The following is a 452130-nucleotide window of genomic DNA, read 5'->3' as shown; positions in this document are numbered from 1 at the left end:
ATCCTGCCCGGTTCTTGGGCATGATTCGTAAACGGCCCGAGATGCTCGACGATCTGGCTTCGGGCTATCGAGCGGCGCGGGAGGGGTTCAGCGAGTTCTTGATCGCCACTGACCGGGGTGCAGCCCGCGTGAAAGACACCGCTGACAAGATCATTGACTCCATCCAGAGCGACCTCGACAGAGAGGGTCTCACCCCTGACGAGCGGTACAGGCTGATCGAAGCTGAGGAGCGGTTGCTCGACAAGGTCAAGGGCAACGAGAAAGAGGTACGACAGGCCAACGAACGATCCTTCGCGAAGATGGCTGCTCTGGGCGTCACAGTTGCAGTCGGGGTGGCGGCCCTGGGGTACTTGGCGAAGGAAGGCAAGCTCCCGTCCATTGACTCACCGTCTGCTTAGCGCCTGTCTGACAGGGCGCGGAGGTTGTCCTGGAAGTGCAGCGCAAGCCCAAGGGCGACGGTCCCAAGACGGATCATGGCCCTCGTGATGTCGCACACCGGTAGCTCAGTCGGCAGCCGCGAGTCGGCCTCCTCGTAGAACCTCGCCGGGTGCCTAGGGTTAAGTCAGCGGAAGAGAGCGGAGCAAAACCGGCATGGCGTTGACGCACCATCTCAAGGACAGGCACTCGCCCGTCAGGCAGTTCCTGGAGAAAAGCGCTCCCCGCCTCGCTCTCGCTGGCAGTCCTGGACCGCTCGGCAGGGAGGTAGCTGACGAATTCAGCTTCTACAGACTGACCTCGCGCGCACTGACGGTCCCGATCCCCGCCGGCGTAGAGGACAAGCGCACCCACGCAAGCCCAGTGGGCATGGCCCTCGACTACCGAGTCAGAATGATGCTCGGTGGCTCATGGGTGGATGGAACCACAGCCCAGATCGGCCTCCAGCGTTTCCAGAACAACACCAAGGGCATCCGTTACGGCAGGCGCATGGCGCAGGTGCTCGCCGATGCCCTCGAATTGGCCGTGCAGCAGGCAGAGGCAGGAACAGACGAGGATCAGGACAGGCTGGCGGTGGTGCTCGCCTGGTGTGAGAGCTTCTACCGGGCTGGTATCCATGCGCTCATCCGCGGCTCAATAGGGAAGCAGCTTCGCAATGCTGACAGCCCGGCAGTTCTCCTTGAGTCCATCGACCCATTAATCATCCTGGACCTGGCAGCTCTTCGGCGAAGCTCCACGAGTCAAATCGGGCAGTGGTCTTCTGCGGTCCAGGGAGGCTCTCGGCTCGAGCTCAATCCAGACTTCGACGGCAGCGGAGCCGTCGGAGGAGCGGACGCTGACTGGCTCATCGAAGATACACTCATCGACTGCAAGGCCACGGAGCAGCTCGGCAACGCCTGGATCAGAAAGACGCTGTTTCAGCTTGTGGGCTACACGCTCCTCGACTTCGACGACTCCCTGAAAATTAGGCAGATCGCGATCTGGCTACCCCGCCGTCAGGCCCTTCAGGTTTGGAGTCTCGCTGAGCTGCTCAGGGCCCCCGTCGAGCAGGCACTTCCGGAACTGAGGGCGAGCTTCGAAGCAATGCTCAGAGCCTGGCATGAACAGATGCACGAGGAGTCAGTAGCGCGGCGAGAAGCCATTGCGCAGTGGCGAGAAGAAATGGAAGCTCGATGGGCCGCCGAAGAGGCGGCTGAGGCACTTATGGTCGAGGAGCGTAGGGCCAGGCGGCGAGAGGCTGATCGGAAACGACGGAAAGCCAAGAAAGCAGCCGCGCTACTCGCCGCTGTCAACGCCCCCAGCGTGCCCCAGCTATAAGAAGAGGGCCACGATCCATTCCGGATCGTGGCCCGTGGTGTCGCACACCGATGACTCAGTCAGTAGTAGAGAGACGGTACCGCCGCATGGTGGTGCCTCCTTTCATCTCGATGAGCTCAGCCTTGGCGAGCGCCAGAAGCCCCGGCCTCAGAGCAGGAGAGCCAGAGGAGTCAGGGTCATCGAATACGAGCCCAGCAATCTCTCGGAAGGTCATCCACTCGCCCGTGAGCACGGAGAGAGCGCATTGTGTCAAATGGCCGTCACAAAGCCCGGTTCTATGCGGGTTTAGTTATTAAAACGGAACTCCACCACGTCGCCGTCCTGCATGACGTACTCCTTGCCCTCGATGCGGGCCTTGCCGGCCGAGCGCGCCTCCGCGATGGAGCCGGTCTCGACGAGGTCGGCGTACGAGATGACCTCGGCCTTGATGAAGCCCTTCTCGAAGTCGGTGTGGATGACGCCCGCGGCCTGGGGGGCCTTCCAGCCCTTGCCGATGGTCCAGGCGCGGGTCTCCTTCGGGCCTGCCGTGAGGTAGGTCTGGAGGCCCAGGGTCTCGAAGCCGATGCGGGCGAGCTGGTCGAGGCCGGACTCGTCCTGGCCGGTCGACGACAGCAGCTCGGCGGCGTCCTCCGGGTCGAGGTCGATCAGCTCGGACTCGATCTTCGCGTCGAGGAACACGGCCTCGGCCGGGGCGACGAGGGCGGCCAGCTCGGCCTTCTTCGCGTCGTCGGTGAGGATCGACTCGTCGACGTTGAAGACGTAGATGAAGGGCTTGGCGGTGAGCAGCCCGAGCTCGCGGATGGGCTCGAGGTCGATGCCCGAGGCCGAGAGGGCCTCGCCGCGCTGCAGCGCCTCCTTGGCGGCCACGGCCGTCTCGTGGGTGAGCGGCTCGACGCGCTTGAGGCGGAGTTCTTTCTCGTAGCGGACGAGCGCCTTCTCGACGGTCTCGAGGTCGGCGAGGATCAGCTCGGTGTTGATCGTGCCCATGTCGCCCTCGGGGTCGACCTTGCCGTCGACGTGCACCACGTCGGGGTCGACGAAGCCGCGGACGACCTCGGCGATGGCGTCGGCCTCGCGGATGTTGGCGAGGAACTTGTTGCCGAGGCCCTCGCCCTCGCTCGCGCCCTTGACGATGCCGGCGATGTCGACGAACGACACCGGCGCGGGCAGGGTCTTCTCCGAGCCGAACAGCCCGGCGAGCACGTCGAGCCGGGGGTCAGGCAGGTTGACGATGCCGACGTTCGGCTCGATGGTCGCGAACGGGTAGTTCGCCGCCAGCACCTGGTTCTTGGTCAGGGCGTTGAACAGGGTGGACTTGCCGACGTTGGGCAGTCCGACGATCGCGATAGTGAGAGCCACGGTCAGCCATCGTACCGGCGCGCGACGGGGGCGACCTCCGGTCGGCCCTCGAGCGCAGGAGGCGCGGCTCGACCCTGCAGTGTCCGAGGCGCGTGACACCATGGTGCGATGCCCATCGACTTCACCGCGATCGACTTCGAGACCGCGAACTCGAGCAGCGCCTCCGCCTGCTCCGTCGGCCTCGTCAAGGTCCGCGACGGCGTCGTCGTCGACAAGGTCGGCTGGCTGATCAAGCCGCCGGCGGGGCACGACACGTTCCTCGAGTGGAACACCCGCATCCACGGCATCCGGGCCGACGACGTCGTCGACGCCTTCGAGTGGCACGAGCAGTTCGACCTCATCGCCGACTTCGCGGGCATCGACGTCTTCGTCGCCCACAACGCCGGCTTCGACATGGGCGTCATCAAGGGCGCGTGCGCGGCGACCGGGGTCACTCCCCCGTCGTGGGCCTACCTCTGCAGCCTCCAGGTCGCCCGCAAGACCTACGCCCTCGACTCGTACCGGCTGCCGCTCGCTGCCGCCGCCGCGGGGTTCACGGGTTTCTCGCACCACGATGCCCTCGCCGACGCCGAGGCCTGCGCGGCGATCGTCGTGCACGCGGCGCAGTTCCACGGGGCCGACGACCTGCGGCAGCTCGCCGAGACCACCCGGGTCGGCATGAAGCGGCTCACGCCCGCCACGCCGCCCGCCGACGCGGGAGCCCCGGCCCCGCGTCGTCGCGTCGTCTTCCGCTAGCGGCCGCCGCCGGGCACGGCGCGCGCGGCGCGCGCTCTCGGCCGGTGTCGGCGGCTGCTGCGACACTCCCTGCATGACCTCACCGCTCCTCCTCGTGGCCCTCGTCGTCGTCGCGCTCGGGTTCGGCACGGCCCTCGGCGTGCTGCTGTCCCGGTCCCGGGCCGCCGAGGCCACCGCACGGCTCTCCGCCGACGCCGCCGCGGCCCGCGCGACCGTCGAGGGCTATCGCGAGCGGCTGATCGACCTCGACGAGCAGCACCGGCGCGAGGCCGCCGGCCAGGAGGAGCGGCTGCGCGAGTTCCAGGACCGGCTGCGCGACTCCCGCATCGCCGAGGCCGAACGAGTCCGCTCCGAGGGCCAGGTCATGACGGCCCTCAGCCCGGTGGCCCAGAGCCTCGCGGCGGTCCAGGCCAAGGTCGCCGAGCTGGAGGAACAGCGCGCGCACCAGTACGGCACGCTCAGCGAGCAGCTGCGCAGCGCCGTGGCCTCAGAAGAACGGCTCCGCAGCACGGCCGAGTCGCTGGCCTCCGCCCTCCGGTCGAACAGCACCCGCGGGGTCTGGGGCGAGACGCAGCTGCGCAACGTCGTCCAGGCCGCCGGGCTCGTCGAGCGGGTCGACTTCGACCTGCAGAGCAGCATCTCGAGCGACGCGGGCGCCGGCCGGCCCGACATGGTGGTGCACCTGCCCGGCGGCAAGAACATCGCCGTCGACGCCAAGGTGCCGTTCGCGGCGTTCCTCGAGGCGAGCGCCATACCCGCGACGGCCGTGGGAGAAGAGGCGGCTCGTCGCGACGTGCTCGTCCGGCAGCACGTCAAGGCCCTGCGGGCCCACGTCGATGCCCTCTCGGCCAAGACCTACTGGGCGGGGCTCGAGTCGTCGCCCGAGCTCGTCATCGCGTTCATCCCCAGCGAGTCGCTCGTGTCGAGCGCTCTCGAGGCCGACCCCTCGCTGATGGACTACGCGTTCCAGAAGCGCGTCGCCCTCGCCTCCCCGGTCACGCTCTGGTCGGTGCTCAAGACCGTCGCCTTCAGCTGGCAGCAGGACGTGGTCACGAACGAGGCCAAGGTCCTCTTCGACCTCAGCCGCGAGCTCTACGGCAGGCTCGCGACGATGGCCGGACACGTCGACAAGCTGGGCCGGTCGCTGCGCGGCTCGGTGAACGACTACAACCGCTTCGTGGGCTCACTCGAGCGCACGGTGCTGCCGTCGGCACGGCGCCTGAGCATGCTCGACGAGACGAAGACGCTCACCTCGCCGACGGTCGTGGAAGAGCTGCCGCGAGACCTCACGGCGGCAGAACTGACGACCGCCCTCGACGCCGACCGCGAGGTCGAGGCGTCGAGGGCGGCGGCCGACGAGCGTACGGCGAGCCAGACGGGCTGGGCCGACCGGGCGAGCTAGGGCGAACTGGACGAGCTAGGCGGTCTCGCCGTACCACTTCGAGACGAGGTGGTCGGCCTCGACGCGGCGGATGGTGCCCGAGTGCGAGCGCAGCACGATGCTCGACGTGCGGATCATGCCCTGCTTGCGCTTGACGCCCGCGACGAGCGCGCCGTCGGTGACGCCGGTGGCGACGAAGTAGGCGTTGTCGCCCTTGACGAGGTCGTCCTGGTCGAGCACGCGGTCGAGGTCGTGACCGGCGTCGATCGCCTTCTGGCGCTCCGCGTCGTCCTTCGGGGCGAGGCGCGTGAGGATGAGGCCGCCGAGTGCCTTGACGGCGCAGGCCGTGATGATGCCCTCGGGGGTGCCGCCGATGCCGACGCACATGTCGATGCGCGAGTCGGGGCGGGCCGCGTTGATGCCGCCGGCGACGTCGCCGTCGAGCAGCAGGCGGGTGCCCGCGCCGGCGGCGTGGATCTGCTGGATCAGGTCGGCGTGGCGAGGACGATCGAGCACGGCGACCTGGATGTCCTCGACGGCCAGGCCCTTGGCGTCGGCCAGGGCGCGGATGTTGTCGCCGACCGGGCGGTCGAGGTCGATCACGCCGATGCCCTCGGGGCCGGTGACGATCTTGTCCATGTAGAAGACGGCGCTGGGGTCGAACATGCTGCCGCGGTCGCTGACCGCGATGACCGAGAGGGCGTTCATGCGGCCCGCGGCGGTGAGGCTCGTGCCGTCGATCGGGTCGACGGCGATGTCGCAGGCCGGGCCGAAGCCGTTGCCCACGTGCTCGCCGTTGAAGAGCATCGGCGCCTCGTCCTTCTCGCCCTCGCCGATCACGACGACGCCGTCGAAGGCGACCGTGCCGAGGAACTTGCGCATCGCGTCGACCGCGGCGCCGTCGGCGGCGTTCTTGTCGCCCTTGCCGATGAACGGCGCGCTGCGGATCGCGGCGGCCTCGGTCGCCCTCACGAGCTCCATGCCCAGGTTGCGGTCGGGGTGCGAGTAGAGGGTTCCGGAGTCAGCCATGCTCCGGAGCCTACCCGGGAGGCGCCTCCCCGACGGCCGTTGCACAGACGTGCACGCCCGTCCCCCGCCCCCTCCTCGCCCGTCGCTGCCCGGTCCGCTGCTGGGGCCCCTGACTAGGGTGGAGGAGCACCCCACACGCCATCATCGAAGGAGATCCGATGCCCGTCGCAACCCCCGAGCAGTACGCCGAGATGCTGGACAAGGCGAAGAACAAGGGGTTCGCCTACCCCGCGGTCAACGTGTCGTCGTCGCAGACGATCAACGCCGTGCTCCAGGGCCTCACCGAGGCCGGCAGCGACGGCATCATCCAGGTCACGACGGGCGGCGCGGACTACTTCGCCGGCCAGACGGTCAAGAACCGTGCCGCGGGCGCCATCGCGTTCGCGAAGTTCGCGACCGAGGTCGCCAAGAACTACCCCGTCACGGTCGCGCTGCACACCGACCACTGCCCCAAGGACGCCCTCGACGGCTTCGTCCTGCCCCTCATCGCCGCCAGCGAGGACGAGGTCAAGGCCGGTCGCAACCCGCTCTTCCAGTCGCACATGTGGGACGGCTCGGCCATCCCCCTCGACGAGAACCTCGAGATCGCCCAGCAGATGCTCAAGCGCACCGCCGCGATCAACGCCATCCTCGAGGTCGAGATCGGCGTCGTCGGCGGCGAGGAGGACGGCGTCCAGCACGCGGGCTCCAACGAGGCGCTCTACACGACCGTCGGCGACGTCACCCGCGCCGTCGAGACGCTCGGCCTCGGCGAGAACGGCCGCTACATCGCCGCCCTCACCTTCGGCAACGTCCACGGCGTCTACAAGCCCGGCAACGTCAAGCTCCGTCCCGAGCTGCTCGGCGAGATCCAGCAGGGCATCCAGGAGCGCTTCGGCACGGCCGAGAAGCCCCTCGAGCTCGTGTTCCACGGCGGGTCCGGCTCGTCCGACGCCGAGATCCGCGAGGCGGTCTCGAACGGCGTCGTGAAGATGAACCTCGACACCGACACGCAGTACGCCTTCAGCCGCTCGATCGCCGACACGGTGCTGAAGAACTACGACGGCTTCATCAAGGCCGACGGCGAGGTCGGCAACAAGAAGCAGTACGACCCCCGTGCCTGGGGCAAGGTCGCCGAGTCGGCGATGGCGGCCCGCGTGGTCGAGGCGACCCGCCAGCTCGGCTCGTTCGGCCAGTCGGGCAGCTAGTCCGCAGCTCCTGGTCCGACGCGAGAGGCCCCGCAGCACCGAGCTGCGGGGCCTCTCGTCACGACCGGGCCGGCCACGACGACGACGACGTGCCTAGGAGGCGGGGCGCGCGCTGTCGAGGAGCGACTGCACGAACGCCGCATCGCCCAGGAACACCGACAGCACGAGCACCATCTGCACGATCGTGACGACGGCGCCCGCGACGAGCGGGACCCAGAAGGTCAGCTTGCCGGCGCGCAGGCGGCGGAGGGTGAGCACGAGCATGGGCACGAGGACGACGAGCGACACGATGGCGATCGCCGCACCGGCCTGCTGCAGCTGCGCCTGCCCGGAGAAGTCGTCGACCGGGTAGCCCTGCGCCGAGAACGCGGACAGCAGGGTGCGCGAGAAGCCCGAGACGAGCAGCAGGTTCGAGATGACGTTGTAGCCCGCGAGGCCGAGCAGGACGAACGTGGCGACACGGTCGACACGGCGGCCGGTGCTCAGCGCGGCTGGCGTGGCAGGTGGCTCCGGGTACGGCTGCGCGCCTCCTGCGCCCTGGCCCTGCTGCGGGTGCTGCGACCACGACGCGGACTGCTGCCCGACCGGCGGCACCTCGTCCTGGCCCGCAGGAGGCGCGGCCTCGGCGGGCGGGACGGGACTGACCCAGCCCTCGGGCGCGTACTCGCCGTACCGGGGTCGAGGGCGCGGATCGCGTCCTGCCGACCCGTCGCCGTCGCGGCCGTCGTGCGGGTCGCGGTCGTCGCTCATCGGGCGGTGCGTCCGCCGAGCGCGCGGGTGTCGGTCTGGCCCTGGGCGTCCTTGCGGAGCTCCTTGGGGAGGGAGAACATCAGGTCCTCCTCGGCCGTGACGACCTCGGACACGTCGCCGTAGCCGGCGTCGGCCAGGTCGTCGAGGACCTCCTTCACGAGGACCTCGGGCACCGAGGCGCCGGACGTGACGCCCACGGTCTCGACGCCGTCGAGCCACTCCTGCTTGATCTCGCTCGAGTAGTCGACGCGGTAGGCCGCCTTCGCGCCGTGCTCGAGGGCGACCTCGACGAGGCGCACGCTGTTCGAGCTGTTGGCCGAGCCCACGACGATGACGAGGTCGGAGTCGACGGCGACCTTCTTGATGGCGACCTGACGGTTCTGCGTGGCGTAGCAGATGTCGTCGCTCGGGGGGTTCTGGATGGTCGGGAAGCGCTCACGGAGGCGGCGGACCGTCTCCATGGTCTCGTCGACGCTCAACGTCGTCTGCGACAGCCAGACGAGGTTGTCGGGGTCGTCGATGACGAGGTCGTCGACCTCGGCCGGGTTCTGCACGAGGGTGGTGCGGTCGGCGGCGTGGCCCATCGTGCCCTCGACCTCCTCGTGGCCGGCGTGGCCGATGAGGATGATGTGCCGGCCCTGCGACCCGAAGCGGACGGCCTCGCGGTGCACCTTCGTGACGAGGGGGCAGGTCGCGTCGATCGCCTGGAGCCCGCGGTCGGCGGCGCCCTGCACGACGGCAGGCGAGACGCCGTGGGCGCTGAAGACGACGTGCGAGCCCTCGGGGACCTCCTCGACCTCGTCGACGAAGATCGCGCCCTGTCGCTCGAGCGTCGACACGACGTGGACGTTGTGGACGATCTGCTTGCGGACGTAGACGGGCGAGCCGTAGTGCTCGAGGGCCTTCTCGACGGCGATGACCGCCCGGTCGACGCCGGCGCAGTAGCCGCGGGGAGCAGCGAGCAGCACCCGCTTCGTCCCGTTGACGGGGGTGTCCCGTAGCCTGTTGCGCAGCGCAGGGACGCGCGGGGTCGGGAGGTCGACGGCGATGGCGCCGTTCGTGATGTGTGCCACCCGTCGATGATAGGCGTGACGACTGGTCGCGTTCTGGGAGGGCCCGTCCTCCGCGCCCCGCCCTCGCCCCTGCCACGCCTCCTGCCCTGACCGCTCCCCCGTCCGCTCCGACCAGAGGACACGCCTGCATGACGATCGTCACCCCGCCGCCCACCGCCGATGCGCCCTGGCCGGTCGGCCTGCTCGCGGGCAAGGTGCGCGACTGGATCGACCGGCTCGGCACGGCCTGGGTCGAGGGGCAGATCACCCAGTGGAACGTCTCGGGCGGCAACGTCTACGGCAAGCTGCGCGACCTCGAGCAGGACGTCACGGTCTCGTTCTCGATCTGGTCGAGCGTCCGGTCGAGGGTCCCCGCCGACCTGAAGCAGGGCGACCGCGTGATCGCGGCCGTCAAGCCGAACTACTGGGTCAAGGGCGGCTCGCTCACCATGCAGGTCTTCGAGATGCGGCACGTCGGACTGGGCGACCTGCTCGAGCGCCTCGAGCGCCTGCGGGCCCAGCTCGCCGCCGAGGGCCTCTTCTCCCCCGACCGCAAGAAGCGCCTCCCGTTCCTGCCGCAGTGCATCGGTCTCGTGACGGGTCGCGACAGCGACGCCGAGAAAGACGTGCTGCGCAACGCGCAGCTCCGGTGGCCGTCGGTCACGTTCCGCGTCGTGCACGCGGCCGTGCAGGGCGACCGCTCGGTGGGCGAGGTCACCGCCGCCGTGCAGCAGCTCGACGCCGACCCCGAGGTCGACGTCATCATCGTGGCCCGGGGCGGCGGCGACTTCCAGAACCTGCTCGGCTTCAGCGACGAGTCGCTCGTGCGTGCGGTGGCCGCCTGCACCACGCCGGTGGTCAGCGCGATCGGCCACGAGGCAGACCGCCCCCTGCTCGACGACGTCGCCGACCTGCGGGCGTCCACACCGACCGACGCTGCGAAGCGCGTGGTGCCCGACGTCAACGAAGAGCTGTCGCGCGTGCAGCAGGCCCGGTCGCGCATCGGGGTGCGGCTGAACCAGATCGTCTCGACCGAGATCGACCGGCTCGAGCAGGTGCGCAGCCGCCCCGTGCTGGCCGCGCCGCAGACGCTCGTCGACGTGCGCGCCGACGAGGTCGTGCGCGCCGTCGCCCGCGGCGAAGAGCTCGTGGCCCGAGCCGTCGAGCGGGCGCACACCCGGGTCTCCGAGCTGACCGCCCAGCTGCGCGCGCTCTCGCCCCAGGGCACCCTGCGGCGCGGCTACTCGATCGTGCAGCTGCCGGGCGGCGGGGTGCTCCGCGACCCGGCCGACGCCCCCGAGTCCACGCCGCTCGTCCTCACCGTCGAGGGCGGCGCGCTGCAGGCCGTCAGCACCGGCGCCTCCTCCCCAGGTCCCGCCTCCACCCTGTCCTCCTCGTCGTCGAGCGACGCCGCTTCCCCTGCCAGCACCTCTCGTTAGGATCGACCCGTGGCACAGTCCTCCTCCCCCGCACCCTCCGCGTCCGCCCCGGCCGACGTGGCGTCGCTCAGCTACGAAGAGGCGCGCGACGAGCTCGTGACGGTCGTGTCCGAGCTCGAGCAGGGGGCGTCGAGCCTCGAGCGGTCGCTCGCCCTGTGGGAGCGAGGCGAGGCCCTCGCCCGCCGCTGCGAAGAGTGGTTGCTCGGCGCGCGTGAGCGCCTCGAGGCCGCCCGCCGACAGGTGCCCGCCGAATGACCGGCCCCGGCCCCCGCGAGAACGGCCGCGGTCCGCGTGCGAAGCAGCCGCGCATCGTCGCCGAGCTCGGCCGACCCGAGACGCCGGACGAGACCGCGCGCCGCAAGGCGGAGAACACCCGCAAGCACTACGCCAACCAGACGGCCGTCAACCTGACGCTGTCGATCGTGGCGTCGCTCGCCGTCGTGCTGTTCCTGGTGCTGGTCGTCGTGCGCCCGGGCGGCACGGTCAACCGCCAGGAGATCGACTACCGGGCGGTGGCGCAGAGCGCCGAGAGCAACGTCGACGTGCCGCTCGCGGCCCCCGTCCTGTCCGACGGCTGGACGTCGAACCGTGCCGACATCTCGACGGGCACCGCCGACGGCGTCGCCACCTGGTACGTCGGGCTCATCACGCCCACCGAGCAGTTCATCGCCCTCGAGCAGGGCGTCGACGCCAACGCGACCTGGGTCGCCAACGCGGTGCAGGCGCGACCGGCCACGGGCGCGACGACGATCGCCGGCCTCGACTGGCAGGTCTACGACCGCCGCGACGGCGAGAGCCCCGGCAACTACGCCTACTCGATGACGACCACGGTCGACCGCAGCTCGTACGTGCTGCACGGCACGGCCGACGACGTGCAGTTCGAGCAGCTCGCGACCGCGCTGGCCGAGCAGCTGGCCGACCAGACAGGAGACCCGTCGTGACCGACCCTCGCATCGACAGCGGCACCGGCACCTCGACCGGGGGCGGCGTCCCCGGCACGACCGCCGTGCCCGTCGCCGACCTGGCGGTGCCGTCGCCTCCGGCCGACCCGCTGACCCCGGGGCGCGCGTGGGAGCGCATGAAGGCCGGCAACGAGCGCTTCGTGACCGGGGCGCCTCAGCACCCCCACCAGGACAGCGACCGGCGCGCCCTGCTGGCCGGCGGGCAGGAGCCCGTGGCGGCCCTGTTCGGCTGCGCCGACTCCCGTCTCGCCGCCGAGATCATCTTCGACGTCGGCCTCGGCGACCTCTTCGTCGTCCGGAACGCCGGCCAGGTCGTGGGCGACACCGTCATCGCCTCGCTCGAGTACGCGGTCTCCGTGCTCGGCGTGCCGCTCATCGTCGTGCTCGGCCACGACAGCTGCGGCGCCGTCGCGACCGCCATCGACTCGCTCACGAGCGACGCGCCTCCCGGGTCCCGGTTCCTCGGCGACCTCGTCGACATGATCGTGCCCAGCGTCCGACGGGCGACGATCGCCCTCGAGCCGGGCGCCGTGCTCGACCCGCGCGCGGTCGGGGCGCTGCACATCCAGGCCTCCGTCGAGGCCCTGGTGGGCCGGAGCGCGCTCATCTCGGCCGCCGTGGCCGAGGGTAGGTTGACCGTGGTCGGGGCGAACTACGCGCTCGCCGACGGCCGCGTCGACCCGTCGATCATCATCGGTCGACTCTGACGCCGCGGGGGCGACCGGCCCCCGTGACACCGCCCCACGAGGGCCGAAGGAAGGACGATGACGTCGTGACCACTACCGAGTACCGCATCGAGCACGACACGATGGGCGAGGTGCGGGTCCCCGCGTCGGCCCTGTGGCGGGCACAGACCCAGCGGGCCGTCGAGAACTTCCCCATCTCGGGAGCCGGGCTCGAGGCCGCCCAGATCGTGGCCCTGGCGCGCATCAAGCGGGCGGCCGCCGTCGTGAACGGCCGACGGGGCATCGTCCCCGCGGGCGTGGCCGACGCGATCGTCGCCGCGGCCGACACGATCATCGGCGGCCAGCACCACGACCAGTTCCCCGTCGACGTCTACCAGACCGGCAGCGGGACCTCGTCGAACATGAACATGAACGAGGTGTTGGCGACCCTCGCCGGCACCGTCGACGGCGTCGACGTGCACCCCAATGACCACGTCAACGCCTCGCAGTCGTCGAACGACGTGTTCCCGACCTCCGTGCACGTCGCCGTGACCGGAGCCCTGCTCCACGACCTCGTGCCGGCCCTCGAGCACCTCGCCGAGTCGCTCGAGCGCAAGGCCGCCGAGTGGGCCGGCGTCGTCAAGGCGGGCCGCACCCATCTCATGGACGCGACCCCGGTGACCCTCGGCCAGGAGTTCGGCGGCTACGCCCGCCAGATCCGTCTCGGCGTCGAGCGGGTCCAGGCGACCCTCCCCCGCGTGGCCGAGGTGCCGCTCGGAGGCACCGCGACGGGAACGGGCATCAACACGCCCGTCGGTTTCCCGCAGGAGGTCATCTCCGTGCTCGCCGACGACAGCGGCCTGCCCGTGACCGAGGCGCTCGACCACTTCGAGGCGCAGGGCGCCCGCGACGGTCTCGTCGAGGCGTCGGGCGCGCTCCGCGTGCTCGCGGTCAGCCTGACGAAGATCAACAACGACATCCGCTGGATGGGCTCGGGCCCGAACGCGGGCCTCGGGGAGCTGCACGTCCCCGACCTGCAGCCCGGGTCGTCGATCATGCCCGGCAAGGTCAACCCCGTCGTGCCCGAGGCCGTGCTGATGGTCTCGGCACGGGTGATCGGCAACGACGCCACGATCGCCTGGGCCGGAGCCTCCGGCTCGTTCGAGCTCAACGTCGCCATCCCGGTGATGGGCACCGCGCTGCTCGAGTCGATCCGCCTCCTCTCGAACGCGACCCGGGTGCTCGCCGACAAGACCGTCGACGGCCTCGAGGCCGACGTCGAGCGCGCCCGCGCCATGGCCGAGTCGTCGCCGTCCATCGTCACGCCGCTGAACCGCGTGATCGGCTACGAGGCGGCGGCCGAGGTCGCGAAGCACGCCGTGGCGCAGAAGATCACCGTGCGCGAGGCCGTCGTCGATCTCGGCTTCGTCGAGCGCGGCGAGGTCACCGAGGAGCAGCTCGACTCGGCGCTCGACGTGCTGAGCATGACCCGCCCCGGCTGAGCCGCCCCTCCCGCACCGTCGGCCGCCGCCGATCCCGACGACGCCCCGTCTGCATCCACCGCGGACGGGGCGTCGCGGCGTCGTGGGGTCTACGACGCGTCGAGGACCGTCGACGCTGCGACGACGGCGAGCCACCAGCCGGCGAGCAGCACCGGTCCGAGCGGGATGGTGACCCCGGCCGGTGACGTGCCCCGTCGTCGGACGACGACAGCCGTGACCCCGTGCACTCCCCCGAGCAGCGCCACCGCGAGGAGCCAGACGAGCGGCGCCGACGGCGACGCCAGAGCCGCCGCCACGACTCCGACGCTCGCGAGCTTGGCGTCGCCGGCACCGAGCCCCCCGCCGTGCACGAGCGGGACGCACGCGACGAGCACGACCAGGCCGAGGAGGCACGCCCACGCCGCCGGGACCCCGTCGCCGGTGCCCACGGCGAGCACCACACCCGCAGCCGCGCCGAGCAGCACCACCAGGACCAGCACGTTCGGGAGCCGCCGCTCCGCGATGTCGACCCGCACGAGGGCACCGGTCACGACGGCGAGCGCCGACGCCGCGACCGTTCCGGGCGAGGACAGGTCCAGCCCTGCCACGAGGACTGTCAGCGCGAGCCCCACGACGACGTCGATCCGTGCCGGCCTGCGGCTTCGGGACGAGCACGACGCGGGCTGTCCTCCCCCGTGGTCGTCGCCGTCCCGGGCGCGGTCGTCCCAGTCCCGGCCGCGATGGTCGCCGTACCATGCGCGGTCGTCGCCGTACCAGGCGCGGTCGTCGCCGTCCCGGGCGCGGTCGTCGCCGTCCCGGGCGCGGTCGTCGCCGTCTCGGCCACGTTCGTCCCAGCGATGCTCATCCGCGCCGAGTCCGTCCGCGCCGAGTCCGTCCCCGCCGCGCTCGTCCGGGTCTGGCTCGTCCCTGCTGCGCTCGGCTCGGCTGCGCTCGTGTTCCGTCGTCGTCATGCTTCGACCATGACGCCCGAGTCCGCACCGCCTCCTCGGGACGGCCCGCCTCTGTGGGCGATCTCGCTCGAGCTGCGCCCGTGCAGGAGGGACCTCACGTCGATCGCGATCGCGATCGCGATCGCGATCGCTGTGACGCTCACGAGGGGTGCCACGTCGTTGCACGCCCCGCTAGCGTCACATCGTCCGAGCAGGCGCCGGACCGGTGGCGAGTTGCCCCGGGATGTCGCGTCAGTGACGCCGAGGCAACCGTCTGGGGCAACTCGTCCGTCGGGCACGCAACGGGTGCCGCGCCCGGACACGCCCGAAGGCGGCCAGCCCGGACGCGGCCGGGCGCGCCGAGCCCTAGGCGAGCTCGTTCGACTCGAGCAGCTCGGTCACGAGCGCCGCGATGGCCGAGCGCTCCGACCGTGTCAGGGTCACGTGCCCGAAGAGCGGGTGCCCCTTGAGCGTCTCGATCACCGACGCGACGCCGTCGTGGCGCCCGACCCGCAGGTTGTCGCGCTGGGCCACGTCGTGGGTGAGGACGACGCGGCTGTTCTGCCCGATGCGGCTGAGCACCGTGAGCAGCACGTTGCGCTCGAGGGACTGCGCCTCGTCGACGATCACGAACGCGTCGTGCAGCGACCGGCCGCGGATGTGCGTCAGCGGCAGGACCTCGAGCAGACCGCGCTCGACCACCTCGTCGAGCACGTTCTGCGACACGATCGCGCCCAGCGTGTCGAAGACCGCCTGCCCCCAGGGGTTCATCTTCTCGGCGGCGTCGCCGGGCAGGAAGCCCAGATCTTGCCCGCCGACCGCGTACAGCGGCCGGAACACCATGATCTTCTTGTGCTGCTGCTTCTCGAGCACCGCCTCGAGCCCCGCGCAGAGGGCGAGCGCCGACTTGCCCGTGCCCGCGCTGCCGCCGAGCGAGACGATGCCGACCTCGGGGTCGAGCAGCAGGTCGATGGCGAGCCGCTGCTCCGCCGAGCGGCCGTGCAGCCCGAACACGTCGCGGTCGCCCCGCACCAGCCGCGCCTCGCCCCGAGCGGTGACCCGGCCGAGGGCCGAGCCGCGGTCGGAGTGCACGACGAGCCCGGTGTTCACGGGGACGTCGGCGAGGGCACGGGAGCTGATCGTCTCCTTCTCCCAGAACGACGCCATCTGGTCGCTCGAGACGTCGAGCTCGCTCAGGCCGGTGTAGCCGCTGTCGACGACCTGCTCGGCGCGGTACTCCTCCGCCGCGAGCCCGATGGAGGCCGCCTTGACGCGCAGCGGCAGGTCCTTCGAGACGACCGTCACGGCCAGCCCGTCGTTCGCCAGGTTCGACGCCACCGCGAGGATGCGCGAGTCGTTGTCGCCGAGCTGGAGGCCCGACGGCAGCACCGACATGTTCGAGTGGTTGAGCTCGACCCGGAACGAGCCGCCCGACCCGACCTCGACCGGGAAGTCGAGGCGGTCGTGCGCCACGCGCAGCCCGTCGAGGAGGCGCAGTGCCTGTCGTGCGAAGTAGCCCAGCTCAGGATCGTGGCGCTTGCCCTCGAGCTCGCTGACGACGACGACGGGCAGCACCACGTCGTGCTCGGCGAACCGGAAGATCGCCTGCGGATCGCTCAGCAGGACGGACGTGTCGAGGACGTAGGTGCGCTGGTCGACCGCGGTGCGGGGCGTGCCCGCACGACGGTCTGCTGAGGTGCTCTGCTGGTCGGCCCGGGTGTTGACGGTCACGACGACTCCATCTCCGAGCGACGAGGCACTCGGTACCTTCGGCAGGACGGCCGCGGAGCAGTCGCGAGGCGAACTTTCGTGGCCGTCTCGACCGGGCTACTTGCCCGATGAGCCGAACCTACGTCGTGCCTCCGACACGGGTCCAGCACGGCACGCCGTGTCGTGTGACGATCAGGTGAACGACCCTCAGGTGCTGGTCGAGGGTCGTGGGCCAGGCCAGGCCAGGCCGAGTCCGGCCCTCAGTACGAGATCGCGCTCCCGTACGACATCAGCGCCTCACGCAGCAGCCCGAAGGAGTCCTCGCCGTTCGACACGTGGGTGCTGAGGCGCACGCTGGTGCTCCGCACCGTCGCGCTGACCCCGTGGTTCAGCAGCGAGGCGGTCAGCGCCGTCAGGTGCTGCGGCTCCGGCTCGAGCACGACGATGCCGGCCCGCTCCGACTCGACGCGCGACGAGGCCACCGGCACGGCGAACTCGTCGGCGAGGTCGATGAGCCGGGTAGTCCGCTCGGCGACGGCCCCGGCGACGGGACGGATGCCGACGGCCGCGATCTCTTCCAGCGAGGTCGCGAGCCGCGCCTCCGCGATGGGGTCGGGGCGGGAGAGCTGGAACGCGGCGGCACCCGGGGCCGGCTCGGCGCCGCGCTCGTACGAGCCGCCGAGCGTGATCTCCGAGCCGTGCACGCCGCTGAACACGGGCGTGAGATCGGTCAGCGCGCGGTCGCTCAGCGCCATGAAGCCGGTGCCCCAGCCCGCGCGCAGCCACTTCTGCCCGCCGGTGACGAGCACGTCCGCGACGGCCCAGGGCGCGTCGACGACGCCGAAGCCCTGGATGCCGTCGACGATCAGCAGCCGGTCGCCGATCACCTGGCGGATGCCCTCGAGGTCGGCGAGGTAGCCCGTGCGGTAGTCGACGACGCTGACGGCGACCGCGGTCACCGACGGCGTCAGGTGCTCGCGGAGCACCGCGGGCGTCACCGCGTCGTCCGGCACGTCGAGCCAGACGGTGTCGAGCACGCGCAGGGCCGAGGAGGCGCGGGTCGCGGTGAGCGGAGTGGTCGGGTACTCCCGCGGCGACAGCGCGAGGGCGCCCGTCAGCCCGAACAGCGTGTGCAGCATGCCTTGGCTCGTGCTCGGCTGGAACACGACGTGGTCGGTCGGGAACCCGGTGAGCGCGGCCACGGCCCGCCGGGCGCGCCCTGCCTGCTCGTCGAGGGCGACGACCGAGCCGTGCCGGGAGCGCGACTGGAGCTCGGTCAGGGCCCGCGCCTCCTGCACGACGCCCGTGCCCATCGGGCCGAAGGAGGCGAAGTCGAACCAGCCCGCCTCGTCGGCGAAGCCGGCGGCGAAGTCGTCGATGGTGGTCACGGTGGTGCTCCTCGGATCAGGGTCCTCCACCGTACCCGGCCCCGAGCGTCGAGGGGCCGAGCGGCCGACGGGCGCCGGACGCCGGACGCCGGGCGACGAGGCGACAGGCGCCGGGGTCAGCTGCCGAAGCGGCGGTGCCGCAGGGCGAAGTCGCGGACGGCACGGAGGAAGTCGACCTCGCGGAGGTCGGGGTAGAGCGCCTCGACGAAGTAGAACTCGCTGTGGGCGCTCTGCCACAGCATGAAGTCGCTGAGCCGCTGCTCGCCCGACGTGCGGATGACGAGGTCGGGGTCGGGCTGGCCGCCGGTGTAGAGGTGCTCGGCGATCAGCTCGGGCGTGAGGACCTCTGCGAGCGCGTCGAGCGTGCCGCCCGCCGCGTCGTGGGCCCGGACGATGCTGCGCATGGCGTCCGCGATCTCGCGCCGGCCGCCGTACCCGACGGCGAGGTTGACGTGCAGGCCGGCGTGGTCGCGCGTGCGCTCCTCGGCGGTGGTGAGGGAGGCGCAGAGCCCGGCGGGCAGGTCGTCGGTCGCGCCGACGTGCTGCACCTTCCAGTCGCGCTGGCGCGAGAGCTCGTCGGCGACGTCGCCGATGATGCCGAACAGCTCGGTCAGCTCGTCGGAGGCGCGGTTGCCGAGGTTGTCGGCCGACAGCAGGTAGAGGGTGACGACGCGGATGCCGAGGTCGTCGCACCAGGTGAGGAACTCGCTGATCTTCGCGGCGCCGGCGCGGTGCCCGTGGGCGGCGGTCTCGAGCATGCGGGCCTTGGCCCAGCGGCGGTTGCCGTCGACGATCATGGCGACGTGGTGGGGCAGCTCGGCCCCGTCGAGCTCGCGGCGCAGACGGCGCTGGTACAGGCCGTACAGCAGGCCGCCGGCCACGGGAGGCCGTCCGGGACTCTTCACGTGCCCAGGTTAACCCACCCGCGCGGTCCCAGCGGTCGCCGGGCCGCCTCCCCTACGCTCGCCCCCATGAGCACCTCCTCGCCCTCTCCGGTCGCCGACGACGGCGGTGCGGAGCTGCCGAACATCCCCCTGCTCGACGACGCCCTCGACTACTCGTCGATCGAGCGCAAGCCGACCTGGCGCGGCTGGATCCACGCGGGGACGTTCCCGGTGGCGATCGCGACGGGCATCGTGCTGGTCGTGCTCGCCGACGGCGCCGCCGCGACCTGGGCCTGCGCGGTGTTCATGACGACGTCGCTGCTGCTCTTCGGCATCTCGGCGACGTACCACCGGTTCCCGTGGAGCCCGCGCGCGAAGATGTTCCTCAAGCGGCTGGACCACTCGAACATCTTCCTGCTGATCGCCGGCACGTACACGCCCATCGCAGCGATCGCCCTGCCGCCCGGCAAGTCGGCCCTGCTGCTGACGCTCGTCTGGACGGCGGCGGCCTTCGGCATCGCGTTCCGGGTGTTCTTCATCCACGCGCCGCGCTGGCTCTACGTGCCGCTCTACATCCTCATGGGGGTCGGCGCGCTGGGGTTCCTGCCCGACCTGTTCGCCGCCTCCGTGCCGATGACGGTCCTCGTGCTCGTCGGCGGGCTGCTCTACATCGTCGGCGCGGTCTTCTACGCGCTGAAGCGCCCGAACCCGGCACCGGGCCGGTTCGGGTTCCACGAGCTGTTCCACGCCTGCACCGTGCTCGCCTACCTCTGCCACTGGACGGGCATCCTGATCCTGGCGCTGAACGCCCCGACGTTCGGCTAGGCGCCGCCCGGTCTTCGCCGGGGCGTCGGCGCGTCGTTCTCGTGGGCGCCGCCGCGTCGCTCCCGCCGGCACGGCCGCGTCGTTCCCGCCGGCGCCGCCGCGTCGATACGATCGACGGCAGACCACCGCGCCGACGACGCCGCGATCGCCCGCCCCGCCCCGCCCGGCCACGCCCGGCGCGACGCCCCGGAGGACACCCGTGAAGCGATTCCGCCGCAACCAGGCCCGCATGCACCTCGTGATGATGCTGACCCTGACGTTCACGACGGGCATCATCGACGCCGTCGGCTACCTGGGCCTCGACCGCGTCTTCACGGCCAACATGACCGGCAACGTCGTGATCCTCGGCATGGCGATCGCGCAGGCCGACGGCCTGCCGATCGTCGGGCCGATCGTCGCCCTCGCCGCCTTCCTGCTCGGTGCCGCGATCGGCGGCCGGGTGCTGCGCGGCGGCCGGGCCGGCTGGTCGGGCCGCAGCACCGTCTCGTTCGGCGTGACGGGCGGCGTGCTGCTCGGGCTCGGCATCTCGACCTTCGCCGTCGTGCCCGAGGAGAACACCCCGTGGGCGTTCACGATCACCGGCCTGCTCGGCGCCGCCATGGGACTCCAGGCCGCGGCCGCCCGCAAGATCGCCGTGGCCGACGTCACGACCGTGGTCGTCACGTCGACGATCGTCGGGCTGGCGTCCGAGTCGAAGCTCGCGGGCGGCACGGGCAAGAACTTCCCGCGCCGCGTGCTCGCCGTCCTGCTGATCCTGGCCGGTGCCGGCGTCGGGGCCCTGCTGCTGCAGGTGCACATCGGCGTCGGCATGGGCGTCGCGGGCGGGCTGACGCTGCTCGTCGCGCTGGCCGGCCACCTGCTGCGCGAGCGCCGTCACGAGCTCGAGGCCCGCGAGGCCGCCGCGACAGCTGCCGACGGCGCCATCGCGGGCGCAGGCGCCTAGCGCCGCCCGGGGACGTCGCGGCCGTCGTCGTCGAGACCGCCACGCGGCTCGTCGCCGAGCTGCGGGCGCGGCTCGTCGTCGAGCCCCGCCGCCGCGGCGTCCGCCTCGGCCCGCTCGGCCTCGATCTGCTCGCGGACCTCGCCGCGGTACCGGGTGCGGCGCACGCGCCTGGTCATGTCGACGATGATCAGCACCGTCGCGATCGCGACGAACGCGATGGCGACGAAGCCCCACACGCCGGGCGTGACGTCGACGTCGGGCACCGTCGACGGCGGCAGCGTCGCGTCGGGGGTCGACGGCTGCGCGAGGAGGCGCACGGCCACCGTCAGCACGAGGTCACCTGCGGCGCTCATCGGGCCTGCACCCCCACGAGGCCGGTGTCCGGGTCGGCGACGCCGGCGAAGAGGTCGGTCTCGGGCACGGGCGAGTCGACGCGGGACTCGACCAGTTGGAAGTCCTCGGTGGGCCAGGCGGCGACCTGCAGGTCGTGCGGCCAGAAGAAGAAGGCGCTGTCGAGCGGCACCTGGCTGGCGTGCGCGCGGAGGGCGGCGTCGCGGACGGGGAAGAACTCCGACACCGGCACGTGCGTCGTGGCGAGGTCGGGCCGGTCGCTGAAGCGCTCGAGCATCTCGGTGAGGCGCTCGATCAACGGCGACTCGGGGTCTTCGGCCTTCAGGTGCGTGATCATCGCGCCGACGCGGCCGGCGCTGAACATGCGGTCGTAGTAGACCTTGTCGATCTGCCAGGGCTCGCCCGCGGCCGGGTAGCGCGAGGCGTCGGAGGCGGCACGGAACGCCTCCATCGAGATCTCGTGGGTGCGGATGTGGTCCGGGTGCGGGTAGCCGCCGATCTCGTCGTACGTGACGAGGACCTGCGGCCGGAAGCGCCGGATCACCGCGACGAGGGGCTCGGCGCTGATGTCGAGCGGGATGGTCGCGAACGAGTTGACCGCGACGGGCTCGCCCTCGGCGGGCAGCCCGGAGTCGGCGTAGCCGAGCCAGACGTGGTCGATGCCCATCGCCTCCTGGGCGGCTCGCATCTCGTGCACCCGAAGGCCCGCGATGTCGCGTTCGGCGTGCGCCCGCGCCTCGAGCTGCTCGTTGAGGATCGAGCCCTGCTCGCCCCCGGTGCAGCTCACGACGAGCACCTCGGCGCCGAGGCTGCGGTAGTAGGCGTAGGTCGCCGAGCCCTTGCTGGACTCGTCGTCGGGATGGGCGTGGACGGCCAAGAGGCGCAGGGTCACGGGTTCCTCGCAATTCGTGCAGGGCAGACGTTGCTACCCTCGGGACAAGGATAATCGGACGGAGTCCCCGTGGCGTCCATGCCCCCCGCACCATCGCCGGCCGCTGCGCCGGAGCAGCCCGTCGGCGGCGCCTCCGACGGCCTGCCCGACGGCGAGACGGCCAGGCTCGACGCCCGCTACGGGCGCAGCAGCGGCACGCGTCGTCGCGGGCGCTGGATCGCCGTAGCGGTCGCCGCCTCCTTCGTCGTGGTCTTCGCCGCGTGGGTCGTGTTCGCCGCCTTCGACGGCGACGGCGCGAAGCTCGAGAGCACCGACGTGGGCTACACCGTGCTCGACGACCGCGCGGTCGACGTTCAGTACACGATCAGCACGCCGCCGGGCGCCGAGGTCAGCTGCGCCGTCCAGGCGCAGAACCAGAAGTTCAGCATCGTGGGCTGGAAGGTCGTGCACCTGCCGGCCTCGAGCACGTACTCCACCACCTACACGACCTCCCTCGCGACCAGCGAACGCGCCGTGACAGGCTTGATCTACGAGTGCTGGCTTCCGTAGACTGCGCGGACACCCACGAGACCGGCCACTCGGCCGGTCTCCTTTTTTCGGTGGGCGTGCCCCGACCGGGCGCGCGGCTCCCGCTCCCGCGGACAGGGCCGCCGCACCAGCAGGCCGCCGCACGGACGGAGACACCATGAGCCAAGACAACGACGCCACCACCTGGCTGACGCCCGACGCCCGCGACCGCCTCCAGGCCGAGCTCGAGACGCTGAGCGGCGAGGGCCGAGCCGAGATCGTGGGCCGCATCGAGGCCGCCCGCGAGGAGGGCGACCTCAAGGAGAACGGCGGCTACCACGCCGCGAAGGACGAGCAGGGCAAGATCGAGGCGCGCATCCGCACCCTCATCAACCTGCTCAAGCACGCGACGGTCGGCGAGTCCACCGCCGCCGACGGCATCGTCGGCCCCGGCACCGTCGTGACCGCGACGATCGCCGGCGACCCCAGCACGTTCCTGCTCGGCAACCGCGAGATCATCGCGCCCGGCAGCGACCTCTCGGTCTACAGCGAGACGAGCCCGCTCGGCCAGGCCATCAACGGGGTCAAGGTCGGCACGACGACCAGCTACACCGCCCCGAACGGCAAGGAGATCACGGTCGCGGTCACCGCGGTCGAGACCTACGTGCCCTGATCGACGCGGTCCCTGAGCCANGGCGTGCGGCCGCCTAGAAGTCGACGTTCGGCGTGAAGCCGGCCTCGCGGAGGCGGCGCAGGACGTCCTCGACGTGGTCCGGTCCCCGGGTCTCGACGCTGAGCTCGAGCTCGACCTCGCTGATCTGCAGGCCCCGCTGGTGGCGCGTGTGCAGCACCTCGACGACGTTCGCGTTGGCGTCGGACAGGATCTGCGAGACCCGGGTCAGCTGCCCGGGCCGGTCGGGCAGCCCGACGCGCAGCTTGAGGTAGCGCTCGGCGGCGGCGAGCCCGCGGCTGATGACCCGCTCCATCATGAGCGGGTCGATGTTGCCCCCGCTGAGGACGATGACGGTCGTGCCGAGGTCGCGCACCTGCTCGGTCGTCACCGCGGCGACGCCCACGGCGCCGGCCGCCTCGACGACGAGCTTGGCCCGCTCGAGCAGCACCAGCATCGCCCGGGCCGTGTCGTCGTCGCCGACCGTGACGACCTGGTCGACGGTCTGGCGCACGATCTCGAAGTTGAGCACGCCGGGACGGGCGACCGCGATGCCGTCGGCGATGGTCGGCAGGGCCGTGATGTCGGTGCGGACGCCGCTCGCCATCGACACGGCGTAGGGGGCGGCGTTGGCCGCCTGCACGCCGATGACGCGGACCGAGCGCCCGGTCCGCGCGGTCTGCTGCGCCACCGCGCTCGCCACGCCGGCGATCAGGCCGCCGCCGCCGACGGGCACGATGATCGTGTCCACGTCCGGCACCTGCTCGAGGATCTCGAGGCCGAGGGTGCCCTGGCCCGCGACGACGTCGGGGTGGTCGAACGGCGGGATGAGGGCCGCGCCGGTGCTCGCGGCGAACTCGGCGGCCGCGCGCAGCGCCTGTTCGACGTCGTGGCCGCTGAGCACGACGTCGGCGCCGTACTCCCTCGTCGCCTGCAGCTTGGGCAGGGCGACCCCGACGGGCATGAAGATCGTCGCGGCGATGCCCAGCTCGCGGGCGGCGAAGGCGACGCCCTGGGCGTGGTTGCCGGCCGACGCCGCGACGACGCCCCGCGACTTCTCCTCGTCGGTCAGCTGCGTCAGGCGGTTGTAGGCGCCCCGGATCTTGTACGAGCCGGTGCGCTGCAGGTTCTCGCACTTGAGGTGCACCGGCGACCCGAGCAGCTCGGCGAGGAACCGCGAGCTCTCCATCGGCGTGACGCGGGCGACGCGCGAGACGCGCTCGCGCGCCTCCTCGATCTCGAGCAGCGTGGGACCGGCGATCGTGAGGTCAGACATCCGTGGCCTTTCCGGGCGAGGTGACGTCGGCGGACGTCGGTCGGGGGGTCGTGCGCCACGAGCCCCTCGCGACGTAGCCGATCATGACGTTGAGGACGGCGATGACGGGCACCGCGAAGAGCGCTCCGGGGATGCCGGCGAGGAGGGCGCCGGCCGCGACGGCGAAGACGACGGCGAGGGGGTGCACCTTGACGGCGCTGCCCATGACGAAGGGCTGCAGGAGGTGCCCCTCGATCTGCTGGACGAGGATCACGACGGCGAGCATCAGCAGCGCGACGACCCAGCCGTTGTAGACGAGCGCGATCACGACCGCGATCGCCCCGGTGGCGACGGCGCCGACGACGGGCACGAACGACCCGAGGAACACGGCGATCGCGATGGGCGCGACCAGGGGCAGCCCGAGCAGCAGCGCCCCGAGCCCGATGCCGACGGCGTCGACGAAGGCCACGAAGATCTGCACCTTGACGAAGTTCGTCAGCGTCAGCCAGCCGGCCCGGCCCGCGCCGTCGACGGCCTCGCGCGCGGCACGCGGGAACAGCCTGACCACCCAGCGCCAGATCTCGCCGCCGCCGACGAGCAGGAAGATCGTCGTGAAGAGCATGAGCACGAGCCCCGCGCCGACGTGGCCCGCCGTCGAGCCGATCGACAGCGCGCCCCGCAGCAGGGGCTGGCTGTCCTGCTGCAGCGCGGTGACCGCGTCGCTCACGTAGCCGTTCAGCTGCCCCTCGGTGAGGTGGAGGGGCGACGCGAGCAGGAAGTCCTTGAGCTCGCCGTAGGAGGCGACGGACCGGTCGCGCAGCATCGGCCAGCCGTCCACGATCTGCAGCACGACGAGGGTGAAGAGCCCCGCGACGACGACCAGGAAGCCGACGAGGCTCACGACGACCGCGACCCACTTCGGCCAGCGGTGCCGCTGCAGCCACCCCGAGAAGGGGACGAGCAGGGCCGAGACGAGCAGGGCGACCAGGAACGGGATGACGATGATGCGGAGCTGGATCACCAGCCAGACGAACACGGCCACGACCGCCACCACGAGCAGGATCCGCCAGGACCACGCGCCGGCGATGACCATGCCGCGCGGCACCGACGGGTCGGGCGCCCACCCCGAGGGCGCGCTCGGGTCGGTCACCTTCTCGGCCGCTCCCCGTGGGAGCCTGCTGCGGCGCATCATGCGCTCAGTGTAGGGCTGGCCCGGTGGTGATCCGCCTCGCCGTCCATGCCCCGCTCGGCATGCATCGAGGGGGCAGGGAGGAGGCGCCGGGCCGGTCTCGTGTCGGAGGTCACGGCTAGCCTCGCACCGTGCCTCGTGACCGCCTCTCCCCTGCCCTCGCCCGCCGTGTCGCCCTGGCGGCGCAGGGCCTCGGCCGGCCGACGGCGGCCCCGGGTTCGACGACCGTCGGCACCCGCCAGCTCACCGGTCTCGTCGACCGGCTCGGCCTGCTGCAGATCGACTCGGTGAACGTCTTCGAGCGCAGCCACCACCTCCCCGTCTTCGCCCGGCTGGGCCAGTACGACCGCGACGCGCTCGACCGGCTGGTGTTCGCGCCTCGCGGCCGGTTCGTCGAGTACTGGGCGCACGAGGCGGCCATCCTGCCGGTCGCGACCTGGCCGCTCATGCGCTGGCGGATGCGCGACCACGACGGCCGCTGGCGGGCCGACGAGGGTTCCTGGCTCTCGACGAAGCCCGAGATGGCCCGGTGGCTGCTCGACGAGATCCGCGAGAAGGGCCCGCTGCCCGCGAGCCTGGTCGAGCACGACGCCAACCTGTTCCCGTCGCCGACCCGCACCGGCCCGTGGTGGGGCTGGGGCGACGTCAAGCGCGGGCTCGAGGCGCTCTTCCGCGTGGGCTCGCTCGTGAGCGCCGGCCGTCGCCGCTTCGAGCGCGTCTACGCACTGCCCGACCAGGTCCTGCCCGACGCCGTCCTCGGCGTCGAGGTCGACCGTGCCGAGGCGCACCGTCAGCTGGTCGCCCACGCGGCCCGCGCCTCCGGCGTCGCGACCGCCTCCGACCTCGCCGACTACTGGCGGCTGAAGGCGGTCGACGTGGTGCCTGCCCTCCGCGAACTGCACGACGCCGGCGTCGTCCGGCCGGTGACGGTCGACGGGTGGGCGTCCCCCGCGTGGCTGCACACCGAGGCACGGCTGCCCCGGCGCCTCGACGCCGACGCCCTGTTGTCGCCGTTCGACCCCGTCGTGTGGCACCGCCCCCGGGCCGAGCGCCTCTTCGGGTTCCGCTACCGCATCGAGATCTACACGCCCCAGGCCAAGCGTGTGCACGGCTACTACGTGCTGCCCGTGCTGCAGGACGACCAGCTCGTCGCCCGCGTCGACCTCAAGAGCGACCGGCAGGCGGGCGTCCTGCGCGTGCAGGCGTCGTGGCACGAGCGTGACCTGCCCGTCGACGTCGAGCGCCTCGCAGCGCTGCTCGGCCGGGCCGCCGCCTGGCAGGGGCTCGACGAGGTCGAGGTCGTGCCCCGGGGCGACCTCGCCGACGAGCTCGGGCCCGCCGTCACGGCCTCGGGCTCAGGCTCGATCGCCGGCTCGGTCGCTGGCTCGCTCGCCGGCTCCGGCTCGGGCGCGGTCCCCGACTAGAAACGCGTCGCGTTCTCGCGGAGCCGCGCTACCCGGTCGGCGAGCGGGGGGTGCGTGCTGAAGAGGCGGTCCATGACGCCCGGCTTCATCGGGTCGCTGATCCACAGGTGCGACATCGAGGTGCTCTGCTGCTGCATGGGGCGACCGTAGGCGCCGAGCTTCTCGAGCGCGCTGGCCAGCCCCTCAGGGTGGCGGGTGGTGAGCGCCCCGGTGGCGTCGGCGAGGTACTCGCGCTGACGGGACACCGCCGCCTGGACGCCCGCGGCGGCGAGGGGCGCGATGATCATCGCGACGAGCCCGAGCACCAGGAACACGGGGTTCGAGCCGCCGCCACCACCGTTCCCGTTGTTGTTGTTCCGGCCTCCGGTGAGCGCGCTGAGGAACGACATGCGCATCAGGACGTCGGCCAGGAACCCCACCGCGACGACCAGCCCGAAGACCATGGTCGAGACCCGGATGTCGTAGTTCTTCACATGGCCCATCTCGTGGGCCATGACTCCCTGCAGCTCGGCGTCGTCCATGAGGCCGAGCAGGCCCGTGGTCGCCGCGACGACCGCGTGCTCGGGGTCACGCCCGGTCGCGAAGGCGTTGGGGGCAGGGTCGACGACGACGTACACCTTCGGCATCGGCATGCCCATGGTGATCGAGAGGTTCTCGACCGTGCGCCAGAGGCGCGGTGCCGTCGTCGCGTCGACCTCCTGCGCGCCGCTCATCGAGAGCGCCTGGCGAGCGGCCGCGAAGTACTGGATCAGCGCGTAGACCGCGGCGCCGACGAGGACGACGAACCCGATGGAGGGGCTGTTCCAGAGGGCGGACGCGGCGAAGCCCAGGGCGCCCACGATGAGCAGGAAGATCAGGACGATGAAGACCGTGTTGCGCTTGTTCCGCGCGATGGCCGAGTACATGGCAGGAGCCCTGGCGGAGGCGCGGCGCTAGAACTGGACGCGCGGCGGCTCGGCGATGGCCGAGGGCTCGGCCACCTCGAAGAAGTCGCGCTCGGTGAAGCCGAGGCGCTTCACGAAGAGGGTGTTGGGGAACGTGCGCGTCTTGGTGTTGAACTCGCGGACGCCGCCGTTGTAGAAGCGGCGGGCAGCCTGGATCTTGTCCTCGGTGTCGACGAGCTCCGACTGCAGCTGCAGGAAGTTCTGGCTCGCCTGGAGCTGCGGGTAGGCCTCCGACACCGCGAAGATGCTCTTCAGCGCCGTCTGCATGTGGCCCTCGGCGGCGGACGCCTCGGCAGGCGTCTGCGCCCCCAGGGTCTCGGCCCGCGCCTCCGTGACGTTCTGGAACACCTTGGCCTCGTGCGACGCGTACCCCTTGACCGACTCGATGATGTTCGGGATCAGGTCGGCCCGGCGCTTGAGCTGGATCGTGATGTCGCTCCACGCCTCGTCGACGCGGACCTTGAGCGTGACCAGGCTGTTGTAGGTCGACCAGAGGTAGATGCCGGCGATCACGACGAGCAGGACGATGATCCCGACGGCGACCAGGGTGGCGATGAGGGCCGGTTGCATGGGTGGTGACTCCTTGGGGATGCGGCTCGGGTGGACGCGTCGCGGTCGTCCTCGGGATGCCGGTCGAGGGTCACGTCGATGCGTGGGCCACTATAAATGCGCCGGATGGGGGCTCCCCGTGGACGGGGCGTCTTTCGGGGGGAACTCTCGACATCACCTGTCGGATGCCGGGCCGTCGTCGCGAACTGGTCCGCGCGACCGATTGACAGGTGCTCACGCACCGTGCTGAATGGGGAGCAGTGCTCGACACCACGACCTCTCCCTCGCCGCGTCCCGCCTCCGTCGCCGGACGCGCGGCCGGCGCGCGCCGACGCACCCGACGGGCTCGGCTCGCGTGGCTGCTCGTCCTGGGGACCGTGCTGGCCGGGCTCGCCGTGGCGGGCGGGCCGGTCGGCCCCGTGGAGGCGGCGGGGGCCCCCACGCAGACGCCGTCGCCCCAGCTCGGGTCGCCGACCCCGACTCCCGGCCCGACGCCCGTCGCCCCGACGGTCGGGCCGGTGGCCGACAGCCCGACGGGCTCCGTCACGGCCTCCGGCGACGCGACCCCCGGGGCCCGGGTCAAGGTCGCGCTCACGAGCAACGGCACCTACCGCGACCTCTGTGCGTCCGTGGCCACGACCTCGAGCGGCTCCTGGACCTGCACCGCGACCGTCCCGAGCGGCGCGGGCTGGACGGTCGTCGTCACCGACCTCGACCACACCGACGTCGATCCCGTGACCTCCTCCTCCTTCTCGGTCCTCGCCGCGCCGACCGTCGCCTCGGGTCTGCTCGTCGGCGCCAAGCTCGGCGGCACCGCCTTCCCGGGCGCCGTCGTCACCGTGACCTCGGGCTCGGGGGCCACCGCCACGGCGACCGTCTCGGCCGACGGCGGCTGGGTCGCCGTGCTGCCCGCTGCGGGCTTCCCCTCCGGCCGCCACGACGTGCGGGCCGTGCAGTCGTCGTCCGCCGTGCCCGCCGTCCCCGTCTCCGCCTCCTCGCGGCCGTCGAGCGTCACCGTCGACCGCGACGCCCCTGCCGCGCCCGTCGTGACGAGCCCCACGTCCGGCCAACGCGTCGCCGCCCTGCCCCTCACCGTCTCCGGCACGGGCGAGGCCGGGGCCCTCGCGACGGTCTACGTCGACAGCACGCCGGTCTGCCAGGCGACAGTCTCGGGCGGAGGGACCTGGTCGTGCAGCGCCGGGGGCAGCGAGCTCGCCGACGGTGACCGACTGGTCCAGGCCGCCCTCGTCGACCCGGCCGGGAACTTCGGGCCGCCGAGCGCCGCCGTGCGGGTCACGGTCGGCGCTGCGGCAGCCGCCCCGGCCGCGCCGGGTGCCACGGCGACGCCGCGACCCGGTGCGACGGCGACGCCCTCCCCCGCTCCGGTGCCGCCCTCGACCGCTCCCCCCGGACCGTCCGACGGAGGGTCGACGACCGCGCCTCCTCCGACCGGACCCGGCGGCGAGGGAGGCGCCGGCACGCCCCCCGGCGCCGGCCAGGGAACGCAGACCGGCACCTGGGCGACCGCGACGACGTTCGGCGCTGGCCTGCCCACGCTCGCCCAGACGCTCGGCGGCCCGGTCTGGCCGCTGGGCGCGGCCGTGGCGCTGCTGTTCCTCGTCCTCGTCGCGGGGCCCTCCCGGCTCGCGGCGGCCGCCGCCCGCGGTCGGCTCCGCCCCCGCGCAGCCCGTCTGACCGGTCGCAACCGGTCGTCCGAGCTGCCCACCTCGTTCAACCGGGGCACCGTCGACCCCCGCGTCGCCGCCGGCCTCGCCCTGGCAGGAGGCGCCGCCGCCATCGCCGTCGCCGCGGGCGTCGACGGACAGGTGCAGTACGCGCGCCTCCTCGCAGGGATCGTCCTGGGGCTCGTCGTGCTGAACGGCCTCGTGGTCGTCCTCCCCGCGGTGCTCGTCGCCCGGCGCCTCGGCCTCGCCGTCCGTGTCCGGATGTCGCCCGGCCTTCTGCTGGCCGCGGTGGTCGCCTGCGGCGCCACCCGGGTCTTCTCCCTCGATCCCGCGCTCGTGCTCGGCGTGCTGCTCGTCGGGACCCTGGGCGCTGTCCACCACCACGGCGGGCACGCCGTGGGAGCGGGGCGGAACCCCGGTCGACGCGACCGCGGCATCGCCGCGGCGGTCCAGCTCGCTGCGACCGTCGTCGTCCCCGCTGCGGCCTGGGTGCTGCACGGCCTCGTCGACGCACCGGGCGCCTGGCCGCAGCTCGGCCGGGAGGCCCTCGCCACGGTCTGCCTCGCCGGCCTCGGCTCCCTGGTCGTCCAGCTGCTGCCGCTCGGCTCGATGCCGGGACGGCACGTGTGGGCCTGGTCGAAGGGGATCTACGTCGCCCTGGCCGTGGTGGGGGTCTCCGTCGCGGCCGCCGTGTTCGTGGGCGCCCCCTCCTCGTCGTTCCCCCTGCCGGTGCTGCTGGTGACGAGCCTCGTGGCGGCACTGCTCGCCGTCGCGGCCTGGCTGTGGGTCACCTACGTGGAGCCGACCCGACGCGCGCTCTAGCCGCTCCTCCCTACCCGCCCGCGGCGCGGACACGAACCGTCAGGAGGCGCTCATCCGGAGGCGCGTGACAGCCGTTCGTGACGGCTCACGCCCCCGAGGGGAAGAGGAGGAGCTGGAGTGCCCCCGCACGGACGACGCGCCAGCGTCGTCGGGCCTTCCGTCGTCGGGCCGTGTCAGGGTTCGGATCCCGGCGGGGGCCGGAGCGGAGCGGAGTGCCCCCGCAGGGATTCGAACCCTGACTGAAGCGATTTTAAGTCGCCTGCCTCTGACCGTTGGGCTACGAGGGCGTGCCCCCAGCCTACGATCCCGGTGACGACACGACGACGCCCGCCGCGCTGGGGTCAGCGGGCGGGCGTCGTGAGTGCTGGTCGACTCGGTGGCGGGTCGAGTCAGTGGCGGGTCGAGTCAGTCGCTGGTCGACAGCGAGCCGCGCCCGGCGTCGGCAGGCACCGCTGCGTCGGCGTCGGCCTTCGCGGCCGGCTTCTTCGCCGCCGGCTTGCGGGCGGGAGCCTTGCGGGCAGGCTTCTCGGCCTCGCCCTCGGCGGGCGCGCCCTTCTCGTCGGCCGGGTTCGCGTAGGCCGGGCCGGGCTCGCCGGCGACCTTGCCGAGCTCGGGCGTCGCAGGAGCGGCCGGGGCGGCGGCCTCGGTCTTGGGGCGCGACGCGAACTCCTCGAAGGCGGCGCGGGGACGCTCGCGGTTGTCGAGCGAGACGATGTCGCGACCGAGCCAGAAGTTGTTCCACCAGCCGGTGGCGACGCGGAACTTGCGCTCGAACGAGGGCATCGCGAGGCCGTGGTAGCCACGGTGCGCGGCCCAGGCCGGCAGGCCCTTGAGCACGAACTTGCCGCTCTGGAACACGCCCACGCCGACGCCGAGGCCGGCGACTGCGCCGAGGTTGTCGTGACGGTAGTCGGCGACGCCCTCGCCGCGCAGCGACGCGGTGATGTTCTTGGCGAGGTGCTTGCCCATGCGGACGGCGTGCTGCGCGTTGGGCACGCAGAAGCCGCCGACGCCCTTGCCGGTCAGGTCGGGCGTGGCCGCGACGTCGCCGCAGGCCCAGGCGTCGGGGACGATCGTCTCGCCGTCGACGACCCGGAGGTCGGCCTTGACCGTGATGCGCCCCCTCTCCTCGAGGGGCAGGTCGGTGCTGCGCACCATCGGGTTGGCCATGACGCCGGCCGTCCAGACGATCAGGTCGGACTCGAACGACTCGCCCGTCGAGAGCTCGATGACGCCGCCCACGGCGGACTTCAGCTGCGTGTCGAGGTGCACCGTGGCGGCGCGCTCGGCGAGGTTCTTGAGCACCCAGTGGCTGGTCTCGAGCGACACCTCGGGCATGATGCGGCCCATGGCCTCGACGAGGTGGAAGTGCGTGTCGTCGATGGTGAGCTGCGGGTACTTCTTGAGCAGGTCGCTGGCGAAGCTGCGCAGCTCGGCGAACACCTCGATGCCGGCGAAGCCGCCGCCGACGACCGTGACGGTCAGCAGACGGTCGCGTGCGGCACCGGCGGGCAGGTTCGCGGCCGCCGCGAAGTTGGTGAGGAGCTTGTCGCGGATCGCCGCCGCCTCCTCGATGGTCTTGAGGCCGATCGCCTCGTCGGCGACGCCCGGGATCGGGAACGTGCGCGACACGGCGCCGGCGGTCATGACGACCTGGTCGTAGTCGACCGTCCACGGGTCGCCGACCTCGGGCGTGATCGTCGCCGTCTTCGTGGCGTGGTCGACCTTGGTGACCTTGGCCGTGACGACGTTCGTCTTCTTCAGGTGACGACGCAGCGAGACGACCGCGTGACGCGGCTCGATGGAGCCGGCTGCCACCTCCGGGAGGAACGGCTGGTACGTCATGTACGGCAGCGGGTCGACGATCGTGACCTCCGCCTCCCCGGCGCGCAGCCACTTCTCGAGCTTCCAGGCTGTGTAGAAACCGGCGTAGCCGCCGCCGACGATCAGGATCTTGGGCACAGGGGTGAACTCCTCGAGGTGGTGGGGTGGCACGACGACTTTACTCCTGCTCGTGTCGTCGCCTGAACTGGCGGGCCGCGCCCGCCCCGACGGCGACGAGCGCCGCGCCGAAGACCGCGAAGACGATCAGCGGCAGCCCGGTCGAGCGCATCGACTCGACCGTGGGGAGCAGCGCACGGAGGGGGTGGTCGCCGTCGCTCTGCGGCGTCGGCACCGGCGCGGGCTGGACCGGGGCCACCGCACCGGCGCTCGGCGCGGGGGCGTCGGCTCGTCGGTGCACCCGGATCCACTCGGCGAGGTCGCCCATCGGGTTCGCCGTGACGGGCGCGACGGTGCGCTGGACGGCGGCGGCCGCGTCGACGAGGCCGTACCCGTAGAGCGGGTCGGGCTGCGAGGCGCCCCTCGGGTCGGCCGTCGAGACGACCCTGTTGATCACGTCGGCCGCGCCGAGCTCGGGGTGCGCGCTCCGCACGAGGGCGACCATGCCGGCGACCAGGGGCGTCGCGCCGCTGGTGCCGCTCCAGCTGTAGTGCACGTCGCCCGGGCCGACGCCGACGAGCTTCTCGCTGGGGGCCGAGACGCCGATGGTGATGCCCTGGCTGGAGGCGTCGAAGCTCGCCGCGCCCGACCGGTCCACGCCGGCGACGGTGAGGACGCCCGGCATCGTGGCGGGTGCGCCGACCTCGGTCGTGCCGCTGCCGCGGTTGCCGGCCGCCGCGACCACGACGACGTCCTCCTCCTGCGCGTACAGGAACGCCTCGTCCCAGCTCGTGGGCCAGTCGAGGGTGTTGCGGGTCAGGGACATGTTGATCACGTCGGCGCCGTGGTCGACGGCCCAGGTGACGGCGTCGGCGATCTGCTGGTCGGAGTCGACCGCGCCGGCGCCGAAGCCCACCGAGATCGACAGGAGGTCGGCCTCGGGCGCGACGCCGACCACGCCGTCGCCGGTCGCCGTGCCTCGTCCCGCGAGCAGGGAGCCGACGAGGGTCCCGTGGGCAGGGTCGTCGGAGCCGACCGGGCTCTGACCGTCGGCGGAGCCCTGCCCGGACATGTCCGTGCCCCCGACGACGGCACCCTGCAGCTCGCGGACGGAGCCGTCGACGCCCGTGTCGATCACGGCGACCGTGACGCCCGCGCCGCGCGTCGTCTGCCACGCCTGCTGCACCCCGTAGTCGGACAGCCAGTACTGCGCGTCGCGGATGCTGTCGGCGGACGCCGCCGCGGCGGGCGCGAGCGTGAGCCCCGCGGCCGTCGTCACCACGAGCACGCTCGTCGCCAGCGCCCTGGTCGCCGCGCGCCCCCCGGTGCGGCGCACCTGCGTCAGCCTGCCTCGGGCGGAGCGGAGGAGGCGGCGGTCACGCCGCCCGCACCGGTCGCCGCGCTCGGAGCGGTCCCGTCGGCCGCCGCCGCCTCGTCGCCCGCCTCGCCGCCGGCCTCGCCCAGGTAGTCGCCGCAGCGGCACACGTCAGGGCTCCAGCTCGAGCGCTCGACGGCGAGGTCGCCGAGTGGGTTGACGCCCGGCCCCGCCGAGAGGGCGTGCCCCGCGAGGGCGTGCAGGCACTTGACGCGCTCGGGCATGCCCCCGGCGGTCACGTGCGCGATCTCGGCCACGTGCTCGATCCCCTCGCGGTCGGCGAGGTAGGCGTCGTGCGCGTCATGGTAGCGCCTCCTGAGGTCGTCGTCCGCGGCGAGCAGCTCGGTCAGCTCGGCCATGACGCCGTTCGCCTCGAGGGTCGAGATCGCGGCCGTGGCCCCCGGGTGGCACAGGTAGTAGAGCGTCGGGAACGGCGTGCCGTCGGCGAGGCGCGGCTTCGTCGCGACGACGGTCGGGTTGCCGCAGACGCAGCGTGCGGGGATGCCGATCACGTCGCGGGCGGGGCGACCGAGCATCGCGGTGACGAGCCGGACGTCGCGCTCGCTGACGGGCTCGAAGGGAGGGGTCGTCACGGGGTGCCGCCTGTCGTGGAGGACGGCAGGGGCGCGCCGCCGATGTCGGGCGCGACCAGCTCGGTCGCTGGTTCGTCGCTGAGGCCGGCGTCGATCACGGACGACATCATCGCGGCGACCCAGTCGACCTGCGGGGTCTGGAGCGTGTCGCTGATGGGCGCCTGCGACGGCGCCGCCGCGTCGGCGTCCGCACCCATCACGAGGTAGCTGTACTCGCCGGGGTAGACGTAGAGCAGCCGGTCCCGGGCCTGGGCCTCGATGTACGCGGGGTCGCTCCACCGCGCGACGTCGCCCTGGAGGTCGTCGACGTCGTCGCGTTGGTCGCGCACGTCCTGCTGGAGGGACGCGATCTGCTGCTGCTGCTGGACCAGGGTGCGGAGCGACGGCGCGAGCACGACCACGAACAGCACGAGGATGACGAGCATCAGCAGGCTGAAGCCGGAGAAGCGGATGCTGCGGAGCCAGCCGCCCGCGGCGGTCTCGCGCGACGCGAAGGCGACGGGCACGCGTCGGGTCGGGGACTCACGGGGCATGCTCCCGAGGGTAGACGACCCGCGAGGGGGCACGGTCACGGAACGCCGAGAGGCCCGCTCCCCCAGGGGGAACGGGCCTCGGTGCGGGGACCACGTCGAGGACGTGGGCCCCGTCGGGCACAGCTCTGCGGCGCTACGCCGAGAAGCGCGGGAACGCCGAGTAGCCGGCGTAGCGGGCTGCGTCGCCCAGCTCCTCCTCGATGCGGAGCAGCTGGTTGTACTTCGCGACGCGCTCGCTGCGGGCGGGGGCGCCCGTCTTGATCTGGCCCGCGTCGGTCGCGACGGCGAGGTCGGCGATCGTCGTGTCCTCGGTCTCGCCGGAGCGGTGCGACAGCACGGTCGTGTAGCCGCTGCGCTGCGCGAGCGAGACGGCGTCGAGCGACTCGGTCAGCGTGCCGATCTGGTTGACCTTGACGAGGATCGAGTTCGCGGCGCCGGCGGCGATGCCGCGGGCGAGGCGCTCGGGGTTCGTCACGAACAGGTCGTCGCCGACGATCTGCGTCTTCGAGCCGATCTCGCTCGTCAGGTGGGCCCAGCCCTCCCAGTCGTCCTCGTCGAGGGGGTCCTCGATGGTGACGAGCGGGTAGGCCGACACGAGGTCGGCGTAGTAGCCGGCGAGGAACGCGGAGTCGCGCTTCTCGCCCTCGAACGTGTACGAGCCGTCGGCGTAGAACTCGCTCGAGGCGACGTCGAGGCCGAGCGCGATGTCCTTGCCGGGGGTGAAGCCGGCCTTGGTGATCGCCTCGACCAGCAGGTCGAGCGCGGCACGGTTGCTCTCGAGGTCCGGCGCGAAGCCGCCCTCGTCGCCGAGGCCCGTCGACAGGCCCTTCGACTTCAGCTCGCTCTTGAGCGCGTGGTAGGTCTCGGCACCCCAGCGGAGGGCGTCCGCGAACGAGGTCGCGCCGATCGGCAGGATCATGAACTCCTGGATGTCGACGTTGCTGTCGGCGTGCGAGCCGCCGTTGATGACGTTGAGCATCGGCACGGGCAGGGTGTGCGCGTTCGGGCCGCCGAGGTAGCGGAAGAGCGGCAGGTCGGCCGAGTCGGCGGCGGCGCGGGCGACGGCGAGCGAGACGCCGAGGATGGCGTTCGCGCCGAGGCGCGATTTGTTCTCGGTGCCGTCGAGCTCGATCATGGCGGCGTCGACGAGGCGCTGGTCGGTCGCGTCCATGCCCTCGACCTCGGGGCCGATCTCGTCGATCACGGCGGCGACCGCCTTGAGGACGCCCTTGCCGAGGTAGCGGCTCTCGTCGCCGTCGCGCAGCTCGTAGGCCTCGAAGGCCCCGGTCGATGCGCCCGAGGGGACGGCCGCGCGCGACACGGTCCCGTCGTCGAGCAGGACCTCGACCTCGACCGTCGGGTTGCCCCGCGAGTCGAGGATCTCGCGTGCGCCTACTGCGTCGATTTCTGCCACGGATGAACTCCTTAGTCGTCGGTGTGCGTGCGGGGCACGCGGTCGTGTCGATCCTAGCCGCGCGGACCGGCGCCGAGCGGGGCGGGGGTCAGCCCAGGGGCCGCACCTCGAGGTCGTCCGGGGTTTCTCCCCCGCGTACCGCGACGAAGCGCCGGAACCCGGCCGCCGCGAGGGCGTCGAGCTGGCCCCCGACGTTCTTGGCGCGCTTCTGCAGCCGGACCCGCGCCTCCCCGCGGGACACCAGCGCCTTCTGCAGCGCCAGCAGCTCGACCGGGGCGACGGCCTTGTCGTAGAGCACGACGAGGCCGTCGTCGTCGGCGTCGTCGAGCTCGACGAGGTCGACGATCCGCTCGAAGCCGAGCGAGAAGCCGGCGGCCGGCACGTCGGTGCCGAGGAACCGCCCGATCATGCCGTCGTAGCGACCGCCCCCGCCGAGGGAGTACGAGAAGTCGGGGTGCGCCACCTCGAAGATCGTGCCCGTGTAGTAGCCCATGCCCCGCACCAGTGTCGGGTCGAAGACGAGCCTCGCCTCGGGCAGTGCCGCCCGGAGCGCCAGCAGGTCGCCGAACGCCCCCTGGTCGAGCCACGCAGGAGGCGGGGAGGCGGTCGCCGAGTCCCAGGTCGCGTCGCCGAGCTGGGCCAGCTGGTCGGCGATGCCGGGCGCCTCGACGCCGATCGACACGAGCTGGGCCGCGACGCCCTCGACGCCGATCTTGTCGAGCTTGTCGATCTCGAGGAGCGCGCGGTCGTGCAGCTCGGCGGGGACGCCCCAGTGCGACAGCACCCCGAGGAGCACGCGACGGTCGTTGACCCTGATGGTTGTGCCGTCGAGGCCGAGGGCGGCCAGGACGGCGGTGGTGGCCGAGATCAGCTCGATCTCGGCGAGCTGGCCGGCCTCGCCCAGGATGTCGATGTCGCACTGGACGAACTGGCGGTAGCGCCCCTTCTGCGGCTTCTCGGCCCGCCAGACCGGCGCGATCTGCACGCTGCGGAAGACGGTCGGCAGCTCGGCTCGGTGCGAGGCGTAGAAGCGGGCCAGGGGCACCGTGAGGTCGAAGCGGAGGCCGAGGTCGGCGAGCTCGAGGGCGGACGAGGCCGCCCGCAGCGCCTCGTCGTCGAGACCACGTCGGAGCACCGCGAAGACCTGCTTCTCGTTGTCGCCCCCGAGGCCCGAGAAGAGGTACTCGCTCGACTCGACGACGGGGGTCTCGATCTCGTCGAAGCCGTGCGCCCGGTAGACGTCGCGGACCACGGAGAGGACCCGCTCACGGCGGCGCTTGTCGGCGGGCAGGAAGTCTCTCATCCCGCGCGGCGGGGTCACGTGTGACGGCATCCGACCATCATCCCAGAGCCGACGGGAGGACGATCGCGGGCACCCCTTGCCCGCATGTGACATTGCATGTACTGTCGAGGCGTCGGCGGAGCGAATCGGGTTGCGCACCGCCGACCTGACGCCCGCCTTCCCTGCGGTGGGGCGTCGCGACGGACCGGGCGTGCCGCCCGGTCCGTCATCCCGTCGTCAGCCCCGAGAGGGCTGTCGTCAGCCCGCGAGGGCCGTCGTCAGCGCCGTGCGAGGGCGACGAACTCGGCGCGGGCCGTCGCCGCGACGCCGGACGCGCGCTCGACGTCGCCCGACAGGACGGAGTCGAGCTGCGCCGCCCAGAGCACGGCGGCCAGCTGACGCGCAGCCCGCTCGGCGTCCACGACGGGGACGCCCCGGGCGGTGAGCCACGGGGCGAGGTGCGCGGGCCAGCGCTCGGGGGCCCGGCGAGCCGCACCCTGCTGGTCGCCGGCGACGACCTCGAGGAGGGCCGCCTCCGTCTCGAGGCGTCGGAGGTCACGACCCCGGTCGTCGACGGCCGCCGACCACGCGCGCGCCAGGTGCGCCTCGAACGCGGCCTCGTCGAGCGGCTCCACGTCGACGGCCAGGACGTCGTCCTCCCGCGTGACGATCGCCCGGACGATCTCGGCGACGAGCTCTGCCCGGTTGCCGAAGTGGTAGACGAAGACGTACGTGCTGACCCCGAGGGCGTCGGCGAGGGTGCGGAACGACACCGTCGCCAGCGACCGCCCCCGGAGATGCTCGACGATCTGGCCGAGGAGCTCGGGCTTGCGCGTGGGATCCGGCTTGCGGGGCATCGACGGCGCTCCTCCAGGAGCCGGTCGACTCCGCCCTGCGCGGCCCGACCAGGCGTACCGGACAGTAACAGACCCGATCTGCCCACCTCAGGAGCCCGACCACCGGGACGCCTCGCCCCTCGATTGACATGTCACCCGACAGGGGCTACATTCGGAGGATCGTCACGGTGCTCGCCCTGGACTGATCCCCAGGAGAAACGAGCGTCATGACGATGGTGTGGTCTGTCGTCGATTCGTCGCGAGACGCCCGTGTCTTCCCAGGCGCGTGGGCCTCCCGTCCCGACCGGACCACGCGCGGGCGCCTCCCTGTTCGGGTCAGGGAGGCGCCCCCTCCCTGACGGGTCCGACGGGTCTGACGGCTCCGACGGGTCAGTCGTCGTCGCGGCGTCGCTCCGCGGCCCGCAACAGGGTCTCGCGCTCCCGCACCGCTCGGCGCAGTGCGCGCTCGGCGTCGATGCCGTCCCGGCCGGCCCTGTCCACGACATCGAGCAGGTCACGCCCCCAGTCGAGCTCGGCATCGGCGGCGTCCGCGTCAGCACCGGCTTCGTCGTCGGCCTCGGCACCCGCAGCTCGCCTGACCGCCGGAGGGGCCCCGGCGGCGACGCGCCTGCCCTCCAGCTTCTGGGCGCGGGACAGCGCTGGCAGCCCGCGTGGAACGCCGTCGTAGGCGCTCGACCGGCTCGCCTTCTCGACGGCCTTCGCGGCGCTCCAGAGGCGGACGATGTCGTCCACGTCGGCCGCGTCCTCTCCGCCGAACACGTGCGGGTGCCGACGCACGGTCTTGAGCCGGACGTCGCGCACGACGTCGGCCAGGTCGAAGGCCCCGGCAGAGGCGCGGGCCGCGATCGCCGCGTGCAGGACCACCTGGTAGAGCACGTCGCCGAGCTCCTCGCGACGATCGTCGACCGTGCCGTCCTCGATCGCCTCGACCAGCTCCGCGCACTCCTCGACCAGGTAGGTGACGAGCGACTCGTGCGTCTGCGCCCGGTTCCACTCGCAGCCGCCCTGGTCGGCGAGCAGCGCCTCGACCACGTCGGAGAGCTCTCGGACCTCGGCCTCGAGTCCTGTGTCGTCGTGCACCGCTCCTCCTCGTCTGACCGCCGGGGTCGTCGTGGACGGGCGGCCGGGAGGGCCGCCCGTCGGGTCAGGCCGTGGGGGCGACGCCGTCGACGGCGGGCCGCGGCACGTCCGCGCCGTAGATCGAGGTCATCAGCTGCTCGACCCAGAGGATGAGCTCGGCGTCGACCAGCCCCTCCCCGTGCCGCACCGGCAGGGGGACGCTGACCGAGTTCGTCTGGCCGAACCACCGAGCGCCCGGGTAGAGGCGCTGCAGGCGCACCTGCATGCTGTCCGCCAGGTCGGCCCCGGCGACGCGCAGGTTGCTGCCCATGACGACGACCTCGCTGAGCCCGGCCTTCTGCGCCGCTCGCCGGAGGCGGGAGACCTCGATCAGCGCGAGCACCGAGGCGGGCGGCGTCCCGTAGCGGTCGGTGAGCTCGTCGAGCACCGAGTCGATCTGGTCGTCGCTCGAGGTCGGGGCGCTGGCCGTCGAGAGCTTCTGGTACGCCTCGAGCCGGAGACGCTCGCTCTCGACGTACTCGTCGGGGATGTGGGCGTCGACGGGCAGCTCGAGCCGCAGCTCGGTCTGCCCCTCGGCCACGTCGCCACGGAACGCGCCGACCGCCTCCCCGATCATCCGGAGGTAGAGGTCGAAGCCGACGCCCGCGATGTGGCCCGACTGCTCGCCGCCGAGCAGGTTGCCGGCTCCGCGGATCTCCAGGTCCTTCAGGGCCACCTGCATGCCGGCGCCGAGCTCGTTGTTGGCGGCGATCGTCTCCAGCCTGTCCTGTGCGGTCTCGCTGAGGGGCTTGTCCGGGTCGTAGAGGAAGTAGGCGTAGCCGCGCTCGCGGCCGCGACCGACCCGGCCGCGGAGCTGGTGCAGCTGGCTGAGCCCGTACTTGTCGGCCCGGTCGATGATCAGGGTGTTCGCGTTGGCGATGTCGAGGCCGGTCTCGATGATGGTCGTCGAGACGAGCACGTCGAACTTTCGCTCCCAGAAGTCGACCATGACCTGCTCGAGGGTGGACTCGGCCATCTGGCCGTGCGCCACCGCGACCCGCGCCTCCGGCACGAGCTCGGCGATCTCGGCGGCGACCCGGTTGATGCTCGAGACGCGGTTGTGCACGTAGAAGACCTGGCCCTCGCGCAGCAGCTCTCGTCGGATCGCCGCGGCCTTCTGCCGTTCGCCCTCGGGCCCCACGAAGGTGAGGATCGGGTGCCGGTCCTCCGGAGGCGTCGCGAGGGTCGACATCTCGCGGATGCCGGTCACGGCCATCTCGAGCGACCGAGGGATGGGCGTCGCGGACATGGCGAGGATGTCGACGTTGGTCTTGAGCTTCTTCAGGGCGTCCTTGTGCTCCACGCCGAACCGCTGCTCTTCGTCGATGATCACCAGCCCCACGTCTTTGTAGGCGATGCCCTCGCTCAGGAGGCGGTGGGTGCCGATGACCATGTCGACCGTGCCGTCGCCGAGCCCCTTGATGGTCTCCTTGCTCTCCTTCGCGGACTGGAAGCGGCTGAGGCTCCGCAGGTGCACGGGGAACCCGGCGAAGCGCTCGCTGAACGTGTCGAAGTGCTGCTTGACGAGCAGCGTCGTCGGCACGAGCATCACGACCTGCTTGCCGTCCTGGATCGCCTTGAACGCGGCGCGCACGGCCACCTCGGTCTTGCCGTAGCCCACGTCGCCCGAGAGCAGGCGGTCCATCGGGATCGGCCGTTCCATGTCGGCCTTGATCTCGTCGATCGTCGTGAGCTGGTCGGGCGTCTCGGCGAACGGGAACGCCTCCTCGAGCTCGCGCTGCCACGGGGTGTCGGGCGGGAACGCGTGCCCCTTCGACGCCATCCGCGCCGAGTACAGCTTGACGAGCTCGACCGCGATGTCGCGAACGGCCCGGCGGGCCTTGCTCTTCGCCGAGGCCCAGTCGCTGCCGCCCATCTTGCTGAGCGAGGGCGCCTCGCCGCCGACGTAGCGGCTGAGCAGGTCGAGCTGGTCGGTGGGCACGTAGAGCTTGTCGCCGGGGTAGCCGCGCTTGGAGGGCGCGTACTCGAGCACGAGGTACTCGCGGCTGTTCTTGACGGCGTTGCGGCCGCCGGAGGAGACCTCGCGGCTGGTCAGCTCGAGGAACTTGCCGATGCCGTGGGTCTGGTGCACGACCACGTCGCCCGGCTTGAGCTGCAGCGGGTCGACGACGTTCTTGCGGCGGCTCGCGAGCTTCTTGACCTGACGGGAGTCGTAGTTCGCCGACCGGCCGTAGAAGTCGCTCTCGCCGAGAACGGCGATCTTGGCGGAGGGCAGCTCGAAGCCGGCCTCGACTCCCCCGGCGACGAGGTGCACGACGCCCTGCTCGAGCTCGTCGGGCAGAGCGTCGACGAGACGAGCGGCGACGCCCTGCTCGGACAGCACGTCGCGGGCACGCTCGACGAGCCCGGTGCCCCGTGCGGTGACGACGACGCTCCAGCCATCTTGCACGCGGCCGACGACGTGGTCGAGCGCGCCCTCGGCGTGCCCGCTGAAGCTCGGCACGGGGGCGGCCTCGACGCGCACGTAGTCGCCTGCCGCCTGGACCGCCTCGTCGTCGGTGAGCACCTCGCCCGAGTCGAAGCCGCTGAAGGTGAACCACGCGCGGTCGCCGGCCGCCGCCCGCAGGTCGCGGAGCGCGAGGAAGTCGCCGGCGTCGAGGTCGATCGGGGCGGCGGCCCCGGCGGTCGCGGCGTTCCACGCCGCGGACAGGAACTCGCGGTTCGTCTCGGCGAGGCTCTTGGCCCGCGACTGCACGCGCTCGGGCGAGAGCACGGCGACGGAGGCGCCCGCCGGCAGGTAGTGGGTGAGCGGGACGAGACGGTCGACCAGCGCCGGCGCCAGCGACTCCATCCCCTCGACCGGGATGCCCTCGGCGATCTTGGCGAGCATCTGGGCGAGGCCCGGGAACTCGTGCTGCATCTCGCGGGCACGCTGGCGCACGGGCGCGGTGAGCAGCATCTCGCGGCTCGGCGGCAGCTCGACCGTGCTCACGACGCCCTCGAGGCTGCGCTGGTCGGCCACCGAGAAGGTGCGGAGCTGATCGACCTCGTCGCCGAAGAAGTCGACGCGCACCGGGTGCTCGGCCGTCGGCGGGAACACGTCGAGGATGCCTCCGCGCACCGCGAACTCGCCACGCCGGGTGACCATGTCGACGCGCGCGTACGCGAGGTCGACGAGCCGCAGGGCGATCGCAGAGAGGTCGTGGCCCCGGTCGCCGATGGTCAGCACGACCGGGTCGATGTCGGCGAGGTTGTCGGAGACGGGCTGCAGGGCCGCACGGACGCCCGCGACGACGACGAGCGGACGCACGCCCGCGGAGGCCTCGGGGCTCGAACCCGCGGCCTCTGCCTCGGCGGACCAGGCGGCGAGGCGACGGAGCGCATGGATCCGCTTGCCGACGGTCTCGGCGCTCGGGCTGAGACGCTCGTGCGGCAGCGTCTCCCACGCGGGGAACTCGATGACCTCGGCGCCGGGCAGGTAGCTGGCGAGGGACAGGCGGACGGCCTCGGACTCGCGACCGGTGGCGGTGACCACGAGCATGGCCTGGGGCCCGGCGCGCCTGGCGAGCAGCCCCGCGAGGAGCGGCACGCGCAGGCCGTCGACCACCGAGAAGTCGGTGCTGCGATCAGCCCGGTCGAGGGCGGAGGAGTACGTGGAGGCGCGCGAGAGCGCCTTGATCAAGCCCGCGAGTATCACCCGACAAGGCTACTCGGGACAGCCGACAGTGCGCCGGTCCGCGGTGCCCCGCCCCGATGCGAGCGGAGCAGCAGGTCGCCAGCGAGCAGGGCCCCGGTCAGGCCTTCGCGGTGTGGAACTTGAGCTGCGCCGCGGTGAGGCCGTCGGCGACGATCATCTCGACCGCGTCGGCGGCGTCGGCGAGCAGCAGCGGGAGCTCCTTGCGCTCGGTCGACGAGAAGGCCTTGAGCACGTAGTCGGCGGCGGGCTGCCGGCCGGGCGGTCGGCCGATGCCGACGCGCACGCGGAGGAACTCGTTCGACCCGGTGGCGGCGATGATGTCGCGCAGCCCGTTGTGGCCGCCGTGGCCGCCGCCCTGCTTGAGCTTGATCGAGTCGAAGTCGATGTCGAGCTCGTCGTGCACCACGATCAGCCGCGACACGTCGAGGTCGTAGTACTTCAGCAGCGCGGCCACGGGCCCGCCCGACAGGTTCATGAAGCTGCGGGGGGCGGCGAGGACGAAGCGGGGGCCGCCCGGCTGGGGGCGGCCCTCCGCGACGCTCGCGTTGGTGCGGTGGCTCTTGAAGCTCGCCGACAGGCGGTGAGCCAGCTCGGCGAGCACCATCTGTCCGACGTTGTGCCGGGTGCCTGCGTAGTCGGGCCCGGGGTTGCCGAGCCCGACCACGAGCCACTGCGAGTCGTCCACGGGATGGTCCTCCTCGGGAGACACGCGGGGCTGTCAGGCGGTCGGAGTCGCGGACGACGCCGTGGTGCGGTGGTGCTGGTGGTGCTGCGACCGGTGTTACTCGGAGCGCTCTTCGTCCTCGATCGAGGGCACGTCGCCCTCGGCCTCGGCGGCCTCGCCCGACTCGTCGTCGACGGCGTCGGTGGTGAGGTCGAGCTGCGGGACGGAGACGCTCGTGATGAGCACCTCGGCGTCGGTGACGAGCGAGGCGCCCTCGGGGAGGACGACGTCGGAGGCGTGCACCTGCGCGCCGTCCTCGAGGCCCTCGATCGAGACGACGACCGACTGCGGGATCGCGGTGGCCGAGACCTCGAGCGTGATGGCGTTGAGCTCGACGACGTGGATCGTGCCGGGAGCGGACTCGCCCTCGATGTGCACGGGCACGTCGACCTCGACCTTCTCGCCCTGGCGGACGACGATGAGGTCGATGTGCTCGATGACCTGCTTCACCGGGTCGCGCTGGATGTCCTTGACGAGGGCGAGCTGCTTCGTGCCCTCGATGTCGAGCGTGATCAGCGCGTTCGAGCGACGCGTGATGAGCATCGTCTCGTGGCCGGGCAGGGTGACGTGCTGGGGGTCGGTGCCGTGGCCGTAGATGACCGCGGGGATCTGGTCCTTCGCCCGGATCTTGCGGGCCGCGCCCTTGCCGAAGCTGGTGCGGACGAGGGCGGACAGGGTGTTGTCGTCAGCCATGGTGGTCTCCTTCTCTTCGGGCCTCGCGGCCCGGGGGTTGTGTGGTCGATGTCAACTCGAACGCAGATCGCGTGAGGAGGGACCTCGCAGCCGTGGGGACGATGTCACGAGACCGAGTGCCTGCCTACCGCGTCGATAACGGGTGCCGGAGCACCCCTCGCCGAAGTCGACCCCCACGTTACAGGCCACCCGGGCGTGTCGCCAACCCGCGGACGTCGGCGACCGTCAGCGCCCGCCGAGACGGGCCAGCGCCTCCGCGACGATCTCGTCCGGCCCCGCGGACACGTCGACGCCGAAGCCGGGCTCGTCGTCGCCGAGCGGCTCGAGGGTCGCGAACTGCGACTCCATCAGCCCGGGCGGCATGAAGTGCCCCTTGCGTGCCTTCTGCCGCTCGGCCACGAGTTCGCGGACACCGGTGAGGTGCACGAACCGGAGGCGCGGGTCGCCGCCGCGGAGCACGTCCCGGTAGCGGCGCTTCAGTGCCGAGCAGGCGACGACCACGCCGTCCTCCCCGGCGTCGCGGATGCGCTGCGCGACGATCTCGAGCCACGGCGCACGATCGTCGTCGTCGAGCGCGTGGCCAGCGGCCATCTTGTCGCGGTTGGCCTGCGGGTGGAGGTCGTCGGCGTCGACGAACGGGACGCCCGCGGTGCGGGCCAGGAGCTCGCCGACCGTGGACTTGCCGGAGCCGGACACCCCCATCACGACGACGGGCCGGATCGGGGCGGGCAGCGGTGTCTCAGGCACGGGGACCTCTCGGTGTCGGGGACGGCGGCGTCCGGACCAGCGTAGACGCGCCTCCTCGTGTCGTCCGCGCCCCGGAGGGCGCTGACGGTGCCTGTCAGGGGCGCAGGACGGAGGAATAGTGTGCGGGGGTCATCGACCGCAAGGAGGCACCGTGACCGAGCACGGAGAACAGTCCACCCCCACCGCCCAGGCGAACATCGGAGTCGTCGGCCTGGCCGTCATGGGATCGAACCTGGCCCGCAACCTCGCCAGCCGCGAGGGCAACACCGTCGCCGTCTACAACCGCTCCCCCGGGCGCACGGACACCCTGATGGACGAGCACGGCGACGCCGGCTTCGTCGCCTCGAAGTCGATCGAGGACTTCGCCGCCTCGCTGCAGAAGCCGCGCACCGCGATCATCATGGTCCAGGCCGGCAAGGGCACCGACGCCGTCATCGACCAGCTCGCCGACCTCTTCGAGGAGGGCGACATCATCGTCGACGGCGGCAACGCGAACTTCCAGGACACGAGGAGGCGCGAGGCAGCCCTCAAGGAGCGAGGCCTGAACTTCGTCGGCGCCGGCATCTCCGGGGGCGAGGAGGGCGCCCTCAAGGGCCCGTCGATCATGCCCGGCGGCTCGAAGGAGGCGTACGAGACCCTCGGCCCGATCCTCGCGTCGATCGCCGCGGTCGCCGAGGGCGAGCCGTGCGTCACGCACATCGGCTCCGACGGCGCCGGCCACTTCGTCAAGATGATCCACAACGGCATCGAGTACGCCGACATGCAGCTCATCGCCGAGTCGTACGACCTGCTCCGTCGCGTCGGCGGCCACGAGCCGGCCGACATCGCCGCCGTGTTCGAGGAGTGGAACGAGGGCGAGCTGGAGTCGTACCTGATCGAGATCACCGCCGAGGTGCTGCGCCAGGTCGACGCCAAGACCGGCGGCCCCCTCGTCGACTCCATCGTCGACGCGGCCGGCTCGAAGGGCACCGGCGTCTGGACCGTGCAGAACAGCGTCGGCCTGGGCGTGCCCGTCGGCGGCATCGCCGAGGCCGTCTTCGCCCGGGCCGTCTCGTCGAAGCCCGACCAGCGCGCCGCGGTGCAGGCGACCCTGAAGGGCCGGCCCGAGGTGCAGGAGGCGGGCGACGGCTTCGAGGACGACGTGCAGAAGGCGCTCTACGCCTCGAAGATCGTGGCCTACGCCCAGGGCTTCGACGCGATCATCGCGGGCGCGCTCGAGTACGACTGGGACATCGACAAGGGCGCCGTGGCGAAGATCTGGCGCGGCGGCTGCATCATCCGCGCGCAGTTCCTCAACCGCATCGTCGAGGCGTACGAGAAGGACAGCACCATCGCGACGCTGCTCGAGGACGACTACTTCGCCGCCGCCGTCCGCGACGGGGAGCAGGCCTGGCGCCGCATCGTCGCCAAGGCGGCCCTGTCGGGCATCCCCGTGCCCGGGTTCGCGTCGGCGCTGTCCTACTACGACTCGCTCGCGTCGGAGCGCCTCCCGGCCGCCCTCATCCAGGGCCAGCGCGACTTCTTCGGCGCGCACACCTACGAGCGGGTCGGCGAGGACGGCGTGTTCCACACGCTGTGGTCGGGCGACCGCTCGGAGATCGAGACGGAGCCGTCGACGCACTGACGCCGGCGCGACTCGACGGCGGGTCGCGGTGTCGCAGGCGAGAAGGGACGAGGCAGGCGCGGGACCGCGCCTGCCTCGTCCCTTCTCGCCGTCGGCGCTGCTGGCGCTGTCGGCGCGGCCGTGCGACCGCGCGCGGACCGGGCGGTCAGTCGGCGGGCGTCGCGCCGGGCAGGGTCGCCGTGGCGGCGGCCAGCACGAACGGGTCCTCGCAGCCGCGGGCGTACCCCTGGATGCGCCGGTCGATGTCGCGCTGGAGGACGACGGCCCCGATGCGCTCGGCGATCGGTGCCAGCCACGACGGGCGGCAGGTGAAGTTGTAGCGCCAGGTGGCGGCGGTGCTGCCGGGGTCGCCCTCGACCGCCTTGAAGCGCCACCCGCCGCCCATGCGGGCGAAGAACCAGGGGCCCGTCGTCATCGCGAAGCCGACGTTCGTGGGCGGGGCGAACGAGACGTACTCGCTCTCCATCCGGAAGCCGAAGCGCTGCACCGTCAGGGTGCGGACGCCCTTGGCCGGGCGCGTGGCGCCGTCGAGGAAGTGCTGGTGCCGGATGAACGGGTCCCAGCGGAGGCGCGCCTCCCCCGTCGTCTGCGAGACGGCGAAGGCGAGCTCGGGGGTGACGGGGACGACGCAGCGGGACTCGACGACGGGCACGAGGTGCTTCCTACGCCGCTCCGTCGAACATCGACGTGACCGAGCCGTTGTCGAAGACCTCGTGGATCGCGCGGGCGATCAGCGGGGCGATCGGCAGGATCTCGAGCTTGTCGAACTTCTGGTGGTCGGTCAGCGGCAGGGTGTCCGTGACGACGACCGAGTCGATGAAGTCGCTGCTGAGGATCTCGGGCGCCGGGTCGCTGAAGACCGCGTGGGTGGCCGCGACGACGACGCCGATCGCACCGGCCGCCTTGAGCGCCTCGGCGGCCTTGACGATGGTGCGGCCCGTGTCGATCAGGTCGTCGACCAGCAGGCAGACGCGGCCCTCGACCTCGCCGACGATCTCGTGCACGGTGACCTGGTTCGGCACGAGCGGGTCGCGGCGCTTGTGGATGATGGCGAGGGGCGCGTCGAGCTTCTCGCTCCAGATGTCGGCGACGCGGACGCGGCCCATGTCGGGCGAGACCACGGTCAGGGTGCTGTTGTCGAGCTTGGTGCGGAAGTGCTCGAGCAGCACCGGCATGGCGAAGAGGTGGTCGACCGGGCCGTCGAAGAAGCCCTGGATCTGCGGGGCGTGCAGATCGACGCTCATGATGCGGTGGGCGCCCGCGGCCTTGAACAGGTCGGCGACGAGACGGGCCGAGATCGGCTCGCGGCCCCGGCCCTTCTTGTCCTGACGGGCGTACGGGTAGAACGGCGCGACGACCGTGATGCGCTTCGCCGAGGCGCGCTTGAGGGCGTCGACCATGATCAGCTGCTCCATGAGCCACTCGTTGATCGGGGCCGAGTGCGACTGGATGACGAACGCGTCGGCGCCGCGGACGCTCTCGTCGTAGCGCGCGTAGAGCTCGCCGTTGGCGAAGGTGCGGGCGTCGGTCGGGATCAGCTCGGAGCCGAGCTCCGACGCGATCTGGTTCGCCAGCTCGGGGTGCGCACGCCCCGAGACCAGAACGAGTCGGTTCTCGCCGGTGATCTTGATTCCGGACACGTCACTCGCTCTCCGGCCCCGGGGGGCCAACCCGACAGGGGTCAGTCGGTCGTTCGTTCGGCGCGGGCTGCGGCCTCGGCCGCCGCGGAGCCGGGGCGGTTCGCCTCGACCCATCCGCTCGCATTGCGCTGTGGGGCGATGCTCAACGCCAGCGCGCCGGCCGGCACGTCCTTGCGGACGACCGTCCCTGCGCCTGAGTACGCTCCGTCGCCAATCCTAACGGGGGCGACGAACACGTTGTGCGACCCGGTGCGCACGTTCGACCCGACCTCGGTGCGGTGCTTGTGCACGCCGTCGTAGTTGGCCGTGATGGTGCCGGCGCCGATGTTGCTGTCGGTGCCGACCTCGGTGTCGCCGATGTAGCTGAGGTGCGGCACCTTCGAGCCCGCGCCGATCTCGGCGTTCTTGGTCTCGACGAACGTGCCGATCTTGCCGCCCTCGCCGAGCACGGTGCCGGGACGCAGGTACGAGAACGGGCCCACGGAGGCGCGGGCCCCGATCACGGCGAGGGTCGCGTCGGTGCGCTTCACGACCGCCCCTTCGCCGACCTCGGTGTCGACGAGCGTCGTGTCGGGACCGACCACGGCACCCGCCGCGACGTAGGTGGCGCCCTTGAGCTGCGTGCCGGGCAGCAGCTCGACGTCGGGGCTGAGGGAGACGTCGCGGTCGATCCAGGTGGTCTGCGGGTCGACGATGCTGACGCCCTCGCGCTGCCAGTGCTCGACGATGCGGTCGTTGAGGCGGCGGGCCGCCGCGGCGAGCTGTACCCGGTCGTTGATGCCCTCGAGGCGCCAGGTCTCGTCGACCGCACGGGCGGAGACGCGCTCGCCTGCAGCGGTCAGCAGGCCGACCACGTCGGTCACGTACTTCTCGTTCTGCGCGTTGGCCGAGCCGACGCGCGGCAGGTGCGTGCGCAGGGCCGCCACGGTGAAGGCGTAGGTGCCGGAGTTGATCTCGCGCAGCTGCCGCTCCTCCTCGCTGGCGTCCTTGTGCTCGACGATGCGGTCGACGTCGCCCGACGAGCGCCGCACGACGCGGCCGTAGCCGTGGGCGTCGGGGAGGACCGCCGACAGCAGCGTCGCGGCCGCCGCCTCCGCGCGGTGCTGCTCGAGGAGCGCGCCCAAGGTGGCGTGGTCGAGGAAGGGCACGTCGGCGCTGACGACGACGACGTCGCCCTCGAAGTCGGCGGGCAGCGCCTCGACGGCCTGCTCGACGGCACGGCCGGTGCCGGGCACGTCGTCCTGGTCGACGATGACGGCGCCGGGCGTCGTCTCGACGATGCTCGTCACCACCAGGTCGCGCTCGTGCCGCACGACGGCCACGAGGTGCTCGGGCTGCAGCGCCCCGGCGGTCTCGAGCACGTGCTGGATCAGCGGCAGGCCGGCCAGCCGGTGCAGCACCTTCGGCGTCGAGGACTTCATGCGCGTGCCCTGTCCTGCGGCGAGGACGACGACGGCGAGGCTGCGTTCGGGCATGGTGCTCCTAGTGGTGGGGGCGTGCGGCGATCATCGGCGATCCTCCCACGGGCGTCGCAGGAGGCGCGGGTCGGCGACGCGTGTCCGGTGCGGCGGGCGGGTCGGCCGGGCCTTGTGGAGGGCGGACGTCAGCTCCTGGCGACGCGCACGACGGCGGCGGTGCCGCCGACCGCGACGGCGTCCTCGAGCAGGGCGACGACGAGGTCGGGCAGCCCGGTCTTCTCGACGAGGGCCTTGCGGCCGAGGTAGCCCGCGAAGCTGCCGACGACGGCCCCCGCGGCGCCGATCAGCGCGCCCTGCACGCCGCGGTCGGCGCGGAGGTCGGTGGTGCCCATCGCGAAGCCGACGACGGCACCGGCGGCGACGCGTCCGAAGATCGCGCCGCCCGAGATGCGGCTGGGCGTCGACGGCAGCTTGTCGCCGACGAGCTCGCCCGCCCCGGCGGCGACGAACACGGCACGGCCGATCGACGAGCGGAACACCGCCCACTCCTGCCAGCTGCCGGTGAGGGTGCGGCTGTCACGGCTGAGGGCGAGCGCCGCGAGGGGCGTCGCCGAGCGGGAGCCGGTGAGGACGCCGAGCAGGGCGGCACGGGCGAGCGGGGAGAGCGTGGTGGTCGACATGGCCGCAGGCTATCGAGAGCCGAGGCCGCCGGTCCGGATCGGGCCCTGGACGGACGCCTGCGTCGGCTCTCAGCTCGTAGGCTCCGCCACCAGGATTCGAACCTGGACCTAACAGCTCCAAAGGCTGTCGTGCTGCCGTTACACCATGGCGGACCGCGCTCGCCGCGCAGGTCGATTCTGTCAGACCCTGTCCGGGGCCGAGGGCGGGTGTTCCGGGTCGAGGGCGGGTCGGCGCCGACCCGCCCTCGACCCGGAAGACCCGCCGTCGACGGGCTTGGGACCGGCACGCTGCCATGATGTGAAGATGACCGAGGCCGACCTGCACGACGAGCGCGCGCCGCACGACGAGGTCGACCGGATCGTCGCGGCCTGGTCGCACGAACGGCCCGACCTCGACTTCGCCCCGCTGCACGTGCTCTCGCGCGTCGGCCGCCTCGCGAAGCACCTCGACCGCGCCCGACGCGACGCCTTCGTCGCCAGCGACCTCGAGCAGTGGGAGTTCGACGTCCTCTCCGCGCTCCGCCGCGCTGGCGGGCCCTACGAGCTGAGCCCGAAGGCCCTGTTGCAGCAGACGCTCGTCTCGAGCGGCGCCATGACGAACCGGATCGACCGGCTCGTCGCGCGCGGCCTCGTCGAACGGCGCACCGACCCGAACGACGGCCGTGGCGTCCGGGCACGGCTGACCCCGGAAGGGGGCGATGCGGTCGACGCGGCGATCGAGCGCCTCCTCGCTGCCGAGCGCCGCCTCCTCGCCGACCTCGGCCCGGTCGACGAGCAGCGGCTCGGCGACCTCCTGCGGCGGCTGAGCCTCACCCTCGGCGACTGACCCGAGTGACCCGCCTGACCCCATCGGTCCGGGTGACCCTGCCCATCTGAGTCGAGCAGGGTCAGCGAGTGGTCGGTTCCTGTCGTTCCGCGCCTCGCGAGAGACCGGGACCGACCACTCGGCGAGCCCGCCGCGCCAGCGGCGCGCTACGCGAGCAGCTCGCTGAGCTCGAGCCAGCGCACCTCGAGCTCGGCCGTCTTGTGGTCGAGCGCGGTGAGCTTCGCCTGCAGCGCCGCGAGGCCGTCGAAGTCGGACTGGTCGAAGCCCGCGAACTGCTCGAGCAGGCCGCTGCGCTCGGTCGCCGACTTCGCGAGCTTGCGGTCGATCGACCCCAGCTCCTTCTCGGCGTTGCGCTTCTCGGCGCCCGAGAGGCCCGACGCGGCCGCCGCGGCGGCGACCGACGACTGGGCGCCCTGCACCGCGGTCGGGCGGTCGGTGGCGCCGCCCTGGGTGTCCGTGGCCTGCTTGCGCAGGGCGAGGTACTGGTCGACGCCGCCGGGCAGGTGGCGGAACTGCCCGTCGAGCACCGCGTACTGCTGGTCGGTGACGCGCTCGAGCAGGTACCGGTCGTGCGAGACGACGAGCAGGGTGCCGGGCCAGCCGTCGAGCAGGTCCTCCATCGCGGCGAGCATGTCGGTGTCGAGGTCGTTCGTGGGCTCGTCGAGGATGAGCACGTTGGGCTCGTTGAGCAGGATCAGCAGGAACTGCAGGCGGCGCTTCTGCCCGCCCGACAGGTCCTTGATCGGCGTCTGCAGCTGCGCGCTGGTGAAGCCCAGGCGCTCCAGCAGCTGCCCGGGCGTCATCTCCTTGCCGGCCGTGACGTAGGAGGTGCGCTGCCGGCCGATGAGGTCGTTCACCTTCTCGTTCGCGACCTCGTGCAGGTCGGCGAGCTGCTGGTCCAGGATCGCGAACTTGACCGTCTTGCCCTGCTTGACCCGCCCCTCCGTCGGCTGCACCTCGCCCGTGACGACCTTGAGCAGCGTCGACTTGCCGGCCCCGTTGACGCCCAGCACGCCGGTGCGCTCGCCGGGGGCGATGCGCCACTCGACGCCGTGCAGCACCCGCTTGTCGCCGAACGAGACGCCGACCTCGACGAGGTCGACCACGTCCTTGCCCAGCCGGGCCGTCGCCATCTGCGACAGCTCGACGGCGTTGCGGGCGGGCGGCTCGTCGGCGATCAGCTCGTTCGCCGCGTCGATGCGGAACTTGGGCTTGGTCGAGCGGGCGGGCGCACCACGACGGAGCCACGCCAGCTCTTTCCGCATCAGGTTCTGGCGCTTCGACTCGGACGCCGCGGCCGAGCGGTCGCGCTCGACGCGCTGCAGCACGTACGCGGCGTAGCCGCCCTCGAAGGGCTCGACGATGCCGTCGTGCACCTCCCACGTGTCGGTCGAGACCTCGTCGAGGAACCACCGGTCGTGGGTCACGACGACGAGCGCGCCCGACGACGGCGACCACCGGCGACGGAGGTGCTCGGCCAGCCAGGCCACGCCCTCGACGTCGAGGTGGTTGGTGGGCTCGTCGAGGAACAGCACGTCCCAGTCGCCGACGAGGAGGCGCGCGAGGGCCACCCGACGACGCTGGCCGCCCGAGAGGTCGCCGAGCCGCGCCTCCCACGGGATGTCGGTCGCGAGGCCCGAGATGACGTCGCGGATGCGGGCGTCGCCCGCCCACTCGTGCTCGTCGCGGTCGCCGACGATCATGCGGCCGACCGTGTCGTCGTCGGGCAGCACGTCGCGCTGGTCGAGCATGCCGATCGTGAGGCCGCGGCGGGTCGTGACCCGGCCGTCGTCGGGCTCGAGGCGGCCGGCGAGCACGGACATGAGGGTCGACTTGCCGTCGCCGTTGCGGCCGACGACGCCGATGCGGGAGCCCTCGTCGATGCCGAGCGTCACCCCGTCGAGGACGACCTTGGTCGGGAATTCGAGCTTGAGGTTCTCTGCGCCTAGTAGGTGTGCCACCCGACGAGCGTAGGCGACGGCGGCTGACCGGGCGGACCGCGTCAGCAGCGCCGCCCGGCTGCACTCAGCCCAGCGACGCCGTCCACTCGTCGGGGCCGTCCGTGAACGCCTGGCGCTTCCAGATCGGCAGGCGCTCCTTGACCAGGTCGACGAGCGCCGAGCAGGCGGCGAAGGCCTCGGCCCGGTGGGGCGAGGCGACGGCGCAGGCGAGCGCGACGTCGCCGATCTCGAGGTCGCCGACGCGGTGCTGCACCGCGATGGTGACCGCGGGGTGCTCCGCCGCGATCTGCTCGGCGACGGAGCCCATGACCTCACCCGCCGACGGGTGCTGCTCGTAGTGCAGCGCGGCCACGTCGCGGCCGCCGTCGTGGTCGCGCACGACGCCCTCGAACGTCACGATCGCCCCGGAGGCGCGGCTCTCGACGATCACGGAGCACTCGGCCGCCGAGAGCACCGTCTCGACCACCTCGGCGAGCAGCACGCGCCCGCTGGGGCCGGTCGGGGTCGCCACCGCGTCGGGGTCGCCCCCCTCGGCCTCGAGGACGGCGTCGGCGGCCGCTTCTTCTCCCGCGGCGCTGAGGGCAGGGCCCTCGACGGGTCGTGCGTTGTCGAGGGAGTCAGTCATGAGCGCCTCCGGAGAGCTGGTCGAGCAGGTGATCGATCAGGGGGTCGAGGACGGCGAGCCCGTCGCGCACTCCCCCGCGGGAGCCGGGCAGGTTGACGACGACCGTGCGGCCGGCGACGCCGGCCAGCCCCCTCGAGAGCAGGGCCGTGGGGGTGGCGGCCGTGCCGCGCCTCCTCATCTCCTCGGCGATGCCGGGGATCTCGCGGTCGAGCAGCGGAGCGGTCTGCTCGGGGGTGCGGTCGGTGGGCGTGAGGCCGGTGCCGCCGGTGGTGAGCACGACGTCGACGCCCTGCGCCAGGACCGCGGCGAGCGCCTCGCCCACGGGGGCGCCGTCGGCGACGACCACCGGCTCGCCGGCGAGCCAGCCGCGTGCGGCGAACCAGTCGCGGATCACCGGGCCGGTGAGGTCGGGCGACGTCCCGGCGGCGGCTCGGGTGGAGGCGACGACCACGACGGCGCGACGCGGGACGTCGGCGGGCGCATCGGCGGGCGCGTCGGCGGCGGACGGCTCGGCGGCGGGCGACGACGTCATCGCGACCAGGCCCCGCTCTTGCCGCCCGACTTCTCGAGCACCTTGACGTCGCCGATCACGGCGAGGTGGTCGACGGCCTTGATCATGTCGAAGAGGGTGAGGGCCGCGACGGTCGCCGCGGTCAGCGCCTCCATCTCGACGCCCGTGACGCCTCGGGTCCGGACGCGGGCGACGACGGTGACCGACGCCTCCTCGGCCCCGGTGTCGGCCCCGTCGGTCTCGAAGTCGACCGTGATCGCGCCGAGCGGCAGGGGGTGGCAGAGCGGGATGAGGGCCGGGGTCTGCTTCGCGGCCATGATGCCGGCGATGCGCGCGGTGCCGAGCGCCTCGCCCTTGGGCAGCGTGCCGTCGACCAGGCGGGCGACGACGTCGGGTCGGGTCGTGAGCACGGCCTGCGCGGCGGCCTCGCGGCTGGTCTCGGCCTTGCCCGTGACGTCGACCATGTGGGCCGATCCGTCGGGCCGGACGTGGGTGAGGTCGCCGACCGGCTGCTGCCCGGTCGACGCGGGCGGGTCGCCGTGCGCGTCGTCACTCATCGAGTGTCCAGACTACGACCTCGTCGCCCTCGTCGAGCCGGTCGACGCCGACCGGGACGTGCACGAGGACGGTCGCCTCGGCGTGTGCGGCGAGGAGGTGCGAGCTCGGCCCGCCGACGAGCACGACCCTGCCGTCGACGTCGAGTCGTCCGCGCCTCAGCTGGTGCTTGCCGACGGGCGAGTCGGCGGCCTCCCCCATCGGCGCCCTGCGGTGCAGCCGTGCTGGGCCGACGCCGGTCGCGTCGTGCAGCACCGGTCGGAGGAACGCCTCGAACGAGACGAGCGCGCTGACCGGGTTCCCGGGGAAGCAGACGACGGGCAGGTCGTGGTCGCGGAGGGCGAGCGTGCCCCAGCCCTGCGGGCCGCCGGGCTGCATCGCCACGTGCCCGAAGACGACGCCGGCCGGCTCGAAGGCGTCGCGGACCACCTCGTAGGCGCCGGCGCTGACGCCCCCGGTCGTGAGCACGAGGTCGACGGACCCGCCGTGCCGGGCCACCACGGCGAGCAGGGCGTCCGCGTCGTCGGAGACGCGCTCGACGACGACGTCGGCGCCGACGTCGACGAGGGCCGCGGCGAGGCCCGCGCCGTTGGCGTCGTGGATCGTGCCGGGGGCGAGCTCGGCACCGGGCGCGCTCAGTTCTTCGCCGGTCGAGACCAGCAGGAGGCGCGGGCGGCGGACGACCTCGACGGTCACCAGCCCGGAGGCGGCCAGCACGCCCCAGCGCGCCGGGGTCAGCACCGTGCCGGCGCGCAGCAGGACGCTGCCGGCGGAGACGTCGCTGCCGGCGGCGCGGACGAAGGTCCCCTCGGCCACGGGGCCCCGGAGGCCGACGCGGGCGGTGCTCCCGGCGGCGGGGAACGCGGGCGGGTCGGCCCGCTCGATCGGGACGACCGCGACGGCGCCCTCGGGGACGGCGGCGCCGGTCATGATCGGCGCGGCGGTGCCGGGGCGGAGGGCCGGACCGGTGCGGCCGGCCGGGATCGGGTCGACGACCACCAGGTCGAGGTCGCCGGAGCGGGCGGCGTCGGGGGCGGCGAGGGCGTAGCCGTCCATCTGCGAGTTGGCGAAGGGGGGCAGGTCGAGCGGGGCGACGACGTCGGCCGCGAGCACCCGACGGCGGTGCCGGTCGGGCTCGGCCGCGATGCGGACCGGGTCGACGAGGAGGGCCTCCCCAGGACGCCGCGCCAACGCCCCCTCCACCAGCGCCCGGACGGCGATCTGGTGCTGCTCGACTGTGCGCACGGGTTCCTCTCACGGCGGTCGTCGATAGCGTAGCGAGCGTGACCGACACCTCCTCCTCCTCGTCCCCCGGCCTCCCCCGCGTCGACGTCGCCGTCATCGGCGGCTCCGGCCTGTACTCGCTCTTCGCGCCCGGCACGGCGAGGAGCCACGTCGTCGAGACGCCCTACGGGCCGACGTCGAGCGAGGTGACGATCGGCGAGATGGGCGGCAAGACCGTCGCGTTCCTCACCCGGCACGGCAAGGGCCACTCCGTGCCGCCGCACCGCATCGACTTCCGCGCGAACGTCTGGGCCCTCGCCTCGCTCGGCGCGAAGGCGGTCGTGTCGTCGTCCGCCGTGGGCGGGGTCAGCCCCGAGTACCCGCCGGGCACCATGGTCGTCACCGACCAGTTCATCGACCGCACGTGGGGCCGTCCCGACACCTTCTTCGACGTCGAGGGCGGGGTGCAGCACCTCGTCGCCGCCGACCCGTTCGACCCGGTGCTGCGGGCCGCCGCCGTCACGGCCCTCGAGGCCCAGGGCGAGCCGTTCGCCCCGACCGGCACCTGCGTCGTCATCCAGGGCCCGCGCTTCTCGACCCGGGCCGAGTCGCTCTGGTTCCGCGCCGCCGGGGCGCACACGATCAACATGACGATGTACCCGGAGGTGCCCCTCACCCTCGAGCTCGGCATGGGCGCCGTCAACATCTCGTTCGTCACCGACAGCGACGCCGGCCTCGCGCCCGAGGAGGGCCAGGAGGGCACCGACGACGACGCGGTCAGCCACCAGCTCGTGATGGAGCGCCTCGCCGCGGCCCAGCCGCGCATCGTCGCTGCCATCGAGGCGATCGTCGCCGGGCTGCCGGCCGACTACGCGCCGCGCGAGCTAGTTCCTGCGGCCGCGACCGCGGCGGTGCTCGCGCGCCCCGTGCGGTCGGCGACGTCGTGAGCGACGCGACGGGCGCCTCCGGGGCGACGGCTCCCGCCGACCCGACCAGCGCCTCCTCGTCGCCCGGGCTGCTGCTCGTGACGGGCGGCGCCGGCTTCATCGGCTCGGCCGTCGTCGAGCAGGCCCTTGACCGCGGTTGGTCCGTGCGGGTGCTCGACTCGCTGCGGCCCGACGTGCACGGCGGCCCGCCCACGCTCGACCCTCGGGTCGACTTCGTCCACGGGGACGTCCGCGACGCAGCGGTCGTCGACGCCGCGCTCGTCGGCGTCGACGCGGTCTGCCACCAGGCGGCCAAGGTCGGCCTCGGCGTCGACTTCCAGGACGCTCCGGACTACGTCGACAGCAACGAGCACGGCACGGCCGTGCTGCTCGCCGCGATGGACCGGGCGGGCGTCGACCGGCTCGTCGTCGCCTCGTCGATGGTCGTCTACGGCGAGGGCAGCTACCGCACGAGCGCAGGCGAGACCGAGCGACCGGCCCCCCGTCGCGTCGCCGACCTCGACGCCGGCGTCTTCGACCCGCGCGACGCCGACGGCGAGCTGCTCGAGCCGCAGCTGATCGCGGAGGACGCCCCGCTCGACCCGCGCAACGTCTACGCGATCACGAAGCTGACGCAGGAGCACCTGTCGACCTCGTGGGCCCGCAGCACCGGCGGCCGCGCCGCCGCCCTGCGCTACCACAACGTCTACGGGCCGGGCATGCCGCAGAACACCCCCTACGCCGGGGTGGCGTCGCTGTTCCGCTCCGCGCTCGAGCGCGGCGAGGCGCCCCGCGTCTACGAGGACGGCGCCCAGCGGCGCGACTTCGTGCACGTGCGCGACATCGCCTCGGCCAACCTCACGGCCCTCGACTGGACGGCCACGCAGCAGCCCGACTCGTTCCGGGCGTTCAACGTCGGCAGCGGCACCGTGCACACGATCGGCGAGATGGCGGAGGCGCTGGCCCGCGAGGCCGGCGGGCCTGCTCCCGTGGTCACCGGCCAGTACCGCGCGGGCGACGTGCGCCACGTCACCGCGTCGTCGGCCCGCCTCCGGGACGAGCTCGGCTGGAGCCCGGCCGTGTCGTTCGAGCAGGGCATGCGCGAGTTCGCGACGGCCCCGTTGCGCGCCGCCGTCGGAAGCTGACGCCGCGCCGGCACGTCCTGAGGGGCAGCACGGGCCAGTTCGTCGTCGACGGTCCGTCGACACGGACCGTGCGGGACGGACCCGCCCGTGTTCTGTGCCCGGGCAGGCCGGGCGGACCGAGCAGGGTCGGCCACCCCCCGTCCGGGGCAGGCTCGGCCCCTCCCAAGGCGGTGTCCGTATCGTCGACAGGATGAGCAGTCCCCAGGTCGACGTCGTGCTCCCCTGTCTCGACGAGGCAGGGGCGCTGCCCTGGGTGCTCGGGCGCCTGCCCGAGGGCTGGCGCGCGATCGTCGTCGACAACGGCTCGACGGACGGCTCGGCCGACGTCGCCCGCGAGCACGGCGCCCTGGTCGTCGAGGAGGCGCGTCGCGGCTTCGGCGCAGCCGCCCATGCCGGTCTCGAGGCCGCCACCGCCCCCTACGTGGCCTTCTGCGACGCCGACGCGTCGATGGACCCCGCCGACCTGCCGACGCTCGCCGCCCCTGTGCTGGCAGGCGAGGCAGAGCTCGTGCTCGGGCGGCGACGCCCCACGGCGCGCGGCGCCTGGCCGTTCCACGCCCGTGTCGCGAACCGCGTGCTCGCGCACCTGATGCGCCGCGCCTCCGGCGTCGCCCTGCACGACCTCGGCCCGATGCGCGTCGCCAGCCGCGAGGGGCTGCTCGGCCTCGGCCTCCTCGACCGCCGGAGCGGCTACCCCCTCGAGATGGTGCTGCGCGCCTCCGAGGCGGGCTGGCGCATCCACGAGCTCGACGTGCCGTACTCGCCGCGCGTCGGCCGCAGCAAGGTGACCGGCACGATCCGCGGCACCGCGCGGGCCGTCGAGGACATGTCGCGGCTGCTGAGGGAGGCAGGCCGATGACGACCGTCGTGGTGATCTGCAAGGAGACCCTGCCGGGCAAGGTCAAGACGCGCCTGCACCCTCCCCTGACCCTCGAGCAGGCCGCCGAGGTGGCGGCCGCCGCGATCCAGGACACCCTCGCCGTGGTGCGCCAGCTGCCCGCGAGCCGACGCGTCCTGCTCTTCGACGGCAACCGAACTCCCCCCGGCTCCGAAGACTTCGATGTGATCCACCAGATCGGCGGCGGCCTCGACGCACGGCTCGGAGCCCTCTTCGACGAGGTCGACGGCCGCACCGTGCTCGTCGGCATGGACACCCCGCAGCTCACGACGGCGGACCTCGCCCCTGCCTTCGACGACCCGGCCGACGACGTCGACGCCTGGTTCGGCCCGGCGAACGACGGCGGCTTCTGGGCGCTCGGCCTCGAGCGGCCCACCGGCGACCTGCTCCGCGGCGTCCCGATGTCGCAGGACGACACCGGAGCCCACCAGCTGCGCCGCCTCGCCGAGGCCGGGCTCCGCGTCCGCACCCTGCCCGAGCTCGTCGACGTCGACACGATCGACGACGCGCGGCTCGCCGCCGCCGCCGGCCCCGACACCCTCTTCGCGCAGGCCCTGCGCCGACTCGACCCCATCACCGCAGGCGGTCCCGACGCCTCCCGGCCCACCCCCGAGGAGACCCTCTCGTGACCATGACCGCCGACCCCCAGCCCACCTTCGGCTCCGGAGGCGCGGAGCCGTACGCCCGCGCCCTGCGCCGCGAGGGGCGGCTCCAGCTCGTCCGCTCGCCGGGCACCGCCCGCCAGGGCTCGCGCTCGGCTGCCGTCGCCCTCGACGCACCGGCCGACGCCGACGCCCTCGACCTCGACGCGTTCGACGTCGCCCGCTGGAGCCGCGGCGCGGACGTCGCCGACCTCAGCACCATCCTCGACGCCTCCTCCGTGCTCGACATCGGCTGCGGCCCCGCCCGGATGGTGCGCGCCGCCGTCGACCGCGGGCTCGGCGCCCTCGGCGTCGACGTCTCCGTCACCGCCGTCGCCATGGCCGTCGACGCCGGCCTCCCGGTCGTGGCGGGCTCGGTCTTCGACGCGCTGCCGGGCGAGGGGACGTGGGACGTCGCCCTGCTGCTCGACGGCAACATCGGGATCGGCGGCGACCCGACCGCCCTGGTGGCTCGCGCCTCCTCCGTGGTCGCCCCCACGGGGTCCGTGGTCGTCGAGACCGCGGCCGACCCGGCGGCCGACGTCGCCTACGACGCCCAGGTCGTCGACGAGCAGGGCCGCGCGAGCGCGACCTTCCCGTGGGCCGAGGTCGGCCGCGAGGCGCTCGGCCGGCACGCCTCCGCCGCGGGCCTGCGCGTGTCGCAGACCTGGTCGGTGGGCCGCCGCACGTTCTGCCGGCTCGTCCGCGCCTCCTAGGCCGGGAACCGACCCGGAAGCGACTCACCGACGCAGAACATCGCGTCGGTGCGTCGGTGCGGCGTCGCCTCAGCCGGGATCGAGACCGCGACGGCCTCAGGCGCACCAGGACCCGCGCGTCAGGCCGCGCGGCGCGCCTCGCGGCGGCGGGCCAGCACGGTCCACGCGACCACGGCGAGCGCCGTGAGCACGACGACGACCAGCCAGGCCACGCCGAGCCGCACGCCGTAGTCGAACGGCAGCACGGTGTCGTTCTTCGGCCCCCGCGCCTTCGCGATGATCTCGGGCACGACGACCAGCGTCAGCACGACCCCGAGGACGATCCCGACCTGCACGATCGCGAGCACCGCCGGGCTGATGCGCCGCCCCGTCCGCCCGACGAGCAGGGCGATCCCGGCGACGACCGGGGCGATGATGGCGTCGTGCGCGATCACGGCGCCGATCAGCCAGACGAGCAGCCCGCCGTAGCGGGTGGGCGACACGGTCTCGGTGAGCACCCAGCCGCCGAGGCCGATCAGGGCGACGCCGACGACGACCAGCACGGCCCGGGCGACGCGCACCCCGCGCCCGGAGGATCCAGAGCCGGAGGCGGAGGACGAGGGAACGGCGGGGACGGCCGACGAGCGCGTCATCAGATCACCTCGATCAGGCTGAGCCACTTGGTCTGCAGGACTCCCGGACGCCCGGGGGCGATCATCCGGGCGGGGTAGCCGTGCTCGATGTCGAGGCGGCCGCCGTTCACCTCGAGGGCGACGAGCGTGGTGGGGTCGTTCGCGTACTCGGGGCCCATGAGCATGACGCGGTAGCCGCCCTTCTCCTCGAGGCTCGTGACGCGCAGCGACCGGTCGGCCGGCGCTCCGACGAGCGCCATCAGCTCGACGAGGCGCGGGCCGCGCCACTGTGCGGTCTGGCTCCAGCCCTCGACGCACGAGATCGGGAGGCGCTCGTCGCCCTGGGCCATCGCCTCCAGGTCCGCGGCCGTGAAGGCCATCGTCCGCTCGCCGTGGGCGATCGTGAGGGTCCAGTCGGGGTCCATCGCGGTCTCGAGCACCTTGGCGGCCGAGGCGGTCCGGTTCACCGGCAGGTCGTTCGGGCCGATGCCGCGCTGGCGGGGACCGAAGGCGTTGAGCGGCTCCAGCGGCGTGAAGGACTGGCCGGCGGTGAGCGCGACGACGCCGACGGTCGAGGCACCGACCGCGCCGAAGAAGCCCCGGCGCGACACGCGGCTGCGAGCAGGGTCGCGCTCGGGCTCGCGGGCGTCGTCGATCCAGCGCGTGACGCGGCCGACCAGCCCGCGGGGCTGCGCGGCTGCGGGATCGGCCGCCGCGGGCTGCGAGGTCGAGGTCGAGATCGAGGTCGGAGCGTCGTCGCGGCGCATCCGCGCGAGCTCGCGCACGGCCTCGTGCTCGGCCCGCGCGGGGTCGAGCTCGCCCGCCGGCTCGACGAACCGGCCGTCGGCGTCGTAGCTGTCGCGGGCCCGCCAGTAGCGCGTGATCAGCGGGAGCTTCACGGCGATGTGGACGGCGAGCGAGCCGATGATCACGAACGACAGGGCGAAGTGCACCTGCTTGAACGGGAACGGCCACGGGTACCACTGGTACGTGTTGAGCAGGCCCGTGACGAGCTGCAGCACCGACGTCGAGATGAACAGGGCGATGGAGGCGCGCTCGAGCACCTGCACCGGGTGCCGCACCGGAGGGTGCTGGAACAGCTGCGGGAACACGGCGTGCAGCTTGCCGAGCAGCAGCGGGATCGACGCGATGCCGGCCGTGATGTGGATGCCCTGCGTCACCTGGTAGAGCCAGACGGGCGAGGTGGGGAACCGCATCCACGATGCGGGCTCCTGCAGGAAATGGCTGTAGAGGCCGGTCAGCAGGCAGACCAGGAACGCGACGGCCAGCAGCCGCCCGAGCACGGTCGCCGAGCGCGCGTTCCGCACCGGCGACGACGCCGCAGTGCGGAGGGTGAGGAGCAGGCGTCTCATGGGGTTCATCTCGGCTCGGCCGTGCGTGGTCGCGGACTCCCAGGCCGGTGTCGACCAGACTGGACAGGTGCGTACTCTATTCGCGGCCGTCGCCGTCACCGGATTGGCGGCGTCCGTGGCGTGGGGCGTTCTCGAGCTGGGATTCCTGCGGGAGGAGCTCCGCGCCTCCTACGTGGTGTGGACCGCGGTGTGCTGGGCGTTCTTCGTCGTGGCCCTCCTGCTGCTGCGCCGGGTGCCCGCGCGGGCGGTCACGGCGCTCGTGCTCGCGGGCACGGCCCTCGTCGGCGGCGCGGCCCTCGTCGGCGACCCGAACACGAGCACCGACCCGGCCCGCTACGCCTGGGACGGCATCGTCCAGGTGAACGGCGTCTCGCCGTACGCGCACACCCCCGACTCGGGTGAGCTGCGCGACCTGCGCCCCGACTGGATCTTCCCGGAGTCGGCGCCCTTCACCCGGGACGACGGCACGATCGGCGAGCGGTGCAGCCAGCCCGACCGGCAGATCCACCGCGCCTACGACACCGAGACGGGCGACGTCGTCTGCACGGCGATCAACCGGCCGGAGGTCCCGACGATCTACCCGCCCGCGGCCGAGCTGTACTTCGCCGGCGTGCGGGCCCTGGTGGGCCCCGAGGTCGGTTTCTTCCCGCTGCAGCTCACCGGCGCGCTGCTCGTGCTCGGCACGACCGTCGCGCTCGTCGTCACCCTCCGCCGCCGCGGCCTCGACCCGCGCTGGGCGGCTCTCTGGGGCTGGTGCCCGCTCGTCGTCGGCGAGGGGATCACCAACTCGCACGTCGACCTGCTGGGGGCCGTGCTCGTCGTCGCGGCCACGCTGCTCGTCGCGACCGGCCGGCGCTGGCGGGGCGGCATCGCTCTCGGCGCCGCCGTCGCGACCAAGCTCATCCCGGCGATCGCCGCTCCTGCCCTGCTGCGCCGTCAGCCGGCGAAGGTCGTCGTCGCCTCGATCGTCACGTTCGCCCTGCTCTACGTGCCCTACGTCGCCACGACCGGCTGGCAGGTGCTCGGCTACCTGCCCGGGTACCTCACGGAGGAGGGCTACCAGGACGGCTCCCGGTTCGTCTTCATGTCCGCGTTCCTGCCCGACGCGTGGACGACGCCCGTCGTCGCCCTGCTGCTGGCCGTGACGGCCGCCCTCGTCTGGGTCAAGACCCCGGTCGACAGCCCCTGGCTCGGCCAGCTCGTGATGATCGGCGTCGTGCTCGTGGCCGTCAGCCCGCGCTACCCCTGGTACGCCCTGCTGCTCGTGCCGTTCGTCGCGCTGACGGGGCGGTGGGAGTGGCTCGCGATCCCGCTCGCCCTGCTCGTGCGTCAGCTCGAGCCGTACATGGCCCTGCAGCGGGCGTCGCTGGCGACGGCGGTGCTCGTCATCCTGCTCGTGTCGCTCTGGCGGGCCGGGCCGGGCTGGTCCGAGCGGCTGGGGGACGTCGTCGTCTCCGACGCCCGTCGACTGCGACGACTCGTACGCCGTGGACCCGCACGTGCGGCGGTGATCTCCGACTGACGCCGCAGCAGCGGAACGAAACCGGTAGGATCGGCGCATGCCAGAGACCCTGTACCGCGTCAGCGAGGCCGCCGCACTGGTCGGCGTCTCGGACGACACCGTCCGCCGCTGGGCCGAGGCCGGGCGCCTCGTGCTCGTCCCGGGCCCCGGCGGACGCCTCGCGGTCGTCGGCTCGGAGCTGGCCCGCGTCGCGAGCGAGCAGGCGGCGCACGCCGCGCCTCCTCGCGGCGGTTCCGGGAGCGACGCCTCGGGCGCGGTCGTCAGCGAGCGCAACCGGTTCACGGGCATCGTCACGGCGATCGTCCGGGACACGGTCATGGCGCAGGTCGACGTCCAGGCCGGCCCGTTCCGGGTCGTGTCGCTGATCAGCAGGGAGGCGGCCGACGAGCTGGGGCTGGAGGTCGGCAGCCCCGTGGTCGCGAGCGCGAAGGCGACGAACGTGAGCGTCACGCTCGGGCGGCTGGGCGAGACGGCGCCCGCGCCCACCGAGACCGAGGGCGAGATCGCTCGATGACGACTGCACGCCGCACCCGCGCCTCCTCCGCCCGCGCGCCCTTCGCCCTCGCCCTCGCCGCCGGCGCTGCCGCGCTGCTCGTGCTGAGCGCCTGCTCCTCCGGGGGCGCGGGCGACGACCCGACCGCCTCGGGCACCCCCGTCGCGAGCCCCGCCGCCGCGCCGACCGGCGAGATCACGGTGCTGGCCGCCGCCTCCCTGACGGAGACCTTCGACGCCCTCGCGGCCGACTTCGAGGCGGCGAACCCCGGCACCACCGTCACCATCAGCTACGGCGGCAGCTCGGCACTCGCCCAGCAGATCGTCGCCGGGTCGCCTGTCGACGACTTCTTCAGCGCCAGCGCCGCCACCATGGAGACCGTGACCGACGCGGGCCTCGCCGAGGGCGAGCCCGCCACGTTCGCGCGCAACGCGCTCGAGATCGCCGTGCCCGCCGGCAACCCCGGCGGCGTGACCTCGCTGGCCGACCTCGCCTCGCCCGACGTGACCGTCGCGCTGTGCGCGGTCGAGGTGCCCTGCGGCGCGCTGGCCACGACGGTGCTCGAGGCCGAGGGCGTCAGCGTCACCCCGGCGACGCTCGAGCCCGACGTGAAGAGCGCCCTCACGAAGGTCGAGCTCGGCGAGGTCGACGCGGCGCTCGTCTACGAGACCGACGTCGAGGCGGCCGGCGACTCGGTCGAGGGGATCGCGGTGGGCGACGCGTCGATCCCGACCACCTCGTACCTCGCCGCCCGCCTCGCCGATGCCCCGAACCCCGACCTCGCGGAGGCGTTCCTCGTCTTCGTGCTGTCGTCGACCGGTCAGGACGCGCTCGCCGACGCCGGCTTCCGGGTCGGCTGACCCGGTCGCCGTGCAGCTGCTCCCCGACCGGCGCGACCGTTCCGGTCGACGCGACCGCCGCCTCCCCCGTGATCCGCGCCGGCGGCGTGACGGCGGAGCGCTGCGTGACCGGCGCCTCCCCGTCGCCGTGCTCGTGCCGGCGCTCGTCGGGCTGGCGCTGCTCGTGCTGCCGGCCGTGGCGTTGCTCGTGCGTGCCCCGTGGTCGACCCTCGGCCAGCGGCTCGCGAGCGAGACCGTGCTCGACGCCCTGCGGGTGTCGGTCACGAGCGCGCTGCTCGCGACCGCGATCAGCCTGCTGCTGGGCGTCCCGTTGGCGTGGCTGCTGACGGCCAGCGACGCGTGGCCGGCGGTCTGGCGGCGCCTCCTGCGGGCCGTCGTGACCGTGCCGCTCGTGCTGCCGCCGGTCGTCGGCGGCATCGCGCTGCTCTACCTGCTCGGGCGCAACGGCTTGCTCGGCCGCCCCCTCGACGCGGCCCTCGGCATCACGATCCCGTTCACGCTCGCGGCCGTCGTGATCGCGCAGACGTTCGTCGCGATGCCGTTCCTCGTGCTCAGTGTCGAGGGGGCGCTGCGCGGCGTCGACCGCGGGCTCGACGACGCGGCCGCCTCGCTCGGGGCGTCGCGCTGGTACGCGTTCCGTCGGGTGACGGTGCCCCTGGTCGTCCCCGGCGTCACCGCGGGAGCCGTGCTCTGCTTCGCCCGGGCCCTCGGCGAGTTCGGCGCGACCATCACCTTCGCGGGGACGTTCCCCGGACGCACCCAGACCCTCCCCACGAGCGTCTACCTGGCCCAGCAGAGCGATCCCGAGACGGCGGTCGCGATCTCGCTGCTGCTGCTGGCGGTCGGGGTCGGGGTCCTGTTGCTGCTGCGCGACCGGTGGCTGACGACGGGGGCACGGTGAGCGAGGGCGGGCTGAGCGCTCGGCTGCGGGTGGACCGCGGGTCGTTCGCGCTCGAGCTCGACCTCGACGTGGCCCCCGGCGAGGTCGTCGCCCTGCTCGGCCCGAACGGCGCGGGCAAGTCGTCCGCGCTCGGGGCGCTCGCGGGCCTGCTGCCCGCCGACGGGTCGCGGGTGGTCGTCGACGGACACGTCCTCGACGGGCGCGTCCTGGACGGGTACGGCCTGGACGGGCCCGGTGCGGACGACGTGCCGGTCGTCCGGGTCCCCGCCCGCGACCGCCGCGTCGGCACCGTCTTCCAGGACCACCGCCTGTTCCCGCACCTCACCGCCCTCGAGAACGTCGCCTTCGGTCCCCGCAGCCGCGGCGTCCCCGCCCGCACGGCCCGCGAGCTGGCCCAGGTCGAGCTCCGCAGGGTCGGCCTCGCGTCGCTCGCCGGTCGCCGACCCTCGGAGCTCTCCGGCGGCCAGTCGCAGCGCGTGGCGGTGGCGCGGGCGCTGGCTGCCGACCCGCGCCTCCTGCTGCTCGACGAGCCGCTCGCGGCCCTCGACGCCGAACAGCGCCCGGCCGTGCGCACGGCGCTCGCCGACGTGCTGCAGGAGGTGCGGGTCGCGACGCTGCTCGTCACGCACGACCCCGTGGACGCCGTCGCGCTCGCCGACCGCGTCGTCGTGCTCGAGGGAGGCGTCGTCGTCCAGCGCGGGACCCCGACCGAGGTGCTCACCGACCCGCACACCTCCTACGTGGCCTCGCTGACCGGGGCCACCGTGTGGACGCCGAGGGGGTCGTCGGCGACGGGCCACGGAGCTCGCGCCCTGCTGCCGGGCGGGCTCGCCGTCTCGTCGACGCGGCCCCTGGCGGACGGGCCCACGCGCGTGTCGGTGCCGGTCGAGGCGGTGACGCTGGTGGGGCCCGACGGGCTCGACGGGCGGGGCGGGCTCGACGGGCTGGGCGGGCTCGACGGGCTGGGCGGGCCCGACGGGCGGGCCGGGCAGTCCGGCCAGGCCTGGGACGACGGACCTGGTGAGCCTGCAGGAGGCGCCCTGCACGTCCCGATCCCGGCGCGCGTCGTGAGCGTCGAGCAACGCCTCTCGCGGCTGGCCGTGACCGTCGTCACCGACCAGGGGTCGCTCTCGGCCGTCGCCGAGCTGCCCCTCGCGACCGCCGACGGCGCCCGGCTCCGGCGCGGCGACCGGGTCGGGCTGCTGCTCGACCCGGAGCGCGTCACGATCGCGTGAGCGTGAGCGTGAGCGTGAGCGCCGGGGTCGGACTCCGTGATGAACCGCGAACCGCACCATGAACCGCGTTCTTTCTCAGTTCATGATTCGGTTCGCGGTTCATGCCGACCGACAGCGCGGCGCAGCGGCTTGCAGCGGCGCACGGCGGCGTCGCCTACTCTCAGGGGATGACGGTCTCGCTCGGTCTGCCCACGATCCCCCGCCGTCTCGCGGCGGGCGAGACGGCCGCCGCGAGCGCCGCCCTGCCGCCGCGTCCCGGGCCGGACTCGGCCCCCGGCCTGCTCGACCGCTTCGGCCGGACGGCGACCGACCTGCGCGTGTCGCTGACCGACCGCTGCAACCTGCGCTGCACCTACTGCATGCCGGCCGACGGCCTGCCCTGGCTGCCCAAGGACCAGGCCCTCAGCGCCGACGAGATCGTCCGGCTGGTGAGCATCGGCGTCCGCGACCTCGGCGTCCGCCAGGTGCGGTTCACCGGGGGCGAGCCGCTGCTGCGCGCCGATCTCGTCGACATCGTGCGGCGCGTCGCCGCCCTCGAGCCGCGACCCGACATCTCGCTGACGACCAACGCCATCGGCCTCGCCCAGCGTGCCCGCGCCCTTGCCGACGCCGGGCTGGACCGCATCAACGTGTCGCTCGACTCGCTGCACGCCGAGACGTTCGAGACGCTGACCCGCCGCCCGTTCCTCGACAAGGTGCTGGCCGGCGTCGACGCTGCGGCGGCCGCGGGGCTCACCCCGATCAAGATCAACGCGGTGCTGCTGCCCGGGGTCAACGACCACGAGGCGGCCGACCTGCTGGCCTGGTCGCTCGACCGGGGGCACGAGCTGCGCTTCATCGAGCAGATGCCCCTCGACGCGGACCGGACCTGGCACCGCGCCTCCTTCGTGACGGCCGACGACATCCGTGGCCGACTCGCCGAGCGCTTCGTGCTGAGCCCCCACGCCGCCCCGCGCGACGGTGCGCCCGCGGAGCGGTTCGACGCGGTCGGCCTCGGCGCGGAGTCCCACCTCGTCGGCACCGTCGGCATCATCGCGTCGGTCAGCGAGCCGTTCTGCGGCGACTGCCGTCGCACCCGCCTCACCGCCGAGGGAGGCGTGCGCAGCTGCCTGTTCGGCGACGCCGAGACCGGCCTGCGCGACCCGCTGCGGGCCGGGGCGAGCGACGCCGAGCTCGCCGACCTGTGGCGCGGCGCTATGTGGGCGAAGCCGGCCTCGCACGGCATCGACCGCGACGACTTCGTCCAGCCCGTCCGCACCATGAGCGCCATCGGAGGCTGACCGTGACCCGCACGACCCTGAGGTTCTTCGCCGCCGCGCGTGCCGCCGTCGGCCGGGACGAGCAGGTCGTCGACGTGCCGGACGGCGAGAGCGCGACGATCGGGCGGCTGCTCACCGAGGTGCGGCCCGTCGAGGGCACGTCGGCGGCCGACTGGCGCGACGTGCTGCTGCGCTGCTCGTTCCTCGTCGACGGGCTGACGACGCGCGACCGCGAGCAGGTCGTGGCCGACGGCGACGTGGTCGACGTCATGCCGCCCTTCGCCGGCGGCTGAGCCCGGACGCCGTTCCGCTCGTCAGGGGCGGGCGGCCGAGGAGGCGCGCAGCTGCCAGCCGAGCATGCCCCCGTCGAGCACGGCCACGTCGAACCCGTCGGCGACGAGCAGCTCCGCGGCCGCCCGGGCGCGCGGGCCACGGGCGCAGTACGCGATGACGGGGAGCTCCGGGTCGAGCTCGGGCCTCTGACGGGTGCGGACCCCGAGGCCCGCCGCGAGCACGTCGCCTGGCAGGTGCGCGAAGTCGTGCTCGTCGGGCTCGCGCACGTCGAGCAGGGTGAACGCCGCCTCGCCCGCGTCCCGCGCGGCGAGCAGCTCGGCGAGCTCGTCGGCGGACACGTCGGGGCTGCGGGTGCCGCGGGGCTGGTCGGCCAGGGGTGTCGGCGAGCCGGCCCGCGCCTCCTCGTGCCCGTCGCGCAGCGCCCCGGCGGCGCTGGCCGTCCGCACCTCGTTCGCCGCCGCCCGCTCCCGCGCGCGGTGCGGAGCGCGTCGGAGGCGGCTCTCGCGCCACGAGGCGGAGCCCGCGTCGATCGTCACGACCCGGCCGAGCAGGGGCTCGCCGACGCCCGTGACGAGCTTGACGACCTCGCTGGCCATGACCGAGCCGACGGTGCCGCAGAGCGGTCCGAGCACCCCGACGTCGGCGCAGGACTCGTCCCAGCCGCCCGACGGCGGCGACGGGTGCAGGTCGCGGTAGTCGACGTCGCGGCCGTCGGGCGCGGCGTCCCAGAAGACGCTGACCTGGCCGTCGAGCCGGGCGACGCTGCCCCAGACGACGGGCAGCCCCCGGGCCGCGGCCTCGTCGGCGACGACGTAGCAGGTGTCGAACGAGTCGCTGCCGTCGACGACGACGTCGTACCCGTCGAGCATCGCGGCGGTGTCGGCCGAGAGCCGGACGGGGTGCACGACGACGTGCGTGTCGGGGGCGGTCGCCCGCACGCGCTCGGCGGCGATCCGCGCCTTCGGCAGGCCCACGTCCCCAGGTCCGAAGAGCACCTGACGCTGTAGGTTCGACCGGTCGACGACGTCGTCGTCGACCACTCCCAGCGTCCCCACACCCGAGGCTGCGAGATATTGGACAGCCGGAGATCCCAGACCGCCGGCGCCGACGACCAGCACGCGAGCCGCGCGCAGTCGGGCCTGGGCCTCGAGGCCGAAGCCCGGCAGCCGCACGGTGCGCGACCAGCGCTCGTCGGTCTCGTCCCCGGCCACCGGCCCCGACGAGCCCGACGCGACCGAGACGAGAGGGGGCAGTGACGACATGGCAGACCTCCGGAGAACGGCCGCGGACGACACGACCCCGCCCACAGTAACCCGCGACGCGGAGCCCGAGCAGCCGCCGACGCGCTCGTCGCCCGCGCGCCTCCTGGGCCGTCGCCACGCCGACGCGGTGCTGATCGGCGTGCTCGCGACGCTGGTCTCCGGCGCCTTCCTGTGGGTGCCCTCGGTCTGGTACGACGAGGCGGCGACGGTCGTCTCGGCCACCCGAACCTGGGGCCAGCTCTGGGCCATGATCCACACCGTCGACCTCGTGCACGCCGCCTACTACGCGTTCATGCACGTCTGGTTCGACGTGTTCCCGTACTCGCCCACGTCGCTGCGGGTGCCGAGCGCCCTCGCCACCGGCGTCGCGGCCGGCCTGACGGTGTCGTTGACCCGCATCCTCGTGGACCGGCGCACCGCCGTCGTCGCGGGCCTGCTCTTCGTGCTGCTGCCGCGCGTGACCTGGATGGGCGGCGAGGGCCGCTCGTACGCCCTCTCGGCGCTCTTCGCCGTCGCGCTCACGCTCGTGCTCGTCGTGGCCGCCCGACGCACCGCCGAGGACGGCCACGCCCGCACCCGCCGGTCGATCACGCTCTGGTGGGTCGGCTACGCCGTGCTCGCCGTCGTCGCCTGCGCCTTCTTCCTCTACATCGCGCTGCTCGTCGTCGGGCACGCCCTGACCATGCTCGTCCGCGTGCTGCGCGACCGGCGCGACCACGCCGCCGAGCGCGCGGCCGTCGACGAGTGGGCACGCACGGGCGCCGTCGCCGTCGTGCCCGCCTCGGGCGCCACCTCCGTGCGGTCGTCGCGCCGGGCGCTGCTCGGCTGGTTCGCCGGGGCCGGGGTCGCCGGCCTGGCCAGCCTGCCGCTGGCCTGGTTCATCGCCTCGCAGAACAGCCAGGTCAGCTGGATCGAACGACCGAGCTTCAGCACGCTCCGCGGCGTGCTCGTGACGCAGTGGTTCCAGGGCAACGAGAACTTCGCGGTCTTCGCGCTCGTCTGCGCCGGCGCGACCCTCGTCGTGCTGTCGCTGCGCCTCGTGCCCGCCGCCCGCGGCTTCGCCGAGGTCGTGCTGCCGTGGATGGTCGTGCCGACCGTCGGCCTCGTGGGCGTCTCGCTCGTCGTCGACCCGCTCTACTCGCCGCGCTACCTGACCTTCGGCACGCCCGCCATCGCGATGACGATGGCCGTCGCGATCGCGGCGATCCCGTGGCGTCGCGTGATCGCGCTGGTGTTGCTCGTCGCCGTCGTGCTGACCTCGCCCACGTACGTCGAGCAGCGACAGCCCGAGGCGAAGGACTCGTCCGCGTGGGACCAGGTCGCCGACCTCGTCGCCGGCGAGCGGGCGACCGAGGCCCCCGGCACCCTCGAGGGGGTCGTCTTCGGACCCGTCCGACGCCACCCCAAGGCGACGTCGCGCATCATCCAGGACACCTACCCCGAGGCCTTCCGAGGCATGTCCGACTTCACGCTCGAGACGCCCGGCTACGAGACCGACGGCCTCTGGGAGACCCAGTACCCGCTCGGCGACGTGCTCGACCGCACCGACGACCTCGACGTCGTCTGGCTCATCACGAGCGACAAGCAGGACTGGCGGCCGCGCGTCACCGAGCAGCTCGGCTCGGTCGGCTTCACGCTCGACCAGGAGTGGGGCCTCACCCGCACCAACGTGCTCAAGTTCACGCGCTGAGCCGACGCGAGCAGAGGAGGCGCGTGTCGGCCGGTCCTGACCGGGCCGGCCCCCGACAGCGCGAGCCGCGAGGCGCGCCGCGACCGCGCCTCCTAGTCGGTGATGACGCGGGCGCCGTGCACGGGCCCCGTCGCCCGCACGACGGTGAGGCGGGCCGCGCTGAGCGCGATCTGCAGCTCGAGGGCCCCGTCGAGGTCGGGTGCGAGGAAGGCGACGGTGGGCCCGGAGCCCGAGACGATCCCGGCGAGGGCGCCGTTGCCCTCGCCGAGCTCGAGCACGCGGCCGAGCCCCGGCTCGAGGTGCAGGGCGGGCGCCTGGAGGTCGTTGTGCATCACGTCGGCGAGCAGGTCGGCGTCGCCGGCCCGCAGCGCCTGCAGCACGCCGGTGTCGACGACGGGCTGGCGCACCGGCGAGATGTCGCTCGAGTGGCGCAGCCGGTGCTCGTCCAGCTCGCGGTAGACGGTCGGCGTCGACAGCCCGAAGTCGGCCAGGGCCAGCACCCACTGGAACTGCCCCTTCGCGAGCGCGGGGCTGAGCTCGTCGCCGCGGCCGGTGCCGACGGCGGTGCCGCCCGCGAAGGCGAAGGGCACGTCGGCCCCCAGCTCGGCCGACAGCTTGAGCAGGTCGTCCCGGCCGAGGCCCGTGCCCCAGAGGGCGTCGCAGGCCAGCAGCGTCGCGGCCGCGTCGGCCGAGCCGCCGCCCATGCCGCCCGCGACGGGCACCGCCTTCTCGATGCTGAGGTCGACGCCGCCCCGGTAGCCGGTGGTCGTCGCGAGGAGGCGGGCGGCACGCACCGCGAGGTTGCTCTCGTCGGTCGGCACCCCCGAGACGTCGACGCCGGGGCCCGCGGTCACCCGGACGGTGAAGTCGTCCGCCTTGCGTGCCCGCACGTCCTCGTACAGCGACACCGCCTGGTAGGCCGTCGCGAGCTCGTGGTAGCCGTCGTCCTGCAGGTCGCCGACGGCGAGGAACACGTTGATCTTGCCCGGGGCACGGGTGTGGACCACGGTCGGGCCGGCCACGGAGCTCATGGTCCCAACCTAGTCAGTTCTGTCGGTCCCCCATGACCCGGAACGCCCGGGTCATGGCTTCGCGCGCAGGCTCGACGCGCTCGGGGAGCCGCAGACGGCTCTGCGTGAGGCTGACGCTGCACTTGTCGCCCGTGCCGGGCGAGACCATCAGCTGCAGGCGCACGTCGCCCTCGAGCCGCCACCGTGCCGTCGGGTGCCCGACGGAGCGACTCGTGGCCTCGGGTGCTCCCCCGGCGAACGACGCGAACCGCTCGACGCCGAGGTCGAGCAGCTCGAGGGGTCCGCCCCTCAGGCTGCGGCTCACCGCGACCGAGAACGTGCCGTCCGGCTGCTGCCCCGGGAGCCGCATTCCGCGGGCCTGCTCGTAGCGCACGGTGATCGACTGGGCCCACCAGCCGGGCACCTCGTGCTCGTCGACGAGGAGGCGTGCGATCTGCGCGTGGGACAGCCGCGTGGCGTCCGCGGCGTCGAGCAACGCGAACCACTGCTCGCTGCTGCGGCCCGTGCCCGAGGCCAGGCGGGCGTCGCTGATGACCGCGGGTCGCCTCCGCTGGTGGTCGTCGCTGCCCTGCGTGCTCACGCCGCCAGCCTGCCAGCGACGAGCGCGCCGCGCGCCCTGCGGCTCAGCGCGTCGCCCGTGCCAGTGCCAGGAAGTCGTCGACGGTCAGCTGCTCGCCGCGCTCGGTCGGCGACAGTCCGGCGGCCTCGAGCGCGTCGGAGGCGGCGGCCGACGAGCCGTAGACGCTCGACAACGACTGCCGCAGCATCTTGCGGCGCTGCTGGAACGCGGCGTCGACCAGCTCGAAGACGGCGACACGTTCTTCTTCGGTGCCCCGCGCCTCCTTGCGGTCGAAGGCGACGAGGATGCTGTCGACGTTCGGCACGGGCCAGAAGACCTGGCGGCTGACCTGGCCTGCCGTGGAGAACTCGCCGTACCAGGCCGCCTTGATGCTCGGCGAGCCGTAGATCTTGGAGCCGGGCTCGGCCGCGAGACGGAGCCCGACCTCGGCCTGGACCATCACGAGGCCGCGCGTCAGCGTCGGGAAGTGCTCGAGGAAGTGCAGCAGCACCGGCACGCTGATGTTGTAGGGCAGGTTCGCGACGAGGTGCGTCGGCGCCGAGGGGAGCTCGACGACGCGCATGGCGTCGTCGACGACCACCGAGAGGTCGGCCGCGGGCTGCAGCAGCGACACGGTCGTCGGCAGCTGCGCGGCGAGGCGCTTGTCGATCTCGACGGCGACGACGTCAGCGCCCGCCTCGAGCAGGCCGAGTGTGAGCGAGCCGAGGCCGGGCCCGATCTCGACGACGGAGGTGCCGGCCGACACCCCGGACGCGGCGACGATGCGCCGCACCGTGTTGGCGTCGTGGACGAAGTTCTGGCCGAGCTTCTTCGTCGGCTGGATGCCCAGCAGGTCGGCGAGGTCGCGGATCTCGGCGGGGCCGAGCAGGGTCGAGCGCGACATCAGCCCTCGACCGTCACGGGCTCGTCGGTCCACGAGCCGTAGACCAGCTCGGTGTTCGACGAGATCTGCGCCGCGAGCATCGAGACGTCGGTGCCGATGGTCTCGGCCATCGACCGGAGCGTGTGCGGGATGAGGTACGGCGCGTTCGGCCGGCCGCGGAACGGCGTCGGCGTCAGGTACGGCGCGTCCGTCTCGACCATGACCAGGTGGCGCGGCAGCTGCACGAGCGCCTCGCGCAGCGGCGCGGCGTTCTTGAAGGTGACGGTGCCGGCGAAGGAGGCGTACCAGCCGTTCTCGGCCAGGATGCTCGCCAGCTCGGGACCGCCGCTGAAGCAGTGGAAGACGGTCCGCGCCGGGGCGCCGACCTCGAGCAGCAGGTCGACGACGTCGTCGTGCGCGTCGCGGTCGTGGATCTGCAGGGCCAGGTCGTGCTTCTTCGCGATCTCGACGTGCCGGGCGAACGACTCGAGCTGCGCGTCGCGCCCCTCGGCCCCCGTGCGGAAGAAATCAAGACCCGTCTCTCCGACGGCGCGGACGCGGGGTCGGGCCGCCAGCTCGTCGATCTCGTCGAGGGCGTCGGCCAGCTCGCCGCGGGCCGCCAGCAGCGGTGCCTCGTTCGGGTGGATCGCGACGGCGGCGAGCACGCGCGGCTCGCGGGCGGCGATGTCGGCCGACCAGCGCGACGTCTCGAGGTCGGTGCCGACCTGGACGACGCCACGGACGCCGACGCTCGACGCTCGGTCGAGGTGCTCGCGGTAGTCGAGCGCGTTCTGTCCGTCGGCGATCTCGAGGTGCGTGTGGTTGTCGTACACGGGCACGACGAGCGCCTGCGGGCTCGGCGGGTAGGTCAGGTCGCGGGTCTGCCCGCCCGACTCGGTGGAAGAGCGGTGACGGACGTGCGAGGGCGTCGCGTCGGTGCCGCGGTCGTCGGTGCCGCGCCCGTCGATGCTCCCGCTGCTGCGCTCGTCGCTCATGCGGCCGGCTCGGGCTGCTCGATGCGCGGGAAGAGCCCGGCCGCGAGCGGCTGGACCGTCGGGGCGCTCGACCACTCGGCGGCGCGGTCGACGGGCTGGCTGGTGAGCTCGCCCTGGCCGATCGCCTCCCACAGGGTGCGGGTCGCGGTGGGCATGAACGGCGACAGCAGCACCGTGAGCGTGCCGAGGCCGCGGAGGGCGGTGGCGAGCACGGTCGCGAGGCGCTCGCGCTGGTCGTCCTTCTTGGCGAGGGCCCAGGGCTCCTGCTCGGTGATGTAGCCGTTGAGGACGTCGACGAGCTCCCAGATCGACGAGAGCGCCTCGTTGATGGCGAAGCGGTCCATCGCGCCGTCGGCGGCGGCCGTGACGCGCAGCTCGGTCTCGCGGACGGCGAGGTCGGCAGAGGTCAGCTCGCCCGCGACGGGGACGGCGCCGTCGAAGTAGCGGGTGATCATGGCGATGACGCGCGAGGCCAGGTTGCCGAAGCCGTTGGCGAGCTCGGCCTGGTAGCGGGCCGAGATGTCCTCCCACGAGAAGTTGCCGTCTTGCCCGAAGGTGATGGCGCGCATGAAGTAGTAGCGGAACGCGTCGGCGCCGAAGACGTCGGTGATCTGCTGCGGCGCGATGCCGGTCAGCTTCGACTTCGACATCTTCTCGCCGCCGACGAGCAGCCAGCCGTGGCCGAAGACCGCCTTCGGCACGGGCAGGCCCGCGGCCATCAGCATGGCGGGCCAGATGACGGCGTGGAACCGCGCGATGTCCTTGCCGACGAGCTGCACCGCCGGCCAGCGGCGGTCGAACTGCTCGTCGTCGACGCCGTAGCCGATGGCCGTGACGTAGTTGAGCAGCGCGTCGAACCAGACGTAGACGACGTGCTCCTCGTCCCACGGGACCTTGACGCCCCAGTCGAACGTCTGGCGCGAGATCGACAGGTCGCGGAGGCCCTGCTTGACGAACTGCACGATCTCGTTGCGGACGTTCTCGGGCTGGACGAAGTCGGGCTGCGACTCGTACAGGTCGAGCAGACGCTGCTCGAAGTCGCTCATGCGGAAGAAGTAGTTGCTCTCCTTCAGGAGCTCGACGGGCTTCGAGTGGATCGCGCAGACCTGCTCGCCCTCGAAGGCCCCCGTGCCGTCGACGAGGTCGCCCGGCTGCTTGTATTCTTCGCAGCCGACGCAGTAGAAGCCCTCGAACTCGCCCTGGTAGATGTAGCCGTCGTCGTGGAGCTTCTGCAGGAACCGCTGCACGCCCTTCTCGTGGCGCTCGTCGGTCGTGCGGATGAAGTCGTCGTTGCTGATGTCGACGGTCTCGAGCAGCGGCTTCCAGGACTCGGTGACGAGCTTGTCGGCCCACGCCTGCGGCGTCACGTCGTGGCTGGTCGCGGTGCGGAGGATCTTCTGGCCGTGCTCGTCCGTGCCGGTGAGCAGCCATGTGTCGTCTCCGCGCTGGCGGTGCCAGCGGGCGAGCACGTCGGCCGCGACCTCGGTGTAGGCGTGGCCGATGTGCGGCACGTCGTTGACGTAGAAGATGGGCGTTGCGATGAAGAAGGAGTCGCCGGCGGGCATGGGGACCATCTTAGGTGAGGCCGCCGACGCCGTGACGCGGCCCGCGCCTCCTCGGCTGCCGCCCTCTCCGCGGGCTCAGGAGGGGCGGGGCGCCTTCGCCGCGAGGGCCGCCTGGTAGAGGTCGCGACGGGAGAGGCCGGTGGCGGCGGCCACGTCGGTCGAGGCCTCCTTGAGCCGGGCCCCGTCGGCGACGAGGGCCTGGACCTGCGCGAGACCCGCCGCGAGGTCGAACTCGCGCTCGGGGGCGCCCTCGACCACGACGCAGATCTCGCCGCGCACGCCCTCGGCCGCCCAGGAGGCGAGCTCGGAGGCGGAGCCGCGCCGCACCTCCTCGTGCAGCTTGGTCAGCTCGCGGCACACGACGACGCGACGGTCGGCGCCGAGCGCCGTGACCACGTCGCCGAGCGAGTCGCCGAGACGGTGAGGCGACTCGAAGAAGACCATGGTGCGGCGCTCGTCGGCGAGGGCCCCGAGCACCCGGAGGCGGTCGCCCTGCTTGCGCGGCAGGAACCCCTCGAAGCTGAACCGGTCGGTGGGCAGGCCGGAGACGGCGAGCGCGGTCAGCACGGCGGACGGGCCGGGGATCGCCGTGACGGTGACGCCCGCGGCCGCGGCCGCCTCGACGAGGGGGAACCCCGGGTCGCTGATCGCGGGCATGCCCGCGTCCGTGAGGACGATCAGGTCGGCCGTCCGGGCCAGCTCGACGAGCTCCGCCGCCTTCTCGCGCTCGTTGTGCTCGTGCAGGGCGATCAGGCGGGGACGGTTCTCGACCCCCAGGGCGCGCATGAGGTGGATGGCGGTGCGGGTGTCCTCCGCCGCGACGACCTCGGCGTTCGTCAGGGCCTCGACCAGCCGCCGGGAGGCGTCGCCGAGGTTTCCGATGGGGGTGGCGGCGAGGACGATCACCCGCCCATTGTCCCCTGGCCGGGCCGTCGCCGCCGACGAGCCCGATGCGGGCCGAATACGATGGCCGGATGAGCAGCCAGGGCGATCGGGAGTTCGACGCCCTGCTCGACACCGGGACGGCCGCAGGGCGCGTCGCCCCGGCTGAGCCCGGCGAGCGGGTCGACCTCGAGGCTGCCACCGGAGGCGCGACGAGCGACGCGGCCGCAGCTCCGGTCGCCCCCCGTCCGCTGCTCCGGATCGACGCGTGGTGGGGCCGCCTCCTCTCGACGCCGGCCCGACGCCGCGCCTGGGCCTGGGGCGGACCGCTGGTCGTCACCCTGCTCGCCGCCGCGCTGCGCCTCTGGGACCTCGGCCGGCCCGGCACCCTCGTCTTCGACGAGACCTACTACGTCAAGGACGCCTGGAGCCTCTGGAACCTGGGCTACGAGGGCTCGTGGCCGAGCGACTACGACGCCGCCTTCGCGGCCGGCGGGGCGGACGGCTACCTGGCCGCCCCCTCCTTCGTGGCCCACCCTCCCCTCGGCAAGTGGCTGATCGGCCTCGGCATGTGGGCCTTCGGACCCGACGACCCGGCCGGCTGGCGAATCAGCACGGCGGTCGCGGGCATCGTCGCCGTGGCGCTCGTCGCCGTGATCGGCACGTACCTGTCGCGCTCGACGCTGGTCGGCACGCTGGCCGGCTCCTTCATGGCGATCGACGGGCACGCGATCGTCATGTCGCGGGTGGCCCTGCTCGACAACTTCGTGATGCTGTTCGGCCTGCTCGCCTTCGGGGCCGTGCTGCTCGACCGGAGGCAGAGCGCGAGGGCGCTCGACGCCTGGCTCGCGCGGAGGCGGGCCGCAGGCCGCGACACCGCCTGGGGCCCGTCGCTCTGGGGCCGCCCCTGGCTGGTGACGGCCGGGCTGCTGTGCGGCCTCGCGACGGGCGTGAAGTGGAACGGCCTGTACTTCCTGGCCGTGTTCGCGGTCTACACGGTCGTCGTCGACGTGCTCGCGCGTCGCCGGGCGGGCGTCGAGTTCTGGCTCTCGGGCACGCTGTTCCGCCAGGCGCCGGTCAGCTTCCTGCTCACGGTGCCGATCGCGGCCGTCGCCTACGTCGCGAGCTGGACGGGCTGGTTCGTCACCGACGGCGGCTACTACCGCAACTGGGTCTCCGAAGGAGGCGAGCGCTGGTCGGGCGCGCTGGCCTGGGTCCCCGACACGGTGCAGAACTGGTGGCACTACGAGGCCGGCGTCTACGCGTTCAACGTCGGGCTGCACACGCCGCACTCGTACGCGGCGAACCCGTTCGGCTGGCTGCTCATGCTGCGGCCCACGAGCATGTACTACCAGGGGCTCGACCAGGGCCAGGGTGCGTGCGAGGTCGCTCGCTGCGGCATGGCGATCACCTCGATCGCGAACCCGTTCATCTGGTACGCGGCCGTCGCGGCCTGCGCGTACCTCGTGTACCGCCTCGTCCGCCGCCGCGAGTGGCAGGTCGGGGCCGTGCTGGTCGGCATCGCCGCGGGCTACCTGCCCTGGCTGGCGTTCTCGGGCCGGACGGTCTTCCAGTTCTACACGATCGCCTTCGAGCCCTACCTGCTGCTCGGGCTGGCCGGGGTGCTCGGCATCGTCCTCGGCCGCCGGACGGACCACCCCGACCGACGGCTGAGCGGGATCGTCGTGACGGGCATCGTGGTCGTCGTCTCGATCGCCGTGACCGTGTTCTTCTACCCGCTCTGGACGGCGCAGCTCGAGGACTGGGAGTTCATCCGGCTGCACTACTGGATCCCCAGCTGGAAGTAGCGTCGCCTCCGGTCGTCCCTCCCCGCCGAGGAGGCGCGGCTCGTTGTGTGTAGCTGCGTTACGCACCGAGGCGTCCTGTGACGACCAGCGGCTAGCGTGGCCCGCATGGCAGATCGTGACTACGGCTTCCGCACGCGTGCGATCCACGCGGGCAACGTCCCCGACTCGGCGACCGGGGCGCGCGCGCTCCCGATCTACCAGTCGAGCGCCTTCGTGTTCGACGACACGGAGGACGCGGCGGCGCGGTTCGCGCTGCAGAAGTACGGCAACATCTACAGCCGGCTGGCCAACCCGACCACCGCCTCCTTCGAGGAGCGCGTGGCGAGCCTCGAGGGTGGCCTCGGCGCGGTCGCGACGTCGAGCGGGCTGAGCGCGCAGTTCATCACCTTCGCCTCGCTGGCCGGCGCGGGCGACCACATCGTCGCGAGCGCCGCCCTCTACGGCGGGTCGGTCACGCAGCTCGACGTGACCCTGCGGCGCTTCGGCGTCCAGACGACCTTCGTGCAGTCGAGCGAGCCCGCCGACTACGCCGCGGCGATCACCCCCGCGACCAAGCTGCTCTTCGTCGAGACGGTCGCGAACCCCTCCGGCGAGATCGCGGACCTCGAGGGCCTGGCCGAGGTCGCGCACGCCGCCGGGATCCCGCTGATCGTCGACTCGACCATCGCGACCCCGTACCTGAACCGGCCGATCGAGTGGGGCGCCGACGTCGTGATCCACTCGGCGACGAAGTTCCTCGGCGGTCACGGCACCACCCTCGGCGGCGTGGTCGTCGAGTCGGGTCGCTTCGGCTGGGACAGCGAGCGGTTCCCGCTCTTCGACCAGCCCGTGCCGAGCTACGGCGGGCTGAACTGGTCGGGCAACTTCGGCGAGTACGCGTTCCTCACCCGGCTGCGGGCCGAGCAGCTCCGCGACATCGGGCCGGCACTGGCGCCGCACTCCGCCTTCCTGCTGGCGCAGGGCGTCGAGACCCTGCCGTTCCGGATGCGCGCGCACGTCGAGAACGCGCGCGAGGTCGCCGAGTGGCTCGACGCCGACCCGCGGATCGAGCGCGTGCGCTGGGCCGGGCTGCCCGGGCACCCGCACCACGAGCGCGCGCAGAAGTACCTGCCCGAGGGCCCTGGCTCGGTCTTCACCTTCGAGCTGGCCGGCGGACGCGCCGCCGGCAAGACGTTCATCGAGTCGGTCGAGCTCGCGAGCCACCTGGCCAACATCGGCGACGCGAAGACGCTCGTCATCCACCCCGGGTCGACGACGCACGCCCAGCTCAGCGAGCAGCAGCTCGTCGACGCCGGAGTGCTGCCGGGCTCGGTCCGCATCAGCGTCGGCATCGAGGACGCCGCCGACATCATCGACGACCTCGACCAGGCGCTCCGCGCCGCGACGAAGGAGGCGTGACGTGAGCACGAGCACAGGCACGGGCACGGGCACGGGCAGCGACACGGTCACGACGCAGCTCGCCAACGGGCGCACCTGCGAGCTGCCGTCGAGCTCGCCTCTCGCCAAGCTGCTGAAGTCGCAGCGCACCTGGGTCGGGCCGGACGCGCGCGCGCGGCAGGCCATCCTCCGCTCCGCGAAGAGCGTCGCGATCGTGGGCGCCTCTCCGAACTCGACCCGCTCCTCCTACTTCGTCGGCACCTACCTGCAGCAGTCGAGCGACCTGCGCGTCTACTTCGTGAACCCACGGGCCGACGTGATCCTCGGCGAGAAGGCGTACCCCGACCTGGCCTCGCTGCCCGAGGTGCCCGACATCGTCGACGTGTTCCGCAAGGCGAGCGACATCCCGTCGGTCGTCGACGACGTGCTCGCGAGCGGGGCCCGCACCATCTGGGTGCAGCTCGGCATCTGGAACGAGGAGGCGGCGCGGTACGCCGAGGAGAAGGGCCTGACCGTCGTCATGGACCGCTGCATCAAGGTCGAGCACGCCCGGTTCAACGGAGGCCTCAACCTGATGGGCTTCGACACCGGCGTCATCTCGTCGCGGCGATCGGGGCGCTGACGCCGGGTCACCGGGGGTCGCCCACCACGAAGGTGGAGTCGACCTCCCGCCCCGGGCCGGTGCTGAACAGCTCGGACCGCTGGACGGTCCACGGGCCGTCCCACACGATCGGACGGCCCCGCGGCTGCACCACGACGTTGTCGTGCGAGGACAGCCCGGACGGCAGGGTGGCGGTGGACCCTGCCCCTGCGCCGACGTAGTAGACGGCGTCGCGGCTCGACCCGAACACGTTGCCCGTGACCTCGAGCGAGACGGGAGTCTCGAGCTCGTAGAAGACCACGTGGCTGCCGCGGCCCCGCTGCTGGGGACGCGCGCCCCACCCCAGGCCCACGTCGTGGCAGACGTTGTCGACGAACCGGAAGTCGAGCACGCCGGGCGACGCCGGCCCTCCCCGCGTCCAGAGCTCGAACGCCTGCGTGCACCGCAGCACGACGTTCTGCTCGAAGACGATCGCGGACCACGGGCCGTCCCAGCCCTGCACGGTCGTCGCGGTGTCCCAGCAGTCGGTGATCACGCACCGACGCACCGTGACCCGCTGACCGGCCTGCCAGATCTGCACGCCGTTGCCGTAGCGGCCGGCCCCCGGCAGCTCCGAGCCTCCGACGTGGCTCACGGTGCAGTGCTCGATCAGCACGTCGTGCACCCCGGGGCCGTCGTCGTAGCCGTGGGAGCCGGTGCCCACGAGGTGCAGGCCGCGCAGCACGAGCTGGGAGACGCCCACGACCAGGGGGTCGTCGACGGCGGCCTGGACGCTGCCCAGGGTGTCCGGTCGCGCGTCGCTGCAGACCGTGAGGACCGTCGACCCTACGGGGGACGCGAACTCCCACTGGCCGCGCAGGTCGGCCACGGACCCCCGTCGGTAGGCGCGGATCTCGTCGTTCACCTTGAGGAAGCCCACGTTCGCCGTGGACGACGACGCGTCCCCGAGCCAGTCGCTGCCTGCCCCCGTCGCGGCCAGGTCGACCTGCCACCGCCCCGAGCCGGGGGCCGTCTCGCGCCAGCCGGCGGCCGTCGGGGTCTTGAAGGCCGACACCCGGGGTGCGCTGCCCGTGCCGTAGGCGGCGATCGTGAGGAGGCGGTCGTCGCCCTGGGCAGGCTCCCGCGGGCGGAGCACGCCGGGGTGGACGCGGCCCCGCGCGAGCAGGACCGTGTCGCCGTGCCGCACCTGCTGCTCGGCGAAGGCGAGGTTGAGCCTGGCCAGCGACCGCCACGGTCGCGTCGGCGAGAGGCCGTCGGCGTCGTCGGAGCCGGACGGGTGCACGTGGAAGGTGCGGCCGGGCGCCGCGTCGGGGGCCGACGGGGAGGCGGAGGCGGGCCTGGCCGGGAGCACGGCGTCGGCGAGGCCTGCAGCGGCGGCCGCGGCGCCCGCCGCCGTGAGCGCGCCGAGGAGACCGCGGCGGGTCGGGCCCCGCGGCGCGTCGGCGGGGACGGCTGCGCGGGGAGCACCGGAGGAGGCTTCGAGGTTCATATCGTCGATCGTAGTGCATTCATGCCTCAGTGCTGTGGAACATTCCACACGCTGTTCAGGCATGTAGACACGACAGCCGGTCGTGGTCCATATTCGACACATGACATCCAGGCAGCCGACCTCCCCGCTGACCCTCCGGCTCGCCCGCGGCCAGGCCTTCGACTCGCTCCGGTGGGTCGCAGCGATCGCGGTGGTGGTCCTGCACGCGAGCTCGGCGATGGGCGTCGAGGTGCTGTGGGGCGGCGTCGAGTACGCCGAGCCGATCATGGTCTTCTTCACGCTGACGGGCATGTTCGTCTACGCCTCGGCTGTGTCGACCTGGTCGCGGACGGGCTCCTGGCGCACCTACGCCCGGAACAGGTGGCTCCGCGTCGCCCCCGCGATCGCGGCGTTCGCCCTGGCCGCGCCCCTCGTCCTCGTCGCCGTCGGCGCCGCCGCTCCGTCCACCCTCCTCTCGCCCGAGCTCGTCGTGTGGCTCGCCTCGGCCGCCCTGCTCGTGCCCAACTACGACCCCTCGATCTGGTCGCACATCGGCAGCGGCTCGATGAACGGCCCGCTCTACACCGTGCCCGTCGAGATGAGCTTCTACCTGCTCGTCCCGGTCCTCGTGCTGGCGGCCCGCCGCTTCGGCTTCTGGCGGATGGTCGCCGGCATGGCGGTCGTCAGCGTCGTCGGCGCCTTCGTGTCGAACCAGGGCGGGCCGCTCCTGCACGAGGTCTTCCACCACCTGTTCCTCGAGCGGGCGGCCTACTTCACCACCGGCATGGTCCTCGCCAGGGTGGGCTCGGCCGTTCCCCTGCGATGGTGGCTCGCCGCCGCCGCGCTCGCCGTCCACGTGGCCCTGCGGACCTACCAGGACCACGGCCCCGACACCGGCGTGCTCGCCTGGCTGCAGCACACCTTCAAGCCGGTGCTCTGCGCGTTGCCGAGCGGCTACCTCGTGCTCTTCGCCGGGGTCCGGCTGCCCTCGGTCCTCGGGCGCGTGACCGCGAGGCTCGGCGACTGGAGCTTCGGCACGTACCTCTGGCACTCCGTCGTCCTCAACCTCGCCCTGTGGTGGGGAGCAGGCGCCTCCGGCCTGGCGCTCGCGGCCGTGGTCGTCGTCAGCCTGGGCTGCGGCGCCACGTCGTGGCACCTCGTCGAGCGTCGGTTCCTGGCCCGCAAGCAGGTCAGCCTGCGGGCGCGGACGGACGACCTCGCCCGACCGGGTCCGGCTCCCGGCCCCGTCGACGCGCGACCCGTCGCGTGACGCCCCGTGAACGCGTCCCGGGTCGATGACGGGGGCGGACGCTACGGTGGCCCGCATGTCCCCCGTCATCACCTCCCCCCTCGTCTCCAGCCAGTGGGTGGCCGACCACCTCGGCGCCGACGACATGGTCGTGGTCGACGTCTCGGTGCTCCCCGTGCGCGATCGCGACGGCGCGGCGACCGGCCGGTTCACGACCGGCCGCGGCGAGTACCTCGAGCAGGGGCACGTCCCCGGGGCCGTGTTCGGCGACCTCATCCACGACCTCAGCGACGACCGGGCGGCGCTCCCGTTCACGCGGCCCGACGTCGATCGCTTCGCCGAGGCCGCGGGCGCGCTGGGCATCGCCGCCGGCACGACGGTAGTCGCCTACGACTCGTCGGGCGGCCCGTGGGCCGCCCGGCTCTGGTGGCTGCTGCGCGCGGCCGGCCACGACGACGCGGCCGTCCTCGACGGGGGCTTCTCCGCCTGGGCTGCCGAGGGGCGTCCCGTCGACGTCGGAGCAGTCGAGCCCGAGCCGTCCGTGTTCGTCGCGCACGAGCGTCCGGGACTGTGGGTCGACAAGCCCTTCGTCGAGGCCGTCGTGCGCGGCGACGAGCGGGCGGCGCTGGTGTGCGGCTCGCCCCGTGCCGAGTTCGACGGCGTCGCGGGCGCACGTCCCCGGCGGGGCCACATCCCCGGCAGCGTGAACGTGCCGTCGACCGAGCTCGTCGACGACACCCTGCACTTCGCCGAGGTCGAGCAGCTCGAGGCGGCGTTCGCGCCGGTGCTCGAGGCCGAGAAGGTCGTCGTCTACTGCGGCCAGGGCATCGCGGCCAGTGCGGACGCCCTCGCCCTGGTGCTCGTGGGGCACGACGACGTCGCCCTCTACGACGGCTCGCTCGACGAGTGGACGGGCGACGACGACGCACCGCTCGAGTCGCTCGCGGCCTGACCCGCGGCGAGGCACGACGCGGTCGTCAGCCCGCCGCCCGGGCCAGCGCTGCACTCCCTGCGCCTGCGCCTGCGACCGCGACCGCGACCGCGACTGCGCCTACGCCTGCGACCGCGCCTGCTCGGCGAGGTCACGGTCGAGCTCCACGACGCCGGTGACGGGCAGCCGGCAGACGAAGTCGTGGCAGAGGAACGCGGTCGCGTGGCCGCGCACGGCGGTGCGACCTGCGAAGAGCTCGAACCCGGCGTCCGCCAGCGCCACGGCGGAGTCCTCGTCGACGACCCCCACGAGGACGCCGGGGCCCAGGGTGCGACGAGCTCGAGCTCCCAGGTCGATCACGACCGGCTGCGCTTCCCCCGGCGCAGCCGAGAGCTCACCCTCGACCTGGGCCGCGACGGCCGGCGTGACGACGGACGGCTCGACGACGAGGAGCTGCGTGGACGGCGCGGCGAGCTCCGCGAGCAGCGAGAACGTCGTCCCGTACGCGACGGGCGAGTCGAGCGCCGTGTCGGCGGCAGGGCCGACGGCCCGCTCCGCAGCCCGGCGCCAGCGCGCGTCTCCCGTGAGCCGGTGGAGCGTGAGCGCCGCGACGGCCGTCGCGGCGACCCCGGACGGGTAGGCGCCCTCGGACGGGTCGGCCGCGAGCGCCGTCCCCTGTGACCTCAGGACGGGGTCCGGCCCCGCCGGCGCCGCGAAGGGCACGACCCCCTCCTCGTCCACCAGGCAGGCAGACATCAAGGACCTCGCCGCGACGGCGTACCGGGGCAGCCCGGTGGCGAGCGTCAGCTGCAGCAGGCCCTCGGAGAACATGCCGTGGTCCTCGAGCGTGGCCACCGCCTCCGACACCCCGGTCGACGAGGAGGCGCGCCGCAGCCGCCCGTCGGAGGTCACGTGCTCGTCGAGCAGCACGTCCGCGGCCCCGCGTGCGGCCGCCACCCAGTCCGGGCGGTCGTGTCGAGCGCCGGCCTCGGCGAGGGCCGCGATCGCCAGGCCGTTCCAGCCCGTCAGCACCTTGTCGTCGACGGGCGGCGCCTCGTGCCGAGCGCGCTCGACGGCGTCCAGTGCGTAGAACCCGCCCTCCACGCGGCGACCGTCGATCGTGCTCTCCGAGTCCTGAGCCGAGCCGAAGGCGCCGCTCGGCGTGCGGAGGCGAGCGAGCAGGAACCCCGCGATGCCCGCCGCGACCTCGAGCGGTCCGAGGGCAGGCGCAGGTCCGCGACCCGCACCTCCTGCGGTCTCGTCCGTGCCGTCGCTGACTGTGTCGGCAGGCTCGAGCAGGGCCAGCCGCGAGTACGCGGTCAGCAGCAGTGCGTTGTCGTACAGCATCCGCTCATAGTGGGGATCGCCCCAGTCGCGCCGGGTCGAGTAGCGGAAGAAGCCGCCCTCGACGGGGTCACGCAGCGGGGACGACGCCATGCGCCGCAGGGTCCGGGAGGCGAGGGCGAGTGCGTCACGGTCTCCCCCGGCGCCGAGCCCCAGCAGTGCCAGCTGGGCCGGCGCGACGGGGAACTTCGGGGCGCCGCCGAACCCGCCGTGCTCGACGTCCTCGGCGGCGGCGACGCGGGCGGCCGCGTGCGACAGAGCCGCGGCCGAGGGCAGCTCGACCGAGCCGGGCGCAGGAGGCGCGGGCTGGGCCGCGAGCGCCGCCGCCACCCCGCGGGCGGTCGCGTCCACCTCGCCGCGGCGGCTCGTCCACGCCTCGGTGACGGCGTCGAGCACCTGCCGGAACGCCGGGTGGTCCTGGACCGGCTGCGGCGGGAAGTACGTGCCGGCGAAGAACGCCTGGCCGGCAGGCGTCGTGAAGACGGTGAGCGGCCAGCCGAGCTGGGGGGTGAAGGCCGAGGCGGCGGCCAGGTAGCTGGAGTCGACGTCGGGGTGCTCCTCGCGGTCGACCTTGATCGCGACGAACCGCTCGTTCAGGTGCGCCGCGAGCTCGGGGTCGCTGAAGCTCTCACGGGCCATGACGTGGCACCAGTGACAGGTCGAGTAGCCGATCGAGACGAGCACCGGGACGTCGCGCCGGGCTGCCTCGGCGAAGGCCTCCGGGCCCCACGGCCACCAGTCGACGGGGTTGTCGGCGTGCGAGCGCAGGTAGGGGCTGACGGCGTCGGCGAGTCGGTTCGTCATGCCTCCACGCTAGGCGCGTGCGAGCACTGCGGCGCGACTGCGCGGCGGCGCGACTGCGCGACTGCGCGACTGAGCCCGCTGTCGGCGACGAACCTCGTTCCGTTCGAAGAACCTCGAAGCACGATGGTTCTTCGAACGGAAGGCGGTTCGGCGGCGGACGCTGGCGCGGGGGGAAGCAGGCAGCAGGGGCCGCAGCGGCGGGGTGCGGCTACGCGCGCGACGGCACGGGGTGCGGCTACGCGCGCGACGGCACGTCGCGCAGCGCCGGGCCGTCGTAGTGCGACAGCGGCCGGATCAGCGAGTTCGCCTCGCGCTGCTCGATGACGTGGGCGCTCCAGCCGAGCACCCGCGACGCGACGAAGAGCGGCGTGAAGACCGCCGTGTCGAAGCCCATCAGGTGGTACGCGAAGCCCGACGGCCAGTCGACGTTCGGCTTCAGCCCCTTGCGCTCGAGCACCCCCGCGGCCAGCGCGTCGTAGACGGCGGCGAGCTGGTCGACCCGGGAGTCGCCGGAGGCGCGGGCCCGGTCGACGAGGCCGGCCAGCGCCTCCTCCATGGTCGGGACCCGGCTGTCGCCGTTCTTGTACACGCGGTGCCCGAAGCCCATGATCTTCTCGCGACGCGCGAAGGCGCCGTCGAGCCAGGCGGCGGCGCCCTCGGCACCGCCGTCGTCGGCGACCCGGACGAGCAGCTCGAGCGCGGCCTCGTTGGCGCCGCCGTGCAGCGGGCCCTTGAGGGCGCCGACCGCGGCCACGATCGACGAGTGCAGGTCGCTCAGCGTCGACGCGACGACCCGTGCCGTGAAGGTCGACGCGTTGAACGAGTGCTCCGCGTACAGCACCATCGACGTGTCGAACGCCCGGACGTCGAGGTCGTCGGCCTCGCGCCCGAACACCTGCCGGAGGAAGTCGGCGCTGTAGCCGAGGTCGTCGCGAGGCCGCACGGGAGGCAGGTCGCGCCTCCTGCGCTGGTCGTAGGCGATGACGGCGGGCAGGGCGCCGAAGAGCCGCGTCGCGAGGCGCCGGGTGTCGGCGGGGTCGTGCTCGCCCGGGGCGCTGCTCGGCTCGGGCTCCGCGGCGCCGAGGGCGCTGATGGCCGTGCGGACGACGTCCATCGGGTGGGCAGAGGTCGGGATCAGGTCGATGACGTGCTGCAGCCCCGGCGCGAGGGGACGCGCCGCCCGCAGCTCGGCGTCGAAGGCGGATCGCTGCTCGGGCGTCGGCAGCTCGCCGTGCAGCAGGAGGTACGCGACGTCCTCGATCTCGCACGAGGCGGCGAGCTGCTGCACCGGGTAGCCGCGGTAGAGCAGGGAGTTGCTGGCCGCGTCGACCGACGAGACCGCGGTGCGGTCGACGACGACCCCGGCCAGGCCCTTGTGCAGCTCGGGCGCGGGAGGTGCGGTGAGGGTGTCGCTCATGGTCACTCCTTCGTGAGGTGAGGCGAGGTGCGCCGGCGGCGGTGCCGGCAGGTGGTGCGGGTCCTGCAGCGGCTCAGCGCTCGACCGTGAAGTCGAACACGCCGCCGTCGAAGGCAGAGTAGCCCTCGTAGTCGACGAGGTCGTAGAGGTCGGCCCGGTGCTGCATCCGGTCGAGGAGGCCCGCCTGGGTCCCGGTCGCGGCGAGCTCGTCGAGCCCGCGCCCGGCCTCGCCCATCGCGAGGCGCAGCAGCGTCACCGGCCAGATGACCATCCGCACCCCCGCGCTCCGCAGCTGCTCGGTCGTGTGCAGCTCGCCCTTGCCGAACTCGGTCATGTTCGCGAGGACCGGCACGTCGACCGCCTCGGCGACGGCCTCGAACTCGGCCAGGCCGGTCAACGCCTCCGGGAAGATCGCGTCGGCGCCCGCGTCGACGAGCGCCTTCGCTCGGTCGACGGCGACGTCGAAGCCCTCGACCGCGCGCACGTCGGTGCGGGCCATCACGAGGAAGTCGGGGTCACGGCGCCCCTCCACGGCGGCGCGGACCCGCTTGACGGCCGTGTCGAGGCCGACGACCTGCTTGCCGTCGAGGTGGCCGCAGCGCTTGGGGTTCACCTGGTCCTCGACGTGCAGGCCGGCGAGCCCGGCGTCCTCCATCGTCTGCACGGTGCGGGCGACGTTCATCGGCTCGCCGAAGCCCGTGTCGGCGTCGACGAGCGTCGGCAGGTCGGTCATCCGCGCGATCTGGCCGGCCCGGGTCGCGACCTCGGTCAGGGTCGTGAGGCCGATGTCGGGCAGCCCGAGGTCGGCCGCGACGACCGCGCCCGAGACGTAGACGCCCTCGAAGCCCTTCCGCTCGATCAGCCGCGCGCTGAGCGGGTTGAACGCACCGGGCAGGCGCACGAGCCGGTCACCGGCGAGCGTCTCGCGGAGCCGGCGCCGCTTCTCGGCCGGGGTCGTCGTCGAGTACAGCATCAGAACAGCCCGTCGGGCGAGGCCGCGTCGGCCTGGTCGAGCGTGCCCGCCGGGGGCGTGAGCGTCAGCCCCGCGAGCTCGTGCGGCTCGAGCGTGCGGAGGCGCGTCGCCATCCCCAGGAACCGCTCCACCTCCTCCTGCGCCAGCACCCCGTCGGCCAGCGTGCGGAACTTCCGCACGTAGTCCTCGCGCGCGAACGGGCGTGCGCCGAGCGGGTGCGCGTCGGCGACCGCGATCTCGTCGACGAGCCGTGAGCCGTCGGTGAACTCCACCTCGATGCGCCCGCCGAACGCCTTCTCGTCCGGGTCGACCGAGTGGTACCGCCGGGTCCACTCGGCGTCCTCGGCGGTCGTGATCCGCCTCCAGAGCTCGACCGTGTCGGGGCGCTGCGCGCGCTCGGGCGCGTAGCTGCGCTCGTGGTGCCACTCGCCGTCCTGCAGGGCGACGGCGACGATGTACGGGATCGAGTGGTCGAGCGTCTCGCGGCTGGCGGTCGGGTCGTACTTCTGCGGGTCGCCGGCGCCCGAGCCGATCACCACGTGCGTGTGGTGGCTGGTGTGCAGGACGATGCTCCGCACCGCGGCCGGGTCGCGCAGCTCGGGCCGCTCGCGTCCGAGACGGCGGGCGAGGTCGATCCAGGCCTGGGCCTGGTACTCCGCCGAGTGCTCTTTCGTGTAGCTGTCGAGGATCGCGCGCTTCGCCTCGCCGGGTCCGGGCAGCGGCACGGAGTAGCGCGCGTCGGGGCCGTCGAGCAGGCGGGCGACCACGCCGTCCTCCCCCTCCCAGATCGGGCTCGGGCTGGTCTGGCCGCGCAGCGCCCGGTCGATCGCCTCGATCGCCTGCTTGCCGGCGAAGGCGGGCGCGTAGGCCTTCCAGGTCGAGATGAGGCCCTTGCGCGACTGCCTCGTGGCCGTGGTCGTGTGCAGCGCCTGCGCGATCGCCTGCGCGGTGCGCTCGACGTCGAGGCCGAGCAGCGCCGCGATGCCGCCGGCGGCGCTCGGGCCTAGGTGCGCCACGTGGTCGATCTTGTGGGCGTGCAGGCTGATCGCGCGGGCGAGGTCGATCTGCAGCTCGTAGCCGGCCGCGATGCCGCGGACCAGCTGCTCGCCGTCGGCGCCGACGTGCTGCGCGACGGCGAGCACGGGCGGGATGTTGTCGCCGGGGTGCGAGTACTCGGCGGCGAGGAACGTGTCGTGGTAGTCGAGCTCGCGCACGGCGACGCCGTTCGCCCAGGCCGCCCACTCGGGCTGGACGCGCAGCTCGGGGTCGAGGCCGAAGACGGTCGAGCCGGCGCGCGGGCTGCGGGCGTCCGAGCTGGCGATGCCGGCCGGGCCCGCGGCACGCAGGGTGCTCTCCGGGCGGTCGGCCGTGTCGGCGGGGCTGTCGCCGTGTCCGTTGCCGCCGTGTGCGGCTCCGGCGTGCCGGGCGCGGTGCTGCAGCCGAGCGGCGGCCTGTGCCCGGGCCGCGACGACGGGTGCCCGACCGAGGCTCGCGACGGCGACGGCCGCGTTGTCGATGACGCGGTTGACCACCATCTCGGCCACGTCGTCGTCGACCGCCACGGGGTCGACCGCGACCGAGGCCAGCCGGTGGGCCAGCTCGTCGTGCCGCGCGAGCGGGTCGTCGGAACGGTGGACGTGCACGTCGATGAGCATCACCCGACCCACCCTAGGCGTCGGAGCCGACCGACCGTCGAGGGGCATCGGGCTCCGGCGGCGGCGGCGGCATCGACGGCGTCGGCCGCGACGTGACGACGGCCGCGACCCCGGCGAGGACGAGCGCGAGGCCGAGCCACCCCGGCGGGGCCAGCCGCTCCCCCACCACCAGCACCGCGAGCAGCGTCGCGACGACGGGCTCGAGCAGCGTGACCGTCGTGGCCCGCGAGCTGGACACGGTGCGGAGCCCCGCCCCGAACAGCAGGTACGCGACGAACATCGGCCCGAGCGCGAGATAGAGATGCACGCCGACCGAGCGGCCCGTCTCGACGATGGGCGCCCCCGTCAGCAGCAGCACCGGCAGCAGGACGACCGCCCCGACGCCGAACTGCGCGGCCATCGAGCCGCGCGCCGTGTGCCCGAGATCGAGGAGGCGGCCTGCCGTGTACGTGTAGGTCGCGTACGCGAGGCCGGCGAGCAGGCCGAGGGCGACCCCGGCCAGGAACGTCGACGTGGTCTGCAGGCCGGCGGCCGCGGCCTGACCGGGACCGGCGACGAAGCCGAAGTCGCGGGGCTGCTCGTCGTGCCCGAAGACCGCGAGCAGCGCCACCCCCGCGACGGCCGCGCCGGCCGAGGCCGCCCAGCGCCGATCGAGCCGTCGCCGGCGCGCGGCCGGGTCGAGCAGCCGCTCGAGCAGCGCCGCGAAGAGAGGTGCCGTGCCGAGCGAGACCACGTTGCCGACGGCGACCCCGGCCAGGGACATCGACGAGTAGAACGCGAGGGGGTACGCGACGACGGCGAGCGCTCCCGGGACGACCCACCGCCAGGAGGCACCGCCTCCTCGGAGCACCGCCGCGGCCTGCCTCGGCGCCGTCAGCGCGAGCAGCAGGCCGCCGACGCACATGGTCGCCGCGCCCGTCGCGAGCGGGCTGACCGACGCGGGGAGCAGGCTCGCCGCCGTGCCGGTGGTGCCCCAGAGCAGTGCCGCGAGCACGATGCCGATCACGCGCCGATCGTACCGACCCCGCCGAGGGCCTCGGACGGGACGTGCCGGGGGCGCGAGCGGTCAGGACGGCGTGACGGCCGCCTCCTGCGCCCCGAACCGCGCGACGAGGTCGCGCTTCAGCACCTTGCCGCTCGGGCCGAGGGGAAGCGCGTCGACGACGTGCACCACGCGGGGGAACTTGTACGCGGCGATCTCGTCCGAGACGAAGGCGACCAGCTCCTCGGGCGCGACGGTCGCGCCGGCGCGCAGCACGACGGCCGCCTCGATCTCCTGCCCGTGCGTCTCGTGCGGCACGCCGAAGACGGCGGCCATGGTCACGTCGGGGTGCTGGGCGAGCACCTCCTCGACCTGGCGCGGGTACACGTTGTAGCCGTTGCGGATGATCATGTCCTTGGTCCGGTCGACGACGGTGAGGTAGTCGTCGTCGTCCTTGGTCCCGAGGTCGCCGGTGCGGAACCAGCCGTCGACGATCGCCTTCGCCGTGTCCTCGGGCCGGTCGAGGTAGCCGTTCATCAGGTTGTGTCCGCGGACGACGATCTCGCCGATCTCGCCGTGCGGCAGCAGGACGATCCTGTCCTCGACCGACGAGTCGGCGACCTCGACGTCGACGCCCCAGATCGGGGTGCCGATGGTGCCGGGCCGCGGGGGCCGGCCGACGTGGTTGAACGTCGCCACCGGCGACGTCTCGGTCAGCCCGTAGCCCTCGTGCACAGGGGCGCCGTAGACCTGCTCGAACTTCGCCAGCACGGCGAGCGGCAGGGAGGCGCCGCCCGAGATCGCGTACCGCAGCGGCGGTCGCGCCTCCGACCGCGTCGCGGCGTCGAGCAGGGCCATGTACATCGTCGGCACGCCCATGAACACCTCGCAGCCGTGCTCGACCATGGCCGCGAGCGCCGCGTCGCCGTCGAACTTCGGCAGCATGACGATCGTCGCGCCGGCCCGGAACCCGGTGTTCATCGTGCAGGTCTGCCCGAAGGTGTGGAACAGGGGCAGGGCGCCGAGCAGCACGTCGCCCCGGCGCATGTCGAAGGTGCTCATCAGGTTCGTGTCGACCTGCTGCAGCAGCGCGAAGTGCGACCCCTCGGCGCCCTTCGGCTGGCCGGTGGTGCCGCTCGTGTAGAGGATCGTCGCCGTGTCGAACGGATGCCGCGGCACGTAGGTCGTCAGCGGCTCGGCCTCGGCGGCGAGCGACTCGAGGCGGTCGGGCGCCGGGGGCACGACGGCGGTGCCGGCGTCGGTCGCCGGAGGCGCGAGCACCGTCACGACGTCCACTCCCGCCAGCTGAGCCCCGGCCGCGCCCTCGGCGAGGAGCGGCGCCGCGCAGACGAGCAGCGACGACCCGCTGTCGCCCAGCACGTACTCGATCTCGTGGCGCTTGAGCAGCGCGTGCACGGGCACGACCACGGCACCGAGCGCGAGGGTCGCGTAGTAGACGCGGGCGAAGTCGGCGACGTTCGGGACGAGCATCGCGACGCGGTCGCCCTCGCTGACGCCGCGGGCCCGGAGGGCGCCGGCGTAGGCGAGCGACTGCTGCCAGAGCTCGCGGTAGGTGGTGCGCTGCGGTCCGACGACGACGGCGACGTCGTCGGGCCACCGGGCGGCCGCCTCGCTGAGGATCGCGGCGACCGAGGCCGTCGCGTGGCCGGTGGGGGTGGAAGGGCCGGTGGCTGGTGCGTTCGTGACTGTGGTCTTCGAGGTCATGCCGGGTGTGCTCCGTCTCCGTTGACGAGTGGTGATCCTGGTCGGATCATACGGCGGACCGCCGGGAGCCCGGCCGGCCCGAGCCCCTCGCCGCTACCGCACCCCGCTGCGCACGAAGCCCTGCACGAAGAATCGCTGGAACGCCAGGAAGAGCGCCACCATCGGCAGCACCGAGATGACGGCGAGCGCCATGATCCCGTTGTAGTCGGGGTTGGTCTGGCCCTTCAGGTAGAGCAGCCCGACGGGCAGCGTGTAGAGGTCCGGGTCCTTCAGGGCGATCAGCGGCCAGGCGAAGTCGTTCCAGCTGCCCAGCAGGGTGAGCAGCACGAGCACGGCGACCAACGGACCGCTCAGCGGCAGGACGATGAGGGCGAACACCCTGATCGGGCCGGCACCGTCGAGACGGGCGGCCTCGATCAGCTCCTGCGGGATGCCGAGCATGAACTGGCGCGCGAGGAACACGCCGAACGCCGTGGCTGCCGACGGGAGGATCACCGCCCAGTAGGTGCCGTAGATCTCGAGCCCGTTCACCAGCCGGAACTGGGCCACCATGATCGCCTGCACCGGGATCATCAGGGTCGCGAGGAACACGAGGAACACCGCCGTGCGCCCGACGAAGCGGAGCTGCGCGAAGGCGTACCCGGCGAGCAGGCTCACGACGACCGTCAGCACGGTGACGAAGACCCCGATGACGATCGAGTTGCCGAACCACGCACCCACGGGGTACCGCTCGAGCACGCGTTCGAAGTTCTCCAGGGTCAGGGCGCTGGGCAGGAGGCGGAGGCCGCGTCCGAAGACCTCGCCCCGCGGCGAGAACGCCACGACGAGCATCCACACCAGCGGGAACGCGACGACGACGGACGCCACGACGGCGACGACGGTGCGGAGGGCGACGAATCCGCCGCGCCGACGTGGTCGCCTGCGCGGGGTACGGACGCCGGCGACCCGATCGGCTCCGCGGACGGTGCTGCGGGGTGCGCCGGCCGCAGGGGCGTCGGCGACGGACTGGGGTGTGGTCACGTTCTGTTCCTCGTCATTCCGTGAGGTCGCGGGTGCGGTTGGTGCGCCACTGCACGACCGTGAAGGCCAGCGTCACGACGAGGATCACGACGCCGAGCGCGGCGCCGTAGCCCTGCTCGCGGATCTGGAAGCCGTTGCGGTAGGCGTAGGTGCCGAGCACCGACGTGGAGTAGCCGGGGCCGCCGCCCGTGAGCACGAAGACGAGGTCGAAGACCTGGAACGACGCGATCACGTTGAGCACGAGCAGGAAGAACGTCGACGGCCCGACGAGCGGCACGGTGATCGAGCGGAAGCGCTGCCAGGCACCGGCGCCGTCGAGCTCGGCGGCCTCGTAGAGCTCGGGCGAGACGGACTGGAGGCCCGCCAGGTAGATGATCATGTTGAGGCCGACGCGCAGCCAGATCATCGTGACGATGACCGAGACCATCGCGAGCGCGCCGTCCGACTGCCACGGCACCGACCCGAGCCCGAGGGCGCGCAGCACCTTGTTGACGAGGCCGTTCGCCTCGGTGAACAGGATGACGGCGATCATCGCGCTGGCGACGCCCGAGATGACCATCGGCAGCACGAGCATCGTCCGCCAGGTGCGTCGCCCGGGCAGGACGCCGTCGAGCAGGACCGCGAGCCCCAGCCCCAGCGCCATCTCGACCGGCACGGTGACCACGGTGAAGAGCACCGTGTTGCCGAGCGTCTGCCAGAAGACGGGGTCGGCGACCATGCGGGCGTAGTTCGCGCCGCCCACCCACTCGGGGTCGCCGAAACCGCGGGTCTCCTGGAACGACAGCTGCACGGCCCAGAGGATGGGCACGAGCAGGAACACCGACAGCAGCACCAGGTTCGGCCCGATGAAGGCCCAGCCGACCAGGTTCTCCCGGAGGCGGGCGGCGCGTCGTCCGGGACGGCGCGCACCCGGCAGCGCCGTCATCAGTCGGTGGCCTGGCCGACGGCCTCGTCCAGGGCGCTCAGGGTGTCGTCGACCGACTGCCCCTGGGTGAACGCCGCCTCGAGCTGGTCCTGCATCGCGACGGTGATCTCGGCGAGGTACGGCGAGGTCAGCTGCTTGACGTCGCTCGGCTCGATGGTCGTGGCCTGGTCGACGAAGACCGGCATGACGTCGGGCCGCACGGCGAAGTCGATGGACGAGGCGTCGATGTCGGTCCGGGTCGGCAGCTCGTTCGTGGCCGCGCAGAACTCGGTCATCGCGTCGGCGGAGGCCATGAAGTTCAGGAACTCGGTCGCGAGCTCGCCCTGGTCGGTGTCGGCCGTCGCGACGAGGGCGTTGCCGCCGAGGTCGGTCGCGCCGCGCTCGTCGACGGGCATCGGCACGGCCGTCCAGTCGAAGTCGGTGTCCGCGAGCTCGGGCACGAGGAACGACCCGACGAACGCCATGGCCGTCGTCTGCTCGCTGAACTCCGTGTCGGCGTACGTCGTCGACTTCACGCTGCTGCTCGGCGCCACCCACCCCTGCTCGAAGAACGACTGGGTGAAGCCGAGCGCTTCCGCTGCCTCGGGAGAGTCGATCTCGCTCGTCGTCCCGTCGTCGGCGAGCAGGGCGCCGCCGGCCTGGAACAGCCAGCTGAGCCAGCGCGGCGTGCCGCCCTGCTGCCAGTTCACCCCGAACGGGTACTGGTCGGCGGGGAGGCTCGCGCGGAGCTTCGTCGCCACCTCGCCGAACTCGTCCCACGTCCAGGCGTCCGCCTGGCTCGTCGGCAGGTCGGTGAGGCCGGCTGCGGCGAGCAGCTCGGTGTTGACGAGCAGCGCGGAGACGTCGGTCTGGTGCGGCACGCCGTAGGGCGCGCCGTCGTACGAGACGGCCTCGAGCATCGCGGGCTGGAACGAGTCCTCGTCGTCGATCTGGCCCGTGAGGTCGAGCAGCTGGCCCTGGCTCGAGTAGACGCCGAGGTTGCCGTAGTCGACGCGGAAGACGTCGGGGGCGTCGCCCGTCGAGAGCTGCGCGTCGATGTTGGAGAACATCTGGTCGTAGGGCACGACGTTGAGGTCGACGGTCGCACCGTCGTGCTCGCTCTCGAACTGGGCCACCAGCTTCTCGAAGCTGTCCTGCTCGGACTCGCTGGCCCAGGTCGTGAAGGTCAGGGCGCCGTCGGCGTCGTCGTCGCCGCCGCCGCCCGTGAAGCCGCTGCAGCCGGAGAGCCCGGCGGCGAGGGCGAGGGTGGCCGCGGCCGCGGCGGTCGTGCGTCGGGTGGTGCGTCGGGTCGTCATGTCGTTTCTCCTGGCGTCGGTGCTGTCGAGATCGGTGCTGTGGTGATCGGTGCTGTGGTGATCGGTGCTGTGGTGATCGGTGGCGGCGTGATCGGTGCTGCGGTGGTCGGTGCCGTGAGTCAGGTGTCGCGTCTCGGCCGGCCGGTCGGGGGCGACGAGCGGGACAGGCGTTCCTCGACCAGCGACACGAGCCCGCTCGGGCCGAGCAGGGCGTCCAGACCAGCGCGTACCCCGACCGGGTCGTCGGAGTGCTGCGGAGAGTGTGCTCCCTCCAGCGCCGCGAAGACCGCCGTGACGTCCTCCAGGGCGCGGACGCAGCCGAATCGCGTGATGCGGTCGTCGTCGAGCCGCACGTCGTCGCCGTACCCGCCGCGGAACGCCGCGCGGTGCTCGGGCTCGACGGGCAGCCCGGGCAGCACGCCGAGCTCGACGAGCACGAGGTCGACCTCGCGCGGAGCGACGGTGGCCTCGTCGAGGTCGATGAGCCAGGGGCGGCCGGCCGGGTCGACCACGACGTTTCCGAGGTGCGGGTCGCCGTGGCAGGACACGCGTGCGGTCGCGCCCCGCGCCTCCTTCAGCTGCAGCGCCGTGGTCTCGAGACGACGCAGCCGGTCGCGGTGGACGTGCCACAGCTCGGCCAGCTCGGGGTCGACGCCGGGGGCCTGCCCGGCGCCGACGAAGCGGGCGTCGAGGTCGCGGAGGCGCACGCGGGCCCGACGGCCGGTCCGCTTGACGCCGTGCCGCAGCGGGGCGACGGACGACGGAGGCGGCTGGTCGTGCACCCGACGGACGACGGCGCCCAGCTCGGCCCACTGGTCGAGGTCGAGGCCCCGGCCGTCCTCCGCGGCGTCGTCGCCGAGGACCCAGGGAGAGACCGAGACGAGCACCCCGTCGCGCTCGGACCAGTGGTCGCCCGTCCGGGTGGGCAGCGGGGCGACGACGCCGGAGTCGGGGCCGAGGGCGGCGGCGAGCGCGAGGCCGAACCGGCAGTCGCGCCGGGTCGCCTTCACGGCCCAGCCGTCGCCGGAGCGGTCGCGGACCTGCCAGACGGCGGCGTCCGGGTCGAGCCCGCCGACGATCAGCAGCTCGTCGACGACGTCGAGCCCCCATGCGCCGAGGGACGGCGGCGCCACGGGAGGCAGGGGGGACGGCTGCGGTGACGGGATCGTCGGGTGAACGGCTGACACCGGCTCATCATCGTCCGGACCGCAGACATCGGCCCGCGTCCGGCGCAGAACACTCGGCACCGGGCCACCCGCTCGGCACCGGGACCGGAAGTCGCTGCTCCGAGCCGGGCCGTCGGCCCGCGAGAGGAGGGGACTCTCTGCTGAGCCTGATCCGTCACGAGACGGAACAGCCCCTTCCCCCTGGTCTCGGCCGCTCACGGCCTGATCCGTCACAGAACGGAACACGGACGAGGCCCGCCCAACCTGATCCGTCACGAAACGGAACCCAGCCTGATCCGTGACGGAACGGAACCCGGACAGGGCCGCGTCAGTCGAGGTCGCTGCTGCCGTCGGCGTCGTCGCTCCAGTGGCTCCGGCCGACGCCGCGGGCACTGAGGTCGAGTCCGTTGCGTCCCCGCCTGGCGTCCCGCAGCGGCGGCACCGGATCGCCCGGCTCCCTGAGGACGACGTCGCCCGACCGGATCCGTCGAGCCATCACTGCAGGACCGGCGCCCAGCTCTCGGGACGACGCGCCCTCGTCCCAGGCATGTCGCAGCTCGTCGAGCCCCGCCGTGACGAGGTCGAGCCAGTCGTCGCGCAGGTGGTACCAGCGCCGGGGGCCGTCCTGCTCGACGACGACGAAGCCCGACTCGAGCAGCACCCCGAGGTGCTGGGACACGCTCGACCACCCCACGGCGCGTCGCTCGTGGAGGATGCTCGCGAGGTCGCCCGACGTCTGCCGGCCGATCGCGAGCACCTCCACCAGCTCCCGCCTCGTCACGTCGCCGAGCACTTCGAACGGGTGCATCGCCCGCGCTCCGGCAGAGCGACGACCCGGGCGTCCACGACGCGCCGTGGGCGACGCACCGCGTTCGTCCTGCTCCTTGCCGGGCGGCCCGTCGTCGCGGCGACGGGCCGCATCGGCGTCGAGACCAGGACGGTTCACGTCGTCCAAGGTCGCTCCGTCTCGTGACGGATCAGCACTCGCAGCACCTCGCCCCGCGGCATGGTCGCTCCGTCTCGTGACGGATCAGCACTCGCGGCACCTCGCCCCGCGGCGTGGTCGCTCCGTCTCGTGACGGATCAGCACTCGCAGCACCTCGCCCCGCGGCATGGTCGCTCCGTTCCGTGACGGAACAGCCAGAGCGCCTTCACACCCCCACACCCGAGAGCCCGCAGGCCGCAGCAGCAGCACACCGAAGAAGGACACGCCTTCCCTCACCCGGCGGCGAAGGGCGAGCCCGGCTGGCCGAGCGTCCCCTCGGCGACTCGACGCGCATGGCGGCGTCCGGCCTCGGACGCGCGGAACTCGTCCACGCCGCGGAGGCCCGAGCGTCGGCCGTCGCGGGCGGCCCACGCGGTCTCGAGGGCATCGACGAGGTCCTGTTCCTGCTGCACGTCCCCGGCGTCGCGGACCTCGGCCACCGCCTCCGCCAGGGCGTCGAGCAGCTCGCACGAGCGCCGCTCGGCGACGGACAGGACGGTCTCGGCCCCGACGGCCGAGCCGGGCGGCGGCTCGCTGGCCTCCACGAAGCCCGACGCGACCAACAGCGCGACGCGAGAGGCGACGAACGCGGGGCCGCCCGCCGAGGGCCCGAGCCGTCGCGACGCCTCGGCGACGAGCTGCGAGGCCGCCCGCGCACCGTGCTCGAGCACGTCGAGGACGCAGACGCAGAGCGGGTCGGTCATGACGGCGAGCGGCGAGGCCGCACCGAGGGAGGCGGCGGACGAGGAGGCGGCGAGCAGGCGGTTCGTGGGGGGCATGCAAGCGAGGGTGCCCTGCCGGCCGACCCGCGCCTCCTCGTCCCGCCCGGGGACGGGGACGGCGCTGGGCACCTGCGCCCCTGGGGAGGGACCACTTCGGGGAGCGCTCCCCAGCCCGCGCGGCTTACGATGGAGGGCTCATGTCGCCCACCATCACCTATCCCCCCGAGCTGCCGGTCACCCAGAGACGCGACGACATCGCCGCCGCGATCCGCGATCACCAGGTCGTCATCGTCGCGGGCTCCACGGGCTCGGGCAAGACGACGCAGCTGCCGAAGATCTGCCTCGAGCTCGGCCGCACGAGCATCGGGCACACCCAGCCGCGCCGCATCGCCGCACGGACGATCAGCGAGCGCATCGCGGAAGAGCTGGGCGAGGAGGTCGGCGGGCTCGTCGGCTACCAGGTGCGGTTCACCGACAAGGTCGGCGCCGACACGCAGATCAAGCTGATGACCGACGGCATCCTGCTGAACGAGATCCACTTCGACCGCGAGCTGAAGCGGTACGACACGATCATCATCGACGAGGCGCACGAGCGCAGCCTCACCATCGACTTCCTGCTCGGCTACCTCAAGCAGCTGCTGCCGCGCCGGCCCGACCTCAAGCTGATCATCACGAGCGCCACCATCGACCCCGAGTCGTTCTCGCAGCACTTCGACGGTGCGCCTATCGTCGAGGTCTCGGGCCGCACCTACCCGGTCGAGATCCGCTACCGGCCCCTCGTCGCCGACGACACCACGGCCGACGACGACCGCGACGTCGACGACCTGGACGAGCTGGACGACGCCCCGACCCCGGCTCGCCAGGCTGCACGACGCGACGACTCCCGACGCGACGACGGGCGCCGCCGCGGCGAGCCCGGCCGCCCCGGCGCCGCAGCCCGGCGAGCCAAGGAGGCGCGGGCCGGCGACCCGAGGCAGCGAGCCGACGACAAGGACTACCTGCAGGGCATCAACGAGGCCCTCGACGAGCTGGCCCGGGAGAGCTCGGGCGACGTGCTCGTGTTCCTCAGCGGCGAGAACGAGATCCGCGACGCCGAGGACGCGATCCGGGCCCGGAACCTGCCGCAGACGGAGGTGCTGCCGCTCTACGGCCGCCTGAGCGCGGCCGACCAGCACCGCGTCTTCCAGCCGAGCTCGACCGCCGGCACCAGGCGTCGCATCGTCCTCGCGACCAACGTCGCCGAGACGAGCCTGACCGTGCCGGGCATCAAGTACGTGATCGACGCCGGCACCGCGCGCATCAGCCGCTACTCGACCCGCGCGAAGGTGCAGCGCCTGCCCATCGAGGCGATCTCGCAGGCGAGCGCGAACCAGCGTTCCGGCCGCTCGGGCCGCACGAGCGACGGCATCGCGATCCGGCTCTACAGCGAGACCGACTTCGAGAAGCGCGACGAGTTCACCGAGCCCGAGATCCTCCGCACGAACCTCGCCGCCGTCATCCTCCAGATGATCTCGCTCGGCCTCGGCGACATCGCGGCGTTCCCGTTCCTCCAGCCGCCCGACAGCCGCGGCATCAAGGACGGCCTCGACCTGCTGCGCGAGCTCGGCGCCGTCACCCAGGGCGGCCAGATCACCCGCGTCGGCAAGCAGCTGACGCGCCTGCCGATCGACCCCCGCCTGGCCCGGATGGCCGTCGAGTCGAAGGTGCACGGCACCACCCGCGAGGTGCTCGCGATCGTCGCGGCGCTCAGCATCCAGGACCCTCGCGAGCGCCCGCTCGAGCGTCGCGCCCAGGCCGACGAGTCGCATGCCCGGTTCAAGGACCCGCAGGGCGACTTCATGACGCTCCTCAACCTCTGGAACCACCTGGAGGACAAGAAGGACGAGCTCACCGGCAACGCGTTCAAGCGCCTCTGCCGCGATGAGTTCCTCAACTACCTGCGCGTCCGTGAGTGGCAGGACGTCTACCGGCAGCTGCTGCGGGCGGCCAAGCCCCTCGGCCTGCACGTCGGCGAGCGCAGCACGAACCCCGACGGCGTGCACCGCAGCCTCCTGGCCGGCCTGCTCAGCCAGATCGGCCTGCTCGACCCGCAGAAGAAGGACTACGTCGGCGCCCGGCAGACGAGGTTCCTGGTGTTCCCGGGCAGCTCGCTCGCGAAGAAGCAGCCCGCCGCGATCATGAGCGCCGAGCTCGTCGAGACGAGCCGCTTGTTCGCCCGCGTCAACGGTGCGATCGACCCGGCCTGGGCCGAGCCGCTCGCCCCCGACCTCGTGAAGCGCAGCTACGGCGAGCCGCACTGGGAGAAGAAGCAGGGCTCGGTCGTCGCCTACGAGCGCGTGACGCTCTACGGCGTCCCGATCGTGCCGAGGAGGCGCATCCAGTTCTCCCGGATCGACCCCGGCTACGCCCGCGAGCTCTTCATCCGGCACGCCCTCGTCGAGGGCGACTGGGAGAGCCGGCAGTCGTTCGAGAAGGCCAACCAGCAGCTGATCCGCGAACTGACCGAGGTGGAGGAGCGGACCCGTCGCCGCGACATCCTCGTCGACGGCGACGCCGCCTTCGAGTTCTTCCAGCGCCGCGTGCCGGCCGAGGTCACGAGCACCCGCGACTTCGAGGGCTGGTGGCGGAAGGCGAAGCAGGAGACGCCCGACCTGCTGACGATGACCGCCGCCGACCTGCTCGGCGACGACGAGCCCGACGTCGACGAGGCCGGGTTCCCGAGCACGTGGCGGCAGGGCGACCAGACGCTGACGCTCCGCTACAAGTTCGAGCCGGGAGCCGACGACGACGGCGTGACGGTGGTCGTGCCCCTGCCGCTGCTGGCGCGCCTCCGGTCGGCCGGGTTCGACTGGCAGGTGCCGGGGCTCCGCGACGAGCTGGTCACCTCGCTGATCAAGTCGCTGCCGAAGCAGATCCGCAAGAACGTCGTGCCCGCCGCCGACTGGGCGTCGAAGATCACCGCCGAGCTGCCGGCCGAGCCGCCGCACGACGTCGCGGAGTCGTTCACCGCGACCCTCGCCTCCGTCATCAAGAAGCTGACCTACACGCCCGTCGACGCCGCCGACTTCGACCTCGAGCGCGTGCCCGCGCACCTGCGCGTCACGTGGGCGGTCGTCGACGAACGCGGCCGCACGGTGGGCGCGGGCAAGTCGCTCGACGAGCTGCAGCACCGGCTCAGCGACGACATGCGCGAGAGCGTCGCACGGGTCACGCAGGGCCAGGGGCCAGGCGCAGGAGGCGCGGGGCGCGGTCGACGAGGACGCGGCGGCCCCGAGGGCGGTCGCCCCGACGCCGCGACCGCCGCTCCGGCGAACGCCATCGAGCGCAGCGGCCTCACCTCGTGGGACTTCGACGAGCTGCCGACCGTCGTCGACACGCGACACGGCGACACCGTGATCCGGGCGTACCCGGCGCTGGTCGACGAGGGCGCCTCCGTGGCTATCCGCCTGATGGCGACGCCTGCCGACCAGGCGCGCGAGACGCCGAGGGGCGTGCGACGCCTGCTCATGCTCGCCGTGCCGAGCCCCGTCGCCTACGTGCAGCAGCACCTGACGGCGCCCGAGAAGCTGATCCTCGCGACCAGCCCGTACCAGAACACGTCTGCGCTGTTCGCGGACTGCCTCGTCGCGGTCGTCGACGACGTGCTGCACCGGGTGAAGCCCGACGGGCAGCTGTACACGAAGAAGGAGTTCCTCACCGTGCGCGACCGGGTGTCGGGCGCCGTGATGGACCAGATGTTCCAGACGGTCTCGCTCGTGGCTCGCACCCTGACCGCCGCCCGCGACGCCGACAAGGCGATGAAGGCGGCGACGAACATGTCGCTGCTCACGGCGCTCACCGACATGCGGCAGCAGCGCGACCGCCTCGTGTACCCGGGCTTCGTCTCGGCCACCGGCCTCCAGCAGCTGCAGCGCGTGCCCGTCTACCTCGTCGGCATCACCCGCCGCACGGCGAAGCTGCTCGAGGCGCCGTCGCGCGACCGGGCGTGGCTGACCGAGGTGCAGCAGGCGACGGAGCGGTACGAGGCGGCGGGCGGGGCGTTCCCGCCGGTCGAGGGGGCGCCTCCCCTGCTCGTGCGCGCCCGGTGGATGCTCGAGGAGTTCCGGATCAGCCTGTTCGCACAGGACCTGCGGCCGAGCGAGAGCGTGTCGCTGCAGCGCATCGCGAAGGTGCTCGCCTCGGCGTAGCCGCCACCCGCTGGTTCGCGTCCGACGTGCGGCGCGGCGCTAGCCTGGGCGGATGCGAGCGACGGTCAAGGACGTGGCCGCCCGGGCGGGCGTCTCTCCGAAGACGGTCTCGAACGTCGTGACGGGCGCGGTCCGGGTCAGCGCCGAGACCAGGGCGCGCGTCGAGGAGGCGGTGGCCGCGCTCGCCTACGTGCCCAACCTGAGCGCACGAGGGCTCCGCACCGGCCGCACGGGCTCCATCGCGCTCGCCTTCCCCGACCTCACGACGCCGTACAGCGCAGAGATGTCGCACTGGTTCGTCGAGGTCGCGCACGAGCGCGGCTGGTCGGTGCAGCTCGAGCAGACCGGCATGCGCCCGGAGCGCGAACGCGAGCTGCTGCTGAGGGGCAAGGAGCACCTGGTCGACGGTCTCGTGCTCAACCCGGTGAGCCTCGACGAGAGCGCCATCGTCGGCGCGGAGTCGCTGCCGCCGGTCGTCGTGATCGGGGAGGTCGAGCAGAGCCTCGTCGACCAGGTCAGGGTCGACAGCGTCGCGGCCGCCCGTGACATGACCACGCACCTGATCGAGCTCGGGCACCGGCGCATCGCCGTGCTCGGCAGCTCGGGCGACGGCTTCGACAGCGCGACGGCACGGGCGCGCACCCTCGGCTGGCAGCAGGCGCACGAGGCGGCCGGGCTGCCCGTCGACCCCGCGCTGCGGTGGTCGTGTCGATCGTGGTCGCCCGAGGCGGGTGCCGCTGCCGTGCGTGAGCGCCTCGCCGCCGACGGTCCGCCGGACGCGCTCTTCTGCTTCACCGACTCGCTCGCGATCGGCGCCGTGCACGCCCTCTGGGCGGCGGGCCTGCGGGTGCCCGACGACGTCTCGGTCGCGGGCTTCGACGACATCGCCGACGGCCGCTTCACGCTGCCGCCGCTCACGACCGTGCGCCTCGACAAGCGGCTCTTCGCCGAGCGAACGCTCGAGCTGCTGGCGGCGCGCATCGCCGACCGCGACCGGCCGCCCGAGCTCGCGATCATTCCCCACGAGATCGTGCGGCGCGAGAGCACGGCGGCCCGCGCCTGACCCGCGGTGCGCCGCGACCGCGCGGCACCGCGACGACGCGCCACACCCCCTCCGATGCGCCGCACCCCCGAATTCGGGGGTGCGGNCCGCGGACGCCAGGCGCGTCACCCGACGATCAGGGCCGCGGTGCCGCCGACCGTGATCCCGCCCGTCGTGGGCACGTCGACCACGAGCAGGCTCGGACGTCCGACGTGCCGGCCGTGCCGCACCGTGAACCGCGAAGGAGGCGCGAGCAGGCCGCCAGCCCGCAGGTACGCCCCGAGGGCGGCGGCCGCCGACCCGGTGGCCGGGTCCTCGGTGATGTCGCCGACGGGGAACAGGTTGCGGGCCTCGATCGCGGGCAGCTCGGCGTCGGCTCCGCGGGTCGCGACGGCTGCAGCGATGGCGAGGTCGAGATCGACGCCCTCCGTGCAGACGACCGTCACGGTGCCCGACCAGCCCTGCCGGTCCATCAGCTCGCGGACCGCACCGGGGTCGAACCCGAACGAGTCGAACACCGCAAGCGACCGCACAGCCACGACCGGGTGCCAGTTGCCGGCGAACGCCTCGGCGAGCGACCACGCCGGGTCGAGGTCGTCGCGGTCGAGCGCGAGCAGGTCGAGCAGCTCGTCGGCGACGGCGTCGGCCAGGGGACGAGTCCGCGGCTCGACGCTGGTGAAGGAGGCGCGCAGCTCGCTCCCTCCCCCGGCCACCGCCTCCTGCGTGGTCTCGATGACGACCGGACCGACGGCCGTCTCGAACCGGAACGCCCCCGTCCCCCGTTCGTCGGCGAGGGCCACGGCCGTCGCGATCGTCGCGTGTCCGCAGAACGGAACCTCGGCGATCGGCGAGAAGTAGCGGGCGCGCACCACGCGGTCGTCGCCTCCGACGGCTCGGTCGACGACGAAGGCGGTCTCGGCGTAGCCGACCTCAGCGGCGATCTGCTGCATCCGCACGTCGTCGAGCACCGACGCGTCGAGCACCACCCCCGCGGGGTTGCCGCCGCCCGGCCCGTCCGCGAACGCGGTCAGCCGCAGCACGTCGGTCGAGGAGGCGGTCGTCGGCACGCGGGGAACGGTCACCGCACCACTGTCGCGGTCCACACCTCCTGAGGGCAAGGTCCACCCGGCAGTCGCCGGCCGCTCCGGGCCGATGCGCGACGACCTGCCGGCTGCCTCTTGCGTCGGGATTACAACGATGGAATAGTGCGAGCAGTCACACGTCACGAAGGAGTGAACATGACCCTGCCCGACCACCCCGCCCGCAGCCGAGCCGAGGCCGCCCCGCCCGGCACCGCAGCCCGAGGCGCCGGCCTCAGCCGCCGCGGCGTCCTCGTCGGCGGTGCGGCCCTGCTCGGCACCGCGTTCGCGGCCACCGCCCTCTCGGGCTGTGCGACCGGCGCGACCACCGCCTCCGGCGCGACGGTCGAGCAGCTGAAGTTCTGGCACCTGCTGAGCGGGGGCGACGGCGTGAAGATGTCCGCCCTCGTCGACCAGGCCAACGAGCAGAACCCCGAGTTCCACGCGACGCAGACCGTGCTCGCCTGGGGCACGCCGTACTACACGAAGCTCGCCATGGCGTCGGCCGGCGGCCGCGCCCCGGACGTCGCGATCATGCACGCGTCGCGCGTGCCCGGCTACGCGCCCGGCGGCCTGCTCGACCCGTGGGACGTCGAGAAGCTCGCCTCGTACGGCCTCCGAGAAGAGGACTTCGCACCGGCGGTCTGGGAGGCCGGCTTCAGCGGCGACCAGCTGTACTCGGTCGCGCTCGACTCGCATCCGTTCATCCTGCTGTACAACACCGACATCGCCGCCCAGGCCGGCGTCCTCGGCCCCGACGGGCAGCTCGCCGAGATCACGAGCCCCGAGCAGTTCCTCGAGGTCGCGACCGCGATGCAGGCCGTCACCGGCAAGCACGGCGCCTCGTGGGGGTACCTCAACGACGGCGCCCAGCTCTGGCGCATGTTCTACACGTTCTACAAGCAGCAGGGCGCCGACATGGAGCTCCGCGAGGGCGGGACCGTCGAGTACGACGAGGAGGCGGCCGTCACCGCCCTCGAGTTCATGCAGCAGATGACCGACGGCACCGTGATGGCCGAGGCGAGCGACATCCAGTCGGGCATCGCCGAGTTCGTCTCGGGCGAGAGCGGCATGCTCTTCACCGGCGTGTGGGAGGTGCCGAGCGCCGCCGCGTCGGGCATCCCCTACGACGCGAGCATCATCCCCACGCTGTTCGGCACCCCCGCCGTCTACGCCGACTCGCACGCGTTCGTGCTGCCCCGGCAGAGCACCGTCGACGAGGCGAAGCGCGAGGACGTCTACAAGATGGTCTCGACCATCCTCAAGGACTCGATCTCGTGGGCCGAGGCCGGGCACATCCCCGCGTACGGGCCCGTGGTCGACAGCAGCGAGTACGCCGACCTGATCCCCCAGGCGCACTACGCCGAGGCGGCCGAGTACCTGAACTACGACCCGCCGGCCTGGTTCACCGGCTCGGGGTCGGACTTCCAGACGTACTTCCTCGACAGCATCCAGTCGGTCATCCTGGCGAAGGACGACGCGGCGACGGGCATGAAGCGGTTCGTCGACCGGGTGAACACGCAGCTCGGCCGCCCCGCCCCGGTGTGAGCCGAGCAGCTCCTCCTCCCCCTCCCTGACGACCCAGCCCTGCACGACGACGAAGGAGTCGATCTGTGACGACCACGACGGTCACGACCCCGGCGGCCCCCGCCGACCGGAGCCCTGCCACCACCGGCAGCCGCACGCGTGCCGGCGGCACCGGCGGCGGCAGCACCAGCACACGCATGCGCCCCGGCGCCCACAAGGAGAACCGCATCGGCTGGGGCTTCGCCGCCCCGTTCACGATCCTGTTCGCCCTCTTCCTCGTGTGGCCCCTCCTGCACGGCCTGTACCTGAGCTTCACGGGGCAGAGCCTCACGGGCCAGGGCGGCGAGCTGATCGGCGTCGCCAACTACGCCGAGGCCTTCGCCGACGGCGCCATGTGGCGCTCGATGCTCAACACCTTCTGGTTCACGATCCTCAGCACGATCCCGCTCGTCGCGGTGGCGCTCGTGCTCGCGCTGCTGGTCAACACGGGCCTGCCGGGCCAGTGGCTCTGGCGGCTCAGCTTCTTCCTGCCGTACCTGCTGGCGTCGACCGTCGTGTCGCTGTTCTGGATCCAGCTGTACAGCCCGACGCTCGGCCCGATCAACAACGTGCTGGCCACCCTCGGGCTGCCGCAGCCCGCCTGGCTGCAGGACCCGGACACGGCCATGATCGCCGTCGTCGCCACGACGGTCTGGTGGACGGTCGGCTTCAACTTCCTGCTCTACCTCGCGGCCCTGCAGAACATCCCCGACCAGCAGTACGAGGCGGCCTCGCTCGACGGCGCCGGCCGCTGGCGCTCGCTCTGGTCGATCACGATCCCGCAGCTCGGCCCGACCACCGGCCTGATCGTCATCCTGCAGGTGCTCGCGTCGCTCAAGGTCTTCGACCAGATCTACCAGATGACCAACGGCGGGCCGGCGGGCACCACGCGCTCCACCGTCCAGTACATCTTCGAGTCGGGCTTCACCGGCTACCGGTTCGGCTACTCCAGCGCCATCTCGTACATCTTCTTCGCCGTGATCGTGGTCATCTCGATCGCCCAGTTCTCGATCACGGCCCGCAACCGCAAGGGAGCCCAGCGATGACCGCACCTGCCGTCGCCCCCGCCGCAGCGCCCGGCGGCGACCTGCGAGCCCCCACAGCCGACCGAGGCCGAGGCCCGAGCCGAGGAGGCGGCAGCCACGGCCACGCACCCGGCAAGCAGCGCTTCGGCGTCATGGGCGTCCTCAGCATCGTCGTCCTCGTCGTGCTGGCCGTGCTCTGGCTGCTGCCGTTCCTCTGGTCGCTGGCCACGTCGTTCAAGAGCGAGGCCGACGCGGCGGCGACGCCGCAGACCTGGCTGCCGGCGGGCGGCTTCACGCTGCAGGCCTACCGGGCGATCCTCGAGCAGGGCAACATCCCCACCTGGCTCTTCAACAGCCTGCTCACGTCGATCGCCATCACGCTGATCGTCGTGGCGACGTCGGCCCTCGTGGCCTACGCGTTCTCGCGGCTCGACTTCCGCGGCAAGAAGTGGCTCTACGTGGCCACGATCGCGTCGATCATCGTCCCGCCGCAGGTGCTGATCGTGCCGTTGTTCTACCAGATGCTCGCCTTCGACATGGTCGACACGTACTGGGGCATCATCCTTCCGCAGGCCATCGCGCCCGCCATGGTCTTCGTGCTCAAGAAGTTCTTCGACCAGGTGCCGATCGAGCTCGAGGACGCGGCCCGCGTCGACGGCGCCGGACGCATCCGGGTCTTCTTCACGATCCTGCTGCCCCTGTCGCGCCCCATCCTCGGAGCGGTGTCGATCTTCGTGTTCATCGGAGCCTGGAACAACTTCCTCTGGCCCTTCATCGTCACCAACGACGCGTCGCTGCTCACGCTGCCCGTCGGGCTGCAGACCATCAAGAGCGCGTACGGCATCCAGTACGCGCAGAACATGGCCGCGGCGATCCTGGCGGCACTCCCTCTCATCCTGGTGTTCCTGTTCTTCCAGCGGCAGATCATCAAGGGCATCTCGACCACCGGCTTCGGGGGGCAGTAGCGACCAGCGCCTCCTCTGCCCGGCCGGCGCCTCCTCGGTGCGCGCGCCGCGCCTCCTCGATCCGCACCTCCTGACCGACCGACCACCCGCCAGCACGCCGCTCCCCCTCTACCAAGGAGAACCATGACCACCGCCCGCATCACCGTCGACCGCGAGTTCACGATCGGCACCGTGCCGCGCCGCCTGTTCGGCTCGTTCGTCGAGCACATGGGCCGGTGCGTGTACACCGGCATCTACGAGCCCGGCCACGAGACCGCCGACGAGAAGGGCTTCCGTCGCGACGTGCTCGCCCTCACCAAGGAGCTCGGCGCGACCGTCGTCCGCTACCCCGGCGGCAACTTCGTCTCCGGCTACAACTGGGAGGACGGCGTCGGGCCCGTCGACCAGCGCCCCCGCCGTCTCGACGGCGCGTGGCACACCGTCGAGTCGAACGCGTTCGGCCTGCACGAGTTCGTCGAGTGGTCGAAGCTGGCCGAGGTCGAGGTGATGGAGGCCGTCAACCTCGGCACCCGGGGCGTCGACGCGGCCCGCGAGCTCGTCGAGTACGCCAACCACCCCGGCGGCACCGCCCTCAGCGACCGCCGCATCGCCAACGGCGCGGCCGACCCGTTCGACATCAAGCTCTGGTGCCTCGGCAACGAGCTCGACGGCCCGTGGCAGATCGGCCACAAGACCGCGACGGAGTACGGCCGCCTCGCCCAGGAGGCCGCCAAGGCGATGAAGTTCGTCGACCCGAGCATCGAGCTCGTCGCGGTCGGCAGCTCGGGCCGCGGCATGCCGACCTTCGGCACGTGGGAGCACGAGGTGCTGACCCACGCCTACGACGAGGTCGACTACGTCTCGATGCACGCCTACTACCAGGAGCACGACGGCGACGCGACGAGCTTCCTGGCGACGGCGGTCGACATGGACGCCTTCATCGAGGAGGTCGTCTCGACCATCGACGGCGTGAAGGCCGCGGGCAAGCACGACAAGCAGGTGCACATCTCGTTCGACGAGTGGAACGTCTGGTACCAGACGGGCCTCGACACGGACGACCAGCCGCACAACGTCTCGAAGGGCTGGGTCGAGCACCCGCGCCTCATCGAGGACCAGTACAACGTGACCGACGCGGTCGTCGTCGGCACGTTCCTGAACTCGCTGCTGCGCCACGGCGACCGGGTCAAGATCGCCAACCAGGCCCAGCTCGTCAACGTGATCGCACCGATCCGCAGCGAGCAGGGCGGGCCCGCCTGGCGCCAGACGATCTTCTGGCCGTTCGCCCGCATGGCGGCGCTGGCCCAGGGCGAGATCCTCCGCACGCAGGTCACCAGCGACAAGATCGACACCCCGAAGTACGGCGACGCCGACCTCGTCGACGTCAGCTCGACGTGGGACGAGGAGACGGGGCGCATCGCGTTCTTCCTCGCCAACCGCGGACTGGAGGAGGCGGCGGACGTCGAGCTCGTCCTCCGCGGCTTCGCGGACGGCCGGGTCGTCCGTGCCGAGGTGCTGGCGGTCCCGGAGGGCGGCGACCGCTTCACCGCCAACACCGAGCAGGCGCAGGACGCGGTCGGCCTCGTGCCGCTCGACGGCGTCACGGTCGACGGCGGCAGCGCCCGCCTGACGCTGCCTGCCCTGTCGTGGGCGGTCGTCGAGCTCGAGGTCGCGAAGGCCTGAGCCGAACTGCGCGAGGGCCCGGGCGCGAGGTGCGCCCGGGCCTTCGTGGCACGCAGGCGCTGTCCGCGGGCGGGCGCTGGTCGCGCGCGGGCCCCGGTCGTCGTCGGCTCAGCCGCTCACGGGCCGGAGGTCGAGGGTGTCGCTGCACCACGCGACCACGCGGTCGTCGTGGGTGGCGACGACGAGGGCGGACCCTGCCACGCGGAGGTCGTCGAGCACCCCGAGCACTACGTCGACGTTGTCGGAGTCGAGCGCTGCGGAGGGCTCGTCGGCGATCACGACTCGGGGGGCGCGGACGATCAGGCGAGCCAGGGCGACCCGCTGTTGCTCTCCGCCGCTGAGCGAGTGGGCACGACGGCGGTCGTAGCCGCCCAGCCCGACCCGCTCCAGAGCAGCCTCACGACGCTCGACGCGGGCACCGCGGGTCGTCCGCTCTCCGATGAACGCGACGTCGACGTTGGCGGCCACCGTCCAGTCCTCGACGAGGGCGTAGTTCTGGAACAGATGGCCGACGGTGCCGCGGAACAGCGACCGTCGAGTCGCGCGCGAGATGCGCGTGACGTCGGCGCCCGCGAGCTCGAGAGTGCCGGCTTCGACCCTCTCGAGCAGGCCGAGGCAGGAGAGCAGGCTCGTCTTGCCGGACCCGCTCGGTCCCGTGACCGCGACGGAGGCGCCGGGGGCCACGTCGAAGGTCAGGTCGTCCCAGAGCGTCCGGGGACCACGTCGGCGGGTGAGGCCTCGCGCCCTCACCAGCGGGGTCGGTCCGGCGTGGACGGCCTTGTCAGCGGGACGGGTGCCCGAGGTGTCGAGATCAGGAGGCATGAGGTTCCTCTCGGGGCCGATGGCTCGGCGCGGTCAGGGTCGGTTGAGGGTGTCGGCGCGGATCCGTGAGCGATGGACAGCGAGGACGGCCGAGATGACGACGACGTCGATGACCACCACGGCCGCGCCCGCGCCCGCGACGACGGCGCCCGCGCCCTCGACGAGGCCGAGCGCCTGCACGGCAGCGACGACCGCCGCCACGACGGAGCCCGTCAGCACTGCGGGCAGGAGGACCGTTCGGAACGGTCCTGCGCCGGCGGTCAGCAGGACCACGTCCCGGCGACGCCCGCGCTCGGCGAGTGCGGCGCCCGTCATCACGGCGGAGAGCACGACGACGACGAGGGCCAGTGCGGCGACGGCCAGGACGTCACGGAGCTCGCGCGACTGCTCGGCGATGCGGACCGCTGCGACGTCGGCCGCGCGGTCGATGGACCCGATCTGCTCGTCGAGTCCAGCGGCGTCGAGCTGGCGCTGCACCGACGCGGGGTCGGAGAACAGGACGCCGCCTGACGTCATGTTGCTCGCGAGCCAACCGTCGGACACGACGTCGACGGCCGTCGGGAGCACCGCCACGACTGCGTCCCGCTGGTGGCTGGACTCCTCGCCCCAAGCCGTCCCGTAGGTGAAGACCGATTGACCGTCGGCGATGACCAGCACGTTCACGGGCGGGTCGACGTCAGGACGGGGCGAGCCACCGTGGTCCGACAGCTCCCACTCGAGCCAGTCTGCCCACTGGGCCCGCCACGGCCCCCCGTCCTCCGAGACGGAACGGGGCACGAGCAGCGTCAGAGCGCCGGGATCCAGCTGCGGGGGCCGGATGGGACGCCCTGCCTGGTCGAGCACGGTCTGGTCGTCGAGGAAGTCCGCAGAGACCGTGAGCGAGTTGCCCTCGTAGGGCCCGTGGCCCGCGTGGACGTAGCTCGGGCTGACGGCGACGAGCAGCTCGCCGGCTGCTGCCTCGTGCCTCGCGACGGCCGCGAAGGACTGCTCGGAGCGGCTCAGCTCGTCGTTGGTCGAGAAGAACGCGAGCCGGTGCCACTCCAGGGCGTGAGACCACGACTCCCGGTCGAGACTGCCGGCTGCCGCACCGACCGCCGCGACCGATCCGGCGCCGAGAACGACGACCACGAGTCCCGACGCCAGCGCGTGGCCCGAGACCGACGCCACAGCCGACCGTCGCGAGGGACGCCGACCGAGGAGCGCACCCTCCACGTCTCGCATCCGCGTCGCCGCGGCCACCAGAGCGCCGATCGAGGCGAGGCCGACGCACAGGCCAGCTTCGGCGATCACGACGGTGCCGGCGAAGCGCGGCCACTGTGCCATGCCGTTGTACGCCGCGAGCACGGGCACCGAGGCGAGCAGCACGATGGCCGTGCCGACGACGACGAGGCGCACGTCGTCCCTGAGCACCCGGACCGCGTCCGCCGCCCCGCTCATCCCCTGGGTGAGGACGAGGGCCGCGGCGCGTCGACGCGTCGAGGAACGGTGGACGACCGCTGCCCCGAGGCACGCGACCGCCCCAGCGGCCAGGGGTACGAAGGGCACGGCGTAGAGGGCCCAGATCACCAGGCTGGTCGCCCCGATCGACTTGGTCGAGACGTCCATGCCCCGTGCTGCCAGATCGTCGGCGACCGGGCGAAGGGCCACCTCGTCGGCACGGCTCACGTAGGTGCCCTGGACGTTCGTGCTCGAGAGCTCTGCGATGTCGACCCAGCGAGTCCGGATGCGCCGTCCGAAGTCGGGATGGGGGCTGAGGCGACTCCCCTCCCGCCCGACGACGGCGGCGTCGAGGGCGAAGAGCTCCCTGGTGGTCGTTCCCGAGGCGGACGCTGTGCTCTCCAGCATCTTGACGATCTCGACGCCGTGCTCGGACGTCGACTGCTCCAGGACACCCAGGACATCGTCACGATCGACGTCGCCGACGTCCCAGATGGTCAGGGTCGTCCTGGTGCCGACCGGCACGACCTCGTCGCTCGTGCGCACGAAGAGGAAAGACAGGACGGCGACGATGACGACTGCCGCTGAGACGCCGATCTTCACCACCATGCGGGAGCCCGATCGACCGGCGGCCCAGAGCCACGAGCCCCCTCGATCGACGACGACGTCATCGGATGCGCCAGTAGGCCGTGTTGCCGGCGATCGTCTTGTTGATCCTCGAGTGGGACCAGAGTCCGCCTCGGACGTCGCTGCTCGAGTTCTTCTGGCCGTTGCCGTTGATGACACTCGACCGGTGCGAGCGGTGCTTGTGCCAGTAGTTGGAGTACAGACCGTTGTCGACCCCGTACGTCCACTGGCCGCCTTCCTTGATCTCGGTCGTGAGCAGTCCCAGCCGATCAGCCGGGACGAGCGCGCTCCCGCTGACGGCATGCTCGACGCCAGCAGGAGTCGGCTCCGCTGCAGATGCGCTCGTCGGCACGAGCAGTGCTCCGGCGAGCGTCAGCGCGGCAGCCGCGGACGCGGCAGTCGTCATGGTCTTCTTCATCCATGTGCTCCTTTGCACGATCCGTCGAGCGATGTCGCTCGAACGATCATGACACTAAGAATTACAATGAGAAATGTCAATAGTGGCTTTCTCAGAGCGCACGAACGAGCATGGTCCGGAACGACGATCGGGGGAGGTCGTCCGGGCGACCGGCGAACCTACTTCCTGCGCCGCGGGAACAGCCGCGAGATCGAGTCGCGCACCGACTCCTCGATCGTGTCGCTGAACGAGTTCGAGAACGACAGCGAGTCGCCCGCCGCGGACGACGCGGTCATCGACGCGATCACGCTCTGGCCGTGGTGCGCGCGGGCCTCGCGCGCGGTCGGGAAGGCGAGGCCCTGGGCGGCGGCGAGGCGCTCCAGGAGGCCGACCCGCTCCTCCTCGGTGCGCCCGGTCGCGGCGGCGAGCTCGCGTGCCGCGTCGTCGTCGACCCCGTCGGCGACCCACTGGGCGGCCCGGCTCGGCAGCTCGCCGGCCGCGAGCATGCCGATGACGCGCTTGGCCTCGTCGTCGCGGATCTCGGCGCGGGCGACGGCGACGTCGCGGGGCGTGGTCTCGGGAGTCGGGGTCTGGTCAGGCACGCTCCACCTTAATCACACGACGGCGGGGGCCACCTCCCCCAGAGCGGGCCGTCAGCTGTAGAGCCGGACCGGCGCCGCGTCCTGCGCGGTCGGTGACGGGAGCGCGTCGAGCTCGTCGCCCACGCCGCTGACCGCACGCTCGATCCGCCGCTTCTCGTCGACGCTCGACCGGATCAGGGGCAGGCCCCGGGCGATGGCGGCCCGGATGCGCTCCTGCAGCAGCGGCGCCGTCACGCGGCGATCGGTGAAGTCGCTGGCGTGAGCGTAGACGCCGAGGGGCAGCGTCAGCGCCTGGAAGAAGCCGAAGAGCGGCCGCAGCGAGTGCTCGAGGATCAGCGCGTGCCGCTCGCTGCCGCCCGTCGCCGCGAGCAGCACCGGCACGTCGACCAGCGCGTACTGCTCGACGAAGTCGAAGAAGTGCTTGAAGAGCCCCGTGAAGGAGGCGCGGTAGACCGGCGAGGCCGCGATCAGCAGGTCGGCGCCCTCGACGGCACGGAGCTCGCGCTCGACCCGTTCGTCGAGCTGGTCCCGGGTCAGCGCGCCGGCGAAGAGCGGCCCGAGCTCGCTCACGCGGATCACGTGCCGCTCGATCGGCAGCACGAGGGCGAGCTCGTCGAGGACGGCGTCGACGAGCGCGTCCGTCTTCGAGGGCGAGCTCAGCGTGCCCGACACGGCGACGACACGGAGCGGCTGCGGAGGTGTCTGCGTCATGCAGCCATGGTGCTCCGGAGACGGCGCGTAACGGAGCCGTGTGACGCCGTGAGTCATGCGACAGTGGTCGCGTGAACCCGACCACGCACGCGCACGGCTTCGACCCGGCCAACCCCCTCACCCCCTTCGCCTCCTCGTTCGGCCAGGCGGCCGACGTCTACGAACGGGGCCGCCCCTCCTACCCCGCCGAGGCGGTCGAGTGGCTGCTGCCGCTCGGCGCGCGGCACGTCGTCGACCTGGGCGCGGGCACCGGCAAGCTGACCCGCGTGCTGTTGCCCCGCGTCGAGCAGGTCACCGCGGTCGAGCCGAGCGACGGCATGCGGGCGACGCTCGAGCTGGCCGTGCCCGAGGCCCGGTCGCTCGCCGGGTCGGCCGAGTCGATGCCGCTCGACGACGCGTCGGTCGACGCCGTCTTCGTGGCACAGGCCTGGCACTGGGTCGACCCGCGGGCCGCCGTGCCCGAGGTCGCGCGAGTGCTGCGCCCCGGCGGCACGCTCGCCCTGCTCTGGAACATCCGCGACGAGACCGTGCCCTGGCTCGCCGAGCTCTCGACGGTGATGCACTCCCCTGCCGAGCGCGACATGTCGTCCGACGCGCCCACGGTCGGCGAGCCCTTCGCCCCGATCGAGCGCCGCGACTTCCCGTGGGTGCACGAGCTCGGCCGCGACGAGCTGCTCGCCATGATCGCGTCGCGGAGCTACGTCATCACCCTCTCGGAGGACGACCGCGCCCAGGTGCTCCGCGACGTCGGCCAGCTGCTCGACACGCACCCCGACACCCGTCGCGCGGACGTGATCCGCCTGCCGTACGTGACCCGGGCGAGCCGGGCGGTGCTGCCGGGCTGACCCACCGGCCGTACGGTGGGGGCATGCAGCAGGAGGCGCGACTCGTCACCGTCGACCGGGTCTGGTCGGGCAGGTGGCACGGCCCGAGCGTCGTGCGCGTGTCGCCGACCGCGATCCACCTCGTCGGGGCGGTCGACCCCGGCCACGGCGACGACGCCGACCTGCCCCACCTGCCCGGCACGCTGTTCTCGCCCTTCACCGACTCGCACGTGCACCTCGGCCTGGTCGAGCCCGAGCAGCTCGTGCGGGGCGGCATCGGCCGCGTGCTCGACCTGGGCTGGAGCCCCGACGTCGCCGCCCTCTGGCCCGAGCGGGGCCGGGTCGACGTCGGCTGGCCCGAGGTGCAGGTCGCGGGCGGCCTGCTCTGCCCTCCCGGCGGCTACCCGTCGCGCGCGGGCTGGGCGCCCGACGACGCGTCCGTCGTCGTCGCCGACGCCGCCGACGCCGAGCGGGCCGTCGTGCGGATGCGCGACCTCGGCGCCTCCGTCGTCAAGCTGACCCTCAACAGCGACGTCGGGCCCGTCCTCGACGACGACGTGCTGCGGGCGATCGCGGTCGCGGCCGACCGGGTCGGGCTGCTGACCGTGGCGCACGTGCAGGGCCCCGGGCAGGTGCGCCGCGCCCTCGACGCCGGACTGCTCCGGTTCGCGCACGCCCCGTTCAGCGAGCTGCTGCCCGACGACCTGCTCGACCGCGCGGCCGACGGCACGTGGATCAGCACGCTCGACATCCACCGCGGCGACGAGGCGCAGGAGGTGGCGATCGCGAACCTGCGCGGGTTCCGCGAGCGGGGCGGCCACGTCCTCTACGGCACCGACCTCGGCAACGGCGACCTGCCCGCCGGGGTGAACGAGCGCGAGCTGCGGGCGCTGCAGCGCGTCGGCCTCGGCCGCGAGGCGCTGCTCGCCGCCCTCGGCAGCGACGACTCGCTCGACGCCGGGCAGGACGGCGCACACTGGACACCGCGCGCGTCGTGGGTGCCGCAGCCGCCGCCCGCCGACGAACGCGACGATCCCGCGTGGCTGGCCCGCGCCTCCGTCCTCACCGCCTCGACCCTGCAGGAGCTGCTCCCGTGACCACCGCCTCCGACTCGACCGCCGCCGCCGCCCCGGCGTCCCCTGCCTCGACGACCTCGACCACCTCGTTCGTGCCGGCCGCCCCGCCCGTCGACCCTGCCGAGCTCGACGACCCGCTGGCCAGTGCGCACCGCGACGCGGCCGACCCGCTCGCGCACCACACGGCCCTGTTCCTGCCCGCGGGCGACGTCGTCTCGTACCTCGACGGCAACTCCCTCGGCCGGCCGATGGCGGCGACGCCGGCCCGGCTCGACGCGTTCGTGCGCGGCGACTGGGGCACGCGCCTGATCCGCTCGTGGGACGAGCGCTGGATGCAGCTCCCCACCGAGCTCGGCGACCGGATCGGCGCCGCCGCCCTCGGAGCGGCCCCGGGGCAGACCGTCGTGGCCGACTCGACGACGGTGCTGCTCTACAAGGCGATCCGCGCCTCCTTGGCGGCTCGTCCCGGTCGGCACGAGATCGTCATCGACGACGACCAGTTCCCGACCGACCGCTTCGTCGTCGAGGGCATCGCTCGCGAGCGCGGCGCGACCGTCCGCTGGCTCGCGGTCGACGAGACCCGGGGGGTGACGCCCGAGCAGGTCCGCGAGGTGGTCGGGCCCGACACCGCCGTCGTCCTCGTCAACCACGTGTCGTACCGGTCGGGGTTCCTCGCCGACCTGCCCGCGATCACCGAGATCGTGCACGAGGCCGGGGCGCTGCTCGTCGCGGACCTCTGCCACTCCGTGGGCGTCGTGCCGACCGAGCTCGACGCGTGGGGAGTCGACATCGCCGTCGGCTGCACGTACAAGTACCTGAACGGCGGGCCGGGCGCGCCGGCGTTCCTCTACGCCCGCGCCGACCTGCTGCCCGAGCTCGAGCAGCCCGTGCAGGGCTGGATGGGCGCCGCCGACGTGTTCGCCATGGCCGAGGGCTACGTGCCCGACGCGGGCATCCGCAAGTTCGTCAGCGGCACCCCGCCCGTCGTCGGCATGCTCGCGATGCAGGACATGCTCGACGCGATCGAGGAGGCCGGCCTCCCTGCGATCCGCGAGAAGTCGCTCGCGCTCACCGACTACGCGTTCGACCTCGTCGACGCCTGGCTCGCGCCCCTCGGCGTCACGACGGCGACGCCGCGCGAGCACGAGCGCCGGGGCAGCCACGTGACGGTGCGGCACCCGCGGTTCCGCGAGGTCGTCGCGACGCTCTGGCAGGAGGGGGTGGTGCCGGACTTCCGCGGCCCCGACGCCCTGCGCATCGGCCTCTCCCCGCTCAGCACCGCCTTCGACGAGGTGCGCGTCGGGGTGGCCGCGATCCGCGAGGCCCTGCAGCAGGGCTGACCTGGGCCGACCTCAGCCGACGGCGGGCGCGGGCCCGGCGCTCTCGCGCACCACGAGCCGCGTCGGCACGATGCGGTCGCCCGACGGCTGCCGCCCCTCGAGCAGCTCGAGGAGGACGCGCATCGAGCGGGCGCCGATCTCGCCGAAGTCCTGGTGCACGGTCGTCAGCGGCGGCCAGAACGAGCCCGACTCGTCCGTGTCGTCGAAGCCCACCACGCTGATCTCGCCCGGGATCGACCGTCCCCGCTCGTGCAGGGCGTGCATGACGCCGAGGGCCATCTGGTCGTTCGCGGCGACGACCGCCGTCACGTCGTCGCGGCTCGCGATCGCGTGCCCCAGGCGGTGGCCGGAGGCGGTCGTCCAGTCCCCCTTGAGCGGCGCCTCCGGCTCGAGGCCCGCATCGCGCATCGTCGCGTGCCACGACGCCGAGCGCCGGGTCGCCGAGTACGACGTGTCGGGGCCGGCGACGTGGACGATGCGCGTGTGCCCGAGGTCGATCAGGTGCTGGGTCGCGAGGCGGGTGCCCTGCTCCTGGTCGGTGTCGACCACGACGAAGGGGTCGCCCGCGTCGGAGTCGATGATGACGACGGGCAGCCCGCTCGGGATGATCACGTCGGCCCGGTCGAGCATGTGCGCCTCGATGATGATGACGACGCCGTCGACCGCCTCCTCCTGCAGGCGGCTGAAGGCTCCGGCCACCTCGCCCTCGGTGGGCTGGGCGACGGGCATCAGCGTGATCGTGTACCCGGCGCCGGAGGCGGCGGTCACGATCGCGTCGAGGGTGCGCATGTTCCCCAGGGTCGACAGCGTGAACATGATCACGCCGACGCTGCGGAAACGACCCGTCTTCAGCGCCCTGGCCGCGCTGTTCGGCCGGTAGTCGAGCGCGGCCATCGCGTCGAGCACCTTCTGGCGGGTGCCGTCCTCGACGTTCTGCGCGCCGTTCGAGACGCGCGAGACGGTCTGCGACGAGACGCCGGCGCGTGCGGCCACGTCGGCCATCGACACCGTACGGGTGCGCGGGGCGCGTCGAGATGCCGACTTGATTTCGGACGGCGGAGGTGTCATGGTTGCGAGCATCCCAGATGTTTACGTAAACACCCTCCCTCCCGGGCAGCGTGTTCACGGCTCCTCACCCCGATGAAGTGGATGGACATGACGACGACGTCGACACCCGCGACCCGCTCGGAGGCGTCCTCACCGGCGCCCCGAAGCAGCTCGCAGATCCGTCGCGACAAGCGACGCTGGACCGGCTGGGGCTTCGTGCTCCCGTTCCTCGTCGTCTTCGCGCTCGTGCTCGTGGCCCCCGTGGTCTATGCGATCTACCTGAGCCTGTTCCAGGAGCAGATGATCGGCGGCAACTCGTTCGTCGGCGCCGACAACTACGTCCGCGCGCTCACCGACCCGAACTTCTGGGACGCGCTCGGCCGCGTCGCGCTGTTCCTCGTCGTGCAGGTGCCGATCATGCTGGTCGTCGCCCTGGCCGCCGCCCTCGCCCTCGACTCGGCCCGGCTGCACTTCACGGCGTTCTTCCGCATCTCGATCTTCCTGCCCTACGCCGTGCCCGCGGTCGTCGCGGCCCTGATGTGGGGCTTCATCTACGGCAACCGCTTCGGCCTCGTCGGCAACCTCGAGGACGCCACCGGCTGGGACCTCCCCGACCTGCTCTCGCAGAGCTGGGTGCTCGCGTCGATCGGCAACATCGTCACGTGGGAGTTCGTCGGCTACAACATGCTGTTGTTCTACGCCGCCCTGCGCGTGATCTCGCCCGACCTGTACGAGGCCGCCGAGCTCGACGGCGCCGGCCCGTTCCGCATCGTTCGCAACATCAAGCTGCCCGCCATCCGCGGCGCGATCGTCATCGGCATCATCTTCTCGATCATCGGCAGCTTCCAGCTCTTCAACGAGCCCAACATCCTGCAGACGCTGGCGCCCAACGCGATCAGCACCTTCTTCACCCCGAACATGTACGCCTACAACCTGTCGTTCGCGGGCCAGCAGTTCAACTACTCCGCCGCCATCGCGATCATCATGGGCGTCCTGACGATGGTCGTCGCCTACGTGGTCCAGCTCGTCGGCACCCGGAAGGACCACTGATGTCGACCCTCACCGGGACCCCGATCGCCGCGCCCGACGCCGGCACGCCCACCGTCACCCCGAGCCGTGGGGCGTCCGCGCGCAAGCGTCGCGCCGGCGCCCCTCGCGACAAGCGCAGCGTGCTGCTCACCGTCGTGATGGCCCTGCTGCTCGTCTACTCGGTGCTGCCGCTCTTCTGGCTGCTCGTCAACTCGACCAAGACGCAGGAGGCCCTGTTCAGCTCGTTCGGCCTCTGGTTCAGCGGCGACTTCGCCCTGGTCGACAACATCAAGGGCGTCTTCACCTACGGCGACGGCGAGTTCGTGCGCTGGCTCGGCAACACCCTGCTCTACGTGGTCGTGGGCGCGGGAGGCGCGACCCTGCTGGCCACGCTGGCCGGCTACGGCCTGGCCAAGTTCGACTTCCCGGGCAAGAAGGCCGTGTTCGCGGTCGTGCTGGGCGCGGTCGCCATCCCGGGCACCGCCCTCGCCGTCCCGACGTTCCTGATGTTCAGCCAGATGGGCCTGACCAACACCCCGTGGGCGATCATCCTGCCCTCGCTGATCAGCCCCTTCGGCCTCTACCTGATCTGGACCTACGCCGTCGACTCCGTGCCGACCGAGATCCTCGAGGCCGCGCGCATGGACGGCTCGAGCGAGGTCCGCACGTTCTTCACCATCAGCCTCCGCCTCCTCAGCCCCGGCCTCATCACCGTGCTGCTCTTCTCGATCGTCGCGACCTGGAACAACTACTTCCTGCCGCTGATCATGCTGAGCGACTCGCGCTGGTACCCCCTGACGGTCGGCCTGAACCAGTGGAACGCGCAGTCGACGACCGTCGGCGGCGACCCGATCTACAACCTCGTCATCACGGGCTCGTTCCTCGCGATCATCCCGATCGTCGTGGCGTTCCTCTTCCTCCAGCGCTACTGGCAGTCCGGCCTCTCGGCCGGCGGCGTCAAGGCCTGACGCGCGTCGGCACCGCCGACCCGCCCCTCCTCGTCCCTCCCGCACCACAGCCCCTCCCGTTCCACAGTCACTCCCCCGTCCCACCTCCACGATGAAGTGAAAGGCACCACCCATGTCCCGTAACCTCCCCCGCACCGCGAAGCGCGTCGTCGCTCTCGGTCTCGGCATCGCCCTGGCCGGCTCGCTGGCCGCCTGCTCCTCCGGCTCCGGAGGCGGCGCCAGCGCCGACACCGCGACCAGCGACGAGCTCGCCGCGGCCCTGAAGGAGAAGTCCTCGATCACGGTGTGGGCCTGGGCCCCCGCCGTCGAGCCCATCGCAGAGGCCTTCGAGAAGGCGCACCCCGACATCACCGTCGACGTGCAGAACGTCGGCACCGGCGCCGACCAGTACACGAAGCTGCAGAACGCGATCAAGGCCGGCAAGGGCGCCCCCGACGTCGCCCAGGTCGAGTACTTCGCCATCCCCCAGTTCTCGCTCGGCGACTCGCTCGCCGACCTGAGCGGCTACGGCTACGGCGACCTCGAGGAGGACTTCACCGCCTCGACGTGGAACTCCGTCACCGACGGCGACGCCGTCTGGGCCCTGCCTCAGGACTCCGGCCCCATGGCGATGTTCTACCGCCAGGACGTCTTCGACAAGTACGGCATCGCCGTGCCGACGACGTGGGACGAGTACCTCGCCGCGGCCGAGACGATGCACTCCGCCGACCCGAACCAGTTCATCGCCGGCGACACCGGCGACGCGGGCTTCACGACCAGCATGATCTGGCAGGCCGGCGGGCACCCCTACTCGGTCGGCGGCGACACCGTCTCGATCGACCTGCAGGACGAGGGCGCCAAGCGCTGGACCTCGACCTGGAACACCCTCGTCGAGAACGGCTCGCTCGCCCAGACCCCGGGCTGGACCGACGAGTGGTTCCGTGCCCTCGGCGACGGCTCGATCGCCACGATGCTCACCGGCGCCTGGATGCCCGGCAACCTCGAGGCCCAGGCCGCCGACGGCTCCGGCCAGTGGCGCGTCGCCCCGATGCCCCAGTACGAGGAGGGCGACACCGCGACCGCCGAGAACGGCGGCTCGTCGATCGCCGTGATGGAGCAGTCGCAGAACAAGCTCGTCGCCGCCGAGTTCGCCAAGTTCGCCACCGCCGAGGAGGAGGGGCGCCAGATCTCGTTCGACGCCGGCGGCTTCCCGTCCACCACGGCCGACCTCACCGACCCCGAGTTCCTCGCCGAGGCCCCCGAGTACTTCGGCGGCCAGAAGATCAACGAGGTGCTCGGCCAGGCCGCACAGGACGTGCTGCCCGACTGGCAGTACCTGCCCTTCCAGGTCTACGCGAACAGCATCTTCAGCGACAGCGCGTCGTCGGCCTACACCAACGGCACCTCGCTCGACCCGGTGCTCGAGGAGTGGGCGAAGGCCACCGCCACGTACGGTGAGCAGCAGGGCTTCACCGTCGAGACCGAGTAGGGCTTCGCAGCACACGCACGACCAGCACCACCAGCAGCACCGCAGCACCGCCTGACCACCGCAGCGGGGAGGCGCGACGCACGTCGCGCCTCCCCGTCGCCACGTCCCCTCGCCCCACCGGAGGAACACCATCAGCAGCAGCACCGCCCCCACGAGCACGCGCTTCGTGATCGGCCCCGACCACTTCGAGCTCGACGGCGCCCGGCACCGGGTCGTCGCCGGCGCCCTGCACTACTTCCGGGTGCACCCGGACCAGTGGGCCGACCGCATCCACAAGGCCAGGCTGATGGGCCTCAACACCATCGAGACGTACGTCGCCTGGAACGCGCACTCCCCGCGCCGCGGCGACTTCGACACGAGCGCGGGCCTCGACCTCGGCCGGTTCCTCGACCTCGTCGCCGCCGAGGGCATGCACGCGATCGTGCGCCCCGGCCCCTACATCTGCGCCGAGTGGGACGGCGGCGGCCTGCCGGGCTGGCTCTTCGACGACCCTGCCGTCGGCGTCCGCCGCGACGAGCCGCTCTACCTCGCCGCCGTCGACGAGTTCCTCGAGCGCGTCTACGAGATCGTCGTGCCCCGGCAGATCGACCACGGCGGGCCCGTCGTGCTCGTCCAGATCGAGAACGAGTACGGCGCGTACGGCGACGACTCCGGGTACCTGAGGCACCTCGTCGACCTGACCCGCGCCTCCGGCGTGGTCGTGCCCCTGACGACGGTCGACCAGCCCACCGACGAGATGCTCTCGGCGGGCAGCCTGCCCGAGCTGCACAAGACCGGGAGCTTCGGGTCACGCACGGAGGAGCGGCTCGCCACCCTGCGCCGGCACCAGCCGACGGGGCCCCTGATGTGCTCCGAGTTCTGGGACGGCTGGTTCGACCACTGGGGCGAGCACCACCACACGACGCCGGTCGAGGAGGCGGCACGCGAGCTGGACGCGCTGCTGGCGGCGGGTGCGTCGGTCAACGTCTACATGTTCCACGGCGGCACGAACTTCGGATTCACGAACGGCGCCAACCACAAGGGCACGTACCAGTCGCACGTGACGTCGTACGACTACGACGCTCCCCTCGACGAGGCCGGCTGGCCGACCGACAAGTTCTTCGCGTTCCGCGAGGTGATCGCCCGGCACCTGCCCGTGCCTGACGAGGTGCCGGCGCGGCGATCGCCGTCGCCCGTGCTGTCGACGACGTTCGACCGCAGCGTGCGCCTCGGCGACGTCGTCGGCGACCTCGGTGCGGACGGCGCCGGCGGAGACCTCGGTGTCGGCGTCGGCGCCTCGGGCTGGATCGGGACCGAGGACGTGCCCACGATGGACTCGCTCGGCAGCTACCGCGGCTTCGCCCTGCACCGCGTCGACCTGCCGGCCGGCGACGAGCCCCGGGTGCTCTCGTTCGCGGGCGTGCGCGACCGCGCCGTCGTCTGCGTCGACGGTCGCCGGGTGGGCGTCCTCCAGCGCGACCAGCACGAGCGCGCGATCACGGTGCCGCCGGGCCGCGTGCTGGAGGTGCTGGTCGAGGACCAGGGACGCGTCAACTACGGCGTCCGCATCGGCGAGGCGAAGGGCCTCGTCGGGTCGGCGCTGCTCGACGGCGCCGAGCTGACGGGCTGGCGCAGCACGCCGCTCGACCTGGGGGCGGTCGTCGCGGCCCTGTCCGGCGACGCGACCCTGTCGGGCGACGCGAAGCTGTCCGGCGACGCGACCGAGGCGGGCGGCGCGGCCGGCGCCTCCTCGGCGTCGGTGTCGGACTCCGTCGTGACGACGCTCGACGGCCCGGTGTTCGCCCACGCGACGGTGACGCTCGACGAGCCCGCCGACCTGTTCCTCGACACGAGGTCGTGGGGCAAGGGCGTCGCGTTCGTCAACGGCTTCGCGCTCGGGCGGTACTGGACGCGCGGACCGCAGCACACCCTCTACGTCCCGGGTGAACAGCTGCGGGCAGGCGACAACGACCTCGTCGTGTTCGAGACGGGCGCCGCGGCGGCCCCGGTCGTGTCGTTCGTGGCCGACCCCGACCTCGGGCACACCGAGCAGTAGCCCCGCGCGCGGTCGCCCCCCGGTCCCGATCCGAGTTGCCCCGAACTGCTGCTTCCCGCCCCGCCAGGCAGCAGTTCGGGGCAACTCGATGCCCGCTTCAGCGGCGGCGGGCGGTGCCCGGCCGGCGGAACTGGCCCGTGGCGGCGAGCACCGCGACGAGCAGCACGGGGACGATCCAGCCCGACCAGCCGAGGATCGTGCCCTGTACGAGGTCGATCCGCTCGCCCGCCGCGGCGAAGAGCAGGTACGACCCGGCGGCGGCGTTGAAGGCGCCGTGCGCCAGGGCAGCCGGCCAGACGCTGGCCGACCGCAGCCGCAGCCAGGCGAAGACGGCCCCGACCACCACGCACGTCCCGGTCATCATCAGCACGCCGAGCCAGCCCGGCGTCTCGCCGCCGTAGTTGTAGCCGAGCAGGATCAGCGGCGTGTGCCAGAGCCCCCAGACGGCCCCGCTGATCAGCACGGCAGGCGCGGTGCCGAGGGGCAGGAGGCGCGGCAGGAGGAAGCCCCGCCAGCCGAGCTCCTCGCCCAGCGCGGGAACGGTGTTGACGAACGCGCCGATGGGGATCGACACGAGCTGCAGGGCGACGAGCAGGCCGATCGGCGGCAGCGGTCCCGGATCGCCGAGGCCCGCGGTCGCCTGGGCCACCTGCTGCTCGGTCAGCTCTCGGAACGCCGAGAACCCGGTGACGTCGGCCGGGTAGGAGCCTAGCGCGGCGCCGATCGGCAGGGCCACGAGCACGAGCGCGACGGGCACGGCCAGGCCGAGGCCCAGGTACCCGAGCAGCCGTCCCACCGGACGCAGCGGCCAGAGCCCGAGAGCCCGCGGGATCGAGACCGGACGGTCGACGAACCGGCTGACGAGCAGGGCTCCGATCGCGGGCGTCGCCATCATCGCGATGGCGCAGACGCCGAGCAGCGGGCTGGCGAGGCCGTCGCCGAGCCAGAGCGGCAGGCAGACGAGCCAGGCGAGGCCGAACGAGATCAGCACGAACGCCGCGACCGGCCACCACGAGACCCGCAGCCCCACGACGATCGAGCCGGTGGAGGCGTCGGCCGAGTCGGCAGACAGGTACCGGTCACCAGCCACGTGCGCCGCGACCGGCTGCCACTCGGCGGTCGTCGACTCGTCGAGGTCGCAGGCGTCGGCATCCACGTCGTCGACCCGCTCGCCGCCGGGCGCCGTCCATCCGTGCGCGGGCGGCCGGGAGGAGGGGTTCGTCGTCATCGGTGCTCCGTCGATCAGCTCGAGCCTCGTGGCAGGGTCTGCTCCATGGTCGCGTGCGCGCCGGCGCCGCACCTCCCCCGACCAGCCGACCCGCGCCTCCTCCGCTCGGCCCGACCTGCTCGACCGTCGAGCGCGCACATCTCAGGAACAGCTCGTCTCGCGTTCCTGACCCGTGCACGACGAAGGAACCCGCGTCCTGATCCGTGGAGGATCAGGACGCGGGTTCCTGAGTGGTGCAGCGGAGCCGGACGGGCTAGAAGTCCCAGTCCTCGTCCTCGGTGTTGACGGCCTTGCCGATGACGTACGACGAGCCCGACCCCGAGAAGAAGTCGTGGTTCTCGTCGGCGTTCGGCGAGAGGGCCGACAGGATCGCCGGGTTCACGTCGGTCGTCTCCTTGGGGAACATCGGCTCGTAGCCGAGGTTCATCAGCGCCTTGTTGGCGTTGTAGTGCAGGAACTTCTTGACGTCCTCGGTCAGGCCGACGGTGTCGTAGAGGTCCTGCGTGTACTGGATCTCGTTCTCGTAGAGCTCGAAGAGCAGGTTGAACGTGTAGTCCTTGATCTCCTGCTTGCGCTCGTCCGAGGCGCCCTCGAGGCCCTTCTGGAACTTGTAGCCGATGTAGTACCCGTGCACGGCCTCGTCGCGGATGATGAGGCGGATCAGGTCGGCCGTGTTGGTGAGCTTGGCGCGCGACGACCAGTACATCGGCAGGTAGAAGCCGCTGTAGAACAGGAACGACTCGAGCAGGGTCGAGGCGACCTTGCGCTTCAGGGGGTCGTCGCCCGTGTAGTAGTCGAGGACGATCTGGGCCTTCTTCTGCAGGTTCGGATTCTCGACCGACCAGCGGAAGGCGTCGTCGATCTCGGGCGTCGACGCGAGGGTCGAGAAGATCGACGAGTAGCTCTTGGCGTGCACCGACTCCATGAAGGCGATGTTCGTGTAGACGGCCTCCTCGTGCGGCGTGATCGCGTCGGGGATCAGGCTGATCGCGCCGACGGTGCCCTGGATCGTGTCGAGCAGCGTCAGGCCCGTGAACACGCGCATGGTGAGCTGCTGTTCCTCGGGCGTGAGGGTGTTCCACGACTGCACGTCGTTCGACAGCGGGATCTTCTCGGGCAGCCAGAAGTTGTTGACGAGGCGGTTCCAGACCTCGACGTCCTTGTCGTCCTGGATGCGGTTCCAGTTGATCGCGCTGACCGACTTGATCAGCGGGATCGACTTGCCGGTGGCGTGCACCGGGTCGCCGGCGACGCTGTTGATCTTGTCGGTGATGGTCATGTCGTCTCTTCCGTCGGGATGATGCCGTGGATCTCAGTCAAGGAGGCGGGGGCCGGTCGTCGAGACCGGCCCCCGCCGGGTGGCCGCGAGGCCTAGAGCATGCAGCTGACGCAGCCGTCGACCTCGGTGCCCTCGAGGGCGAGCTGGCGCAGACGGATGTAGTAGATCGTCTTGATGCCCGCGCGCCATGCGTAGATCTGGGCCTTGTTGATGTCGCGGGTCGTCGCGGTGTCCTTGAAGAACAGGGTCAGCGAGAGGCCCTGGTCGACGTGCTGCGTCGCCGCGGCGTAGGTGTCGATGATCTTCTCGGGGCCGATCTCGTACGCGTCGGTGTAGTACTCCAGGTTGTCGTTCGTCATGAACGGCGCCGGGTAGTAGACGCGGCCGAGCTTGCCTTCCTTGCGGATCTCGATCTTCGACGCGATCGGGTGGATCGACGACGTCGAGTGGTTGATGTACGAGATCGAGCCGGTCGGGGGCACCGCCTGCAGGTTCTGGTTGTACAGGCCGTGCTGCATGACGCTGGCCTTGAGCTGACGCCAATCCTCTTGCGTGGGGATCGTGACACCCGACGCGGCGAAGAGGCCGGCCGCGCGCTCGGTGCTGGGCACCCACTCCTGCTCGGTGTACTTGTCGAAGAACTCGCCCGAGGCGTACTTCGAGTCCTCGAAGCCGCCGAAGGTGACGCCGCGCTCGATCGCGATCGTGTTCGAGGCGCGCAGGGCGTGGAACAGCACCGTGTAGAAGTAGATGTTCGTGAAGTCGATCGCTTCTTCGCTGCCGTAGTGCACGCGCTCACGGGCCAGGTAGCCGTGCAGGTTCATCTGGCCGAGGCCGATGGCGTGCGACTGGTCGTTGCCGACCTCGATCGAGCGCACCGACTGGATGTGGCTCATGTCGCTGACCGCGCTGAGGCCGCGGATCGCGGTCTCGACGGTCTTGCCGAGGTCGGGGGCGTCCATCGAGAGCGCGATGTTCATCGAGCCCAGGTTGCACGAGATGTCCTTGCCGATCTCGTTGTACGACAGGTCTTCGTTGAACGTGGTCGGGGTGTTGACCTGCAGGATCTCCGAGCACAGGTTCGACATGTTGATGCGGCCCTTGATCGGGTTCGCGGCGTTGACCGTGTCCTCGAAGACGATGTAGGGGTAGCCCGACTCGAACTGGATCTCGGCGATCGTCTGGAAGAAGTCGCGCGCCTTGATCTTGGTCTTCTTGATGCGGCCGTCGGCCACCATCTCGCGGTACTTCTCGCTGATCGCGACGTCGCCGAAGGGGACGCCGTAGACCTTCTCGACGTCGTACGGCGAGAAGAGGTACATGTCCTCGTTGTTCTTCGCGAGCTCGAACGTGATGTCGGGCACGACGACGCCGAGCGACAGCGTCTTGATGCGGATCTTCTCGTCGGCGTTCTCACGCTTGGTGTCGAGGAACCGCATGATGTCGGGGTGGTGCGCGCTGAGGTACACGGCACCGGCGCCCTGGCGGGCACCCAGCTGGTTCGCGTAGCTGAAGCTGTCCTCGAGGAGCTTCATGACGGGGATGATGCCCGACGACTGGTTCTCGATCTGCTTGATCGGGGCACCGGCCTCGCGGATGTTCGACAGCGACAGGGCCACGCCGCCGCCGCGCTTCGACAGCTGCAGCGACGAGTTGATGCCGCGCGAGATCGACTCCATGTTGTCCTCGATGCGCAGCAGGAAGCAGCTGACGAGCTCGCCTCGCTGGGCCTTCGCGGTGTTGAGGAACGTGGGGGTGGCCGGCTGGAAGCGGCCGCCGATGATCTCCTCGACGAGGTCGATCGCGAGCTGCTCGTCGCCCTGGGCCAGGCCGAGGGCGGTCATCACGACTCTGTCCTCGAAGCGCTCGAGGTAGCGCTTGCCGTCGAACGTCTTGAGCGTGTACGAGGTGTAGTACTTGAACGCGCCGAGGAAGGTCTGGAACCGGAACTTCTTCGAGTAGGCCAGGTCGTTCAGGCGCTCGATGAAGGCGAAGTCGTACTGCTCGATGGTGGCGAGCTCGTAGTACTCGTTCTCGACGAGGTAGTCGAGACGCTCACGCAGGTTGTGGAAGAAGACCGTGTTCTGGTTGACGTGCTGCAGGAAGTACTGCTTCGCCGCCTCCCTGTCTTTGTCGAACTGGATCTCGCCCGACGGGCCGTACAGGTTCAGCATCGCATTGAGCGAGTGGTAGTCCATGCTCATGCCCTGCCCGGGTGCTGCGATCACTTCGAGATCGTCGACTGCTGCGTCCAAAATTCTTCCAATCCGTTCTGTACTGCTGAGACGTCGTCCGGGGTGCCGAAGACCTCGAACCGGTAGAGCAGGGGCACGGCGCACTTGGCGGCGACGATGTCGCCGGCCAGGCAGTACCCCTCTCCGAAGTTGGTGTTGCCCGCCGCGACCACGCCTCGGATGAGGCTTCGGTTGCCCTCGTCGTTGAGGAACCGGATGACCTGTTTCGGGACGGCGCCTCGGCCCTCGCCGCCGCCGTAGGTCGGCAGGACGAGAACGTAGGGGTCACGGGCGTGGAGCGGGGGCTCGGAGGGGAAGAGCGGGATGCGCTCGGCCGGCACCCCGAGCTTCTCGACGAACCGGTGCGTGTTGCCCGAGACGCTGGAGAAGTAGATGAGATGGGTCACGGTGACGACCGCCTCCTCTGCTCGTGGTGCTGTGCCTCCGGCGACGGGAACGGGCGGCGGCCTACACCCGTCACGAGGAGGCGCGGGTCAGGAGACGCGAGCGGCCAGGCCGGCGATCTTGTCGGGGCGGAAGCCGCTCCAGTGGTCGTCGTCGGCGATGACGACGGGCGCCTGCAGGTAGCCGAGCGCCTTGACGGTCTCGAGCGCGGCGTCGTCGGCGGTGACGTCGAGGACTTCGTACTCGATGCCCTTGTTGTCGAGGGCGCGGTAGGTGGCCGTGCACTGGACGCAGGACGGCTTGGTGTAGACGGTGATGGCCATGGTTTCCCCTGTGTTCTCGGGCCGACGCGGGGGTCGGACGCGGTGGTTCTGATGCGGGTCTGGGGCAGCGGGCGTAGTACCTGCGGCAACTCCTCGATACTACATCTTGTGGCCCGGACTCGGGCCCACAACTAGATGCGGTGTTACAGGCGTGTAGTTCTGTCGGGCGAGTTCTCCACAGGAGTTCCCCCAAGTTCTGCACAGATCTGGCGGAGTTGCCCCCAGGATCTGGCGGTTGTGCACATGTTCCTCCCCACCTCCGACATCGCGACGGCGTCGTCCCCAGTTCGGGGCCACGGCGTGTCGCGGCGTGTCGGGACGGGGCTGCCGGACGCGCCCGCGCCTCCGTAGACTCGACCTCTCGTGAGCACCTATTCGTCCCTCCTGAAGACCCCCGGCGTGGGGCGCATCATCGCGGCCCAGCTGACCGCGCGGTTCCCCTTCGGGATGCTCTCGCTCGCGTTCCTGCTGCACGTCGAGCACGTGCACCACTCGTACGCGGCGGCCGGGCTCGTGCTCGCCGCGACGAGCATCGGCCAGGCGATCTCCGGCCCGCTCACCAGCCGCTGGATGGGCCGCTGGGGCATGCGCCCCGTGCTGCTGCTGACGCTCAGCGTCTGCCTCGTCACGATGCTCGCGTTCACCGCGTACGACTTCTCGGTGCCCGCCTTCATGGCCCTCGGCTTCGTCACCGGCCTCAGCGTGCCGCCCGTGCAGCCCGCCGTCCGCACGATCTACCCGAAGATGGTCAACTCGTCGCAGCTGACTCCCCTCTTCTCGCTCGACGCCTCGGCCCAGGAGATCATCTGGGTCGCCGGCCCGGTCATCACCACCTTCGTCGGGACGCAGGTGGGCACCCGCGAGGCGATCTGGCTGGCCGCGCTGTTCCTCGTCGGCGGCGGCATCTGGTTCATCGCCTCGCCCGAGGTCGGCCGCGTGCGCATCCCGCGCAGCAAGCGCTCGTTCGGCAAGGTGCTCGCCCGGCCCACCGTGCTGCTCGCCACCGTCGCGGGCTTCCTCCTGATCGGCGCGTGCGCTGCGGTCGAGGCCGGCGTCGTGGCGCTCTTCGGCGAGGGCAGCGCCGACTCCGGCATCGCCCTCGCGGTCTTCGCGGCAGGGTCGCTCGTCGGCGGCCTCGCGCTCGGGCACGTGCCCGTCGGCCCGTGGGCGCTCGGCCGCCGCCTCGCGATCGTGTTCGTCGGGATGGTGCTCGCGATCTTCGCCACGGGGCTCCTGCCGATCAGCGGCGCCCTGCTCGTCGCCGGGGTCGGCATCGCGCCCGCCCTCGCCGTGATGTTCGCGATCGTCTCGTCGAGCGTCAAGTTCAGCGACACCGCCGAGGCCTACGGCTGGGCGGGCACCGGCCAGCTGATCGGCTCGGCCCTCGGCTCGGCGATCGCCGGCTTCTGGATCGACCGCATCGGCGGGCAGGGCGGCCTCGTGGTGGCCGCGGCCTTCGCGTTCGTGGGCGTGGTCGTCGGCCTCGTGTTCCACCGTGCGCTGCCCGACCTCCGCGGCCGCGACGCGAGCCCGCTGCCCGACACGGAGCCGGTCCCCGTCCAGGCCAGCTGACCGGCGCCTCCTCCTCCTCGCTCGGCCCGCGCCTCCTCGCCCCTCCCGTCATCGCGGATGGGAGGATCGGGACATGTCCGACATCACCGTCCCGTCCGTCGTCCTGTCCGACGGAGCCCGCATCCCCCAGCTCGGCCTCGGCGTCTACAAGGTCGCCGACGACGAGGCGCGCACCGTCGTCGCCACCGCCCTCGAGCTCGGGTACCGCCACGTCGACACGGCGTCGTTCTACGGCAACGAGGTCGGCGTGGGCCAGGCGCTGCGCGCCTCCGACGTGCCGCGGGACGAGGTCTTCGTCACGACCAAGGTGTGGAACACCGAGCAGGGCTTCGACGAGACGCTGCGCGCCTTCGACGCGAGCCTCGACCGCCTCGGCACCGACCACGTCGAGCTCTACCTGATCCACTGGCCGGCCCCCACGCAGGACAAGTACGTCGACACCTGGCGTGCGCTCGAGCGGATCGCCGAGGAGGGGCGGGCCCGGTCGATCGGCGTCAGCAACTTCCAGGTGCACCACCTCGAGCGTCTGCTCGGCGAGACGAGCGTCGTGCCGGTCATCGACCAGGTCGAGGCCCACCCGTGGCTGCAGCAGCACGAGCTGCGCGAGTTCTGCGCCGCCCGGGGCATCGCCGTCGAGGCCTGGTCGCCGCTCGCCCGCGGCCGCGTGCTCGACGACGCCGCGATCGGCCGGATCGCGGCGAAGCACGGGGTCGAGCCCGCCCAGGCCGTGATCCGGTGGCACCTGCAGCAGGGGCTCGTCGTCATCCCGAAGACCGTGAACGCGCTGCGGCTGGCGTCGAACCTCGACGTGTTCGGCTTCGAGCTCGACGAGGACGACCTCGCCGAGATCGCCGCGCTCGACAGCGGCGAGCGCTCCGGCTCGCACCCCGACCAGGTCGGCTGACCCTCGACAGCTCGCTGCGCGGCACAGCCGCGGCGCACCGAGGAGGCGCGGGTCGAGGGGCGGCCGCCGCTCGCGTACCGTGGTGGGCGCACATCACGAGCAAGGAGCACCCATGACGATCGTCGCCGCCGCTGACGGATCCGCCCTCGGCAACCCCGGCCCTGCCGGCTGGGCCTGGTACGTCGACGACGACCGCTGGGCCGCGGGCGGCTGGCCCCGCGCGACGAACAACCAGGGCGAGCTCACCGCCGTGCTCGAGCTGCTGCGGGCCACGGCCGGTGCCGGCGAACCGGTGCACGTCCTGTGCGACAGCCAGTACACGATCAAGGCCTGCACCGAGTGGATGCCCGGCTGGAAGCGCAAGGGCTGGCGCAAGGCCGACGGCAAGCCGGTGCTGAACGTCGAGATCCTCAAGGAGCTCGACGACGCCCTCGCAGGGCGGAAGGTCACCTTCGAGTGGGTCCGCGGCCACGTCGGGCACGAGATGAACGAGGCGGCCGACGTCCGCGCACGGGGTGCCGCCACCGCGTTCCAGAACCGCACCGAGGTGCCCTCAGGCCCCGGCTGGCCCGGCGCCCCCGTCGCGACGACGTCGCCGGTCGCGGCCCCGCCCGAGCCGCCCGCCACCCTCTTCTAGGCGCCGTGCCGCGCGCCGCGGCGCGCTACATCGAGGGGTGCGTGCTCGACAGCCCGCCGTCGACGACGAACTGCGCGCCGGTCGAGAACGCGGAGTCGTCGGAGGCGAGGTGCAGGGCGAGCCCGGCCACCTCCTCCGGCATGGCCAGCCGCCCGCGGGGGCTCATCGTGCGGAACGCGTCGAGCAGGGCGGGCTGGGCCTCGACCTGACGTCGGAACAACGCCGTGTCGGTCGGCCCGGGGTGCAGCGAGTTGATGCGGATGTCCCAGCCCTCCTGGGCGGCGTGCGCCGCACTCGAGCGGGTGAGGCCGACCAGGGCGTGCTTGCTGGCGGTGTAGGCCGCGTCGTCGCCGAAGCCGAGGAACGACGTCGCCGGCGCCAGGTTGATGATGGAGCCGCCGGACCGCTCGGGATTGGCGCGCATCTGCTCGATCGCGAACCGCGTGCCGAGCATGACGCCCGTGACGTTGACGGCGAAGACGCGGTTCCAGCTCTCGAGCTGCGTCACGTCGATCGACTGCCCCGAGACGATGCCCGCGTTGTTGACGAGCACGTCGAGGTGCCCGTAGTGGTCGGCCACCCTGTCCATCACGCGCTTCCAGTCGCCGCCGTTGGCGACGTCGTGCTGGATGAACTCCGCGCCGGCCTCGGCCGCGACGGCCGACCCGTCGAGGATGTCGGTCGCGACGACCTGCGCGCCCTCGTCGGCGAAGCGGCGGACGATGGCCTCGCCGATGCCCGAGGCGGCTCCCGTGACGATCGCGACTTTGCCGGACAGGCGAGACATGGGTCCTCCTCGGGGAGCCCGGCGACGGGTCGCCGGGGGCGGTGCACCGGAGGGTCGCTCCGGGGGTGACGGGCAGCCGTGGTCGGCCGGGCCGCCGACAACGTTACTCCTCGACGAGCCTGCCCCCGGTGCCCCCGGCGCGCTCGGAGGCCGGGCCGACGGCCGTCACGGTGACCACCGCCTCTCCGCGCTCGTCGCTCGACGCGAGGTCGACGACGGCCGAGATGCCGAAGTCGTGGTCGCCGTCGGGGTCGGCGAGGACCTGACGGACGCGCCAGACCGTCGGCAGCTGCTCGATCTGGAGCATGTGCGGCCCGCGGGCGTCGGTGTCGGTGCCGATCGTGTCGTACTCGTCGAAGTAGCGGTCGAGGGCCTGGCCCCAGCGGTCGGTGTCCCACCCCGAGGAGGCGTCGAGCTGACCCAGCCCCTCGGCGTCGTCCCGGGCCATCAGCTGCACCCGGCGGAACATCTCGTTGCGGACGGCGATGCGGAACGCGCGGTCGTTCGCCGTGAAGCGGCGGAGCACCGGCGGAACGATCTCGTCGTGGGCCTCGACCTCGCGCGGGTTGAGCATCTCCTCCCACTCGTCGAGCAGCGACGAGTCGACCTGGCGCACCAGCTCGCCGAGCCACTCGATCAGGTCGGCGAGCTCGTCGGTCTTGGCCTCGTCGGGAACGGTCTGGCGCAGGGCCCGGAACGCGTCGGAGAGGTACCGGAGCACGAGGCCCTCCGAGCGGGCGAGACCGTAGAAGGCCACGTAGTCGCCGAACGTCATCGCGCGCTCGTACAGGTCGCGCACGACCGACTTGGGGCTCAGCGCGAAGTCGCCGATCCACGGCTGGGACGCCGCGTACGTCTCGAACAGGGCCGTGAGCAGCTCGTCCAGGGGCTTCGGCCAGGTGACGCCCTCGAGCAGCTCCATGCGCTGGTCGTACTCGACGCCCTCGCGCTTCATCTCGGCCACGGCCTCGCCGCGCGCCCTGAACTGCTGCTGGGAGAGGATCGGGCGCGGGTCGTCGAGGGTCGCCTCCACGACGGAGACGACGTCGAGGGCGTAGCTCGGCGACTCCTGGTCGAGCACGTCGAAGGTCGCCAGGGCGAAGGGCGAGAGCGGCTGGTTCAGGGCGAAGTTGGCCTGGAGGTCGACCGTCAGGCGGATGGTGGGCGCGCCTCCGTCGTGGCTCGCCTCCTGCACGACGACCTCCGCGGTGCGGAGCGTGCGGTAGATCGAGATCGCCTGACGCGCCATCGCGTACTGCGCCGACCGGGGCTCGTGGTTGTCGAAGACGAGCGAGCGCACGTTCGCGAAGACGTCGCCCCCGCGGCCGATGACGTTGAGCAGCATGGCGTGGGTGATCTGCATGTGCGAGACCAGCGCCTCCGGCTCGGCGGCGATCAGCTTGTGGAAGCTGGGCTCGCCCCACGAGACGAAGCCCTCCGGCGCCTTCTTGCGGACGATCTTGCGCTTCTTCTTCGGGTCGTCGCCCGCCTTCTCGATCGCTTTCAGGTTGTCGATCTCGTGCTCCGGCGCCTGCAGCACCACGGTGCCCGACGTGTCGTAGCCCGCACGGCCGGCACGACCCGCGACCTGGTGGAACTCCCGCGCCGTCAGCTGCCGCATGCGGGTGCCGTCGAACTTCGTGAGCGCGGTGAGCAGGACCGTGCGGATCGGCACGTTGATGCCCACGCCGAGGGTGTCGGTGCCGCAGATGACGCGGAGCAGCCCCCGCTGCGCGAGCTGCTCGACGAGGCGCCGGTACTTGGGCAGCATGCCCGCGTGGTGCACGCCGATGCCCGAGCGCACCAGTCGGCTGAGGGTCTTGCCGAAGCCGGTGCTGAAGCGGAACCCGCCGATCAGCTCGGCGATCTCGTCCCGCTGCTCACGGCTGGCCACCTTGATGCTCGACAGGGCCTGCGCGCGCTCGAGCGCGGCGGCCTGCGAGAAGTGCACGACGTAGACGGGGGCCTCGCCGGTGGAGAGCAGTTCTTCGACCGTCTCCTGCACGGGGGTCTGGGCGTACGAGTAGTGCAGCGGCACCGGGCGCTCGACGCCGGTCACCCGGGCGACGGGGCGCCCGGTGCGGCGCGACAGGTCGTCGACGAGGCGCGTGACGTCGCCGAGGGTCGCCGACATGAGGAGGAACTGCGCGCGGTCGAGCAGGAGCAGCGGCACCTGCCAGGCCCAGCCGCGCGACTGGTCGCCGTAGAAGTGGAACTCGTCCATGACGACCTGGTCGACGTCGGCGTCCGAGCCGTGGCGCAGCGCGAGGTTCGCGAGGATCTCGGCGGTGCAGCAGATGATCGGTGCGTCGGCGTTGACCGACGAGTCGCCCGTCACCATGCCGACCTTCTCCGGCCCGAACAGCTCGACCAGGGCGAAGAACTTCTCGCTGACCAGGGCCTTGATGGGCGCCGTGTAGTACGTCCGTCTGCCTTGCGAGAGGGCGACGAAGTGCGCGCCTGCGGCGACCAGCGACTTGCCCGTGCCGGTCGGCGTGCTGAGCACGACCGAGGCGCCGGAGACGAGCTCCATCATCGCCTCGTCCTGCGCCGGGTACAGCGGCAGGCCCCGGCTCTCGGCCCACTCCGCGAAGTCGGCGTAGGCCGTGTCCTGGTCGTACGACTCGGGCCCCGGGTTCTCGGGCAGCAGGGCGGACAGCGGTGCGGAGGGAGCGGGCGACATGATGTGTCGATCCTGCCCCATGCCGGCGACAGCGAGGCGAGGCGGGCCGGAGGCGGTCGGCACCGGTCCGGGCACGCGGGAGGGGCGAGACGGTCGGTCCCGAGACAGCACACGCCCCCGTGGCCGAGCAGGGCTCGGGCGGAGGCGTGCGGTCGCGCCCTCGGACGAGGCCGGGCGGGATCGGATCAGGAGACCACGCTCGGTCGCACGTCGACGATGACGGGCGCGATGTGCCCCGGTAACCAGCCGGTGAGCACACTGCACTGTAGCCCGCACCTCCGCCGAGCAGTGGGGTGAACGGCGGGTGATTCATGCGTCCGACTAGAACTGGGGGCACCGACTCAGAGCGCAACGTCCGGATCGACCCTGAGCTCGTGCACCGCGTCGAGCCCGGCAGGCCGGAGGTCGTCGAGCACGGACACGGCGTCGTCGTCGTCGAGCGACCCGGTCAGGGTGACCGCCCCGTCGTCGAGCAGGACGACCCACGAGCCCGACGACGCGTCCGCGAGGACGTCGCCCCCGAGCGCCCGACCGACGACGGGACAGACGGGCGCGGCCGTCCCGCAGGGTGCGTAGGTCGCGACGTCGTCCGGGGCGACGAAGCTCAGGTCGTAGTAGGCGTCGGGACGGTCCCCCGCGACCGACCCGTCGGCACGCACGACCTCGTCCCCCGGCGACACGTACGAGTACGCGAGGTCGGCGTACTCCCCCGGCGGCGTCACCCCGCGGAGCACGTAGCCGGCGAGCGGCGAGGCAGGGGACGTGCGGGGCACGAGGACCGGCCCCGTCCAGGCCGCGTCGAAGCGAGCCTGCTCGCGGGAGGCGCCGAGCTCGCCCACGGCCAGGGTCAGCAGCAGGGCGCCGAGGCCGAGCCCGAGCACGTACCCGACCCACCGCAGACGGACGACTCCGGCCGCCGCGGCCGGGATGCTCCACAACGGCGGCACGAGGAGCCAGAGGAGAGGACCGAGGCCCACCAGCTCGATCACCGGCGCCGCGACCGAGCCGACCACACCCACCCCGAAGAACACGAGGAGGAGGGCGAGACCCGTCGAGAACAGCCCGGAGAAACGAGCGCCTCGTCGACGACCGCGGACGACGAAGAGGACGACCAGAGCAGAGACGAGGCACCCGAGGAAGACGCCGCCGGCGGCGGCGAGGACGGCCGCGCCGATGCCCTCGCCGGTGGTGGTGGAGGCGCCGGACGTGGCCGCTCCGACGACCAGGTCGGTGAGGACGGCCGCGAGGCACCCGGAGGCGAGCCCGCCTGCGACCGCCGCCAGCGATCGGCGGACGGTCAGCGTCGGTCGGTCGTCGTCGATCATCTGCGGCCCCCGTCGCTGTCGTCCTGAGATGCTAGCGCTCGGGCGGTCACCGGCGCGGGCCGTCCCGGGCCGGGCCGACGGGCTCAGCGCAGCGGGATGTGCCCGCCGAGCGTGTCGTCCACCTGCTCGACGGCGCCCTCGCGAGCGGCGTCGTCGGCGGCCGAGCCGGCGTGCTCCTCGACGGGCGCCGGGTCGTCCCCGTGCACGGCGGCCGCGTCGTGGCGAGGGTCGACGTCGTGGTCTGCGGGGTCGTGGCTCTGGGTGTCGCTCATGGGGCGCCTCCTCGTGTCGTCCGTCGCCGTGGCGGCGGAGGGGGCCGGACGGCCCCGTCCCGCACGACCGTACCCGCGGCTCCGTCGCGCACGTCCAGCGCCGACACGGTAGACAGGAGGAGGCGCACCGAGCGCCGCCCCGACCCCAGGAAGAGTGCAGACGATGTCGTCATCCACCCCGTCCCCCGCGGCCCTCCGCGTCGCCGTCACCGGAGGCAGCGGCAAGCTCGGCCGAGCCGTCGTCCGCGACCTCGCCGCCCACGGCTGGGAGGTCGTGCTGCTCGACCGCGTGCCGAGCCCCGACCCGGTCGAGGGCGTCACGTACGTGCAGGTCGACCTGTCCGACTACGGCCAGGTGCTGCAGGCGCTCACGCACGTCGACGACCGCTACGACTCGATCGACGCCGTCGTGCACCTCGGGGCGATCCCCGCGCCCGGCCTCGTGCCGAACGCGACCCTCTTCCACAACAACGTCACCGGCAGCTACAACGTGTTCGCCGCAGCCCGTGCGGCCCACATCCGCAACGTCGTCTGGGCCTCCAGCGAGACCCTGCTCGGCATCCCGTTCGACCTCGACCCGCCCTACCTGCCCCTCGACGAGGAGTACGCCGTGCGGCCCGAGTCGTCGTACTCGCTCGGCAAGGCCCTCGACGAGGAGATGGCCCGGCACTTCACCCGCTGGGACCGCCAGCTGAAGATGATCGGCCTCCGCTTCTCGAACGTCATGGACGACGGCGACTACTCGGAGTACCCCTGGGACGAGACGCCCGAGAAGAAGACGTTCAACCTCTTCTCGTACATCGACGCCCGCGACGGCGCACAGGCCGTGCGCAAGGCGCTCGAGAGCGACCTGGTCGGCTTCGAGGCGTTCATCATCGCCGCGACCGACACGGTCATGAACACGCCCACCGCCCTGCTCGCCGACCAGTTCTGGCCGACCGTCGAGCGCCGCGCCGCCGTCGAGGGCACGGACTCGCTGCTCAGCAGCGACAAGGCCCGCGACCTGCTCGGCTTCGTCCCCGAGTACAGCTGGCGCACCTGGGGCGACCGGGTCGGCAAGCAGGAGGCGGCGGCCGACGAGCAGACGGACGACGAGGCGTAGGTGCGGACACCGCCCGACGAGCTCTCAGCGCCCCTCGCTCAGCAGTAGTCCTTGAGCGTGGACGGGCCCAGGATCGCCGTCACCAGACCGTCGATGCTGTGCACGGAGGCACCGTAAGGACTGATCTCGTCTCCCGACACCTCGTCGGCACGGACCAGGTCGTAGACGAGCGAGAGGACCTCGCGGGACGGGTCCGCCGAGAAGTCGTCGGTGTACGCGGGGTCGGTCGCCTCGGCGAGGGGGGCGATCGGGTCGCCGACGGCGATGCCTCCCGGGGTCTGCAGCCGCACGCTCCGGCCGTCGTCCGTCTCGATCGACGTGTCCTTCGTCGTGAAGGTGAGCGTGCCCTCGTCGGTGTAGAGGTCGGGCGTCCCGAGGTAGGTGCCCTCGCCCCAGCCCCAGCGGGTCTGGGCCGGCTGGCAGTGGTCCTCCTCGACGCCCGCCTCCCGCGGTTCGCCGAGGGCCCGCGTCAGCAGGGCGACGGCCTCGTCGAGCGGCAGGGCGACGACGTCGAGCGAGGCCAGCTCGACCTCCCCCTGCCGCAGCGACAACCCGGCTGCCGTCACCACGATCGTGTCGACCGACGCGAGCGCGTCAGGAGCGGGAGCGGGCGTGGCCGTCGCCTCGGCGGGGGCCGGGGTCGACGCCGCCGCCGTGGCCGTCGCGCGCGGGGTCGCGTCCCCGTCGCCCGCCTCGCCCGGCGCGGCGCCCGACGCGCACCCCGCCACCGTCATCGTCGCCACCAGCACGGCCGTAGCCGCCCACAGTCCCCCGCGTGTCCTCATGCCCGTCACCGTATCGACCGGCGCCCCCGAACGGCGTCGGCCTGGAGGATGACGGAAGCTCATCCTCCAGGGGCGATCAGGCGCGGAGCATCCCCGTCGTCACGAGCTCGCGCACCCGGGGCAGCAGCTCGGCCGCGAGCGCGACCTCGTCGGCCTCGAGCAGGTGGGCGAGCGCGCCCACGATCGCGCCGACGCTGAGCTCGCCGTCGCAGGCGCCCACCAGCGCCGAGAGGGCCGTGCCCGACTCGACCGACCGGGCGAAGCCGCCTCCCTGCCTCAGCGTGATGACCGTGGGGTCGTCGTTGCCGGGCCAGTAGTGCCGCTCCTCCGTGACGTCGCCAGCGACCGTGAGGCGGGCGCCCAGCAGGGCGTCGTCGTCGAGCGAGCGGAGCAGGTCGACGGCGTCGAGCGTCGCCCCGAGGTGCCGACCGAGGCCGACGTCGTTCGAGCCGAGGCCCCCGAGGAGGCGCTCCGTGCGGACCACGGGCTCCGTCGCCGCGCCGAGCGGTCGCCTCAGGGTCACGTAGCCGAAGCCGACCTCGACGACGCCCCGCTGCTCGAAGTCGCCGAGCCAGGCCTCGTAGAGCCGCTCGAAGTCGGCGGTGCCCGCACGGGTGCCGCCGTCGCGGATCCAGGTCTCGGCGTAGGCGGCCGGGTCCTGCAGCTCGCGCTCGACCACCCACACGTCGAGCGGGACGCCGCCGCGGGCGACCCAGTCGGCCACGGAGTACGCCCCGCGCTTCCCGGCAGCCGCGTCCGCCCCTCCTGTCTCCCAGTTGCCGAGCAGCTGCGCGACGCCTCCGGGCGTCAGGTGGGCGCCGACCTGCGACACGACGGACGCGACGAGGTCGTCGCCGACCATGCCGCCGTCGCGGTACTCGTACTCGGGGACGCCCTCGGCCCGGGGCGTGATGACGAAGGGCGGGTTCGAGACGACATGGTCGAAGAGCTCGCCCTCGACGGGCTCGAAGAGGCTGCCGAGCCGGAACTCGATGCCGTCGACGAGGTTGAGGGCGGCGTTGAAGGCCGCGAAGTCGAGGGCGCGCTGCGAGATGTCGGTGGCGACGACCCTGCGGGCGTGCCGGGCGACGTGCAGCGCCTGGATGCCGCAGCCCGTGCCGAGGTCGAGCGCGCTGTCGACGGTGCGCGGGATCATCAGCCCGGCCAGCGTCGCCGACGCCCCGCCGACCCCCAGCACGTGGTCCTCGCGGAGCGCGCCCCCGAGGGCCAGCTCGCCGAGGTCGGAGGCGATCCACCAGCTGGCCTCGCCGGACGCGTCGACGAACGCGTACGGCCGCAGGTCGACCAGCGCGCGCACCTCGTCGCCGGAGACCTCGAGCAGGCCTAGCGCTGCGGCGCCTGCCGTCCCCAGGGTCGGCAGCGCCGCCTCCACGCCGGTGAGCGGCTGCGGCCATCCCAGGATGAACAGCGACGCCAGCGTCGCGGCCGGACGGAGCGACGGCACACGGGAGGCGCTCCTCACGAGCGCACGACGGGCCGCGACGCGCTCTCCCCGGAACAGCGCCGCACCGGCGCTCGCGCCCCAGGCGTCGGGCCCCGTCAGACGGTCGACCGTGAAGTCGGAGGACGCGAGGTCGGCCCGGAGGCGCGCGAGCAGGTCGGGATCACGGGAGTCGAAGGGCACGCCTCCATCTTCGCCGACGCGCGGTCGAGCTGCCTGCACCCTCGGCGGCCCCGGGAGACAGGAGTGCCGCCCGCCCCGGAGGGCGAGCGGCACGGATGCTGCGTCGAGCTGTCGTCAGCTCTGGTAGACGATCGAGTCGTACTCGAACGGGCCGGGGCTGAGCTCCAGGATCAGCTGAGCGGGGTCGGCGACCGAGAAGGCGCTGCGCCACGTGACCGACTGGCCGGCGGGGACGGTGGTGCTGGGCTGGTCGAGCGACTGGTCGGAGTCGTAGACGCTCGACGCCTCGACGCCGCTGGAGGCGACGGACGGGTACGCCAGGGTCGGGTCGAAGTTCGCGTCCGTGCCGTTGGTGATCGTGATCGTGAACACGACGTTCGCGGCCTGGTCCGCACCGGCGGCGTACTCGCTGGGGGTGAAGGTCTCGGGCGCGGAGACGGTGACGGCGAGGCCGTCGTCGTAGGTGACCGTCTCGCCGAACGCCACGTTCTCGGTGGTCGTCTCGGCGGCGTCGTCCTCGGCCTCGGCGGCGGGCGACTGCGAGACGGACGTCGACTCGAGGGACTCGTTGATCTGGGTGATCGCCGAGGCGGCGGCGATGAACGTGACGATCGTGACGATGACGGAGATCACGAGGGCGAGGGCCGAGACGGCCGTGCCGATGATCGCGAGGAGGCGCGAACCGCGCTTCTTGACGAGGGCGACGACGCCGAGGACGAGTCCCACGAGCGCCAGGATCCCGCCGAGGAAGATCCAGGACAGGACCAGGCCGACGCCGCCGACCACGACGGAGGCGATCGCGAGGCCGTTGCCTCCGGTGTTCTGGGGCGCGGTGGGGGGCGGGCCGTAGGCAGGAGCCTGGTACGGGTAGCCCGCCGGAGGCGCGCCGGCACCCGGAGCGGAGTGGTCGGGCTGGTAGTTCGGCTGGTGAGGATCGGAGGGAGGCTGCGGAATGCTCATTTCTAAGAGTATGCCGTGAATTTGACACACCCATGGACCCCCGTTGGGGGCGACCCCGACACGACGAAGGCCCTCCCGTCGGGGAGGGCCTTCGTGGTGCGATCGTGGTGGAGCTAAGGGGATTCGAACCCCTGACCTTCTCATTGCGAACGAGACGCGCTACCAACTGCGCCATAGCCCCAGACCTGCTCCGCAACGATAGCACCCGAGGAGGCGCCGGTCCGAATCGACGCGACGCCCGCCTCCTCGAGGCGGCTCAGACCGCGCGGCGTCGCTCGAGCGCCTCGTCGAGGCGGAAGCTCGGCTCGCCGAGGTCGTCGACGATGCCCATGCGCGCGAAGCGGCTGGGGGCGGCGGGAGGCGCCGGCGGGGAGTCAGCCGCCGGCTGCGCGGCGGGCACCCTCGGCGTCGCGGGCGCCGGCACCGCCCGGGGTGCGGAGAGGGCCGCCTCGGCTCGAGCGGCCTCGCGCAGCGCCTGGTGCTGTGCCCGCTGGGACTCCCTCAGCGCCTGGACGGAGCGTTCCGACTGACGTCGCAGGTCCTCCGCGGGCGACTCCGCGGCGGGAGCCGACGCCGCCGCCACGACTCCGGACCGGGCGACAGGGCGCTGCCGTCCGCGGCGCAGGTACAGGGGCGTGGGCACGGGGACCGGGGTCCACTCCCTCGACTCGGCCTCGACCTCTGCCTCGGGGTCGCCGAGCGACGAGGAGAAGTCCTTCAGGGGCTGGCCGACGCGAGGAGCGGAGGCGACCTGACGCCGCGCCCGCGCCCGCGACACCGCGGCGAGCTGGGCGAGCATGGCGACCGCCCCGGCCCCGAAGGCGAGCCCCGCGATCGAGGCGACCCAGAACGAGGTCGCGATGCCCGCGACGATCGCGACGACGCCGAGCACGAGCACGACGGTCGAGACGAGACGCGAACGACGGAGGCGGCGGGCGGCCAGCGCGGGATCGTGGTCGGCGGCACGGAGCACGGGTGCCGCTGCGGCCAGTTCACGGGTGACGGCACGCTGACGAGCGGCCTCGTGGGCCCGGCGGAGGGCCTCCCGCTTCGTCTCCTCGCGAGCGAGGATGCGCTGGGCGTCGGCCACGGACCGGGCGTTGGCCTCGATCCGCACCTCCTCGGGCAGCTCGGCCGTCTGGGCGAGGATGCGGAGGGTCTGCTGCAGGCGGACGGCGTTGCGCTCGGTGGCCAGGTACTCGCGGCGGCGCTGCCAGGTGGGCACGAGGTAGACGAGCCAGAGCACGGCGACGAGCGCCAGCACGAGGCCCCCGCCCCACGACCCGATGTCCATGCTGACGAGGGTATGAGCGGGGGCACGGCGCGTCGGCCATGTCGCGGGGTGTGTCTCACCCAGTTCTGCGCGGATCCAGGCCAGATCTGGGCAGATCTCCCGCGGACCGGCCTAGAGCGGCAGCTGCCGCTCGGCCTCCGCGAGCGCGTCGGGCGGCACGCTGCCCTGGCCGGCCGGGACCGTGCCCGACCGCCACCGGTGCAGGACGCCCTCGGGCACCTCCTCGGCCACCAGCGCGAAGCAGAAGTGGTCGCGCCACATGCCGTTGATGTGGATGTAGCGGCGCCGGAGCCCCTCGTAGCGGAAGCCGAGCTTCTCGACCACGCGGAGGCTCGGACCGTTCTCGGGGCGGATGCAGATCTCCATCCGGTGCAGGCCGAGGGCACGGAAGCAGTGGTCGGTGGCCAGCGCGACCGCGATCGGGGTCGCGTCGTTGCCAGCTGCCGACTGCGTGACCCAGTAGCCGATCGTCGCCGAGCCGAGCGAGCCGTAGGTGATGCCGCTGACGTTGAGCTGCCCGACGAAACGGCCGTCGAGCTCGATCGCGAACGGCAGGCCGAGACCGGCGCGGGCGTTCACCTGGAGGGAACGGATGCTGCCGCGGACGTCGTGGCTCGTGAACCCGTTCGGGTTGGTGGCCTCCCACTGCCGGAGCCACGAGCGGTTCTCGGCCAGTGCCTGGTCGAGGTCGCGGGTGTCACGTAGGCGGAGAGGCCGGATGACGACCCGCCCCTCCGCCAGCGTGGGGATGCTGCTCACGTGGTGGTCGCCTACTCCAGCCCTGCCGTGAACTCCTTGAGCCACGGGCGGAGCTCGTCGCCGAGGTCCTCCCGGTCGCTCGCGAGCTGCACGATGGCCTTGATGTAGTCGAGCTTGTCGCCCGTGTCGTACCGACGGCCGCGGAACACGACGCCGTACACGCCGCCGGTCCACTCCTCAGCGCCGGCCATCTTCATCAACGCGTCGGTCAGCTGGATCTCGCCGCCCTTGCCCGGCTCCTGCTTCTCGAGCACGTCGAAGACCTCGGGACGGATGACGTAGCGACCGATGATGGCCAGGTTAGAGGGCGACTCGCCCTGTGCCGGCTTCTCGACCAGGCCGGTGACCTTGACGACGTCGTCCTCGTCGGTCTCCTCGACCGTGGCGATGCCGTAGAGGTGGGTCTGCGAGGGGTCGACCTCGAGCAGGGCGATCACGGTCGCGTTCTTCTGCCCCTGCACCTCGACCATGCGCGTCAGCAGCGGGTCGCGGGCGTCGATGATGTCGTCGCCGAGCAGGACGGCGAACGGCTCACGGCCCACGTGCATCTTGGCGCGGAGCACCGCGTGGCCGAGGCCCAGCGGGTCGCCCTGGCGCACGTAGTGCATGTCGGCCAGGTCGGTCGACTGGTTGACCTTGGCGAGCTTGTCGTGGTCGCCCTTCTTCTTCAGGGTCTCCTCGAGCTCGGACACGTGGTCGAAGTGGTTCTCGAGGGCGTTCTTGTTGCGCCCGGTGATCATGAGGACGTCGGTGAGGCCCGCGTTCACGGCCTCCTCGACGACGTACTGGATCGCCGGCTTGTCGACGACGGGGAGCATCTCCTTCGGCATTGCTTTGGTCGCGGGGAGGAATCGGGTACCCAGGCCGGCGGCGGGGATGACTGCTTTGCTGATCGTGAAGCCCATGCCGCTCAGCGTATCCACCCGCGGCGTTCCGCGGGGGGCACATTTCGTGCCCGTACCATCGGGGACATGACGGACGAGGTCGGCAACGCCAAGCGCGCACTCCGGGCGGAGCTGCGACAGCGGCGCCGCAACCAGGGCGACCACGCTCGTGACCAGGCGACCGCGGGCCTGACGAGGCACCTGGTCGACCTCGCGTCGGGGCTGTCCGTGCGGTCGGTGTCGGCCTACCTCTCCACCGCGGACGAGCCGAACACCCGCCCGTTCCTCAACTGGGCCTACGAGAACGACGTCCGCGTCCTGTTCCCCATCTCCCGTCCCGACGGGCTGCTCGACTGGGCCGTCGGCGACGGCGAGACGGAGACGCTCGGCCTATTCGACCTGCCCGAGCCGGTCGGCGAGGTGCTCAGCCCGATGGCGATCAACGACGTCGACCTCATCATCGTGCCGGCCGCCTCCATCGACCACACGGGCATGCGGATGGGCTGGGGCCGCGGCTACTTCGACAAGACCCTCGGATCCATGGAGAAGCGACCGCCGGTCTATGCTGTGGTGTTCGATTCCGAGTACGTGGAGCAGGTGCCGCGCGAGCGTCACGACCAGCCCGTCGACGGCGTCGTCACGCCCAGCGGCATCCACGAGTTCTGAGCTCGCAGGCCGCCTCCTCGACCCACAGCTAGGACGCCCGTGCCCACCTACTCGTACCGCTGCACCGAGTGCGGCAACGCCTTCGACGTCGTCCAGTCGTTCACCGACGACTCGCTGACGGTCTGCCCCGTCTGCCAGGGCGTGCTCCGCAAGGTGTTCAGCCCGGTGGGCGTCACCTTCAACGGGTCGGGCTTCTACCGCACCGACTCCCGGAGCGGGAGCGGCAGCTCCTCGACCGGCTCGTCGTCGTCGTCCTCGTCGGCCGACGCGAAGACGTCGGGCACGAAGGAGAAGAGCGCAGGAGGCGGCGCGTCCTCCACCGGGTCGGGCACGTCCTCGGGCGGGTCGTCGGGCTCGTCCTCGGGCGGCTCCTCGTCGGGGAGCTCCGGCTCCTCCTCCTGACCCCGGTCTGCGTGACCGGGCGAGGAGTGGTTGAGTTGTCGGCGACCACCCCTCGACCCGAAGGAGCGCACCTGTGAAGGGCTTCAAAGAATTCGTCCTGCGCGGCAACGTGATCGACCTGGCTGTCGCCGTGGTCATCGGAGCCGCCTTCACCGCGATCGTCACCTCGCTCGTGACCAACATCTTCAACCCGCTGATCGGCGCGGCGTTCAACGCGTCGATGCTCGACGAGGCGCTCGTCGTGAGCATCCCCACGGTGGGCGGCGGAGCCGACGCCGAACTCAAGTTCGGTGCCGTCGTCGGCGCGCTGATCAACTTCCTGATCATCGCGGCCGTGGTCTACTTCTGCCTCGTGCTGCCGGTGAACAGCCTGCTGAAGCGCACCTTCGCGAAGCAGTCGGACGAGACCGTGCCGCCGGCGGACGTGCCGCCGACCGACGTCGAGCTGCTGAGCGAGATCCGAGACCTGCTGCGGGCGCAGTCGGGCATCGACTCCGGCGTCGCCGGTCACGGCAGCCACGCCGCCGACCCGACGCCGAGCGGCAGCGTCAACCTCGGGAACGGACCGCTCGGCAGCCGCTGAGCCCGGAGCCCCACGACGAAGGCCCCCTGACCATCCGGTCGGGGGGCCTTTGTCATCGGCCACCCTGTCGATATATGAATATCAGTTGCAGCAGATGATATTCAGAATTAGCATGGCGACGCCGACCGACTGGTCGGACCCCGTCGATCACCGAGGTGACGCCCATGCCACGACCCCTCTCCCTGCGAGTCGTGCCCGAGCTCCGTGCCGTCCACGTCGAGCGCCACCGCCGCGGCACCCCCGCCGAGCTGCTCTACCTCGACGCCGCCTCCGACGCGGTCGGCACGGTGCTGGCCCCGGGCATCGAGCGGGCCACCCTCCCCGCCGTGCTCCGTCGCTTCGCGACCACGGACGCCGTCGTGCTCGAGGTGCCGGAGCCCCTCTGGATGCGCTTCTGGCCGCGGCACGTCGCCCTCGTCGCGGGCTTCCGGCTGGCCGGGGCGCTGCGGAGGCGGCGCCACGAGGTCTGCTCGTACGCGATGGAGAACAACTCGATCGACGTCCTCGTCCGGGGCAGGGGGCACGCCCCGGGGGTCGCCGTCCTCGCGGCAGCCGGGCTCGTGGGCGCCGTCGCGCGGCTGGGCCTCGACCGGATCTGCTACGCGAGCCCGGCGGCACGCGACGCCTACGCGCGACTCCCCTTCGTCGCCGCCGTGCCGTCCACGGTCTCGCTCGAGCTGCCGGAGGCGCACCCCGATCCGCGCCCCGTCACCCCCCTCCGAGCCGTCTTCCTCGGCGTCCTCGACGAGCGCAAGGGCCTCCGCGAGCTCGTCCGGGCCTGGCCGGCCGTCGAGGAGGCGGTGCCGGGAGCGGTGCTCGACCTCATCGGTTCCGGACCGCTCGCCGACGAGGTCCACGAGTGGGCGGCCGAGGCACCCGAGACGCGTCGCCTCCTGGGCCCGATGCCCCACGCGGCCGTGCAGGCGGCCGTCGCGACCGCCTCGGTGCTCGTCGCCCCGTCCGTGCCCGACGGCCGGTGGATCGAGCAGATCGGCCTCCCCATCAAGGAGGGCCTGGCCGCCGGCGCGACGATCGTGACGACCCGGCAGACCGGTCTCGCCGCCTGGCTCGAGGAGCACGGGCACCACGTCGTCGACGTCGACGAGCGCTCGTCGCTCCCCCGTCGACTGTCCGCCGCCCTCGGGTCGGCCCTGCGACACCCGCTGCCCCGTGACGAGGTCCGCGCCTCCCTGCCCTCCCGCGACGGACGGCTGACCGCCGACGCCTGGCTGCACGGCGACCGGGTCGGAGCACCGTCGTGAGCTCGCCGACGACGCTGTGCTACTCCGACCCCATCCCCACGGTGCTGACGCACTTCCGGCGCGAGCTGGCCGAGACCCTGGCCGGGGGCGGCGCCGATGCCTCCTGTGCGCGCTGGTCCCGACCCGTCGAGGGCCTGCCCGGCCTGGGCGGGACGCTGCGCATGGGGCTCAACTGCCTGTACAACACGACGCGTGCCCGGCTGACCAGAGGTCCGGTGCTTCAGCTCTGGCCGAGCCTCGGGCTCCTCGAGGCCCGGGGATGGGCGTCCCGGCGCCATCCGCGGTGGGTGCTCTTCCACGACCCGACGCCGCTCCGCCGCCAGCACGGGTTCTCCGACCGCTCCCGCCGGTGGGCCCGGCGCGCCCCCGCGGCCTCGCGTCCGACGCTCGTGGTGCTGAGCCGCTCCGCGCTCGACGTGGTGCGCCGCGAGCTGCCCTCCCACCCCGCCGTCCTGACGATGCACCCGATCCTCGACGACCAGCGGCTGACGCCGAAGACGTCCCGTCCGTCGGTCGTGGTGGCCGGCCAGTACAAGCCGGCCCGCGACCTGGAGCTGCTCGCCCAGCTCGGTCCGCGCCTCCGTGACGCCGGCTGGACCACGACCATCGTCGGCAGGGGCTGGCCGCCCGTGCCCGGCTGGGACGTCGACGACCGCTTCGTCCCCGAGGGCGAGCTCGACGACCTGCTCGGCTCGGCGTGGGCACTGCTGCTCCCGTACCGCGAGTACTTCCAGTCGGGCGTCGCCGTCCGGGCGCTCGAGAACGGGACGCTGACCGTCGGCGAGTCGACGTCGTTCCTCGACGATCTCCTGCCCGCCCAGGAACGCCTGAGGGTGCCGGTCGGGGCTGGCCCCGACGCCTGGGTCGAGGCGCTGACGTCCGTCACCGCCGACCCCGCCGTCGTGCACGCGGCGTTCGTCGACTACCGCGAGCGAGCGCGCCGGTCGTGGAGCACCGTGTTCGCCGACCCGAGCTGACGACGAGCTTCGTCAGCCCCAGTGCGGCGGCACGTCGTCGCGGAGCTGACGGTCGTTCTCCCCCGACGCGTGCCGAGGAGGCTCGGGTGCAGGAGCAGGATCGCTGCCGGGCACCGGGTCGGTCGAGACCCGCCGGCCGCCGCGACGCCGCACCACGAGCGGGGCGGACCCGGCCGTCTCGACGACCGCGGGGTCGTCGGCGGGCCGACCCGCGCCTCCTGCGGGACCTGCGTCGGGGTCGCGCGGGCTCGTCGGCTCCGTCATCGCGGTCAGAGCCGGTTGACGTGCTGGCGGGCCGACAGCGTGGGGACCTCCTGCGTGCGCGTCCCGTCGATCCCCAGCACCTCGGCGACCCGTGCGGCCACGGAGTCGGGATCGGTGAACAGCTGGAACGCGTGCACCCGGACGTAGTGCCAGCCGAGGCGGCGCAGCGTCTCCGGCCGGGCCCGCAGCGACTCGCGGAGGCTCGTGCGCGACAGCGTCGTGTCCGTCTCGATGGTCACGCAGACGCCGTCGTGGGCGGCGACCAGCCCGAGCTTGCCGCGGTGCCCGAGGGCGACGGGGATGCCCTTCGCCTCGAGGCGCCGTGCCAGGTCGACGAGCATCGGGTCGGAGTCGTCCGGCACGTGCTCGGCGCTGGTGCGCGCCTGGACCTCGGTGAGGATCTCGGACAGCGCGACGGTGCCGTGCCCCATCCGTCCGCCGTCGATGTCGTCGGGCTGGAAGCAGGTGACGATGATCATCGAGCGACGGGCCCGCGTCATGGCGACGGCGAGCAGGCGCTCCCCGCCGGGCTGGCCGAGCGGCCCGAAGTCGCTGAGGACGCGGCCGTGCGGGGTGCGTCCGTAGCCGATCGAGAAGATGACGTGGTCGCGGCTCTGCGCGACGCTCTGCTCGAGCGTCGCGACCATGAACGGCTCGCCCCGGTCGCCGACGACGAACTCCGTCAGGTCCTTGTGGCCGGACACCGCCGTGAGGACGGCCTGCTGCACGCGGACCGCGTGCTTCGCGCTCGCGGTGATGACCATGAGCGACTCGGCCGGCCGGGTGCGCGCGTGCTCGACGACGAGCGAGACGACGCGGTCGACCTCGGCGTCGACGCTCTCGACGGCGCCGGACTCGGGGTCGGGCACGGCCGTGCCGCCGGAGACGTAGTCGAGCGCGATGCTGCCGTGCCCGAGGAAGCTGCCCGCCCAGGGCAGCGACTCGATGCGCCCGCCGTAGAAGCGGCGGTTGACGAGCTCGGCCAGGTCTTCTCCGCCGGCGCGGTAGCTGCGGGTCAGCGACAGGGTCGGCAGCAGGGTGGACAGGCGGGCGAGGGCGCTGTCGGCGTGCAGGGCGTCGAGCTCCGCCTCGTCGTGACGAGGCGGCTGCTTGCCCGGCGTCACGGCGATGTCGAACTCGGACGGCGTCTGCGTCACCGGGTCGCCGAAGGCCACCGTCTGCTTGCCACGGCGGATCGCCCCGACGTTCTCGGCGATGGTCGTCGCGCCGGCGTCGACGAGCACGACCGTGTCGAACGGCACCGTGTCGGCGATGGTGTGCACCTCGTAGGGCGAGGCCAGCCAGACGGGGGCGATGGCACGCGACAGGTGCGGCGCGGCGTCGTGCAGCAGGCGGGCGGTGAGGTGCGGCTGGCGCAGCAGGGCCTTCAGGGCCGACGCCTCCTCCGGCCAGTCGACGAGACCGATCTTCCAGTTCTCGGCCAGCTGCCAGCCGAGCAGCTGGGCGCTGCCGGCCGCGTGCGCCTCGTCGACGAGCCGGAAGTCGGCCTCGAGCCGGTCGAGCATGGCGGTGTTGGCGCCGAGCAGCGCACGGTCGGCCTCGAGCAGCGACTCGAGGGCCGAGCGCCACCAGGCGAGCTCGAGCTCGGCGGCGACCTGCTGCTCGGGCACGTGGCGGTTCGCGAGGTCGGTGATGAGCGGCGCCAGCTCGAGGTCGCGCAGGGTCGTCATGAGCTCGGTGCGCTCCTGCAGGTTCTGCAGCACGTCGCTCTCGGCGGCGAGGTCGCGCAGCTTCGGGCCGAGCTCGGCCACGCCGATCTCGGTCAGGCTGTCGTCGCCGCGGAGGCCGAGGGGCGAGTCGAGGCGCTCCAGGTCCTGGCTGACCTGCTGGTGCAGCACGTGCGCGTCGGCGATCCCCGTGGGCACCTCGGGCGGCGTGCCCGCGACCACGTAGCGCTGCCACGCGATGCGCTGCTGCTGGATGCGCTGCAGGGCGCTGTGCAGGTCGGCGATGTGCACCCCGGGCCGCACGTATTCTTTCGCGAGCTTCTTGAGGCGGCGACGGTTGGCGCTCGACATGTCGGGCGCCTCGCGCTTCGGCGCGGTCGCCGCGACGAGCTCGGCGACGGAGCGGTCGAACACCACGGGCTGGAACTTGTCGAGCGTGTCGCGGATCTCGATGAGGAGGCGCAGGTAGACGCCCAGCTCGGCCACCGACTCGAAGGGGCGCATCCGGGTGCTGCCGATCACCTCCTGCGCTCGCTCGAGCAGGCGGGGCAGGTCGCGGTGGTGCAGGTTCTTGGCGAGCTGGTGGGCGTCGCCGGCGCCGAACGAGTCGGTGAAGCGGGCGCCGTACCAGGGCGAGTCGCCCGGGCCGTAGCGGAACTCGCCGAGGTTGGCGGCGTTGACCATCGTCTCGGCGACGCGGCGACGGCCGTCGACCATCGCCTCGACGCTGCGGCGGCTGAGGCGCGCGGTGGTCGCGGGAGGCGCGGGCAGCAGGGCGAGCCGCGACAGCTCGGTGAGGCAGTCGAGCACCGAGACGCGGAGCCCGTCGTCACGTCGGCTGAGGGCGCCGCGGTAGTCGACGAGCACCTTGCGGAGGCGCACGAGCGCGTCGTCGACCTCGCCCATCTGCGGGTGGGTGGCCTTCTCGTCGCGGCTGATGGCGCGGATGACGTCGCGGCGCAGCGTGGTCGGCGAGACGGCGACCCCGGGCAGGCCGATGTCGGCGAGGCGGGCGGTGATGCCCCGCAGGGAGGCGCGGCGAGCGCTGACGACGAGCACCCGCTTGTTCTGCGACACGAGTCGGCCGATCGCGTTGACGATGGTCTGCGTGCCGCCGGTGCCCGGCAGCGTCTTGACCACGACCGAGGCGCCGGCCGCGATCTGCGCGACGACGTTCTCCTGCTCGGGGTCGGCGTCGAGCAGCAGGGTGTCGGTCTCGGGGCTGCGCTCGTCCTGGGGCGTCGCGGTGGTCGGGCGGTACCCCTCCTGCACCTGGCGGATCGCCATGGCGTTGCCGCCGAGCGCGTCGAGCACGGGGTGGCCGAGCTCGCGGGCGTCGAGGGCCATCTCGGTCGAGACCTCGGCGAAGGTCGACACCACGAGGCGCGGCTGCACGGTGAACCAGTCGAGGTGCGCCGTCAGGCCGCGGAGGCGGTCGATCACGGGGTTGGGCGTGAACGCGCCCTCGCGGCCGGCGAGCGCGACGAACGCGTCGGCGTCGAGCGAGATGTCGAACTGGTCGTGCAGCGCGTCGGAGAGCGCGGGGTTGAGGAACGGCTCGCCCAGCAGCTTGACCTCGAAGTCGCGGCCGTGGCGCCGGATGGCGAGCGGGCGGAGCAGGACGGGCGCGCGGTGGTCGCGGCCGGCGAACGACCACGCGGCGACGCCGATGGCGAGGTGGACGGCGTCGATGCCGCGCACCGTGCTCAGCTCGAGGCCCTTCGCGGCGATCTCGCCGGCGGCGACGCGGGCCGTCCGGAGCGCGAGGTCGTCGCGGATGAGGCTCGACAGCAGGGTCGTCTTGCCGGTGATGAACTGGGCGAGGCCGCCGGGGTGGGTGGTGCTGAGCTCGATGCGGGCCCGCTGCTCGTCGCCGAAGTGCAGCAGGGTGGAGGTGCCGCCCACGACGCTCAGCTGGTCGCGCCACCCGGTGCGGGACGGCTCGGCCACGTTGCCGACCGCGAGGCCGGGGTCGCCGAGGCTCACCGTGCCGGGGGACGCTGCTCCCCCGGGCGCGCCCGTCGGGACGGCCACGGAACTGGTCCCGTCGTCGTCGTCGTCATGCTGTCTGTCGGCGCGCCACACACGGCCACCTTAAGCCGTCGTCACCGTGATCCGCCTCAGGACGGGCGGGTCGGCGGCGACTGGACGACCGCCTCCTGCGCGCCGGGTCGCCGTCGCGGTCGACACGGTCGACGCGCGACACGTGTGGTCATGTCATCGGACGTGGTGCGCCGCGTCGTGCGCGGCGTGCTGCGCATCATGATGACACGTCCTCATATGTGCCGCGCCGTCCGCGTCGGGTCATGTGTACGGCGCGGCAGGCCTCGCGTGGTCACAGAACGAGCGAGACCGTGCTCGTCATCACATATTTCTATCTATATCTGCTCATGTGAGGTGAGAGTGCAGTACCGTCGGCGTCAACGGTCCGGTGGTGACGACGGATGCGCCGTCACCACGTGGCCGCTCCCCCGCCCTCCTCACGACCGGAGACACGACATGCCCTTCGAGCAGAAGTACACCGACGAGACGCGCGAGCAGTCGCTCGCCCGCGTCCTGGAGCGCCGCGAGGCGGAGCCCGGCAACCGCGCCATCATCCGCGAGACCGCCGAGCAGTTCGAGGTCGGCGAGCAGTCGCTCCGTGGCTGGATCCGCGCCTGGGAGAAGGCGAACGCCCCCGCGGCGTCCGTCATCGCCGAGGAGGCGGCCGACACCGCCGAGGACGGCTCGGCCGTGCGCACCGACGGTGACGCGCAGGAGGAGCCGGCCGCCGCGCCCGCGCCCCGGCGCGGTCGTCCGCCCGGCAGCGGCGCCAGCGCCAAGGGCGGCGACGGCGGCGACCAGGCGTCCGCCGAACGCGTCACGGAGCTCGAGGCCGAGGTCGCCAAGCTCCGTCGCGACCGCGACACGCTCAAGGCCGCCATCGGCGTGCTCGTCGGCGACTGACCGACCCCGGCAGAGCCGGGTGACCAGGCCGCGGCGAGCGCGGCGGCAGCGGGGGGCTGCTGCTGCGCTCGCCGCGGCCTCGTGCATGTCGCGACGTGCGTCGTTCGTCGCGCGGCGTCATGTCGCGGCCCCGTGACACGGACGAAACACGCGCTGCCTATGCTGACGCGACGCGGAGCGCGCAGACGCCGCTCCCCGGACGCGAGGAGGACGCCATGGCCGGCAAGTTCATCGTCACGCAGGGCGAGTCGGGCGAGTACCGCTTCGTGCTCACCGCCGCGAACGGCGAGGTCATCGCGACCTCGGAGGGGTACCGGCAGAAGGGGTCCGCGCTCAACGGGATCGACTCCGTGCGCCGGACCGCGGTCGACGCGATCGTCGACGACCGCACCCTGGAGCCCTCGCCGACGCACGCCGACTGACCCGCGCCTCCTGCCCCGAGCCGGCGAGCCCCGGGATCAGCCGGGCTCCGCCCCGGTCGCCACGGGGCGGTCGGGGTCGGAGGACCACGCGCTCCACGACCCCGGGAACAGCACGGGGTCGTGGCCGGCGACCGTCAGCGCGACGGCGGCGTGCGCGGCGGTGACGCCCGAGCCGCAGTAGACCGCGACGGGCTCGCCCGGCCGGACGCCCACCTCCTCGTACCTCGCGCGCAGCGCGTCCGCGTCGAGGAACAGCCCCGAGGCGTCGAGGTTGCCCGCGGTCGGGACGCTCACGGCGCCCGGCACGTGACCGGCCCGCGGGTCGACGGGCTCGACCTCGCCGCGGTAGCGCTCCCCGGCGCGGCTGTCGACGAGCGTGCCGTGCGCCGGGAACGCGGCGGCCCCCTCCGCGTCGACGGTCGGCAGCCGGCCCGAGCCGAGCACGACGTCGCCGGGCTCCGGTCGCACGTCGCCGGTCTCGACCGGCAGGCCGGCCGCGATCCACGCTCCGAGCCCGCCGTCGAGCAGGCGCACGTCGGCGAGGCCGGCCGCCCGCAGCAGCCACCACGCCCGCGCCGCGGACTGGCCGCCCAGGTCGTCGTAGACCACGACCGGCTCGCCCTCGCGCAGCCCCCAGCCCTGGGCGGACTGCTGCAGCTCGTCCGCAGTCGGCAACGGGTGCCGCCCCTCCGTCGCCGCCAGGCCGTGCCCGGCGAGCTCGGAGCCGAGGTCGACGTAGACGGCTCCCGGCAGGTGGCCCTCGCGGTGCGCCGGCCGCCCGTCGGGACGGTCCAGCCGCCAGCGCACGTCGAGGAGGCGCGGCGGCCGATCGCCCCGGAGCGACCGCTCCAGCTCGGTGACGGAGACGAGGGGGTGCGGCGCGGAGGTGCGGTCGGCGGTGTCGGCGGTGTCCATGCCGCGAGGGTAGCCGCCGGGCCTAGGCTCGGGTCGTGCCCGACGCCCCCGCCCCGCAGTCTCCGTGGGAGGCCGCCGCGGGCGAGGCGCTCTCAGGGCTGCACCCGCGCCTCCTGCCGTACTTCCGGGCGATCCCGGCCGGCTCCGTCGGACGCGGCCAGGGCGTCTTCGCCCGGGCGGGCACGCCGCGGCGCTGGCTCTGGCCGGTGCTGTGGGTGCTCGGGCGCCAGGGAGTCCTCTTCGCCGCCTGGCAGCACGACGTGCCCTTCACCGTGACGAACCGCCCCGGCGTCGACGACGCGGGCGCTCCGGTGGTCAGCGCGGTCCGCACCTTCCGCTTCGCGTCCGGCGAGCGCCGCATGGTCGACGCCGTGACCGCGACGTCGACGGGGCTCGTCGACCACCTGGGGCACCGGAGGCGCTGGTCGGCCGACCTCGTCGCGCACGCCCGCGACGGGGCCCTGTCGATGACGTCGGGCACGATGCGCCTGCGCGTCGGCCGGCGTTCCGTCGCGGTGCCCGCCGCCGTGTCGCCCCGGGTGTCGCTGCGCGAGGAGTTCGACGAGGCCGTCGGTCGACAACGGGTCTCGGTGACCCTCGACGCGCCGCTCGTCGGCCGGATCTACGAGTACACGGGCCACTTCGACTACTCGGTCGAGCCCGACGACACAGGGGGAACAGCATCGTGACCGACCACATCGTCATCGCCGGCGCGTCCGGCTTCATCGGCCAGCACCTCGCCGCCGCCTGGCGCGCCCGCGGCGCTCGCGTCAGCGAGATCGGCCGATCCGGCCCCGACGCACGTTGGGGCGACACCGCCGCGATCACCCGCCTGCTCGACGGCGCCGACCTGCTCGTCAACCTCGCGGGCAAGAGCGTGAACTGCCGCTACGGCCCGGCGAACCGGGCCGAGATCATGCGGTCGCGGGTCGAGACGACCCGGGAGCTGAGGGAGGCGGTGCTCGCCTGCGCCGCGCCTCCTCGGCTCTGGCTGAACTCGTCGACCGCGACGATCTACCGGCACGCCGAGGACCGCCCGATGACGGAGTCGACGGGCGAGCTCGGGCGGGGCTTCTCGGTCGACGTCGCGACGAGCTGGGAGCGCGAGTTCTTCGAGGGCGAGCTGCCGGGGACCCGCCGTGTCGCCCTGCGGATGGCGATCGTCCTCGGGGACGGCAGCGCCCTGGTGCCCTTGATGAACCTCGCGCGGGCCGGGCTCGGCGGCCCGCAGCTCGACGGGCCGTGGCCGGCGACGAAGGCGCGGCTCGCGGCCGGCACCCACCACCGCCAGGGCGCCGGAGGCGGTCGGCAGAAGTTCAGCTGGATCCACGTCGACGACGTGCTCGGCTCGATCGACTGGCTGCGCGAGCACGACGACGTCGACGGGGTCGTGAACCTGTCGTCGCCGAACCCGAGCGACGACCGGACGATGATGGGGATCGTCCGCCGTGCGGTGGGCATGCCGATCGGGCTCCCCGCGACGCGCTGGATGCTCGAGCTCGGCACCGCCGTGCTGCGCACCGAGACCGAGCTCGTGCTCAAGAGCCGCTGGGTCGTGCCCGAGCGACTGGTCGAGGGCGGCTACGAGTTCGTGCACCCGCACCTCGACGAGACCGTGAAGCAGATCGTCGCGGAGCGCCGCCGCCGCTGAGCGCCGGCCGGGCCGGGCCGTGCCGTACCGGGCCGAACACGGTCTCGGAAGGGGAAAAGGGACGCCGTAGGCGCGGGCCCACGCCTGCGCCGTCCCTTTTCACCTGCATCGCGGCTCGCTGTCTGCCACGGCCCCGCCGTGCGCCCCGCCGCGCGCCCCTCCGCCGGCCCGCCGGCCGCTAAGCGGCTCGCGACGCGGCCGGTCGGCCGTAGGTGAGGCGACGCAGCGCCCACTCGGCGGGCCCCTGCCGGCCGGCCCGGTCGAGCAGCACCGCGACGACGACCGTGACGAGCCAGACGCCAACGGCGATCAGCCCGATCGCCAGCGTGCCCGCGCCGACCCCGAGGCCGAGCGCCCACGGCTTCAGCAGCAGCACGAAGAGCACCGACTGCAGCAGGTAGCAGGTGAGCGAGCGCCGGCCGACGGCGACGAGCGCCCGCACCGGCGCCGAGGTGGGGACGAGCACGGAGGCGGTGCGCGCCTCCCGCGTGCCGACCCACCAGCCGACGAGGCCGAGCAAGGCGAGCGCGCCGGCCACGCCGGTCGCGCCGTGCAGCACGCCGAGCAGGTACAGCACGACGCGACCCGGCTGCCAGGCCTCGATCGCCGCGAGCACCAGCGGGAGGGCGCCGAGCACGCTGACGGGGAACCCGACGAGCGCGAGACGACGGAGCAGGGGGAGGTGCTCGGCGGGGCGCTCGAGGACGCGCCGTCGTCCGAGCAGCGTGCCCAGCACGGCGATGGGCAGGAGCATGCCGATGGTGAGGGGGGCGGTGAAGATCACGCCCACCAGCGCGAGGAGACGCCAGAGCGCGTCGCCCAGGACGGTTCCGACCTCGAACGGCACGGCGTCGATCTCGTTGGCGCCGCCTCCGGCGAGGCCGTCCTGACCGGCCACGGCGAGGAACACCACGAGCGTCGACCAGCCCACGATGCGGAACGCCCGGTCGCTCGCCGCGAACAGGGCCGCGAGGACGAGCCCGAGCAGTCCGTAGCTGAGCAGGATGTCTCCCTCGAAGAGGAACACGACGTGCAGCGCCCCGAACACGACCAGCCAGAGGCTCCGGCGCAGGAGGAGTGCCCTCGCCCTGTCGCGCGGCACCCCACGCGCGGCCTGACGCTGCAGCAGCACGGTGAAGCCGTAGGCGAAGAGCAGGGTGAAGAGGGGGAACGAGCGGTTGTCGACGAGGGTGCCGACGAGCACGTCGGCCACGTGGTCGCCCGGGCTGCCGTCGACCGGACGGGCCAGGGGGCCCGTGACGCGGTCGGTCAGGTAGTGGACGCTGTTCGCGAGCGCGATGCCCAGCAGGGCGATGCCGCGGAGCAGGTCGGGCGCGACGAACCGGCCTGCCGCGGCGACGGGGCCGCTGTAGGCGACCGGCGTCCCGACTCCGGACGCGGCCCGGGGGTCGGCGACCGGGGCCGGCGGGGCCGCCGGCATCGCGGGCGCAGGAGGCGGCGGGGCGTCAGAGGGGACGTGTTCCGGTGTCGAGGTCACGCGTCCAGGGTGGCGTGCCGCCGCACGGGGCGCCTCGGCCGGTCGGCCGACCCGGCCGTCGTCCCGTCGGCCGACCCCGTGGTCGACCCGACGGGCGACCGCGCGCCGACGTCAGTCGAGCGGGAGCTTGGCGGAGAGCTCGGCGTCGGACGGCTCGACGAGGTGGCTGCCGTCGGGGAACACGACCACGGGGATCTGCGTGCGGCCGCTGACCGCGAACGCGCGGTCGGCTCCGTCGTCGACCGACTCGAGGTCGACGTAGTCGTAGGCCACGCCCTCGCGGTCGAGCAGCGCCTTCGAGCGGCGGCAGTCACGGCACCACTCGGCGCCGAACATGAGGATGCGGTCGGGGGCTGCGTCGGACATGCGCCCATCGTACGCTCGGCCCCCTCGGGGCCCGTCCGAGTCGATTCCCACCGTGGGCGCGGCCGCAACGCACGGGTCAGGCGGGCGGCTCAGGCGGGCGGGTCAGGCGAGCGGCTCAGGCGAGCGGCCGCACCGGCGACGCCGTCTCGGTGCCACGCCCCGTCTCGGCCGTGCGGGACGCGAAGACCTGGCGGAGGCGGACGACGGCGATCTCGACCAACTGGGCCCCCACCTCCTGCTTCTCGGCCTCGTCGTCGAGCTTGAGCCGACGGTCGAGCTCGGCGACGACCTCGTCGCGGCTGCGGCCGGCCGTGCGGATGACGAAGGCGCGGCCGAAGCGCTCCTCGTACACCGCGCCTCCCTCGGCCAGGGCCTTGACGAGCTGCGGGTCGTCGGTCTCGTGGGAGGCGCGCTCCTCGCGACGCCCGTACTCGTCGGCGCCCGCGTCGCCGGTGGCGGGCTCGGCGACGAGGTCGTGGTGCTCGAGCGCCTGGTCGACCTCGTCGGACGTGAGCGACCCGGCGCGGCGTGCGACGGCGAGCAGGGCGTCGAGGTCGGCGAAGGGAGCCTCGGCGGACACCTCGTCGACCCAGCGAGGCACGGACAGGGCGGTGGCCAGCCGCTCGCGCAGCTCGCCTTCGGGGAGGTCGATCATGCCGTGAACTGTATCCGGCGACGGCCCGCCCGGCCCCGGCCCGGCTGGTGCGCGGCCGGATCCGGCCCCCGGCTCGGCAGCGCGCGTGGCTAGGTTGGGCGCATGCGCATCGCCCTCGCCCAGATCTGGAGCACCCGCGACCCGGCCCGCAACCTCCGTGAGGTCGAGCGGGCAGCCGAGGAGGCGGCAGCCGAGGGAGCCGAGCTGGTCGTGTTCCCCGAGGCAGCCATGACCGCGTTCGGCTCCGACCTCGCCGCGGCGGCCGAGCCGCTCGACGGCCCCTGGGCCTCCGCCGTGCTCGGCCTCGCCGGGCGGCTCGGCGTCACGATCGTCGTCGGCACGTTCACTCCGGGGCAGGACGGCACGGTGCGGAACACGCTCCTCGTGGCCGGACCGAGCGGCGAGCTGGCCGCGAGCTACGACAAGGTGCACCTCTTCGACGCGTTCGGCCACGCGGAGTCCGACTCGGTCGAGGGCGGCGACGAAGCCGTCACCGTGGCCGTGGGGGGCGGCGACGGGCGCGACGACGACGCCGGCCGTGGTGCCGTCGTGGGCCTCGCCACCTGCTACGACGTGCGGTTCCCCGCGCTGTTCCTCGCGAACGCCGCGTCGGGCGCCGAGGTCAGCGTCGTCGCCGCGTCGTGGGGCGACGGCCCCGGCAAGGTCGACCAGTGGCAGCTGCTGACCCGCGCACGCGCCGCCGACAGCACGACCTTCGTCGTGGCCGTCGGGCAGGCCGACCCCGCGGCGGTCGCGGAGGCGGCCAGGGCCTCCGGCGACGCCGAGACCGAGCGCGCGGCGACGGCCGCGGCGGCGAGCGCGTCGCCGACCGGCGTCGGGCACAGCCTCGTCGCCTCGCCCTTCGGGGCCGTGGTCGCCGAGCTCGGCGCCGAGCCGGGGCTCCTCGTCGTCGACCTCGACCTGGACGAGGTCGCGGCGGCTCGGCGCACCCTGCCCGTGCTGGCGAACCAGCGCTTCGCGGTCGCGGACCGTCCGCGGGGCTGACGCCGCACCTCCTCGTGGGGTGTCGGTCGGCGGGCCTACGGTGGGGCCATGACTCGTTCGCAGCAGCCCCCGTCCGTCGTCGTCGCGATCACGGGCGGCCGCGTGGTGCCGATCGTGGGCGAGCCGATCGAGGGCGGCACGGTGCTGATCCGCGACGGCCTGGTCGAGGCGGTGGGCGCTGCCGCCGACGTCGAGGTGCCCGCGGGCGCCCGGGTCGTCGACGCCACGGGCCGCTGGGTGCTGCCCGGCTTCGTCGAGGCGCACGGCCACGTCGGCATCAGCGAGGAGGCGAACGGCCCCGTCGGCAACGACACCAACGAGATGACCGACCCGAACACCGCCGGGGTGCGGGCGATCGACGCGATCGACATCGACGACGAGGGGTTCCGCGACGCGCTCTCGGGCGGCGTCACGAGCGTCGTCGTCAAGCCCGGCAGCGGCAACGTGATCGGCGGCCGCACCGTGGCGATCAAGACGTGGGGCAGCCGCACGATCGACGAGCAGGTGATCAAGGAGGCGGTGAGCGTCAAGTCCGCGCTCGGCGAGAACCCGAAGCGGGTCTACGGCAGCCGCGACGCGCTGCCCTCCACGCGGCTCGGCGTCGCGTACGTGCTGCGGCAGGCCTTCGAGGACGCCCGGTTCTACGCGGCGTCACGCGCGGCGGCGGCCGTGGCGGGCGAACCGTTCCGGCGCGACCTGCGGCTCGAGACGCTCGCCGACGTGCTCGACGGCACCCTCGTCTGGGACCAGCACGTGCACCGGCACGACGACATCGCGACGGCGATCAGGCTGTCCGAGGAGTTCGGCTACCGCCTCGTCGTCAACCACGGCACCGAGGGCCACAAGCTGGCCGACGTGCTGGCCGAGAAGGGCGTCCCGGTGATCTTCGGGCCGATGCTCACGTCGCGCACCAAGGTCGAGCTGCGCGACCGGGCGATCTCGAACCTGGCCGCCCTGGCCCGCGCCGGGGTGACGGTCGCGATCACCACCGACCACCCGGTGGTGCCCATCAACTTCCTGGTGCACCAGGCGTCGTTCGCCGTGAAGGAGGGGCTCGACCCAGTCGTCGCGCTCGAGGCGCTGACGGTCAACCCGGCACGCATGCTCGGGCTCGACGACCGCGTGGGAGCACTGGCTCCCGGGCTCGACGGCGACGTCGTCGTCTGGTCGGGCGACCCGCTCGACGTGATGAGCCGCGCGGAGCACGTGCTGATCGGCGGCGTCACCGTGTACGAGTGGGACGCGGCGGCCGGGCGCGGTCGCACCGTCGAGCGGGCGGAGCGGTTCGTCGCTGCGGCTGCCGCCGCCGGACGTGGTGGTCGCACCCGCGGACGACGCGCCAGCCGGCCGTAGGCCACGGCGGGCGCGTCGCGGCTCAGCGCGGGTGCGGCGTTCGGTGTCCAGGTGTCCGGCCGCGCCTACGGGGCGTCGGGCGAGTCGACCGTGACCGTGCCCGCGACGATCTGGTCGCGCAGGGCGTCGACCTCGGCGGCGAGGTCGGCGGGCACGCTCGACTCGAGGTCGTGGAACGGCGCGAGGCCGACGCCCTCGTTCTCGAGGGTGCCGACGTACGGCTCGTTCGTGAAGCTGTCGTCGATCGTCGACACGGCGATCTCGCGGACGGCCTGCTCGGTGTCCTTGAGCACGGAGGTCAGCAGGATCGGGCGGTACGCCTCGGGCAGGGTGTCGTACCCGTCGTTGTCGACCCAGATGACGCTGACTCCCCCGGCGTCGAGCGCGGCCGAGGCGGCGCCCTCGCCGACCTGGCCGGCGACGGGCATGATCACGTCGGCACCCTGGTCGATCAGCGCCTGGGCGACCTGCTTGCCCTTGTTGACGTCCTCGAAGTCGCCGGTGAAGGAGCCGTCGCGGGCGACCGGGTCCCAGCCGATCAGCCGCACGGAGGCACCGTGCGCGGCGTTGTAGGCATCGACGCCCTGCGCGAAGCCGTCCATGAAGAGGGTCACGGGCGGCTGGTTGCCGCCGCCGAAGGTGCCCACCGCGCCGGTCTTCGAGACCCCGGCCGCGAGGTAGCCGGCGAGGTACGACGCCTGCGCCGTGTCGAACAGGATCGACTTGACGTTGTCGCCCTCGACGGTCTCGTCGACGATGGCGAAGTCGACGTCGGGGTTGGCCGCGGCCTGCTCCTGGGTGGCGGCGGCCAGCTCGTAGCCGACGGTCAGGACGAAGCCGCAGCCGGACTCGACGGCCTGGGTCACGTTCGGCGCCAGGTCGGTCTCGGAGGTCGAGACGAGCACCTGGGCGGCGACGCCGTCGGCCTCGGCAGCCTGCAGCCCGGCCCAGCTCGACTGGTTGAACGAGCGGTCCTCGAGGCCGCCGGAGTTGGTCACCATCCGGGCACAGTGCGTCGAGGCCGTCGCGGCGCCCCCGTCGTCCGACGGCGCCGACGCGCACGCCGACAGGAGGACCAGCCCGGCCAGGCCGGCGGCGGCGCCGAGGAGGCGCGGGCGGGCGGAGCGGGACGCGATGCGGACGGGCACGACAGCACGGACAGACACGACGGATGACCTCCTGGACGGCGAGCGGACGCTGCTCTGCCGATGATCATGGCACCTCCCCCGGGCCTGCACCGGGTCGTGACCGTGCGGGGGCACAGGCGGTGTCGAATCGTGACCTGGGGAGGAGCGGCGTCAGTCCTCGGGGAGCCCCGCCGCCCGCGCCAGCAGCGCGAGCTGCACCCGGCCGTCGACGCCGAGCTTGTCGTAGGCGTGGCCGAGGTGGGTCTTCACCGTCGCGACGCTGACGTACAGCTCTGCGCCGATCTGCGCGTTCGAGCGGCCGCGCACGACCCCGCGCACGACGTCGGCCTCGCGGGCGGTGAGCAGCGCGAGACGGGACCGGGCCTCGTCGGCCGCGGCCGCCGCCTCCTCGGCGCTGCCGTCGACGGCCTGCACGGGGACGGACGCCGTCGCGGCCCCGATCACGCGGTCGAGCACGCTCGGTGACAGGGTCGACCGGCCCTGCGCCGCCGCGAGGACCGCCGCCACCAGCTCGGCCGGCGGCGTGTCCTTGAGCAGGAACCCGCGGGCGCCGAGGCGCAAGGCCCCGAGCACCATGTCGTCCGCGTCGAAGGTCGTGAGCACGAGGACGGCGAGGTCGGGTCGACGTGCGAGCTCGCGCTCGGTCGCGGCGAGCCCGTCACGGCGGGGCATGCGGATGTCCATCAGGACGACGTCGGGGACGGTCTCGGCGATGACGTGCTCGGCCTCGACGCCGTCGCCGGCCTCGCCCACCACCTCGACGGACGGCTCGCCGCCGAGGATGAGGCGGAGTCCGGTCCGGACGAGCCTCTCGTCGTCGACGAGCACCACGCGGACCGGGGCGGAGGTGCGGGTCAGCGGGTCCACGGCAGCCTCGCCTCCACGACGTGGCGACCCGCGGACGAGTCGAGGGTCAGGGTGCCGCCGGCGAGACGGGCTCGCTCCGCCAGGCCGTCGAGGCCGTGGCCGCCGCGCCCGGCACGCGCGCCAGCGGCTGCGGCTGCACCTGCACCTGCACCTGCACCTGCACCTGCACCTGCACCTGCACGCAGGGATCCTGCCGCCGACAGGGCCGGCGACGGCGCCCCCGGACTCGACGGATACGCGGGGACGGCTCCCCTCGAGGCAGTCCCGAGTGCGTTCTCCACCCGGACGACGAGCTGGCCCCCGGGACGCCCGTCGAGCGTCACCGTCACCGGCTGCCCCGGAGCGTGCCGGCGGGCGTTCGTCAGGCACTCCTGCACGATGCGGAACGCGTGCCGGCTCGTCGTCGTGGGAGGCGCCTCCTCGGACGGGCCGTCCGCCGCGGCGGGGTCGCCGCGGCCGCCGGTCAGGGCCGAGGGGAGCGACGACTCGAGCTGGACGACCATGCCCGCGGACCGCGCCTCGTCGAGCAGCTCGTCCAGCCCGGCCAGGGTCGGCTGGGGCGGAGCCGCCACCGCGCCGCCGTCGGGACCGGGTTCGCGGAGCACCCCGAGCACGTCCCGCAGCTCGGTCAGCGCCGTCCGCGCGTTCTCCCGGATGACGCCGGCGGTGGCCCGCGTCTCGGCCGGGTCGAGGTCGTCGCGGTACTCGAGGGCCCCGGCGTGCAGGGCGACGAGCGAGAGCCGGTGGGCGAGCACGTCGTGCATCTCGCGAGCGATCCGGGTGCGCTCGTGGTCGCGGGCCTGGGACAGGCGGAGGTGCTCCTCCTCCTCGACGAGGCGGGCACGCTCGCGCAGGCTGCGCAGCAGCTCACGACGACCGCCGATGTAGAGCCCGACGACGACGATCAGGGCCGTGACGACGACGACCGCGACGAGGGTCTGCCAGAGCGGGAGGACCGGCTCGGACCGGAAGTACAGCACCTCGCCGAGCACGCTCGCGACGACGAAGGCCAGTGCCACGGGGACGATCTCGGCGGCCCGTCGGCGGGTCGCGAGCGACACGAGCATGAGCGACGCGGCGCACGACGCGAACGGCGAGATGCCCGCGAGCACGACCGCCACCAGGGTGAGGACGAACGGGGCGCGGTGCCGCAGGGGCAGCAGCACGAGCACGGTGAGCCCGACGAGCACGTCGAGGAACACGAAGAGGCCGAACAGCGGCTCGGCGTCGCGGACACCGGTCGGGTCGCCGAACCAGACCGCGAGCGACACGACCAGGCCGAACACGAGAGCGACGAGGAGCCGCCACGTCTCGCCCCAGGCGCGGGCCCAGCCACGGGGTCTGCCGTCGGTCGCGGTCTCGGTGCTCATGCTCCGAGGGTACGGAGGGGGCGCCTCCTCGGGGATCGACCGAAGGTCGGAGGCCGCCCCGGCGGCACGAGAACGGGCGCATTCAGCATGCAGGAAGTCCGTCTACGCCGTTCCTGCACCGTGCACGACTCAGGAACATCGGTCCCCCCGCCGCGAGACGCAGGACCGATGTTCCTGAATGAGAGAGGCGCGGTCAGCCCGTGTTCTGGAGGCCGGCCGCGATGCCGTTGACGGTGAGCAGCAGGAGGCGGTGGTCGGCGTCCGCCGGGTCCTTCTCGACCGAGCGGCGGATCCCCCGCAGTGCGCGCAGCTGCAGCAGCGACAGCGCGTCGACGTAGGGGCTCCGGAGGCGCACCGAGCGGCTGAGCACCGGTCGCCCCTCGAGCACGTCGCTCGACCCGCTCGTCGCGAGCACCCACTCGCGGGTCAGCGCCATCTCGGCCAGCACCCGGTCGGCGAGGTCGTCGCGCTCGGCCAGGCCGAGGTAGCGGCGGGCGATGTGGTCGTCGGTCTTCGCCAGGGACAGCTCGACGTTCTTGATCATCGTGCGGAACAACGGCCAGGCCTCGTAGGCCTCGCGCAGCACCTGCACGTCGCCGACCGCGGCGAGCGCCGAGCCGAGGCCGTACCAGCCGGCCAGGTTGATGCGGGCCTGCGTCCACGCGAAGACCCACGGGATGGCCCGGAGGTCCTCGAGCGACTCGACCGAGAGGCCGCGCCGCGCGGGACGCGAGCCGAGCGCGAGCAGGCCCACCTCCTCCATCGGGGTGACCGTGGCGAACCAGGTCGCGAACCCGTCGGCCTTGACCAGGCCGAAGAAGGCGTCGCGCGAGGCCGCGTCCATGGCCGCGGCCAGCGGGGCGAAGCGCTCGGCGGAGGCGGCGTTCGCGGCGGCCGTGGACGGCGTCGACGCGTGCAGGGTCGCGGCGGCCATCTGCTCGATGTGCCGGGCGGCGATCACCTTGTTGCCGTAGTTCGCGAGGATCACCTCGCCCTGCTCGGTGATCTTGAACCGGCCCTCGACCGACCCGGGCGGCTGGGCGCGGACGGCCTCGTGGGCCGGTCCCCCGCCGCGGCCCATCGAGCCGCCGCGGCCGTGGAACAGGGTCAGCTCGATGTCGTTGCTCCGTGCCCACTCGGCGATGCGCGCCTGCGCGTCGTAGAGGGCGAAGGTCGCACTGACGGGGCCGACGTCCTTCGACGAGTCGGAGTAGCCGAGCATCACCTCGAGCTTGCGGCCGGTCGCGGCGAGACGACGCTGCACCGCGTCGGTCTGCAGGGCCTCGTCGAGGATGCGCGTCGACGCCTCGAGGTCGGCGAACGTCTCGAACAGCGGGATGACGTCGAGCACGGGCGCCGCCTCGGCCGAGCCGAGGGCGATCTCGGCCAGCTCGACGACGTTCGCGAGGTCGGCGGACGACTGGGTGAACGACACGATGTACCGGGAGGCGGCACGACGCCCGAAGCGCTGCTGCAGCGAGGCGACGGTGCGGAACACGTCGAGCACCTCGACGGTCTGAGCGCTGAGCTCGCCGCCGGCCCGCGCCTCCTCGAGGGCGGTGCGGTGCACCTGCGAGTGCTGGCGCACCTCGAGCTCGGCGAGGTGGAAGCCGAAGGTCTCGACCTGCCAGACGAGGTTCTGCAGCTCGCCGTTGGCCGCGCGGTGCGCCCCGGCCGCGCGGAGCGACGCCTGGACGGTGCGGAGGTCCGCGAGCAGGTCGTCGGGCCCGGCGTAGGCGAGGCCCTCGACGGCGCGGCGCGTGGCGTCGATCCGCTCGGCGACGAACAGGAGCACTCGGCGGTGGGTCTCGTTGGGCGAGCGGATGCCGATGCGCGAGGCCGTGTCGGGGTCGAGCGCGCGCTGCTGCTCGGCGAGCTCGCGGACGCCGACGTCGGCCGGGGTGTCGGCCTCGTCGAGGGTCAGGGTGCCGCCGATGCGGCCGGCCGCGCGGTGCAGGCCGAGCAGCACGTGCTCGGACGCGATCTCGGCGGCGGCGCGGGTGACCTCGGCGGTGACGTGCGGGTTGCCGTCGCGGTCGCCGCCGATCCAGCTGCTGAAGCGCATGAAGGCCGGGGCCGCCACCGGCTGACGGCCGGCCGCGTCGCCGTTGAGGCGGTCGTCGAGCACGCGGTACACGTGCGGCACGACCTCGAACAGGGTCTGGTCGAAGACGTTCATCGCGGTGCGGACCTCGTCGAGCGGGGTCGGCCGCGTGGTGCGCAGCGGTGAGGTGCGCCACAGCACGTCGATCTCCTCGAGGAGGCGACGCTCGGTCTCGAGCAGGTCGGCCGTGCTCTGCGCGGCGTCGCGCTCGTCGAGCAGGTCGCTGATGCGGCGGATGGTGCTCGCGACCGCACGGCGACGGGCCTCGGTGGGGTGCGCAGTGAAGACGGGCTGGAACCGCAGCGCCTGCAGACGTGCCGACGCCTCCTCGGCCCCCAGCTCCTCGACGAGCCGCTCGACCGCGGCGGGCAGCGAGTCGGCCCGCTCGCGGCGCCTGCGCAGCACGCGCACCCGGTGGTGCTCCTCGGCGAGGTTGGAGAGGTGGAAGTAGACGGTGAAGGCCCGGGCGACCTGCTCGGCGCGCTCCTGGTCGAGCTCCGCGACGATCTCGCCGGCGCGGTCGACCGGCTCGGCGGAGTCCGTCTTGCCGGCGTGGCCCGCGGTCGCGTCCTCGTAGGCGGAGATGACGGCGGCGCGCAGGCGCTCGACGTCGGCCAGCAGGTCGGGGCCGCCGGCCTCGGTGAGCACGCGCCCGAGCAGGCTGCCCAGGAAGCTCACGTCGGCGCGCAGGTCGGTGTCGACCGCCCCCCGGACGTCGTCTCGGCTGGCTCCGTCGGGTCGCTTCGCGGTGTCGGTGTCGGTGTCGGTCACGGGACCATCATGGACGAAACCGGGGGCGGATGACGCCGTGTTCCGGCCCGGGCAGGCAGCCGCGTTCGCCCGACGGCCCGGGCCTGCGTCAGAACCAGCGGTGCAGCAGCTGCTCGAGCACGTTCTTGGCGACGCCGACGGGGCCGCTCGCGGGCTCGCCGTCGTCCTTGCCGACCGCCCTCAGGAGCGCGGCCTGCGCCTCCTCGTAGTCCTCGGCCTCGTCCTCGTCGAAGTCGGCGGGGGCGTCTCCCCTGGCCCCGGCGAGCGCCTCGAGCTGCGCGACGCTCCAGCGCATGCCGACGGGCTGCGGCGCGGACTCGATCAGCTGGTGGATCTCGAGGTCGGAGCGGCGGCCCCGCGGGTCGGCCGCGGCCCGGACCAGGTCGGTCAGGCCCTGCAGGCTGGCCTCGGAGCTGCGCGCGGCCTGCACGCGTCGTGCCCGGCTGCAGAGGTCGTACAACAGTCCGTCGTCCATGGTCGCTCCCCTCGAGTGGACCTCGATCCTGGCAGGCGAGGCGGGTGCGACGCACCTGCGACGGTCGGGCGACCGGCTGCGACAGGCCGCGACGGGCATCGCCCCCACCGCGACCGGCCGCGACCGGCTGGCAGGATGACCGGGTGACCCTCGATCCCCGCCCCCGCCGCCGCCCCGACGTGACCGAGCTCGACCTCGTCGGCGGTCCCGAGGCCGTCGCGGTGACGCTGCACGACCCCGACCCGCGGTGGCCCGAGCTGTTCCGCGAGCACGAACGACGCATCGTCGCTGCCCTCGCGACGACCGGCACGCAGGCCCAGGTCGAGCACATCGGCTCGACGTCCGTGCCCGGCCTGGCCGCGAAGCCGATCGTCGACGTCGTCGTCGCGGTCGACGACGTCACCGCCGAGGAGGACTGGCTCGAGCCCCTGCTCGCCGCCGGCTACGTGCTGCGCGTGCGCGAGCCGGGGCACCGGCTGGTGCGCACCCCGGCGCGCGACGTGCACGTGCACGTCTACGACCGCGGCGCTCCTGCGGTGGCCGACTACCTCCTCCTGCGCGACCACCTGCGCCGCGACGACGACGACCGCGCCCTCTACGAGCGGACGAAGCGCGCCCTGCTCGAGCGCAGCTGGGACGACATGAACGACTACGCCGACGCCAAGACCGACGTCATCTCGGCGATCAAGAGCCGGGCGCGGGAGGCGCGCTAGGGCTGACGGGGACCGCCCCCGCAGCCGAGCCGGACGAGGACGTGCTGCGCTAGCGGAGGCCGCCCGTCGTGAGTCGTCGCAGCGCCGCCCACTGCAGCAGCATGATCGTCTTGCCGTCGACGATGCCGCCGTCGTCGACCATGGCCAGCGCCTCGGCGAAAGGAAGCTCGAGCACCTCGATCTCCTCGCCCTCGTCGGCGACTCCCCCGCCGGCGCTCGTCCGGTCGACGGGGCTGTACTCGGCGGCGTAGAAGTGCACCCGCTCGGTGACGGAGCCCGGGCTCATGTAGGCGTCTAACACGTGCGTGAGCTCACCCACCTCGACGCCCAGCTCCTCGCTCGCCTCGCGACGGATCGCCGTCTCCGGGTCGTCCTCGTCGAGCAGGCCCGCGGCGGCCTCGACGAGCATCCCGTCCGGGTGGTCGTTCACGTACGCCGGGAACCGGAACTGGCGGGTCAGCAGGACGGTGTCGCGGGCAGGGTCGACGAGCAGGATCGTCGCGCCGTTGCCGCGGTCGTAGGTCTCGCGCTGCTGCGTCGACCAGGTCCCGTCCCGTCCGCGGACGTCGAAGGTCGTGCGCCGCAGCACGTGCCAGCCGTCTGAGGTCACCTCGACGTCGCGCACGACGACGTCGGGGTTGCCGACCAGGTCGCGACCCGTCGCGTCGAGCCCGGTGCGGCCGCGCCCGTCGGGCCGGTCCCGCTCGCCGGGCGCCGAGGGCCGTGGAGGCCGAGGCGGGGTCGTGTCCCGGGGCGGGGACGTGGTCGGTGACGGTGACGTGGCCATGGAGCTCCTCCGTGGGGCAGGTGGAGGACCTCACCCTAGGAGGCGGCGCGCGGGCGGGTGCGGCGGGTTCCCGTCGTCCCCGGCGGTCCAAGCTCCAGGTTCGGCGGGTTCCCGTCACTCACGGCGGGTGGGCGCCCGCCCGCCGCCGGCTCCGGCGACCCGCCGACATCACGAACGGGGAACACCGGTGCACGGGGACGCATCGGCGGACCATGACGACCGACCCGTCTCGCGCCTCGCGCCCGCCCCGAGCACCCCGGAGTGGACGATCCACCCCGTCGTTACGGGGTGCATCGTCCACTAGGGGGTGCTTCGCGGCGTCGGCGACGCGACGCGACGGCGCGACCCCGCGCGTCGCCGCCCGTCAGCGCCGCGAGACCCGCTCGTCGCCGCCGACGATCGTCCGCACGGTGTCGGTCGAGATGCGGTCGTCGCGCGTCGGTCCCGTGGCCTCGGCCGCCGCCTCCTCGGCACCGGCCCCCGTGGCGGCCGCGTGTGCCGCGTCGCCGTGGCCGTCGGCGCTCATCGTCGACTCGTCGAAGGGCGACCGGCCGCCGAGCACGCGCTCGACCTGGTCCGTGTCGACCTCGCGGGTCCACGTGCCGACGAGCAGCGTCGCGACCGCGTTGCCGGTGAAGTTCGTCAGGGCGCGGGCCTCCGACATGAAGCGGTCGATGCCGACGATCACGCCGACGCCGTCGACCAGGTCGGGCCGGTGCGCCTGGAGGCCTCCGGCGAGGGTGGCGATGCCGGCGCCGGTGACGCCTGCGGCGCCCTTCGAGGCGATCATCATGAAGAGCAGCAGCGACAGCTGCTCCCCCACGCTCAGCGGCGTGCCCATCGCGTTGGCGATGAACAGCGACGCCATCGTCAGGTAGATCGCGGTGCCGTCGAGGTTGAACGAGTAGCCGGTGGGCACCGTGATGCCGACCACGGGCTTCGAGACGCCGAGGTGCTCCATCTTCGCGATCAGGCGGGGCAGGGCCACCTCGCTCGACGAGGTCGACACGATCAGCAGGTACTCGCGGCCGAGGTAGCGCATCACCCGGAAGATGTTGATGCCCGTGACGAGCTTCAGCACCGTGCCGAGCACGCCCGCGACGAACACGATGCACGTGACGTAGAACGCGACCATCAGGGTCGCGAGGGCGACGATCGCCGCGACGCCGGTCTCGCCGACGACGGCCGCGATGGCGCCGAACGCGCCGATCGGGGCGACCCACATGATCATCGCGAGGATGCGGAACACCAGCACCTGCAGGTTGCGGACCCCCTCGAGGATCGTCGCGCCGCGCGCGCCCATCCGCTGCAGCGCGAAGCCGACGAGCAGGGCGACGAAGAGCGTCTGCAGGATCGAGCCGCTGGTCAGCGACGACACGAGGGTCTCGGGGATGATGCCGAGCAGGAATCCGGCGGTGCCGCCCGCCTCCTCGCTCGCGGGAGCCTCGTAGCCGGTGCTGCCGACCATCAGGCCCTCGCCGGGGTGGATCAGGTTGCCGACGACGAGGCCGATCGCCAGGGCGAAGGTCGACATCGCGATGAAGTAGCCGAGCGCGAGCCCGCCGACCTTGCCGACCGTCGCCGCCTTCGCGATCGAGCCGACGCCGAGCACGATCGTGCAGAAGATCACCGGCGCGATCATCATCGAGATCAGCGACACGAACGCGGTGCCGATCGGCTTGAGCTGCACCGCGACGTCGGGCGCCGTCAGGCCGACGAGGATGCCGGCCCCGACCGCGACGATCACGGCGATGTAGAGCCAGTGCGACTTCTCGATCCGCCGGAGGCGCGAGAGGGGCGAACGGTGGATCGTGTCGTCTCGGGGGGAGGGCGTCGTTGCCATCGGTGGTCCTCGTGCTCGTGACCGGGACGACGTCGTCGCCGGTCGGCGGGGTGGATCGGGCCAGCATGACCTCGGTGCGCCCGGGGCACGAGCTTGCGTTCATAGTGTTCGCGGCGGACTCGGGTGTGTCCGCGGCGGTCGCTAGGGTGGCGCCATGACCGACGACGACGTCACCACGAAGACCGTCCAGCTGCGCCGCTACGAGCTCGCCCCCGGGGTGCTCGACGACTTCGTCGCCTGGTTCACCTCCCGGCTCGTGCCGGCCCGCACCTCCTCGGGCTTCACGATCGAGTTCGCGTACGCCGACCGCGCCGTCGAGGAGTTCACCTGGGCCGTCAGCGCTCCCGGCGACGCCGAGGCGTTCCTCGCGCTCGAGGCCGACTACCTGGCGTCCGAGGCACGAGCCACGGCGTTCGCCGGGGAGCCGACGCGCGTCGCCGTCTCGCACGTGCGGCTGGTCGAGCCCGTCCTCTAGGCGACCGGACCGTCCGGCAGTCCGATGCGCCGCGCAAGCATCGCCACCCGCCTGTTCGCCCTGCAGGTCGTCGGCGTCGTCGTGCTCGCCCTCGTCGCCGGGGCGTGGCAGTGGACGAGCGCGCGCACCGACACCGAGCGCGCGGCCGCTGCCCGCTGCACCGCCCTGGCGACCTCGATCGCGGACAACCCGTTCGTGCTCGAGGCCCTCGACACGGACGACCCGTCCGCGGTGCTCGAGCCGTACGCGCTCGACCTGATGCGCGACACCGACACCGACTTCGTCACCGTGATGACGACCGACCGCACCCGCCTGACGCACCCCGACCCCGCCGAGATCGGGCGGCCGTTCATCGGCACGATCGCCCCCGCGCTCGCGGGGCGGTCGTTCACCGAGACGTACTCGGGCACCCTCGGGCCGTCGGTCCGCGCCGTCGTGCCCGTGCTCGACGACGCGGGGGACGTCGTCGCCCTCGTGGCCGCGGGCGTGACGGTCGACAGCGTGTCGGCGGCGCTCGGCCGACGCCTCCCCCTGCTCGTCGGCGGGGCCCTCGCGACCGTCGCCCTCGGGGCGCTGGCGGCGTGGCTGCTCAGCCGCCACCTCCGGCGGGTCACCCGCGGCCTCGGCGCCGAGGAGCTCGGCCGGGTCAGCGACCACCACGAGGCGGTGCTGCACTCGGTCGGCGAGGGGCTCGTGCTCGTCGACGACCAGGGGCGGCTCACGCTCGCGAACGACCACGCGGCGCTCCTGCTCGGGCTGCCGTCGCTCGTCGACGACGTCGGGCGGCGTCCCGTGCCGGTCTCCGAGCTCGCGCTGCCGACGTCGTTGGCCGCGCTGCTCGCCGGGGGCGACGAGGCGCAGGACGAGGTGCACGTCGCCGACGACCGCGTGCTCGTCGTGAACCAGCGGGTCGCGGCCGCGCCGGCGCCGGCGCCGGGGGCAGTGGGCGGGCGGGTCGCGGTCGGGCGTGGCGCGATGGGGCGTGGAGCAGTCGGGGGCCGAAGAGGCGCGGGTCGCGCCCTCGGGACGGTCACGACCCTGCGCGACCACACCGAGCTGCGGCAGCTCACCGACGAGCTCCGGACGATGAGCACCCTCTCGGCGGCCCTGCGCTCCCAGACCCACGAGTTCGCGAACCGGCTGCACACGATCGTCGCCCTGATCGAGCTGGGCCGGGCCGACGAGGCGCTCCGCTTCGCCTCGGACGAGCTGGACCTCGGCCAGGTGCTCGCCGACCAGGTCGTGGCCGCCGTCGACGAGCCGGTGCTCGCCGCGCTGCTGCTCGGCAAGAGCGCCCAGGCGCGGGAGCGAGCCGTCGAGCTCGAGCTGCACGTCTCGCCCGACTTCGGCTCGCCGCGGGTGCCCGTGCGCGACCTCGTGACGGTGCTCGGCAACCTCGTGGACAACGCGCTCGACGCGGCCGCGCCGCGCTGGGCGGATGCGGGCACGGACGTCGACGTGGAAGGCACGGACGCAGGGCCGGAGGACGAACGCACGGTGAACCCCGTCGTGGACGATGAACCCCGGAACGACGGGGTGGATCGTCCACGACGGGATGCATCGGACCGACGCGCCGCGGGCAGCGCGGGCGGGACCGGCCGCGCTGGGCCTGCGACCGTGCGGGTGTCGCTCGACCGGCCCGCGGCGGGCGTCCTGCGGATCGCCGTCTCCGACAGCGGACCCGGGCTGCCCGGGGGTCGTGACGTCTTCGAGCGGGGCGTCAGCACCAAGGCGGGAGGCGCCGAGGGGCGCGGCATCGGCCTCGCGCTCGTGGCCCAGGTCGCGCGGCGGGCGGGCGGCACCGTCGACGCCCGCTCGACGGTGCACGGGACCACGATCACCGTCGACCTGCCCGACGACGAGGAGGCGGTGGTGCGGTCGTGACCGGCGCCTCCTCGTCCCGCCCCCTGCCCCCGACGACGGCCCCGGTGCGCGTGCTCGTCGTCGACGACGAGCCGCTCACGGCGGAGGCGCACGGCGCGTACGTCACGCGGCTCGACGGGTTCGAGCTGGTCGGCGTGGTGCACGACGGCCGGTCCGCCCTCGACCGGCTGCGGCAGCCCGGCGTCGACCTCGTGCTGCTCGACCTGACCCTCCCCGACATCCACGGGATCCAGCTGTGCCGGGCGCTGCGAGCGGCAGGATCGACGGTCGACGTCGTCGCGATCACGGCGGTGCGCGACGTCGCGATCGTCAGGAGCGCGGTGTCGCTCGGGATCGTGCAGTACCTGATCAAGCCGTTCGGCTTCGCGACCTTCGCGGAGCGGCTCACCGGCTACCTCGCGTTCCGCCGCGGGCTCGACCAGGGCGAGGGGCAGGTCACCCAGACCGAGGTCGACGCGAGCCTCGCGACGCTGCGCACGACCGCCGCCCCCTCGCTCGCGAAGGGGATCGCGCCCGAGACGCTCGCCGCCGTGGTCGAGGCGCTGCGGGCCGCGTCGGGCCCGGCGGTCGCCGCGTCTCCTGCCCTCGACGACGAGCAGGGGCAGCCCCGAGGAGGCGCGCTGTCGGCCGGCGAGGTCGCGGCGGCCGTCGCGGTCTCCCGCGTCACGGCCCGCCGCTACCTCGAGCACCTCGCCGACGCGGGCCAGGTCGACCGGGTGCCCCGGTACGGCGCGCCGGGCCGTCCCGAGCACGAGTACCGCTGGCGCTGACCCGGCGGCTGGCTCCGACTCGGGGTGGCGCTAGGCGCGGTCCTCGCGGACGACCGCGACCCCGCCCGCGGGGACCACGACGCGGCCGGCGCACGCCGCGCCGGTCAGGAGGTCGGTGCCGGCGACCTCGGCCCAGCCCTCCGACGACGTGTGGTTCAGGACGAACGCCCACGAGGCCTCGTCCGAGGCTCTGCGGACGACCTCCACCCCGGGCGACGTCACGGCGGCGGGCACGACCCCGGCCTCGTCGAGCAGCCGCCCCAGCAGCTCGCCGAGGCCTGCGGGCTCGAGGTCGGAGGCGAGGTACCAGGCCGAGCCCGAGCCCACCGGCCGCCGGGTCACGGCCGCCCCGCCCGCGACCCCGCCGGTCGTGTACGACGCCACCACCTCCGCGGTCGTGGCCGTGACGTGCTCCGTCCACCGGCGGGCGCGCCAACCGGTGTCGAGCTCGACGACCTCGGTCTCGTCGAGGGGCCAGAAGTCGTCGCCGCGCACGCCGAGGAGGTCGCGGAACGCACCGGGATGACCACCGGTCCTGACCGAGTTGGTCTCGTCGACGACGCCCGAGAACCAGGTCACGAGCACCGTGGCGCCCCGCTCGGCGGCGGCGGCCACGGCGGCGGGGGTCGCGTCGTCGACGAGGAACAGCCCCGGCACGACGACGAGGTCGTAGTCGTCGAGGGGGTGCCACGGCGGCACCACGTCGACGGTGACCGACCGCGCGAACAGCGCGGCGTGGATCGCCCGCGCCGTCGCGGCGTACTCGAGCCGGGCGGCCGGCTTGTGGCCGCTGCGCAGCGCCCAGCCGGCCTCGTCGTCGTGCAGCAGCGCGACCCTGGCGCCGGCGACCCGGCTCCCGGCGACCTCGGCCAGCCGCGCGAGGTCCGCGCCGAGCGCCACGATCTGTCGGAACGTGCGCGACTCGGGGCCGGAGTGCGGCAGCATCGCCGAGTGGAACTGCTCGGTCCCCGACCGTGACGCACGCCACTGGAAGTACATGACGCTGTCGGAGCCGCGCGCCACGTGCCCGAGCGCGTGCCGGACCAGCTCGCCCGGCCCCTTGGGCTGGCTGACCGGGTGCCAGGTGGAGCCGCCCGTCGCGTGCTCCATCAGGAGCCACGGGCCGCCTCCGGAGATGCCCCTCATCCGGTCGCCGGCGAAGGCGAGCTCCTGGTGCTTCATCGGGTCGGGGCCGTAGGTGTAGTGGTCGTTGACGACGATGTCGACCTCGTCGGCCCACCGGGGGTAGTCGACGACGTCGGGCCCGAGCCCGACCATGAAATTGGTCGTCACGGGCACCTCGGGCGTGACGCGCCGCAGCACGGCCGCCTCGGCCCGGTAGCAGTCGAGCAGCGCGTCGGACGAGAACCGCTCGTAGTCGAGCAGCTGACCCGGGTTGTGCGCCGTGATGCCCCGGGGCGTCGTGACCTCGTCGAACGACGAGTACGAGTTGCCCCAGAACGCCGTGCCCCAGGCTGCGTTCAGGGCCTCGACCGTGCCGTGCCGGGCCTCGACCCACGACTGGAAGGCCGCCTCCGAGACGGGGCAGTGGCACCGGGCGTTGCCGCCGCCGAGCTCGTTGCTCACGTGCCACAGCCGCACCGCCGGGTGGCCTGCGACGTGCGCGGCGAGCGCCTCGACGACGCGCAGCGCGTAGCGCCGGAAGACCGTCGACGACGGGCAGAACCCGAGGCGGCCGCCGGGGGCGAGAGGGTGTCCGTGCACGTCCTGGGGCAGGATCTCCGGGTGCAGGCGGTGCAGCCACATCGGGACAGACGCCGTGGGGGTGGCGAGGTCGACGCGGATGCCGTTCTCGTGCAGCAGGTCGAGCACCCGGTCGAGCCAGTCGAAGTCGAACGCGCCGTCGCGCGGCTCGTGCTTGATCCACGAGAACACGCCGACGGTGACGAAGCCGACGCCGGCCTCGCGCATCAGCTCGACGTCCTCGAGCAGCACGTCCCAGTCCCACTGCTCCGGGTTGTAGTCGCCCCCGAAGGCGATGCCCTCCGTGGGCCAGGTCACGGTGCCGCTCATGCGACCGCCTCGCCTTCTCCTGCGTCGTGGCCGGTCGCCCGGATCTCGATGACCCGTGCCGTGGGGCCGGTGACGTCCACGGTCACCGTGAGCTCCCCCTCCTGCGGGTCCCAGCTCCACGACCAGCCGGCCGGGTCGGCCGGGAAGAACGGCCGGGCCCGCACCTCCTGGCCGCGCAGCCCCGGCAGCGGGAGGACGACCCGGTCGTCGTCGCCCGAGCAGCGCCAGACGCTGAGGTGCGTCACGGCGCCCGCGCCGGCACCGGCGTCGGCGGTCAGCGCCAGGGCCGTCCACGCGTCCTCCCACGCCGGCAGCCCGAGCGGCCACGACGGCACGGCCCGCTCGATCGAGCCGAGCACGTCGCGGTGCGCCGCGACGGCGGCGCGCACGACGTCGCGCTGGGCGGAGTCCATCCGGTTCAGGTGCCCCGACAGGTACATCCGGCCGAGCACCGCGTTCACGAGCGAGAACGTGAACAGCTCGGGCTCCATGCCGGCGTGCGGGTAGGCCCAGTGCCCCGCCTGCTCGGGCAGCAACGCCGCGGGTGCGGCGGCCGCGATGGTCGCGTACATCACCGGGTCCTGCTGGTCGGAGGTCGACTGCACGTGCAGCCGCGACATCATCGCCCAGTCCATCCGCATCGCGCCCGAGGCGCAGTTCTCGATCAGGAGGCGCGGGTGGCGCTCCTGGACGGCGTCCAGCCAGGCGAGCAGCGCCCGCGAGTGCTCGAGCAGGCCCGCACCGGGAGCGAGCCTGCCGGCGTCCGTGCCGGGGCCCGTCATCGTGTTGTAGTCCATCTTGAAGAAGCCGACGCCGTGGTCGCCGACGAGACGGTCGACGACCCCGTCGAGGTGCGCCCGTGCGGCGGGGCTCCGCAGGTCGAGCAGGTGCCGCCCGTGGTCGGCGACGCGCACGCCGCCGCGGCTGAAGAACGCGTCGTCCGGCAGGGAGGCGGCGAGCGGCGACCGCACGCCGATCACCTCGGGCTCGAGCCAGAGCCCCGGCACCATCCCGCGCTCGCGGATCCGGTCGAGCACCTCGTCGATGCCGCCGGGGAACCGGCTCGCGGCGGGCTGCCACTCGCCGACCGTGTCCCACCAGTGACCCTCGGCGTACCAGCCGGCATCGATGCAGAAGTAGTCCGCGCCGACCTCGGCCGCCGCGTCGATCAACGGCAGCAGCTTCTCGGTGGTGGGGTCGCCCATCAGCGTGTTCATGTAGTCGTTGAAGACGACGGGCAGGTCGTGGTCGACCTTGCGCACGAGGCGCGTGGCACGCCGCTGGGCCGTCATCGCGGCCAGGACCTCGTCGACGCCGCCCGCCGCGACGGCGACCGAGGCCGGCGCCGACGTGAAGACCTCGCCGGGGCGGAGCACGAGGCTCCAGTGGTTCTCGGGGTCGGTCGGTCCGGACAGCAGCAGGTAGGCGCCGTGCCGCGTCTCGCCGAGCTCGAACAGCCAGGGGCCGGCGTGCTCGACCTGCCAGGCGAGCGCGGCCGAGCCGTCGCGGGCGAGCAGCGCGGCGGTGGGCACGGCCTCGCCGCTCGACCACGAGCCGCGGTCGCCGACGACGAGCCGGGTGCGGGGCGGCTGGTGCTGCACGTCGCGGTCGATGCGCGCGAGCCCGGCGTCGCGCAGCGGGGTCGTCGACCAGCGGCTCTCGGCCACCCAGTCGTTCGCCGCCGTCGCGAGGGCGAAGGCGTCGACGTCGTCGTCCCGTCCGAGGAACGCGCCGGTCGCGATCGTCGACACGGCGTCGAGGGTGAGCGGGGCGGCGCCGGGGACGAGGCCGACCTCGGTGTGCGTGCGGAACGCGGCCACCGCCTCCTGCGCCTCGAACACGCTGGCGACGACGAGGCCCGAGGCGTCGTCGCGCTGCTCGATGCGCAGCCGGGCCGTGCCGTCGTCGTCGACGTCGGCCTCGTGCGACACGTGCCGCAGGGCCGCGCCGAGCACGGTGTCGACGTGCCGGAAGCTGCCGGGGAACCGCCCGTGCCCGAACGCCGAGACCTCCACCAGGGCCTGCAGGAGGCGGTCGGGCACGTCGCCGTCGTCGCCCGACCAGAGCGCGGGTGCGGCTGCGTCCGGGCCGGCGCCCTGATCCGGCGCCTCCCCCGGCGCCGGCGCGGCCTCGCCTGTCGGCACCGCCCCCGGCTGGATCGCGATCAGCGCGACCGGCGCGTCGTCGGGCAGGGCGAAGGTCAGGTGCACGGCGTCGGTGCCCCAGTGCAGCAGCCTCACGTCAGCGGACCGCCGTCTTCGCGGCGAGCGCGTCGCCGGCCGGGGCGGACCCGGCCTGCACCCACGCCCCCGCGTAGTGGTCGTAGCAGATCGAGTTGTCGATGGTCGACCGGTCGGGCGCCGACTCGTCGCTCACGACCTTGCCCACGCGCTCGGGGTCGGGCGCGGCGAGGGCCAGCAGCTTCGTGTAGTCGTGGTGCGGGTCGAGGATGACGTCGTCGGCCGGCCCCCGCTCGACCACGCGGCCGCGGTAGAGCACGAGGATCTCGTCCGAGAAGTGCCTCGCGGTGGCGAGGTCGTGCGTGATGTAGAGAACCGCGAGGTTGTCCTCGCGCTGCAGGCGCCCCATGAGGTTGAGCACGCCGAGCCGGATCGAGACGTCGAGCATCGAGACCGGCTCGTCGGCGATGAGCACCTGCGCGCCGGGGGCCAGGGCCCGGGCGATCGCGATCCGCTGGCGCTGGCCGCCCGACAGCTCGTGCGGACGACGGGCCGCCATGTCCTCGGCGGGTCGCAGGTTGACGCGCTCGAGCATGTCGAGCACGCGCTCGTGCGTCTCGGCGCGGCCCCTCGTGCGGCGGTGGATCCTGAGCGGCCGCGCGATGTGGTGCTCGATCGAGTGGAACGGGTTGAGCGACGCGAACGGGTCCTGGAACACCATCTGCACGTGTCGCCGGTAGACCGAGCCCATCACGGGCGTGCCGTCGTCGAGCGTGACGTCGATCTTCCCCGAGCTCGGCTTCTCGAGCTTCGCGAGCATGCGGGCGATGGTCGACTTGCCCGAGCCCGACTCGCCCACGAGGGCGACCGTGCGGCCGGGCAGCAGGTCGAACGACACCGAGTCGACGGCCCGGAACGCCTCGCGGCCGATGCCCTTGCGGACCGAGAAGTCCTTGGTCAGGTCGGTGACGTGGATGCTGGTCATCGCGGGTCCTCCAGGTCGTCGGGGTCGGGCAGCACGATGGTGCGGGTGTCCTGCTCGAGGGGCGAGCCCTCGTCGACGCCGGTGCGGATGAACGCGCCGCGCGAGCCGCTGAGGCTCGGGAACGAGCTGAGCAGGCGGCGCGTGTAGGGGTGCTGGGCGTCGGCGTAGATCTGCTCGGCGGTGCTCAGCTCGACGATCTCGCCCTGCAGCATCACCGCGATGCGGTCGCTGATCTCGAGCAGCAGCGGCAGGTCGTGCGTGATGAACACGACGGCGAAGTCGAGCTCGTCGCGCAGCCGGACGATCTCGCGCAGGATGTCGCGCTGCACGACGACGTCGAGGGCCGTGGTCGGCTCGTCCATGATCATGATCTGCGGCTCGAGCAGCATCGCCATCGCGATCATCACGCGCTGGCGCATCCCGCCCGACAGCTCGTGCGGGTACGAGCGCAGCCGCACGGGGTCGACCCCGACGCGCTCGAGCACCTCGGCCGCCCGGGCACGCCGCTGCGCCTTGTTCATCTGCTTCTCGTGCGTGACGAGCACGTCGTCGAGCTGGGTGAGGATCGTCGTCACCGGGTTGAGGGCGTTCATCGCCCCCTGGAACACCATCGACAGCTTCGACCAGCGGAACGCCCGCAGCTCCTGCTCGCCGAGGGCGAGCAGGTCGACGTCGGTGCCGTCGCGGTCGTGGAACGTGATCGAGCCCGTCGAGATGCGCGCCGGCGGCTTGTGCAGCCGGTTGATCGCGTAGGCGAGGGTCGTCTTGCCGCAGCCCGACTCCCCCGCCAGCCCGAGGATCTCGCCCGGCGCGAGCGTGAGGCTCGCCGACTTGACGGCCGTGACCGGGTTCTCGACCTCGTAGACGACGGTGAGGTCGTCGATCGTCAGCACCGCGTCGCGACGGGTGCGGGGCCGGGACGCGACGGGCGCCTCCTGCGTGGGGGTCATCGGGAGGCCTTCTTCGCGAGACGGGCGCGCTTGCGGTGCAGGCGCACGTTCTTGAGCTTGGGGTTGATGATCTCGTCGATCGAGAAGTTGATCAGCGAGAGGCCGGTGCCGAACAGGGCGATGATGAGGCCGGGAGGGCCGAACCACCACCAGGCGCCGAGCGGCAGGGCGAAGCCGTTCTGCGCGTAGAACAGCATCGTGCCGAGGGTCGACGAGTTGGAGGCGCCCAGTCCGAGGAACGACAGGCCCGCCTCCCCGAGGATGGCCGCGATCACCGCGAAGACGAACTGCGACGCGAGCACCGGCAGCAGGTTCGGCAGGATCTCGACCGAGATGACGCGCCACGGCTTCTCGCCGGCGACGCGGGCCGCGGCCACGTAGTCGCGGCTGCGGATCGACAGGGTCTGCGCGCGCAGCACCCGGCTGGACGCGGCCCAGCCGGTGATCGCCAGCACGATGCCGATCGTCCAGAGTCCGCGCTGCTCCTGCGGCACGAAGCCCGAGATCACGATGACGAGGGGCAGGCCGGGGATCACGAGGAACACGTTCGAGAACAACGAGAACGCCTCGTCGGTGAACCCGCCGATGTAGGCGCCGAGGATGCCGAAGAAGGCCGAGAGGGCCGTCGCGAGGATGCCGACGATCAGCCCGATCTGCAGCGAGCCGCGGGTGGCCCAGGCGAGCTGGGCGAAGACGTCCTGCCCGGTCTGGGTCGTGCCGAGGAGGTGCTGGGCCGACGGGCCGGTGAGGCCGATGTCACGGATGACGGTCGGGTCCTGCACGAAGAACGGGCCGACGATGCCGAAGAGCGCGATGGCGCCGACCAGGCCGAGCCCGGCGGCGAGCCACGGGGTCATCGTCGGCAGCATCAGCCGCCAGGCGGAGCGCCTCGGCTTGCCGAGGTCGGCGGCCTCGGCGGCGAGCTGCGAGGTCGAGTCGACGACCGTGGTGGTCGTGTCGGGGGCGACGTTCGTCATGGGTGCTGCCTCCTGCTGGTGCGGCGGGCCATCAGCTGCGCGCCCGGGTGCGGGGGTCGATGATCCCGTAGAAGAGGTCGACCACGAGGTTGGCGCCGAGCACGGCCAGCGTGATGAACAGGAAGATGCCCTGCATCAGCGCGTAGTCGTTGTTCGTCACGGCCGAGAGGAGCTTGCCGCCGATGCCCGGGTACGAGAACACCTGCTCGGTGACGATCGAGCCGGAGACCACGAAGCCGAGCGAGATGGCGAAGCCGGCGACGCTCGGCAGCACCGCGTTGCGGGCCGCGTAGCCGCGGAGGATGCGGCCCTGGCTGAGGCCCTTGGCCTGCGCCGTGAGCACGTAGTCCTCCGACAGCGTCGACACCATCATGTTGCGCATGCCGAGCAGCCAGCCGCCGATCGAGGCGATGACGATGGTGAGCGCCGGCAGGAACCCGTACTCGACCGCCGACGAGATGAACTGCCAGTTCAGCCCCGGGTCGAGCACGACGTCGTAGCCGCCCTGCGAGGGGAACAGCCGCAAGGAGGTGGCGAGCACGTACACGAGGATCAGCGCGAGCCAGAAGTAGGGCACCGCCGCCAGCAGCGTGGTGGCCGGCACGAGCGAGTCGAGCCAGGTGCCCGGCTTCCAGCCGACGAACGCGCCGAGCAGGACGCCGAGCCCCGCGCCGATCACGGTCGCCAGGCCGACGAGGACGATCGTCCAGGGCAGCGACGACCCGATGACCTCGGTGACGGGGGTCGGGAAGTAGCCGACCGAGATGCCGAGGTCGCCCTTGAAGATGTTGATCAGGTAGTTCCAGTACTGCACCGGGAGCGGGTCGGAGGAGTCGCCTCCGAGGAGGAGCTCGTACGCCTTGCGGGTGTCGGGGGTGACGATCCCTCCGCGTTGCTGCAGCTTCGCCAGCAGGATGTCCACCGGGTTGCCCGGCAGCAGCCGGGGGATCAGGAAGTTGATGGTCAGCGCGGCCCACAGGGCGACCGCGTAGAAGCCGAGCTTCCGGACGAAGTAGTTCACGTGTCCTCACCGGTCCTCACGACGACGAGCTCCTCCTCCGCCACGGCTACTCGCCGACCGGCTTCAGGGACTTGAAGATGATCGAGTTGTCCGGCGAGGCCCAGATGGCGGGGAACGCGTAGAGGTCGTCCATCGTGGGCCAGCCGGTGAACTTCGACGAGTGGTACTCGCTCGTCGTCCCGCCGGTGAGGACGGGCACGTAGGGCATGTCCTCGACGATCGCGGCCTGGATCACGTCGAACTGCGCCTGGCGCGCCTCCGTGTCCTCGGGGTTCGTGGCCTTGAGGGCCTCGAGCGCCGCGTCGACCGCGGGGTCGCTGAAGCGGGCCATGTTCGTCGGTGCCGCCTCGCCGACCGCCGCCGTGTAGGCGGTGTTGAAGTACTGGTCGTAGAGGTAGTACGGGTCGGACGCGGCGCCCTGGCCGAGCGAGTCGATGGCGAGCTGGTAGTTGCCCTTGCTCTTCTTGTCGGTCCACTCGTTCCACGACGACTGCGACGCGGTCAGCGAGATGCCAGCGGCCTTGAGCTGCTGGCCCATCGTGTCGATCGCCGTGATGTAGTCGGTCCAGCCGGTGACGACCTCGACCGTGAGCTTCAGCTCCTGGCCGTCCTTGGCGTAGATGCCGTCGGCGCCCTTCTCGTAGCCGGCGTCCTCGAGCAGCGACGAGGCCTTGTCGAGGTCGGGGGCGGACGGGGCGACGGGCTCGGCGACGGCGCTCGAGATGAGGTCCTCCTGAGTGCTCGTCAGGGCGAACGTGGGCGACACCTCGCTGGCGGTGTCCTGGAACGCGAGGGAGTTCACCTGGTCGCGGTTCAGGGCGTAGTAGATCGCCTGGCGGACGGCCGGGTCGGTCTGGGGGCCCTCGCAGCCGAGGTCGGCGTTCGAGCAGGTCATCAGGGCGACCTGGTTCTGCGGGATCGTCACGGCGTCGTAGCCGGGGTAGTTCTTCGAGACGTTCTGGATGTCGGGCACCGGGCCGGTCTGCCAGTCGACCGTGCCGGCCGCGAGCGCGTCGGCGCCGGCGGTGTTGCCGGAGAGCGACAGGTAGCGGACCTTCTTGACCGCGGGCTCGCCGCCCCAGTAGCTCGGGTTGGCGGCCAGCGTGAAGGCCTGCGCCTTGAAGTCGTCCATCGTGTACGCGCCGGTGCCGACGGGCTCGGCGATGACGTCGGTCGTGGGGTCGATGTCGCTCCACAGGTGCTCGGGCACGATCGGCGTGCGGCCGAGCAGGGCCGGGCCGGTCACGAACGCCGGGTGGTCCCAGGTGAAGGTGACGTGCGTGTCGTCGGCGGCGGCGACCGTGCCGTCGAAGCCGTTGGTGTTGATCGAGGGCGTGTCGAGCAGCATCTCGAAGGTGAAGACGACGTCGTCGGCCGTGAAGGCCTCGCCGTCGGACCAGGTGGCGTCGTCGCGCAGGGTGACGTCGAGCTGCGTGCCCTCGTCGTTCCAGGTGTACTCGCTGCCGAGCAGGGGCTCGTAGGCCTCGGTGTTGACGTTGGTGACGAAGAACAGCGACTCGTAGATCGCGCCGATGCCGCCGATGGACGACGGCGAGTACGGGTTGAAGTTGATCTGGTAGTCGCCGGCCTGGCCGGTGTAGACGACGAGCGTGTCGCTCGGGCTGCTCGAGCCCGAGCCGCCGGCGGAGCAGCCGGTGAGGCCGAGGGTCAGCGCGGTGGCGGCGGCTGCCGCCCCGATCGCCCAGGCCCTGCGGACGGGCCTGCGGCCCGTGGTTGCGCGGAGGAACATCGTTGATCCTTTCCCAGGGCGCGACCACTCGGGGCAGTCGACGCCGACTTCGTTGTCACAGGCGGGCTGGGCCGCGCTGTCGGGTCATTGTTACCCGACTAAATTAAGTCCGTCAAGTTTGTGGGAGCAAGCCTCAGGAACCGTGACCGGACCGTTGCCGGACGCGCCACGCGCGAGCGTCGAGGAGGCGCAATCCAGGAACGGGGGCGGCCGCGGTCCTGACTGGTGCACGATTCAGGACCGCGCCTCCCCCCGTGGCGGGGCTCAGGACCGATGTTCCTGAATGAGGAGGGGGCAGGTCAGCGGCGCGGGGGCGCCGTGGTGCCGCGCACCACGATCTCGCTGTCCGGGGCGCGGACGAGCATCGCGGGTCGCCCGTCGAGCATCGCGAGCACGGTGCGCGTCGCCGATTCCCCCAGCGACGGCACGTCGCGGCTCACCACGGACAACGGCGGCGTCGCGAGCTGGCAGAGGGGCGAGTCGTCCCACGCGAGCAGCGAGAGGTCGTCCGGCACGGAGACGCCGAGGTCGGCCGCCGCGGCCAGGCCGCCCACCGCCATGGCGTCGTTGTCGTAGACGATCGCCGTGGGCTGCTGCGCGCCGCGCAGCAGCCGGCGGGTCTGCGCCTCGCCGCTCGCCTCCGAGTAGTCGCCCGGCAGGACCAGGCCGCTCGCGCCTCCTCGTCCGACGGTGAGGTCGAAGGCCTCGGAGCGCGCCCGCGTGTGGCCGAGCTCGACGGGCCCGCTGACCCGCCCGATCACCGAGTGGCCGAGGCCCACGAGGTGCGCGACGGCCTGGCGCATCGCGCCCCGGTCGTCGACCTCGACGGTCGAGACGCCCCCGCCCTGCGGCTCCTGGCCGAGGACGACCGTGGGCAGCCCGAGGGCCGCGAGGACGGGCAGGCGTGGATCGTCGTCGACGAGGTCGGCGAGCACGACGCCGCGGACCCAGCCCTGGGCGGCCCAGCGGCGGAAGCAGGCGAGCTCGTCGTCGTGGTCGGCCACCAGCTGCAGCAGCACCGTCGCCCCGGCCCGCGTCGCCGCCGCCTCCATGCCCGCGAGGAACGCGGTGTGGAACGGGTCGATCCCGAGGCTGAAGGGCGCCCGGCGCTGCACGAAGCCGATGGCCGGGAGGGAGGGAGGCGCGCCGTCCGTGCCGGCGCCCACGGGCGGGGACACCAGTGAAGTATCGCCCACCGCGAGGACCACGGTCGACCTGCGGAGCCGAGGAGGCGCCTCCTGCGTCACGAGGCCGGTCAGGACCTCGGTCAGGGCGCCACCGCCAGCAGCAGGCCGTTCGCGTGCCGGAGCACGCCCCGACCCACGAGCGCCTGCGGCTCGACGTCCACCGCTCCCTCGACGCGGAACGTCGCCGACTGCCCCGCCAGCAGGGTGACGAGGCCGCGGTCGACCGTCGCCTGCGGGTCGAGGACGTCGACCAGCAGGGTGACGTCGCGGGCGTAGCTGCGCGCCGTCACGGTCACGAGCCAGGCGTCGCCGTCGCGGGCGACCTCGGTGGCGACGGGGTCAGGGTCGAGGCGCTGGTCGACGACCTCGGCCGCGTCCCAGACCGCCCGGCCCGAGCCGAAGCCGGGCAGCACGGCGACGAGCAGCTCGGCGACGGGGTCGAGCGCGTCGACGAGCGCGGACGGCACCGCCAGCTCGACGCTGCCCCGGGAGCCGACGGCCCCGGGCACGACGACCTCGTCGAGCACGTCGCCCGCGAAGGTCGTGCGGCGCAGCACGACGTCGCCTGCCCACGCGTCGTCGACGTCGTTGAGCAGCACCACGGCGAGCGAGTCGCCGCGCGGCTGGATCGTCGCGAGGCGCGGCGCGTAGCAGTCGCGCAGGGCGAACCAGAGCGGCTTGCGGTGCTCGTCGAAGTCGACGGCGGCCCACGAGGTGACGGGCCAGTCGTCGTTCAGCTGCCACACGATCGTGCCGGTGTTGAGCGGCGCGAGCGACCGGAAGTGCTCGATGCCGAAGCGGATCGCGGCGGCCTGGTTGAGCTGCGTGGCCCAGTGCCAGTCCTCGATCGTCGCGGGGGCAGGCAGGTGGCCCTGCATGCCGCGCTCGAGCTTGAGGTTGCCCTCCTCGGCCTTCTGGTGCACGAGCATCTGGTGGCCGTACGGGTCGAGCGGCTCGTCGTGCACCGAGCCGACGAGCGTCGACCAGGCGGGCGGGCCCTGGAACCCGAACTCCGAGACGAAGCGGGCCGGGTACTCGCGGTAGGCCGTGTAGTCGCGCCGGTTCCAGACGTCCCAGATGTGCATCGTGCCGTGGCGGTGGTCGTTCGGGTGCACCTCGTCGTCCGACGCCACGGGGTCGCCGAACGAGAACGGGCTCCCCGGCGAGTAGGCGCGGGTGCCGTCGAGCTCGGCGACGAGCCGCGGCAGGAGGTCGCGGTAGTAGCCGTCGCCCCAGGTGCGGCCCTGCAGCTCCGCCTTCCAGCCCCAGTCGACGAAGCCCCAGATGTTCTCGTTGTTCCCGTTCCAGATGACCAGCGACGGGTGCGGGCTGAGCCGCGTGATCGCCTCGCGGGCCTCGGCCTCGACCTCGACGGCCAGCCAGTCCTCCTCGGCGTAGGCCGCGCAGGCGAAGAGGAAGTCCTGCCAGACGAGCACGCCCGCCTCGTCGCAGGCGTCGTAGAAGTCGTCCGACTCGTAGATGCCGCCGCCCCAGACGCGCAGCAGGTTCATGTTCGCCTCGGTCGCGTCGGCGACGCGACGCCGGTAGCGGTCGCGGTCGATCTCGGTGACGAACGCGTGGTCGGGGATCCAGTTCGCCCCGCGCACCTGCACGACGCGCTCGTTCACGAGCACCACGAAGGGCGTGCCGTCGGCGTCCGGCGTCGTGTCGACGCGCACGGTGCGGAAACCGACCCGCGACGCCCAGGAGGCGGTCGTCGCGTCGGGCGCACCGCCTCCTGCGCCGTCGTCGGCCGGCGTCGCGGTCACGCGGACGCCGTACAGCGGCTGGTCGCCGTGGCCGACCGGCCACCAGAGCCGCGCGTCGGGGACGACGAGCTCGAGCGCGGCGTCGGCGGTGCCGGCCGCGACGACGACGCTCGCGTCGGCCACCCGGTCGCCCTCGGGCGAGGTGACCTCGACGGCGACACTGTGCTCGCCGGTCGTCACGCCGTCCCACTCGAGCGCGACGCGGGCGTCGAGGGTGCCGGTCGTGCCGGTCGTGCCGGTCGTGCCGGTCGTGCCGGTCGCCTGGGGCGCCCCGTCCACGCCGACGAGCGGACGCACCGAGGCGATCCGGACGCCGGACCACGAGTCGAGCCCGATCGGCCGCCAGATGCCGGCGCCGGCCACGTCGACGCCCCAGTCCCAGCCGAACGAGCTGGCCTGCTTGCGCAGCATGTTGAAGGGGTGGTGGTTGACGTGGGGCAGGGCACCGTGGAGCGCGACCCGGGCCTCGGCCTCGGCGACGGGGGCCGCGAAGGTGACGGTGAGCACGTTCCGCCCCTCGACCAGCGCCTCCCGCACGTCGACGCGGTAGCTGCGGTGCTGGTTCTCGGTCCGGGCGACGACGCGGCCGTTGAGCTCGACCACCGCGACGGTGTCGAGGCCCTCGGCGACGAGGTCGTGGCGGGCGGACCCGTCGTCGTGCCAGGTGAACGTGGTCGAGAAGCGCCACGAGGTGTCGCCGATCCACTGCTGGGCCGACTCGGCGTCGCCGTCGAACGGGTCGGTGATGAGGCCGGCGGCCAGCAGGTCGGTGTGCACCTGGCCCGGCACGGTCGCCGGGACTCGTCGGCCGGCCACGGCGTCGGACACCGGACCGGTGACGGCCTCGACGGTCCAGTCGTCGTGCAGGGGGGAGAAGACCATGGTGTCCCTTTGCGTCCAGGGATCTCCGACCCCTTCGTCAAGCAGCCTAAGTAAGCCGCTCAGACCATAGACTACGGGTTGGAGGTACCACATGGTCAACCCGCGCCTGCTCTCGAGCGCCCCGACGAGCCGCGGGCTCGCCTTCGACCTGATCCGCTCGCAGGGTCCCATCAGCCGGGTCGAGCTCGCGGAGCGCACCGGCCTGACGCAGGCCACGATGTCGAACGTCGTGCGGCAGCTGATGGTCGACGGGCTCGTCGTCGAGGCGGGCCGCCGCGAGTCGACCGGGGGCAAGCCGCGCACCCTGCTCAGCATCGACCCGCTCGCCCGCTTCGCGCTCGGCGTGCAGCTCGGCGCGGACGCGGTCACGGTCGTCCTCACCGACCTCGGCGGGGCCATGGTCGGCCGGCTGCGCACCCACGGCGTCTACGGCGAGGCGCCCGACGCCGCGGTCGCGCGCATCGCCGCCGTGGTCGCCGACTTCCTCGGCGGGCTGGGCGTCCCCGCCGAGCGCGTCGCCGGCCTCGGCCTCGTGACCCCGGGGCCGATCGACCTCCGCCACGGCAGCATCCACGGCGCTCCCCCGTTGGAGGCGTGGGCCGGGTTCCCCCTGGTGAGCGCCGTCACCGAGGCCACCGGCCTGCCCGTCGTCCTCGACAACGACGCCACCGCGGCGGCCATCGGCGAGTTCTGGGGCGGCTCCGTCGCCGACTCGGCGGCGCACTGCACCGTCTACTACGGGGCGGGCATCGGCGCGGGCATCGTGCTCGACGGCGTCGTGTTCCGCGGGGCCAGCTCGAACGCCGGTGAGCTCGGGCAGGTGATGAGCCGCGCGCCCGGGCCGTTCCTGGCGAACACGACGGTCGAGAAGCTCGCGGGGCCGGTCGGCGTCGCGCTCCGGGCCCGCGCCGCGGTGGCCGCCGGGCGCGAGGCCGGCTTCGCCCTCACCGGCCTGACCGATCCCTACGCCGACTTCAGCGTCGTCGCCACGGCGGCCGTCCACGGCGACCCGCTCGCCCTCGAGCTCATCCGCGACTCCGCCGAGCACCTGGCCGCGGCCGTCGTCTCGATCGCCAACGTGCTCGACCTCGACTCGATCGTCCTGGCCGGCCCCAACCTCGCCATCGCCGGCGCCCTCTACCTCGAGGCCGTCCGGCGACGCGTCGACGAGGACTTCTTCGCCCGGGCCGCCCACGGCGTCAGCGTCGAGCTCTCGGCGTACGTCGCCGACGCCGCGGCCGTCGGCGGGGCGGCACTCGTGCTGCAGCGCGAGATCACGACCCGCTCGGCCGGCGCCGCGCCCAGCAGTCCGTCCGCGCCCGCGAGCCCGTCCTCACCCGCCAGCCCGTCCGCTCCCCCCGTCCCGCCCACTCCCCCGGAGGCACCGTGACCAGCTCGACCGCACCCTCGTCCTCGTCGTCCCTCACGTTCCCCGAGTCGACCGCGACCCCGCTGCGCGGCGGGCCCGCCTTGCGCTGGGGAGTGATCGGCACCGGCGAGATCGCGGGCGACTTCACCGACGCCCTGCACGCGCACACCGACCAGCGGGTCGTCGCCGTCTCGTCGCGCACGCTCGACAAGGCCGAGCGCTTCGCCGCCTCCCACGGCGTCGCCACCGCGGTCGAGGGGCAGGAGGCGCTGGTCGCCCTGGCCGAGGTCGACGTCGTCTACGTCGCCACGCCCCACACGAGCCACGTGCCCGACGCCCTGCTCGCGATCGGCGCCGGCAAGCACGTGCTCATCGAGAAGCCGTTCGCGACGACCACGGAGGAGGCGGACCGGCTGATCGCCGCCGCCCGCGCGGCCGGGGTGCTCGCCATGGAGGCCATGTGGACGCGCTACGTGCCGCACAGCACAGTGCTCGCCCGGCTTCTCGCCGACGGCGCGATCGGCGACGTCCGGCTCGCGACGGCCGACGTGGCCTGGGCCAACGACCTGTCGTCGGGCGGGCGCATGGCCGACCCGTCCCTCGGCGGCGGCGCGCTGCTCGACATCGGCGTCTACGCCGTCTGGTTCGCCCAGTTCGCGATCGGCCGGCCGGTCGACGTCCGGGCCACGGGCACGACCCGCGCCGACGGCGTCGACCTCGAGGCGGCGATCGCGCTCCGCACCGCCGAGGGCCGCGTCGGCACGGCGGTCACGAGCCTGCTCACGACGTCGCCGGGCCTCGGCACGATCAGCGGCTCGACCGGCACGGTGCGGATGCTCGAGCACCTGGTCTTCCCTGCCTCCTTCGAGGTGTCCACCGCCGCCGGCACGGCGACGTGGCGGGACCCGTCGGTGCTGCGGGGCCGGGACGGGCTCGCCTACGAGGCGACGGCGCTGGCGGCGTTCGTCGCCGAGGGGCGCACGGACTCGCCGCTGCACTCGCTCGACGACGCGCGGTCGGTGACGGCCGTGCTCGAGGCGACCCGCGCCTCCTTGACGGTGGTCTGACGCCGCTCGCCGGCGCCTCCTGGTCCCTACGAGCGGGGCACCCGCACGGTCAGCCCACCCGGCTCGATCCAGGTGCGGAAGCCCGTGGCGACGCCGAAGCCGTCGCCGTCGACCTCGATGTCCTCGGGTGCCTTCAGCTCGACCTCGATCTGCTTCGCCTTGACGTAGCGCAGCGCCTCGTTCTCGGTGCCCGGCAGCTTGTCGGCGAAGGGCAGGCGACGCACGACGCCGTTCTCCCAGAAGACCTTGTAGAGGATGTGGGCCCAGCCGCGCACGCCCTTGGGACGCAGCAGCAGGATGTCGAACAGGCCGTCGTCGATCGCCGCGTCGGGCAGCAGCACGATGTTCGCGGGCAGGGCGCCGCAGTTGCCCACGATGATCGTGTGCGCGTGCATGTCACGCTGCTTGCCGCCGTCGATCCTGTAGCGGAACACGAGCTGGTTCTCGTCGCGCAGCGTGGCGACGAGCGCCTTCACGTAGGCGAGCCAGCCGACCTTCTTCTTCAGGTCGTCGTCGGTGTTGGCGAGCATCTTCGCGTCGATGCCGAGCCCGGTCATCACGACGTAGACGTGCTCGCTCGACGAGCCGTCCTCGCGGCGGATCTCGAGCATGCCGAGGTCGATGTCGCGGTCCTCGCCCGAGAAGGCGGTCTCGAGGGAGTTGTCGAGGTCCTCGAGGGTGAGCTTGAGGTTGCGGGCGAGCAGGTTGCCCGTGCCGCTCGGCAACAGGGCGAGCGAGGCGTCGGAGGCGTGGACCGTCTCGGCGACCGCCCTCACGGTGCCGTCGCCGCCGGCCGCGATGACCATCGTCGCCCCGGCCTCGAGGGCCTCGCGGGCGGGGCCCTGGCCGGCGTCGTCCTCGCTCGTCTCGAACCAGAGCGTCGTGCCCCAGCCGGCGGCGCCCTCGGCACGGGCGACCGCGGCCTTCACCGCGTCGAGGTCGATCTTGATCGGGTTGTAGACGACCGCGGCGACCCGTGTCGCCTGGGACGCCGCGGAGTCGGTCGACGCGTCGGTCGAGGAGGCGGTGGCGGCGTCGGCTCCGGACGTCACGGGGGGCGTCGGGTCGGTGTCAGTGGTCACCCGTCGATGATGCCACCGCGACGGCGCGGCGGGCCGGGGCGGGGTCCGCCGCGATCGCTGTGCTCCCGTCGATCGTGGTGCTCTCCGCAATTCAGGAAGTCACGACCGCGGAGTCCTGAATCGTGCACGGATCAGGACCGCCGGTCCTGCACAGTGCGAACTCAGGACTCAGCATCCTGAATGAGGAGAGGGAAGGGGAAAGCAGGAAGGGCGGGTCACGCGTCGACGGAGGGCACCGAGGCGGTCGCGATCTCGACGCCGTCCGCACCGCGCACCTCGACGGCGACGACGTGCTCGCGCAGCACCGCCGCGTTCATCCGGCAGTCGATGGTCACGTCCGTGCCGAGGAACGCCCCCGACTCGTGCTCGGCACCGGTGTCGTCGACGACGACGACCGAGAACGCCTGCCCGGTCGGCAGGCCGTCGACCGTGAGCACGGTCTCGGTGCCCCAGGTGTGCGCCACGAGGTCGCCGTCGACGGCGACTCCCGACGGCTCGCCGGCGAACGCCACGTGCTCGACGGCGCCGAGGGTGCCGGGCGGGCCGGCGACGTGGGCGTCGCGGGTCGTCGCGGCGAGCACGCCGCCGCCGACGCCGACCGCGACGCAGGCCGCTGCCCCGAGCACGGTGAGGGCCACACGGCGCGACCGGCGGGGGCGCAGGGGGACCACGGGGGCCGACGCGGGCTCGGGGAGCCGAGCCGGGGCGCCCGACGCGACCGCCGCCTCCTCGGCTCGGCCTGAGGGGTCGGTCTGCTCGGCTCGCTGCGCGGCGACGGCGGCGGCCGGCTCAGCTCGCTCAGCCGCGCCGGCCGCCCCGTCCCGGGCGACAGCCGACTCGACCCGGTCGCGCAGCGCGGCGTCGGCCGGGGCGTCCTGCCAGGTGCCGACGGGCCCGAGCCGCGCCACGACCCCGCCGAGCGAGGCGATCTCGTCGTCGACGGTGGGGTCGACGACCCGCAGGGCGTCGAGCTCGACGGCCTCCGCGGGCGACAGGTCGGACGCGAGGGCGGCCGCGATCAGCTCGGCACGACGGTCGGACTCGGAGCCCGCCGGGTTCACTGCGCGGTCGGACGTGGGGTCGGTCACGAGAGGTTCTCCCCGTCGTCGAGGTGGGTGCGGAGGGCACGCAGGGCGTAGAAGCAGCGCGTGCGGAGGGTGGCGACCGGGACGCCCGACACGTCGGAGAACTCCTGGTAGCTGAGCCCGGTCAGGTGGACGGCGACGACGACCTCGCGGTGCTCGTCGCTGAGGCGCGCCAGCCCCTCGACGATGCCGAGCCGGTCGAGCGGGTCGGCTGCGGGGGCCGCCTGCTCGGGCGCGTGCTCGTCGGGCACCAGCAGCGGGGTGCGCTGACGGGCGCGGTGCACGTCGAGCACCACGCGGCGCTCGATCGCGAACAGCCAGGTGCGCTCGCCGCCGCGGGCCGGGTCGAAGGAGGCGCGGGCACGCCAGGCACGGAGGAACGTCTCCTGCACGCAGTCCTCCGCGAGGGCGCGGTCGCGGAGGGCGTTGACGGCGAAGCCGAGCAGGGCCGAGCCGTGCTCCGCGAAGGCGGCGGACACGTCGAGGCCGGTCGGGGAGGTCTGCGGCGAGGGGGTCTGCGTCGAGGGGCCGGGCGTCGGCTGGCTCATCGGGCTCCCCTCCTGCGTGCCGGGACGCGTGACGACGAGCGACATCCGGCTCCTCTCAGCCTACGGGGCGGCTCCCGGCGGACGACGGCGAGCTCTCGAGAGGGAGTACGTCGCGGAGCCCGTGCGCGTTCACCGGCACCTGGTCCCGTCTGCGGCGCCGCGCCACCTCGGCGCAGACCTCAGAGCTGGTCGTCCTCAGAGCTCGCGGACGAGCCCCGGGATCTTCTCGCGGAAGGGGAAGAACCCCCGGGAGGCGTGCGGCCACGCGACGCCGTCCCACCGTCGGCGCACGGTGACCAGGGCGATCCCCTCGGACGCCAGCGCGGGGCGGAGCGCCTCGAGCCGCTCGTGGACGGGGCCGACGGGGGCGTAGGGGACGACCACCGTGTCGAGTCCCTCGGACCGCGCCCAGCTGACGACGGAGCCGGGCTCCGCGTCCGCCAGGACCTGTGCCGCTCGGCCGCTCGCGTCGCGGGTCCGCTCCGCGGCGTCCGCGAGGGCTCCCGACGTGAAGGCGACGACGGCGTCCGAGACGCCGCCAGGGGACCGCTCCCCCGGGTCGGCGGCCACCGCCGCGGCCACCACCTCGCCGACGAGGTCGGGCCGCTCGGCGAGCAGGCTGCTCGCCTCGAGGTCCTCCTCGTGCAGCAGCAGCCCCGCCCGGTCGCCGACGGTCCCGACGACGTCGTCGGGCTCGACGGCGGTCCGAGACGAGAACGGCTCTTCATCGAGAGCGCGGGCCGTCGTGGCCAGGCCGCTCGGCGAGAAACGTCCCTCGGTGAACCGGGAGATGTTCGAGGCCGTGGCGAGGTACGTCTTGCCCCTGGTCTGCAGACCGGCGACCCACCTCCACGACAGGGTGTTGGAGGCGGCGTCGCCGTCGAGCAGGTGCCGGTAGAAGAAGTCCGCGCCGAGCTGCCAGGGCAGGCCGAGCGTGAAGACCCAGATGCTCGCGAACCACATGCGCGTGTGGTTGTGCAGGTAGCCGGTGTCGACGAGCTCGCGCACCCAGGCGTCCATCGCGTCGATGCCGGTGCGCCCTGTCACCGCGGCCTCGTACCCGTCGGGCAGCTCGCCCGAGAGCAGCTCGCCGACCTCGAGCCGGTACCGCCGCCACACCTCCGGGTTCTGCTCCAGCCAGCCCTTCCAGTAGGTCCGCCAGAACACCTCCTGCACGAACTTCTCGGCTGCTCCGAGCGTGTGGTCCTCGAGGACCGCGGCGACCACCTCGTGCTCCGTCAGGAGGCGGTGGCGCAGGTACGGGGACAGCCCCGAGACGTTGTCCCTCGAGGGGCCCAGGTCGAGGTTGCGGTCGCGGGCGTAGGCCCGGCCGGCGCGGGGGACGAAGTCGTCGAGCGCGTCGAGGCCGGCGGCTCTGGTGGGGATGGACACCCGCCCATCATGCGACTCGGGGTGTGGCGGACGCTGACCACGACCGCCTCGTCGTGCGCAGCGGCAGCCGCAGCCGCAGCCGCAGCCGCAGGCTCGTCAGAACTTTCTCGCGCCGCCGGTGAACGCCGGACGGGTCGTCGTCGTAGGCCCTCGTGACAGGCGTCGTCCGACCGGGCGGCGTGACGCGCCGCCCCCGACGGGCCGGCGTCCACGAGAGGCAGAGGAAGCATGACGATGAAGCGTTCCGTCCGACACCTGACCATCGGAGGCGCGGCCGCGGCCGCCGCCACCCTGATCGTGGCCGCCCCGGCCGCGGCCGAGACCACCGTGCCCGAGCCCAGCTCGTTCACCAGCGCCTTCACCGTCATGGCGACGCCCGACCAGGTGATCAACAACGACGGCGTGGCCGTCGCCGGCGAGCCCGGGGCCACCGGCACCTTCGACTTCCGGATCAACTCGGACACCGAGGTGATCTGCTACGACATCACCCTGACCGGCGTCACGGGCGACTACCAGAGCCCGGCGAAGACGGCGACGCACATCCACCAGGCCGCGGCCGGCCAGCCCGGCCCGCCGCGCATCGCGTTCCCGAACCCGACCGACGCGGACGGCGACGGCGTGCGCGAGGCCAGCGGCTGCCTGCAGGGCCCCTTCACCACCGGCGTGATGAACGACGCGGGGGCCGACACCGGCACCGGCTTCACGCTCGCGCAGATCGAGGCTGACCCGGCCGGCTTCACCGGCGACTCGCACACGGCCTCCTTCGCCGCGGGCGTCGTCCGCGGCCAGCTGACCCAGGTGCCGGTCGGCGGCGTCGACACGGGCGCCGGCGGAGCGGCCTCGGCCGTCGCCGCGGGCGCGTCGGCCTCGTCCGGCACGGACAGCGGCGCACTCGTGGGCGCCGCCGCGGTCGGCGGCCTCGTGCTCGTCGGCGCGACCGGGTTCGTGCTGCGTCGTCGGGCTGCCGCACGGGCATGACCCCTCAGGCCGGTGCGCGTCGGGCGGGCGGCTCCCTGCGGGGGGCCGCCCGAGCGGCGCGCCTCGGCGGAGGCCGGACCGTCCGTGGGCTCTCCCTCGGTCTGGGACTGGCCACCGTCCTCGTGCTGACGGGGTGCGCGTCGAGCGAGGCCGAGCCCGCGGCGTCGAGCCCTCCCGGGTCGGCGGCGAGCGATCCGCCCTCCTCCCCCGCACCTCCTGCGACGCCGTCGTCGGCCGCGCCCGCACCCGCGCCCGCCGTGACGAACGGGGCGGAGCCTGCCCGCGTCGCCGTGCCGGCCATCGAGCTCGACGAGCCCCTGATCGGCCTCGGCATCGCCTCGACCGGCGCCATGGAGGTGCCCGTCGACGCCGACGAGGTCGGCTGGTTCACGGGAGGCGGGCGTCCGGGAGGCCGCGGACCGACCGTCATCGCCGCCCACGTCGACTCGACGTCGGGGCCGGCGGTGTTCTTCCGGCTCTCGGAGCTCGTGCCGGGCGACGAGGTGACCGTGACGACCGTCGAGGGCACCGCGGTGCGCTACGTGGTGGACGAGGTCGTCGACGTGCCCAAGGCGGAGTTCCCGACCGCGCGGGTCTTCGGTGCCCAGCCGACCGACCAGCTGCGGCTGATCACGTGCGGCGGCGTCTTCGACCCAGGCTCGGGCCACTACGACCAGAACCGCGTCGTCTTCGCGTCGCCGGCGGCCTGAGCGGGTCGCCGCGCGCCTCCTCTCGGCTCAGGCAGGCGTCGTCAGAGAGGGCCGGGCCGCAGATGCGGCCCGGCCCTCTCGGCGTGGTGTCCGGGGCGTCCCCGGCAGGGGTCAGCGGCGACGCGCCCGGCGGTGCGCCGTGACGACGAGCGCCGTCCCGACCGCGGCGAAGAGCAGCGCGATCAGCGCCGGCGCGAGGGGCTCGTCACCCGTGAACGCGAGCGACGAGTCGGACGAGCTCGGCGACGACGGCTGGCGCGTGGGCGAGGCGGCGGCCGGCGTCGCACGCGTCACCGGGGTGACGGCGGTCGCGGCCGGAGTCGTCGTCACCGGCGTGGTCGCGGCGGGCGTGGTCGTCACGGGCGTGGTCGTGACGGGCGGCACCTCGACCGACGGGTTCGTCCCGGCGGGCAGCGTCGGGATCGGCGGCGTCGTCACGGGCGGCGTCGTCACCGGCGGCGTCGTCACCGGCGGCGTGGTCACCGGCGGCGTCGTCACCGGCGGCGTCACGACCGGGGGCAGGTCGGTGCCGTCGGCCTCGCCTCCGGCGCTGGCCTGACGGGTGACCGACTGAGCCGGGAACGACTGGGGGGTCGCGCCCTCGGTGCGGGCGAGCACGGTCACGGCGCCGTTCGAGAAGCTCTGCGCCGCGCCCGTCCCCGTGGCGGCGGCGAAGTCGACCGGGGCGACGAGGCGGTAGAAGTGCCCGGCCGGCGCCGAGGGCCACGTCACCGTGACCTGGCCGGGGGTGCACGTCACGGAGGCGGCGGGGACGGCGAGCGGCTTCGACGAGCCCGCCACGTAGAGACCGCGGGCGTCGGCCTGGCGGTCCTGGAAGCTCAGCGAGCCGCAGGCGAAGGTCCAGGTCTGGCCTGCCGGACGGGTGTCCGTCGTCGTCGCCGTGGCGAACGGGCCGACGGGCGTGTCGATGCGGTACTCGAGGGCGCCCAGCGGGTTCGTGCGCCCCTGGTCGGCCCGGGTGAAGACGCCGTACTTCGAGGCGTTGAGGTGGCTGCCGACCGGCCCGACGGGCGTGACCTGGGTGGTGAAGGTCGCACCGCCGTCGACGACGGAGGTGAAGGGCGACGCGACGCCCGAGGGCGTCGTCGCCGAGTCGAAGGACGACTCGATGAAGGCCGAGCCGCTCACGTTCATGTGCGTCTGCACGAAGTCCGTGAAGGTCACCACGAGACGGATGCCGGCGGCCGTCTTCACGACGACGGCGTTCGCGACGACCGCGCCGCTCTCGAGGTCGAGCACGGGGAACGTCTGGGGCAGGTCCTTGAGGCGAGGGCTGAGCTGCACCGTGAACGAGTCGCCGGCGACGGCGTCGGCCGGCACGGTGAAGTCGAGCGTCGTCGTGACCTGGGCGCCCTGCTCGGGTGCGGTCGGCGTGACGGCGATGTCGGTCACGGCACCGGGCAGGTTCGTGCCCGGCGCCGGGGCGACGGCCGCAGCGGCGGCGACGGGCTCGGCGGCGGAGGCCGGAGCGACGACGCCGAGGGCGAGGCCGCCGGTGGCGAGCGCCAGGGCGACGGCCGCGGCGAGGCCCGCACGGCGACGAGGCCGGTGCGGGGACGAGGAGGCGACGGGCGCCTCCTGCAGGACGGTCGGGTTCGGGAGGAGACGCGGATCGGCGACGATCCCACGGGTTCTGGGCATTCGGGTGCTCTCTGTCGGGGGCCCGCTCGGGTGTGGCGGCGGCGCGACGAGCCCGTGGACACGCCGGTGGGTGGCCGACGAGACGTTCGGGTGGGGCTCGGCGCGGCTGCTGCCGCGGGACGATGAAATCTAACCCCCCGGACGGGGGTACCGGCCCGTCTGTCGTCCGATGCTCACCCGTATCGGGGGGTAATTAACCCGCGGCGGACGTGCGTGCTGCCCCCGGACCACACCGGTCACCCCGACCGCGTGCGGGCTCAGCGGTAGTGCTGCTCCCCACGGGCCGCCTTCTCGACGACGTCGCGGACACGGGCCGCCCGCACCGCCGGCGTCTTGATCGACGCGAGCCGGAAGAACACCCGGAACCGCTCGGTCTTCGTCAGGCCGGCGAAGAACGCGGCCGCGGCCGGGTCGGCGTCGAGCGCGGCCTGCAGGTCGTCGGGCGCGACCGCGTCGCGTTGCCGGCACGCGGCGTCCCACCGGCCGTCGGCCTTCGCGCGCTCGACCTCGGCGAGCCCCGCCGGCTGCATCCGCCCCTCCGCGACCAGGCGCGCGACGTGCTCGCGGTTGACCTGCGACCACGGGCTGTTCCGTCGTCGCGGCTGGAACGCGGTCAGCATGTAGTCGTCGTCGAGCCGCGCGCCCTGCCCGTCGATCCAGCCGTGGCAGAGGGCGACGTCGAGCGCCTCGGACCAGGTCATGCCGGGGGCGCTGCTCGTCTTCTTGCGGAGCTTCAGGCGCACGCCGACGACGTCGTCGGTGGCGGCCAGCCACTCGCGCCACTGCTCGACGGTGAGGTCGAGCACGGGCTTGTCGGCGACGCTGACCATGGAGCGAGGGTAGCGGCGACGGCCGACAGGGCGCGACGGGCTCAGCTGCTCGGCGGCTCGGCGGCTCAGCGGCGCTCGCTGTCGAACGAGTGCAGCCCGAGCTCGCGGCTGAGCCCCTCCATCAGCGCGGCCCCGCGGACGCTGGTGCCGAGCGCGTCGAGCGGCGGGCTGTACGACGCGGCCCCGAGACGTCCCGGAGCCGAGAGGACGAGCGCGCCCGAGACGCTCGACTTGGCGGGCACCCCGACCTGCCGCATCCACCGGCCGGAGCCGTCGTAGACCCCGCAGGTCGCCATCACCGACACGACGTCGCGGGCGATGGCGGCCGAGACGACCTGCTCGCCGGTCACCGGGTTGCGTCCGCCGAGCGCGAGCGTCGCGCCCATGACCGCGAGCGCCTCGGCGTCGACGAGCACGGCGCAGGCACGGGCGTAGGCCGAGACGGCGTCGTCGGCCCCGACGTGCAGAGTGCCCTCCGAGCGCATCAGGTGCGCCAGGGCGTGGTTGCGGTCGCCGAGCAGCATCTCCGAGCCGGCGACGTCGTCGTCGACCTCGAGCTCACGGCCCGCGAAGGCGACGAGGCCGCGGAGGGTCCGCTCGGCACGGCCGTCGGCGTCGCCGCCGTCGACGAGCGCGGCGGTCAGCAGGGCGCCCGCGTTGACCATGGGGTTCGGCGGACGGCCGGTGCCTCCCTCCAGCTTGATCGCGTCGAAGGCCTCGCCCGTCGGCTCGATGCCGACCGCGTCGATCGCCGCACCGTCGGTGTCGGCGAGAGCGAGGGCGAACAGGAACGGCTTGACCGCCGACTGGATCGAGAACAGCTGCCGCGCGTCGCCCGCCGTCGTCACGGAGCCGTCGGGCCGCGCCAACGCGATGCCCAGCCAGCCCGGCTCCGCCTCGGCGAGCTGCGGCACGCTGTCGTCGACCTCGCCGCCGTCCACGTCGCGGACGCCGTCGAGCAGCGCGGCCAGCCGCGCCTGCAGATCGTCGTCGTGCTCACCGCCGGCCCGTCGCGGGGAGGTGGCCGAGGAGGCGCGGGTCGAGGAGTCGGGATCGGTCACGCCCCCATCCTCCCGCGTCGCCCTCCTCCGGGCCCGGCCGAGCGCGATCGGCCAGACTGGGCCGGTGAGCACCCCGCACGACGCCGTCGAGATCCGCGCCCTGCCGTACGACCACCCCGACGTGCAGCAGCTCGTCGAGGGGCTGCAGCAGCTCTACGTCGAGCTGTACGGCGGACGCGACGACAGCCCGATCGACCGCTCCGAGTTCGAGCTGCCACGCGGCACGTTCGCTGTCGCCTACGACCCGGCGGGCGACACCGCCGGGCGCTCGGCCGACGACGCACAGACGCCGGTCGCGATGGGCGCCTGGCGCCTCCTGCCTGATGGTCGCGCCGAGCTCAAGCGCATGTTCGTGCGGCCTGACCAGCGCGGGCGCGGTCTCTCCCGGCTCGTGCTGGGCTGGCTCGAAGAGTCCGCCCGCCAGGCCGGGGTCGTCGACATGGTGATCGAGACGAACACGGTGCACGCCGAGGCGATCCGGCTCTACGAGTCGGTCGGCTACGCGCCGATCCCCGCCTACGGGCACTACGCGGACGAGCCGGAGACCGTGTCGCTGGGCCGGTCGCTCGCCGAGCGCGACTGAGCCGGAGCCGGCCGCCCCGGCCCGCGCCTCCTCAGCCCTGCTCGAACCAGCCGCGCGGGTGCATGTCCGCGGTCAGGTCGCGCCGCACCTGCGTCGGCCGCGCCCAGCGAACCCCGTTCGCCAGCACCCGCCGGATCTCGGGCTGGTGGTACACCGGGTACTCCTGGTCGCCGGGCGAGAAGTAGAACAGCTTGCCGAGCCCGCGCCGCCAGGTCGCTCCCGAGCGGAACACCTCGCCGCCCGTGAACGTCGACAGGAAGATCAGCTCGTCCGGCGTCGGGATGTCGAAGAACTCGCCGTAGGTCTCCTGCTCGGGGATGACGAGCGGGTCGGGCACGCCCTCGGCGATCGGGTGCGTCGGCGCCACCGTCCAGACGAGCTCGCGCTCGGCCTCGTTCCGCCAGCGCAGCGAGCAGGTGGTGCCGAGGAGGCGCGTGAACGGCTTCGAGTAGTGCCCGCTGTGCAGCACGATCAGCCCCATGCCCGCCTGGACGTGCCGCACGACGCGCTCGACCACCTCGTCGGCCACCTGGTCGTGGGCGATGTGCCCCCACCAGAGCAGGACGTCGGTGGCGGCGAGACGCTCCTCCGTGAGGCCGTGCTCGGGATCGGCGAGGGTGGCCGTCGAGACGTCGACCTCGTCGCCGAGCAGCTCGACGAGGCCGTCGGCGACGGCGCCGTGGATGCCGTGCGGGTAGTTCCGGGCGACCGTCTCGTCACCCCGGGTCTCGTGGACGTTCTCGTTCCAGACGACGACCCGCGTCCGGGCGGTCGTGCCGGTCGTGCCGGTCGTGCCGGTCTGGCCGGTCGTGACGTCGCTCATCGGACGCCTCCCTCGGAGTCGGTGCGCACGCCCGCGTCGACGTCGTCCTGCGGCACCTCGACCTCGCGGCCCTGCTCGGCCGAGGCGTAGATCGCGTCGACGACGCGGCTGCGGTGCAGCGCGTACTCGCCGTACCGGCCCTGGTAGCGGGCCTCGCCGCCCGCGGGCGCCGCGCCTCCTGCGGGCTGCCCGCCCGGCTGCGCCGACGCGCCCGACCGCACCGAGGCGATGAACCCCTCGATGACGGTGCGGTGGTGCCCGGCCGGCACGTGCACGGCGGGCCGGGTCTCGGCAGGCTGCCCGAGCACGTCGGAGTAGAGGGTGAGCGTGCCGTCGGTCGCGTAGTCGTCGACGTGCAGGCGCGCGCCGCCGGTGGCGCCGAGCAGCTCGACCTCGATGTCCTCGTGCACCTTCGAGTACGAGGCCCACGACGCCTGCAGCTGCAGGCTGCCGCCGTCGTCGAGGCGCAGCAGAGCGCTGGAGAAGTCCTCGACGTCGAAGGCGGACCCGGTGGGCGCCGACGAGACGCCGTAGACCCGGCCGCCGCGGCCGGCGGCGCCGAGCACCCCGTAGGCCACGGCGGACACACTCGTCACCCGCGGCTCGCCGAGGAGGTGCAGGGCGATGTCGAGCACGTGCGAGCCGAGGTCGATCATCGGGCCGCCGCCGGACGCCTCCTTGTTCGTGAACCACGAGCCCATGCCGGGCACGCCGGCCCGCCGCATCCAGCTCGCGCGGGCGTGGTAGACGTCGCCGATCGGGTCGTCGGCCAGCCAGTCGGCGAGGAACGCCACGTCGGCCCGGCGCCGGTGGTTGTAGGCGACCTCGAGCACGCGGTCGGCGTCGCGCGCGGCACGCACCATCTCGGCGGCTAGGTCGCCTGTCGTCGCGAGGGGCTTCTCGCAGAAGACGTGCTTGCCCGAGCGCAGGGCCGCCATCGCGATCGGGTGGTGCAGGGCGTTGGGGACGCCGATCGAGATGACGTCCAGGTCGTCCATCGCGACGACGTCCTCCCAGTCGGCGACGAGGCGCTCGACGCCGTAGGCGCTGCCGAGCTCGAGCAGGCGCGCCTCCTCCTGGCCCGCGAGCGCGACGACCCGGGCGCCCGGCAGGGACGAGAACGCCTCCAGGTGGGTCGATCCGGCGAAGCCGAGGCCGATCACCCCCACTCGCAGCTCTGCGGTGTCGGTCGGGCTGGTCTGGTCGGACGTCATCGTTCCCTCTCGTCGTGCGGCGCTGCTCGCGGTGCGTGCTGGTCCGGCGGCCGTCCGACGGACGCGACGCAGCGCCATCCCCTCCACCGTACACAGCCCCTGGGACCGCAGATGCCGACCGGCGAGGGTCGACACGCCGCTCACGTTCGTCGTCACGTGGCGTGTCGGACCCTCACGGTCGGCATGTGCGGAAGCAGCCGCGGCGGTGCGCTGCTACAGCGTCGCGAGCGCCGCGTTCAGCGTCGCCGAGGGCCGCATCACGGCCTCGGTCGCGGCGGCGTCCGGGTGGTAGTACCCGCCGATCTCGACGGCGGTGCCCTGCGGGGCGATCAGCTCGGAGACGATCGTCTCCTCCTGCCCGCCGAGGGTCGCCGCTAGCGACGCGAACGCCGACGCCAGCTCGGCGTCGTCGGTCTGCGTCGCGAGCTCGTCGGCCCAGTACTTCGCGAGGAAGAAGTGGCTGCCGCGGTTGTCGATCGAGCCGAGCTTGCGGCCGGGCGACTTGTTCTCGTCGAGGAACGTTCCGGTCGCGCGGTCGAGCGTGTCGGCCAGCACCTGGGCGCGGGCGTTGCCGGTCGAGGTGGCGAGGTGCTCGAAGCTGACCGCGAGGGCGAGGAACTCGCCGAGGCTGTCCCAGCGCAGGTAGTCCTGTTCGACGAGCTGCTGCACGTGCTTCGGCGCCGAGCCGCCGGCTCCGGTCTCGAACAGGCCGCCGCCGTTGATCAGGGGCACGATCGACAGCATCTTGGCCGAGGTGCCGAGCTCCATGATCGGGAACAGGTCGGTCAGGTAGTCGCGCAGCACGTTGCCGGTGACGGAGATCGTGTCCTCGCCCCGGCGGATGCGCTCGAGCGAGAAGGCCATCGCGTCGACGGGCGACAGGATCTCGATCTGCAGGCCCTCGGTGTCGTGCTCGGCGAGGTAGCCGCGCACGAGCCCGATCAGGGTCGCGTCGTGGGCGCGGGTCTCGTCGAGCCAGAAGACGGCGGGCGTGCCGCTGACACGGGCGCGGGTGACGGCGAGCTTGACCCAGTCGCGGATCGGGACGTCCTTCGTCTGGCAGGCGCGCCAGATGTCGCCGGTGGCGACCTCGTGCTCGATCAGCACGTCGCCGGCCTCGTTCAGCACGCGGACGGTGCCGTCGGCGGGGATCTCGAAGGTCTTGTCGTGCGAGCCGTACTCCTCGGCGGCCTGCGCCATGAGGCCGACGTTCGGCACGGAGCCCATCGTCGCGGGGTCGAAGGCGCCGTTCGCGCGGCAGTCGTCGAGCACGGCCTGGTAGATGCCCGCGTAGCTCGAGTCGGGTATGACCGCGAGCGTGTCGTGCTCCTCGCCGTCGGGGCCCCACATGTGGCCCGAGGTGCGGATCATCGCGGGCATCGAGGCGTCGACGATCACGTCGGACGGCACGTGAAGGTTGGTCGTGCCCTTGTCGGAGTCGACCATGGCGAGGTCGGGCCCGTCGGCGATGCCCTGGTCGAACGCCGCGCGGATCTCGTCGCCGTTCGGCAGCGAGGCGAGCCCCTGCAGGATGCCGTTGAGGCCGTTGGCGGGGTCGAGCCCGGCCGCGCGCAGGTCGTCGCCGTACTTCTCGAAGACCTGGGGGAAGAAGGCGCGGATGACGTGGCCGAAGAGGATCGGGTCGCTGATCTTCATCATCGTGGCCTTGAGGTGCACCGAGAACAGGACGCCCTCGGCCTCGGCCCGGGCGATCTGCGCGGCGAGGAACTCGTGCAGCGCGGCGACGTGCAGCACCGTGCCGTCGACGACCTCGCCGGCGAGCACGGGGATCGACTCGCGCAGCACGGTGGTCGACCCGTCGGCGCCGACGTGCTCGATGCGCAGCACGTCGTCGGCGGGCAGCACGACGGTCTTCTCGTTCGAGCGGAAGTCGTCGACGCCCATGGTCGCGACGTTCGTCCTGCTCTCCGCCGTCCAGGCGCCCATGCGGTGCGGGTGCTTGCGCGCGTAGTTCTTGACCGAGAGCGGCGCACGGCGGTCGCTGTTGCCCTCGCGGAGCACCGGGTTCACGGCGCTGCCCTTGACCTTGTCGTAGCGGGCCTTGACGTCGCGCTCCTCGTCGGTGGAGGGCGAGTCGGGGTACTCGGGCAGGTCGTAGCCCTGCCCCTGCAGCTCGCGGACGGCGGCCTTCAGCTGCGGCATCGACGCCGAGATGTTCGGCAGCTTGATGATGTTGGCCTCGGGCGTCTTCGCCAGGGCCCCCAGCTCGGCGAGCGCGTCGCCCTGTCGCTGCTCGTCGGTGAGCCGCTCCGGGAACTGGCTGATGATGCGTCCGGCCAGCGAGATGTCGCGGGTCTCGACGTCGACCCCCGCGGTGCGGGCGTACGCCTGGACGATGGGCAGGAACGAGTAGGTCGCCAGCATCGGCGCCTCGTCGGTGAGCGTGTAGATGATCGTGGCCATGCGGCAGGTGCTCCTCTGGTCTCGCGCGTGCGTGCGGTCGCCCCCACGGTACTCGGCAGGGGTCTCTCGACATCAAGATACATGCCGCCTCCGACGGTCCCCTGAGGAGCTGCGGTGACGGCCGAGGAGGTGCGGTGACGGCGCGACCGGCGCAGGGACGACCGCAGGAGGCGCGGGCCGACTCAGCGAGGCAGCGGCGGCTCGATCACGCGCGAGGTCACCGACACGACCACCTCGGCGCCCGAGCCGCGCCCGGCCCGGTCGCGCAGCACCGCGGCGACGCGGGCCAGGGTCTCCGGCGTGGCCTGCCCGACGTCGGTGGCAACCGAGGCGGCGACGGTCAGCACTCCCCCGGTCCGCACGACGTCCACGAGGCCGCGGGGCCCGCCGCCGTCGATCCCGTCCGCCACGGCGGTGATCGCGGCGACGACGACCGGCCGCGCGTCGAGCACCTCGACGACGCCCTCGACCCCGCGCACGGCGTCGGTCAGGTCGAGCGAGAGGTCGTGCAGCTCGGCCGCGGTCCCGTCGTCGTGGGCGCCGTCGTGCTGGTCGCCGGCTCGGTCCTCGGTGCTCATGACGCGCCTCCCTCGTCCAGCCACACGTCGTCGACGACGACGTGCACGGCAGCGATCCGCAGCTCGGTGTGCAGCGCGAGCGCGGAGACCGCCGCCGCGCGCAGGGTGCCGGCAGCCTCGCGCAGCGGCACGCCGTACCGCGCGGTCATCGTGAGGGTCACCTCGATCGGGGCGCCCGCTTCCGTGACGTCGCCGTCGAGCTCGCTCGACCGCACGACGACCCCGTCGACGGCGTCGCCGACCTGGCGCAGCAGCCCGCGCACCGCCGCCTCGGTCACGCCGAGGCGCACGCCGGGGTCGGGGTGCCGGAGGGGGATGTCGCGTCCGCCCACGACCTCGGCCTTGATCGAGTCGATCAGCCCGGCGATCCAGGTGTCGTCGCGCGACGGCAGGCGCGACGCCTCGTCCTCGAGCACCGACAGCGAGAGGCCGCGGACCCGCTCCAGCGCCCGCAGCGTCAGGCGGCACTCGGCGCTCGCCTCGATGCCGGGGTCGCGGGGCGTCCGGCCGCGGTCGAGGTAGTCCTCGAGCTCGTCCAGGGTCCGGCCGTCCACGAGCTCGTCCTGGTCCGCAGGCTGCGGGGGCACACCCGGCGCACCCGGCACGCCGGGCGCGCCCGGCACGCGCGCGTCGTCGTCGTGGTCGCTCATCGCCAGGCCTCCATCTCGTGGAGCAGGAACTTGCGGGCACGGGCGATCTGCCCGCGCACGGTCGAGAGGGGAAGCTGCAGGGCCTCGGCGATCTCCGCGTACGACCAGCCGCCGGTCTCCCGCAACAGCCAACACCGTCGCTGGTCGAGCGGCAGCTTGTCGAGGGCCGTCCACATCGCGTCCAGCTGCAGCCGCGACTCGACGACGCGGTCCGGGGCGGCTTCGCGGGAGGCGGGGGCGTCGTGTGCGTCGATGTCGTCGTGGTCGCGGCGCACGCGGAGCCGGTCGATGCTCTTGTTGCTCACGATGCGCATCAGCCAGGGACGCAGGCGGGACGGGTCCTCGAGGTCGGACAGGCGCCTCCAGGCGGTGAGGAACGCGTCCTGCACCACGTCGTCCGACTCGAGGTCGGTGCCGAGCAGGCGGCCGGCGTAGACGCGCATCAGCGGGCCGTGCCGGCGGGCGACGACCTCGAACGCGTGCACGTCGCCGTCGCACGCCCGGACCGCGAGGGTCGCGTCGGTCGCGGACGAGAGCGGGTCGACGACCGGCTCGGGACCGGGGGCCTCGTCGGGCGTCGCGGTGCCGGAGATGTCGTCCTCCTCCGGCTCGGCCCTGCGGCCGAGGTCACGGCCGTCGCGCCTCCGAGGATGCCACCACGCGAGGAGCCGGCGTCCAGCACTGGCCGCTGACCGAGTGGGCGGGCGGCCGCGAGGCGCTGTCGACGTGAGCGTCCTGCCCCCGTTCTGGGGCGCCTCCTCGACCAGTCGATCGCGCCACGAGTGTCGAAGATCCTTCATGTCCTGTGGATCTGTGACGTTCTCGCCTCGGCGGACGTCTTGAAGGTGCACGAGCCGCTCACCAGGAGGCGCGCGCAGCAGGGCAGAGCACCGAGAGGACCACGCATGACCACGACGAGCACAGGACCCGTCACCACGGCGCGACCCACCACCGACGCCGACGCCCCCACCACCGCCGACCGGGCGACCACCGCCGCCCACGACGACTCCCCCCGCCGCCACGTCCGCTCCGAGGACGGCGGCGACGACCTCGGCGAGGCCGCGGCCCGGCTCGAGGAGCTCTACGGCGGTCGCCGCTTCCGGGTCCGCACCAGCACCGAGTCGTTCCGCTGGCGCTACGCGTCGGCGGGCGACGACCGGCTGAGCCTCCGCACCTCGACGATCACCGGCCACCTCCAGGGCGAGGTGCCCTGGTCGACCGAGTACGTCATGTCGTGGTTCCGGCACGGCAGCGGCACCCTCGCCAGCCGTGGCGGCTCGTTCGCGAGCATCGGCGGCGAGCCGTTCCTGCTGCCGGCCGAGACGTCGTTCTCGTTCACGCTGACGCCGCACCGCAACTCGCTGGTGCACGCCTCGGCCGAGTTCCTCGAGCAGGTCGCGACCGAGCGGCACGGCGGCCCGCCGCAGCGCGTCCTCTTCCAGCCCGGGCCCACGCTGTCGGCCGAGGCCCTCACGGCCTGGCGGACCAGCGTCTCGGGGGCCACGGCGGCCGTCGTCGACGAGGACGTCCCTCCGCTGACCCGACTCGAGGGGCAGCTCACGTTCGCGCGGGCGATGCTCGACCTGTTCCCGTGGCGCGCCGTCGACGTGCCGCGCAGCATCCGCACGCCGCGCACCGCACGGCTGCGGGAGGCCGCCGAGTACGTCCACGCGTACGCCGACCAGGCCATCACGCCGGCCGACGTCGCGAACGCCGTCGGCATGCACACGCGGACGCTGCAGCAGGCCATGAGCACGCACCTCGGGATGTCGCCGACCAGCTACCTCCGGCAGGTGCGGCTCGACCGCGCCCACCGGGAGCTGCTCGACGCGTCCCCTCGGGAGGCGCTCGTCTCCGAGGTCGCCCGTCGCTGGGGCTTCGGGAACCTCGGCCGCTTCTCGGCGGCCTACCTCGCCCGCTTCGGCGAGTACCCCCGCGACACCCTGGCCCGCTAGGGCCTCCCACGAACCAGGGAAGCGGCGACAGCTCGTCCAGAAAACGAGCGCCGCCTCCCCGGATGCTGAGAGCAAGCTGAACGACCGTGACACCCCCAGCCCTCGATGCGTCTCAATGATGAGTCCCACACCGGGGCCCCGGACGACCACCCGGTCGTCCACCACTAACGACCCATGCACACCACGAACTGAGGAGCACCACATGACCAACGTCGCCCCCGCCACCAACTCCGTCGCGAAGCACACCTCCGACGCCGCGGGCAAGAACACGATCGCCGACGGCGTCGTCTCGAAGGTCGCCGGCATCGCCGCCCGCCAGGTCCCCGGCGTGCACGACCTGGGCAACGGCGCCGCCCGTGCCATCGGCGCGATCCGCAACGCCATCAACCAGCAGGACCGCGGCCAGGGCGTCTCGGTCGAGGTCGGCGAGAAGCAGGTCGCTGCCGACATCGTGATCGTCGCCGAGTACCCCGTCGACCTCCAGCAGGTCGCCGACGAGGTCCGCTCGTCCGTCACCGACGCCATCTCGCAGGTCGTCGGCATGGAGGTCACCGAGGTCAACGTCACCGTCTCCGACGTGTACATCCCCTCCGAGGACGACAACGACGACAACAACGACAGCCGCGTCCAGTGATGACCGCGACCAACAGAGGCATGCTCGTCGGCGCGGTCCTCGCGCTGGCGGCCCTGCAGTTCGGCTTCGGAGGCCTCCTCCTGGTCGCCCTCGCGATCGTGATCGGCTACTTCGTCGGTCGCTTCACCGAGGGCAAGCTGGACGTCCGCGGTGTCGCGGACGCCCTCCGCGGGCGGCGGTCCTCGTGACCGCGGCGGTGACGGCCGACCAGGCCTCCCACGGCCGCACCGTGATCACGTCGCGCGCCGTGCGCCGTGTGGTGTCGGCCGTCACCGCGGAGGCACTGGACGCCAAGTCGTCCGACGTGTCCGTGGAGCTGACCGACCGTGACGGCGGGCTCACCCTCGTCGCCAAGGCACCCGTGCGCATCACGCCGCTCGGCCTGCCGAACCGCGCGTCGGGCACCCTGCTGGACCGGCTCACGTCGGCCCAGACCACCATCCGGGAGCGGGTCCGCCAGCTCACCGGCACCGAGGTAGAACGCGTCGACCTGCAGATCACCGGCGCCGAGCTCAGCCAGAGGAGGCGGGTCTCATGAGCACCAGCACCACCTACCGCCGCATCCTCCGCCGGGAGACGCACTCGTCGAGGTCCGGCATCGCCGTGACCCTCGCCGTGCTGCTCATCCTGGTGTTCGCCTGGATCGGCACCGAGTCCGTCCTGGCCGCCGTCGGGACCGCGCCCCTCCTGGTCGCCCCCGCCGACGCCGCCTCGGCCGTCCTCGGAGCAGCTGGCGCCCCCGTCGGCGCCCTCACCGCGATCGGCGTCGTCGTCGCGATCATCGGCCTCGTGCTGATCGTCGTGTCGCTCGCCCCCGGTCGCCGTGGCCGCCGTGCCGCCGGTGCCGACCGCACCGCAGCCGTCGTCGACGACCGGGTCATCGCCCGCTCGCTCGCCCGCACCGCCAGCTTCGCCGGCGACGTCCACCCCGACCGGGTGAACGTCAGCGTCGGCAAGAAGGTCGCGCTGGTCGAGATCGACCCCGTCACGGGACGCACCGCCGACCTCCGCAGCATCGAGGAGGCGGTCCGCGACGAGATCTCCGGGTACGACTACACCCCGGCGCTCCGCCCCCGCGTGAAGCTGTCCAAGAAGAAGGGCAAGGTCGGCCGATGAACGACACCAACCGCGGTCTCAACCGCTTCGTCGTGTTCCTCGTGGGCCTCGTGCTCCTCCTCGCCGGCGCAGCCGTCGCGGTGGGCGCCCTGTGGCCCGACGTGCAGCAGACGGTCTCGGACGGTGCGTCCGACGCGACCGGCCAGGTCACGGACGCGCTCTCGGGCGGCCAGGTCTGGATCCTCTGGGTCACGGCCGCCGTGTGCGCCGTGCTGATCGTCCTGCTCGTCGCGTTCATCGTCCGTCAGGGCGGCGGCCGCACGAGCACGCTGATCGACCTCTCCGAGTCGGACGACAGCCACTCGCCGACCGGCGGCCACGTGGTCGTGGACGCCAAGGTCGCGGCGAACGTGCTCGAGGAGGCCCTGTCGAACACGCCGGGCGTGCTCGCCGCCGACGTCGTCGCGTTCCGCGTCAAGGGCGAGAACGTCCTCCGCGTGACCGTGGACGCCCGCCGCGGCGCCTCGCCGGTCGACCTGCGTCGCGCCGTCGACGAGGCGGTCGTCCGCTGGGACGAGCTGCTCGGCACGGTGACCCCGGTGGTCGTGCAGATCAACGGCGGCCTCCGCACGCAGATGTCGTCGGCCACGCGCCTCGACTGACGCCGCTCCACCCGCACCACCCCGGACGGCCCTCGCTCTCGCACGAGGGCGGGGGCCGTCCGCGTCCCGCCCGGGACGCCCGCGTCGACCTCGACCGCCAGGCCGACCTCGGCCACCACGTCGACCTCGACGCCCGGGAGCAGCCACCGGCGCTCCCCCCAGACTCCGGACCCCCCCGGTCCGCACCCTCCAGGAAGGACGGCCCTCGTGACCGACTCCGCGCACCACGTGACCCCCATCGACCTCGACGACGCAGGCCCCGCCGAGGCGGAGACGCCCGAGCAGGCCCTGCACCGCATGATCGCCGTGACCGCCCTCGGCACCACCGGCGTGCACAAGCTGGGCACCACGGCCGCCCGCGTCGCCGGTGCCCTCCGCACCGCCGTCGGCGCCACCTCCACCCCCGGCATCCGCACGAGCACCACCGACGCCGGCCTGCTGGTCGAGGTGTCGGTCGTCGCCGAGTACCCCGCGAAGGTGACCGACGTCGCCGACCACGTCCGCACCGCCGTGCAGCACGCCGTCGGACAGGTCGGCGACGAGGCCGTCACGGTCGACGTGGCCGTCACCGACGTGCACGGCCCCTTCGACGAGGCCGACGAGGCGCGTCGCCAGGCCGCCGCCGAGAAGCGCAAGGCCGCCCTCGCCGACGCCCGCGACTCGGCGAAGGCCAAGGCCGCTCAGGTCCGCGACACCGTCGCCGACCGTGCCGGCCAGGTGGGCGACGCCCTGAAGGAGGGTGCCGACAAGGCCTCCGACACGATCCAGGAGAAGGCCGCGCAGGTCGCCGACAAGGCCGACGAGGTCCGCGAGGCCGCGTCCGACAAGGCCGACGAGCTGGGGCAGCAGGCGAGCCGCAAGGCCGACGAGCTGGGCGACCAGGCCCGCGACCTCCGCGACGAGGCGAGCCGTCGCGGCGACGACGCCGCAGCGAGCGCAGGAGGCGCCGCCTCCGACGCGAAGGACGCCGCCGGCGACCTGCTGGACGCTGCCCGCACCCGCGCCGCCGACGCCCTCGACTCGCTCTCGGATGCCTCCGACCGGGCCGGCGACGACCAGGACCGCGACCGTGCCGAGACCGCGAGCGACGCCTCCTCGTCCACCCGCGCCTCCTCGGCGGACTCCGACGACGTCGTCACCGACGTGCCCGACGGCACGACCGTGACGGTCACCGTCGAGGACGGCGACACCACCGTCGTCGTCGACACGGCGGACGACGCTCGCCGCGACGGCGACGCGGACGACCAGGGCACCTCCGCCCGCTGACCCGCACCACCTCCACCACCACCTGACCGCGAGAGGCGACGACGATGTTCGGACGCACGACCATGTCCACCCGACGGGCCCGGCCCCGTGCCGTCTGGGCAGCGCTCGTCACCTCCGCGGTGCTCTGCTTCCTGATCGTGGTGGGCGTCTTCGTGCCCGTCCTCGGTCTCATCGGGGCCGCCGACGGCGGCACAGCAGGTGCACTCGACGTGCCGGTCGGCTCGATCGCCGCGGCCGCCGTGATCGGCTACCTGCTCGCGGTCGTGCTGCTGGCGCTGGTCCTCGTGGTCCGCAACGGGGCGCTCGCGTGGGTGCTCGGCGTCGCCGCCGTGATCTCGACGCTGCTCGTGTCGCTCTGGCCGCTGCTCGCGACCGCGCTGGCGGGCGTCGACCAGGCACGCGACGTCGGCCCGTTCATCCAGGAGCTCCTCCAGCGCTTCAGCTGACTCCCGCCCTCGACGTGGTCCGCGGCTGACTCAGCTCTGCAGCTCGGCGAGCAGCCGCTCTACGCGGCCGCGGATGTCGTCGCGGATGGGCCGGACGGCGTCGATGCCCTGGCCGGCCGGGTCGGCGAGCTCCCAGTCTTCGTAGCGCTTGCCGGGGAAGATCGGGCAGACGTCGCCACAGCCCATCGTCACGACGGCGTCGGAGGCGTGGACCTGCTCGGTCGTCATCAGCTGCGGCACCGCCGTCGAGATGTCGATGCCGACCTCGGCCATCGCCTGCACGGCGACCGGGTTGATGCTCTCGCCGGGCTCGCTGCCGCCCGACCGCACCTCGACGGTGCCGTCCGAGAGCGACCGCATGAAGCCGGCGGCCATCTGCGACCTCCCCGCGTTGTGGACGCAGACGAACAGGACGACGGGCTTCGGGCTCATGCGGTCATCCTGGCCGACGTCGCTCTCCCGTTCCTGAGGGCGGGGCGAGCGCGCGCGCCGCCTCAGGCCGAGCCGAGCAGGACGCCGAGAACGCCGGCCCCGACGGCCAGCACGAGCACGCCGAGCCCGTACGCGACACCCGGCCCCCACCGGCGCTCGGCGAGCAGCCGAACGGTCTCGACGCTGGCCGTGCTGAAGGTCGTGTAGCCGCCCATCAGGCCGCCGCCGAGCACGAGCAGCAACTCTGGTGCGAGAGCCGAGGAGGCGGCGAGCCCGGTGAGCAGGCCGAGCACGAACGAGCCCCCCACGTTGATCACCGCCGTGGCGAGCGGCAGGCGAGTCGACACAGCCGCACGGACGACCCCGTCGACGACGAGCCGCAGCGCGGCGCCGACTCCGCCGGCGAGTGCCACGGCCACGAACAGCCAGGGGGCGATCACGAGTCGTGCCGCCGGTCCGGGCGCTCACGGGAGCGGTCTCGACCGCGGGCGAGCGCGGCTCCGAGCGAGATGCCGCCGGCCGCGGCGAGCGCCCCGGCCACGACCGACCCGAGCGCGTACGCGAGGGCGACGCCGGCGTGCCCGTCGAGCAGCAGCCCCGTGTCGACGGCGAGCGCGCTGTACGTCGTGAAGCCGCCGAGCACGCCCGTGCCGACGAACAGGCGGAGGTCGCGGCGGCGTCCGCGGTCGGGCCCGCGACGCAGCAGCGACTCGAGCAGCAGGCCGAGGGCGAACGAGCCCACGACGTTGATCACGGCGATCGTGACGGGCAGCGTGCCGGGCGCCGCAGGGAAGGTCAGGGCCAGTGCCTCTCGGGCCCCGGTGCCGAGGGTCCCTCCGACGACGACCAGGCCGAGCGACCGCCAGCGCAGGTGCACCGGCCGGACCGACGCCTCCTCGGCTCGCAGGTCGCCGTCCCCGGGGTCGGCGAGCGGCGGTGCGGTCACGTGCGCCTCCCCGGTCCCGTGCCGACGGGCGCGGCACCTCGGCAGTCAACCACGCACGAGGGCCCCGGGTCGGCGACGACCCGGGGCCCTGCACGAGCGAGGGGTGCGCCTAGAGCTCGATCTTCTGGTTGTCGGCGTCCAGCGCGTCGCCGGTCACCTTCGACTTGACGAACGAGAGGGCCGAGGCGACCTTGCCGCCGGGGCTGTCCCAGTACTCGGCGCTGTCGGCGGAGAACTTGACGAGTCCGACGGTCGGGTCGGACGGGCCCTCGGGGAACCACGCCTCGACGCGGCTGTTCCACAGCTGCTCGAGCTTCGCGTGGTCGTCGACGACGGCTGCGGTGCCGGCGAGCGAGACCCACGAGTCGCGGGCGCTGAGGGTGACGCCGACGGTGTCCTTGCGCTGGAGGTGCGCGACGGCCGTCGAGCCGAGGCCGACGATGAACCAGAGGTCGCCGTCGAACTCCGTCTCCTGCAGGGTCATCGGGTGCCCGACGAGGGCCCCCTTCTCGTCGATGGTGGTGAGCATCGCGAAGTCGAAGTCGCCGAGCAGCTTCGCGAGCTTGGCGACGTCGTCGTGATGGGTGGTGCTGGTGCTGTCGGCCACGAGTGGCTCCTTCCGTCCGTCGGCCTGGGCCGACACGAGTCGAGCGGGGGTGGTGCTCCGCCCACACTGCTCCCCCGGGCGCCCCGGATGCACGGCTCCCGACGCGGGACCTCGGAGACCGTTCCCAGCCGGGTGCGTGTCCCAGCAGCCTGTCGGGCACCGCCCGCCGCCCCGGCTCCCGTGCGGAGCAGCCGCGACGTACGCTGTCCGTGCACGCTGCTCCCCGCACGTCCCCGGCGCGAAGGACTCCCATGCGACACGACGGTCACCCCGACGACCTGCCTGCCGACCTGCCCGAGGGCGGTCCGGCGACGGGACCGGCCGAGGAGGCGCACGAGGCGGGGCGGGAACGCCCGGTGACCGACGCGGTCGCCCAGGAGGCGCCTCCTGCGTCCGACCTGGACGCCTGGTCGGAGGAGCGGCACCGCGAGCTCGAGCTCTACCTCGAGCACGACCGCGAGGTCGAGGCGCTGCGGCAGCGAGAGCTCGAGGCCGCCGAGCGGCAGCGCCGGGAGCGTGCCGCCCGGCTGCGCGAGGCCGAGCTTCCGCCCGAGCTGCGCGACGCGGACGACGACGACTGGGTCCCCGGACGACGCCGTCGCCTCGTCATGGGCACCTCGCGGGTCGTCGCGGCGATCGCCCTGGTGGCGGTGCTGGCCCTGGCCGTCACCGCGGTCTTCTAGGCGACTAGGCGTCCGTCTCGGCGTCGTAGCGGGCGCGGGCGCGCTCGACCTCGGGCAGGTTCCGGCTCGTCCAGGTCAGCAGGGCGTCGACGAGCTCGTTGAGGGAGTCGCCGATCGGGGCGATGCGGTACTCGACGGCGATCGGCCGCGTCTGCAGCACGACGCGCTCGACCATCCCGTTGCGCTCGAGCCGGCGGAGCGTGGCCGTCAGCGACTTCTGGCCGACCGCGGGCACGACCCGGCGCAGCTCGTTGAAGCGGAGCGGCCGTTCGCAGAGCTGGTCGAGCACCTGCAGCGACCACTTGTCGAGCAGCTCGTCGAGCAGCTCGCGGTGCGGGGCGTCGACGTGCAGCAGCTCGGGGCCGGGCAGGGAGGTGGTGTCGTCCATGCCACCTAGTCTCGTTGAGGTGCCTCTCGTGCACCAGGTAGACAGAGGGAACCACGACGACCCGCGACGAACGGCGTCGCCCTGCCGCGTCGTGCCACGAGAGGAAGCCCTGAGATGACCGTCCAGACCCTGAGCCCGGAGGGCATGTTCCAGCCCGTCCCCTACGACCACGTCTCCATCGCGTCCGGCTCCCGGCACGTGCACGTCGCGGGCCAGATCGCGCGCGACGGCGAGGGCCGCCGCCTGTTCCCCGGCGACCTCGCGCAGCAGGTGGCCCAGGTGCTCCGCAACGCGCACCGCGGGCTCGCGGCCGCCGGTGCCGACTTCTCGGACGTTGTCCGGCTCCGCTTCTTCCTCACCGGCTCGACGCCCGAGATGTTCGCCGACTTCACGGCCGGCATCGCGCTGGTCGCCGACGAGCTCGACCTGCCGACTCCCCTGCCCCCGGTGTCGGCGATCGGCGTCGACTTCCTCTTCGAGCCCGACGTCCTGGTCGAGCTCGAGGCGTACGCGATCCTCGACTGAGGCGAGGGAGTCCCGCTCGACGACTCGAGGCCGGACTGGGGTGGGCCGAGTCGCCTACTCGGCGATCTCGGCGTCGTCCTGGGCGCTGAGGTAGAGGCGGTGGCTCGTGATGATGAGCGAGAGCCAGCCGGTGCCGGTCACCCAGCCGACGGCGACGTCGGTGAACCAGTGCGCGCCGAGCAGCACCCGCGAGAGGCCGACGGTGACCGCAGCGGCGGCGGCCCCGCCGATGACGGCCACCTGCGGGCCGTTCCTCTCCTGCCGCAGGGCGACGAGGTAGGCGAGCACGCCGAGGATCGTCGTCGTGTTGAGCGTGTGGCCCGACGGGAACGAGGGCGACTTCTCGAAGGGCGGGATCGCCTCGTGCCGGGGCGGCCGGTTGCGCGCGATCAGCTTCTTGCCGATCAGCGTCATGGCGAGCGACCCGGCGCCCGCGGCCACGATCAGCGTCACGGGGTTGGCCCGCCGGTCGCGCACGCCGAAGGCCACCGCCGCGCTGACGGTGAGCAGCGGCATGGCGATCGGGCCGAAGACGTGGGCGATGGTCGCGGCCGCGCCGTTGACGACGGGCGAGCGCAGGGCCTTCGCCTTCTCGAGCGCCGGCCGGTCGAGGCGGCCGATGCCGTCGCGGTCGGTGACGCCGTCGTAGATGTAGGCGGCCCCCACGGTCGCCGCGGCGAGGACGCTCCCGCCCACGGCGAGCGTGCCGACGAGCGCCCGGCGGGCGCCGACGCGCTTGGCGATCTCGCGGTGCTGCGACGCGAGCCGCCGCCCCGCCGGGGTGCGCCACTCGGTGAGGTCGCGCTGCCCGATCCGCCGGTCCGCACGGGAGCTCCCGGCTGCGGTCGGACGGGCGGGGGCCGAGTTCGTGGAACGGGTCATCGCCCCAGTCTGGCCCTCGGGGCCGCAGTGCCGCCGGGAGGTGCGGACCGGGTCCCGATGACCCGGCCCGCACCTCCTCGGTGCCCTGCTAGTCGCCCTTCACGTTGACGATCTGGCGCAGCGTGTGCCGGATCGTCACGAGCTCCGCCGCGTCGGCCATCACCTGGTCGATCGGCTTGTACGCCGCGGGGATCTCGTCGAGGAACGCGTCGGTGTCGCGGTACTCGATGCCCTCCATGGCGGTGCGGAGCTGGTCGTGCGTGAACGCCTTGCGGGCCGCGCTCCGCGAGTACGCCCGGCCGGCGCCGTGCGGCGACGACTCGAGGGCGACGGGGTTCCCCTTGCCCTCGACCACGTAGGAGGCGGTGCCCATGCTGCCGGGGATCAGCCCGGCCTGCCCCGCCCTCGCCGAGATGGCGCCCTTGCGGCTGAGCCACACGTCCTTGCCGAAGTGCCGCTCGCGCTGCGTGAAGTTGTGGTGGCAGTTGATCCGCTCCTGCTCCTCCACGGGCGAGCCGACCCAGTCGGCGAACTGGCGGACGACCCGGTCCATCATCTCCTCGCGGTTGAGCAGGGCGAAGCGCTGTGCCCAGCCGAGCTCGGCGATGTACCGGTCGAACTCGGCCGTGCCCTCGACGAGGTAGGCGAGGTCAGGGTCGGGCAGCGTGATCCACCAGCGCTTCATGGCCGCCTGGGCGACCTTGATGTGCGCCTGGGCGATCTTGTTGCCGACGCCCCGGCTGCCCGAGTGCAGGAACAGCCAGACCGCGTCCGTCTCGTCGAGGCTGACCTCGATGAAGTGGTTCCCGCTGCCCAGCGTGCCGAGCTGCAGCTGCCAGGTACGGGCGTACGAGGCCGGGTCGAAGCCGGCCTCGGCCGCCAGCGCCTCGAGCTCGGCGACGCGCGGCTCGGCGGTCGCGACGACCTTGCGGTTGTAGGCGCCGGCCGAGGTCGGCACGGCCCGCTCGATCTGCTCGCGCAGCGGCTTGCGGTCGGTCGGCAGGTCGGCCGCCGTGAACTGCGTGCGCACGGCGATCATGCCGCAGCCGATGTCGACGCCGACGGCGGCCGGCATCACGGCGCCGAGCGTCGGGATCACCGACCCGACGGTGGCGCCGAGGCCCAGGTGGGCGTCGGGCATCAGCGCGAGGTGCGGGTAGATGAACGGCATCGTCGACGTCGTCCTGGCCTGCTGCTCGGTCTTCTCCTCGAGCAGGCTGGCCCAGCTGAACAGCCGGGCAGTGATCTTCTCCATGGTCCTCTCGGTCCTCTGTGGGGTGGGGTGTCGTCGTCCGGGGCGGACGGACGCACGCCGACCCTGCAGTGTCGGTGGATGCGAGAGATGCGCCCCGGCCCTCGTGGGCGCGGGGCGTCGGGTGACGCGGGCGGCCTACGAGAGGGTGTCGAGTTCGAGCACGGTGCTCTGCTGCTGCTCGGGCAGTGTGTGCTGCGCGAGATACCAGGCAGGGTCACGACCGTCGAGGAGGCGCGGTGCACGGATGTCGGTCATGGTGCGGTTCGACACGGTGCGGTCCTCTCTCTCGGGGTGCTGGACGTCGACGAGGCGACGGGCGCGCCGACTGTCGGCACGAGAGGCGACAGTACAGCCCGGGCGTGTCGCTGTCCACATCCCGGGCGTGTCGCGGACCAGATGAGCGCCCCTGTCAGGCCCGGAGACGACCGGCGTGCGCTCGGGCCTTCATCCTGTTGCCGCAGGTCGCCATGGAGCACCACTTCGCGGTGCCGGGGCGGCTGTGATCGACGAGGAAGAGGTTGCACTCGTCGTTCGCGCAGGCGCGGACGCGACCCGGGAACTTCTCGGCGACGCGTGACCACGCCAGGACGGCCGTGGTCGCGAGGCGGTCGTCGTCCGCCGCGACGAGGTCCCAGGCCACGCCCTCGGACGTGACGCGAGGCGTGCGCACCGCCCCCTCGACCACGCGCGCGAGCTCGTCGACCGCCTCCGGCCCGGCCCCGCGGATCACGGCCTGGAGGGCTCCTCGAGCCCGGCGGAGCTGAGCGGCCTCGTCGACCGAGCCGACGCCGCCCCAGCTCCGGGCCAGCTCGCGACCGTGGTCGCCCTCGAGGTCGTCCGTCGGGTGCCCGTCCACCACCGGGGCGCTGTTGAGCACGGCCAGCAGCAGCTCTTCGTCCGTCAGCATCGGTCCTCGCCTCCTCGCACCTGTCCGGCACGACCTGACCCATGCTACCGTCACCTAACCAGTAAAACAATCCAAAGGGGTTACTCATGGTCGCCGTCCACCACCGCACCGTCTCCGTCGACGGGCACGACGTGTTCTACCGGGAGGCCGGGCCCGCCGACGCCCCCGTGCTGCTCCTGCTGCACGGGTACCCGTCGAGCTCCCACATGTTCCGGCACCTCATCCCGGCACTGGCCGAACGGTACCGCGTGGTGGCCCCCGATCACCTCGGCTTCGGTCGCTCGTCCGCCCCGTCGACCGACGAGTTCGACTACACCTTCGAGGCCCTCGCCGCCGTGACCGGACGGTTCCTCTCGTCGTTGGGGATCGAGCGGTACACGGTCTACGTCCAGGACTACGGCGCCCCGATCGGCTGGCGTCTCGCCCTCGCCGACCCGGCGGCGATCACCGGCGTCATCAGCCAGAACGGCAACGCCTACGAGGACGGCTTCGTGCCGAGCTTCTGGGACGGGATCTGGGCCGACGCCGCCGAGCGGACCGACGAGACCCGCGACGCGCTCCGCCCCGCGCTCGGGCGGGAGGCCGTCGAGTGGCAGTACACCCACGGCGTGCCCGACCCCACGACCGTCGACCCCGACGCCTGGGAGCACGACCTCGTGCTCCTCGCCCGCCCCGGACAGGACGACGTCCAGCTCGCCCTCTTCCGCGACTACGCGACCAACCGCGCCCTGTACCCGGCGGTGCACGACTGGCTCCGCACCTCCGGCGTCCCCGTCCTGGCCATCTGGGGACGCAACGACGAGATCTTCGCGGCCGCGGGCGCGAACGCGTTCCTCGAGGACTCCCCCCCGGCCCGGGTGGAGCTCGTCGACGGCGGGCACTTCCTCCTCGAGTCGCACCTGGACGAGGTCGCCGGCACGATCAGGGACTGGCTCGCAGACCAGGCCTGAGCACTCCGGACCGCCCCCCTTCCGCCGCGGGCGCATGCAGGGAGAATGGACCATGACCAGCGACCTGAGCCTCCCCGTCGTCGTCTCGGCCCGTGGCGCCGACGTGCTCGTCCGACGAGCCGTGCCGGACGACCTCCACGCCGTCATGCGGCTGCTGGCCGACGACCCGGTCAGCGCAGGCCGAGGCGACGTCGCCGGCGAGGAGGACGTGGACGCGTACGCCTCGGCGCTCGGTCGCATCGTCGACGACCCGAGCAACGAGCTCGTCGTCGTCGAGGACCGGGACGGGGTGGTCGTGGGCACGCTGCAGCTGACGGTCGTCCCCGGCATGGCCCGGCGGGGCAGCACCCGGCTGCTCGTCGAGGCGGTCCGCGTCGCGAGTACCGAGCGCTCGTCCGGCATCGGCAGCGCTCTGATGCGATGGGTGGTCGAGCAAGCCGCCGTCGAGCTCCGCACGCCGCTGGTGCAGCTCACCTCGGACGGCGCACGCACCGACGCGCACCGCTTCTACCTGAGGCTCGGCTTCGTCGACTCGCATGTCGGATTCAAGTACGCCGTGACGCTCCCGGACTCGCCGAGCCGATAGCCGGGAACGTCTGGTTCCAGCCGCCACGGCCGCACCGGCGCTGTCGGTGTCGATCAGCGCTCGAGCAAGGAGAGGCGGGAGACGCCGACTGCCGCCCGCCCCTCTGCCGCTTCGAGATGAGTCGCCCCGGTCCGGCCCGCTTCTCGAGCCGGGGGGTGCCTCCTGGTTCTCGATCGCTCGCGAGCTACTTCACCTGCAGGTCGTCGACAGCCCAGAACCAGTTGTTGTCACCGTTCGTCAGCGAGAACCGCACCCGCATCGAGGAGGCGCCGGTGGGAACGCTCACCACGTGACGATCGACGGCAGCGATGCGGTCGGCCGTGTACGTCGTGACGTTGCGCCAGGTGCCACCGTCGAACGAGACGAGCACGGACGCCGTCTCCGCGCCCTCCTTCCGGTAGTGCGAGCCGAACGAGACGGTCGCACTCGACTTGCCTGCGACCGAGTACGCCTGCGAGGTCATGAGGCTGTTGAAGGTGCCCGACTTGCTCTTGTCGGCCCACTCATCGCTGTCGGCGACGGCGAAGACGCCGCGCGCGCGGACGTTCGTCTCGCGCTGCTGACCTGTCTCCGTGGCGGTCCAGAAGGGGTCCGTGGTCAGTGACCAGCCCCGCCACTCGGTGACGCCTCCCGTGCCCATGCCGGAGTTGTCGACCGTCCAGCCCGAGGGGAACGTCTTCGTCCAGCCGAGGGTGCCGCCCGGGATGCCCGTCTCGTCGACACGGCCCTGGAGGCTGCCTGCCCGGGTGTCGAAGGGGTCGGTCGACGCTGTAGCGAGCGGTCGGCCGTCGAGGACGGACGGCACGGCCACGCCGAAGGCCGAGAGGACGTCCGCGGCGATGTCGACGTTCTTCGGGGCGATCGCGGGCGTGGTCTTCGTGATGCCGGGGCCGGTCTTGATGATGAACGACGCACGCTCGGCAGCGCTGTTCCCGCCGTGTCCGCCAGAGTCGGTGTGGCCGTGGTCGGAGGTGATGATGAACGACCACGACTCGGAGGCGTAGCCGGGGCGGGACGTGACCGCGGTCCGCAGTTTCCCGATCAGGCCGTCGACCTCGGAGACGGCGTCGAGGTAGTCCTGCGAGGCGGCACCGTGGTCGTGGCCGGCATGGTCGACGTCGTCGAAGTGGATGAAGGAGGCGTTGGGCCCGGTGCTGCGGAGGTACGAGGCGGCTTTCGCGGCGGTGTCGACGTCGCCTGTGGATGCGTAGCGCTGGTCGACGGCCGAGGTAAGCAGGGCGGGGCCAGCAGAACCGTCGACGATCGGAGCCCAGGTGACGGCGGCGTAGGTGCTCACGGCACGGTCTGCGGCCTCGAGGCGAGACAGGAAGTCGGGGTAGGAGGCGATGCTGCTGCCCGCCCAGCTGTTGCTGGTGACCCCGTGCTTGTCGGGCCAGACACCGCTGAGGTTCGTCGCCCAGCCGGGCCCGGAGAACGTACTCGACATGGGCGAGCCGTAGAGGCTGGTCTTGCTCGAGTACCCGGACGCGATCATCGCGTCGAGGTTCGGCGCCGCGGCAGGGGCGATCCTGTCGAACAGGAGTCCGTCGACGCCTATGACGACGACGTGGCGGGAGGTGTCGACGGCGGCGGAGGCCGCGATCGGCACCGCGGTCGCGGCGAGCGTGGCGGCGACGATCCCTGCGGCGAGCACGGTCGCCTTGCGGGGTGTTCTCATGGGGGCCCTTCTCAGTCGGTGATCAAGCGAGGTAGACAGCTAGACCACCGTGACCCACATAGGTACACAACTCAAGCGAAGGAGGCGCGACAAGCGGTGAAGAGTGCGTGAACATCGGAGCCGCCGACGTCGGCGCCCCGTCTCAGCGGACCGTCGGTCCCGGAGCGCTCAGCTCGCCGCTCCCCCCTCGGATGCGCTCCAGGTCGCGCCGGACGCGGTCGGCGCGCGTCCCGTCCGCATCGGGCACGGCATGTGCAAGGTCGCTGACGGCGCGGAGCAGGGCGCCCCGAGCACGCCTCTCCTGGCGGGTGGCACCGCGTCGAACGAACCTCCGCCTGGAGTGGCGCGTGCTGCACGCGGCGTCGGATTCCTCTCGGGTGATGATGCCCGTGGCCACTTCAGGGGCGAGGACGGTCCGCATGTCGTCCTTCTCCGGCCGCACCGCGAACCGGAAGACCAGGACGACGGCGACACCGACGGCAGCCATGATGCCCAGCTCCAGGACGATGCTCCAGTCAACGAAGGGGCCCAGGATTCCGCCAACGCTGTCCCACGCGCTGTGGAAGAGCATCGCGAGCAGCATCAGACCGACACCGGGCAGGACTCGTCGCCGCCGGGCGGGGCTGCCGATCAGGAGGAACAAGCCGGTGGCGAAGATCGCCGAGTAGGCGAGGTGCCCCGCGACGCCGGTCACGAGGCGGAGGACGAGGACGAAGAAGGCGGAGCGGAAGGGGTCGGTCCCGAACTGCGCGCCAGCACTCTGGGTGACGTAGAGCAGATCCTCGACGACCTCGAAGCCGAGCCCGATGAACGCCCCCAGGATGAACGCGTCGAAGGTCGTGCGGACGACGCGTGAGGCGAGCGTGATGAGGAGGACGAGCCCGATGCCCTTGGAGAACTCCTCGGTCACGGGGGCGGTGAGCCCGGCGCCCCAGTCGGAGGCGAAGGTCTGGCCGAAGTTCTTGCCCCACAACGTCAAGACTGCGTCGTTGGCCTGGATGGCGAAGAAGAACGTGGCCGCGAGGCCTCCCCACACCACAGCGTGCACGGCGAGGGCGGCAGGCAAGGTCGAGTAGCGGTCCATCGTGTGGGTGATCCACCAGCAGAGCGCGGCGTAGAGAGCCAGCATGAAGCCGTCAATCAGGACCGTGGAGGCGAAGGGACGCGCGGCACTGCCGAACACGGTGGCGGCGTGCCACGCTCCGCCCAGCGCGAGCACCCAGAAGACCCAGAAGGCCGCGTTGCGAGGCTGGTAGACCGTGAAGCGCTCGCCCCAGCCGGATCGTGCGACGACGTCTGCTCGTGCGTCATGGAGGAGCCCGAGCTCGGCAGCCGACACAGCGGCAGCGGCACGAGAACCGTCGTTCGCACGTCGGCGCGGCCAGGAGTTCAGGCGGATCATGCGGGTACCTCCACGGCCTGGATGCTCGACAGTGCCGCGCCGATCAGGTCTGCTCGAGTCGTCGGAGTGTCCGCCGGCGTGCGGACGACGACCTCGATGCCGACCCCGTCGACGATGAACGCCGCGATCGCGCCGTCCGCGCCGACGTCCTGGAACTCGCTGATCACGCCCGGGATGCCCGACGCGGTCGTCAGCGAGCTCGCTGCGCCCCTGATGGGCATGGCGCTGTTGCCCCGGTCGATGTCACGGATCTGTTCGAGCAGCTGCTCGGGCGTGCCCGAGAAGTCGTCGGCGGTGACCGAGATCGAGGTGGACCCGGTGAACACCGCCGCCGTGTCGGGGTAGCTGCCTCCCGCGGGCAGCGCGTCGGTCAAAATGCCCTGGCTGATGCCCCAGCCGGCCGGGGGCGTGAACTGCACGCCGGCGCCGAGGGTCATCGTCTGCCCTGCGGGGACGGTCTCCTCGTAGGGCACCAGGGAGTCGACCCAGGGGATGCCCCAGTGCATGACGGCCGCGGAGGCCAGGACGATGCCGGCGGGCAGCAGGGTCTTCCGGTCCATGCCGGCGAAGCGCCGGTCGGCCGGCACCCAGCGGTCGACGCTCCCGTCAGTGGTCGAGTTCGTCATCGACGTCCGATCTCTTCGTGGTGGGTCTCGCTCAGATCGGGTCAGGCGAGGTGACCACGATCGACCGGCGCAGGCTGCCGGTGATGTGCCGCACGGCGTTCGGTCAGGAGGAAGACGACGAGCAGGACGACGCCGACGAGGACGAGGACGATGTTGCCGAGCTGGGCCAGGGAACCCACGCTGCCCTGCAGCGGGTAGGTGCCCTGCATGAAGACGCTCGGGTCGGTGCTCGCGTGCAGCAGGATCGGAGCGATGATCGTTCCGGTCACCCGGAGGGCGAGGTACATGCAGAGGCCGAAGAAGAACGTGTAGAGCATCTGCAGCATCGTGGGGACCAGCGCCTGACCGGTGAAGAGGTTGGTCGCGTGCAGCAGCGAGAACAACGCCGCGGAGACGAGCCCGACGGCGATCTCGGAGCGGCCGGCCGAGCGCATGATGCGGACCACGTACCCACGAGTCAGCACTTCCTCCGAGAAGCCGATGACCAGACCTGCCAGGAGCCACGCGGCGACCCAGTCGAAGCCTGCTGCGCCGTAGTCAATGCTCGCGAAGCGCAGCACGTTGAAGAGCAGCACGACGGCGACGGCGATCCACATCCAGCCTCGGCCCGGGACGTCCTGCCGCGCGAACAGGCCTCTCAGCCAGCCCAGGCTGGCACCGAAGCCGACCAGGATCAGGCTGCCGATCAGGACCGGGACGACGATGAGGACGAGGACGTAGCTGGCCGAGCCGGCGTCGCCGATGAACGGCACGAACGGGGCCATGAGGAGCGACGCGGGCTCATAGATGGCGAGGTAGCCGACGGCAAGGATCAACGCCTTCCACCATCGACCCTGTTCCCAGAACCGCGCCCACCCTGATCGTGCAGCAGTGTCTTCCATGATCCTCCTCTTGGTTGAGGTTCAGTCAACCATCAGCTTCGGGGACGATTCAAGTTGATGTCGGGGGGGTGAGGACCCGTCTCCGCGGCGCTCCCCTGCGTTCCGATCAGGGCCGAACGTCGCAGGCGCAGGCGCCCTGCAACGATGCACGCTGCCGTGCCTCCCCACCAGATGGCGAGGGCGACGATCGCGACGACGAGATAGGCGTGCTCAGTCGTCGCCCCGGCGTACGGCTGGGCGTCGAGGGCATCCAGGGCTGTCCTGACGAAGACGGCTCCGAGGACGGCGCTGAGGACACAGCCCACCGCGACGCCGACGTAGATGCGTCGTCGTCGCGGTGGGCTGTCCCGGTGTTCAGGCTTCGTGGTCGTGGCCTGCTCGTCGGCGTCGGACTGCGATCAGGGTGAGCCCTGCCAGCAGGAGGAGCGCGGCCGCCGTGATGCCGGACACGACCATGTCACTGCCGGTGAAGGCGAGGTTCGAACCTCTCGTGCTCCCGTTGGCGGCACTCGTGTCAGTACCGGTGCCGGTGCCGTTTCCGGGGTCGGCACCCGTTCCCGTGCCGGGGGTGGTGCCGGGGTCCTCGCCGACGACGGGTGCTGCCGTCACGGTGAACTGCGCGGCCGTCGAGCCGGACGTCACTCCGGTGAGCGTGATGGTGTGCGTGCCCGGGGTCGCGTCGAGGGACACGGTCCACGTGATCGAGACGGCACCGTTCTGGTCGGCGGTCGCGGTGCCCACCTGCACCGGGTCCGACGTCATGACGGCGGTGACGGTCTCGCCTGCGGCGAAGCCCTCACCGAGGACGGTCTGGGTCTGGCCGGCCTGGACGGTGGCGTTCTCGACTCGTGACGTGAGGACGGTGGCGGCACGTGACACGGTGACCGTGGTGGCGGCGGAGGTGTTCCCGTCACCTGTCGACACGGTGACCTCGAGCACGGTGCCGGGCGCCTGGGCGGGGTCGAGCGGGACGGAGAACCGTCCGGTGGCATCCGTGGTTCCGGAGCCGACGAGGGTGCCTCCAGCGGTGACGGCGATGCCGGTCTCCGGCGCTGCGCTCCCGGTGACGACGGTGCCGTCGGTCGGATCGACGGTCGGCGCCGTAGGCGTGGGTGCCGTGACGGTCACGAAGGTGACCTCGGACGAGCCGCCGGCGTTCGTGGCGGTGACCGAGAGGACTGCTCCGGGCTGCTGGGCGGGAGACAGCGGGACGGTGAACGCGCCGGTGCCCTCGGTCGTGGCGGTGCCCAGGGTGGCGCCGGTGGCGGTCACGGTGATCGTGGAGTCGGGCTCAGCCGTTCCCGTCACGGTCGTTCCCGTGGTGGGGTCGACGGTCGGGGCCGCGGGGGCGGGGATCGGGACCGTGATCTCGGTGGCGGCCGAGGTGTTGCCGGCGGCGTCGGCAGCGGTGACGCGGAGCGGGGCGCCGCCTGCCTGGGCAGGCGTGAGCGTGATGGTGAAGTTCCCGGTGGCGTCTGCCGTGGCAGATCCGATGGCGATGCCGGTGCTGTCGAGGACTGTGACGGTCGACTCGGCCTCTGCGGTGCCGGCGACCGTGGTGCCGGTGACGGAGGTGACGGTCGGGGCGTCGGGGGCGGCGGTGTCCGCGACGGTCGTCCGCAGTCGGAGCGTGGCGGTCTCGGCGGTCCGGGAGACGACATCGAGGGTGGTCGCACCGGTCGCCGTGGTGAAGGTCGATCCGGGAGCCCAGGAGTTGGGGCGGGTGCCGTTGCCGGTGCCCTGCGGGGAGATCAGCAGGGTCTGGGTCGTTCCCTCCATGCGGAGGATGCGCACGCCGCGGACGGAGGCGTAGGTGTCGCCGCCGACGGACGAGGTCCTCGAACCGGCGATGTAGCCCGTGTCGTAGCGGGTGGGCGTCGCGAGCTCCGCCCAGTAGGTGATGCCCGAGGAGGGGTCGGTGAACTGCAGCGAACGAACGCCCGTGGTGGCCTCGCGTGCCTGGATCGTGACGGTCTGGTCCACACTCGTCGGGCTGTCGACGTCGATGTAGTCCGCGGCGGTCAAGATGCCGGTGCGGATCTGGTTCGGGGTCGAGAAGTTCTTGTAGATCGTCTCGTAGCTGCCGCCCATGACGTCGTACGTGTCCTCGTAACCTCTCGAGACGCAGTTTCCGCCCTCGGAGGCGAGGCGGCCGTCGACGACGTCGGCGGGGCAGTCGAGGAGGTTCGCGTGGCCGAAGTCCATGGTGTGGCCCATCTCGTGCGCCCAGACGCCGTCCCAGAGGCCTTCGAGGTAGGCGCGGCCGCCGCCGACCATCGAGGGGCCGCCGCTCGTGGCGCTGCCCCGGAAGGTGCAGCCCTCCGCGACGGAGATGATCAGCCCCTGCCCCTGTCCGGAGCCCGGCCACCCGGTCGCGGCGATCGCGTCGCCACGGAGGTTCGGGTTGCCGTCGCCGCAGACGCCCTCGCCGGGGCGGTAGATGAGCTGCTTGATCTCGAACTGCACCAGGCCGTTCGTCATCGACAGCCAGTAGTCGCTCATGCCCTGGAACTCGTCCCGGACCTTCTGCTCTGTCGTCGCCTGGTCGACGGAGGCGGTCTCGGCGGTGGTGGTGACGTAGATCGACACGGGCACGGCGGTGGCGGCTGCGTGCGCGGGCGGGGCCTCGGCGACCACGGCACCGGTGACGGCAAGGGCGGAGGCGAGTAAACCGGCACCGAGCATGCGCCCGAGACGTCCTCGTCTATGGGTGGTGAGTGCTGACATGGCGACCCTTTCGGGGATGGAGATGGAATCGATCTTCGGTGTTCTTGCTGTCGGGGACGGCGGCCGCCGTCGGGGGCCTGCCCGCGGCGGTCAGTCGGCCGTCTCAGCAGCGGAGCGTCGGCGGCGGAACCACAGCCCGAGGAGCAGCAGCGCGCCAGCGATGATCGGGATGCCGGACCCGAGCGACAGGGCGGTCAGATCGTCGCCCGTGAAGGCGAGCGTCCCGGGGGATGTCGGCGCGGTGTCGTCACCAGAACCGGACCCTGCCGGCACCGCGTTCCCTGCCCCAGGGGTCACAGGATCCTGCGGGGCCGCTCCGGCGGCTGCCGTCACGAGGAACTGAGTCTGGGCTCCACCTGACTCATCGCCTGTGAGCGTCACCGTGTAGGTGCCTGCCGCGACATCGGCCGGGGCTGCCCACGTGAAGCCGACTGATCCGCCTGCTCCTGCGATCCGAGTGCCGAGATCGGCGCCGTTCGGCGTGATGCTGGCGCGGACGGTCTCTCCTGGGACGAAGCCGCTGCCGGTGAACGTCTGGGTCGTTCCGGCCTGGATGCTGCCGCTGGCCACCTGCACGGTGGGCGCGACCGGTGCAGCCTGCACGGTGACCGTCGTCGGGGCGGAGACGTTGGCCTCACCGACCGCTGCCGTCACCTCCAGGACTGTTCCGGGCGCCTGAGCCGGGTCGAGCTGGACTGCGAACCGGCCCGTGCTGTCCGCGATGCCCGAGCCGACCAGGGTCTCGCCGGCCTTGACAGCGATGCCTGCACCAGCGACCGCGGTGCCCATGACGGTGGAGCCGTTGGTGGGCTCGACCACTGGAGCAGCAGGTGCGGGGGCGGTGACCGTGACGAAGGTCGTCGGTGATGTGCCTCCGGCCATGGTGGCCGTCACCTGGAGCACCGTTCCGACCGGCTGAGCGGTGGGAAGGGCAAGGGTGAAGGAACCGTCGGCGGTAGCGGTCGTCGTTCCGAGCGTCGCCCCGTCCTTGTTCACCGTGATGACGGCATCCGGCTCGGACGTTCCGCTCACCACAGCACCGGTGGTCGAGTCGACCGTGGGAGCGGAGGGCGTGGGGGCAGGCACAGTGACGTCGGTCGCCGGAGAGGCGTTGCCTGCGGCGTCGGTGGCGGTGACCACGAGCTGGGCACCGACGGCCTGGAGAGGAGCAACTGAGATGTCGTAGTTGCCGTCCGCGTCGGCGACGACCGATCCGACGGTCGCGCCGGCAGCGTCTGCGACCGTGATGGTCGCTCCGGGCTCGGCCGTCCCGATGAGCCGACCGGCCGTGATGGTGGTCACGACAGGAGCTTCCGGGGCAGCCGTGTCAGCGACGGTCGTCCGCAGGCGGAGTGTCGCCGTGGTGGCTGTCTGGGCGACGACCTCGAGGTTCACGGCACCGCCGTCGGTCTCGAAGGCTGAGCCGACGGGCCAGGACGTCTGGCGGGTGCCGGCAGTGGTGGCGGCCGGGGAGATCAGGAGCGTCTGCGTCGTGTCCAGCATGCGGAGGATGCGAACGCCGCGGGTGTACTGGTAGGTGCCTCCACCGACGACGGAGTTGATCGATCCTGCCCCGTAGCCGTTGTCGTAGCGGACCGGGGTCGCGAGCTCCGCCCAGTACGTGATCCCGGTGGACGGGTCGGTGAACTCCAGCGAGCGTGTTCCGGCAGTGGCCTCGCGCGCCTGGAGGACGACGGTCTGATCGACGGCGGTGGGGCTGTCGATGTCGACGTAGTCCTCGGCGGTAAGGATGCCGACGCGGATCTGGTTCGGAGTCGAGAAGTTCTTGTACACCGTCTGGTAGCTGACACCCATGACGTCGTACGCGTCGCCGTAGCCGCGGGACGTGCACTGGCCGCCCTCGGACGCGATCCGCCCGTCGACGACGCCAGCGGGGCAGTCGAGGAGGTTGGCGTGGCCGAAGGTCAGGGTGTGCCCCATCTCGTGAGCCCAGTTCCCGTCCCAGAGCCCCTCGAGGTATGCACGCCCTCCTCCGAGGAAGGTCCCGCTGTTCGTGGCGCTGCCTGCGTAGGTGCAGCCCTCGGCGACGGCGATGATCAGCGATTCGCCGCTGCCTCCGCCGCCCCAGCCGGTGGCGGCCTGGGCATCGTCACGGATGCGGGGGTTGCCGTTCTTGCAGACACCCTCACCGGGACGGTAGACGAGTTGCTTGATCTCGAATCGCACGAGCCCGTTGGACATGGAGAACCAGTAGTCGCTCATGCCCTGGAACTCGTCACGGACCTTCTGTTCCACGGTGGACTGATCGGCCGACGCGGTCTCGGCAGTCGTGGTCACGTACAGCGACACCGGCAGCACCGTCGTCGCTGCCACCGCGGGGGTAGCGGTGCCGGTGACCAGCGCGGTCACCGCGATAGTGGCGGTGAGGACTGATGCCCCCAGGGCACGGAGGCGCCGCCGTGGGATCGTCCTGCTCCGAGATGTGCGCTGGCTCGTCGTGCTCAAGTGTTTCCCCTTGGGTGCGTGATCTGGATTGAAGCAGTGGTCATGTCGGGGGGGGCGGTGGCCGCCGCGGGTAACCAGTCCGCGGCGGGCACCGTGGGTCACCTGCGAGGGCGATGCGGTGACCCCGCCGGCCCGTACTCACCCGATGTCAGTACGGACCGGCCGTTCGTGTCAGCGCTCTTCGCGCCGCTTCCGTCGCACGAGCACCAGGGTTGTCCCGGCCAGGAGGAGGAGCAGCCCTCCGAGGCCTGCCCATCCGGCCGTCTCGGTCCCGGTGAAGGCCAGCTGCTGACCGGTCGGCGTGGTGATGATCACGCCTCCGCCCGGTGCCGGTGTGACCCCCACGGGCAGGGCGGTCACGTCGACGCTGAGGGTCGCGGTGGTCCGGTTCCCGCTGCCGTCGGCGACGGAGTAGGTGATCGTCGAGGTGCCGGTGAAGGCCGGGTCGGGGGTGAAGGTGATCAGTCCCGTCGTGGTGTCGACGGTGTAGGTGCCCTCACCGGGGATGGTGACGGTGGTCACCAAGGCGCCGGTGGTCGGGTCGACCAGGCGCAGCGAGCTGCGATCGAGGTCACCGGTGCCGGCGGTGTCGTTCGCGAACGGGTCGATGGTGACCGATCCGCCTCGAGGGACCGTGACGGTGTCGTTGCCGGCGACCGGGGCGACGCCGGTGACCGTCGCGGTGATGGTCGATCCCGTCGTGACTCCGTCGGTGTCGCTGACCTGGTACCCGATCGGGGTCGCCGTCCCGGAGAACGTGGCGAGCGGGGTGAAAGTGACCTGACCGCCGGCGCCGACGGTCCAGGTTCCCTCGCCGGGGACGGTGACGGTGGTCACGGCGTTCCCGGTGGCCGGGTCGACCAGGCGCAGGGTGGCGGGGTCGAGGGTCGCTCCGGTGCCGCTGACACGGTCGTTGGCGAGCGGGGTGACCGTGACGGGCGTGTCCTGCCCGGTGGTCGCGACGTCCGGCACGGCCACTGGTGCCGCGGTGACGGTGACGCTGACGGTCGAGATGTCGGTCTGCCCGTCGCTGTCGGTCAGCTGGTACGGGACGGTGGCCGTCCCGACGAACCCGGTCTCGGGGGTGAAGGTCACCGTGCGGCCGTCGGGACCGATGGTCCAGGTGCCCTCGCCGGGGACGACGAGGGTCGTCACCGGGTTCCCGTCGCCGTCGAGGAACGTCACGGGCACGTCGGCGAAGTTCGCCGCGCTCCCGAGGCCGTCGTTGCCGAGGACGTCGATCGCGGCCGGCTTGCCCGAGGGGACGGTGGCGGAGTCGGGCGTCGCCGTCGGCGGGGTGCCGCTCGTGACGGTGATCGTTCCGGTGACGGTGCCGCCGACGTTCGTCGTCGCCGTGTACTCCAGCGCAGTCGCAGGTCCGGTGAACCCGTCGACGGGGGCGAAAGTGACGACCCCGGTCGTGGTGTCCACGGTCCAGGTGCCCTCACCGGGAACCGTGACCGTCGTGGCGGGAGTGCCGGTGGCGGGATCAATCAGTCGCAGCGTCGAGGTGACGAACGACGTGCCGGCGGGGCCGGAGGTGTCATTGCCCAGCGGGCTGACGACGATCGACTCCCCGAACGGCGCCGTCCCGACGTCGTCCGTGGCGGTCGGCGCCCCGGGGGCGCCCACCGTGACGGTGACGTCGGCCGTGACCGACTCGCCGAACGTGGTGGTCGCCGTGTAGCTGACCGGGGTCGCCTCGCCCGTGAAGTCCGGGTCGGGGGTGAACGTGATCTGACCTGTGGCGGTGTCGACCGTGTAGGTGCCCTCGCCATCGATCGTGACCGTGGTCACGGGGTCGCCGGTGGCAGGGTCGGTCAGGCGCACCGAGTTGAGGTCGAACGACGCGGCCGGGTCGCCGGTGTCGTCGTTCCCTGTCGGGGCGAACGTGACGGGGGTGTTGTACGCGGTGCCGACGGTGTCCTCGACTCCAGAGGGCGACGGTGCGGCCAAGACCGACACGGTCAGGGTCGCGGTGTCCCGGTCGCCGTTGACGTCAGCGACGCTGTAGGTGACGGGCGTCGCGGGGCCGGTGAAGGTCGGTAGCGGCTCGAACACGACCTCGCCGTCGGGGGTCACCGAGTAGGTTCCCTCCCCGTCGACGGTGAGAGTCTGGACGAGCGCGCCCGTGGTCGGGTCGACCAGCTGCACCGAGGCCGGGTCGAGGGCAATGCCGGAGGCGCCGGTGTCGTTCCCGAGGACGGGCACGGTCACGTCCGCGCCCTGGGGCGTCGTGATGGTGTCGTCGGCGGCGGTCGGCGGGCCCGTGATCGTCGCGGTGACCGTCGACGTCGACACGCGGCCGTCGCTGTCGGTCACCTGGTACGGAGCCGTGGCCGTCCCGACGAAGCCGGCGACCGGGGTGAAGACGATCTCACCGGTCGCCGTGTCGACGTCGAACTGACCCTGTGAGGTGGCGAGGGTGAGGACAGGGTTCCCGGCTCCGTTGACGAGGCGGACAGAGGCCTGGTCGAAGGTGGCACCGGTGGACGGAGTGTCGTTGGACAGCGGCAGGAACGTGGCCGGCTCGTTGAACGGGGCCGTGGCGGTGTCGGCCGTCGAGGACGCGGGGGTGACGGCGGTGGCCGTCACGGTCGCGGTCGAGGTGAGGTCGGCGGTGTCCGGGTCGGGCGTCACCGAGCTGGCGACGACCTGGTTGGCCAGGGAACCCGCAGCGTCGGCGGTCGCGGTGACGGCGAGGGTCGCGCTGGCGCCGTTCGCGAGGGTCCCGACGGTCCACACCTGGGTGGCGGCGTCGTAGGTCCCCACGGACGGGACGGCGTTCGTGATCGTCAGGCCCGCGGCAGGTCGCTCCTGCACGGTGACGGCCTGAGCGTCCGAGAGCCCGGCGTTGCTGGCGGTGACGGTGTACTGCACCGGCTGCCCCTGGCGGACCGTCGTCGACGCGGCGGCCTTGACGACGGAGACGTCGGCGCTGGCCGTCACGGGGACGGTCACGGTGGCCTGGTCATTCGCGGCGTTGCCGTCAGGGGTCGAGGACCTGGTGGAGGCGGTGTTCACGACGTCGACGCCGGCGCCGCTGGCCGGGACGGTCGCGGTGACCGTCCGGACGGAGGACACACCGGGAGCGAGGTCGCCGAGCTGGCAGATGACGACGCCGTCGACGATCGTGCAGTCGTCGCTGGCCGCGGCACCGGTGATCGTGGCGGGGAGCGGGTCGCTGGTGACGACGCCACGGGCGACGGAGGGTCCGTTGTTCGTGGTCGTGATGGTGAACGTGATCGGCCCGCCGGCGACTGCCGGGTTCGGATTCGCGCTCTTCGTCACGGCGAGGTCAGCGTCCTGCTCGACGGTGACGTCAGCCGAGGCGGAGTTGTTCGTCGTGTCGAGGTCGGACGTCGGCGACACGATCGAGGCCGTGTTCGTGAGCGACCCGGCAGGGGCGTCAGCGGCGATGGTCGCGGTGACCGTGACGACGCCCGTGGCGCCTTCGGCCAAAGTGGTCCACTGGCACTGCACAGCACCGTCGGTGACATCGCACGTGGCCCCGGCCGGGGAGACGACGTTCGTGGCCGTCACCCCCGTCGGCAGGGTGTCCTTCAGCACGGTGTTCGTGGCGTCTGAGGGGCCGTTGTTCGTGGCGGTCAGGGTGTAGGCGACCTCGTCGCCGGCGGTCGCCGTCGCGGGCGTGGCCGTCTTGGCGATGCTGAGGTCAGCGAAGGCCGTGGCCGCGAGCTGCGTCGAGCTGGTGTTGTCGGTCGGGTCCGTCTCGGGCGTGGAGGATGTGATCGCTGCGGTGTTCTGGACAACGGCAGCGTCCGGGGCGAGGGTGACGGTGATGGTCGCGGTCTGGGTCGCCCCGGCAGCCAGGGTACCTGCGTCGCAGGTGACGACGTCATCGGTCAGGGTGCAGGTGCCGCCGGGGACGGTGGCCGAGACGAAGGTGACCTCGGGGTCGAGGGGGTCGGTGATGGTGACGCCTCGGGCGTCGGACGGGCCGTCGTTCCGGGCGGTCAACGTGTAGGTGACCGCCTCGCCGGCCACGGGGGTGGTGGGAGCGTAGGTCTTGACGATCGACAGGTCCGCCGCGGTGGTGACCGTGGCTGCTGCTGTGGCGGAGTTGTTGGTGCGGTCGGGGTCCGTGAGCGAACCGGCGATGGTCGCTGTGTTCGTCAGGCCCGCGCCGGGGTCGGCCGTCGCGGGGACTGTCCCGGTGATCGTGATCGGGGTGCTGGCTCCGACGGCCAGGTCGGGGACGGCGCAGCTGATGGTGGTGCCGGTGACGGTGCAGTCCGCACCTGTCGCGGTCACGCCGGTCAGCCCGGCGGGCAGGGTGTCGGTGACGCGGACACCGGTGCCGGCCTGGGGTCCGTTGTTGGAGGCGGTGACCGTGTAGGAGATCGGCTGGCCGGCGACGACCGAGGTCGTGTCTAGGACCTTCGTCACGGCGAGGTCGGCGGCGGGAGCGATCGTGGTCGAGGTCGTCTGGGTGGTGGAGGCGCGGGTCTGACCGAGGATGGGGTCGGTGAAGCCGACGGTGGCGGTGTTGGCGACGGAGCCGTTCGCGGCCGAGACGTTCACGACCGTGTCGAAGGTGGCCGTGGTCGTGGCGCCCGGCTGGATCGTGCCGCCGCCGGTCGCGGAGGCCCCGTCGCCCAGACGGACGGCGACGTTCCGAGACGCCGCTGTGTACTCCCCGCGGTCGTCGCCGCCCTGGTCGGTGAGGCGCCCGGTCCCGGCGCCCGCGGTGATCCGCATCGATCCGGGGACGTAGGTGACACCGGTGGCCAGCGCGTCGTTCACGACGGCGAGCAACGCCGGGTTGCCGCCGTTGTTGGTGGCCGACACGGTGTAGCGCAGCGTGTCACCGACACGAGTGGGGTTGTTCCCCGAGACGTTCTGCACCGTCTTGTTGGCGACGATGCACGGTCCGGTGCCGAAGCTGATCGAGTCCAGGAAGTTACCCGTGGTGGGGCTGCCTCCTGCCGAGCTGATGGCCCGGAAGGCAAAACGGGTGGTGGTCTGCCCGGCGGGCACCGTGTAGGTGCCCGTGTGGGTGCCCCAGGCGGTGTTCCCATCGCTGTAGGTGCCGGCGGTCACGAGGCTGTTGTTGTTGGGCGGTCCGATGAGGACGGCCATCGTGTCTGTGCCGTTCCGGCCGCGGTGCTGCAACGAGTAACTCAGGGTCTGGCCAGGTGTCGTGGCGACGTCCTGGAAGAGGGTCCCCGCGGAGAACGCATTCAGTTCCGCGAACTGCCTGCCCGTGGCTGCTGGCACACCCAGGAAGCCCTGACCCCAGATCTCGAACGACCTCTGCGCATCGGTCGTCTGCCACCCCGGGATGGCGGTGAGGTAGTTGACCGAGTTGTCAGGGACGACCGGTTGCTCGAAGCCGCCGTTGACAAGACCGAGCGTGTTCTGGCAGGCGACAGGATCTTGGGCTGCCGAGGCCGGGGCGACGAGGCCGTTGGTCGGCAAGACGACCGCGGCCGAGGCGATCACCGCTCCGATGCCGATCAGGGCGACGAACTTCTTCCGGGCAGAGGCAAAGGGCATGTGTTGTCGTCCTTGAGAAACGCGCACACCGATCAACGCGTCCGCCCCATGGGTGATCCGGGAGACGCGCACGATCGATGCGCACTGCTGCAGGCCCGGGGTGGGCTGGTTCGGTTGGTAAGGCCTGAGCCACATCCCCTCGAACGTGTGACCCACCCCGCATGACGGGGATTTCTCAACAAGCTAAATGAGTCAGGAGAAGATGTCCAGAAGTCCTCGCGAATAGGCCACTTTGCGCACTCTGACGGGGTACGTTATGTCCTCGGTCTGGCCGACAAGAACCGCCAGACAGCGCATATGGGGTACAGATGCGAGCCCGGCGAGGTTCCACACCGAGGAAACCGCCTGGAGGGGGCTGGGCTGAAGCTCATGGTGTCCTTCGGCCGCGGCGACCCATGGGCACCTAGAGTGACGTCAGGCCCAGACCCTGCCGCACTGTCAAAGCCGCCACCGACTCGACGAGTCCATGGCCGGCACCACTGGCGGCAGAGGTCATGACTGCTCGTCCGCGTGTTCATCGTCATGATGCTGGAAGAAGCAGCTCGCCTTGTCCGATCTCACCCCCTCCATCAGCGCTCTGCTCGGGCAGTTCAGCGAAACGATCACGGGCCTGGTCACCGTGGCCTTCGACGGCACGTGGGCGGACAACGAAGAATTCATCGTCCTCAGCGAGCTGGCTCTCGGGGACCAGCCCACGACGAGGGAGCTCGCCTCGAGCGCGTCGATGGCCCGGCACGTCCTCCACCACCTGATCCACAGACTCCGCCGTGACGGGCTCGTGTCGACCGCCCCGAGCAAGTTCGACGGTCGCGCCGTGGCCGTGGAACTGACTCCCCTCGGCCACCTGCGGGCCGAAGCGCTCCGAGGATCCCTGCACGTGTCATTCCGGGAGTCGGAGCACCTGGCCGCAGCGGTCCTGAGGGGACTCGACGCGCCTCCCAGACCTCAGCGCAGAGGTGGACAGCCCACTGATCCCCTGGCCGTGCTCGGCCTGACCGGCCGTGTGGGCCAAGAATTGGGAGCGTCCGTCCGCGACCTCGACCTGCCGGACGTCACCGGTCGACGACGAACCACCCTGGTCCAGATCGCAGCCACCGAGGACATCCGGCCGCGCGACGTGAGCGAGGCGCAGGGGACGTACCGCCAGAGCACGGCGTACGTCATCGACCAGCTGGTCGCCGAGGGTCTCGTCAGCCGTCACCGCGGCCGAGTCCCCGAGGATGCCCGGGCGGTGACCCTCATGGTGACGGACCGTGGCCGCCAGGTGGTCGACGGCATCGACGACGTCGTCAGACACCACCGCGACACGCTCGTCGACCTCTTCTCGATCGTCGCCACCTGGCCCTCGCCCCGCCCCTCGAGGGCTTGATGACGGGCAACCGCACAGGACGAGCGAGTCACTGAGCTCGCCGAGGAACGCACTGCCGATCACACGCCCGTTCCATCGCGTCGTCTCGAGCAGCGGCAGTCCCAGCCCGCGTGGGCACCGCCACGGGCGACGCGGAGCCGGGCAGGAGAATCCGCATCATCCTTCGGTGCTCGGCTGTTTGTAATTGTTCGCTTGCGCCCGGATCCCTTGTCTCGACGGAACCGCCGTAGTTCAGTGACCCCACTCGCAAGCGTTCAACGGAGAATTCGCATGAGCACTAAACGTCGCACTGTTCGTCCAGGCTTCTTGATCGGCGGAGTCATGGCCGTGGCAGTCATAATGGCCGTGACCCCTGCGGTCGCGGCTCCCTCTCAGGCCGAGTCCCCTTCGCGCTCAGCCAGCGCACCGCGGATCGATGATCTAGGGCCGGCGGTGGTGCAGTTCTCGTTGATGAGTTCGGTGACGATCGGCGACACGGTGTACGTCGGGTCCCGGAATGTGGTGCCCGCGCGGATCGTCGCCCTCGATCTCGACACCCGTCTCGTGACGGCGACCACGAATCTCGATTCCGGCGTGTCGATCCAGGCGATCGCCGCCGATCCGACAGGGCGCTACATCTACGCAGGCGTGCTGTCGGATGCCGGCTCGACGAAGCCAAACCTGTTCCGCTGGGACGTCACGACCCCCGACGTGCCCGCCGCGCCGATCGGCCGCATCGGGGATCGGAACGTGCGAGCCATCACGGTCGCCCCCGACGGCCACGTCTTCGCCGTCGGCGATGGCGGCACCACACCCACACCGCTGTGGGAGTACGACCCCACGACCCAGCAGGTCGCGAATCTCGGAGCGCCCGACCCCGCGGCCACAGGAGCCCGCGCGGTCGCAGCCACCGAGACGACCGTGTTCTTCGGCGGGGGGACGCTCTTCGGCGGCGGCGCGGCCCGAGCCGGGTTATACGCCTACGACCGGTCGACGAGGACCTCGCGCAACATCACACCCGCAGAGATGCGCAACGACGCCAGCATCCGCGAGCTCGCAGTTCTCGACGGCAGGCTTCTCGTAGGCTCTGCCGCCTCCACCGAGCAGTCGAAGGTCGCGGCGATCGATCTCACCGACTACGCCAGCTACGCGAGCGCGACGTCGACCGGAAAGACGGCGAAGAAGTTCGCAGTGATCGGAGACACGGCGTACTTCGCCAACGAAGAGGGTGTGCTCTCTTGGTCGACGGCGACGGGTGTCATCGCACCGGTCACGTTCGAGGGCCCCTCACTGGGTGAGATCTGGGGCATTGACGCCAGGGGGACCTCGCTCGTCGTCACCTCAGCCTTCGGTTTCGTCGCCGAGATCGATCCTGCAGCTGGTACTTCAACGGTCACGGACCTCGTCGAGGCGGGTGCGCCGGCGTCGGCGCAGGCGGCGATGGGCGTCGCCGTCGGCGGGGGCTCGGCCTACGTCGGCGGGACGGGAGCAGTCGCACGCCACCGGTTGTCCGATGAGTCCGTCGAGTACTTGCGCGCTCCTGGCGAGGCGAAGGACGCCGTCGTCGTCGACGGCGCGCTGATCACGGGCCAGTACAGCTCGCAGGGCATCTGGCGCTTCGACCCGGACGACGGGTTGCCGTTCCGTCGTGTCGCCCAGTTCCCCGGCGAGCAGAACCGACCGCAGGACGTCCAATGGGATGACGTGAACGGGCTCGCCCTCGTCGGTGCGCAATCCGACACGACCGGCGGCGGTTCGCTCTGGACCTACGACCCCGCCACTAACGACTCCCACTTCTTCCTCGACCCCATCGACGGCGACCAGTACGTGCGCGCCGTAGCGAGCAAGGACGGTGTCGCGTACCTCGGCGGCGGGCTCCAGAATGCCGACGGGCCGGGGACTGTCGTGGCGCTCGATCCCGTCACCGGCATCGAGCTGTGGCGTACCGCACCGATGCCCGGTGCCGGCATCTCGGCACTCACGGTGAAGGGCGATCACCTCTACGGACTGACGCGGAAGGGCGGCTTCTTCGTGGTCGACCTCATGACCCGAGAGGTCGTCCACACCGCGGACGTCAGTTCGGTAAGCACGGGGTTCTCCGCCCTTGTCGTCAGCCGCGGTGTCGTCTACGGGGCGTCCGAGACAGACGTGTTCCGGTTCGATCCGATGACCTTCGCGATGTCAGAAGTCGTGCCGGACATCAACGGAGCGTGGTACAGCGGAGCGCACATCGCCGCCGATGAACACGGCCGCCTGTATACCCTTCGAGGACGCGACCTCGTACGCATCGATGACCGTTCCTTCGCCGACGATGCGACGGCCCGAGCCCGCTGCCTCACGACCCTGCCGCTCGCGTCCGATGGAGCGACCTGCGGCTGAGGCCTCGTTCCCGCACCCGGCGAACCGCGCATCTCTGGCCCCCTCACGCTGTCCCGCCACGAATGGTTGGAAGAACAGGAAGGAACACGTCATGACGCAGCACCTCACCCGACGCCAGCTCTTGATCGGTGCCACCGCCCTGAGCGCGCTCACCGTCGCCGCACCGTCTGGGGCCGCGGCGTGGGGCGCGCCGGCGACGACCGACGCGGACAGCGACGTGCGCATCGACGACCTCGGCCCCGCCGTGGTGCAGTTCCCGCTCATGTCGAGCCTCGTGGTGGGCGACACCCTCTACATCGGATCGCGAAACCTCCAGCCCGCTCGCGTGATCGGGTTCGACCTCGCGACCAAGGCGGTCACGACCCGGACCGAGCTCTCGTCCGGATACGCGGTCCAGGCGCTCGCGGCTTCGCCCGACGGGGCGAGTCTCTACATCGGTGTGCTGCGCACCGAGGCCACCGGCGCGAGCGTTCACCGGTGGGACCTGACCACCGCGGACACCGCCGCCGTACCCCTCGCCGAGACGGGCGACCGCGACGTACGCGCTCTGGCCGTCGCACCGGACGGCATGATCTACGTCGCCGGTGGTGGTGATCCGACCGATCCACCATCCCTCTGGGAGGTCGACCCCACCAGCGGCATGGTCGCGAACTGGGGCCTTCCGGACCCTGGGGCCACGATCGCCCAGGCGGTGGCGACGACGGCGACGACGGTGTATCTCGGCACCGGCTCGGTGCTCGCAGGAGGTGCCGGGAGCACCGCGAAGCTGTACTCGTTCGATCGCTCGACTCGGTCGTACCGCGACATCCTGCCGAACGAGTTCGCGTCCGCGGTCTCGGTCACGTCGCTCTCCGTGCTCGACGACCTGCTCGGAGTCACCCTCAAGGGCCCGGGGAAGTCGATTCTCATCGAGATCGCGTCGCCGCATGTCTACGAGACGATCCCGCAGACGGGGATGACGCTGCGTCGACGCGGAAGCGACATCTACTACATCAAGGTTCCGAGCGTCGTGGCGTACTCCCGGACCACGAAGAAGATCACGAACCTCCAGACCCGCAACCTCGACACACTGTGGGGTCTCGACGTCGTCGGGGACAGGCTGGTCGGGGCGTCCGCCTACGGATTCGTCGCCGAGATCGACCCGGCAACCAGGACGAGCATGCTGACCGAACTCATCGAGGCAGGAGCACCCGCCGCGCCGCAGACGGCGATGGGCATCGCCGTCGGTGGAGGTGCTGCCTACGTCGGCGGCACCGGCGCGCTCAACCGGTTCGATGTCACTACGGGTGCGCAGACCCTGTTGCGGATGCCGGGCGAGGCGAAGGACGGCGTCGTCGTGGACGGCATCCTCTACACGGGTCAGTACAACTCGCAGGGCATGTGGCGTTACGACCCGACGTCGGGTGACGCCCCCGCGCAGGTGGTCGCCCCGGCCCGAGGCCAGAACAGACCGCTCGACGTGTGCTGGGACGCCGTGAACGGACTCGCCTTGCTCGGAGCGCAGAACGACACCGACGGCGGCGGCTCGGTCACGACCTTCGCACCCACGAGCGGGGCGAGCACGACCACGGTGAACCCCGTCGACGCCCGGCAGCTCGTGCGAGCGGTCACGACGGCAGACGGCGTCGCCTACCTGGGCGGCGACAACATCTACCCGGACGGACCGCGTAGCACCGTCGTCGCCTGGGATCCTGTCGCCCGCAAGGAGCTCTGGCGCGTCGATCCCGGGTTGACGGCGGGCATCGCCGCGCTCGCGACGGACGGTCGCCACCTGTTCGGGCTCGGCCGCCGAGCAAGCGGACTGTTCGTCCTCGATCTGCGGACCCAAGTTGTCGTGACCACCCTCGACGTCCGCAGTGTCGCGACCGATTTCGGTGCCCTCGCTCGTGTCGACGACACGATCTACGGCGTGTCTGACACGACGCTGTTTCGTGTCGACGCCAGGACCCTTGAACTGTCGACCGTCGTCGCCGGCATCGACGGCGGGTGGTACAGCGGTCCGCACCTGGACGTCGACGAGAACGGCGTGATCTACACCATGCGCGGTCTCAACCTCGTCGCGGTGCAAGACGGCGCGCGTCCGCAGCCGGTCGACATCGGCTCAGGGACGACGGACATCCGCTAGAAGAGCTCAGAGGAGCGCGGCTCCGACGGCGGCGGCCGGCACGCCGGGCGGGAGCAGCTGGACACGGTCGACTATTCCCAGGGACGCCAGGAACGGCGAGCGCGCGCTCCAGTCGACGAACACGCCTCGCACCGGCTCCAGCAGGCGTTCGCCGAGATTGCTGAGTCCGCCCCCGATCACGACGTCCTCCACGTCGGTGGACAGAAGCAGGAGGCGCACGGCGGACGCGACCCCGTGGACGAGCACGCCCCGCACCTGGCGGGCTCTGGCATCACCACGGTCAGCGGCATCGAAGAGATCGACGGCGGGCAGCACGGAGGTACTGGGCCACAGCTTCGCGAGAGCGGTGCCCGAAGCGACGGTCTCGAGGCAACCGCGCTGACCGCACAAGCAGGCGTACCCGTTCGGATCCGCGGGGATGTGCCCGATCTCGCCCGCTCCCCCGCGGGAGCCTCGCCACACGTGCCCGTCGACGACGACGCCTGCTGCCAGTCCGGTGCCCAGGTTCAGGTACCCGAGCGGAGCGGCGCCGCCGATCAGGTGGGCGGCACCCGTGGCAGCCGCGTTCACGTCGTTGTCGACGGTGACGCGGGTGCCGAGCGCGGCAGCGAGGATCGAGGCGAGGTCGAGTTCGTGGATGTCGAGATTCACCGCATGCATCACCATGCCGCGCGCACCGTCGACGACGCCGGGGATGCCGACGCCCACGTGCGTGACCTGTTGCGCGGCCGGGTCGTGCCCGTCCAGGAGGTCGTCGACGACCGCCCGGATGCCGCAGAGGACCCCGTCCGGGCCGCTGACGGTCTCACGACGCACCCGCTTGCGGACTCCGGTGTCGTCGCCCAAAATGATCGCGTCGATCTTGGTGCCCCCGACGTCAATGCCGATCCGCATTCGCGGGACCTCCCTCATGGCTGCGCGCGGCGGTACGAGTGAGCAGTGCGTCAACGTGTGCGCGGGTGGGCATCGCGGCAAGATCTCCCCTGCTTGTGGTCACGAGCGCGCCGACTGCTGCCGCCTGGTCGACCTTCGCGCCCAGGTCCTCTCCTGCGAGCATCGCGGCGATGTATCCCGCGGCGAAGCCGTCGCCCGCCCCCACGGTGTCGACGGCATCGACCTGGAAGCGACGGGATCGGACGGAGCGTCCCGCCTCGAAGGCGATGGCCCCCTCGTCGCCTAGCTTGACGGCGACCTCGCGCGCTCCCGCAGACAGGTACAAGTCCGCGACGGCCGCGGGGTCGTCCGTGCCGGTAAGCAGCCGCGCCTCGCCGAGACCGGGAAGGACGACCTGCGCTCGCGCTGCGACGGAGGAGACAGTGCGCCGCATCTCGTCGAGATCGCTCCATAGGTTGAGACGCAGGTTCGGGTCGAAGGACACGGTGATGCCCACGTCCCGGGCGGCATCGAGCAGCCTGAACGCGGCGGCCCGGGCGACGGGTGAGACGGCGAAGACTATTCCGGTGAGGTGCAGGTGGTCGATGCCGTCGAGCAGATCACCGCATGACAGCACCAGACCAGCGTGGCGCGCGAAGGCCGTGTCACCACGCACTTGCAGCATCTCAGGGTCACCACTCGTTCCGCCGGCTTTGAACATGAGAGCGGTCGGCCCGTCTGCCCGCACCGTGACAGGTGTGATGCCGAGCGTGTCGACGACGTCCTGCAGGTAGTCGCCGTGCGCATCGCGGCCGAGGACGCTCGCCCACGTGGTGTCGACACCGAGCAGCCGGAGCCCGACGGCGACGTTGAGATCGGCGCCTCCGGCAAAGCGTGTGAACTGCGCTCCCGAGCGGAGATCGTCCTGGGCCGTCGCGTAGCCGACGAGCGCTTCGCCGAACGTCAGGACGCGGGGTGCGGCCTCTGGGCTCGACGCGTTCACGAGGTCGTGTCGTCCACGAGCCCACGGACGGCTCGGCAGCGGCGTCGGAGCTGATCGATGTCACCGCCAGCGAGGGCATCGCCGACGAGTGGGCCGCCGAGACTCACGGCGACGGCACCCGCCGCGAGCCACTCGCGGGTGGCCGCGAGATCGATGCCGCCTGACGGGATCGCCGAGAGCCCGGGGAACGGTCCGTGCAGGTGCCGGAGGTAAGCGGGGCCGACTGCCTGGGCGGGGAATATCTTGACCGCGCTCGCCCCCGCGTCCCATCCCGCGGCGAGCTCGGTGGGTGTGAGGCCGCCGGGAACGACGGCGACACGCGAGTTCACCGCGAGCTCGACGACCTGCAGGTTCATCGTCGGTGTCACGAGGTAGTCGGCTCCAGCGTCGATCGCCCGCTGAGCCTCGTCCACGGTCGTGACGGTGCCCACCCCGATGTCTGCCTTCGCGGCGTACCGTTCGACGAGTTCAGGGAGGGAGCGGAGCAGGTCGGGGGTCGTCAAAGTGAGTTCCACGCTCGGGATGCCCTCGTCGATCAGGACGTCGCAGACGGGTGCGAGCACGTCGACGTGCGGAGCTCGGAGCACTGCGATGACCTTGCTCTCGCCGAGCCGTCGTGAGAATGGGGTGCGTGCTCCGTCGGACACGCTGATCAGCTCATCTCGGTGATCGGTCGGGCGTCCATGTCGGTGAAGTCCTGGTTCTCCCCGGCCATGGCCCAGATGAAGCTGTAAGCACGGGTACCGACGCCGCTGTGCACCGACCAGGGCGGTGAGATGACGGCCTGCTCGTCTGCGACCACCAGGTGCCGGGTCTCCGAGGGCTCACCCATCAGATGCACGATGCGCGCGTCCTCGGGCACGTCGAAGTAGAGGTAAGCCTCCATGCGGCGGTCGTGCGTGTGCGCCGGCATGGTGTTCCACATGCTGCCGGGGTGGAGCTCCGTCACTCCCATCATCACTTGACTGGTGGCGACCTCACCGCCGAACAGCAGTTGGCGCAGGGTGCGACGGTTGGACGTGTCGTGGTCGCCGAGCTCGAGCACGTTGGCCTGCTCTTCCCCGACGAGCGTCGTCGGCAGTGACGCGTGCGCGGGAGCACTGAACAGGTAGAAGCGTCCGGGAGCGCCGAAGACGACGTCACGGCTGCCGCGACCGATGTACAGACATCCGCGTGAGGGCACCACGTAGCTCGTGCCGTCGACGGTCACCTCGGCAGCCTCGCCGATGTTGATCACACCCGCTTCGCGACGATCGAGGAGGTGCGCCGTGTGCAGCTCCTCGGGGACGGGGAGCGTCAGGGGCTGACCGCTGGGCGCGATGCCGGCGATGATCACGCGGTCGTGATGCGAGTAGGTGAAGGTCACCTCACCCTCGACGAAGACCTTCTCGACCAGGAAACTCCGGCGCAGTTCCTCGGTCGACATGGTCGAGACGTGTTCGGGGGCGCAGGCGTTGCGGGTGTCCATGCTTCTGTCCTTCTCGTGGGTCTCGCAGTGTCGTGGTCCGGCTGAGGTCGTCATCGGGCGAGCCAGCCGCCGTCGACGGCGAGCAGATGTCCGTGGACGTAAGCGGCCGCCGGCGACGCGAGGAACACGACCGCTCCGGCGATGTCTGCCGGCACGCCCCACCGGCCCGCGGGTATCCGATCCAGGATCGCGCGTGAACGATCGTGGTCTGCTCGGAGCGGAGCCGTGTTGTCCGTGGCGAAGTACCCGGGAACGATCGCGTTGACGTTGACGGAGTGCTGCGCCCATTCGTTCGCCATCGCGCGTGTGAGACCGGCGAGCGCGCTCTTGGAAGCCGTGTACGAAGGCACGGAGATGCCACCTTGGAAGCTGAGCAGCGATGCGGTGTTGATGATGCGACCGCCGCCCGTGGCGGTCATCCGTCTCGCTGCAGCCTGCGCGAGGAAGAACGCGGCCTTCTGGTTGATCTGGACGACGTCGTCCCAGTCGGCTTCGGTGAGCTCGAGTGCGGGTGCACGACGGATGATGCCAGCGTTGTTGACCAGGATGTCGATGCGTCCGAACACCTCACTCGTCTCTGAGACGAGCCCCTCGAGATCAGCAGGCGTCGCCGTCCCGAGGTCTGCGGTGAGGACGTGCGCACGGCGGCCTGTGGCTCGCACCGCGGCTGCCGTCTCGTCCGATGGCGAGTTCGCAGTCAGGACGACGTCCGCGCCGGCGTCGGCGAGCGCGATGGCCATCGCCTGTCCGAGCCCGCGACTGGCACCGCTGACCAGGGCGACCTTCTGGTCGACGCGGAAGAGGTCGGCGCTCACGAGGCGGCCACGTCTTTGTTCGAGCTCCGCCAGAAGGATTCCCATCCCGGGTTCGCGCGTTGTGCGAGCGCTTCCAGGTAGTAGTAGTCACCCCAGAGATTGCCTTCGTCCAGGCCGATCCCGGCATGCCAGTGGTACACGCCGTGCTGGAGGAGGCAGTTCGCATCGCTGCCGGGCTCCGGCGTGCACGATGCCGCCAGGGCATCGAGGATCTCGTCGGCGCCTTGGCGGTACTGGTCCTCGCCCGTCGCGCGCGCCAGTTCGTAGAGGCCGCACACCGCGATGGCCCCGGCGGAGCTGTCGCGCAGGTGACCGCTGCCGTCGCCGAAGCCGAGATCCCAGTAGGGCACGTTGTCGGCGGGCAGGTGTGCGAGGAAGTAGTCGGCACAGCGCCGAGCTGCGTCGAGGAACTGCTCGTCCCCGTTCGCGAGATGGCTGAGGGCGAAGCCGTAGACGCCCCACGCCTGACCGCGCGCCCAGCACGAGTCGTCCGCGAAGCCCTGGTCGGTACGGCCGCGTAGCGGCTCACCCGTGTTGATGTCCCAGGAGAAGGTGTGGAAGGTGGAGCCGTCGGCACGGACGATGTGATCGGCCAGCTGGCGTGCGTGCCGGTCGGCGGCGTCCGCGAATCGGGAATCGCCCGTGGTGGTGGTGGCCCAGCGCAACAGCGGAAGGTTCATCAACGAGTCGATGATCGTTCGCCCCTGCTGCTCGGGGTCGGAGAGATCCCCCCACGCCTGGATGATCCCGGCGGGCTCGAGAACGCGATCCATCATGTGCTCCGCGGCGATGAGTGCCGCGCTGCGGGCCCGCTCGTCGCGGTCGGTGCGCCACGCCGTCGTGCAAGAGAGCGTGTAGAGGAATCCCATGTCGTGGTGATCCATGTCGACGTCACGGTCAGCCCGATCCGCGAAAGATGCCACGTGCGCCAAGGCTGCCTCATGAAATTTCTCATCCGCGGTGATGTCGTAGGCGAGCCACAGCACGCCGGGCCAGAATCCCGTGGTCCAGCTCGTGTTGCCGCCGACGGGCTCACCGTGCTCGGCGGACTTCGGCGGGTACACACCGTCGACGGTGTGATGGTGCGGGTAGGTCGCGCCGAACGCGTCCATGTCGGCGACGACCGTGGCCAGGGCCTGGTCGATGTGGGTCAGGGTTTCCATGTGGCGGTGCCTTCTTTCCATGGCGGACGTGCGGATGGAGGGGCGCGGGCGCACGACGATCGAGCACCCTGGACCTCGCGGTGGCGCAGCTCTCACGAGGGCTTGCAGAGAACAGGGAGCAGGGGATCAGGAGGCGCGAACGGTTCGGCCGAGCGTCATTTGACGCTCCCCGCCGACAGGCCTGCGCGCCAGAAGCGTTGCAACGAGACGAATGCGATCACGAGCGGGATGACAGAGATGAACGAACCAGCGATCACGAGGGTGGAGAACTGGGGATTCTGCTGCACCTGGCTCTGCCAGAGGGCGATGCCGACGCTCGAGGGCAACAAGTCACGGTTCTGCAGCATGATCAGGGGAAGCATGAAGTTGTTCCAGATACCTACGAACTGGAAGAGAGCGATCGTCACGAAACCCGGTGCGATCATGGGTAGACCGATCTTCAGGAAAGTACCCACCGTGCCCGCGCCGTCGACGCGCGACGCTTCGAGCGTCTCATTGGGGATGTAGCCACTGCTGAAGACGCGCGCGAGATACACGCTGAACGGGTTGCAGAGCGTGGGGATGATGACGGCCCAGATCGTGTTGGTGACGCCCGCAGTGGCGGCGAGCAGGTACAACGGGATGACGGTGGCCGTGTTGGGGATGAGGACGCCGACCAAGACGCTCGCGTAGAGGCCTCGCTTTCCTCGGAACTGGAACTTGTCGAACGCGTAGCCAGCCATGACGGCGATGAAGCCGCCGACGACAGCACCGATCCCTGCGTACAGGATGCTGTTGGCGAGCCATCTGACGAAGATGCCGCCGTCCTGTGTGAAAAGCTGCTGCATGTTCGCGAGGAGTGCACCGCCGAAAGTGAAGGCGTCCCCGGAGTAGAGGCCCTTGGCATCCTTCGTCGCCGCGAAGACGAGCCACAGCAGCGGCAGGATCATGTATGCGGCGCCGACGATCAGCAGGCCGTTGACTCCGACCGTGGACAGGATGCCGCGGCGAGCACGACGCGGAGTGTCGGTGCGTCGCCGCGCACGGCGTTCGTCACGCGTCGCGCGGACGCGGACGGGGGTAGGGGTGTCGAGCAGGGCGCTCATTGCGTCGGCTCCTTCGAGGTGAAGCGCGTCACGATCCACGACAGCAGACCGGCCAAGGCGGCCAGAACGATCGAGGCCGCGGCGGCCTGGGGAAGATTGTTGCGGTTGAAGGCGGCGTCGTAGGCCCACATGTTCGGTACCCACGTGCTCGTGACGGCGGTGGTCGCCGACGACAGGATCTTCGGTTCGGTGAAGAGTTGGAGGGAGCCGATGACGGTGAACAGAAGTGCCACACCCAGGGCCGGCCAGACGAGCGGAGTCTTGATCGCGAAGGCTGTTCGGATCTCGCCGGCGCCGTCTACGCGGGCCGCTTCGAGGATCTCGCGCGGCACGGTCTGCAGGGCGGTGAACAGGATGATGACGTTGTAGCCGGCCCATTCCCATACCGCGATGTTGACCATCGAGGGCAGGACGAGCTGGACCGAGAGGAAGTCGATCTCGATGCCGCCGGAGGCGACCGCTCGAACGATCGGACTCACGCCGGGGGTGTACAGGTACGCCCAGATCAGAGCAGCGATCACACCCGGGACGGCGTGCGGCAGGAACAGGAGGAGCTGGAAGGCACGGCGAGCGTAGGTGACGGCGGCGTCGAGCAAGAGCGCCAGGACCAACGCGACGATGAGGAGCGTGGGCACATAGAGCACGCAGTAGACCGCGAGCCTGCCGAAGCCCTCGAGGAACGTCTTGTCGGACAGGACGGCGATGTAGTTGCCGGCGCCGACGAACTCGGTCGTCGAGCCGCCGAACCCGAGACCGCTGCGTCGCTCTGCGAACAGGCTCAGCCCGATCGCGTAGACGACGGGGGCGATCATCGTGATCGCGAACAGCACGAAGAACGGGATCAAGAAGACGGAGGCGGCTCGTCCGCCCGTTCCGGGGATGCTCCGGCGAGGGGGCACCTGTCGGGCGGAAGTCATGTGGGAGGTTGCCATGATGTGCTCTCTTCTTCGAAAGTGGGCATGGGCCGGGCGGCGAGAGCTCGCCCGGCCGATGGAGTCATTCCGAGACGGCGAGGCCGAGAGCGGTCAGTCCCGAGACGGTCGCCGACTGCGTGTCCTCCAGGGCGTCGCCCAGGGTCGGCTCTGTCGTGACCGCGTTCTTCATCGCTGTAGCAGTGATGTCGTAGCTCGGACCCCAGGCCCACGTTCCGAGGTTCGCGGACGCGTCGTCGAAGACGGCGTAGATGTCGTTGGCGTAGTAGTCGGTCGGGGCGACGGCCGCGGCGGCGTCGTTCAGACCGGGGTACGCCAGGTACGCAGTGCCGACGGCGCCGCGAGCCGTGACCGCGTCGGGCGATGTCGTCAACCACGTGACGAAGGCGGCCGCAGCAGCGGTGTTGTCGGAGTTCTCAGGGATCGCGAAGCTGGTCCCTCCGCTGAGAGCGCCACTGGGCTTGCCATCCCACGTCGGCGGGACGGCGGCGATCCACTTGTCGGCCTGACCCGAGCCCTCGGTGCGGGTCTTCAGGCCCGATGCGCTCCAGGAGCCGCCTACCCAGCCGTTGACGACGCCGTTGTTGATGTCGGCGGTCCACTCGTCGCTGAAACCGAGCTGCGCCTTCACGAGATCCTCGTCGATGAGGTCCTGCCAGTAGTCAGCGACCTTCGTCGAGGTGTCGCCGTCGACGTCGACGTTCCACTCGTCGTCCTCGACCCCGAACCACTCCGCACCGGCCTGCCAGGAGAGCGGTGCCAGCTGCGGCTCATTCGTGAAGAAGCTGGTCAGGTACGCGTCCGGGTTCTGCCTCTTCACGGCGCGAGCGGCTTCCTCGAACTCGTCCCACGTGGTGGGCACCTCGACCCCTGCGGCCTGGAGCACGTCCTGGCGGTACCACATCACCAGAGGCGGAGCGTCGTACGGGAGGGCATACGCGGCGTCGCCGAAGGTGACGAGCTGGCGTACCTGATCGTCGTACGCATCCAACACGTCCCCGGACATGAGTCCGCTCACGGGCGTGAGCTGCTCGTTGGCCACGAAACCCGGGAGACGGTCGTATTCGATGCCGACGACGTCGGGACCGGTGCCTGACTCGATGGCGGCGGCGAGTTTCGTGTAGCCGCCGTTGGCGCCGTTGGGGATCTCTTCGAAGTCGACGGTGATGTCGTCCTGGCTGGCATTGAACGCGGCAGCGACATCGGCCATGCCGCCGAGCGACGACCAGAACGTCACCTCACCGGTCGGCGCGGCCGACGGGGCGGATGCCACTGGCGCGTCGGCGCCCGCTGAGCACCCCACCAGGAGCGTTCCCGCCGTGAGGAGCGCGGCTGCTCCTAGCAAGATCCGTCGTTGTGTCATGGTCTGTTCTCCTTTGAACCGGACGAGTTGCACTGATCATGCGATGTGTCCTGCTGTGCGTCAACGACACCCGACATTAATGAACATTAGTGAACAGATGAGTCGCGGACGGTGGATCCACGCACCACCAGCGTCGGCAGCAGGATCATGCGGACGATCGTGTGCGGCGCGGCCTCGCTCTGACGCAGACGGTCCATGCACAGACGGAGTGCGGCGTGGCCGAGTTCGCGCTTGGGCGGCGCGACCGCGGTCAGGGGCACGGCGGCGAGCGCGGAGATCTCGTCGTCGTAGGCCACGACCGCGAAGTCGTCGGGGATGCGCACACCCGCCTCGATCAGACGATCCGTGAACGCCATCGAATCCGCGTCGCCGAGCACGATGGCCGCGGTGATCCCGTCGGCGAGGCAATCTTCGACGAGCGTGTCCAATTCGTCGATCGTCGTGTTCTCGCCGCTTCGCGGCACGGAGAGATCTCGTCTCAGCACGTGCGCGTCGGCCCCGAGTCGGTCCATCACGCGCCCGAACCCCTCGTGCAGACCGGCCACGGTCGCCGCTGGTCGCGCGGCGAGCGCGATGCGCAGATGGCCCTGCTCGACGAGGTGCTGGGTGGCGAGCTCAGCGCCACGGACATGGTCAGAGCGCACCCACTCGAGCTGCGTCGAGATCCGGTCGTCCACACCTCGCTCCACGAGAACGACGGGAACATCGAGGGATTCCAGGTACCTCCGGAACTCTGAGGACTCCCCGAGGCTTCCGTGAGGGGTGACCATCAGTGCGTCGACGCCGCCGCTGATCAGGCGCCGCGCCTGACGCAGTTCTTCATCGGGCGAGTAGTTCGTGGCGCCGACGATGAGCCGGCAATTGTGCTCTCGGGCAGCCTGACTCGCTCCGCGGATCACCTCGGGGAAGTAGTAGTCGGTCGTCGGCACGATCATGCCGATCGTCGCGACAGGCCGCGAGACCTGACGGACCGAGAGGTGGTCGCCCGACTCCTCCTGCTCTCGCGCCACGGCCAGCGAGATGGCGCCACCGTGCACGCGCACCAGCAGTCCGCGCCGCTCCAGTTCGACCAGATCCCGCCGAAGCGTCATCCCCGTGACGCCCAAACGGGTGGCGAACGCCACCGTGGACAGCGACCCGCGCAGCTCCAGCTCCCGCAGGATCGTGTCATGCCGGCCCGCCGCGACCACGTCGCCACCCCCTACCTCGTGTGCACATGAACATGTGAACATGTTGCCACGCGACGACCCTCCACGACGTCCGCTGCCTGAACCGTGCCGGACGACCTGGCGGCGCTGGCCACACGAATCAACGAACCTCGTTATCGGTCGACCCACCAAGTGCTTCTGTTGCGAGGAAGGGAGCTTGGTCTTGCGCCCGCGGAGCTAGCGGGCGGCCTTCGCGATCGCGACGCACAAGCCAGCAGAGGAGCTCGAGGCGATCTTCATGACGATCCGCCTCTGGCGGCAGCTCCAAGACGCTCGCCGCGGCTCTGAGCGCGTCGAGAGCCACGCAATGCGGCCCCGGTAGCCCACCGATAATCTTCGAGCCATATGGGGCTGTACGAGTTTTCGCGGGGTAAACGCGGTAGTGGGGTGCTTACCGAACGCATGATGGGGCGGAACCCCCGTGTTTTGGTGCCCCTGGAGGGACTCGAACCCCCAACCCTTTCCTTAGGACGGAACTGCTCTTCCATTGAGCTACAGAGGCTGACCGGGCGAGTCTACCGAACCCGCACCTCCTCGTCGCGGCACCGCACCTCCTCGACGCTGCACTGCACCGGGTTTCGTACATCGCACCGGGACTAGACGCGGTGCGGTGTACGAAACCCGGTGCGGAGCCGGAGCCGGAGCCGTCGCCGACGCGAGGCCGACCGGCAGCTGCGGCACGAGCTCACGCCGCCGCGAGGTACTCGTCCCACTCCGCCTGCGGCCGGTCGGTGCCGCGCACGACCCAGCCGACGCCGTGGGGCGCCTTCGGCTGCCAGCGAAGGGTCCAGCCCATCTCGGCCGGTGTCCGGTCGCTCTTGACGTTGTTGCAGCGGAGGCAGCACGCGACCAGGTTCTCCCAGCTGTCCGCGCCTCCTCGCGACCGCGGCTGCACGTGGTCGATCGTCGACGCCGACCGGCCGCAGTAGGCGCAGTGGTGCGCGTCGCGGCGCAGCACCCCGCGGCGCGAGACGGGCACGGTGCGGCCGTGCGGGATGCGGACGTAGCGCGTCAGCACGATCACCGACGGACGGTCGTAGGCGAACCCGGCGCCGAGCACGGGGTGGTCGGCGTCGGCCGAGACGACCGTCGCCTTCTGGGTCATGACGAGCACGAGGGCCCGACGGAACGACACGACGGCGAGGGGCTCGAAGCCGGCGTTGAGGACGAGAGTGCGCATGCTTTCCCTTTCGAAGCACCCTGGACGGCTTCCAGGGATTCGACTGCTCTCGGGGCAGCGGGGGCCAGCAGGCCGGCGGGACGAAAAAAGCACCGTCACGGATGACGGTGCTCTATCGAACGGCGGTGTGTCGTATGTGCTCGTGCGACAGCGCACCCATGGTGCGGGTGGCTGTCGTGCGGCTCATGTGACGCTCCTGGTCTCAGCGGAACTCCGAGATCGCCAGGTTAACCCGCGAGAGCCGCCCTGCCTAGGGGCGGGGCGGCTCTTCACTGCTCGTTCACTGCTGCCCGGCCGACAGCCGAGCCGAGGAGGCGGGCGGTCGTTCCCTAGACGGCGTAGCGCACGTAGTGCACCGCGCTGCTCCACAGCGGGCGCACGCTGACGGAGCCGCCGGGCTTCGGCGCGTCGAGGATCATGCCGTTCCCCGCGTAGAAGCCGTCGTGCGAGCCGTCGTTGAAGACGACGACGTCGCCGGGGCGCGCCTCCGAGGCCGAGATCGTCGTGCCCAGGGCGGCCTGGCTGCCGACCGAGTGCGGCAGCGAGACGCCGAACTTCGCGTAGACGTACATGATGAAGCCCGAGCAGTCGAAGCCGGCGGGCGTCGCGCCGCCGAAGACGTAGGGCGTGCCGACGTACTGCAGGGCCGCCTGGTACACGGCGGCCTGGCCCGTCGACCCGGACGAGGCGATGGCCTCGGTCGCCATCGAGCGCGACGACCCGGAGCCGGCGCCCGCCGAGCTGGCGGACGACGAGGCCGACGACGCTGCCGACGCGGCAGCCGCCGCGCTCGCCTGCTCGGCCTGCTGGGCGGCGAGGGCCTGGGCCGACGCGGCAGCCGCCGCGTCGAGCGTGGCCTGAGACGTGGCCGACCAGTCGGCGCGCGTCGCGTCCGCCTCGACCGCCGTGGCGTCGACGGCGAGCGTCTGCCCGCCGGCGACCCGGGCGTCGGTGACGGCGGCGGCCGCGGCCGCCTCGCTCGTGGCCGGGTCGTCCTGGTCGAGGGCGAAGGCCGGGAGGGCCACCGTGCCGAAGAGCCCCGCGGTGACGGTCATGACCGTCACGCTGACGACGCTGCGACGGACGGACAGGCGCGACCGGGTCGCGGGCACCGCGGCGGCGGTCGTCGAGGCGTGGTGCTCTGCGGCGCGGCGCGCGACGAGCTCGGAGCGCAGCACACGTCGCGCAGCAGGGACGGACGACGACGAGCCGCGACGCCCGGAGGCGGCCGCTGCGGCAGCGGCCTCGGCACGACGCAAGGAGGAGCGGGTGGGGAACTCGGCGGAGTCGGCGCGCTGGGCTGCGCTGCCGCCTCCTTCGGGGGGAAGAACGGGAGTGGTCACGAGGTCGGGTCTCCTGCGCCTCGTCACCCTAGGGAGGTGCTCCGTCCGACGTCAGATCGCCTTCTCACGGCAGGAGACGGATGCACGAGACGTCCTGCCACGGGCCCCGCGGCCGGATTCCTGGCTCGGGGACCCTGCGACGCTACGTCATCGCCGCCGAGAAATCATCCTGGAGAGGGACATTCGTCTCGAATTGGTAACGGCCATTGCGTCAGCAATCAGGACCCTGTATGCAACCTGGGAACCCCCGGTGCAAGAGAACGGTCAGGCCGAGACGTAGATGTGCTGCGCGACCTCGGTCGGCAGCTCGAGGCCGTCGTCGTGCCCCTCGACCTTCACGAGCACGTAGGCGCCGGCCGACGTGACGGTCGCGACGCCGCCGGGAGTGACCCCCGCGTCCTGCAGCTGCTGGAGCAGCTCGGGCTCGAACTGCACGGGCTCGGCGAGGCGGCGCACGGGGCGCGTCACGCCCTCGGGGTTCTCGGCGAGCACCTGCACGAGGTTGACGACGCCGTCGAGGAACCGGCCGGCAGGCGAGTCGCCCAGCTCGTCGAGGCCCGGGATCGGGTTGCCGTAGGGCGACTCGGTCGGGTGGTCGAGCATCTCGAGCAGACGGCGCTCGACCTGCTCGCTCATCACGTGCTCCCACCGGCAGGCCTCATCGTGCACGTAGGCCCAGTCGAGCCCGATCACGTCGGCGAGCAGGCGCTCGGCCAGGCGGTGCTTGCGCATGACGTGGGTCGCCTTCGACCGGCCGTCGTGCGTGAGCTCGAGGTGGCGGTCGCCGGAGACGACGACGAGCCCGTCGCGCTCCATGCGCGCGATCGTCTGCGACACCGTCGGGCCGGAGTGGCCGAGTCGCTCGGAGATGCGAGCCCGCAGGGGCACGATGTTCTCTTCTTCGAGATCGAGGATCGTGCGCAGGTACATCTCAGTGGTGTCGACGAGATCGGTCAACAGGGGCCTCCCGGTGGAACGCGTGGACTACCTCGTCAGCTTACCGGCTGCGCGAGGCCGCCCGTGCCGCGTCACTAGGATCGTGCCATGGCGGACCTCTCGATTCCCACTGACCTCCTCCCCCGCGACGGGCGCTTCGGCTGCGGCCCGTCCAAGATCCGGGGCGCCCAGCTCGAGCACCTCGTCACCGCCGGTGCGACCATCCTCGGCACCTCGCACCGCCAGCCCCCCGTGAAGCAGCTCGTCGGCCGCGTCCGTGCCGACCTGGCCGACCTCTTCCGCCTGCCCGACGGCTACGAGGTCGTGCTCGGCAACGGCGGGTCGACGGCGTTCTGGGACGCCGCCGCGTTCGGTCTCGTCGAGAAGCGCGCCGAGAACCTGTCGTTCGGCGAGTTCGGCTCCAAGTTCGCGAAGGCGGTCGCCGCCCCCTGGCTCGAGGCACCCGTCGTCCGCACCGCGGAGGGCGGCTCGCGCAGCGAGATCGAGGTCGTCGAGGGAGTCGACGTCTACGCCTGGCCGCACAACGAGACCTCGACCGGCGTCATGGCCCCGGTCACCCGCGTCGCCGGCGACCCCGGCGCCCTCACCGTCGTCGACGCCACGAGCGCCGCGGGCGGCATCGACTTCGACGCCTCGCAGGCCGACGTCTACTACTTCGCGCCGCAGAAGAACTTCGCCTCCGACGGCGGCCTCTGGTTCGCGCTGATGTCGCCCGCGGCGATCGAGCGGATCGAGCGGATCGCCGCGAGCGGTCGGTACATCCCCGAGTTCCTCAGCCTGAAGAACGCCGTCGACAACTCCCGGCTCGACCAGACGCTCAACACCCCGGCCCTCACGACGCTGCTGCTGCTCGAGGACCAGACCCGCTGGATGCTCGAGAACGGCGGCCTCTCGTGGGCCGACGCCCGCACGCGCGAGTCGTCGTCGGCGCTCTACGACTGGGCCACCGCCTCCGAGTACGCGACGCCCTTCGTCGTCGACCCGACGCACCGCTCGCAGGTGGTCGCGACGATCGACTTCGCCGAGTCGATCGACGCCGCCGCGATCGCCGCGACCCTCCGCGCGAACGGCATCGTCGACACCGAGCCGTACCGCAAGCTCGGCCGCAACCAGCTGCGGGTCGCCACCTTCACGGCCATCGAGCCCGACGACGTGCGCCAGCTGATCCGCTCGATCGAGCACGTGGTCGGCGCCCTCTAGGCACCGCCCCGGCACGCGAGAGGCCCCGACACCACCAGGTGTCGGGGCCTCCGTGCGTCAGCAGCGCCGGGCGTCAGCAGGACCGAGCCGAGGAGGCGCGGGCCGCGTCGCGCAGGTCAGCGGCGTCGACGAGGCAGCGGGTCCTCGTCCTCGCCGTCCCAGTCGCCGTCGTGCGAGTCGTCGTCGGCGTCCGCCTCGGGGTGCGCGGCCGGAACGACGGGCTCGTCGTCGTCGTCCGAGTCCCCGCCGTCCGAGCCGTCGTCGCCCTCCGAGTCGTCGTCGTCGTCGTCCTCGTCGTCCAGGTCGTCGATGTCGACGCCGTCGACGTCGCCGCCGTGGACGGGCCGGGGGCCGTCGTCCTCGTCGGAGTCGTCGTCCTCGTCGGACTCGTCGTCGTCCGAGTCGTCGTCCTCCTCCGAGTCGTCGTCGTCCGAGTCCTCATCGTCGTCCGACTCGTCGTCGTCCGACTCGTCGTCGTCCTCGGAGTCCGCGTCGCCCGCCTCCTGCGCCTTCATCTCGGCGAGGCGGTCGGCCCACGGCACCCAGTCGGGCGCGATCAGGGCGTGGTCGCCGGGCAGCAGCTCGACCTCGAGGACGGTGGGCTCGGAGCCCTCGACCTGGGCGACGCTGACCGTCCAGAACCAGCCGGGGTAGCCGGGCAGCAGGGTCGCGAAGCGGACGGAGACGACGCCGTCGACCTCGTCGACCGGAGGCGCCTCGGCGCCGATCGTCTCGTCGGGGGTGATCTCGAGCAGGGCGGTGCGGGCCAGCCCGGCGAAGGGCGACGTGCGGGGCCCGTCGGTCACGGCGACCTCGGGCGCCGCGGCGGCGTCGGGCGTCGAGGCGGCGTCGGGCGTCGAGGCGGCGTCAGGCGTCGAGGCGGCGTCAGGCATCGAACTGGTCCGCGACGGTGCGCAGCAGCACGGCGAGCTTGGCGCCGTTCTGCGGGTAGCGGCCGTGGCGCAGGTCGCCGCCGGCCTGGTCGAGCACCTTCACGAGGTCCTCGACGATGACGGCCATGTCGTCGGCGCTGCGTCGGCTGCGCTTGACGAGGCTCGGGGCGGCCTCCAGCACGCGCACGGAGAGCGCCTGCGCGCCGCGCTTGCCGTCGGCGATGCCGTACTCGAGGCGGGTGCCCGCCTTGACGCCGACGGTGCCGGCGGGCAGCGCGGACGCGTGGAGGAAGACCTCTTGGCCGTCATCGCTGCTGATGAAGCCGAAGCCCTTCTCGTCGTCGTAGAACTTGACCTTGCCGGTGGGCACGATGTGACTCCTCGTGGTGTGGGGGTGCGTCCTGAGCCAGGACGCGAGGTGCGGGACCGCCCTGCCCGGCGGTCAGCCACTATCCTGTGGAGGTGGCAGACAAGAACGAGCAGAACGCACCTCAGGGCGTCCATCGTACTGAACGCGTGCTGATCGTCATGATGGTCACGATCGTCGGGCTCTCGATCGCCGCGTTCGTCGCACGGCTCGTGGGCCAGGTCGTCGGCGTCGACGACTACTCGGGCGGGGCGTGGCCGATGGTCACGGTCCTCCCCTTGATCGGGCTGCCGCTCGCGATCCTGCTCATCATCGCGTCGGTGGTGGTCGGGGTCGTCCGTCGCAGCAGGGCGAGTCGCGACACCACACGGTAGACGCAGCACCGCGCTGCTCACCACCAGGAGGCCATGCCCATGTCCAGTGCACTCGACCTCGCGGGCGTGCTCCGCTCCTCCGCGCCCGACGACCTCGTCCGGCTGCTCTCCGCCAGGCTGCTCCGCGCCTCCTCGGTGAACGACGCCTTCGACCTCGCCGACACGCTGCTCGACCCCTCGTCGGTGCGCGACGCGCTGTCGCACCTCGACCGCACCGAGCTGCTCGTGCTGCACGCCGCCCGCACGCCGGGCGACCTCGACGCCCTCGTCAGTCGCCTCGACGCGGTCTTCGACATCGGCCGGGGCGCCGTCGCCGTCGCGGTCGACCACCTCGTCGAGCTGTTCCTCGTCGTGCGCCGGGGCGACGGGCCGACCGCGAGCGTCAGCACCCTCGACGGCGTCGGCGACCGGCTCGACGACGACCCGGCGCTCTCGCCCGGCAGGCTGGGCGCCGAGCACCCGCCCGTCGTGCTCGAGGCCGTGGCCGACGTCGACCGCGACGCCACGGACGCCCGGTCGGCCGAGCGTCTCTACGCCGTCGTGATCGAGGTCGCCGAGATCCTCCGCGCGCTCGACCGGTCGCCGGCCCGCGAGCTGGCCAAGGGCGGGCTCGCCCTGCCCGAGGTGCGACGCCTGGCCGAGGCCGCCCGTCTCGACGTCGACGACGTCCCGACGGTCGTGGCCATCGCCTCCCGCGCCGGCCTCGCCGCCGCCGGCCCCGAGGGCGTCGCGAGCACGCAGGAGGCGGCCGCCTGGCTCGCCTCCTCGTGGCCCGACCGCTGGGAGTCGCTGACCCGCGCGTGGCTCGCCTCGCTGCCGGCCGAGATCCTCGCGGTGCTGCACGAGCGCGTCGAGACCTCGTGGGGCGAGCCGCTGTCCGAGTACGCGCGCTGGGCGTACCCGGCCGGCGACGCGTGGATCCCCGAGCGCCTCGCGGTCTTCGCGCGGGCGGCCGAGCTGCTCGGGCTGACGAGCGGCCAGGCCCCGACCCGCGCGGCCATCTCGCTGCTGCGCGAGGGGCCGGAGGCGGCCCGGGCCCGCGTGGCCGACCTGCTGCCCGACGCCATCGAGCAGGTCTACCTGCAGCACGACCTCACCGTCGTCGCGCCCGGCCCGCTGGCCCCGGGGCTGGACGCCCGCCTCCGGGTCATCGCCGACGTCGAGAGCGCGGGCCTCGCCGCCACCTACCGCATCACCGAGGGCGGCATCCAGCGCGCCCTCACCGCCGGCGAGACGGCCGACAGCCTGCGGTCGTTCCTCGAGGGGATCAGCCTCACCGGCGTCCCGCAGCCGCTCGACTACCTCCTCCAGCAGTCCGCCGAGCGGCACGGCCGGTACCGGGTCGAGCGCGTGGTGGGCAGCGCCGACCTGCCTGCCGGAGCGGTCACGGTCGTCAGCTCCGACGAGCGGGCGAGCGTCGACACGCTCGAGGTCGACCACGCCCTCGCGCCCCTGGCGCTGCAGCGGGTGGACGCCGGGCGCGTCGCGACGACGTTCGACCGCGACACCGTCTTCTGGGCCCTCAGCGACGAGCGGTACCCGGTCGTCGTGGTCGACGACGGCGGCGAGGCGACCCCGCCGGCGCGACGCCGCCTGCACCGGCCGACGCCCGTGCCGCCGCGGGACGCGGTGCGCGACATGGTCGAGCGGCTCACCGCGGGCAGCGAGGCCAGCAGCGAGACCACCGACCGCGCCTGGATCACCCGCCAGCTCGACGCCGCGGTCAAGGGTCGCCTGACCGTCACGATCGCCATCGCGATGCCCGACGGCAGCACGAGCCAGCTCGAGATGGAGCCCACGGGCGTCGGCGGCGGACGCGTGCGCGGACGCGACAAGAAGTCGGACGTCGAGCGCACGCTGCCGCTCTCGCACGTCGTCTCGGTGTCGAGCTCGGCCTGACCGCCCCCGGCCGCCTCACGGCAGGTCGCGCCTAGACTCCACCCTCATGACCGGCCCCCTGATCGTGCAGAGCGACCGCACCGTCCTGCTCGAGGTGGCGCACCCTCAGGCTGAGGACGCGCGCCACGACCTGAGCGTGTTCGCCGAGCTCGAGCGCGCCCCCGAGCACGTGCACACGTACCGCATCACGCGCCTCGGCCTCTGGAACGCGCGCGCCGCGGGCCACACCGCCGACGACATGCTCGGCACGCTCGAGAAGTACAGCAAGTTCCCCGTGCCGCAGAGCGTGACGGTCGACGTGGCCGAGACGGTCGCCCGCTACGGGCGCATCGTGATCGAGCGCGACGGCGAGACCCTCGTGCTGCGCGGCACCGACGACGCCGTGCTGCGCGAGGTCACGCGCGTCAAGAAGATCGGCGAGCTGCTCGGCATCCGGCGGAGCGACACCGTGTGGGAGCTCCTCCCCTGGGCTCGCGGCGAGATCAAGCAGCAGCTGGTCAAGCTCGGCTGGCCCGCCGAGGACCACGCCGGCTACACGCCCGGCACCCCGCACGCCATCGAGCTCGACCAGACCGACTGGCAGCTGCGCGGCTACCAGCAGCAGGCGATCGACGAGTTCTTCTCGGGCGGCTCGGGCGTGGTGGTGCTTCCCTGCGGCGCCGGCAAGACGCTCGTGGGCGCCGGGGCGATGGCCGCCGCGGGCACGACCACGCTGATCCTCGTCACGAACACGGTGAGCGCACGGCAGTGGCGCGACGAGCTGCTGAAGCGCACCTCCCTGACCGAGGACGAGATCGGCGAGTACTCGGGCTCCGTCAAGGAGGTCAAGCCGGTCACCATCGCGACCTACCAGATCCTCACCGCCCGCCGAGCAGGCAAGTACACGCACCTGTCGCTGCTGGACGCCCTCGACTGGGGCCTCGTCGTCTACGACGAGGTGCACCTCCTGCCTGCCCCCGTCTTCAAGCTCACCGCCGAGCTGCAGGCGCGGCGCCGCCTCGGCCTCACCGCCACCCTCGTGCGCGAGGACGGCCGCGAGGGCGACGTGTTCAGCCTGATCGGGCCCAAGCGCTTCGACGCCCCCTGGAAGGAGATCGAGGCGCAGGGCTACATCTCGCCCGCGAGCTGCTTCGAGGTCCGGGTCGACCTGCCGCAGCAGGACAGGCTCGAGTACGCGGCCGCCCCCGACGACGAGCGCTACCGACTCGCGGCCACGGCGCCGGCCAAGCTCGACGTGGTCAAGCACCTCGTCGAGCGGCACGAGGGCGAGCAGATCCTCGTTATCGGCCAGTACCTCGACCAGCTCGACCAGCTCGCCGAGGTGCTCGACGCCCCGACCCTGACGGGCGCGACTCCGATCGACGAGCGCGAGCGCCTGTTCCAGGCCTTCCGCTCGGGCGAGATCAAGGTGCTGGTCGTCTCGAAGGTGGCCAACTTCTCGGTCGACCTGCCGGAGGCGACGGTCGCGGTCCAGGTCAGCGGCTCGTTCGGCTCGCGGCAAGAGGAGGCGCAGCGGCTCGGGCGCCTGCTGCGGCCGAAGAAGTCGGGCCTGCCCGCGTCGTTCTACACGCTCGTCAGCCGCGACACGGTCGACCAGGACTTCGCGCAGAACCGTCAGCGGTTCCTCGCCGAGCAGGGCTACAGCTACACGATCCTCGACTCCCCGGTGCTGGCCGCGTGAGCGGGCCCGACCTCGGGCCCGGCGACGTCCCCCTCGGCGACGACGAGCTCTGGCGCGACGGCCTGCGCCGCGTGTTCCTGGCCGACCAGTCGCCGTGGGCGGCCTTCGGGCCGCTGGTCGCCTCCCTCGACCACGAGGCCGTCGAGTACCGGGGCCAGCGCTCGCGCACCGCGCCGTGGGACGACACGGTCGTCGTCTCGGTCGAGCGCACGTACGAGGTGCAGGGCGGCCTGCACGCCGGCGCGAGCCTGAGCGTCGTGACCTGGACCCGCGACCCCGAGGTCCTCGAGCGCAGCGACCTGCTCGCGGGCTCCCCCGTCGTCGACCACCTCTACGCGGGCCTCAGCGCGCTCGGCGAGCTGGACGACGCCGAGGAGGCGCGGGTCGTCACCGCCCCGGTCGAGCGGTTCCCGGGATGGGAGATCGCCCGCGCCTCCGGCTACACGGCCGTGCTCGAGCAGCGCGACGGCGTCGCCTTCACGCTCGCGGTGCCGGACGAGCTGCTCGAGCTCACGACGCGCATCGCGCTCGTGCCGAACACCGAGTGGGACGACGCGGGTCGCTGACGGTCGACTGACGGCTCGCTGACGGCGCGCTCGCTGCTCGCACGCGGTCGGCGCACTCATGACTCACAGGCAACACCGAGGGCGCGGACAGATACTGGGGCCATGAGCGACGGCCCCAAGATTCTCATCGTCGATGACGAGCCCAACATCCGCGACCTGCTGACCACCAGCCTCCGGTTCGCCGGCTTCGCCGTGCGAGCGGTCGGCAACGGTGCGCAGGCGATCTCCGCGGTCCTCGAAGAAGAGCCCGACCTGATCATCCTCGACGTGATGCTCCCCGACATGAACGGGTTCGGCGTCACCAAGCGCCTCCGCTCGTCGGGCTACACGTCGCCGATCCTGTTCCTCACGGCGAAGGACGACACCGAGGACAAGATCACGGGCCTCACCGTCGGCGGCGACGACTACGTGACGAAGCCGTTCAGCCTCGACGAGATCGTCGCCCGGATCAAGGCGATCCTCCGCCGCACCATGAACGAGGACGAGGACGCGATCATCCGCGCCGGCGAGCTCACCATGGACCAGGACACCCACGAGGTCACCATCGGCGAGACCGCGATCGAGCTCAGCCCCACCGAGTTCAAGCTGCTCCGCTACCTCATGCTGAACCCCAACCGCGTGCTGTCGAAGGCCCAGATCCTCGACCACGTGTGGGAGTACGACTTCAACGGCGACGCCGGCATCGTCGAGAGCTACATCTCGTACCTGCGCCGCAAGCTCGACCAGTTCTCGGCCGAGCCGATCATCCAGACGAAGCGCGGCTTCGGCTACATGCTCAAGGCCGCCAAGGCCTGACGCGCAACGATCACCGGTGGCGCCCGGGAGCCTCGGCTCCCAGGCGCCACCGGTATCTTCGCTTCTCATGCACGAACGCCTGTCGCAGTGGTGGAACGAGATCTCCATCCGCACCAAGATCACCGGGATCACGGTCACCTTGGTGACCCTCGGTCTGCTCGTGGCGGGCCTCGGCACGATGACGGTGCTCAGCACGTACCTCTACGGCCAGGTCGACCTGTCGCTCAAGTCGGCGGCCGAGAGCTTCACGGGTGCATCGCCGAGCGCGACGAACGCCCAGTCGTGCACCGTCACCTTCGGGGCGACGAGCAGCAGCTTCGTGGCGCTCTTCCGGGAGGACGGCACGCGCATCTGCGACAACGCCGACGAGCTGCAGGGCGGCACGGGGCCCGACCTCTCGGCCGTCGACCTGCCGAAGGCCGGCACCACGGCCGAGCCGATGAGCGTCTACAACTCCGACCACGACCAGCAGTGGCGCATCTACGCGTTCGACAAGACCCTGACGCAGCGCGACCAGACGACCGGGGTCGTCGAGCAGATCGACGCCACGATCGTCACCGGCACCAACCTCGCCAGCACCAACGCCGTCATCGGCCGCTTCAGCGGCATCTTCCTGGGCTTCGGCGTCTCGGTCATCGTGCTCGGCGCCGCCCTGACCCGACTGCTCGTCACGTCGACCTTCACTCCCCTGCGCGACGTCGAGGCCACGGCCGCCCGCTTCGCCGACGGCGACTTCAGCCAGCGACTCGACTCGACGACGCCCAACACCGAGGTCGGCAGGCTGAACCGGTCGCTGAACACGATGCTGAGCCGGATCGACTCGGCCTTCGACGACCGGTCACGGACCATCGACCAGATGCGGCGCTTCGTCGGCGACGCCAGCCACGAGCTCCGCACCCCGCTCGTCAGCCTGCGCGGCTACGCCGAGCTCTACCGGATGGGCGCGCTGACCAAGCCGGAGGACGTCGCCCAGGCCATGGACCGCATCGAGAAGGAGGCGATCCGGATGGGCGTCCTCGTGCAGGACCTCCTCGCGCTCGCCCGTCTCGACGAGTCGAAGCCGCTGGAGCTCGGCCCGGTCGACCTGGTCGCCATCGCCCGCGACTCGGCCCTCGACACGATGGCGTCCAACCCGGACCGCGACATCGCCGTCGTGGTGCACGACCCGGTCGTCAGCGACGGGGCCGAGGAGGTGCCCGCGGCCGACCTGTCGGCCGTGCCGGACGACGCGGTCGCCGTGCCGCCCGGGTCGACGGGGGCGATCTCGTTCGCGGGTGCCACCCTCGCGCGCCTCCGTGGCCTGCGGGCCCGTGCCGTCAGGGCGGGCGATCCCGTGGACGACGGGCAGGCGGGCGACCTGTCGGGCCACGGCCCGCAGGCGCCGGCCGTGGTGCTCGGCGAGGAGAACAAGCTGCGCCAGGTGATCACGAACTTGATGGGCAACGCCATGCGTTTCACGGAGCACGACAGCCCGATCGAGCTCGCCGTGCAGTCCGACCCGGGCCGCGGCGTCGCGACGATCGACATCGTCGACCACGGCGAGGGCATCCCGCCGCAGATCCGGGAGAAGATCTTCCAGCGCTTCTGGCGTGCCGACTCGTCGCGGACCCGCGACACGGGTGGCTCGGGCCTCGGCCTGGCCATCGTCTCCGGCATCGTGTCCGCGCACGGCGGCAGCGTCGACGTCTTCGACACCCCCGGAGGCGGTGCGACGTTCCGCGTCGCGCTGCCGCTGTTCCCCGAGGCTGGCGGCGCTGGGTCTGGGGCTGGCGCTGCGGTCGGCGCGGGCGCCAACGCCGGTGCTGGCGCTGGCGCTGGCGCTGAGATGACGCCCGCGACGCCCGCCTCCTAGTCGAACCCGGGGTCTCAGGCCCGCAATTCGCGCGTGATCCGTCTTCCGGGAACCGCCGAGGCCTGTCGCGCAGACTCGTGCCGCGCGGATCACTCTCGGCTTGCGACCCCACGCCCCCGAGAAGGTGCGGCGCAGCCGCGGCTCCTCCCCCCTCGAGCGCCCCACCCGTGATCCGCGCGATCCGTACTGCCGGCCCCGCGCCTCCTGCACGGAGGCCAAGGCTGCACGCAGATCACTCTCGAACCACGGGCATGCTGCACATGCCGACCGGCGAGCCTGCTGCAGCGGAGAATCCGGGTATCCAAGGGCCTTCGAGCGCGCTGCGGTCGGGTTCTGCGGCTCACGCGCACGTGAAGGCTCCTAGCGCGCAGATGCCGACCTGAACTCCTCCATCAGCGGCTTTTCCCTCGATTGCGACGCGCGACGACACCGTCTGGTCGGCATGTGCGGAAGAGCACCCCCACGAGCACACGCACGCACCCGCACTCACGCCGAAGGGCGGCTCCCCCGGAGGAGAGCCGCCCTTGCGGTGTGACTGGTGCGGTCGCGGACTAGAAGTCCATGCCGCCCGAGGGGTCGCCGGCCGGGGCCGGGTTGCGCTCGGGCTTGTCGGCGACGACGGCCTCGGTGGTCAGGAACAGACCAGCGATGGAGGCGGCGTTCTGCAGGGCAGAGCGGGTCACCTTGGCCGGGTCGATGATGCCGGCGGCGATCATGTCGACGTACTCGCCGGTCGCGGCGTTGAGGCCGTGTCCGACGGGCAGGCTGCGGACCTTGTCGGCGACGACGCCGGGCTCCATGCCTGCGTTGAAGGCGATCTGCTTCAGCGGAGCGTCGATCGCGACGCGCACGATGTTCGCGCCGGTCGCCTCGTCGCCCTCGAGGTGCAGCTCGGCGAGAGCGGTCTTGCCGGCCTGGATGAGGGCGACGCCACCACCGGCGACGATGCCCTCCTCGACGGCTGCCTTCGCGTTGCGGACGGCGTCCTCGATGCGGTGCTTGCGCTCCTTGAGCTCGACCTCCGTGGCCGCGCCGGCCTTGATGACGGCGACGCCGCCCGCGAGCTTGGCGAGGCGCTCCTGGAGCTTCTCGCGGTCGTAGTCGCTGTCGGTCGCCTCGATCTCGGAGCGGATCTGACGGACGCGGCCCGCGATCTGCTCGGGGTCGCCGGCGCCCTCGACGATGGTCGTCTCGTCCTTGGTGATGACGACCTTGCGTGCACGGCCGAGCAGGTCGAGCGTCGCGTTCTCGAGCTTGAGGCCGACCTCCTCGGCGATGACCTGGCCACCGGTGAGGATGGCGATGTCCTGCAGCTGGGCCTTGCGACGGTCGCCGAAGCCGGGGGCCTTGACGGCGACCGACTTGAAGATGCCGCGGATCTTGTTGACGACCAGGGTCGCCAGCGCCTCGCCGTCGACGTCCTCGGCGATGATGAGCAGCTGCTTGCCGCTCTGGATCACCTTGTCGACGACGGGGAGGAGGTCCTTGATGTTCGAGATCTTCGAGTTGACGATGAGCACGTAGGCGTCCTCGAAGACGGCCTCCTGGCGCTCGGGGTCGGTCACGAAGTACTGCGACAGGTAGCCCTTGTCGAAGCGCATGCCCTCGGTCAGCTCGAGCTCGGTGCCGAAGGTGTTCGACTCCTCGACGGTGACGACGCCCTCCTTGCCGACCTTGTCGATGGCCTCGGCGATGAGCGCGCCGATGGTGGGGTCGGCGGCGGAGATCGAGGCCGTGGCCGCGATCTGCTCCTTGGTCTCGATGTCCTTCGCGTCGGCGAGGAGCTGGGCCGAGACGGCGGCGGCGGCCTTCTCGATGCCGCGCTTCAGCGAGATGGGGTCGGCGCCTGCGGCGACGTTGCGGAGGCCCTCACGGACGAGCGCCTGGGCGAGCACGGTGGCGGTGGTGGTGCCGTCGCCGGCGACGTCGTCCGTCTTCTTGGCGACCTCCTTGACGAGCTCGGCACCGATCTTCTCGAACGGGTCGTCGAGCTCGATCTCCTTGGCGATGGAGACGCCGTCGTTCGTGATGGTGGGGGCGCCCCACTTCTTCTCGAGCACGACGTTGCGGCCGCGCGGGCCGAGCGTGACCTTCACCGCGTCGGCCAGGATGTTCAGGCCGCGCTCGAGGCCACGACGGGCCTCTTCGTCAAAAGCAATGATCTTAGCCATGTGTTTCCTCGTCCCTCCCGGACGTCATGAAGCAGAAGCATTGGCACTCACCAACGGCGAGTGCCAGGGACGATTCTGGCACTCTCACCTATGGAGTGCAAGTGAGCCCCGCACCTCGTGACGCCCGGCAGGGGTCAGGCCAGGCGGACGCTCTCCGCCTGCGGCCCCTTGTCGCCCGTGCCGACCTCGAAGACGACCGCCTGGCCCTCCTCGAGGACCTTGTAGCCGTTCATGTCGATGGCGGAGTAGTGGACGAAGACGTCCTGTCCGCCCTCCGTCACGGTGATGAAGCCGTAGCCCTTCTCCGCGTTGAACCACTTGACGGTGCCCTGTGCCATGGTGTCGTTCCCCTTGCTGTGCTCTGGTGCGGCGCGTGCGGTGGTGCCAGTGCCGGGACCAGATGCTAGCCAGGGCGCGCGGGCCCGCAGAAGGCCTCGGCGCAGGGTTAACCCGCTAGAAGTGACGAATTCACACGTTCCGCAACGGGACGGCAACACGACCGCAACGGGACAGCAACGAGGAGGCGCGCCTCAGGGCGCGTAGTCCGCCCCCAGCACCGCGGTCACCGACGAGTCGGGGAACGCGTCGCTCAGCTCGACCGTGGTCGCGCCGAGGTCGCGGGCCACGCCGCGGGCCACGGCCTCGTCGGCCGCGTCGGCGTAGTAGACGATCGTCGAGGGCACGGTGCCGTCGGCGTTGCCCTGGCCGGCCACGGTCCAGCCGGTCTCGGCGAGCGCCAGCGACGCGCTGCTCGCGAGCCCGCTCGTCGTCGTGCCGTTGAGCACGGTGATCGTGGTGACGTCGGGGTCGACGGACGCCGGGTCGGCGGCGGCGACGGTCTCGGCCGGCGTCGTGGGGGCGGCGGTCCCGTCCGTCGCGTCGTCGGCCGGCGTCCCGGACCCGGCCTCGGCCGTCTCGTCGGAGGTCGGAGAGACGAACTGGAAGCTGTCGTTCGCGACGCCGAGGTACACGACGCCCGCGCCGACGAGGACGCCGACCGCGAGGGCGCACCACGCGAAGACGACCCAGCCGCGACCTCGCCGTGCCACGGCTCGGTGGGCCCCGACCCTGTGCAGGTCGCCGGGCACCTCGTCGAATCGGTCGCGGGGGTGTTTCGCCATGGTGTGGTGTCGGTCTTCCGTGTGGGTCAGCGGTCGGTCGGCCCGAACGAGCGGGCGGCCCTCGCCCGCGAGCGCTCGTCGCGCAGTCGCAGGAGCCTCCCCACGAGCATGGGCGAATAGGCAAGTGCAGCAGGTCTGTCGAGGAGGGAGCCGAGCATCTGCTGATAGCGCGCGGTCGTGAGGCCGAGCTCGCGCCGCACCGCCGCCTCCTTCTGTCCGGGCGAGGAAGGGGCACGCTGCTCGAAGTCGAGCAGGGCACGGTCGCGCTCGGACAGCGCGCTCGTGCGCACGTCCCCGCTGCCGCTGCCCTCGTCGCTCACTGCCCCGCCCTCTCGGTCCCGGCCAGCTTAGGGGCGGGCGGCGGAGCAGCCGGGGAGGCGCGGGGCGGTTCGGCCGGTCCGCTCCCAGCCGTCAGCCGGTCGTCCACAGGCGGGTGCCGTGGGCGTCCCCCACCGCCAGCGCACGTCCGTCGAGGGCGAGCACGGCGAAGGCCTCGTCGACGGGCACACCGTCGGGCAGCACGACCGGCACTTCGTGCAGCAGGCCCCGCCGCTCGTACGAGATCCACCGCGCGCCCAGGCCGCCCACCAGGTCGACGAACTCCTGTCGACGGCGTCCGGGCAGGTAGACGAGCGTGCCGGTCGAGACGACGACGAGGGTCGCGTCCCGGGGCGCCTCGGCCGCGAGCCGCACGAGGTCGTCGACGGCGTCGCCCCGCTCGACCCGAGGAGGCGCGGCGGCGGCCACCGAGACAGCCTGCGCCAGCAAGGCGGCCCGCCCCGTCGCCCCGGGCGGGAGCAGCGCCTCGAGCCAGCCCACGTCCCCCGCGGAACGCACGTCGAGCGGGTCCAGGTCGAGGCCCGCGCGCCAGACGACCTCGGGCAGCCGCACCTCGCCGAGGTCGCCGTGCACGACGACGTCGAGCTGGACGGAGCTGTCCGGGGCGCCCCAGCGGACGTCGCCCGCGCGGTGCCCGTATCGGTCGGGCAGCAGGCCGAGGCCGGCCGAGGCGCCGACCTCGAGCAGGGCCACCGGCCCCTCCACCCGAGCCAGGGCGAGCGACACGGGGCTGGTGCGCCGCACGTCGTTGGTCTGCGTGAGCCGCCGGCCGAGCTCGTCGAGGAACCGGTCGGGGTGGTCGAGCAGCCAGCGCCGCAGCTCGGGCCAGGGGCCGAGGGGCGCACCCAGCCACCTCGCGACGGCGAGCACCAGCACCGGCTGACGCCGCGCCTCCTCGGCTCGCTCGACCAGCGCGAGCACCTCGGCGTCGGCGGCGACGCCTCGGGCCGCGGCCGCCCAGGTCGGCGACCCCTCGAGCAGGACGGCGTCCGCGTAGGCGGCGAAGCGGTCGGAGAGGGTCGGCGGCGGGGTCACCGGCCGAGTATCGCACCCCTGGGAGGCAGCCCCGAGGAGGCGGCGGCGCGGAATGGGCGTCGGCGGCGCGGTGTTCAATGGAGAGTCCCCGACGAGCAGGCCCCGACGCCTGCGAGTCCCCCCTGACGCAGAGGAGTGCACCATGGCGAACGAGCCCGTGTCGTACCAGGTCGAGAAGTCCGACGAAGAGTGGCGTCGTGAGCTCGACCCCCAGGCCTACCAGGTGCTCCGCCAGGCGGCCACCGAACGCCCGTGGACGGGCGAGCTGCTCGACGAGAGCCGTGCCGGCGTGTACGCCTGCGCCGCCTGCGGCGCCGAGCTCTTCAAGAGCGGCACCAAGTTCGACAGCGGCTGCGGCTGGCCGAGCTTCTACGAGTCGGTCGACCCGGAGGCCGTCCAGCTGATCGAGGACGACTCGCTCGGCATGGTCCGCACCGAGGTCCGCTGCGCGACCTGCGGGTCGCACCTCGGCCACGTGTTCCCCGACGGCTTCGGCACCCCGACCGGCGACCGCTACTGCATGAACTCGATCTCGCTCGACTTCAAGGCCGAGGGCACCTCGGCCGGCGACCAGGCCCAGGCCTGATGGGCGCCGTCGCCGACGCTGCCCGCCGGCGACGGTCCCGCTCGAAGGTGACCGACGAGGCGCCCGGGCACGAGCAGCTGCTCGAGCTCGTGCAGGCGGCCGCGACGGTGGCCGACCACTCGTCGCTGCGGCCGTGGCGGCTGATCGAGCTGCGCGGCGACGACCGGCTGCTGATCGGTCGAGGGCTCGCCGAGGCGAGCGGTGCCGACGGCAAGTCGGCCGAGAAGCTCGAGCAGAAGGCCCTGCGGGCGCCGCTCGTCCTCGCGGTCGTGCTGTCGCCCGTCGAGAGCCGCAAGGTGCCCGAGTGGGAGCAGGAGAGCGTCGCCTCGGGCGTCGCCCACCTGCTGTCGCTCGTGCTCGACGACGAGGGCTGGGGCGTGTTCTGGCGCACCGGCACCGACACCCGCCACGAGGCGGTGCACAGGGCCCACGGGCTGGCGCCGCACGAGAAGCTGCTCGGCTGGCTCTACGTCGGCGGGCGGACCGAGCGCGACGAGAAGCCCCGCAAGCTGCTCGAGCCCGGGCGCTTCGTCAGCGCACCGGGCTCAGCGACCGTCGAGGCGTAGACCTCGGCGAGCAGCCTGGGCCTACCAGGCTGCGTCTACCAGGACTTGCGGCTCTGCCCCACGACGGTGATCGGCAGCCAGAACGAGCCGGTCATGAGCACGATGCCCGCGAAGAAGACGAAGGCGTTGGGCTCGTCCTGCCCGAACGAGTACGCGAACAGCGCGAAGCTCGCGAGCAGCAGGATGATCGAGCCGATGGCGGTCAGGACGTTGGTCATGGGAGCTCCTCGTGGTCGGTGCCCGGGACGACCGGGCGCGACCGCGCGGGTCGCTGCAGCTCCTACTTCACCACTTGCGCCGGGTCTGCGCCAATCCTGCGTGGCGTGCAGGCCGCCAGCCGCGCCCCAGCGCGTGCTCGCTGCCCTCCTCACCTGCCCGTCGCCCGTCCGACGTCGGGTCGGTAAGATGGTCCCGCCCGCCGCCTTGGCGCAGTCCGGTAGCGCAGTGCTCTTGTAAAGCGAAGGTCGTCGGTTCGAATCCGACAGGCGGCTCCCCCGGCCCCGTCCCGCCCCTCGGCGGGGCGGGGCCTTCCCCGTGCCGGCCTCAGCCCTCACCCCTCACCCCGCACCCCCAGCCCCGCAGCACCCGACGACGTGCGCTCCCGACGAGAGGACCTCTCGACCGTGCCGTCCCGCCCGCCCGCCGCCGCCTCCGGCAGCCTCTTCCCCCGGCCCCGCGACCTGCTGCGCGTCGGGCCGCACGACGGCGCCCACCTGCCCGCCCTCCGCGTGGCCGTCTCGGTCGTGCTGCCGCTCGCCGTGCTCGTCGCGATCGGGCACGCCGAGTGGGCGCCCTACGCGACGTTCGGCGCGTTCGCCTCGGCGTTCGGCCGCGGGCTCGGTCGCGTGCAGCGCCTCGGCATGCAGCTCGAGGCGGGCGCGCTGCTCGTCGTGGTCGTCGTGCTCGGCACGGCGCTCTCGGCGGCGCAGCTGCCCGCCGTGGCGCTGGTGCCGGTCGTGGCGCTCGTGGCGGGGGCGGCCTCCGTGGTCGCGGACGTGCGCGACTGGAACCCGCCCGGCCCCCTCTTCCCGGTCTTCGGGCTCGGCGTCTGCGCCTTCGTGCCGGCGGTGCCGTCGAGCGTCGGGGTCGCGGCGGTCGTCTCGTCGCTGAGCGTGCTGCTCGCCCTCGCGACCTCGCTCGTCGGCCTGGTGCGCCGCTCCGGCAGGCGGGCCCTCGCCGAGCCCGGCGCCCGGGCCGTCGGGCGTCCGGTCGTCGCCGTCGACCTGCGCCGCGCCCTCCTGCACGCCGGCGTCTGCCTGGTGGCCTCGCTCGCGGCCGGTCTCCTCAGCGTCGGACTCGGGCTGCAGAACCCGTACTGGGCGATGGTCTCCGCCGTGGTGCCCGTTGTGGGCCGCGCGACGTCGGGACAGCTGCTGCGAGCCGGCCACCGCCTCCTCGGCACGGTCGTGGGGCTGGGCCTCGCCGCCCTGCTGCTGGTCTGGCAGCCGAGCGCCGTCGCGCTCGTCGTCGCCTTCGGGGTGCTCCAGTTCGGGACCGAGCTCGTCGTCGCGCGGAACTACGGCCTGGCGCTCGTGTTCATCACGCCGATGGCGCTCGGCATGCCCGCCATCGGCGGCGCGCCCGTCGACGTGGGGGCCCTGATCGCGGCCCGCGGGGCGGACACGGTGATCGGGGTCGGCGTCGTCGTGCTGGTGCTCCTCGCGACCCACCGACTCCGCAGCAGGCCCGCGTCGGACGGCGCGCCGACCAGGCTCGCCTAGGAGGCGTCGGCCTGCGCGCGCGCCCGCCGGTCGCCCCGGGACCACCAGACGAGGTCCGCGACGCCCTGGGCGATCAGCAGCACGGCGACGAGGGACACGATGAGCGTGATCGTCTCGACCGGCCCGCCGGAGGTGAGGGTCAGCAGCTGCACGACGAGCCCGAGCACGCCGAGGACGATCTCGAAGACGGGAGGCAGGACGGTGCCGGTCTTCGTCAGCGTGAACCAGGGGCGGCGGAGTTCGCTCATGGTCCGAGTCTAGGGAGGACGTATCCTCGACCGGGTCGCCCGGACGGCGACACGGCACGCCGCCGCGCGGCACGACCCAGGAGGCCATCGTGAGGACCAGGCAGGTGCGCGTCGACCCCGACGTCCCGAACTGGCTGCTGACGAAGGACGGCGGCCTCGTGCGGCCGATCGTGACCGTCGTCTCTGCCGGTCTGCTGGCCGCCAGCATCCTCACGAGCCTGCTCGTCGGGGGCGGCAGCCTCACCGTCGTGGCCGTCGTCCTGCTCGTGCTGGCCGTCGCGGTGACCGTCTGGGCCGTCGTCGACGTCGTCTGGTGGACCCTCGGCGGTCGTCGCCGCATCGTCCGGCTGCCGCGCGACCCGGACAGCTGACACCTCTCCGACCCTCGAGACATGCTCGCGAGGGCATGTTCGTGCCCCGCGATCCTGGCAACCGCACAGAGAACTGCGCCGTAAACTCGACCGATGCACCCGACCGGTGCTCACGATCTCCCGGCTGCCGACGACCACCGTTCGTCGCCCGAGCCGGTGCACACGCCCGAGACAATTCGACAGGGAGTCCCGTTGACAGGACACGCCACGACCGGCGCGGCGCCCACCGACGCCGCCTTCTTCGGAGCCGACGCCGCGACCCTCGAGGCCGACGCTGCCGAGCGCGAGGCCGGTGCCGCCTCCGCGGCCGCACGGGACGACGGCGCCGCGGTCCCCGCGGTCGGGGCCGGCAACGCCACCACGCGCCACCGCAACGTCGCGCTGCTCAGCGTCGCGAGCACCATGGCGACCCGCGTGACCACCTCCGCCAGCATCGACGAGAAGCTCCGCCCGGTGCTCAAGCGCCTCAAGCTGCCCACGGGCCTGCTGCAGCGCGTCGCCGGCGTCGAGGAGCGCCGCAACTGGGCCGAGGGCCAGAGCTTCGACGAGGCCGCGATCGACGCCGGCAAGCGAGCGCTGGCCGAGGCCGGCGTCCGGCCCGACCAGGTCGGCCTGCTCATCAACACCTCCGTGACGCGGCCGCACCTCGAGCCCTCGGTGGCCGTCCGGCTGCACCACGGCCTCGGCCTGCCCTCGTCGGCCACGAACTTCGACATCGCGAACGCCTGCCTCGGCTTCGTCAACGGCATGACGCTCGCCGCGCAGCTGATCGACGCCGGCCAGATCGACTACGCCGTGATCATCGACGGCGAGGACGCGGACGACGTCCAGGTCAACACCATCGACCGCCTCCTGACCAAGGGCTACGAGCGCGACGACTTCATGAGCGAGTTCGCGAGCCTGACGCTGGGCTCCGGCGCCGCGGCGGCCGTGATCGGCCGTGCCGACCGCCACCCCGAGGGGCACCGCATCCTCGGCGGCGTCACGCGCGCGGCGACCGAGAACTACGACCTCTGCGTCGGCAGCGTCGACGGCATGTTCACCGACGCGAAGGCCCTGCTCAAGCGCGGCATGGAGCTCGTCGTCTCGGCCTGGAAGGAGGCGGCCCGCGACTGGAACTGGCAGCGCATGGACCGCTACATCATGCACCAGGTCAGCGACGTGCACACCGGCGCCTTCGTCAAGGCCGCGGGCATCGACCGCAAGCGCGTCCCGCTCACCTACCCCACCCTCGGCAACGTCGGCCCGGCGTCGATCCCGATCACCCTCGTCGAGGAGTCGCGCACCCTCGCCAAGGGCGACCGCGTGCTGCTGATGGGCGTCGGCTCGGGCATCAACACCGCGATGATGGAGCTCGCCTGGTGAGTCGCCTGCCCTCGGCCGCGCGGGCGACGTCGCCCGCGACGCTCCCCCCGGCCGGGCTCGACGGCCTCGACCCGTCGTGGTCGCGGCTGGTGACCGTGCCTGCAGGAGGCGCCGAGCGCGTCGAGCGCACGTGGCACCTCCTCGACAACGCCGCCTCCCTCGAGGCACTCGGGGCGGAGCCCGTCGGCACCGTGCTCTGCGTGCACGGCAACCCGACGTGGTCGTACCTCTGGCGTCGTCTCGTGGCCCAGGCGACCGAGGCCGCCGCGTCCGGCCGGCCCGCGTGGCGCGTCGTCGCCGTCGACCAGCTCGACATGGGCTTCTCGGAGCGGACCGGCGTCGAGCGGGGCCTGCCTCAGCGGGTCGCCGACCTCGCCGCGCTCACCACCGAGCTCGGCCTCGAGGGCCCCGTCGTCACGCTCGGCCACGACTGGGGCGGCGTCGTCTCGATGGGCTGGGCGGTCGACCACCCCGGCCAGCTCGCCGCGGTGACGATGCTCAACACGGCGATCCACCAGCCGGCCGACGAGCCGATCCCGGCGCCCCTCCGCCTGACGCTCGCCCGCGGCGTCCTGGGACGCGCGACGGTCGCGACGACCGGGTTCATCGACGTGACGCTCGGGCTCGCCCACCCGCGGCTCAGGGACACCGTCCGTACCGGTTACCGCGCGCCCTACCTGTCGGCTGCACGCCGTGGCGGCGTCGGCGGGTTCGTGGCCGACATCCCCGTCGACCAGCAGCACCCGAGCCGCGCCGAGCTCGACCGGATCGCCGCCTCCCTGCGCGACCTCGCCGTGCCGAGCCTGATGCTCTGGGGCCCGCGCGACCCGATCTTCGGCGACCGCTACCTCGACGACCTCGCCGACCGCCTCCCGCACGCCGACGTGCACCGCTTCGAGGGCGCCGGCCACATGATCGCCGAGGACGTCGACTACGCGGCCGCCGTGCTGACCTGGCTGGGCGACCGGTTCCCCGAGGGGCCGACGCGCGCCTCCTCGGCCGGTGACCGCCGCGCCGCCTCGACCGGCGGCGGTGCAGCGGCGACGACGACGGCGTCCATGGCCACTGACCCGCGAGGAACGGCGGCGACGACCGCCGAGGAGGCGCCGGGCACCGTCCAGGACCGCCCGCTCTGGTCGTACCTCGACTCCCTGGCCGACAGCCCCGAGGCCGCCCTGATCGAGATGGTGCCGCACGGGGCCGCGCGCGGCTCCGGCCCCCGCCGGGTCAGCTGGCAGCTGCTCAGCCGACGCGTGCACGAGATCGCCCTCGGCCTCCGCAAGCACGGCGTGCGACCAGGCGACCGGGTGTCGCTGCTAGTGCAGCCCGGGGCCGACCTCACCGCCGTGCTCTACGCCTGCGTGCGGATCGGGGCCGTGGTCGTCGTCGCCGACGCCGGGCTCGGTGTCCGCGGGCTCACCCGTGCCGTGCGCGGCGCCTGGCCCGACCACGTCATCGGCCAGCTGCCAGGCCTGACCGCGGCACGCGCGCTCGGCTGGCCGGGACGCGTCGTCTCGACCCAGCGGCTCTCGCCCGTCCTGGCGCGCTCGCTCGGCGTCGAGACCTCGCTGCCCGAGATCGCCGCCCTCGGCCGTCGTGCGCACGACGCGATGGCCGAGCTGCCCGAGCCGCCCGTGGCCGAGGCACCCGCCGCGATCCTCTTCACGTCCGGCTCGACGGGGCCCGCCAAGGGCGTCGTCTACCGGCACGGCCAGCTGACCGCGCTGCGGGACGCCCTCGCCGACCGGTACGGCGTCGGGCCCGGCACCGGCCTCGTCGCCGGGTTCGCCCCCTTCGCCCTGCTCGGCCCCGCGCTCGGCGCGACGAGCGTGACGCCCGACATGGACGTCACCTCGCCCCGCACGCTGACCGCCCGCGCCGTCGCGGCGGCGGCCGAGGCGGTCGACGCGACGGTCGTCTTCCTCTCCCCCGCCGCGCTGACGAACGTGGTCGCGACCGCGGACGAGCTCGACGACGCCGGTCGCCGCGCACTCGCCGGGGTGTCGACGTTCCTGTCGGCCGGTGCCCCCGTCTCGGCGACGCTGCTCGCCGCCGCGGGCGACCTGATGCCGGGAGCCGTGCCGCACACCCCCTACGGCATGACCGAGGGACTGCTGATGACCGACGTCACGCTCGACGAGGTCCGCGAGGCCGCGAGCGACCCGTCGGCGAACGGCGTCTGCGTCGGCCGCCCGGCGCCGACCGTGCAGGTGCGCGTCGCTCCGCTCGACGAGGCGGGGCGCGCCTCCGACGCCTTCTCCGACGCCGTCGGCGTCACGGGCGAGATCGTCGTGTCGGCGCCGCACCTCAAGCACGGGTACGACCGGCTGTGGCTGACCGACCGGGCCAGCGTGCGCGGCGTGGGCGACACGACCGGCGTGGGCGGCGCTGCCGCCGGGACCGACGCCTCCTCGGCCGGGTCGTCCGGTCGGTGGCACCGCACCGGCGACGTCGGGCACGTCGACGACCAGGGCCGGCTCTGGGTCGAGGGCCGCCTGCCGCACGTCGTGACGACCGCCTCCGGCCCCCTGACCCCGGTCGCCGCCGAGCAGGCCGTCGAGTCGCTCGCCGGCGTGGCCCGCGCGGCCGTCGTCGGCGTCGGACCGGCGGGCACACAGCAGGTCGGCGTCGTCTGCGAGGGGTCCCCCGCCGTGCGGCGCCCCGGGCTCGCGGCCGCCGACCTCGCCGCCGACGTGCGCGCGGCCGTGCTCGACGCCGTCGGCCACCGCGTCGCCGCCGTGCTCGTCGTGCCGGAGCTGCCGACCGACGTGCGCCACAACAGCAAGATCGACCGCGCGCGCCTGTCTGCGTGGGCGACGTCGGTGCTGTCGGGCGGACGGATGCGCCGCCCGTGAGCGCGCCCGTGGCCGCGCCCGTGGTCGCCGCGCCCGCGCCCGCGCCCGCCGCGCCCGCCGCGCCCTCGCGCGCCGGGCGGGCGGGTTCGTCGTCGGCGGGCCGTCGTGGCCGCCCGTGCGCGACGGGCACGACCGTGCACGCAGGCTCCGTGCCTGCCGCAGCTGCTGCATCTGCCGGGGAGCCGCGGCCGTGAGGGTGCTCGTCACGGGCGCGAGCGGCCTGCTCGGCGGCGCCGTCGCCCGGGCCGTCACGGTGGCCGGGCACGAGGTCACGACATTCCAGCGTCGACCGTCGGGCGTCGCCGGGGTGCGCGACGTCGCCGGCTCCATGACCGACGCCGCGGCCGTCGCGGCGGCGGTCGACGGGCAGGAGGCGGTGGTCCACCTGGCCGCCAAGGTCTCGCTGGCCGGCGACCCGGCCAACTTCGAGGCGGTCAACGTCGGGGGCACGAGCTCCCTGCTCGACGCGATGCGCGCCTCCGGCGTGGCCCGCCTCGTCTTCGTCTCGTCGCCCTCGGTGGCCCACGGAGGCGCCTCGATCGTCGGTGAGGACGCCGCTCCGGCGGCCCCCTCGCGGGCACGCGGCGACTACGCCCGCACCAAGGCCGCGGCTGAGCTGCTCGCCCTCGCCGCCGCGACGGACGACCTGCGCGTCGTCGCCGTGCGCCCGCACCTGGTCTGGGGCCCCGGCGACACGCAGCTCGTCGAGCGCATCGTCGAGCGGGCCCGGCAGGGGCGGCTGCCGCTGCTCGACCACGGGGCCGCCCTGATCGACTCGACCTACGTCGACAACGCCGCCTCGGGCATCGCCGCCGCGCTCGAGCGGGTCGACGCCCTCTCGGGCCGCGCCTACGTGATCACCAACGGAGAGCCGCGCACGGTCGCCGACCTCATGGCGGGGATCTGCGTCGCGGGCGGCGCACCGGTGCCGCGCCTCCGCGTGCCCGCCGGGCTCGCTCGCGTCGCGGGATCGCTCGTCGAGCGCGTCTGGGCCGTGCGGCCCGGCGCCGACGAGCCGCCCATGACGCGGTTCCTCGCGGAGCAGCTCTCGACGGCGCACTGGTTCGACCAGCGACGCACGCAGCACGACCTCCGGTGGACGCCCGGGGTCTCGGTCGACGAGGGCCTCCGCCGCCTGGCCGCCTGGTACGACGCGGGCAGCCCCGCCGTCTGACCCACCCGCGCCCTGACGGGCGCACCCGCACGGCCCAGCGGACCAGTTGCCCGAGAATGCTGCCCCCGCACGTGCGGGGCGACCATCCGGGGCAACTCGTCCGCGCCCACGAGCGCAGCCGCACGATCCGGCGAACGAGTTGCCCCGAAAGGCTGCCCCCGCACGCGCGGGGGCAGCCTTTCGGGGCAACTCGCGCGGGGCGGCACGCGGCTAGATGACCGCGTCGCTCCAGCCGTCGGGGTTGCCGAAGCGGTGCGCCGTGATCGACACGGCCTGCTCGCGCAGGAACGGCAGCAGTTCGAGTCGTCCGGTCGGCGTGACCGGCGCGGCGAAGACCGCGACGGCTGGGTCGCCGCCGAGCGCGTCGGCGAGGGCCGAGGAGGCGGCGCCCCCGTCGGCAGCGCCCGTCACGAGGCGCACGCGCTCGGTCCGCAGCCCGCCCGCCCGGACGCGGTCGTGCCAGGCGTCGTCGCTCTCGACCCGGATCGCCCCGACGCCGAGGCCGAGCGCTGAGACGAACGGCTCGGGCAGGGCCGTGGCGACGGATGCCGTGAACGGCGAGCCCGAGCGCAGGGCGGCGAGCAGCACCCGCACGACGTCGGCGAGGGAGGCGCCCTCGGCAGCGCGAACCGTCACCGCGAGCGGGCGGTAGCGAAGCAGGTCGCGCTCGAGGCCGAGCTGGCTGACGTCGCGGGCGACGCCGAACTCGGCCTGCCAGAAGTGCTCGTCGGTGGCGACGGCCGCGGCGACCAGGTCGGCGTCGGCTCCGAGCGACGGGGTCGCGGCGCGGAGGGCGGCGGCGACGGCCTTGCCGGGCCGCGCCTCCCCCGCCGCAGCGCCCGCGAGGGTCGTGGGCGTCCACGACCCGAGGTGCACGAGGTAGTTCGGTCCTCCCGCCTTGGCGCCGGCACCGACCGACGACTTCTTCCAGCCGCCGAACGGCTGACGACGGACGACCGCGCCGGTGATGCCGCGGTTCACGTAGAGGTTGCCGGCCTCGACGCCGTCGAGCCAGGTCGACAGCTCGGCCGGGTCGAGGGTGTGCAGCCCGGCGGTGAGGCCGTAGTCGGTGGCGTTCTGCAGCGCGATCGCCTCGTCGAGGGTCGCGGCCGTCATGACGCCGAGCACCGGGCCGAAGTACTCGGTCAGGTGGAACTCGCTGCCCGCGGCCACCCCGGCGCGCACGCCGGGCGACCAGAGGCGGCCACTGTCGTCGAGCCGGCGGGGCTCGACGAGCCACGACTCACCCGCGCCGAGCGTCGTCAACGCGCGCTCGAGCTTGCCCGAAGCAGGCTCGATGATCGGGCCCATCTGGGTCGTGGGCTCCGACGGATAGCCGACGCGCATGGTCGACGCCGCGTCCACGAGCTGGCGGCGGAACCGCTCGGAGGTGCCGACCGAGCCGACGAGGATCACGAGGCTCGCGGCCGAGCACTTCTGCCCGGCGTGGCCGAACGCCGACTTGATCACGTCGGCGGCCGCGAGGTCGAGGTCCGCGCTCGGCGTGACGATGATCGCGTTCTTGCCGCTCGTCTCGGCGAGCAGCGGCAGGTCGGTGCGCCAGCTCGTGAACAGCGCGGCCGTCTCGAAGGCACCGGTGAGGATCACGCGGTCGACGGAAGGGTGCGAGACGAGGTGGCGGCCGAGGTCTCCCTCGTCCACGTCGACGAGCCGCAGCACGTCGCGGGGCACGCCCGCCTCCCACAGCGCCTCGACCATCACGGCCCCACAGCGCTTCGCCTGGCCGGCCGGCTTCACGACGACGCTGCTGCCCGCGGCGAGTGCCGCGAGCGTCGAGCCGGCGGGGATCGCGACCGGGAAGTTCCACGGCGGGGTCACGAGCGTCAGGCGCTCGGGCACGAAGTCGGCGCCGTCGACGACGTCGAGCTCCTCCGCGAGGTGGGCGTACCAGTTGGCGAAGTCGATCGCCTCGCTGACCTCGACGTCGCCTTCGGCGACGGTCTTGCCGGTCTCGCTCGCGGCGACCTCCATGAGGTCGGCCCGTCGGGCGGCCAGCGTGACGGCGGCGGCACGGAGCACCTCGGCCCGGCCCGCGCCTCCTCGTGCCGCCCAGGCGGGCTGCGCCGCGACCGCGCCGGCGACGATCTCGTCGAGCACGGAGGCGTCGGTCACCCGTGCCCGCTCGATGAGGTCGACGCCGAGCACCGAGTCGGTCGAGCGACGCTGGATCTCGCGGCCCCACGCGCGGTTGTCGGCCTTGGCGGGGTCGGTGTCGGGCTCGTTGTCGAAGCCGCTGCCGGCCTGACGCGGCCGGAGTGCCTGCGCGTCGTCGAGCCTGCTCTGCACGCGGTGCGGAGCGGGCGCCTCGACGTCGACGTCGGCGAGCGAGGCGAGGAACCGGCCCTTCTCGCGCTCGAACATCGCCTCGTTCGAGGCGAGCTCGAAGACGGCCGACATGAAGTTCTCGCTCGAGGCGTTCTCCTCGAGGCGGCGGATCAGGTAGCTGATGGCGACGTCGAACTCGCGCGGGTGCACGACCGGCGTGTAGAGCAGCAGCCCGCCGACGTCGGCCTTGACGAGCTCGGCCTGGCCCTCGGCCATGCCGAGCAGCATCTCGAACTCGACGCGGCCGCCGACGCCCCGCGCCTCGGCGAGGAGGTGGGCGAAGGCGATGTCGAAGAGGTTGTGGCCCGCGACGCCGATCTTCACCGCGCGCGTGCGCTCGGGCGTCAGCGCCCAGGCGAGGACGCGCTTGTAGTTCGTGTCGCTGGCCTGCTTCGTGTCGTAGGTGGCGAGCGGCCACTCGTGCACGACGGCGTCGACGGTCTCCATGGCGAGGTTCGCGCCCTTGACCACGCGGACCTTGATCGACGCCCCGCCCGCGTCGACCCGTCGGGTCGCCCACTGGGTCAGCCCCTGCAGGGCGCCGAGGGCGTCGGGGAGGTACGTCTGCAGCACGATGCCCGCCTCGAGGCCCTTCAGCTGCGGCTGGTCGAGGAGGCGCGTGAAGACCGCGATCGTCAGGTCGAGGTCGCGGTACTCCTCCATGTCGAGGTTGATGAACTTCGGCTCGCGCGAGCGGGCGGCGAGCTCGTAGAGGGGCGTGAGCTTCTCGACCACGCGCTCGACGGTCTCGTCGAAGGCCCACATCGAGAGCTGGCTGACGATCGACGACACCTTGATCGACACGTAGTCGACGTCGTCGCGCTCGAGCAGCGCCCGGGTGCCCGCGAGGCGGTGCTCGGCCTCGGCGTCGCCGAGCACGGCCTCGCCGAGCAGGTTGAGGTTGAGGCGCGTGCCCTCCGCCTTGATGCTGCTGATGGCCGAGCCGAGCTTGGCGGGCCGGGCGTCGGCGATGAGGTGGCCGACCATGCCGCGCAGCACGCGTCGGGCGACGGGCACGACGACGCCGGGCAGCACGGGGGCGACGACGCCGCCGACCCGGACGGCTCCGCGCATGTACCAGGGCAGGAACGCGGGCACCTGCGACGCCAGGCGCGACAGGTTGCGGGCGGCCACGCTGAGGTCCTCGGGGCGGACGACGCGGTCGACGAAGCCGATGGTGAAGGCGAGGCCCGACTCGTCCTTGAGCACCTGGGCGAGCAGGTGGGCCGAGTCGGTGCTGGGCGCCGACGACGCCTCGTTCGCCCAGCGGCGGGCCAGGGCGACGGCGTCGTCGCCGATCGACTCGGGGAGGGCTGCAGCTGCCGGCCGGGCCGGCTGGTCGATGGTGGTCATGCGGTCACGATAAGACCGGAACTTGCCAGGTGGCAAGGTTTGACACACGACCGTAACGTGGCGGCCGGCGGGTGCCTCCTGCACAGGCGACCGACGCCTCCTCGGCAGGGTCCGCGACCGACCCGTCCTCTGGTGGGCGGGCCTCCCGGCTGGTACTTTCACCTCGTCACCGAACCAGGGGGTCCGGCGACGTCACCCCACGTCGGAGGCGCGCAGATGGCGATGATCGAGGCCTCGGGCCTGACGAAGACCTACCGCTCGAAGTCGGGCCCGGTGCACGCGCTGACCGGCTTCGACCTCACCGTGCCCGAGGGCACCGTGAAGGCGCTGCTCGGGCCCAACGGCGCCGGCAAGACGACCGTGGTCAAGATGTTGACGACGCTCGAGGTGCCCGACTCGGGCACGGCGCAGATCAACGGCATCGACGTCGTGGGCGACCCGCAGGCCACCCGCCGCACCATCGGCGTCTCGGGCCAGTACGCGGCGGTCGACGAGAACCTCACCGGGTTCGAGAACCTCGACATGATCGGCCGGCTCTACCACCTCGGCGCGAAGGTGTCGCGCGAGCGGGCCCGCGAGCTGATCGACGTGTTCGACCTCTCGGCCGCCGGCGACCGCCCGGTCAAGGGCTTCTCGGGCGGCATGCGCCGACGGATCGATCTCGCGGGCGCCCTCGTGACGAACCCGCGCGTGCTGTTCCTCGACGAGCCGACGACCGGGCTCGACCCCCGCAGCCGCCTCGCCCTGTGGGACATCATCACCTCCCTCGTCGCCGGCGGCACCACGGTGCTGCTGACGACCCAGTACCTGGAGGAGGCGGACCGGCTGGCCGACGACATCGCCGTCATCGACGGCGGGCGCGTCATCGCCGAGGGCACCGCCGACCACCTCAAGGCGCAGGTGGGCGGGCACCGCCTCGTCGTGGCGCTCGTCGACGAGGCGCGCGCGCCCCAGGCCCTCGAGGTGCTGCGGCGGCACGGCGACGCCGAGCCGACGCTCGGCAGCGACGGCCGCCAGGTCGAGGTCGCCGTCACCGACGGCCCGACCGCGCTGCAGCGCACCCTGGCCGACCTCGGCGCCGCGGGCATCGAGCTGCACGACGCCGGCATGCGCCGCCCCACGCTCGACGACGTGTTCCTGCAGCTGACCGGGCGCAAGGCCGTCGACGACGACGACGACCCCGACACGGGCTCGATCGCGACGGGGAAGACGAGCAGGACGAGCAAGAAGGAGGCGCGGCGATGACCACGACGAGCGCGCTCGCGCAGACCCTCACGCCCCTGGGCCCCACGGGGCTCGGCACCTGGGCCTCCGACGGGTGGACCGTGACGAAGCGCAACCTGATCAAGGTCAAGCGCTCGCCCGACATGCTGATCTTCGCGGTGCTGCAGCCGATCATGTTCGTGCTGCTGTTCAGCCAGGTCTACGGCGGCGCGATCGCCGTGCAGGGCACCGACTACACGCAGTTCCTGATGGCGGGCATCTTCGCCCAGACCGTCGTCTTCGGCTCGACCTTCTCGGGCGCCGCGATGGCGCAGGACCTGAAGGAGGGCATCATCGACCGGTTCCGTACCCTGCCGATGAGCCCGTCGGCGGTGCTCATCGGCCGGACGAACAGCGACCTCGCGCTCAACTCGATCTCGATGGTGATCATGATGCTCACGGGGCTCGCGGTCGGCTGGCGGGTGAACACGCCGCCGCTGATGTTCCTCGGGGGCATCGCGCTCTTGCTGCTGTTCAGCTACTCGTTCAGCTGGGTGATGGCGCTGCTCGGCATGAGCGTCAAGACCCCCGAGACGATCAACAACGCGTCGTTCATGGTCCTGTTCCCGCTCACGTTCATCTCGAACGCCTTCGTGCCGAGCGACACGCTGCCGACGGTGCTGCGCGTCTTCGCCGAGTGGAACCCGGTGTCGTCGCTGGTGCAGGCCGCCCGCACGTCGTTCGGCAACCTCGGCGAGACCCCCGTGCCCGACATCTGGACGCTGCAGCACCCGTACGTCACCGTGCTCGTCGGCCTCGCGGTCATGCTCGTCGTGTTCGTGCCGCTGAGCATCCGCAAGTTCCAACGGATCAGCTCGAAGTAAGGCACGGCCCGGCGGATCAGCTCGGGGCGGCGGCGACCTGCTCGCGCACGGCGTCGTCGAGCTGCTCGGTCGGCACGGTCACGACCGTGCCGATGACGAGCCGCATCAGGTCGGCAACCTGCACCTCGTCGCGTCGGTACAGCCACTGCAGTTGTAGGCCGTCCTGCACGGCCAGCACGACACGGGCCGCCGACTCGGCGGTGAAGCCGTCCCGCAGCCAGCCATGCGCCTCCGCGACGGCGAGGTACGCCGAGGTCGAGCCGATGATCCGGTCGTAGTGGTCGGCGTAGTAGTCGTGCGCCGGGTGGTCGCTCGACGTCGCCTCGGCCGACGCCGTGATGAACAGCGAGATCACGGCGGGCACGTCGACGTTGTACTCGGCGAGCGCGACCAGCTCGGCCAGGCGCATGCCGCCCTCGTCGTCGAAGTGCTGCCGGAGGCGCTCGTCGCGTCGACGGAGGACGGCCATGAGGAGCTCGTCCTTCGTCGCGAAGTAGTGCATCAGCGACTGGTGCGAGACGCCGCAGGTGCGCGCGATCTCGCGCAGCGAGGCGCCGTGGAAGCCGACCTTGCCGAACACCGGCAGGGCCGCCTCGAGGATCGCCTCGCGCTTGGCGACGCCCTTGCGGTAGCGGCCGGGCGGGGCGGGCGCGGGCGGCTGCTCGACGACGGACTCGTCCGAGGCGGCGGTGGGCTCGTCGAGTGCGGACATCGGGGCCAGCCTAGGGCGGGCTGCCGACGATCGCACCGCCTCGGGTGCCCCCATGCGCCGAGCGTAGGCTCGCCGCGTGAGGTGGTCGCTGCTGCGCATCCCGGCGTTCCGCGCCCTGTGGGTCGGACGCCTGCTGTCGTGGGTGGTCGGCGGCCTGGCCCCCCTCGCCCTGGTCTTCGCGGCCGTCGACCTCGGCGCGGACGCGACGCAGCTCGGCCTCGTCGTGGCGGCCCGTGCGGTGCCGAACGTCGTGCTCGTCCTCGTGGGCGGCGCCCTCGCGGACCGGCTGCCGCGGCGCCTGGTGGCCACCGCCTCCTCGGTGGTCTCGGCCGCCTCCCTGGTCGCTGCGGGGGTGCTGCTGCTGACGGGGAGCGAGACCCTCGTGACGCTGGCCGTCGCGGCGGCCCTGACGGGCGCAGCCGCCGCGTTCTTCGGCCCCGCCTCGAGCGCGATGCTCCGCGACGTGCTCGTCGAGCCCCTCGTGCGCGACGGCACCGTCCTCGCGCGGATCAGCATGAACGTCGGCCTGATCGTCGGCACGGCCCTCGGGGGCGCGCTCGTCGGCGTCGCGGGGACGGGCAGCGCGCTGCTCGTCGGCGCCGGGCTGTCGGTGGCGGCGGCGCTGGCGTTCGCGCGCGTCCCGCGGTCGGTGACCGGCGCCTCCGGCTCGGGGTCGCTGCTGCACGACCTGGGCTCGGGGATCGGCTTCGTCGCGCGGTCGCCGTGGCTGCGGGCGACGCTGGCGCTCGCGTTCGTGCACCAGCTCAGCTTCGCCGGCGGGGTGCAGGTGATCGGGCCGCTCGTGGCGGACGAGTCGTTCGGCCGGGTGCTGTGGGGCTTCGCCGGGGCGGTGCAGACCCTCGGCCTCGTCGTCGGGGCCGTCTGGGCGGGCCGGCTGCGCGGGCGCCTGAGGCTTGCGGTCGCGTGCCTGGCGACGGCGGCGCTGGTGCTGCCCCTGGTGCTGCTCGCCGGCGCGCACGTCGACCAGCCGGAGGTGCTGGACGCGCCGTACGTCGACCCGCTGCACTGGGCGTTCTGGCTCTGCCTCGGCCTCTTTTTGTCGAGCGTCGGCCTCGAGCTGTTCACGGTGCCGCTCGACGTGGCGATCCAGACCCTCGTGCCGCGCGCCTACCTCGGCCGGGTGTTCGGGGCCCTGACGCTCGCGACGCTGGCCGGGATCCCCGTGGGCGAGCTGGTCGTCGGGCCCCTCGCCGACCGCTTCGGCACGCCGGGAGCCCTGTTCACGCTGGCCGGCCTGATCGCCGTCGTGGCCGTGGCCGTGGCCCTCAGCCCGCGGGTGCGCCGCATCGACGCACCCGCGGTCCTGTCAGCGGACGAGCGGGTCGATCAGGAGCCGTTCGATCAGCGGTAGTAGCCGCGCGCGATGGCCTCGGCGTACTTGCGCACGTCCGGGCCGGGCTCGTAGTCGATGAACCGGCCCTTGAGGCGCTCGTTCAGCGCGGCGAAGGCGGGCTCCCAGTCGTCGCCCTCGTGCTCGGCCGCGACCTCGCGGACGGCGTCCTGCAGCACGCGGTCGGCGTCGGTGAGCATCTTGTCGCGGGCTTCCTGGTTCCAGGTGACGTCGGTCAGATCTGCCATGGTGCTGTCCCCTACTTCTTCTTCGAGAGGGCCGACTCCTTGTGAGCCGCCTCCGCGTCGGTCTTGTCGCTCTTCACGATGAAGTACGGCTCGTCGCCCGAGGCCTTGAAGGTCTGGCCGTCGAACTGGAACTCCTTCACGCGCTTGTCCACCACGGTGCCGTGGGTCTCGCCCTGCGGCGTGTTCCACGTCACGTGGTCGCCCTTGCTGAACGTCATCGTGCCTCCTCAGGCTGTCGGATGCGCTGGACGGTACCCGCGCCTCCTCGGGCCTTCTCGGGCGGGGCACAGGCAGGGCGGGCGGCAGGGTCGGTCCGGCTGCGTGAGCCTGCGTGGCTGGCTGCGTCAGCCTGCGTGGCTGGCTGCGTCAGCCGCGCAGCGCGTCGAGCGCGGCAGCCACTCGCCGCTCGCGGGTCGCGTCCGTCCTCGCGTCGGCGATCGGCAGCGTCAGGGCCTTCTGCCTGCTGGGCGACAGGGCCTCGAAGGAAGCGCGGAGGGCGTCGTCCCCGGCCCACGCCTCGGCGAGCACGGCGGGCACCTCGACCACCCGGGGCTCCGTGTCGAGCGCCAGCGTCACCTCCACCTGCTGGCCGCCGACCAGCCCGGACGCCCGACGGTGCTCGGCGCTGAGCGACAGGAGGAGCTGGCCGCCCATGCTGCCCACCGTGTTGCGGTACGTGTAGGGCTCGGTGGGGGCGTCGCCGGTGCCGTGCACCGTCACGACGACGGCCGGGCGCTTCCCGGCGCCGAGCACCGCGAGCTCGTCGGGCGGCACCACGAGTCCGGTGACGCCCGGGCGGGCCTCGAACACGACGGTGGGGAAGGTGACAGGAGGCACGGAGTCGGTCATGGGCAGAGGGTAGGGCGCTCGCGCGTATGCGGGGAAGGGGCACAGACGAGGAGGGCGGCGCCTGCGGGACCGCGGCCGCGGCTCCTCGACCGTGACCGCGCCTCCTCGACCGTGACCGCGCCTCCTCGTCCCGGCCCGTGCCTCCTCGTCAGACGGAGATGCCGCCGTCGGTCGTGATCAGCTGGCCGGTGACCCAGCGGCCCTCGGGCGACATCAGGAACCGGACGGTGCGCGAGACGTCCTCGGGGGTGCCGAGGCGGCCCGTCGGCTGCATCGCGGTCAGCGTGCGGCGGGTGTCGTCGTCCATCCAGCCGGTGTCGACCGGTCCCGGGTTGACGGCGTTCGACGAGATGCCGACGTGGGCCAACTCGCGGGCAGCGGCGATCACGATGCGGTCGAGGGCGCCCTTGCTCGCGCCGTAGGGCAGGTTGTGGACGGTGTGGTCGCTCGTGAGCGCCACGACGCGGGCGCCGTCGGGCAGCTCGTCGAGGGGAGGCAGCTGCTCGGCGAGCGCCTTGATGCTCAGCCAGGCGGCGCGGGTGTTCACGGCGAAGTGCCGGTCGAAGGACTCGACGGAGGTGTCGAGGATCGACGAGTCCACGCCCTGCGAGTGCGACAGGACGAGGCCGGAGACGGGCCCGAGGTCGGCGTTCACCTGCGCGAGGAGACGGGCGGGGGTCGCCGCGTCGGAGAGGTCGGCCTGGTAGACGCGGACTCGCCGCCCGAGGCCCTCGATCTCGGCGACCAGCTCGGAGAGGTCGCCCGGCCTGGCTCCCCAGCTCATCGAGTCGTCGTACGGGTCCCAGGTAGCGAGGGCGAGGTCCCAGCCGTCGGCGGCGAGGTCACGGGCGATGGCCCGCCCGATGCTCTCGCGCCGTCCGGCGCCGGTCAGGAGGCAGGTCTTCATCGACATGCAGCCAGCGTAAGGGGCTGGCCGCCTCGCGTGACGTTCACGTTCTCCTTCGACCTCGCGCTCGCCCTCGCCCTCGCCTCGCTCCGATCGACTATCGAGTTGCCCCTTCCTGCTGCCTCATTCCGCGTGAGGCAGCAGAAAGGGGCCAGTCGCCCGGCTCGTCGAGCGAGGTCAGCGAGCGAGCTCGTCGCACGAGGTCACGGAGCGAGGTCGTCGAGCAGGGCGGCGAGCCGGTCGAGGTCGCGCCCGACGGCCTCGACGTCGGCGGTGAAGTCGGCGTCGGAGGTGCCCGCCCGCCTGAAGAGGGTGAAGACCACTTCGCTGCCCTGGTCGTTGGCCAGCACGCGGAGGGGGTTGTGCACGACGGTGCCGTCGGGCAGCGTGACGTCGTGGTCGAGCACGCCGAGCTCGACGGGCCCGGTGAACGCCACCTCGACGACGCCCATCGGCGAGTCGGCGAGCCACCGCCCGCCCTCCTGCCGGACGCCGCTGCTGAGGCCGGCCGCCCACGACGGCAGCTGAGCCGGGTCGCCCGCGACCCGCGACACGGCGGCGACGTCGTGCTCGATCGGACGGGAGACGTGCACGGCGGGCCAGGTCATGCGGGGACGGTACCAGCGGGCCTGCCGCACCGCCACGACGCTCGGGTTGCCCCTTCGCGGGCTTCTGGGCCCCGTCAGGCCCCGCAAAGTGGCAAGCCACTCGCCCCTGCCGCGGGGACGAGCGCGTTGAGCTCGTCGACCAGCCGGGCCATCCGGTCGACTCCGAGCCTGAGCACGAGGGACTCCGAGAACCAGTGCGCCCAGACGTCCTCGACGTCACGCACGGTCACGGCCCCCTCTGCGAGGAGCACACGGGCCAGGTCGAGGGCCTCCGGCTCGTACTCGTCTGCCGGAGGCCCCTCCGGCGTGCCGGGCTCGAGACCGTACGGGTCGACCGCGGTGAGGACGGCCAGGACCGCCGCGACGGTCAGCCGGTGGCGGCGGGTCCTCTCCCTCATCCGACGATCATGCACCAGGGCACAGGCTCGGCGAGCGCGTCGGACGGCCGGGAGGCCTGCGGACGGGCTCGACGCCTCAGCCGGAGCCGGCGCTGTCGGCCGGCTGCTCACGGGTCCGGACGACCCGCAGCAGGAGCAGCACGGTGACGAGCCCCCCGAGGGAGCCTCCGACGACGAGCCCGAGGCCGTCCGTCGGATCAGCCCGGGACCACCCCGCCAGTCCGACCGCCACTCCCACGGTCAGGAGGACCGTGGCGGAGAGCAACACGACGACGTGGACCTCGCCCGGAGAGCCCCGCCGCGCACCCACCCTCGCGATGCCCCAGGCGCACGCCGCCACGACGACGCCGAGAGGGAGGCCGACCACGGCCGCCGCGGCCACGAGGAAGGCCAGGCTCCAGAGAGCCGTGCTCGCCGGTTCGCCCGGAGCCGACTGCGGCAGGCCCTGGCCCACGAGGGAGCACGTCATCGCGAGGGCGCCGGTGAGGGCACCTCCGAACAGGCCGGCTCGCCACGTCTGGCCCCAGGTGATGCGGGCGGTCCGCCTCGGCGAGCGACGCCTCCTACTCACCGGAGGCCCGCCGAGAGAGCCAGCGGGGCAACCGGGAACGCCACGCAGCTCGGCGAGCGCGGCGGGCGGCGTCCCGGTGCGCCTCCTCGTGGGCACGGCGCGCACGGTCCATGATCTCGTCGCCCCTGGTCGGGGGGGGCCATTCGCGCCCCGGCGTCGAGAAGAGGCCGATGCCGACCACCATGAAGGTCGCCCCCGAGAGGACGACGAGCAGGGGATGCCCCCGGCCCCCGTCGCTCGGAGCACCCGACAGCCACTGGTCCGTGGCCCACAGGCCGACGACGAGGACGACCGCTCCGAGGACGACGAGGAAGACACCCGACACACGCCATCTCCACACGCTGCGACCCTAATGCCCGCGCCGCGCCTGCCAACGGTTGACGAAGAAGACCACGATCCCGAGGGTGGTCAGTACGAGCCCCATGACCAGCCACACGATGTCGTCGCCGGGGCTGCGCCCGATCGCCGCCCGGACGACGAGGAACGACCCGACCACGACCGCCACACAGGGCAGGACGTCGCGCAGGGGGTTGAACCTCAAGCGTCGGAACCGCCTCGGGACCGGCTTCTCGCCGTCGGTGCTCTCGCTCATGTGCGTCAGCATGCCAGGCGGGCCGGGCCAGCCAGCAGGAGGCGCGGGTCAGCGGCCGCGGCGCGGGCGGCTGCGGCCGGTGCCGCGCTGCGGCCCGCCGCGACCGCCGGGCGGCGTCTTCTTCTGGCCGGGCCCCGAGCCGCGACCGCCGGCCGCGCCCTTGCCGCCCGCGGCGCCGCCCTTGCCGGGACCCTTGGCCTTGGCGGCGGGCGCCTCCTGGGCGTCGTCGTCGCGCCTCCTCGACCGGCTGCTGTTGCGGGTGCGTCCGCGGACGACCCCGATGAAGTCGTCGATGTCGTCGTCGAGCTCGCCGATCGGCCAGACGAGCGCGATCGTCGTCGGCGGCACGTCGGAGAGGAACCGGTGCGTCACGCCCGAGCGTCCGTGCAGCCGGGCGAGCGACTGCGGCATCACGGCGACGCCGGAGCCGGTCGCGACCACCTCGATCGCCTGCGCCTCGTCGAGGGCCGGGTCGAGATCGTGCCGTACCTCGCCGGAGAGGTCGGCCAGCGAGAGCTCGTCGTCCTTGCCCGCGGCGGCCAGCGGGTGCTCCTTGCCGAAGCAGACGACGGCGCGCTCCTCGTAGAGCGCGATGGACGAGAAGTCGTCGCCGAGCGCCAGCGGCAGCCGGGCCAGCACCATGTCGACGCGGTCGTCGCCGCGGAGCACGTCGAGCACCTCGGTCGCGTCGCCCGTCACCTCGACGACGTCGAGGGGCAGGTCGTCGCGCCGCTCCTCCCAGAGCCGAGACCACTTCGAGAGGGTCACGCCGGGCACGAAGCCGATGCGGAAGGAGGCGCGGCTCGGCTCGGTCGTCATCGCGCCAGGCTACCGGGCGGCCTCCGTCCCCCGGCCCTGGCCCGTGCCTCCTCCCGTGTCAGGCGCCCCTGTCGCCCGTCCACAGGCGTGGGCGGCGGCCCCGGCTCCGGTCCGCCCGGGCGGTACCCTTGCGGGATGACCTCGGAGACCCCCAGCGGCAAGAGCCCGCAGACCCTCAAGCCCTTCACGGCCGCGAAGAAGCTCGGGGTGCACCTGCCGGCGACCCCCGAGTCGTTCCAGGCCAGCCCCGTCACCCGCGAGGAGTTCGCCGAGCTGACCGCGAACCCGCCCGAGTGGCTCGCCGAGCTGCGTCGCACCGGCCCGCACCCGCGCCCGGTCGTCGCGCAGAAGCTCGGCGTCACGATCTCGGGCCTCGCCCGTGCCGGCGTCGACGACGCGCTCACCACCGACCAGATCCACGCCCTCCTCGAGGAGATGCCGCAGTGGCTGGTCACCGAGCGCGCCAACCTCGCCGAGGTGCGCGACGAAGAGCTGCGCGTCAAGGAGCGCGACGCCGGCCGTGCCGTGCTGCGCGCCGAGCGCGAGGCCGCCGAGCAGGCCGAGCAGGAGCGCCGCGGCCTTTGACGGCCTGCGGCCCCCTGCCCGGCCCGGCCCCGACCCCGGTCCGGGCCGCACCCTCCCCTCCCCTCCGGTCCCTGGTCTCGCCGGGGCAGTAACGTCTGCTCCATGTCCTTCAACGACGACACCCGCATCGACAGCAGCAAGGTCAAGCGCGCGGGCCGCGGCCGCACGACCGGCATCGCCGCGGGCGGGGTCGGCATCGTCGGCGTCATCGTCGTCGCGCTGATCAGCCAGTTCACCGGCGTCGACCTCTCCGGACTCGTCGGCGGTGCGCAGGTCGGCCCGGCACAGCAGATCGAGGGCGAATCGCTCGAGGGCTGCTCCACGGGCGCCGACGCGAACGCGAGCATCGACTGCCGCATGGCGGGGGCCGCCGACTCGCTCGACACCTACTGGGCCTCCGCCGCTCCCGAGGTGGGCATCCAGGGCTACGCGAGGCCCGAGTTCTTCCTCTTCACCTCCTCCGTCGACACGGGCTGCGGGGGCGCCACCAGCGCCACCGGACCCTTCTACTGCCCGCCCGACCGCGCGCTGTACGTCGACACCGACTTCTTCGACCAGCTGCGCGAGCAGTTCGGCGCCTCGGCCGGGCCCCTCGCCCAGATGTACGTCGTCGGGCACGAGTGGGGCCACCACGTGCAGCAGCTCAGCGGCGCCTTCGACCGCGCCGACCGCAGCCAGACGGGCCCCGGCTCCGACACGATCCGCCTCGAGGTGCAGGCCGACTGCTACGCCGGCGCCTGGGTGGGCTCCGCGACGACGATCCAGAACGAGTACGGCGAGACGTTCCTCGAGCCCGTGACGCGCGAGCAGGTCGCCGACGCGCTCGACGCCGCCGCCGCGGTCGGAGACGACCGGATCCAGGAGGCGTCGGGCGGCCGGGTGGACCCCGACACCTGGACCCACGGCTCCGCCGCTCAGCGCACCAAGTGGTTCGAGGCCGGTCGCGCCGGCGGCCCCACGGCCTGCGACACCTTCAGCGTGCCGACGAGCGAGCTCTAGCCGGACCGAGCGCCGCTCGGTGGCACCGGTGCTGCCCCAGGCCGTCCCGCGAGCGCAGGCAGAACTCCCAGCCCGTTCCCGACCCGCCGCGCCTCCGCAGGAGCAGACTCGGCTCACGTCGCGAGGAGGCACGCCATGGACAAGACAGGCAGAGCAGTGGAGTACGACCGGTACGGGGAGATCGACGAGCTGCACTTCGTCGCGCAGCAGCTTCCGGTCCCGGCCGACGACGAGGTCGTCGTCGAGGTCGTGTGCGCCGGGCTGAACCACATCGAGAACTTCACCCGCGCGGGCGACTTCCAGGACCGCCTCCCGCAGACGTTCCCGGCCCACCAGGGCTCGTGCTTCGCGGGCATCGTCAAGAAGCGCGGCTCGGCGGTGCGCGACCTCGCGGTCGGCGCCGAGGTGATCGGCCACGCCGTCGGTGGCGGCGCCCACGCCACGTGGATCACCGTCCCGGCGACCGCGGTCGTCCGCAAGCCGAGCAGCGTCTCGTGGGAGGTCGCGGGCGGGCTCTACCTCGCCGGCGCCACCGCGTACGACATCGTCCGCTCGCTGCACCTCGGCGAGGGCGACGTCGTCGTCATCACGGCCGCGGCGGGCGGCGTCGGCCACATCGAGTGCCAGCTCGCGCTGGCCGCCGGAGCCAAGGTGATCGGCACCTGCAGCCCCGGCAACCACGACTACCTGCGCCAGATCGGCGTCACCCCCGTCGACTACGGCGAGGGCCTGCAGGAGCGCATCGAGAAGGCCGCGGGCCGCCCGGTCACGGCGTTCATCGACAACTTCGGCGGTGACAACCCGGCGCTCAGCACCGCGCTCGGCGTGCCCGAGTCGCGCTTCAGCTCGAGCGAGCACCGCCTCGACGTCGAGATCCGGTTCATCACCGCCGAGCGCGGCGACACCGAGCCGTCGATGATCCTGGCGGCGCTCGCGAAGCTGATCGCCGACAACAAGGTGCGGGTGCTGATCTCGGGCTTCTACCCGTTCGACAACATCGCGCAGGCCTACGAGGACCTCGCCGAGCACCACTCCCGTGGCAAGGTCGTCGTCGGCATGCAGCCCGTCGAGACCGGCGCCCGCTCGCACTGGTACCTGTCGGCGAAGGCCCGCACGCTCGCCGAGCAGCGCGGCTAGGACCGGCTCACCACCGTCGAGTGGTCAGTCCTGGNGAGCTAGGGGCGGCGGAGGAGTGCGCCGGGCGCGCGCACGGTCGCGGCCGCGACCCGCATCGCGTCCGTGAGCGCCGCCTCCCAGTCGACGCTCCCCGGGCCCGCCGACCGCGCGAGCGACGACGCCACCACGGAGGCGAACGTCGCGTCGCCCGCGCCCATCGTGTCGACGACGTCGCCGTCCAACGACGCGATGCCCTGCCGCAGCGGCGCGTGCCCGGCGAGCGTCAGGCTGGCCCCGTCGGAGCCGCGCGTCGCGAGCACTCCCCCGGCGCCCGCCGCGAGCAGCGCTTCCTGCCACTCGTCGAGCGTGCCGCCGGCGACCAGCGCCGCGTCGTCCTCGCCGATCTTGACCAGCAAGGAGGAGGCGGCGGCGCGGGCGAAGCCGGTCGCGAATGCCTCGGGGTCGCGCAGGAACCCGGGGCGCGGGTTCGGGTCGACGACGAGCCGCCGCGGCTCCGCGCCCACGGCGGCGAGCAGCCGCTCGGTCAGCGGGGCGTCGTCGAACGGGTACGAGCTGACGGCCACGAGCGGCGCGGCCGCGATCGCGGCGAGCTGGGCCTCGCCGAAGTCGAGGCCGCGGGCGACGGCCGCGTCGCTGAAGGCGTAGGTCGGCTCGCCGTCGACGCGCTCGCTCACCGCGCGGCCGGTGCCGAGAGGGTTGGTCGTGGCGACGAGCTCGACGCCGTGCTCGGCCAGGTACGAGCGGATCGACGCCCCGTCGGCGTCGTCGCCGACCGAGGCGAGCAGCGTGGTGGCGACGCCGAGCCGGGCGAGCCCGACGGCGACGTTGAGGCCGGCGCCGCCGACGTGGTCGTCCGATCCGGAGGGGGTGCGCAGCTCATCGATGAGGGCGTCGCCGATGACGACGACGCGGCGTGCAGACTGGTCCATGTCGACACCCTACGGGCGGCTCGGGCGGGCGCAGGCCGCCGGCGCACCGGACGGGCGAGCCCCGTCGCCGCACCGGGCTCCCGTCGTGCGGCCCTCGCCCCTCGCCCGCCCGGACCGGGCGCCGCACTACGCTGGCGCGGTGACTGACTACGCTCTGGCCGTCGACGTCGGCGGCACCAAGGTCGAGGCCGCGCTCGTCGCGGCCGACGGCGTCCTCTCCCTCGGCAGCCGCGACCGCCGCCCCACCGGCCACGACTCGACGAGCGACCAGCTGGCCGACGCCGTCCGCGACGTCGTCCGCCACGCGCTCGCGGCGCTCGGCGACGACGACGTCCTCGTCGGCGCCGGCATCGGCAGCGCGGGCCCGGTCGACCTCGTCGAGGGCACGGTCTCGCCGATCAACCTTCCGTCCTGGCGCGGCTTCCCGCTGCGCGCGCTCGTCCTCGAGCTGTTGGCCGAGGCCAGCGACAGGCCCGACGCCGACACCGCCGACCTCCCCGTGACCCTCCGCCTCGACGGCGTGAGCCTCGCCCTCGCCGAGCACTGGGTCGGCGCCACGCAGGGCGTCGACAACGCCGTCGCCATCACCGTCTCGACGGGCGTCGGAGGCGGGCTCATCGTGAACGGCCGCCTCCTCTCGGGCGGCACCGGCAACGCCGGCCACATCGGCCAGATCCAGATCGCCGACCGCCCCGCCGGCGAGAACGCCTGGGCCGCCACCCTCGAGGTCATCGCCTCGGGCCCCAACGTCGTGCGCTGGGCGCAGCAGCAGGGCTGGCAGGGCGAGCGAGGCGAGGACCTCGCCGCCGGGTACGTCGCCGGCGACGAGATCGCCGTCGCGGCCGTGCGCCGCTCGGCGAACGCCGTCGGCGAGGCCATCTCGTCCGTGACGACGCTGCTCGACCTCGACGTCGCCGCGATCGGCGGGGGCTTCTCTCGTGTGAGCGACGACTACCTCGACCTGGTCAGGGCCACCGTCGAGGAGGCGCCCGTCAACGGCTACGCCCGTCGCGTCCGCGTCGTCCGCTCCGGCCTCAGCGACGAGAGCCCGCTCGTCGGGGCCGCCGCCCTCGTCTGGCAGGCCGACCTGCTCGGCTGAGCCCGCGCCTCCTGCGGCTCCGTCCGAGTCCGGACGAAGGCTGTGTGAGAACGGTTCCCGTCAGGAGCCGGTGTCGGCGGCCGTGCCTAGGCTGGACGCATCCCCACGACGACGTCGGGATCCCGCGCGCCCGCACCCGGGTGCGCACGACCCGCCACCACACGGAGGTATCTCCATGCCCACCACCGTCCCCGTCATCCAGACCCCCTCGGCCGGCGCGCCCTTCGAGCGCTCGACCATCCAGCTGCGCGACGTCGGCCCGAACGACGTCCAGATCGACATCGCCTTCGCCGGCGTCTGCCACAGCGACATCCACCAGGCCCGCGAAGAGTGGGGCAAGGCCATCTTCCCGATGGTCCCCGGCCACGAGATCGCCGGCGTCGTCACCCAGGTCGGCTCCGACGTGAGCAAGCACAAGGTCGGCGACCGCGTCGGCATCGGCTGCTTCGTCGACAGCTGCCGCGAGTGCGAGAACTGCATCGCGGGCGAGCAGCAGTTCTGCGTCAAGGGCAACGTGCCCACCTACAACGGCCGCCAGTACTCGGGCGAAGAGACCTACGGCGGCTACGCCAAGCAGATCGTCGCCGACGAGAACTACGTGCTGTCGATCCCCGAGGGCATCGCGCTCGACGAGGCCGCGCCGCTGCTCTGCGCCGGCATCACGACCTACTCCCCCCTGAAGCACTGGGGTGCCGGCCCCGGCAAGAAGGTCGCCGTCGTCGGCATGGGCGGCCTCGGCCACATGGCCGTCAAGATCGCGCACGCCATGGGCGCCGAGGTCACCGTCATCAGCCAGACGCTGTCCAAGCAGGAGGACGGCCTCAAGCTCGGCGCCGACCACTACTACGCGTCGAGCGACCCTGAGACCTTCAAGCAGCTGCGCAGCTCGTTCGACCTGATCATCAACACGATCTCGGCCGACATGGACATCGACGCCTACGCCCGCACCCTCCGCCTCAACGGCACGATGGTGTTCGTCGGCCTGCCCGAGAACCCGCAGTCGTTCGGCGCCGGCTCGCTCATCGGCGGCCGTCGCAGCCTCGCCGGCTCGAACATCGGGGGCATCCCCGAGACGCAGGAGATGCTCGACTTCTGCGCCGAGCACCACATCGGCGCCGAGATCGAGACGATCAGCGCCGACGACATCGACGACGCCTACGAGCGCGTCGTCGGCAGCAAGGTCCGCTACCGCTTCGTGATCGACACGGCCACGATCTAGCACCTGCACGACGAATGCCCCCTCCCGCACCGGGAGGGGGCCTTCGTCGTCTGTGGCGCAGGGATGCGTGGCTCGGCTCGCCGACGGACCACCCCGAACCAGCGTGAAAGGGACGGCGAACGCCGATCCGGCCAGCCGGCCAGGTCGACGACGCAGCACCGAGGAGGCGCGGGTCGCCTACCGCGGGTCGGCGGGCGTGTTGAATCGGTGCAGCCAGCCGGCGAACTCGCCGAGCTCGTCGTCGGTCCAGCCCTCCACGTGGCTGCGGAACACGGCGCGGTTCTCGTGCCGCACCTCCAGCATCCGGGCCTCGGCGCGGTCGGTGCTGCCGAGCGTCATCACGCGGCCGTCGGCGGCGTCGGGCACGACGTCGACGAACCCCGCCTCGCGCAGCAGGGCGACCTGGCGGCTGACGGCGCTCTTGTCGAGGGCCATCGCCTTGACGATGTCGCCAGCGGTGCAGGGCTGGTGCTTCATGACGTAGCGGAGCACGTAGAACGCGGTGGGCGGCACGTCCGGGTCGAACCGGGAGGCCGCCGCGGCGATCGTCCGCTTGGCCTCGACCATCATCGAGCCGATCTCGTCGACGACGCTCGCCATCAGGCCCTCGCGGCCGTCGTCGTCCGGGCTGGCCAGCCGCGGTGCGGTGACGCCGACCGGGCGCGGTGCGTCTAGCACCGCGCCCGCGGGCGTGCCGTCATCGGTCGGCTGCGACATCCTTCTCCTCGACCAGGGACGAGAACACCGGGCTCTCGGCCAGTTCGTCGTCCGACACGGGGTGGCCTGCCACCTCGGCGGCACCGGTGGCGATGATGGTGTCGATGGTACCGGTGCCCGTCGTGGCGTGGGAGTGGTGGCGTCGCCCGGCCGCGGCCGCCGCCGGAGCCGTGCGCGTGTCCCTCCCCGTGCCCGCAGGGTCGACGACGGGCTCGTCGTCGCCCTGGTCGACGGGCGACGTGGGAGCGGGCGTCGAGGCGCCGTCGGTCGTGCTGGCGGGTGCACTCGACACGGACGGGGCGAGCCCTGCCGTGGCCGCGACGCCCTTCTCGACCGCCGAGGCGTCGTCAGGGTCGGCAGCAGCCGCACCGGCACCAGCAGCACCGGAACCAGCCGCACCAGCACCGTCACCCGACGCGGCAGCCCGCTGGATGCCGGTCTTGGTGCCGAGCTCGACGTTCGGCAGCAGGCAGACGAACACGATGGTGATGACGGCGAGCGGTGCCGCGATGAGGAACACGTCGGCGACTCCCTGGCCGTAGGCCGACTCGATGATGGTGCGGATCGGGCCGGGAACGGTGCTGAGGTCGGGGATGCTCGTCGAGCCGCCGCTGCCGAGGGCGCTGGGGTCGACGCCCGCGTCGGTGAGGCCGTCGGTGATGTAGCCGGAGACCTTGGTGCCGAGCACGGCGCCCATGACCGAGACGCCGATGGTGCCGCCGAGGCTGCGGAAGAACGCGACGCTCGAGGAGGCGGCGCCCACGACGCTGACGTCGACCGAGTTCTGCACGACGAGCACGAGGTTCTGCATCACCATGCCGATGCCGAGGCCCATCATCGCCATGAAGACGGAGACGATCGCGAAGTTCGTGTCGTACTCGATGGTCGACATGAGGAACAGGCCGGCCGCCAGCAGGATCGAGCCGACGATCATGTAGGGCTTCCACTTGCCGTACTTCGAGATGAGCGCGCCGGCGACCATCGACGAGATGAGCAGGCCGAGCACCATCGGCAGGGTCAGGATGCCCGCCATGGTGGGCGACTGGCCGCGGGCCAGCTGCATGTACTGGCCGAGGAACACGCTGGTGCCGAACATCGCGACTCCCACGCTGAGCGAGGCGACGACCGCGAAGGTGAAGGTGCGGTTCTTGAAGAGCGTCAGGGGGATGATCGGCTCCTTCGAGCGGAACTCCACGACGACGGCCAGCGCGAGCAGCACGGCCGCGCCGACGCCCATCAGCCAGCTGGTGGTCGAGGCCCACTCGAACTGCTTGCCGCCGAGCGACACCCAGACGAGCAGCAGCGAGACGCCGCCGGCGATCAGGCCGGCGCCCCAGTAGTCGACGACGACGGCCTTCTTGGGCTTCGGGGGCAGGTGCAGGGTGCGCTGGATGACGATGAGCGCGGCGACGCCGACGGGCACGCCGACGAAGAAGTTCCACCGCCAGCCGATCGAGTCGGTCAGGACGCCGCCGAGCAGCGGGCCGCCGATGGTGCCGACGCTCATCACGGCGCCGAGATAGCCCATGTACCGGCCGCGCTCACGCGGGCTGATGATGTCGCTCATGACGACCTGCACCAGGGCGGTGAGGCCGCCGGCGCCGAGGCCCTGGAACACGCGGAACGTGATCAGCGTCGCGGTGTTCTGCGAGAACCCGGCCGCGACCGACGCGAGCACGAAGAGCACGAGCGCCACCTGCAGGAGCACCTTGCGGTTCGTGAGGTCGGAGAACTTGCCCCACAGCGGCGTGCTGACGGTGGTCGCGAGCAGCGTCGCCGTGATGACCCAGGTGTACGAGGTCTGGCTGCCGTTCAGGTCGCTGACGATGCGCGGCAGCGAGGTCGACACGACGGTCGACGAGAGGATCGCCACGAGCATGCCCATCAGCAGGCCCGACAGGGCCGTGAGGACTTCGCGGTGGCTCATGCCGGGCGCTTCGCCCGGCTCGTGCGGCGCGGCGGGCTTCGTGCCCGCGCCCGCGGCAGCGGTGGTGGTGGTCTGCGACAAGGTCGGCTCCGTGGTGACTCTGAGATGTGGGGGCCCGGACGTCGTCGGCCAGGTAGTTGTAGAACCACAACCATACGCCTCAGTTGACGATCCGCAACCATTTCCGTGCAGATCGCGCACATTTTTTTGGACCGGGACACGAAGGAGGCGCGGTGCCCGTCGAACGGACACCGCGCCTCCTGCGCGCACCAGCGGTGAGCTAGCGGACTTCTTCCGGTCTCTTCTGCCGGAACATCTCCGCCGGCTGGTCCGGCCCCTTCCAGACGCCGACGATGCCCCAGGCGACGGCCGTCAGCGGCACGGCGATCACGGCGCCGACGATGCCGCCGAGCACTGTGCCCGCGGTCAGGGCGACGAGGATGACGAGGCCGTGCAGCTGCAGCGTGTGGCCCATCAGCACGGGCTGCAGCAGGTTGCCCTCGAGCTGGTTGACGAGCACGACGACGGCGATGACCCAGATGGCGTCGATCGGCCCGTTGGCGACGAGCGCCACGAGCGCAGCGAGGATGCCGGCCGCGGTCGCTCCGACGAGCGGGATGAACGCGGTGAGGAACACGACGACGGCCAGCGGCAGCGCGAGGGGCACCCCGATGATCCAGAGGCCGACACCGATCCCGATCGCGTCGACGGCGGCGACGGTGGCCGTGCCGCGCACGTACCCGCCCAGGGTCGACACCGTCTTGTCGCCGATGCGGCGCGCACGGGCGTACTGCTGGCCGCGGAACGGACGGAGCATGAACTCCCAGATGGCCGGCCCGTCCTTGAGGAAGAAGAACAGCACCACGATCATCAGCACGAGGCCCGTGGCGAAGCTGCCGACGGCACTCGCGCCGGCGAGGGCGCCCGAGCCGAAGGAGGCGCTCGTCAGGAAGTTCACGACGGTGTCGCGGACGTTCTCGACCTGCTCGTCGGTGATCGAGAACGGCAGCGTCGTGATGAAGTCCTGCAGCTGGCCGATGCCCTTCTGCGCGGACGAGACGAGCGACGACGCCTGGTTCTCGACCGCCCAGACGACGAGCCAGCCGACGAGGCCGAGCACGCCGAGGATGCCGACGAGGGCGATCAGCGTGGCGAGCAGCGAGGGCACCCGGTGGTGCCGCAGCCACGACACCACCGGGTGCATGGCCGACGCGAAGATGAGGGCGAGGAGCACTGGGATGGTGACGAGGCTCAGGGTCTTGAACGAGTAGATGAGGCCTGCGACGACCACCACGACGACGATGATCTGGATCGAGCGCGTGGCGAGTCGCCCGAACGGGTCGCCCCACTGGTTGGCCTGGGTGGCGACTGCCTGCGCGGCGTCGGCCGTCGCGTCGCCCTCGCGGCTGCGGAATATGGCCACGTGGTGTCCTCTTCGTCTCGGTGCGCCGGTCTCGGCGGCACGGGTCGTCGACCCCAGCGGTCGACCGCACCCATCGAACCGCGTCAGCGTGCCCGAGGGCCGGATCTCGCCCGGCGTGCCCCGCCCGATCCGCCGCCCGTCAGCCCCGCGCGCAGCGAGAACGGGTCGCGGCGCCACCAGCGGACGAACGGCACCCCGTCCCGTCCGTGCACCGCGAACGACCGGACGGCACGCGTGCTGCGGAGCCACTGTCGGCCGCCACGCGCGAACGGGCGGGCCGAGATCGCCGTGACGACGTCGCGGCGCCACACGATGCGCCCCGGCTGCCCGAGCACGAGGTCGCCGAGGTGCACCGCGAGGTCCATGTCGTCGTGCAGCCCGGCGTCGCGGCGGTGCACCTCGTCGCGCACCGCCTCCCAGGCCGAGCGCCGCATCATCATCGTCGAGCCGAAGAGCGGCCAGTGCGCGAGGCCGGCCCCGACGAGCACGTGGTAAGCCCCGACGTAGCCGAGCGAGAGGATCCGCTGCAGGCCCACGGGGGCGTCGTAGAAGCGGGCGCCGGTGCTGACCGCGACGGTCTCGGGGTGCTCGGCGAAGCTGCGCGAGAGCTCTGCGACCCAGGTGCGCGGCAGCACGCTGTCGGCGTCGCAGCGCCCCACGAGGTCGCCGAGCGCACCGTCGTAGCCGGTCGAGGCCGCGGCGGCGATGCCGACGACGGGCTGGTGCAGCACGCGGGCGCCCGCGGCGAGCGCGACGGCGACGCTGTCGTCCGAGCTGCCGTTGTCGACGACGACGACCTCGTCGGGCAGCACGGTCTGGCGGGCCAGCGACCGCAGGCAGACCTCGAGATGACGTGCGTCGTCGCGGACCGGGATCACGACGGAGACACGCACGGCCCCATCCTGCCCGCCTACCCTGGGCGCCATGAGCACCTCCGTCGTCGTCGTGTCCGACACCCACGTCCCGCAGAAGGCGAAGGCCGTGCCCGCGGCCGTGTGGAGCGCGGTCGAGAGGGCGGACGTCGTCGTCCACGCGGGCGACTGGACCGGCGTGCCGCTGCTCGACGAGCTCGAGGCCAGGGCCCGCCTCCTCGTGGCCGTCTGGGGCAACAACGACGGCGACGACCTGCGCGCCCGCCTGCCGGAGGTGGCCCGCACGACGATCGACGGGGTCCGCCTCGCCGTCGTCCACGAGACAGGGCAGAAGGAGGGGCGCGAGACCCGGATGGACCGCGCCTTCCCCGAGACCGACCTGCTCCTCTTCGGCCACAGCCACATCCCGTGGGACACGACCACCCCGGCCGGCCTGCGGCTGCTGAACCCCGGCTCGCCGACCGACCGTCGGCGCCAGCCGCGGGCCACCTACCTCACGCTCACGCTCGACGCCGGCGCGGTGCGCGACGTCGCGCTGCACGAGCTGCCGCTGCGCACCGACGCGCTCGACGGGGTGCTGCCGCACCCCCGCATGACGACCTAGCCGGCGGGCGTCTCGGCCGGCGCCTCCTCGGCGGGTGCCTCGGTCGACGCGGGCGTGGGCGTCGCGGTCGCGGCGTCCGCGTAGCTGTTGCCGGCGGCGGTCACGACGAAGTTGCGGAACTCCTCGTTGGTGAACGGCTGGCTGAACTCGTACTGCTGGCCGTTGACGAGCACGGTGGGGGTGCCGCGGAACGACTGGACGTTGCTGTTGGGCAGGGGACCGTCGAGCGCGCGCTCGGTGGCCGCGCCCACCCACGACGCGAACTCCTGGTCGTCGATGCACTGGGTGATCTGCGACGCCGACGTGACCCCGTCGACGCCGGTCGCGATCTCGGCCAGGCGGGCGTCGTCGAGACCCCGCGTGCCCTCTTCTGGCTGGTTCTCGAACATCGCCGTGTTGAAGTCGAAGAACGAGTTCGGCGAGTAGTTCGCGACGCACGCCGCCGCGTTGGCGGCACGGTTCGAGTACTTCGTGCCGAGGGAGCTGTTGGTGAGGATCGCCACCGGGTGGTACTCGACCGTGGCCGCGCCCGACGAGACGAGGCCGGCGATGTACTCGTTGTTCGCCTGCTCGAAGCCGCCGCAGATCGGGCACAGGTAGTCGAGGTAGATCACGATGTCGACGGTGTCGGACGACGCGGTCGTCTCGGTGGCCGTGGGCTCGTCGTCGGCACCGAGGGCCGGGGTCGTCTCGGCCACGAAGTCCTGGCCGATGCGGATGCCGTCGCTGGCCATGTTGGCGGGGCCGGGGCCGGCGGGACGGATGCTGTTGGTGATCACGACGACGACGGCCACGACGATGGCGAGCACCACGACGACGAGGCCGCCCTGCAGCAGCCAGCGGCTCGTCTTCTGGCGCCGCTTCTGCTTCTTGCGGGCGAGCTGGGCGCGCTCACGGGCGGCTGCGCGGCGCTGGTTCTTGGTCGCGTTCTTGCTCAGCGGCTCGGAGCCTGAGGGGCCGATGTCAGTCATGGAACGGTTCTCCGATGCGCGACGAGGTCGCGGTCGCGTCGTAGGGGGCTGAACGGGCCCGAGGAGGTGGAGGGCCCGGTCGATGGTACGAGCGCGGACTGGGAAAAGTCCAAACAACCCGTGGCCGGATCGTGACTCCGTGGCCCCCGGAGAGGTGGGGATGAGTCACCTCCTGTGGCATGCTGGGCGGAGTGGTCACCGCTGACCCAGGGTGATCACCAATCCGTTCACGAAGGATCGTCCGGCACGTACCTGCCGGTGAAGGAGAAATGAATCATGGCGTCCGTGACGTTCAGCAAGGCAACCCGTCTCTACCCCGGCTCGACCCGTCCCGCGGTCGACGCGATCGACCTCGAGGTCGCCGACGGCGAGTTCCTCGTCCTCGTGGGCCCCTCGGGCTGCGGCAAGTCCACCACCCTGCGCATGCTCGCCGGCCTCGAAGAGGTCAACAGCGGCGACATCTTCATCGGCGACCGCAACGTCACCGACGTGCCCCCGAAGGACCGGGACATCGCGATGGTGTTCCAGAACTACGCGCTGTACCCGCACATGACCGTCGCCGAGAACATGGGCTTCGCGCTCAAGATCGCCGGCGTCGGCAAGGAGGAGCGGGCCACCCGCGTCCTCGAGGCGGCCAAGCTGCTCGACCTCGAGCCCTACCTCTCGCGCAAGCCCAAGGCCCTCTCCGGTGGTCAGCGCCAGCGCGTCGCCATGGGCCGCGCCATCGTGCGCCAGCCGCAGGTGTTCCTCATGGACGAGCCGCTGTCGAACCTCGACGCCAAGCTGCGCGTGCAGACCCGCACCCAGATCGCCTCGCTCCAGCGCCGCCTCGGCGTCACCACGGTCTACGTCACGCACGACCAGACCGAGGCCCTGACCATGGGCGACCGCATCGCGGTCCTCAAGGACGGCGTCCTCCAGCAGGTCGGCACCCCCCGCGACCTGTACGAGAAGCCGCAGAACGTCTTCGTCGCCGGCTTCATCGGCTCCCCCGCGATGAACCTGCTGCCCGCCGACGTCGTCGCCGGCGGCATCCAGTTCGGCACCGCGGTCACCGCCGTCGACCGCGACACCGTCGGCCAGGCCAACGGCACGAGCGTCACCATCGGCGTCCGCCCCGAGGACGTCGTCGTCAACACCGCCGGCGAGGGCCTCGCGGTCACCGTCGACGTCGTCGAAGAACTGGGTGCGGACGGCTACCTCTACGGCCACACCGAGGTGAGCGGCCAGCGCGTCGACATCGTCGTGCGCGTCGACGGTCGCAACCACCCCAAGCTGGGCGAGACCATCCACATCACGCCCCAGGCGCACCACGTGCACGTCTTCGACACCGAGTCCGGCGAGCGCCTCGGCGACAAGGCCGTCGTCAGCGCCTAGCGACACCCTGATCGGCCCGTCGAGACCGTCCGGAGCAGCGCTCCGCACGCCTCGGCGGGCCGTTCGGCTGTCCGCTGCCGCAGCTCCTGCGTGACTCGGCCCGCGCCTCCTGCGACACTGGCCCCAGCCGTGCGTCCGTCTCCCGTCAGACCGCCGGCTCCTTCGCCCGCACTCCCCCGGTCCCGCCACCCCCTGAAAGCGACCATGAGCGACTCCCTCAACATCACGTCCGCCACGGCCGACCCTGCCCTCCTCGACCTGCCCTGGGCGCTGCCCCTCGACGAGTGGCCCGACGACGCGATCGCGACCCTGCCGAAGGGCATCTCGCGGCACCTGGTCCGCTTCGCGCACCTCAGCGGCTACGTCATCGCGATCAAGGAGACCTCGGGCGAGATGGCCCGCGGCGAGTACGAGATGCTCCGCACCCTCCAGCGGATGGACATCCCCTGCGTCGACCCGCTCGCCGTCATCACGAACCGGCACGACGTCGACGGCAGCCTGCTGAACCCCGTGCTCGTCACCCGGCACCTCAAGTTCTCGCTGCCCTACCGGGCGCTCTACTCGCAGACGCTGCGGCCCGAGACGGCGACGCGCCTCGTCGACGCGCTCGCCCTGCTGCTCGTGCGCCTGCACGTGATCGGCTTCTACTGGGGCGACGTGTCGCTCTCGAACACGCTCTTCCGTCGCGACGCCGGGGCCTTCGCGGCCTACCTCGTCGACGCCGAGACCGGCAAGCTCTACCCGGGCGGCCTGTCGAACGGACAGCGCGAGAACGACCTCGAGGTCGCGCGCGTCAACATCGCCGGCGAGCTGCTCGACCTCGAGGCCGGCGGCCGCCTCGACGACAACCTCGACGCCGTCGACGTGAGCAACGGCATCGTCGCCAAGTACCGCAGCCTGTGGACGGAGCTCACCGGCAGCGAGACCTTCGACAGCTCGGAGCGCTGGCGCATCAACGACCGCGTCGAGCGGTTGAACGACCTCGGCTTCGACATCGAGGAGCTGGCGATCAAGACCACCGAGGGCGGCACGCAGGTGCGGATCCAGCCCAAGGTCGTCGACGCCGGGCACCACTCGCGCCGTCTGCTGCGCCTCACGGGACTCGACGTCGAGGAGAACCAGGCCCGCCGCCTCCTGAACGACCTCGACGCCTACCGCCTGCGCACCGGCCAGATCGACGCCGACGAGGAGATGGTGGCGCACGAGTGGGCCGCCCGTGTCTTCGAGCCCGTCGTGCGGTCGATCCCCCGCGAGATGCGCGGCCGGCTCGAGCCCGCCGAGGTGTTCCACCAGCTGCTCGAGCACCGCTGGTACCAGTCGCAGCAGGAGGGCCGCGACGTGCCGATCGCCGAGGCGCTGACCTCGTACATCAACGACGTGCTGCGCCACCGCCGCGACGAGCGGACCGTCATCGCGCCGGCGACCGAGTCGATCCGGCTGCCCGACGACGAGCTCGACGGGGACGACGACGAGGCCGAGGACGACGAGCTCGAGGACTGGCGCGCGAAGGTCTGACGACCGCGGCCGCCGGGCACCAGACCGCCGAACACCCCGGAGTGGACGGAACACCCCGCATCGACGGGGTGCTTCGTCCACTACGGGGTGTTCGCGACTGGGCGAGGCGAAGGAGGCGCTACTTGCGCTCGGCGCGCAGCTTCGAGATCTCGTAGAGCGTCACGCTCGCGGCCATGCCGGCGTTGAGCGACTCGACGGCGGTCGTGATCGGGATCGACACCACCGCGTCGCAGGTCTCGGCGACGATGCGCGAGAGGCCCTTGCCCTCGCTGCCGACGACGACGACGAGCGGGCGGTCGGCGAGCTCGAGGCCGGGCAGCATCACGTCGCCGCCGCCGTCGAGGCCGAGCACGAAGACGCCCTGCTCCTTGAACGACTTGAGGGTCTGCGTGAGGTTCGCCGCCATCGCGACGGGGACACGGGCGGCGGCGCCGGCCGAGGTCTTCCAGGCGGAGGCGGTGAGGCCGACCGAGCGACGCTGCGGGATGATGACGCCCTGGCCGCCGAACGCGCCCACGGAGCGGATGATCGCGCCGAGGTTGCGGGGGTCGGTGATGCCGTCGAGCGCCACGAAGAGCGGGGTCTGCTGGCGCTTGACCGAGGCCTCGAGCAGGTCGATCGGGTGTGCGTACTGGTACGGCGGCACCTTGAGGGCCACGCCCTGGTGCACGGAGTCGGGGCCGGTCAGGCGGTCGAGCTCGGGGCGCATGACCTCGAGCACGGGCAGCCCGCGACGGGTCGCCAGCGTGAGGATCTCCTTGGTGCGGTCGTCCATCTCGATGCGCGCGGCGATGTAGAGCGTCGAGGCGGGGATGCGCGTGCGCAGCGCCTCGAGCACCGAGTTGCGGCCGGTGACCATCTCGCTGTCGTCCGCCGTCTTCGGGCGTCGACGCGGCGCCTCCTGCCCGCCCCGGCCGGCCACGGCCGACCCGGCGCGCGGGCCGTTGCCGGCGCGGCCGCGGGCGGCGTCGAGGCGCTCGCGCGCCGCCTTCGCCTTGCCTGCGGGGTGGTACGGGCGGTCCTCCGCGGCGGGTGTGGGCTTCTTGCCCTCGAGCGCCTGGCGCCCCTGGCCGCCGCTGCCGACCTGCTTGCCCTTGCTGCCCTTGCGGACGGCGCTGCTGCTCGGCCGCCCCTTGTTCGCTCCGCTGGTGTTCTTCACTGTTCGAGGCTCCAATGCGACCCGCTGGGGGTGTCTTCGATGGTGATGCCGGCGGACGCCAGCATCTCGCGTACGCGGTCGGCCTGCGCGAAGTCGCGCGCGGCCCTGGCTTGCTGACGCTGTGCGAGGAGGGTCTCGACGATGGTACCGAGCGCGCGGTGCGCGTCGCCCTCGTCGGCTCCGCGCCACTCGGGCGCGAGCGGGTCGACGCCGAGCACCGCGACCATGGCCTGCACGTGCTGCCACTCGCGGGCTGCCGCGTCGAGGTCTCCGTCGTCGAGCGCGGAGTTGCCGGTGCGCACGGCGTCGTGCAGCACCGCCAGCGCCTGCGGCACGTTGAGGTCGTCGTCCATCGCCTCGGCGAAGTCGTCGGGGACGACGCGCGCACCGACGCCGGCGAAGCGGGTGCCGGCGAGGCGGCGGCCGGCACGGGAGAGGAACGTCTCGATCCGATCGAGGGCCGCCTCGGCCTCGAGCAGCGCGCCGTCGTGGTAGTCGATCGTCGAGCGGTAGTGCGCCGAGCTGAGGAACCAGCGGACGACGACCGGACGCGCCGCGGCGAGGAACTCGCTCGCGAAGATCGAGTTGCCGAGCGACTTCGACATCTTCTGGCCGTCGACCGCGACGAGGCCGTTGTGCAGCCAGTGGGAGGCGAAGGCGTCGCCCGCGGCCGTCGACTGCGCCAGCTCGTTCTCGTGGTGCGGGAACCGCAGGTCGAGACCGCCGCCGTGGATGTCGAAGGCGGTGCCGAGGTAGCGGCGCGACATGGCCGAGCACTCGATGTGCCAGCCGGGACGTCCGTCGCCCCACGGCGACGACCACGCGGCGGACGCGGGCTCGTCGGCCTTCGCGCCCTTCCACAGGGCGAAGTCGCGCGGGTCGCGCTTGCCGCGGGGATCGGCGTCGGCGGCCGGCGCCATGTCGTCGAGGCCCTGGTTCGTCAGGGCGCCGTAGGTCGGCCAGCTAGCCGTGTCGAAGTACACGTCGCCCGAGTCGTCGGGCGCGACGTAGGCGTGGCCCTTCTCGATCAGCGTCGTGACGAGCTGCTGCATCTCGGTGACGCTCGCGGTCGCGCGCGGCTCGTAGGTCGGCGCGAGCACGCCCAGCGCCTGGTACCCGGCCGTGAACTCGAGCTCGTAGCGGTACGCGCGCGCCCACCACTCCTCGTCGGTGCCGCTCGACAGGGCGAGGATCTTGTCGTCGACGTCGGTCACGTTGCGCACCAGCGTCACGTCGAGCCCGCGGTAGGTGAACCACCGGCGCCACAGGTCGTAGACGAGGGCGCTCCGGAGGTGGCCGATGTGCGGCGACGACTGGACCGTCGGTCCGCAGACGTACAGCCCGACCTTGCCGGGGACGAGGGGGACGAAGTCGACGAGCGCCTGCTCGCGCGAGTCGTAGAGGCGGATGGTCACGCGGATCGGTCCGTTTCGGTGGTGTCGGTCTGGTCTGGCCGGTCGGTCTGGTCGGGCTGGTCTCGGTGGTCGCCGGTGCCCGTCGTCGAGGTGCCCCGAGGAGGCGCGGTCCGCTCCCGAGGCTCGACCACCGACACCAGCGCGGTGGCGATCGCGGTCACGCCCTCGCCGCGGCCGGTGGCGCCGAGCCCGTCGGTGGTGGTCGCGGAGACGCTGACGGGCGCGCCGACGACCTCGATGAGGCGCGCCTCCATCTCGAGGCGGCGGGCGCCGATGCGAGGACGGTTGCCGATCACCTGGACCGCGACGTTCACGACGTCGAAGCCCGCGTGCGTGAGGCGCTCGAGCGCCGCGGTGAGGAAGACCTCGCCGCTCGCCCCGGCGAAGCGCGGGTCGGAGGTGCCGAAGACCGAGCCGATGTCGCCGAGGCCCGCGGCGGAGAGCAGGGCGTCGACCACGGCGTGCGCGACGGCGTCGCCGTCGCTGTGGCCGGCGAGGCCGGCCTCGTCGGGGAAGTGCAGGAGGCCGAGGTGCAGCGGCTCGTCCGCGTCGAAGGCGTGCACGTCGACGCCGAGGCCGGTGCGGAGCCGGTCCGCGGCGGCACGGACGCCGTCGGCGGGAGAGGATCCGCCGGATCCGCCGGCGCGCTCCGCGACCAGCGTCTCGGCGCGGCGCAGGTCCCAGCTCGTGGTGATCTTGAACGCGGCGGGGTCGCCCGCGACGACGACGACCTCGTGGCCGGCCGCGGCGAAGAGCGCCGCGTCGTCGGTGAACTCGACGACGGGAGCCACGTCGTCGGCAGCCTCGACCTCGGGGGTCGTCACGGCACCGACCACGGCGGCGGACGCGTACGCGGCGTCGAGCTCGGTGCGAGGGAACCCCTGCGGGGTCTGGACGGCGACCAGCTCGGAACGGTCGACCGTGCCGACGACCCGGCCCGCGCCTCCTGCGGAGACCTTCTTGATCGTGTCGGTGACCGGCAGCCCGGGGACGACGCCGTGCCCCGTGGCCTCCACGGTCTCGGCGACGAGGTCGAACTGGCTCGTGGGCGTGAAGGGGCGTGCGCAGTCGTGCACGAGCACCGTGCGCACGTCGGGCGCGACGGCGGCGAGGCCGGCCGCGACCGACCCCTGACGGCTGTCGCCGCCGACGACGACGGTCACGTGGTCGGCGGCGACGCCGGCGACGTCGCGCACGAGGACGGTCGCCTCGTCGACGAGCGCGGCGGGCACGACGACGACGACGTGCGTCGGGACGGACGAGGCGAAGACGGCCTCGAGCGAGCGCTCGAGGATGCTGCGGCCCGCGACCTCGACGAAGGCCTTGGGGCGGCCCTGGGCAAGTCGGGTGCCGCTGCCCGCCGCTACGACGACGACCGCGCGGACGGTGCCGCCGAGGGGTGAGACCCCGGGGGCGCCGACCGCGCGGTCCTCGGTGGTGCTAGGAGGCAAGAACCTCGTCGAGGACGCTCGACGCCTTCTCTTCGTCCGTCTTCTCGGCGAGCGCGAGCTCGCTGATCAGGATCTGACGAGCCTTGGCGAGCATGCGCTTCTCGCCGGCGGACAGCCCGCGATCCTGGTCGCGGCGCCACAGGTCGCGGACGACCTCGGACACCTTGATGACGTCGCCGGACGCGAGCTTCTCGAGGTTCGCCTTGTAGCGGCGGGACCAGTTGGTGGGCTCTTCGGTGAAGGGGGCGCGGAGCACGTCGAAGACGCGGTCGAGCCCTTCTTTGCCGATCACGTCGCGGACGCCGACCAGGTCGACGTTGTCCGCGGGTACTTCGATGGTCAGATCACCCTGGGTGACGCGAAGCTTGAGGTACAGCTTCTCTTCGCCCTTGATGATCCGCTTCTTGACTTCAGATATGGTCGCGGCCCCGTGATGGGGGTAGACGACGGTCTCTCCGACCTCGAACTGCATGAATCAGGCTCCGTTCTGCGGCACCCAGGATAACATGCGCACCCCTCGGCCAGGCATGCCTGACAAGCCGGGGTGCACGGCATCGCCTAGGCTAGACGAGAACCCTTGCCGTGAACTGGAACCTGGAGGTCACCCGTGCGAGTCGGACCTGTGCTCGAGACGAACTCGACGGTCGCCCGTGCGCGACGCTTCTCCCGCGGGGCCGCCGTCACCGCGACCGCCCTGGCCGTCGTGACCCTGGTCGCGGGCTGCAACTTCATCAGCCCCCAGCGCACCACCAAGATCTACGACGCGAGCGACGGCACGAGCATCACGGTCGGCGACGTCAAGGTCCGCAACGCGATCGCCCTGACCGACGACGGCGCCGAGGCCAGCCTCGTGATGACCGTCATCAACGAGAGCGACGACGCGGTCGAGGTGTCGTTCCAGTACGAGACCGAGTCCGGCGACGAGACGCAGACCGTCGAGGTCGAGGCCCGCTCGCAGGTCGACCGCGGCACGAGCACCGACGTCGACCAGTTCGTCATGACCGACCTCGACGTCACCCCCGGCCAGCTGCTGCCGGTGTTCGTCCAGTACGGCACCGAGACGGGCAAGATGCTCCAGGTGCCCGTCCTGACCGGCGCCCTGCCCGAGTACGCGACGCTGCTCCCCACCCCGACGCCGAGCGGCGAGGCGGTCGAGCCCGGCGAGACGTCGACCCCGTTGCCCGAGAGCGACGTCCAGGAGGCGGAGCCCAGCCCGTCGGCCACCGCCGACCGCTAGCCCCGGCTGCCGCAGCACAGCGGCCACACGAGAGAGGCCCGGCCCCGCAGACGCGGGGGCCGGGCCTCTCTCGTGTGGCCCCACGACGTGTCGTCGCGGCGACGGGGCGCTAGGCCTCGATGCGGTACCCGAGCCCGCGCACCGTGACGAGCGCCTTCGGCTCCGACGGCACCGGCTCGATCTTCGAGCGGATGCGCTTGATGTGCACGTCGAGGGTCTTCGTGTCGCCGAAGTAGTCGGAGCCCCAGACGCGGTCGATCAGCTGACCGCGGGTCAGCACGCGGCCGGCGTTCCGCATCAGCAGCTCGAGCAGCTCGAACTCCTTGAGGGGCATCGCTACGTCCTCGCCGCGGACGGTGACGACGTGCCGCTCGACGTCCATCCTGATGTCGCCCGCCTCGAGCACGCCGTCGGCGAGGTCGTCGTCGTCGTCGACCCGGCGGCGCAGCACGGCGCGGATGCGGGCGAGCAGCTCCCGCGTCGAGTACGGCTTCGTGACGTAGTCGTCGGCGCCCAGCTCGAGCCCGACGACGATGTCCACCTCGCTGTCCTTCGCCGTCAGCATGACGATGGGCACCTGCGACTTCGAGCGCAGCACCCGGCAGACCTCGGTCCCCGGGATGCCGGGGAGCATGAGGTCGAGCAGCACGAGGTCGGCACCGGTCTTGTCGAAGGCGGCCAGGGCCGAGGGGCCGTCGTCGGCCACGGTGACGCGGTAGCCCTCGCGCTCGAGGATGAACGCCAGGGGCTCGCTGAGCGACTCTTCGTCCTCGACGATCAGGATGTGGGTGGTCATCGGGTATCGGTGTCTCCTCGTGTGGTGACCGGGATGGGGACGCTGCGGGTCTCAGGACGGGTCTCGACCTGGGGCAGACGGACGGTGAAGGTCGACCCGCTGCCGACCTGGGACCAGACGCGCACGTCGCCGCCGTGGTTCTGCACCACGTGCTTGACGATGGCGAGGCCGAGCCCGGTGCCGCCGGTGCGTCGCGAGCGTGCCGGGTCGACTCGGTAGAAGCGCTCGAAGACGCGCTCCAGTTCTTCTTCGGGGATGCCGAAGCCCTGGTCGGTGACGGCGACCTCGACCGAGCCGTCGCCGCCCGAGGCGAGGCCGATGCCCACCCGCGAGCCGTCCGGCGAGTACGCGATGGCGTTCGCGACCAGGTTGTCGACGGCCGTGACGAGCATGGCCTCGTCGCCGAGCACCTTCGCGCTCTTGCCCCCGCGCACGATGAGCTCGACGGACCGCGCCTCGGCGACGACGCGGTTGCGGTCGACGGCGGTGTCGACGACCGACCGCAGGTCGATGGTCTGCGACGCCCCGAGGGCGTCGACGGCCTGCAGGCGCGACAGCTCGATGATGTCCTGCGTCAGGCGCCCGAGCCGGTCGGCCTCCTGCGTGAGGCGGCCCGCGAAGTGGCGCACCCGGTCGGGGTCGGCCGAGGCGGCGTCGAGCGCCTCGGCGAGCAGGCCGACGGCACCGATGGGGGTCTTGAGCTCGTGGCTGATGTTGGCCACGAAGTCGCGGCGCATGTCGTCGAGGCGTCGGCCCTCGGTGTGGTCCTCGGCGAGCACGAGCACGTAGCGGCCGCCCAGGGCCGCCGCCCGGACGCCGAGCTGGATCGTGGCCTCGGAACCGGGGAGGCGCGCGAGGGTGAGCTGCGCCTCCTGCGGCTCGCCCTCGTGGCGCACCCGGCCGACCATGGCCTCCATCTCAGGGTGGACGAGGTGGTGCTGCGCCGAGACGAGCCCGAGCTGGGTCGCCGCCGCCGACGCCTTGAGGACGTTGCCCGACGGGTCGACCACCATGCCGGCGGACTCGAGGGCGTCGAGCACCGCGTCGATGCCGTCGGGCAGGGTGCTGTCGACCAGGGCCGCGACGCGCGCGGCTCGGTGCTGCGCCGCCACGACGACGAGCACGATCGCCGCACCCACGACGGCGCCGAAGAGCAGCGACGCCGGCACCAGCCAGGCGGAGTCCATGCGGTCGACTTTAGTGAACAGCCGGGGGCCGGATCGACCGCCCCCTGCCCATCCGCTGTACTTTGGTGACTGTTCAGTCGCTGGGCACCAGTCGTTAACCTCCACCCGAGAGAGTCGTCTGGAATGTGCGGGCGACGTCGTCTGCGGCACGGGCGCACACCCGCCCCGACACCACGAGAGGTCCCATCACCACATGCGCGAGGTATTCCAGCAGGAGCTGCAAGAGGTGCAGGAGCGCCTCGTCGAGATCGCAGGCCTCGTCGCGATCTCGATCGACAACGCCACCACCGCCTTCAACGAGTCGAACGTCACCCTGGCCGAGAAGGTCATCGCCGACGACGACCAGATCGACCAGCGGGCCATCGCGCTCGACGAGCTCGCGATCGACATCCTCGCCCGCCAGAACCCCGTCGCCCGCGACCTGCGCATCGTCGTGAGCGCGCTGCGCATCAGCTCGTCGCTCGAGCGGATGGGCGACATGTCCGAGCACATCGCCCAGCTGGCGCGCTACCGGTTCCCGGAGAAGGTCGTGCCGAAGTCGCTGCGCCCCACCTTCAAGGAGCTCGGCGAGCTCGACGTCGCGATCGCGCGCAAGCTGACCGAGCTGCTCACGACCGAGGACGTCCGCCTCGCGGAGGAGATCCGCAACGACGACGACCGCATCGACGAGCTGCACCTCAGCGTCTTCGACAAGGTCCTCGGCGAGACCTGGAAGGGCGCCGCCGTCGACACCGTCGACTCGACCCTCGCGTCGCGCTACCACGAGCGCTTCGCCGACCACGCGGTGTCGATCGCCAAGAAGGTCCAGTACCTGGCCACCGGCGACTGGGTCGCCCCCGAGGCCTGATCGGCCCTCCGTCTCTCCTCATTCAGGAACATCGGTCCTGAATCGCGTAACTCAGGTGCCGTGAGTCCTGAGTCGTGCACGGTTCAGGAGGTGCCGGCCGGCACCTCCTGGATCGCGCGAGAGGATGGGGGCATGGCTTCCGTCGCGATCCTCGTCAACGGTCTTCCCGGCTCGGGCAAGACCACCCTCTCGGCCACGCTCGCCGGGGTGCTGGGCTGCCCCCTCCTGGCCGGGGACCCGATCAAGGAGGCGCTGGCCGACCTGGCCGGGCCGATGATCGCCCCCGAGGCGCTCGGCTCCATCGCGATGGACACGGTCTGGTCGATGGCGGCCGAGGTCGAGGCCGGCGTGGTCGTCGACTCGTTCTGGCACCGGCCGCGCGACCTCGAGCTCGCCCGGGCCGGGGTCGCGCGGGCAGGCTCGCCGCGCACGCTCGAGGTGTGGTGCGACGTCGACCCCGACGTGGCCCTGCAGCGCGTCGTCGACCGGCTCGCCGCCGGCGGTCGCCACCCGGCGCACGGCACCGTCGAGTCCACCCGCGCGTCGTGGGCCGAGTGGGCCGAGGCTGCCGCGCCGCTGCGCGAGTGGCCCGTGCTGCGCGTCGACACGAGCACCCCGGTCGACGTCGACGCCCTCGTGATGGAGATCAGCGAGCAGTTCGTCTAGGCACGACGAGGCCCGCACCTGCGCGGAGCAGGGCGGGCCTCGTCGTGACGGGGCGGAGCGGGGCTATTTCTTGCCCTGGTTCGCCACGGCCGCGGCTCCGGCGGCGGCGGCCTCGGGGTCGAGGTAGCGCGCGGGGCTGGTGGGGCGGAAGTCGTCGTCGAGCTCGTAGACGAGCGGGATGCCCGTCGGGATGTTCAGCTCGGAGATCTCGTCGTCGCTGATGCCGTCGAGGTGCTTCACGAGCGCGCGCAGCGAGTTGCCGTGCGCGACCACGAGCGTGACGTCGCCGGCCGCGAGGCTCCGGGTGATGTCGCTCTCCCAGTAGGGGATCATCCGCTCGATGACGAGGGCGAGCGACTCGGTGCGCGGCGCGTCGATGCCGAGCTCGGCGTACCGCTTGTCGTGGGCCTGCGAGAACTCGCTGTCGTCGTCGAGCGGGGGCGGCGGCACGTCGAACGAGCGGCGCCAGGTCTGGAACTGCTCGGGGCCGTACTGCTCGAGGGTCTGGGCCTTGTCCTTGCCCTGGAGGGCGCCGTAGTGGCGCTCGTTGAGACGCCAGGAGCGCTTCACGTCGATCCAGAGGCGGTCGGCCTCCTCCAGCGCGATGTCGGCAGTCTGGATGGCGCGGGTCAGGCGCGACGTGTAGAGGATGTCGGGCAGCAGGTCGTGCTCGCGCAGCAGCTCGCCGGCGCGCTTGGCCTCGGCGCGCCCCTGCTCGGTGAGCCGCACGTCGACCCATCCCGTGAAGAGGTTCTTGGCGTTCCATTCGCTGTTGCCGTGTCGCAGGAGGATGAGCGTCGAAGTCATGCCTCCAGCGTATCGCTGCGCCCCGGTGCGAGACTTGGCGCATGCCCGTCGGATCCGTCACCCGCGGCACCACCGGCACCAATCGCCTCCGTCGGGTCGACCGCTGGATCGCCGCCCACCCGGCGCTGCGCCGCGCCGACGACCCGCTCGTCGTCGACCTGGGGTACGGGGCGAGCGCGACCACTCCCCTGGAGCTGCACCAGCGCCTCCTGCGGGCCCGTCCCGACGTCGAGGTCGTGGGCATCGAGATCGAGCCGGAGCGCGTGCGGCGGGCGCAGCTCTCGGCGCGGCCGGGCGTCAGCTTCCGGCTCGGCGGCTTCGAGGTGCCGCTCGACGGCGGCCGTCGGCCTGCGGTCATCCGGGCGTTCAACGTGCTGCGCCAGTACGACGAGTCGCAGGTCGCCGCCTCCTGGGCGTTGATGACGTCGCGCCTGCAGCCGGGGGGCGTGCTCGTCGAGGGGACCTGCGACGAGATCGGCCGCGTCTCGAGCTGGGTCGACGTCGACGAGGAGGGGCCCCGCACGTTGACGATCTCGCTGCGGCTGGCCTCGCTCGAGCTGCCCTCGATCGTGGCCGAGCGGCTGCCGAAGGCGCTGATCCACCGCAACGTCCCCGGCGAGCGGGTGCACGACCTGCTCGTCGACCTCGACCGCGCGTGGGCCGTCGCGGCGCCGCTGTCGGTCTACGGGCCGGTGCAGCGCTGGGTCGCGACCGTCGAGGGCCTCCGGGCGGGCGGCTGGCCCGTGCGGCACGGCCGCACGCGCTGGCGGCTCGGCGAGCTCACGCTGCCCTGGGCCGCGGTGGCGCCGCGCGCCTGAGCGTCAGACGGGCGCGAGCCGCCGCCGGGCCTCGGCGTGGTCGAGCCCGGTCGCCATCAGCAGGTCGATCACGAGCGGCCGCATCATCAGCACCACCATCGACTCGGTGACGGGCGACCCGGGTGCGACGACCGCCGGGTCGAGCCGGCCCGCCACCGCGCTGAGGGCGTCGCGCGCGACCGGCACCCGCTCGACGTCGTCGACCGACTCGCCCAGCACGGCCACCGCGCGGCCCGTGCTCTCGAGCACGTCGGCGAGGCCGAGGCGGTCCCTCCCGTCGCCGACCGCGGTGTCGATGCGCCGGGCGATGACGCGGAGGTTGCGGACGGCGAGGTCGACGTCCTGGCGCAGCTCCTGCTGCTGCCGCAGGTAGGGGAGGCGCGAGCGGAGGAACGGGGACAGCCGGGAGATCGAGACGGCCGACTCGAGCGTCGAGGCCCAGTCGTCCAGCAGCGGCTGGGTCGACCGGAGGCGGCGCAGCGCCTCGTCGGCCCGGCGGACGTCGTCGGTGCGGAGCGCCTCGACCAGCGCGGCGAAGGCCGCGGCGAGCTCGGCGAAGAGCATCCGGGCGTCGAGGCGGACGAGGCGGATCGGGTCACGCGGCACGATCGCGGTGACGGCCAGCGCCACGGCTCCCCCGACGGCGCCGTCGATGCTGCGGACGAACGGGCCGCCGTCGGGGTCGGGCAGCAGCATGACGAGCATCGCCTGGGTCGCGGCCGCGGCGGCGAAGCCCGCGCTCGGCGACGCGAACCGCGCGACCGCGAGCACCACGAGCAGCACGACGGCCACCTGCCAGAGGCCCTTGCCGAGCGCGAGCAGCATCACCTCGCTCAGGGCGATGCCGATCAGGATCCCGACGGCGTTCTCGAGCACGACCTTCGGCCGGGCGTCCCGCGCGAGGCCCAGCGACGAGATGGTGATGGTGACGGCCAGGAGGGGCACGGCGTGGCCGAGGCCGTAGTGCGCGATCGAGTACGACGCGGTGACGGCGACGACGATCTGCACGATCGCGGGCAGCGCCGTGACCGTGCGCCGCGCCGAGGCCCGGACGTCGAGCCGCGCCACGACGGCTAGCGGCGGACGGCCCCCAGGCGCGGCAGCCGGGGCACCCCGGCTGAGGCGCCCGCGGAGGCCGGCACGATCGTCTGCGGGGAGGCGGCGACGACGATGTCGGCCGAGAGGACCGCGAGCGGGGCGGTCTCGTCGGTGGTGCGCTTGACCAGCGCGAGGGCGATGGGGCCGAGCTCGTGGTGCACGGCGGAGGAGGTGACGTGGCCGACCTCGCGGCCGGTGTCGGCGGCGAGCACGACCGGGTCGCCGTGCACGGGCAGCACCGAGTCGCTGCCGTCGAGGTGCAGCATCACGAGGCGCCGCGGCGGGTGCCCGATGTTGTGCACCTTGGCGACCGTCTCCTGGCCGCGGTAGCAGCCCTTGGCGAGGTGCACGGCGCTGCGCATCCAGTCGAGCTCGTGCGGGATGCTGCGCTCGTCGACCTCGGTCGTGAGGCGCGGGCGCCAGGCCTCGATGCGCAGGGCCTCGAGCGCGAGCGTGCCCGCGGCGGGCACCGAGGAGGCGGCGAGCGCGTCGAGGTCGGACCGCGCGACCAGCGTCTCGCGGGCCGTCCACTCGCGACCGGGGTGGGCCTCGGCGTCGGCGTACGAGTGGCCGCCGACGGCGACCTCGGACCACGGGTCGACCCAGACGACCGGGACGCCGGCGGGGGCGAGCACGGGGACCGGCAGCGCGACGTCGCCGAGCGAGCCGATCGTCGCGACGTCCGCGGTGCGGTCGGCCACCTCGACGCGGAGCATGAAGCGCATCCGGTCGAGCCAGGCGCGCAGGGGCTCGGCCTCGGGGAGGTCGACGAGCAGCCAGGTCGTCTCGCCGTCGTCGACGACCCGCGCCGCGTGCTCGAGGCGACCGTTGGCGTCGAGCAGGAGCGTCTCGGTCGAGTCGCCGGGGGCGAGGCCGGTGAGGCTCTGGCTCGTCAGCGAGTGCAGCCAGGTGAGCCGGTCGGGGCCGCTGACGGTGAGGACGCCCCGGCTCGAGAGGTCGACGATCGCCGTGCCGGCGGCCAGGGCGCGCTGCTCGGCGACCGGGGTGCCGTAGTGCGCCGCCACGCCGGTGCCGTCGCCGACGAAGCCGTCGCGGCCGGAGAACGGCGAGACGACGGCGGGGACCTGGTCGGCGTCAGCCAACGCGGGCCAGCCGACCCGACGCGTGCGTGCGCAGTTCCTGGCCGAGGGCCGCGACGTCCCAGGCCCAGAGCAGGTCGTTCTCGACGAGGCCGTACATGCGGGTCGCCGCCGAGTACTCCTTCGCGTTGCTGGACCGGAGCACCGCGTCGGTCGACAGGTCGATGCGCGGGCCCTTGACGCGGCCGAGGTAGAGCTCGTTGACGCCGGTGGGGTGCACGAGCTGGACCTCGAGGCCGAACCCGTCGTCGGGGCGGCGGAGGATCTCGACGGTCTGGGCGGTCGAGTAGGGAGCGACGCCCTGGCCGGGCAGCATGCCGGGGCCGCGGTCGCCGACCTCGGCCGGCCGCTCGAGGCGCCAGAAGCCGGTCTCGCTCGCCAGCGGGGTGCGCTCGTCGTCGAGCTCCCACGAGAACGAGCTGTAGTTGAGCCAGGGCGCGCCGTCGTGGCTGAAGCTGACGCGCTGTCCGAACTCGTGGGTGCGGCGCACGGCGGGCGGCTTGCCGTCGACGGGAGCGTCGGGGTCGCCGTCGCCGATCTTGTAGTCGACGACGCCGGTGCCCTCCCAGACGCCGATCAGCCACGACAGCGGGACGAGCTCGGCCGGCAGGTCGGTGGGGATGTCGATCACGGGTCTAGCGCTGTCCCTTGAACAGCTTGACCAGCACGACGACGGAGACGAACGCGATGGCGAGCGACGCGAGGCCGAGGAGCCCGATGTAGAAGATCTCGAGGGCGAGCAAGGAATCCATGCCCCGAGCCTACCCGGGGGGCGACGAGATGGACAGGCGCAGGAGGCGCGGTGCGAGCAGCGTCGAACGACCTGCGGTCAGCGCAGCAGCGCGACGACCCCCGTGGTGAGCGCCAGGAGCACGAGGCTGCCGCACAGCGCGAGCATCGTGCGCGAGACCAGCCCGTCCTTCTCGCTCGTCGCGAGCTGCAGGACGAACGTGAGGAGGATCGAGCCGCCCAGGGCGAGCGACAGCCACGTGTAGTGCTCGTCGCCGGTGGTGGTGACCGCGATGACGACGCCGGCCACGAGGGCGAAGAGCCAGACGGGGACGATGGTCACCGGCTTGAGGCGCGCGAGGCGGCTCGGGGTGCTGTCGGGTGCTGTGCTCACTGGGGTCGTCCCTCGTTCGTGACCTGCCGCCCTGCTCTAGCATCGGGGTGGTCGGGGTGGTCCGGGCGGTCGTCGCCCTTGACCTAGGCTGTTCGACAGTACATTCACTGGAGGTCCGTGTGGCACAGCTGTTGGTCCTGACCTCTGCCGGCTCCTCCGACGTGCTCCCCGCACTCGCCCTGCTCAGCCACCGTACGCGGCAGATCCCGGCCGAGCCCGCCCAGCTCGTCAACGCGCCGTCGAGCGACCTGATCTTCGTCGACGCCCGCGTCGACCTGGCCAGCGCGAAGTCGCTCTGCAAGATCCTCCGCACGACCGGCGTCACCGTGCCGCTCGTGCTGGTGCTGACCGAGGGCGGCCTCACGGCCGTGAACCACGAGTGGGGCGCCGACGACGTCGTCCTCGAGACCGCGGGCCCGGCCGAGGTCGACGCCCGGATCCGCCTCGTGGTCGGTCGCCTGGCGCAGTCGCAGACGGGCTCGAAGATCCACGCGTCCGGCGTGGTCATCGACGAGGCCAGCTACTCGGCCAAGGTGCACGGCCGGCCGCTCGACCTCACCTTCAAGGAGTTCGAGCTGCTCCGCTTCTTCGCCACGCACCCCTCCCGCGTCTTCACGCGCGAGCAGCTGCTGAGCGAGGTGTGGGGCTACGACTACTTCGGCGGCACGCGCACGGTCGACGTGCACGTGCGTCGCCTCCGCGCCAAGCTCGGCGACCTCGAGTCGCTGATCGGCACGGTGCGCAACGTGGGCTACCGCTTCAACGTGTACGACGACGAGCCGGGCGCGGTCGTCCGATGACCTCCGTGCCCGAGCCGGCCGAGCTCGACGCTGCCGGCCTCGAGTCGCTGGCGCGGGCGGCCCAGGCCGTGGACGGCAGCCCGCCGGTGAACGACCAGGCGCTCGTCGAGGCCCGGACGGGCCAGGCGCGGCTGCTCGGCGACGAGCACGCGGCCGCGGTGCTCCGACCCGGCGAGGTCGAGCTCGTGGTGCACCCCGACCACCGGCGACGCGGGCTCGGCTCGGCGCTCGCCCGTCGCGTCGTCGACGAGACGACCGGCCCGCTCGCCTTCTGGGCGCACGGCGACCACCCCGGCGCCCGCGCCCTCGCCGCGCAGCTCGGGCTCGTCGAGACGCGGCGGCTGCTCCAGCAGCGCGCGCCGGTCGAGCGACGCACGCCGCGCCTCCGTGACGGCGACCGCATCGCCGCCTTCCGGCCCGGCGACGACGACGCGGCCTGGCTCGACCTCAACGCCCGCGCCTTCGCCGACCACCCCGAGCAGGGCTCGCTGAGCCAGGCCGACCTCGACGCCCGCAAGGCGGACGACTGGTTCGACGCCGGCGACCTGCTGCTGCTGTGGCGGGGCGACGAGCTGCTGGCCTCCTGCTGGCTCAAGCTCGAGGCCGACCAGCCGGGCGAGTTCTACGCCGTCGCCGTCAGCCCCGAGCACCAGGGCGAGCACCTGGGAGGCGCGGTGGTCGACGCCGGCCTCGCCCGCCTCCTCGACAGGGGCGTCAGCACCGCCGCCCTCTACGTCGAGGGCGACAACGCCGCCGCGCTGCGGCTCTACGCGGCACGCGGGTTCGTCGACCACGCCGTCGACGTGCAGTACACGCTCTCGCGCTGACCCGTCGGATCACGCACTCGGACGTACCCCGATCCGGGTGAACGGCGGGGTGAACTGCGACTCCTTCACAATTCTGTGCAACTTCGTGCGCACTGCGCAATAAACGCCGGTCACGCACGCGATGCCCGTGAGTACGGGCCCCGGTAGCGCACCAGGTCGTTCGGTCGTCGAGATTAACACTGTGTGACCGGCCCCCGATCGGGGGCCGTCGGCCCCTAGCTTCGATCTCGGCTCGCCCCGGCGGGCCACCGATCACGCCCGGCCGACACCGCCCGGGCGACCACACGGAAGACGACCCCGAGGAGCACCATGCCCAACTTGAACGTCACCTACGGCGACATGCGCGACGCGGCCACCCGCCTGACCAACGGCGAGGCCGACATCGAGTCGAAGCTCCGCGAGCTCAAGGCGCAGGTCGACAGCCTGATCAGCGGCGGCTACGTCACCGACCAGTCGTCGGTCGCCTTCGGCACCTCGTACCAGGAGTTCAACGACGGCGCCACGAAGACCATCCAGGGCCTCGAAGGCATGAGCTCGTACCTCAACAGCGCCGCGGAGGCGCTCGAGCAGACGGACTCCGAGCTGGCCAAGGCGCTCAAGTAGCGCGTCGCCGCGGTCCCGCTCCCGTCGCGGGGCGGGACCGCGGCGTTCCCCCTCGCCCCACCTCCTTCGCCCTGCCCCACGAACGGACGCCCCATGCCAGACCTCATCGTCGACGGAGAGGCCCTCAAGACCTCGATCGACTCCCTCGCCCGCGTGCGCGACGAACTGGGCGACCAGATGTCGGGTCGTGACGAGAACCACGACATCTTCGGCCAGAAGGACCTGAACAAGGCGATGGGCGCCTTCAGCGGCGACTGGAAGATCCACCGCACCAAGATCAAGGACGACGTCTCGAAGCTGCACGACAAGCTCGTCGAGATGAGCGAGACCTGGGACGAGGCCGACGGCGAGATGGCGAAGAGCATCAGCACGGAGACCGTCTGATGGGCGCGCGTCCCGGCGAGTGGTCGCTGCTGCACGAGAACGACGACCCGATGTCCGCCGACGTCGACCAGGTGAAGGTCCTCGCGACCTTCTACGACGACATGGCCCGCACCATCCACGAGCAGGCCGACGTCCTCAAGCGCATCGGCGAGGGCGACGAGACGCACTTCAAGGGCCAGGGCGCCGACAAGGTGCGCGAGAAGAGCAAGGCCGTCGGCGCCTCCCTCGAGCAGATGTCCGGACGCTACGACGCCGTCCGCGACGCGCTGCGGTCGTACCTGCCCCAGCTCGAGCACGGCCTGGCCGAGTCGGCCTCGGCCCTGCAGGAGGCGGTGGCCGCCCGCGACTCGATGTCGCAGGCGACCGGGATGGCCGACCCCCGCGAGGACCGGCCGAAGGACGCCCCGCCGCTCACCAGCGAGGAGGAGGGCGCCGGACGCGCCAAGGACGCCGCGCTCGACTCGGCCCAGGGCGCCTCCGCCGCTGCGATCGCGCACCTCCGCCGCGCCCAGGCCGACCTCGACGCGGCCGGGCACGCCGCCTCCTCGACCATCAGGGGCGCGTGGAAGGACGGGCTGCACGACACGCTCGGCGACAAGATCCGCGCCTTCTTCAAGAAGTTCCTCGCGATCCTGATCAAGGTGCTGACCTGGATCGGGATCGCCCTGGCGGTCATCGCGATCCTCATCCCCGGGCTCGGCTTCGTCGCGCTCATGGGGGCGGTGACCGCGGGCGTGGCCTTCGCCGCGACGATCGCCCAGGCGGCGATGGGCGACGCCTCGTGGGTCTCGGTCATCATGGCCGGCGTCGGCATCCTGTCGCTCGGCGCCGGGGCGCTCATCACGAAGGCGACGAGCCTCAAGAAGATCGCGATGATCGGCAAGGGCGGCGCCGCCACCACGACGAACGTCACGAAGAACGCCTTCGAGGCGATGAGGTTCACGGCGAACCAGGCAGCTCGTCGCAAGGAGATCTTCGACGCCGCGCTCGACGGCAAGACGAGCATCGACGACGCGATCAAGCAGCTCAAGGAGCTGCCGACCCGGCTGAAGGAGATGCGCGAGAACGCGGTCGCGATCCACAAGGCCACCGACCTCGGCGAGATCAAGCCGAACTGGTGGAACCTGCGCGAGTACAAGGACATCTGGAAGTTCGATGCGAAGACGGTCAGCGAGTGGCGGGCCGACATGATCCCCAAGCTCGACAAGGTCATCGGCGTCGACGGGCTGAAGGGCCTCGGGGAGATCGCGACCAAGGCCAAGCTCAGCGGCATCGACCTGAAGTCGCTGCAGAGCGCCCAGGGCCTGATCTACTTCACGGGCGGGTCGAAGGTCTTCGGCTGGGGCAGCACCGCCTTCAGCCTCGGGGCGAACCCCACGGGCATCGGCCCGGACATCGCACGCTGGGCCGGCTGGGAGGACGCCAAGGCGAACTTCCCCGGCGGCACGCCGTCCGTCGCCGAGGCCGAGGCGGAGAAGCTGTGACCGGCCCCGTGCTGGTCGTCGACGTCGATCCGCCGGCGTGGCTGATCGTTCCGCCCGCCGACATGGCGTCGGGCCCCTGGCGGGAGGCGGCCGCGACCTTGTTCGCCTTCTCGGCCGAGGTCGACCGCACCGGCGGCGTGACTCCCCCGGACGTCGACGTCGAGGCCGCCCTGGACGGCCTGCTCGCCATGGCGGCCACGCTCGGCGACGGCTCGCGCCTGGCGGCCGGGTTCTCGGTGCCGGGCGCCTGGCCGCTGCCCGTCGTCGTGGACGCGGGCCTGACCGGCGCCGACGCCCCCGACCTGCTCGAGCTCGGCCGTGCCCGGGGCGGCTCGCCGCTCGAGGCGCCCCTCATCGACGACCTGCCCGACGACGTCGGCCCCGGCGTCGTCGTGACCCGCTTCGACCTCGACCTCGAGGGCCGCGTCTGGGTCACCGTGACCGCCGCCGCGCGACGCGACGGCCTCGACGTCACCGCCACGTGGCGCAGCACCGACCTGGGGCTCGTGCCGCTCCAGACGCCGGCCCTCGTCGAGCTGGCCGGGCACGTGCGCCTCGTCGACCGGGCCGACGACCTGCAGGAGACGAGCCGATGACCACGGCGACCTCCCCCACGGCGGCGCCCGCCGCCTCCTTCGCCCTGGCCCTGCCGGCCGGCTGGGCCCGGCTGCCGGCGCGTGCCGAGAAGACCGCCGAGCTGACCCGCGAGGTCGACCGGATCGTGCGCGAGGCGCTGCCCGACGACCTGCCCCGCGACAGCGCCGAGCCGCTGCGGCGCCAGCTGCGTCGACGACTGACCGACGCGGTCGAGGAGGCAGGGCGGGCCGGCGCGAACGCCGTCTACCTGCCCGCGTCGATCGACGGGTTCGCCCTGCCCGTCAGCCTGAGCGAGGCCGAGGTCGACGACGAGTCCGAGACCGAGCCGGTGCGCATCGTCGCCGACCTGCTGAGCGACGCCGGCCAGCTCGACGGCCTGCGCGACGTCGACGGTGCCGCGGCCGCCCGCACGGCCGTCACGATCGCCTCCGACCAGGCCGAGGGCTCGTGGGAGCGCACCTGGTCGAGGCGCGTCGTCTACACGATCTCGGTGCCGCACCGGCCGGGGCGCTGGGTCGTGCTGACCTGGTCGGCCGTCTACGGCGACGAGCCGAGCGAGCGCCTCGCCGACGCCCTCGTCGAGCTGTTCGACTCGATCATGACCACGTTCCGCTGGACCGACGTGCCGGGCGAGGACCCGACCCCGGTCGAGCTCGCCGTCGCCGCCGCCGAGGAGGCGCGGTGACGGTCGTCGGCGCGGTCACGGCCACGGCCCTCGCGGTCGACCTGCCCCCGATGCTCGAGCCGTTCGGCGACCTCGCCCTCACGGTGGCGGTGCTGCTGACGGTCGCGGTGCTCGCGTTCACGATCCCGGTCTGGGTCGCGTCGCGCCGGGTGGTCAAGGTCGAGGCCGTCGCCTGGGCCGACGACGTGCGCGGCGACCCCTCGGCGACCTGGGCCGCCGACCGCGCGCTGCGCGTGCTGCTCGCGTCGTGCGAACGCGAGCACGTGGTGTTCCCCGGGCTCGCCCGCGTCGTGGTCGGCCTCGAGCGGATCGACGTCGACCTCGTCACGCCCACCGTCGCGCCCCCGGCTCCGTGGAGCACCAGCCGCGACGGCCGCCGCTGGTCGGCCCCCGTCGAGCTGGTGCAGCTCGAGGCGCTGCCGCTGCGGCGCCCCGAGGGGCTCGCGACGGTCGTCGCGCTCGGGTCGTCCGCCGAGGGCCGTGTGCTCGTCGGGCTGCACGCGCTGCACGGCGTCCTCGGGATCGACGGCGACCGGTCCGCCCGCCTGGCCGTCGCCTGCCGGATCGCCGACCAGCTCGCCACCTCGCCCTGGAGCCGGTCGACGGCGGTGCTGCGCGTCGGCGTCCGCGACGACGAGGTGGCGGCCGGTGCCCTGCTGTCGCTCGACGACGCCCTCGACGTCGTCGTGACGGGCGCCTCCTCCGGGGTGCTGTTCCTCTCGGAGGTGCCCTCGGCCTCGGCCTGGACCGCCCTCCGCTCCGCCCTCGAGCGACCCGAGAACGGCTGGGGGGTCGTCCTCCTCGCCCGCCACGACCAGGTGCGCTGGCAGCTCACTGCGCGGCGCGACGGCACGCTCGTCGGCGACGCCGTCGGCGAGCTGCGCTGGGTCGACGTCGCGCTGAACGGCCACGACGCCGTGGCCGTGCCGGCCGGGCTGCCGCGGTCGGCCGCCGAGGGCGCTCCGTCGTCGCCGCCCGTGCCCTCCCTGCCGGTCGCCCCGGGGACGGCCCCGGTCGGCCGTCGGCGCGACACGAGCCGAGGAGGCGCCGCCCGCCCGGGCGACGCCGTGCCGACCCGATGAGGGTCGTCCTCACCGTCTCCGACGACGTCGCCGGGACGCGCTCCGACCTCGTCGTCGACGCCCCCGGCGAGACGCCGCTCGCGCTCGTGCTCGACGCGATCGGCCGCGAGGTCGGCACCGTCTCGCGGATGCCCGAGGGGGTCGACGAGCAGGCGACCTTCGCGACGAGCGGCCTGCTCGACGGGGCGCTCCTGCACGTCGGCTCCGTGCCTCCCGGCCGTGCCGCCCCCGGCGTCGTCGACCTGCGCCTCGTCGGCGGCGTCGGAGCCGGCCGCTCTGCTCCGCTCGTCGTCGGACGGACCCTCCTCGCCGTCGACCCCGACGGGGACCTGGTCACCGGCGTCGCCGACCTGCCCGCCGTCGCCGAGGTCGACGTCTCGTTCGACGCGGCCGTCCGCGTGCGTGCCGTGCTGCCAGAGGGCGTCGGCGGCGCGGCCGCCCCGGCCCTGCTCGAGGAGGAGCCGCTCACGGACGAGTGGACGCCGTGGCCGCCCGAGGCCCGGCTGCGCCTCGGCGAGTCCGTGCTCGCCGCGCTGCCCGCGACCGTCCCGGACGTCGTGCTGCTGCGCGCGCCCGACTCGGGCTGGGTCGACTACAACCGCCCGCCGCGCCTGCTGCCCCCGACGCCGCCGGTGAAGTACGTGATCCCCCGGGTGCCCGCCCCGCCGCAGCGCTCGCCCCTGCCCTGGATCATGGCGGCCGTGCCCGCGGTCTTCGGGATCGTGATGGCCGTGGCGTTCCAGCACGCGTTCTACCTGATGTTCGCCTTCATGTCGCCGATCATGATGATCGGCACGACGGTGACGAACCGCCGCAACGGCAAGAAGAGCCACGGCAAGGCCCTCGCCGAGCACCGCGAGCTCGTGGCGCGCATCGAGGGCTGGGTCGACGACTCGATCGACGCCGAGCGCGATCGTCGGCGGTCGCGCGCCGCCGACGCGGCCGAGCTGCGCACCGCGGCCCGGGTGCCCACGCACCGGCTCTGGGAGCGCCGCCCGACCGACCCCGACCACCTGCACGTCCGCGTCGGCACGGCCGACCTGCCGAGCACGGTCGAGATCCAGGACGAGCGCTCGACCGACCAGCGGAGCACGGCCACCGGCACGACGCGGCAGGTGCCCGTCGTGCTGTCGCTGGCCCGCACCGGCGTGCTGGGCGTGGCCGGTGCCGGGAGCCGCCCGCGCCTCCTCGGCCGCTGGCTGGTGGGCCAGCTCGCGGTCGCCCAGAGCCCGCACGACGTGCGGCTGGTGGTGCTCACGTCGGTGGCGTCCCTGCCGGCCTGGGAGTGGACGACCTGGCTGCCGCACGCACGCCCGGGCGACGGCGACGACGCCCTGGCGGCGATCGGCGCCGACGGCGAGACCATCGGCCGGCGCCTGGCCGAGCTCTCGCTCGTGTTGCAGGAGAGGCGTGCGGCGTCGACGGCGTCGCACTCCTCCCGCCCGGCCCGGTTCTCGCCCGAGTACGTCGTGGTGCTCGACGGTGCCCGACGCCTGCGCGCCATGCCGGGAGTCGTGGGGCTGCTGCGCGACGGGCCCGAGCACGGGATCCGCGTCGTCTGCCTCGACGCCGAGGAGTGGCAGCTGCCCGAGGAGTGCACGGCGACCGTCGTGCAGCACGCCGACACGCGGCTGACGGTGCGCGAGCAGGGCCGGGCCGACCTCGACGACGTGCTGGCCGACCTCGTCGTCGACGACTGGTACGACGACGTCGCGCGCGACCTCTCGCCGATCCGCGACCTCAGCTCGAGCGAGACCGCAGGCCTCGTGCCCGACTCGGCGGCGCTGCTGCCCGTCCTCGGCCTCGAGCACCCCACCGGCGAGCTGCTCGCCGAGCGCTGGCGGCGCGACGGCGGGGCCTCGACCTCGGCGGTCGTCGGGGTCTCGATCGACGGCCCGTTCTCGATCGACATGGTCTCGGACGGCCCTCACGGCCTCGTCGCGGGCACCACCGGGTCGGGCAAGTCCGAGTTCCTGCAGACGCTCGTCGCGTCGCTGGCCGTCGAGAACCGGCCCGACGCCATGACGTTCGTGCTCGTCGACTACAAGGGAGGCGCGGCGTTCGCGGCCGTCGCCGACCTGCCGCACACGGTCGGCCTCGTCACCGACCTCGACAGCCACCTCGTCGAGCGCGCGCTGCGGTCGCTGCGGTCCGAGCTGACGCGGCGGGAGCACGTGCTGGCCGCGTCGGGCGCGAAGGACGTCGAGGACCACGACGAGCACCTGGCCCGCGGCGGTCTCGGCGAGCGCCTGCCGCGCCTCCTGATCGTCATCGACGAGTTCGCCGCCCTGGCGAAGGAGCTGCCCGACTTCGTCAGCGGGCTCGTCGGCATCGCCCAGCGCGGCCGGTCGCTCGGCGTGCACCTCATCCTCGCGACGCAGCGGCCGTCGGGCGTGATCAGCCCCGAGATCCGCGCGAACACGAACCTGCGGGTGGCCCTGCGCATGACCGACACGGGCGAGAGCTCGGACGTGATCGACGTGCCCGACGCGGCGCGCATCGCCAAGTCGCTGCCCGGCCGTGCCTACGCGCGCCTCGGGCACTCGTCGGTCGTGCCCTTCCAGTCGGCGCGCGTGGGCGGGCGGAGCGCCCTCGACAGCGACGGCACGACGGCTCCCCCGTTCGTCCGCCTCTTCGACTGGCGCGACGCCGCGCTCGCCCTGCCGACCAGGCCCGCCACCGGGGCGACCGCGGTCGAGACCGACCTCACCGTGCTCGTCGGGGCCCTCCGCCGGGCCACGGAGCTGTCGGGCCTCGGCCGTCAGCGCAGCCCGTGGCTGCCGCCCCTCGAGGCCGTCGTGCCGCTCGACCTGGTCCCGCCGGAGGCGCGGGCCGGCCAGGGTGCGCCCCTCGCCTTCCGCTGGGGCACCGAGGACCTGCCCGACCGGCAGGAGCAGCGCGCCGCGACGATCGACCTCGACCAGCTCGGGCACCTCTACGTCGTGGGCGCCCCCGGCTCCGGCCGCTCGCAGGCGCTGCGGAGCATCGCCGCGGCGGCCGCCTCCGCGGTGTCGAGCGACGACCTGCACCTCTACGGCCTCGACTGCGGCAACGGCGGCATCACGTCGCTGTCCGGGTTCCCGCACACGGGCGCGATCGCGCAGCGCACCCAGCTCGAGCGGTCGACCCGGCTGATCGACCGCCTCGTCGCGGAGATGGGGAGGCGGCACGAGGTGATCGGGGCCGCCGGCGTCGCGAACATCGCCGAGCAACGGGCCACGGCCGCGCCCGGGGACCGGCTGCCCCACGTGCTCGTGCTGATCGACCGGTGGGAGAACTTCGTCGGCACCCTCGGCGAGCTCGACGGCGGGCGGCTGACCGACTCGGTGCAGGCGATGCTCCGCGACGGGGCCGGCGCGGGCCTGCACCTCGTCATCTCGGGCGACCGGTCGCTGCTGACCAGCCGGATGGCGGTGCTCACCGACGACAAGGTCGTGCTGCGGCTCACCGACCGGCTCGACTACAGCCTCGCGACGATCGACCACAAGACGCTGCCCGCCGAGATCGGCGCGGGCCGGGGCTTCCGCTCCGGCAGCGGCGTCGAGGTGCAGGTCGGCGTGCTCGGCGACGACGTCAGCGGGCAGGCGCAGGTGGCGGCCGTGCGCGCGCTGGCCGAGCGCCTGCAGGCGGTCGAGCCGCGGGGCCTCCGCCGCACCTCCCCCCTGCGGGTGGACGACCTGCCGAGCCAGCTCGACCTCGACGCGGCGCTCGAGCTCGCCGGCGCCGACGCGAGCCGACCGCTCTGGGCCCTCGTCGGCGTGGGCGGCGACGAGATGACGGCGCAGGGCATCGACCTCGAGGCGGACGCCCCGACCTTCGTCGTGGCCGGCCCGTCGCGCAGCGGCCGCAGCACGATGCTGCTCACCATCGCCGAGTCGCTGCTGCGGGCCGGCACCGAGATCGTCGTCGCGGCCCCTCGCCCCTCGCCCCTCCGCGGGCTGGCCGGGCACCCCGGCGTCCGGGGCGTGCTGACCGGCTCGGACCTCGTCGAGGACGACCTCGCTCCCCTGCTCGCGCCCGACGGCAGGCCGGTGGCCCTCGTCGTCGACGACGGCGAGCTGCTGCTCGACGTCAGCGCGAAGCAGTGGCTCCGCTCGTTCGTGCAGTCGGCGGCCGACCACCGTCGCGCGCTCGTGCTGGGCGGCAACGCGAACGGTCTCTGCGCGGGCTTCTCGGGCTGGCAGGTCGAGGCGAAGAAGAACCGCCGCGGGGCGCTGCTCAGCCCGCAGGCGACCCTCGACGGCGACCTCGTCGGCGTCCGGGTGACACGGTCGATGGTGTCGTCGCGGGTCGTCCCCGGGCGGGCGCTCGTGCACCTCGGCAGCGGCGAGCCCCTCACCGTGCAGGTGCCCGTGGCGCCGACGAGGGCGGCGGTAGTGTTGGCCGGTCACGACTGACCAGGGGGACCAGATGAGCGACGACGCACTGCCGCAGGCCGAGGGCCAGACCGCACCGGGGGCGAGCGGAGGGCCGACGCCGGGACCGCAGCGCGAGTCGTCTCCGTCCCCCTCGCCGTCGCCGTCGCCGAGCGGGCGTCGCGGCTGGAGCCGACGCCGCACGCTGCTGCTCGGCGGGGCCGTCGTGCTCTTCGCCCTCGGCGTCGTCGCCGCCGTCGTGGTGGGCCGCACGGCCGCCACGCACCGGCCGGAGGCCGCGGCCGTCGCGTACCTCGAGGCCGTGCAGCAGGGCGACGTCGAGCGCGCGATGTCGCTCGACGGCACCGAGGTCGGCGACGACGACGTGCTCCTCACGAACGACGCCTACGCGGGCGTCACCGACGGGGTCACGGGCTGGGACGTGTCGGGGTCGCGGGTCGACGGCGACTCGGCCGTGGTCGTCGCCGTCGTGCAGCAGGGAGGCGAGGGCGGTGCCGTGTACGACCAGCAGTTCGCCCTCGAGAAGGACGGCACCGACCTCCTCTTCTTCGACCGCTGGACGCTCACGCCCGTCGAGCTCGGCACCCTGACCGTCCAGGTCGGCGCGCCCGACGCCGCCGTCGTGACGGCGGCCGGCGTCGAGGTGCCGCACGCCGGCGCCGAGGGCGACACGGTCGAGCTGCGGGCGTTCCCCGGCAGCTACCCCGCCACGCTCGACGGGGCGGGTGCCTACGAGGCGGACGACGTCGTCGGGATCGCGACCGGCGCCTCCTCGACCGGCAGCCCCGCCACGCTCGTCGCGACGCTGACCGACTCGGGCCAGGCCGCAGCCCGCGCCGCCGTCGACGCGTGGCTCGCCGCGTGCGTCGCCAGTCCCGACCTCAAGCCCGCCGGCTGCAGCTTCCAGATCCTCAACGAGCCGACCGGCTACACGCTGACCGACCAGAAGTGGACGCTCGAGACGACGCCCGTCTACGAGATCGGCGACTGGACGAGCCAGGGCTGGCAGGTCGAGGCCACGACGGAGGGGTCGGCCGTCTTCACCTCGACGGTCAGCGACGGCGCGGGCTCCACCGGCACCTTCAACTCGGTGGGCTCCGTGCGGGTCCCGATCCAGGGAGTCATCCCGGACGTGACGGGCGAGGGCGCGACCTTCACGTCGACGCTGCTGCAGTACTGACGCCCCGAGCCCCGCTGCGCCCTCGGGGCGTCGACCGGGGTACGCGTCGGGGTACGAGGACGCCTGTCGAGGGCCTACTCGGAGCTGCACCCCGACCTGGCACGCCGCTCACAGCCTGAGGGAGTGGATTGTCGTCATCGGATCGTCCACGACCTGCAGGAGAACACCATGAACCCCGTCAAATTCATCTCGGACCTCGGCGTCAAGAGCGAGCACGCCTACTGGGGCGGCTTCGCGTCCATCGTGATCGCGCTCGTCGCGTGGCTCGCCTCCCAGGGCAAGGACTCGAACGACAAGGCGCAGTCGGACCGCTGGGGCATCTTCATCGGCCACTGGGCGCCCACGTTCTTCGCCCTCGGCATCGCCCTGAAGCAGGAAGAGAAGTAGGCAGCTCCTCGATCTCGTCCCCCCGGACGACGGCGCCGCGGCGACGTCATCCGGGGGGACGACTCGTTCGCGGCGGGGCTCCGCGACGCTGGTGACATGCCACAGATCACCCGCTCCGCTTCCTCACCCGCCTCCCCCGCCGCTCCTGCCGTTCGTCCCGGCATCGACGCGACCGTCGCGACCCTGCCTGGTGAGGGGACCTCCTCCGCCCCGGCGACTCCGACGGGCCGCTGGCGACTCGTCGACGCCCTCCGCGGGTTCGCGCTCTGCGGCATCCTCTTCGCGAACGCCCCCTTCCTGCTGGGCATCGGCGAGGGCCTGTCCGCGAACGACTTCGCCGACCAGCTCGCGTCGAGCACGGGCAGCGGCCTGCTCGACGTGCTGGTCGAGCAGCGGTTCGTGCCGATCTTCTGCTTCCTCTTCGGGCTGAGCTTCCAGCTCATCGTGCTGTCGGCCCGCCGTCGCGGGACATCGCCGTGGCTGCCCCTGGCGCTGCGGCTGACCGCCCTGCTCGGGATCGGCCTGCTGCACGCGCTCGTGTTCCCCGGTGACGTGCTGCGCGAGTACGCGATCGCCGGCCTCGTCCTGCTGCCCGTCGTGCTGCTCGCCCCTCGCTGGCTGACCGCGGCCCTGGGCGCCGTGCTCACGATCGTCGCGTTCGCCGTCCTCGGCGGAGGCGTCGTGACGGTCCCCGGACTGCTCCTGCTGGGCTCCGCCGCCGCTTCGTACGGGCTCCCCACGGTGCTCGAGCGGCCGGGACGATCGGTGGTCGCGGTGTTCGTCACGGCCCTCCTCGCCTCGATCGCGGGCACCGTCGCGCAGGTCGTCGGCGGCCCTGAGGCCGCGTTCGGCGCCGTCGGAGCCTCGACCGGCCTCGTCGTCGCCGTGACCTACGCGACCGGGCTCGCCCTGCTCTGGCGCACTCGTGCCCGGGCCCTGCTCGCCGCGGCCCTCGAGCCGCTCGGCCGGATGGCCCTCACGAACTACCTGGCCGCGTCGGTCGCGCTCACCCTCGTTGCGCTGGCCTCGCCGGGCCTCGACTGGTCGACGATGACGAGCTACCTGCCGATGGTCGTCACGAGCGCCGCGCTGCTCGTGGTGCAGTCGCTGCTCAGCCGGCTGTGGCTGCGGCACGTCTCGTACGGCCCCGTGGAGTGGGCTTGGCGGTCGGTCACCTGGCGACGCCTCGCCCCGATGCGCGGCGGGGTGCTCTGAGGCCCGGGCAGGTCAGGGGCGACGGGCGCCGACGAGCAGGGCCGCGGCGAGCTCGCGTGCCGTCTCGACCGGCTGCGGGAAGGTCGCCATCCCGAGCGTGACCAGAGCGCCCTCGTGCAGCAGCATCAGCTGCCGCGCGAGGGCGCCGCCGTCGCCCCGCCCCAGCCCCGCCTCCGCGAGGAGGTCGGCGACCAGTGCGAGCATCCAGCGCTTCTGCCGGGTGAGCTCGGGCAGCACCGGCCCGCCGTCGTCCGGGCCGCCCACCTCGGCGCGCGCGTTGATCACGCCGCAGCCCTTGGGCGAGTTGTCGGCGGCCCAGGTGAGCGTCGCGTCGAAGACCGCCAGCACCCGCCCGGGGCCGGGCTCGGGCGTGCGGGCCAGCTCGGCGGCGAGGTGGGCGCGCCATCTCGCGTCGCGGTGCTGCAGGTACGAGACGACCAGCGCCTCCTTCGAGCCGAAGCGGTCGTACAGGGTCTTCTTCGTGACGCCGGCCGCCTCCGCGATCGTGTCGACGCCGACGGCGTGGACGCCGCGGTCGTAGAAGAGGTCGGAGGCGGCGTCGAGGAGGCGGCGCGCACCGGGCGTGAGGGAGGGCAGCTCGGGCGCGGTGAGGTCGACCATGCCCTCGACTATACCCATCTGTATAGTCGAGGGCATGACTAAACAGATCGGTTTACTCGACCACCTCGTGAGCGGCCGGGCGCGCCGTGTGCCCGGCGCCGTCACGGTGCTCGCCGCCGCCGCGTTCGTCCTCGCGTGGAGCTCGGGCTTCACCATCGCTGCCGTCGCCACCGTCGACGCGCCGGCGACGACGCTGCTGCTCTGGCGGTTCCTGCCGCTCGCCGTGCTGCTCGTCGTGGTGGCCGCCGCCCGCGGACGACTGCGCGGGGTCCCCCTCGTCGAGCTGCGGCGACAGGCCGTCATCGGGCTGCTCGCGCAGTTCGGCTACGTCGTCCCCGTCTACGCGGCGGTCGGCGTCGGGGTGGCGACCGGCAGCACGGCCCTGGTCGACGCGGTGCAGCCGCTCGTCGTCGCCACCCTCGTCGGCCCGCTGCTCGGGCTGCGGGTGCGGGGCGCGCAGTGGGTCGGGCTCGGTGTCGGGGCGGTCGGCGTCGTGCTCGTCGTCGGGTCGCAGCTCGGGGACTCGGACGCGCCGACGTGGGCCTGGGCGTTCCCGGCGCTCGCGATGGCGAGCCTCATCGCCGGCACGCTCGTCGAGCGGCGCGGAGGGGCGGAGCTGCCGGTGCTCACGACGCTGACGGTGCACGTGAGCGTGACGGCCGCGGCGCTCGTGGTGCTCGCGGCCGCGACCGGGACGCTCGTGCCGCCTCCGACGCCCTCGTTCTGGGCCGCCACCGTGCTGTCCGCCCTGGTGCCGACCCTCGCCGCCTACGGGCTCTACTGGTGGCTGCTGCGCCGGCTGGGCGTGACCGCCCTGAACGCGCTGCTGTTCCTGGTCGCGCCGACCACCGCGGCGTCCGGCTCCCTGCTGCTCGGCGAGCCGCTCACGGCGTGGACCCTGGCGGGGTTCGTGCTCAGCGGCGCCGGCTCCGCCCTCGTCCTGGCGGGCGGGCGAAGGAGGCGGGCATCGGTCGGCGAGGCCCTCGCGGCCACCTGAGGCGCCTCCGTCGCGCCTCTTCCGTGGCTCCTCCACAGCCGCCGGGCCGGGCCTCGTCACCAGCCGTTCACGTGGCGGGGACGTCGGCGGCCACCAGGGGTGGCACGATGGTGCGATGGACAGCGAACCACGCGTCGACGGCGCCGGCGTCACCCCCGACTTCCTCGACGACTTCGACGAGATCGTCAGCTTCGAGGACGGCACCCTCCCCGCCGAGCGGTACCTCGACCGAGAGCTCAGCTGGCTGGCGTTCAACCAGCGCGTGCTCGAGCTCGCCGAGGACCCGACGACGCCGCTGCTCGAGCGCGCGAACTTCCTCGCGATCTTCGCCAGCAACCTCGACGAGTTCTTCATGGTGCGCGTCGCCGGCCTGAAGCGGCGCATCGCCACCGGGCTCGCCGTGCCCACGAACGTCGGCCGCGGCCCCAACGAGGTGCTCGCCGACATCAACGCCAAGGCGCACGACCTGCAAGAGCGGCACGCCCGGGCGTTCCTCGACCTGGTCAAGCCCGACCTCGACGACGCGGGCATCCACATCGAGAAGTGGTCCGACCTCGAAGAGGCCGACCGCGTCCGCATGCGCGAGATCTTCACCGAGCAGATCTTCCCCGTGCTGATGCCGCTCGCCGTCGACCCCGCGCATCCGTTCCCCTACATCTCGGGCCTGTCGCTCAACCTCTCGGTGCGCGTCCGCAACCCGAAGACGATGCGCCAGGAGTTCGCGCGCCTCAAGGTGCCGCAGATGCTGCCGCGCTTCGTGCAGCTGCCCGACAACGACAGCGGGCGCGTGCGGTTCATCCCTCTGGAAGACCTGATCGCGAACCACCTGCAGGACCTGTTCCCGGGCATGGAGGTCGTCGAGCACCACGTGTTCCGCGTCACCCGCAACGAGGACGTCGAGGTCGACGAGGACGAGTCGGAGAACCTGATCCAGGCTCTCGAGCGCGAGCTGCTGCGTCGGCGCTTCGGCCCGCCCATCCGCCTCGAGATCACCGACGACATGGACCCGGTCACGCTCGAGCTGCTCGTCCGCGAGCTCGACGTCACCGACCAGGAGGTCTACCGGCTGCCGGCCCCCCTCGACCTCGCGGGCCTCTTCGAGATCACGAAGATGCCGCGTTCCGACCTGAAGTACCCGAAGCACCTGCCCCAGACGGCGCTGCAGCTGCAGCCGACCGAGCCGAACATGAAGCCCGACATGTTCGCGAGCATCGCCCGGCAGGACATCCTGGTGCACCACCCGTACGAGTCGTTCGCGACGAGCGTGCAGGCGTTCCTCGAGCAGGCGGCGGCCGACCCCAACGTCCTCGCCATCAAGCAGACGCTCTACCGCACGAGCGGCGACAGCCCGATCATCGAGGCCCTCATCGACGCCGCGGAGTCGGGCAAGCAGGTGCTCGCCCTCGTCGAGGTCAAGGCGCGCTTCGACGAGCAGAACAACATCACGTGGGCCCGCAAGCTCGAGAAGGCCGGCGTGCACGTCGTCTACGGCCTGGTCGGGCTCAAGACCCACTGCAAGCTCGCGCTCGTGATCCGCCAGGAGAAGGGCCGGCTGCGGCACTACACGCACATCGGCACGGGCAACTACAACCCCAAGACGAGCCGCATCTACGAGGACATGGGCCTCTTCACCGCCGACGACCAGGTCGGGAAGGACCTGACGCGCCTGTTCAACGAGCTGTCGGGCTACGCGATCGAGAAGAAGTTCAAGCGCCTCCTCGTCGCTCCGCGCTACCTCCGCCGCGGCCTGCTCAAGCAGATCCAGGGCGAGATCGAGGCCGCGCAGGCCGGTCGCCCCTCGGGCATCAAGATCAAGATCAACTCGATCGTCGACGAGCAGATCATCGACGCGCTCTACAAGGCCAGCCAGGCTGGCGTGCCCGTCGACGTCTGGGTGCGGGGCATCTGCACCATCAAGCCGGGCCAGCCGGGCCTCAGCGACACGATCCGCGTGCGGTCGGTGCTCGGCCGCTACCTGGAGCACTCGCGCCTGTTCTGGTTCGCGAACGACGGCGACCCCCAGGTCTTCATCGGCAGCGCCGACATGATGCACCGCAACCTCGACCGCCGCATCGAGGCGCTCGTGCGCCTCACGCAGCAGGACCACCTCGAGCAGGTCTCCGAGCTCTTCGACCGTGCGATGTCCGACGAGACGGCGTCGTGGTGGCTCGAGAGCGACGGCACCTGGACGCGCCACGCTCGTGACGCCTCCGACGCCCCGCTCGCCGACATGCAGAACGTGCTGATGAAGCAGATCACGCAGCGCCGCCGGGCCAGCCGGTGAGCACGGTCGCCCCCACGACGATCGTCGCGGCCGGCGCGGTCTGCTTCCGCCTGGTGGACGGCAAGGCACGCGTGCTGCTCATCCACCGCGAGCACCACGGCGACGTCTCGCTGCCCAAGGGCAAGGTCGACCCCGGCGAGTCGACGCCGCAGACGGCCGTCCGCGAGATCCGCGAGGAGACGGGGTACCGCGTCGCCCTCGGGGCCCCGCTCGGCACCGCCGAGTACGTCATGCCCGGCGGTCGGGACAAGATCGTGCACTACTGGGCGGCCGAGGTCACCGACGACGCGGTCGCCGAGGCCGGTCGCTTCACGCCCAACAGCGAGGTCGCCGCGATCGAGTGGGTCTCGATCGAGAAGGCGCGCGCCAAGCTGACCTATGAACGGGACGCGGAGGTGCTCGACCGGTTCGCCGACCGCGTCGCCTCGGGCGCCGCCCGCACCTTCGCCCTCGTGGCCCTGCGGCACGCGAAGACGACGTCGCCCGGCGACTGGAGCGGCTCGGACGCCACCCGCCCCCTGCTGCCCCAGGGCCGCCGTCAGGCGAAGTCGATCGCGCCCGGCATCGCGGCGTGGGCCCCGCAGCGGCTGATCAGCAGCACGGCCGCCCGCTGCCTCGCGACGCTCGAGCCGGTCTCGGCGCTGACCCGCGTCGGGGTCAAGCAGAGCGACTCGATCAGCCAGGACGCGTTCGACCGCCACGACGACGACGTGGCCGGCGTCGTCGCGAAGCGCCTCAAGAAGCGGGTGCCGGCCGTGTTCTGCACGCACGCCCCGGTGCTGCCCGAGATCGTGCGGCAGATCGCCGTGGGGACGGTCGGCGGCCACCGGCTCGACCTGCGCCGCGCCTCCTCGCTGAGCCCCGGCGAGTACACCGTGCTGCACGTGTCGTGCTCCGACGCCGCGCTCGTCGCCGTCGAGACGCACGGCCCCGTGCTCTGAGGCAGGCCGCCGGCCTGTCGACCCTCGCGCCCCGTGGCCCTGCCCCGGGGCGCGAGCCGTGTCGGGCCGTGTCGACGCGGCGGGTGGGCTCGGCGGGTGATCCTGGCCCTGCGGCTCCGTGCAGGCGGGCACGCCCGGCCGATGTTCCCCCCGCGTTAACCTCCCGTTCACCATCGCAGACGACCGTGGTTAACCACTCGACGTAGCGTCTCGCCTCGGGTCAGCACCGGCCCCCAGCACCCACGGCACTACATCCGAAAAGGAACCTCTGTGAACTTCAAGCGCACCGGCAGCATCGTGGCGATCGCCGCGGTCGGCACCATGCTCCTCGCGTCCTGCGCCTCCAACGAGGGCGGCTCCGGCTCCTCGTCCGACGGCGCCTCCTCCGACCTCTCCGGCACGATCGCCGGCATCGGCGCCTCGTCGCAGCAGGCCGCCCAGGAGGCCTGGGTCGCCGGCTTCCAGACCGCCAACCCCGACGTGACCGTCAACTACGACCCGCAGGGCTCCGGCGGCGGCCGTGAGAGCTTCATCTCCGGCGCCGCGGCCTTCGCCGGCTCGGACCGCGCGTTCAAGACCGACGAGATCTCGTCGAGCACCTTCGCGGGCTGCACGCCCGACACCGGCATCGTCGAGCTGCCCGTCTACGTCTCGCCCATCGCGGTCGTCTTCAACCTCGACGGCGTCGACGAGCTCAACCTCTCGCCCGCCACCATCGCCGGCATCTTCAGCGGCGCGATCACCACGTGGGACGCGGCCGAGATCAAGGCCGACAACCCCGACGCCGACCTGCCCAGCACGCCCATCACGGCCGTGCACCGCTCGGACGACTCGGGCACCACCGAGAACTTCACCGAGTACCTGAACGCCAACAGCCCCGACGTGTGGTCGTCGGAGCCCGACGGCGTCTGGCCCCTCGAGGGCGGTGAGGGCGCCTCCGGCACCTCGGGCGTGATCGACGCGGTGACCAACGGCACCGGCACGATCGGCTACGCGGACGCCTCGCGCGCCGGCGACCTCGGCGTCGCGAAGATCAAGGTCGGCGAGGAGTTCGTCGAGTACTCGGCCGAGGCCGCCGCCGCCATCGTCGACGAGTCCCCTGAAGAGGAAGGCCGCACCGAGGGCGACATCGCCATCGAGCTCGACCGCACCTCGACGGCCGACGGCGTCTACCCCCTCGTGCTCGTCAGCTACCTGATCGGCTGCGAGTCGTACGAGGACGCCGCCCAGGGCGAGCTCGTGAAGTCGTACTTCGAGTACGTCTCCAGCGACGAGGGCCAGCAGGTCGCGGCCGACGCCGCCGGCTCGGCTCCCATCTCGAGCACCCTCTCGGGTCAGGTCGCCGACGCGATCGCGCTCATCAAGTAGCACCCGCCACACCGGGCCCGGGACCGCACGCCGTGCGGTCCCGGGCCGTCGCCCTGACAGGGGCACCCGTACGATCAGCACCATCGGCAGAACCGCACCGCCACCCGAGCACCGCCCGCACACCGAGCACCCACCCGGAGGACCTCGTCCGATGACCGCCCCCGCATCGACCGCCACGAAGGTCAAGGCACCTCGTGCGCCGCGTCGCCCCGCAGACCGGATCTTCTCGGGCAGCACCGTCGTCGCCGGCGGCCTGATCCTCGCCATCCTCGCCGCCGTCGCGATCTTCCTGGTCGCGCAGAGCATCCCCGCCGTGATCGCCGACCCGGCCGACATCTCGCTCTCCGGCTTCCCCGACTCGTTCTGGCAGTACGTCGGCCCGCTCGCCTTCGGCACGGTCTACGCCGCCGCGCTCGCGCTCGTCATGGCCCTCCCCGTCGCCATCGGCATCGCGCTCTTCATCTCGCACTACGCCCCTCGCCGCCTCGCCGCGGGCCTCGGCTACGTCATCGACCTGCTGGCCGCCGTGCCGTCGGTCGTCTTCGGCCTGTGGGGCAGCATCGTCCTCGCCCCCGCCGTGCAGCCCGTCTACGCGTGGATGGCCGACCACCTCGGCTGGTTCCCGCTGTTCGCCGGTCCCGTGTCGGGCACCGGCCGCACGCTGCTCACCGCCTCCATCGTGCTCGCCGTGATGATCCTGCCGATCATCACCGCGCTGAGCCGTGAGGTGTTCCTGCAGACGCCGACCCTGCACGAGGAGGCGGCCCTCGCGCTGGGTGCGACCCGCTGGGAGATGATCCAGGTCGCGGTCCTGCCCTTCGGCCGCCCCGGCATCATCTCGGCCTCGATGCTCGGCCTCGGCCGGGCCCTCGGCGAGACCATGGCCGTCGCGCTCGTGCTGTCGCCGGCGCTCGTGATCAACCCCGCGATCCTCACCTCGACGAACTCGTCGACCATCGCCGCGAACATCGCCCTGAGGTTCCCCGAGGCGCACGACATCGGCATCAACACCCTGATCGCGACCGGTCTCGTCCTCTTCGTCATCACGCTGGTCGTCAACTCGATCGCCCGCGTCGTCATCAACCGCCGCAAGGCCTTCTCCGGAGCGAACTGATGGCCACCACCACCCAGGACCGTCCCCGCACGGCCAGCCGCACCGTCAACACCCTCACCACGGGCAAGCTGCCCAAGGCGGCGCCGCTGGCGATCCTCCTCGGCAGCTGGGCCGTCATGCTCGTCGTCTTCGGCCTGCTGCAGGCCGGCGGCGTCACGGAGACCTTCAACTGGGTAGCCGCGATCGTGCTCGGCACGATCCTCTACGCCGCCCTCGTGTTCGTCATCTCGATGCAGGTCGAGGGCATCCGCCGCGCCAAGGACCGCGTCGTCACGACCCTGGTCAGCGCGGCGTTCATCCTCGCGCTGATCCCGCTCGTCTCGGTCCTCTTCACCGTCGTGACGAGCGGCGCCGCCCGCTTCGACGGCGACTTCTTCTCGATGTCGATGCGCAACGTGGTCGGAGCGGGCGGCGGCGGGCTGCACGCCCTCACCGGCACCCTGCTGATCACCGCCCTCGCCGCCGTGATCTCGGTGCCGATCGGCCTGCTCACGGCCATCTACCTCGTCGAGTACGGCCGTGGCCGCCTGGCCCGCGCGATCACGTTCTTCGTCGACGTGATGACGGGCATCCCGTCGATCGTCGCCGGCCTGTTCGCCTACGCCCTGTTCGTGATCTTCTTCGGCGAGGGCGTCCGCATGGGCGCCGCAGGCTCCGTGGCCCTGGCCGTGCTGATGATCCCCGTCGTCGTGCGCAGCACGGAGGAGATGCTCAAGCTCGTCCCGAACGAGCTGCGCGAGGCCGCCTACGCGCTCGGCGTGCCGAAGTGGCTGACGATCCTCAAGGTCGTGCTCCCCACCTCCATCGCGGGCATCACCACCGGCGTCATGCTGTCGATCGCCCGCGTCATCGGCGAGACGGCCCCGCTGCTCATCACCGCCGGCTTCACGGCGAGCATGAACTACGACCTGTTCGACGGCCGCATGCAGTCGCTGCCGGTCTTCGCCTACAGCTCGTACGTGAGCCAGGGCACCGACGCGGCCGCCTACATCGACCGGGCGTGGACCTCGGCCCTGACGCTGATCCTCATCGTCATGGCGCTGAACCTGCTGGCCCGCCTCATCGCGCGCCTCTTCGCCCCCAAGCTCGGCCGCTGACGGCCACGCGCCTCCCCCACTCTTCCCCCGCGTCCCCGCACGACGCCGCACCTCACCGAAGGAATGTGAATGTCCAAGCGCATCGAGGTCAAGGACCTCAACGTCTACTACGGCAAGTTCAAGGCCGTCGAGGACGTCAACATCACCATCGAGCCGCGCACGGTCACGGCCTTCATCGGCCCGTCCGGCTGCGGCAAGTCGACGTTCCTCCGCACGCTGAACCGCATGCACGAGGTCATCCCCGGCGCCTACGTCGACGGCGAGGTGCTGATCGACGGCAACGACCTCTACAGCCCCGGCGTCGACCCGGTGCTCGTGCGCCGTCAGGTCGGCATGGTGTTCCAGCGCCCGAACCCCTTCCCCACCATGAGCATCCGCGACAACGTGCTCGCCGGCGTGAAGCTCAACAACCGCCGCATGGGCAAGGGCGAGCAGGACGACCTGGTCGAGAGCTCGCTGCAGGGCGCCAACCTCTGGAACGAGGTCAAGGACCGCCTCGACAAGCCCGGCTCGGGCCTCTCGGGCGGCCAGCAGCAGCGCCTCTGCATCGCGCGCGCGGTCGCCGTCTCCCCCGACGTGATCCTGATGGACGAGCCCTGCTCGGCCCTCGACCCGATCTCGACGCTCGCCATCGAGGACCTCATCGAGGAGCTCAAGCAGCAGTACACGATCGTCATCGTGACCCACAACATGCAGCAGGCCAGCCGCGTCAGCGACAAGACGGCCTTCTTCAACATCGCGGGCACAGGCAAGCCCGGCAAGCTCATCGAGTACGACGACACCGCCACGATGTTCTCGAAGCCCAGCGTCCAGGCGACCGAGGACTACGTCTCCGGCCGATTCGGCTGAGCCCGGAGGCTGCGCGCGGCCGACGGTCGTGGGCGGCCCACGGGTCGTCCTCGGCCCGGCACGACGCGAAGGAGGCGGCCCACCTGCTGGTGGGCCGCCTCCTTCGTCGTGTGGCCGGGTCGCGGCCCTCGCGGGGCCCGACCGGGTCGTGCAGTCGCCGCTAAGCGCTCTGCACGGCCATGATCGGGTCGCTCGTCGGCTGCTCGGAGCCGCCGGCGGGCTCGACCGTGAGGCCGATCGTGGCGCCAGGGCTCATCTCGCCCTTGAGCACCTTCGTGACCGTCGAGTCGGTGTCCGTGTCGAACGTGCCGGCAGGCACGGCACCGTCAGCGCCGATGTACCAGAGCTCGTACGTCTGGTCGCCGGGCAGCGAGGTGAGGCCGTCGAGGACGACCGCCGAGCGCTTGAGCTCGTTCGACCAGACCAGCGTCGCGGTGCCACCGGTGCTGACGTCGGCGACGGTCCGCTGGAAGTCGCCTGCCGCGTAGATCTCGTCGATCGAGGAGGCGGTGGCCTCCTGCTGCTGGCTCGGGCCGGTGACCTCGGACAGCAGCGCGCCTCCTCCGAAGAAGAGCGCGGCGGCTGCCGCGGCGACGCCGAGCATGGCGACGGGCCGGGTGAACCAGCGGGCACGGGCCGCGCCGGTGGGCTCGAGCACGCGGGCAGCGGTCTCGGTCTCGCTCGGCTCCATCTCGGGGACGGCGTGGCGGCCGGGGCGAGCGATCTCGTGGTCGTCACCCGCGCCTCCTGCGACCTGCGTCACGGCCGGCGTCTGCGAGGCAGAGTCGGAGGTGGTCTGGGCGGGCAGCTGAGGCAGCCCGACGATGGCGTCCATGATGCTCGCGCGGAGGGCGGCCGAAGGCATCACGGGCGGTGCCGCGTGGGCGAGCAGCAAGGCGGTCTCTCTCAATTCGGTCACTTCCCTTCTGGTGCTCTCGGACTCCTCCAGCAGAGTCTCGAAGTCGTGTCGTTCGTCGTCGCTCAGGGCGTCGAGCGCGTAGGCACCCGACATCGCCTCGAGCGAGTCGTGGGGCGGGTTGCCGCCGGTGGTGGAGTCGTCGCGGTAGGTCACGATGCCACTCCCATCTCGTCGCGCAGGCGGATCATGCCGTCGCGCAGTCTCGTCTTGACGGTGCCGATCGGCACCCCCAGCATCGCGGCCACTTCACTGTGGCTGTAGCCGCCGTAGTACGCCAGCCTGACGGCCTGGCTCTGGAGCTCCGTGAGTCGTCCCAGTGCACGCTCGACGCGCTCGTGCTCGATCCGGATCTCGACCGACTCGGTGACCGAGTCGTAGCCGGGCTCCAGATCGCGGACGCCGATCTTCAGGTCTCGGTCGCGGCCGGCCTGCGAGGCGCGGACACGGTCGACGGCCCGGCGGTGGGCCATCGTCAACATCCAGCTCGAGGCACTGCCCCGGGTGGTGTCGAAGCGAGCGGCGTTCTGCCAGATCTCGAGGAAGACCTCTTGGGTGACTTCCTCGGACTGCGAGTGGTCCTTCAGGAGGCGCTTGATCAGGCCCATCACACGAGGTGCGGTCTGGTCGTACAGCTCGGCGAAGGCCACTCGATCGGCCTGGGCGACCCTGAGGAGGAGCTCGTCAGGGGTCGACGCACGCGCCTCCTCCTGGGGAGTCTCGATGTCATGGGTCACGAGCTTCAGCATGTCAGGGTTCACCTCGATCCGCTCGTGTCGGGTTGACCGTCACAGGGGAGTGACGGGTTCGTGCTGGTCTCCGGTGGTGCTGGTTGTTGCTGGTGTGAGTCGAACCCCCCGCCCGGTGACCGTCTGGGATGGCGTTCAGGCCCGGGCCGAGCGGAGGGAACGACCGCGTCGTCCCGCCAGTCAGGGCGGCGGGAAGTCAGCGGAGGATCTCTCGATCCCTCACGCTCATGGTTCGGCACCGGGGGGCTGCTGGTTTGGGCGAGTTTGCCTCGGGTGCACGGAACGCCTGGCGGGGCCTGTGCCTCCGGTGGCCGAGTGGTCACGAACTGTCGGTCACCGCGTCGTCAGGGACCACTTCGGACCACCCGACCGCGCGCCCTGGGCGGAGGGACGGGGACGGGGCCCCGGATCAGCCGGGCGGGACGGTCACGCTCGGTGAGGAGGAAGAGGGTGTCGGGCCGCAGGAACGCCTCTCGGCGCGAGGCCGCTCGAAGCGGCTAAATTTGGAGCCCGGGGTTTCTACGGCCCGACAGTGATCGAGTGTAACCGTCGTCGCCGGGCCTCGCTCGGGCGTTCGCCCGGTGCGAACGCGGAGCGTCAGTCGAGGCTGCCGTCGCGCCAGAGCGCGGCGCACGCGGTGAGGTCGACACCGAGCTCGGAGAGACGGAGCGCGCGCCGGGTCAGCGTCGAGGCGAGGTCGGAGCCGATCGAGTCCTGCTCGTCGGCGACGGTCGTGGCGCCGGCCGACGCCAGCCGGCAGAACGCCGCACCGCGCTCGAGCGCGACCGCGAAGTCGCCGTCGAACACCCCGCGCAGGATGAGGTCGGCCAGCGCGAGCACCTCGGCCGGGGTCGCGGGCGTCGGGGCCCCGGCGACGATCGGGTCGATGGTGGTCGACGTCTCGACGCCGCGGTCGAAGAGGTAGGTGACCTCCTCGGGCGCCTGGCGGATGACGGCGCGCACGAGGTAGATCCGCCACAGGGCCCCGGGCAGGGTGTGCGGTGCGGCGCGCGCCCACAGCTCGGCGACGACGTCGATGCCGTGCTCGTCGCTGAACGAGACGAGCCGGTCGAGGATCTCGGGCTGCGGGTCGTGCTTGACCCGGGCGACGAGGGCGGCCGCCGACTCGTGGGCGATCCGGTTCACGGTCGCCGGGTCGTCGCCTCCCTGGAACGCCTCGAAGGCGGCGCTGGGGAACTGGGTCGGGCGGTGGAAGTCTCTGGGCATCGCCTCGACGATACGCGCGTGCACCGACAGCGGCGTGTGGGTCGGGCGTCGCCGCCCGTGGTCGCTCGTCGTCGCTCGTCGTCGCTCACGGACGCGAAGGAGGCGCGCTGCCGGCCCGCGAGGACGCCCGCGATCACGTATCCTCGAACACCGAGGGCCTCTAGCTCAGTTGGCAGAGCATCGGACTTTTAATCCGCGGGTCGTGGGTTCGAGCCCCACGGGGCCCACCTGTAGATACAAGGGTGAAACAGCCTTCGGGCCAGAGACCCAGGACGTGAACCCCTCCAAAACCCCTCCGACGGGGGCCAGAGGCATGAGAGGAAAACCATGAGAATGAATCATGGTTTCTCCTAACACGGCGCTGACGCCGGTGTCCTACGTCCCGATTCTGAAAGCGAAGCGTGCCGAGCTCGATGCTCTCGCTAGCTGCCCACCGGATAATCTCGTCCCTCTACTTGAAGTCATCGAGCCTGCCTCCGCCGGCGACAGCATCATCAAAGCCTGGCCCCACTCCAGCGACATTGCTTGGGTCCAAGTCTTGAATGCCGACGACGTCGACGACAGCACGTTCGCGGTCGTGCTGGACGACCTCTTTACGCAGCTACGCGTGGCAGGCATCGCGGTCGCGCCGGTCCTCACCGCAGCAGAAGAACCAGCAACACTGGCGGCCATCGCAAACATCGCTGCCCAAGACGGCCACGGGGCCGTGCTGAGAATTGACGTCGAAGACCTTATCGATGCAGGGGCGAACATCGCGGCGGATGTGACGGCCACCGTTGCCGCACTAAATCTGACCCCAGGCCAGGTGGACCTCGTCGCAGACGCTGGCCTCTTGACCGGTACGTCGTCCGTGCAGTCGGCCGTAGCGACGCAAGCGTTGGGCGCGCTTCCGACCCTCCAGGACTGGCGGACTGTCGTCGTTTCGTTCTCGGCATTCCCTGCGCTCGTCGGCGCGGTGGTGCCCACGCAGACGGTCGGCGCCATTCCTCGATCGGATGCGGCAGCGTTTGTTGCGACCCAGAATGTAGCGCCTCGCCCCGTCGTATTCAGCGACTACGCAATTGGCGTCCCCACATACGGCGGAGCAGCCTTCACCCCGATTCCGAACATGCGCTACGCCAGTGACACCGAGTGGTACATCCATCGAGCGAAGGAGCGAAAGCAACCGTCGCCCCAGTACCGCGCTCTCGCCAACGACATTGTCGGCGCGAGCTACTTCTCTGGAATTGGGTTCAGCCCTGCCGAGCAGTGGATTAGCGATATTGCGGCGTCAACCTCCGGGCCAGGAAACGCGACGACACACCTGAGGATTGGTATGTCTCGACACCTGCACGTAGTGCTGTCACGTCTCTCCACCCTTGGCGCGCCGTAAGCGCCTGCGTGACGATGGCGCGCAGCTCTGCGTGAGTTGTGACCTCGGCCAACCTCGCCCACAGCACGTCCCGGGCTTGCGAGCGCAGGCCGGATGCGAGCGAGAGTGCATCTAGAGCGCGCAGGGTCTCGTCCCGCCAAAGCAAGCTGGCAAGAGAGAACTTGTCGATGCCCTTGGCGGGGCGAGCTTTGCGAACGGGGCGGTATGTCAGCTCCATGGCGGAGTTGCGACGAACGACGGCGAGCCCCCACGCCGGGTCGAGCATCTGCCGAGCAGGTTCAAGGTGACGCTGCGTGACCACCAAGGTGCAAAAATCGAAGACCTGCGAGTAGACGTGCATCTGTCGGGGGAGGCGGGTCAGCGTGTCGAGGTCGCTTTTCAGCTCAAACCCCGTCAAGCGGTCGCTGATGACAGCGATGTCGATGCGGCCTTGATCTCCCACAACAAACTCTTCCACGACCTTCTCAGCACCAGCCGTAGAGGTGGGCGCGAGAGTCCTGATCACGAACTCTCGCAGCTCGCTTTCGGTCACTGGTCCCATGGCGTTGATCTTACGACTGGGCAACGCCCACGAACGCCTCGAAGCGGTCCAGGTGGGCCGAGTAGTCGCTCGGGTAGAGGTGGGCGTAGATGCTGTCCGTCGTCGCGAGGTTGGCGTGGCCCATCCACCGGCTGACCTCGTACGGCGGGAACTGTGCGGCGAGCATGAGCGACGCGAACGTGTGGCGCAGGTCGTGGAAGCGCATGCCGTCGTCCATCTCGAGGCTGCGCAGCGCGGGCTTGAGGTAGTTGCGGCGGAAGCTGGCCACGTCGAACACGCGCTCGTAGGTGACCGCGTGCGACCCGGGGTTGCGGCCTGGCCACACCAGCGCGTCGGGGTCGCCCGAGCGCGGGTGGGTTACTAGGTACTCGCGCAGGTCGGCCACCAGGGCTCTGCTGACGAGGGGAACGTTGCGGGTGGAGCGGGCGGACTTGGGCGTCCCGACGACCCACTCCCCCGCGATGTGCTGCAACGTCTGGCGAACCTCCACGTGCCCGGCCTTCAGGTTGAGGTCGCGGATGCGTAGGCCGGTGAGCTCGCCCGCCCGCAGGCCGGTGTACGCAGCGAACCGCACGAGCAAGCCGTAGGGGCGCTGGAAGTCGAGCAGGTCAGCAAGGCTCTCCACCTGCGCTGCGGTGACGAAGACCGGCTTGAAGCCGTCAGCATTGTGGGCCTTGGGTAGGCGCACCCCGTCGCATGGGTTGTAGCTGATCAGCCGGTCGTCGAGGGCATGCCGCAGCGCCTTCTTCAGCGCCACGTAGTGGTGGTGCACGGTCGCCGGCGAGAGCTTGGCCGCGTGCAGTTCACCCACCCATGCCTGCACGTCAGACCTCGTGAGCGTGCCCACCTTGCGCGCGCCGAACTTGGGAAGGATGCGGTTGTCGTAGATCGCGACGTACCCGTTGTAGGTGCGGGGCTTCAGCTCGTGCTTGCTCGCCGCCAGCGAGGCCTCGATGACCTGCCTGACGGTCTTGCCGTTCTTGACCAGCAGGTCGGTCGTGTTGCCCTCTGCCAGCTCGGTCTCCACCTTCAGAGCGAAGCGGTCGGCCTCGCGCTTGACGGTGAACGTGCGTTGCTTGAACTTGTCGCCAGCCCGCCAGCGCACCTCGTAGGCACGCCCGCCCTTGCGCTCTACCTCTCTCACGTTGGCCATCAGCGCATCGCCTTCTCGATCAGGGCATCCAGGTCGAAGACGCCGAGTTCCCATTCCGACTCCGCGCTCGCCTGCCACATGTAGCGGCACCAGATGGTCACGGCGTTGCTGCGCCCCACCTTGCGCACGATGCGGGTCACCTGTGCCGGGTGCTCGTAGCTCTCCATCACGGTGTGGCCCGTGCGCAACGACGACACCAGCACTCGGCGGGTGCGCGGGCTGTAGTCGACGGCGGTCATGCTGCGGCCTCGGTCGCAGTCCACCGCTTCACCACGCCACCGACCACCGTGTGCGACCAGCGCCCGGCCCCGCTTGGCGTCGGGGTCTCGTCGGTGTTCAGCAGGCGGGCGATAGCCGAGAGGGAGTCGCCGGCGAGGTGCCGTTGCACGATGCGCGCCTGCACGGCAGGCGGGATGAGCGACGGCTTGCCCAGCTGCGCGCCTTCGGCTCGCTTCACGGCGAGCGCTGCCTTCGTCCGCTCGCCGATCATTTCGCGCTCCCACTGGGCAATCTGCACGACCATGCCCGCGATGAGCCGACCCGTGGCATTGGTCGTGTCCAGGTCGAAGTCGAGCACGGCAATGGCCCACCCCTGCCGACGAGACAGGTCCAGCAGCCCACCGAAGTCCATGACCGACCGAGAGAGGCGGTCGAGCTTGGCCGCGATCAGACCGTCCGCCTCCCCCGCCTTCAGCTGCCGCAGGGCGTGCCGCAACCCGGGACGACGCATCGTCTTGCCGGAGACGCCGTCGTCCTCGCACCAGCTGGTAATGGTCCACCCGCGCTGCTCGGCGGTGCGGATGATGGCAGCGCGCTGCGCGTCGATGCCGAGGCGCTCTTCGCGGGTGCGGTCGGCCTTGCTCACTCGGAGGTAGCCGATCATGTTCTGGCCCATGGGGGCCTCCTTTCAGAGCGGTGACGGACGTTACCGCTCGGGGAACACAAGTACATCGATCCGACATTCACAATGACGGATCGGAATATCCGAGCCTGCGGGCTTAGAACAGGGCAGGTGGCCGCAGGTACCGGCTCGGAGGCCCCATCGGCTGCTTGACCCCGCCCAGGGACGCGCAGGGAACGATGCGGCTAGCCCACCCCGGGGTGGCGGCGCTTGCGGGCTGCCTGGGGCCTAGGTGCCCGCGCGGCTCGGCCCGGCTGGGGTGGGTTCAGGACGCCCTCGCCGGGGTCGTCGGTCTCGGCGCGGCTGGCGGTGGCGGGCACGCTGCTGCCGGTGCGGCGCTTGGCGCGGTCGCGGGCAGCCTGGCGGGCTTCCATGGCGGCGTCGTGGGCGGCGTCGGCGGTGGCCTCTTCGTCGGCGTCGTAGACGATCTCGGCGTCCACCACGTTCGCGTCGAAGTTGTCGTCGTCTTCTTCCACGTCGACCTCGATCACCAGGTCGTCCAACAGGTCGTCCCACTTCGACACGTGCACCGCCACGTCCAGCTCCTGCTTACCGACCAGGCCCGCCCGGTCGAGCAGGTCTCGGGCAGCCGCTAACTGCACGGCAGGTGGCACGGTTGTGTCCTGCATCATCGCCACCAGCCGGGCCGCGGCTCGGTCGCTGGCCTGCAGGATGCGCATCTGGGCGGCACGCTTCACCTGCGGGGCGGCACCACCGTGCATGCGGCACACCGTGCTGCCGTTCATCGCGGCGTTCCCGCACGGGTCGCCATTGCGCTTGCGCGCCTTGCATGGGGTCACCTGGTGCATGAGGTCTTTGCTTCGGCTTCTCGACATTTCCTTCTTCTCTCTGGTTCATACGTCTCCTGCTGGGGGCGTGGATGGGGTGTGTGTGCCCCAAGGGGGGTGGCACACACACGCCCGGTGTGCCCCGTGCACACCGGGGCAGAAGGGTGCACACAGGGGCACACCCATGGCTCAGGCGGGGTCAGAAGGCCTGTGCCATGTGACGTTCGCGCTTGCAACGGAGTCGGCGTGTGGGTCGACGGGACCGGGCTTGTGGAGCTTGGTGTGGCTTGGCCCTGCCCACTGCTCGATGTAGCCCTTACTCACTCCGTAGTTGATGGCGTCCCTCTTTGGGTCCTTCTTCGACCCGGGCATCTGTCCTTCCAAGACGCCCATCTGCACGGGGCTGTCCGCCTTCATAAGTGCCGCGTGAGCAACGAGCATGAGACGGTGCCGACGATCTTCATTGGGCGACGTGGTGCCCCCGTCCCACGTGAGAAGGCGGGTCAGAGGATTCATGAGCATGCCGCCGATCAACGGCTGGTCGACGTCCCGGCCGAGAGCAGCGAGGTAGCGGGGCTCCTCGAATCTGCCCGTCCACGACCAGATGACGTCGGCCCAGCCCTCTGTGCGACTAGATCCACGCCCCTTCAGGAACCTGTTCGCAGAGTCGTCAGGGCTGTCGTGAGCACTGGGCTCGCTCGCGTGGTGGACGAGGAACACCGTGTCGACGCCAGCGCGTTGCTTAATCCGATCGATCGCGCTCAGCCACGCACCTGTCTCGGTTGCGGAGTTCTCCTCGCCCCGGAACAGGGCGCTTTTAGGGTCGAGCACCCACACCGACACGTTGTACTTGCGCAGCCATGCGACGGCAGCTTCCTCACCTTCGTGCAACTCGAGGGGAACGTGGTGACCGCGGAGGTGCCACAGCGCAAGAGAGTCCGGGTTCGGTATGTCCATCGATCGCAGCCACTCCCGGGCTTGTCCACTGACGAGTTCGGCGTTCCACCACGCCACCCGACGGCCGGGCCGCAGCTGCTCGACGGCGAACCGACCGAACAACGAGTCGCCAGAAAGCAGGCAGCGAATGACATTTAGAACGAGAGTCGTCTTGCCCGACTTGGCCAGCGCATTCAGCAAGATGTTGGCTCCGACAAAGGCGAGACCTTGGATGTGCCAGTCGAGCTCGTCATCCTCTAGGGCCATCTGTTCCGCCCAAGTGCCCTCGTCGACAGGTATGGAGAGGTGATCAGCAGCCATCACGGCGGCTGCTGCCGCACGGATCTGAAGCCTTTCCACTTCCGCCGCTACCGAACGATCAAGTGGGTCTAGTTCAGCTAGGCGATCAAGCCGAACTCGCTCCGCCTCCTTCGCTTCGAGCCGTTCCCACTCCTCGAAGGTCGGGTCGCCGTCGGTAGTCTTGATCGCCAATCGAATGCGGCGAGCCGGCTCGGCAGACCGCACGGCGTGGTCGCCAGTCAGGAGCGGGTGGCTGTCGACCTGGTCGTTATCGGGCACGGGGGTACCCCAACCGGGAAGAAGACGCAGGCGAGTAGAGGGCAGCCAGCCGGGCGACAGCTTGCTTCGCTACCGGTTGGGCCTCGTCAGGGCTGTGCCGCTGCAAGTGGTCGTAGGCATCCTTCCGCCCCGCACCCCGGGCGCAGACAAAGGCGATGCGGGCACCCGGCACACCTGCCGCCAGCAACAGATCGTGCCGACGGGCCGCGTCGTACGCGCCGACCTCCGGGTACTCCACGTCCTTATCGACCCACAAGACGATGCTGGTCGCGTTGCGCAGCCACGCCGCCTGCTCGGGCGTGACCCTGCCCGCGCCCTGGTGGTGCGACGTGGCCTCCACACCTGCCGCTACGAGGGCGTCGGCGTCCTTCTCGCCCTCGGTCCAGTGAATTGTCGCGCAAGCCGCAATGGCTGCCGTCACCTCGGGGAGGCGGTAAAGCCACCTGTCGGCGTCGGCGGGCTTGCGGTAGCGCTGCGACTCGGGATCGAAGTATCGGAACTCCTTCGCGCGCCCGGCGCGGCCGGGAAGCAGCTCAAAGCGGATCTTCTCGAAGAGGACTTCGCCGCTTAGGTCGCAGAACGGGTAGCTGGTGACGCGGCGGTAGTTGACGAGCGACGCGGTGTTCATTCCGTTGCTCATGGCTCAGCGCTCGGGGTTGACGGTGCAGGCTGCGATGTACTCGTCGAGCTGGTCCTGGCTGAAGAGTGTGCGCTTGCCCAGACGAGTGCAGCCGATCTTCTTCTCTCTGACGAGGCGCTGGAGAGCTCGGGCACTGACACCGAGGTAGGACGAGCCGGACTCGTAGTCGAGCCAAGCACGGGCGCTGGGTTGCGTTAGGGCGGGGACGTTGCGCTGGGGCATGAGTGCCTCTCCGACAGAGGCCGCCAACGCACAAAAAAAAGAGCGCACGTCGATGGCCTCTGTCCAATCAGAAAATTGGAAGAAAAGCCACTCGCCTCGTACGCCCTGGGTCTGAAAAGACCGGATGAGTGTCGTTAGTGGGTGTTGCGCGGGTTCACGTCAGTTACGTATAGGTAGTCGGTGGGTACAGCTTAGCGGCCATGGCAGCCGAAGAGGGCCGAAGGGCCTAGAGGTGTGCAGCTGTGAGTTGAGCAACACGGTCGGCTAATCGCATGAGTTGTGGCCGGTCGCCCGACGTGGCTGGCGGAGCAGCGACCGTGACAGTGGCCCCGTGCTCGCTGCTGGTGAGGTCGACGGCTCGTAATAAGTCCATGCCCCGCCACGGAAGCGACGCCCGGTGTGAGTGCGGGAAGAACTGATCCTGGAGGCGTGCAGCCACGTCCCATCCGTCCATGCTCGCTAGCTCGCCCCGCGCATTCCAGATGGCCATGCGCACGGCAGCCTCGTGTGGCAACCCGGTCGCCTGCACGCGCATGGTGTGGGCCAGCGGTGTGTCAACCAGTGCCGTTTCGAGTTCTACTAAGCGGACGAACCGGACTGCAGTCGCAGCTGGCGGGTACAGCACCGCGCCGGACTCCGGGAGCGTCGAGTAGTCCTCCCAGTAGCGTTCAAGCGCCGTGTTACCGCTAGGCCTTAATATGGTCGTGTTCATTCTGTTGCCTTTCTGTCGCCCTGGTTCATGCCTCCTGAGCCAGGGCGGCGGTCTGTTCAGAGGGTGAAGGTGCCCTTGATGCGCAGGGCCGGGTAGTTGGTCATCATCTCGTTCAGGGATGCGTACGGGTCGGCGCAGCGGTCTGCTGCCCACTCGGCCTGGTCGGCTGCTCGTTCGAGCGCGCTGATCTGCGCCTCCGCGTCGGCGCGCATCCGCTCGTAGCGCCCTGCGGCGTCGGTGATGTCGACGCGGGTGGTCGCGGTACCGAGCAACGGCATCTCGAGCTCGTCGAACATCGCCTGGGAGTGCTTCGAGGCCTTCGCCAGGTCGCCTGCCGCCCGCTCCAGGAGGCTGTCAGCCTGCACGACGAGGTTGCGCTCGTACGGGCGGACCACGTCGAATGCGGCGTCGTCGATGCGCTTGACATTCTCGTTCTCGGCGGCGGTGTTGTCGTAACTCAGTTCGCGGACGGCCTTTCGGGCCTCGTCGGGGCTGAGGCCGGGCATCATCACGGGAATTGTCGTTCTCCTTCTACTTGCGAGGGCGCTTGCGCGCTTCTTTGGCGAGAGCCGCGATACGGCTCTGGGTGGTGGTGCGCTCGTCCTCCTGGGCCAACCGCCCGGTGAAGGCAGTCTCGGTGCGGACGATCTGCTCGCGCAGGTCATCGGCGGCGTCGCGCAGCGCGATTGCTCGTTCGCGCAGGCGGCGGGCGGCGCTGGGGCCGGACGACGCCGGGTAGGGCGGTAGGGCGTTGGTCATGGTGTGTCCTTCTGTGTGGGGCGGGGGCGTCCGCCGGTGAGGGTGGGGTGCAGGGTGTCGGTCACGCCGGGGAACACGAGGCCCATGGCCGCGAGCATGTCGTTCAGGGCCTGCCGCACGAAGTGCGCCCGGCTGACACCGCTGAGCTCGACCAGCAGCCGCAAAGCGTTGTCGGCCTCGGGCGAAATGGTGCAACGCAGCTCTTCGGTAAAGCCCAGAGGGTCTGGCCCACGGGTGGTGGTCATTGTCGTTCCTATCTCGGCACTATATAAACCGTTGCCGTTGGGTCACTTGCTTACAATACAAACCCTAGCCGTTTAGCAGCGTGCGCCGCTTGACAGAGCGCCAAAGCTAATATGGGAAGCAACTCGACAGCTTGTCGACGCCATGAATCGACTGTGTTCTGCGGCATTGGCTGTATGAGCCGTAGCCTGTTAGCAACAGGAAGGAACACCATGACCAAGCGCCCCAACGACAACATTCCCACCGAGCACGGCGGCTACCTGAACGACCCCTACCGCCGCCCAGACGGCACGCGCCGCCCCCAGACGACCGCTGAGCGCGCACGGGCGCTGCGGGCCGAAGGCATACGAGCCGGCGAGACACCAGGGCGACAGTCACGAGCTGTCCGACGCGGGCGGTTGCGCTAAAGCTGGTCGAATGACGCGGGTTCAATGAGACGCAGTCCGACACTATGATCACCATGTGACCCAGGACCCCGAGAAGCGCAGCGCGCCTACGCTGCACTTTGCCGGGCGCAGACTCGTTATTGGCCCAAAGGTCTGGATAGGCCTGGCAGTCGCTACGGCCATCGTCGTAATCGGCGTTACCAGTTACCCCAAGGACCCGACCACAGGAATTCTTGTCGGCGTTTCGGGCGTCCTAGGTGCCATTCTTGGCGCTCTGTTTCAAACAGAGCCAGCACCCGTCGACCACAGCCCTCAGGCCGTCCGAGCAATGCGGGATCTCATCGCTTTGGCGCAGAGCATCGAGAAGCTTCAAACTGTCGCCACGGGCGCAGCCCAGTTGCCCAGCAACACCCAAGTCAAGCTCGCCATGGTCAATATCCAAGACAAGCTTGGAGAGACGGCGAAGGCTTTGTATGACGCGACGGCCGAGTGGGAAGGCATCGCGCCGGGCGCGGTTGCGGAAGTGCAGGCTCTAGAAAGCGCGGGCTCAGATGCTCTCGCCCGTTGGTCGAAAGGGACCGAGAATGAATGACGGCCAGAACTCGCTACAAAAGAGCGAAGCCATTCGTGGCCAGATCGCTGAAGTGGTCAGTGACCGCGAGGTCATTTTCAATCGAGGCAGCCAACACGGAGTTGAAGAAGGGGCCTACTTTGCGATCCTCGACCCCGCCACCAACGACTTGACCGACCCCGAGACAAACCAGAGCATGGGCAGCTTCCGACGAGTCAAGATCGTCGTGGTGGCCGCAGAAGTCGCACCTCGCTTCACGCTGGCCAAAACCTTCAAGGTCCGCACCGTCAATAAGGGCGGGACCGGCTCATCAATACCGGCCCTCATGGCAAGCCTCAGTGCCCCCAACTATGTGGAGCAGGTCGAACGGTTGCGTCTCGCAGAAGATGCACCCCGGCCCCTCGACCCAAAAGACAGCATCGTGCACCGGGGCGACCCCGTCGAGGAAGTCAGCCCGGAAGATGCTGAGGACGTGAAGTCCATCGCCGTCTGGGAGTAGCCGAGTTCAGCGCTACGAACCCCACGAAAACCCCACAGACCTTGCCGCACCGACACCGACCGAACGCAACCGAAGCGCGCCATTGGAAGCCCGCCCGCAGGTCTCGCATCGCTGCAAACTAGGGAAAATCCGGTCTTAGTCGGCTCGTAACGGTAGCCACGCGTCACCAACGGTTTGTAACCGGGCACGCTCTTTTAATCCGCGGGTCGTGGGTTCGAGCCCCACGGGGCCCACGATCGACGAAGGCGACACCCAGATCCACCGGGTGTCGCCTTCGTCGTGTCGAGGACGCGCGTATGGCCGGCCGCGGACGGCGGAGACGAGCGTGCCCCCGACCGGCGGAGCCAGCGGGGGCACGGTGCACCAGGAGCGGCTCCGGTCCCCGGATCAGGTGGGGATCGGCGCACGGACCTCTCGGCGACTTGTGTTCGGTAACCAGCCGAACGGATACACGCTAGCGCCCGAGGCCCATGAACGTGTCAGACCGCCATGGCTGCCTGCGTTTCGTGGACAAAAGGGCGTCTGACCTGTTTTCGCAGGGTGCGAACCTGGTCGCCTCAGGCCCGGTCACCCGCGTCGGCCGGCCCGTCGGCGGCATCTGCATCGGCCCCCGCGGCGAGCCGCCGGATGCCCCACGCCGCCGTCCACCTCTCGCCGGGCTCGAGCCAGAGGAGCCCCTCGCCGGTCGCGAGCGCGTTCGGCGGTGCCGTCATCGGCTCGACCGCCACGGCCAGCCCCTCGACCCCCGCGCGCGGGAAGTTCCGCGGCGTGAACACCTGCACGTACGGGAACGCCTCGTCCTGCCAGAGCTCGGTCGCCGTGCCGTCGGGCGCCGCCAGCCGCGTGCGGCGCACGCCGTCGGCGCCGGGCTGCACGTCACGGTAGGGGGTGTCGAGGTCGAGGTCGCCGAGGCGGGGCCCGCCACGGAGGTCGGCCGACGTGCCCGCCACGGGCGACGTGCCGGTCGGGATGCCGCGCTCGCTGACCTCGTACCGGGTCGCCGCCTCCAGCGTGATCGTCAGCGTCGCCGGGTCGTGCTCGCCGACGCGCAGGAACGGGTGCGAGCCGACGGCGAACGGCGCACGGGCTGCACCGACGTTCGAGACGGTGTGCACCACCCGCATGCCGTCGGCGATGAGCTCGTGCCGCACCGTCGTCTCGAGGGTGAAGGGCCAGCCGTGCTGCGGGAACGCCGTCGCCGCCAGCGTCACCGCGTGCGGCTCGACGTCGACCGCCCGGTACGCCGTGTACCGCAGCAGCCCGTGGCTCGCGTTGCCCTTGGCCGGCTCGGTGAGGTCGAGCTGCAGCTCGCGCCCGTCGAGGGTCCAGCGGCCGCCGTCGACGCGGTTCGGCCAGGGGAACAGCGTGATGCCGCAGGCCGACGGGGGCGTCTCGTCCTCGGCGAACGTCTCGGTCAGCGCCTCGCCGTCGACGGCCAGGGCGCGCAGCCCGGCGGCGACCTCGGTCACCGTCGCCGTGACGACGCGGCCGTCGGCCTCGAGCCTCAGCTCGTGCTGGTGCCCGGTGGGTGGGGTCGTCATGGTCGTCCCTTCGTCGTGAGCGTCGCGACCGTGGTGAGCGTCGTCGCAGGAGGTGCGGGTGCGGACCGCAGGAGCCGCAGCCGTGCCGGTGGCCGGCACCGCGCCTCCGGCGTCAGCCTGCCAGGTCGTCGGCCGACCCGGCCGGGCCGGGACCGTCGTCGGGCAGCTCGGCCTCGACGACCTCGAGCCCGGCTCGCCGCAGGGCGTCGACCTGCCCGGCCTCGGCGTCGGCGGTGATGAGTGCCTCGAACCGGTCGAGCGGGCCGATGACGCCCAGGTGCGCCTCGCCGAGCTTGCCGCCGTCGGCGACGATGTACGAGCGCCGGGCGGTGGTGGTCATGAGGCGCTTCAGGTCGGTCTCGGGCAGGTTGACGTTGGTCGCGCCGTGCTCGGCGTGCACTCCCGTGCAGCCGATGAACGCGAGGTCGGCGGTGATCGAGCTGAAGACGCTGGTGGCCAGAGGGTTCACGAGCGAGTGCTGCAGCGGCCGGAGGGTGCCGCCCGAGACGATCACCGTGAACCGGGGCACAGCCTGCTCGAGGGCCAGCGCGATGGTCAGCCCGTTGGTGACGACGACGACCCCCTCGAGGTCGTGACGGTCGAGCAGGGCCAGGGCGATCTGCGTCGTCGTGGTGCCGACGTCTATTACGACGCAGTCGCCCGAGCGCACGAGCGAGGCGGCAAGGACGCCGATCGCCTTCTTGGCGTCGGTGCCGACCGCGCTCTCCTCCTCGAAGGGGCGCTCGACCGGCCGGTCGACGGAGAGGGCGCCGCCGTGGACGCGCGACAGCAGCCCCTCGGCGGCGAGGCTCTCGAGGTCGGTGCGGATCGTCACCTCGGAGAGCCGGAACTCACGCGCCAGCTCGGAGGTCGAGACGAACCCGCGACGGCCGACCAGGTCGGCGATGCGCCCGCGCCGACGCTCTCCGGGCAGCGGGGCGTCGTCGGGGTTGCGGGTCACCCCTCGATCTTCGTATGCTTTCACCTGCTTTCGCAAGTGCAAGTCGCGGGGGCGTCCGCAGGCCCCACCCCCGCCCCCCGAGGAGGCACCATGGCGTCGATCGCCATCCGCCCGACGACACTGGCCGACGGCCGTGAGCTCATCTACTTCGACGACGCCGACACCTCCCTCGGCGCCGAGCGTCGTGCCGACGCGCGCGTGCTCGACCCGCGCCCCGAGACCGCCTCGATGCGTCAGGACCCGCTCACGGGCGAGTGGGTCTCGATCGCGGCCTCGCGCCAGAACCGCGTGTTCCTGCCGCCGGCCGAGCTCGACCCCCTGGCCCCCGCCTCCTCGACGAACCCGTCCGAGATCCCCGACCTCTACGACGTCGCCGTCTTCGAGAACCGCTCCCCGTCGTTCGGCCCGACCCTCGACGGGCCCGACGCGCCCGCCGGTCTCGCCGACCTGGCCGAGGTCGGCCTCGGCCGCACGCGCCGCAGCGTCGGCCGCTGCGAGGTCGTCTGCTTCAGCCCCGAGACGCACGGCTCGTTCGCCGGCCTCAGCGACTCCCGAGCGCGCACGGTCGTCGAGGCGTGGGCGCACCGCACCGAGGCCCTCTCGGCCCTGCCCAGCGTCGAGCAGGTGTTCCCGTTCGAGAACCGCGGCCAGGCCATCGGCGTGACCCTGCACCACCCGCACGGCCAGATCTACGCCTACCCCTACGTGACGCCGCGCACCTCTGCGCTGCTGCGCAGCATCGACGCCTACGGCCCCGACCTCTTCGCCGACCTGCTCGAGAGCGAGCGCAGCGGCCCGCGCGTCGTCCTCGCCGGCGAGCACTTCACGGCCTTCGTGCCGTTCGCCGCGCGCTGGCCCATCGAGATCCACCTGCTCCCCCACCGCCACGTGCCCGACTTCGCGGGCCTGACGAGCGACGAACGCGACGAGCTCGCGGTCATGTACAAGCGCCTCCTCACGGGCCTCGACGCCCTCTACGGCGACGAGACGCCCTACATCGGCGCCTGGCACCAGGCTCCCGTCAACGTCGGGCGCGACACCGTCCGACTGATGCTGCAGATCACGTCCCCGCGACGTGCCGAGACCAAGCTGAAGTTCCTGGCGGGCTCCGAGGCCGCGATGGGAGCCTGGGTGGGCGACCTCGTGCCCGAGGTCCAGGCCGACCGACTGAGAGAGGCGATGACGCGCTGATGGACACCACCCCCGACACCGCAGGAGGCGCTGCCCGCGCCACCGAGACCGGCCACGCCCGCGACTTCGCCTCCGTCTTCGACACCGCCGTCGCCGGACGGTGGTCGGCGCCCGGCCGCGCCAACCTCATCGGCGAGCACACGGACTACAACGACGGCTTCGTGTTCCCGTTCGCGATCGACCGCCGCACGGTCGTGACCGTCGGCGTGCGTGACGACCGCCTCCTCCGTGTCGCCAGCACCTTCGACGAGAGCGTCCACGAGATCTCGCTCGACGAGCTCGACCCGGCCCGCCTGGCCGGCTGGTCCGCCTACGTGTTCGGCATCGCCTGGGCGCTCTCCGTCGCGCCGACGCGCGCCGCATCGCCGTCGTTCGCCGCCGCCGGCGGAGACCTCTCGACGATCGACCTGTCGACGGTGCCCGGGCTCGACCTGTTCGTCACCTCGGACGTGCCGATCGGCGCCGGGCTGTCGTCGTCCGCCGCCCTCGAGTGCTCGGTCGCCGTCGCGTTGACCGAGCTCTGGGGCCTCGACGTGAACCGCGCTGCCCTCGCCGCCGTCGGCCAGCTGTCCGAGAACGAGGCCGTGGGCGCGCCCACCGGCATCATGGACCAGTCCGCGTCGCTGCTGGGCCAGGCCGACTCGGCCGTGTTCCTCGACTGCCGCAGCCTCGACGCCGACGTCGTCGACCTCGGCTTCGACGCGGCCGGCCTCGAGATCCTCGTCGTCGACACGCACGTCGAGCACGCCCACGCCACGGGCGGCTACGTCGACCGCCGCACCTCGTGCGAGCGCGGCGCCGAGGCGCTCGGCGTCAGCTCGCTGCGCGACCTCGACGTCGACGACCTGACCCGCGCCGCCGAGGTGCTCGACGACGAGACGTTCCGCCGTGTGCGCCACGTGGTCACCGAGAACCAGCGCGTGCTCGACACCGTGCGCACCCTGCGCACCGACGGCGCCGTCGCCATCGGCGCGCTGCTCGACGCCTCCCACGTCTCGATGCGCGACGACTTCGAGATCTCGGTGCCCGAGCTCGACCTCGCGGTCTCCACCGCCCAGGCGGCAGGAGCCGTCGGCGCGCGCATGACCGGCGGCGGCTTCGGCGGCTCGGCGATCGCGCTCGTCCGCTCGGCCGACCGCGATGCCGTCGCATCGGCCGTGACCGCCGCGTTCGCGGAGGCCGGCTTCGCCGCGCCGACCGTCTTCACGGTGCACCCCGCCGAGGGCGCGCGCCGCGACGCCTGACACGACCCGCACGGCGCGAGCGCGACTTACGCGAAAAGGGACGAAGTAGGGCTGGGCCCGCCCCTACTTCGTCCCTTTTCGCGCATCTCGCGCGCGCAGCGGGCGCGGCGCCTCAGGCGACGCGCTCGGCGGCCTCCACCACGTTGGCGAGCAGCATCGCGCGCGTCATGGGGCCGACTCCCCCGGGCACCGGCGACAGGGCGCCCGCCACGGCGGCCACGCCCGGGTCGACGTCGCCGCGCAGCTTGTACTTGCCGGTCTCCTCGTTGAGGACACGCGTGATGCCCACGTCGATCACGGTCGCTCCGGGCTGCACCCAGTCCGGCTTCACCAGCCCGGCCACCCCGGCGGCGGCCACGACGATGTCGGCCCGGCGCACCTCCGCGGCGACGTCGGCCGTGCGCGAATGCGTCAGCGTGGCCGTCGCCTCGAGTCGCGTCAGCAGCAGCCCGAGCGGACGCCCCACCGTCAGCCCCTGGCCGACGATCGTCACGTGCGCGCCGGCGATCGGCACGTCGTAGGCGCGCAGCATCGCGACGATGCCGCGCGGCGTGCAGGGCAGGGGCGTGTCGATGGAACCCTTGCCCCCGGGCACGGCGAGCACGAGCTCGCCGAGGTTGACGGGGTGCAGGCCGTCGGCGTCCTTCGCGGGGTCCATCAGCTCGAGCATCGCTGTCGGGTCGATGCCCTCGGGCAGCGGGAGCTGGATGATGAAGGCCGTCACGGCCTCGTCTGCGTTCATCGTCTCGATCGCGGCGCGGATGTCGGCCTCGGACGCCGTGTCGGGCAGATCGATGCGGATCGACTCGATCCCCACCTCGGCGCAGTCGCGGTGCTTGCCCGCGACGTACGACAGCGAGCCGGGGTTGGCCCCGACGAGGATCGTCCCGAGCCCCGGCGCCGTGCCGCGCGCCTTGAGGGCGTCGACCCGCTCGCGCAGGTCGGCCTTGACGGTCGCGGCCAGGGCTGTGCCGTCGATCTTGACGGCGCTGCCCGGCCCGGCGATCAGCGGCCGTCCCTGCTCGTCGACGTCGACCCCGACGGCACCGGCAGGCGAGGGCCCCGCGCCGACGGCGGCACCACCGGAGCGCACGACGCCGGCGCCAGCACCAGCACCGGCGACCGCGGCCGCACCGGTGACCGCGGCCCCACCGTCAGCAGCACCGGCACCGGCAGCACCGGCCGCACCGGCCGCACCGGCAGGGGCACCAGCCGCAGCGGCACTCGGTGCAGCAGCAGCATCAGCAGCAGTCGCACGGTCGGCTGCACCGGCCGGCTCAGGGGACGAGGAGGCGCCGGTCGCGTCGACCGGGCCCACGCCCGCACTCACGCGTAGAGCGGGAACGCGTCGGTCAGCGCCTTCACCCGCGCGGCCAGCGCGGCGATGTCGGGCTCGGGCATCAGCGTCGCGGCGATGATGTCGGCGACCTCCGCGAACTCGGCGTCGTCGAAGCCGCGCGTCGCGAGTGCGGACGTGCCGATGCGGACGCCGGAGGTGACCATCGGCGGGCGAGGATCCCACGGGACCGAGTTGCGGTTCACGGTGATGCCGACCTCGTGCAGCAGGTTCTCGGCCTGCTTGCCGTCGACCTCGCTGGCGCGCAGGTCGACGAGCACGAGGTGCACGTCGGTGCCGCCGGTGAGCACGTCGACGCCGGCCGCCTTCGCGTCGGCCTGCATCAGGCGCGCGGCGAGGGCCTGGGCGCCGCGGATGGTGCGCTCCTGGCGGTCCTTGAACTCGGGCTCGGCCGCGAGCTTGAACGCGGTCGCCTTGGCGGCGATGACGTGCATCAACGGGCCGCCCTGCTGGCCGGGGAACACCGCCGAGTTGAGCTTCTTGAAGAGCGGCTCGTGGTTCGACAGGATCACGCCCGACCGGGGACCGGCGAGCGTCTTGTGCACGGTCGACGAGACGACGTGGGCGTGCGGCACGGGCGAGGGGTGCAGGCCGGCGGCGACGAGCCCGGCGAAGTGCGCCATGTCGACCCAGAGGTACGCGCCGACCTCGTCGGCGATGGCGCGGAATGCCTCGAAGTCGAGCTGGCGGGGGTAGGCCGACCAGCCGGCGATGATCACCTTGGGCTGGTGCTCGATCGCCTGGCGACGCACGACGTCCATGTCGATCAGGTACGTCTCGGGGTCGACCTCGTACGCGACGGCCTTGTACATCTTGCCGCTGAAGTTGAGCTTCATGCCGTGGGTCAGGTGGCCGCCGTGCGACAGCTCGAGGCCGAGGATCGTGTCGCCGATGTCGGCGAGCGCCGCCAGCACGGCGGCGTTGGCCTGGGCGCCCGAGTGGGGCTGCACGTTGGCGAAGTCGGCGCCGAACAGCGACTTGGCGCGCTCGATGGCGAGGTTCTCGGCGACGTCGACGAACTCGCAGCCGCCGTAGTAGCGGCGGCCCGGGTAGCCCTCGGCGTACTTGTTCGTCAGCACGGAGCCCTGCGACTCGAGCACGGCACGCGGCACGAAGTTCTCGGAGGCGATCATCTCGAGGTAGTCGCGCTGGCGGCCGAGCTCCTGCTCGAGCACGGCGGCGATCTCGGGGTCGACCTCGCTGAGGGGGGCGTTGAAGGTCGAGGGCAGCTTCTGGCCGGCGCTGGTGCCGGCCGCAGTGGTGCCGGCGGCGCTGGCGGTGGACTCTGACTGGATCGTCATGGCGGGTCTCTCTCTACACGGTCACGGGACGAGGGCGGCACGAGGTGCCGGTTCTTCAGGTGGTGAGGTGGCCCAGGCGTACGGCCACGTACCGTGTGTGCGTCGCTCCCCGATGGTGACCATCTGAACGCCAGTCGCGACCGGTCGATCATATCTCGGCGGGCTGGGCGGATGCGAGACCGGGGGCGTCGTCGGAGGCGTCCCGGAGGCGCTGGTCGAGACGCGCCGATCCGCACGATCGACGTGGCAGTCGGCCCTCGTGACAGCCGGTCGCCCTGACGCCGGCAGACCAGACGGTTCGTTCTGTCGGGCGAGCCGTGGCACGCTGGTGCGGTGACGCAGACCCTCGACGACACGCGCACCGGGACCGAGACCGGCGAGCGCCTCCTCGTCGCGCCCGACGTGCCCTGGGTCGTGCTCGTCTGGGATGACCCGGTCAACCTGATGTCGTACGTGAGCTGGGTGTTCCGCAGCTACTTCGGCTACGCGGCGGCCGAGTCGGAGCGCCTCATGATGCAGGTGCACACGACCGGCCGCGCCGTCGTGGCCACCGGCCCGCGCGAGGCGATGGAGCGGCACGTCGAGGCCCTGCACGACTTCGGCCTCTGGGCGACCGTCGCGAAGGCCGACGAGTGATGCCGTTCCGGCGTCGTGGCGACGACCTGCTGCTCGACCTGCCCGAGCACGAGGCGAGGCTGCTCGGGGACCTCGTCGCCCAGCTCGTCACCGTGCTCGAGGGCGGCGACCCGGGCGACCCGGCCGTGGCGCGCCTCCTCCCCTCCGCTTACCCCGACGACGAGGAGGCGGCGGCCGAGTTCCGCAGGTTCACCTCCGACGACCTCATCGCCCGCAAGCTCGCCAACGCGCGACGGGTGCTCGACGACGTCGCCGCGCCGACGGCCGAGCGGCTCGACGCCGCGGGGCAGCAGTCGTGGCTGCGGACGCTGACCGACCTGCGGCTCGTGCTCGGCAGCCGTCTCGGCGTGACGGCCGACGGGCCGGCGCCGAGCGACGACCCGCACGTGGTCGTCATGCACGACGTGTTCGACTGGCTCGGCTACCTGCAGGAGAGCCTGGTCCAGACGCTGGGCTGACCCTGCGTGCTGCGAGACCCGACCCGCTGCGGACCGTGGCCGGTCCTGCCGGGTGCTAGCGCCCCTCCTTCGGGAACACCACCCAGAGCACGAGGTACAACAGCACCTGCGGGCCGGGCAGCAGCAGCGACAGCACGAACAGCAGCCGCACGAGGAAAGGGCTGAGGCCGAAGCGGTTCGCGAGTGCGGCACAGACTCCGGCGATGACCTTGCCGCGGCGGGGACGAGTGAGGGTAGCCATGGGCCCACCCTGCCAGCCCGGGCTCGATCGCGGCTGGGTCGCGGCTCGGCAGCGGACGAGACGATCCCGAGGAGGCGCGGCGCGCGGCCTCGGGACGGCCAGCGCTGCCAGGATCGGAGGCAGGCCGCCGCCGAGAGCGGCCGACGACGAGGGGGAGCTCGTGGGGAGCACACCGGACCGGCCGCAGCCGGGAGCACCGCAGCACGACGGGCGAGGGCGGCCCCGTCAGCAGGAGCGCCGTCCGCAGCAGCGGCAGCAGCCCGCCGACGCCCTCCGCCGACTCGCGCCGTCGCCGGCGCTCGCGCCTCCGTCGGTCGACCGCCTCGTGCTCGCCGTCGCCGCGCTGCCCGTCGGCGTCGCCGCCTCCCTCTTCGGCGGCGTCACGCCCGGTCTCGTCGTCTTCTGGGCGGTCGTGGCCGTGTTCGCCGGCACGGTGACCGGCAGCCGCCGGCACCGCCCCGACGCCGTGCGTCTCTCCGTCACGGTCGGCGTGCTCCTCGTCGTCCCGACCGTCGCCCCCGGCCTGCCCGAGGCGTGGAACGTGCTCACCACCTCCGCCGGGGTGTTCTGCGGCGCCAGCCTCGGCCGCGTGCTGCGTGCCCGGGCGGACGCCCGTGCCGTCCGCGAGCTCGACCCGCCGACCCGGCCGGAGGACGTGCCGGGCCGGACCGTCCTCCGTCTCGAGACGGACCGCCTCCGGTGGGAGGCAGTCGACCCGTCAGCTCGGTTGCTGGAGAAGGCCGTCCGGAGGCTGCGCGACCAGCAGGCCTACCAGGTCGAGCTGCGGCGGGGGCCGGCGGGCATGTTCCTCCTGCGCGACCGAGGGACGCCCTACTTCGTGCTCCAGGCGGACGACGTCGCAGAGGGGCCGTGGCACGAAGCCCTCGACACGGAGACCGTGCCCGTCGAGGGCGAGCCGTACCCGCAGCTGCTCGGGGCGCGCGAGCTGCGACGCCGGTCGGTCGCCGCCGCCGCGCACTTCAGCCGGACGGGCGAGCGGACGCCGGAGTTGCCGTGGGGTCCGGTGCGGCCGCGGTGAGGGGTCCGGGTGAACGGCCACGACGCGTGCGACCGCGAGGGCGCGACACGGTGACAAGCCGAGTGGACGGACGGCCGTCGAGGCGGGAGGTGACGTCGCCCAGCCCTCGATCGGGTCCGACGCGAGCCCCTGGGCGGATGCTCGACACCGGGGAGCGCAGATGAGATCTCCGTCGCGCCGCAGGAACGACCTGTTCGTCGCGGCGATCGTGCTGGGCCCGCTCGTCGTGGGCGTCGGCCTGTTCGTCGTCGCCCCCACAGCTCTCCTCCGGTATGACGAGACGCACCGGATCGACGTGAGATGCACGGTGACGTCCGCGGAGGCCGGGGTCCGCTCCTCGGCGAACCGTCTCGGAGCGGGGAGCTCGCGGACCGAGGTCGAGATCCGCACCGACGACTGCGGCGTCCTGAGGTTGCAGGCGGGCGTCACCGAGGAGAACAGCGTCGAGGTCGCCGGGGGACTCGTCTCGGGCAGCGACTACTTCTTCGCCGTCGGCGAGGGATCCTGGTCCGCACGGGCCGTCTACGACACACTCGGCAAGTCTCCCCTCGTCTACGACTACGCACCCGTGGCGCCCTGACGGCCGACACCGGGCGAGAATGGTCCGATGAGCGCATCACTCGTGGCGAAGGACCTGGCCGGCGGCCACGGGCACCGCACCCTGTTCGACCACCTCGACCTCACGGTCGCGCCCGGCGACGTCGTGGGCGTGGTGGGCGTGAACGGGGCCGGCAAGTCGACGCTGCTGCGCCTCCTCGCGGGGGTGGACGAGCCGCAGGGCGGCTCCGTCGTGCTGAGCCCGGGTGACGCGTTCGTCGGCTGGCTGCCGCAGGAGCACGAGCGCGTGCCCGGCGAGACCGTCGCCGGCTACATCGGCCGCCGCACCGGCTGCACCCAGGCCGCCGCCGAGATGGACGAGGCCGCCTCCGCCCTCGGCGACGTCGACGCCGCCCCGCGCGCCGACGGGCTCGACCCGGCCGACGTGTACTCGACGGCGCTCGAGCGCTGGCTCGCGAGCGGTGCGGCCGACCTGGACGACCGCCTCCCGCAGGTCCTCGCCGAGCTGGGCCTCGGCGCTGAAGCCGCCGCCGAGGGCGCCGTGGGCCCCGACAGCCCGATGACCTCGCTCAGCGGCGGCCAGGCGGCCCGGGTCGGCCTCGCCGCCCTGCTGCTCAGCCGCTTCGACGTCGCGCTGCTCGACGAGCCCACCAACGACCTCGACCTCGACGGCCTCGAGCGGCTCGAGCGCTTCGTGCAGGGCCAGCGCGGGGGCGTCGTGCTCGTGAGCCACGACCGCGAGTTCCTCGCGCGCTGCGTCACGAAGGTGCTCGAGCTCGACCTCGCCCAGTCGTCGAACCGCGTGTTCGGCGGCGGCTACGACTCCTACCTCGAGGAGCGCGAGACCGCCCGCCGTCACGCCCGCGAGGCCTACGACGAGTTCGCGGACAAGAAGGCCGACCTCGTCGGCCGTGCCCGCACGCAGCGCGAGTGGTCGAGCCAGGGCGTCCGCAACGCGATGAAGAAGGCCCCCGACAACGACAAGATCCGCCGCAAGGCGTCCGCCGAGTCGAGCGAGAAGCAGGGCCAGAAGGTCCGTCAGATGGAGAGCCGCATCGCGCGCATGGAGGAGGTCGACGAGCCCCGCAAAGAATGGCAGCTCGAGTTCACCATCGGTTCGGCACCGCGGTCGAGCGCCGTCGTCGCGACGCTCAGCGGCGCGGTGTTCCGCCAGGGCGAGCCGGGCGACGAGTTCGTGCTCGGACCCGTCTCGCTGCAGGTCGACGGCGGCGACCGCATCGGCATCACCGGACCCAACGGGGCGGGCAAGTCCACGCTGCTGCGCGGGCTCCTGGGACGCCAGGCCCCGAGCGAAGGAGGCGCCAGCCGCGGAGCCAGCATCGCCGTCGGCGAGATCGACCAGGCGCGTGCGCTCCTCGCCGGCGACGAGCCCCTGGCGGACGCCTTCGAGGCGCTGGTGCCCGACTGGCCCCAGGCCGAGGTGCGCACGCTGCTCGCCAAGTTCGGGCTGAAGGCCGACCACGTCTCGCGCCCCGTCGACGATCTGTCGCCCGGCGAGCGGACCCGCGCCGGGCTCGCCCTGCTGCAGGCCCGCGGCGTGAACGTGCTCGTGCTCGACGAGCCGACGAACCACCTCGACCTCGCCGCGATCGAGCAGCTCGAGCAGGCGCTCGAGTCGTACGAGGGCACGCTGCTGCTGGTGACGCACGACCGGCGGATGCTGCAGACGGTGCGGCTCGACCGGCAGTGGCGCGTCGAGGGCGGCCGGGTGACGGAGTCGTGACCGGCGCCTCCTCGACCATCCGCTCGCGCTCGACGACCCGCTCGCGGCGCTCGTCGACGCGACGAGCCCTGCCCGTCGCGGGGCTGCTCGCCGCGGCCCTGCTGCTGACCGGGTGCACCGGCGGCGGCGGGGCGGACGACGGCGCGACGTCGGGCGCGACGGGCAGCGCCTCGGCCGCGCCCGACGCGGGCACCGGCCCGAGCACCGGCTCCGACGACGCCTGGGCCGCCTGGGACGCCGCCCTCGCCGACGTCGACGGGTCGCCCGCCCGGTGGCTCGCGGTCGGCGACTCGATCACCGAGGGGCAGGGCGCCTCGTCGGTCGACAGCCGCTGGGTCGACCTGACCCGCGACGCGCTGCGGACGGCCCACCCCGTCGACGGCGTCACGGGCGGTGTCGGCTACCGCCCGGCGGTGTTCGCGACGTACGGGCCCGACTCCCCCTGGGGCGACTGGGCGACCGACCGGCAGGGCGGCGTCGACCTCGACGGCACCTCGCCTGCCCTGGGCTTCCGCAGCCTCGAGCTCGAGCCCGGCGCACGGGTGAGCTGGCCGGTGACGGGCACCGACGTGGACCTCTGGTGGGCAGGAGGCGGCGGCTCCTTCACCTGGGACGTCGACGGCACCCGGCAGGGCCGGGTCGACACCGGCGACTCCTCGGCGTCGTCGTCCGTGACCCCGGTCGAGGACCTCGACTCGGGGCCGCACACCGTCACGGTGACCGTGGCGGCCGGAGACCGCTCGAACGACCCCGTCGTGCTGCACGGGATCGCCGCCTTCGACGGCGACCGGGAGCGGGGCGTGACCCTGTACGACTCGGCGCGGTCGGGCGCCACGACCGGCACCTTCACCGACGACCTCGCGGGCTGGCTCGAGGCGGTGGCCGCGGCCGAGCCCGACGTCGTCACGATCACGCTCGGGGCCAACGACCTGCGAGGGAGCAGCCCCGAGGAGTTCGCGGACGGCTACCGGGACGTCGTCGAGGGGCTGCAGGCGCTGGACGCGCCTCCTACCGTGGTCGTCGTCGACGAGTTCCCCGTGGCGGCCGGCCTGGCCGACACCGGGAAGGCGCCGATCGCCGACTACGCCGCCGCGCTCGACGAGGTCGTCGACGAGACCGGCGTCGTGTCGGTGTCGCTCGGCGACGCGCTGGCCGGTGCGGGCAGCACCGACCTGCGCAGCCTGCTCTCGTCGGACGGACTGCACCCGAACGACGCCGGCCAGCGTGCGATCGCCGCCTTCATGACGGGCGTGCTCGGGCGCTGACCCGCCTGGCCGCGTGATGCGGCTTCCGGCTGCCGCTGCCGCTGCTAGTTGATCAGCGAGAAGGCCGCGTCGAGGGCCTGGTCGGCGTCGAGCGAGGTCTCGGTGGTCGCGGTCGCCGTGACGTTGAACAGGCCGTGCGTCGTGATGACCGTGCCGCCGTTCACGAGGATGCCCGTGCTCTCGCCGGTCTGGGTGAACGCGCGCCCGTCGAGGTCGGCGGCGCGGCTGTCGTCGACGGCGGTGACGCCCTCGGTCGCGGCCACGGTGTCGGCCTGCTCGGCGATGGTGTCGGCGTCGAACTCCTGCACCTGGGCGACCGCGATGACCGCCTGCACGGCGCTCGCGTCGGTGGTCTCCTCGGTCGACGAGGCCCACGAGCACTGGAAGCCCTCGTCGGTCGCCGTGCTCTCGTCCCGCAGCTCGAGGCCCTCGACCGCGGAGCCCAGGGCCGCGCCCACGGCCTCGCACGAGCCGAAGGCGATCATCGTGCCGGGCTCGCCGTCGCCTGCCGACGCCGAGCTGCCGCTGCCCGACCCGCTCGTCGCCCCCTGGCTCGCCTCGTCGTCGGAGTCGCCGCCGCTCGTGCAGCCGGTGAGGAGGAGCGCCAGCGCCAGCGCCCCGGAGGCGGCAGTCGCCACGGCCCTGCGCGAGCGGGTCGTCGAGATGGTCGGTGTCATGGGTGTCTCCCCCTGGGGACTCGCCGCCGGCTCCCTGCGCCGGCGGGCCGTGCCACCTTACCGAGGGGCTCCGACGGCGGTCCCGGTGACGGGGGCGCGCCTCCTCGGGCCCGGCCGCGCCGCTCCGGTGGCGCTGGCCGCCCTGCCTGGCCTGGCCGCTGGGCGCAAGCCGGCAGGTGCGTGCACCTGCTCGTGCGCCCTCGCGGCGACCAGCGGGTACCGTCGAGCGTCCACCGACGATACGGAGTCACCCATGGCCTCGCTGCTCCGCAGGCTCGCACCCCTGCTCATCCCCATCATCATCCGCAAGTTCCAGAACCGGAAGGGCGGCGGGAACGGTCAGGCCGGTTCCGGCTCCGGTCGCCGCCGCTAGGCACCCGCACCGCTCTGACACCGCCGAGTGAACGGAACACCGCCGAACTACGCGGTGGCCCGTTCACTCGGCGGTGTTCGCATTCGGCCGCCGCGGGCGCGAGCTAGCGGCGCGCGCGGGCGACCAGCACGCGGTCGGTGACGACCACGGCCACGAGCACTACGGCCGCGATGCCGACGTAGAGCAGCGGCAGCGTGTCGAGCCCCGACCCGTCGAGCACGAGGGCGCCGATCAGGGCGCCTCCGCCGATGCCGGTGTTGAACGCCGTCGTGTAGAACGCGCTGGCGATGTCGCGGTGCTTCTCGGGGCTGACCTGCAGCATCTTCGTCTGGAACAGCGGGGGCAGCGCCCCGAACGTCACGCCCCAGATCACGAAGGCGACCAAGGAGGGGCCCGGCTGCCCCTCGAGCAGCACCAGCGCCAGCACGGACACCACCACGATGCCCACCCCCACGGGGATGCTGACCCGCGGCCGCTTGCCGAGGAACCAGCCGACCATGAGCAGGCCGACGCCGCCCGCGATGCCGAACGCGAAGAGCGCGACGCTGAGGCTCGACTCCGCGATGCCCGTCGAGCGCAGCAGGTACGGCGCGATGTAGGTGAAGAACGAGTAGTGGCCGACCATGAACACGGCCGTGATCAGGCAGCTGAAGACGATGCCCATGACCGACGGCGGCGGCAGGTGCCGCGACGCGGTCGGCGTCGAGCCGGTGAGCGTCGGGACGCTGCCCTTCGCGGTCGAGGCGGCCAGCGCCTCCTCGGAGTCGCCTGCGGGCCGTGCCGTGTGCGTCGACGGGACCGGCGGCAACAGACGCCAGACGAGCACCGCGCCGAGGGCCATCGCCCCGGCGAGGATGCCGAAGGCGGCACGCCAGCCGAGGGCCTGGCCGAGCGCCGTGCCGAGGGGCACGCCGAGCACGAAGGCCAGCGTGCCGCCGCTCATCGCGACGGCGAGCGCGCGCCCGACCTGCTCCCGCGGGACGAGGTGCGCCGCGTACGCGCCGCCGATCGCCCAGAACATGCCGTGCGCCAGTCCGCCGAGCACCCGCGACGCGACGACGAGCTCGTAGGTCGGCGCGATCGCCGTGAGCGCCGCGCTGATCGCGAGCACGGTGATGAGGCCGACCACGATGAGGTGGCGGGGCAGCTTGCGGGTCAGGTGCGTGAGCCCGGTGCTGGTGAGCACCACGGTGAATGCGAACACGCTGACGAGCAGGCCGATGCTCGACTCGCTGACGCCGAGCTCGCCGCTCATCTCGGGCAGCAGGCCGGTGGGCAGCATCTCGCCCGAGATGCTGAGGAACGTCGCGACGGCGAGCGCGAGCAGCCCGGCGAGGGGGAACTTCGCGGGGGTGACAGGTCGACCCGTCGAGGAGGCGCGGGTCGAGGACGAAGCAGAGGTGGAGGTCGTCGAGGGACGACCCTGGGCAGCAGGTGTCATGGGAGGGTCTCGGTCAGTCGGCGGGCGCCGTTCCCTCGACCCGAGGTGCCGTGGCTCCGGCAGCTCTGCTGCGGTTCAGCGGTGCTGACGCTCAGCGATGCTGCGGGGCCGGCTCGGCGGGGAGGATGGTGATCCCGACTGCGCGCTGTCGTGCACGCCCGGGGCCGCACGTGACGCGCGACCAGGGTCGATCCTACTGGCTGCCCGTCGGGGGCGCCAGGGACGGATCGGCGACCCGCCCGTCGACGGGCACACGCTCGAAGCGGACGCCCGCCGGCTTCGAGCGCTGCGCCAGCAGCACGAGCACCACGAACGACAGCAGCGGCACGATCACGGCGCCGAGCGCCCACGACGCCGAGTAGTCCGCGTCGTGCAGCCGCCGGATCGCGAGGGTGACCATCGGAGCGAGGGTGAGCAGCGACCACACCGTCCAGATCAGGACGGAGGCGCCGCCCGCTGGGTCGCCGGAGGTGTCGGTCCACGAGAAGATCGGCACGGTCCCCAGCGGACCCGGCCCGAAAGGACCTGTCGGCAGGCTGAGGTCGCGAGTCCGGCCCTGCAGCAGCGGCACGAGCAGCAGCAGGACCGCCGCGACGGCGGTCTGCAGCAGCCACGTCCACCAGAACTCCGAGCGGCTGGCCCGCCCCGTGGTGGTGAGGCGGGTGACGGCCCGGGCCCAGGCGATCCAGGGCCGCGAGACGGAGACGGGGCCGTGGACGGTCAGCGAGTCGGGCAGTCGGATGCGCGCGCCTCCTCGGTGCGGACGGCCGTGGCGGTCGTGGTCGTGCGGCGGCCCGGTCGGCGCCGTCGCTCCCTCGACGCTAGCGAGAGCAGACCGCTCTGTCGAGGGCAGGTCGACCGACGGGTCGCGACGCTCGAGCGACGAACCTGCGCGGAGGATCGCGTCGGTTCACCGTCCTCGCGTCGGTTCGTCAGCCACGCGTCAGCCGCGAGGCGCAGCATGGACGGGTGAGCACGCCCGACGAGAAGACCTGCCGCTCGTGCGGCCGCCGCATCGAGTGGCGCAAGAAGTGGGCCGCGAACTGGGACGAGGTCGCCTACTGCAGCGACGCGTGCCGCCGCCGCAAGGTGACCGCGCTCGACCGCCAGCTCGAGGAGCGGATCCGCGAGCTCCTCGCCGCCCGTGCCGCGACGTCGACGATCTGCCCGTCCGACGTCGCCCGGTCGATCGCCCCCGACGACGAAGCCGCCTGGCGCGACCTCATGGAGCCCGTCCGACGGGCCGCCCGACGGCTCGTCGCGGCCGGCGAGGTCGACATCACGCAGGGCGGCTCGGTGGTCGACCCGTCGACCGCCAAGGGCCCGATCCGCATCCGCCGGCGGCGCGCAGGAGGCGGCCGGTGAGCGCAGGGGGCGGCGACCGCCGGTTCCCCCGTCGCGTCTACGGCACGGGGCAGGAGCCCGACGTCCGGTTCAGCCTGGCCAACGAGCGCACGTTCCTGGCCTGGGTGCGCACGTCGCTCGCGCTCGTGGCGGGCGGCGTCGCCCTCGAGGCGCTGGGCCTCGGCCTGCAGCCCGGGCTGCGGCTCGCGGCGTCGCTCGTGCTGATCGTCGCCGGGATCGCGGCGCCCGTGCAGGCCTGGGTCGGCTGGGCCCGCACCGAGCGTGCTCTGCGGGCCGACCGGCCGCTGCCGTCCGCGCCGCTGGCGCTGCCGCTCGGCATCGCGGTCGCGGTCGCCGGGGTGCTCGTGCTGCTCGGGGTCGTGCTGGCGTGACCGATGGCCCGTGGGACCCGGGCCTGCAGCCCGAGCGCACCGCGCTCGCCTGGCGCCGCACCGGCCTGGCGCTGACCGTCGGGTCGCTGATCGGGCTGCGCGTGCTGCCGCCCCTGCTCGGACCCGCCGCCTACGTGCTGGCCGGGCTCGGGGTCGTCGCGTCGCTCGCCGTGCTCGCGGCGGCGCACCGGCGGGACCGACGGGTGCACCGCCTCCTGCTCGCCGCCCGTGACGCCGGACGCACCCGCGCCGACGGCGGCTCGGAGAGCGATCCCGGTGACGGCGTCGACGCCGGCTCGACGGGCTCGCCTGCCCGGGTGCCCACCACCGGGGGCGCGCTGCCCGCGGCGACCGCGGCGCTCGCCCTCGCGGCCGGCCTCGGCGCCCTCGTCGTGGCGCTCGGGGTCCGCTGACCGCACGCGACGGCGGTCGAGTTGCCCTGAACGGCTTTTCCCCGTCAGCCCGAGCGACCGTTCAGGGCAACTCGAGCGACTCGGGCCGACTCGGCGACCCGATCATCGGCGCCGACGGAGCCCGGGCCACCATCCGAGGCAAGTGGATGATCGTCGGCCGGCGTCGCGACGGGCGGAGACCGCGAGAGCCGTCAGCGGCGCACGTCGTGCAGGTGGTGCACCGGGTCGTGCACGAAGTAGAGGCCGAGCGTCTCCACCGTGAAGGCGGCTCCGTCGCCGCGCAGGCCGGTGCGGTGCACCTGGTCGGCGGGCACCTCCTCGAAGCGGCGGGCGACGACCTCGGCCGCGGCGAGCAGCTGCTCGGCGACGACGGCCGGGTCCTGTCCGGGGTAGTCGTCGTCGCGCGCCGTGGCGTCCTGGTCCCAGTTCTCGAAGGCGGGGGCGTCCTCGTCGAGCATGCGCCGGAGGCGGCCGTCGAAGACCCGGAACACGTCGCGCACGTGCGCGCCGTACTCGAGCGGCGACCAGGTCGCGTCGTCCGGTCGCTCGCGGGCGTCGTCGCGTCGCAGCTCGGCGGGCCACGCCGCGGCGTTCGCCCGCACCAGGCCGGGCACGTCGCCCAGCTCGACCTCGGCGGCGTCGTAGCCGCACTCGGGGCAGGGCTCGTCGAGCACCCAGGTCCAGTTCTTCGTGTCGGGGACGATCGGCATGACCCGACCGTAGCCAGTCGCCGAGGAGGCACGCGAGGGAGATCCTGCCGACCTGCGTCGAGCGACCGCCACGAGGAGCCGGGAGGGAGACGGCGCGCGTCGGGACGTCGAACGGGCCCGGCTCGACCGTGTCGGCAGCCTGTCCTAGGATCGCCGAAGGGGGGAACATGACGGACGATCACACACCAGGGCCGCACGACGACGACGTCGAGCGCGATGACACAGAACGCGGGCCCGATCCGCACGGCGACGACGCGGCGGCCGAGCAGGCCGCTGTGGACGAGCGTGCCGTCACCGACGAGCGCCCCGGCGCGGCCGACACGTCGACGCGCGCGACGACTCAGCCGACCGAGGTGCAGCCCGGCGCGCCCACGGCCCGCACGCCCGACGACGAGCCGGCCCCCGCGACGGGCGCGGGCCCGCGACTCGTGCCGTGGACGCACCGCCCCACGACGTCGGAGGGCACGGCCGGGTCGGCCGCCGCCTCCTCGGGGCGCTCCGGTGCGGCAGGTGCCGCCGGGGCAGCCGGGGCAGCGGGCGCGACGGGCGCCGCCGCAGCGAGCGCCGACACCGACTCCGACTCCGACTCCCAGGACGACGAGCCCGGGCGGCGACGCATGCGCCCGGCCGCGATCCTGGCCGTGGTCGGCGGAGCGGCCGTGGTCGCCGTGGTGCTCGGCACGGTCCTCGCGTTCTCGAGCGGCGGCCCGCTCGCGTCCGGCGCCCCCGCCGCGACGTCGGAGCCGGCCTCCCCGATCACGACCAGCGCACGCCCGTCGACCAGCCCCACGCCGAGCGCGACGCCGACGCCGACGGCGTCCGCCTCGCCGTCCCCGCGTGCCGCGACCCCTCCCCCCGCGGAGGCCGCCGAGGAGGCGCCCTACGTCACTCCCGTCGCGGCGGGCACGGTGGTGGCCGAGGCCGACGTGCGGTCGCCGAAGGGCAGCATCGCGTTCCACTACCGGGTCGTCGCCGTGGGCGACGGCACCTTCTCGACCGAGTGGTCGGGCTACACCTCGACCCTGCCGGTCACGGTCCAGCTCTCCTACTTCGAGATCGCGCCCGCGGTCTTCGACGGCCTGACGTCCCCCGGCGACGGCGTGGCCGTGCTCGGCGGGCCCACCTCGGCACCGACGTCGGGCTCCGCGCCCCTGCCGATCGGACAGCCGTCGTACCTCGGCACCCTCGTCGTGTCCACGGCCGAGGCAGCACCCGACGTGCCCGTCGAGATCAGCCGCGGCAAGGTCCTCGCGGTCGCTCCGGTCAGGTGGTCGGTGCCCCCGAAGACGACCAACATCGTCCCGGTCGACGGCGGCGTCGGGAACTGGGCCAACGGCGTCGTGACGGCGACCACCGCCGCGGGGGCGCCCAAGCGCTACCAGGTCTCCACCGGCGACACCGCCGACGGCGTCGCCGCGCGCTTCGGCATCACGGTCGCGGCCCTGATCTACCTGAACCAGGGCCTCGAGGTGATCGACGACCAGCAGCGCCTGTTCGACGAGACGACGCTCCTCCTCGACCCGGACAGCCTCTGACGGTCGGAGAGCACCGGCAGCCGATGGTCAGGGAGCGACCGGCAGCCGCCGAGTGGTCAGTTCCTGTTCTCCAGGGGCGACTGAGCGACCGGAACTGACCACTCGACCTCGGGCTGGTGCCGACCGGCTCCGAGCCAGCCAGACCGGCCGAGCCAGTGCAGGTCAGGTCGGGGCCGGCCAGGTCAGGTCAGGGCCGGTCAGGGCCGGTCAGGTCAGGAAGGCGTCGGCAGTGCCCCGAGCACGATCGCGGCCGCGCGCGCGACGAGGGCGTCGTCGTAGCGGGCGTCGGGGTCGTTCCGCGTCGTGAACACGGTGACGACGACCGGTGCCCGGCCGGGAGGGGTGACGACCGCGACGTCGTTGCGGATGCCGCCCGCGCCTCCTGACTTGTCGGCCACGACCCAGCCGTCCGGGGCTCCGGCACGGATCAGGGTGTCGCCGGTCGCGTTGCCGCTCATCCAGTCGAGCAGCAGTGCGCGGTCGGAGTCGGCGAGCCAGCGACCGTCGAGCAGCGCGCCGAGGTCGGCGGTGAAGGCCGCGGGAGTGCTCGTGTCGTCGGTGCTGCCGGGCTCGATCGTGTTGAGGTCGGGCTCCCGGTTCACGACCTCGGTGGTCGTGTCGCCGATGTCCTCGAGCCCCTGGTCGAGGCCGGCCGGCCCCCCGACGCGGTCGAGCACGATGTTGAGGGCCGTGTTGTCGCTCTTCCGCACGGCTGCCTCGGCGAGCTGCGCGAGGGTCAGCCCGTCGGCGACGTGCTCGCTCGTCACCGGCGAGTGGCCGGCGGCCTCGACGTCGGCGGCGGTCCAGGTGACGACCTCCTCGCGCTGCTCGGCGGGCACGTCGTGCAGCAGCTGGGCCGCCGCGAGCGCCTTGATCGACGAGGCGTAGCCGAAGCACTCGTCGGCGCGGTGCCAGGCCGTCGCTCCGGTCTCCGTGTCGACGACGCCGACGCCGACGCGGGCGTCGAACTCGGCCTCGAGCGCGGCGAGGTCGTCGGCCACGTCGGCGGAGACGTCGACCGTCGGCGTCGCGGACGGGGTGGCGGCAGCGCCCGACGACGGGCTCGCCGTCGCGGCGGCACCCGACGGGGACGTGCTGCAGCCGCTGACGACGACGGCGACGAGCGCGGCCGTCGCGAGCGCCGCCGTGGTGCCGGGGGTGCGCGTCCTGCCGCGAGCGGCGGTGGTGGTGCTGGCGCTGGTGCTGGTGCTGGTGTGCGACCTGGTCCTCATGGAGCTCCTCCTGGCGTCCCCTCGCCGGGCCGCGGTCACGACCGGGCGGGGACGTCCCCGACAGCATGGCCGCCGTCGCGCCCTCGCCAGGGGCGGACGACACGAGGAGGTGCGGAGTCCATCCCCGAGGATGACTCGCCCTCCGACCTCAGACGGGCTGCAGCGCCGCGTGTTCTCCCTCGGGCAGCTCGACGCCGACACTGTCGCCGGGAGCGACGCGGCCGCCGGCGAGCACCACGGCCATGACTCCCGCCTTGCGCACCACCTGGCCCTCGTCGTCCCGGGTCACCAGCTCGCGCATCAGGCCGGCCTCGAGCCCGTCGATCTGCACGCACGGGTTCCGCAGCCCGGTGACCTCGACGACCGCGTCGGGTCCGAGCCGCAGCACCGCGCCGCGGGGCAGCCCGAGCAGGTCGACCCCGCGCGTCGTGACGTTCTCGCCCAGCTCGCCCGGGGCGACCTCGAAGCCGGAGCCCTCCACTTCGTCGAACAGCTCGGCGTGCACCAGGTGCACCTGGCGCAGGTTCGGCTGCGAGGGGTCACGGGCGACCCGCGAGCGGTGCTGCACGGTGGTGCCGGCGTGGGCGTCGCCCTCGACGCCGAGCCCGGCGATCAGGACGATGTCGTCGACCACCTCCTTCGAGAAGCGGTGCTCGGGGTCGCGGCTGACGGAGACGACGGAGGCGGCGGTCATGTCCCCATCATCCGCCGCGACGGGCGCCGGGTCGAGGGGGCGCCTCCTCGTGGTCGATCGAGTCCGAGCGCCGATGTCGGCGGCAGGTCGTAGCGTCGCGGCGTGCCCGAACCGATCGAGAGCTGGTGGGCCCGCCGTCAGCGGTCCCGTGCCGCCGAGGTGCCGTACGCGCCCGGCGCCTACCGCGACGCGTGGGCGCGCTACCCCGTGCTCGTGCGGCAGTACCGGCCCGAGCACAACCGGGGGCTGCTGCTGAGCCAGGTGCCTCCCGCGGCCGACGTCTGGCTGACCTGGCTCTGCGACGTGGGCCACCAGTTCGTCGCGACGCCCGACGAGCAGCGCCACCGGCCCGGGCGTGAGCGACGGCGGTCGTCGTGGTGCCCGACCTGCGCCGATCTCGCGTCGCCGCGGCGGCTGCCGGCCGTGCCGATGGACCCGGCGCCGAAGCGCCCGCGCGACGCCCCCGAGACGGCGGCCCCGGTCGCCACGACCACGGATTTGCCGCCGGGTCGGGGCCCGCGTCCGGGTCCCTTCGTCGACGGCGGTGAGCGGGCCGCACTGCTCCAGCGCATCGGGGCGTCCCGGCCGGGCCTGCCGTCGCCGACGCCACGGCCGATGTCGTCGCCACGGCCGTCCCCCGCAGCCCGCGTCCCGAGGAGGCGCGACCAGCTCTGCGACCGCACCCCCGACCTGCCCGTCGGCGAGGCGTTCTCGAGCGCGTGCGCACCGCCTCCTGCGTCCGCGGTCGAGGAGCAGCTGAGGGCCGACCTCGCCGCCGCGATCACGTTCACCGCGGGGGTCAACGCGGTCCGCCTCGCGCGGCCGTTCTTCGAGCACCTCGAGGCGTGGCCCGACGTGCTGCTGCCCGAGCTCCGTGTCGCGGTCGAGTACGACTCGACGGGCAGGCACGGGCTCGAGCACGTCGGCCACCGCGAGGAGGCGGACCGCCGCAAGGACCGCGCGCTCCGCTCCGCAGGGTGGGAGGTCGTCCGGGTCCGGACCGGCGGTCTCGAGGCGCTCGGCCCGCACGACCTCGTCGTCTCGGGGCTGACGCGCAGCACGGTGCCGCAGCTGCTCGACGTGTTCCGCGAGGTGCGCGGCGACCTCTACGTCGACGCCTGGCTGCGCTGACCCGAGCGGGCCGACCCGATCGAGCCCGCCCGAGCGGGCCCACCCGATCGATGTGACGCGTCGGGGGCGTCGGCGGTCGGTCGACCCCCTGCGACGCGTCACCTCGATCGCCCGGCGATCACGACCGCAGGGCGAGGGCCTCGCTGCGCCAGCGCGCATAGCTGCTCCACGGGTCGTCCGAGCCGGCCCGGAGCGTCGCCGCGTGCGCGAGCAGCTCGGGCGCGGCCGTGAACCACTCGGTGCGCGCGAGGCGGTGCTCGGCGAACTGCACGTGCCGGCGGTGCTCGACGAGCCGGTCGCCGCGCTCGAAGGCGAGCAGGTCGTCGTGCCAGATGCGGGCGAGCCGGCGGCGAGGGTCGGACGAGGTGCCGATCTTGACCCGGTCGTCGAAGCGCAGGTAGTAGACGACGTCGACCCGCGGAGGTGCGAGCTCGCCGTCCGGCGAGTCGCCGTGCCGCCACTCGCAGACCGCGCAGAGCCAGCCCGACGGCCAGTGGACGCCGAGCCGGGACCCGCACGCGACGCACGGCGAGGGCAGCAGGTCGGTGAGGCCGTGCTCGCGCTCCGACCAGTCGGCGGCGGCGTCGAGGTGCCAGGCGCAGAGCGGGGCCGGGGCGCCGGGCTCGACCGGACGACCGCAGCCGTCGACGCAGCAGACGGAGGAGGCGCGGTTGGCGCTAGAGGACCCGGTCACGTCGTCACCGTAGGCGCCGCCCCCGACATCAGAGCCGCTCGTCCGCAGCGGGTCAGTCGCGCGTGTGCGCCTCTCCCCCGCCGGGACGGACCTTCGCGGTGTCGGCGACGTCGATGCGGGTGACGCCGTCCGGTCGCTCCTCGGTGGTGATGCGCGGGGCGGCGTCGGTCTCGTCCGACTTCGGCGCGCGCGTCAGCTGGTCGTGCCGCTTCTCGTCGGCGGTCATGCCGGTGGGGTCGTCGTGGTCGCCGGTCGTGCCGTCGTGCTCGGTCGCGTCGCTGCTCATGTGGTCGAGGCTACGCGGGCGCCGCCCCCGTGGCCCCGCCGCATCCCCGGGCAGGCGCCTCGTCCGATCGCCCTCGGTTCACCCGTCCGGGCAGGCTCCCACCCGGCGATCGCCGTGCCCCCCGAAAGCGGGGCGGCCACACTGGGAGCGTGACCGACGACGACCACCGCCCCGCGTCCCCGCCGCCCGCCGCACCAGCGCCCGCCGTGCCCACCGCCACCGCCGCCACCGCCACCGCCGGCGGGGCGACGCCGACGCAGCAGCGACGCACCGGCCGTCGCGACCTCGTGGGTGCCCTCGCGTTCGCCGCAGCGGTCGTCGTCGTGGCGGCGGCACAGATCGGGGGCACGGTCCTCCTCGTCCTGCTCGTGGACGGCGGCGGCGTGACCGCTCTCCTGCTCGGGGCCCTCGGCCTGGCCCTCCTGACGATCGCCCCGATCGTCCTCGGCGCCGTCCTCGCGGCGTGGGACGTGCCCACCACCCACCGGGAGCAGCAGCGCGCCCGGCGCCTGCTCGGGTGGATGCTCGGCGTCCAGGCGGGAGGAGCGGCCCTGGTGCTGCTGTCCGCCTGGCTGAGCGACCCGCCCGCCTGGCTCCCCGCCTCCTTCGTCGCCCTCGGCGCCGCGCTCACGGTGGTCGCCCTCGTCGCGGGCCCGGCGGTCGGCGAGCACGTCCGGCAGGGCGCGGAGCCGGTCGAGTGGCGACAGGTCCCCCGCGGGGAGGTGCGCCGCGGGGAGGTGCGCCGCGGGGTGCGCACGGTGACGCTCGCGTTCGTCCTCACGTTCGTCCCGGCCGCCGTCGGCCTCTCGTTCGTCCCCCTCGACGACGACGACTCAGGCGCGGACCTCCTCTTCGTCGCCGCCGGGCTGGGGTTCCTCGCCGCCTCGATCGCGTGCACCGTCGTCTCGTTCCGGCTGATGAAGCAGGCGGGGGCGGTGATCGGCCGCGACCATGACCGGGCCAGGAGGATCGGCAAGGCCGTCCTGTCCCGCCGCCCGCTCGAACTGGGCCCCGACGACGAGCGGGCCGCCGCCCGGTGGGCCTCCGTGAGCGCGGTGTCGCTCCCGGTGCAGTACGCCCAGAGCGCGACGCTGTTCGCCGGCCTGATCTGCAACCAGCTGCCGCAGGCGCTCGGCGAGGACGGCTGGATCTTCTCCCGCGTCCTGATGGTCGTGATGGCCGCCATGCTGCTCGGCTTCGCGCCCTTCTTCCTGACGCGGGCCTCGCGTGCTCGGCGCTACGCCGCGGCACGGCCGCACCTGCTGCCGCCGAGCGCGGCCGAGACGGCGGGACCAGCGGGATCTGCGGGCACGGCGGGTCCGGCTCCCGTCCCCGGCGGCGAACGCTCGTGACCGTGCCGTTCCCCAGCCGGCGCGACCTCCGCCGCCGCGGCTGGCACGAGTGGCGGGCCGGGGCCGCGCAGCTCGTCACGCCGCGTCGCCGTCTCGTGCTCGCCGTGGCGGCCGTCGTCGTCGGCTCCGCGGCCGCACTGGGCATAGACCGTTCCCTCTCGGGCGTCGACGCCTTCGACGGGCCGGGCGCGGTCCGTGCGGTCGCCGCACTCGCCTTCGCCTCGATGTCCGTCGCCTTCGTCGTCCTGGTGGCCGTCGGAGTCTGGCTGCGGCGCGATCGTCGGTCGCTGGCACCGGTGTCGTGGCGGGACGACCGGCTCGTGGGCGACTACTCGAGCGAGGGCGCGCCGGAGCTGTCCGCGACCCTGGCGCCGCGCCTCCTCGCCTCGGCCCGCAAGCAGCGGCTCGGCCTCGTGGGCGCGCTCACGATGACCCTCGGTGGTGCGGCCGCGTTCACGCTCGGCATCGTCGGCGTGGTGGTCATCGCTATCACGGAGGGGTTCCCCGGATTCGGCTTCGCCGGCGCCCTGCTCTCGGTCCTCAGCCTGCCGTTCACCGCGGCCGCCAGCCTCGAGGGACTGGGTCGCGCCGCCGTCGCGCTCGACCTCGCCGCGGCGCACCCATCTCGTTCGCACCTCGCGGACATCGAGTTGCCCCGGGATGCTGCTTCTCCCTCGTCGAACTGACGCTCCGGGGCAACTCGTCTGGAGCGCAGCCCACACGCGGGCCGCCACGGGAGGCGCCCGGGTCAGAGAATGAGTTGCGCACAACTCAGTTATGTGCGACTGAGTTGTGCGCAACGTGCTACTGTCGTCGACATGACCGCGGCCGCCCCGACCACCCCCCTGCTCGACGAGCAGATCTGCTTCGCGCTCTACGCCGCGTCGCGGGCGCTGACCACCCGGTATCGCGAACTGCTCGAGCCGCTGGGCATCACCTACCCGCAGTACCTCGTCATGCTGGTGCTGTGGGAGCAGGGGCCGACCGGGGTCTCGGGCCTCGGCGAGCGCCTCCACCTCGACTCGGGCACGCTCTCCCCGCTGCTGCGTCGCCTCGAGGGCCAGGGCCTCGTCACCCGCGCCCGGGTGCCCGACGACGAGCGCAGCGTGCGCGTCGAGCTCACCGCCGACGGCGAGGCGCTCCGGGCCTCGGCAGCCGGCATCCCGGCGAGCATCTGCGCCGCGACGGGCCTCGACCCCGCGGCGATCGCGGCCCTCACGGCCCAGGTCGGCGAGCTGGGCGACAGCGTCCGCGCCGCCTCCTAGGCCTGCTGCTGCGTCTCGCCGCGACCCGCGGCCCCCACGACTCCACCGACTCCCCCATCCCCACACGAAAGAAGGACACGATGCCCACTCGCACCTCCCGCACCGCATGGAACGGCAGCCTCGAGACCGGCGAGGGCCAGGTCGAGCTCTCGAGCTCGAAGCTCGGCACGTACGACGTCTCGTTCCCGAAGCGCGCCGCCGACGACGCCAACGGCTCGACCAGCCCCGAGGAGCTCCTCGCGGCCGCCCACTCCGCCTGCTACGCCATGCAGTTCAGCGCCGTCCTCGGCCAGGCCGGCGGCACCGTCGAGGCGCTCGACGTCAAGGCCGACGTCTCGCTCGGCCCGGACTCGGCCGGCGGCTTCAAGCTCACCGGCATCGCCCTCACCGTCCGCGGCGAGGTCTCCGGCATCGACGAGGCCCAGTTCCAGGCCGCCGCGAAGGACGCCAAGGAGACCTGCCCCGTGAGCAAGGCGCTGACCGGCGTCGAGATCACGCTCGACGCGACGCTCGAGAGCTAGGCAGCACCGCAGCACCGACGAGCCCCGCTCCTCACCGTCCGCGCACGACGCGGCGAGGGGCGGGGCTCTCTCGTGCGGCTGATCCGTCACGAGACGGATCAGGCCACGCGGACACCCTCGTCCCGGGCAGCACCGCGGTCGCAGCACGAGGCCGCAAGACCGCGGCCGCAGCCCCGCGGCCGCAGCCCCGATCTGGGGCCAGGCCGGGGCCAGTCTCGAGGAGGCGGCACTCCGAACCCGAGGCGACGCAGCAGCGCTCGGGCACGGACGACCGGGCGGACATTCCACGGAAGGCCCCGACGATGCACGACGAGACGCGCCCCACGGCGACCCCCACCTGCCCCGACTGCCACGGCCCGGCGCGGCTCGTCGACAACCCGTACTACGGCTCCGGGCTGAGCGTGCACCCGTGGGTGCTCACCTGCACGGCCTGCTCGTCGTCGACGTTCGTGCCCCGGCAGGAGCCGCGGGCGGCAGCCGCACCGTGCCCGATCCGGGGCCGCAGCGCGTGGGCCCGCCTCGTCGGCCGGCGCGGTCGACGCTGACACCCACCCCTCCCGGCACCACACCGCGCTTCGTGCACTGCACCGGGACTAGACGCGGTGCAGTGCACGAAACACGGCGAGCCGCAGCGCAGCGCAGGTCAGCGCAGCCGACCCACGACGCTCCCGTCGAGCCCCGCCAGCAGCGCCGCCACGTCGTCCCACACCTCGACCGCGCCGGCCTCGGTCAGCGACGCCGACGACGTCCCGCCCGAGCGGACGCCGACGCAGGTGACCCCGGCGCAACCGGCCGCCTCCACGTCCCAGACGGCGTCGCCGACCATCACCGCGTGCGCGGCGTCGACCCCGGCCTTCTCGAGCGCACCCTGCACGATGCCCGGGTCGGGCTTGGCGGTCTCCGCGTCCTCCGACGAGGTGACCGCCCAGAGCGCACCCTCGACGTCGAGCAGGTCGCGCAGCACGGCGAGCTCCTCCTCGGGGGCGCTGGTCGCGAGCACGACCCGGTGGCCCCGTCGCGTGAGCTCGTCGAGCAGCTCGGTCGCCCGCGCGAAGACGTGCAGGTCGGTGTCGCCGTGGGGCAGGTAGTGCGCGGAGTGGCGCTCCTTCGCCTCGTCGCTCCGCGCCTCCGCGACCTCGTCGCCCAGCAGCCCCGAGAGCAGCAGCGTCGAGTCCTCGCCGATCGCCTCGTGGATCCGCCAGCTGTCGACCGGGTGCCCGATGTCGGCGAACGCCTTCGACCAGGCGTCGACGTGCGCGTAGTTCGAGTCGACCAGGGTCCCGTCGATGTCGAAGAGGACGGCGGTCGTGCGGGCGTCGGAGGCGTCGTTCCTGGAGTCCGAGGAAGCGCGGGTCGAGTCGGTCATGCATCCACCCTGTCCCTGCAGCGACTGCACCGTTCGCCCCTCGCGACGACTGGGCGCCTCCTCCGAGCTGCCTGGGAGCGGGAACACACGACCGTCGCGCGGGCGTTGGCTGGAAGCATGACTACGTACGGAATCATCGGAGCAGGCAACATCGGCAGCCAGGTCGCCCGGGCGCTCATCACCCAGGGACACGACGTCGTGATCAGCAACTCGCGCGGACCCGAGACCCTGGCCGACCTCGTCGCCGACCTGGGTGACAAGGCGCGCGCCGCCACGTCGCAGGAGGCGGCCGAGGCAGGCGAGGTCGTGGTCGTCACGGTCCCGCTGAAGAACTACGAGGAGGTGCCGGTCGAGCCGCTCGCGGGCAAGGTCGTCATCGACACGAACAACTACTACTTCGAGCGCGACGGCCACATCGCCGCCCTCGACAACGGCCTCGACACGGTGTCGGGCATGCTGCAGCGCCACCTGCCCGAGAGCAAGGTCGCCAAGGGCTTCAACCACATCATGGCGAAGGACATCACCACCGACGGCAAGCCGGCCGGCACCGAGGGCCGCCGTGCGCTCGCCACCTCGAGCGACTTCGAGGAGGCCGCCGAGCTCGTGCAGCGCCTCTACGACGAGGTCGGCTTCGACACCGTCAACGTGGGCCCGCTGAGCGAGAGCTGGCGCGTCGAGCGCGACCAGCCCGCCTACGTGGTGTCGCAGACCCGCTCGGAGCTCGTCGAGAACCTGGCCAAGGCCACCCGCGCGACGGCGACGAACGAGCCGGCGCCGCACGCCGACGAGGCGTAGCCGCAGCTCTCCCGCAGGAGGCGCCCCGCACCTCCTGCGGGCTGGTGCCCGGCACCTCCTGGGGGCGTTGAACACGCTTCGGAACCCCGTTCCGTTCAAAGAACCGCGAAGCAACACGGTTCTTCGAACGGAACGGGGTTCTTCGTTCGCGGAGGAGGCGTGCGGGGTGATCGTCGGGGCCCGCACGCCCGTTCGAGCCCGTTCCAGCGCGCCCGCGCCCGCGCGCCCGTGACCCCCTACCGCGTCGCGACGACGAACCCGCCGCCGCGCACCAGCGCGACCGACTGACCCGAGACCGTCCGCTGCGACACGAGCGCCCCGCGCGAGTCGTAGCTCGCGACCGTCGACCGCACGCCGCGTGCGCCGACCGTGGTCGGCAGCGGCAGCTTCGAGGTCGACGAGACGAGCTCGGTCGCCCGGCCGCCGGCCCCGGTCAGCGCGAGCCGCTGCACGAGCGGCCGGACGATCAGCGCGTCCACCGTCACCGGCTGCGACCCGCGGGCCGTCACCGTCACGGAGGTGGCCCCGGGCCCGACGGGGATCGGCAGCGTCTGCGGCAGCAGCGCCCCGGAGGCGGCGGTCACGCCCTGCGCGCCCACCCGGGTCGTCAGGGTGCCGAGCGGCACCCGTCCCGCCTTCCAGGTCGAGGTCGACACGACTCCCTCGGCGCCGAGCAGCACCGGCTCGACGTGACGCAGCCCCGACCCGGCGGGCACCGCGATCGTGGCGCTCTGTCCCGGCTGCAGCGTGAGCGCGGTGCCTCCGCTGTACTGCGACTCCCCCGTCCACGCCGAGTCGGGAGTGACGACGGTGCCGGTCGTGGACGACGCGCCCTCGGCCTCGATCGTCGTCAGCCCGTCACGCGACGCGACCGCGGTCGACGCCTGGGCCAGCGCCGACACGTCGGGGGCCCCGTCGAGCGCGATCATCGACAGCAGGCCGTGGATGGTGCTCTCGGCGCCGCTGTTGCCGTTGACGGAGCCGTCGGCCTGCACGCCGTCGTTCGTCACGCCGGTCGCCCGGTCGTAGACCGGCTTGCCCGAGCGGTTCGTGCCGAAGTACCAGCTCGCCGCGACGGCGGCCACCTGGCGGAAGCCCGCCCCGCCCGAGGCGTCGGCCACGGCGAGCGCCGATTGCAGGCGCGAGTCCGCACCGTAGGCGATCTGCGTCTGGTCGACGGGCGTCGGGTACCAGGCGTTGTCCGGCCCGCTGGCCGTGAGCAGGGTCGTCGTGAAGGAGGCGGTGTCGACGACCGCGGGAGCCCGCAGGTCGCTGCGCCCCAGCACGGTCGAGGCGCGGGCCAGGGCCGCGGGCATCTGCGACGCCCACGAGTGCCACATCGAGCGCGAGTGCGTCCACGGCAGCACCGCGCCGTACGGCCAGGTCTGCGGGTCGCCCGACGCCATGCGCGCCACGCCCTCAGCGAGCTGCGTCGTCGCGGTCCGCACCGTCGCGTCGTCGGGGGCGGCGGCCACGTACGAGCTGAGGCCGAGAACGGCCTCGGCCGTGGCGTCCGCGCCGTCGACGATCAGCCAGGCGGGCACCTGCGTGCCGTCGGCCACGTCGTACTGCCCGTAGCGCGACAGCGTGTCGCGCTGCAGCGCCGTCACGCCGAGCTGGAGGCGCTGCTGCAGGAACGCGGCGAACTCCGGGTCCTCGTCGCGGAACGCCGCGTAGCCCTCGCCGAACGCCCAGATGCTGCGGGCGAGCCAGTAGCTGTTGCCGCTGTCGGAGGGGTCGGGCAGCTCGACGGGGACGGGGCTGCGGTTGAACGTGCCGTCCGGCTGCATCCACAGCACGACGTTGCCGGCGGCCGGACCCGTCGTGGTCTGGAAGTACGCGGTCGCGCGCAGCAGCTCGTAGGCCTTGTCGCGGCTCGCCTCCGCCCCGGTCTGCTGCCAGTCGCGCAGGTACACGACCGCGGCGCGCGACACGTCGTCGGAGTTGTACGCGCCCTGTCCCCAGTACCCGGTCGCGGGGTCGAGCGGGCCGCCGCCCACCCGGGCGAAGGTGCCGCCGTCGCGGGCGTCCGCGTAGGTCCACGGCAGGGTCAGCGTCGGCTCGCTCTCGAGGCGGTACGACGTGTGCCCTTCCTCCGCGGCGGGTGTCGTCTGGTCGAGCAGGAAGTCGAGGTGCGCGAGGTTCGTGAGCGGCGCCTGCGCGGCAGCAGCAGTCGGCGCGGCGGCGCTCGGCGCAGCCGGCGCAGGCGCAGCCGGTGCCGCAGGAGGCGCGGCGGACGCCGGCAGCGCCCCCGTCACCCCCAGCGCGATCGCGGTCGTGGCGGCCAGGGCGAGCCCGGCCCATCGTGAGGTGCGTGCGGTCATCGTCGACCGCCTCCTTCTGTCTCGTCGTGCATGGTCGTCGAGTCGCCCCGGGATGTCGGGTCGACTCGTTCTGGGTGACGTTCTGGGGCAACTCGCCCGCAGCGCCCGGGCGTGCGGGTCAGGCGCGGTCGAGCCGGGCGACGCCGATCTTCGAGTCGGCCATGCCGTAGAAGACGAACGGCACCCCGTCCACCTCCTCGATCGCGGTGGGGAACACCACGTTCGGCACGATGCCGTCGCGCTCGTCGGCCGTCTCGGCCTCGAGCAGGGGCACGGCCGAGCGGGTCACGACGCGGGAGGGGTCGTCCGCGTCGAGGATCATGCCGCCCGCCGCGTAGTTGACGTTCTGCTGCTGGGCGAACACGTCGTCGATGACGCCCGTGACGCCGTGGTGCAGCAGCAGCCAGCCCTCGGGCACGCGGCGCGGGGGCGGGCCGCCGCCGATCTTGAGCTCCTCGAAGGGGAACTCGGGGCCGGCCACCGGGCGGTGCTGTCCCCAGCGGGCCAGGGCGCGATCGTCCGCCGCGACCGCGTCGACGGGCACGTAGCTGATCCAGATCGAGTGCCGCCCGTCGGTGACCCCGGCGGGCAGCGGGCTGCCCTCCCCCGGCACGGTGGCGCCGATGTGCCACATCGGCCGGTGCAGCACGGCGAAGCTGCGGACGCCGTCGGGTGCGGTGACGGGCGACGGGAAGAACGTCGTGTCCTTGTTGTGGAACAGCCCGAGGTCGGTGTCGAGCTCGTCGACGTAGTCGAAGGTCACGGGGCCGAGGCGACGCCACTCGCGCAGGTCGTCGCTGACGGCGACGGCCGTGCGGGGCCCGAGCGGACCGTACGCGACGTAGGTCATCACGTGCAGGCCGAGCTCGTCGACCCGGGTGACGCGCGGGTCCTCGACGCCCGAGTGCGTGGCGCCGCGCTCCCAGCCGCGGTCGGGGGCGAGCACGACGCCCTCGCGCTCGACGCCGACGGGCACGCCGTCGTCGACGACCACGCGGGCGAGGCCGACGCGCGAGACGTTGCCGGCGGCGACGAGCCGCGGCAGCAGGTACAGCTCGCCGTCGGGCCCGCGGCCCGAGCCGGGGTTGAGGACGCCCTCGGCCTCGAGCGGCTCGTCGGGGTCGGGCGCCATGACGACGCCGAGGCGCGTCAGGCGGTAGGGGAACGGAGGAGGTGCGGTGTCGGTCACGGGGGATCTCCTGTCAGCCCTTCACGCTCGAGCCGACGTCGGTCGAGATGAAGTAGCGCTGGAACACGATGAACAGCAGCACGACCGGGGCGGCGAGCACGACGGCTCCGGCCAGGGTCGCGCCGAAGGGGTTGGCGGCGGTGGCGGCGACGTTCGAGATGTAGTTCGCCAGCGAGACGGCGAGCGGCTGCATCGACGCCTCCTTGGTGATGAGGAACGGCCAGAGGAACTCGTTCCACGGCCCGATGAACGTCAGCAGCAGGGCCGTGACGAGCGCGGGGCGGACGAGCGGCAGGGCGATGTTCCACAGCAGTCGGAACTCGCCGGTGCCGTCGATGCGTGCCGCCTCGAACAGCTCGCGGGGCAGCTGCAGGAAGTACTGCCGGAAGATGATCACCGCCGTCGAGTTGATGGCGAACGGCAGGATCATGCCGAGGTAGTTGTCGCTCAGCCCGTAGTTGCGCGCGATGAGCACGTACAGCGGGATGACCAGCAGCTGGAACGGCACCACCTGGACGAGCAGCGCGAGGGCGAAGGTCACGCCGCGTCCTCGCCACTGCAGCACGGCGAGCGCGTAGCCGACGAGCACCCCGAAGACGACGGTGCAGATCAGCACGCCCGCGGTGAAGATGCCCGAGTTGACGAGCCCCGTGAGCAGCCCGATGCGGCTGTCGATCGCGGCGTAGTTCTCGAGGGTGAGGTTCGACGGGTGCGGGAACGCGCCCGCGACGGTCGGGTCGGGCCGCGCCTGCAGCGAGCCGATCACCATGTAGTAGAACGGGAAGAGGAACGCGAGCGCTCCCAGTACGAGCACGACGCCTCGCAGCGTGGTCTGGGTCCTGGACATCTCAGTCCTCCTTGCCGCCGGCGAACCGGTTCTGCAGCAGCGCGATGATCAGCACGAGCACGACGAGCACGACGCCGATCGCGGCCGCCTGGTCGGGGTTCCCCTGCTCGATGCCCTTCTGGTACATCAGCAGGACGGGCGACGTGGAGGCGCCGTTCGGGCCGCCTCCGCCGGTGAGCAGGTACGGCTCGGTGAACAGGTTCGCCCCGGTCACCGTCGACACGAGCAGCACCAGCACGGTCGCGGGGCGCACCCCGGGCACGGTCACGGTGAAGAACGACCGGATCGGGCCGGCACCGTCGCTCGACGCCGCCTCGTAGAGCTCCTTCGGCACGTTCTGCAGCGCCGCGAGGTACAGCAGGATGTAGAAGCCGAGCTGCTTCCACGTGACGAACAGCGCGATCGAGGGCATCGCCCAGGCCGAGTTGATCAACCACGACGGCGACGGCGCCAGCGGCCCCAGCACCTGGTTGACCAGGCCGCTCCCGTTGAAGAGGAACAGCCAGACGGCCACGACGGCGACGCTGGCCGCGAGGTACGGCACGTAGAAGGCGACGCGGAGGAAGCCCTTGAAGTGCGACACCTTGTCGAGCGCCGACGCCAGCACCATGCTCAGCACGACGGTGAGCGGCACGTTGATGACCAGGAAGACCCCGACGTTGCCGAACGACCGCAGGACGGCCGGGTCCGTGAACGCCGTGACGAAGTTCGCCAGCCCGACGAACGGCCGGTCGACGACCGCGCCCGGCGCGGTGAAGAAGTAGTCGTGGAACGCGATGTACACCGCGTAGATCAGCGGGTACGCGAAGACCGCGAGCACGAAGACCAGGTACGGCGCGCTGAGGAGCAGGCCNCTGCCGGTGACCGGGGCGGTCGCCCCGGCACGGAGGGAGGACACGGGTCTCAGCCCTGGGCCGCGAGCTCGTCGACCTTGTCGGCCGCGTCCTTCAGCGACGATCCGACGTCGCCCTCGCCGAAGATCACGCTCTTCGACCACGCGTCGCGGAACGCCTGCAGCTCGGCGACGGTGTTCGGGCCGGACGGCACCTCGATGGTGCGGGCCGCCTGGTCGCCGAACAGCGCGTACGACGGGTTGGCGTCGAAGTAGTCGGAGTAGGTCGAGGCGAGGTCGGTGCGGATCGGCATCTGGCCCGTGGTCTCGAGCAGGGCGCGGTCGGAGTCCTCGCTGGTCGAGTACTTCAGGAACTCCCACGCGGTGCCCTGGTTCTCGCACGCCGTGTACATGCCGACGTTCTTGGCGTCGCTGAACGTGTAGGTCTCGTCGGCGTCGGTGCCGTCCTTGGTGGGCACCGGCACGGCGCCCCAGTTCACGTCCTCGTAGACGTTGACCGCCCACGGACCGACGATCGACATCGCGGCCTCGCCGTCGGCGAAGCTGTCGCCCGTGTACTGCTCCTGGCCGGCCAGGCCCTGGTCGTACAGGTCGCGCCAGAAGCCGGCGACGTCCTCGCCCGCGCCGTCGGCGAAGGTGGCCTTGCCGTCCTCGATCAGGCCGGTGCCGCCGGTCTCGGCCGCGTAGAGCGGCATGAAGTCGAACTGCGACTGGAAGAACTCGCTGGTCGGGGCCGGGTGGATCGCGTAGTCGGAGACACCGGCGTCGACGAGCGTCTTGCTCGTGGCCAGGAAGTCGTCGTAGGTCGACAGCTCGGGGTTCTCGGCGTCGAGGCCGGCCTGGGTGAAGAGGTCCTTGTTGTAGAAGATCATCACCGGGTTCGACTTCCAAGGCATCTGGTAGTACTTGCCGTCGGCGTCCTGGTACTGCTCGGCGAGGTCGCCGCTGCGGTCCTCGATGTACTCGGCGCCGTCGTCGAAGCTCGACAGGTCGACGAGACCGCCCTGCTTCTGGAACTGGCCGACCGCGCTCGGGGCCGTGTTGTAGACGAGGCAGGGAGCGTTGCCGGCCGTGATGGCGGCGCCGATGACCTCTTCGCTCGACTTGCCGGCGGGGATCTCCTGGCCCTTGACCTGCTCGTCCGGGTGGTCGGCGTTCCAGGACGCGACCGTGGCCTTGCCCCACTCGACCTCGGACTCGTTGTTCGAGTACCAGATGGTGATGGGGCCCTTCGCGGTGAGGGCGTCGCCGCCTCCTCCTCCCCCGCCGCCCGAGCAGGCGGTCAGGCCGAGGCCGGCGAGCAGGACGGTGGCTCCGATGAGTGCGGTGCGTCGTTGCACGGTGTTCTCCTTGGGTTCGGGTGGTGCGCTGCGGTGCAGGGGTCGTACGTGGTGTCGTGCGGGTGGGGGTGTCGTGCGGGTCAGGTGGTGGGGGCGTCGGACGTCGACGCCTCGCGGTAGACGTAGAGGTCGCGGCGACCAGGAGGCGCGTCCCAGCCCTGCGCGAAGGTCCAGCGGCCGTCGACCCGGCCGAGGCCGCCCCAGCAGAGCGAGCCGCCGGGCGTCAGCGCGAGCTGGTCGAACGGGTGCTCGACGTCGTAGAGCGCCTGGCTCGCGGCGAAGCGACCCTCGGCGTCGTCGTGGAACACGTCGAGCACGAGCCGCCCGTCGCCGGTGACGATCGCCGCGGCGACCTCGTGCAGGTGCCCGCCGACGCTCGACAGGTCGAGGTACGGGGTCGGCTCGAAGGCCCACGTGCGCATGTCGTCCGACCGGCCGACGTGCAGCACGCCGTCGAAGCCCTCGCTGACGAACATCAGGTACTCGCCCCCGACGCGGACGGCGTCGCCGTGCTCGTCGCGCGGGATCACCGCGCCCTTCGCCCAGAGCCGCGTCTGCTCGGGGTCGGCGATCGGGCCGAGGCGCTCCCAGGTGACGAGGTCGTCGCTGACCGCGAGCATCATGTCGCAGCCGACCGCCTCGACGGGGTAGCCGCTGCTCGGGAACGCGGCCCGCGCCTCCTCGGTGATCGGCCAGATGCCGTTGTAGAAGAGCCAGAAGCGATCCTCGGCGCGGTAGACCTTCGGGTCCTCGGTGCCCAGCAGCTCGAGGTCGCGGGTCGGGCGGACGACCGGGTTCGCCGGGTCGTCGACCCAGGCGGCGGTGTCGGTGCCGTTGCCGGAGCCGGTGCCGGTCAGGTCGCGGGTGGCGTGGCCGATGCGGCTGCCGAGGCTCTCCTTGACGGGCGAGGCGCGGTAGAAGAGGTGCAGCACGCCCTCGTGCTCGATCATCGTCGGGTTGTAGAGCGACGAGCTGGTCCAGCCGATGCCGTCGGGGTCGTCCCACTGGTGGTCGAGCGTGAAGGTCAGCGCGGGGTCGGCGGCGAAGGGGCCGACGGCCCAGTCGGGACGGTCGGCGCCGTACGCCGCCGCGCCCGAGAAGGTGAGCTGGGCGAGGGCGCTGGTCAGCGCGTTCCGGTGCGCGAGCGCGCCGTCGAGCACCTGCCGGAGGCGGTCGCGCGTCAGCGGGACGCGGTGCGCCGCGAGGGCGGTCGCCCCGGTCGCCCCGGTCGCGTCGTGGTCGACGCTGCCTGCTGGCACGGCGGCGGCTCGGGCGAGGTCGCGGGCGGCGGTGGTCGTCGCGGGGTCCATGGGCACCAACTTCGTCGTCGGGTGGCTGTCTCGATCTACCGAAACGTTTCGGTAGAGGTGAAGCTAGCACGCCCACCTCCGAAGCGGAACCCCGCCTCTCCCCCTCGCATTGCTCGCCATGAACCGCGCTCCGAACCATGAACCGCGTTCTGTCGCGGTTCATGGTTCGGAACGCGGTTCGACGAGCAGGCAGACTCGCCGCGGCGTCAGCGCGGAGCGGGACCGGTGGAGGCGCGGACCAGCAGGCGCGCCGGCTCGATGTCCGCGTGCGCCGACGCGGGCACCGGGCCGACAGCCGCACGCACACCCGAGTCCGCCGCGACGCCGGGCGCGACGCCGACCTCCGACGCCTCGGCCGCGTCGGGCGCCTCGACGGCGGCGAGCAGGAGCCGGGCGGCCTCCGCCCCGAGCAGCCGCGGCGCCGTCGTCAGCGTGGTCAGCGCCGGGCGCACGTAGGTGCCCAGCTCGATGCCGTCGAACCCGGCCACGCTGACGTCGTCGGGCACGCGCACGCCGCGCGCGTCCGCCTCCGCCATGAAGCCGATCGCGGCGAGGTCGTTGGCGCAGAACACGGCGGTGGGACGATCGCCGCGGCCGACAGCGCCGTCGCCGGCACCCCCGTCGCGAGCAGCGTCGCCGAGCAGCTCGGCCGCAGCGCGACGTCCCCCCTCGTACGTGAAGTCCGCCTCGACGAGCACGCCGGGGTCGCACCCTGCGGCGACGAGCGCCTCGCGCCACGCCTCGACCCGGTGCACCGCGTGGACGAACCGCGACGGCCCGGCGACGTGGGCGAACCGTCGGTGCCCGAGCGACACGAGGTGGGCGACGAGCTCGTGGACCCCCGCCGAGACGTCCTGGTGCACCGCGGGCAGCGGGAACCCCGGGGCCGGGTTCACGCCGACCGCCGGCAGGCCGAGCTGCTGCACGAGGGCGACGCGCGGGTCGTCGACGACGAGCTCGTTGAGGAACACCCCGTCGACCCGTCGACCGGCCGCGAGGCGCCGGTAGCGGTCGAGGGTCTCGTCGGCGGCCGAGCCCATCTGCAGGATCAACGCGTAGCCGCGCGGGTCGAGCACCGACTCGAGGCCGCCGATGAAACTGCCGAAGAAGGGGTCCGACTCGAGCACGAACGGGTCGCGGTGCACGACGAGCCCGACGGTGAAGGCCCGCTTGGCGCTGAGCGAGCGGCCACGGACGCTGGGCACGAAGCCGAGGTCGGAGGCGGCCTGCTTGATCCGCGCGCGCGTCTGCTCCGAGACGCCGGGCCGGTCGTTGAGCGCGCTGGACACCGAGCTGATGGCGACGCCGGCACGGGCGGCGACCTCGACGATGGTGACCCTGTCCGTCACGTCGCGCCTCCTCGTCGGTCGGCCTGTCGGCTGGTCCTCGGCGGCGGCCGGGGACCCGTCGATGCTACGGCAGGCCTCGCGAGCACCCCGTGCCGGCCGCCGAGACGACGCAGGAGCAGTCGTGCGCACCGGCGCACGCGCCGACGGATGGCCGTCCAGCGCACGCCCACGCCCGGATCGGCGGAGTCACAGCCCACTGATAGCCACCTGACCGGAGACTCCGACCATGGACCTCCCCTGGCGCCGCCGCAGCGCGACGACCGACCCGACCACCTCGACGACCGGGGCCGCTCCCGGCGAGCCCGGAGCGCCTCCTCGTGTCCCCGTCGCGGGCGAGGCCGAGGAGGTGCGGGCCGGCTCCCCCGGCCGCGCCCTCGCACCCGGCGCGGTCCCGCCGGGCATGCTCGTGGCCGGCGCCTGGGGCTGGCGCATGCTGGTCGTCGCGGCGTGCCTCGCGGTGCTGGGCTGGCTGGTGTCCCGCCTCGAGGAGATCGTGGTGCCGCTGCTGATCGCGATCCTGATCTGCGCGCTGCTGCAGCCCGTCGTGCGCCTGCTCACGCGGCGGCGGGTGCCGCACTGGCTCGCGATCGTGGTGGCGCTGCTCGCGCTCGTCGTCGTGGTCGGCGGCCTGCTCGTGCTCGTCGTGACCCAGGTGCGTGCGGGTGCGGGCGACCTGAGCGACAAGGGCATGGCGGCGTACGACAGCCTGCGGCAGTTCCTGCGGACGTCTCCGCTGAAGCTGACCGACGGCGAGTTCGACCAGTACGTCGGCCAGGCAGGGCAGGCGCTGCAGGACGCGAGCCAGCAGATCCTCAGCGGCGTCGCGGCGATCGGCTCGGCGGCCGGGCACCTCGTCGCGGGCGGGCTGCTGACGCTCTTCGCGACGATCTTCCTGCTGATCGACGGTCGGGGCGTGTGGCACTGGGTCGTCCGGCTGTTCCCGCGGGCGGCACGGCCGGCCGTCGACGGCGCCGGCCAGGCCGGCTGGCAGACGCTCACCTCGTTCGTGAAGGTGCAGGTCGTGGTCGCCGCGGCGAACGGCATCGGGATCGGCCTGTTCGCGTTCTTCCTCGGGCTGCCGCTGGCGGTGCCGATCGCGATCCTCGTGTTCCTCGCGTCGTTCATCCCCGTGCTCGGAGCGATCGTGACGGGTGCGCTCGCCGTCGTGCTCGCGCTCGTCGTCGCCGGGCCGGTCCAGGCGCTGGTGATGCTCGGCGGCGTGCTGCTCGTGCACCTGCTCGAGGCGCACGTGCTGCAGCCCCTCGTCATGGGAGGCGCGGTGAAGGTGCACCCCCTCGCCGTGGTCTTCGCGGTGGCGGCGGGCTCGCTCGTCGCCGGCATCCCCGGAGCGCTCTTCGCCGTGCCCACCGCCGCGACCGTCAACGTCATGGTCAAGTACGTCGCGTCGGGGCGCTGGAAGGCCCGACGCGAGGGCCCGGCCGCCGTCGACGGTGCGCCGCCCGCCGGCGCCTGAGGCGCGGGCGGGCGGGCGCGTCGGCCGGGCCGACGCGGGCGCGGACCTCAGCCCAGCTCAGCTCAGCTCAGAACGGGACCCCGCAGCGCAGCACCACGTTGGCGTACGGCGTCGCCTCGCCCGTGCGGACGAGCAGCCGCGCCCGCCCGCTCAGCGCCTTCAGCTCGTCGTGCGAGACATGTGCGACGCCCTCGAACCGTGCGGCGATCTGCTCGCCCGCCGCGGTGCCGACGCTCTCGTCCGCCGCCGTGCACGCCTCGAAGACGGCATCGGCCAGCAGGGCGTCGAGCACCCCGGCGAACGACGGCAGGCCGTGCACGACCGCGAGGTCGACCACGGGCACGCCGACGGGCAGGGGCAGGCCGCAGTCCGCGACGACGACGAGGTCGCCGTGGCCGAGGCCGCTGATCGCCGCGTTCAGCTGGGCGTTGAGGATCCCGCCGCGCTTCACGCCCGCACCTCGGTCGGAGGGCTCTCGGCCGTCGGGTCGTCAGCTGCAGCGCTGTCGAGCGCCGTGACCTGCTCGTCCGTCGACGGCAGCTCGTCGTCGACGCCCGGGTACGAGGGCTGGGTGCCCGCGGTCGTGACCGAGTAGGCACCGACGCGCACCGCCTCCTGCGCGGCCTCGAGCAGCGAGGAGCCACCCGCGAGCGCGGCGCTCAGGGCGCCGACGAACGCGTCGCCGGCTCCGGACGAGTCGACGGCCCGCACGCGCGGGGACGGCACCGACCACGAGCCGGAGGCGTCCGAGACCAGGGCGCCGGCCGCACCGCGCGTGAGCACGACGGAGGCGACGCCCAGGCCGCGCAGCTCGGCGACGACGGCCGCGTCGTCATCCGACGAGACATCAGACGCGTCCGACGACGACGGGTCCGAAGGGGCAGCAGCCGAGGAGGCGCCGGTCGCGTCCTTCGACGCGTCCCGTCCCGCGAGGCGCTCGGCAGCCTCCGGCGCCACGAGCTCGAGCAGCAGGCGACCCTCGTGCTCGTTCAGCACGAGGGGGTCCGCGAGCCGGACGACCTCGGCCGAGACCGCGACGACGGGCGCCAGGTTGAGCACCAGGCGTCCCGTCGCGAGCCGTGCCGCGCGCTCGATCCCCGACACGGGGATCTCGCCCTGCAGCACGACCACGGCGGCGCGGGAGACGACCTCGGCGTGCCGGGCGACCGCCTCCTCGTCGACCGAGGCGTTGGCCCCGGGCACGACGACGATCGTGTTCTCGGAGTCGGAGCCGACGCTCACCACGGCGAGCCCGGTGGGGCCCTCCGCCGTGGCGACCCGCTCGACGTCCACGCCGCTCTCGACGAGCAGCGGCAGCGCCGCCGAGGCGTGCACGTCGTCGCCGACCGCGCCGATCATCGTCGTGGCCGCGCCGCGCCGGGCCGCGGCGACGGCCTGGTTCGCGCCCTTGCCGCCGGGCAGCAACGTCATCGACGTGCCGATCAGCGTCTCGCCGGGGAGGGGGAGGCGGTCGACCGTCACGACCTGGTCGACGTTGATCGACCCGACGACGACCACGCCGGCCCCGACCACCTCAGCGGAGCCGTGCATCAGGAGAAGTCACCCACGTTCTCCTTCGTGACCGTGATGACCTCGACGGCCTGGTCGGAGGGGCCGTCGTCGCCCTCGCCGCCGTCGATCGCCTTGACGGCCTGGTCGACGGCCAGGGCGCCGAGCTCGCCCGGCTGCTGAGCGATGGTGCTCGAGAGCGTGCCGGCCTCGATGGCCTTGAGGCCGTCCTCGGTGCCGTCGAACGCGGCGACCTTCACGTCGGTGCCGGCGCGCGAGCCGAGCGCCTGGATCGCACCGAGGCCCATCTCGTCGTTCTCGGCGAAGACGCCGACCGCGTCGGGGTGCGCCTGGAGCAGGTTCGTCGTGACGTCGAGCGCGGTGGCGCGGTCGAAGTTGGCGGTCTGCTGAGCGACGACGGTGATGCCGGGGAACTCGGCGATGCCCTTCGTGAAGCCCTCGCCGCGGTCGCGGCTGGCCGAGGTGCCCGCGACGCCCTGCAGCACGATGACCTCGCCCTGCTCGCCGATGGCCTCGGCCAGCGCCTTCGCGGCCTGCTCGCCGCCGGCGACGTTGTCGCTCGCGACGAACGACGCGACGTCGGCGCCGTTGACCGCGCGGTCGACGGCGACGATCGGCACGCCGGCGTCGTTGAGCTGCGAGGCGGCGGGGCCGGCGGCGTCGCTGTCGACGGCGTTGAGGATGACGGCGTCGGCGTTCGACGCGGCGGTCGCGAGCTGGTTGCTCTGCGTCGCCGAGTCGTTCTGCGCGTCGACGACCTGCAGGTCGACGCCCTTCTCGTCGGCCTCGGCCTGGGCGCCGTCGCGGAGCTCGACGAAGAACGGGTTGTTGAGGGTCGACAGCGACAGGACGACCGTGGGGCGGTCGGCCTCTCCTGCGGGGGTGCGGTTGCAGCCGGCGGTGCCGGTCACGACCACTGCGACGACGGCGGCGACGGTGGCGGCCTTGCGGAACGAGGAAGACTTCATCGTGTGTCCTTCGGTGGGGTTCTGGTGGTGCGGGTGGGGTTCAGGGGAAGAGGAGAGGAAGAGACGAGGAGGCGCGGGTCGGGTCGCGACGACGCGCCGCGGGTCACGCGCTGCGCGTCTTGCGGCGCAGCACGTCGACGCCCACGGCGAGCGCGATGACGAGGCCGATGACGACCTGCTGCCAGAACGACGTGACGTTGAGCAGGTTCAGCCCGTTGCGGATGACGACGAGCACGAGGGCGCCGATGACGGTGCCCGAGATGCGGCCGACCCCGCCGGCGAGGCTGGCCCCGCCGATGACGACGGCGGCGATCGCGTCGAGCTCGTAGCCCGCCGCGGCCTGGGGCTGGGCGGAGTCGAGGCGCCCGGCGAGCAGCAGGCCGGCCAGCGCGGCGAACAGGCCCGCGAGGCCGAAGACCGTGACGACGATCCGTTTGACGGGCAGGCCCGACAGGCGGGCCGCCTCCGCGTTGCCGCCCACCGCGTACATGGTGCGGCCGATCACGGTGCGGTTGAGGATGAACGACGCGATCGCGGCGGCGACGACCAGCACGATGACCGGCACCGGCACGGGTCCGACGTTCCCGCCGAGGAACGACACCGCGGCGGGCGTCGAGATCGGGCGGCCGTCGCTGACGACGAGCGTGAGGCCGCGGGCGACGCTGAGCATCGCGAGGGTCGCGATGAACGACGGCAGCTTGCCGTAGGCGCTGGCGAACCCGTTGACGAGGCCGGCGACGAGGCCGGTCGCGAGGCCCACGACGAGCGCGAGCCCGCCGGGCAGGCCCGCCGTGGCGAAGGTCCAGCTCGAGACCATCGCCGAGAGCGCGGCGACCGAGCCGACCGAGAGGTCGATGCCGCCCGCGACGATGACGAAGGTCATGCCGAAGGCGAGCACCGCGACGGTCGAGACCTGGATGCCGATGTTGAGGAGGTTGCGGCCGGTCAGGAAGTCGGGCGTCGCGATGAAGAGCGCGAGGCAGAGCACGACGAGCCCGACGAGGGCGCCGTTGGCGGCGAGGAACGCCTTGATGTCGAAGGAGCGTCGCTGCGCCTTCACGGTGGTGGTGGTCATGGGTGTCTTCCTGGTCTGGTGGGGTTCGTCGGGTCGTGGTGGGGGGAGGCAGCGCGTGAGGCGGAAGCGCGGGAGGCGGCCGTCCGGTCTGCAGCGCGCGGTCGCGTCAGGCCGCGTCGGAGTCCGGGACGTCGCGGGCGGCGAGCGTCATCAGCGCGTCCTGGGTGGCGTCGGCCGCGGCGAGCTCGCCGGCCACGACGCCGTCGCGCATGACGATGATCCGGTCGCTCATGCCCATCACCTCGGGCAGCTCGCTGCTGACCATGACGACGGCTCCGCCGGCGGCCGTGATGGTGTTGATCAGCTCGTAGATCTCGACCTTGGCGCCGACGTCGACGCCGCGTGTGGGCTCGTCGAGCAGCAGCACCGTGGAGCCGGCGATGATCCAGCGGCCGAAGACGGCCTTCTGCTGGTTGCCGCCCGAGAGCGCGCCGATCGGCTGGTCGATGTCGCGCATGCGGATGCGCAGGCGGGAGGCGACCGCCTCGGCACGCTCGCGCTGGCCGGTGAAGTCCACGAGGCCGCCCCGGGCGCTGGAGGCGAGCGTCGCGTACCCGAGGTTGTCGTTGACGGAGGCGCCGAGCACGAGGCCCTGGCCCTTCCTGTCCTCGGGGACGTGGCCGATCCCCGCGGCGATCGCGCCGGCGACGTCGCCCTTCTTCAGCACCGTCCCCCGCACGCTGACAGTGCCCGCCGAGTAGCGGTCGACCCCGGCGATCGCGCGGACGACCTCGGTGCGGCCGGCACCGACGAGGCCGGCGATGCCCAGCACCTCCCCCGCCCGCACCGTGAACGACACGTCGCGGAACCGCTCGCCGGTGAGGCCCGAGACGACGAGCACGTCGCCCGCGCCGTTCTCGGCGCCGGTGCCGCGCGGGTACTGCTCGTCGATGTCGCGGCCGACCATGAGGCGCACGAGCTCCGCCTCGGGCGTCGACGCGGGCACCTCGGCGACGAAGCGTCCGTCGCGGAGCACCGCGACCGTGTCGCCGATCTCGGCGATCTCGTCGAGGTGGTGGCTGATGAAGAGCATGCCGACCCCGCGGGCCCGCAGCTGCGCGACGACGGCGAAGAGCTGCTCCGTCTCGTGCCTGGTGAGCGCCGCCGTCGGCTCGTCGAGGATGAGGATGCGCGCGTCGATGCTCAGCGCCTTCGCGATCTCGACCAGCTGCTGACGCGCGATGCCGAGCTCGGCGACCTTCGTGTCGACGTCGACGTCGAGCCCGATCAGCTCGAGCGCGGCACGGGCCCGACGCTTCAGCTCCCGCCGGTCGACCATGCCGAACCGGGTCGGGAACCGGCCCATCATCACGTTCTCGGCGACGCTGAGCGACGGCACGAGGTTGAGCTCCTGGTGGATGGTGGCGATGCCGAGCTTCTCGGCGGCGAGGGTGCCGGGCAGCGAGACGGGCTCGCCGTCGACGAGGACGCGGCCGCCGTCGGGCTGGTAGACGCCTGACATCATCTTGATGAGGGTCGACTTGCCCGCGCCGTTCTCGCCGAGCAGCACCTGCACCTGGCCGGCGCGCACGTGCACCGTGACGTCGTCGATGACCCGCACGGGCCCGAACGACTTGCTCACGCGGTCGAGGGTGAGGAGGGGACGATCGTCGCTGATCGAGGTGGTCATGGTCAGTTCCTGCCGAGGGGTCGGGACGGGGTGGGGACGGGAGAGGACGAGGAGGCGCGGACGACGAGCTCGCTCGGCAGCGTCACCGAGTCGGGACGCCGTCCCGCGATGACCTCCTGCAGCAGCTCGACGGCGCGTCGCCCCATCTCGTCGACGCTGTGCGCGATGACGGTGAGGGCGGGGTCCAGCAGCGAGAACCACTCGACGTCGTCGAAGGCGACGACGGCGACGTCCTCGCCGATGCGGAGGTCGAGGCGGTGGAGCATCGCGATCGCGCCGACGGCCATGAGGCTGTCGGCCGCGAGGATCGCGGTCGGCGGCTCGTCGAGGCTGAAGAGCGCGTGCACGCCCTCCGAGCCGCTGGCGCTCTGGAAGTCGCCGAGGTGCACGAGGGCCGGGTCGTCGCTGAGGCCGCTCTCGGCGACCGCGCTCGTCCACGACTCGAGCCGCTCGCGGCCGGTCGAGACGCTCTGCGGGCCGGCGATGTAGCCGACGCGCACGTGCCCGAGCTCGGCGAGGTGCCGCACGGCCGCCCGGATGCCGGGGCCGCTGTCGGTGGTGACGCTCGGCACGTCGACGCCCGGGATGGTGCGGTCGACGAAGACGGTGGGCACGTCGCGCGTCAGCAGCGCGTCGATGCTGGCGGAGTCGCCGCCCTGCGGGGCTACGATGACGCCGTCGACGCGGCGCGAGATGAGCGTGTCGAGGTAGCGGTCCTGCTGCTCGCGGTTCTCGTTCGCGTTGCCGAGCAGGGTCACGTAGCCGAGCTCGAGCAGGCCCTGCTCGATGGTGTGGGCGAGGTCGGCGAAGAACGGGTTGCGGACGTCGGAGACGAGCAGGCCGACAGTGTCCGACCGCGTGGACCGCAGCGCCCTGGCCTGGGCGTTGGGGCGGAAGTCGAGCTCGCGGACCGCCTGCTCGACCTGCTGCCGCGACTCGGCCGAGGTGGCCGGGTTGCCCGACAGGACGCGCGACACCGTCGCCGGGGACACCCCGGCGCGCTGGGCGACGTCCTTGATCGTGACAGCGGTCATCAGCTACTCCGTCGTGAGCTCGGGTGGTGCGGCAGGTCGCCCTGCGCGGGTGGTCTTAGTTCGTGGAATCGATTCCATGGAACCGATTCCATGACGGTAGCCGCGAGCGCGTCGGGTGTCAACTGCGCCCGTCGCGTCGCGGTCGCCGACTCGCCTCCCGGCCAGCCGCCTCCCTCATGGACCCGCCTCGCGGGCAGCGCACCCCCGGGCCTAGAGTCGGCACATGATCGTCGCCCTCGTCGCCGCCGCCCTCGCGGCCCTGCTGCACGTGTACATCTTCGTGATGGAGTCCGTGCTCTGGACGACCCCGCGCGTCCGCGCCACCTTCGGCATCACGAGCGACGCCCAGGCCGAGCACACGAAGCCGCTCGCGCTGAACCAGGGCTTCTACAACCTGTTCCTCGCGATCGTGACGGCGGTCGGCGTCGTGCTGGTCGCGGCCGCCGACCCGGCCAGCGCCTCCAGCGCGTTCGAGGCGTCGCCGTCGGGCAACGCCCTGATCGTGGCCGGCACGGGCTCGATGCTCGCCGCCGCCCTCGTCCTCCTCGTGACCGATCCCCGCAAGGCGCGCGCCGCCGCGACCCAGGGGCTGTTCCCGCTCGTGGCGCTGCTGGTGCTGCTCGTCTCCGCCGCCGCGTAGCCGGCACTCGCGGTCGGGCCGTCGGCGCACGGCGTCGCGAGACCGGCGCACGCCGCGCACTACCCTGGGCTGGTGACCGACCCGACCACCGCCTCCTCGGCTGCCGCCCCGGCCGCGCCGACGACCCACTGGACCCTCACGCTCGTCTGCGACGACGCCCCCGGCATCGTCCACGCGATCAGCGGAGCGGTGGTGGAGGCGGGCGGCAACATCACCGAGTCCGCCCAGTTCTCGAGCCACGACACCGGCACCTTCTTCATGCGGCTGCAGGTCGAGGCGCCCGGCGAGCGCGCGGCGTTCGAGGCGCGGCTCGCCCCCGTCGTCGAGCGCTACGGCATGCAGCACGAGCTCGACGTCGTCGGTCGGCCGACCCGCACGCTCGTGCTCGCGAGCAAGGCGGCGCACTGCCTCAACGACCTGCTGTTCCGTCAGCGCGCCGGCCAGCTGCCGGTCGAGATCCCCCTCGTGCTCGCCAACCACCCCGACCTCGGCGAGCTCGCGGAGTTCTACGGCACCCGCTTCGAGCACCACGCCGTGTCGGACGCCGAGAGCAAAGCTGCCTTCGAGGCCCGCGTGCTGCAGGTCGTCGACCGCTACGACATCGAGCTGGTGGTGCTCGCGCGCTACATGCAGATCCTCAGCCCCGAGCTCTGCACGGCGCTCGAGGGGCGCGCGATCAACATCCACCACTCGTTCCTGCCCGGCTTCAAGGGCGCGAACCCGTACCGGCAGGCGCACGCGCGCGGCGTGAAGCTGATCGGCGCGACGGCGCACTTCGTGACGAGCGACCTCGACGAGGGGCCGATCATCGAGCAGAACGTCGTGCGGGTCGACCACACCCGCAGCGCGCCCGAGCTGATGGCGATCGGCCAGGACGAGGAGAGCCGCACGCTCACCCAGGCCGTCCGCTGGTTCGCCGAGAACCGGGTGCTGCTCGACGGCGCCCGCACCATCGTCTTCCGCTGACCCGCCGCGCCGTGCACCGGACGCGCGGTCGTACGCTGGCACCGTGACCCCGACCGACGCCGCGACAGCCGACCACCGTCCGCCCGCGGCTCGCCGCCCCGCCCCCTTCGACCTGCTCCGCTTCGCCGTCGAGCTCTTCGCCCTGTTCTCGCTCGCGCTGTGGGGCTACCTGGCCTGGGCGTGGCCGTGGCCCGCCCTCGCCTTCATGCTCGGCGCCCCGGGCTTCGCCGTCGTCGTCTGGGCCCTGTTCCGCTCGCCCCGTGCCGTGGTGCCCACCGACCGGGTCGGCCGCAGCCTCGTCGAGATCGCCGTGATGGGCGCGGCCGCGATCGCCTGGGCCCAGCTCGGTCACCCGGTCGTCGCGGTCGTCTTCGCCCTCGTCGCCGCCGTCACCGGCGTCGTCGCCGCCCGCCGGGAGGACCGCGCATGAGCACCACCCTCTTCACGAACGCCCACGCGGTCGAGGCCACGGGTGAGACCCCGGGCTTCTGGATGCTCGTCGACGGCGACCTCATCGTCGCGACCGGCAGCACGGCCGAGCAGGCCTTCCCGCTCGAGGCCCCGGGGCGGCACCGCGACGGCCGAGACGGACTAGGAGGCGCGCTGCCGGTCGCCGACGTCGTGGTCGACCTCGACGGCGCCCGCCTCACCCCGGGCCTCGTCGACCTGCACACCCACGGAGGAGGCGGCGCCAGCCACGACGGAGGCGCCGACGAGATCGAGCGCGGCCTGGCCCTGCACCGCGCGCACGGGACGACCCGCTCGCTGGTGAGCCTGGTCGCGAACCCGATCGACCGCCTCCGGGGCTCGCTCGAGACGATCGCCGAGCTCCGACGTCGCGACCCGCTCGTGCTCGGCGCGCACCTCGAGGGTCCGTTCCTCGCGCCGCACCGCAAGGGCGCGCACGCCGAGCAGCACCTCGCCGTGCCCTCACCCGAGAACGTCGACGCCCTGCTCGGGGCCGTGCCCGGCGTGGTGCGGCAGGTCACGCTCGCCCCCGAGCTGCCGGGCGGGCTCGACGCCGTCGAGCGCATCGTCGCCGCCGGCGCCGTCGTCGCCGTCGGGCACACCGACGCCGACCACGACCTCGCGGTGGCCGCGTTCGACCGTGGCGCGACCATGATGACCCACGCGTTCAACGCGATCGCGGGCATCGGCCACCGCGAGCCCGGCCCCGTCGTCGCGGCCGTCAGCGACGACCGCGTCACGATCGAGCTGATCCTCGACGGCGTCCACGTGCACCCGGAGGTCGTCCGCATGGTGTTCGCCTCCGCCCCCGGCCGCGTCGCCCTGATCACCGACGCGATGTCCGCCGCGGGCTCGGCCGACGGCGACTACCTGCTCGGCGAGCTCGCCGTCACCGTGAGCGACGGCGTCGCGGTGCTCGCCGGCACCGACACGATCGCCGGCTCGACCCTGACGCAGGACGCGGCCCTCCGCCTGGCCCTGACGCGCGCCGAGCAGTCGCCCGTGTGCGCCGTCGAGGCGCTGACGACGGTCCCCGCGAAGGCGCTCGGCGAGGGCGACCGGATCGGCCTGCTGGCGCCCGGATACGTCGCCGACGCCGTCTCGTGGACCGACGACTGGCACGTGTCCCGTGTGTGGGCCGCGGGCCGGGAGCTGACGGACGGTCGCTGAGCCGCGTCGGCAGCTAGAGCGGCGGCGACGAGACGGGCGGCGGCTAGAGCGTGCGGCCGGCGTTGGCGTCGAGCCAGGCGCGCGGGTCGACCTGGGTCGAGCCGCCGATCAGCACCTCGAAGTGCAGGTGCTCGCCCGTGGCCACGCCGCTACGGCCGACGAGCCCGACGAGCTCGCCCACGGCGACCTGCTGGCCCACGACCAGCGGGCTCGACCCGACGATCATGTGCGCGTACAGGGTGCTGACCTTCTGGCCGTCGATCACGTGGTCGATGACCGCGTACTGGCCGAACTGCGCGTGCAGGCCCGACGTGCGGACCGTGCCCGCGGCGACGGCGCCGATGGGAGTGCCGCCTCCCGGGGTCATGTCGAGGCCCATGTGCATGCTCGAGCAGGCGGCGCAGGGCGCGGCACGGGGCCCGAAGCCCGAGCTGAGGACGACGGTGCCGGGGAAGGGCCACCGGATGTCGCCGGTGCCCGAGTTGACGATCGTGCCGCCGCCGGCCGCGACTCCGCCGGTGCGGGTCGACTTCGCGTTCGAGGTGCCCTTCTCGGGCGTCGGCGCGACGACCGGGGGCGGGGGCGGCGGAGGCGGGGCGTCCTTGACGACGAACGCGTCGCGCTCCGAGACGGTGAGCACCACGAGCGAGGCGGCGAGCGTCTGGCCGGGGACGGGGGCCGCGGCCGAGGTCTGCACGACCGATCCGCCGAGGTCGCTCGCGGTCGCCGGCGTGACGTTGGACGAGAAGAACAGCCCGCTCGCGAGGAACGCGACGGCGGGCACCGCGGCGGCCCGCAGCCGACGGGCGGCCTTCGACATGGTCGCGCGGGCGACGGGCGGTGCCGGCGGCGTCCGGGACGACGAGGAGGCGCGGGCCGGCGAGGTCGAGGCAGGCACCCGGCGAGGGCGAACGGGCACGACGGCACGACGCGAGACCGAGGCCGGCGCAGCTGCCGGCGCAACGGTGGACGCAGCTGCAGGAGACGCGACGGCCGGAGACGGGACGGGAGTAGATGTAGCGGTGACCGGAGCCGACGGGGCAGCATCGGACGGAGCGGCAACAGCCGACGATCCGGCGAGCGCGGCGCGCTCCCGTGCCAGCGCTTCACGCCGGGTCAGCGGAGCACCAGGCTCGACCGGGGCGCGGTCGGGAGCGCTCACGGGGCCGTCACGAAGGGGCCGGGGCTGTCGATCACGGTCCTCCTCGCTCCACGGGTCCCGTCGAGTGTAGGCCAGGGGCGCCCGTCGCACCAGGGCCGCGCCCCGGTCGCGGGCCAGCGCCGGCCGTGCGGGGGTGCGTAGTCTGGGGGCGCACAGATAGGTCATGACCGGACGGGACCACCGCCTCCGGCCCGACGACGACAGCCGAGGGGGCACGCCATGGCACGGGCGACGGGGCAGCGGATCACCGACGGGGCCGTGCCGAAGCACGAGCAGCTCCGCACGATCCTGCAGCGCCTGGCGGCCGACGAGCTGCCCGCCGGCGCCGCGGTGCCGAGCGAGCGCCAGCTGATGGTCGACCACGGGGTCAGCCGCATCACGGTGCGGCAGGCCGTCGGGCAGCTCGTCGCCGAGGGGTGGCTGACGCGGGTCCGCGGCAAGGGCACCTTCGTGGCGCACCGCGCGGTGCAGTCGACCCTGCGCCTCAACTCGTTCACGAGCGAGATGACGTCGCTCGGCCACCGCCCGAGCACCGTCGTGCTCGTGCGCGACGAGTGCCTCCCCACAGCCGAGACCGCGGCGGCCCTGGGGCTCGGCCCCGACGAGCCGGCCCTGCACGTCAAGCGCCTGCGCCTCGCCGACGGCGAGCCGGTCAGCATCGACGACGCCTGGTACCCGTCCGCCCGGCTGCCCGGGCTGCTCGACCGCGACCTCAGCCTCTCGCTCTACCGCCTGCTGGCGGACGAGTACGACCAGCCGGTGACCCGGGCGACCCAGACGGTCGCCGCCCGCGAGGCGCCCGTCGACATCGCGACCCTGCTGGGGACGCCCGACGCCGCCCCCGTGCTGCACTTCGAGCGGGTGTCGTTCTCGGGCGACGACCCGATCGAGCGGTCCGAGAGCTGGTACCGGTCCGACCGGTACCGCCTCACGATGCAGGTGACGTCGGCCGACGGGCCCCAGGAGGCCTGAGCCCTCGGACGTGACCTGGTCAGGGCGCCTGGGCCCTCAGGCCTCCGGTCAGCGCCGGCTCAGAACTCGAAGAGCGGCGACCGCGCCTCGAGGTCGCTGCCGACCGACCCCTGGGGCACGCTGTCGGGTGCGCTGTCGAGCACGATGACCGGGCAGACCGCCGGGTAGCCCGCGGCCGCGACGACCGCCGGGTCGAAGCGCACGACGACGTCGCCCGCCGCGACGGTCGCGCCCTCGGCGACGGCGAGCTCGAAGCCCTCGCCGCCGAGCTTCACCGTGTCGATGCCGACGTGCACGAGCAGGCCGGTGCCCGACTCGTGCACGACCGCGAAGGCGTGCGGGTGCAGCGTGACGATCTCGCCGTCGACGGGCGAGACGACGTCGACGAGGCGACCGCCCGCGGGAGGCGCGCTCGGCTCGATCGCGACGCCCGCTCCCACGAGCTGGCCGGCGAACACCGCGTCGGGCACGTCCGCGAGCGAGACGACCCGGCCCGTGACGGGGGTGAGCGCGACGGTCACGGCAGCAGGTCGTTGATGTCCTCGGCGAGCGAGTCGGCGATCGTGCCGACGATCACCTGGACGCTGCCGCCGGCGTGGACGACCGCGGTGGCGCCCGCGGCCTTGAGCGCGGCGTCGTCGACGAGCGAGACGTCCTTGACGTCGGTGCGGAGGCGCGTGATGCAGCCCTCGATCTCCTCGATGTTCTCGGCGCCGCCGAGTCCGTCGATCATGGCCTGTGCTTTCGACATGAGCTGTTCTCCTTCGTCGTGGGGCTCGAACCCGCGGCGGGTCCGGACGGGCTGCGTCCGAGCGGTGCGTCCGAGGACCGAGCGCGCCTCCTAGTTGACACCACCGGCGGGTCTGAGGAAACTACCACTCACTGGTCATGACCGGACAGGACCGGCCGACCCGCACCTCCTGCCCCAGGGCCCTCCCCGCCTCCGACGATCCGTCGGGCGCGGCCCCTGCCGCACGACTCTGCGCCCCGACGAGAGGACCCCTGATGACCACGACCGACACGACGGCCACCAAGCCGAAGAAGGGCTCGGCCGCCTTCGCGGTGCTGCAGCGCCTCGGCCGCAGCCTCATGCTGCCGATCGCCGTGCTGCCCGCGGCCGGCCTGCTGCTGCGCCTCGGCCAGCCCGACCTGCTCGGCGCGATCCCCGGCTTCGAGACCGGCGGCTCGGTCATCAGCGCCGCCGGCAACGCGGTCTTCACCTGGCTGCCGCTGATCTTCGCGGTCGGCATCGCGATCGGCTGGGCGAAGAAGTCGGACGGCTCGACGGCCCTCGCCGCGGTCGTCGGCTACATGGTCATCGACGGGGTCTTCACGGCCATGTCGCCGCTGGTGCTCGCCGGGGAGGAGACCCCGGCGGGCGACCCCGCGGTGATCAACTACGGGGTGCTCGGAGGCATCGTGATGGGGCTCCTGTCGGCGATGCTCTGGCAGCGGTTCTACCGGACGAAGCTGCCCGACTTCCTCGGGTTCTTCTCCGGTCGGCGCCTCGTGCCGATCCTCACGGCCGTCACCGGACTCGTGGTCGGCGTCGTCATGTCGTTCATCTACCCGCTGTTCAACTCTGCGCTCACCTGGATCGGCACCGCGGTCGCGGCGAACGACGTGGTCGGCGGCGGCGTCTACGGCGTGGTCAACCGACTGCTCATCCCCACGGGTCTGCACCACATCCTCAACAACGTCGTGTGGTTCCTCGTCGGCGACTTCACCGGCGCCGACGGCACGGTGTACCGCGGTGACCTGACCCGCTTCTTCCAGGGCGACCCGACCGCGGGCGTCTTCATGACCGGCTTCTTCCCCATCTTCATGTTCGCGCTGCCTGCCGCCGCCCTCGCGATCTGGCGCCACGCCCGCCCCGAGAAGAAGAAGCTCATCGGCGGCATCATGCTGTCGACGGCGCTGACCGCGTTCCTGACCGGCATCACCGAGCCGCTCGAGTTCTCGTTCATGTTCGTGGCCTGGCCGCTCTACATCGTCCACGCGGTCCTCACGGGCACGTCGATGGCGCTGGTGAACGCGCTCGACATCCACACCGGGTTCTCGTTCTCGGCGGGCCTGATCGACTACGTGCTCAACTTCAACATCTCGCAGAACTCGATCTGGCTGATCCCGATCGGCCTCGGCTACGCGGTGATCTACTACGTCGTCTTCAGCTTCGTGATCAAGAAGTGGAACCTCAAGACGCCGGGTCGCGAGGACGACGACGTCTCGGCCGAGTCCGCCGACGCGGCGACGAAGGCCTGACGCGTGGAGATCGTCATCGTCCGCGACGCCGCCGAGGCAGGCCGCGTCGCCGCCCTGAAGATCGCGTCGGTCGTCGAGCGCAAGCCCGAGGCCGTGCTCGGCCTCGCGACCGGCTCGTCGCCCACCGGCATCTACGCGTCGCTGGCGGCCCGGGTGCAGGCGGGCGAGCTCGACTTCTCGCGCGCCTCCGGCTTCGCCCTCGACGAGTACGTCGGCATCCCGCTCGAGCACCCCGAGAGCTACGCGTCGGTGATCCACCGCGACGTCGTCGAGCCGCTCGGCATGGACCCGGCCCGCGTGCGGGTGCCCGACGGCCGCGCCGACGACATCGAGGCCGCGGCCGTCGAGTACGACGAGGCGATCGCGGCCGCGGGCGGGATCGACATCCAGATCCTCGGCATCGGGGCGAACGGGCACATCGGCTTCAACGAGCCGACGTCGTCGTTCGCGTCGCGCACCCGGATCAAGACGCTGGCGCCGCAGACCCGCGCCGACAACGCGCGCTTCTTCGACGACCCGTCGCAGGTGCCCACGCACTGCATGACGCAGGGCCTCGGCACGATCCTCGACGCGCACGAGGTCGTGCTGGTCGCGGTCGGCTCGTCGAAGGCCTCGGCCGTCGCGGGCATGGTCGAGGGCCCGCTCTCGGCGATGTGCCCGGGCAGCGCGCTGCAGCTGCACCAGCACGCGACGATCGTCGTCGACGAGGAGGCGGCGGCGCTGCTCACCCTCGCCGACTACTACCGCTACACGTACGCGAACAAGCCGGCCTGGCAGCGCTTCGAGCACTGACCCTGGTCGCAGGAGGCGCGGCGTCAGCCCCGCAGGTCGGGGAAGTCGGCGTCGCGCCACTCCGCGGCGAGGCGCTCGCCCGACCGGGCCGCCGCCTCCTCGCGCTCCCGCAGCTCGACCCGGCGGATCTTGCCCGAGATGGTCTTCGGCAGCTCGTCGACGAACTCGAGGCGGCGCACGCGCTCGTACGCCGGCAGGCCGGTGCGGGCGTGCGCGAGCACGGCGCGGGCGGTGTCGGGCGTCGGCTCCCAGCCGGCCGCGAGCGTGACGTACGCCTTGACGATCGCGAGGCGCACGTCGTCGGGAGCCGGCACGACCGCCGACTCCGCGACGGCGGGGTGCTCGATCAGCACGCTCTCCACCTCGAACGGCGACACCTTGTAGTCGGACGACTTGAAGACGTCGTCGGTACGGCCGACGAACGTGATCATGCCGTCGGCGTCGCGGGTGGCGACGTCGCCGGTGTGGAACAGGCCGTCGCGCTGCGCCGCGGCCGTGCGCGCCTCGTCGCCGAGGTAGCCCGCCATCAGGTTGACCGGGCGCACCCGCAGGTCCAGGCAGACCTCGCCGGCGTCGCCCACGACGCCCGTCGCCGGGTCGACGAGCACGACCTCGACACCCGGCAGCGGGTGGCCCATCGAGCCGGCCCTGACCACCGACCCGGGCGGGTTGGCGACGATCGCGGTGGTCTCGGTCTGGCCGTAGCCGTCGCGGATGTCGAGGCCCCAGGCCTGCTGCACGCGCGAGATGACCTCGGGGTTGAGCGGCTCCCCCGCCGAGAGCGCCTCGCGCAGCGCGACGGGGCGCTCGCCGAGCGACGACTGGATCAGCATGCGCCAGACGGTCGGCGGCGCGCAGAACGAGGTCACCTCGGCCCGGTCGAGCTGCTCGCGCAGGGCCGCGGCCGAGAAGCGCGCCTGCTCGTGGACGAACACGGTCGCCTCGGCGGTCCACGGCGCGAAGAACAGGCTCCACGCGTGCTTGCCCCAGCCGGGCGATGAGATCGTGAGGTGCACGTCGCCGGGCCGGACGCCGATCCAGTACGTGGTCGTGAGGTGCCCGACCGGGTACGACGCGTGCGTGTGCACGACCATCTTCGGCTTGCTCGTCGTGCCCGACGTGAAGTAGACGAGGCACGGGTCGCTCGTCGCCGTGGCCACGTCGGGCGCCGTCTCGGAGGCGCCGCGCGAGTCGTCGAACGACGCCCACCCCGGGTGTTCCCCGCCGACCACGATCCGCCCGACGCCCTCGGCGATCTCGTCGAACTTCGGGGCGTCGGCGAGCGCCGCCACGACGTGCCGGACGAGCCCCCGCTCGACCCGGTCGGCGAGGTCGTGCGGGGCGAGGACGACGGAGGTGGGCAGGATGACCGCACCGATCTTCATGATCGCGAGCATCGCCTCCCACAGCTCGACGCGGTTGCCGAGCATGAGCATGACGTGGTCGCCCTTCGCGACCCCGCGCTCGACGAGCCACGCGGCGACCTGGTCCGAGCGGCGGCGCATCTCGTCGAAGGTGACCCGGTGGTCGACGCCGTCCTGGTCGACGATCCAGAGCGCGACGCGGTCGTTGCCCCGCGCGATCACGTCGAACCAGTCGCGGGCCCAGTTGAACGAGTCGCCGACGTCCGGCCAGCGGAACGCCGCGCGGGCCGCCTCGTGGTCGCCGGCGTGCGCCGACAGCGAGTCTCGGGCGGCGCGGAACGCGGCGGTGGACGGCTTCTCGGCGGCGGAGGCTTCGACGGGGACCATGTGCCCATGATGCTCGCCCGCCCATGCCGAGCGCGGCATGCGGCGCCGGACTCCGGCGTCGGCCAGCGGGGCCGCACGGCTTCTCCTTCTCTCGAGGGCGGGTGATCGGCGCCGAGGGCGGGTCGCTGGCTACCCGCCCTCGGTGACGGCGACCCGCCCTCGACGTCCTCGCACGGAGGATCCCAGGCGGGCGCCTCTGGGAGGATGAAGGGATGAGCGACCGCCCCCGCACCTCCTCGTCCGCCGCAGTTGCTGCCGCTGGCGCCGCCGTCTCCGGCCCGAGGCGCGTCGCGCTCGAGATCGCGGTGACGTCGCTCGCCGGCGCCCGCACCGCGCTGGCCGAGGGAGCCGACCGGGTCGAGCTCTGCACCGCGCTCGAGATCGGGGGCGTCACGCCGTCCCAGGGACTCACGGAGGCGGTGGTCGCGACGGACGTGCCGGTGCACGCCCTCGTGCGGGCGCGCGGCGGCGACTTCGTCTACGACGACGCGGACCTCGCCGTGATGGAGCACGAGGTCCGCACCCTCGTCGCGGCCGGCGTCGCCGGGGTCGTCGTGGGCGCGCTCAGGGCCGACGGTTCCCTCGACGTCGACGCCGTCGCGCGGCTCGTGTCGGCTGCGCGCGACGCGGCGGGCGTCCGTCCTGCCGAGCTCGGCGGCAGCCGCCTCGACGTGACCGTGCACCGCGCCGTCGACCGGGCGGCCTCGCCGGTCGACGCGGTCGCCGCACTGTCCGCGCTCGGAGTCGACCGGGTGCTCACCTCGGGAGGAGCCTCCCGGGCACGCGACGGGCTCGCCTCGGGTGCGCTGCCCGACATGGTCGCTGCGGCCGGCGGCGTCGAGGTCATGGCGGGCGGCGGCGTCCGGCTCGACGACGTCGCGGCGCTGGTGGCCGCAGGCGTCGCCGCGGTGCACCTGTCGGCGTCGACGACCGCCGCGACCGCAGCGCCAGGGGACGGGAACGGCCCGTCGCCCGTCTCGTTGGGGTCCGCGGGCGCGACGGACTCGTACGCCGTGACCGACGCCTCCCTCGTCCGGGCCGTGCGGGCGGCGCTCGACGCCGCAGTGCTCACGCGGACGCCCGCGCCGCGCACCCCCTGACGCACCCGGGCGACCCGGCCCGGCGGGCCTGGCCCGCCCCGACCGTGAGCGTGCACAGTGGAGCCATGACGCAGAAGTCCCTCCTCGTGGTCGGCGGCACCGGCCAGATCAGCGCCGCGTGCGTGCGCGAGGCGGTGCGCGTCGGCTGGTCCGTCTCGGTGCTCAACCGCGGCAGCACCGCCAGCCGCCCCCTCCCCGACGAGGTCGAGTCGATCGTCGCCGACGTCCGCGACGAGGAGGCGCTGGTCGCGGCCCTCGCAGGCCGCAGCTTCGACTCCGTGGCCGACTTCCTGACCTTCACGCCCGACGAGCTGCGCTCGGTGCTGCGCGCCGTGGTGCCGCACGCCGACCAGTACGTGTTCATCGGCTCCGCCGCCACGTACCAGAAGCCGCCCGCCGCCCTGCCGATCTCGGAGTCGACCCCGCTCTTCAACCCGTGGTCGCCGTACGCCCGCGACAAGATCGCCTGCGAGCGGCTGCTGCGCGACGAGCACCTCGCCGGCAGGGTCCGCGCGACCGTCGTGCGCCCGTCGCACACCTACGACCGCACCCACGTGCCGCTGCTCGGCGGCTGGACCGTCGTCGAGCGGATGCGTCGCGGAGCCCCCGTCGTGCTCCACGGCGACGGCACCTCGATGTGGGCGATGACCCACGCGGACGACTTCGCGCGGGCGTTCGTCCCGCTGCTCGGCGCCCCCGAGGCGTCGGGCGAGGCCTTCAACATCATGTCGTCCGAGCTGCTCACCTGGAACCAGATCGCGCGCTGCCTCTCGGACGCGGCCGGCGGCTCGCTGCACGTCGTCCACCGCACGACGCACGACCTCGTCGCGGCGGCGCCCGAGTGGGACGCCGACCTGCGCGGCGACCGCAGCCACCCCGCCCTGTTCGACTCGTCCAAGGTGCGCGAGGTCGCCGTCGGCTGGGAGCCGCGCGTGCCCTTCGCCGAGGGCGCGCGCCAGATCGTCGCGTGGCACGACGCCGACGCGTCGCGCCGCGTGGTCGACCCCGAGGTCGACGCCCTCTACGACCGGCTCACCGCGGGCTGACCGGCTGCCCGGCTGCCCGGCCGCGAGCGCACCCGCCCGCACGCGGTCGGCCTGCCAGGACGGCGGGCGGGTTCGTCGTGGGCGGGCCGTCGTCACCGCCCGCTCACGACGAACCCGCCCGGTCTGACGGGGTCGGCCTGTGAGGACTCCGGGCGGGTCCGTCGCGGGCGGGCCGTCGTCACCGCCCGCTCACGACGAACTCGCCCGGTCTCGGGGGCTCTGCCTCGGCAGTGCTCAGAAGCGCGTCAGCCAGGTGCCCTCGACGACGGGCGGCTGCTCGCGCACGGCCGTGCCGCCGCGCACGAGCGAGAGCTCGCGCCACTGGGACAGCGTCGTGCAGGGGTGCGAGACGCCGAGGCGCACCAGGTCGCCGACGGCCAGCCCCGAGGAGGCGCCCAGCCGGAGGAACGCGTGCTGGTCGTTCAGGGCGGTCACCACGGCACCCTCGAGCACTCCGTGGAGGCGCGTCGCCGACGTGTCGTCCGCGCCGCCTCCTGCGGTCGGCCGCCAGGCGTCGAGGGGAAGGGGAAGCCCCTCGTCGTCGGCCGTGTCGCGTCTCCCCACGTTGAGCAGGGCGAGGCCGGGCTCGGGCCTGGAGATGACGGTCGCCCAGAGCTCGAGGGCGGGCAGGAAGGACTCGTCGCCCGAGACGCCCTCGATCTCCGGGGTCGTGTCACGGGCGAAGGGAGTGAGGCGGCGGTAGAGATCGTGGTCGTGCGCGACGTACGAGCCCGAGCGGAGCACCACGCGCGTCCGGGGCCCTCGTGCGCCGTCCGGGTCGTGCTGCCCGGCGAGCACCGCGACGACGCGCTCGAAGTAGACGCTGCCGCCCGCGCTCACGACGACGTCGCCGCCGCCCGCCAGCCAGGGCTCGAACACCTCCGGGTCGATCGCGTCGAGCAGATCGAGCACCGTGCGCAGGTAGTCGTCGATCATCTCGATGCCCGCGGGGTCGACGTCGTGGGTGAGGGCGCCCTCGTAGCCGGTGACGCCGGCGAGCACGAGGTGCGGCGCCGCGACGACGGCGTCGACCACGGCGAGCGCCTCGGCGACCGTGCGGGCCCCGGTCCGGCCGACGGACGAGCCGATCTCGACGAGCACGGCGAGGGGCGGCACCTCGGCGGCGGCAGCGGTCTCGGCGGCGGCGTCGGCGGGGCCCGAGGCACGGGCGGCCGCCCGCGCGAGCGCCTCGTCGGCGAGCCGGACGGCGGCCACCGAGTCGACCCACATCAGCACGCGCGTCGACCCGGGGTCGGCGGCGAGGGCGACGAGCGCCTCCTCGGAGAAGGTCGTCCCGGCCAGCACGACGTTCGGCACGTCGGACTCGCGGGCCACCGCCGCCTGGAACGCCGTCGCGACCGTGATGCCCCACGCGCCCGCGTCGAGCTGCCGCCGCCAGATGTCGGGCGACATGGTGGTCTTGCCGTGCGGCGCCAGGTCGACGCCGGCCGCCCGGCACCACGCGGCCATCGTGTCGACGTTGTGGTCGAGGGCGTCGAGGTCGACGGTGAGGAGGGGCGTGGGGAGACGGAGCAGCGGCAGCGGCCGGCGCTCGTTCGCGAAGGTGGCCTTGGACGTCTGCACGGGGTGTCCTCTCGTCGTGGAGCGGGGCGGTCTCCCGATAGCTTTGCAGGGGCGACGGCGCGACCGTGCGCCGTCCACAGCCACCGCCTCCTCGACGCGGATGCCACAGCCCCACGACACCACCACCGACACAGAAGAGAGACCCCCTGTGAGCGACAAGACCCAGGTGATCACCACCGGAGCCCCCACCCCCATGCCGATCTTCTCGCAGGGCGTGCTGAAGAACGGGTTCCTCGCCGTCTCCGGCCAGGGCCCGCAGGACCCGGCCACGGGCGAGTACCTGTTCCGCGGCGACCTGACGGCCCAGACCCTGCGCACGCTCGACAACGTCAAGGCGATCGTGGAGGCGGCGGGCGGCACCGTCGACGACGTCATGTCCCTGCGCGTGTTCCTCACGCAGCGCAGCGACTTCGCCGAGATGAACGCGGCCTACGAGACCTGGGTGCGGGCGAACGTCACCAGCGGCGTCTTCCCCACCCGCACGACGATCTTCGTCGAGCTGCCGAACGAGGCGATGCTCGTCGAGATCGACGCGCTCGCCGTCCTGGGCTGAGCCGGCGGCAGCGGCGCCGGCAGCAGCAGCAGCGACAGGCGTCTCCGCAGGCTCAGCCGCCTACGCCCCGGTGAGCACCGCCGTGCGGCGGAGCCAGGTGTCGTCGCCGAGCTGCGCGAGCATGAAGCGGGCCACGTCGGCGCGCGTCACCTGCGTCGACGCGCCGTCGGGGAGGTGCTCCGACGCCACGACGTCTCCCGCCGCGGGGTCGTCCACGAGGCGGGTGGGGTAGACGAGGGTCCAGTCGAGGCCGCTGGCGCGCACCTGCGCGTCGGCCGCCTCCTTCGCCTCGTAGACCTTGCCCAGCACGGTGTGGAAGAAGATCTTCTGCAGCGCGCTGGCGTCGCCCTCGGAGTCGCCGACGCCGAACGCCGAGCAGACGACGAGCCGGCGGACGCCCGACGCCTGCATCGCGGGCAGCAGCGCCTCGCCCACCTCGACCTCGACGGGGTGCCGCACGCGGCGGGAGCCGACCGCGTTCAGGACGGCGTCCTGCCCCACGACCGCCTCGGCCACGTCGTCCGCGGAGGTGGCGTCGCCGACGACGACGCGCACCCCGTCTGCCTCGTGACGAGCGGCGTCGTCGAGGCCGGACTCGTCGCGCACCAGCACGGTGACGTCGTGGCCGGCGGCGAGCGCCTGGCGCAGCAGGTGCGACCCGACTCCCCCGGTGGCTCCCAGCAACAGCAGCTTCATGGCGTCTCCTCGTCGTCGAGCGCGCGTCGAGTCGGGTGTCGGCGAGCTGTGGTCGAGCGAACACCCCCGGGCAGTGTCGCGGCCGTGAACCTCAGGCGAGCCCCGCGAGCTCGCCCGCGACGAGCTCCCCCGCGACCCACACACCGCGCACCCCCGACGGCGGGCGCCGCGGCTCCGCGTACGTCGCCCGGTCGGCGTACGCGACCGGGTCGACGAGCTGAAGGTCGGCCGCCGCCCCGGGCACGACCCCCACGGGCGTCGAGGAGGCGACGGTCCGGAAGCGGCGGTGCGCGGCCACGCTCATCCGGTGCACCGCCTCCTCGCGGATCAGCACCGCCGAGGGCCCGGTGCCGCCGTACACGTCGAGCAGCCGGGCGAAGGTGCCGTGCAGCCGAGGGTGCACGGTGCCCGACTCGCGCGGCAGCCCGTCCGAGCCGACGAGCGTGTGCGGCCAGGCGAGGGCGGTGCGCATCCCCTCGAGGTCGGTGTGGAACACGATCACGGTCAGCGAGCCCCGCTCGGCGAGGACGAGGTCCGCGAGCACCTCACGCGGGTCTCCGCCGAGCTCGGCGGCGATGTCGGCGATGCTGCGCCCCTCGAGCCCGGTGTTCTCCGGTCGCGCGAAGCCGGCGAGCAGGATGCGCGCAGGCCCGATCGCCGCCCACTGGTTCTCGAGCGCCGTGCCCGGCCAGGGCTGCTCGAGCCCGGCGAGCACCGCGGCGCGGGTCGTCGGGTCGCCGAGCGCCTCGAGCAGGCTGTCGACGCCGCGGTCGGCCGTCGAGGGAGGGAACAGCGACGCCACCGTCGTGCTCCCGGCGTCGTAGGGGTAGACGTCGGCGCTGACGTCGAGCCCGTCGGCGCGCAGGTCGTCCAGGTGGTCGACGATCGCGCCCATCCCGCCGACGTTCCGCGGTCCGGTCACCTTGAGGTGGCTGACGTGCACGCGAGCGCCCGACTCGAGGCCGAGCGAGGCGAGCTCGTCGACGGAGGCGCGAAGCCCGTCGGCCTCGTTGCGGACGTGGGCGACGAGCAGCCCGTCCCTGGCCGCGACCTCGCGGGCGATCGCGAGCAGCTCCGGCCGGTCGGCGGCGTCGCCGGGCGCGTACATCAGGCCCAGCGAGACGCCGAGCGCACCGGCGTCGAGGGCGTCGCCGACCGCCCCCGCGATGCGCGAGGTCTCGCCGGCGTCGGCAGGCCGCCGCGCCATGCCGAGCACGGAGGCTCGCACCGGGGCGTGCGGCACGAGCGCCCGGGCGTGGATGCCCAGCGGCTCGTGGGCGAGCGTGTCCACGTAGTCTCCGAAGATCGCCCAGCGCCGGGCGGGGAACGGGCCGAGCACCGGCAGGGAGTACTGCTCGAGCGAGCGGTCGGCCGGATCGGCCGGGGACGGCGCGACGCCCTGGCCGCAGTTGCCGACGATCGTCGTCGTCACGCCCTGCTCCGTCTTCGGGGCGATGCCGCCCGGGCGGAAGAGCGCCGCGTCGTCGTGCGCGTGCACGTCGACGAACCCGGGCAGCACCTCGAGCCCGCGGGCGTCGACCACCCGGCCCGCGGGGCCCGCCTCGACGACGGACGCCGCAGCTCCGGGGCCCACGGCCGCGACCACCCCGTCGCGCACGACGACGTCGGCGACCTGCGCCGCGCCTCCTCGACCGTCGTGGACCGTCGCCCCGACCAGCACCAGCGTCGACACGGGACTCTCCTCACTCGGGAACGGTGACAGCCCGCTCAGGCGATGTTCGCGGTGATGCCCGCGATGTACGCGGCGCGGTCCTCGCGCGAGGCCGGGCGACCGGGAACGCCCGGACGCGTCTGCCACGGCAGCGGGCCCGACGCCCGGTGGTACTCGACCCCCGCCGCCTCGAGGCGCAGGAGGTGGTGGTCGAGCCGTGCGGAGAAGCCCGCGAAGTCCTGCGGCGCGTCCGACCAGAGCACGTCCGCCACCGCGCAGAGGCGAGGGAACACGAGGAAGTCCACGGTGCGGGGCGAGTCCATGTGCTCGGTCCAGACGTTCGCCTGGCCGCCCAGCACGTGCCGCGCCTCCTCGACGGTCAGCTCGGCCGGGACGGGCTCGAACGCGTAGACGTCCTCGAGGCCGAGCACGATCGAGACGGGGATCGGCTCGTCGGGCGAGTCGGACTGCCGGTAGTCGAGGTACACCTGGTCGTCGGGGCAGGCGACGACGTCGTAGCCCAGCCGGGCGGCGGTCACCGCGCCGGTCATGCCCCGCCAGGAGGCGACGGTCGCGCCGGGCGACATGGGTCGGGCGCCGCCCTGGTCGTGACCGCCACGGCTTTGTCCCCCGAGGCTGTGTCCCTCCAAGATCTCGTCCCAGCCGAAGGTGCGGCGGCCCGCGGCCGTCACGTGCTCGTCGAGCTGGCCGATGAACCAGGCCTGCAGCTGCTCCTCGTCGGCGAGGCCGCGCTCGCGCATCAGCTCCTGGGTGCGGGGGTCCGCCTCCCACTGGGCCTTCGGGCACTCGTCGCCGCCGACGCCGATCCAGGTGCCGGGGAACAGGTCCATCACCTCGGTGAGGACGTCCTTGTAGAAGTCGACGGTCGACTGCTCGGTGTTGAGGACGTCCTCGAAGATGCCCCACTCGGTGCCGACCGCGATCTGCCGCGGCTCGGGCACGGGAAGCCCGCCGACCTCGACCGCGCCGACCCCGAGGTGCGGGTAGGCGGTGATCGCGGCCATCGAGTGGCCGGGCACGTCGATCTCGGGCACGACGGTCACGTGCCGCGCGGCGGCGTACGCGACGACCTCGCGGATGTCGGCCTGCGTGTAGAAGCCGCCGTGCGGGCGGCCGTCCTGCGTGGCGTCGGGCCCGGCGCCCACCTGCGACGACTCGCGCCACGCGCCCACCGTCGTCAGCAGGGGGTACTTCACGATCTCCACTCGCCAGCCCTGGTCCTCGGTGAGGTGCCAGTGCAGGGTGTTGAGGCGGTGCATCGCCATGAGGTCGACCAGGCGCATCACGTCGTGCGTCGGCATGAAGTGCCGCGCCACGTCGAGGTGCATGCCGCGCCAGCCGAACCGGGGCGAGTCGGCGACGTCGACGGCGGGCACCGACCACTCGACGCCCTCGACGAGCGAGCGACGGAACACCTCGGGGGGCAGCAGCTGCCGCAGCACCTGGGCGCCGTAGAAGACGCCGGCGGCAGAGCCGCCCGTGATGCGGACGCCGGCCGGGCGCACCTCGACCCGGTAGCCCTCGTCGTCGAGCGCGGGGTCGAGGTCGAGCGAGATGCCGGCGCCGTCGCCGTCCCCCTCGCGCAGGGGCAGCCCGGTCGCGGGCCGCAGCACGGACTGCAGCCAGGCGACCGTGCCGGCGAGCTCGTCGGGCGCCGAGACGCGGGTGGCGGAGTCGAGCAGGTACGCGCCGGAGGCGGTGGTCAGCTGGTCGACACGGGGCAGCAGCAGGGGGTCGGTCACGGTTCTAGCCCTTCACGGCGCCGGCGGACATGCCCGACACCAGGTTGCGTTGGATGATGACGAAGAAGACGACGACCGGCAGCGAGAACAGCACGCTGGCCGCCATCTGCCCGCCGGAGTCGGTGCCGGTGTTCTGCGAGACGAACGACGCGAGCCAGACCGGCAGCGTGTACATCGACTGGTCCTTCATGAACGTGTAGGCGATGATGTAGTCGTTCCAGGCCGCGATGAAGGCGAAGATGCTCGTCGCGATGACGCCCGGCGCCACGAGCGGGAACAGGATGCGCGTCAGCACCTGCCAGGTGTTCGCCCCGTCGAGCTGGGCCGCCTCCTCGATCTCCATCGGGATGGCCACGAAGAACCCGCGCATCACCCAGATCGAGAACGGCAGGACCGTCGCGATGTACGCCAGCACGAGGCCTGCGTAGGTGCCGAGCAGCCCGATGCTGTTGAAGATCAGGAACAGCGGGATGAGCAGCGCCGTCGTCGGCAACATCTGCACCGCGAGGATGACGATCATGATCGTGCGGCGCCCGCGGAAGCGGAACCGCGAGAGCGCCGCTGCGGCGAAGAAGCCGAGGATGATCGCGAGCAGCACCGTCGCGATCACCACCACCGCGCTGTTGCGCAGGTTCACGAGGAACCCGCTCTGCGTGATCGCGACGACGAAGTTGTCGAGCGTCGGGTGCTGCGGCAGGAACAGCGGGGTCGACGTCATCGACTCCGACCGCGGCTTGAAGGCCGTGTTGACCATCCAGTAGACGGGGAAGATCCACACGGCGCTGAACAGCACCGCGAGCGAGTTGCTGAACCAGCGGGGCTTCTTGCGGCGACGCGAGCGGCGGACGGGCGCCGCGCCTCCGGCGGTGCCGTCGGACGAGCCAGCGGCAGGGCCGGCGGAGGCGGGGACGGCCGAGTCGGCGGCCGCCGCGGTCTCGGAGGGGCCGTCGGTCGCCGAGGCGCCGACTCCGGTGGGGACTGTCGTGGTCACAGGTCTTCTCCCGAGCGGATGAGGTTGCGGATGTAGAACGCGGTGAGGCCGAGCAGCAGCAGGGTCGTGACGACCGAGATGGCGGCACCCTGTCCGATCTCGAAGCCGACGAACGCCGTCTTGTACATGAAGACGCCGAGGGTCGACGTCGCGTCGTCGGGGCCGCCCTGCGAGACGAGCCAGATCTGGTTGAAGACGTTGTAGTCCCAGATGATCGAGAGGATCGTCACGAGCAGCAGGGTCGGCTTGAGGAACTGCAGGGTGACGTCGCGGTAGACGCGCCACTCGCCGGCACCGTCGAGACGGGCCGCCTCCTTGTACTCGGGCGAGACCTGCGTCTCGGCCGCGTAGAGGGTCAACGCGATGAAGGGCACCGCCTGCCAGACGATCAGCATCCAGATCGACGTGTACGACAACAGGGGATCGTTCGACCACTGCGTGTCGGTCATGTCGCCGAAGACCCGCAGCTGCGTGAGCATCCAGTTGACGACGCCGTAGCCCGGCTGGAACAGCCAGTTCCAGACCAGCGAGGAGGCGACGTTCGGCATCGCCCACGCGAAGATCAGCACGACGGTGACGACGTACCGCATGCTCGTGTGGATCCGCGTCAGCAGGTGCGAGACGCCCATGCCGACGACGACGCTGCCGGCGACCATCGCCACGGTGAAGAGGACGGTGCGGAGCAGCGACCACCAGAAGTCGCTGTCGGTGAACAGCGTGACGTACTGCTGCAGGCCGACCGACTCGTAGGCGCCGGTGAACAGGCTGCGCTGGTCGTAGTTCGTGAACGAGGTGAAGACCAGGAACACGATCGGCGCGACCATCACGACGAGCAGGACGATGCCGGCCGGGCTCAGCAGCCAGAGCGGGGCGAGCTGGCGCTTCTTCCTGGGCCGCGGGGCCGAGCCCTCGGGGGCGTGCTGGCGGGGCGGGAGGGGCGGCGCGGTGGTGACGGCCATGGCTGCTTCCTGGGTCGGGACTCAGAGATCGGGTCGAGCGGTGATCGGGTCGAGCGGCGGAGCTGGTCGAGCGGGGTGGTGCCGGCCGGGCGGCGCACGTCCAGCTCGTGCGTCGCCCGGCCCTGCGGTGAGGAGCCGCTCGCTGGTGGGACTACTTGTTCAGGGCGTCGTCCGTCGTGCTGTCGAACGACTCGGCGGCGGCCTCGGGCGACTTGCTGGCCGAGGCGACGCTGCTGAACAGGTCGTTGATGCTCAGGTCGCCCTCGAGCGCGGCCCAGTTGCCGCTGGCCGGGGTGGCCTTCGAGTTCAGCGCTGCCGAGAAGAAGCCCTCGTCGATGTCGCCGAGCGTGCTCTGCGCCGCCTCGATGCCGTCGGTGCTGTTGGGGATCCAGCCGTCGTTGCCGTAGACCCAGTCGCTCTGGATCTCGGGGCTGGCCGCGATCTTGACCCACTGCAGCGCGAGGTCGGAGTTCGCGCTCTTGGCCGCGATGCCCCAGTCGGAGCCGCCGAGCATGACGGGCTGCGACTCGCCGGACTTGCCCGGGAACGGGAAGGTGCCGAAGCTGTCGTCCGTCAGGGCGGGGTTCGCCTCCTTGATCAGGTCGATCTTGCCGTTGGTGCCGAGCATGGCGCCGGCCTTGCCGTCGGCGAAGATCTGGTCCTGGTTCGGCACGTCGGTGTCGAGCGTCTGCGAGGCGCCCGTCGAGTAGGTGTTCTGGAACTCCTTGAAGTCCTCGAGGCCCTGCTGTGCCTCGTCGGACGACAGGCCGGCCGACCAGGTGCCGTCGTCGCCCTGCGTCGCGATCTCCCCGCCGGCGTCCCAGACGAACTGCATGCCGGCGTACCAGTAGGCACCGGGCATGTAGAAGGGCGAGAAGTCGCTCGCCGGGTTCGCCGCCGCCAGCGTGTCGAGGTCGGCCGTGAGCTGCTCGTAGGTGGTGGGCTCCTCGGTGATGCCGGCGGCCGCCCACATGTCCTTGTTGTAGATGACGGCGCGGGCGCCCGCGAAGCCGGGGACGCCGTAGAGCGAGCCGTCGACCGTGGCGGGCTCCTCGAGGCCCGTGAGCCACTCCTGGCCCTGGGCGATGTCGTCCGCGTAGTCGGTGAGGTCGAGCAGGGCGCCGTTCTCGGCGTAGCTCGCGACCTGGGTGTTGCCGAGGTCGAGCACGTCGGGCGGGGTGGACGTCGCGAGCGCGGTGCTGATCTTGGTGGTGATGCCGTCCCACTGCTGGGTCTGGACGTCCACCTCCGCGCCGGTCTGCTCGGTGAACTCGTCGTTGATCGCCTTGATCGTCTCGTCGGTGTAGTCGCCCGTCATGACCCAGACGGTCAGCGTCTCGCCGTCGCCCTTCGTGGTGGGCACCGTCTGCGGCCCGTCGCTGCTGCCGCCTCCTGCCGTGCCCGCGCTCGAGCAGGCGGTCAGGGCAAGGGCGGCCGTGAGGCCGAGGGCCGCGACCGCTGTGTGACGTGTCATTCGCATTGTGTCTCCTCGTGGACGGGGCGGCGGTGCCGCAGGGTGCTGCTGGGAGTGATGGTGGTCGAGCAGGTGCGTGCGGTGCTGGTGCGGGTGGTGCGGTCTGTGGTGGATCGGGCGCCGGGGGCGCCTGGGGAGGGGCCGTCGTGGCAGGGGCCGCGCGGCGTCCGTCCGGGCGCCGTCACGAGACGCCCAGCTCGGCCGAGAGCACGAGGGAGGCGGCACCGAGCACGGCCAGGTCGCGGTCGTCGCCCGCGTAGCGGAGGACGAGCCCCTGGCCGACGGCCGCGAGCGTGCGGGCCCTGACGGTCTCGACCGCCGCGCGCAGCAGGACGCCGTCGAGCAGTTCACGGGGCCCGGAGAGCACGACCTCGTCGAGCCCCAGGGCGCTCACGACGGGGGCGAGCACGAAGCCGAGGTCGCGCCCCGCGGCGTGCAGCACGGCGCCGCGCGAGCCGGGGTCGACGGCGAGGAGGCGGGCCGACAGCCCCGGCGCCGCGAGCGACACCTCGAGGCAGCCGCGGCGGCCGCAGGCGCACACGTCGCCGGCCTCGTCGACGGTGACGTGCCCGATCTCGCCCGCCGAGAAGCGGTCGCCCTCGACGAGCGCTCCCCCGACGATGAGGCCCACGCCGACGCCGTGCTCGATGGTGATGACCATCAGGCTGCGGGACGGGTCGCGCTCGGGGTCGCCGAAGGTGTGCACCCCGAGGGCGGCCAGGTTCGCGTCGTTGCCGACGTGCACCGGCACGCCCGTGCGGGCGCTCAGCCGGGCCGCGAGCGGGAGGTCCCACCAGCCCAGGTGCACCGCCGTGCGCACGACCCCCTGGTGGTCGACGATGCCGGGCGTGCCCACCCCGACGCCGAGGAGGCGCGTGGTCGTCAGCGCGGACAGCTCGTCGACGAGGCGCTCGGCCAGCGCCACGGCCGCCTCGCCCGTCGCCCCGTCGATGTCGACGCTGGCCCGGCCGACGACCTCGCCGCGGACGTCGACGACGGCGCCGGAGAACCGCTCCGCCGACGAGAGGTCGAGCGCGAGGATGTGGAAGGAGTCGGGCCGGATGCCGACGAGCGTCGCCGGCTTGCCGACCCGGGAGTCGCCGCGCAGCCCGAGCTCGGCCACGACCCCCTCGTCGGCCAGCTCCTGCACGATGCCCGAGACGGTCGGCCGGGTGAGCCCGCTCTCGCGGGCGAGGTCGGCGCGGCTCATCGAGCCCTGGTGCCAAAGGGTCTGCAGCACGAGCGAGCGGTTGCGGGCCCGGGTGTGCTGCGGCAGCGACTTGGCGGTGACCCGCAGGGTCGAGGAGGCGGAGGCGCGCTCTGCACCGGCGGCGACGGGAGCGGTGGTGTGCGTGGCGGCACGGGCGGCGGCGGCACGGGGGGCGGCTGCTCGGGGCACGGTCGCCTCCTCTCGTCTCGGGCGTCGCCGACCAGGGCCTCGAGAGGCGTGCGCCGTCTCGTGGTGCGAGACGGGCCCGGCAGCGTTGCCGTTTAGTAAAAATGCCTTACAAACACGTTGTCAAGGCTGGTGCGGTGAGTTTACGAGCAGGAAACACGGCTGGTCAATACCCGAAACGAGCCCGAGATCTCGGGCACCCGGTGCTTGCTGCCGTTCGGTTAGTAAGCTTTACTAACACTCATGAGCAGGCCCGTCCCCGCCTTCCCCGGCACCGTCGTGAGGCCCGCCCTGGTCGCCTGCGAGGCTCCTCACGGCGATCACGCCACGGCGTCGAGGGCGTGCCCGTGAGGCTCGGCCTCGACATCGGCGGAACGAAGATCGACGCCGTGGCCGTCGCCGACGACGATCCCCGGTCGCCCCGGCCGGTGCACCGCGTCCGGCTCGCCTCGGGCTTCGGGGCCGACGAGGTGCTCGACAACGCGGTCGAGGCCGCGCAGCGCCTCGCGGCGCTCACCGGCGTGCCGCTCGACCGCCTCGCGTCGGTCGGCGTCGGCGTGCCCGGCGTCGTCGACGCCACCACCGGCAGGGTCGGCCACGCGGTCAACCTCGGCCTCGTCGACACGGCGCTCGGCGACGAGCTGGCCCGTCGCCTCGGCGTGCCCGTCCGGGTCGAGAACGACGTCAACGCCGCGGCGCTCGGCGCGTGGCACGCGATGTCCCTGCAGGGCTCGATCGCCTACCTGAACCTCGGCACCGGCCTCGCCGCCGGGCTGGTCCTCGACGGCCAGGTCCGCCGCGGCGCGCTCGGCGCCGCGGGCGAGATCGGCCACGTCCCCGTCGACCCGGCCGGCGCCTGGTGCGCGTGCGGACAGCGCGGCTGCCTCGAGACCGTGGCCTCGGGGTCGGCGGCGGCCCGGCTCTGGCCGACCACCGCCCTGCACCCGGCACGCGCCCTCCTCGACGCGGCGGCCGACGGCGACCACCTGGCCGTGCAGGCCCGGCGCACCCTGGTCGACGGCGTCGCGCAGGCCGTCCGGCTGCTGGCCCTGACGGTCGACGTGCAGACGATCGTCGTCGGCGGCGGGATGAGCGCGCTCGGCGACGAGCTGATGGCGCCGGTGCGCGAGGCACTCGCCCACCAGGCCGCCGCCTCCTCGTTCATCGCGTCGCTCGACCTCGCCTCGCGGCTCGTGCTGCTGCCCGCCGGCCTGCCCGCCGCCGCCGTCGGGGCCGCCATGGCGGGTGCGCAGGCCGACCCTGTCCCCGCCGCCACCCTCAGCTGACCCCTCCTCTTTCCTTCTCCCCTTCCTCCTCTGCTCCGCCGTGAACCGGCAGGAAGTGCTGCCCGGGCCTCCCCGAGAAGCACTTCCCGCCGGTTCACCGGGTCGGCCGACGGCCGGCCAGCCGGCCGGCCGGGCCTCAGCCGTGGCGCGCGAAGCGCAGGGTGACGATCTCGAACGGGCGCAGCGTCAGCTCGACGGACTCCCCCGCGGCCCAGCGCGCGGCGCCGGGGACGTCGGCTCCGTCCACCCCGAGCTCACGCTCGTGCAGGTCCGTCCTCCAGGCTGCGCCGAGCCCGGCCGACGTGTCGACCTCGATCGTCGACGCGGCCCTCGACCCCCTCGCCTCGTAGATCCGGACGACGAGGTCGCCCGAGCGGTCCTCGGCGAGCTTGACCGCCTCCACCACGACCGCCGGCGACGACGACGACACGAGCGGGGCGACCGGGGCGCCGCTCCCGGCGACCGTGCGCAGCGGCAGGTTCAGCCGGTAGCCGGCCGACAGCGCGTCGACCACGTCGGGCGCGACGCGCACGGTCGACCGCAGCACGTGGCGGCCCTGGTCGGCGTGCGGGTCGGGGAACACCGGCGCCCTCAGCAGCGACTGCCGCACGAGCGTGGTGGTGCCGCCGTCGTCCCGGGTAGAGCGCGTGATGTCGTGCCCGTACGTCGAGTCGTTCGCGACGGCCACCCCGAAGCCCGGCTCGGCCACGTGCACCCACCGGTGGGCGACCGTCTCGAAGCGGGCGAAGTCCCACGAGGTGTTGGAGTGCGTCGGGCGCTGCACGTGCCCGAACTGGACCTCGGACGCCGCGCGGTCGGCGTGCACGTCGAGCGGGAACGCCAGCTTCAGCAGCTTCTGCCTCTCGTGCCAGTCGACCTCGATCACCAGCTGCAGCTCCGCCTCGCCCTCCTCGAGGGCCCAGCGCTGCACGATCGTCGACGTGCCGGTCGTCCGCGTCACCGCGAGCGACACCCCGTCGACCTCGACCGACACGGCGTCGACGAGGTCGGTGCGGGCGTTGGCGTAGACGGCGTCGATGTCCCACGCGTCCCACTGGTTCGGGGTGTCCCGGAAGATCTGCAGCAGTCCGAGCCTCGCGCCGGGAGCGACGAGATCACGCCCGGACGTCGAGTCGACGAGCGACGAGACGAGGCCGTCGGAGTCGAAGACCGCCCTGACGAGCCCGTTCGAGAGCACCCAGCCNGACGACGCGCCCACCCCGCGGTGCGGGACCGGGCCGGCGTTGAAGGCGACGGCCACGTCGCCCTGCCCGGCCAGCACCTCCTGCGCCCTGGCCGTCAACGCACCGAGCTGCTCGGCGACCCGGGCGTAGTTCCGCTCGGCGTCCTGGTGCACCCAGGCGATGGACGAGCCGGGGAGGATGTCGTGGAACTGCAGCAGCAGGACGGTCTGCCAGAGCTCGTCGAGCTCGTCGTGCGGGTAGTCGAGCAGACCCCGGACGGCCGCGGTCGCGCACCACAGCTCGGCCTCGCGCAGCAGGTGCTCGCTGCGGCGGTTGCCCTGCTTCGTGCGGGCCTGCGAGGTGTACGTGCCCCGGTGGAACTCGAGGTACATCTCGCCCGACCAGACCGCCGGGTCGGGCATCTCGTCACGGGCCTGCGCGAAGAAGGAGGCGGGGGTGCCGACGGTCACGCGCGGCGAGCCCTCGAGATCGGCGGCCCGCCTCGCGGCTGCCATCATCTCGCGGGTCGGCCCGCCGCCGCCGTCGCCCCAGCCGAACGGCACGATCGAGACGTTGGAGACGCCCTTCTCGCTGTACTCGCGCTCGGCGTGTGCCAGCTCGACCGCCGAGAGGTCGGAGTTGTAGGTGTCGACCGGCGGGAAGTGCGTGAAGACCCGGCTCCCGTCGATGCCCTCCCACAGGAACGTGTGGTGCGGCATCCGGTTGGTCTCGTTCCACGACTCCTTCTGCGTGAAGAACGAGTGGGCACCGGCCGCGCGGGCGATCTGCGGCATGGCGCCCGTGTAGCCGAACGAGTCGGGCAGCCAGACCTCGTCGCACTCGATCCCGAACTCGCGCCGGAAGAAGGCGTGGCCGGCCACGAACTGACGGGCCAGTGCCTCGCCTCCCGGCATGTTCGTGTCGGACTCGACCCACATCCCGCCGACCGGCACGAACCGGCCCTCGGCGATCTTCTCCTTCATGCGGGCGAAGAGGTCGGGGTAGCGCTCCTTCACCCACGCGTACTGCTGGGCGCTCGAGGCGGCGAAGACGAAGTCCGGGTCCTCGTCCATCAGGGCGACGACGTTCGAGAAGGTGCGCGCCACCTTGCGCTGAGTCTCGCGGACGGGCCAGAGCCAGGCCGAGTCGATGTGCGCGTGGCCGGTCGCGACGACGCGGTGGGCGCTGGCGGCGGCCGGCGATGCGAGCACGCCCGCGAGCGCCTCGCGCCCGAGTACTGCGGACCCGGCGACGTCGTCGTGGTCGACGACCTCGCACGCCCGCTCGAGCGCGCGCAGGATCTCGTGTCGCCGTGGGGTGCCGGGGTCGAGGGTCCGCATCAGGCCGAGCAGCGTCCAGATGTCGCGGTCGAGCTCCCACACCACGGTGTCCCTCTCGGCGAGGTCGAGGGTCCGGAGCGTGTAGATCGGTGCCGTCCCCGCGGTCGCCTTGTCGCCCATGGGCGTCTCGAGGTAGAAGAAGTTGCCGCCGACGTCGGGGTTCGACGCCGCCTCCACGAAGAACTCGATCGGCGCCCCCGGCGAGGCCGAGCCGCCCACCAGGGCCAGCGGCACGTAGCCGTTGTACGGCTCGATGGCCTTCACGAGCGTCCCGTCGCGACGCCAGACGAGCCCCTCGGCCTGGAAGCCGGGCTGACGAGTGCTGAAGCCCAGGTCGACGACGGCCTCGAGCGCCGTGGCCGGGTCGGCGCCCCAGCCCTCGGGCACCACGCCCGTCACCCGGAACCAGGTGGTGCCCCACGGCCGGCTCCACGGCGTGCCGGGGGCGAAGGGCACGAACTGCTGACGGACGGCCTCGGCGAACGGCACGGGCTCGTCCGGCACCTCCCACGCCTCGACGGTGAGCGGCGCGGCGCGGCGGTAGATGTTCGGCGTGATCCGGTCGAGGACGAAGCGGTCGATGCGGGCCTCGACGAGGGCGGTGTTGTCGTGCATGGGGAGAGTCTCCTTGTCGGCGCGCACGAGCGCGCGGAGGTTCGGTGATCCGGTGGGACGAGGGCAGGTCAGGCGCGGTCGTGGAGGAGCGACATCACCCCTTGACCCCGCCGGCGAGGGCGTTCGACCCGCCGAGGGTGCGCGACACCAGCACGTAGAGGGCGATGACCGGCACCGAGTACACGATCGAGAAGGCCGCGAGCTGGCCGTAGGCGACCGAGCCGTACTGTCCGAAGAAGTTGAAGATGCTGACGGCGGCGGGCTGCTTGTCGGGGCTCAGCAGCAGGATGAAGGGAACGAAGAAGTTCCCCCACGCCTGGATGAACACGAAGATGAACACGACCGCGATGCCGGGCCGCATGAGCGGCACGACGACGCGCGTCAGCGTCGAGAACATCGACGCGCCGTCCGTCCAGGCTGCCTCCTCGAGCGAGATGGGCACCGAGTCCATGAAGTTCTTCGACATCCAGATCGCCATGGGCAGGCTGGAGGCCGCGAGGAAGAACACGGTGCCGCCGATCGAGTCGATCAGGTCGAGCGAGACGAACAGGCTGTAGACCGGCACCATCATGGCGGTGATCGGCAGGCACGTCCCGAAGAGGATGCCGTAGAGGAACGGCTTGTTGATCCGCATCCGGTAGCGCGACAACGGGTACGCGGCGAGGATCGCCACGACGACGGTGATCAGCGCACAGCCCCCGGACAGCACGAGGCTGTTCGCGAGCGGGATGAACGAGATCTCGGGCGTGAGCACCTGCCTGAAGTTGTCGAGCGTGAACTCGTCGGGCACGGCTGCCGAGAGGGACGCGTCCGTGTCGACGGAGGCGAGCACGAGCCAGACGAGCGGCACCGCGAAGCAGAGCCCCACGACGACCAGGACGAGGTTCGAGACCAGCGCGAGCCGGCGGCCGCTGGGCGAGGTCATGGCCACGGTCAGTCCACCTCCGGCTTGAGCGCCCTGATGTAGATGATCGAGAAGACCGCCCCGACGAGCAGCATGATGGTCGCGATCGCGGTGCCGAAGCCGAGCTGCGAGAAGCGGAAGGCCTCCTGGTAGGCGAGGATCGGCAGCGTCGAGCTGTCGGTGCCCGGGCCGCCGCCGGTCATGACGAAGATCAGGGTGAAGACCGAGAGCGTCTGCAGGGTCGTGAGCATGAGGTTCGTCGAGATGCTGCGACGGATCGCCGGCAGCGTGATGTAGACGAGGCGCTTGAGGCCGCCGGCGCCGTCCATCTCGGCCGCCTCCGTGATCTCGGGCGGCACCTCCTGGATGGCCGCCGAGTAGACGAGCATCGAGAAGGCGGCACCGCGCCAGATGTTGGCGATGATGACCGAGATCAGCGGGAACGTGTAGAGCCAGTTCGCCCCGGTGACGCCGAGGCCGGCGAGGATCGTGTTGAGCGTGCCGCCGTCGTTGAAGAACGCGTACGCGACGAACGCGGCGACGATCTCGGGCAGCACCCACGCGGCGATCACGAAGGTGCCGACCACGGCGCGGACGCCCTTGTTCGCCGAGCGCATCAGGAGGGCGACGCCGAGCCCGACGACGTTCTGCCCGACCACGGCGGAGAAGAACACGAACGCGAGCGTGAGCAGCACCGACTTGGGGAAGTCGGGGTCGGCGAACAGCTCGCGGTAGTTCGCGAAGCCGACGAACTCCGAGCCGCCGGCGGCGTAGCCGGTCAGGGAGGCGTTGGTGAACGAACCGTAGAACGACGAGATGACCGGGCCGAGCAAGAAGATCGCGAGCAGCACGATCGCGGGCACCAGCGGGACGGTGCGTCCGGCGGTGCGGAGGGCACGGGCCCGGGAGGCGCCAGCCCGGCGACCGGACGGCTCACCTCCCGGCCCCGCGCCGGGGCCGCCCGGCCGGTCGCCGTCGCGACCGACCGGGGCAGGAGCGAGGGTCGCCATCGTCAGTCGGCCTCGACCGTCGCGTCCTCGCCGACGATGCCGACCAGGGCCTCGTCGTACGCGGCCGCCGCCTCCTCCGGGCTCTGCTGGCCGGTCATCACCGCCTCCATCGCGATGGTGATCTCGCTCGAGATGCGGTTGTAGTCGGTGGTGGCCGGGCGGAAGTGCGTCACGGGGACGATCGACGAGAAGAACTCGAACGAGGGGTTGGCGGCGACGTACTCCGGGTCCTCGGCGACGTCGCTCCGCACGGCGATCTGGCTCGCGGCGATGTCGTAGGACTGCGAGCCCTCCTTGCTCAGCGACTGCTCGATGAACTCGAACGCCTTGTCGGGGTTCGCGCTGTTCGCGCCGACCGCGAGGGTCCAGCCGCCCGACATGCTGACCGCGCCGGGGGCCTGCCCGTCCTGGGTGGGCATGGGCGCCTGGCCGAGCACCTCGCTCCACTCCGGCCACGGGTTCGTGCCCGTCTCGAGCCAGGTGCCGCTCAGCCACGACCCGTCGAGGGCGATGCCGACCTTCGACTGCGGGAGCCACTCGCCGCCGACGATCGTGGCGATGTTGGTGTCGAGCGCCTGCTCGGGGGTCGGGCCGACCCCGCCCTGGTAGACGTCCTCGATGAAGCCGAGGGAGTCGACGAAGCCCTGCGACCCGGTGACCCACTTGCCCTCGTCGTCGTCGAAGAGGGTGCCGCCCTCGGTGCCGTAGAGCAGCATCTCGAAGCCCTGCATCGTGGCGCCCTCGCCCTGCGGCTTGCCGGAGTAGATGTTGAAGGGCACGACGTCCGGGGAGGCCTCCTTCAGCGTCGCGGCCGCGTCGAGGACGTCGTCCCAGGTGGCGGGCTCCCACGGCACGGGCAGGCCTGCGGCGGCGAAGAGCTCCTCGTTGTACCAGAGCGCCCGCGTGTCGGTGCCCATCGGGACTCCGTAGAGCTTGCCGTCCTCGCCGACCCCCGCCTCCTTGGCGTTGTCGTAGAACATGTCCCAGTCGTCCCAGGCCTCGGTGTACTCGTCCAGGGGCAGCAGGAACCCGGCCGCGGCGTCGCTCTTCAGCTTCGCCGTGTCCTCGTACTGCACGTCGGGGGCGGTGGAGGGGGAGCGGTTCATCAGGGCGAGCTTGGTGAAGTAGTCGTCGTTCTGGCCGGCGATGGGGACGAGCTCGACGGTCATGTCCGGGTTCGCCGCCTCGAACTCCGCGGCGACGGCCTTCATGTGGTCGTCCATCTGGGTGAAGGTGCCGAACTTCTGGTACGCCACCTTGAGCGTGTCCTCGTCGCCTCCGCCGCTGCCCCCGGCACAGCCGGCTGCCAGCAGGACGGTGGTCGTCGCTGCGGCGGCGACCGCCAGCACGCGACGTCGTCGGGTGTTCGTCGTGCGAGTCATGGTGCTCCCTTGCTCCATCGCTCGACCGGCGTCGTCGCCGGTCCGTGGAGTTACTACACCGTATGGAGTTATTGCTTGTCAAGACGTCGTGACCGAGCCGTGCCCCTCGACCGAGGGTCCCGGTCCGCCACGCCGGCGCCCGCCCCTAGGCGGAGATGAGCAACGCCGACGGCCTGGGCGAGAAGGCGTGGTCGAGCACGAGGCAGGCGGCGCCCACCGCCGCGACGTCCGTGCCGATGGCCGACTGCTCGAGGGCGATCGGGTGCTTGGCGATGAGCGCGGCCGACGACCGCACGGCCTCCGGCAGCACCTGGAGCACCCAGGGGGCGACGACGTGCCAGAACGGCCCGCCGAAGACGACCTCGGCGAGGTCGAGCAGGTTGAGCACGACCACGACGGCCCGGGCGAGGTGCCGCGCAGCATCGTGCAGGATCTCGAGGGCCCCCTCGTCGCCGTCCGCGGCCTTGCGTGCCAACGCGACCAGCGCCTCCTCGATCCGGTGCAGGTCGTCGGGGTCGCCCTCCGAGCGGGCCGCGTCGAGCACGTCGACCAGCAGGTCGTCCGCCGTGAGCACGCCGGCCTCGACCGCCTGACGGACGAGCGCGTGGGGGGTGATCAGCTCGCCCACGCAGCCGATCCGGCCGCAGGTGCAGCGGCGACCCGAGGAGGCGACGGTCACGTGTCCGGAGTCGCCCGCGTTCGAGCTCGCCCCCCGCACGACGTCGCGGCCGATGACGAGCCCGGTGCCGAAGCCCGTGCCGTAGTAGACGAAGGCGAAGTCGCGCCGGGAGGCGCCGTCGCTGAACCAGAGCTCGGCGACGGCAGCGGCGGCGACGTCCTTCTCGAGCAGCACGGGCAGCCCCGTCGCCTCGGCGATCGCCCGGCGCAGGGGCACGTGCCGCCAGCGCGGCAGCATCGGCGGGTCGAGGACGACGCCGTCCTCGACGTCGATCGGCCCCGGCGCCGCGATGCCGATCCCGAGGAGGCGCGCGCGGTCCGCGCCGGAGCCCGCCACGAGCCCGTCCACCGTCCGGGCGATCAGCCCCACGACCTCGTCGGGCCGCGACGCGGACGGGGTGGGGGTCTGCGTGTGCGCCACCACGGTGCCGTGCAGGTCGAGCAGCACGTAGGTCACGACCGCGGGGTCGACGTGGACCCCGAGCGCGAAGCTGCCTCCCGGCTCGAGCTGCAGCATGGTGCGCGGCTTGCCGGGACCGCTGATGACGGTGCCGCTCTCGCGGATCAGGCCGGCGTCCAGCAGCCGTCGCGACACGTTCGTCACCGCCTGCGGGCTGAGGCCGGTGCGCTCGGCGATCTCCGTCCGGCTGAGCCCGGCCTCCTCACGCCGCACCGCGTCGAGCACGACCGAGCGGTTGTAGCCGCCGACGGCCGGGAGGTTGGTGCCGCGCCTCACGGCGCCGCCGGGCCACGGTCGGTCTGCATGCCCCGATCCTCCCACCCGCGACGGTGGTGCCGGGCGGGGATGCCCCGTTACCCTGAGGCCATGTCGGACCTGCGCCTCGAGACCCTGTCCGCCGCCACCGTCGTGGCGGCCAACAACCTGACGCTGAAGCCGGGCCAGGAGCAGTACGTGGCCCCGGTCTCGCACTCGATCGCCGAGGCGTACGTGAACCCGACCACGGCCTGGCCTCGTGTGGTGCTCGACGGCGACGAGGTCGTCGGCTTCATCATGGGCAACTTCGACGCGGACGCCGACGACGAGTCCCTGCGCAGCTGCATCTGGCGGGTCAACGTCTCGGCCGAGCACCAGGGCCGGGGCGTCGGGCGCTTCGCGATCCACGCCCTCGCAGGCGAGGCACGCAGCCGCGGCTTCGACACGCTCACCGTCATCTACGAGCCGGGCGACGACGGCCCGGAGAGCTTCTTCGCCCACATCGGCTTCGAGGTCGTCGGCGAGACGCCGTACGGCGAGCACCTCGCGGCGCTCACCATCAGCCCGACGCCGCAGGGCGAGTGACCGCGGGGGCAGCTGCGCCCGACGACGCCCCGTCCGACGACGCCCCGTCAGGCGACGACTTCGTCTCGCGCGTCGTCTCGGTCGTCGAGTCCGTGCCGGAGGGGCGGGTCATGTCGTACGGCTCGGTGGCGGCGGCCGTCGGCTCACGCTCGTCGCGCGGCGTCGGCAAGGTGATGGCGCACGCGGGCTCGGACCTGCCGTGGTGGCGGATCGTGAAGGCGTCCGGGCACGCACCCGAGGGCCACGGCCAGCGCGCGCTCGAGCACTGGCGCGCCGAGGGGACGCCGCTGCGGTGGTCGCGGACCGGCACGGTCCGGGTCGACCTCGAGCGCGCCTCCTGGTCGCCCGACGTCAACCTGTCGGACGAGCCGGTCGACCCGTTCGGCTGACGCGCTCGCGGCTGCCAGGCGCTTCGATCGGAGCATGCCCTCGCTCCCCCGTCTCGCCGCCGTCGTCGCCGTCGCCGCCGTCGTCTGCGTCACCGCCTCCTCCTGCTCGGCCCTGGGCCTCGGCTCCGACGAGAAGACGTGGGAGTTCGACCGCTACGGCGACGCACCGAAGGCGGGCACGCGCTCGTTCGTGCTGGATGCCTGGGTGCCGACCGACGCGGTCGACATCCAGGCGGTCACCCGTCGTGAGGCCCCCGAGGAGGCGGTCCTCACGTTCCACAGCGCCGCCCTCCCCGCCGACGCCGCGGGCTGCGCCGCCGTCGAGCCGGTCACGGCCGCGCCGCCGCTGTCTCCGGCGTGGCTGCCCGACCCGACGCCGACGGCCGGCTGGAGCTGCGGCGACTGGACCGTCGTCGCGGACGACGGCACGGTCTGGGCCTGGCGCGGCTGACGCCACGCCGGCACCAGAGGCGGCCTACACGAGCGAGTCGCGCCAGGCCGCGTGCAGCTGTGCGAACCGCCCGGTGCCGGCGATGAGGTCGGCGGGCGTGCCGTCCTCGACGACGCGGCCGTGCTCCATGACGAGCACCCGGTCGGCGATCGCCACCGTCGACAGCCGGTGCGCGATGATCACGGCGGTGCGGTCGGCGAGCAGGGTCTGCAGGGCCTCCTGCACCATGCGCTCCGACGGGATGTCGAGCGACGCGGTCGCCTCGTCGAGGATGAGCACCGCCGGGTCGGCGATGAACGCCCGCGCGAACGACAGCAGCTGGCGCTGCCCGGCCGAGACCCGCCCGCCGCGCTTGTTCACGTCGGTGTCGTACCCGTCGGGCAGCGCCACGATGAACTCGTGCGCGCCGACCGCGCGGGCGGCGCGCTCGATCTCGTCGCGGGTCGCGTCCGGCTTGCCGAGCGAGATGTTGTCCGCCACCGAGCCCGAGAACAGGTACGCCTCCTGCGTGACCATGACGATGGCTCGTCGAAGGTCCTTCGGGTGCAGGTCGCGCAGGTCGACGCCGTCGAGCGTGACGCGGCCACGGGTCGGGTCGTAGAACCGGGACATGAGCTTGGCCAGGGTCGACTTGCCGGCGCCGGTCGAGCCGACGAGCGCGATGGTCTGCCCCGCGGGCACGTCGAGGTCGAACTCGGGCAGCACGACCGTGTCGGCCGAGTACGCGAACTCGACGTCGTCGAAGACGACGGCGCCCTTCGCGTGCCGCAGGTCGACGGGCGACTCGGGGTCGGGCACGCTCGGCTCCTCCTCGAGGACACCCGAGATCTTCTCGAGCGCCGCCGAGGCCGACTGGTAGCCGTTGTAGAACATGGCCATCTCTTCTGCGGGGTCGAAGAAGCGCTTCGCGTACAGCGCCGCCGCGAGCAGGGCGCCGATCTCGAGCGAGCCGTCGATCACGCGGAACCCGCCGAACAGCACGACGGCCGCGAGGGTGGCGTTGCCGATCAGCACCAGGCCCGGGTCGAACGTGCCGAACAGCGTGAACACCTTCGAGTTGGCCTGGCGGTACTCCTCGACGTAGCCGGCGTACTCCTTCTCGTTGCGCGCCTCCTTGCGGAACGCCTGCACCGCCCGCATGCCCGTCATCGTCTCGACGAAGTGCACGATCACCCGGGCGCTGGCGACGCGCGTGGCGCGGAACAGCTTCTGGGAGCGCACCTGGAACCACCTCGTGAGCGCGATCAGCGGGATGAGCGCGACGGCGAGCACGAGCCCGCTCGGCGCGTCGAGGCTGACGAGCGCGATCGCGGTGAACCCCATGTAGAGCAGGCCCGAGACGAGCTGGTTGATGCCCGAGTCGAGCAGCTCCCGGATCGAGTCGAGGTCGCTCGTCTGGCGCGAGATGATGCGCCCCGACGTGTACGTCTCGTGGAACTCGAGGCTGAGCCGCTGCGTGTGCAGGAACAGCCGCTTGCGCAGGTCGAACAGGATCGCCTGGCTGATCCGCGCCGACAGCACCGTGTACTGCGCCATCAGCACCGCGCCGAGCACGCCCGTCACCAGGTAGACGACGACCACGAGGATCGCCGGCGCCCAGTCCTGTCGGTCCATCAGGGCAGGCAGGGCGGTGTCGATGCCGAAGGCGATCAGGGCGGGGCCGGCCACCTGGGAGGCGGTGCTGACGATGACGACGACCGCCATCAGCGCCAGCCGCCAGCGCAGCGGACGGATCAGCGAGCCGAGGAGGCGCAGCGACCGTCGACGGAGCCGCTTGCTCTCGGCCTTGGTGAAGTCGTCGCGCTCCTCGCCGCGGACGCCCTGGGTCGTCGAGCCCTGCTCGGCCCGCTTCTCGGCCGGGGTGCGGCCGTCGAGGGCCTCGTGGGCGGGGCCGCCCCCGGTGCCGTCGACCAGACGATCGTCACGGACCGCGCCGTCGGGCGCGTCATCGGTGCGGCGCGTGGCCTGGTCGTGCGTCGTCTGCTCGGTCATGCCAGCACCTCCTCTCGGGCGGGCGTGGTGTCGTCGTCGAGGGACGAGATCACCCAGCGGTAGTGCTCGTTCGTGGCGAGCAGGTCGGAGTGGGTGCCGACCGCGGTGACCCTGCCGTTCTCGAGCAGGGCGACGCGGTCGGCGAGGGTGACCGTCGACGGACGGTGCGCGACGATCAACGAGGTCGTCGACGCGAGCACCCGCCGGAGGCCGGCCTCGACCCGGGCCTCGGTGTCGACGTCGAGCGCCGACAGCGGGTCGTCGAGCACGAGGATCGCGGGACGCGCCGCGACGGCGCGCGCCAGGGCGAGCCGCTGGCGCTGCCCGCCCGAGAGGCTCAGCCCCTCTTCGCCGACGCGGGTGTCGACGCCGTCGGGCAGGCGCTCGACGAAGTCGGCCTGGGCGATCTCGAGGGCCTCGCGCATGACGCGGTCGGCCTCGGCGGGGTCGTCGGCGAGGTCGGGGCGGCCGAGCAGCACGTTGTCGCGGACGGAGGCGCTGAACAGCGTCGCGTCCTCGAACGCCATGCCGACCAGGCGGCGCAGCTCCTGCCGGGACAGGTCGCGCACGTCGACGCCGTCGATCCGGACGCTGCCGCCCGTGACGTCGTAGAGCCGCGAGACGAGCGCGAGCAACGTCGTCTTGCCCGAGCCCGTGAGCCCCACGAGGGCCATGGTCTCGCCCGGCTCGACGACGAGGTCGACGCCGTTGACGAGGTCCGGGTACTGGGCCGGGCTGTCCTGGTAACGGAAGTGCGCGTCGGCGAACTCGAGCCGCCCCTCCGGCGCCTCGACGGTGACCGGCTCGGCAGGATCGGTGATCGCGTTCTCGCTGTCGAGCACCTCGAAGAACCGGTCGGCCGCCGTGCGGGTGTCGAAGGTCATCGAGAGCAGGAACCCGATCGACTCGACGGGCCACCGCAGCACGGTGGCCGTCGCGAAGAACGCGAACAGCTGCCCGACGGTCAGCTGGCCGTCGGCGGCCAGCCAGATGCCGCCGAGCAGGCAGAGGGCGAAGGCGACGTCGGGCACGAGCAGCAGCCACAGCCACAGCCGGCTGATGGCCTGGGCCTTCTCGATCTCGGTGCCGCGCAGGTCGTCGGCCTGCTTGGCGAACTCGTCGAGCGAGTGCTTGCCGCGGCCGAAGGCCTTGAGCACCCGGATGCCGTGCACGCTCTGCTCGACGCTGGTCGCGAGGTCGCCGACCTGGTCCTGGCTGCGCCGCGCGACGATCGAGTAGCGCTTCTCGAACGCGAAGCTCACGAAGAACACGGGCATCGACGCGACCATGAACAGGAGCGCGAGCGCCCAGCTGTAGAAGAACAGCACGGCGAAGCCGACGATGATCGTCAACACGTTGACCACCAGCAGGACGAGGCCGAACGCCAGCCAGCGCCGGATCAGCGAGAGGTCGCTGACCGACCGGCTGAGCAGCTGGCCGCTCTGCCACCGGTCGTGGAACGCCACCGGCAGGTCCTGCAGCTTCGCGTAGAGCGAGTTGCGCATCGACGCCTCGACGTGGGTGCTGGGCGTGAGGACGAGCCGTCGACGGAGGCCGATCATGACGGCCTCGACGATGCCGAGCCCGAGGACGACGGCGAAGGCGGGCCAGACCTGGGCTCGGTCGCCGCTCGACAGCGGACCGTCGACCAGCAGCTGGAGCACGGCGGGGATGAGCAGGGCGACGACGGCGGCGGCGAGCGCGGCGACGGCGCCGAGCACGATGCGCGGGACGGCCGGCTTCGCGTAGGGGTGGAGCCGCATCAGCGCGCGGAACGTCGACGGGCGACGCGGCGACGCGGACGGGGGCGGAGGGGACTTCGGGGACATGGCTGATCCAAGTGTCGTGATCGGGAGCGGCGGTGCCGTCACGGCGGCGACCGACTGGGGAGGGAGTCGCGGCCCGGTGCCCTGGCGAGGGCACGGCGGCGACCCTGATGTGGAGCGCACGAGGCGCTCGGGTGGAGGAGGTGCGGTGCCGGCGGCGAGCCCGGCCTGCGTCCCGCTCGGCCTAGCCGACGAGGGTCCGGGCTGCCCGGCGGGCGGCGACGGAGGTGCGGGCGGCAGGCACGAGGGCACCGGCGGGGGCCGAGGCCACCGTGGTCAGCGTCGAGTTCATCGTGTCCTCCTGTGCAGGTCGTCGTTCGTCCGTCATGTCAGTCGCGAGCGACCGGCTGTGAGCAGCTTTTCAGGATATGTGTGCTGACACCTCCCCCGCAAGGGCGAGCGAGGAGAAGATGCGCGACAGGTGTCCGGGCGGCCGTGGCCGCGCGCCGGCGGAGCGGGCGGAGGGAGCGGCACGTGCGTGCCACCACGGCCGGCGAAGGACGGACGACGGACGCCCCGGCCGCACGGGCCGGGGCGTCGGTCGACGAGGGCTCGACGGCTCAGTGGAAGAAGTGCCGCTCGCCGGTGAAGTACATCGTGACGCCCGCGGCGGCGGCGGCCGCGACGACCTCGTCGTCGCGGATCGACCCGCCGGGCTGGACGACCGCGCGCACGCCCGCGTCGAGCAGCACCTGCAGGCCGTCGGCGAACGGGAAGAACGCGTCGGAGGCGGCGACCGAGCCGCGGGCCCGCTCCCCCGCCCTCGTCACGGCCAGCTGGCACGAGTCGACCCGGTTGACCTGGCCCATGCCCACGCCCACGGAGGCGCCCGCGTCGGCCAGCAGGATCGCGTTCGACTTGACCGAGCGGCAGGCCCGCCAGGCGAACTCGAGGTCGGAGCGCGTGGCGGCGTCGACCTCGACGCCCGCGGCCAGCGTCCAGCCCTGCGAGGAGAAGGCGTCGAACGAGTCGACCTGCTGCACGAGCAGGCCGCCCGATATCTGGCGTGCCTCGACGGTCGGGCGGGCGAAGTCGGCGGACAGCACGAGCAGCCGGATGTTCTTCTTCGTCTGCAGCAGCGCCAGCGCGTCGGGCTCGAAGGCGGGGGCGATGACGACCTCGGTGAAGATGTCCTTCACCGTCTCGGCCATGGCGAGGGTGACCGGGCGGTTCGCGGCGATGACGCCGCCGTAGGCCGACACGGGGTCGCAGGCGTGGGCGCGACGGTGCGCGTCAGCGATCGCGTCGACGGCGCCCGCCGAGGCGACGGCGATGCCGCAGGGGTTGGCGTGCTTGATGATCGCCACGGCCGGCTCGGCGAAGTCGTAGGCGGCGCGCAGGGCGGCGTCGGCGTCGACGTAGTTGTTGTACGACATCTCCTTGCCGTGCAGCTGCTCGGCCTGGGCGATGCCGGCGCCCTCGGGCGACGCGTACAGCGCGGCCTGCTGGTGCGAGTTCTCGCCGTAGCGGAGCGTGGCCTGACGCGTGCCCTCGAGGACGACGTGCTGGGGGGCGTCGAACGCCGCCGACCCGGCCCGCACCTCCTCGGCTGCGGTCGCCGCGTCGGCACCAGCCTCGTGCTCGGCCCGCGCCCCGACGTTCTCGGCGAACCAGGCGGCGACGGCCGTGTCGTAGGCGGCAGTGTGCGCGAAGGCCTCGCCGGCCAGGCGCTGCCGCTGGGCCAGGGTCGTGCCGCCGAGCGTGAGCGACTTCACGATCTGCCCGTAGCTGGCGGGCGACACGGCGATGGCCACGTTCGCGTGGTTCTTGGCGGCGGCGCGCACGAGGGCAGGCCCGCCGATGTCGATGTTCTCGATCACGGCCGGAGCCTCGGCGCCCGACGCGACCGTCTCGACGAACGGGTAGAGGTTGACGACGACGAGCTGGAACGGCGCGATGTCGAGCTCGGCGAGCTGCTGCTCGTGCGACTCGAGGCGCAGGTCGGCGAGCACGCCCGCGTGGATGCCGGGGTGCAGCGTCTTGACCCGGCCGTCGAGCGACTCGGGGAACCCGGTGACGGCGCTCACGTCGGTGACGTCGTGGCCGGCGTCGCGGATGGTCGACGCGGTCGAGCCCGTCGACACGATCTCGACGCCCGCCGCGGCGAGCGCCTCGGCCAGGTCGAGGAGTCCGGTCTTGTCGCTCACGCTGATGAGCGCGCGGCGCACGGGGACGGCGTCCCGGTCGCGGTAGAGGGTGGGGTCGATCTGGTGGCCGCTCATGCGGGTCTCGTCTCCTCGAGGTCGGTCGTTCCGTCGGCGATCTCGCGCACGGTCTGCACCAGCAGCTCCCGCTCGACGATCTTGATGCGGTCGTGGAGCGACGACTCGTCGTCGCCGGGCAGCACGGGGATGCGGCGCTGCGCCAGGATCGGGCCGCTGTCGACGCCGGCGTCGACGACGATGACGCTCGCCCCGGTCTGGTCGACGCCGGCGGCGATCGCGTCCCGGACGCCGTGCGCGCCCGGGAACTCGGGCAGGAACGCGGGGTGCGTGTTGATCAGGTGCGGGCTCAGCGCGTCGACGACCCCGACGGGCAGCAGCCGCATGAAACCGCTCAGCACGACGAGATCGGGCTGCCACTGGCGGATCTGCGCGAGCAGCTCGTCACCCCAAGACGCCCGGTCGTCGAAGCTCGAGAACGGCACGGTGAAGGTCGGCACCCCGAAGTGCTCGGCGTGCTCGAGGCCGTCGGCCTCGCGGTCGGCGCCGACGGCGACGACGCGGGCGGGGTAGCTGTCGTGGTGCGCGGCCTCGAGCAGGGCACGCAGGTTCGAGCCGCCACCGGAGATGAGCACCACGAGCTTCAGCACCCGTCAAGCCTAGTGGCCGAGGCGGGGGCTCCCGGGGCCTCGGAGGCTTCCGGGCCCTCCCGGTCCCCTGGGTCCTCCGGCTCCTCCAGGTCCGAGGAGGCGCGGGTCAGCGGTCGAGACCGCGGACCGGCTCGGTCTCGTCGTCGTCGTGCCCCGGGGCCGACCGGTCGGGGGTCGATCCGAGCCTGCGCCACCACGGGGCGGGGCCGTCGCGCTCGTCGTCGTGCTCCTCGCGGTCGCGGGCCTGGTCGCGGTCCCGGTCCCGTGCGGCACGCGCGGCGCGCGCCGCGTCGACGTGCACCTCGCGGGGGTCGTGGACGCGGTCGCCGGGCGCGCGCAGCCCCGTCTCGACGACGGCGGTCTCGCCCGTGTCGGCCTCGGTGACCGGGGGCGTCCGGGTGTCCGACCGAGCAGCGGCTCCGCCGTGCCCCTCGGCTGCCCCGTCCTCGCCGGCCGCGTGGTCACCGCTGTCCGTGCGATCACCGCTGTCCTCGGTGTCACCGCTGTCCTCGTCGTCCCCGATGTCCGTGCCGTCGGTGCGGCGACGCGGACGGAGCCGACGGATCCGCTCCGCCAGTCGCCGTCGCCGGCCGGCCGCGTGGTCGGTCTCGTCACCCGCGTCGCCGTCGGCCTCGGCGCCGGACGAGGACACGAGAGGCTCCGCGCCGAGGTCGGTCGTCTCGTCGTGGTCGGATCCGAGGCGGGCGGCGATGCCTGCGGCGGCGCCGGCGCCGGTGCCGGTCCGGTCGTCGGCCGTGCGCTCGGGCGAGAGGCCGGACGCGCGCTCCGGCGTGAGGCCGGACATCGTGGCCGCAGCACCCGTCGACGACCGCGACCACGCAGACGTGCCCGACAGCACCGGCTGTGGTCCGGTCTCGACGTCGTCAGCCGGGCGCGCACCTCCTGCAGGAGCAGCCGCCGAGTCGTCGTCGTGCCCGAGGAAGCTCCGCAGCGAGACGACCATCGCCAGCACCGAGGGCACGGCGACCTCGAGGGCCCCGAAGGCGCCGACGAGCAGGGGGTCGGGCCCGACGTGGGCGAGCCGGCCGGGCCCGGCTGCTCCGGAGGCCGACCAGGCGAGCAGGCCGAGCAGCACCCCGGCGACGACTCCGCCGGAGACCCCGACGAGCACGCGACGCAGCACGTCGGCCGATCCGGACTCGGCGAGCAGCCGCTCGATCCGCGGGCGCAGCAGGGTCGTCACGACGAACGCGGCGACGACCGGCACGAGCAGCCCGACGAAGGCGAACGACGAGGAGGCGGTCGGCAGCGCCCCGAGGAACGGCACGGCGGGCATCGGCCCCACCGAGGTGCCGAGCGGCGAGACGGCCGAGCCGGTGCCGAGCGCGAAGCCGGGGCCGACGAACCAGGAGGCGGCCCAGACGACCAGGTCGGGCAGCAGGGCGAGCTGGCCGAGGGTCAGGGCGATGCCGCCCAGCAGCCCGGCGTGCGCGCCTTCGTAGAGGGTGATCAGCTCGCCGTAGTGCGTGAGCATCAGCACGCCGACGACGACGCCGGAGACGGCGAGCACGCTGGCCGCGCTCGCCGTGCCGATGCGGAGCCCCGCGGCGGCGACGACGCGCGCGGTGCGCGGCGCACGGACGACGAGCGTGGAGAGCGCGCCCGTGACGGGGTCGGCCGGCTCGCCGCGACGGCGGCGCGTGACCTCGGCCATCACCACGACGGGCACGGCGTAGACGAGCGTCGGCAGGAGTATCCCCTGCCACAGGACGGGCGAGGCGAGGGGGTGCTGGGCCGTGGCGGTGACCAGCAGGCTCAGCAGGGCGAAGACGCCGACCGTGCCGAGGACCCCGACGACACGGTGCGCGGTCTCGGCGACGGCGCGACCGGCGCGCACTCCGAGCAGCACGGTCAGGACCGAGAAGCCGAGCGCGGCGATCGTCACGGCGAAGGGCGCCTCGGCCCCCGGGACGCCGGAGGCGGCGGCGGTCGCCGCTCCCAGCTGCAGGTCGAGGTCGACGCCGTGCCCGACGAGCCAGATGTCGACGGCGGCGCGCCAGAAGACGATCCAGTCGATCTGGAGTCCGTACTGGAACGCCCAGAGGAGGCTGAGGACGACGACGGGCAGCCCGACGCCGATGCCGACGACGAGCAGGGCCTCGAGCGCGGCGAAGACGGCGGTGACAGGGCGGTTCATCGGGCACGACTGTACCGCCGGGCCGCTGGGCGGCCGACGTGCCGTGCCGAGCGGCCGACGTCCCGTACCGAGCGGCCTACGTCTCGAGCCGCGTGGCCGGGGACGAACGAAGGCGGGCGTGTCCGTCGACCGCGGTCCGTCGTGACGGACCGGGCCGGACGAACACGCCCGCCCAGGAGGCGCGGTGCCGGTCACGGCACCGCGCGACGACCTCAGAGGGCCGCGTACACCTCGCGCAGCAGGGCCGCGGTCTCGCTCGGCGTCTTGCCGACCTTGACCCCGGCGGCCTCGAGCGCCTCCTTCTTGGCCTGGGCCGTGCCCGCCGAGCCGGAGACGATGGCGCCGGCGTGGCCCATCGTCTTGCCCTCGGGAGCGGTGAAGCCGGCGACGTAGCCGACGACCGGCTTCGTCACGTGCGCCTTGATGTAGTCGGCGGCTCGTTCTTCGGCGTCGCCGCCGATCTCGCCGATCATCACGATCGCCTTGGTGTCGGGGTCGGCCTCGAACGCCTCGAGGGCGTCGATGTGCGTCGTGCCGATGACCGGGTCGCCGCCGATGCCGATGGCGGTCGAGAAGCCGAGGTCGCGCAGCTCGAACATCATCTGGTAGGTCAGGGTGCCCGACTTCGAGACGAGGCCGATCGGGCCGGCGCCGGTGATGTTCGCCGGCGTGATGCCCACGAGCGACTCGCCCGGCGTGATGATGCCGGGGCAGTTCGGGCCGATGATGCGGGTGGCGCCGCCCTTCGACTTCGCGAGCGCCCAGAACTCCGCCGCGTCCTGAGCGGGGATGCCCTCGGTGATGACGACGACGAGCGGGATGCCCGCCTCGACGGCCTCGACGACGGCGTCCTTCGCGAACGCCGGCGGCACGAAGACGATCGAGACGTCGGCGCCGGTCTCGGTGATCGCCTCGGCGACCGTGCCGAAGACGGGCAGGGTGACGTCGCCGTGGGTGACGGTCGTGCCGGCCTTGCGGGCGTTGACGCCGCCGACGACCTGGGTGCCCGCCTTCAGCATGAGCGCCGTGTGCTTGGTGCCCTCGCCGCCGGTGATGCCCTGGACGATGACCTTGCTGTCCTTGTTGAGGAAGATCGACATGGTTGTGCTCTGTCCCTTTACTTCGAAGCCAGTTCGGCGGCCTTGTCGGCAGCCTCGTCCATGGTCGCGACGACGGTGACCAGCGGGTGCGCCGCCTCCGCCAGGATCCGCCGGCCCTCGTCGACGGCGTTGCCGTCGAGGCGCACGACGAGCGGCTTGGTGGCCGCGTCGCCGAGGATGCCCAGGGCCGAGACGATGCCGTTCGCCACGGCGTCGCACGCCGTGATGCCGCCGAAGACGTTCACGAAGACGCTCTTGACCTGCTCGTCGCCGAGGATGACGTCGAGGCCGGCGGCCATGACCTCGGCGCTCGCTCCGCCGCCGATGTCGAGGAAGTTCGCAGGCTTGACCCCGCCGTGCGCCTCGCCGGCGTAGGCGACCACGTCGAGGGTCGACATGACGAGCCCTGCGCCGTTGCCGATGATGCCGACCTCGCCGTCGAGCTTCACGTAGTTGAGGCCCGAGGCCTTCGCCTTCGCCTCGAGCGGGTCCGCCGCGTCGGCGTCCTCGAGGTCGGCGTGGCCGGGGTGGCGGAAGTCGGCGTTCTCGTCGATCGTGACCTTGCCGTCGAGGGCGACGATGTCGCCCTGCTCGGTCAGAACGAGCGGGTTGACCTCGACGAGCGTCGCGTCCTCGCCGGCGTAGACCTCGTACAGCTTGACGAGCACGGGGGCGACCTTCGAGACGAGCTCGTCGGGGAACCCGCCGGCCCGGGCGATCTCCTCAGCCTTGGCGAGGTCGATGCCCGAGAGCGGGTCGACCTCGACGCGGGCGAGGGCCTCGGGCTTCTCGACGGCGAGCTGCTCGATCTCCATGCCGCCCTCGACGCTGCAGAGCGAGAGGTACGAGCGGTTCGCCCGGTCGAGCAGCACCGAGAAGTAGAACTCCTGCGCGATCTGCGCACCGCCGGCGACCATCACGCGCTTGACGACGTGGCCCTTGATGTCGAGCCCGAGGATCGCCTCGGCCGCAGCCTCCGCGTCGTCCGGGGTCTTCGCCACCTTGACGCCGCCGGCCTTGCCTCGGCCACCGACCTTGACCTGGGCCTTGACGACGGTCACGCCGCCCATCTGCTCGGCTGCGGCTCGCGCCTCCTGCGGGGTGTCGGCGACGACTCCCGGCAGGACGGGCACGCCGTAGGACTCGAACAAGTCCCTGGCCTGGTACTCGAAAAGATCCACGCTGTTCTTCCAATCCGCATCGCTGCGCCAGTGCTCTGGAGGGGCTGCCGACCGAGTCGGCACCGGCCTCGTCGCCCACCTCGCGTCTGTCTCGACGTCGGGACGAACAGGCCTCGGCCAGCCTAGCGCCTGGCCTCCGGGCCCCTCCCGGGTGCGTGCCCGAGGAGGCGCGGAGGGGTATGGTCCCGGCCCCGGGGTACGGCCGGGGAGGAGTCACTGCCGATCCGCTGTGGACGGCGCGCGTGTCGGTGGCCCGCGGCATCGTATGGACCGTCTCGGCGCGCTCCGGTGCCGGGACGCACCACGAGGACGCCGCATGACCACCACCCGCAGCACCCGCACCAGCACCCGCACCGCCCGCAGCACCGACCGCGACCGCATCGCCGACGTCGCCGCTCGCCTCTTCGAGTGGGACGACCTCAAGCCCGCCCAGGTCGAGGCGGTCGAGTCCCTGCTCGCGGGGCGCGACACGTTCGGCATCATGCCCACGGGCTTCGGCAAGAGCGCGATCTACCAGGTCGCGGGCGCGCTGCTCGACGGCCCGACCGTCGTCGTCTCGCCGCTGATCGCGCTGCAGGCCGACCAGGTCGCGGGGCTCGTCGGGCATCCCGACGCCCCGCCCGCCGTCGACGTCAACTCGGGCCACACCGACGACGAGAACGACGAGAGCTGGAGGCGCGTCGACGCTGGCGAGGTCACCTACGTGTTCCTGGCCCCCGAGCAGCTGGCCCGCGACGAGACGGTCGAGCGGCTGGCGCGGGCGGGCGTGGCCCTGCTCGTCGTCGACGAGGCGCATTGCGTGTCGTCGTGGGGCCACGACTTCCGGCCCGACTACCTGCACCTGGGCGAGATCGTCGAGCGGCTGGGCCGACCGCCGGTGCTCGCGCTGACGGCGACCGGCTCCGGTCCGGTGCGCG

General features: G+C 72.5%; 422 protein-coding genes, 6 tRNA genes, 3 pseudogenes and 1 riboswitch (2 of these 432 cut by a window edge). Of the genes and pseudogenes, 177 read left to right on the top strand and 254 right to left on the bottom strand.

The features are described from left to right. Together IFT90_RS04305 and IFT90_RS04300 are read left to right on the top strand one after the other, a co-directional pair. On the top strand, nucleotides 1-398 hold the 3' portion of the coding sequence (locus IFT90_RS04305) for a hypothetical protein (protein WP_192041105.1). The gene continues 76 nt to the left of window position 1, outside the view; 398 of the gene's 474 nt are visible here — the last part of the coding sequence; its start codon lies off the left edge, out of view; its stop codon occupies nucleotides 396-398. A 193-nt stretch (nucleotides 399-591) separates the two neighbouring features. Further along, complete coding sequence (locus tag IFT90_RS04300; protein ID WP_192041104.1) at nucleotides 592-1752, top strand: hypothetical protein; 1161 nt, start codon at nucleotides 592-594, stop codon at nucleotides 1750-1752. 285 nt (nucleotides 1753-2037) lie between these two features. Here IFT90_RS04300 and ychF read toward each other — a convergent pair whose 3' ends face one another. Continuing rightward, nucleotides 2038-3111: a redox-regulated ATPase YchF gene (gene ychF, locus IFT90_RS04295; protein ID WP_192041103.1), complete on the bottom strand. Its 1074-nt coding sequence runs from the start codon at nucleotides 3109-3111 to the stop codon at nucleotides 2038-2040. Between the two features lie 108 nt (nucleotides 3112-3219). On the opposite strand from ychF, the gene IFT90_RS04290 reads away from it, so the two are divergent. Then, nucleotides 3220-3846 carry an exonuclease domain-containing protein gene (locus IFT90_RS04290; protein ID WP_192041102.1) on the top strand — a complete coding sequence of 209 codons (627 nt, stop codon included), beginning with the start codon at nucleotides 3220-3222 and terminating at the stop codon, nucleotides 3844-3846. Between the two features lie 73 nt (nucleotides 3847-3919). After that, nucleotides 3920-5248 carry a DNA recombination protein RmuC gene (locus IFT90_RS04285; RefSeq protein WP_192041101.1) on the top strand — a complete coding sequence of 443 codons (1329 nt, stop codon included), beginning with the start codon at nucleotides 3920-3922 and terminating at the stop codon, nucleotides 5246-5248. A gap of 15 nt (nucleotides 5249-5263) precedes the next feature. Here IFT90_RS04285 and glpX read toward each other — a convergent pair whose 3' ends face one another. Next, a complete protein-coding gene (gene glpX / locus IFT90_RS04280) occupies nucleotides 5264-6256 on the bottom strand; it encodes a class II fructose-bisphosphatase (protein ID WP_192041100.1) in 993 nt (330 codons plus the stop codon). A gap of 158 nt (nucleotides 6257-6414) precedes the next feature. Between glpX and fbaA the strand changes: the two genes are divergently transcribed. Continuing rightward, a complete protein-coding gene (gene fbaA / locus IFT90_RS04275; RefSeq protein WP_192041099.1) occupies nucleotides 6415-7443 on the top strand; it encodes a class II fructose-bisphosphate aldolase in 1029 nt (342 codons plus the stop codon). A gap of 93 nt (nucleotides 7444-7536) precedes the next feature. Here fbaA and IFT90_RS04270 read toward each other — a convergent pair whose 3' ends face one another. Together IFT90_RS04270 and IFT90_RS04265 are read right to left on the bottom strand one after the other, a co-directional pair. After that, nucleotides 7537-8193 (bottom strand): DUF6264 family protein, encoded by a 657-nt coding sequence (locus IFT90_RS04270; RefSeq protein ID WP_192041098.1) that lies wholly within the window; start codon nucleotides 8191-8193, stop codon nucleotides 7537-7539. Beyond that, entirely contained in the window at nucleotides 8190-9266 is a 1077-nt protein-coding gene (locus tag IFT90_RS04265; protein ID WP_192041097.1) for a 4-hydroxy-3-methylbut-2-enyl diphosphate reductase, read from the bottom strand. Before IFT90_RS04265 ends, IFT90_RS04270 begins: the two co-directional genes overlap by 4 nt. Before the next feature lie 128 nt (nucleotides 9267-9394). Here IFT90_RS04265 and xseA point away from each other — a divergent pair, with 128 nt between their 5' ends. From xseA to IFT90_RS04240, 5 genes are all read left to right on the top strand, one after another. Continuing rightward, nucleotides 9395-10684, top strand: coding sequence for an exodeoxyribonuclease VII large subunit (gene xseA / locus IFT90_RS04260; RefSeq protein WP_192041096.1), 1290 nt, complete (start codon nucleotides 9395-9397; stop codon nucleotides 10682-10684). Nucleotides 10685-10693: 9 nt separating this feature from the next. Further along, the gene (locus IFT90_RS04255; protein ID WP_192041095.1) at nucleotides 10694-10939 is read left to right on the top strand and encodes an exodeoxyribonuclease VII small subunit; all 246 of its coding nucleotides are present in this window, start codon (nucleotides 10694-10696) and stop codon (nucleotides 10937-10939) included. Next, nucleotides 10936-11625, top strand: coding sequence for a DUF4245 domain-containing protein (locus IFT90_RS04250; protein WP_192041094.1), 690 nt, complete (start codon nucleotides 10936-10938; stop codon nucleotides 11623-11625). The genes IFT90_RS04255 and IFT90_RS04250 overlap by 4 nt, the downstream gene beginning before the upstream one ends. Before the next feature lie 137 nt (nucleotides 11626-11762). Beyond that, nucleotides 11763-12353 (top strand): carbonic anhydrase, encoded by a 591-nt coding sequence (locus IFT90_RS04245; RefSeq protein WP_133738733.1) that lies wholly within the window; start codon nucleotides 11763-11765, stop codon nucleotides 12351-12353. Between the two features lie 65 nt (nucleotides 12354-12418). After that, nucleotides 12419-13813 (top strand): aspartate ammonia-lyase, encoded by a 1395-nt coding sequence (locus IFT90_RS04240; RefSeq protein WP_192041093.1) that lies wholly within the window; start codon nucleotides 12419-12421, stop codon nucleotides 13811-13813. 89 nt (nucleotides 13814-13902) lie between these two features. Here the strand turns inward: IFT90_RS04240 and IFT90_RS04235 are convergent, their stop codons facing one another. From IFT90_RS04235 to IFT90_RS04215, 5 genes are all read right to left on the bottom strand, one after another. Beyond that, nucleotides 13903-14763, bottom strand: a complete 861-nt coding sequence (locus tag IFT90_RS04235; RefSeq protein WP_192041092.1) for a prepilin peptidase — start codon at nucleotides 14761-14763, stop codon at nucleotides 13903-13905. After that, a complete protein-coding gene (locus tag IFT90_RS04230; protein WP_192041091.1) occupies nucleotides 14760-14906 on the bottom strand; it encodes a hypothetical protein in 147 nt (48 codons plus the stop codon). The genes IFT90_RS04235 and IFT90_RS04230 overlap by 4 nt, the downstream gene beginning before the upstream one ends. 202 nt (nucleotides 14907-15108) lie before the next feature. Beyond that, a complete protein-coding gene (locus IFT90_RS04225; protein ID WP_123548072.1) occupies nucleotides 15109-16473 on the bottom strand; it encodes a PhoH family protein in 1365 nt (454 codons plus the stop codon). Between the two features lie 239 nt (nucleotides 16474-16712). Then, nucleotides 16713-17840, bottom strand: coding sequence for an aminotransferase class V-fold PLP-dependent enzyme (locus tag IFT90_RS04220; RefSeq protein ID WP_192041090.1), 1128 nt, complete (start codon nucleotides 17838-17840; stop codon nucleotides 16713-16715). A 116-nt stretch (nucleotides 17841-17956) separates the two neighbouring features. After that, nucleotides 17957-18745: an isoprenyl transferase gene (locus tag IFT90_RS04215; RefSeq protein ID WP_371812090.1), complete on the bottom strand. Its 789-nt coding sequence runs from the start codon at nucleotides 18743-18745 to the stop codon at nucleotides 17957-17959. A 66-nt stretch (nucleotides 18746-18811) separates the two neighbouring features. Here IFT90_RS04215 and IFT90_RS04210 point away from each other — a divergent pair, with 66 nt between their 5' ends. Together IFT90_RS04210 and IFT90_RS04205 are read left to right on the top strand one after the other, a co-directional pair. Beyond that, nucleotides 18812-19549 carry a hemolysin III family protein gene (locus IFT90_RS04210; protein ID WP_192041089.1) on the top strand — a complete coding sequence of 246 codons (738 nt, stop codon included), beginning with the start codon at nucleotides 18812-18814 and terminating at the stop codon, nucleotides 19547-19549. A gap of 199 nt (nucleotides 19550-19748) precedes the next feature. Continuing rightward, on the top strand, nucleotides 19749-20492 hold the full coding sequence (locus IFT90_RS04205) for a DUF1275 family protein (protein WP_371740991.1): 744 nt from the start codon (nucleotides 19749-19751) through the stop codon (nucleotides 20490-20492). Here the strand turns inward: IFT90_RS04205 and IFT90_RS04200 are convergent. Further along, nucleotides 20489-20845 (bottom strand): hypothetical protein, encoded by a 357-nt coding sequence (locus IFT90_RS04200; protein WP_192041088.1) that lies wholly within the window; start codon nucleotides 20843-20845, stop codon nucleotides 20489-20491. The genes IFT90_RS04205 and IFT90_RS04200 overlap by 4 nt on opposite strands. After that, nucleotides 20842-21735: a mycothiol conjugate amidase Mca gene (gene mca, locus IFT90_RS04195; RefSeq protein ID WP_192041087.1), complete on the bottom strand. Its 894-nt coding sequence runs from the start codon at nucleotides 21733-21735 to the stop codon at nucleotides 20842-20844. The genes IFT90_RS04200 and mca overlap by 4 nt, the downstream gene beginning before the upstream one ends. A gap of 78 nt (nucleotides 21736-21813) precedes the next feature. On the opposite strand from mca, the gene IFT90_RS04190 reads away from it, so the two are divergent. Continuing rightward, nucleotides 21814-22284 carry a DUF4307 domain-containing protein gene (locus tag IFT90_RS04190; RefSeq protein WP_207106315.1) on the top strand — a complete coding sequence of 157 codons (471 nt, stop codon included), beginning with the start codon at nucleotides 21814-21816 and terminating at the stop codon, nucleotides 22282-22284. A 136-nt stretch (nucleotides 22285-22420) separates the two neighbouring features. Next, nucleotides 22421-22915, top strand: a complete 495-nt coding sequence (greA, locus tag IFT90_RS04185; protein ID WP_133738483.1) for a transcription elongation factor GreA — start codon at nucleotides 22421-22423, stop codon at nucleotides 22913-22915. A gap of 34 nt (nucleotides 22916-22949) precedes the next feature. Here greA and ilvA read toward each other — a convergent pair whose 3' ends face one another. Next, nucleotides 22950-24188, bottom strand: coding sequence for a threonine ammonia-lyase (gene ilvA / locus IFT90_RS04180; RefSeq protein WP_192041085.1), 1239 nt, complete (start codon nucleotides 24186-24188; stop codon nucleotides 22950-22952). Next, nucleotides 24181-25359: an AI-2E family transporter gene (locus tag IFT90_RS04175; RefSeq protein WP_192041084.1), complete on the bottom strand. Its 1179-nt coding sequence runs from the start codon at nucleotides 25357-25359 to the stop codon at nucleotides 24181-24183. The genes ilvA and IFT90_RS04175 overlap by 8 nt, the downstream gene beginning before the upstream one ends. 128 nt (nucleotides 25360-25487) lie before the next feature. Here IFT90_RS04175 and IFT90_RS04170 point away from each other — a divergent pair, with 128 nt between their 5' ends. Continuing rightward, nucleotides 25488-26780, top strand: coding sequence for a DNA glycosylase AlkZ-like family protein (locus IFT90_RS04170; protein WP_192041083.1), 1293 nt, complete (start codon nucleotides 25488-25490; stop codon nucleotides 26778-26780). Here the strand turns inward: IFT90_RS04170 and IFT90_RS04165 are convergent. Beyond that, complete coding sequence (locus IFT90_RS04165; protein ID WP_192041082.1) at nucleotides 26777-27685, bottom strand: M48 family metalloprotease; 909 nt, start codon at nucleotides 27683-27685, stop codon at nucleotides 26777-26779. The two genes, IFT90_RS04170 and IFT90_RS04165, sit on opposite strands and share 4 nt — an antisense overlap. Before the next feature lie 27 nt (nucleotides 27686-27712). Then, on the bottom strand, nucleotides 27713-28294 hold the full coding sequence (locus tag IFT90_RS04160; protein ID WP_197980644.1) for a LemA family protein: 582 nt from the start codon (nucleotides 28292-28294) through the stop codon (nucleotides 27713-27715). Between the two features lie 239 nt (nucleotides 28295-28533). Between IFT90_RS04160 and IFT90_RS04155 the strand changes: the two genes are divergently transcribed. Next, a complete protein-coding gene (locus IFT90_RS04155; RefSeq protein WP_192041081.1) occupies nucleotides 28534-30780 on the top strand; it encodes a hypothetical protein in 2247 nt (748 codons plus the stop codon). 213 nt (nucleotides 30781-30993) lie between these two features. Here IFT90_RS04155 and IFT90_RS04150 read toward each other — a convergent pair. The 13 genes and pseudogenes from IFT90_RS04150 to IFT90_RS04090 all read right to left on the bottom strand — a co-directional run bounded on the left by IFT90_RS04150 (nucleotide 30994) and on the right by IFT90_RS04090 (nucleotide 45716). After that, nucleotides 30994-31067 (bottom strand) — tRNA-Leu (locus IFT90_RS04150). Nucleotides 31068-31185: 118 nt separating this feature from the next. Beyond that, the gene (locus tag IFT90_RS04145) at nucleotides 31186-32742 is read right to left on the bottom strand and encodes an FAD-dependent oxidoreductase (protein ID WP_192041430.1); all 1557 of its coding nucleotides are present in this window, start codon (nucleotides 32740-32742) and stop codon (nucleotides 31186-31188) included. A 40-nt stretch (nucleotides 32743-32782) separates the two neighbouring features. Continuing rightward, nucleotides 32783-34057 carry a S8 family serine peptidase gene (locus tag IFT90_RS04140; protein WP_192041080.1) on the bottom strand — a complete coding sequence of 425 codons (1275 nt, stop codon included), beginning with the start codon at nucleotides 34055-34057 and terminating at the stop codon, nucleotides 32783-32785. Between the two features lie 131 nt (nucleotides 34058-34188). Beyond that, a pseudogene (locus IFT90_RS04135) lies at nucleotides 34189-34689 on the bottom strand (DUF501 domain-containing protein); the annotation flags it as partial. Next, on the bottom strand, nucleotides 34686-35222 hold the full coding sequence (locus IFT90_RS04130) for a septum formation initiator family protein (protein ID WP_192041078.1): 537 nt from the start codon (nucleotides 35220-35222) through the stop codon (nucleotides 34686-34688). The gene IFT90_RS04130 and the pseudogene IFT90_RS04135, both read right to left, overlap by 4 nt. Nucleotides 35223-35355: 133 nt before the next feature. Further along, a complete protein-coding gene (gene eno / locus IFT90_RS04125) occupies nucleotides 35356-36636 on the bottom strand; it encodes a phosphopyruvate hydratase (RefSeq protein WP_133738477.1) in 1281 nt (426 codons plus the stop codon). An 88-nt stretch (nucleotides 36637-36724) separates the two neighbouring features. Further along, the gene (locus IFT90_RS04120; RefSeq protein ID WP_371812089.1) at nucleotides 36725-37939 is read right to left on the bottom strand and encodes a histidine--tRNA ligase; all 1215 of its coding nucleotides are present in this window, start codon (nucleotides 37937-37939) and stop codon (nucleotides 36725-36727) included. A gap of 257 nt (nucleotides 37940-38196) precedes the next feature. Next, nucleotides 38197-38775, bottom strand: a complete 579-nt coding sequence (locus IFT90_RS04115; RefSeq protein ID WP_192041076.1) for a TetR/AcrR family transcriptional regulator — start codon at nucleotides 38773-38775, stop codon at nucleotides 38197-38199. A 369-nt stretch (nucleotides 38776-39144) separates the two neighbouring features. Then, on the bottom strand, nucleotides 39145-39855 hold the full coding sequence (locus tag IFT90_RS04110) for a MazG nucleotide pyrophosphohydrolase domain-containing protein (RefSeq protein WP_192041075.1): 711 nt from the start codon (nucleotides 39853-39855) through the stop codon (nucleotides 39145-39147). Nucleotides 39856-39919: 64 nt separating this feature from the next. Continuing rightward, nucleotides 39920-43552: a transcription-repair coupling factor gene (gene mfd, locus IFT90_RS04105; protein WP_192041074.1), complete on the bottom strand. Its 3633-nt coding sequence runs from the start codon at nucleotides 43550-43552 to the stop codon at nucleotides 39920-39922. 97 nt (nucleotides 43553-43649) lie between these two features. Further along, complete coding sequence (gene pth / locus IFT90_RS04100) at nucleotides 43650-44237, bottom strand: aminoacyl-tRNA hydrolase (RefSeq protein WP_192041073.1); 588 nt, start codon at nucleotides 44235-44237, stop codon at nucleotides 43650-43652. A 96-nt stretch (nucleotides 44238-44333) separates the two neighbouring features. Continuing rightward, on the bottom strand, nucleotides 44334-44969 hold the full coding sequence (locus IFT90_RS04095; protein WP_192041072.1) for a 50S ribosomal protein L25/general stress protein Ctc: 636 nt from the start codon (nucleotides 44967-44969) through the stop codon (nucleotides 44334-44336). Nucleotides 44970-45194: 225 nt separating this feature from the next. Further along, nucleotides 45195-45716, bottom strand: a complete 522-nt coding sequence (locus IFT90_RS04090; RefSeq protein WP_371812087.1) for a gluconokinase — start codon at nucleotides 45714-45716, stop codon at nucleotides 45195-45197. 220 nt (nucleotides 45717-45936) lie between these two features. On the opposite strand from IFT90_RS04090, the gene gndA reads away from it, so the two are divergent. Then, complete coding sequence (gene gndA / locus IFT90_RS04085) at nucleotides 45937-47340, top strand: NADP-dependent phosphogluconate dehydrogenase (RefSeq protein ID WP_244644803.1); 1404 nt, start codon at nucleotides 45937-45939, stop codon at nucleotides 47338-47340. A 145-nt stretch (nucleotides 47341-47485) separates the two neighbouring features. Here the strand turns inward: gndA and IFT90_RS04080 are convergent, their stop codons facing one another. The 5 genes from IFT90_RS04080 to IFT90_RS04060 form a co-directional block, all read right to left on the bottom strand. Continuing rightward, entirely contained in the window at nucleotides 47486-47992 is a 507-nt protein-coding gene (locus tag IFT90_RS04080; RefSeq protein ID WP_192041071.1) for an SRPBCC family protein, read from the bottom strand. Nucleotides 47993-48002: 10 nt separating this feature from the next. Further along, entirely contained in the window at nucleotides 48003-48980 is a 978-nt protein-coding gene (locus IFT90_RS04075; RefSeq protein ID WP_146903966.1) for a ribose-phosphate diphosphokinase, read from the bottom strand. A gap of 41 nt (nucleotides 48981-49021) precedes the next feature. Then, complete coding sequence (gene glmU, locus IFT90_RS04070) at nucleotides 49022-50455, bottom strand: bifunctional UDP-N-acetylglucosamine diphosphorylase/glucosamine-1-phosphate N-acetyltransferase GlmU (RefSeq protein ID WP_192041070.1); 1434 nt, start codon at nucleotides 50453-50455, stop codon at nucleotides 49022-49024. A gap of 128 nt (nucleotides 50456-50583) precedes the next feature. Further along, nucleotides 50584-51078 (bottom strand): DUF4126 family protein, encoded by a 495-nt coding sequence (locus tag IFT90_RS04065; protein WP_192041069.1) that lies wholly within the window; start codon nucleotides 51076-51078, stop codon nucleotides 50584-50586. An 81-nt stretch (nucleotides 51079-51159) separates the two neighbouring features. Further along, a tRNA-Gln gene (locus IFT90_RS04060) sits at nucleotides 51160-51231 on the bottom strand. 151 nt (nucleotides 51232-51382) lie between these two features. Here IFT90_RS04060 and IFT90_RS04055 point away from each other — a divergent pair. After that, entirely contained in the window at nucleotides 51383-51904 is a 522-nt protein-coding gene (locus tag IFT90_RS04055; protein ID WP_192041068.1) for a MarR family winged helix-turn-helix transcriptional regulator, read from the top strand. Between the two features lie 146 nt (nucleotides 51905-52050). Here the strand turns inward: IFT90_RS04055 and IFT90_RS04050 are convergent, their stop codons facing one another. The 5 genes from IFT90_RS04050 to glp all read right to left on the bottom strand — a co-directional run bounded on the left by IFT90_RS04050 (nucleotide 52051) and on the right by glp (nucleotide 56801). Then, entirely contained in the window at nucleotides 52051-53865 is a 1815-nt protein-coding gene (locus IFT90_RS04050) for an ABC-F family ATP-binding cassette domain-containing protein (protein ID WP_123548043.1), read from the bottom strand. A gap of 64 nt (nucleotides 53866-53929) precedes the next feature. After that, nucleotides 53930-54490: a molybdenum cofactor biosynthesis protein MoaE gene (locus IFT90_RS04045; RefSeq protein ID WP_192041067.1), complete on the bottom strand. Its 561-nt coding sequence runs from the start codon at nucleotides 54488-54490 to the stop codon at nucleotides 53930-53932. Next, entirely contained in the window at nucleotides 54483-55022 is a 540-nt protein-coding gene (locus IFT90_RS04040; RefSeq protein WP_192041066.1) for a molybdenum cofactor biosynthesis protein B, read from the bottom strand. The genes IFT90_RS04045 and IFT90_RS04040 overlap by 8 nt, the downstream gene beginning before the upstream one ends. Next, the gene (moaC, locus tag IFT90_RS04035; protein ID WP_192041065.1) at nucleotides 55019-55558 is read right to left on the bottom strand and encodes a cyclic pyranopterin monophosphate synthase MoaC; all 540 of its coding nucleotides are present in this window, start codon (nucleotides 55556-55558) and stop codon (nucleotides 55019-55021) included. Before moaC ends, IFT90_RS04040 begins: the two co-directional genes overlap by 4 nt. Continuing rightward, the gene (glp, locus tag IFT90_RS04030; RefSeq protein WP_192041064.1) at nucleotides 55551-56801 is read right to left on the bottom strand and encodes a gephyrin-like molybdotransferase Glp; all 1251 of its coding nucleotides are present in this window, start codon (nucleotides 56799-56801) and stop codon (nucleotides 55551-55553) included. Before glp ends, moaC begins: the two co-directional genes overlap by 8 nt. A gap of 38 nt (nucleotides 56802-56839) precedes the next feature. On the opposite strand from glp, the gene IFT90_RS04025 reads away from it, so the two are divergent. The 5 genes from IFT90_RS04025 to IFT90_RS04005 all read left to right on the top strand — a co-directional run bounded on the left by IFT90_RS04025 (nucleotide 56840) and on the right by IFT90_RS04005 (nucleotide 61106). After that, nucleotides 56840-57727, top strand: coding sequence for an MTAP family purine nucleoside phosphorylase (locus IFT90_RS04025; protein ID WP_192041063.1), 888 nt, complete (start codon nucleotides 56840-56842; stop codon nucleotides 57725-57727). A gap of 68 nt (nucleotides 57728-57795) precedes the next feature. Next, nucleotides 57796-58851: an NAD(P)-dependent oxidoreductase gene (locus tag IFT90_RS04020; RefSeq protein ID WP_192041427.1), complete on the top strand. Its 1056-nt coding sequence runs from the start codon at nucleotides 57796-57798 to the stop codon at nucleotides 58849-58851. Between the two features lie 190 nt (nucleotides 58852-59041). Then, nucleotides 59042-59710, top strand: a complete 669-nt coding sequence (locus IFT90_RS04015) for a glycosyltransferase family 2 protein (RefSeq protein ID WP_192041062.1) — start codon at nucleotides 59042-59044, stop codon at nucleotides 59708-59710. After that, nucleotides 59707-60378: a DUF2064 domain-containing protein gene (locus IFT90_RS04010; protein ID WP_192041061.1), complete on the top strand. Its 672-nt coding sequence runs from the start codon at nucleotides 59707-59709 to the stop codon at nucleotides 60376-60378. Before IFT90_RS04015 ends, IFT90_RS04010 begins: the two co-directional genes overlap by 4 nt. A 2-nt stretch (nucleotides 60379-60380) precedes the next feature. Further along, nucleotides 60381-61106, top strand: a complete 726-nt coding sequence (locus IFT90_RS04005) for a bifunctional 2-polyprenyl-6-hydroxyphenol methylase/3-demethylubiquinol 3-O-methyltransferase UbiG (protein WP_192041426.1) — start codon at nucleotides 60381-60383, stop codon at nucleotides 61104-61106. A gap of 119 nt (nucleotides 61107-61225) precedes the next feature. Here IFT90_RS04005 and IFT90_RS04000 read toward each other — a convergent pair whose 3' ends face one another. Together IFT90_RS04000 and IFT90_RS03995 are read right to left on the bottom strand one after the other, a co-directional pair. After that, nucleotides 61226-61738, bottom strand: a complete 513-nt coding sequence (locus IFT90_RS04000; protein ID WP_192041060.1) for a hypothetical protein — start codon at nucleotides 61736-61738, stop codon at nucleotides 61226-61228. Further along, the gene (locus tag IFT90_RS03995) at nucleotides 61738-63090 is read right to left on the bottom strand and encodes a molybdopterin-dependent oxidoreductase (RefSeq protein ID WP_192041059.1); all 1353 of its coding nucleotides are present in this window, start codon (nucleotides 63088-63090) and stop codon (nucleotides 61738-61740) included. Before IFT90_RS03995 ends, IFT90_RS04000 begins: the two co-directional genes overlap by 1 nt. A 67-nt stretch (nucleotides 63091-63157) precedes the next feature. Here IFT90_RS03995 and IFT90_RS03990 point away from each other — a divergent pair, with 67 nt between their 5' ends. The 7 genes from IFT90_RS03990 to IFT90_RS03960 all read left to right on the top strand — a co-directional run bounded on the left by IFT90_RS03990 (nucleotide 63158) and on the right by IFT90_RS03960 (nucleotide 69653). After that, nucleotides 63158-64612 carry a glycosyltransferase 87 family protein gene (locus IFT90_RS03990; RefSeq protein ID WP_192041058.1) on the top strand — a complete coding sequence of 485 codons (1455 nt, stop codon included), beginning with the start codon at nucleotides 63158-63160 and terminating at the stop codon, nucleotides 64610-64612. A gap of 37 nt (nucleotides 64613-64649) precedes the next feature. Next, a complete protein-coding gene (locus tag IFT90_RS03985; protein ID WP_192041057.1) occupies nucleotides 64650-65126 on the top strand; it encodes a molybdopterin-binding protein in 477 nt (158 codons plus the stop codon). Then, nucleotides 65123-65965: a molybdate ABC transporter substrate-binding protein gene (gene modA / locus IFT90_RS03980; RefSeq protein ID WP_192041056.1), complete on the top strand. Its 843-nt coding sequence runs from the start codon at nucleotides 65123-65125 to the stop codon at nucleotides 65963-65965. Before IFT90_RS03985 ends, modA begins: the two co-directional genes overlap by 4 nt. Nucleotides 65966-65981: 16 nt before the next feature. Continuing rightward, nucleotides 65982-66866, top strand: coding sequence for an ABC transporter permease (locus IFT90_RS03975; RefSeq protein WP_371812141.1), 885 nt, complete (start codon nucleotides 65982-65984; stop codon nucleotides 66864-66866). After that, nucleotides 66842-68101: an ATP-binding cassette domain-containing protein gene (locus IFT90_RS03970; RefSeq protein ID WP_192041054.1), complete on the top strand. Its 1260-nt coding sequence runs from the start codon at nucleotides 66842-66844 to the stop codon at nucleotides 68099-68101. Before IFT90_RS03975 ends, IFT90_RS03970 begins: the two co-directional genes overlap by 25 nt. A gap of 167 nt (nucleotides 68102-68268) precedes the next feature. After that, on the top strand, nucleotides 68269-69381 hold the full coding sequence (moaA, locus tag IFT90_RS03965; protein ID WP_192041053.1) for a GTP 3',8-cyclase MoaA: 1113 nt from the start codon (nucleotides 68269-68271) through the stop codon (nucleotides 69379-69381). 2 nt (nucleotides 69382-69383) lie between these two features. Continuing rightward, nucleotides 69384-69653 (top strand): MoaD/ThiS family protein, encoded by a 270-nt coding sequence (locus IFT90_RS03960; RefSeq protein ID WP_371812085.1) that lies wholly within the window; start codon nucleotides 69384-69386, stop codon nucleotides 69651-69653. 21 nt (nucleotides 69654-69674) lie between these two features. On the opposite strand, the gene IFT90_RS03955 is transcribed toward IFT90_RS03960, so the two are convergent. Then, nucleotides 69675-70916, bottom strand: coding sequence for a ThiF family adenylyltransferase (locus IFT90_RS03955; RefSeq protein ID WP_192041052.1), 1242 nt, complete (start codon nucleotides 70914-70916; stop codon nucleotides 69675-69677). Between IFT90_RS03955 and IFT90_RS03950 the strand changes: the two genes are divergently transcribed. Continuing rightward, complete coding sequence (locus IFT90_RS03950; RefSeq protein WP_192041051.1) at nucleotides 70915-72606, top strand: glycosyltransferase family 39 protein; 1692 nt, start codon at nucleotides 70915-70917, stop codon at nucleotides 72604-72606. The genes IFT90_RS03955 and IFT90_RS03950 overlap by 2 nt on opposite strands. A gap of 92 nt (nucleotides 72607-72698) precedes the next feature. Here the strand turns inward: IFT90_RS03950 and IFT90_RS03945 are convergent, their stop codons facing one another. The 6 genes from IFT90_RS03945 to rsmI all read right to left on the bottom strand — a co-directional run bounded on the left by IFT90_RS03945 (nucleotide 72699) and on the right by rsmI (nucleotide 78545). Continuing rightward, the gene (locus IFT90_RS03945; protein WP_192041050.1) at nucleotides 72699-73637 is read right to left on the bottom strand and encodes a 4-(cytidine 5'-diphospho)-2-C-methyl-D-erythritol kinase; all 939 of its coding nucleotides are present in this window, start codon (nucleotides 73635-73637) and stop codon (nucleotides 72699-72701) included. Between the two features lie 13 nt (nucleotides 73638-73650). Further along, nucleotides 73651-74217, bottom strand: coding sequence for a hypothetical protein (locus IFT90_RS03940; protein WP_192041049.1), 567 nt, complete (start codon nucleotides 74215-74217; stop codon nucleotides 73651-73653). Between the two features lie 43 nt (nucleotides 74218-74260). Further along, nucleotides 74261-75100 (bottom strand): 16S rRNA (adenine(1518)-N(6)/adenine(1519)-N(6))-dimethyltransferase RsmA, encoded by an 840-nt coding sequence (gene rsmA, locus IFT90_RS03935; RefSeq protein WP_192041048.1) that lies wholly within the window; start codon nucleotides 75098-75100, stop codon nucleotides 74261-74263. After that, nucleotides 75100-76074, bottom strand: coding sequence for a TatD family hydrolase (locus IFT90_RS03930; RefSeq protein ID WP_192041047.1), 975 nt, complete (start codon nucleotides 76072-76074; stop codon nucleotides 75100-75102). The genes rsmA and IFT90_RS03930 overlap by 1 nt, the downstream gene beginning before the upstream one ends. After that, nucleotides 76071-77639, bottom strand: a complete 1569-nt coding sequence (metG, locus tag IFT90_RS03925) for a methionine--tRNA ligase (RefSeq protein ID WP_192041046.1) — start codon at nucleotides 77637-77639, stop codon at nucleotides 76071-76073. The genes IFT90_RS03930 and metG overlap by 4 nt, the downstream gene beginning before the upstream one ends. A gap of 75 nt (nucleotides 77640-77714) precedes the next feature. After that, nucleotides 77715-78545, bottom strand: a complete 831-nt coding sequence (gene rsmI / locus IFT90_RS03920) for a 16S rRNA (cytidine(1402)-2'-O)-methyltransferase (RefSeq protein ID WP_123548018.1) — start codon at nucleotides 78543-78545, stop codon at nucleotides 77715-77717. Nucleotides 78546-78613: 68 nt separating this feature from the next. On the opposite strand from rsmI, the gene IFT90_RS03915 reads away from it, so the two are divergent. The 3 genes from IFT90_RS03915 (at nucleotide 78614) to IFT90_RS03905 (ending at nucleotide 82328) form a co-directional block, all read left to right on the top strand. Then, on the top strand, nucleotides 78614-80329 hold the full coding sequence (locus tag IFT90_RS03915) for a dolichyl-phosphate-mannose--protein mannosyltransferase (protein ID WP_192041045.1): 1716 nt from the start codon (nucleotides 78614-78616) through the stop codon (nucleotides 80327-80329). 105 nt (nucleotides 80330-80434) lie between these two features. Beyond that, on the top strand, nucleotides 80435-81727 hold the full coding sequence (locus IFT90_RS03910) for an O-acetylhomoserine aminocarboxypropyltransferase/cysteine synthase family protein (RefSeq protein WP_192041044.1): 1293 nt from the start codon (nucleotides 80435-80437) through the stop codon (nucleotides 81725-81727). Between the two features lies 1 nt (nucleotide 81728). After that, complete coding sequence (locus IFT90_RS03905; protein WP_371812082.1) at nucleotides 81729-82328, top strand: CoA-binding protein; 600 nt, start codon at nucleotides 81729-81731, stop codon at nucleotides 82326-82328. 7 nt (nucleotides 82329-82335) lie between these two features. Here the strand turns inward: IFT90_RS03905 and IFT90_RS17420 are convergent, their stop codons facing one another. Then, the gene (locus IFT90_RS17420) at nucleotides 82336-83796 is read right to left on the bottom strand and encodes a right-handed parallel beta-helix repeat-containing protein (protein ID WP_192041043.1); all 1461 of its coding nucleotides are present in this window, start codon (nucleotides 83794-83796) and stop codon (nucleotides 82336-82338) included. Nucleotides 83797-83896: 100 nt separating this feature from the next. On the opposite strand from IFT90_RS17420, the gene IFT90_RS03895 reads away from it, so the two are divergent. Both IFT90_RS03895 and IFT90_RS03890 read left to right on the top strand, forming a co-directional pair. Further along, complete coding sequence (locus IFT90_RS03895; RefSeq protein WP_192041042.1) at nucleotides 83897-85045, top strand: acyltransferase; 1149 nt, start codon at nucleotides 83897-83899, stop codon at nucleotides 85043-85045. 55 nt (nucleotides 85046-85100) lie between these two features. Then, the gene (locus tag IFT90_RS03890) at nucleotides 85101-85976 is read left to right on the top strand and encodes a sulfurtransferase (RefSeq protein WP_192041041.1); all 876 of its coding nucleotides are present in this window, start codon (nucleotides 85101-85103) and stop codon (nucleotides 85974-85976) included. A gap of 99 nt (nucleotides 85977-86075) precedes the next feature. Here IFT90_RS03890 and IFT90_RS03885 read toward each other — a convergent pair whose 3' ends face one another. The 12 genes from IFT90_RS03885 to IFT90_RS03830 form a co-directional block, all read right to left on the bottom strand. Continuing rightward, complete coding sequence (locus tag IFT90_RS03885) at nucleotides 86076-88103, bottom strand: thioredoxin domain-containing protein (protein WP_192041040.1); 2028 nt, start codon at nucleotides 88101-88103, stop codon at nucleotides 86076-86078. A 235-nt stretch (nucleotides 88104-88338) separates the two neighbouring features. Beyond that, the gene (locus IFT90_RS03880; protein WP_192041039.1) at nucleotides 88339-89520 is read right to left on the bottom strand and encodes a bifunctional 2-methylcitrate synthase/citrate synthase; all 1182 of its coding nucleotides are present in this window, start codon (nucleotides 89518-89520) and stop codon (nucleotides 88339-88341) included. Nucleotides 89521-89593: 73 nt separating this feature from the next. Then, nucleotides 89594-90493, bottom strand: a complete 900-nt coding sequence (gene prpB / locus IFT90_RS03875) for a methylisocitrate lyase (RefSeq protein ID WP_192041038.1) — start codon at nucleotides 90491-90493, stop codon at nucleotides 89594-89596. Further along, nucleotides 90493-92148, bottom strand: a complete 1656-nt coding sequence (locus IFT90_RS03870; protein WP_192041423.1) for an MmgE/PrpD family protein — start codon at nucleotides 92146-92148, stop codon at nucleotides 90493-90495. The genes prpB and IFT90_RS03870 overlap by 1 nt, the downstream gene beginning before the upstream one ends. Nucleotides 92149-92161: 13 nt before the next feature. Then, nucleotides 92162-93154 carry an EamA family transporter gene (locus tag IFT90_RS17500; RefSeq protein WP_192041037.1) on the bottom strand — a complete coding sequence of 331 codons (993 nt, stop codon included), beginning with the start codon at nucleotides 93152-93154 and terminating at the stop codon, nucleotides 92162-92164. Nucleotides 93155-93214: 60 nt separating this feature from the next. Beyond that, a complete protein-coding gene (locus IFT90_RS03860; protein ID WP_192041036.1) occupies nucleotides 93215-94855 on the bottom strand; it encodes a long-chain fatty acid--CoA ligase in 1641 nt (546 codons plus the stop codon). A gap of 93 nt (nucleotides 94856-94948) precedes the next feature. Further along, a complete protein-coding gene (locus tag IFT90_RS03855; protein WP_371812080.1) occupies nucleotides 94949-95875 on the bottom strand; it encodes a carbohydrate ABC transporter permease in 927 nt (308 codons plus the stop codon). A gap of 13 nt (nucleotides 95876-95888) precedes the next feature. Beyond that, complete coding sequence (locus IFT90_RS03850) at nucleotides 95889-96800, bottom strand: carbohydrate ABC transporter permease (protein ID WP_192041035.1); 912 nt, start codon at nucleotides 96798-96800, stop codon at nucleotides 95889-95891. Further along, nucleotides 96800-98095 carry a sugar ABC transporter substrate-binding protein gene (locus IFT90_RS03845; RefSeq protein ID WP_192041034.1) on the bottom strand — a complete coding sequence of 432 codons (1296 nt, stop codon included), beginning with the start codon at nucleotides 98093-98095 and terminating at the stop codon, nucleotides 96800-96802. Before IFT90_RS03845 ends, IFT90_RS03850 begins: the two co-directional genes overlap by 1 nt. 119 nt (nucleotides 98096-98214) lie before the next feature. Beyond that, nucleotides 98215-99228: a phosphotransferase gene (locus IFT90_RS03840; RefSeq protein WP_192041033.1), complete on the bottom strand. Its 1014-nt coding sequence runs from the start codon at nucleotides 99226-99228 to the stop codon at nucleotides 98215-98217. A 361-nt stretch (nucleotides 99229-99589) separates the two neighbouring features. Further along, the gene (locus IFT90_RS03835; RefSeq protein ID WP_192041032.1) at nucleotides 99590-100207 is read right to left on the bottom strand and encodes an ArsR family transcriptional regulator; all 618 of its coding nucleotides are present in this window, start codon (nucleotides 100205-100207) and stop codon (nucleotides 99590-99592) included. A gap of 272 nt (nucleotides 100208-100479) precedes the next feature. Next, a complete protein-coding gene (locus tag IFT90_RS03830) occupies nucleotides 100480-101025 on the bottom strand; it encodes a hypothetical protein (protein ID WP_192041031.1) in 546 nt (181 codons plus the stop codon). 140 nt (nucleotides 101026-101165) lie between these two features. Here IFT90_RS03830 and hrpA point away from each other — a divergent pair, with 140 nt between their 5' ends. Together hrpA and IFT90_RS03820 are read left to right on the top strand one after the other, a co-directional pair. Continuing rightward, on the top strand, nucleotides 101166-105155 hold the full coding sequence (gene hrpA, locus IFT90_RS03825) for an ATP-dependent RNA helicase HrpA (protein WP_192041030.1): 3990 nt from the start codon (nucleotides 101166-101168) through the stop codon (nucleotides 105153-105155). Between the two features lie 52 nt (nucleotides 105156-105207). Continuing rightward, a complete protein-coding gene (locus tag IFT90_RS03820) occupies nucleotides 105208-106218 on the top strand; it encodes a LacI family DNA-binding transcriptional regulator (RefSeq protein ID WP_192041029.1) in 1011 nt (336 codons plus the stop codon). 104 nt (nucleotides 106219-106322) lie between these two features. Here the strand turns inward: IFT90_RS03820 and IFT90_RS03815 are convergent, their stop codons facing one another. Continuing rightward, the gene (locus tag IFT90_RS03815; RefSeq protein WP_371812079.1) at nucleotides 106323-107279 is read right to left on the bottom strand and encodes a PhzF family phenazine biosynthesis protein; all 957 of its coding nucleotides are present in this window, start codon (nucleotides 107277-107279) and stop codon (nucleotides 106323-106325) included. Between the two features lie 156 nt (nucleotides 107280-107435). On the opposite strand from IFT90_RS03815, the gene IFT90_RS03810 reads away from it, so the two are divergent. The 4 genes from IFT90_RS03810 to IFT90_RS03795 all read left to right on the top strand — a co-directional run bounded on the left by IFT90_RS03810 (nucleotide 107436) and on the right by IFT90_RS03795 (nucleotide 112491). Next, the gene (locus tag IFT90_RS03810; RefSeq protein WP_192041028.1) at nucleotides 107436-108824 is read left to right on the top strand and encodes an extracellular solute-binding protein; all 1389 of its coding nucleotides are present in this window, start codon (nucleotides 107436-107438) and stop codon (nucleotides 108822-108824) included. Nucleotides 108825-108889: 65 nt separating this feature from the next. Further along, nucleotides 108890-109888 carry a carbohydrate ABC transporter permease gene (locus tag IFT90_RS03805; RefSeq protein WP_371740986.1) on the top strand — a complete coding sequence of 333 codons (999 nt, stop codon included), beginning with the start codon at nucleotides 108890-108892 and terminating at the stop codon, nucleotides 109886-109888. After that, nucleotides 109885-110832 carry a carbohydrate ABC transporter permease gene (locus IFT90_RS03800; RefSeq protein ID WP_244638605.1) on the top strand — a complete coding sequence of 316 codons (948 nt, stop codon included), beginning with the start codon at nucleotides 109885-109887 and terminating at the stop codon, nucleotides 110830-110832. Before IFT90_RS03805 ends, IFT90_RS03800 begins: the two co-directional genes overlap by 4 nt. 123 nt (nucleotides 110833-110955) lie before the next feature. Beyond that, the gene (locus IFT90_RS03795) at nucleotides 110956-112491 is read left to right on the top strand and encodes an alpha-N-arabinofuranosidase (RefSeq protein WP_192041027.1); all 1536 of its coding nucleotides are present in this window, start codon (nucleotides 110956-110958) and stop codon (nucleotides 112489-112491) included. 108 nt (nucleotides 112492-112599) lie between these two features. Here IFT90_RS03795 and IFT90_RS03790 read toward each other — a convergent pair whose 3' ends face one another. From IFT90_RS03790 to msuE, 5 genes are all read right to left on the bottom strand, one after another. After that, entirely contained in the window at nucleotides 112600-113313 is a 714-nt protein-coding gene (locus IFT90_RS03790; protein ID WP_192041026.1) for an ABC transporter ATP-binding protein, read from the bottom strand. Between the two features lie 33 nt (nucleotides 113314-113346). Continuing rightward, complete coding sequence (locus tag IFT90_RS03785; protein WP_192041025.1) at nucleotides 113347-115359, bottom strand: hypothetical protein; 2013 nt, start codon at nucleotides 115357-115359, stop codon at nucleotides 113347-113349. 58 nt (nucleotides 115360-115417) lie between these two features. Then, complete coding sequence (locus IFT90_RS03780) at nucleotides 115418-115795, bottom strand: lactococcin 972 family bacteriocin (RefSeq protein ID WP_192041024.1); 378 nt, start codon at nucleotides 115793-115795, stop codon at nucleotides 115418-115420. 158 nt (nucleotides 115796-115953) lie between these two features. Continuing rightward, on the bottom strand, nucleotides 115954-116376 hold the full coding sequence (locus IFT90_RS03775; RefSeq protein WP_192041023.1) for a hypothetical protein: 423 nt from the start codon (nucleotides 116374-116376) through the stop codon (nucleotides 115954-115956). A gap of 51 nt (nucleotides 116377-116427) precedes the next feature. Beyond that, nucleotides 116428-117087 carry an FMN reductase gene (msuE, locus tag IFT90_RS03770; protein ID WP_192041022.1) on the bottom strand — a complete coding sequence of 220 codons (660 nt, stop codon included), beginning with the start codon at nucleotides 117085-117087 and terminating at the stop codon, nucleotides 116428-116430. A gap of 71 nt (nucleotides 117088-117158) precedes the next feature. Between msuE and IFT90_RS03765 the strand changes: the two genes are divergently transcribed. The 3 genes from IFT90_RS03765 to IFT90_RS03755 all read left to right on the top strand — a co-directional run bounded on the left by IFT90_RS03765 (nucleotide 117159) and on the right by IFT90_RS03755 (nucleotide 120327). Beyond that, nucleotides 117159-117932 carry a methyltransferase domain-containing protein gene (locus IFT90_RS03765; protein WP_192041021.1) on the top strand — a complete coding sequence of 258 codons (774 nt, stop codon included), beginning with the start codon at nucleotides 117159-117161 and terminating at the stop codon, nucleotides 117930-117932. 23 nt (nucleotides 117933-117955) lie between these two features. After that, nucleotides 117956-119008, top strand: a complete 1053-nt coding sequence (locus IFT90_RS03760) for an amidohydrolase (RefSeq protein WP_192041020.1) — start codon at nucleotides 117956-117958, stop codon at nucleotides 119006-119008. A 71-nt stretch (nucleotides 119009-119079) separates the two neighbouring features. After that, the gene (locus IFT90_RS03755; protein ID WP_192041419.1) at nucleotides 119080-120327 is read left to right on the top strand and encodes an aminotransferase class V-fold PLP-dependent enzyme; all 1248 of its coding nucleotides are present in this window, start codon (nucleotides 119080-119082) and stop codon (nucleotides 120325-120327) included. A 12-nt stretch (nucleotides 120328-120339) separates the two neighbouring features. On the opposite strand, the gene IFT90_RS03750 is transcribed toward IFT90_RS03755, so the two are convergent. After that, nucleotides 120340-121395 (bottom strand): LacI family DNA-binding transcriptional regulator, encoded by a 1056-nt coding sequence (locus IFT90_RS03750; protein WP_192041019.1) that lies wholly within the window; start codon nucleotides 121393-121395, stop codon nucleotides 120340-120342. A gap of 87 nt (nucleotides 121396-121482) precedes the next feature. Between IFT90_RS03750 and IFT90_RS03745 the strand changes: the two genes are divergently transcribed. From IFT90_RS03745 to IFT90_RS03730, 4 genes are all read left to right on the top strand, one after another. Beyond that, the gene (locus tag IFT90_RS03745; RefSeq protein ID WP_192041018.1) at nucleotides 121483-122424 is read left to right on the top strand and encodes a carbohydrate ABC transporter permease; all 942 of its coding nucleotides are present in this window, start codon (nucleotides 121483-121485) and stop codon (nucleotides 122422-122424) included. Then, nucleotides 122424-123371: a carbohydrate ABC transporter permease gene (locus tag IFT90_RS03740; protein WP_192041017.1), complete on the top strand. Its 948-nt coding sequence runs from the start codon at nucleotides 122424-122426 to the stop codon at nucleotides 123369-123371. The genes IFT90_RS03745 and IFT90_RS03740 overlap by 1 nt, the downstream gene beginning before the upstream one ends. A 112-nt stretch (nucleotides 123372-123483) precedes the next feature. Then, nucleotides 123484-124839 (top strand): ABC transporter substrate-binding protein, encoded by a 1356-nt coding sequence (locus IFT90_RS03735; RefSeq protein ID WP_192041016.1) that lies wholly within the window; start codon nucleotides 123484-123486, stop codon nucleotides 124837-124839. A gap of 166 nt (nucleotides 124840-125005) precedes the next feature. Continuing rightward, nucleotides 125006-126874 (top strand): beta-galactosidase family protein, encoded by a 1869-nt coding sequence (locus IFT90_RS03730; protein ID WP_371812077.1) that lies wholly within the window; start codon nucleotides 125006-125008, stop codon nucleotides 126872-126874. 97 nt (nucleotides 126875-126971) lie between these two features. Here the strand turns inward: IFT90_RS03730 and IFT90_RS03725 are convergent, their stop codons facing one another. The 5 genes from IFT90_RS03725 to nrdH all read right to left on the bottom strand — a co-directional run bounded on the left by IFT90_RS03725 (nucleotide 126972) and on the right by nrdH (nucleotide 132343). Continuing rightward, nucleotides 126972-128102, bottom strand: a complete 1131-nt coding sequence (locus IFT90_RS03725) for a CPBP family intramembrane glutamic endopeptidase (protein ID WP_192041015.1) — start codon at nucleotides 128100-128102, stop codon at nucleotides 126972-126974. A 253-nt stretch (nucleotides 128103-128355) separates the two neighbouring features. Next, a complete protein-coding gene (nrdF, locus tag IFT90_RS03720; protein ID WP_228506869.1) occupies nucleotides 128356-129381 on the bottom strand; it encodes a class 1b ribonucleoside-diphosphate reductase subunit beta in 1026 nt (341 codons plus the stop codon). Between the two features lie 92 nt (nucleotides 129382-129473). Then, nucleotides 129474-131579, bottom strand: coding sequence for a class 1b ribonucleoside-diphosphate reductase subunit alpha (gene nrdE, locus IFT90_RS03715; RefSeq protein ID WP_192041417.1), 2106 nt, complete (start codon nucleotides 131577-131579; stop codon nucleotides 129474-129476). 26 nt (nucleotides 131580-131605) lie between these two features. Continuing rightward, entirely contained in the window at nucleotides 131606-132022 is a 417-nt protein-coding gene (nrdI, locus tag IFT90_RS03710) for a class Ib ribonucleoside-diphosphate reductase assembly flavoprotein NrdI (RefSeq protein ID WP_192041014.1), read from the bottom strand. Nucleotides 132023-132109: 87 nt separating this feature from the next. Further along, on the bottom strand, nucleotides 132110-132343 hold the full coding sequence (gene nrdH, locus IFT90_RS03705) for a glutaredoxin-like protein NrdH (protein WP_123547992.1): 234 nt from the start codon (nucleotides 132341-132343) through the stop codon (nucleotides 132110-132112). A 363-nt stretch (nucleotides 132344-132706) separates the two neighbouring features. On the opposite strand from nrdH, the gene IFT90_RS03700 reads away from it, so the two are divergent. From IFT90_RS03700 to IFT90_RS03690, 3 genes are all read left to right on the top strand, one after another. Next, complete coding sequence (locus IFT90_RS03700) at nucleotides 132707-133915, top strand: MFS transporter (protein WP_146903824.1); 1209 nt, start codon at nucleotides 132707-132709, stop codon at nucleotides 133913-133915. 73 nt (nucleotides 133916-133988) lie between these two features. Next, complete coding sequence (locus IFT90_RS03695; protein ID WP_192041013.1) at nucleotides 133989-134819, top strand: aldo/keto reductase; 831 nt, start codon at nucleotides 133989-133991, stop codon at nucleotides 134817-134819. Nucleotides 134820-134931: 112 nt separating this feature from the next. Continuing rightward, nucleotides 134932-135456 carry a ribonuclease H gene (locus tag IFT90_RS03690; protein WP_192041012.1) on the top strand — a complete coding sequence of 175 codons (525 nt, stop codon included), beginning with the start codon at nucleotides 134932-134934 and terminating at the stop codon, nucleotides 135454-135456. Nucleotides 135457-135481: 25 nt separating this feature from the next. On the opposite strand, the gene IFT90_RS03685 is transcribed toward IFT90_RS03690, so the two are convergent. The 4 genes from IFT90_RS03685 to IFT90_RS03670 form a co-directional block, all read right to left on the bottom strand. Beyond that, nucleotides 135482-136243 carry an SDR family oxidoreductase gene (locus IFT90_RS03685; protein ID WP_123547988.1) on the bottom strand — a complete coding sequence of 254 codons (762 nt, stop codon included), beginning with the start codon at nucleotides 136241-136243 and terminating at the stop codon, nucleotides 135482-135484. Nucleotides 136244-136346: 103 nt separating this feature from the next. Continuing rightward, nucleotides 136347-138926, bottom strand: coding sequence for an RNA helicase (locus tag IFT90_RS03680; protein ID WP_192041011.1), 2580 nt, complete (start codon nucleotides 138924-138926; stop codon nucleotides 136347-136349). A 341-nt stretch (nucleotides 138927-139267) separates the two neighbouring features. Then, nucleotides 139268-140251 carry a hypothetical protein gene (locus IFT90_RS03675; protein ID WP_192041010.1) on the bottom strand — a complete coding sequence of 328 codons (984 nt, stop codon included), beginning with the start codon at nucleotides 140249-140251 and terminating at the stop codon, nucleotides 139268-139270. An 83-nt stretch (nucleotides 140252-140334) separates the two neighbouring features. Beyond that, nucleotides 140335-140523: a hypothetical protein gene (locus IFT90_RS03670; RefSeq protein ID WP_192041009.1), complete on the bottom strand. Its 189-nt coding sequence runs from the start codon at nucleotides 140521-140523 to the stop codon at nucleotides 140335-140337. A gap of 163 nt (nucleotides 140524-140686) precedes the next feature. Here IFT90_RS03670 and IFT90_RS03665 point away from each other — a divergent pair, with 163 nt between their 5' ends. Further along, on the top strand, nucleotides 140687-141625 hold the full coding sequence (locus IFT90_RS03665) for an NAD(P)-dependent oxidoreductase (RefSeq protein WP_192041008.1): 939 nt from the start codon (nucleotides 140687-140689) through the stop codon (nucleotides 141623-141625). A gap of 38 nt (nucleotides 141626-141663) precedes the next feature. On the opposite strand, the gene IFT90_RS03660 is transcribed toward IFT90_RS03665, so the two are convergent. The 7 genes from IFT90_RS03660 to galU all read right to left on the bottom strand — a co-directional run bounded on the left by IFT90_RS03660 (nucleotide 141664) and on the right by galU (nucleotide 147973). Next, nucleotides 141664-142410, bottom strand: a complete 747-nt coding sequence (locus tag IFT90_RS03660) for a hypothetical protein (protein WP_192041007.1) — start codon at nucleotides 142408-142410, stop codon at nucleotides 141664-141666. A 76-nt stretch (nucleotides 142411-142486) separates the two neighbouring features. After that, on the bottom strand, nucleotides 142487-144055 hold the full coding sequence (locus IFT90_RS03655) for a methyltransferase (RefSeq protein WP_192041006.1): 1569 nt from the start codon (nucleotides 144053-144055) through the stop codon (nucleotides 142487-142489). A 114-nt stretch (nucleotides 144056-144169) separates the two neighbouring features. Next, on the bottom strand, nucleotides 144170-145015 hold the full coding sequence (locus IFT90_RS03650; RefSeq protein WP_192041005.1) for a DUF4190 domain-containing protein: 846 nt from the start codon (nucleotides 145013-145015) through the stop codon (nucleotides 144170-144172). 105 nt (nucleotides 145016-145120) lie between these two features. Next, nucleotides 145121-145196, bottom strand: a tRNA-Ala gene (locus IFT90_RS03645). Nucleotides 145197-145271: 75 nt separating this feature from the next. Beyond that, nucleotides 145272-146309 carry a DUF3040 domain-containing protein gene (locus IFT90_RS03640; protein ID WP_192041004.1) on the bottom strand — a complete coding sequence of 346 codons (1038 nt, stop codon included), beginning with the start codon at nucleotides 146307-146309 and terminating at the stop codon, nucleotides 145272-145274. A gap of 111 nt (nucleotides 146310-146420) precedes the next feature. Further along, nucleotides 146421-147068 carry a GNAT family N-acetyltransferase gene (locus IFT90_RS03635; RefSeq protein ID WP_192041003.1) on the bottom strand — a complete coding sequence of 216 codons (648 nt, stop codon included), beginning with the start codon at nucleotides 147066-147068 and terminating at the stop codon, nucleotides 146421-146423. Between the two features lie 11 nt (nucleotides 147069-147079). Continuing rightward, nucleotides 147080-147973: a UTP--glucose-1-phosphate uridylyltransferase GalU gene (galU, locus tag IFT90_RS03630; RefSeq protein WP_133738421.1), complete on the bottom strand. Its 894-nt coding sequence runs from the start codon at nucleotides 147971-147973 to the stop codon at nucleotides 147080-147082. Between the two features lie 66 nt (nucleotides 147974-148039). On the opposite strand from galU, the gene IFT90_RS03625 reads away from it, so the two are divergent. The 5 genes from IFT90_RS03625 to IFT90_RS03605 all read left to right on the top strand — a co-directional run bounded on the left by IFT90_RS03625 (nucleotide 148040) and on the right by IFT90_RS03605 (nucleotide 151842). Next, entirely contained in the window at nucleotides 148040-148618 is a 579-nt protein-coding gene (locus IFT90_RS03625) for a 5-formyltetrahydrofolate cyclo-ligase (RefSeq protein WP_192041002.1), read from the top strand. Nucleotides 148619-148657: 39 nt separating this feature from the next. Beyond that, nucleotides 148658-149020, top strand: coding sequence for an FmdB family zinc ribbon protein (locus IFT90_RS03620; RefSeq protein WP_192041001.1), 363 nt, complete (start codon nucleotides 148658-148660; stop codon nucleotides 149018-149020). Between the two features lie 73 nt (nucleotides 149021-149093). Then, the gene (mscL, locus tag IFT90_RS03615; protein WP_192041000.1) at nucleotides 149094-149603 is read left to right on the top strand and encodes a large conductance mechanosensitive channel protein MscL; all 510 of its coding nucleotides are present in this window, start codon (nucleotides 149094-149096) and stop codon (nucleotides 149601-149603) included. A 164-nt stretch (nucleotides 149604-149767) separates the two neighbouring features. Then, nucleotides 149768-150865, top strand: a complete 1098-nt coding sequence (locus IFT90_RS03610; RefSeq protein ID WP_192040999.1) for a glycosyltransferase — start codon at nucleotides 149768-149770, stop codon at nucleotides 150863-150865. Then, on the top strand, nucleotides 150862-151842 hold the full coding sequence (locus IFT90_RS03605) for a glycosyltransferase (protein ID WP_192040998.1): 981 nt from the start codon (nucleotides 150862-150864) through the stop codon (nucleotides 151840-151842). Before IFT90_RS03610 ends, IFT90_RS03605 begins: the two co-directional genes overlap by 4 nt. A gap of 12 nt (nucleotides 151843-151854) precedes the next feature. Here the strand turns inward: IFT90_RS03605 and IFT90_RS03600 are convergent, their stop codons facing one another. Together IFT90_RS03600 and IFT90_RS03595 are read right to left on the bottom strand one after the other, a co-directional pair. Further along, nucleotides 151855-152106 carry a hypothetical protein gene (locus tag IFT90_RS03600; RefSeq protein WP_192040997.1) on the bottom strand — a complete coding sequence of 84 codons (252 nt, stop codon included), beginning with the start codon at nucleotides 152104-152106 and terminating at the stop codon, nucleotides 151855-151857. Between the two features lie 5 nt (nucleotides 152107-152111). Next, nucleotides 152112-155828, bottom strand: coding sequence for an AAA family ATPase (locus IFT90_RS03595; RefSeq protein ID WP_371740983.1), 3717 nt, complete (start codon nucleotides 155826-155828; stop codon nucleotides 152112-152114). Nucleotides 155829-156293: 465 nt separating this feature from the next. Between IFT90_RS03595 and IFT90_RS03590 the strand changes: the two genes are divergently transcribed. Then, the gene (locus IFT90_RS03590) at nucleotides 156294-156740 is read left to right on the top strand and encodes a hypothetical protein (RefSeq protein ID WP_192040995.1); all 447 of its coding nucleotides are present in this window, start codon (nucleotides 156294-156296) and stop codon (nucleotides 156738-156740) included. Between the two features lie 215 nt (nucleotides 156741-156955). Next, nucleotides 156956-157162: a DUF1508 domain-containing protein gene (locus IFT90_RS03585; RefSeq protein WP_123547974.1), complete on the top strand. Its 207-nt coding sequence runs from the start codon at nucleotides 156956-156958 to the stop codon at nucleotides 157160-157162. A gap of 36 nt (nucleotides 157163-157198) precedes the next feature. Here the strand turns inward: IFT90_RS03585 and IFT90_RS03580 are convergent, their stop codons facing one another. Then, entirely contained in the window at nucleotides 157199-158077 is an 879-nt protein-coding gene (locus tag IFT90_RS03580) for a sulfurtransferase (protein ID WP_192040994.1), read from the bottom strand. Between the two features lie 35 nt (nucleotides 158078-158112). Between IFT90_RS03580 and IFT90_RS03575 the strand changes: the two genes are divergently transcribed. Together IFT90_RS03575 and IFT90_RS03570 are read left to right on the top strand one after the other, a co-directional pair. Beyond that, a complete protein-coding gene (locus IFT90_RS03575) occupies nucleotides 158113-158766 on the top strand; it encodes a DUF4166 domain-containing protein (protein ID WP_192040993.1) in 654 nt (217 codons plus the stop codon). Next, a complete protein-coding gene (locus IFT90_RS03570) occupies nucleotides 158763-159728 on the top strand; it encodes a DUF1731 domain-containing protein (protein ID WP_192040992.1) in 966 nt (321 codons plus the stop codon). Before IFT90_RS03575 ends, IFT90_RS03570 begins: the two co-directional genes overlap by 4 nt. A 178-nt stretch (nucleotides 159729-159906) precedes the next feature. Here the strand turns inward: IFT90_RS03570 and IFT90_RS03565 are convergent, their stop codons facing one another. From IFT90_RS03565 to IFT90_RS03555, 3 genes are all read right to left on the bottom strand, one after another. After that, nucleotides 159907-161226: a DUF418 domain-containing protein gene (locus IFT90_RS03565; RefSeq protein ID WP_371740982.1), complete on the bottom strand. Its 1320-nt coding sequence runs from the start codon at nucleotides 161224-161226 to the stop codon at nucleotides 159907-159909. Between the two features lie 111 nt (nucleotides 161227-161337). Then, nucleotides 161338-161592 carry a glutaredoxin domain-containing protein gene (locus tag IFT90_RS03560; protein ID WP_192040991.1) on the bottom strand — a complete coding sequence of 85 codons (255 nt, stop codon included), beginning with the start codon at nucleotides 161590-161592 and terminating at the stop codon, nucleotides 161338-161340. 115 nt (nucleotides 161593-161707) lie between these two features. Continuing rightward, complete coding sequence (locus IFT90_RS03555) at nucleotides 161708-162247, bottom strand: 2-oxo-4-hydroxy-4-carboxy-5-ureidoimidazoline decarboxylase (RefSeq protein ID WP_192040990.1); 540 nt, start codon at nucleotides 162245-162247, stop codon at nucleotides 161708-161710. 102 nt (nucleotides 162248-162349) lie between these two features. On the opposite strand from IFT90_RS03555, the gene IFT90_RS03550 reads away from it, so the two are divergent. After that, nucleotides 162350-163252, top strand: coding sequence for a carbon-nitrogen hydrolase family protein (locus tag IFT90_RS03550; RefSeq protein WP_192040989.1), 903 nt, complete (start codon nucleotides 162350-162352; stop codon nucleotides 163250-163252). Between the two features lie 48 nt (nucleotides 163253-163300). Beyond that, a complete protein-coding gene (locus IFT90_RS03545; RefSeq protein WP_192040988.1) occupies nucleotides 163301-164605 on the top strand; it encodes an amidohydrolase in 1305 nt (434 codons plus the stop codon). A 65-nt stretch (nucleotides 164606-164670) separates the two neighbouring features. Here IFT90_RS03545 and IFT90_RS03540 read toward each other — a convergent pair whose 3' ends face one another. The 5 genes from IFT90_RS03540 to IFT90_RS03520 form a co-directional block, all read right to left on the bottom strand. After that, entirely contained in the window at nucleotides 164671-165771 is a 1101-nt protein-coding gene (locus tag IFT90_RS03540; protein ID WP_192040987.1) for a BMP family ABC transporter substrate-binding protein, read from the bottom strand. A gap of 132 nt (nucleotides 165772-165903) precedes the next feature. Further along, complete coding sequence (locus tag IFT90_RS03535) at nucleotides 165904-166611, bottom strand: response regulator transcription factor (protein ID WP_192041415.1); 708 nt, start codon at nucleotides 166609-166611, stop codon at nucleotides 165904-165906. Further along, the gene (locus IFT90_RS03530; RefSeq protein WP_192040986.1) at nucleotides 166608-167990 is read right to left on the bottom strand and encodes a sensor histidine kinase; all 1383 of its coding nucleotides are present in this window, start codon (nucleotides 167988-167990) and stop codon (nucleotides 166608-166610) included. The genes IFT90_RS03535 and IFT90_RS03530 overlap by 4 nt, the downstream gene beginning before the upstream one ends. Nucleotides 167991-168183: 193 nt before the next feature. Then, nucleotides 168184-170865, bottom strand: a complete 2682-nt coding sequence (locus IFT90_RS03525; protein ID WP_192040985.1) for a phosphoenolpyruvate carboxylase — start codon at nucleotides 170863-170865, stop codon at nucleotides 168184-168186. 88 nt (nucleotides 170866-170953) lie between these two features. After that, nucleotides 170954-171340 (bottom strand): hypothetical protein, encoded by a 387-nt coding sequence (locus IFT90_RS03520; protein ID WP_192040984.1) that lies wholly within the window; start codon nucleotides 171338-171340, stop codon nucleotides 170954-170956. Between IFT90_RS03520 and IFT90_RS03515 the strand changes: the two genes are divergently transcribed. Both IFT90_RS03515 and IFT90_RS03510 read left to right on the top strand, forming a co-directional pair. Next, entirely contained in the window at nucleotides 171339-171479 is a 141-nt protein-coding gene (locus IFT90_RS03515; protein ID WP_192040983.1) for a hypothetical protein, read from the top strand. The two genes, IFT90_RS03520 and IFT90_RS03515, sit on opposite strands and share 2 nt — an antisense overlap. A 4-nt stretch (nucleotides 171480-171483) precedes the next feature. After that, nucleotides 171484-172053, top strand: coding sequence for a GrpB family protein (locus IFT90_RS03510; protein ID WP_192040982.1), 570 nt, complete (start codon nucleotides 171484-171486; stop codon nucleotides 172051-172053). 49 nt (nucleotides 172054-172102) lie between these two features. On the opposite strand, the gene IFT90_RS03505 is transcribed toward IFT90_RS03510, so the two are convergent. Beyond that, entirely contained in the window at nucleotides 172103-172840 is a 738-nt protein-coding gene (locus IFT90_RS03505) for an NUDIX domain-containing protein (protein WP_192040981.1), read from the bottom strand. A gap of 364 nt (nucleotides 172841-173204) precedes the next feature. Further along, nucleotides 173205-174683 (bottom strand): cation:dicarboxylate symporter family transporter, encoded by a 1479-nt coding sequence (locus tag IFT90_RS03500; RefSeq protein ID WP_199861629.1) that lies wholly within the window; start codon nucleotides 174681-174683, stop codon nucleotides 173205-173207. Between the two features lie 154 nt (nucleotides 174684-174837). Between IFT90_RS03500 and IFT90_RS03495 the strand changes: the two genes are divergently transcribed. From IFT90_RS03495 to IFT90_RS03485, 3 genes are read left to right on the top strand one after another with little or no spacing between them, the layout of a single operon-like run. Continuing rightward, nucleotides 174838-175158 carry a hypothetical protein gene (locus IFT90_RS03495; RefSeq protein WP_192040980.1) on the top strand — a complete coding sequence of 107 codons (321 nt, stop codon included), beginning with the start codon at nucleotides 174838-174840 and terminating at the stop codon, nucleotides 175156-175158. A 24-nt stretch (nucleotides 175159-175182) separates the two neighbouring features. Next, nucleotides 175183-177042, top strand: coding sequence for an ATP-binding protein (locus IFT90_RS03490; protein WP_192040979.1), 1860 nt, complete (start codon nucleotides 175183-175185; stop codon nucleotides 177040-177042). Next, nucleotides 177039-177812: a response regulator gene (locus IFT90_RS03485; RefSeq protein ID WP_371812076.1), complete on the top strand. Its 774-nt coding sequence runs from the start codon at nucleotides 177039-177041 to the stop codon at nucleotides 177810-177812. Before IFT90_RS03490 ends, IFT90_RS03485 begins: the two co-directional genes overlap by 4 nt. Nucleotides 177813-177842: 30 nt before the next feature. Here the strand turns inward: IFT90_RS03485 and IFT90_RS03480 are convergent, their stop codons facing one another. The 9 genes from IFT90_RS03480 to IFT90_RS03440 form a co-directional block, all read right to left on the bottom strand. Next, nucleotides 177843-179846 carry a beta-galactosidase gene (locus IFT90_RS03480; protein ID WP_192040978.1) on the bottom strand — a complete coding sequence of 668 codons (2004 nt, stop codon included), beginning with the start codon at nucleotides 179844-179846 and terminating at the stop codon, nucleotides 177843-177845. Further along, nucleotides 179843-182086, bottom strand: coding sequence for a glycoside hydrolase family 36 protein (locus IFT90_RS03475; RefSeq protein WP_192040977.1), 2244 nt, complete (start codon nucleotides 182084-182086; stop codon nucleotides 179843-179845). The genes IFT90_RS03480 and IFT90_RS03475 overlap by 4 nt, the downstream gene beginning before the upstream one ends. Before the next feature lies 1 nt (nucleotide 182087). After that, nucleotides 182088-183011: an ABC transporter ATP-binding protein gene (locus tag IFT90_RS03470; RefSeq protein WP_192040976.1), complete on the bottom strand. Its 924-nt coding sequence runs from the start codon at nucleotides 183009-183011 to the stop codon at nucleotides 182088-182090. Then, entirely contained in the window at nucleotides 183008-183961 is a 954-nt protein-coding gene (locus IFT90_RS03465) for an ABC transporter ATP-binding protein (protein WP_192040975.1), read from the bottom strand. The genes IFT90_RS03470 and IFT90_RS03465 overlap by 4 nt, the downstream gene beginning before the upstream one ends. After that, entirely contained in the window at nucleotides 183958-184938 is a 981-nt protein-coding gene (locus tag IFT90_RS03460) for an ABC transporter permease (protein ID WP_123547953.1), read from the bottom strand. The genes IFT90_RS03465 and IFT90_RS03460 overlap by 4 nt, the downstream gene beginning before the upstream one ends. 31 nt (nucleotides 184939-184969) lie before the next feature. Next, nucleotides 184970-185959 carry an ABC transporter permease gene (locus IFT90_RS03455; RefSeq protein WP_123547952.1) on the bottom strand — a complete coding sequence of 330 codons (990 nt, stop codon included), beginning with the start codon at nucleotides 185957-185959 and terminating at the stop codon, nucleotides 184970-184972. A 46-nt stretch (nucleotides 185960-186005) separates the two neighbouring features. Next, the gene (locus IFT90_RS03450) at nucleotides 186006-187709 is read right to left on the bottom strand and encodes an ABC transporter substrate-binding protein (protein WP_192040974.1); all 1704 of its coding nucleotides are present in this window, start codon (nucleotides 187707-187709) and stop codon (nucleotides 186006-186008) included. A gap of 299 nt (nucleotides 187710-188008) precedes the next feature. After that, a complete protein-coding gene (locus tag IFT90_RS03445; RefSeq protein ID WP_192040973.1) occupies nucleotides 188009-188887 on the bottom strand; it encodes a substrate-binding domain-containing protein in 879 nt (292 codons plus the stop codon). 89 nt (nucleotides 188888-188976) lie between these two features. Next, nucleotides 188977-191547, bottom strand: a complete 2571-nt coding sequence (locus IFT90_RS03440; protein WP_192040972.1) for a glycoside hydrolase family 2 protein — start codon at nucleotides 191545-191547, stop codon at nucleotides 188977-188979. A 91-nt stretch (nucleotides 191548-191638) separates the two neighbouring features. Here IFT90_RS03440 and IFT90_RS03435 point away from each other — a divergent pair, with 91 nt between their 5' ends. Then, nucleotides 191639-192937 (top strand): ROK family transcriptional regulator, encoded by a 1299-nt coding sequence (locus IFT90_RS03435; RefSeq protein WP_192040971.1) that lies wholly within the window; start codon nucleotides 191639-191641, stop codon nucleotides 192935-192937. Then, nucleotides 192934-193983: a Gfo/Idh/MocA family protein gene (locus IFT90_RS03430; RefSeq protein ID WP_192040970.1), complete on the top strand. Its 1050-nt coding sequence runs from the start codon at nucleotides 192934-192936 to the stop codon at nucleotides 193981-193983. The genes IFT90_RS03435 and IFT90_RS03430 overlap by 4 nt, the downstream gene beginning before the upstream one ends. A 26-nt stretch (nucleotides 193984-194009) precedes the next feature. On the opposite strand, the gene IFT90_RS03425 is transcribed toward IFT90_RS03430, so the two are convergent. The 4 genes from IFT90_RS03425 to IFT90_RS03410 all read right to left on the bottom strand — a co-directional run bounded on the left by IFT90_RS03425 (nucleotide 194010) and on the right by IFT90_RS03410 (nucleotide 198090). After that, a complete protein-coding gene (locus IFT90_RS03425) occupies nucleotides 194010-195065 on the bottom strand; it encodes a diacylglycerol kinase family protein (protein ID WP_371740980.1) in 1056 nt (351 codons plus the stop codon). 215 nt (nucleotides 195066-195280) lie between these two features. After that, nucleotides 195281-196153, bottom strand: a complete 873-nt coding sequence (locus IFT90_RS03420; RefSeq protein WP_192040969.1) for a hypothetical protein — start codon at nucleotides 196151-196153, stop codon at nucleotides 195281-195283. Continuing rightward, on the bottom strand, nucleotides 196150-196743 hold the full coding sequence (locus tag IFT90_RS03415) for a sigma-70 family RNA polymerase sigma factor (RefSeq protein WP_244638599.1): 594 nt from the start codon (nucleotides 196741-196743) through the stop codon (nucleotides 196150-196152). Before IFT90_RS03415 ends, IFT90_RS03420 begins: the two co-directional genes overlap by 4 nt. A gap of 150 nt (nucleotides 196744-196893) precedes the next feature. Continuing rightward, nucleotides 196894-198090, bottom strand: coding sequence for an FAD-binding domain-containing protein (locus IFT90_RS03410; RefSeq protein ID WP_192040968.1), 1197 nt, complete (start codon nucleotides 198088-198090; stop codon nucleotides 196894-196896). A 234-nt stretch (nucleotides 198091-198324) separates the two neighbouring features. Here IFT90_RS03410 and IFT90_RS03405 point away from each other — a divergent pair, with 234 nt between their 5' ends. Beyond that, the gene (locus tag IFT90_RS03405; RefSeq protein ID WP_244638598.1) at nucleotides 198325-199068 is read left to right on the top strand and encodes a CHRD domain-containing protein; all 744 of its coding nucleotides are present in this window, start codon (nucleotides 198325-198327) and stop codon (nucleotides 199066-199068) included. After that, the gene (locus IFT90_RS03400; RefSeq protein WP_192040966.1) at nucleotides 199065-199778 is read left to right on the top strand and encodes a class F sortase; all 714 of its coding nucleotides are present in this window, start codon (nucleotides 199065-199067) and stop codon (nucleotides 199776-199778) included. The genes IFT90_RS03405 and IFT90_RS03400 overlap by 4 nt, the downstream gene beginning before the upstream one ends. A gap of 111 nt (nucleotides 199779-199889) precedes the next feature. Here the strand turns inward: IFT90_RS03400 and IFT90_RS03395 are convergent, their stop codons facing one another. From IFT90_RS03395 to glsA, 3 genes are all read right to left on the bottom strand, one after another. Beyond that, nucleotides 199890-201440 carry an Ig-like domain-containing protein gene (locus IFT90_RS03395; protein WP_192040965.1) on the bottom strand — a complete coding sequence of 517 codons (1551 nt, stop codon included), beginning with the start codon at nucleotides 201438-201440 and terminating at the stop codon, nucleotides 199890-199892. Nucleotides 201441-201697: 257 nt separating this feature from the next. Then, nucleotides 201698-202270 carry a YdeI family protein gene (locus tag IFT90_RS03390; RefSeq protein WP_192040964.1) on the bottom strand — a complete coding sequence of 191 codons (573 nt, stop codon included), beginning with the start codon at nucleotides 202268-202270 and terminating at the stop codon, nucleotides 201698-201700. A gap of 65 nt (nucleotides 202271-202335) precedes the next feature. Next, entirely contained in the window at nucleotides 202336-203331 is a 996-nt protein-coding gene (glsA, locus tag IFT90_RS03385; protein WP_371812074.1) for a glutaminase A, read from the bottom strand. Nucleotides 203332-203395: 64 nt separating this feature from the next. On the opposite strand from glsA, the gene IFT90_RS17260 reads away from it, so the two are divergent. After that, nucleotides 203396-203914 carry a GNAT family N-acetyltransferase gene (locus tag IFT90_RS17260; RefSeq protein ID WP_199861628.1) on the top strand — a complete coding sequence of 173 codons (519 nt, stop codon included), beginning with the start codon at nucleotides 203396-203398 and terminating at the stop codon, nucleotides 203912-203914. A gap of 31 nt (nucleotides 203915-203945) precedes the next feature. Here IFT90_RS17260 and IFT90_RS03375 read toward each other — a convergent pair whose 3' ends face one another. From IFT90_RS03375 to IFT90_RS17495, 6 genes are all read right to left on the bottom strand, one after another. Further along, nucleotides 203946-204737 (bottom strand): ThuA domain-containing protein, encoded by a 792-nt coding sequence (locus IFT90_RS03375; RefSeq protein WP_192040962.1) that lies wholly within the window; start codon nucleotides 204735-204737, stop codon nucleotides 203946-203948. Continuing rightward, nucleotides 204734-205951: a Gfo/Idh/MocA family protein gene (locus tag IFT90_RS03370; RefSeq protein WP_192040961.1), complete on the bottom strand. Its 1218-nt coding sequence runs from the start codon at nucleotides 205949-205951 to the stop codon at nucleotides 204734-204736. The genes IFT90_RS03375 and IFT90_RS03370 overlap by 4 nt, the downstream gene beginning before the upstream one ends. Nucleotides 205952-206164: 213 nt before the next feature. Further along, nucleotides 206165-208375 (bottom strand): NADP-dependent isocitrate dehydrogenase, encoded by a 2211-nt coding sequence (locus tag IFT90_RS03365; RefSeq protein WP_192040960.1) that lies wholly within the window; start codon nucleotides 208373-208375, stop codon nucleotides 206165-206167. Between the two features lie 182 nt (nucleotides 208376-208557). After that, entirely contained in the window at nucleotides 208558-208953 is a 396-nt protein-coding gene (locus IFT90_RS03360; RefSeq protein WP_192040959.1) for a hypothetical protein, read from the bottom strand. Then, on the bottom strand, nucleotides 208950-209603 hold the full coding sequence (locus tag IFT90_RS03355; RefSeq protein ID WP_192040958.1) for a hypothetical protein: 654 nt from the start codon (nucleotides 209601-209603) through the stop codon (nucleotides 208950-208952). The genes IFT90_RS03360 and IFT90_RS03355 overlap by 4 nt, the downstream gene beginning before the upstream one ends. Then, nucleotides 209600-210403, bottom strand: a complete 804-nt coding sequence (locus IFT90_RS17495) for a sigma-70 family RNA polymerase sigma factor (RefSeq protein ID WP_192040957.1) — start codon at nucleotides 210401-210403, stop codon at nucleotides 209600-209602. Before IFT90_RS17495 ends, IFT90_RS03355 begins: the two co-directional genes overlap by 4 nt. A gap of 105 nt (nucleotides 210404-210508) precedes the next feature. On the opposite strand from IFT90_RS17495, the gene IFT90_RS03345 reads away from it, so the two are divergent. The 8 genes from IFT90_RS03345 to IFT90_RS03310 all read left to right on the top strand — a co-directional run bounded on the left by IFT90_RS03345 (nucleotide 210509) and on the right by IFT90_RS03310 (nucleotide 215622). Continuing rightward, complete coding sequence (locus IFT90_RS03345; protein WP_192040956.1) at nucleotides 210509-211558, top strand: helix-turn-helix domain-containing protein; 1050 nt, start codon at nucleotides 210509-210511, stop codon at nucleotides 211556-211558. A 202-nt stretch (nucleotides 211559-211760) separates the two neighbouring features. Further along, nucleotides 211761-212192: an Asp23/Gls24 family envelope stress response protein gene (locus IFT90_RS03340; RefSeq protein WP_146903457.1), complete on the top strand. Its 432-nt coding sequence runs from the start codon at nucleotides 211761-211763 to the stop codon at nucleotides 212190-212192. After that, nucleotides 212192-212380, top strand: a complete 189-nt coding sequence (locus IFT90_RS03335; RefSeq protein WP_123547931.1) for a DUF2273 domain-containing protein — start codon at nucleotides 212192-212194, stop codon at nucleotides 212378-212380. The genes IFT90_RS03340 and IFT90_RS03335 overlap by 1 nt, the downstream gene beginning before the upstream one ends. Continuing rightward, nucleotides 212377-212730: a hypothetical protein gene (locus IFT90_RS03330; RefSeq protein WP_123547930.1), complete on the top strand. Its 354-nt coding sequence runs from the start codon at nucleotides 212377-212379 to the stop codon at nucleotides 212728-212730. The genes IFT90_RS03335 and IFT90_RS03330 overlap by 4 nt, the downstream gene beginning before the upstream one ends. Further along, nucleotides 212727-213308, top strand: a complete 582-nt coding sequence (locus IFT90_RS03325; RefSeq protein ID WP_192040955.1) for a DUF6286 domain-containing protein — start codon at nucleotides 212727-212729, stop codon at nucleotides 213306-213308. Before IFT90_RS03330 ends, IFT90_RS03325 begins: the two co-directional genes overlap by 4 nt. After that, complete coding sequence (locus IFT90_RS03320) at nucleotides 213305-213910, top strand: hypothetical protein (protein ID WP_192040954.1); 606 nt, start codon at nucleotides 213305-213307, stop codon at nucleotides 213908-213910. The genes IFT90_RS03325 and IFT90_RS03320 overlap by 4 nt, the downstream gene beginning before the upstream one ends. 207 nt (nucleotides 213911-214117) lie before the next feature. Beyond that, nucleotides 214118-215176 (top strand): Asp23/Gls24 family envelope stress response protein, encoded by a 1059-nt coding sequence (locus tag IFT90_RS03315; protein ID WP_192040953.1) that lies wholly within the window; start codon nucleotides 214118-214120, stop codon nucleotides 215174-215176. Nucleotides 215177-215220: 44 nt separating this feature from the next. Then, nucleotides 215221-215622, top strand: a complete 402-nt coding sequence (locus tag IFT90_RS03310; protein WP_192040952.1) for a hypothetical protein — start codon at nucleotides 215221-215223, stop codon at nucleotides 215620-215622. 30 nt (nucleotides 215623-215652) lie between these two features. On the opposite strand, the gene IFT90_RS03305 is transcribed toward IFT90_RS03310, so the two are convergent. From IFT90_RS03305 to IFT90_RS03290, 4 genes are all read right to left on the bottom strand, one after another. Beyond that, on the bottom strand, nucleotides 215653-216054 hold the full coding sequence (locus tag IFT90_RS03305) for an arsenate reductase ArsC (protein ID WP_192040951.1): 402 nt from the start codon (nucleotides 216052-216054) through the stop codon (nucleotides 215653-215655). Between the two features lie 62 nt (nucleotides 216055-216116). After that, entirely contained in the window at nucleotides 216117-216491 is a 375-nt protein-coding gene (locus IFT90_RS03300) for a CrcB family protein (RefSeq protein WP_192041410.1), read from the bottom strand. Further along, the gene (locus IFT90_RS03295; RefSeq protein WP_192041409.1) at nucleotides 216491-216931 is read right to left on the bottom strand and encodes a CrcB family protein; all 441 of its coding nucleotides are present in this window, start codon (nucleotides 216929-216931) and stop codon (nucleotides 216491-216493) included. Before IFT90_RS03295 ends, IFT90_RS03300 begins: the two co-directional genes overlap by 1 nt. Before the next feature lie 178 nt (nucleotides 216932-217109). Then, the gene (locus IFT90_RS03290) at nucleotides 217110-217607 is read right to left on the bottom strand and encodes a pyridoxamine 5'-phosphate oxidase family protein (protein ID WP_123547924.1); all 498 of its coding nucleotides are present in this window, start codon (nucleotides 217605-217607) and stop codon (nucleotides 217110-217112) included. Nucleotides 217608-217858: 251 nt separating this feature from the next. Between IFT90_RS03290 and IFT90_RS03285 the strand changes: the two genes are divergently transcribed. Next, the gene (locus tag IFT90_RS03285; RefSeq protein ID WP_192040950.1) at nucleotides 217859-218290 is read left to right on the top strand and encodes a hypothetical protein; all 432 of its coding nucleotides are present in this window, start codon (nucleotides 217859-217861) and stop codon (nucleotides 218288-218290) included. 4 nt (nucleotides 218291-218294) lie between these two features. On the opposite strand, the gene IFT90_RS03280 is transcribed toward IFT90_RS03285, so the two are convergent. Continuing rightward, nucleotides 218295-218678 (bottom strand): helix-turn-helix domain-containing protein, encoded by a 384-nt coding sequence (locus IFT90_RS03280; protein WP_192040949.1) that lies wholly within the window; start codon nucleotides 218676-218678, stop codon nucleotides 218295-218297. A gap of 114 nt (nucleotides 218679-218792) precedes the next feature. Here IFT90_RS03280 and IFT90_RS03275 point away from each other — a divergent pair, with 114 nt between their 5' ends. After that, entirely contained in the window at nucleotides 218793-219203 is a 411-nt protein-coding gene (locus IFT90_RS03275; RefSeq protein WP_192040948.1) for a RidA family protein, read from the top strand. Between the two features lie 54 nt (nucleotides 219204-219257). Here the strand turns inward: IFT90_RS03275 and IFT90_RS03270 are convergent, their stop codons facing one another. The 4 genes from IFT90_RS03270 to IFT90_RS03260 all read right to left on the bottom strand — a co-directional run bounded on the left by IFT90_RS03270 (nucleotide 219258) and on the right by IFT90_RS03260 (nucleotide 222247). Then, nucleotides 219258-220085 (bottom strand): phosphatase PAP2 family protein, encoded by an 828-nt coding sequence (locus IFT90_RS03270; RefSeq protein ID WP_192040947.1) that lies wholly within the window; start codon nucleotides 220083-220085, stop codon nucleotides 219258-219260. A gap of 88 nt (nucleotides 220086-220173) precedes the next feature. Beyond that, on the bottom strand, nucleotides 220174-221340 hold the full coding sequence (locus tag IFT90_RS03265) for an RtcB family protein (RefSeq protein WP_192040946.1): 1167 nt from the start codon (nucleotides 221338-221340) through the stop codon (nucleotides 220174-220176). Nucleotides 221341-221475: 135 nt separating this feature from the next. Then, nucleotides 221476-221610: a hypothetical protein gene (locus IFT90_RS17255; protein WP_256413420.1), complete on the bottom strand. Its 135-nt coding sequence runs from the start codon at nucleotides 221608-221610 to the stop codon at nucleotides 221476-221478. Between the two features lie 139 nt (nucleotides 221611-221749). Next, a complete protein-coding gene (locus IFT90_RS03260; protein WP_192040945.1) occupies nucleotides 221750-222247 on the bottom strand; it encodes a CGNR zinc finger domain-containing protein in 498 nt (165 codons plus the stop codon). A gap of 86 nt (nucleotides 222248-222333) precedes the next feature. On the opposite strand from IFT90_RS03260, the gene IFT90_RS03255 reads away from it, so the two are divergent. Both IFT90_RS03255 and IFT90_RS03250 read left to right on the top strand, forming a co-directional pair. Continuing rightward, nucleotides 222334-223197, top strand: coding sequence for an alpha/beta fold hydrolase (locus IFT90_RS03255; RefSeq protein ID WP_192040944.1), 864 nt, complete (start codon nucleotides 222334-222336; stop codon nucleotides 223195-223197). 52 nt (nucleotides 223198-223249) lie between these two features. Beyond that, nucleotides 223250-223783 (top strand): GNAT family N-acetyltransferase, encoded by a 534-nt coding sequence (locus tag IFT90_RS03250; protein ID WP_192040943.1) that lies wholly within the window; start codon nucleotides 223250-223252, stop codon nucleotides 223781-223783. A gap of 184 nt (nucleotides 223784-223967) precedes the next feature. Here the strand turns inward: IFT90_RS03250 and IFT90_RS03245 are convergent, their stop codons facing one another. The 7 genes from IFT90_RS03245 to IFT90_RS03215 all read right to left on the bottom strand — a co-directional run bounded on the left by IFT90_RS03245 (nucleotide 223968) and on the right by IFT90_RS03215 (nucleotide 239083). Beyond that, entirely contained in the window at nucleotides 223968-225461 is a 1494-nt protein-coding gene (locus IFT90_RS03245; RefSeq protein ID WP_192040942.1) for an alkaline phosphatase family protein, read from the bottom strand. Between the two features lie 142 nt (nucleotides 225462-225603). Continuing rightward, on the bottom strand, nucleotides 225604-226863 hold the full coding sequence (locus IFT90_RS03240; protein ID WP_192040941.1) for a PrsW family intramembrane metalloprotease: 1260 nt from the start codon (nucleotides 226861-226863) through the stop codon (nucleotides 225604-225606). Then, a complete protein-coding gene (locus IFT90_RS03235; protein ID WP_192040940.1) occupies nucleotides 226860-227489 on the bottom strand; it encodes a hypothetical protein in 630 nt (209 codons plus the stop codon). The genes IFT90_RS03240 and IFT90_RS03235 overlap by 4 nt, the downstream gene beginning before the upstream one ends. A 41-nt stretch (nucleotides 227490-227530) precedes the next feature. Beyond that, a complete protein-coding gene (locus IFT90_RS03230; protein WP_244644735.1) occupies nucleotides 227531-228304 on the bottom strand; it encodes a CPBP family intramembrane glutamic endopeptidase in 774 nt (257 codons plus the stop codon). A 420-nt stretch (nucleotides 228305-228724) separates the two neighbouring features. Beyond that, the gene (locus IFT90_RS03225; RefSeq protein ID WP_192040938.1) at nucleotides 228725-231097 is read right to left on the bottom strand and encodes an Ig-like domain-containing protein; all 2373 of its coding nucleotides are present in this window, start codon (nucleotides 231095-231097) and stop codon (nucleotides 228725-228727) included. Between the two features lie 90 nt (nucleotides 231098-231187). Further along, entirely contained in the window at nucleotides 231188-233467 is a 2280-nt protein-coding gene (locus tag IFT90_RS03220) for an Ig-like domain-containing protein (protein ID WP_192040937.1), read from the bottom strand. A gap of 267 nt (nucleotides 233468-233734) precedes the next feature. Then, the gene (locus IFT90_RS03215) at nucleotides 233735-239083 is read right to left on the bottom strand and encodes an S-layer family protein (protein ID WP_192040936.1); all 5349 of its coding nucleotides are present in this window, start codon (nucleotides 239081-239083) and stop codon (nucleotides 233735-233737) included. A gap of 547 nt (nucleotides 239084-239630) precedes the next feature. Here IFT90_RS03215 and IFT90_RS03210 point away from each other — a divergent pair. The 3 genes from IFT90_RS03210 (at nucleotide 239631) to IFT90_RS03200 (ending at nucleotide 244935) form a co-directional block, all read left to right on the top strand. Beyond that, nucleotides 239631-240452 carry a MarR family winged helix-turn-helix transcriptional regulator gene (locus IFT90_RS03210; RefSeq protein WP_192040935.1) on the top strand — a complete coding sequence of 274 codons (822 nt, stop codon included), beginning with the start codon at nucleotides 239631-239633 and terminating at the stop codon, nucleotides 240450-240452. Nucleotides 240453-240884: 432 nt separating this feature from the next. Beyond that, complete coding sequence (locus tag IFT90_RS03205; RefSeq protein ID WP_371740977.1) at nucleotides 240885-242810, top strand: PQQ-binding-like beta-propeller repeat protein; 1926 nt, start codon at nucleotides 240885-240887, stop codon at nucleotides 242808-242810. A 91-nt stretch (nucleotides 242811-242901) separates the two neighbouring features. Beyond that, nucleotides 242902-244935: a hypothetical protein gene (locus IFT90_RS03200; protein WP_192040933.1), complete on the top strand. Its 2034-nt coding sequence runs from the start codon at nucleotides 242902-242904 to the stop codon at nucleotides 244933-244935. 6 nt (nucleotides 244936-244941) lie between these two features. Here IFT90_RS03200 and IFT90_RS03195 read toward each other — a convergent pair whose 3' ends face one another. The 14 genes from IFT90_RS03195 to IFT90_RS03130 all read right to left on the bottom strand — a co-directional run bounded on the left by IFT90_RS03195 (nucleotide 244942) and on the right by IFT90_RS03130 (nucleotide 258325). Further along, complete coding sequence (locus IFT90_RS03195; RefSeq protein ID WP_192040932.1) at nucleotides 244942-245829, bottom strand: ROK family protein; 888 nt, start codon at nucleotides 245827-245829, stop codon at nucleotides 244942-244944. After that, nucleotides 245813-246811: a sugar kinase gene (locus IFT90_RS03190; RefSeq protein WP_192040931.1), complete on the bottom strand. Its 999-nt coding sequence runs from the start codon at nucleotides 246809-246811 to the stop codon at nucleotides 245813-245815. The genes IFT90_RS03195 and IFT90_RS03190 overlap by 17 nt, the downstream gene beginning before the upstream one ends. After that, complete coding sequence (locus tag IFT90_RS03185) at nucleotides 246808-247458, bottom strand: bifunctional 4-hydroxy-2-oxoglutarate aldolase/2-dehydro-3-deoxy-phosphogluconate aldolase (protein ID WP_192040930.1); 651 nt, start codon at nucleotides 247456-247458, stop codon at nucleotides 246808-246810. The genes IFT90_RS03190 and IFT90_RS03185 overlap by 4 nt, the downstream gene beginning before the upstream one ends. A gap of 5 nt (nucleotides 247459-247463) precedes the next feature. Beyond that, nucleotides 247464-248279: a 5-dehydro-4-deoxy-D-glucuronate isomerase gene (gene kduI, locus IFT90_RS03180; protein ID WP_192040929.1), complete on the bottom strand. Its 816-nt coding sequence runs from the start codon at nucleotides 248277-248279 to the stop codon at nucleotides 247464-247466. 50 nt (nucleotides 248280-248329) lie between these two features. Continuing rightward, nucleotides 248330-249094 (bottom strand): 2-dehydro-3-deoxy-D-gluconate 5-dehydrogenase KduD, encoded by a 765-nt coding sequence (gene kduD, locus IFT90_RS03175; RefSeq protein WP_371740976.1) that lies wholly within the window; start codon nucleotides 249092-249094, stop codon nucleotides 248330-248332. Continuing rightward, nucleotides 249091-250257 carry a glycoside hydrolase family 88 protein gene (locus tag IFT90_RS03170; protein ID WP_244638594.1) on the bottom strand — a complete coding sequence of 389 codons (1167 nt, stop codon included), beginning with the start codon at nucleotides 250255-250257 and terminating at the stop codon, nucleotides 249091-249093. The genes kduD and IFT90_RS03170 overlap by 4 nt, the downstream gene beginning before the upstream one ends. A gap of 155 nt (nucleotides 250258-250412) precedes the next feature. Beyond that, entirely contained in the window at nucleotides 250413-251342 is a 930-nt protein-coding gene (locus tag IFT90_RS03165; protein WP_192040927.1) for a carbohydrate ABC transporter permease, read from the bottom strand. After that, nucleotides 251339-252259 (bottom strand): carbohydrate ABC transporter permease, encoded by a 921-nt coding sequence (locus IFT90_RS03160; protein ID WP_244644734.1) that lies wholly within the window; start codon nucleotides 252257-252259, stop codon nucleotides 251339-251341. Before IFT90_RS03160 ends, IFT90_RS03165 begins: the two co-directional genes overlap by 4 nt. Nucleotides 252260-252338: 79 nt before the next feature. Further along, nucleotides 252339-253670, bottom strand: coding sequence for a sugar ABC transporter substrate-binding protein (locus IFT90_RS03155; RefSeq protein ID WP_371812071.1), 1332 nt, complete (start codon nucleotides 253668-253670; stop codon nucleotides 252339-252341). A gap of 53 nt (nucleotides 253671-253723) precedes the next feature. Then, nucleotides 253724-254827: a substrate-binding domain-containing protein gene (locus IFT90_RS03150; RefSeq protein WP_192040925.1), complete on the bottom strand. Its 1104-nt coding sequence runs from the start codon at nucleotides 254825-254827 to the stop codon at nucleotides 253724-253726. Between the two features lie 445 nt (nucleotides 254828-255272). After that, a tRNA-Arg gene (locus IFT90_RS03145) sits at nucleotides 255273-255347 on the bottom strand. 183 nt (nucleotides 255348-255530) lie between these two features. Continuing rightward, nucleotides 255531-256025, bottom strand: a complete 495-nt coding sequence (locus IFT90_RS03140; protein WP_192040924.1) for an HNH endonuclease — start codon at nucleotides 256023-256025, stop codon at nucleotides 255531-255533. A 329-nt stretch (nucleotides 256026-256354) separates the two neighbouring features. Then, complete coding sequence (locus IFT90_RS17490; RefSeq protein ID WP_192040923.1) at nucleotides 256355-257368, bottom strand: C40 family peptidase; 1014 nt, start codon at nucleotides 257366-257368, stop codon at nucleotides 256355-256357. Nucleotides 257369-257632: 264 nt separating this feature from the next. Beyond that, the gene (locus tag IFT90_RS03130) at nucleotides 257633-258325 is read right to left on the bottom strand and encodes a metal-dependent transcriptional regulator (RefSeq protein WP_123547908.1); all 693 of its coding nucleotides are present in this window, start codon (nucleotides 258323-258325) and stop codon (nucleotides 257633-257635) included. Nucleotides 258326-258412: 87 nt separating this feature from the next. Here IFT90_RS03130 and serC point away from each other — a divergent pair, with 87 nt between their 5' ends. Further along, nucleotides 258413-259525: a phosphoserine transaminase gene (gene serC, locus IFT90_RS03125; protein ID WP_192040922.1), complete on the top strand. Its 1113-nt coding sequence runs from the start codon at nucleotides 258413-258415 to the stop codon at nucleotides 259523-259525. 116 nt (nucleotides 259526-259641) lie between these two features. On the opposite strand, the gene IFT90_RS03120 is transcribed toward serC, so the two are convergent. Then, on the bottom strand, nucleotides 259642-260418 hold the full coding sequence (locus IFT90_RS03120; RefSeq protein ID WP_192040921.1) for a DUF3027 domain-containing protein: 777 nt from the start codon (nucleotides 260416-260418) through the stop codon (nucleotides 259642-259644). Beyond that, nucleotides 260411-260788, bottom strand: coding sequence for a cold-shock protein (locus IFT90_RS03115; protein ID WP_123547905.1), 378 nt, complete (start codon nucleotides 260786-260788; stop codon nucleotides 260411-260413). The genes IFT90_RS03120 and IFT90_RS03115 overlap by 8 nt, the downstream gene beginning before the upstream one ends. A gap of 92 nt (nucleotides 260789-260880) precedes the next feature. On the opposite strand from IFT90_RS03115, the gene IFT90_RS03110 reads away from it, so the two are divergent. From IFT90_RS03110 to IFT90_RS03085, 6 genes are all read left to right on the top strand, one after another. Then, complete coding sequence (locus IFT90_RS03110) at nucleotides 260881-261159, top strand: hypothetical protein (RefSeq protein ID WP_192040920.1); 279 nt, start codon at nucleotides 260881-260883, stop codon at nucleotides 261157-261159. Between the two features lie 39 nt (nucleotides 261160-261198). Beyond that, nucleotides 261199-263058 (top strand): helicase-associated domain-containing protein, encoded by a 1860-nt coding sequence (locus IFT90_RS03105; RefSeq protein WP_192040919.1) that lies wholly within the window; start codon nucleotides 261199-261201, stop codon nucleotides 263056-263058. Nucleotides 263059-263104: 46 nt separating this feature from the next. After that, the gene (locus IFT90_RS03100) at nucleotides 263105-264739 is read left to right on the top strand and encodes a DNA repair helicase XPB (protein WP_123547902.1); all 1635 of its coding nucleotides are present in this window, start codon (nucleotides 263105-263107) and stop codon (nucleotides 264737-264739) included. Continuing rightward, entirely contained in the window at nucleotides 264736-265305 is a 570-nt protein-coding gene (locus IFT90_RS03095) for a hypothetical protein (RefSeq protein ID WP_192040918.1), read from the top strand. The genes IFT90_RS03100 and IFT90_RS03095 overlap by 4 nt, the downstream gene beginning before the upstream one ends. A 102-nt stretch (nucleotides 265306-265407) precedes the next feature. Next, nucleotides 265408-266100, top strand: a complete 693-nt coding sequence (locus IFT90_RS03090; protein ID WP_123355366.1) for a response regulator transcription factor — start codon at nucleotides 265408-265410, stop codon at nucleotides 266098-266100. Between the two features lie 67 nt (nucleotides 266101-266167). Further along, nucleotides 266168-267952 carry a HAMP domain-containing sensor histidine kinase gene (locus IFT90_RS03085; RefSeq protein ID WP_192040917.1) on the top strand — a complete coding sequence of 595 codons (1785 nt, stop codon included), beginning with the start codon at nucleotides 266168-266170 and terminating at the stop codon, nucleotides 267950-267952. A 551-nt stretch (nucleotides 267953-268503) separates the two neighbouring features. Here IFT90_RS03085 and groL read toward each other — a convergent pair. From groL to IFT90_RS03060, 5 genes are all read right to left on the bottom strand, one after another. Then, entirely contained in the window at nucleotides 268504-270123 is a 1620-nt protein-coding gene (gene groL, locus IFT90_RS03080; RefSeq protein ID WP_192040916.1) for a chaperonin GroEL, read from the bottom strand. 134 nt (nucleotides 270124-270257) lie between these two features. After that, the gene (locus IFT90_RS03075) at nucleotides 270258-270461 is read right to left on the bottom strand and encodes a cold-shock protein (RefSeq protein ID WP_192040915.1); all 204 of its coding nucleotides are present in this window, start codon (nucleotides 270459-270461) and stop codon (nucleotides 270258-270260) included. A 192-nt stretch (nucleotides 270462-270653) separates the two neighbouring features. Next, nucleotides 270654-271244: a LytR C-terminal domain-containing protein gene (locus IFT90_RS03070; protein WP_192040914.1), complete on the bottom strand. Its 591-nt coding sequence runs from the start codon at nucleotides 271242-271244 to the stop codon at nucleotides 270654-270656. A 26-nt stretch (nucleotides 271245-271270) separates the two neighbouring features. Then, complete coding sequence (locus IFT90_RS03065; RefSeq protein WP_371812070.1) at nucleotides 271271-271564, bottom strand: DUF3263 domain-containing protein; 294 nt, start codon at nucleotides 271562-271564, stop codon at nucleotides 271271-271273. 91 nt (nucleotides 271565-271655) lie between these two features. After that, entirely contained in the window at nucleotides 271656-272618 is a 963-nt protein-coding gene (locus IFT90_RS03060) for a DUF2332 domain-containing protein (RefSeq protein ID WP_192040913.1), read from the bottom strand. A gap of 157 nt (nucleotides 272619-272775) precedes the next feature. Here IFT90_RS03060 and msrB point away from each other — a divergent pair, with 157 nt between their 5' ends. After that, nucleotides 272776-273204, top strand: coding sequence for a peptide-methionine (R)-S-oxide reductase MsrB (gene msrB / locus IFT90_RS03055; RefSeq protein WP_123548307.1), 429 nt, complete (start codon nucleotides 272776-272778; stop codon nucleotides 273202-273204). Then, nucleotides 273204-273770, top strand: a complete 567-nt coding sequence (locus tag IFT90_RS03050; protein ID WP_192040912.1) for a nitroreductase family protein — start codon at nucleotides 273204-273206, stop codon at nucleotides 273768-273770. Before msrB ends, IFT90_RS03050 begins: the two co-directional genes overlap by 1 nt. A gap of 35 nt (nucleotides 273771-273805) precedes the next feature. On the opposite strand, the gene IFT90_RS03045 is transcribed toward IFT90_RS03050, so the two are convergent. Continuing rightward, nucleotides 273806-273988 carry a hypothetical protein gene (locus IFT90_RS03045; protein ID WP_123547894.1) on the bottom strand — a complete coding sequence of 61 codons (183 nt, stop codon included), beginning with the start codon at nucleotides 273986-273988 and terminating at the stop codon, nucleotides 273806-273808. Nucleotides 273989-274187: 199 nt separating this feature from the next. On the opposite strand from IFT90_RS03045, the gene IFT90_RS03040 reads away from it, so the two are divergent. Both IFT90_RS03040 and IFT90_RS17415 read left to right on the top strand, forming a co-directional pair. Then, nucleotides 274188-274261: transfer RNA gene (locus IFT90_RS03040), tRNA-Thr, on the top strand. A 102-nt stretch (nucleotides 274262-274363) separates the two neighbouring features. Beyond that, on the top strand, nucleotides 274364-275491 hold the full coding sequence (locus IFT90_RS17415; protein WP_207106314.1) for an FUSC family protein: 1128 nt from the start codon (nucleotides 274364-274366) through the stop codon (nucleotides 275489-275491). Here the strand turns inward: IFT90_RS17415 and IFT90_RS03030 are convergent. Further along, on the bottom strand, nucleotides 275488-275739 hold the full coding sequence (locus tag IFT90_RS03030; protein ID WP_192040910.1) for a hypothetical protein: 252 nt from the start codon (nucleotides 275737-275739) through the stop codon (nucleotides 275488-275490). The genes IFT90_RS17415 and IFT90_RS03030 overlap by 4 nt on opposite strands. Before the next feature lie 89 nt (nucleotides 275740-275828). On the opposite strand from IFT90_RS03030, the gene IFT90_RS03025 reads away from it, so the two are divergent. The 4 genes from IFT90_RS03025 (at nucleotide 275829) to IFT90_RS03010 (ending at nucleotide 281504) form a co-directional block, all read left to right on the top strand. Beyond that, on the top strand, nucleotides 275829-276110 hold the full coding sequence (locus tag IFT90_RS03025) for a hypothetical protein (protein WP_192040909.1): 282 nt from the start codon (nucleotides 275829-275831) through the stop codon (nucleotides 276108-276110). 402 nt (nucleotides 276111-276512) lie between these two features. Next, on the top strand, nucleotides 276513-277475 hold the full coding sequence (locus IFT90_RS03020) for a 3-oxoacyl-ACP synthase III (RefSeq protein WP_192041404.1): 963 nt from the start codon (nucleotides 276513-276515) through the stop codon (nucleotides 277473-277475). 5 nt (nucleotides 277476-277480) lie between these two features. Beyond that, entirely contained in the window at nucleotides 277481-280330 is a 2850-nt protein-coding gene (locus tag IFT90_RS03015; RefSeq protein WP_192041405.1) for an alpha/beta fold hydrolase, read from the top strand. Between the two features lie 190 nt (nucleotides 280331-280520). Further along, the gene (locus IFT90_RS03010; protein WP_192040908.1) at nucleotides 280521-281504 is read left to right on the top strand and encodes an NAD-dependent epimerase/dehydratase family protein; all 984 of its coding nucleotides are present in this window, start codon (nucleotides 280521-280523) and stop codon (nucleotides 281502-281504) included. A gap of 210 nt (nucleotides 281505-281714) precedes the next feature. On the opposite strand, the gene IFT90_RS03005 is transcribed toward IFT90_RS03010, so the two are convergent. After that, nucleotides 281715-285203: a bifunctional proline dehydrogenase/L-glutamate gamma-semialdehyde dehydrogenase gene (locus IFT90_RS03005; RefSeq protein ID WP_192040907.1), complete on the bottom strand. Its 3489-nt coding sequence runs from the start codon at nucleotides 285201-285203 to the stop codon at nucleotides 281715-281717. Between the two features lie 216 nt (nucleotides 285204-285419). On the opposite strand from IFT90_RS03005, the gene IFT90_RS03000 reads away from it, so the two are divergent. Both IFT90_RS03000 and IFT90_RS02995 read left to right on the top strand, forming a co-directional pair. After that, entirely contained in the window at nucleotides 285420-286448 is a 1029-nt protein-coding gene (locus IFT90_RS03000) for an ATP-binding cassette domain-containing protein (protein WP_192040906.1), read from the top strand. After that, the gene (locus tag IFT90_RS02995; RefSeq protein ID WP_192040905.1) at nucleotides 286445-287290 is read left to right on the top strand and encodes an ABC transporter permease; all 846 of its coding nucleotides are present in this window, start codon (nucleotides 286445-286447) and stop codon (nucleotides 287288-287290) included. Before IFT90_RS03000 ends, IFT90_RS02995 begins: the two co-directional genes overlap by 4 nt. 16 nt (nucleotides 287291-287306) lie before the next feature. On the opposite strand, the gene IFT90_RS02990 is transcribed toward IFT90_RS02995, so the two are convergent. Further along, nucleotides 287307-288002, bottom strand: coding sequence for a TetR/AcrR family transcriptional regulator (locus tag IFT90_RS02990; RefSeq protein WP_192040904.1), 696 nt, complete (start codon nucleotides 288000-288002; stop codon nucleotides 287307-287309). A gap of 76 nt (nucleotides 288003-288078) precedes the next feature. On the opposite strand from IFT90_RS02990, the gene IFT90_RS02985 reads away from it, so the two are divergent. Next, on the top strand, nucleotides 288079-289374 hold the full coding sequence (locus tag IFT90_RS02985; protein WP_192040903.1) for an MFS transporter: 1296 nt from the start codon (nucleotides 288079-288081) through the stop codon (nucleotides 289372-289374). Here IFT90_RS02985 and IFT90_RS02980 read toward each other — a convergent pair. From IFT90_RS02980 to IFT90_RS02935, 10 genes are all read right to left on the bottom strand, one after another. Continuing rightward, nucleotides 289365-289601, bottom strand: a complete 237-nt coding sequence (locus tag IFT90_RS02980; RefSeq protein ID WP_192040902.1) for a hypothetical protein — start codon at nucleotides 289599-289601, stop codon at nucleotides 289365-289367. The two genes, IFT90_RS02985 and IFT90_RS02980, sit on opposite strands and share 10 nt — an antisense overlap. A gap of 11 nt (nucleotides 289602-289612) precedes the next feature. Beyond that, nucleotides 289613-289819 (bottom strand): DUF2945 domain-containing protein, encoded by a 207-nt coding sequence (locus tag IFT90_RS02975; RefSeq protein ID WP_123547883.1) that lies wholly within the window; start codon nucleotides 289817-289819, stop codon nucleotides 289613-289615. Nucleotides 289820-289967: 148 nt separating this feature from the next. Then, complete coding sequence (locus IFT90_RS02970) at nucleotides 289968-290450, bottom strand: YdeI/OmpD-associated family protein (RefSeq protein ID WP_192040901.1); 483 nt, start codon at nucleotides 290448-290450, stop codon at nucleotides 289968-289970. A 148-nt stretch (nucleotides 290451-290598) separates the two neighbouring features. After that, nucleotides 290599-291363, bottom strand: a complete 765-nt coding sequence (locus tag IFT90_RS02965) for an SDR family oxidoreductase (RefSeq protein WP_192040900.1) — start codon at nucleotides 291361-291363, stop codon at nucleotides 290599-290601. A 197-nt stretch (nucleotides 291364-291560) separates the two neighbouring features. Next, a complete protein-coding gene (locus tag IFT90_RS02960; RefSeq protein ID WP_192040899.1) occupies nucleotides 291561-291965 on the bottom strand; it encodes an SRPBCC family protein in 405 nt (134 codons plus the stop codon). A gap of 74 nt (nucleotides 291966-292039) precedes the next feature. Continuing rightward, the gene (locus IFT90_RS02955) at nucleotides 292040-292363 is read right to left on the bottom strand and encodes a hypothetical protein (RefSeq protein ID WP_192040898.1); all 324 of its coding nucleotides are present in this window, start codon (nucleotides 292361-292363) and stop codon (nucleotides 292040-292042) included. A gap of 76 nt (nucleotides 292364-292439) precedes the next feature. Further along, a complete protein-coding gene (locus IFT90_RS02950; RefSeq protein ID WP_192040897.1) occupies nucleotides 292440-292832 on the bottom strand; it encodes a hypothetical protein in 393 nt (130 codons plus the stop codon). A gap of 94 nt (nucleotides 292833-292926) precedes the next feature. Next, the gene (locus IFT90_RS02945) at nucleotides 292927-293274 is read right to left on the bottom strand and encodes a hypothetical protein (RefSeq protein WP_192040896.1); all 348 of its coding nucleotides are present in this window, start codon (nucleotides 293272-293274) and stop codon (nucleotides 292927-292929) included. 9 nt (nucleotides 293275-293283) lie between these two features. Continuing rightward, nucleotides 293284-293526, bottom strand: coding sequence for a hypothetical protein (locus tag IFT90_RS02940; protein ID WP_192040895.1), 243 nt, complete (start codon nucleotides 293524-293526; stop codon nucleotides 293284-293286). 48 nt (nucleotides 293527-293574) lie between these two features. Beyond that, nucleotides 293575-294345 (bottom strand): LysR family transcriptional regulator substrate-binding protein, encoded by a 771-nt coding sequence (locus IFT90_RS02935; protein ID WP_192040894.1) that lies wholly within the window; start codon nucleotides 294343-294345, stop codon nucleotides 293575-293577. Between the two features lie 135 nt (nucleotides 294346-294480). Between IFT90_RS02935 and IFT90_RS02930 the strand changes: the two genes are divergently transcribed. The 3 genes from IFT90_RS02930 (at nucleotide 294481) to IFT90_RS02920 (ending at nucleotide 297066) form a co-directional block, all read left to right on the top strand. Then, nucleotides 294481-294930, top strand: a complete 450-nt coding sequence (locus IFT90_RS02930) for a DUF5997 family protein (protein WP_123547879.1) — start codon at nucleotides 294481-294483, stop codon at nucleotides 294928-294930. A gap of 102 nt (nucleotides 294931-295032) precedes the next feature. Next, nucleotides 295033-295929, top strand: coding sequence for a neutral zinc metallopeptidase (locus IFT90_RS02925; protein ID WP_192040893.1), 897 nt, complete (start codon nucleotides 295033-295035; stop codon nucleotides 295927-295929). 135 nt (nucleotides 295930-296064) lie between these two features. Next, entirely contained in the window at nucleotides 296065-297066 is a 1002-nt protein-coding gene (locus tag IFT90_RS02920; RefSeq protein ID WP_192040892.1) for an NADP-dependent oxidoreductase, read from the top strand. A gap of 38 nt (nucleotides 297067-297104) precedes the next feature. On the opposite strand, the gene IFT90_RS02915 is transcribed toward IFT90_RS02920, so the two are convergent. Beyond that, nucleotides 297105-297995 carry a PfkB family carbohydrate kinase gene (locus tag IFT90_RS02915; protein WP_192040891.1) on the bottom strand — a complete coding sequence of 297 codons (891 nt, stop codon included), beginning with the start codon at nucleotides 297993-297995 and terminating at the stop codon, nucleotides 297105-297107. Nucleotides 297996-298134: 139 nt separating this feature from the next. Here IFT90_RS02915 and IFT90_RS02910 point away from each other — a divergent pair, with 139 nt between their 5' ends. Together IFT90_RS02910 and IFT90_RS02905 are read left to right on the top strand one after the other, a co-directional pair. After that, entirely contained in the window at nucleotides 298135-299094 is a 960-nt protein-coding gene (locus tag IFT90_RS02910; RefSeq protein ID WP_371740973.1) for an ROK family protein, read from the top strand. 175 nt (nucleotides 299095-299269) lie between these two features. After that, nucleotides 299270-300313, top strand: coding sequence for an NAD(P)-dependent alcohol dehydrogenase (locus tag IFT90_RS02905; RefSeq protein WP_192040889.1), 1044 nt, complete (start codon nucleotides 299270-299272; stop codon nucleotides 300311-300313). Between the two features lie 177 nt (nucleotides 300314-300490). Here IFT90_RS02905 and IFT90_RS02900 read toward each other — a convergent pair whose 3' ends face one another. The 4 genes from IFT90_RS02900 to IFT90_RS02885 form a co-directional block, all read right to left on the bottom strand. Continuing rightward, nucleotides 300491-301030, bottom strand: coding sequence for a MarR family winged helix-turn-helix transcriptional regulator (locus IFT90_RS02900; protein WP_192040888.1), 540 nt, complete (start codon nucleotides 301028-301030; stop codon nucleotides 300491-300493). Next, nucleotides 301011-302957: an MDR family MFS transporter gene (locus tag IFT90_RS02895; RefSeq protein WP_197980680.1), complete on the bottom strand. Its 1947-nt coding sequence runs from the start codon at nucleotides 302955-302957 to the stop codon at nucleotides 301011-301013. Before IFT90_RS02895 ends, IFT90_RS02900 begins: the two co-directional genes overlap by 20 nt. A 280-nt stretch (nucleotides 302958-303237) precedes the next feature. Further along, nucleotides 303238-304380 (bottom strand): AI-2E family transporter, encoded by a 1143-nt coding sequence (locus tag IFT90_RS02890; protein ID WP_192040887.1) that lies wholly within the window; start codon nucleotides 304378-304380, stop codon nucleotides 303238-303240. 83 nt (nucleotides 304381-304463) lie between these two features. After that, nucleotides 304464-305273, bottom strand: a complete 810-nt coding sequence (locus IFT90_RS02885) for a glycosyltransferase family 2 protein (protein ID WP_371740972.1) — start codon at nucleotides 305271-305273, stop codon at nucleotides 304464-304466. A 31-nt stretch (nucleotides 305274-305304) separates the two neighbouring features. On the opposite strand from IFT90_RS02885, the gene IFT90_RS02880 reads away from it, so the two are divergent. Then, nucleotides 305305-305856 (top strand): metallophosphoesterase, encoded by a 552-nt coding sequence (locus IFT90_RS02880; RefSeq protein ID WP_192040885.1) that lies wholly within the window; start codon nucleotides 305305-305307, stop codon nucleotides 305854-305856. On the opposite strand, the gene IFT90_RS02875 is transcribed toward IFT90_RS02880, so the two are convergent. Next, nucleotides 305853-306827, bottom strand: coding sequence for a thioredoxin domain-containing protein (locus IFT90_RS02875; RefSeq protein WP_192040884.1), 975 nt, complete (start codon nucleotides 306825-306827; stop codon nucleotides 305853-305855). The two genes, IFT90_RS02880 and IFT90_RS02875, sit on opposite strands and share 4 nt — an antisense overlap. Before the next feature lie 276 nt (nucleotides 306828-307103). Here IFT90_RS02875 and IFT90_RS02870 point away from each other — a divergent pair, with 276 nt between their 5' ends. Both IFT90_RS02870 and IFT90_RS02865 read left to right on the top strand, forming a co-directional pair. After that, complete coding sequence (locus tag IFT90_RS02870) at nucleotides 307104-308204, top strand: ABC transporter ATP-binding protein (protein ID WP_123547868.1); 1101 nt, start codon at nucleotides 307104-307106, stop codon at nucleotides 308202-308204. Between the two features lie 204 nt (nucleotides 308205-308408). Next, on the top strand, nucleotides 308409-309719 hold the full coding sequence (locus tag IFT90_RS02865; RefSeq protein WP_133738344.1) for a DUF4032 domain-containing protein: 1311 nt from the start codon (nucleotides 308409-308411) through the stop codon (nucleotides 309717-309719). Between the two features lie 118 nt (nucleotides 309720-309837). Here IFT90_RS02865 and rlmB read toward each other — a convergent pair whose 3' ends face one another. From rlmB to IFT90_RS02845, 4 genes and pseudogenes are all read right to left on the bottom strand, one after another. After that, on the bottom strand, nucleotides 309838-310878 hold the full coding sequence (rlmB, locus tag IFT90_RS02860; protein ID WP_123547866.1) for a 23S rRNA (guanosine(2251)-2'-O)-methyltransferase RlmB: 1041 nt from the start codon (nucleotides 310876-310878) through the stop codon (nucleotides 309838-309840). Continuing rightward, complete coding sequence (cysS, locus tag IFT90_RS02855; protein WP_192040883.1) at nucleotides 310875-312293, bottom strand: cysteine--tRNA ligase; 1419 nt, start codon at nucleotides 312291-312293, stop codon at nucleotides 310875-310877. Before cysS ends, rlmB begins: the two co-directional genes overlap by 4 nt. A 134-nt stretch (nucleotides 312294-312427) precedes the next feature. After that, a pseudogene (gene ispD / locus IFT90_RS02850) lies at nucleotides 312428-313744 on the bottom strand (2-C-methyl-D-erythritol 4-phosphate cytidylyltransferase); the annotation flags it as partial. Continuing rightward, nucleotides 313734-314216, bottom strand: a complete 483-nt coding sequence (locus tag IFT90_RS02845; protein WP_043597211.1) for a CarD family transcriptional regulator — start codon at nucleotides 314214-314216, stop codon at nucleotides 313734-313736. The gene IFT90_RS02845 and the pseudogene ispD, both read right to left, overlap by 11 nt. A gap of 135 nt (nucleotides 314217-314351) precedes the next feature. Here IFT90_RS02845 and IFT90_RS02840 point away from each other — a divergent pair, with 135 nt between their 5' ends. Further along, the gene (locus IFT90_RS02840) at nucleotides 314352-314981 is read left to right on the top strand and encodes a hypothetical protein (protein ID WP_192040881.1); all 630 of its coding nucleotides are present in this window, start codon (nucleotides 314352-314354) and stop codon (nucleotides 314979-314981) included. Nucleotides 314982-315090: 109 nt separating this feature from the next. On the opposite strand, the gene IFT90_RS02835 is transcribed toward IFT90_RS02840, so the two are convergent. Then, on the bottom strand, nucleotides 315091-315777 hold the full coding sequence (locus IFT90_RS02835; RefSeq protein ID WP_123547862.1) for a response regulator transcription factor: 687 nt from the start codon (nucleotides 315775-315777) through the stop codon (nucleotides 315091-315093). After that, nucleotides 315774-316964, bottom strand: coding sequence for a cell wall metabolism sensor histidine kinase WalK (locus IFT90_RS02830; protein WP_192040880.1), 1191 nt, complete (start codon nucleotides 316962-316964; stop codon nucleotides 315774-315776). Before IFT90_RS02830 ends, IFT90_RS02835 begins: the two co-directional genes overlap by 4 nt. 193 nt (nucleotides 316965-317157) lie before the next feature. Here IFT90_RS02830 and phoU point away from each other — a divergent pair, with 193 nt between their 5' ends. After that, entirely contained in the window at nucleotides 317158-317811 is a 654-nt protein-coding gene (gene phoU / locus IFT90_RS02825; protein ID WP_192040879.1) for a phosphate signaling complex protein PhoU, read from the top strand. A 132-nt stretch (nucleotides 317812-317943) separates the two neighbouring features. Next, nucleotides 317944-318477 carry an AAA family ATPase gene (locus tag IFT90_RS02820; protein WP_192040878.1) on the top strand — a complete coding sequence of 178 codons (534 nt, stop codon included), beginning with the start codon at nucleotides 317944-317946 and terminating at the stop codon, nucleotides 318475-318477. 63 nt (nucleotides 318478-318540) lie between these two features. Here IFT90_RS02820 and IFT90_RS02815 read toward each other — a convergent pair whose 3' ends face one another. Continuing rightward, nucleotides 318541-319284 carry a phosphoglyceromutase gene (locus tag IFT90_RS02815; protein WP_192040877.1) on the bottom strand — a complete coding sequence of 248 codons (744 nt, stop codon included), beginning with the start codon at nucleotides 319282-319284 and terminating at the stop codon, nucleotides 318541-318543. Between the two features lie 41 nt (nucleotides 319285-319325). Here IFT90_RS02815 and IFT90_RS02810 point away from each other — a divergent pair, with 41 nt between their 5' ends. Next, complete coding sequence (locus tag IFT90_RS02810) at nucleotides 319326-320102, top strand: class I SAM-dependent methyltransferase (protein WP_192040876.1); 777 nt, start codon at nucleotides 319326-319328, stop codon at nucleotides 320100-320102. Nucleotides 320103-320105: 3 nt separating this feature from the next. Here IFT90_RS02810 and IFT90_RS02805 read toward each other — a convergent pair whose 3' ends face one another. The 4 genes from IFT90_RS02805 to IFT90_RS02790 all read right to left on the bottom strand — a co-directional run bounded on the left by IFT90_RS02805 (nucleotide 320106) and on the right by IFT90_RS02790 (nucleotide 323423). Next, nucleotides 320106-321170, bottom strand: coding sequence for an FUSC family protein (locus tag IFT90_RS02805; RefSeq protein WP_192040875.1), 1065 nt, complete (start codon nucleotides 321168-321170; stop codon nucleotides 320106-320108). Between the two features lie 5 nt (nucleotides 321171-321175). Further along, the gene (locus tag IFT90_RS02800) at nucleotides 321176-322303 is read right to left on the bottom strand and encodes a folate-binding protein YgfZ (protein WP_192040874.1); all 1128 of its coding nucleotides are present in this window, start codon (nucleotides 322301-322303) and stop codon (nucleotides 321176-321178) included. After that, nucleotides 322296-322931: an FABP family protein gene (locus IFT90_RS02795; RefSeq protein WP_123547854.1), complete on the bottom strand. Its 636-nt coding sequence runs from the start codon at nucleotides 322929-322931 to the stop codon at nucleotides 322296-322298. The genes IFT90_RS02800 and IFT90_RS02795 overlap by 8 nt, the downstream gene beginning before the upstream one ends. A 198-nt stretch (nucleotides 322932-323129) precedes the next feature. After that, nucleotides 323130-323423, bottom strand: a complete 294-nt coding sequence (locus IFT90_RS02790) for a hypothetical protein (RefSeq protein WP_192040873.1) — start codon at nucleotides 323421-323423, stop codon at nucleotides 323130-323132. Between the two features lie 119 nt (nucleotides 323424-323542). Here IFT90_RS02790 and IFT90_RS02785 point away from each other — a divergent pair, with 119 nt between their 5' ends. From IFT90_RS02785 to IFT90_RS02730, 12 genes are all read left to right on the top strand, one after another. Beyond that, nucleotides 323543-324223, top strand: coding sequence for a winged helix-turn-helix domain-containing protein (locus tag IFT90_RS02785; RefSeq protein ID WP_123547852.1), 681 nt, complete (start codon nucleotides 323543-323545; stop codon nucleotides 324221-324223). Next, nucleotides 324220-325050: a mycothiol synthase gene (gene mshD, locus IFT90_RS02780; RefSeq protein ID WP_192040872.1), complete on the top strand. Its 831-nt coding sequence runs from the start codon at nucleotides 324220-324222 to the stop codon at nucleotides 325048-325050. Before IFT90_RS02785 ends, mshD begins: the two co-directional genes overlap by 4 nt. Nucleotides 325051-325359: 309 nt before the next feature. After that, nucleotides 325360-325653 (top strand): WXG100 family type VII secretion target, encoded by a 294-nt coding sequence (locus IFT90_RS02775; protein ID WP_133738336.1) that lies wholly within the window; start codon nucleotides 325360-325362, stop codon nucleotides 325651-325653. 93 nt (nucleotides 325654-325746) lie between these two features. Continuing rightward, nucleotides 325747-326037, top strand: a complete 291-nt coding sequence (locus IFT90_RS02770; RefSeq protein ID WP_192040871.1) for a hypothetical protein — start codon at nucleotides 325747-325749, stop codon at nucleotides 326035-326037. Continuing rightward, a complete protein-coding gene (locus IFT90_RS02765) occupies nucleotides 326037-327521 on the top strand; it encodes a hypothetical protein (protein WP_192040870.1) in 1485 nt (494 codons plus the stop codon). Before IFT90_RS02770 ends, IFT90_RS02765 begins: the two co-directional genes overlap by 1 nt. Next, entirely contained in the window at nucleotides 327518-328117 is a 600-nt protein-coding gene (locus IFT90_RS02760; protein ID WP_192040869.1) for a hypothetical protein, read from the top strand. Before IFT90_RS02765 ends, IFT90_RS02760 begins: the two co-directional genes overlap by 4 nt. After that, entirely contained in the window at nucleotides 328114-328803 is a 690-nt protein-coding gene (locus IFT90_RS02755) for a hypothetical protein (RefSeq protein WP_192040868.1), read from the top strand. The genes IFT90_RS02760 and IFT90_RS02755 overlap by 4 nt, the downstream gene beginning before the upstream one ends. After that, nucleotides 328800-329885, top strand: a complete 1086-nt coding sequence (locus IFT90_RS02750; protein ID WP_192040867.1) for a hypothetical protein — start codon at nucleotides 328800-328802, stop codon at nucleotides 329883-329885. The genes IFT90_RS02755 and IFT90_RS02750 overlap by 4 nt, the downstream gene beginning before the upstream one ends. Further along, complete coding sequence (locus tag IFT90_RS02745; protein ID WP_192040866.1) at nucleotides 329882-334282, top strand: FtsK/SpoIIIE domain-containing protein; 4401 nt, start codon at nucleotides 329882-329884, stop codon at nucleotides 334280-334282. Before IFT90_RS02750 ends, IFT90_RS02745 begins: the two co-directional genes overlap by 4 nt. A 13-nt stretch (nucleotides 334283-334295) precedes the next feature. Beyond that, on the top strand, nucleotides 334296-335441 hold the full coding sequence (locus IFT90_RS02740) for a hypothetical protein (RefSeq protein ID WP_192040865.1): 1146 nt from the start codon (nucleotides 334296-334298) through the stop codon (nucleotides 335439-335441). A gap of 168 nt (nucleotides 335442-335609) precedes the next feature. Next, on the top strand, nucleotides 335610-335828 hold the full coding sequence (locus IFT90_RS02735) for a hypothetical protein (protein ID WP_123547843.1): 219 nt from the start codon (nucleotides 335610-335612) through the stop codon (nucleotides 335826-335828). 96 nt (nucleotides 335829-335924) lie between these two features. Continuing rightward, nucleotides 335925-337043 (top strand): DUF418 domain-containing protein, encoded by a 1119-nt coding sequence (locus IFT90_RS02730; RefSeq protein WP_192040864.1) that lies wholly within the window; start codon nucleotides 335925-335927, stop codon nucleotides 337041-337043. Nucleotides 337044-337055: 12 nt separating this feature from the next. On the opposite strand, the gene IFT90_RS02725 is transcribed toward IFT90_RS02730, so the two are convergent. Further along, nucleotides 337056-337664 carry a TetR/AcrR family transcriptional regulator gene (locus IFT90_RS02725; RefSeq protein ID WP_192040863.1) on the bottom strand — a complete coding sequence of 203 codons (609 nt, stop codon included), beginning with the start codon at nucleotides 337662-337664 and terminating at the stop codon, nucleotides 337056-337058. Nucleotides 337665-337698: 34 nt separating this feature from the next. Here IFT90_RS02725 and IFT90_RS02720 point away from each other — a divergent pair, with 34 nt between their 5' ends. From IFT90_RS02720 to pstB, 7 genes are all read left to right on the top strand, one after another. Next, the gene (locus IFT90_RS02720) at nucleotides 337699-338661 is read left to right on the top strand and encodes a DMT family transporter (protein ID WP_192040862.1); all 963 of its coding nucleotides are present in this window, start codon (nucleotides 337699-337701) and stop codon (nucleotides 338659-338661) included. A gap of 115 nt (nucleotides 338662-338776) precedes the next feature. After that, nucleotides 338777-340945, top strand: coding sequence for an RNA degradosome polyphosphate kinase (locus IFT90_RS02715; RefSeq protein WP_192040861.1), 2169 nt, complete (start codon nucleotides 338777-338779; stop codon nucleotides 340943-340945). Then, entirely contained in the window at nucleotides 340942-341886 is a 945-nt protein-coding gene (locus tag IFT90_RS02710) for an NUDIX domain-containing protein (protein ID WP_192040860.1), read from the top strand. Before IFT90_RS02715 ends, IFT90_RS02710 begins: the two co-directional genes overlap by 4 nt. Before the next feature lie 270 nt (nucleotides 341887-342156). Continuing rightward, a complete protein-coding gene (locus IFT90_RS02705) occupies nucleotides 342157-343254 on the top strand; it encodes a phosphate ABC transporter substrate-binding protein PstS (RefSeq protein ID WP_371740970.1) in 1098 nt (365 codons plus the stop codon). 151 nt (nucleotides 343255-343405) lie between these two features. Further along, nucleotides 343406-344368, top strand: a complete 963-nt coding sequence (pstC, locus tag IFT90_RS02700) for a phosphate ABC transporter permease subunit PstC (RefSeq protein ID WP_192040859.1) — start codon at nucleotides 343406-343408, stop codon at nucleotides 344366-344368. Beyond that, a complete protein-coding gene (pstA, locus tag IFT90_RS02695) occupies nucleotides 344368-345465 on the top strand; it encodes a phosphate ABC transporter permease PstA (RefSeq protein WP_192040858.1) in 1098 nt (365 codons plus the stop codon). Before pstC ends, pstA begins: the two co-directional genes overlap by 1 nt. Before the next feature lie 69 nt (nucleotides 345466-345534). Then, a complete protein-coding gene (pstB, locus tag IFT90_RS02690; protein ID WP_192040857.1) occupies nucleotides 345535-346314 on the top strand; it encodes a phosphate ABC transporter ATP-binding protein PstB in 780 nt (259 codons plus the stop codon). A gap of 160 nt (nucleotides 346315-346474) precedes the next feature. Here the strand turns inward: pstB and IFT90_RS02685 are convergent, their stop codons facing one another. From IFT90_RS02685 to IFT90_RS02675, 3 genes are all read right to left on the bottom strand, one after another. Continuing rightward, nucleotides 346475-347386, bottom strand: coding sequence for an anti-sigma factor (locus IFT90_RS02685; RefSeq protein WP_192040856.1), 912 nt, complete (start codon nucleotides 347384-347386; stop codon nucleotides 346475-346477). Next, a complete protein-coding gene (gene sigK, locus IFT90_RS02680) occupies nucleotides 347383-347979 on the bottom strand; it encodes an ECF RNA polymerase sigma factor SigK (protein ID WP_192040855.1) in 597 nt (198 codons plus the stop codon). Before sigK ends, IFT90_RS02685 begins: the two co-directional genes overlap by 4 nt. A 597-nt stretch (nucleotides 347980-348576) precedes the next feature. Next, the gene (locus tag IFT90_RS02675) at nucleotides 348577-349206 is read right to left on the bottom strand and encodes a DNA-directed RNA polymerase subunit beta (protein ID WP_133738326.1); all 630 of its coding nucleotides are present in this window, start codon (nucleotides 349204-349206) and stop codon (nucleotides 348577-348579) included. 154 nt (nucleotides 349207-349360) lie between these two features. On the opposite strand from IFT90_RS02675, the gene IFT90_RS02670 reads away from it, so the two are divergent. After that, nucleotides 349361-349433, top strand: a tRNA-Lys gene (locus IFT90_RS02670). A gap of 113 nt (nucleotides 349434-349546) precedes the next feature. Further along, on the top strand, nucleotides 349547-350578 hold the full coding sequence (locus IFT90_RS02665) for a beta family protein (RefSeq protein ID WP_192040854.1): 1032 nt from the start codon (nucleotides 349547-349549) through the stop codon (nucleotides 350576-350578). Here IFT90_RS02665 and IFT90_RS02660 read toward each other — a convergent pair. The 12 genes from IFT90_RS02660 to IFT90_RS02605 all read right to left on the bottom strand — a co-directional run bounded on the left by IFT90_RS02660 (nucleotide 350460) and on the right by IFT90_RS02605 (nucleotide 358054). Then, nucleotides 350460-351119: a sce7726 family protein gene (locus IFT90_RS02660; RefSeq protein WP_192040853.1), complete on the bottom strand. Its 660-nt coding sequence runs from the start codon at nucleotides 351117-351119 to the stop codon at nucleotides 350460-350462. The genes IFT90_RS02665 and IFT90_RS02660 overlap by 119 nt on opposite strands. Before the next feature lie 10 nt (nucleotides 351120-351129). Next, on the bottom strand, nucleotides 351130-352272 hold the full coding sequence (locus tag IFT90_RS02655; RefSeq protein WP_192040852.1) for a site-specific integrase: 1143 nt from the start codon (nucleotides 352270-352272) through the stop codon (nucleotides 351130-351132). Beyond that, on the bottom strand, nucleotides 352272-352511 hold the full coding sequence (locus IFT90_RS02650; protein ID WP_192040851.1) for a hypothetical protein: 240 nt from the start codon (nucleotides 352509-352511) through the stop codon (nucleotides 352272-352274). Before IFT90_RS02650 ends, IFT90_RS02655 begins: the two co-directional genes overlap by 1 nt. After that, nucleotides 352508-353167 (bottom strand): recombinase family protein, encoded by a 660-nt coding sequence (locus tag IFT90_RS02645; protein ID WP_192040850.1) that lies wholly within the window; start codon nucleotides 353165-353167, stop codon nucleotides 352508-352510. The genes IFT90_RS02650 and IFT90_RS02645 overlap by 4 nt, the downstream gene beginning before the upstream one ends. A 191-nt stretch (nucleotides 353168-353358) precedes the next feature. Next, the gene (locus IFT90_RS02640; protein ID WP_192040849.1) at nucleotides 353359-353982 is read right to left on the bottom strand and encodes an HGGxSTG domain-containing protein; all 624 of its coding nucleotides are present in this window, start codon (nucleotides 353980-353982) and stop codon (nucleotides 353359-353361) included. Nucleotides 353983-354150: 168 nt separating this feature from the next. Continuing rightward, nucleotides 354151-355476 carry an AAA family ATPase gene (locus IFT90_RS02635; RefSeq protein ID WP_192040848.1) on the bottom strand — a complete coding sequence of 442 codons (1326 nt, stop codon included), beginning with the start codon at nucleotides 355474-355476 and terminating at the stop codon, nucleotides 354151-354153. Continuing rightward, nucleotides 355466-356116: a hypothetical protein gene (locus tag IFT90_RS02630; RefSeq protein WP_192040847.1), complete on the bottom strand. Its 651-nt coding sequence runs from the start codon at nucleotides 356114-356116 to the stop codon at nucleotides 355466-355468. Before IFT90_RS02630 ends, IFT90_RS02635 begins: the two co-directional genes overlap by 11 nt. A gap of 3 nt (nucleotides 356117-356119) precedes the next feature. Then, on the bottom strand, nucleotides 356120-356338 hold the full coding sequence (locus IFT90_RS02625) for a helix-turn-helix domain-containing protein (protein WP_192040846.1): 219 nt from the start codon (nucleotides 356336-356338) through the stop codon (nucleotides 356120-356122). Nucleotides 356339-356564: 226 nt separating this feature from the next. Beyond that, on the bottom strand, nucleotides 356565-357050 hold the full coding sequence (locus IFT90_RS02620; RefSeq protein WP_192040845.1) for a hypothetical protein: 486 nt from the start codon (nucleotides 357048-357050) through the stop codon (nucleotides 356565-356567). A gap of 56 nt (nucleotides 357051-357106) precedes the next feature. Then, complete coding sequence (locus tag IFT90_RS02615) at nucleotides 357107-357559, bottom strand: hypothetical protein (protein ID WP_192040844.1); 453 nt, start codon at nucleotides 357557-357559, stop codon at nucleotides 357107-357109. Nucleotides 357560-357581: 22 nt separating this feature from the next. Next, nucleotides 357582-357809, bottom strand: a complete 228-nt coding sequence (locus IFT90_RS02610) for a hypothetical protein (protein WP_192040843.1) — start codon at nucleotides 357807-357809, stop codon at nucleotides 357582-357584. After that, on the bottom strand, nucleotides 357806-358054 hold the full coding sequence (locus IFT90_RS02605) for a hypothetical protein (RefSeq protein ID WP_192040842.1): 249 nt from the start codon (nucleotides 358052-358054) through the stop codon (nucleotides 357806-357808). Before IFT90_RS02605 ends, IFT90_RS02610 begins: the two co-directional genes overlap by 4 nt. A 460-nt stretch (nucleotides 358055-358514) precedes the next feature. Between IFT90_RS02605 and IFT90_RS02600 the strand changes: the two genes are divergently transcribed. Further along, on the top strand, nucleotides 358515-359030 hold the full coding sequence (locus IFT90_RS02600; protein WP_192040841.1) for a hypothetical protein: 516 nt from the start codon (nucleotides 358515-358517) through the stop codon (nucleotides 359028-359030). Then, nucleotides 359023-359508 carry a hypothetical protein gene (locus IFT90_RS02595; protein ID WP_192040840.1) on the top strand — a complete coding sequence of 162 codons (486 nt, stop codon included), beginning with the start codon at nucleotides 359023-359025 and terminating at the stop codon, nucleotides 359506-359508. Before IFT90_RS02600 ends, IFT90_RS02595 begins: the two co-directional genes overlap by 8 nt. Before the next feature lie 557 nt (nucleotides 359509-360065). Here IFT90_RS02595 and IFT90_RS02590 read toward each other — a convergent pair. Together IFT90_RS02590 and IFT90_RS02585 are read right to left on the bottom strand one after the other, a co-directional pair. Continuing rightward, nucleotides 360066-361049 carry an aldose 1-epimerase family protein gene (locus tag IFT90_RS02590; protein ID WP_192040839.1) on the bottom strand — a complete coding sequence of 328 codons (984 nt, stop codon included), beginning with the start codon at nucleotides 361047-361049 and terminating at the stop codon, nucleotides 360066-360068. A 112-nt stretch (nucleotides 361050-361161) separates the two neighbouring features. Continuing rightward, on the bottom strand, nucleotides 361162-362010 hold the full coding sequence (locus IFT90_RS02585) for a DeoR family transcriptional regulator (protein WP_192040838.1): 849 nt from the start codon (nucleotides 362008-362010) through the stop codon (nucleotides 361162-361164). Between the two features lie 90 nt (nucleotides 362011-362100). On the opposite strand from IFT90_RS02585, the gene galT reads away from it, so the two are divergent. After that, on the top strand, nucleotides 362101-363201 hold the full coding sequence (gene galT / locus IFT90_RS02580; RefSeq protein WP_192040837.1) for a galactose-1-phosphate uridylyltransferase: 1101 nt from the start codon (nucleotides 362101-362103) through the stop codon (nucleotides 363199-363201). Then, complete coding sequence (gene galK / locus IFT90_RS02575; RefSeq protein ID WP_192040836.1) at nucleotides 363201-364445, top strand: galactokinase; 1245 nt, start codon at nucleotides 363201-363203, stop codon at nucleotides 364443-364445. Before galT ends, galK begins: the two co-directional genes overlap by 1 nt. A 112-nt stretch (nucleotides 364446-364557) precedes the next feature. On the opposite strand, the gene IFT90_RS02570 is transcribed toward galK, so the two are convergent. Together IFT90_RS02570 and glyA are read right to left on the bottom strand one after the other, a co-directional pair. Further along, nucleotides 364558-365451 carry a bifunctional methylenetetrahydrofolate dehydrogenase/methenyltetrahydrofolate cyclohydrolase gene (locus IFT90_RS02570; RefSeq protein WP_192041402.1) on the bottom strand — a complete coding sequence of 298 codons (894 nt, stop codon included), beginning with the start codon at nucleotides 365449-365451 and terminating at the stop codon, nucleotides 364558-364560. A gap of 320 nt (nucleotides 365452-365771) precedes the next feature. After that, on the bottom strand, nucleotides 365772-367103 hold the full coding sequence (glyA, locus tag IFT90_RS02565; protein WP_192040835.1) for a serine hydroxymethyltransferase: 1332 nt from the start codon (nucleotides 367101-367103) through the stop codon (nucleotides 365772-365774). Between the two features lie 63 nt (nucleotides 367104-367166). Further along, nucleotides 367167-367251: riboswitch (ZMP/ZTP riboswitch) on the bottom strand. A gap of 185 nt (nucleotides 367252-367436) precedes the next feature. Between glyA and clpS the strand changes: the two genes are divergently transcribed. Together clpS and IFT90_RS02555 are read left to right on the top strand one after the other, a co-directional pair. Next, a complete protein-coding gene (gene clpS / locus IFT90_RS02560) occupies nucleotides 367437-367739 on the top strand; it encodes an ATP-dependent Clp protease adapter ClpS (protein WP_123547824.1) in 303 nt (100 codons plus the stop codon). Beyond that, nucleotides 367739-368197, top strand: a complete 459-nt coding sequence (locus tag IFT90_RS02555) for a DUF2017 domain-containing protein (RefSeq protein WP_192041401.1) — start codon at nucleotides 367739-367741, stop codon at nucleotides 368195-368197. Before clpS ends, IFT90_RS02555 begins: the two co-directional genes overlap by 1 nt. Nucleotides 368198-368252: 55 nt before the next feature. On the opposite strand, the gene IFT90_RS02550 is transcribed toward IFT90_RS02555, so the two are convergent. Continuing rightward, entirely contained in the window at nucleotides 368253-368438 is a 186-nt protein-coding gene (locus tag IFT90_RS02550) for a PspC domain-containing protein (protein ID WP_123547822.1), read from the bottom strand. 160 nt (nucleotides 368439-368598) lie between these two features. Here IFT90_RS02550 and IFT90_RS02545 point away from each other — a divergent pair, with 160 nt between their 5' ends. The 4 genes from IFT90_RS02545 (at nucleotide 368599) to IFT90_RS02530 (ending at nucleotide 373044) form a co-directional block, all read left to right on the top strand. Beyond that, nucleotides 368599-369477 carry a hypothetical protein gene (locus tag IFT90_RS02545; RefSeq protein ID WP_192040834.1) on the top strand — a complete coding sequence of 293 codons (879 nt, stop codon included), beginning with the start codon at nucleotides 368599-368601 and terminating at the stop codon, nucleotides 369475-369477. 160 nt (nucleotides 369478-369637) lie between these two features. After that, nucleotides 369638-370057 (top strand): hypothetical protein, encoded by a 420-nt coding sequence (locus IFT90_RS02540; protein WP_192040833.1) that lies wholly within the window; start codon nucleotides 369638-369640, stop codon nucleotides 370055-370057. Between the two features lie 27 nt (nucleotides 370058-370084). Next, nucleotides 370085-371779: an ABC-F family ATP-binding cassette domain-containing protein gene (locus tag IFT90_RS02535; RefSeq protein ID WP_192040832.1), complete on the top strand. Its 1695-nt coding sequence runs from the start codon at nucleotides 370085-370087 to the stop codon at nucleotides 371777-371779. Further along, complete coding sequence (locus IFT90_RS02530; RefSeq protein ID WP_192040831.1) at nucleotides 371776-373044, top strand: SGNH/GDSL hydrolase family protein; 1269 nt, start codon at nucleotides 371776-371778, stop codon at nucleotides 373042-373044. Before IFT90_RS02535 ends, IFT90_RS02530 begins: the two co-directional genes overlap by 4 nt. Nucleotides 373045-373088: 44 nt before the next feature. Here the strand turns inward: IFT90_RS02530 and IFT90_RS02525 are convergent, their stop codons facing one another. The 3 genes from IFT90_RS02525 to IFT90_RS16800 all read right to left on the bottom strand — a co-directional run bounded on the left by IFT90_RS02525 (nucleotide 373089) and on the right by IFT90_RS16800 (nucleotide 376220). Then, on the bottom strand, nucleotides 373089-373721 hold the full coding sequence (locus IFT90_RS02525) for a hypothetical protein (RefSeq protein ID WP_192040830.1): 633 nt from the start codon (nucleotides 373719-373721) through the stop codon (nucleotides 373089-373091). Between the two features lie 476 nt (nucleotides 373722-374197). Continuing rightward, entirely contained in the window at nucleotides 374198-375535 is a 1338-nt protein-coding gene (locus IFT90_RS02520; protein ID WP_192040829.1) for an MFS transporter, read from the bottom strand. Nucleotides 375536-375728: 193 nt separating this feature from the next. After that, nucleotides 375729-376220, bottom strand: coding sequence for a DUF805 domain-containing protein (locus IFT90_RS16800; RefSeq protein WP_371812139.1), 492 nt, complete (start codon nucleotides 376218-376220; stop codon nucleotides 375729-375731). A gap of 284 nt (nucleotides 376221-376504) precedes the next feature. On the opposite strand from IFT90_RS16800, the gene IFT90_RS02510 reads away from it, so the two are divergent. The 3 genes from IFT90_RS02510 to IFT90_RS02500 are packed head-to-tail and all read left to right on the top strand — an operon-like array spanning nucleotide 376505 to nucleotide 377684. After that, the gene (locus IFT90_RS02510) at nucleotides 376505-376900 is read left to right on the top strand and encodes a DUF3253 domain-containing protein (protein WP_192040828.1); all 396 of its coding nucleotides are present in this window, start codon (nucleotides 376505-376507) and stop codon (nucleotides 376898-376900) included. Then, nucleotides 376897-377271, top strand: a complete 375-nt coding sequence (locus IFT90_RS02505) for a DUF202 domain-containing protein (RefSeq protein ID WP_192040827.1) — start codon at nucleotides 376897-376899, stop codon at nucleotides 377269-377271. The genes IFT90_RS02510 and IFT90_RS02505 overlap by 4 nt, the downstream gene beginning before the upstream one ends. Then, a complete protein-coding gene (locus IFT90_RS02500) occupies nucleotides 377268-377684 on the top strand; it encodes a DUF202 domain-containing protein (RefSeq protein WP_192040826.1) in 417 nt (138 codons plus the stop codon). The genes IFT90_RS02505 and IFT90_RS02500 overlap by 4 nt, the downstream gene beginning before the upstream one ends. A gap of 191 nt (nucleotides 377685-377875) precedes the next feature. Here IFT90_RS02500 and IFT90_RS02495 read toward each other — a convergent pair whose 3' ends face one another. Continuing rightward, on the bottom strand, nucleotides 377876-378394 hold the full coding sequence (locus IFT90_RS02495) for a DinB family protein (RefSeq protein ID WP_192040825.1): 519 nt from the start codon (nucleotides 378392-378394) through the stop codon (nucleotides 377876-377878). Nucleotides 378395-378561: 167 nt separating this feature from the next. Here IFT90_RS02495 and IFT90_RS02490 point away from each other — a divergent pair, with 167 nt between their 5' ends. Then, on the top strand, nucleotides 378562-379929 hold the full coding sequence (locus tag IFT90_RS02490; RefSeq protein ID WP_192040824.1) for a LysM domain-containing protein: 1368 nt from the start codon (nucleotides 378562-378564) through the stop codon (nucleotides 379927-379929). 212 nt (nucleotides 379930-380141) lie between these two features. Here the strand turns inward: IFT90_RS02490 and bla are convergent, their stop codons facing one another. Both bla and IFT90_RS02480 read right to left on the bottom strand, forming a co-directional pair. Next, a complete protein-coding gene (bla, locus tag IFT90_RS02485) occupies nucleotides 380142-381161 on the bottom strand; it encodes a class A beta-lactamase (protein ID WP_192040823.1) in 1020 nt (339 codons plus the stop codon). 148 nt (nucleotides 381162-381309) lie between these two features. Continuing rightward, nucleotides 381310-381855: an MOSC domain-containing protein gene (locus IFT90_RS02480; protein ID WP_192040822.1), complete on the bottom strand. Its 546-nt coding sequence runs from the start codon at nucleotides 381853-381855 to the stop codon at nucleotides 381310-381312. A 102-nt stretch (nucleotides 381856-381957) separates the two neighbouring features. Here IFT90_RS02480 and IFT90_RS02475 point away from each other — a divergent pair, with 102 nt between their 5' ends. Then, nucleotides 381958-382986, top strand: a complete 1029-nt coding sequence (locus IFT90_RS02475) for a hypothetical protein (RefSeq protein ID WP_192040821.1) — start codon at nucleotides 381958-381960, stop codon at nucleotides 382984-382986. A gap of 118 nt (nucleotides 382987-383104) precedes the next feature. Here the strand turns inward: IFT90_RS02475 and IFT90_RS02470 are convergent, their stop codons facing one another. Then, complete coding sequence (locus IFT90_RS02470; RefSeq protein WP_192040820.1) at nucleotides 383105-383680, bottom strand: GIY-YIG nuclease family protein; 576 nt, start codon at nucleotides 383678-383680, stop codon at nucleotides 383105-383107. 52 nt (nucleotides 383681-383732) lie between these two features. After that, a complete protein-coding gene (locus tag IFT90_RS02465) occupies nucleotides 383733-383966 on the bottom strand; it encodes a hypothetical protein (protein WP_192041470.1) in 234 nt (77 codons plus the stop codon). Between the two features lie 149 nt (nucleotides 383967-384115). Between IFT90_RS02465 and IFT90_RS02460 the strand changes: the two genes are divergently transcribed. The 5 genes from IFT90_RS02460 (at nucleotide 384116) to IFT90_RS02440 (ending at nucleotide 387649) form a co-directional block, all read left to right on the top strand. Further along, on the top strand, nucleotides 384116-385318 hold the full coding sequence (locus IFT90_RS02460; RefSeq protein ID WP_192040819.1) for a hypothetical protein: 1203 nt from the start codon (nucleotides 384116-384118) through the stop codon (nucleotides 385316-385318). A gap of 2 nt (nucleotides 385319-385320) precedes the next feature. After that, nucleotides 385321-386004, top strand: a complete 684-nt coding sequence (locus tag IFT90_RS02455) for a hypothetical protein (protein ID WP_192040818.1) — start codon at nucleotides 385321-385323, stop codon at nucleotides 386002-386004. A 132-nt stretch (nucleotides 386005-386136) separates the two neighbouring features. After that, nucleotides 386137-386583 carry a MarR family winged helix-turn-helix transcriptional regulator gene (locus IFT90_RS02450; protein WP_192040817.1) on the top strand — a complete coding sequence of 149 codons (447 nt, stop codon included), beginning with the start codon at nucleotides 386137-386139 and terminating at the stop codon, nucleotides 386581-386583. Between the two features lie 80 nt (nucleotides 386584-386663). Further along, nucleotides 386664-387104: an OsmC family peroxiredoxin gene (locus tag IFT90_RS02445; RefSeq protein ID WP_192040816.1), complete on the top strand. Its 441-nt coding sequence runs from the start codon at nucleotides 386664-386666 to the stop codon at nucleotides 387102-387104. Between the two features lie 302 nt (nucleotides 387105-387406). Continuing rightward, complete coding sequence (locus IFT90_RS02440) at nucleotides 387407-387649, top strand: hypothetical protein (RefSeq protein ID WP_192040815.1); 243 nt, start codon at nucleotides 387407-387409, stop codon at nucleotides 387647-387649. 98 nt (nucleotides 387650-387747) lie between these two features. Here IFT90_RS02440 and IFT90_RS02435 read toward each other — a convergent pair whose 3' ends face one another. Continuing rightward, a complete protein-coding gene (locus IFT90_RS02435) occupies nucleotides 387748-388470 on the bottom strand; it encodes an HAD family hydrolase (protein WP_192040814.1) in 723 nt (240 codons plus the stop codon). Between the two features lie 117 nt (nucleotides 388471-388587). Between IFT90_RS02435 and IFT90_RS02430 the strand changes: the two genes are divergently transcribed. Beyond that, nucleotides 388588-389265, top strand: a complete 678-nt coding sequence (locus tag IFT90_RS02430; RefSeq protein ID WP_244644732.1) for an NADPH-dependent F420 reductase — start codon at nucleotides 388588-388590, stop codon at nucleotides 389263-389265. Between the two features lie 236 nt (nucleotides 389266-389501). On the opposite strand, the gene IFT90_RS02425 is transcribed toward IFT90_RS02430, so the two are convergent. The 7 genes and pseudogenes from IFT90_RS02425 to IFT90_RS02395 all read right to left on the bottom strand — a co-directional run bounded on the left by IFT90_RS02425 (nucleotide 389502) and on the right by IFT90_RS02395 (nucleotide 398477). Further along, the gene (locus IFT90_RS02425; protein ID WP_192040813.1) at nucleotides 389502-391589 is read right to left on the bottom strand and encodes a hypothetical protein; all 2088 of its coding nucleotides are present in this window, start codon (nucleotides 391587-391589) and stop codon (nucleotides 389502-389504) included. A 118-nt stretch (nucleotides 391590-391707) separates the two neighbouring features. Then, a complete protein-coding gene (locus tag IFT90_RS02420; RefSeq protein ID WP_192041398.1) occupies nucleotides 391708-392721 on the bottom strand; it encodes a glycosidase in 1014 nt (337 codons plus the stop codon). Between the two features lie 70 nt (nucleotides 392722-392791). Beyond that, on the bottom strand, nucleotides 392792-393625 hold the full coding sequence (locus IFT90_RS02415; protein ID WP_192040812.1) for a carbohydrate ABC transporter permease: 834 nt from the start codon (nucleotides 393623-393625) through the stop codon (nucleotides 392792-392794). A gap of 1 nt (nucleotide 393626) precedes the next feature. Next, nucleotides 393627-394478, bottom strand: a pseudogene (locus tag IFT90_RS02410) (carbohydrate ABC transporter permease); the annotation flags it as partial. A gap of 50 nt (nucleotides 394479-394528) precedes the next feature. Beyond that, nucleotides 394529-395818, bottom strand: a complete 1290-nt coding sequence (locus tag IFT90_RS02405; protein WP_192040811.1) for an extracellular solute-binding protein — start codon at nucleotides 395816-395818, stop codon at nucleotides 394529-394531. Nucleotides 395819-395898: 80 nt separating this feature from the next. Next, nucleotides 395899-397128, bottom strand: a complete 1230-nt coding sequence (locus IFT90_RS02400; protein ID WP_192040810.1) for a hypothetical protein — start codon at nucleotides 397126-397128, stop codon at nucleotides 395899-395901. Between the two features lie 206 nt (nucleotides 397129-397334). Beyond that, on the bottom strand, nucleotides 397335-398477 hold the full coding sequence (locus IFT90_RS02395; RefSeq protein ID WP_192040809.1) for a substrate-binding domain-containing protein: 1143 nt from the start codon (nucleotides 398475-398477) through the stop codon (nucleotides 397335-397337). A gap of 226 nt (nucleotides 398478-398703) precedes the next feature. On the opposite strand from IFT90_RS02395, the gene IFT90_RS02390 reads away from it, so the two are divergent. Further along, nucleotides 398704-399951: an AI-2E family transporter gene (locus IFT90_RS02390; protein WP_244644731.1), complete on the top strand. Its 1248-nt coding sequence runs from the start codon at nucleotides 398704-398706 to the stop codon at nucleotides 399949-399951. A 67-nt stretch (nucleotides 399952-400018) separates the two neighbouring features. Here IFT90_RS02390 and rbsD read toward each other — a convergent pair whose 3' ends face one another. From rbsD to IFT90_RS02360, 6 genes are all read right to left on the bottom strand, one after another. Continuing rightward, nucleotides 400019-400402, bottom strand: coding sequence for a D-ribose pyranase (gene rbsD / locus IFT90_RS02385; RefSeq protein ID WP_192040808.1), 384 nt, complete (start codon nucleotides 400400-400402; stop codon nucleotides 400019-400021). Beyond that, nucleotides 400399-401502, bottom strand: a complete 1104-nt coding sequence (locus IFT90_RS02380) for a ribokinase (protein ID WP_192040807.1) — start codon at nucleotides 401500-401502, stop codon at nucleotides 400399-400401. Before IFT90_RS02380 ends, rbsD begins: the two co-directional genes overlap by 4 nt. Next, entirely contained in the window at nucleotides 401502-402449 is a 948-nt protein-coding gene (locus IFT90_RS02375; RefSeq protein ID WP_192040806.1) for a substrate-binding domain-containing protein, read from the bottom strand. The genes IFT90_RS02380 and IFT90_RS02375 overlap by 1 nt, the downstream gene beginning before the upstream one ends. Before the next feature lie 103 nt (nucleotides 402450-402552). Next, on the bottom strand, nucleotides 402553-403524 hold the full coding sequence (locus IFT90_RS02370; protein WP_146903122.1) for an ABC transporter permease: 972 nt from the start codon (nucleotides 403522-403524) through the stop codon (nucleotides 402553-402555). Nucleotides 403525-403630: 106 nt separating this feature from the next. After that, entirely contained in the window at nucleotides 403631-405154 is a 1524-nt protein-coding gene (locus tag IFT90_RS02365) for a sugar ABC transporter ATP-binding protein (protein ID WP_192040805.1), read from the bottom strand. 2 nt (nucleotides 405155-405156) lie between these two features. Then, nucleotides 405157-406188 (bottom strand): LacI family DNA-binding transcriptional regulator, encoded by a 1032-nt coding sequence (locus IFT90_RS02360; protein WP_192040804.1) that lies wholly within the window; start codon nucleotides 406186-406188, stop codon nucleotides 405157-405159. Nucleotides 406189-406411: 223 nt separating this feature from the next. Here IFT90_RS02360 and IFT90_RS02355 point away from each other — a divergent pair, with 223 nt between their 5' ends. The 4 genes from IFT90_RS02355 to IFT90_RS02340 all read left to right on the top strand — a co-directional run bounded on the left by IFT90_RS02355 (nucleotide 406412) and on the right by IFT90_RS02340 (nucleotide 409432). Further along, nucleotides 406412-406828, top strand: a complete 417-nt coding sequence (locus IFT90_RS02355) for a DUF1304 domain-containing protein (protein WP_192040803.1) — start codon at nucleotides 406412-406414, stop codon at nucleotides 406826-406828. Between the two features lie 72 nt (nucleotides 406829-406900). Further along, nucleotides 406901-407794 carry a formyltetrahydrofolate deformylase gene (purU, locus tag IFT90_RS02350; RefSeq protein WP_192040802.1) on the top strand — a complete coding sequence of 298 codons (894 nt, stop codon included), beginning with the start codon at nucleotides 406901-406903 and terminating at the stop codon, nucleotides 407792-407794. 43 nt (nucleotides 407795-407837) lie between these two features. Next, the gene (locus IFT90_RS02345) at nucleotides 407838-408224 is read left to right on the top strand and encodes a DUF2568 domain-containing protein (RefSeq protein ID WP_192040801.1); all 387 of its coding nucleotides are present in this window, start codon (nucleotides 407838-407840) and stop codon (nucleotides 408222-408224) included. After that, nucleotides 408221-409432, top strand: coding sequence for an N-acetylglucosamine-6-phosphate deacetylase (locus IFT90_RS02340; RefSeq protein WP_244644730.1), 1212 nt, complete (start codon nucleotides 408221-408223; stop codon nucleotides 409430-409432). Before IFT90_RS02345 ends, IFT90_RS02340 begins: the two co-directional genes overlap by 4 nt. A gap of 43 nt (nucleotides 409433-409475) precedes the next feature. On the opposite strand, the gene IFT90_RS17485 is transcribed toward IFT90_RS02340, so the two are convergent. Continuing rightward, nucleotides 409476-410330, bottom strand: coding sequence for a M23 family metallopeptidase (locus IFT90_RS17485; RefSeq protein WP_192040800.1), 855 nt, complete (start codon nucleotides 410328-410330; stop codon nucleotides 409476-409478). 483 nt (nucleotides 410331-410813) lie between these two features. Here IFT90_RS17485 and IFT90_RS02330 point away from each other — a divergent pair, with 483 nt between their 5' ends. Further along, the gene (locus IFT90_RS02330) at nucleotides 410814-411566 is read left to right on the top strand and encodes a GntR family transcriptional regulator (RefSeq protein ID WP_192040799.1); all 753 of its coding nucleotides are present in this window, start codon (nucleotides 410814-410816) and stop codon (nucleotides 411564-411566) included. A gap of 59 nt (nucleotides 411567-411625) precedes the next feature. Here the strand turns inward: IFT90_RS02330 and IFT90_RS02325 are convergent, their stop codons facing one another. Together IFT90_RS02325 and IFT90_RS02320 are read right to left on the bottom strand one after the other, a co-directional pair. Continuing rightward, entirely contained in the window at nucleotides 411626-412087 is a 462-nt protein-coding gene (locus IFT90_RS02325; RefSeq protein ID WP_192040798.1) for a glucose PTS transporter subunit IIA, read from the bottom strand. Next, a complete protein-coding gene (locus tag IFT90_RS02320; RefSeq protein WP_123547783.1) occupies nucleotides 412084-412317 on the bottom strand; it encodes a glucose PTS transporter subunit EIIB in 234 nt (77 codons plus the stop codon). Before IFT90_RS02320 ends, IFT90_RS02325 begins: the two co-directional genes overlap by 4 nt. Before the next feature lie 254 nt (nucleotides 412318-412571). Between IFT90_RS02320 and IFT90_RS02315 the strand changes: the two genes are divergently transcribed. Both IFT90_RS02315 and nagB read left to right on the top strand, forming a co-directional pair. Continuing rightward, nucleotides 412572-413828: a PTS transporter subunit EIIC gene (locus IFT90_RS02315; RefSeq protein WP_123547782.1), complete on the top strand. Its 1257-nt coding sequence runs from the start codon at nucleotides 412572-412574 to the stop codon at nucleotides 413826-413828. Between the two features lie 3 nt (nucleotides 413829-413831). After that, nucleotides 413832-414620, top strand: a complete 789-nt coding sequence (nagB, locus tag IFT90_RS02310; protein ID WP_192040797.1) for a glucosamine-6-phosphate deaminase — start codon at nucleotides 413832-413834, stop codon at nucleotides 414618-414620. A 23-nt stretch (nucleotides 414621-414643) separates the two neighbouring features. On the opposite strand, the gene IFT90_RS02305 is transcribed toward nagB, so the two are convergent. Next, entirely contained in the window at nucleotides 414644-416371 is a 1728-nt protein-coding gene (locus tag IFT90_RS02305) for an AMP-binding protein (RefSeq protein WP_192040796.1), read from the bottom strand. 212 nt (nucleotides 416372-416583) lie between these two features. Here IFT90_RS02305 and IFT90_RS02300 point away from each other — a divergent pair, with 212 nt between their 5' ends. Further along, on the top strand, nucleotides 416584-417471 hold the full coding sequence (locus IFT90_RS02300; RefSeq protein ID WP_192040795.1) for a copper homeostasis protein CutC: 888 nt from the start codon (nucleotides 416584-416586) through the stop codon (nucleotides 417469-417471). A 65-nt stretch (nucleotides 417472-417536) separates the two neighbouring features. Continuing rightward, the gene (locus IFT90_RS02295) at nucleotides 417537-418517 is read left to right on the top strand and encodes an NAD-dependent epimerase/dehydratase family protein (protein WP_192040794.1); all 981 of its coding nucleotides are present in this window, start codon (nucleotides 417537-417539) and stop codon (nucleotides 418515-418517) included. Nucleotides 418518-418751: 234 nt separating this feature from the next. Here the strand turns inward: IFT90_RS02295 and IFT90_RS02290 are convergent, their stop codons facing one another. Beyond that, complete coding sequence (locus IFT90_RS02290) at nucleotides 418752-420101, bottom strand: alanine racemase (protein WP_192040793.1); 1350 nt, start codon at nucleotides 420099-420101, stop codon at nucleotides 418752-418754. 148 nt (nucleotides 420102-420249) lie between these two features. Between IFT90_RS02290 and IFT90_RS02285 the strand changes: the two genes are divergently transcribed. Next, the gene (locus IFT90_RS02285) at nucleotides 420250-420654 is read left to right on the top strand and encodes a RidA family protein (protein ID WP_123547776.1); all 405 of its coding nucleotides are present in this window, start codon (nucleotides 420250-420252) and stop codon (nucleotides 420652-420654) included. Nucleotides 420655-420714: 60 nt separating this feature from the next. On the opposite strand, the gene IFT90_RS02280 is transcribed toward IFT90_RS02285, so the two are convergent. The 7 genes from IFT90_RS02280 to IFT90_RS02250 all read right to left on the bottom strand — a co-directional run bounded on the left by IFT90_RS02280 (nucleotide 420715) and on the right by IFT90_RS02250 (nucleotide 429608). Next, the gene (locus tag IFT90_RS02280; protein WP_192040792.1) at nucleotides 420715-421350 is read right to left on the bottom strand and encodes an NAD(P)-dependent oxidoreductase; all 636 of its coding nucleotides are present in this window, start codon (nucleotides 421348-421350) and stop codon (nucleotides 420715-420717) included. 91 nt (nucleotides 421351-421441) lie between these two features. Beyond that, nucleotides 421442-423043: an amidohydrolase family protein gene (locus IFT90_RS02275; RefSeq protein WP_192040791.1), complete on the bottom strand. Its 1602-nt coding sequence runs from the start codon at nucleotides 423041-423043 to the stop codon at nucleotides 421442-421444. 35 nt (nucleotides 423044-423078) lie between these two features. Then, entirely contained in the window at nucleotides 423079-424785 is a 1707-nt protein-coding gene (locus IFT90_RS02270; protein WP_192040790.1) for a beta-N-acetylhexosaminidase, read from the bottom strand. 4 nt (nucleotides 424786-424789) lie between these two features. Beyond that, the gene (locus IFT90_RS02265; RefSeq protein ID WP_199861622.1) at nucleotides 424790-425776 is read right to left on the bottom strand and encodes a carbohydrate ABC transporter permease; all 987 of its coding nucleotides are present in this window, start codon (nucleotides 425774-425776) and stop codon (nucleotides 424790-424792) included. Then, nucleotides 425773-426735 (bottom strand): carbohydrate ABC transporter permease, encoded by a 963-nt coding sequence (locus IFT90_RS02260; RefSeq protein WP_192040789.1) that lies wholly within the window; start codon nucleotides 426733-426735, stop codon nucleotides 425773-425775. The genes IFT90_RS02265 and IFT90_RS02260 overlap by 4 nt, the downstream gene beginning before the upstream one ends. Before the next feature lie 151 nt (nucleotides 426736-426886). Next, nucleotides 426887-428209 carry an extracellular solute-binding protein gene (locus tag IFT90_RS02255; protein WP_197980632.1) on the bottom strand — a complete coding sequence of 441 codons (1323 nt, stop codon included), beginning with the start codon at nucleotides 428207-428209 and terminating at the stop codon, nucleotides 426887-426889. A gap of 181 nt (nucleotides 428210-428390) precedes the next feature. Beyond that, complete coding sequence (locus IFT90_RS02250) at nucleotides 428391-429608, bottom strand: ROK family protein (RefSeq protein ID WP_192040787.1); 1218 nt, start codon at nucleotides 429606-429608, stop codon at nucleotides 428391-428393. A 344-nt stretch (nucleotides 429609-429952) separates the two neighbouring features. Here IFT90_RS02250 and IFT90_RS02245 point away from each other — a divergent pair, with 344 nt between their 5' ends. After that, nucleotides 429953-430891 carry an ROK family protein gene (locus tag IFT90_RS02245; protein ID WP_371812062.1) on the top strand — a complete coding sequence of 313 codons (939 nt, stop codon included), beginning with the start codon at nucleotides 429953-429955 and terminating at the stop codon, nucleotides 430889-430891. 136 nt (nucleotides 430892-431027) lie between these two features. Here the strand turns inward: IFT90_RS02245 and IFT90_RS16790 are convergent, their stop codons facing one another. From IFT90_RS16790 to IFT90_RS02220, 6 genes are all read right to left on the bottom strand, one after another. Further along, complete coding sequence (locus IFT90_RS16790; protein ID WP_371812138.1) at nucleotides 431028-432089, bottom strand: glycoside hydrolase family 38 C-terminal domain-containing protein; 1062 nt, start codon at nucleotides 432087-432089, stop codon at nucleotides 431028-431030. A gap of 7 nt (nucleotides 432090-432096) precedes the next feature. Continuing rightward, nucleotides 432097-434030: alpha-mannosidase (locus tag IFT90_RS16785; RefSeq protein WP_371812061.1), on the bottom strand; the 1934-nt coding region annotated here is incomplete at its 3' end. A gap of 94 nt (nucleotides 434031-434124) precedes the next feature. After that, entirely contained in the window at nucleotides 434125-434955 is an 831-nt protein-coding gene (locus IFT90_RS02235; protein WP_192040784.1) for a carbohydrate ABC transporter permease, read from the bottom strand. Between the two features lie 8 nt (nucleotides 434956-434963). After that, nucleotides 434964-435944: a carbohydrate ABC transporter permease gene (locus tag IFT90_RS02230; protein WP_192040783.1), complete on the bottom strand. Its 981-nt coding sequence runs from the start codon at nucleotides 435942-435944 to the stop codon at nucleotides 434964-434966. A 2-nt stretch (nucleotides 435945-435946) separates the two neighbouring features. Continuing rightward, complete coding sequence (locus tag IFT90_RS02225) at nucleotides 435947-437326, bottom strand: extracellular solute-binding protein (protein ID WP_244638587.1); 1380 nt, start codon at nucleotides 437324-437326, stop codon at nucleotides 435947-435949. A 145-nt stretch (nucleotides 437327-437471) separates the two neighbouring features. Further along, a complete protein-coding gene (locus tag IFT90_RS02220; protein ID WP_192040781.1) occupies nucleotides 437472-438740 on the bottom strand; it encodes an ROK family protein in 1269 nt (422 codons plus the stop codon). A gap of 90 nt (nucleotides 438741-438830) precedes the next feature. Between IFT90_RS02220 and IFT90_RS02215 the strand changes: the two genes are divergently transcribed. The 3 genes from IFT90_RS02215 to IFT90_RS02205 are packed head-to-tail and all read left to right on the top strand — an operon-like array spanning nucleotide 438831 to nucleotide 440144. Continuing rightward, the gene (locus IFT90_RS02215) at nucleotides 438831-439304 is read left to right on the top strand and encodes a GNAT family N-acetyltransferase (RefSeq protein WP_192040780.1); all 474 of its coding nucleotides are present in this window, start codon (nucleotides 438831-438833) and stop codon (nucleotides 439302-439304) included. Continuing rightward, nucleotides 439301-439693, top strand: a complete 393-nt coding sequence (locus IFT90_RS02210; RefSeq protein ID WP_192040779.1) for an MGMT family protein — start codon at nucleotides 439301-439303, stop codon at nucleotides 439691-439693. Before IFT90_RS02215 ends, IFT90_RS02210 begins: the two co-directional genes overlap by 4 nt. Nucleotides 439694-439727: 34 nt before the next feature. Next, nucleotides 439728-440144 (top strand): hypothetical protein, encoded by a 417-nt coding sequence (locus tag IFT90_RS02205; RefSeq protein ID WP_192040778.1) that lies wholly within the window; start codon nucleotides 439728-439730, stop codon nucleotides 440142-440144. Between the two features lie 24 nt (nucleotides 440145-440168). On the opposite strand, the gene IFT90_RS02200 is transcribed toward IFT90_RS02205, so the two are convergent. From IFT90_RS02200 to sucC, 7 genes are all read right to left on the bottom strand, one after another. Next, nucleotides 440169-442136, bottom strand: coding sequence for an ABC transporter ATP-binding protein (locus IFT90_RS02200; protein WP_123547761.1), 1968 nt, complete (start codon nucleotides 442134-442136; stop codon nucleotides 440169-440171). Beyond that, nucleotides 442133-443965, bottom strand: a complete 1833-nt coding sequence (locus tag IFT90_RS02195) for an ABC transporter ATP-binding protein (protein ID WP_192040777.1) — start codon at nucleotides 443963-443965, stop codon at nucleotides 442133-442135. The genes IFT90_RS02200 and IFT90_RS02195 overlap by 4 nt, the downstream gene beginning before the upstream one ends. 557 nt (nucleotides 443966-444522) lie before the next feature. Then, nucleotides 444523-446184 carry a bifunctional phosphoribosylaminoimidazolecarboxamide formyltransferase/IMP cyclohydrolase gene (gene purH / locus IFT90_RS02190; protein WP_192040776.1) on the bottom strand — a complete coding sequence of 554 codons (1662 nt, stop codon included), beginning with the start codon at nucleotides 446182-446184 and terminating at the stop codon, nucleotides 444523-444525. Further along, nucleotides 446181-446774, bottom strand: a complete 594-nt coding sequence (purN, locus tag IFT90_RS02185) for a phosphoribosylglycinamide formyltransferase (RefSeq protein ID WP_192040775.1) — start codon at nucleotides 446772-446774, stop codon at nucleotides 446181-446183. Before purN ends, purH begins: the two co-directional genes overlap by 4 nt. A 106-nt stretch (nucleotides 446775-446880) precedes the next feature. Further along, a complete protein-coding gene (locus IFT90_RS02180) occupies nucleotides 446881-448932 on the bottom strand; it encodes a DUF6350 family protein (RefSeq protein WP_192040774.1) in 2052 nt (683 codons plus the stop codon). Nucleotides 448933-449144: 212 nt separating this feature from the next. Next, nucleotides 449145-450032, bottom strand: a complete 888-nt coding sequence (sucD, locus tag IFT90_RS02175; protein WP_123547757.1) for a succinate--CoA ligase subunit alpha — start codon at nucleotides 450030-450032, stop codon at nucleotides 449145-449147. 17 nt (nucleotides 450033-450049) lie between these two features. Further along, nucleotides 450050-451213 carry an ADP-forming succinate--CoA ligase subunit beta gene (gene sucC / locus IFT90_RS02170; protein WP_192040773.1) on the bottom strand — a complete coding sequence of 388 codons (1164 nt, stop codon included), beginning with the start codon at nucleotides 451211-451213 and terminating at the stop codon, nucleotides 450050-450052. 316 nt (nucleotides 451214-451529) lie between these two features. Here sucC and IFT90_RS02165 point away from each other — a divergent pair, with 316 nt between their 5' ends. Beyond that, nucleotides 451530-452130, top strand: the 5' portion of a protein-coding gene (locus IFT90_RS02165; RefSeq protein ID WP_192040772.1) for a RecQ family ATP-dependent DNA helicase. Its footprint extends 1124 nt past the window's final position; 601 of the gene's 1725 nt are visible here — the first part of the coding sequence; it begins with the start codon at nucleotides 451530-451532; the stop codon falls past the right edge of the window.

Origin of the sequence: Frigoribacterium sp. CFBP 8766, assembly GCF_014841435.1 — a bacterium.
Lineage (GTDB): Bacteria > Actinomycetota > Actinomycetes > Actinomycetales > Microbacteriaceae > Frigoribacterium.
Note: the sequence above shows the minus strand (reverse complement) of the source record. Positions and strands in the feature narration are given on the sequence as shown.

Bases quoted from the DNA above. Each gene is read 5' to 3' on its own strand.
- IFT90_RS04300 (WP_192041104.1), top strand. From the start codon at position 592: ATGGCGTTGACGCACCATCTCAAGGACAGGCACTCGCCCGTCAGGCAG.
- IFT90_RS04290 (WP_192041102.1), top strand. From the start codon at position 3,220: ATGCCCATCGACTTCACCGCGATCGACTTCGAGACCGCGAACTCGAGC.
- IFT90_RS04285 (WP_192041101.1), top strand. From the start codon at position 3,920: ATGACCTCACCGCTCCTCCTCGTGGCCCTCGTCGTCGTCGCGCTCGGG.
- glpX (WP_192041100.1), bottom strand. From the start codon at position 6,256: ATGGCTGACTCCGGAACCCTCTACTCGCACCCCGACCGCAACCTGGGC.
- fbaA (WP_192041099.1), top strand. From the start codon at position 6,415: ATGCCCGTCGCAACCCCCGAGCAGTACGCCGAGATGCTGGACAAGGCG.
- IFT90_RS04270 (WP_192041098.1), bottom strand. From the start codon at position 8,193: ATGAGCGACGACCGCGACCCGCACGACGGCCGCGACGGCGACGGGTCG.
- xseA (WP_192041096.1), top strand. From the start codon at position 9,395: ATGACGATCGTCACCCCGCCGCCCACCGCCGATGCGCCCTGGCCGGTC.
- IFT90_RS04250 (WP_192041094.1), top strand. From the start codon at position 10,936: ATGACCGGCCCCGGCCCCCGCGAGAACGGCCGCGGTCCGCGTGCGAAG.
- IFT90_RS04245 (WP_133738733.1), top strand. From the start codon at position 11,763: ATGAAGGCCGGCAACGAGCGCTTCGTGACCGGGGCGCCTCAGCACCCC.
- IFT90_RS04235 (WP_192041092.1), bottom strand. From the start codon at position 14,763: ATGACGACGACGGAACACGAGCGCAGCCGAGCCGAGCGCAGCAGGGAC.
- IFT90_RS04210 (WP_192041089.1), top strand. From the start codon at position 18,812: ATGAGCACCTCCTCGCCCTCTCCGGTCGCCGACGACGGCGGTGCGGAG.
- IFT90_RS04200 (WP_192041088.1), bottom strand. From the start codon at position 20,845: ATGAGCGCCGCAGGTGACCTCGTGCTGACGGTGGCCGTGCGCCTCCTC.
- IFT90_RS04190 (WP_207106315.1), top strand. From the start codon at position 21,814: ATGCCCCCCGCACCATCGCCGGCCGCTGCGCCGGAGCAGCCCGTCGGC.
- greA (WP_133738483.1), top strand. From the start codon at position 22,421: ATGAGCCAAGACAACGACGCCACCACCTGGCTGACGCCCGACGCCCGC.
- ilvA (WP_192041085.1), bottom strand. From the start codon at position 24,188: ATGTCTGACCTCACGATCGCCGGTCCCACGCTGCTCGAGATCGAGGAG.
- IFT90_RS04175 (WP_192041084.1), bottom strand. From the start codon at position 25,359: ATGATGCGCCGCAGCAGGCTCCCACGGGGAGCGGCCGAGAAGGTGACC.
- IFT90_RS04165 (WP_192041082.1), bottom strand. From the start codon at position 27,685: ATGTACTCGGCCATCGCGCGGAACAAGCGCAACACGGTCTTCATCGTC.
- IFT90_RS04160 (WP_197980644.1), bottom strand. From the start codon at position 28,294: ATGCAACCGGCCCTCATCGCCACCCTGGTCGCCGTCGGGATCATCGTC.
- IFT90_RS04130 (WP_192041078.1), bottom strand. From the start codon at position 35,222: ATGCCCCGTGAGTCCCCGACCCGACGCGTGCCCGTCGCCTTCGCGTCG.
- IFT90_RS04120 (WP_371812089.1), bottom strand. From the start codon at position 37,939: ATGAGAGACTTCCTGCCCGCCGACAAGCGCCGCCGTGAGCGGGTCCTC.
- IFT90_RS04115 (WP_192041076.1), bottom strand. From the start codon at position 38,775: ATGCCCCGCAAGCCGGATCCCACGCGCAAGCCCGAGCTCCTCGGCCAG.
- IFT90_RS04095 (WP_192041072.1), bottom strand. From the start codon at position 44,969: ATGGCTGACGACAACACCCTGTCCGCCCTCGTCCGCACCAGCTTCGGC.
- gndA (WP_244644803.1), top strand. From the start codon at position 45,937: ATGGGATCGAACCTGGCCCGCAACCTCGCCAGCCGCGAGGGCAACACC.
- glmU (WP_192041070.1), bottom strand. From the start codon at position 50,455: ATGCCCGAACGCAGCCTCGCCGTCGTCGTCCTCGCCGCAGGACAGGGC.
- IFT90_RS04065 (WP_192041069.1), bottom strand. From the start codon at position 51,078: ATGTCGACCACCACGCTCTCCCCGCTCGCCCGTGCCGCCCTGCTCGGC.
- IFT90_RS04055 (WP_192041068.1), top strand. From the start codon at position 51,383: ATGACCGAGGCCGACCTGCACGACGAGCGCGCGCCGCACGACGAGGTC.
- IFT90_RS04045 (WP_192041067.1), bottom strand. From the start codon at position 54,490: ATGACTGACTCCCTCGACAACGCACGACCCGTCGAGGGCCCTGCCCTC.
- IFT90_RS04040 (WP_192041066.1), bottom strand. From the start codon at position 55,022: ATGACGTCGTCGCCCGCCGCCGAGCCGTCCGCCGCCGACGCGCCCGCC.
- moaC (WP_192041065.1), bottom strand. From the start codon at position 55,558: ATGAGTGACGACGCGCACGGCGACCCGCCCGCGTCGACCGGGCAGCAG.
- IFT90_RS04015 (WP_192041062.1), top strand. From the start codon at position 59,042: ATGAGCAGTCCCCAGGTCGACGTCGTGCTCCCCTGTCTCGACGAGGCA.
- IFT90_RS04010 (WP_192041061.1), top strand. From the start codon at position 59,707: ATGACGACCGTCGTGGTGATCTGCAAGGAGACCCTGCCGGGCAAGGTC.
- IFT90_RS04005 (WP_192041426.1), top strand. From the start codon at position 60,381: ATGACCGCCGACCCCCAGCCCACCTTCGGCTCCGGAGGCGCGGAGCCG.
- IFT90_RS04000 (WP_192041060.1), bottom strand. From the start codon at position 61,738: ATGACGCGCTCGTCGGCCGTCCCCGCCGTTCCCTCGTCCTCCGCCTCC.
- IFT90_RS03995 (WP_192041059.1), bottom strand. From the start codon at position 63,090: ATGAGACGCCTGCTCCTCACCCTCCGCACTGCGGCGTCGTCGCCGGTG.
- IFT90_RS03985 (WP_192041057.1), top strand. From the start codon at position 64,650: ATGCCAGAGACCCTGTACCGCGTCAGCGAGGCCGCCGCACTGGTCGGC.
- modA (WP_192041056.1), top strand. From the start codon at position 65,123: ATGACGACTGCACGCCGCACCCGCGCCTCCTCCGCCCGCGCGCCCTTC.
- moaA (WP_192041053.1), top strand. From the start codon at position 68,269: ATGACGGTCTCGCTCGGTCTGCCCACGATCCCCCGCCGTCTCGCGGCG.
- IFT90_RS03950 (WP_192041051.1), top strand. From the start codon at position 70,915: ATGGCAGACCTCCGGAGAACGGCCGCGGACGACACGACCCCGCCCACA.
- IFT90_RS03955 (WP_192041052.1), bottom strand. From the start codon at position 70,916: ATGTCGTCACTGCCCCCTCTCGTCTCGGTCGCGTCGGGCTCGTCGGGG.
- IFT90_RS03945 (WP_192041050.1), bottom strand. From the start codon at position 73,637: ATGAGCTCCGTGGCCGGCCCGACCGTGGTCCACACCCGTGCCCCGGGC.
- rsmA (WP_192041048.1), bottom strand. From the start codon at position 75,100: ATGTCGCGCTCGACCCTGCTCGGCCCCGCCGAGATCCGCGACCTCGCC.
- IFT90_RS03930 (WP_192041047.1), bottom strand. From the start codon at position 76,074: ATGAGCGACGAGCGCAGCAGCGGGAGCATCGACGGGCGCGGCACCGAC.
- metG (WP_192041046.1), bottom strand. From the start codon at position 77,639: ATGCCCGCCGGCGACTCCTTCTTCATCGCAACGCCCATCTTCTACGTC.
- IFT90_RS03915 (WP_192041045.1), top strand. From the start codon at position 78,614: ATGAGCAGCCAGGGCGATCGGGAGTTCGACGCCCTGCTCGACACCGGG.
- IFT90_RS03910 (WP_192041044.1), top strand. From the start codon at position 80,435: ATGGCAGATCGTGACTACGGCTTCCGCACGCGTGCGATCCACGCGGGC.
- IFT90_RS17420 (WP_192041043.1), bottom strand. From the start codon at position 83,796: ATGAACCTCGAAGCCTCCTCCGGTGCTCCCCGCGCAGCCGTCCCCGCC.
- IFT90_RS03895 (WP_192041042.1), top strand. From the start codon at position 83,897: ATGACATCCAGGCAGCCGACCTCCCCGCTGACCCTCCGGCTCGCCCGC.
- IFT90_RS03890 (WP_192041041.1), top strand. From the start codon at position 85,101: ATGTCCCCCGTCATCACCTCCCCCCTCGTCTCCAGCCAGTGGGTGGCC.
- IFT90_RS03885 (WP_192041040.1), bottom strand. From the start codon at position 88,103: ATGACGAACCGACTCGCCGACGCCGTCAGCCCCTACCTGCGCTCGCAC.
- IFT90_RS03880 (WP_192041039.1), bottom strand. From the start codon at position 89,520: ATGAGCGACACCCTCACCGCACCTCCCGCGCCCGAGCTGCACAAGGGC.
- prpB (WP_192041038.1), bottom strand. From the start codon at position 90,493: ATGCTGTACTCGACGACGACCCCGGCCGAGAAGCGGCGCCGGCTCCGC.
- IFT90_RS03870 (WP_192041423.1), bottom strand. From the start codon at position 92,148: ATGCTCATCGACGTGCACGTCCACCGTTCCGACGACCCGCTCGCGCGG.
- IFT90_RS03860 (WP_192041036.1), bottom strand. From the start codon at position 94,855: ATGACCTCGAAGACCACAGTCACGAACGCACCAGCCACCGGCCCTTCC.
- IFT90_RS03850 (WP_192041035.1), bottom strand. From the start codon at position 96,800: ATGACGGCGCTGCCGGGTGCGCGCCGTCCCGGACGACGCGCCGCCCGC.
- IFT90_RS03845 (WP_192041034.1), bottom strand. From the start codon at position 98,095: ATGACGACCCGACGCACCACCCGACGCACGACCGCCGCGGCCGCGGCC.
- IFT90_RS03830 (WP_192041031.1), bottom strand. From the start codon at position 101,025: ATGCCCCCCACGAACCGCCTGCTCGCCGCCTCCTCGTCCGCCGCCTCC.
- hrpA (WP_192041030.1), top strand. From the start codon at position 101,166: ATGTCGCCCACCATCACCTATCCCCCCGAGCTGCCGGTCACCCAGAGA.
- IFT90_RS03820 (WP_192041029.1), top strand. From the start codon at position 105,208: ATGCGAGCGACGGTCAAGGACGTGGCCGCCCGGGCGGGCGTCTCTCCG.
- IFT90_RS03810 (WP_192041028.1), top strand. From the start codon at position 107,436: ATGACCCTGCCCGACCACCCCGCCCGCAGCCGAGCCGAGGCCGCCCCG.
- IFT90_RS03800 (WP_244638605.1), top strand. From the start codon at position 109,885: ATGACCGCACCTGCCGTCGCCCCCGCCGCAGCGCCCGGCGGCGACCTG.
- IFT90_RS03795 (WP_192041027.1), top strand. From the start codon at position 110,956: ATGACCACCGCCCGCATCACCGTCGACCGCGAGTTCACGATCGGCACC.
- IFT90_RS03790 (WP_192041026.1), bottom strand. From the start codon at position 113,313: ATGCCTCCTGATCTCGACACCTCGGGCACCCGTCCCGCTGACAAGGCC.
- IFT90_RS03785 (WP_192041025.1), bottom strand. From the start codon at position 115,359: ATGGTGGTGAAGATCGGCGTCTCAGCGGCAGTCGTCATCGTCGCCGTC.
- IFT90_RS03780 (WP_192041024.1), bottom strand. From the start codon at position 115,795: ATGAAGAAGACCATGACGACTGCCGCGTCCGCGGCTGCCGCGCTGACG.
- msuE (WP_192041022.1), bottom strand. From the start codon at position 117,087: ATGACGCAGACACCTCCGCAGCCGCTCCGTGTCGTCGCCGTGTCGGGC.
- IFT90_RS03760 (WP_192041020.1), top strand. From the start codon at position 117,956: ATGCAGCAGGAGGCGCGACTCGTCACCGTCGACCGGGTCTGGTCGGGC.
- IFT90_RS03750 (WP_192041019.1), bottom strand. From the start codon at position 121,395: ATGACACCTCCGCCGTCCGAAATCAAGTCGGCATCTCGACGCGCCCCG.
- IFT90_RS03745 (WP_192041018.1), top strand. From the start codon at position 121,483: ATGACGACGACGTCGACACCCGCGACCCGCTCGGAGGCGTCCTCACCG.
- IFT90_RS03740 (WP_192041017.1), top strand. From the start codon at position 122,424: ATGTCGACCCTCACCGGGACCCCGATCGCCGCGCCCGACGCCGGCACG.
- IFT90_RS03735 (WP_192041016.1), top strand. From the start codon at position 123,484: ATGTCCCGTAACCTCCCCCGCACCGCGAAGCGCGTCGTCGCTCTCGGT.
- IFT90_RS03725 (WP_192041015.1), bottom strand. From the start codon at position 128,102: ATGACGACGAACCCCTCCTCCCGGCCGCCCGCGCACGGATGGACGGCG.
- nrdF (WP_228506869.1), bottom strand. From the start codon at position 129,381: ATGACCATCACCGACAAGATCAACAGCGTCGCCGGCGACCCGGTGCAC.
- nrdE (WP_192041417.1), bottom strand. From the start codon at position 131,579: ATGGACTACCACTCGCTCAATGCGATGCTGAACCTGTACGGCCCGTCG.
- nrdH (WP_123547992.1), bottom strand. From the start codon at position 132,343: ATGGCCATCACCGTCTACACCAAGCCGTCCTGCGTCCAGTGCACGGCC.
- IFT90_RS03695 (WP_192041013.1), top strand. From the start codon at position 133,989: ATGTCCGACATCACCGTCCCGTCCGTCGTCCTGTCCGACGGAGCCCGC.
- IFT90_RS03690 (WP_192041012.1), top strand. From the start codon at position 134,932: ATGACGATCGTCGCCGCCGCTGACGGATCCGCCCTCGGCAACCCCGGC.
- IFT90_RS03685 (WP_123547988.1), bottom strand. From the start codon at position 136,243: ATGTCTCGCCTGTCCGGCAAAGTCGCGATCGTCACGGGAGCCGCCTCG.
- IFT90_RS03680 (WP_192041011.1), bottom strand. From the start codon at position 138,926: ATGTCGCCCGCTCCCTCCGCACCGCTGTCCGCCCTGCTGCCCGAGAAC.
- IFT90_RS03675 (WP_192041010.1), bottom strand. From the start codon at position 140,251: ATGATCGACGACGACCGACCGACGCTGACCGTCCGCCGATCGCTGGCG.
- IFT90_RS03670 (WP_192041009.1), bottom strand. From the start codon at position 140,523: ATGAGCGACACCCAGAGCCACGACCCCGCAGACCACGACGTCGACCCT.
- IFT90_RS03665 (WP_192041008.1), top strand. From the start codon at position 140,687: ATGTCGTCATCCACCCCGTCCCCCGCGGCCCTCCGCGTCGCCGTCACC.
- IFT90_RS03660 (WP_192041007.1), bottom strand. From the start codon at position 142,410: ATGAGGACACGCGGGGGACTGTGGGCGGCTACGGCCGTGCTGGTGGCG.
- IFT90_RS03650 (WP_192041005.1), bottom strand. From the start codon at position 145,015: ATGAGCATTCCGCAGCCTCCCTCCGATCCTCACCAGCCGAACTACCAG.
- IFT90_RS03640 (WP_192041004.1), bottom strand. From the start codon at position 146,309: ATGGACATCGGGTCGTGGGGCGGGGGCCTCGTGCTGGCGCTCGTCGCC.
- galU (WP_133738421.1), bottom strand. From the start codon at position 147,973: ATGGGCTTCACGATCAGCAAAGCAGTCATCCCCGCCGCCGGCCTGGGT.
- IFT90_RS03625 (WP_192041002.1), top strand. From the start codon at position 148,040: ATGACGGACGAGGTCGGCAACGCCAAGCGCGCACTCCGGGCGGAGCTG.
- IFT90_RS03610 (WP_192040999.1), top strand. From the start codon at position 149,768: ATGCCACGACCCCTCTCCCTGCGAGTCGTGCCCGAGCTCCGTGCCGTC.
- IFT90_RS03600 (WP_192040997.1), bottom strand. From the start codon at position 152,106: ATGACGGAGCCGACGAGCCCGCGCGACCCCGACGCAGGTCCCGCAGGA.
- IFT90_RS03590 (WP_192040995.1), top strand. From the start codon at position 156,294: ATGCCCTTCGAGCAGAAGTACACCGACGAGACGCGCGAGCAGTCGCTC.
- IFT90_RS03585 (WP_123547974.1), top strand. From the start codon at position 156,956: ATGGCCGGCAAGTTCATCGTCACGCAGGGCGAGTCGGGCGAGTACCGC.
- IFT90_RS03580 (WP_192040994.1), bottom strand. From the start codon at position 158,077: ATGGACACCGCCGACACCGCCGACCGCACCTCCGCGCCGCACCCCCTC.
- IFT90_RS03560 (WP_192040991.1), bottom strand. From the start codon at position 161,592: ATGTCCGACGCAGCCCCCGACCGCATCCTCATGTTCGGCGCCGAGTGG.
- IFT90_RS03555 (WP_192040990.1), bottom strand. From the start codon at position 162,247: ATGATCGACCTCCCCGAAGGCGAGCTGCGCGAGCGGCTGGCCACCGCC.
- IFT90_RS03550 (WP_192040989.1), top strand. From the start codon at position 162,350: ATGCGCATCGCCCTCGCCCAGATCTGGAGCACCCGCGACCCGGCCCGC.
- IFT90_RS03545 (WP_192040988.1), top strand. From the start codon at position 163,301: ATGACTCGTTCGCAGCAGCCCCCGTCCGTCGTCGTCGCGATCACGGGC.
- IFT90_RS03530 (WP_192040986.1), bottom strand. From the start codon at position 167,990: ATGAGCACCGAGACCGCGACCGACGGCAGACCCCGTGGCTGGGCCCGC.
- IFT90_RS03515 (WP_192040983.1), top strand. From the start codon at position 171,339: ATGGTCGCTCCCCTCGAGTGGACCTCGATCCTGGCAGGCGAGGCGGGT.
- IFT90_RS03520 (WP_192040984.1), bottom strand. From the start codon at position 171,340: ATGGACGACGGACTGTTGTACGACCTCTGCAGCCGGGCACGACGCGTG.
- IFT90_RS03505 (WP_192040981.1), bottom strand. From the start codon at position 172,840: ATGGCCACGTCACCGTCACCGACCACGTCCCCGCCCCGGGACACGACC.
- IFT90_RS03500 (WP_199861629.1), bottom strand. From the start codon at position 174,683: ATGGCAACGACGCCCTCCCCCCGAGACGACACGATCCACCGTTCGCCC.
- IFT90_RS03495 (WP_192040980.1), top strand. From the start codon at position 174,838: ATGACCGACGACGACGTCACCACGAAGACCGTCCAGCTGCGCCGCTAC.
- IFT90_RS03490 (WP_192040979.1), top strand. From the start codon at position 175,183: ATGCGCCGCGCAAGCATCGCCACCCGCCTGTTCGCCCTGCAGGTCGTC.
- IFT90_RS03480 (WP_192040978.1), bottom strand. From the start codon at position 179,846: ATGAGCGGCACCGTGACCTGGCCCACGGAGGGCATCGCCTTCGGGGGC.
- IFT90_RS03470 (WP_192040976.1), bottom strand. From the start codon at position 183,011: ATGACCAGCATCCACGTCACCGACCTGACCAAGGACTTCTCGGTCCGC.
- IFT90_RS03465 (WP_192040975.1), bottom strand. From the start codon at position 183,961: ATGACCCCCACGCAGGAGGCGCCCGTCGCGTCCCGGCCCCGCACCCGT.
- IFT90_RS03460 (WP_123547953.1), bottom strand. From the start codon at position 184,938: ATGACGAACGTCGCCCCCGACACGACCACCACGGTCGTCGACTCGACC.
- IFT90_RS03450 (WP_192040974.1), bottom strand. From the start codon at position 187,709: ATGTTCCTCCGCGCAACCACGGGCCGCAGGCCCGTCCGCAGGGCCTGG.
- IFT90_RS03440 (WP_192040972.1), bottom strand. From the start codon at position 191,547: ATGGTCTTCTCCCCCCTGCACGACGACTGGACCGTCGAGGCCGTCACC.
- IFT90_RS03435 (WP_192040971.1), top strand. From the start codon at position 191,639: ATGGTCAACCCGCGCCTGCTCTCGAGCGCCCCGACGAGCCGCGGGCTC.
- IFT90_RS03415 (WP_244638599.1), bottom strand. From the start codon at position 196,743: ATGTCGCTCGTCGTCACGCGTCCCGGCACGCAGGAGGGGAGCCCGATG.
- IFT90_RS03405 (WP_244638598.1), top strand. From the start codon at position 198,325: ATGAAGCGTTCCGTCCGACACCTGACCATCGGAGGCGCGGCCGCGGCC.
- IFT90_RS03400 (WP_192040966.1), top strand. From the start codon at position 199,065: ATGACCCCTCAGGCCGGTGCGCGTCGGGCGGGCGGCTCCCTGCGGGGG.
- IFT90_RS03395 (WP_192040965.1), bottom strand. From the start codon at position 201,440: ATGCCCAGAACCCGTGGGATCGTCGCCGATCCGCGTCTCCTCCCGAAC.
- IFT90_RS03390 (WP_192040964.1), bottom strand. From the start codon at position 202,270: ATGGTCAGCGTCGCCGACAAGCCCGTGCTCGACCTCACCGTCGAGCAG.
- IFT90_RS03375 (WP_192040962.1), bottom strand. From the start codon at position 204,737: ATGAGCGACGTCACGACCGGCCAGACCGGCACGACCGGCACGACCGGC.
- IFT90_RS03370 (WP_192040961.1), bottom strand. From the start codon at position 205,951: ATGACGTCCGACCAGACCAGCCCGACCGACACCGCAGAGCTGCGAGTG.
- IFT90_RS03365 (WP_192040960.1), bottom strand. From the start codon at position 208,375: ATGGCCACGATCATCTACACGCTCACCGACGAGGCGCCGATGCTGGCG.
- IFT90_RS03360 (WP_192040959.1), bottom strand. From the start codon at position 208,953: ATGAGCACCGAGGACCGAGCCGGCGACCAGCACGACGGCGCCCACGAC.
- IFT90_RS03355 (WP_192040958.1), bottom strand. From the start codon at position 209,603: ATGAGCGACCACGACGACGACGCGCGCGTGCCGGGCGCGCCCGGCGTG.
- IFT90_RS17495 (WP_192040957.1), bottom strand. From the start codon at position 210,403: ATGAAGGATCTTCGACACTCGTGGCGCGATCGACTGGTCGAGGAGGCG.
- IFT90_RS03345 (WP_192040956.1), top strand. From the start codon at position 210,509: ATGACCACGACGAGCACAGGACCCGTCACCACGGCGCGACCCACCACC.
- IFT90_RS03340 (WP_146903457.1), top strand. From the start codon at position 211,761: ATGACCAACGTCGCCCCCGCCACCAACTCCGTCGCGAAGCACACCTCC.
- IFT90_RS03335 (WP_123547931.1), top strand. From the start codon at position 212,192: ATGACCGCGACCAACAGAGGCATGCTCGTCGGCGCGGTCCTCGCGCTG.
- IFT90_RS03325 (WP_192040955.1), top strand. From the start codon at position 212,727: ATGAGCACCAGCACCACCTACCGCCGCATCCTCCGCCGGGAGACGCAC.
- IFT90_RS03320 (WP_192040954.1), top strand. From the start codon at position 213,305: ATGAACGACACCAACCGCGGTCTCAACCGCTTCGTCGTGTTCCTCGTG.
- IFT90_RS03310 (WP_192040952.1), top strand. From the start codon at position 215,221: ATGTTCGGACGCACGACCATGTCCACCCGACGGGCCCGGCCCCGTGCC.
- IFT90_RS03305 (WP_192040951.1), bottom strand. From the start codon at position 216,054: ATGAGCCCGAAGCCCGTCGTCCTGTTCGTCTGCGTCCACAACGCGGGG.
- IFT90_RS03285 (WP_192040950.1), top strand. From the start codon at position 217,859: ATGCGACACGACGGTCACCCCGACGACCTGCCTGCCGACCTGCCCGAG.
- IFT90_RS03280 (WP_192040949.1), bottom strand. From the start codon at position 218,678: ATGGACGACACCACCTCCCTGCCCGGCCCCGAGCTGCTGCACGTCGAC.
- IFT90_RS03275 (WP_192040948.1), top strand. From the start codon at position 218,793: ATGACCGTCCAGACCCTGAGCCCGGAGGGCATGTTCCAGCCCGTCCCC.
- IFT90_RS03270 (WP_192040947.1), bottom strand. From the start codon at position 220,085: ATGACCCGTTCCACGAACTCGGCCCCCGCCCGTCCGACCGCAGCCGGG.
- IFT90_RS03265 (WP_192040946.1), bottom strand. From the start codon at position 221,340: ATGGAGAAGATCACTGCCCGGCTGTTCAGCTGGGCCAGCCTGCTCGAG.
- IFT90_RS03260 (WP_192040945.1), bottom strand. From the start codon at position 222,247: ATGCTGACGGACGAAGAGCTGCTGCTGGCCGTGCTCAACAGCGCCCCG.
- IFT90_RS03255 (WP_192040944.1), top strand. From the start codon at position 222,334: ATGGTCGCCGTCCACCACCGCACCGTCTCCGTCGACGGGCACGACGTG.
- IFT90_RS03250 (WP_192040943.1), top strand. From the start codon at position 223,250: ATGACCAGCGACCTGAGCCTCCCCGTCGTCGTCTCGGCCCGTGGCGCC.
- IFT90_RS03245 (WP_192040942.1), bottom strand. From the start codon at position 225,461: ATGAGAACACCCCGCAAGGCGACCGTGCTCGCCGCAGGGATCGTCGCC.
- IFT90_RS03240 (WP_192040941.1), bottom strand. From the start codon at position 226,863: ATGATCCGCCTGAACTCCTGGCCGCGCCGACGTGCGAACGACGGTTCT.
- IFT90_RS03235 (WP_192040940.1), bottom strand. From the start codon at position 227,489: ATGACGAACTCGACCACTGACGGGAGCGTCGACCGCTGGGTGCCGGCC.
- IFT90_RS03225 (WP_192040938.1), bottom strand. From the start codon at position 231,097: ATGTCAGCACTCACCACCCATAGACGAGGACGTCTCGGGCGCATGCTC.
- IFT90_RS03215 (WP_192040936.1), bottom strand. From the start codon at position 239,083: ATGCCCTTTGCCTCTGCCCGGAAGAAGTTCGTCGCCCTGATCGGCATC.
- IFT90_RS03200 (WP_192040933.1), top strand. From the start codon at position 242,902: ATGACGCAGCACCTCACCCGACGCCAGCTCTTGATCGGTGCCACCGCC.
- IFT90_RS03195 (WP_192040932.1), bottom strand. From the start codon at position 245,829: ATGCGGATCGGCATTGACGTCGGGGGCACCAAGATCGACGCGATCATT.
- kduI (WP_192040929.1), bottom strand. From the start codon at position 248,279: ATGGACACCCGCAACGCCTGCGCCCCCGAACACGTCTCGACCATGTCG.
- IFT90_RS03170 (WP_244638594.1), bottom strand. From the start codon at position 250,257: ATGGAAACCCTGACCCACATCGACCAGGCCCTGGCCACGGTCGTCGCC.
- IFT90_RS03165 (WP_192040927.1), bottom strand. From the start codon at position 251,342: ATGAGCGCCCTGCTCGACACCCCTACCCCCGTCCGCGTCCGCGCGACG.
- IFT90_RS03160 (WP_244644734.1), bottom strand. From the start codon at position 252,259: ATGACTTCCGCCCGACAGGTGCCCCCTCGCCGGAGCATCCCCGGAACG.
- IFT90_RS03140 (WP_192040924.1), bottom strand. From the start codon at position 256,025: ATGCGCACTCTCGTCCTCAACGCCGGCTTCGAGCCCCTCGCCGTCGTG.
- serC (WP_192040922.1), top strand. From the start codon at position 258,413: ATGGCGGACCTCTCGATTCCCACTGACCTCCTCCCCCGCGACGGGCGC.
- IFT90_RS03120 (WP_192040921.1), bottom strand. From the start codon at position 260,418: ATGCCTGACGCCGCCTCGACGCCTGACGCCGCCTCGACGCCCGACGCC.
- IFT90_RS03105 (WP_192040919.1), top strand. From the start codon at position 261,199: ATGTCCAGTGCACTCGACCTCGCGGGCGTGCTCCGCTCCTCCGCGCCC.
- IFT90_RS03100 (WP_123547902.1), top strand. From the start codon at position 263,105: ATGACCGGCCCCCTGATCGTGCAGAGCGACCGCACCGTCCTGCTCGAG.
- IFT90_RS03090 (WP_123355366.1), top strand. From the start codon at position 265,408: ATGAGCGACGGCCCCAAGATTCTCATCGTCGATGACGAGCCCAACATC.
- IFT90_RS03085 (WP_192040917.1), top strand. From the start codon at position 266,168: ATGCACGAACGCCTGTCGCAGTGGTGGAACGAGATCTCCATCCGCACC.
- groL (WP_192040916.1), bottom strand. From the start codon at position 270,123: ATGGCTAAGATCATTGCTTTTGACGAAGAGGCCCGTCGTGGCCTCGAG.
- IFT90_RS03075 (WP_192040915.1), bottom strand. From the start codon at position 270,461: ATGGCACAGGGCACCGTCAAGTGGTTCAACGCGGAGAAGGGCTACGGC.
- IFT90_RS03070 (WP_192040914.1), bottom strand. From the start codon at position 271,244: ATGGCGAAACACCCCCGCGACCGATTCGACGAGGTGCCCGGCGACCTG.
- IFT90_RS03050 (WP_192040912.1), top strand. From the start codon at position 273,204: ATGGGCGCCGTCGCCGACGCTGCCCGCCGGCGACGGTCCCGCTCGAAG.
- IFT90_RS03045 (WP_123547894.1), bottom strand. From the start codon at position 273,988: ATGACCAACGTCCTGACCGCCATCGGCTCGATCATCCTGCTGCTCGCG.
- IFT90_RS03030 (WP_192040910.1), bottom strand. From the start codon at position 275,739: ATGAGCGAACTCCGCCGCCCCTGGTTCACGCTGACGAAGACCGGCACC.
- IFT90_RS03020 (WP_192041404.1), top strand. From the start codon at position 276,513: ATGGCGACCCGCGTGACCACCTCCGCCAGCATCGACGAGAAGCTCCGC.
- IFT90_RS03005 (WP_192040907.1), bottom strand. From the start codon at position 285,203: ATGACCACCATCGACCAGCCGGCCCGGCCGGCAGCTGCAGCCCTCCCC.
- IFT90_RS03000 (WP_192040906.1), top strand. From the start codon at position 285,420: ATGGCGATGATCGAGGCCTCGGGCCTGACGAAGACCTACCGCTCGAAG.
- IFT90_RS02995 (WP_192040905.1), top strand. From the start codon at position 286,445: ATGACCACGACGAGCGCGCTCGCGCAGACCCTCACGCCCCTGGGCCCC.
- IFT90_RS02990 (WP_192040904.1), bottom strand. From the start codon at position 288,002: ATGTCCGCACTCGACGAGCCCACCGCCGCCTCGGACGAGTCCGTCGTC.
- IFT90_RS02980 (WP_192040902.1), bottom strand. From the start codon at position 289,601: ATGGCAGATCTGACCGACGTCACCTGGAACCAGGAAGCCCGCGACAAG.
- IFT90_RS02975 (WP_123547883.1), bottom strand. From the start codon at position 289,819: ATGACGTTCAGCAAGGGCGACCACGTGACGTGGAACACGCCGCAGGGC.
- IFT90_RS02970 (WP_192040901.1), bottom strand. From the start codon at position 290,450: ATGACCGACTCCGTGCCTCCTGTCACCTTCCCCACCGTCGTGTTCGAG.
- IFT90_RS02965 (WP_192040900.1), bottom strand. From the start codon at position 291,363: ATGTCGATGAAGACCTGCCTCCTGACCGGCGCCGGACGGCGCGAGAGC.
- IFT90_RS02960 (WP_192040899.1), bottom strand. From the start codon at position 291,965: ATGACCTGGCCCGCCGTGCACGTCTCCCGTCCGATCGAGCACGACGTC.
- IFT90_RS02955 (WP_192040898.1), bottom strand. From the start codon at position 292,363: ATGAGGGAGAGGACCCGCCGCCACCGGCTGACCGTCGCGGCGGTCCTG.
- IFT90_RS02950 (WP_192040897.1), bottom strand. From the start codon at position 292,832: ATGACGTGCTCCCTCGTGGGCCAGGGCCTGCCGCAGTCGGCTCCGGGC.
- IFT90_RS02940 (WP_192040895.1), bottom strand. From the start codon at position 293,526: ATGAGCGAGAGCACCGACGGCGAGAAGCCGGTCCCGAGGCGGTTCCGA.
- IFT90_RS02935 (WP_192040894.1), bottom strand. From the start codon at position 294,345: ATGACGACCGAGCCGAGCCGCGCCTCCTTCCGCATCGGCTTCGTGCCC.
- IFT90_RS02930 (WP_123547879.1), top strand. From the start codon at position 294,481: ATGACCTCGGAGACCCCCAGCGGCAAGAGCCCGCAGACCCTCAAGCCC.
- IFT90_RS02925 (WP_192040893.1), top strand. From the start codon at position 295,033: ATGTCCTTCAACGACGACACCCGCATCGACAGCAGCAAGGTCAAGCGC.
- IFT90_RS02920 (WP_192040892.1), top strand. From the start codon at position 296,065: ATGGACAAGACAGGCAGAGCAGTGGAGTACGACCGGTACGGGGAGATC.
- IFT90_RS02915 (WP_192040891.1), bottom strand. From the start codon at position 297,995: ATGGACCAGTCTGCACGCCGCGTCGTCGTCATCGGCGACGCCCTCATC.
- IFT90_RS02905 (WP_192040889.1), top strand. From the start codon at position 299,270: ATGCCCACCACCGTCCCCGTCATCCAGACCCCCTCGGCCGGCGCGCCC.
- IFT90_RS02900 (WP_192040888.1), bottom strand. From the start codon at position 301,030: ATGTCGCAGCCGACCGATGACGGCACGCCCGCGGGCGCGGTGCTAGAC.
- IFT90_RS02895 (WP_197980680.1), bottom strand. From the start codon at position 302,957: ATGAGCCACCGCGAAGTCCTCACGGCCCTGTCGGGCCTGCTGATGGGC.
- IFT90_RS02880 (WP_192040885.1), top strand. From the start codon at position 305,305: ATGAGCACCTCCGTCGTCGTCGTGTCCGACACCCACGTCCCGCAGAAG.
- IFT90_RS02875 (WP_192040884.1), bottom strand. From the start codon at position 306,827: ATGACTGACATCGGCCCCTCAGGCTCCGAGCCGCTGAGCAAGAACGCG.
- IFT90_RS02870 (WP_123547868.1), top strand. From the start codon at position 307,104: ATGGCGTCCGTGACGTTCAGCAAGGCAACCCGTCTCTACCCCGGCTCG.
- IFT90_RS02865 (WP_133738344.1), top strand. From the start codon at position 308,409: ATGAGCGACTCCCTCAACATCACGTCCGCCACGGCCGACCCTGCCCTC.
- IFT90_RS02845 (WP_043597211.1), bottom strand. From the start codon at position 314,216: ATGCAGTTCGAGGTCGGAGAGACCGTCGTCTACCCCCATCACGGGGCC.
- IFT90_RS02835 (WP_123547862.1), bottom strand. From the start codon at position 315,777: ATGACCACCCACATCCTGATCGTCGAGGACGAAGAGTCGCTCAGCGAG.
- IFT90_RS02830 (WP_192040880.1), bottom strand. From the start codon at position 316,964: ATGGACTCCGCCTGGCTGGTGCCGGCGTCGCTGCTCTTCGGCGCCGTC.
- phoU (WP_192040879.1), top strand. From the start codon at position 317,158: ATGCGCGAGGTATTCCAGCAGGAGCTGCAAGAGGTGCAGGAGCGCCTC.
- IFT90_RS02820 (WP_192040878.1), top strand. From the start codon at position 317,944: ATGGCTTCCGTCGCGATCCTCGTCAACGGTCTTCCCGGCTCGGGCAAG.
- IFT90_RS02815 (WP_192040877.1), bottom strand. From the start codon at position 319,284: ATGACTTCGACGCTCATCCTCCTGCGACACGGCAACAGCGAATGGAAC.
- IFT90_RS02810 (WP_192040876.1), top strand. From the start codon at position 319,326: ATGCCCGTCGGATCCGTCACCCGCGGCACCACCGGCACCAATCGCCTC.
- mshD (WP_192040872.1), top strand. From the start codon at position 324,220: ATGACCTCCGTGCCCGAGCCGGCCGAGCTCGACGCTGCCGGCCTCGAG.
- IFT90_RS02775 (WP_133738336.1), top strand. From the start codon at position 325,360: ATGCCCAACTTGAACGTCACCTACGGCGACATGCGCGACGCGGCCACC.
- IFT90_RS02770 (WP_192040871.1), top strand. From the start codon at position 325,747: ATGCCAGACCTCATCGTCGACGGAGAGGCCCTCAAGACCTCGATCGAC.
- IFT90_RS02765 (WP_192040870.1), top strand. From the start codon at position 326,037: ATGGGCGCGCGTCCCGGCGAGTGGTCGCTGCTGCACGAGAACGACGAC.
- IFT90_RS02755 (WP_192040868.1), top strand. From the start codon at position 328,114: ATGACCACGGCGACCTCCCCCACGGCGGCGCCCGCCGCCTCCTTCGCC.
- IFT90_RS02745 (WP_192040866.1), top strand. From the start codon at position 329,882: ATGAGGGTCGTCCTCACCGTCTCCGACGACGTCGCCGGGACGCGCTCC.
- IFT90_RS02740 (WP_192040865.1), top strand. From the start codon at position 334,296: ATGAGCGACGACGCACTGCCGCAGGCCGAGGGCCAGACCGCACCGGGG.
- IFT90_RS02735 (WP_123547843.1), top strand. From the start codon at position 335,610: ATGAACCCCGTCAAATTCATCTCGGACCTCGGCGTCAAGAGCGAGCAC.
- IFT90_RS02730 (WP_192040864.1), top strand. From the start codon at position 335,925: ATGCCACAGATCACCCGCTCCGCTTCCTCACCCGCCTCCCCCGCCGCT.
- IFT90_RS02725 (WP_192040863.1), bottom strand. From the start codon at position 337,664: ATGGTCGACCTCACCGCGCCCGAGCTGCCCTCCCTCACGCCCGGTGCG.
- IFT90_RS02720 (WP_192040862.1), top strand. From the start codon at position 337,699: ATGACTAAACAGATCGGTTTACTCGACCACCTCGTGAGCGGCCGGGCG.
- IFT90_RS02715 (WP_192040861.1), top strand. From the start codon at position 338,777: ATGGACAGCGAACCACGCGTCGACGGCGCCGGCGTCACCCCCGACTTC.
- pstC (WP_192040859.1), top strand. From the start codon at position 343,406: ATGACCGCCCCCGCATCGACCGCCACGAAGGTCAAGGCACCTCGTGCG.
- pstA (WP_192040858.1), top strand. From the start codon at position 344,368: ATGGCCACCACCACCCAGGACCGTCCCCGCACGGCCAGCCGCACCGTC.
- pstB (WP_192040857.1), top strand. From the start codon at position 345,535: ATGTCCAAGCGCATCGAGGTCAAGGACCTCAACGTCTACTACGGCAAG.
- sigK (WP_192040855.1), bottom strand. From the start codon at position 347,979: ATGCTGAAGCTCGTGACCCATGACATCGAGACTCCCCAGGAGGAGGCG.
- IFT90_RS02675 (WP_133738326.1), bottom strand. From the start codon at position 349,206: ATGCCCAGAGACTTCCACCGCCCGACCCAGTTCCCCAGCGCCGCCTTC.
- IFT90_RS02665 (WP_192040854.1), top strand. From the start codon at position 349,547: ATGGTTTCTCCTAACACGGCGCTGACGCCGGTGTCCTACGTCCCGATT.
- IFT90_RS02660 (WP_192040853.1), bottom strand. From the start codon at position 351,119: ATGGGACCAGTGACCGAAAGCGAGCTGCGAGAGTTCGTGATCAGGACT.
- IFT90_RS02655 (WP_192040852.1), bottom strand. From the start codon at position 352,272: ATGGCCAACGTGAGAGAGGTAGAGCGCAAGGGCGGGCGTGCCTACGAG.
- IFT90_RS02650 (WP_192040851.1), bottom strand. From the start codon at position 352,511: ATGACCGCCGTCGACTACAGCCCGCGCACCCGCCGAGTGCTGGTGTCG.
- IFT90_RS02645 (WP_192040850.1), bottom strand. From the start codon at position 353,167: ATGGGCCAGAACATGATCGGCTACCTCCGAGTGAGCAAGGCCGACCGC.
- IFT90_RS02640 (WP_192040849.1), bottom strand. From the start codon at position 353,982: ATGCACCAGGTGACCCCATGCAAGGCGCGCAAGCGCAATGGCGACCCG.
- IFT90_RS02630 (WP_192040847.1), bottom strand. From the start codon at position 356,116: ATGAGCAACGGAATGAACACCGCGTCGCTCGTCAACTACCGCCGCGTC.
- IFT90_RS02625 (WP_192040846.1), bottom strand. From the start codon at position 356,338: ATGCCCCAGCGCAACGTCCCCGCCCTAACGCAACCCAGCGCCCGTGCT.
- IFT90_RS02620 (WP_192040845.1), bottom strand. From the start codon at position 357,050: ATGAACACGACCATATTAAGGCCTAGCGGTAACACGGCGCTTGAACGC.
- IFT90_RS02615 (WP_192040844.1), bottom strand. From the start codon at position 357,559: ATGATGCCCGGCCTCAGCCCCGACGAGGCCCGAAAGGCCGTCCGCGAA.
- IFT90_RS02610 (WP_192040843.1), bottom strand. From the start codon at position 357,809: ATGACCAACGCCCTACCGCCCTACCCGGCGTCGTCCGGCCCCAGCGCC.
- IFT90_RS02605 (WP_192040842.1), bottom strand. From the start codon at position 358,054: ATGACCACCACCCGTGGGCCAGACCCTCTGGGCTTTACCGAAGAGCTG.
- IFT90_RS02595 (WP_192040840.1), top strand. From the start codon at position 359,023: ATGAATGACGGCCAGAACTCGCTACAAAAGAGCGAAGCCATTCGTGGC.
- IFT90_RS02590 (WP_192040839.1), bottom strand. From the start codon at position 361,049: ATGACGACCCCACCCACCGGGCACCAGCACGAGCTGAGGCTCGAGGCC.
- galT (WP_192040837.1), top strand. From the start codon at position 362,101: ATGGCGTCGATCGCCATCCGCCCGACGACACTGGCCGACGGCCGTGAG.
- galK (WP_192040836.1), top strand. From the start codon at position 363,201: ATGGACACCACCCCCGACACCGCAGGAGGCGCTGCCCGCGCCACCGAG.
- glyA (WP_192040835.1), bottom strand. From the start codon at position 367,103: ATGACGATCCAGTCAGAGTCCACCGCCAGCGCCGCCGGCACCACTGCG.
- IFT90_RS02555 (WP_192041401.1), top strand. From the start codon at position 367,739: ATGCCGTTCCGGCGTCGTGGCGACGACCTGCTGCTCGACCTGCCCGAG.
- IFT90_RS02550 (WP_123547822.1), bottom strand. From the start codon at position 368,438: ATGGCTACCCTCACTCGTCCCCGCCGCGGCAAGGTCATCGCCGGAGTC.
- IFT90_RS02540 (WP_192040833.1), top strand. From the start codon at position 369,638: ATGAGATCTCCGTCGCGCCGCAGGAACGACCTGTTCGTCGCGGCGATC.
- IFT90_RS02535 (WP_192040832.1), top strand. From the start codon at position 370,085: ATGAGCGCATCACTCGTGGCGAAGGACCTGGCCGGCGGCCACGGGCAC.
- IFT90_RS02525 (WP_192040830.1), bottom strand. From the start codon at position 373,721: ATGACACCGACCATCTCGACGACCCGCTCGCGCAGGGCCGTGGCGACT.
- IFT90_RS02520 (WP_192040829.1), bottom strand. From the start codon at position 375,535: ATGACACCTGCTGCCCAGGGTCGTCCCTCGACGACCTCCACCTCTGCT.
- IFT90_RS02495 (WP_192040825.1), bottom strand. From the start codon at position 378,394: ATGCCGATCGTCCCCGACACGAAGAACTGGACCTGGGTGCTCGACGAG.
- IFT90_RS02490 (WP_192040824.1), top strand. From the start codon at position 378,562: ATGACGGACGATCACACACCAGGGCCGCACGACGACGACGTCGAGCGC.
- bla (WP_192040823.1), bottom strand. From the start codon at position 381,161: ATGAGGACCAGGTCGCACACCAGCACCAGCACCAGCGCCAGCACCACC.
- IFT90_RS02480 (WP_192040822.1), bottom strand. From the start codon at position 381,855: ATGACCGCCGCCTCCGTCGTCTCCGTCAGCCGCGACCCCGAGCACCGC.
- IFT90_RS02465 (WP_192041470.1), bottom strand. From the start codon at position 383,966: ATGAGCAGCGACGCGACCGAGCACGACGGCACGACCGGCGACCACGAC.
- IFT90_RS02450 (WP_192040817.1), top strand. From the start codon at position 386,137: ATGACCGCGGCCGCCCCGACCACCCCCCTGCTCGACGAGCAGATCTGC.
- IFT90_RS02445 (WP_192040816.1), top strand. From the start codon at position 386,664: ATGCCCACTCGCACCTCCCGCACCGCATGGAACGGCAGCCTCGAGACC.
- IFT90_RS02440 (WP_192040815.1), top strand. From the start codon at position 387,407: ATGCACGACGAGACGCGCCCCACGGCGACCCCCACCTGCCCCGACTGC.
- IFT90_RS02435 (WP_192040814.1), bottom strand. From the start codon at position 388,470: ATGACCGACTCGACCCGCGCTTCCTCGGACTCCAGGAACGACGCCTCC.
- IFT90_RS02430 (WP_244644732.1), top strand. From the start codon at position 388,588: ATGACTACGTACGGAATCATCGGAGCAGGCAACATCGGCAGCCAGGTC.
- IFT90_RS02425 (WP_192040813.1), bottom strand. From the start codon at position 391,589: ATGACCGCACGCACCTCACGATGGGCCGGGCTCGCCCTGGCCGCCACG.
- IFT90_RS02420 (WP_192041398.1), bottom strand. From the start codon at position 392,721: ATGGCGCCCGACCCCGACGAGCCGCTCGAGGCCGAGGGCGTCCTCAAC.
- IFT90_RS02415 (WP_192040812.1), bottom strand. From the start codon at position 393,625: ATGTCCAGGACCCAGACCACGCTGCGAGGCGTCGTGCTCGTACTGGGA.
- IFT90_RS02400 (WP_192040810.1), bottom strand. From the start codon at position 397,128: ATGGACCCCGCGACGACCACCGCCGCCCGCGACCTCGCCCGAGCCGCC.
- IFT90_RS02390 (WP_244644731.1), top strand. From the start codon at position 398,704: ATGGACCTCCCCTGGCGCCGCCGCAGCGCGACGACCGACCCGACCACC.
- IFT90_RS02380 (WP_192040807.1), bottom strand. From the start codon at position 401,502: ATGCACGGCTCCGCTGAGGTGGTCGGGGCCGGCGTGGTCGTCGTCGGG.
- IFT90_RS02375 (WP_192040806.1), bottom strand. From the start codon at position 402,449: ATGAAGTCTTCCTCGTTCCGCAAGGCCGCCACCGTCGCCGCCGTCGTC.
- IFT90_RS02370 (WP_146903122.1), bottom strand. From the start codon at position 403,524: ATGACCACCACCACCGTGAAGGCGCAGCGACGCTCCTTCGACATCAAG.
- IFT90_RS02365 (WP_192040805.1), bottom strand. From the start codon at position 405,154: ATGACCACCTCGATCAGCGACGATCGTCCCCTCCTCACCCTCGACCGC.
- IFT90_RS02360 (WP_192040804.1), bottom strand. From the start codon at position 406,188: ATGACCGCTGTCACGATCAAGGACGTCGCCCAGCGCGCCGGGGTGTCC.
- IFT90_RS02355 (WP_192040803.1), top strand. From the start codon at position 406,412: ATGATCGTCGCCCTCGTCGCCGCCGCCCTCGCGGCCCTGCTGCACGTG.
- IFT90_RS02340 (WP_244644730.1), top strand. From the start codon at position 408,221: ATGAGCACCACCCTCTTCACGAACGCCCACGCGGTCGAGGCCACGGGT.
- IFT90_RS02330 (WP_192040799.1), top strand. From the start codon at position 410,814: ATGGCACGGGCGACGGGGCAGCGGATCACCGACGGGGCCGTGCCGAAG.
- IFT90_RS02320 (WP_123547783.1), bottom strand. From the start codon at position 412,317: ATGTCGAAAGCACAGGCCATGATCGACGGACTCGGCGGCGCCGAGAAC.
- IFT90_RS02315 (WP_123547782.1), top strand. From the start codon at position 412,572: ATGACCACGACCGACACGACGGCCACCAAGCCGAAGAAGGGCTCGGCC.
- IFT90_RS02305 (WP_192040796.1), bottom strand. From the start codon at position 416,371: ATGGTCCCCGTCGAAGCCTCCGCCGCCGAGAAGCCGTCCACCGCCGCG.
- IFT90_RS02300 (WP_192040795.1), top strand. From the start codon at position 416,584: ATGAGCGACCGCCCCCGCACCTCCTCGTCCGCCGCAGTTGCTGCCGCT.
- IFT90_RS02295 (WP_192040794.1), top strand. From the start codon at position 417,537: ATGACGCAGAAGTCCCTCCTCGTGGTCGGCGGCACCGGCCAGATCAGC.
- IFT90_RS02280 (WP_192040792.1), bottom strand. From the start codon at position 421,350: ATGAAGCTGCTGTTGCTGGGAGCCACCGGGGGAGTCGGGTCGCACCTG.
- IFT90_RS02260 (WP_192040789.1), bottom strand. From the start codon at position 426,735: ATGGCCGTCACCACCGCGCCGCCCCTCCCGCCCCGCCAGCACGCCCCC.
- IFT90_RS02255 (WP_197980632.1), bottom strand. From the start codon at position 428,209: ATGACACGTCACACAGCGGTCGCGGCCCTCGGCCTCACGGCCGCCCTT.
- IFT90_RS02235 (WP_192040784.1), bottom strand. From the start codon at position 434,955: ATGACCTCGCCCAGCGGCCGCCGGCTCGCGCTGGTCTCGAACCTCGTC.
- IFT90_RS02230 (WP_192040783.1), bottom strand. From the start codon at position 435,944: ATGGCGACCCTCGCTCCTGCCCCGGTCGGTCGCGACGGCGACCGGCCG.
- IFT90_RS02225 (WP_244638587.1), bottom strand. From the start codon at position 437,326: ATGACTCGCACGACGAACACCCGACGACGTCGCGTGCTGGCGGTCGCC.
- IFT90_RS02215 (WP_192040780.1), top strand. From the start codon at position 438,831: ATGTCGGACCTGCGCCTCGAGACCCTGTCCGCCGCCACCGTCGTGGCG.
- IFT90_RS02205 (WP_192040778.1), top strand. From the start codon at position 439,728: ATGCCCTCGCTCCCCCGTCTCGCCGCCGTCGTCGCCGTCGCCGCCGTC.
- IFT90_RS02200 (WP_123547761.1), bottom strand. From the start codon at position 442,136: ATGACCGAGCAGACGACGCACGACCAGGCCACGCGCCGCACCGATGAC.
- IFT90_RS02195 (WP_192040777.1), bottom strand. From the start codon at position 443,965: ATGTCCCCGAAGTCCCCTCCGCCCCCGTCCGCGTCGCCGCGTCGCCCG.
- purH (WP_192040776.1), bottom strand. From the start codon at position 446,184: ATGAGCGGCCACCAGATCGACCCCACCCTCTACCGCGACCGGGACGCC.
- IFT90_RS02180 (WP_192040774.1), bottom strand. From the start codon at position 448,932: ATGAACCGCCCTGTCACCGCCGTCTTCGCCGCGCTCGAGGCCCTGCTC.
- sucD (WP_123547757.1), bottom strand. From the start codon at position 450,032: ATGTCGATCTTCCTCAACAAGGACAGCAAGGTCATCGTCCAGGGCATC.